The 461,373-nt window shown below is 29.7% G+C and carries 493 protein-coding genes, 17 tRNA genes, 1 pseudogene and 1 riboswitch (2 of these 512 only partly in view); of the genes and pseudogenes, 251 read left to right on the top strand and 260 right to left on the bottom strand.

All coding sequences use genetic code 11. The annotated features are described in order from the left end of the window. Both ACTTBK_RS03440 and ACTTBK_RS03435 read left to right on the top strand, forming a co-directional pair. Positions 1–220 carry the 3' portion of a hypothetical protein gene (locus tag ACTTBK_RS03440; protein WP_440618570.1) on the top strand. Its footprint begins 392 nt before the window's first position, so 220 of the gene's 612 nt are visible here — the last part of the coding sequence; its start codon lies off the left edge, out of view; the stop codon is at positions 218–220. A 47-nt stretch (positions 221–267) separates the two neighbouring features. After that, entirely contained in the window at positions 268–501 is a 234-nt protein-coding gene (locus ACTTBK_RS03435; protein WP_440618569.1) for a hypothetical protein, read from the top strand. 26 nt (positions 502–527) lie between these two features. Here ACTTBK_RS03435 and ACTTBK_RS03430 read toward each other — a convergent pair whose 3' ends face one another. Beyond that, positions 528–755 carry a DUF6552 family protein gene (locus ACTTBK_RS03430; RefSeq protein ID WP_440618568.1) on the bottom strand — a complete coding sequence of 76 codons (228 nt, stop codon included), beginning with the start codon at positions 753–755 and terminating at the stop codon, positions 528–530. 4 nt (positions 756–759) lie between these two features. Then, positions 760–1,221 (bottom strand): DUF2141 domain-containing protein, encoded by a 462-nt coding sequence (locus ACTTBK_RS03425; RefSeq protein WP_440618567.1) that lies wholly within the window; start codon positions 1,219–1,221, stop codon positions 760–762. Between ACTTBK_RS03425 and ACTTBK_RS03420 the strand changes: the two genes are divergently transcribed. Beyond that, complete coding sequence (locus ACTTBK_RS03420) at positions 1,205–1,594, top strand: DUF2306 domain-containing protein (RefSeq protein WP_440618566.1); 390 nt, start codon at positions 1,205–1,207, stop codon at positions 1,592–1,594. The two genes, ACTTBK_RS03425 and ACTTBK_RS03420, sit on opposite strands and share 17 nt — an antisense overlap. A 113-nt stretch (positions 1,595–1,707) precedes the next feature. Here the strand turns inward: ACTTBK_RS03420 and ACTTBK_RS03415 are convergent, their stop codons facing one another. The 3 genes from ACTTBK_RS03415 to ACTTBK_RS03405 all read right to left on the bottom strand — a co-directional run bounded on the left by ACTTBK_RS03415 (position 1,708) and on the right by ACTTBK_RS03405 (position 3,644). Continuing rightward, on the bottom strand, positions 1,708–2,679 hold the full coding sequence (locus ACTTBK_RS03415; RefSeq protein WP_440618565.1) for a DUF3179 domain-containing protein: 972 nt from the start codon (positions 2,677–2,679) through the stop codon (positions 1,708–1,710). 61 nt (positions 2,680–2,740) lie between these two features. After that, entirely contained in the window at positions 2,741–3,412 is a 672-nt protein-coding gene (locus tag ACTTBK_RS03410; RefSeq protein ID WP_440618564.1) for a GNAT family N-acetyltransferase, read from the bottom strand. A 28-nt stretch (positions 3,413–3,440) separates the two neighbouring features. Next, positions 3,441–3,644: a hypothetical protein gene (locus ACTTBK_RS03405; protein ID WP_440618563.1), complete on the bottom strand. Its 204-nt coding sequence runs from the start codon at positions 3,642–3,644 to the stop codon at positions 3,441–3,443. Between the two features lie 32 nt (positions 3,645–3,676). On the opposite strand from ACTTBK_RS03405, the gene ACTTBK_RS03400 reads away from it, so the two are divergent. The 8 genes from ACTTBK_RS03400 to ACTTBK_RS03365 all read left to right on the top strand — a co-directional run bounded on the left by ACTTBK_RS03400 (position 3,677) and on the right by ACTTBK_RS03365 (position 10,783). Beyond that, entirely contained in the window at positions 3,677–4,222 is a 546-nt protein-coding gene (locus ACTTBK_RS03400; protein WP_440618562.1) for a DUF4174 domain-containing protein, read from the top strand. A 37-nt stretch (positions 4,223–4,259) separates the two neighbouring features. Continuing rightward, positions 4,260–4,859, top strand: coding sequence for a LysE family translocator (locus ACTTBK_RS03395; protein ID WP_440618561.1), 600 nt, complete (start codon positions 4,260–4,262; stop codon positions 4,857–4,859). Between the two features lie 11 nt (positions 4,860–4,870). Further along, positions 4,871–5,290, top strand: a complete 420-nt coding sequence (locus tag ACTTBK_RS03390; RefSeq protein WP_440618560.1) for a hypothetical protein — start codon at positions 4,871–4,873, stop codon at positions 5,288–5,290. 46 nt (positions 5,291–5,336) lie between these two features. Then, entirely contained in the window at positions 5,337–6,002 is a 666-nt protein-coding gene (locus ACTTBK_RS03385; RefSeq protein WP_440618559.1) for an NAD(P)/FAD-dependent oxidoreductase, read from the top strand. Positions 6,003–6,267: 265 nt separating this feature from the next. Further along, positions 6,268–7,380 carry an RIP metalloprotease RseP gene (gene rseP / locus ACTTBK_RS03380; protein WP_440618558.1) on the top strand — a complete coding sequence of 371 codons (1,113 nt, stop codon included), beginning with the start codon at positions 6,268–6,270 and terminating at the stop codon, positions 7,378–7,380. Between the two features lie 157 nt (positions 7,381–7,537). Then, the gene (locus ACTTBK_RS03375) at positions 7,538–7,813 is read left to right on the top strand and encodes an HU family DNA-binding protein (protein WP_075506581.1); all 276 of its coding nucleotides are present in this window, start codon (positions 7,538–7,540) and stop codon (positions 7,811–7,813) included. A gap of 146 nt (positions 7,814–7,959) precedes the next feature. Continuing rightward, on the top strand, positions 7,960–9,261 hold the full coding sequence (locus ACTTBK_RS03370) for an ammonium transporter (RefSeq protein ID WP_440618557.1): 1,302 nt from the start codon (positions 7,960–7,962) through the stop codon (positions 9,259–9,261). A gap of 229 nt (positions 9,262–9,490) precedes the next feature. Then, the gene (locus tag ACTTBK_RS03365; protein ID WP_440614682.1) at positions 9,491–10,783 is read left to right on the top strand and encodes an ammonium transporter; all 1,293 of its coding nucleotides are present in this window, start codon (positions 9,491–9,493) and stop codon (positions 10,781–10,783) included. A 54-nt stretch (positions 10,784–10,837) separates the two neighbouring features. Here ACTTBK_RS03365 and bcp read toward each other — a convergent pair whose 3' ends face one another. Together bcp and ACTTBK_RS03355 are read right to left on the bottom strand one after the other, a co-directional pair. Next, a complete protein-coding gene (gene bcp, locus ACTTBK_RS03360; RefSeq protein ID WP_440618556.1) occupies positions 10,838–11,308 on the bottom strand; it encodes a thioredoxin-dependent thiol peroxidase in 471 nt (156 codons plus the stop codon). Next, positions 11,305–12,333 carry a glycosyltransferase family 2 protein gene (locus ACTTBK_RS03355; RefSeq protein WP_440618555.1) on the bottom strand — a complete coding sequence of 343 codons (1,029 nt, stop codon included), beginning with the start codon at positions 12,331–12,333 and terminating at the stop codon, positions 11,305–11,307. Before ACTTBK_RS03355 ends, bcp begins: the two co-directional genes overlap by 4 nt. A 58-nt stretch (positions 12,334–12,391) precedes the next feature. Here ACTTBK_RS03355 and ACTTBK_RS03350 point away from each other — a divergent pair, with 58 nt between their 5' ends. Beyond that, on the top strand, positions 12,392–12,736 hold the full coding sequence (locus ACTTBK_RS03350; RefSeq protein ID WP_440618554.1) for a rhodanese-like domain-containing protein: 345 nt from the start codon (positions 12,392–12,394) through the stop codon (positions 12,734–12,736). Here the strand turns inward: ACTTBK_RS03350 and ACTTBK_RS03345 are convergent. Then, entirely contained in the window at positions 12,733–13,311 is a 579-nt protein-coding gene (locus ACTTBK_RS03345; protein WP_440618553.1) for a 2-hydroxychromene-2-carboxylate isomerase, read from the bottom strand. The genes ACTTBK_RS03350 and ACTTBK_RS03345 overlap by 4 nt on opposite strands. After that, a complete protein-coding gene (locus tag ACTTBK_RS03340) occupies positions 13,304–13,777 on the bottom strand; it encodes an ABA4-like family protein (protein WP_440618552.1) in 474 nt (157 codons plus the stop codon). Before ACTTBK_RS03340 ends, ACTTBK_RS03345 begins: the two co-directional genes overlap by 8 nt. A 24-nt stretch (positions 13,778–13,801) precedes the next feature. Here ACTTBK_RS03340 and ACTTBK_RS03335 point away from each other — a divergent pair, with 24 nt between their 5' ends. Beyond that, positions 13,802–14,365, top strand: a complete 564-nt coding sequence (locus tag ACTTBK_RS03335) for a regulatory protein RecX (protein WP_440618551.1) — start codon at positions 13,802–13,804, stop codon at positions 14,363–14,365. Here ACTTBK_RS03335 and ACTTBK_RS03330 read toward each other — a convergent pair. The 3 genes from ACTTBK_RS03330 to ACTTBK_RS03320 are packed head-to-tail and all read right to left on the bottom strand — an operon-like array spanning position 14,357 to position 15,438. Continuing rightward, a complete protein-coding gene (locus ACTTBK_RS03330; RefSeq protein ID WP_440618550.1) occupies positions 14,357–14,500 on the bottom strand; it encodes a hypothetical protein in 144 nt (47 codons plus the stop codon). The two genes, ACTTBK_RS03335 and ACTTBK_RS03330, sit on opposite strands and share 9 nt — an antisense overlap. Then, positions 14,500–15,264, bottom strand: coding sequence for a 3'(2'),5'-bisphosphate nucleotidase CysQ family protein (locus ACTTBK_RS03325; RefSeq protein WP_440618549.1), 765 nt, complete (start codon positions 15,262–15,264; stop codon positions 14,500–14,502). The genes ACTTBK_RS03330 and ACTTBK_RS03325 overlap by 1 nt, the downstream gene beginning before the upstream one ends. Before the next feature lie 3 nt (positions 15,265–15,267). After that, the gene (locus ACTTBK_RS03320; protein WP_075506600.1) at positions 15,268–15,438 is read right to left on the bottom strand and encodes a DUF3553 domain-containing protein; all 171 of its coding nucleotides are present in this window, start codon (positions 15,436–15,438) and stop codon (positions 15,268–15,270) included. Positions 15,439–15,479: 41 nt separating this feature from the next. Here ACTTBK_RS03320 and mnmA point away from each other — a divergent pair, with 41 nt between their 5' ends. The 13 genes from mnmA to ACTTBK_RS03255 all read left to right on the top strand — a co-directional run bounded on the left by mnmA (position 15,480) and on the right by ACTTBK_RS03255 (position 26,950). Continuing rightward, positions 15,480–16,598, top strand: coding sequence for a tRNA 2-thiouridine(34) synthase MnmA (mnmA, locus tag ACTTBK_RS03315; RefSeq protein WP_440618548.1), 1,119 nt, complete (start codon positions 15,480–15,482; stop codon positions 16,596–16,598). 163 nt (positions 16,599–16,761) lie between these two features. Beyond that, positions 16,762–17,937 carry a trans-sulfuration enzyme family protein gene (locus ACTTBK_RS03310; RefSeq protein ID WP_440618547.1) on the top strand — a complete coding sequence of 392 codons (1,176 nt, stop codon included), beginning with the start codon at positions 16,762–16,764 and terminating at the stop codon, positions 17,935–17,937. Further along, positions 17,934–19,154 carry an MFS transporter gene (locus ACTTBK_RS03305; RefSeq protein ID WP_440618546.1) on the top strand — a complete coding sequence of 407 codons (1,221 nt, stop codon included), beginning with the start codon at positions 17,934–17,936 and terminating at the stop codon, positions 19,152–19,154. The genes ACTTBK_RS03310 and ACTTBK_RS03305 overlap by 4 nt, the downstream gene beginning before the upstream one ends. Then, entirely contained in the window at positions 19,132–20,346 is a 1,215-nt protein-coding gene (locus tag ACTTBK_RS03300) for a chorismate-binding protein (RefSeq protein WP_440618545.1), read from the top strand. The genes ACTTBK_RS03305 and ACTTBK_RS03300 overlap by 23 nt, the downstream gene beginning before the upstream one ends. After that, positions 20,343–20,900, top strand: coding sequence for an aminodeoxychorismate/anthranilate synthase component II (locus tag ACTTBK_RS03295; RefSeq protein ID WP_440618544.1), 558 nt, complete (start codon positions 20,343–20,345; stop codon positions 20,898–20,900). The genes ACTTBK_RS03300 and ACTTBK_RS03295 overlap by 4 nt, the downstream gene beginning before the upstream one ends. Further along, positions 20,863–21,606, top strand: a complete 744-nt coding sequence (locus ACTTBK_RS03290) for an aminotransferase class IV (protein WP_440618543.1) — start codon at positions 20,863–20,865, stop codon at positions 21,604–21,606. The genes ACTTBK_RS03295 and ACTTBK_RS03290 overlap by 38 nt, the downstream gene beginning before the upstream one ends. Positions 21,607–21,608: 2 nt before the next feature. Next, positions 21,609–22,007 carry an HIT family protein gene (locus tag ACTTBK_RS03285; RefSeq protein WP_440618542.1) on the top strand — a complete coding sequence of 133 codons (399 nt, stop codon included), beginning with the start codon at positions 21,609–21,611 and terminating at the stop codon, positions 22,005–22,007. Positions 22,008–22,105: 98 nt separating this feature from the next. Then, on the top strand, positions 22,106–22,900 hold the full coding sequence (locus tag ACTTBK_RS03280; protein ID WP_075506607.1) for an adenylyl-sulfate reductase: 795 nt from the start codon (positions 22,106–22,108) through the stop codon (positions 22,898–22,900). Between the two features lie 33 nt (positions 22,901–22,933). Then, positions 22,934–23,404 carry an adenylyl-sulfate reductase subunit beta gene (gene aprB, locus ACTTBK_RS03275; protein WP_075506608.1) on the top strand — a complete coding sequence of 157 codons (471 nt, stop codon included), beginning with the start codon at positions 22,934–22,936 and terminating at the stop codon, positions 23,402–23,404. Then, positions 23,404–25,263, top strand: coding sequence for an adenylyl-sulfate reductase subunit alpha (aprA, locus tag ACTTBK_RS03270; protein WP_262589350.1), 1,860 nt, complete (start codon positions 23,404–23,406; stop codon positions 25,261–25,263). Before aprB ends, aprA begins: the two co-directional genes overlap by 1 nt. A 27-nt stretch (positions 25,264–25,290) precedes the next feature. Further along, positions 25,291–25,641 carry a hypothetical protein gene (locus ACTTBK_RS03265; RefSeq protein ID WP_440618541.1) on the top strand — a complete coding sequence of 117 codons (351 nt, stop codon included), beginning with the start codon at positions 25,291–25,293 and terminating at the stop codon, positions 25,639–25,641. A gap of 66 nt (positions 25,642–25,707) precedes the next feature. Further along, positions 25,708–25,842, top strand: coding sequence for a hypothetical protein (locus ACTTBK_RS03260; protein ID WP_440614490.1), 135 nt, complete (start codon positions 25,708–25,710; stop codon positions 25,840–25,842). A 28-nt stretch (positions 25,843–25,870) separates the two neighbouring features. Beyond that, positions 25,871–26,950, top strand: a complete 1,080-nt coding sequence (locus ACTTBK_RS03255; RefSeq protein ID WP_440618540.1) for a TSUP family transporter — start codon at positions 25,871–25,873, stop codon at positions 26,948–26,950. On the opposite strand, the gene ACTTBK_RS03250 is transcribed toward ACTTBK_RS03255, so the two are convergent. Genes ACTTBK_RS03250 through ACTTBK_RS03240 form a run of 3 tightly spaced genes read right to left on the bottom strand, consistent with a single transcriptional unit; the run spans position 26,947 to position 29,492 of the window. Then, positions 26,947–28,020, bottom strand: a complete 1,074-nt coding sequence (locus ACTTBK_RS03250) for a YeiH family protein (RefSeq protein WP_440618539.1) — start codon at positions 28,018–28,020, stop codon at positions 26,947–26,949. The two genes, ACTTBK_RS03255 and ACTTBK_RS03250, sit on opposite strands and share 4 nt — an antisense overlap. A 16-nt stretch (positions 28,021–28,036) precedes the next feature. Next, positions 28,037–29,203, bottom strand: coding sequence for a UxaA family hydrolase (locus ACTTBK_RS03245; protein ID WP_075506613.1), 1,167 nt, complete (start codon positions 29,201–29,203; stop codon positions 28,037–28,039). A 4-nt stretch (positions 29,204–29,207) separates the two neighbouring features. Beyond that, positions 29,208–29,492: a UxaA family hydrolase gene (locus ACTTBK_RS03240; protein WP_075506614.1), complete on the bottom strand. Its 285-nt coding sequence runs from the start codon at positions 29,490–29,492 to the stop codon at positions 29,208–29,210. A gap of 116 nt (positions 29,493–29,608) precedes the next feature. Here ACTTBK_RS03240 and xsc point away from each other — a divergent pair, with 116 nt between their 5' ends. Continuing rightward, positions 29,609–31,393, top strand: coding sequence for a sulfoacetaldehyde acetyltransferase (xsc, locus tag ACTTBK_RS03235; protein WP_440618538.1), 1,785 nt, complete (start codon positions 29,609–29,611; stop codon positions 31,391–31,393). A 39-nt stretch (positions 31,394–31,432) separates the two neighbouring features. Next, positions 31,433–32,737 carry an NAD(P)/FAD-dependent oxidoreductase gene (locus tag ACTTBK_RS03230; RefSeq protein ID WP_440618537.1) on the top strand — a complete coding sequence of 435 codons (1,305 nt, stop codon included), beginning with the start codon at positions 31,433–31,435 and terminating at the stop codon, positions 32,735–32,737. On the opposite strand, the gene ACTTBK_RS03225 is transcribed toward ACTTBK_RS03230, so the two are convergent. The 3 genes from ACTTBK_RS03225 to ACTTBK_RS03215 are packed head-to-tail and all read right to left on the bottom strand — an operon-like array spanning position 32,734 to position 35,324. Continuing rightward, positions 32,734–33,615 (bottom strand): DMT family transporter, encoded by an 882-nt coding sequence (locus tag ACTTBK_RS03225; protein WP_440618536.1) that lies wholly within the window; start codon positions 33,613–33,615, stop codon positions 32,734–32,736. The two genes, ACTTBK_RS03230 and ACTTBK_RS03225, sit on opposite strands and share 4 nt — an antisense overlap. A 58-nt stretch (positions 33,616–33,673) precedes the next feature. After that, on the bottom strand, positions 33,674–34,450 hold the full coding sequence (locus ACTTBK_RS03220) for a fumarylacetoacetate hydrolase (protein WP_440618535.1): 777 nt from the start codon (positions 34,448–34,450) through the stop codon (positions 33,674–33,676). A 13-nt stretch (positions 34,451–34,463) separates the two neighbouring features. Beyond that, a complete protein-coding gene (locus ACTTBK_RS03215) occupies positions 34,464–35,324 on the bottom strand; it encodes a DMT family transporter (RefSeq protein ID WP_440618534.1) in 861 nt (286 codons plus the stop codon). A 51-nt stretch (positions 35,325–35,375) separates the two neighbouring features. On the opposite strand from ACTTBK_RS03215, the gene ACTTBK_RS03210 reads away from it, so the two are divergent. Next, positions 35,376–35,975 (top strand): LysE family translocator, encoded by a 600-nt coding sequence (locus ACTTBK_RS03210; protein ID WP_440618533.1) that lies wholly within the window; start codon positions 35,376–35,378, stop codon positions 35,973–35,975. Here ACTTBK_RS03210 and ACTTBK_RS03205 read toward each other — a convergent pair. The 4 genes from ACTTBK_RS03205 to ACTTBK_RS03190 are packed head-to-tail and all read right to left on the bottom strand — an operon-like array spanning position 35,972 to position 39,706. Then, positions 35,972–36,775, bottom strand: coding sequence for a M23 family metallopeptidase (locus tag ACTTBK_RS03205; RefSeq protein ID WP_440618532.1), 804 nt, complete (start codon positions 36,773–36,775; stop codon positions 35,972–35,974). The genes ACTTBK_RS03210 and ACTTBK_RS03205 overlap by 4 nt on opposite strands. Next, on the bottom strand, positions 36,760–37,518 hold the full coding sequence (locus ACTTBK_RS03200; protein WP_440618531.1) for an SDR family NAD(P)-dependent oxidoreductase: 759 nt from the start codon (positions 37,516–37,518) through the stop codon (positions 36,760–36,762). The genes ACTTBK_RS03205 and ACTTBK_RS03200 overlap by 16 nt, the downstream gene beginning before the upstream one ends. Beyond that, entirely contained in the window at positions 37,518–38,111 is a 594-nt protein-coding gene (locus tag ACTTBK_RS03195) for a TerC family protein (protein ID WP_075506621.1), read from the bottom strand. The genes ACTTBK_RS03200 and ACTTBK_RS03195 overlap by 1 nt, the downstream gene beginning before the upstream one ends. Beyond that, positions 38,111–39,706 carry a GMC family oxidoreductase gene (locus ACTTBK_RS03190; protein ID WP_440618530.1) on the bottom strand — a complete coding sequence of 532 codons (1,596 nt, stop codon included), beginning with the start codon at positions 39,704–39,706 and terminating at the stop codon, positions 38,111–38,113. The genes ACTTBK_RS03195 and ACTTBK_RS03190 overlap by 1 nt, the downstream gene beginning before the upstream one ends. A 140-nt stretch (positions 39,707–39,846) precedes the next feature. Between ACTTBK_RS03190 and ACTTBK_RS03185 the strand changes: the two genes are divergently transcribed. The 5 genes from ACTTBK_RS03185 (at position 39,847) to ACTTBK_RS03165 (ending at position 45,451) form a co-directional block, all read left to right on the top strand. Next, the gene (locus tag ACTTBK_RS03185) at positions 39,847–40,941 is read left to right on the top strand and encodes a TRAP transporter substrate-binding protein (protein ID WP_262589327.1); all 1,095 of its coding nucleotides are present in this window, start codon (positions 39,847–39,849) and stop codon (positions 40,939–40,941) included. Between the two features lie 71 nt (positions 40,942–41,012). Beyond that, positions 41,013–41,627: a TRAP transporter small permease subunit gene (locus tag ACTTBK_RS03180; protein WP_440618529.1), complete on the top strand. Its 615-nt coding sequence runs from the start codon at positions 41,013–41,015 to the stop codon at positions 41,625–41,627. Beyond that, the gene (locus ACTTBK_RS03175; protein WP_440618528.1) at positions 41,627–42,961 is read left to right on the top strand and encodes a TRAP transporter large permease; all 1,335 of its coding nucleotides are present in this window, start codon (positions 41,627–41,629) and stop codon (positions 42,959–42,961) included. Before ACTTBK_RS03180 ends, ACTTBK_RS03175 begins: the two co-directional genes overlap by 1 nt. A gap of 26 nt (positions 42,962–42,987) precedes the next feature. Then, positions 42,988–44,445 carry a cytosine permease gene (locus ACTTBK_RS03170; protein ID WP_440618527.1) on the top strand — a complete coding sequence of 486 codons (1,458 nt, stop codon included), beginning with the start codon at positions 42,988–42,990 and terminating at the stop codon, positions 44,443–44,445. A 1-nt stretch (position 44,446) separates the two neighbouring features. After that, positions 44,447–45,451, top strand: coding sequence for an alcohol dehydrogenase catalytic domain-containing protein (locus ACTTBK_RS03165; RefSeq protein WP_440618526.1), 1,005 nt, complete (start codon positions 44,447–44,449; stop codon positions 45,449–45,451). Here the strand turns inward: ACTTBK_RS03165 and ACTTBK_RS03160 are convergent. After that, complete coding sequence (locus ACTTBK_RS03160) at positions 45,435–45,569, bottom strand: hypothetical protein (RefSeq protein WP_440618525.1); 135 nt, start codon at positions 45,567–45,569, stop codon at positions 45,435–45,437. The genes ACTTBK_RS03165 and ACTTBK_RS03160 overlap by 17 nt on opposite strands. Positions 45,570–45,645: 76 nt before the next feature. Between ACTTBK_RS03160 and ACTTBK_RS03155 the strand changes: the two genes are divergently transcribed. Next, positions 45,646–46,296: a DUF3047 domain-containing protein gene (locus tag ACTTBK_RS03155; RefSeq protein ID WP_440618524.1), complete on the top strand. Its 651-nt coding sequence runs from the start codon at positions 45,646–45,648 to the stop codon at positions 46,294–46,296. On the opposite strand, the gene ACTTBK_RS03150 is transcribed toward ACTTBK_RS03155, so the two are convergent. Beyond that, positions 46,297–46,437 carry a hypothetical protein gene (locus tag ACTTBK_RS03150; RefSeq protein WP_440618523.1) on the bottom strand — a complete coding sequence of 47 codons (141 nt, stop codon included), beginning with the start codon at positions 46,435–46,437 and terminating at the stop codon, positions 46,297–46,299. Positions 46,438–46,495: 58 nt separating this feature from the next. Here ACTTBK_RS03150 and ACTTBK_RS03145 point away from each other — a divergent pair, with 58 nt between their 5' ends. Further along, positions 46,496–46,912 (top strand): YbgC/FadM family acyl-CoA thioesterase, encoded by a 417-nt coding sequence (locus ACTTBK_RS03145; RefSeq protein WP_440618522.1) that lies wholly within the window; start codon positions 46,496–46,498, stop codon positions 46,910–46,912. Here ACTTBK_RS03145 and ACTTBK_RS03140 read toward each other — a convergent pair. Next, complete coding sequence (locus ACTTBK_RS03140; RefSeq protein ID WP_440618521.1) at positions 46,905–47,585, bottom strand: uracil-DNA glycosylase; 681 nt, start codon at positions 47,583–47,585, stop codon at positions 46,905–46,907. The two genes, ACTTBK_RS03145 and ACTTBK_RS03140, sit on opposite strands and share 8 nt — an antisense overlap. 2 nt (positions 47,586–47,587) lie before the next feature. Here ACTTBK_RS03140 and ACTTBK_RS03135 point away from each other — a divergent pair, with 2 nt between their 5' ends. Then, on the top strand, positions 47,588–48,145 hold the full coding sequence (locus ACTTBK_RS03135) for a histidine phosphatase family protein (RefSeq protein WP_440618520.1): 558 nt from the start codon (positions 47,588–47,590) through the stop codon (positions 48,143–48,145). 10 nt (positions 48,146–48,155) lie between these two features. Continuing rightward, positions 48,156–48,293 carry a hypothetical protein gene (locus tag ACTTBK_RS03130; RefSeq protein ID WP_440618519.1) on the top strand — a complete coding sequence of 46 codons (138 nt, stop codon included), beginning with the start codon at positions 48,156–48,158 and terminating at the stop codon, positions 48,291–48,293. Here ACTTBK_RS03130 and ACTTBK_RS03125 read toward each other — a convergent pair. From ACTTBK_RS03125 to ACTTBK_RS03115, 3 genes are read right to left on the bottom strand one after another with little or no spacing between them, the layout of a single operon-like run. Beyond that, positions 48,290–48,718 (bottom strand): hypothetical protein, encoded by a 429-nt coding sequence (locus tag ACTTBK_RS03125; RefSeq protein ID WP_075506629.1) that lies wholly within the window; start codon positions 48,716–48,718, stop codon positions 48,290–48,292. The genes ACTTBK_RS03130 and ACTTBK_RS03125 overlap by 4 nt on opposite strands. Further along, positions 48,705–48,875 carry a hypothetical protein gene (locus ACTTBK_RS03120; RefSeq protein WP_179850442.1) on the bottom strand — a complete coding sequence of 57 codons (171 nt, stop codon included), beginning with the start codon at positions 48,873–48,875 and terminating at the stop codon, positions 48,705–48,707. The genes ACTTBK_RS03125 and ACTTBK_RS03120 overlap by 14 nt, the downstream gene beginning before the upstream one ends. Further along, a complete protein-coding gene (locus tag ACTTBK_RS03115; protein WP_440618518.1) occupies positions 48,868–49,119 on the bottom strand; it encodes a DUF1289 domain-containing protein in 252 nt (83 codons plus the stop codon). Before ACTTBK_RS03115 ends, ACTTBK_RS03120 begins: the two co-directional genes overlap by 8 nt. An 84-nt stretch (positions 49,120–49,203) precedes the next feature. On the opposite strand from ACTTBK_RS03115, the gene ACTTBK_RS03110 reads away from it, so the two are divergent. The 42 genes from ACTTBK_RS03110 to lpxB all read left to right on the top strand — a co-directional run bounded on the left by ACTTBK_RS03110 (position 49,204) and on the right by lpxB (position 90,967). Next, positions 49,204–49,288 (top strand) — tRNA-Leu (locus ACTTBK_RS03110). Positions 49,289–49,298: 10 nt separating this feature from the next. Then, positions 49,299–50,750, top strand: a complete 1,452-nt coding sequence (tig, locus tag ACTTBK_RS03105) for a trigger factor (RefSeq protein ID WP_440618517.1) — start codon at positions 49,299–49,301, stop codon at positions 50,748–50,750. Positions 50,751–50,782: 32 nt separating this feature from the next. Then, entirely contained in the window at positions 50,783–51,394 is a 612-nt protein-coding gene (clpP, locus tag ACTTBK_RS03100) for an ATP-dependent Clp endopeptidase proteolytic subunit ClpP (RefSeq protein ID WP_440618516.1), read from the top strand. An 89-nt stretch (positions 51,395–51,483) separates the two neighbouring features. Further along, positions 51,484–52,752: an ATP-dependent Clp protease ATP-binding subunit ClpX gene (gene clpX / locus ACTTBK_RS03095; RefSeq protein WP_440618515.1), complete on the top strand. Its 1,269-nt coding sequence runs from the start codon at positions 51,484–51,486 to the stop codon at positions 52,750–52,752. 60 nt (positions 52,753–52,812) lie between these two features. Further along, entirely contained in the window at positions 52,813–55,191 is a 2,379-nt protein-coding gene (gene lon / locus ACTTBK_RS03090) for an endopeptidase La (protein ID WP_075506633.1), read from the top strand. 50 nt (positions 55,192–55,241) lie between these two features. Then, positions 55,242–55,317: transfer RNA gene (locus ACTTBK_RS03085), tRNA-Val, on the top strand. 13 nt (positions 55,318–55,330) lie between these two features. Continuing rightward, a tRNA-Asp gene (locus ACTTBK_RS03080) sits at positions 55,331–55,407 on the top strand. A gap of 88 nt (positions 55,408–55,495) precedes the next feature. After that, positions 55,496–55,864 carry an NADH-quinone oxidoreductase subunit A gene (locus ACTTBK_RS03075; RefSeq protein WP_075506634.1) on the top strand — a complete coding sequence of 123 codons (369 nt, stop codon included), beginning with the start codon at positions 55,496–55,498 and terminating at the stop codon, positions 55,862–55,864. A 10-nt stretch (positions 55,865–55,874) separates the two neighbouring features. Further along, a complete protein-coding gene (locus tag ACTTBK_RS03070; RefSeq protein ID WP_425321967.1) occupies positions 55,875–56,390 on the top strand; it encodes a NuoB/complex I 20 kDa subunit family protein in 516 nt (171 codons plus the stop codon). Positions 56,391–56,392: 2 nt separating this feature from the next. Beyond that, positions 56,393–56,998: an NADH-quinone oxidoreductase subunit C gene (locus ACTTBK_RS03065; protein WP_440618514.1), complete on the top strand. Its 606-nt coding sequence runs from the start codon at positions 56,393–56,395 to the stop codon at positions 56,996–56,998. After that, entirely contained in the window at positions 56,982–58,157 is a 1,176-nt protein-coding gene (locus ACTTBK_RS03060; protein WP_440618513.1) for an NADH-quinone oxidoreductase subunit D, read from the top strand. Before ACTTBK_RS03065 ends, ACTTBK_RS03060 begins: the two co-directional genes overlap by 17 nt. After that, the gene (gene nuoE, locus ACTTBK_RS03055) at positions 58,154–58,762 is read left to right on the top strand and encodes an NADH-quinone oxidoreductase subunit NuoE (RefSeq protein WP_440618512.1); all 609 of its coding nucleotides are present in this window, start codon (positions 58,154–58,156) and stop codon (positions 58,760–58,762) included. Before ACTTBK_RS03060 ends, nuoE begins: the two co-directional genes overlap by 4 nt. Next, positions 58,755–60,086 carry an NADH-quinone oxidoreductase subunit NuoF gene (gene nuoF / locus ACTTBK_RS03050; RefSeq protein ID WP_075506639.1) on the top strand — a complete coding sequence of 444 codons (1,332 nt, stop codon included), beginning with the start codon at positions 58,755–58,757 and terminating at the stop codon, positions 60,084–60,086. The genes nuoE and nuoF overlap by 8 nt, the downstream gene beginning before the upstream one ends. Next, entirely contained in the window at positions 60,079–62,109 is a 2,031-nt protein-coding gene (nuoG, locus tag ACTTBK_RS03045; protein ID WP_440618511.1) for an NADH-quinone oxidoreductase subunit NuoG, read from the top strand. The genes nuoF and nuoG overlap by 8 nt, the downstream gene beginning before the upstream one ends. A 1-nt stretch (position 62,110) precedes the next feature. Continuing rightward, positions 62,111–63,109, top strand: coding sequence for an NADH-quinone oxidoreductase subunit NuoH (gene nuoH, locus ACTTBK_RS03040; RefSeq protein ID WP_262589304.1), 999 nt, complete (start codon positions 62,111–62,113; stop codon positions 63,107–63,109). 2 nt (positions 63,110–63,111) lie between these two features. Next, the gene (gene nuoI / locus ACTTBK_RS03035; protein WP_440618510.1) at positions 63,112–63,597 is read left to right on the top strand and encodes an NADH-quinone oxidoreductase subunit NuoI; all 486 of its coding nucleotides are present in this window, start codon (positions 63,112–63,114) and stop codon (positions 63,595–63,597) included. After that, positions 63,598–64,230, top strand: a complete 633-nt coding sequence (locus tag ACTTBK_RS03030; protein ID WP_440618509.1) for an NADH-quinone oxidoreductase subunit J — start codon at positions 63,598–63,600, stop codon at positions 64,228–64,230. Further along, entirely contained in the window at positions 64,223–64,534 is a 312-nt protein-coding gene (gene nuoK / locus ACTTBK_RS03025; protein ID WP_075506644.1) for an NADH-quinone oxidoreductase subunit NuoK, read from the top strand. Before ACTTBK_RS03030 ends, nuoK begins: the two co-directional genes overlap by 8 nt. Before the next feature lie 2 nt (positions 64,535–64,536). Beyond that, positions 64,537–66,450, top strand: coding sequence for an NADH-quinone oxidoreductase subunit L (gene nuoL / locus ACTTBK_RS03020; RefSeq protein ID WP_440618508.1), 1,914 nt, complete (start codon positions 64,537–64,539; stop codon positions 66,448–66,450). Next, a complete protein-coding gene (locus tag ACTTBK_RS03015) occupies positions 66,450–67,931 on the top strand; it encodes an NADH-quinone oxidoreductase subunit M (protein ID WP_440618507.1) in 1,482 nt (493 codons plus the stop codon). The genes nuoL and ACTTBK_RS03015 overlap by 1 nt, the downstream gene beginning before the upstream one ends. Before the next feature lies 1 nt (position 67,932). Further along, positions 67,933–69,351: an NADH-quinone oxidoreductase subunit NuoN gene (gene nuoN, locus ACTTBK_RS03010; RefSeq protein ID WP_440618506.1), complete on the top strand. Its 1,419-nt coding sequence runs from the start codon at positions 67,933–67,935 to the stop codon at positions 69,349–69,351. Then, positions 69,351–69,887: a biotin--[acetyl-CoA-carboxylase] ligase gene (locus ACTTBK_RS03005; protein WP_440618505.1), complete on the top strand. Its 537-nt coding sequence runs from the start codon at positions 69,351–69,353 to the stop codon at positions 69,885–69,887. The genes nuoN and ACTTBK_RS03005 overlap by 1 nt, the downstream gene beginning before the upstream one ends. Positions 69,888–69,892: 5 nt before the next feature. Beyond that, positions 69,893–70,639, top strand: a complete 747-nt coding sequence (locus ACTTBK_RS03000) for a type III pantothenate kinase (protein WP_440618504.1) — start codon at positions 69,893–69,895, stop codon at positions 70,637–70,639. Position 70,640: 1 nt separating this feature from the next. Further along, positions 70,641–72,299: a ribonuclease J gene (locus ACTTBK_RS02995; protein ID WP_440618503.1), complete on the top strand. Its 1,659-nt coding sequence runs from the start codon at positions 70,641–70,643 to the stop codon at positions 72,297–72,299. Continuing rightward, positions 72,299–72,544 carry a DUF1467 family protein gene (locus ACTTBK_RS02990; protein WP_440618502.1) on the top strand — a complete coding sequence of 82 codons (246 nt, stop codon included), beginning with the start codon at positions 72,299–72,301 and terminating at the stop codon, positions 72,542–72,544. Before ACTTBK_RS02995 ends, ACTTBK_RS02990 begins: the two co-directional genes overlap by 1 nt. A 1-nt stretch (position 72,545) precedes the next feature. After that, positions 72,546–73,880 (top strand): proline--tRNA ligase, encoded by a 1,335-nt coding sequence (gene proS, locus ACTTBK_RS02985; protein ID WP_440618501.1) that lies wholly within the window; start codon positions 72,546–72,548, stop codon positions 73,878–73,880. Next, a complete protein-coding gene (locus tag ACTTBK_RS02980; RefSeq protein WP_440618500.1) occupies positions 73,877–75,106 on the top strand; it encodes a lipoprotein-releasing ABC transporter permease subunit in 1,230 nt (409 codons plus the stop codon). The genes proS and ACTTBK_RS02980 overlap by 4 nt, the downstream gene beginning before the upstream one ends. Further along, on the top strand, positions 75,099–75,776 hold the full coding sequence (locus ACTTBK_RS02975; protein ID WP_440618499.1) for an ABC transporter ATP-binding protein: 678 nt from the start codon (positions 75,099–75,101) through the stop codon (positions 75,774–75,776). Before ACTTBK_RS02980 ends, ACTTBK_RS02975 begins: the two co-directional genes overlap by 8 nt. Continuing rightward, positions 75,769–79,185, top strand: a complete 3,417-nt coding sequence (gene dnaE / locus ACTTBK_RS02970) for a DNA polymerase III subunit alpha (RefSeq protein ID WP_440618498.1) — start codon at positions 75,769–75,771, stop codon at positions 79,183–79,185. Before ACTTBK_RS02975 ends, dnaE begins: the two co-directional genes overlap by 8 nt. Before the next feature lie 129 nt (positions 79,186–79,314). Continuing rightward, a complete protein-coding gene (gene rpsB / locus ACTTBK_RS02965; protein ID WP_440618497.1) occupies positions 79,315–80,133 on the top strand; it encodes a 30S ribosomal protein S2 in 819 nt (272 codons plus the stop codon). A gap of 1 nt (position 80,134) precedes the next feature. Beyond that, complete coding sequence (gene tsf, locus ACTTBK_RS02960) at positions 80,135–80,986, top strand: translation elongation factor Ts (protein WP_440618496.1); 852 nt, start codon at positions 80,135–80,137, stop codon at positions 80,984–80,986. Beyond that, the gene (gene frr, locus ACTTBK_RS02955) at positions 80,987–81,538 is read left to right on the top strand and encodes a ribosome recycling factor (protein ID WP_440618495.1); all 552 of its coding nucleotides are present in this window, start codon (positions 80,987–80,989) and stop codon (positions 81,536–81,538) included. It begins immediately after the preceding gene. Next, positions 81,535–82,209: a polyprenyl diphosphate synthase gene (gene uppS / locus ACTTBK_RS02950; protein WP_440618494.1), complete on the top strand. Its 675-nt coding sequence runs from the start codon at positions 81,535–81,537 to the stop codon at positions 82,207–82,209. Before frr ends, uppS begins: the two co-directional genes overlap by 4 nt. Then, positions 82,209–82,883, top strand: coding sequence for a phosphatidate cytidylyltransferase (locus ACTTBK_RS02945; RefSeq protein WP_440618493.1), 675 nt, complete (start codon positions 82,209–82,211; stop codon positions 82,881–82,883). The genes uppS and ACTTBK_RS02945 overlap by 1 nt, the downstream gene beginning before the upstream one ends. Beyond that, a complete protein-coding gene (locus ACTTBK_RS02940) occupies positions 82,880–84,037 on the top strand; it encodes a 1-deoxy-D-xylulose-5-phosphate reductoisomerase (protein ID WP_440618492.1) in 1,158 nt (385 codons plus the stop codon). Before ACTTBK_RS02945 ends, ACTTBK_RS02940 begins: the two co-directional genes overlap by 4 nt. 8 nt (positions 84,038–84,045) lie before the next feature. Further along, positions 84,046–86,295, top strand: coding sequence for an outer membrane protein assembly factor BamA (gene bamA / locus ACTTBK_RS02935; protein WP_440618491.1), 2,250 nt, complete (start codon positions 84,046–84,048; stop codon positions 86,293–86,295). Further along, complete coding sequence (locus tag ACTTBK_RS02930; protein WP_440618490.1) at positions 86,296–86,799, top strand: OmpH family outer membrane protein; 504 nt, start codon at positions 86,296–86,298, stop codon at positions 86,797–86,799. Then, positions 86,792–87,238: a 3-hydroxyacyl-ACP dehydratase FabZ gene (gene fabZ, locus ACTTBK_RS02925; RefSeq protein ID WP_440618489.1), complete on the top strand. Its 447-nt coding sequence runs from the start codon at positions 86,792–86,794 to the stop codon at positions 87,236–87,238. Before ACTTBK_RS02930 ends, fabZ begins: the two co-directional genes overlap by 8 nt. 52 nt (positions 87,239–87,290) lie before the next feature. Further along, positions 87,291–88,271, top strand: a complete 981-nt coding sequence (lpxD, locus tag ACTTBK_RS02920; RefSeq protein ID WP_440618488.1) for a UDP-3-O-(3-hydroxymyristoyl)glucosamine N-acyltransferase — start codon at positions 87,291–87,293, stop codon at positions 88,269–88,271. Further along, entirely contained in the window at positions 88,268–89,050 is a 783-nt protein-coding gene (gene lpxA / locus ACTTBK_RS02915; RefSeq protein ID WP_440618487.1) for an acyl-ACP--UDP-N-acetylglucosamine O-acyltransferase, read from the top strand. Before lpxD ends, lpxA begins: the two co-directional genes overlap by 4 nt. A gap of 1 nt (position 89,051) precedes the next feature. Further along, positions 89,052–89,837, top strand: coding sequence for an LpxI family protein (locus tag ACTTBK_RS02910; RefSeq protein ID WP_440618486.1), 786 nt, complete (start codon positions 89,052–89,054; stop codon positions 89,835–89,837). Further along, the gene (gene lpxB / locus ACTTBK_RS02905) at positions 89,834–90,967 is read left to right on the top strand and encodes a lipid-A-disaccharide synthase (RefSeq protein ID WP_440618485.1); all 1,134 of its coding nucleotides are present in this window, start codon (positions 89,834–89,836) and stop codon (positions 90,965–90,967) included. The genes ACTTBK_RS02910 and lpxB overlap by 4 nt, the downstream gene beginning before the upstream one ends. Here the strand turns inward: lpxB and gltX are convergent. The 7 genes from gltX to ACTTBK_RS02870 all read right to left on the bottom strand — a co-directional run bounded on the left by gltX (position 90,947) and on the right by ACTTBK_RS02870 (position 98,359). After that, the gene (gene gltX / locus ACTTBK_RS02900; protein ID WP_440618484.1) at positions 90,947–92,344 is read right to left on the bottom strand and encodes a glutamate--tRNA ligase; all 1,398 of its coding nucleotides are present in this window, start codon (positions 92,342–92,344) and stop codon (positions 90,947–90,949) included. The two genes, lpxB and gltX, sit on opposite strands and share 21 nt — an antisense overlap. Positions 92,345–92,366: 22 nt before the next feature. Beyond that, the gene (gene lexA / locus ACTTBK_RS02895; RefSeq protein WP_440618483.1) at positions 92,367–93,044 is read right to left on the bottom strand and encodes a transcriptional repressor LexA; all 678 of its coding nucleotides are present in this window, start codon (positions 93,042–93,044) and stop codon (positions 92,367–92,369) included. An 89-nt stretch (positions 93,045–93,133) separates the two neighbouring features. Then, positions 93,134–93,925 carry an indole-3-glycerol phosphate synthase TrpC gene (locus tag ACTTBK_RS02890; RefSeq protein ID WP_440618482.1) on the bottom strand — a complete coding sequence of 264 codons (792 nt, stop codon included), beginning with the start codon at positions 93,923–93,925 and terminating at the stop codon, positions 93,134–93,136. Next, positions 93,918–94,910: an anthranilate phosphoribosyltransferase gene (gene trpD / locus ACTTBK_RS02885; RefSeq protein ID WP_440618481.1), complete on the bottom strand. Its 993-nt coding sequence runs from the start codon at positions 94,908–94,910 to the stop codon at positions 93,918–93,920. The genes ACTTBK_RS02890 and trpD overlap by 8 nt, the downstream gene beginning before the upstream one ends. Positions 94,911–94,914: 4 nt before the next feature. After that, a complete protein-coding gene (locus tag ACTTBK_RS02880) occupies positions 94,915–95,481 on the bottom strand; it encodes an anthranilate synthase component II (protein WP_440618480.1) in 567 nt (188 codons plus the stop codon). After that, positions 95,481–96,938: an anthranilate synthase component I gene (gene trpE, locus ACTTBK_RS02875; protein WP_440619475.1), complete on the bottom strand. Its 1,458-nt coding sequence runs from the start codon at positions 96,936–96,938 to the stop codon at positions 95,481–95,483. The genes ACTTBK_RS02880 and trpE overlap by 1 nt, the downstream gene beginning before the upstream one ends. Further along, entirely contained in the window at positions 96,938–98,359 is a 1,422-nt protein-coding gene (locus ACTTBK_RS02870; RefSeq protein ID WP_440618479.1) for a SurA N-terminal domain-containing protein, read from the bottom strand. The genes trpE and ACTTBK_RS02870 overlap by 1 nt, the downstream gene beginning before the upstream one ends. 56 nt (positions 98,360–98,415) lie before the next feature. Between ACTTBK_RS02870 and tpiA the strand changes: the two genes are divergently transcribed. The 8 genes from tpiA to ACTTBK_RS02830 are packed head-to-tail and all read left to right on the top strand — an operon-like array spanning position 98,416 to position 104,843. After that, complete coding sequence (gene tpiA, locus ACTTBK_RS02865; protein ID WP_440618478.1) at positions 98,416–99,156, top strand: triose-phosphate isomerase; 741 nt, start codon at positions 98,416–98,418, stop codon at positions 99,154–99,156. 6 nt (positions 99,157–99,162) lie between these two features. Continuing rightward, entirely contained in the window at positions 99,163–99,462 is a 300-nt protein-coding gene (secG, locus tag ACTTBK_RS02860) for a preprotein translocase subunit SecG (RefSeq protein WP_440618477.1), read from the top strand. Positions 99,463–99,506: 44 nt separating this feature from the next. Next, positions 99,507–101,123: a CTP synthase gene (locus ACTTBK_RS02855; RefSeq protein ID WP_440618476.1), complete on the top strand. Its 1,617-nt coding sequence runs from the start codon at positions 99,507–99,509 to the stop codon at positions 101,121–101,123. After that, positions 101,120–101,941, top strand: coding sequence for a 3-deoxy-8-phosphooctulonate synthase (gene kdsA, locus ACTTBK_RS02850; protein ID WP_440618475.1), 822 nt, complete (start codon positions 101,120–101,122; stop codon positions 101,939–101,941). Before ACTTBK_RS02855 ends, kdsA begins: the two co-directional genes overlap by 4 nt. After that, positions 101,938–103,194: a phosphopyruvate hydratase gene (gene eno, locus ACTTBK_RS02845; RefSeq protein WP_440618474.1), complete on the top strand. Its 1,257-nt coding sequence runs from the start codon at positions 101,938–101,940 to the stop codon at positions 103,192–103,194. Before kdsA ends, eno begins: the two co-directional genes overlap by 4 nt. Further along, positions 103,194–103,496, top strand: a complete 303-nt coding sequence (locus ACTTBK_RS02840; RefSeq protein ID WP_440618473.1) for an FtsB family cell division protein — start codon at positions 103,194–103,196, stop codon at positions 103,494–103,496. Before eno ends, ACTTBK_RS02840 begins: the two co-directional genes overlap by 1 nt. Continuing rightward, entirely contained in the window at positions 103,486–104,406 is a 921-nt protein-coding gene (gene lipA, locus ACTTBK_RS02835; protein ID WP_440618472.1) for a lipoyl synthase, read from the top strand. The genes ACTTBK_RS02840 and lipA overlap by 11 nt, the downstream gene beginning before the upstream one ends. Continuing rightward, positions 104,406–104,843 carry a type II toxin-antitoxin system RatA family toxin gene (locus ACTTBK_RS02830; RefSeq protein ID WP_440618471.1) on the top strand — a complete coding sequence of 146 codons (438 nt, stop codon included), beginning with the start codon at positions 104,406–104,408 and terminating at the stop codon, positions 104,841–104,843. The genes lipA and ACTTBK_RS02830 overlap by 1 nt, the downstream gene beginning before the upstream one ends. On the opposite strand, the gene ACTTBK_RS02825 is transcribed toward ACTTBK_RS02830, so the two are convergent. Genes ACTTBK_RS02825 through ispF form a run of 3 tightly spaced genes read right to left on the bottom strand, consistent with a single transcriptional unit; the run spans position 104,840 to position 106,895 of the window. Next, a complete protein-coding gene (locus ACTTBK_RS02825) occupies positions 104,840–105,307 on the bottom strand; it encodes a CinA family protein (RefSeq protein ID WP_440618470.1) in 468 nt (155 codons plus the stop codon). The genes ACTTBK_RS02830 and ACTTBK_RS02825 overlap by 4 nt on opposite strands. Then, a complete protein-coding gene (locus tag ACTTBK_RS02820) occupies positions 105,307–105,798 on the bottom strand; it encodes a phosphatidylglycerophosphatase A family protein (RefSeq protein WP_440618469.1) in 492 nt (163 codons plus the stop codon). The genes ACTTBK_RS02825 and ACTTBK_RS02820 overlap by 1 nt, the downstream gene beginning before the upstream one ends. Further along, positions 105,795–106,895 (bottom strand): 2-C-methyl-D-erythritol 2,4-cyclodiphosphate synthase, encoded by a 1,101-nt coding sequence (gene ispF, locus ACTTBK_RS02815; RefSeq protein WP_440618468.1) that lies wholly within the window; start codon positions 106,893–106,895, stop codon positions 105,795–105,797. The genes ACTTBK_RS02820 and ispF overlap by 4 nt, the downstream gene beginning before the upstream one ends. Positions 106,896–106,918: 23 nt before the next feature. Here ispF and ACTTBK_RS02810 point away from each other — a divergent pair, with 23 nt between their 5' ends. From ACTTBK_RS02810 to ACTTBK_RS02765, 10 genes are all read left to right on the top strand, one after another. Beyond that, the gene (locus tag ACTTBK_RS02810; RefSeq protein WP_440618467.1) at positions 106,919–108,700 is read left to right on the top strand and encodes an ATP-binding protein; all 1,782 of its coding nucleotides are present in this window, start codon (positions 106,919–106,921) and stop codon (positions 108,698–108,700) included. A 1-nt stretch (position 108,701) separates the two neighbouring features. After that, on the top strand, positions 108,702–110,057 hold the full coding sequence (locus ACTTBK_RS02805) for a sigma-54-dependent transcriptional regulator (RefSeq protein ID WP_440618466.1): 1,356 nt from the start codon (positions 108,702–108,704) through the stop codon (positions 110,055–110,057). After that, positions 110,058–111,449 carry a Trk system potassium transporter TrkA gene (gene trkA, locus ACTTBK_RS02800; protein ID WP_440618465.1) on the top strand — a complete coding sequence of 464 codons (1,392 nt, stop codon included), beginning with the start codon at positions 110,058–110,060 and terminating at the stop codon, positions 111,447–111,449. It abuts the gene before it with no gap. A 238-nt stretch (positions 111,450–111,687) separates the two neighbouring features. Beyond that, on the top strand, positions 111,688–112,857 hold the full coding sequence (locus tag ACTTBK_RS02795; protein ID WP_440618464.1) for a TrkH family potassium uptake protein: 1,170 nt from the start codon (positions 111,688–111,690) through the stop codon (positions 112,855–112,857). 29 nt (positions 112,858–112,886) lie between these two features. Continuing rightward, positions 112,887–112,963: transfer RNA gene (locus ACTTBK_RS02790), tRNA-Arg, on the top strand. A 124-nt stretch (positions 112,964–113,087) separates the two neighbouring features. Continuing rightward, the gene (locus ACTTBK_RS02785; RefSeq protein ID WP_440618463.1) at positions 113,088–114,128 is read left to right on the top strand and encodes an amino acid ABC transporter substrate-binding protein; all 1,041 of its coding nucleotides are present in this window, start codon (positions 113,088–113,090) and stop codon (positions 114,126–114,128) included. Positions 114,129–114,191: 63 nt separating this feature from the next. After that, on the top strand, positions 114,192–115,343 hold the full coding sequence (locus ACTTBK_RS02780; RefSeq protein ID WP_440618462.1) for an amino acid ABC transporter permease: 1,152 nt from the start codon (positions 114,192–114,194) through the stop codon (positions 115,341–115,343). Next, entirely contained in the window at positions 115,344–116,786 is a 1,443-nt protein-coding gene (locus ACTTBK_RS02775; RefSeq protein ID WP_440618461.1) for an amino acid ABC transporter permease, read from the top strand. It begins immediately after the preceding gene. Positions 116,787–116,788: 2 nt separating this feature from the next. Next, positions 116,789–117,523, top strand: coding sequence for an amino acid ABC transporter ATP-binding protein (locus ACTTBK_RS02770; protein WP_316963573.1), 735 nt, complete (start codon positions 116,789–116,791; stop codon positions 117,521–117,523). Between the two features lie 145 nt (positions 117,524–117,668). Beyond that, a complete protein-coding gene (locus tag ACTTBK_RS02765) occupies positions 117,669–118,040 on the top strand; it encodes a helix-turn-helix domain-containing protein (RefSeq protein ID WP_262589252.1) in 372 nt (123 codons plus the stop codon). A gap of 65 nt (positions 118,041–118,105) precedes the next feature. Here ACTTBK_RS02765 and ACTTBK_RS02760 read toward each other — a convergent pair. Beyond that, positions 118,106–118,181, bottom strand: a tRNA-Asn gene (locus ACTTBK_RS02760). A gap of 50 nt (positions 118,182–118,231) precedes the next feature. Then, positions 118,232–118,305: transfer RNA gene (locus tag ACTTBK_RS02755), tRNA-Cys, on the bottom strand. Between the two features lie 122 nt (positions 118,306–118,427). Here ACTTBK_RS02755 and ACTTBK_RS02750 point away from each other — a divergent pair. From ACTTBK_RS02750 to phoB, 10 genes are all read left to right on the top strand, one after another. Then, on the top strand, positions 118,428–121,055 hold the full coding sequence (locus ACTTBK_RS02750) for a valine--tRNA ligase (protein WP_440618460.1): 2,628 nt from the start codon (positions 118,428–118,430) through the stop codon (positions 121,053–121,055). Next, on the top strand, positions 121,055–122,773 hold the full coding sequence (ilvD, locus tag ACTTBK_RS02745) for a dihydroxy-acid dehydratase (protein WP_440618459.1): 1,719 nt from the start codon (positions 121,055–121,057) through the stop codon (positions 122,771–122,773). The genes ACTTBK_RS02750 and ilvD overlap by 1 nt, the downstream gene beginning before the upstream one ends. Then, the gene (locus tag ACTTBK_RS02740; protein ID WP_440618458.1) at positions 122,773–123,978 is read left to right on the top strand and encodes a sugar phosphate nucleotidyltransferase; all 1,206 of its coding nucleotides are present in this window, start codon (positions 122,773–122,775) and stop codon (positions 123,976–123,978) included. The genes ilvD and ACTTBK_RS02740 overlap by 1 nt, the downstream gene beginning before the upstream one ends. After that, positions 123,978–125,135, top strand: coding sequence for an ATP-binding protein (locus ACTTBK_RS02735; protein WP_440618457.1), 1,158 nt, complete (start codon positions 123,978–123,980; stop codon positions 125,133–125,135). The genes ACTTBK_RS02740 and ACTTBK_RS02735 overlap by 1 nt, the downstream gene beginning before the upstream one ends. Positions 125,136–125,241: 106 nt before the next feature. After that, positions 125,242–126,261, top strand: coding sequence for a substrate-binding domain-containing protein (locus ACTTBK_RS02730; protein ID WP_440618456.1), 1,020 nt, complete (start codon positions 125,242–125,244; stop codon positions 126,259–126,261). A gap of 110 nt (positions 126,262–126,371) precedes the next feature. Then, positions 126,372–127,775, top strand: coding sequence for a phosphate ABC transporter permease subunit PstC (gene pstC / locus ACTTBK_RS02725; protein ID WP_440618455.1), 1,404 nt, complete (start codon positions 126,372–126,374; stop codon positions 127,773–127,775). Continuing rightward, a complete protein-coding gene (pstA, locus tag ACTTBK_RS02720) occupies positions 127,768–129,030 on the top strand; it encodes a phosphate ABC transporter permease PstA (RefSeq protein ID WP_262589243.1) in 1,263 nt (420 codons plus the stop codon). The genes pstC and pstA overlap by 8 nt, the downstream gene beginning before the upstream one ends. Beyond that, positions 129,030–129,791, top strand: coding sequence for a phosphate ABC transporter ATP-binding protein PstB (gene pstB, locus ACTTBK_RS02715; RefSeq protein ID WP_440614405.1), 762 nt, complete (start codon positions 129,030–129,032; stop codon positions 129,789–129,791). The genes pstA and pstB overlap by 1 nt, the downstream gene beginning before the upstream one ends. Before the next feature lie 3 nt (positions 129,792–129,794). Next, positions 129,795–130,487, top strand: coding sequence for a phosphate signaling complex protein PhoU (phoU, locus tag ACTTBK_RS02710; RefSeq protein ID WP_262589241.1), 693 nt, complete (start codon positions 129,795–129,797; stop codon positions 130,485–130,487). 2 nt (positions 130,488–130,489) lie between these two features. Next, positions 130,490–131,170, top strand: a complete 681-nt coding sequence (gene phoB / locus ACTTBK_RS02705; protein ID WP_440618454.1) for a phosphate regulon transcriptional regulator PhoB — start codon at positions 130,490–130,492, stop codon at positions 131,168–131,170. On the opposite strand, the gene ACTTBK_RS02700 is transcribed toward phoB, so the two are convergent. From ACTTBK_RS02700 to ACTTBK_RS02680, 5 genes are all read right to left on the bottom strand, one after another. Continuing rightward, positions 131,159–131,815, bottom strand: a complete 657-nt coding sequence (locus ACTTBK_RS02700; protein WP_440618453.1) for an MIP/aquaporin family protein — start codon at positions 131,813–131,815, stop codon at positions 131,159–131,161. The genes phoB and ACTTBK_RS02700 overlap by 12 nt on opposite strands. After that, positions 131,805–132,236: an arsenate reductase ArsC gene (locus ACTTBK_RS02695; protein WP_440618452.1), complete on the bottom strand. Its 432-nt coding sequence runs from the start codon at positions 132,234–132,236 to the stop codon at positions 131,805–131,807. The genes ACTTBK_RS02700 and ACTTBK_RS02695 overlap by 11 nt, the downstream gene beginning before the upstream one ends. Next, positions 132,236–132,460, bottom strand: coding sequence for a DUF6552 family protein (locus ACTTBK_RS02690; protein WP_440618451.1), 225 nt, complete (start codon positions 132,458–132,460; stop codon positions 132,236–132,238). The genes ACTTBK_RS02695 and ACTTBK_RS02690 overlap by 1 nt, the downstream gene beginning before the upstream one ends. A 51-nt stretch (positions 132,461–132,511) precedes the next feature. After that, entirely contained in the window at positions 132,512–133,393 is an 882-nt protein-coding gene (locus ACTTBK_RS02685) for a phytanoyl-CoA dioxygenase family protein (RefSeq protein WP_440618450.1), read from the bottom strand. A gap of 132 nt (positions 133,394–133,525) precedes the next feature. Further along, positions 133,526–134,581, bottom strand: coding sequence for a zinc ABC transporter substrate-binding protein (locus tag ACTTBK_RS02680; protein ID WP_440618449.1), 1,056 nt, complete (start codon positions 134,579–134,581; stop codon positions 133,526–133,528). A gap of 70 nt (positions 134,582–134,651) precedes the next feature. Here ACTTBK_RS02680 and ACTTBK_RS02675 point away from each other — a divergent pair, with 70 nt between their 5' ends. Genes ACTTBK_RS02675 through ACTTBK_RS02660 form a run of 4 tightly spaced genes read left to right on the top strand, consistent with a single transcriptional unit; the run spans position 134,652 to position 137,624 of the window. Beyond that, positions 134,652–135,398, top strand: coding sequence for an ATP-binding cassette domain-containing protein (locus ACTTBK_RS02675; protein ID WP_440618448.1), 747 nt, complete (start codon positions 134,652–134,654; stop codon positions 135,396–135,398). Position 135,399: 1 nt separating this feature from the next. Next, positions 135,400–136,203, top strand: coding sequence for a metal ABC transporter permease (locus tag ACTTBK_RS02670; protein WP_440618447.1), 804 nt, complete (start codon positions 135,400–135,402; stop codon positions 136,201–136,203). A 24-nt stretch (positions 136,204–136,227) separates the two neighbouring features. Continuing rightward, positions 136,228–136,626 carry a Fur family transcriptional regulator gene (locus ACTTBK_RS02665; protein WP_440614396.1) on the top strand — a complete coding sequence of 133 codons (399 nt, stop codon included), beginning with the start codon at positions 136,228–136,230 and terminating at the stop codon, positions 136,624–136,626. Further along, positions 136,626–137,624: an Ldh family oxidoreductase gene (locus ACTTBK_RS02660; RefSeq protein WP_440618446.1), complete on the top strand. Its 999-nt coding sequence runs from the start codon at positions 136,626–136,628 to the stop codon at positions 137,622–137,624. The genes ACTTBK_RS02665 and ACTTBK_RS02660 overlap by 1 nt, the downstream gene beginning before the upstream one ends. Here ACTTBK_RS02660 and xth read toward each other — a convergent pair. Next, complete coding sequence (gene xth, locus ACTTBK_RS02655; protein ID WP_440618445.1) at positions 137,616–138,392, bottom strand: exodeoxyribonuclease III; 777 nt, start codon at positions 138,390–138,392, stop codon at positions 137,616–137,618. The two genes, ACTTBK_RS02660 and xth, sit on opposite strands and share 9 nt — an antisense overlap. After that, on the bottom strand, positions 138,392–138,709 hold the full coding sequence (locus tag ACTTBK_RS02650; RefSeq protein ID WP_262589230.1) for a HesB/IscA family protein: 318 nt from the start codon (positions 138,707–138,709) through the stop codon (positions 138,392–138,394). The genes xth and ACTTBK_RS02650 overlap by 1 nt, the downstream gene beginning before the upstream one ends. A gap of 50 nt (positions 138,710–138,759) precedes the next feature. Between ACTTBK_RS02650 and ACTTBK_RS02645 the strand changes: the two genes are divergently transcribed. From ACTTBK_RS02645 to secF, 13 genes are read left to right on the top strand one after another with little or no spacing between them, the layout of a single operon-like run. Continuing rightward, positions 138,760–139,878 (top strand): deoxyguanosinetriphosphate triphosphohydrolase, encoded by a 1,119-nt coding sequence (locus tag ACTTBK_RS02645; protein ID WP_440618444.1) that lies wholly within the window; start codon positions 138,760–138,762, stop codon positions 139,876–139,878. After that, positions 139,875–141,608 (top strand): arginine--tRNA ligase, encoded by a 1,734-nt coding sequence (argS, locus tag ACTTBK_RS02640; protein WP_440618443.1) that lies wholly within the window; start codon positions 139,875–139,877, stop codon positions 141,606–141,608. Before ACTTBK_RS02645 ends, argS begins: the two co-directional genes overlap by 4 nt. Beyond that, positions 141,608–141,871, top strand: a complete 264-nt coding sequence (locus ACTTBK_RS02635) for a hypothetical protein (protein WP_440618442.1) — start codon at positions 141,608–141,610, stop codon at positions 141,869–141,871. The genes argS and ACTTBK_RS02635 overlap by 1 nt, the downstream gene beginning before the upstream one ends. Then, entirely contained in the window at positions 141,861–142,811 is a 951-nt protein-coding gene (locus tag ACTTBK_RS02630; RefSeq protein WP_440618441.1) for a glycoside hydrolase family 3 N-terminal domain-containing protein, read from the top strand. Before ACTTBK_RS02635 ends, ACTTBK_RS02630 begins: the two co-directional genes overlap by 11 nt. A 9-nt stretch (positions 142,812–142,820) precedes the next feature. Further along, the gene (locus tag ACTTBK_RS02625) at positions 142,821–143,564 is read left to right on the top strand and encodes a segregation and condensation protein A (protein ID WP_440618440.1); all 744 of its coding nucleotides are present in this window, start codon (positions 142,821–142,823) and stop codon (positions 143,562–143,564) included. Further along, on the top strand, positions 143,557–144,258 hold the full coding sequence (gene scpB, locus ACTTBK_RS02620) for an SMC-Scp complex subunit ScpB (protein WP_440618439.1): 702 nt from the start codon (positions 143,557–143,559) through the stop codon (positions 144,256–144,258). The genes ACTTBK_RS02625 and scpB overlap by 8 nt, the downstream gene beginning before the upstream one ends. A gap of 47 nt (positions 144,259–144,305) precedes the next feature. After that, positions 144,306–144,506, top strand: coding sequence for a twin-arginine translocase TatA/TatE family subunit (tatA, locus tag ACTTBK_RS02615; RefSeq protein WP_262589223.1), 201 nt, complete (start codon positions 144,306–144,308; stop codon positions 144,504–144,506). A gap of 5 nt (positions 144,507–144,511) precedes the next feature. Next, positions 144,512–144,730, top strand: a complete 219-nt coding sequence (gene tatB / locus ACTTBK_RS02610; protein WP_262589222.1) for a Sec-independent protein translocase protein TatB — start codon at positions 144,512–144,514, stop codon at positions 144,728–144,730. After that, positions 144,723–145,493 (top strand): twin-arginine translocase subunit TatC, encoded by a 771-nt coding sequence (tatC, locus tag ACTTBK_RS02605; RefSeq protein WP_262589221.1) that lies wholly within the window; start codon positions 144,723–144,725, stop codon positions 145,491–145,493. The genes tatB and tatC overlap by 8 nt, the downstream gene beginning before the upstream one ends. Beyond that, a complete protein-coding gene (serS, locus tag ACTTBK_RS02600; RefSeq protein ID WP_440618438.1) occupies positions 145,486–146,745 on the top strand; it encodes a serine--tRNA ligase in 1,260 nt (419 codons plus the stop codon). Before tatC ends, serS begins: the two co-directional genes overlap by 8 nt. 53 nt (positions 146,746–146,798) lie before the next feature. Next, entirely contained in the window at positions 146,799–147,089 is a 291-nt protein-coding gene (yajC, locus tag ACTTBK_RS02595) for a preprotein translocase subunit YajC (RefSeq protein WP_440618437.1), read from the top strand. A 13-nt stretch (positions 147,090–147,102) separates the two neighbouring features. After that, positions 147,103–148,656 (top strand): protein translocase subunit SecD, encoded by a 1,554-nt coding sequence (gene secD / locus ACTTBK_RS02590; RefSeq protein WP_440618436.1) that lies wholly within the window; start codon positions 147,103–147,105, stop codon positions 148,654–148,656. Then, on the top strand, positions 148,656–149,552 hold the full coding sequence (gene secF, locus ACTTBK_RS02585) for a protein translocase subunit SecF (RefSeq protein WP_440618435.1): 897 nt from the start codon (positions 148,656–148,658) through the stop codon (positions 149,550–149,552). The genes secD and secF overlap by 1 nt, the downstream gene beginning before the upstream one ends. On the opposite strand, the gene ACTTBK_RS02580 is transcribed toward secF, so the two are convergent. Together ACTTBK_RS02580 and uvrA are read right to left on the bottom strand one after the other, a co-directional pair. Beyond that, the gene (locus ACTTBK_RS02580; protein WP_440618434.1) at positions 149,549–150,151 is read right to left on the bottom strand and encodes a urate hydroxylase PuuD; all 603 of its coding nucleotides are present in this window, start codon (positions 150,149–150,151) and stop codon (positions 149,549–149,551) included. The two genes, secF and ACTTBK_RS02580, sit on opposite strands and share 4 nt — an antisense overlap. A gap of 50 nt (positions 150,152–150,201) precedes the next feature. Then, a complete protein-coding gene (gene uvrA / locus ACTTBK_RS02575; RefSeq protein WP_440618433.1) occupies positions 150,202–153,054 on the bottom strand; it encodes an excinuclease ABC subunit UvrA in 2,853 nt (950 codons plus the stop codon). 89 nt (positions 153,055–153,143) lie between these two features. Between uvrA and ssb the strand changes: the two genes are divergently transcribed. The 6 genes from ssb to ACTTBK_RS02545 all read left to right on the top strand — a co-directional run bounded on the left by ssb (position 153,144) and on the right by ACTTBK_RS02545 (position 158,577). Continuing rightward, entirely contained in the window at positions 153,144–153,596 is a 453-nt protein-coding gene (gene ssb / locus ACTTBK_RS02570; protein ID WP_440618432.1) for a single-stranded DNA-binding protein, read from the top strand. A 5-nt stretch (positions 153,597–153,601) separates the two neighbouring features. Next, the gene (gene gyrA / locus ACTTBK_RS02565) at positions 153,602–156,181 is read left to right on the top strand and encodes a DNA gyrase subunit A (protein WP_440618431.1); all 2,580 of its coding nucleotides are present in this window, start codon (positions 153,602–153,604) and stop codon (positions 156,179–156,181) included. Beyond that, positions 156,181–156,675, top strand: a complete 495-nt coding sequence (coaD, locus tag ACTTBK_RS02560) for a pantetheine-phosphate adenylyltransferase (RefSeq protein WP_440618430.1) — start codon at positions 156,181–156,183, stop codon at positions 156,673–156,675. Before gyrA ends, coaD begins: the two co-directional genes overlap by 1 nt. After that, positions 156,668–157,228, top strand: a complete 561-nt coding sequence (locus tag ACTTBK_RS02555; protein ID WP_262589211.1) for a peptidylprolyl isomerase — start codon at positions 156,668–156,670, stop codon at positions 157,226–157,228. Before coaD ends, ACTTBK_RS02555 begins: the two co-directional genes overlap by 8 nt. An 8-nt stretch (positions 157,229–157,236) precedes the next feature. Further along, on the top strand, positions 157,237–158,349 hold the full coding sequence (gene tgt / locus ACTTBK_RS02550) for a tRNA guanosine(34) transglycosylase Tgt (protein ID WP_440618429.1): 1,113 nt from the start codon (positions 157,237–157,239) through the stop codon (positions 158,347–158,349). Between the two features lie 152 nt (positions 158,350–158,501). After that, positions 158,502–158,577, top strand: a tRNA-Lys gene (locus ACTTBK_RS02545). A gap of 10 nt (positions 158,578–158,587) precedes the next feature. Here the strand turns inward: ACTTBK_RS02545 and ACTTBK_RS02540 are convergent. Next, on the bottom strand, positions 158,588–159,415 hold the full coding sequence (locus ACTTBK_RS02540; protein ID WP_440618428.1) for a M48 family metallopeptidase: 828 nt from the start codon (positions 159,413–159,415) through the stop codon (positions 158,588–158,590). A gap of 112 nt (positions 159,416–159,527) precedes the next feature. Between ACTTBK_RS02540 and ACTTBK_RS02535 the strand changes: the two genes are divergently transcribed. Further along, on the top strand, positions 159,528–160,184 hold the full coding sequence (locus ACTTBK_RS02535) for a DUF502 domain-containing protein (RefSeq protein WP_440618427.1): 657 nt from the start codon (positions 159,528–159,530) through the stop codon (positions 160,182–160,184). On the opposite strand, the gene recG is transcribed toward ACTTBK_RS02535, so the two are convergent. Then, positions 160,181–162,232, bottom strand: a complete 2,052-nt coding sequence (recG, locus tag ACTTBK_RS02530) for an ATP-dependent DNA helicase RecG (protein WP_440618426.1) — start codon at positions 162,230–162,232, stop codon at positions 160,181–160,183. The two genes, ACTTBK_RS02535 and recG, sit on opposite strands and share 4 nt — an antisense overlap. 23 nt (positions 162,233–162,255) lie before the next feature. Here recG and ACTTBK_RS02525 point away from each other — a divergent pair, with 23 nt between their 5' ends. Further along, positions 162,256–162,513 (top strand): succinate dehydrogenase assembly factor 2, encoded by a 258-nt coding sequence (locus ACTTBK_RS02525; protein WP_440618425.1) that lies wholly within the window; start codon positions 162,256–162,258, stop codon positions 162,511–162,513. A gap of 5 nt (positions 162,514–162,518) precedes the next feature. Here ACTTBK_RS02525 and ACTTBK_RS02520 read toward each other — a convergent pair. Next, positions 162,519–162,608, bottom strand: a tRNA-Ser gene (locus ACTTBK_RS02520). Between the two features lie 85 nt (positions 162,609–162,693). Between ACTTBK_RS02520 and rarD the strand changes: the two genes are divergently transcribed. From rarD to ACTTBK_RS02475, 9 genes are read left to right on the top strand one after another with little or no spacing between them, the layout of a single operon-like run. Continuing rightward, positions 162,694–163,572, top strand: coding sequence for an EamA family transporter RarD (gene rarD / locus ACTTBK_RS02515; RefSeq protein ID WP_440618424.1), 879 nt, complete (start codon positions 162,694–162,696; stop codon positions 163,570–163,572). After that, positions 163,559–164,560, top strand: a complete 1,002-nt coding sequence (locus tag ACTTBK_RS02510; protein WP_440618423.1) for a lytic murein transglycosylase — start codon at positions 163,559–163,561, stop codon at positions 164,558–164,560. The genes rarD and ACTTBK_RS02510 overlap by 14 nt, the downstream gene beginning before the upstream one ends. Then, complete coding sequence (locus ACTTBK_RS02505) at positions 164,550–165,389, top strand: SPOR domain-containing protein (protein ID WP_440618422.1); 840 nt, start codon at positions 164,550–164,552, stop codon at positions 165,387–165,389. Before ACTTBK_RS02510 ends, ACTTBK_RS02505 begins: the two co-directional genes overlap by 11 nt. Next, positions 165,382–166,533 (top strand): D-alanyl-D-alanine carboxypeptidase family protein, encoded by a 1,152-nt coding sequence (locus ACTTBK_RS02500; RefSeq protein WP_440618421.1) that lies wholly within the window; start codon positions 165,382–165,384, stop codon positions 166,531–166,533. Before ACTTBK_RS02505 ends, ACTTBK_RS02500 begins: the two co-directional genes overlap by 8 nt. After that, positions 166,526–167,140 (top strand): dTMP kinase, encoded by a 615-nt coding sequence (tmk, locus tag ACTTBK_RS02495; protein WP_440618420.1) that lies wholly within the window; start codon positions 166,526–166,528, stop codon positions 167,138–167,140. The genes ACTTBK_RS02500 and tmk overlap by 8 nt, the downstream gene beginning before the upstream one ends. Further along, the gene (locus ACTTBK_RS02490) at positions 167,137–168,066 is read left to right on the top strand and encodes an AAA family ATPase (protein ID WP_440618419.1); all 930 of its coding nucleotides are present in this window, start codon (positions 167,137–167,139) and stop codon (positions 168,064–168,066) included. Before tmk ends, ACTTBK_RS02490 begins: the two co-directional genes overlap by 4 nt. Then, complete coding sequence (gene metG, locus ACTTBK_RS02485; protein ID WP_440618418.1) at positions 168,059–169,600, top strand: methionine--tRNA ligase; 1,542 nt, start codon at positions 168,059–168,061, stop codon at positions 169,598–169,600. The genes ACTTBK_RS02490 and metG overlap by 8 nt, the downstream gene beginning before the upstream one ends. After that, entirely contained in the window at positions 169,593–170,354 is a 762-nt protein-coding gene (locus ACTTBK_RS02480; RefSeq protein ID WP_440618417.1) for a TatD family hydrolase, read from the top strand. Before metG ends, ACTTBK_RS02480 begins: the two co-directional genes overlap by 8 nt. A 4-nt stretch (positions 170,355–170,358) precedes the next feature. After that, on the top strand, positions 170,359–171,129 hold the full coding sequence (locus ACTTBK_RS02475; RefSeq protein ID WP_440618416.1) for an MBL fold metallo-hydrolase: 771 nt from the start codon (positions 170,359–170,361) through the stop codon (positions 171,127–171,129). On the opposite strand, the gene ACTTBK_RS02470 is transcribed toward ACTTBK_RS02475, so the two are convergent. Genes ACTTBK_RS02470 through ACTTBK_RS02460 form a run of 3 tightly spaced genes read right to left on the bottom strand, consistent with a single transcriptional unit; the run spans position 171,124 to position 173,324 of the window. Beyond that, on the bottom strand, positions 171,124–171,666 hold the full coding sequence (locus ACTTBK_RS02470; RefSeq protein ID WP_440618415.1) for a glutathione peroxidase: 543 nt from the start codon (positions 171,664–171,666) through the stop codon (positions 171,124–171,126). The genes ACTTBK_RS02475 and ACTTBK_RS02470 overlap by 6 nt on opposite strands. After that, positions 171,663–172,844, bottom strand: a complete 1,182-nt coding sequence (gene nhaA / locus ACTTBK_RS02465; protein WP_440618414.1) for a Na+/H+ antiporter NhaA — start codon at positions 172,842–172,844, stop codon at positions 171,663–171,665. Before nhaA ends, ACTTBK_RS02470 begins: the two co-directional genes overlap by 4 nt. 6 nt (positions 172,845–172,850) lie before the next feature. After that, on the bottom strand, positions 172,851–173,324 hold the full coding sequence (locus ACTTBK_RS02460) for a zinc-ribbon domain-containing protein (RefSeq protein ID WP_440618413.1): 474 nt from the start codon (positions 173,322–173,324) through the stop codon (positions 172,851–172,853). A gap of 94 nt (positions 173,325–173,418) precedes the next feature. Between ACTTBK_RS02460 and ACTTBK_RS02455 the strand changes: the two genes are divergently transcribed. From ACTTBK_RS02455 to ACTTBK_RS02410, 10 genes are all read left to right on the top strand, one after another. Next, positions 173,419–173,495: transfer RNA gene (locus ACTTBK_RS02455), tRNA-Pro, on the top strand. A 5-nt stretch (positions 173,496–173,500) separates the two neighbouring features. Then, positions 173,501–173,782: an ETC complex I subunit gene (locus tag ACTTBK_RS02450; protein ID WP_440618412.1), complete on the top strand. Its 282-nt coding sequence runs from the start codon at positions 173,501–173,503 to the stop codon at positions 173,780–173,782. A gap of 3 nt (positions 173,783–173,785) precedes the next feature. Then, positions 173,786–174,778 (top strand): putative transporter, encoded by a 993-nt coding sequence (locus ACTTBK_RS02445; protein WP_440618411.1) that lies wholly within the window; start codon positions 173,786–173,788, stop codon positions 174,776–174,778. Then, entirely contained in the window at positions 174,778–175,722 is a 945-nt protein-coding gene (glpX, locus tag ACTTBK_RS02440; protein WP_440618410.1) for a class II fructose-bisphosphatase, read from the top strand. The genes ACTTBK_RS02445 and glpX overlap by 1 nt, the downstream gene beginning before the upstream one ends. 44 nt (positions 175,723–175,766) lie before the next feature. After that, positions 175,767–175,841, top strand: a tRNA-Glu gene (locus ACTTBK_RS02435). 3 nt (positions 175,842–175,844) lie between these two features. Continuing rightward, positions 175,845–176,111, top strand: coding sequence for a GIY-YIG nuclease family protein (locus ACTTBK_RS02430; RefSeq protein WP_440618409.1), 267 nt, complete (start codon positions 175,845–175,847; stop codon positions 176,109–176,111). Continuing rightward, positions 176,108–177,136 (top strand): glycosyltransferase family 9 protein, encoded by a 1,029-nt coding sequence (locus tag ACTTBK_RS02425; RefSeq protein WP_440618408.1) that lies wholly within the window; start codon positions 176,108–176,110, stop codon positions 177,134–177,136. The genes ACTTBK_RS02430 and ACTTBK_RS02425 overlap by 4 nt, the downstream gene beginning before the upstream one ends. After that, a complete protein-coding gene (locus ACTTBK_RS02420) occupies positions 177,123–179,225 on the top strand; it encodes a glycosyltransferase (RefSeq protein WP_440618407.1) in 2,103 nt (700 codons plus the stop codon). Before ACTTBK_RS02425 ends, ACTTBK_RS02420 begins: the two co-directional genes overlap by 14 nt. Positions 179,226–179,234: 9 nt before the next feature. Next, on the top strand, positions 179,235–179,825 hold the full coding sequence (locus ACTTBK_RS02415; RefSeq protein WP_440618406.1) for a hypothetical protein: 591 nt from the start codon (positions 179,235–179,237) through the stop codon (positions 179,823–179,825). Between the two features lie 4 nt (positions 179,826–179,829). Further along, complete coding sequence (locus tag ACTTBK_RS02410; RefSeq protein WP_440618405.1) at positions 179,830–180,912, top strand: DegT/DnrJ/EryC1/StrS family aminotransferase; 1,083 nt, start codon at positions 179,830–179,832, stop codon at positions 180,910–180,912. On the opposite strand, the gene ACTTBK_RS02405 is transcribed toward ACTTBK_RS02410, so the two are convergent. Next, on the bottom strand, positions 180,898–181,869 hold the full coding sequence (locus tag ACTTBK_RS02405; RefSeq protein ID WP_440618404.1) for a Gfo/Idh/MocA family protein: 972 nt from the start codon (positions 181,867–181,869) through the stop codon (positions 180,898–180,900). The two genes, ACTTBK_RS02410 and ACTTBK_RS02405, sit on opposite strands and share 15 nt — an antisense overlap. A 54-nt stretch (positions 181,870–181,923) precedes the next feature. Between ACTTBK_RS02405 and ACTTBK_RS02400 the strand changes: the two genes are divergently transcribed. Next, positions 181,924–183,222 carry an MBL fold metallo-hydrolase gene (locus ACTTBK_RS02400; RefSeq protein WP_440618403.1) on the top strand — a complete coding sequence of 433 codons (1,299 nt, stop codon included), beginning with the start codon at positions 181,924–181,926 and terminating at the stop codon, positions 183,220–183,222. Between the two features lie 19 nt (positions 183,223–183,241). Here the strand turns inward: ACTTBK_RS02400 and ACTTBK_RS02395 are convergent, their stop codons facing one another. Continuing rightward, positions 183,242–184,195, bottom strand: coding sequence for a site-specific integrase (locus ACTTBK_RS02395; RefSeq protein WP_440618402.1), 954 nt, complete (start codon positions 184,193–184,195; stop codon positions 183,242–183,244). Between the two features lie 81 nt (positions 184,196–184,276). On the opposite strand from ACTTBK_RS02395, the gene ACTTBK_RS02390 reads away from it, so the two are divergent. The 3 genes from ACTTBK_RS02390 to ACTTBK_RS02380 are packed head-to-tail and all read left to right on the top strand — an operon-like array spanning position 184,277 to position 185,491. Beyond that, complete coding sequence (locus ACTTBK_RS02390) at positions 184,277–184,753, top strand: DUF2938 family protein (protein ID WP_440618401.1); 477 nt, start codon at positions 184,277–184,279, stop codon at positions 184,751–184,753. 44 nt (positions 184,754–184,797) lie between these two features. Next, a complete protein-coding gene (locus ACTTBK_RS02385) occupies positions 184,798–185,235 on the top strand; it encodes an N-acetyltransferase family protein (protein WP_440618400.1) in 438 nt (145 codons plus the stop codon). Then, positions 185,216–185,491, top strand: a complete 276-nt coding sequence (locus tag ACTTBK_RS02380) for a methylated-DNA--[protein]-cysteine S-methyltransferase (RefSeq protein ID WP_440618399.1) — start codon at positions 185,216–185,218, stop codon at positions 185,489–185,491. Before ACTTBK_RS02385 ends, ACTTBK_RS02380 begins: the two co-directional genes overlap by 20 nt. Before the next feature lie 548 nt (positions 185,492–186,039). On the opposite strand, the gene ACTTBK_RS02375 is transcribed toward ACTTBK_RS02380, so the two are convergent. From ACTTBK_RS02375 to rplM, 7 genes are read right to left on the bottom strand one after another with little or no spacing between them, the layout of a single operon-like run. Then, a complete protein-coding gene (locus tag ACTTBK_RS02375) occupies positions 186,040–186,888 on the bottom strand; it encodes a DMT family transporter (protein ID WP_440618398.1) in 849 nt (282 codons plus the stop codon). Between the two features lie 16 nt (positions 186,889–186,904). Continuing rightward, positions 186,905–187,807, bottom strand: a complete 903-nt coding sequence (locus ACTTBK_RS02370) for an AEC family transporter (RefSeq protein ID WP_440618397.1) — start codon at positions 187,805–187,807, stop codon at positions 186,905–186,907. Beyond that, on the bottom strand, positions 187,807–189,099 hold the full coding sequence (locus ACTTBK_RS02365) for a homoserine dehydrogenase (RefSeq protein WP_440618396.1): 1,293 nt from the start codon (positions 189,097–189,099) through the stop codon (positions 187,807–187,809). The genes ACTTBK_RS02370 and ACTTBK_RS02365 overlap by 1 nt, the downstream gene beginning before the upstream one ends. Next, complete coding sequence (locus tag ACTTBK_RS02360; protein WP_440618395.1) at positions 189,096–189,320, bottom strand: hypothetical protein; 225 nt, start codon at positions 189,318–189,320, stop codon at positions 189,096–189,098. The genes ACTTBK_RS02365 and ACTTBK_RS02360 overlap by 4 nt, the downstream gene beginning before the upstream one ends. Further along, positions 189,317–190,339 carry an N-acetyl-gamma-glutamyl-phosphate reductase gene (gene argC, locus ACTTBK_RS02355; RefSeq protein ID WP_440618394.1) on the bottom strand — a complete coding sequence of 341 codons (1,023 nt, stop codon included), beginning with the start codon at positions 190,337–190,339 and terminating at the stop codon, positions 189,317–189,319. Before argC ends, ACTTBK_RS02360 begins: the two co-directional genes overlap by 4 nt. 33 nt (positions 190,340–190,372) lie before the next feature. Further along, on the bottom strand, positions 190,373–190,810 hold the full coding sequence (gene rpsI / locus ACTTBK_RS02350; protein ID WP_440614345.1) for a 30S ribosomal protein S9: 438 nt from the start codon (positions 190,808–190,810) through the stop codon (positions 190,373–190,375). 1 nt (position 190,811) lies between these two features. Beyond that, positions 190,812–191,270 carry a 50S ribosomal protein L13 gene (gene rplM, locus ACTTBK_RS02345; protein WP_440614344.1) on the bottom strand — a complete coding sequence of 153 codons (459 nt, stop codon included), beginning with the start codon at positions 191,268–191,270 and terminating at the stop codon, positions 190,812–190,814. Positions 191,271–191,412: 142 nt separating this feature from the next. Beyond that, a riboswitch (SAM riboswitch) is annotated at positions 191,413–191,479 on the top strand. Between the two features lie 2 nt (positions 191,480–191,481). Here rplM and ACTTBK_RS02340 point away from each other — a divergent pair. Continuing rightward, positions 191,482–192,810, top strand: coding sequence for an O-acetylhomoserine aminocarboxypropyltransferase/cysteine synthase family protein (locus ACTTBK_RS02340; protein WP_440618393.1), 1,329 nt, complete (start codon positions 191,482–191,484; stop codon positions 192,808–192,810). A 27-nt stretch (positions 192,811–192,837) separates the two neighbouring features. On the opposite strand, the gene ACTTBK_RS02335 is transcribed toward ACTTBK_RS02340, so the two are convergent. Next, on the bottom strand, positions 192,838–193,863 hold the full coding sequence (locus ACTTBK_RS02335) for a COX15/CtaA family protein (RefSeq protein ID WP_440618392.1): 1,026 nt from the start codon (positions 193,861–193,863) through the stop codon (positions 192,838–192,840). A 43-nt stretch (positions 193,864–193,906) separates the two neighbouring features. Between ACTTBK_RS02335 and ACTTBK_RS02330 the strand changes: the two genes are divergently transcribed. Continuing rightward, positions 193,907–194,197 carry a chorismate mutase gene (locus ACTTBK_RS02330; protein WP_075506733.1) on the top strand — a complete coding sequence of 97 codons (291 nt, stop codon included), beginning with the start codon at positions 193,907–193,909 and terminating at the stop codon, positions 194,195–194,197. A gap of 1 nt (position 194,198) precedes the next feature. Here ACTTBK_RS02330 and ACTTBK_RS02325 read toward each other — a convergent pair whose 3' ends face one another. Genes ACTTBK_RS02325 through ACTTBK_RS02300 form a run of 6 tightly spaced genes read right to left on the bottom strand, consistent with a single transcriptional unit; the run spans position 194,199 to position 196,713 of the window. Continuing rightward, entirely contained in the window at positions 194,199–194,390 is a 192-nt protein-coding gene (locus ACTTBK_RS02325; RefSeq protein ID WP_023853780.1) for a 50S ribosomal protein L33, read from the bottom strand. Further along, positions 194,391–194,753, bottom strand: a complete 363-nt coding sequence (locus tag ACTTBK_RS02320; protein ID WP_428080067.1) for a MerR family transcriptional regulator — start codon at positions 194,751–194,753, stop codon at positions 194,391–194,393. Further along, entirely contained in the window at positions 194,746–195,045 is a 300-nt protein-coding gene (locus tag ACTTBK_RS02315; RefSeq protein WP_440618391.1) for an HU family DNA-binding protein, read from the bottom strand. Before ACTTBK_RS02315 ends, ACTTBK_RS02320 begins: the two co-directional genes overlap by 8 nt. Then, positions 195,046–196,047: a phosphate acyltransferase PlsX gene (gene plsX / locus ACTTBK_RS02310; protein ID WP_440618390.1), complete on the bottom strand. Its 1,002-nt coding sequence runs from the start codon at positions 196,045–196,047 to the stop codon at positions 195,046–195,048. A 13-nt stretch (positions 196,048–196,060) separates the two neighbouring features. Continuing rightward, positions 196,061–196,243, bottom strand: a complete 183-nt coding sequence (gene rpmF, locus ACTTBK_RS02305; RefSeq protein ID WP_023853776.1) for a 50S ribosomal protein L32 — start codon at positions 196,241–196,243, stop codon at positions 196,061–196,063. A gap of 2 nt (positions 196,244–196,245) precedes the next feature. Then, positions 196,246–196,713, bottom strand: coding sequence for a ubiquinol-cytochrome C chaperone family protein (locus ACTTBK_RS02300; RefSeq protein ID WP_440618389.1), 468 nt, complete (start codon positions 196,711–196,713; stop codon positions 196,246–196,248). Here ACTTBK_RS02300 and bamE point away from each other — a divergent pair. Next, on the top strand, positions 196,712–197,194 hold the full coding sequence (bamE, locus tag ACTTBK_RS02295; RefSeq protein WP_440618388.1) for an outer membrane protein assembly factor BamE domain-containing protein: 483 nt from the start codon (positions 196,712–196,714) through the stop codon (positions 197,192–197,194). The genes ACTTBK_RS02300 and bamE overlap by 2 nt on opposite strands. On the opposite strand, the gene ACTTBK_RS02290 is transcribed toward bamE, so the two are convergent. From ACTTBK_RS02290 to ACTTBK_RS02240, 11 genes are all read right to left on the bottom strand, one after another. After that, positions 197,181–199,286: a sodium-translocating pyrophosphatase gene (locus ACTTBK_RS02290; protein ID WP_440618387.1), complete on the bottom strand. Its 2,106-nt coding sequence runs from the start codon at positions 199,284–199,286 to the stop codon at positions 197,181–197,183. The genes bamE and ACTTBK_RS02290 overlap by 14 nt on opposite strands. Positions 199,287–199,362: 76 nt before the next feature. Continuing rightward, a complete protein-coding gene (gene thiL, locus ACTTBK_RS02285) occupies positions 199,363–200,322 on the bottom strand; it encodes a thiamine-phosphate kinase (RefSeq protein ID WP_440618386.1) in 960 nt (319 codons plus the stop codon). Further along, positions 200,315–200,716 carry a transcription antitermination factor NusB gene (locus tag ACTTBK_RS02280; protein ID WP_440618385.1) on the bottom strand — a complete coding sequence of 134 codons (402 nt, stop codon included), beginning with the start codon at positions 200,714–200,716 and terminating at the stop codon, positions 200,315–200,317. The genes thiL and ACTTBK_RS02280 overlap by 8 nt, the downstream gene beginning before the upstream one ends. Beyond that, positions 200,713–201,102, bottom strand: coding sequence for a 6,7-dimethyl-8-ribityllumazine synthase (ribH, locus tag ACTTBK_RS02275; protein WP_440614335.1), 390 nt, complete (start codon positions 201,100–201,102; stop codon positions 200,713–200,715). Before ribH ends, ACTTBK_RS02280 begins: the two co-directional genes overlap by 4 nt. Next, positions 201,102–202,202, bottom strand: coding sequence for a 3,4-dihydroxy-2-butanone-4-phosphate synthase (gene ribB / locus ACTTBK_RS02270; protein ID WP_440618384.1), 1,101 nt, complete (start codon positions 202,200–202,202; stop codon positions 201,102–201,104). The genes ribH and ribB overlap by 1 nt, the downstream gene beginning before the upstream one ends. After that, positions 202,189–202,782 (bottom strand): riboflavin synthase, encoded by a 594-nt coding sequence (locus tag ACTTBK_RS02265; RefSeq protein WP_440618383.1) that lies wholly within the window; start codon positions 202,780–202,782, stop codon positions 202,189–202,191. The genes ribB and ACTTBK_RS02265 overlap by 14 nt, the downstream gene beginning before the upstream one ends. Further along, positions 202,775–203,887 (bottom strand): bifunctional diaminohydroxyphosphoribosylaminopyrimidine deaminase/5-amino-6-(5-phosphoribosylamino)uracil reductase RibD, encoded by a 1,113-nt coding sequence (gene ribD / locus ACTTBK_RS02260; protein WP_440618382.1) that lies wholly within the window; start codon positions 203,885–203,887, stop codon positions 202,775–202,777. Before ribD ends, ACTTBK_RS02265 begins: the two co-directional genes overlap by 8 nt. Beyond that, positions 203,868–204,326: a transcriptional regulator NrdR gene (nrdR, locus tag ACTTBK_RS02255; protein WP_440618381.1), complete on the bottom strand. Its 459-nt coding sequence runs from the start codon at positions 204,324–204,326 to the stop codon at positions 203,868–203,870. Before nrdR ends, ribD begins: the two co-directional genes overlap by 20 nt. Positions 204,327–204,329: 3 nt before the next feature. Next, complete coding sequence (gene glyA, locus ACTTBK_RS02250; protein WP_440618380.1) at positions 204,330–205,637, bottom strand: serine hydroxymethyltransferase; 1,308 nt, start codon at positions 205,635–205,637, stop codon at positions 204,330–204,332. A 6-nt stretch (positions 205,638–205,643) separates the two neighbouring features. Next, positions 205,644–206,069 (bottom strand): ribose 5-phosphate isomerase B, encoded by a 426-nt coding sequence (gene rpiB / locus ACTTBK_RS02245; protein WP_440618379.1) that lies wholly within the window; start codon positions 206,067–206,069, stop codon positions 205,644–205,646. A 1-nt stretch (position 206,070) separates the two neighbouring features. Beyond that, on the bottom strand, positions 206,071–206,709 hold the full coding sequence (locus ACTTBK_RS02240; RefSeq protein ID WP_440614331.1) for an aspartyl/asparaginyl beta-hydroxylase domain-containing protein: 639 nt from the start codon (positions 206,707–206,709) through the stop codon (positions 206,071–206,073). Positions 206,710–206,782: 73 nt separating this feature from the next. Here ACTTBK_RS02240 and hemB point away from each other — a divergent pair, with 73 nt between their 5' ends. Continuing rightward, the gene (gene hemB / locus ACTTBK_RS02235; protein WP_440618378.1) at positions 206,783–207,772 is read left to right on the top strand and encodes a porphobilinogen synthase; all 990 of its coding nucleotides are present in this window, start codon (positions 206,783–206,785) and stop codon (positions 207,770–207,772) included. On the opposite strand, the gene recO is transcribed toward hemB, so the two are convergent. Genes recO through dapA form a run of 10 tightly spaced genes read right to left on the bottom strand, consistent with a single transcriptional unit; the run spans position 207,773 to position 215,095 of the window. Then, positions 207,773–208,453 carry a DNA repair protein RecO gene (gene recO / locus ACTTBK_RS02230; protein ID WP_440618377.1) on the bottom strand — a complete coding sequence of 227 codons (681 nt, stop codon included), beginning with the start codon at positions 208,451–208,453 and terminating at the stop codon, positions 207,773–207,775. It lies immediately after the preceding gene. Between the two features lies 1 nt (position 208,454). Beyond that, on the bottom strand, positions 208,455–209,120 hold the full coding sequence (rnc, locus tag ACTTBK_RS02225) for a ribonuclease III (protein ID WP_440618376.1): 666 nt from the start codon (positions 209,118–209,120) through the stop codon (positions 208,455–208,457). Continuing rightward, positions 209,120–209,857 carry a signal peptidase I gene (lepB, locus tag ACTTBK_RS02220; protein WP_075506753.1) on the bottom strand — a complete coding sequence of 246 codons (738 nt, stop codon included), beginning with the start codon at positions 209,855–209,857 and terminating at the stop codon, positions 209,120–209,122. Before lepB ends, rnc begins: the two co-directional genes overlap by 1 nt. Beyond that, a complete protein-coding gene (gene acpS / locus ACTTBK_RS02215; RefSeq protein WP_440618375.1) occupies positions 209,857–210,240 on the bottom strand; it encodes a holo-ACP synthase in 384 nt (127 codons plus the stop codon). The genes lepB and acpS overlap by 1 nt, the downstream gene beginning before the upstream one ends. Further along, the gene (locus ACTTBK_RS02210; RefSeq protein ID WP_440614326.1) at positions 210,240–210,959 is read right to left on the bottom strand and encodes a pyridoxine 5'-phosphate synthase; all 720 of its coding nucleotides are present in this window, start codon (positions 210,957–210,959) and stop codon (positions 210,240–210,242) included. The genes acpS and ACTTBK_RS02210 overlap by 1 nt, the downstream gene beginning before the upstream one ends. Next, positions 210,956–211,543, bottom strand: a complete 588-nt coding sequence (pyrE, locus tag ACTTBK_RS02205; RefSeq protein WP_075506756.1) for an orotate phosphoribosyltransferase — start codon at positions 211,541–211,543, stop codon at positions 210,956–210,958. The genes ACTTBK_RS02210 and pyrE overlap by 4 nt, the downstream gene beginning before the upstream one ends. Then, positions 211,500–213,245, bottom strand: coding sequence for a RelA/SpoT family protein (locus ACTTBK_RS02200; protein ID WP_440618374.1), 1,746 nt, complete (start codon positions 213,243–213,245; stop codon positions 211,500–211,502). The genes pyrE and ACTTBK_RS02200 overlap by 44 nt, the downstream gene beginning before the upstream one ends. 20 nt (positions 213,246–213,265) lie before the next feature. Next, on the bottom strand, positions 213,266–213,784 hold the full coding sequence (folK, locus tag ACTTBK_RS02195; protein ID WP_440618373.1) for a 2-amino-4-hydroxy-6-hydroxymethyldihydropteridine diphosphokinase: 519 nt from the start codon (positions 213,782–213,784) through the stop codon (positions 213,266–213,268). Then, on the bottom strand, positions 213,750–214,220 hold the full coding sequence (gene smpB / locus ACTTBK_RS02190; protein WP_440618372.1) for an SsrA-binding protein SmpB: 471 nt from the start codon (positions 214,218–214,220) through the stop codon (positions 213,750–213,752). The genes folK and smpB overlap by 35 nt, the downstream gene beginning before the upstream one ends. Beyond that, positions 214,220–215,095, bottom strand: coding sequence for a 4-hydroxy-tetrahydrodipicolinate synthase (gene dapA / locus ACTTBK_RS02185; RefSeq protein ID WP_440618371.1), 876 nt, complete (start codon positions 215,093–215,095; stop codon positions 214,220–214,222). The genes smpB and dapA overlap by 1 nt, the downstream gene beginning before the upstream one ends. Before the next feature lie 43 nt (positions 215,096–215,138). Between dapA and ACTTBK_RS02180 the strand changes: the two genes are divergently transcribed. Next, the gene (locus tag ACTTBK_RS02180) at positions 215,139–217,325 is read left to right on the top strand and encodes a lytic transglycosylase domain-containing protein (protein WP_440618370.1); all 2,187 of its coding nucleotides are present in this window, start codon (positions 215,139–215,141) and stop codon (positions 217,323–217,325) included. On the opposite strand, the gene ACTTBK_RS02175 is transcribed toward ACTTBK_RS02180, so the two are convergent. Then, positions 217,326–217,417: transfer RNA gene (locus tag ACTTBK_RS02175), tRNA-Ser, on the bottom strand. Positions 217,418–217,484: 67 nt separating this feature from the next. Between ACTTBK_RS02175 and ACTTBK_RS02170 the strand changes: the two genes are divergently transcribed. The 5 genes from ACTTBK_RS02170 to ACTTBK_RS02150 are packed head-to-tail and all read left to right on the top strand — an operon-like array spanning position 217,485 to position 224,589. Further along, positions 217,485–218,738, top strand: a complete 1,254-nt coding sequence (locus ACTTBK_RS02170; RefSeq protein WP_440618369.1) for a sarcosine oxidase subunit beta family protein — start codon at positions 217,485–217,487, stop codon at positions 218,736–218,738. Continuing rightward, a complete protein-coding gene (locus ACTTBK_RS02165; protein ID WP_262589138.1) occupies positions 218,738–219,013 on the top strand; it encodes a sarcosine oxidase subunit delta in 276 nt (91 codons plus the stop codon). The genes ACTTBK_RS02170 and ACTTBK_RS02165 overlap by 1 nt, the downstream gene beginning before the upstream one ends. A 5-nt stretch (positions 219,014–219,018) precedes the next feature. After that, positions 219,019–222,024 (top strand): sarcosine oxidase subunit alpha family protein, encoded by a 3,006-nt coding sequence (locus ACTTBK_RS02160; protein ID WP_440618368.1) that lies wholly within the window; start codon positions 219,019–219,021, stop codon positions 222,022–222,024. After that, on the top strand, positions 222,017–222,580 hold the full coding sequence (locus tag ACTTBK_RS02155) for a sarcosine oxidase subunit gamma (protein WP_440618367.1): 564 nt from the start codon (positions 222,017–222,019) through the stop codon (positions 222,578–222,580). Before ACTTBK_RS02160 ends, ACTTBK_RS02155 begins: the two co-directional genes overlap by 8 nt. An 11-nt stretch (positions 222,581–222,591) precedes the next feature. Next, a complete protein-coding gene (locus ACTTBK_RS02150) occupies positions 222,592–224,589 on the top strand; it encodes an O-linked N-acetylglucosamine transferase, SPINDLY family protein (RefSeq protein ID WP_440618366.1) in 1,998 nt (665 codons plus the stop codon). A 34-nt stretch (positions 224,590–224,623) separates the two neighbouring features. On the opposite strand, the gene ACTTBK_RS02145 is transcribed toward ACTTBK_RS02150, so the two are convergent. The 7 genes from ACTTBK_RS02145 to gatC are packed head-to-tail and all read right to left on the bottom strand — an operon-like array spanning position 224,624 to position 231,276. Further along, a complete protein-coding gene (locus ACTTBK_RS02145) occupies positions 224,624–225,154 on the bottom strand; it encodes a thermonuclease family protein (RefSeq protein ID WP_440618365.1) in 531 nt (176 codons plus the stop codon). Then, positions 225,154–226,491 carry an MATE family efflux transporter gene (locus ACTTBK_RS02140; protein ID WP_440618364.1) on the bottom strand — a complete coding sequence of 446 codons (1,338 nt, stop codon included), beginning with the start codon at positions 226,489–226,491 and terminating at the stop codon, positions 225,154–225,156. Before ACTTBK_RS02140 ends, ACTTBK_RS02145 begins: the two co-directional genes overlap by 1 nt. Before the next feature lie 20 nt (positions 226,492–226,511). Continuing rightward, the gene (trhO, locus tag ACTTBK_RS02135; RefSeq protein WP_440618363.1) at positions 226,512–227,417 is read right to left on the bottom strand and encodes an oxygen-dependent tRNA uridine(34) hydroxylase TrhO; all 906 of its coding nucleotides are present in this window, start codon (positions 227,415–227,417) and stop codon (positions 226,512–226,514) included. Continuing rightward, positions 227,417–228,067 carry an O-methyltransferase gene (locus ACTTBK_RS02130; RefSeq protein ID WP_440618362.1) on the bottom strand — a complete coding sequence of 217 codons (651 nt, stop codon included), beginning with the start codon at positions 228,065–228,067 and terminating at the stop codon, positions 227,417–227,419. The genes trhO and ACTTBK_RS02130 overlap by 1 nt, the downstream gene beginning before the upstream one ends. Positions 228,068–228,071: 4 nt before the next feature. Beyond that, positions 228,072–229,535 (bottom strand): Asp-tRNA(Asn)/Glu-tRNA(Gln) amidotransferase subunit GatB, encoded by a 1,464-nt coding sequence (gene gatB, locus ACTTBK_RS02125; protein WP_440618361.1) that lies wholly within the window; start codon positions 229,533–229,535, stop codon positions 228,072–228,074. Continuing rightward, a complete protein-coding gene (gatA, locus tag ACTTBK_RS02120) occupies positions 229,532–230,989 on the bottom strand; it encodes an Asp-tRNA(Asn)/Glu-tRNA(Gln) amidotransferase subunit GatA (RefSeq protein WP_440618360.1) in 1,458 nt (485 codons plus the stop codon). Before gatA ends, gatB begins: the two co-directional genes overlap by 4 nt. Continuing rightward, positions 230,989–231,276, bottom strand: coding sequence for an Asp-tRNA(Asn)/Glu-tRNA(Gln) amidotransferase subunit GatC (gene gatC / locus ACTTBK_RS02115; protein ID WP_440618359.1), 288 nt, complete (start codon positions 231,274–231,276; stop codon positions 230,989–230,991). The genes gatA and gatC overlap by 1 nt, the downstream gene beginning before the upstream one ends. A 50-nt stretch (positions 231,277–231,326) precedes the next feature. On the opposite strand from gatC, the gene ruvX reads away from it, so the two are divergent. From ruvX to ACTTBK_RS02080, 7 genes are read left to right on the top strand one after another with little or no spacing between them, the layout of a single operon-like run. Continuing rightward, positions 231,327–231,782 carry a Holliday junction resolvase RuvX gene (gene ruvX / locus ACTTBK_RS02110; RefSeq protein WP_440618358.1) on the top strand — a complete coding sequence of 152 codons (456 nt, stop codon included), beginning with the start codon at positions 231,327–231,329 and terminating at the stop codon, positions 231,780–231,782. A gap of 42 nt (positions 231,783–231,824) precedes the next feature. Next, positions 231,825–232,763, top strand: a complete 939-nt coding sequence (locus ACTTBK_RS02105; protein ID WP_262589128.1) for an aspartate carbamoyltransferase catalytic subunit — start codon at positions 231,825–231,827, stop codon at positions 232,761–232,763. After that, positions 232,764–234,050: a dihydroorotase gene (pyrC, locus tag ACTTBK_RS02100; protein WP_440618357.1), complete on the top strand. Its 1,287-nt coding sequence runs from the start codon at positions 232,764–232,766 to the stop codon at positions 234,048–234,050. Positions 234,051–234,052: 2 nt separating this feature from the next. Continuing rightward, on the top strand, positions 234,053–234,631 hold the full coding sequence (plsY, locus tag ACTTBK_RS02095; protein ID WP_440618356.1) for a glycerol-3-phosphate 1-O-acyltransferase PlsY: 579 nt from the start codon (positions 234,053–234,055) through the stop codon (positions 234,629–234,631). Between the two features lie 37 nt (positions 234,632–234,668). Further along, positions 234,669–237,260 carry a type I DNA topoisomerase gene (topA, locus tag ACTTBK_RS02090; RefSeq protein WP_440618355.1) on the top strand — a complete coding sequence of 864 codons (2,592 nt, stop codon included), beginning with the start codon at positions 234,669–234,671 and terminating at the stop codon, positions 237,258–237,260. Further along, positions 237,250–237,531, top strand: coding sequence for a hypothetical protein (locus ACTTBK_RS02085; protein ID WP_440618354.1), 282 nt, complete (start codon positions 237,250–237,252; stop codon positions 237,529–237,531). Before topA ends, ACTTBK_RS02085 begins: the two co-directional genes overlap by 11 nt. 1 nt (position 237,532) lies before the next feature. Continuing rightward, positions 237,533–237,994, top strand: coding sequence for a RidA family protein (locus ACTTBK_RS02080; protein ID WP_440618353.1), 462 nt, complete (start codon positions 237,533–237,535; stop codon positions 237,992–237,994). A gap of 1 nt (position 237,995) precedes the next feature. On the opposite strand, the gene ACTTBK_RS02075 is transcribed toward ACTTBK_RS02080, so the two are convergent. Both ACTTBK_RS02075 and ACTTBK_RS02070 read right to left on the bottom strand, forming a co-directional pair. Then, on the bottom strand, positions 237,996–239,291 hold the full coding sequence (locus tag ACTTBK_RS02075; RefSeq protein WP_440618352.1) for a UDP-glucose dehydrogenase family protein: 1,296 nt from the start codon (positions 239,289–239,291) through the stop codon (positions 237,996–237,998). After that, positions 239,288–240,103 (bottom strand): sugar phosphate nucleotidyltransferase, encoded by an 816-nt coding sequence (locus ACTTBK_RS02070; RefSeq protein WP_440618351.1) that lies wholly within the window; start codon positions 240,101–240,103, stop codon positions 239,288–239,290. The genes ACTTBK_RS02075 and ACTTBK_RS02070 overlap by 4 nt, the downstream gene beginning before the upstream one ends. A 4-nt stretch (positions 240,104–240,107) precedes the next feature. Here ACTTBK_RS02070 and ACTTBK_RS02065 point away from each other — a divergent pair, with 4 nt between their 5' ends. Next, positions 240,108–240,953, top strand: a complete 846-nt coding sequence (locus tag ACTTBK_RS02065) for a pantoate--beta-alanine ligase (protein ID WP_440618350.1) — start codon at positions 240,108–240,110, stop codon at positions 240,951–240,953. On the opposite strand, the gene mgtE is transcribed toward ACTTBK_RS02065, so the two are convergent. Beyond that, positions 240,950–242,323 (bottom strand): magnesium transporter, encoded by a 1,374-nt coding sequence (gene mgtE / locus ACTTBK_RS02060; protein ID WP_440618349.1) that lies wholly within the window; start codon positions 242,321–242,323, stop codon positions 240,950–240,952. The genes ACTTBK_RS02065 and mgtE overlap by 4 nt on opposite strands. 61 nt (positions 242,324–242,384) lie before the next feature. On the opposite strand from mgtE, the gene lipB reads away from it, so the two are divergent. Beyond that, a complete protein-coding gene (gene lipB, locus ACTTBK_RS02055) occupies positions 242,385–243,002 on the top strand; it encodes a lipoyl(octanoyl) transferase LipB (RefSeq protein WP_440618348.1) in 618 nt (205 codons plus the stop codon). Here lipB and ACTTBK_RS02050 read toward each other — a convergent pair. The 42 genes from ACTTBK_RS02050 to ACTTBK_RS01845 form a co-directional block, all read right to left on the bottom strand. Continuing rightward, positions 242,980–243,897 (bottom strand): RluA family pseudouridine synthase, encoded by a 918-nt coding sequence (locus tag ACTTBK_RS02050; RefSeq protein ID WP_440618347.1) that lies wholly within the window; start codon positions 243,895–243,897, stop codon positions 242,980–242,982. The two genes, lipB and ACTTBK_RS02050, sit on opposite strands and share 23 nt — an antisense overlap. A gap of 10 nt (positions 243,898–243,907) precedes the next feature. Then, positions 243,908–244,351 (bottom strand): 50S ribosomal protein L17, encoded by a 444-nt coding sequence (gene rplQ / locus ACTTBK_RS02045; protein ID WP_440618346.1) that lies wholly within the window; start codon positions 244,349–244,351, stop codon positions 243,908–243,910. Next, positions 244,351–245,379, bottom strand: coding sequence for a DNA-directed RNA polymerase subunit alpha (locus ACTTBK_RS02040; RefSeq protein WP_440618345.1), 1,029 nt, complete (start codon positions 245,377–245,379; stop codon positions 244,351–244,353). The genes rplQ and ACTTBK_RS02040 overlap by 1 nt, the downstream gene beginning before the upstream one ends. Next, a complete protein-coding gene (rpsK, locus tag ACTTBK_RS02035; protein WP_075506788.1) occupies positions 245,379–245,828 on the bottom strand; it encodes a 30S ribosomal protein S11 in 450 nt (149 codons plus the stop codon). Before rpsK ends, ACTTBK_RS02040 begins: the two co-directional genes overlap by 1 nt. Positions 245,829–245,830: 2 nt before the next feature. Beyond that, positions 245,831–246,214, bottom strand: coding sequence for a 30S ribosomal protein S13 (rpsM, locus tag ACTTBK_RS02030; protein WP_075506789.1), 384 nt, complete (start codon positions 246,212–246,214; stop codon positions 245,831–245,833). A 55-nt stretch (positions 246,215–246,269) separates the two neighbouring features. Continuing rightward, a complete protein-coding gene (locus ACTTBK_RS02025; protein WP_440618344.1) occupies positions 246,270–246,833 on the bottom strand; it encodes an adenylate kinase in 564 nt (187 codons plus the stop codon). Continuing rightward, positions 246,834–248,114 carry a preprotein translocase subunit SecY gene (gene secY, locus ACTTBK_RS02020; RefSeq protein ID WP_075506791.1) on the bottom strand — a complete coding sequence of 427 codons (1,281 nt, stop codon included), beginning with the start codon at positions 248,112–248,114 and terminating at the stop codon, positions 246,834–246,836. Between the two features lie 9 nt (positions 248,115–248,123). Continuing rightward, a complete protein-coding gene (gene rplO, locus ACTTBK_RS02015) occupies positions 248,124–248,576 on the bottom strand; it encodes a 50S ribosomal protein L15 (RefSeq protein WP_075506792.1) in 453 nt (150 codons plus the stop codon). After that, a complete protein-coding gene (gene rpsE, locus ACTTBK_RS02010) occupies positions 248,576–249,091 on the bottom strand; it encodes a 30S ribosomal protein S5 (protein WP_075506793.1) in 516 nt (171 codons plus the stop codon). Before rpsE ends, rplO begins: the two co-directional genes overlap by 1 nt. Before the next feature lie 2 nt (positions 249,092–249,093). Further along, positions 249,094–249,450, bottom strand: coding sequence for a 50S ribosomal protein L18 (gene rplR / locus ACTTBK_RS02005; protein ID WP_262589109.1), 357 nt, complete (start codon positions 249,448–249,450; stop codon positions 249,094–249,096). Beyond that, positions 249,450–249,989: a 50S ribosomal protein L6 gene (gene rplF, locus ACTTBK_RS02000; protein ID WP_262589108.1), complete on the bottom strand. Its 540-nt coding sequence runs from the start codon at positions 249,987–249,989 to the stop codon at positions 249,450–249,452. Before rplF ends, rplR begins: the two co-directional genes overlap by 1 nt. After that, positions 249,989–250,384 (bottom strand): 30S ribosomal protein S8, encoded by a 396-nt coding sequence (rpsH, locus tag ACTTBK_RS01995; RefSeq protein ID WP_440618343.1) that lies wholly within the window; start codon positions 250,382–250,384, stop codon positions 249,989–249,991. The genes rplF and rpsH overlap by 1 nt, the downstream gene beginning before the upstream one ends. A gap of 11 nt (positions 250,385–250,395) precedes the next feature. Continuing rightward, positions 250,396–250,701 carry a 30S ribosomal protein S14 gene (gene rpsN, locus ACTTBK_RS01990; protein ID WP_440618342.1) on the bottom strand — a complete coding sequence of 102 codons (306 nt, stop codon included), beginning with the start codon at positions 250,699–250,701 and terminating at the stop codon, positions 250,396–250,398. Between the two features lie 2 nt (positions 250,702–250,703). Continuing rightward, positions 250,704–251,258, bottom strand: a complete 555-nt coding sequence (rplE, locus tag ACTTBK_RS01985; protein ID WP_262589106.1) for a 50S ribosomal protein L5 — start codon at positions 251,256–251,258, stop codon at positions 250,704–250,706. Beyond that, positions 251,258–251,503 (bottom strand): 50S ribosomal protein L24, encoded by a 246-nt coding sequence (gene rplX, locus ACTTBK_RS01980; protein WP_262589105.1) that lies wholly within the window; start codon positions 251,501–251,503, stop codon positions 251,258–251,260. Before rplX ends, rplE begins: the two co-directional genes overlap by 1 nt. 1 nt (position 251,504) lies before the next feature. Next, complete coding sequence (rplN, locus tag ACTTBK_RS01975) at positions 251,505–251,873, bottom strand: 50S ribosomal protein L14 (RefSeq protein ID WP_008544079.1); 369 nt, start codon at positions 251,871–251,873, stop codon at positions 251,505–251,507. Next, positions 251,873–252,109, bottom strand: coding sequence for a 30S ribosomal protein S17 (gene rpsQ, locus ACTTBK_RS01970; RefSeq protein WP_440618341.1), 237 nt, complete (start codon positions 252,107–252,109; stop codon positions 251,873–251,875). Before rpsQ ends, rplN begins: the two co-directional genes overlap by 1 nt. Continuing rightward, positions 252,102–252,293: a 50S ribosomal protein L29 gene (gene rpmC / locus ACTTBK_RS01965; protein ID WP_075506802.1), complete on the bottom strand. Its 192-nt coding sequence runs from the start codon at positions 252,291–252,293 to the stop codon at positions 252,102–252,104. The genes rpsQ and rpmC overlap by 8 nt, the downstream gene beginning before the upstream one ends. Continuing rightward, positions 252,294–252,704, bottom strand: coding sequence for a 50S ribosomal protein L16 (gene rplP, locus ACTTBK_RS01960; RefSeq protein WP_075506803.1), 411 nt, complete (start codon positions 252,702–252,704; stop codon positions 252,294–252,296). Further along, the gene (gene rpsC, locus ACTTBK_RS01955) at positions 252,704–253,384 is read right to left on the bottom strand and encodes a 30S ribosomal protein S3 (protein ID WP_075506804.1); all 681 of its coding nucleotides are present in this window, start codon (positions 253,382–253,384) and stop codon (positions 252,704–252,706) included. Before rpsC ends, rplP begins: the two co-directional genes overlap by 1 nt. Then, positions 253,368–253,766: a 50S ribosomal protein L22 gene (gene rplV / locus ACTTBK_RS01950; protein ID WP_075506805.1), complete on the bottom strand. Its 399-nt coding sequence runs from the start codon at positions 253,764–253,766 to the stop codon at positions 253,368–253,370. The genes rpsC and rplV overlap by 17 nt, the downstream gene beginning before the upstream one ends. Positions 253,767–253,768: 2 nt before the next feature. Continuing rightward, the gene (gene rpsS, locus ACTTBK_RS01945) at positions 253,769–254,059 is read right to left on the bottom strand and encodes a 30S ribosomal protein S19 (RefSeq protein WP_075506806.1); all 291 of its coding nucleotides are present in this window, start codon (positions 254,057–254,059) and stop codon (positions 253,769–253,771) included. Further along, positions 254,059–254,898 carry a 50S ribosomal protein L2 gene (gene rplB / locus ACTTBK_RS01940; protein ID WP_075506807.1) on the bottom strand — a complete coding sequence of 280 codons (840 nt, stop codon included), beginning with the start codon at positions 254,896–254,898 and terminating at the stop codon, positions 254,059–254,061. Before rplB ends, rpsS begins: the two co-directional genes overlap by 1 nt. Positions 254,899–254,901: 3 nt before the next feature. Continuing rightward, complete coding sequence (gene rplW / locus ACTTBK_RS01935; protein ID WP_262589101.1) at positions 254,902–255,195, bottom strand: 50S ribosomal protein L23; 294 nt, start codon at positions 255,193–255,195, stop codon at positions 254,902–254,904. 1 nt (position 255,196) lies between these two features. Next, positions 255,197–255,820 carry a 50S ribosomal protein L4 gene (rplD, locus tag ACTTBK_RS01930; protein WP_262589100.1) on the bottom strand — a complete coding sequence of 208 codons (624 nt, stop codon included), beginning with the start codon at positions 255,818–255,820 and terminating at the stop codon, positions 255,197–255,199. After that, a complete protein-coding gene (rplC, locus tag ACTTBK_RS01925; RefSeq protein WP_428080010.1) occupies positions 255,820–256,530 on the bottom strand; it encodes a 50S ribosomal protein L3 in 711 nt (236 codons plus the stop codon). The genes rplD and rplC overlap by 1 nt, the downstream gene beginning before the upstream one ends. Before the next feature lie 2 nt (positions 256,531–256,532). Further along, on the bottom strand, positions 256,533–256,841 hold the full coding sequence (gene rpsJ / locus ACTTBK_RS01920) for a 30S ribosomal protein S10 (protein WP_023853699.1): 309 nt from the start codon (positions 256,839–256,841) through the stop codon (positions 256,533–256,535). Continuing rightward, complete coding sequence (fusA, locus tag ACTTBK_RS01915; protein ID WP_440618340.1) at positions 256,841–258,919, bottom strand: elongation factor G; 2,079 nt, start codon at positions 258,917–258,919, stop codon at positions 256,841–256,843. Before fusA ends, rpsJ begins: the two co-directional genes overlap by 1 nt. A 6-nt stretch (positions 258,920–258,925) precedes the next feature. Then, positions 258,926–259,396 (bottom strand): 30S ribosomal protein S7, encoded by a 471-nt coding sequence (gene rpsG, locus ACTTBK_RS01910; protein ID WP_440618339.1) that lies wholly within the window; start codon positions 259,394–259,396, stop codon positions 258,926–258,928. Then, a complete protein-coding gene (rpsL, locus tag ACTTBK_RS01905) occupies positions 259,396–259,767 on the bottom strand; it encodes a 30S ribosomal protein S12 (protein ID WP_075506813.1) in 372 nt (123 codons plus the stop codon). The genes rpsG and rpsL overlap by 1 nt, the downstream gene beginning before the upstream one ends. Before the next feature lie 169 nt (positions 259,768–259,936). Beyond that, entirely contained in the window at positions 259,937–264,109 is a 4,173-nt protein-coding gene (gene rpoC, locus ACTTBK_RS01900) for a DNA-directed RNA polymerase subunit beta' (RefSeq protein WP_440618338.1), read from the bottom strand. Next, entirely contained in the window at positions 264,109–268,194 is a 4,086-nt protein-coding gene (gene rpoB / locus ACTTBK_RS01895; RefSeq protein ID WP_440618337.1) for a DNA-directed RNA polymerase subunit beta, read from the bottom strand. Before rpoB ends, rpoC begins: the two co-directional genes overlap by 1 nt. A gap of 56 nt (positions 268,195–268,250) precedes the next feature. Further along, positions 268,251–268,616 carry a 50S ribosomal protein L7/L12 gene (gene rplL, locus ACTTBK_RS01890; protein ID WP_440618336.1) on the bottom strand — a complete coding sequence of 122 codons (366 nt, stop codon included), beginning with the start codon at positions 268,614–268,616 and terminating at the stop codon, positions 268,251–268,253. 6 nt (positions 268,617–268,622) lie between these two features. Beyond that, entirely contained in the window at positions 268,623–269,141 is a 519-nt protein-coding gene (gene rplJ / locus ACTTBK_RS01885; protein WP_440619474.1) for a 50S ribosomal protein L10, read from the bottom strand. A 5-nt stretch (positions 269,142–269,146) separates the two neighbouring features. Beyond that, positions 269,147–269,836 (bottom strand): 50S ribosomal protein L1, encoded by a 690-nt coding sequence (gene rplA, locus ACTTBK_RS01880; RefSeq protein ID WP_440618335.1) that lies wholly within the window; start codon positions 269,834–269,836, stop codon positions 269,147–269,149. Continuing rightward, complete coding sequence (gene rplK, locus ACTTBK_RS01875; protein ID WP_262589090.1) at positions 269,836–270,261, bottom strand: 50S ribosomal protein L11; 426 nt, start codon at positions 270,259–270,261, stop codon at positions 269,836–269,838. Before rplK ends, rplA begins: the two co-directional genes overlap by 1 nt. Continuing rightward, a complete protein-coding gene (gene nusG, locus ACTTBK_RS01870) occupies positions 270,261–270,791 on the bottom strand; it encodes a transcription termination/antitermination protein NusG (RefSeq protein ID WP_262589089.1) in 531 nt (176 codons plus the stop codon). The genes rplK and nusG overlap by 1 nt, the downstream gene beginning before the upstream one ends. After that, a complete protein-coding gene (secE, locus tag ACTTBK_RS01865; protein ID WP_262589088.1) occupies positions 270,791–270,982 on the bottom strand; it encodes a preprotein translocase subunit SecE in 192 nt (63 codons plus the stop codon). The genes nusG and secE overlap by 1 nt, the downstream gene beginning before the upstream one ends. A gap of 17 nt (positions 270,983–270,999) precedes the next feature. Next, positions 271,000–271,075 (bottom strand) — tRNA-Trp (locus ACTTBK_RS01860). 10 nt (positions 271,076–271,085) lie between these two features. Then, a complete protein-coding gene (gene tuf, locus ACTTBK_RS01855) occupies positions 271,086–272,276 on the bottom strand; it encodes an elongation factor Tu (protein WP_262589086.1) in 1,191 nt (396 codons plus the stop codon). A gap of 47 nt (positions 272,277–272,323) precedes the next feature. Further along, positions 272,324–272,397, bottom strand: a tRNA-Gly gene (locus ACTTBK_RS01850). Positions 272,398–272,443: 46 nt separating this feature from the next. After that, positions 272,444–272,529 (bottom strand) — tRNA-Tyr (locus ACTTBK_RS01845). 130 nt (positions 272,530–272,659) lie between these two features. On the opposite strand from ACTTBK_RS01845, the gene rlmB reads away from it, so the two are divergent. Together rlmB and ACTTBK_RS01835 are read left to right on the top strand one after the other, a co-directional pair. Continuing rightward, positions 272,660–273,403, top strand: coding sequence for a 23S rRNA (guanosine(2251)-2'-O)-methyltransferase RlmB (rlmB, locus tag ACTTBK_RS01840; RefSeq protein WP_440618334.1), 744 nt, complete (start codon positions 272,660–272,662; stop codon positions 273,401–273,403). A gap of 33 nt (positions 273,404–273,436) precedes the next feature. Then, positions 273,437–273,512: transfer RNA gene (locus ACTTBK_RS01835), tRNA-Thr, on the top strand. Between the two features lie 152 nt (positions 273,513–273,664). Here the strand turns inward: ACTTBK_RS01835 and ACTTBK_RS01830 are convergent. From ACTTBK_RS01830 to ACTTBK_RS01810, 5 genes are all read right to left on the bottom strand, one after another. Further along, a complete protein-coding gene (locus ACTTBK_RS01830) occupies positions 273,665–274,435 on the bottom strand; it encodes an NAD kinase (protein WP_440618333.1) in 771 nt (256 codons plus the stop codon). Positions 274,436–274,439: 4 nt separating this feature from the next. Beyond that, a tRNA-Leu gene (locus ACTTBK_RS01825) sits at positions 274,440–274,525 on the bottom strand. Between the two features lie 44 nt (positions 274,526–274,569). Beyond that, the gene (locus ACTTBK_RS01820) at positions 274,570–275,862 is read right to left on the bottom strand and encodes an NAD(P)H-dependent oxidoreductase (RefSeq protein WP_440618332.1); all 1,293 of its coding nucleotides are present in this window, start codon (positions 275,860–275,862) and stop codon (positions 274,570–274,572) included. 5 nt (positions 275,863–275,867) lie between these two features. Further along, positions 275,868–276,269, bottom strand: coding sequence for a gamma-glutamylcyclotransferase family protein (locus ACTTBK_RS01815; RefSeq protein WP_440618331.1), 402 nt, complete (start codon positions 276,267–276,269; stop codon positions 275,868–275,870). Next, positions 276,269–277,018 carry a competence/damage-inducible protein A gene (locus ACTTBK_RS01810; RefSeq protein ID WP_440618330.1) on the bottom strand — a complete coding sequence of 250 codons (750 nt, stop codon included), beginning with the start codon at positions 277,016–277,018 and terminating at the stop codon, positions 276,269–276,271. Before ACTTBK_RS01810 ends, ACTTBK_RS01815 begins: the two co-directional genes overlap by 1 nt. A 20-nt stretch (positions 277,019–277,038) precedes the next feature. Between ACTTBK_RS01810 and sfsA the strand changes: the two genes are divergently transcribed. The 9 genes from sfsA to grxD are packed head-to-tail and all read left to right on the top strand — an operon-like array spanning position 277,039 to position 284,258. Then, positions 277,039–277,737: a DNA/RNA nuclease SfsA gene (sfsA, locus tag ACTTBK_RS01805; RefSeq protein ID WP_440618329.1), complete on the top strand. Its 699-nt coding sequence runs from the start codon at positions 277,039–277,041 to the stop codon at positions 277,735–277,737. Further along, positions 277,730–278,500: a type I methionyl aminopeptidase gene (gene map, locus ACTTBK_RS01800; protein WP_440618328.1), complete on the top strand. Its 771-nt coding sequence runs from the start codon at positions 277,730–277,732 to the stop codon at positions 278,498–278,500. Before sfsA ends, map begins: the two co-directional genes overlap by 8 nt. A 3-nt stretch (positions 278,501–278,503) precedes the next feature. Continuing rightward, positions 278,504–279,796 (top strand): adenylosuccinate lyase, encoded by a 1,293-nt coding sequence (gene purB / locus ACTTBK_RS01795; protein ID WP_440618327.1) that lies wholly within the window; start codon positions 278,504–278,506, stop codon positions 279,794–279,796. Continuing rightward, positions 279,796–280,581, top strand: coding sequence for a phosphoribosylaminoimidazolesuccinocarboxamide synthase (gene purC / locus ACTTBK_RS01790; RefSeq protein ID WP_440618326.1), 786 nt, complete (start codon positions 279,796–279,798; stop codon positions 280,579–280,581). Before purB ends, purC begins: the two co-directional genes overlap by 1 nt. After that, positions 280,578–280,820 (top strand): phosphoribosylformylglycinamidine synthase subunit PurS, encoded by a 243-nt coding sequence (gene purS, locus ACTTBK_RS01785; protein WP_262589074.1) that lies wholly within the window; start codon positions 280,578–280,580, stop codon positions 280,818–280,820. The genes purC and purS overlap by 4 nt, the downstream gene beginning before the upstream one ends. Positions 280,821–280,823: 3 nt before the next feature. Then, positions 280,824–281,507, top strand: a complete 684-nt coding sequence (purQ, locus tag ACTTBK_RS01780; RefSeq protein ID WP_440618325.1) for a phosphoribosylformylglycinamidine synthase I — start codon at positions 280,824–280,826, stop codon at positions 281,505–281,507. Then, complete coding sequence (purL, locus tag ACTTBK_RS01775) at positions 281,504–283,696, top strand: phosphoribosylformylglycinamidine synthase subunit PurL (protein WP_440618324.1); 2,193 nt, start codon at positions 281,504–281,506, stop codon at positions 283,694–283,696. Before purQ ends, purL begins: the two co-directional genes overlap by 4 nt. After that, positions 283,696–283,926 carry a BolA/IbaG family iron-sulfur metabolism protein gene (locus tag ACTTBK_RS01770; protein WP_262589071.1) on the top strand — a complete coding sequence of 77 codons (231 nt, stop codon included), beginning with the start codon at positions 283,696–283,698 and terminating at the stop codon, positions 283,924–283,926. Before purL ends, ACTTBK_RS01770 begins: the two co-directional genes overlap by 1 nt. Then, complete coding sequence (gene grxD, locus ACTTBK_RS01765) at positions 283,926–284,258, top strand: Grx4 family monothiol glutaredoxin (RefSeq protein WP_440618323.1); 333 nt, start codon at positions 283,926–283,928, stop codon at positions 284,256–284,258. Before ACTTBK_RS01770 ends, grxD begins: the two co-directional genes overlap by 1 nt. 9 nt (positions 284,259–284,267) lie before the next feature. Here grxD and rpsD read toward each other — a convergent pair whose 3' ends face one another. The 9 genes from rpsD to ACTTBK_RS01720 are packed head-to-tail and all read right to left on the bottom strand — an operon-like array spanning position 284,268 to position 294,143. Beyond that, positions 284,268–284,885 (bottom strand): 30S ribosomal protein S4, encoded by a 618-nt coding sequence (rpsD, locus tag ACTTBK_RS01760; protein WP_075506111.1) that lies wholly within the window; start codon positions 284,883–284,885, stop codon positions 284,268–284,270. Between the two features lie 40 nt (positions 284,886–284,925). Next, the gene (locus ACTTBK_RS01755) at positions 284,926–285,639 is read right to left on the bottom strand and encodes an RNA methyltransferase (RefSeq protein WP_440618322.1); all 714 of its coding nucleotides are present in this window, start codon (positions 285,637–285,639) and stop codon (positions 284,926–284,928) included. Further along, the gene (locus ACTTBK_RS01750; RefSeq protein WP_440618321.1) at positions 285,639–286,502 is read right to left on the bottom strand and encodes an urea carboxylase-associated family protein; all 864 of its coding nucleotides are present in this window, start codon (positions 286,500–286,502) and stop codon (positions 285,639–285,641) included. The genes ACTTBK_RS01755 and ACTTBK_RS01750 overlap by 1 nt, the downstream gene beginning before the upstream one ends. Positions 286,503–286,504: 2 nt before the next feature. Continuing rightward, positions 286,505–288,106, bottom strand: a complete 1,602-nt coding sequence (gene cimA, locus ACTTBK_RS01745) for a citramalate synthase (RefSeq protein ID WP_440618320.1) — start codon at positions 288,104–288,106, stop codon at positions 286,505–286,507. Next, entirely contained in the window at positions 288,103–289,458 is a 1,356-nt protein-coding gene (gene cysS, locus ACTTBK_RS01740) for a cysteine--tRNA ligase (RefSeq protein ID WP_440618319.1), read from the bottom strand. The genes cimA and cysS overlap by 4 nt, the downstream gene beginning before the upstream one ends. A gap of 45 nt (positions 289,459–289,503) precedes the next feature. Further along, complete coding sequence (nadE, locus tag ACTTBK_RS01735) at positions 289,504–290,241, bottom strand: NAD(+) synthase (RefSeq protein ID WP_440618318.1); 738 nt, start codon at positions 290,239–290,241, stop codon at positions 289,504–289,506. A 39-nt stretch (positions 290,242–290,280) separates the two neighbouring features. Then, on the bottom strand, positions 290,281–291,660 hold the full coding sequence (locus ACTTBK_RS01730) for a class II 3-deoxy-7-phosphoheptulonate synthase (RefSeq protein WP_440618317.1): 1,380 nt from the start codon (positions 291,658–291,660) through the stop codon (positions 290,281–290,283). 35 nt (positions 291,661–291,695) lie between these two features. Continuing rightward, positions 291,696–293,516, bottom strand: coding sequence for a glutamine--fructose-6-phosphate transaminase (isomerizing) (gene glmS / locus ACTTBK_RS01725; protein ID WP_440618316.1), 1,821 nt, complete (start codon positions 293,514–293,516; stop codon positions 291,696–291,698). 3 nt (positions 293,517–293,519) lie between these two features. Next, complete coding sequence (locus ACTTBK_RS01720) at positions 293,520–294,143, bottom strand: DapH/DapD/GlmU-related protein (protein WP_440618315.1); 624 nt, start codon at positions 294,141–294,143, stop codon at positions 293,520–293,522. Between the two features lie 69 nt (positions 294,144–294,212). Between ACTTBK_RS01720 and ACTTBK_RS01715 the strand changes: the two genes are divergently transcribed. From ACTTBK_RS01715 to ACTTBK_RS01700, 4 genes are read left to right on the top strand one after another with little or no spacing between them, the layout of a single operon-like run. Continuing rightward, positions 294,213–294,878: an HAD family hydrolase gene (locus ACTTBK_RS01715; RefSeq protein WP_440618314.1), complete on the top strand. Its 666-nt coding sequence runs from the start codon at positions 294,213–294,215 to the stop codon at positions 294,876–294,878. 53 nt (positions 294,879–294,931) lie between these two features. After that, complete coding sequence (locus tag ACTTBK_RS01710; RefSeq protein ID WP_440618313.1) at positions 294,932–296,434, top strand: MmgE/PrpD family protein; 1,503 nt, start codon at positions 294,932–294,934, stop codon at positions 296,432–296,434. Beyond that, positions 296,434–297,330: a methylisocitrate lyase gene (prpB, locus tag ACTTBK_RS01705; protein ID WP_440618312.1), complete on the top strand. Its 897-nt coding sequence runs from the start codon at positions 296,434–296,436 to the stop codon at positions 297,328–297,330. Before ACTTBK_RS01710 ends, prpB begins: the two co-directional genes overlap by 1 nt. Further along, positions 297,330–298,454, top strand: coding sequence for a bifunctional 2-methylcitrate synthase/citrate synthase (locus ACTTBK_RS01700; protein ID WP_440618311.1), 1,125 nt, complete (start codon positions 297,330–297,332; stop codon positions 298,452–298,454). The genes prpB and ACTTBK_RS01700 overlap by 1 nt, the downstream gene beginning before the upstream one ends. Positions 298,455–298,468: 14 nt before the next feature. Here the strand turns inward: ACTTBK_RS01700 and ACTTBK_RS01695 are convergent, their stop codons facing one another. Then, complete coding sequence (locus ACTTBK_RS01695) at positions 298,469–299,482, bottom strand: ribonucleotide-diphosphate reductase subunit beta (RefSeq protein WP_440614253.1); 1,014 nt, start codon at positions 299,480–299,482, stop codon at positions 298,469–298,471. Further along, the gene (locus ACTTBK_RS01690) at positions 299,473–301,410 is read right to left on the bottom strand and encodes a ribonucleoside-diphosphate reductase subunit alpha (RefSeq protein WP_440618310.1); all 1,938 of its coding nucleotides are present in this window, start codon (positions 301,408–301,410) and stop codon (positions 299,473–299,475) included. The genes ACTTBK_RS01695 and ACTTBK_RS01690 overlap by 10 nt, the downstream gene beginning before the upstream one ends. Positions 301,411–301,589: 179 nt before the next feature. On the opposite strand from ACTTBK_RS01690, the gene ACTTBK_RS01685 reads away from it, so the two are divergent. Continuing rightward, entirely contained in the window at positions 301,590–303,044 is a 1,455-nt protein-coding gene (locus ACTTBK_RS01685) for a phosphomannomutase/phosphoglucomutase (protein WP_440618309.1), read from the top strand. On the opposite strand, the gene ACTTBK_RS01680 is transcribed toward ACTTBK_RS01685, so the two are convergent. The 6 genes and pseudogenes from ACTTBK_RS01680 to ACTTBK_RS01655 all read right to left on the bottom strand — a co-directional run bounded on the left by ACTTBK_RS01680 (position 303,041) and on the right by ACTTBK_RS01655 (position 308,356). Then, a complete protein-coding gene (locus tag ACTTBK_RS01680; protein WP_440618308.1) occupies positions 303,041–304,117 on the bottom strand; it encodes a hypothetical protein in 1,077 nt (358 codons plus the stop codon). The genes ACTTBK_RS01685 and ACTTBK_RS01680 overlap by 4 nt on opposite strands. 193 nt (positions 304,118–304,310) lie before the next feature. Then, entirely contained in the window at positions 304,311–304,721 is a 411-nt protein-coding gene (locus ACTTBK_RS01675; RefSeq protein WP_440618307.1) for an HIT domain-containing protein, read from the bottom strand. A gap of 2 nt (positions 304,722–304,723) precedes the next feature. Continuing rightward, on the bottom strand, positions 304,724–305,509 hold the full coding sequence (locus ACTTBK_RS01670) for a sulfite exporter TauE/SafE family protein (RefSeq protein ID WP_440618306.1): 786 nt from the start codon (positions 305,507–305,509) through the stop codon (positions 304,724–304,726). A 40-nt stretch (positions 305,510–305,549) separates the two neighbouring features. Beyond that, entirely contained in the window at positions 305,550–306,542 is a 993-nt protein-coding gene (gene dusA, locus ACTTBK_RS01665; RefSeq protein ID WP_440618305.1) for a tRNA dihydrouridine(20/20a) synthase DusA, read from the bottom strand. 180 nt (positions 306,543–306,722) lie between these two features. Beyond that, positions 306,723–307,103, bottom strand: a pseudogene (rpoZ, locus tag ACTTBK_RS01660) (DNA-directed RNA polymerase subunit omega); the annotation flags it as partial. A 44-nt stretch (positions 307,104–307,147) separates the two neighbouring features. Next, positions 307,148–308,356 carry an MFS transporter gene (locus ACTTBK_RS01655; RefSeq protein WP_440618304.1) on the bottom strand — a complete coding sequence of 403 codons (1,209 nt, stop codon included), beginning with the start codon at positions 308,354–308,356 and terminating at the stop codon, positions 307,148–307,150. A gap of 11 nt (positions 308,357–308,367) precedes the next feature. On the opposite strand from ACTTBK_RS01655, the gene ACTTBK_RS01650 reads away from it, so the two are divergent. Next, complete coding sequence (locus tag ACTTBK_RS01650; RefSeq protein ID WP_440618303.1) at positions 308,368–309,243, top strand: NAD(P)-dependent oxidoreductase; 876 nt, start codon at positions 308,368–308,370, stop codon at positions 309,241–309,243. Between the two features lie 3 nt (positions 309,244–309,246). Continuing rightward, entirely contained in the window at positions 309,247–309,852 is a 606-nt protein-coding gene (locus tag ACTTBK_RS01645; RefSeq protein ID WP_440618302.1) for a flavin-binding protein, read from the top strand. On the opposite strand, the gene ACTTBK_RS01640 is transcribed toward ACTTBK_RS01645, so the two are convergent. The 3 genes from ACTTBK_RS01640 to ACTTBK_RS01630 are packed head-to-tail and all read right to left on the bottom strand — an operon-like array spanning position 309,849 to position 311,608. Continuing rightward, positions 309,849–310,139 (bottom strand): DUF1330 domain-containing protein, encoded by a 291-nt coding sequence (locus ACTTBK_RS01640; RefSeq protein WP_262589034.1) that lies wholly within the window; start codon positions 310,137–310,139, stop codon positions 309,849–309,851. The two genes, ACTTBK_RS01645 and ACTTBK_RS01640, sit on opposite strands and share 4 nt — an antisense overlap. Before the next feature lie 27 nt (positions 310,140–310,166). Continuing rightward, the gene (locus tag ACTTBK_RS01635; RefSeq protein WP_440618301.1) at positions 310,167–311,084 is read right to left on the bottom strand and encodes an ROK family protein; all 918 of its coding nucleotides are present in this window, start codon (positions 311,082–311,084) and stop codon (positions 310,167–310,169) included. 11 nt (positions 311,085–311,095) lie between these two features. Further along, positions 311,096–311,608 carry a gamma carbonic anhydrase family protein gene (locus tag ACTTBK_RS01630; protein WP_440618300.1) on the bottom strand — a complete coding sequence of 171 codons (513 nt, stop codon included), beginning with the start codon at positions 311,606–311,608 and terminating at the stop codon, positions 311,096–311,098. A 20-nt stretch (positions 311,609–311,628) separates the two neighbouring features. Between ACTTBK_RS01630 and ACTTBK_RS01625 the strand changes: the two genes are divergently transcribed. Genes ACTTBK_RS01625 through ACTTBK_RS01615 form a run of 3 tightly spaced genes read left to right on the top strand, consistent with a single transcriptional unit; the run spans position 311,629 to position 314,152 of the window. Further along, a complete protein-coding gene (locus ACTTBK_RS01625; RefSeq protein ID WP_440618299.1) occupies positions 311,629–312,183 on the top strand; it encodes a thioredoxin family protein in 555 nt (184 codons plus the stop codon). After that, on the top strand, positions 312,183–313,265 hold the full coding sequence (locus ACTTBK_RS01620) for a glycosyltransferase family 4 protein (RefSeq protein ID WP_440618298.1): 1,083 nt from the start codon (positions 312,183–312,185) through the stop codon (positions 313,263–313,265). Before ACTTBK_RS01625 ends, ACTTBK_RS01620 begins: the two co-directional genes overlap by 1 nt. Continuing rightward, positions 313,262–314,152: a DMT family transporter gene (locus ACTTBK_RS01615; RefSeq protein WP_440618297.1), complete on the top strand. Its 891-nt coding sequence runs from the start codon at positions 313,262–313,264 to the stop codon at positions 314,150–314,152. The genes ACTTBK_RS01620 and ACTTBK_RS01615 overlap by 4 nt, the downstream gene beginning before the upstream one ends. Here ACTTBK_RS01615 and ACTTBK_RS01610 read toward each other — a convergent pair. From ACTTBK_RS01610 to ACTTBK_RS01600, 3 genes are read right to left on the bottom strand one after another with little or no spacing between them, the layout of a single operon-like run. Next, entirely contained in the window at positions 314,149–315,648 is a 1,500-nt protein-coding gene (locus tag ACTTBK_RS01610) for a tripartite tricarboxylate transporter permease (protein ID WP_440618296.1), read from the bottom strand. The genes ACTTBK_RS01615 and ACTTBK_RS01610 overlap by 4 nt on opposite strands. After that, positions 315,645–316,115 carry a tripartite tricarboxylate transporter TctB family protein gene (locus ACTTBK_RS01605; protein ID WP_440618295.1) on the bottom strand — a complete coding sequence of 157 codons (471 nt, stop codon included), beginning with the start codon at positions 316,113–316,115 and terminating at the stop codon, positions 315,645–315,647. Before ACTTBK_RS01605 ends, ACTTBK_RS01610 begins: the two co-directional genes overlap by 4 nt. A 28-nt stretch (positions 316,116–316,143) precedes the next feature. Continuing rightward, positions 316,144–317,124, bottom strand: a complete 981-nt coding sequence (locus tag ACTTBK_RS01600) for a tripartite tricarboxylate transporter substrate binding protein (protein WP_440618294.1) — start codon at positions 317,122–317,124, stop codon at positions 316,144–316,146. An 80-nt stretch (positions 317,125–317,204) separates the two neighbouring features. Here ACTTBK_RS01600 and ACTTBK_RS01595 point away from each other — a divergent pair, with 80 nt between their 5' ends. Then, positions 317,205–318,278, top strand: coding sequence for an AbrB family transcriptional regulator (locus ACTTBK_RS01595; protein WP_440618293.1), 1,074 nt, complete (start codon positions 317,205–317,207; stop codon positions 318,276–318,278). Here the strand turns inward: ACTTBK_RS01595 and ACTTBK_RS01590 are convergent. Then, complete coding sequence (locus ACTTBK_RS01590; RefSeq protein WP_440618292.1) at positions 318,268–319,209, bottom strand: glycosyltransferase family 9 protein; 942 nt, start codon at positions 319,207–319,209, stop codon at positions 318,268–318,270. The genes ACTTBK_RS01595 and ACTTBK_RS01590 overlap by 11 nt on opposite strands. A 32-nt stretch (positions 319,210–319,241) precedes the next feature. On the opposite strand from ACTTBK_RS01590, the gene ACTTBK_RS01585 reads away from it, so the two are divergent. Further along, the gene (locus ACTTBK_RS01585) at positions 319,242–319,631 is read left to right on the top strand and encodes a DUF6165 family protein (protein WP_440618291.1); all 390 of its coding nucleotides are present in this window, start codon (positions 319,242–319,244) and stop codon (positions 319,629–319,631) included. On the opposite strand, the gene ACTTBK_RS01580 is transcribed toward ACTTBK_RS01585, so the two are convergent. From ACTTBK_RS01580 to ACTTBK_RS01545, 8 genes are read right to left on the bottom strand one after another with little or no spacing between them, the layout of a single operon-like run. Continuing rightward, entirely contained in the window at positions 319,621–320,409 is a 789-nt protein-coding gene (locus ACTTBK_RS01580; RefSeq protein ID WP_440618290.1) for a phytanoyl-CoA dioxygenase family protein, read from the bottom strand. The genes ACTTBK_RS01585 and ACTTBK_RS01580 overlap by 11 nt on opposite strands. A gap of 1 nt (position 320,410) precedes the next feature. After that, entirely contained in the window at positions 320,411–321,088 is a 678-nt protein-coding gene (locus ACTTBK_RS01575) for an ABC transporter permease (RefSeq protein ID WP_440618289.1), read from the bottom strand. Further along, positions 321,088–321,780 (bottom strand): ABC transporter permease, encoded by a 693-nt coding sequence (locus tag ACTTBK_RS01570; protein WP_440618288.1) that lies wholly within the window; start codon positions 321,778–321,780, stop codon positions 321,088–321,090. Before ACTTBK_RS01570 ends, ACTTBK_RS01575 begins: the two co-directional genes overlap by 1 nt. Positions 321,781–321,824: 44 nt before the next feature. After that, positions 321,825–322,676, bottom strand: coding sequence for a transporter substrate-binding domain-containing protein (locus tag ACTTBK_RS01565; protein WP_440614231.1), 852 nt, complete (start codon positions 322,674–322,676; stop codon positions 321,825–321,827). A 57-nt stretch (positions 322,677–322,733) separates the two neighbouring features. Next, entirely contained in the window at positions 322,734–323,774 is a 1,041-nt protein-coding gene (speD, locus tag ACTTBK_RS01560) for an adenosylmethionine decarboxylase (RefSeq protein WP_440618287.1), read from the bottom strand. Continuing rightward, on the bottom strand, positions 323,774–324,409 hold the full coding sequence (locus tag ACTTBK_RS01555) for a class II aldolase/adducin family protein (RefSeq protein WP_440618286.1): 636 nt from the start codon (positions 324,407–324,409) through the stop codon (positions 323,774–323,776). Before ACTTBK_RS01555 ends, speD begins: the two co-directional genes overlap by 1 nt. Further along, positions 324,406–325,476: an S-methyl-5-thioribose-1-phosphate isomerase gene (gene mtnA, locus ACTTBK_RS01550; RefSeq protein ID WP_440618285.1), complete on the bottom strand. Its 1,071-nt coding sequence runs from the start codon at positions 325,474–325,476 to the stop codon at positions 324,406–324,408. The genes ACTTBK_RS01555 and mtnA overlap by 4 nt, the downstream gene beginning before the upstream one ends. Beyond that, positions 325,473–326,345, bottom strand: coding sequence for an S-methyl-5'-thioadenosine phosphorylase (locus ACTTBK_RS01545; RefSeq protein ID WP_440618284.1), 873 nt, complete (start codon positions 326,343–326,345; stop codon positions 325,473–325,475). The genes mtnA and ACTTBK_RS01545 overlap by 4 nt, the downstream gene beginning before the upstream one ends. A gap of 33 nt (positions 326,346–326,378) precedes the next feature. Here ACTTBK_RS01545 and ACTTBK_RS01540 point away from each other — a divergent pair, with 33 nt between their 5' ends. From ACTTBK_RS01540 to ACTTBK_RS01525, 4 genes are all read left to right on the top strand, one after another. Next, complete coding sequence (locus tag ACTTBK_RS01540) at positions 326,379–326,906, top strand: adenine phosphoribosyltransferase (RefSeq protein ID WP_440618283.1); 528 nt, start codon at positions 326,379–326,381, stop codon at positions 326,904–326,906. 468 nt (positions 326,907–327,374) lie between these two features. After that, a complete protein-coding gene (locus tag ACTTBK_RS01535) occupies positions 327,375–327,716 on the top strand; it encodes a hypothetical protein (protein WP_440618282.1) in 342 nt (113 codons plus the stop codon). 4 nt (positions 327,717–327,720) lie between these two features. Next, entirely contained in the window at positions 327,721–329,880 is a 2,160-nt protein-coding gene (gene amt, locus ACTTBK_RS01530) for an ammonium transporter (protein WP_440618281.1), read from the top strand. Positions 329,881–330,480: 600 nt separating this feature from the next. Then, positions 330,481–331,254 carry a heparin lyase I family protein gene (locus tag ACTTBK_RS01525; protein WP_440618280.1) on the top strand — a complete coding sequence of 258 codons (774 nt, stop codon included), beginning with the start codon at positions 330,481–330,483 and terminating at the stop codon, positions 331,252–331,254. 25 nt (positions 331,255–331,279) lie between these two features. On the opposite strand, the gene ACTTBK_RS01520 is transcribed toward ACTTBK_RS01525, so the two are convergent. Further along, a complete protein-coding gene (locus tag ACTTBK_RS01520) occupies positions 331,280–332,065 on the bottom strand; it encodes a hypothetical protein (RefSeq protein WP_440618279.1) in 786 nt (261 codons plus the stop codon). Between the two features lie 148 nt (positions 332,066–332,213). Beyond that, a tRNA-Met gene (locus ACTTBK_RS01515) sits at positions 332,214–332,290 on the bottom strand. 58 nt (positions 332,291–332,348) lie between these two features. Between ACTTBK_RS01515 and ACTTBK_RS01510 the strand changes: the two genes are divergently transcribed. After that, the gene (locus ACTTBK_RS01510; protein ID WP_440618278.1) at positions 332,349–332,822 is read left to right on the top strand and encodes a DM13 domain-containing protein; all 474 of its coding nucleotides are present in this window, start codon (positions 332,349–332,351) and stop codon (positions 332,820–332,822) included. A 9-nt stretch (positions 332,823–332,831) separates the two neighbouring features. Here ACTTBK_RS01510 and ACTTBK_RS01505 read toward each other — a convergent pair whose 3' ends face one another. Genes ACTTBK_RS01505 through ACTTBK_RS01495 form a run of 3 tightly spaced genes read right to left on the bottom strand, consistent with a single transcriptional unit; the run spans position 332,832 to position 337,774 of the window. Further along, a complete protein-coding gene (locus ACTTBK_RS01505) occupies positions 332,832–335,276 on the bottom strand; it encodes a GcvT family protein (RefSeq protein WP_440618277.1) in 2,445 nt (814 codons plus the stop codon). Positions 335,277–335,278: 2 nt separating this feature from the next. Beyond that, positions 335,279–336,397 carry an alanine dehydrogenase gene (gene ald / locus ACTTBK_RS01500; RefSeq protein ID WP_440618276.1) on the bottom strand — a complete coding sequence of 373 codons (1,119 nt, stop codon included), beginning with the start codon at positions 336,395–336,397 and terminating at the stop codon, positions 335,279–335,281. Positions 336,398–336,427: 30 nt separating this feature from the next. Continuing rightward, on the bottom strand, positions 336,428–337,774 hold the full coding sequence (locus tag ACTTBK_RS01495) for an aspartate aminotransferase family protein (protein WP_440618275.1): 1,347 nt from the start codon (positions 337,772–337,774) through the stop codon (positions 336,428–336,430). A gap of 203 nt (positions 337,775–337,977) precedes the next feature. Between ACTTBK_RS01495 and ACTTBK_RS01490 the strand changes: the two genes are divergently transcribed. From ACTTBK_RS01490 to ACTTBK_RS01480, 3 genes are all read left to right on the top strand, one after another. Beyond that, entirely contained in the window at positions 337,978–338,919 is a 942-nt protein-coding gene (locus ACTTBK_RS01490; RefSeq protein ID WP_440618274.1) for an ABC transporter substrate-binding protein, read from the top strand. Between the two features lie 86 nt (positions 338,920–339,005). Beyond that, entirely contained in the window at positions 339,006–339,803 is a 798-nt protein-coding gene (locus ACTTBK_RS01485) for an ATP-binding cassette domain-containing protein (protein ID WP_179850418.1), read from the top strand. After that, entirely contained in the window at positions 339,803–341,728 is a 1,926-nt protein-coding gene (locus ACTTBK_RS01480) for an ABC transporter permease (RefSeq protein ID WP_440618273.1), read from the top strand. The genes ACTTBK_RS01485 and ACTTBK_RS01480 overlap by 1 nt, the downstream gene beginning before the upstream one ends. 18 nt (positions 341,729–341,746) lie before the next feature. Here the strand turns inward: ACTTBK_RS01480 and ACTTBK_RS01475 are convergent, their stop codons facing one another. The 3 genes from ACTTBK_RS01475 to ACTTBK_RS01465 form a co-directional block, all read right to left on the bottom strand. Then, the gene (locus ACTTBK_RS01475; protein ID WP_440618272.1) at positions 341,747–342,253 is read right to left on the bottom strand and encodes a TRAP transporter small permease; all 507 of its coding nucleotides are present in this window, start codon (positions 342,251–342,253) and stop codon (positions 341,747–341,749) included. A gap of 2 nt (positions 342,254–342,255) precedes the next feature. Further along, positions 342,256–343,539, bottom strand: a complete 1,284-nt coding sequence (locus ACTTBK_RS01470) for a TRAP transporter large permease (protein WP_440614215.1) — start codon at positions 343,537–343,539, stop codon at positions 342,256–342,258. Positions 343,540–343,629: 90 nt separating this feature from the next. After that, positions 343,630–344,670: a TRAP transporter substrate-binding protein gene (locus tag ACTTBK_RS01465; protein WP_440618271.1), complete on the bottom strand. Its 1,041-nt coding sequence runs from the start codon at positions 344,668–344,670 to the stop codon at positions 343,630–343,632. A gap of 221 nt (positions 344,671–344,891) precedes the next feature. Between ACTTBK_RS01465 and ACTTBK_RS01460 the strand changes: the two genes are divergently transcribed. From ACTTBK_RS01460 to ACTTBK_RS01450, 3 genes are read left to right on the top strand one after another with little or no spacing between them, the layout of a single operon-like run. Continuing rightward, positions 344,892–346,379: an aldehyde dehydrogenase gene (locus ACTTBK_RS01460; RefSeq protein WP_440618270.1), complete on the top strand. Its 1,488-nt coding sequence runs from the start codon at positions 344,892–344,894 to the stop codon at positions 346,377–346,379. Between the two features lie 3 nt (positions 346,380–346,382). Beyond that, positions 346,383–347,537: an epoxide hydrolase family protein gene (locus ACTTBK_RS01455; RefSeq protein ID WP_440618269.1), complete on the top strand. Its 1,155-nt coding sequence runs from the start codon at positions 346,383–346,385 to the stop codon at positions 347,535–347,537. After that, the gene (locus ACTTBK_RS01450) at positions 347,538–348,542 is read left to right on the top strand and encodes an Ldh family oxidoreductase (protein WP_440618268.1); all 1,005 of its coding nucleotides are present in this window, start codon (positions 347,538–347,540) and stop codon (positions 348,540–348,542) included. It begins immediately after the preceding gene. On the opposite strand, the gene ACTTBK_RS01445 is transcribed toward ACTTBK_RS01450, so the two are convergent. From ACTTBK_RS01445 to ACTTBK_RS01415, 7 genes are all read right to left on the bottom strand, one after another. Next, a complete protein-coding gene (locus tag ACTTBK_RS01445; protein WP_440618267.1) occupies positions 348,531–348,860 on the bottom strand; it encodes a hypothetical protein in 330 nt (109 codons plus the stop codon). The two genes, ACTTBK_RS01450 and ACTTBK_RS01445, sit on opposite strands and share 12 nt — an antisense overlap. Positions 348,861–348,987: 127 nt before the next feature. Continuing rightward, on the bottom strand, positions 348,988–351,090 hold the full coding sequence (locus ACTTBK_RS01440) for a site-2 protease family protein (RefSeq protein ID WP_440618266.1): 2,103 nt from the start codon (positions 351,088–351,090) through the stop codon (positions 348,988–348,990). Next, entirely contained in the window at positions 351,087–352,421 is a 1,335-nt protein-coding gene (locus tag ACTTBK_RS01435; RefSeq protein WP_440618265.1) for an HlyD family efflux transporter periplasmic adaptor subunit, read from the bottom strand. Before ACTTBK_RS01435 ends, ACTTBK_RS01440 begins: the two co-directional genes overlap by 4 nt. Then, a complete protein-coding gene (locus tag ACTTBK_RS01430) occupies positions 352,418–353,131 on the bottom strand; it encodes an efflux RND transporter periplasmic adaptor subunit (protein ID WP_440618264.1) in 714 nt (237 codons plus the stop codon). The genes ACTTBK_RS01435 and ACTTBK_RS01430 overlap by 4 nt, the downstream gene beginning before the upstream one ends. A 14-nt stretch (positions 353,132–353,145) precedes the next feature. Further along, positions 353,146–366,882, bottom strand: a complete 13,737-nt coding sequence (locus tag ACTTBK_RS01425; protein ID WP_440618263.1) for a VCBS domain-containing protein — start codon at positions 366,880–366,882, stop codon at positions 353,146–353,148. Further along, positions 366,883–367,146 (bottom strand): hypothetical protein, encoded by a 264-nt coding sequence (locus ACTTBK_RS01420; RefSeq protein ID WP_440618262.1) that lies wholly within the window; start codon positions 367,144–367,146, stop codon positions 366,883–366,885. Positions 367,147–367,181: 35 nt separating this feature from the next. After that, positions 367,182–369,476: a TolC family protein gene (locus ACTTBK_RS01415; protein ID WP_440618261.1), complete on the bottom strand. Its 2,295-nt coding sequence runs from the start codon at positions 369,474–369,476 to the stop codon at positions 367,182–367,184. Positions 369,477–369,636: 160 nt separating this feature from the next. Here ACTTBK_RS01415 and ACTTBK_RS01410 point away from each other — a divergent pair, with 160 nt between their 5' ends. Next, the gene (locus ACTTBK_RS01410) at positions 369,637–370,593 is read left to right on the top strand and encodes a MarR family transcriptional regulator (protein WP_440618260.1); all 957 of its coding nucleotides are present in this window, start codon (positions 369,637–369,639) and stop codon (positions 370,591–370,593) included. Here ACTTBK_RS01410 and ACTTBK_RS01405 read toward each other — a convergent pair. Next, entirely contained in the window at positions 370,586–371,437 is an 852-nt protein-coding gene (locus ACTTBK_RS01405; protein WP_440618259.1) for a bile acid:sodium symporter family protein, read from the bottom strand. The two genes, ACTTBK_RS01410 and ACTTBK_RS01405, sit on opposite strands and share 8 nt — an antisense overlap. 80 nt (positions 371,438–371,517) lie before the next feature. Between ACTTBK_RS01405 and ACTTBK_RS01400 the strand changes: the two genes are divergently transcribed. The 3 genes from ACTTBK_RS01400 (at position 371,518) to ACTTBK_RS01390 (ending at position 374,161) form a co-directional block, all read left to right on the top strand. Next, positions 371,518–372,429, top strand: coding sequence for a bifunctional enoyl-CoA hydratase/phosphate acetyltransferase (locus tag ACTTBK_RS01400; RefSeq protein WP_440618258.1), 912 nt, complete (start codon positions 371,518–371,520; stop codon positions 372,427–372,429). Between the two features lie 61 nt (positions 372,430–372,490). Then, positions 372,491–373,771 (top strand): histidinol dehydrogenase, encoded by a 1,281-nt coding sequence (gene hisD, locus ACTTBK_RS01395; protein ID WP_440618257.1) that lies wholly within the window; start codon positions 372,491–372,493, stop codon positions 373,769–373,771. Between the two features lie 24 nt (positions 373,772–373,795). Further along, entirely contained in the window at positions 373,796–374,161 is a 366-nt protein-coding gene (locus ACTTBK_RS01390; RefSeq protein WP_075505893.1) for a rhodanese-like domain-containing protein, read from the top strand. Here the strand turns inward: ACTTBK_RS01390 and ACTTBK_RS01385 are convergent. Then, entirely contained in the window at positions 374,158–375,243 is a 1,086-nt protein-coding gene (locus tag ACTTBK_RS01385; RefSeq protein WP_440618256.1) for an ester cyclase, read from the bottom strand. The genes ACTTBK_RS01390 and ACTTBK_RS01385 overlap by 4 nt on opposite strands. 49 nt (positions 375,244–375,292) lie before the next feature. On the opposite strand from ACTTBK_RS01385, the gene ACTTBK_RS01380 reads away from it, so the two are divergent. The 7 genes from ACTTBK_RS01380 (at position 375,293) to ACTTBK_RS01350 (ending at position 382,260) form a co-directional block, all read left to right on the top strand. After that, a complete protein-coding gene (locus tag ACTTBK_RS01380) occupies positions 375,293–376,237 on the top strand; it encodes a cupin domain-containing protein (RefSeq protein WP_440618255.1) in 945 nt (314 codons plus the stop codon). Further along, positions 376,207–377,199: an ester cyclase gene (locus ACTTBK_RS01375; protein ID WP_440618254.1), complete on the top strand. Its 993-nt coding sequence runs from the start codon at positions 376,207–376,209 to the stop codon at positions 377,197–377,199. The genes ACTTBK_RS01380 and ACTTBK_RS01375 overlap by 31 nt, the downstream gene beginning before the upstream one ends. A 3-nt stretch (positions 377,200–377,202) precedes the next feature. Then, on the top strand, positions 377,203–378,330 hold the full coding sequence (locus ACTTBK_RS01370; RefSeq protein WP_440618253.1) for a cobalamin-independent methionine synthase II family protein: 1,128 nt from the start codon (positions 377,203–377,205) through the stop codon (positions 378,328–378,330). Between the two features lie 85 nt (positions 378,331–378,415). Beyond that, entirely contained in the window at positions 378,416–379,636 is a 1,221-nt protein-coding gene (locus tag ACTTBK_RS01365; protein ID WP_262590503.1) for an ABC transporter substrate-binding protein, read from the top strand. Positions 379,637–379,685: 49 nt separating this feature from the next. Beyond that, a complete protein-coding gene (locus ACTTBK_RS01360; RefSeq protein WP_075505888.1) occupies positions 379,686–380,714 on the top strand; it encodes a carbohydrate ABC transporter permease in 1,029 nt (342 codons plus the stop codon). Positions 380,715–380,716: 2 nt separating this feature from the next. Further along, the gene (locus tag ACTTBK_RS01355; protein WP_440618252.1) at positions 380,717–381,598 is read left to right on the top strand and encodes a carbohydrate ABC transporter permease; all 882 of its coding nucleotides are present in this window, start codon (positions 380,717–380,719) and stop codon (positions 381,596–381,598) included. Then, positions 381,595–382,260, top strand: a complete 666-nt coding sequence (locus ACTTBK_RS01350) for an HAD-IA family hydrolase (RefSeq protein ID WP_440618251.1) — start codon at positions 381,595–381,597, stop codon at positions 382,258–382,260. The genes ACTTBK_RS01355 and ACTTBK_RS01350 overlap by 4 nt, the downstream gene beginning before the upstream one ends. Here the strand turns inward: ACTTBK_RS01350 and ACTTBK_RS01345 are convergent. The 6 genes from ACTTBK_RS01345 to ACTTBK_RS01320 form a co-directional block, all read right to left on the bottom strand. Continuing rightward, a complete protein-coding gene (locus ACTTBK_RS01345; protein WP_440618250.1) occupies positions 382,247–383,002 on the bottom strand; it encodes an alpha/beta fold hydrolase in 756 nt (251 codons plus the stop codon). The two genes, ACTTBK_RS01350 and ACTTBK_RS01345, sit on opposite strands and share 14 nt — an antisense overlap. Continuing rightward, positions 382,999–383,616 carry a LysE/ArgO family amino acid transporter gene (locus tag ACTTBK_RS01340; protein WP_440618249.1) on the bottom strand — a complete coding sequence of 206 codons (618 nt, stop codon included), beginning with the start codon at positions 383,614–383,616 and terminating at the stop codon, positions 382,999–383,001. Before ACTTBK_RS01340 ends, ACTTBK_RS01345 begins: the two co-directional genes overlap by 4 nt. 9 nt (positions 383,617–383,625) lie before the next feature. Next, entirely contained in the window at positions 383,626–385,131 is a 1,506-nt protein-coding gene (locus ACTTBK_RS01335; RefSeq protein WP_440618248.1) for an ABC transporter permease, read from the bottom strand. Next, positions 385,121–386,182, bottom strand: a complete 1,062-nt coding sequence (locus ACTTBK_RS01330) for a quaternary amine ABC transporter ATP-binding protein (protein WP_440618247.1) — start codon at positions 386,180–386,182, stop codon at positions 385,121–385,123. Before ACTTBK_RS01330 ends, ACTTBK_RS01335 begins: the two co-directional genes overlap by 11 nt. Positions 386,183–386,250: 68 nt before the next feature. Further along, positions 386,251–387,213, bottom strand: a complete 963-nt coding sequence (locus ACTTBK_RS01325; protein ID WP_440618246.1) for an ABC transporter substrate-binding protein — start codon at positions 387,211–387,213, stop codon at positions 386,251–386,253. A 92-nt stretch (positions 387,214–387,305) separates the two neighbouring features. After that, entirely contained in the window at positions 387,306–387,716 is a 411-nt protein-coding gene (locus ACTTBK_RS01320; RefSeq protein ID WP_145595791.1) for a VOC family protein, read from the bottom strand. Between the two features lie 73 nt (positions 387,717–387,789). Here ACTTBK_RS01320 and epsC point away from each other — a divergent pair, with 73 nt between their 5' ends. Beyond that, the gene (epsC, locus tag ACTTBK_RS01315; RefSeq protein WP_262590495.1) at positions 387,790–388,374 is read left to right on the top strand and encodes a serine O-acetyltransferase EpsC; all 585 of its coding nucleotides are present in this window, start codon (positions 387,790–387,792) and stop codon (positions 388,372–388,374) included. Then, positions 388,367–389,368, top strand: coding sequence for a cysteine synthase A (locus ACTTBK_RS01310; RefSeq protein ID WP_440618245.1), 1,002 nt, complete (start codon positions 388,367–388,369; stop codon positions 389,366–389,368). Before epsC ends, ACTTBK_RS01310 begins: the two co-directional genes overlap by 8 nt. On the opposite strand, the gene ACTTBK_RS01305 is transcribed toward ACTTBK_RS01310, so the two are convergent. Further along, positions 389,365–389,781: a hypothetical protein gene (locus ACTTBK_RS01305; RefSeq protein ID WP_075505089.1), complete on the bottom strand. Its 417-nt coding sequence runs from the start codon at positions 389,779–389,781 to the stop codon at positions 389,365–389,367. The genes ACTTBK_RS01310 and ACTTBK_RS01305 overlap by 4 nt on opposite strands. Before the next feature lie 163 nt (positions 389,782–389,944). Between ACTTBK_RS01305 and ACTTBK_RS01300 the strand changes: the two genes are divergently transcribed. From ACTTBK_RS01300 to ACTTBK_RS01265, 8 genes are all read left to right on the top strand, one after another. Next, positions 389,945–390,373 (top strand): hypothetical protein, encoded by a 429-nt coding sequence (locus ACTTBK_RS01300; protein ID WP_440618244.1) that lies wholly within the window; start codon positions 389,945–389,947, stop codon positions 390,371–390,373. A 73-nt stretch (positions 390,374–390,446) separates the two neighbouring features. Continuing rightward, the gene (locus ACTTBK_RS01295; protein WP_440618243.1) at positions 390,447–390,761 is read left to right on the top strand and encodes a hypothetical protein; all 315 of its coding nucleotides are present in this window, start codon (positions 390,447–390,449) and stop codon (positions 390,759–390,761) included. Positions 390,762–390,786: 25 nt separating this feature from the next. Next, positions 390,787–391,161 carry a hypothetical protein gene (locus ACTTBK_RS01290; RefSeq protein ID WP_440618242.1) on the top strand — a complete coding sequence of 125 codons (375 nt, stop codon included), beginning with the start codon at positions 390,787–390,789 and terminating at the stop codon, positions 391,159–391,161. A gap of 18 nt (positions 391,162–391,179) precedes the next feature. Continuing rightward, positions 391,180–391,461: a hypothetical protein gene (locus ACTTBK_RS01285; RefSeq protein ID WP_440618241.1), complete on the top strand. Its 282-nt coding sequence runs from the start codon at positions 391,180–391,182 to the stop codon at positions 391,459–391,461. 73 nt (positions 391,462–391,534) lie between these two features. Then, on the top strand, positions 391,535–391,858 hold the full coding sequence (locus ACTTBK_RS01280; protein ID WP_075505873.1) for a GYD domain-containing protein: 324 nt from the start codon (positions 391,535–391,537) through the stop codon (positions 391,856–391,858). Positions 391,859–391,871: 13 nt separating this feature from the next. Further along, positions 391,872–392,192, top strand: a complete 321-nt coding sequence (locus ACTTBK_RS01275; protein WP_075505086.1) for a nuclear transport factor 2 family protein — start codon at positions 391,872–391,874, stop codon at positions 392,190–392,192. A 38-nt stretch (positions 392,193–392,230) separates the two neighbouring features. Then, entirely contained in the window at positions 392,231–392,563 is a 333-nt protein-coding gene (locus ACTTBK_RS01270; protein ID WP_440618240.1) for a DMT family transporter, read from the top strand. Between the two features lies 1 nt (position 392,564). Next, positions 392,565–392,900 (top strand): DMT family transporter, encoded by a 336-nt coding sequence (locus tag ACTTBK_RS01265; RefSeq protein WP_440614179.1) that lies wholly within the window; start codon positions 392,565–392,567, stop codon positions 392,898–392,900. Here the strand turns inward: ACTTBK_RS01265 and ACTTBK_RS01260 are convergent. The 3 genes from ACTTBK_RS01260 to ACTTBK_RS01250 are packed head-to-tail and all read right to left on the bottom strand — an operon-like array spanning position 392,879 to position 394,618. Then, entirely contained in the window at positions 392,879–393,250 is a 372-nt protein-coding gene (locus ACTTBK_RS01260; protein WP_440618239.1) for a DUF952 domain-containing protein, read from the bottom strand. The genes ACTTBK_RS01265 and ACTTBK_RS01260 overlap by 22 nt on opposite strands. A gap of 1 nt (position 393,251) precedes the next feature. Then, a complete protein-coding gene (locus ACTTBK_RS01255; RefSeq protein WP_440618238.1) occupies positions 393,252–393,815 on the bottom strand; it encodes a DUF924 family protein in 564 nt (187 codons plus the stop codon). Continuing rightward, positions 393,812–394,618: an inositol monophosphatase family protein gene (locus tag ACTTBK_RS01250; RefSeq protein ID WP_262590483.1), complete on the bottom strand. Its 807-nt coding sequence runs from the start codon at positions 394,616–394,618 to the stop codon at positions 393,812–393,814. The genes ACTTBK_RS01255 and ACTTBK_RS01250 overlap by 4 nt, the downstream gene beginning before the upstream one ends. Positions 394,619–394,685: 67 nt before the next feature. Here ACTTBK_RS01250 and ACTTBK_RS01245 point away from each other — a divergent pair, with 67 nt between their 5' ends. Beyond that, a complete protein-coding gene (locus ACTTBK_RS01245) occupies positions 394,686–395,789 on the top strand; it encodes a TauD/TfdA family dioxygenase (protein ID WP_440618237.1) in 1,104 nt (367 codons plus the stop codon). Here the strand turns inward: ACTTBK_RS01245 and ACTTBK_RS01240 are convergent. The 13 genes from ACTTBK_RS01240 to ACTTBK_RS01180 all read right to left on the bottom strand — a co-directional run bounded on the left by ACTTBK_RS01240 (position 395,779) and on the right by ACTTBK_RS01180 (position 410,149). After that, positions 395,779–396,366, bottom strand: a complete 588-nt coding sequence (locus ACTTBK_RS01240) for an FMN-dependent NADH-azoreductase (RefSeq protein ID WP_440618236.1) — start codon at positions 396,364–396,366, stop codon at positions 395,779–395,781. The genes ACTTBK_RS01245 and ACTTBK_RS01240 overlap by 11 nt on opposite strands. An 8-nt stretch (positions 396,367–396,374) precedes the next feature. Beyond that, positions 396,375–397,082, bottom strand: coding sequence for a cytochrome c biogenesis CcdA family protein (locus tag ACTTBK_RS01235; RefSeq protein ID WP_440618235.1), 708 nt, complete (start codon positions 397,080–397,082; stop codon positions 396,375–396,377). Continuing rightward, positions 397,083–399,773: a phosphoenolpyruvate carboxylase gene (gene ppc / locus ACTTBK_RS01230; protein WP_440618234.1), complete on the bottom strand. Its 2,691-nt coding sequence runs from the start codon at positions 399,771–399,773 to the stop codon at positions 397,083–397,085. It abuts the gene before it with no gap. Further along, the gene (locus ACTTBK_RS01225; RefSeq protein WP_440618233.1) at positions 399,748–400,659 is read right to left on the bottom strand and encodes an SMP-30/gluconolactonase/LRE family protein; all 912 of its coding nucleotides are present in this window, start codon (positions 400,657–400,659) and stop codon (positions 399,748–399,750) included. The genes ppc and ACTTBK_RS01225 overlap by 26 nt, the downstream gene beginning before the upstream one ends. Next, entirely contained in the window at positions 400,652–401,824 is a 1,173-nt protein-coding gene (locus ACTTBK_RS01220) for a mandelate racemase/muconate lactonizing enzyme family protein (RefSeq protein WP_440618232.1), read from the bottom strand. Before ACTTBK_RS01220 ends, ACTTBK_RS01225 begins: the two co-directional genes overlap by 8 nt. 6 nt (positions 401,825–401,830) lie before the next feature. Next, on the bottom strand, positions 401,831–402,673 hold the full coding sequence (locus ACTTBK_RS01215) for a fumarylacetoacetate hydrolase family protein (RefSeq protein WP_440618231.1): 843 nt from the start codon (positions 402,671–402,673) through the stop codon (positions 401,831–401,833). 21 nt (positions 402,674–402,694) lie between these two features. Continuing rightward, positions 402,695–403,438 carry an SDR family oxidoreductase gene (locus ACTTBK_RS01210; RefSeq protein ID WP_440618230.1) on the bottom strand — a complete coding sequence of 248 codons (744 nt, stop codon included), beginning with the start codon at positions 403,436–403,438 and terminating at the stop codon, positions 402,695–402,697. Then, a complete protein-coding gene (locus tag ACTTBK_RS01205; protein ID WP_440614169.1) occupies positions 403,435–404,304 on the bottom strand; it encodes an NAD(P)-dependent oxidoreductase in 870 nt (289 codons plus the stop codon). Before ACTTBK_RS01205 ends, ACTTBK_RS01210 begins: the two co-directional genes overlap by 4 nt. Continuing rightward, positions 404,301–405,623, bottom strand: a complete 1,323-nt coding sequence (locus tag ACTTBK_RS01200) for a TRAP transporter large permease (RefSeq protein WP_440614168.1) — start codon at positions 405,621–405,623, stop codon at positions 404,301–404,303. The genes ACTTBK_RS01205 and ACTTBK_RS01200 overlap by 4 nt, the downstream gene beginning before the upstream one ends. Position 405,624: 1 nt before the next feature. Continuing rightward, complete coding sequence (locus tag ACTTBK_RS01195; RefSeq protein WP_262590473.1) at positions 405,625–406,194, bottom strand: TRAP transporter small permease subunit; 570 nt, start codon at positions 406,192–406,194, stop codon at positions 405,625–405,627. A 59-nt stretch (positions 406,195–406,253) separates the two neighbouring features. After that, positions 406,254–407,270, bottom strand: a complete 1,017-nt coding sequence (dctP, locus tag ACTTBK_RS01190; RefSeq protein ID WP_262590472.1) for a TRAP transporter substrate-binding protein DctP — start codon at positions 407,268–407,270, stop codon at positions 406,254–406,256. 125 nt (positions 407,271–407,395) lie between these two features. Then, complete coding sequence (locus ACTTBK_RS01185; RefSeq protein WP_440618229.1) at positions 407,396–408,364, bottom strand: 2-hydroxyacid dehydrogenase; 969 nt, start codon at positions 408,362–408,364, stop codon at positions 407,396–407,398. Next, positions 408,365–410,149: an IlvD/Edd family dehydratase gene (locus ACTTBK_RS01180; RefSeq protein WP_440618228.1), complete on the bottom strand. Its 1,785-nt coding sequence runs from the start codon at positions 410,147–410,149 to the stop codon at positions 408,365–408,367. It lies immediately after the preceding gene. A gap of 46 nt (positions 410,150–410,195) precedes the next feature. Between ACTTBK_RS01180 and ACTTBK_RS01175 the strand changes: the two genes are divergently transcribed. From ACTTBK_RS01175 to ACTTBK_RS01165, 3 genes are read left to right on the top strand one after another with little or no spacing between them, the layout of a single operon-like run. Next, positions 410,196–411,701, top strand: a complete 1,506-nt coding sequence (locus ACTTBK_RS01175) for a UxaA family hydrolase (RefSeq protein ID WP_440618227.1) — start codon at positions 410,196–410,198, stop codon at positions 411,699–411,701. Between the two features lie 13 nt (positions 411,702–411,714). Next, positions 411,715–412,578: a DMT family transporter gene (locus ACTTBK_RS01170; RefSeq protein ID WP_440614164.1), complete on the top strand. Its 864-nt coding sequence runs from the start codon at positions 411,715–411,717 to the stop codon at positions 412,576–412,578. A 13-nt stretch (positions 412,579–412,591) separates the two neighbouring features. Then, positions 412,592–413,449 carry an NAD(P)-dependent oxidoreductase gene (locus ACTTBK_RS01165; protein ID WP_440614163.1) on the top strand — a complete coding sequence of 286 codons (858 nt, stop codon included), beginning with the start codon at positions 412,592–412,594 and terminating at the stop codon, positions 413,447–413,449. 284 nt (positions 413,450–413,733) lie between these two features. Here the strand turns inward: ACTTBK_RS01165 and ACTTBK_RS01160 are convergent, their stop codons facing one another. From ACTTBK_RS01160 to ACTTBK_RS01150, 3 genes are all read right to left on the bottom strand, one after another. Continuing rightward, on the bottom strand, positions 413,734–414,255 hold the full coding sequence (locus ACTTBK_RS01160) for a hypothetical protein (protein WP_440618226.1): 522 nt from the start codon (positions 414,253–414,255) through the stop codon (positions 413,734–413,736). 8 nt (positions 414,256–414,263) lie between these two features. Further along, complete coding sequence (locus ACTTBK_RS01155; protein ID WP_440618225.1) at positions 414,264–416,693, bottom strand: FAD-dependent oxidoreductase; 2,430 nt, start codon at positions 416,691–416,693, stop codon at positions 414,264–414,266. Between the two features lie 77 nt (positions 416,694–416,770). After that, positions 416,771–417,238: a c-type cytochrome gene (locus tag ACTTBK_RS01150; RefSeq protein WP_440618224.1), complete on the bottom strand. Its 468-nt coding sequence runs from the start codon at positions 417,236–417,238 to the stop codon at positions 416,771–416,773. Here ACTTBK_RS01150 and ACTTBK_RS01145 point away from each other — a divergent pair. Further along, positions 417,233–417,760, top strand: a complete 528-nt coding sequence (locus ACTTBK_RS01145; protein WP_440618223.1) for a cytochrome b — start codon at positions 417,233–417,235, stop codon at positions 417,758–417,760. The two genes, ACTTBK_RS01150 and ACTTBK_RS01145, sit on opposite strands and share 6 nt — an antisense overlap. 16 nt (positions 417,761–417,776) lie before the next feature. Then, on the top strand, positions 417,777–419,093 hold the full coding sequence (locus ACTTBK_RS01140; protein WP_440614158.1) for an MATE family efflux transporter: 1,317 nt from the start codon (positions 417,777–417,779) through the stop codon (positions 419,091–419,093). Here the strand turns inward: ACTTBK_RS01140 and ACTTBK_RS01135 are convergent. The 10 genes from ACTTBK_RS01135 to folE all read right to left on the bottom strand — a co-directional run bounded on the left by ACTTBK_RS01135 (position 419,080) and on the right by folE (position 427,945). Beyond that, positions 419,080–419,517 carry a DUF4396 domain-containing protein gene (locus ACTTBK_RS01135; RefSeq protein WP_440618222.1) on the bottom strand — a complete coding sequence of 146 codons (438 nt, stop codon included), beginning with the start codon at positions 419,515–419,517 and terminating at the stop codon, positions 419,080–419,082. The two genes, ACTTBK_RS01140 and ACTTBK_RS01135, sit on opposite strands and share 14 nt — an antisense overlap. Further along, on the bottom strand, positions 419,517–420,533 hold the full coding sequence (locus ACTTBK_RS01130) for an MBL fold metallo-hydrolase (protein WP_440618221.1): 1,017 nt from the start codon (positions 420,531–420,533) through the stop codon (positions 419,517–419,519). The genes ACTTBK_RS01135 and ACTTBK_RS01130 overlap by 1 nt, the downstream gene beginning before the upstream one ends. A 1-nt stretch (position 420,534) precedes the next feature. Then, positions 420,535–420,843, bottom strand: a complete 309-nt coding sequence (locus ACTTBK_RS01125; RefSeq protein WP_075506129.1) for an AzlD domain-containing protein — start codon at positions 420,841–420,843, stop codon at positions 420,535–420,537. Between the two features lies 1 nt (position 420,844). After that, positions 420,845–421,531, bottom strand: a complete 687-nt coding sequence (locus tag ACTTBK_RS01120) for an AzlC family ABC transporter permease (RefSeq protein ID WP_262590458.1) — start codon at positions 421,529–421,531, stop codon at positions 420,845–420,847. 14 nt (positions 421,532–421,545) lie between these two features. After that, positions 421,546–422,604, bottom strand: a complete 1,059-nt coding sequence (locus ACTTBK_RS01115; RefSeq protein WP_440618220.1) for an ABC transporter ATP-binding protein — start codon at positions 422,602–422,604, stop codon at positions 421,546–421,548. Position 422,605: 1 nt separating this feature from the next. Then, a complete protein-coding gene (locus tag ACTTBK_RS01110; RefSeq protein ID WP_440618219.1) occupies positions 422,606–424,216 on the bottom strand; it encodes an ABC transporter permease in 1,611 nt (536 codons plus the stop codon). A 72-nt stretch (positions 424,217–424,288) separates the two neighbouring features. After that, positions 424,289–425,308, bottom strand: coding sequence for an extracellular solute-binding protein (locus ACTTBK_RS01105; protein ID WP_440618218.1), 1,020 nt, complete (start codon positions 425,306–425,308; stop codon positions 424,289–424,291). A 126-nt stretch (positions 425,309–425,434) separates the two neighbouring features. Next, positions 425,435–426,322, bottom strand: a complete 888-nt coding sequence (locus ACTTBK_RS01100; RefSeq protein WP_440618217.1) for a LysR family transcriptional regulator — start codon at positions 426,320–426,322, stop codon at positions 425,435–425,437. Continuing rightward, entirely contained in the window at positions 426,322–427,323 is a 1,002-nt protein-coding gene (locus ACTTBK_RS01095) for an MDR family oxidoreductase (RefSeq protein WP_440618216.1), read from the bottom strand. The genes ACTTBK_RS01100 and ACTTBK_RS01095 overlap by 1 nt, the downstream gene beginning before the upstream one ends. Position 427,324: 1 nt before the next feature. Next, the gene (gene folE / locus ACTTBK_RS01090; protein WP_440618215.1) at positions 427,325–427,945 is read right to left on the bottom strand and encodes a GTP cyclohydrolase I FolE; all 621 of its coding nucleotides are present in this window, start codon (positions 427,943–427,945) and stop codon (positions 427,325–427,327) included. Positions 427,946–428,021: 76 nt separating this feature from the next. Between folE and hisI the strand changes: the two genes are divergently transcribed. The 5 genes from hisI to ACTTBK_RS01065 all read left to right on the top strand — a co-directional run bounded on the left by hisI (position 428,022) and on the right by ACTTBK_RS01065 (position 430,403). Continuing rightward, positions 428,022–428,489, top strand: coding sequence for a phosphoribosyl-AMP cyclohydrolase (gene hisI, locus ACTTBK_RS01085; protein WP_075506137.1), 468 nt, complete (start codon positions 428,022–428,024; stop codon positions 428,487–428,489). A 40-nt stretch (positions 428,490–428,529) separates the two neighbouring features. Then, the gene (locus tag ACTTBK_RS01080) at positions 428,530–429,162 is read left to right on the top strand and encodes a putative 2OG-Fe(II) oxygenase (protein ID WP_440618214.1); all 633 of its coding nucleotides are present in this window, start codon (positions 428,530–428,532) and stop codon (positions 429,160–429,162) included. Positions 429,163–429,264: 102 nt separating this feature from the next. Further along, complete coding sequence (locus tag ACTTBK_RS01075; RefSeq protein ID WP_440618213.1) at positions 429,265–429,885, top strand: putative 2OG-Fe(II) oxygenase; 621 nt, start codon at positions 429,265–429,267, stop codon at positions 429,883–429,885. 16 nt (positions 429,886–429,901) lie between these two features. After that, entirely contained in the window at positions 429,902–430,030 is a 129-nt protein-coding gene (locus tag ACTTBK_RS01070) for a hypothetical protein (RefSeq protein ID WP_440618212.1), read from the top strand. Next, positions 430,020–430,403: a DUF2237 family protein gene (locus tag ACTTBK_RS01065; RefSeq protein ID WP_440618211.1), complete on the top strand. Its 384-nt coding sequence runs from the start codon at positions 430,020–430,022 to the stop codon at positions 430,401–430,403. The genes ACTTBK_RS01070 and ACTTBK_RS01065 overlap by 11 nt, the downstream gene beginning before the upstream one ends. A gap of 1 nt (position 430,404) precedes the next feature. Here ACTTBK_RS01065 and ACTTBK_RS01060 read toward each other — a convergent pair whose 3' ends face one another. From ACTTBK_RS01060 to ACTTBK_RS00960, 21 genes are read right to left on the bottom strand one after another with little or no spacing between them, the layout of a single operon-like run. Continuing rightward, positions 430,405–432,024 carry an electron transfer flavoprotein-ubiquinone oxidoreductase gene (locus ACTTBK_RS01060; RefSeq protein ID WP_440618210.1) on the bottom strand — a complete coding sequence of 540 codons (1,620 nt, stop codon included), beginning with the start codon at positions 432,022–432,024 and terminating at the stop codon, positions 430,405–430,407. 23 nt (positions 432,025–432,047) lie between these two features. Beyond that, positions 432,048–433,001 (bottom strand): electron transfer flavoprotein subunit alpha/FixB family protein, encoded by a 954-nt coding sequence (locus ACTTBK_RS01055; protein ID WP_440618209.1) that lies wholly within the window; start codon positions 432,999–433,001, stop codon positions 432,048–432,050. Next, entirely contained in the window at positions 433,001–433,750 is a 750-nt protein-coding gene (locus tag ACTTBK_RS01050; protein WP_440618208.1) for an electron transfer flavoprotein subunit beta/FixA family protein, read from the bottom strand. The genes ACTTBK_RS01055 and ACTTBK_RS01050 overlap by 1 nt, the downstream gene beginning before the upstream one ends. Further along, positions 433,750–436,182 carry a GcvT family protein gene (locus tag ACTTBK_RS01045; protein ID WP_440618207.1) on the bottom strand — a complete coding sequence of 811 codons (2,433 nt, stop codon included), beginning with the start codon at positions 436,180–436,182 and terminating at the stop codon, positions 433,750–433,752. Before ACTTBK_RS01045 ends, ACTTBK_RS01050 begins: the two co-directional genes overlap by 1 nt. A gap of 57 nt (positions 436,183–436,239) precedes the next feature. Further along, positions 436,240–436,713, bottom strand: a complete 474-nt coding sequence (locus tag ACTTBK_RS01040; protein ID WP_440618206.1) for a hypothetical protein — start codon at positions 436,711–436,713, stop codon at positions 436,240–436,242. Next, a complete protein-coding gene (locus ACTTBK_RS01035) occupies positions 436,685–437,254 on the bottom strand; it encodes an NAD(P)H-dependent oxidoreductase (protein ID WP_440618205.1) in 570 nt (189 codons plus the stop codon). Before ACTTBK_RS01035 ends, ACTTBK_RS01040 begins: the two co-directional genes overlap by 29 nt. A 46-nt stretch (positions 437,255–437,300) precedes the next feature. Further along, a complete protein-coding gene (locus ACTTBK_RS01030; protein WP_440618204.1) occupies positions 437,301–438,911 on the bottom strand; it encodes a hypothetical protein in 1,611 nt (536 codons plus the stop codon). Next, positions 438,904–439,236 carry a gamma-glutamylcyclotransferase family protein gene (locus tag ACTTBK_RS01025; RefSeq protein ID WP_440618203.1) on the bottom strand — a complete coding sequence of 111 codons (333 nt, stop codon included), beginning with the start codon at positions 439,234–439,236 and terminating at the stop codon, positions 438,904–438,906. Before ACTTBK_RS01025 ends, ACTTBK_RS01030 begins: the two co-directional genes overlap by 8 nt. A gap of 20 nt (positions 439,237–439,256) precedes the next feature. Then, entirely contained in the window at positions 439,257–439,676 is a 420-nt protein-coding gene (locus ACTTBK_RS01020) for a DUF6691 family protein (RefSeq protein ID WP_440618202.1), read from the bottom strand. Beyond that, positions 439,673–440,092, bottom strand: a complete 420-nt coding sequence (locus ACTTBK_RS01015; RefSeq protein ID WP_440618201.1) for a YeeE/YedE family protein — start codon at positions 440,090–440,092, stop codon at positions 439,673–439,675. The genes ACTTBK_RS01020 and ACTTBK_RS01015 overlap by 4 nt, the downstream gene beginning before the upstream one ends. A 4-nt stretch (positions 440,093–440,096) precedes the next feature. Further along, a complete protein-coding gene (locus ACTTBK_RS01010; protein WP_440618200.1) occupies positions 440,097–440,531 on the bottom strand; it encodes a CoA-binding protein in 435 nt (144 codons plus the stop codon). Between the two features lie 4 nt (positions 440,532–440,535). Continuing rightward, on the bottom strand, positions 440,536–440,736 hold the full coding sequence (locus ACTTBK_RS01005; protein WP_440618199.1) for a hypothetical protein: 201 nt from the start codon (positions 440,734–440,736) through the stop codon (positions 440,536–440,538). A gap of 2 nt (positions 440,737–440,738) precedes the next feature. Further along, entirely contained in the window at positions 440,739–441,518 is a 780-nt protein-coding gene (locus tag ACTTBK_RS01000; protein WP_440618198.1) for an enoyl-CoA hydratase, read from the bottom strand. Further along, a complete protein-coding gene (locus tag ACTTBK_RS00995) occupies positions 441,519–442,370 on the bottom strand; it encodes a HalD/BesD family halogenase (RefSeq protein ID WP_440618197.1) in 852 nt (283 codons plus the stop codon). Positions 442,371–442,377: 7 nt separating this feature from the next. Continuing rightward, positions 442,378–442,752, bottom strand: coding sequence for a cytidyltransferase (locus tag ACTTBK_RS00990; protein WP_075506148.1), 375 nt, complete (start codon positions 442,750–442,752; stop codon positions 442,378–442,380). Beyond that, complete coding sequence (locus tag ACTTBK_RS00985; RefSeq protein WP_440618196.1) at positions 442,749–443,159, bottom strand: AAA family ATPase; 411 nt, start codon at positions 443,157–443,159, stop codon at positions 442,749–442,751. The genes ACTTBK_RS00990 and ACTTBK_RS00985 overlap by 4 nt, the downstream gene beginning before the upstream one ends. Beyond that, positions 443,159–444,394 carry a M24 family metallopeptidase gene (locus ACTTBK_RS00980; protein ID WP_440618195.1) on the bottom strand — a complete coding sequence of 412 codons (1,236 nt, stop codon included), beginning with the start codon at positions 444,392–444,394 and terminating at the stop codon, positions 443,159–443,161. Before ACTTBK_RS00980 ends, ACTTBK_RS00985 begins: the two co-directional genes overlap by 1 nt. After that, on the bottom strand, positions 444,391–445,026 hold the full coding sequence (locus tag ACTTBK_RS00975) for a class I SAM-dependent DNA methyltransferase (protein ID WP_440618194.1): 636 nt from the start codon (positions 445,024–445,026) through the stop codon (positions 444,391–444,393). The genes ACTTBK_RS00980 and ACTTBK_RS00975 overlap by 4 nt, the downstream gene beginning before the upstream one ends. Beyond that, the gene (locus tag ACTTBK_RS00970; protein ID WP_440618193.1) at positions 445,026–447,431 is read right to left on the bottom strand and encodes a GcvT family protein; all 2,406 of its coding nucleotides are present in this window, start codon (positions 447,429–447,431) and stop codon (positions 445,026–445,028) included. The genes ACTTBK_RS00975 and ACTTBK_RS00970 overlap by 1 nt, the downstream gene beginning before the upstream one ends. After that, entirely contained in the window at positions 447,431–448,471 is a 1,041-nt protein-coding gene (locus ACTTBK_RS00965) for a homocysteine S-methyltransferase family protein (protein WP_440618192.1), read from the bottom strand. Before ACTTBK_RS00965 ends, ACTTBK_RS00970 begins: the two co-directional genes overlap by 1 nt. Before the next feature lie 11 nt (positions 448,472–448,482). After that, positions 448,483–449,670 (bottom strand): aromatic ring-hydroxylating oxygenase subunit alpha, encoded by a 1,188-nt coding sequence (locus ACTTBK_RS00960; RefSeq protein WP_440618191.1) that lies wholly within the window; start codon positions 449,668–449,670, stop codon positions 448,483–448,485. A 272-nt stretch (positions 449,671–449,942) separates the two neighbouring features. On the opposite strand from ACTTBK_RS00960, the gene ACTTBK_RS00955 reads away from it, so the two are divergent. From ACTTBK_RS00955 to ACTTBK_RS00935, 5 genes are all read left to right on the top strand, one after another. Continuing rightward, positions 449,943–450,953: a glycine betaine ABC transporter substrate-binding protein gene (locus ACTTBK_RS00955; protein WP_440618190.1), complete on the top strand. Its 1,011-nt coding sequence runs from the start codon at positions 449,943–449,945 to the stop codon at positions 450,951–450,953. Between the two features lie 57 nt (positions 450,954–451,010). Continuing rightward, positions 451,011–451,898, top strand: coding sequence for an ABC transporter permease (locus ACTTBK_RS00950; RefSeq protein WP_440618189.1), 888 nt, complete (start codon positions 451,011–451,013; stop codon positions 451,896–451,898). 57 nt (positions 451,899–451,955) lie between these two features. Further along, complete coding sequence (locus tag ACTTBK_RS00945; protein ID WP_440618188.1) at positions 451,956–452,684, top strand: methylenetetrahydrofolate reductase; 729 nt, start codon at positions 451,956–451,958, stop codon at positions 452,682–452,684. Beyond that, the gene (locus ACTTBK_RS00940; protein WP_440618187.1) at positions 452,677–454,035 is read left to right on the top strand and encodes an aminomethyl transferase family protein; all 1,359 of its coding nucleotides are present in this window, start codon (positions 452,677–452,679) and stop codon (positions 454,033–454,035) included. The genes ACTTBK_RS00945 and ACTTBK_RS00940 overlap by 8 nt, the downstream gene beginning before the upstream one ends. Positions 454,036–454,186: 151 nt before the next feature. Beyond that, the gene (locus tag ACTTBK_RS00935; RefSeq protein WP_440614125.1) at positions 454,187–454,732 is read left to right on the top strand and encodes a hypothetical protein; all 546 of its coding nucleotides are present in this window, start codon (positions 454,187–454,189) and stop codon (positions 454,730–454,732) included. Here ACTTBK_RS00935 and ACTTBK_RS00930 read toward each other — a convergent pair. The 4 genes from ACTTBK_RS00930 to ACTTBK_RS00915 are packed head-to-tail and all read right to left on the bottom strand — an operon-like array spanning position 454,729 to position 458,132. Next, complete coding sequence (locus ACTTBK_RS00930) at positions 454,729–454,896, bottom strand: hypothetical protein (protein WP_440618186.1); 168 nt, start codon at positions 454,894–454,896, stop codon at positions 454,729–454,731. The genes ACTTBK_RS00935 and ACTTBK_RS00930 overlap by 4 nt on opposite strands. After that, entirely contained in the window at positions 454,889–455,533 is a 645-nt protein-coding gene (locus ACTTBK_RS00925) for a DUF3726 domain-containing protein (RefSeq protein WP_440618185.1), read from the bottom strand. Before ACTTBK_RS00925 ends, ACTTBK_RS00930 begins: the two co-directional genes overlap by 8 nt. Further along, positions 455,502–457,163, bottom strand: coding sequence for a hypothetical protein (locus tag ACTTBK_RS00920; protein WP_440618184.1), 1,662 nt, complete (start codon positions 457,161–457,163; stop codon positions 455,502–455,504). Before ACTTBK_RS00920 ends, ACTTBK_RS00925 begins: the two co-directional genes overlap by 32 nt. Before the next feature lie 3 nt (positions 457,164–457,166). Further along, positions 457,167–458,132 carry a membrane dipeptidase gene (locus ACTTBK_RS00915; RefSeq protein WP_440618183.1) on the bottom strand — a complete coding sequence of 322 codons (966 nt, stop codon included), beginning with the start codon at positions 458,130–458,132 and terminating at the stop codon, positions 457,167–457,169. 91 nt (positions 458,133–458,223) lie between these two features. On the opposite strand from ACTTBK_RS00915, the gene purE reads away from it, so the two are divergent. The 5 genes from purE to ACTTBK_RS00890 form a co-directional block, all read left to right on the top strand. Continuing rightward, on the top strand, positions 458,224–458,715 hold the full coding sequence (gene purE / locus ACTTBK_RS00910; RefSeq protein WP_440618182.1) for a 5-(carboxyamino)imidazole ribonucleotide mutase: 492 nt from the start codon (positions 458,224–458,226) through the stop codon (positions 458,713–458,715). Position 458,716: 1 nt separating this feature from the next. Further along, positions 458,717–459,763 carry a 5-(carboxyamino)imidazole ribonucleotide synthase gene (locus ACTTBK_RS00905; protein WP_440618181.1) on the top strand — a complete coding sequence of 349 codons (1,047 nt, stop codon included), beginning with the start codon at positions 458,717–458,719 and terminating at the stop codon, positions 459,761–459,763. A 1-nt stretch (position 459,764) separates the two neighbouring features. Next, complete coding sequence (locus ACTTBK_RS00900) at positions 459,765–460,232, top strand: GNAT family N-acetyltransferase (protein ID WP_440618180.1); 468 nt, start codon at positions 459,765–459,767, stop codon at positions 460,230–460,232. Between the two features lie 123 nt (positions 460,233–460,355). Then, positions 460,356–460,562, top strand: coding sequence for a cold-shock protein (locus ACTTBK_RS00895; RefSeq protein ID WP_075506166.1), 207 nt, complete (start codon positions 460,356–460,358; stop codon positions 460,560–460,562). 138 nt (positions 460,563–460,700) lie between these two features. Beyond that, a protein-coding gene (locus tag ACTTBK_RS00890) for an aspartate/glutamate racemase family protein (RefSeq protein ID WP_440618179.1) crosses the window boundary here: on the top strand, positions 460,701–461,373 show its 5' portion. 74 nt of this gene lie beyond the right edge of the window; 673 of the gene's 747 nt are visible here — the first part of the coding sequence; it begins with the start codon at positions 460,701–460,703; its stop codon lies off the right edge, out of view.

Raw genomic sequence — 461,373 nt, 5'->3', positions numbered from 1 at the left:
AGATACCAAAAAATTAGTTAAAATTAGAAGTGAAAAAAAAATTAGTGACGCAGAATATGGAAAGCAAATGGATAAAATTTACAAATTAAATGATCAAGTAGTAGCAAAATGGACAATACAGCAAAAATGCTCAAAACCAATTAAAGTAAAAACTGCTAAGAAAGATCCCCTTAATAAGGTTAAAGACAAGTTAAAAGAAACTTTAGATAAAATTAATTAATATTTAAGATCATAAATATTTGGTTTAATTGAATTTTCAAATTTAAGATGAAAAAAATACTTTGGTTTAGACACGATTTAAGAATTGAAGACATTAAAGATTTTCAACCTCATCAAACGAGCAAAAAACAAGCAGTGTTTGCAAGACATCTTGGAATGAAAAATAATAATGTTCCAACAATTAAGACTAAAAATCTTAGAATAGAAGAATTGTATAACTTAAACGATGATGAGTTTAACAGACTACAAGAGCAAGGTGTTTCAAAGAGGTTAGGAAATTAAAAATTTTTTAATATCTAAATAAAATCTTACGCGTTTAGATAACCAACTAGTAACGAAATAAAAGCACCTACGTGTACGACCATTATTGCTTTATCTTTCCACATAACTCCAACTGCAAACCAAAGAAAAATTCCTAAAAAAAATAAATAAACATTATAGGGAGTCATGTTTAATCCAGTCATCCCATAGCCAATTAATTGAATGATGGTTGCTATCCATTTTACATAATCAACTAATTTTATGTCTTTAATCATAAATTTATAAATTAATCTCAAGTTTCATATCACTTGAAACAGTAAAGGAAGCATCTTCAAATGAGGGCGGTCCAAACTTACCTTTGGCATTATTACTAAAACCAAATTGCTCTTTTGGCACGCCAAATAAATTTCTGTCCATTTTATTATTGTAGTTTTTATCAACAAAAATACCGATAGCATAATTACCATCTGGTAATTCAAATGTGTAAGTTACACTTCCAGTTTCTACATCTTCGATTACACCTTGAATAATGCCTTTTGCTGCACCACCTTTTTCACCATCATCATTTTCAAATACCTCTGCATCATCATAAATAGCTAAATGCATTTCACCTTTTTTCTCAATATTATTTACTTTCACAATTACAGTTGCAGCATAAGTATGAGATATAGTAATAAGAAACGGTAAGATAAAAATTACAAATAAATTTCGATAAAACTTGATCATGACTTTATTATTCAATGAAGCACACCCTATACCACTTCATGCAATTATGGCAATGATTGCAATAATTTTAGGTGGTATTCAACTTTCTATGAAAAAAGGTGGGGCAATTCATAAATTGTTAGGTCGTATTTGGGTAGGCTTAATGCTGATTGTAGCGATAACTTCTTTTTTCATACACGAAACAAAAATGTGGGGAGATTATAGTCCTATACATTTATTGAGTTTGTGGACAATTTTCTCTCTTGGTCTTGGAATTTACTTTGTAAGAGTTGGTAATATTAAACGTCACAAACAAGTAATGATCGCTTTATATTTTTTTGCTTTAATCCTAACAGGCTTTTTTACGCTTTATCCAGGACGTATCATGCATCAAATTTTAATTGGATGACAACTCTATTACCTCATATACGCGTCAATGACATTGGTTCTTGACTAATATTCTTTAATTTGATTCAAAATTGATAGAATTGAACATGTTTTGATTTAAAGACACAAAAAATTTCATCTATTTTGTATTACTTTCTTACCATCATGGAAAGCATGAAAAACAAAAGCAAAAGTGTAGTCGTAAAGAATATCTTGTAATTTTCCATCAATCTCTTTTTGAACTCTAACAAAACCTAAATCTCTACCTTCTTTAATTTTATTCTCTTCAAGTGCTGAATTTAAACCTTCAGACCAAGTAATAATTATACCATTTTTTTTAATGATTTTTTCTCTTTGAATTAAAGATAGTGAATAAGCAATCTCTTCAACAACAATTACATAATCCATTGGACTTATGTCCTTAGGAAGACCGCCGCTATATAGAAAAGGCAAACCAGATTTATCATAACCAACGTATGGATTGTCTCCATATCTTCTAGCTGCATCACCTTTTAATATTTTTATCTCATATCCTTTATTTTTTTTAATATTTAAGGCTTCTTTAAAAGGGATAATTAAAGCAGGTATTTTTTTTAATTTATTACCAGCTAATTCACCAACAATTCCTTGACCTGTAAATTGCTGCCACCATGTTTCAGTTTGCCTGTCATACATTATTAAGTCTGATTTACGCAATCTTCCAGATGTACCAAAATCTAAAACTTTATCTTCAAATCTACGATCAAAAACAATTGAGGCATTGCATAATGGGCAATATGTGACGGAAACTGGTATTCCACCAACCTGATCATTAACTATTTCATGCCAAGTTAATACTCGAATTGGATATATTTTAGCGTCATTATTTATTTCTAAATATATGACAGGTTCATTTGGACCCATGCTAATATCCATTTTTTTAAACTTAGGATTATCAATTGGAGGTATACCATCTCTTGGAGGCCCACCTGAAATTATCTCATCTAAAAAAATAGTTTTATTATGAAAGTCATTTTTTGGAAATTCAGATTTTGCTCTTTTTAAATCAAATGCAAAAAGGTTGCTTGAATGAAATAATAACAAAATAACTAAGATAATTTTTTGCATTTATCCTAGTAATATAATAAATCTCTGATCCATATACATGTCAATTACATTGGTTTCGATGTTAATTTAACTTAAGACTTCTTTTTTGATTTAAATTTTTATCTAAATTTTTACTAGATAAGTATTTCAAATAACTTTTTTTTATCTTTTTCCAATCTTTATCAATAATTGCATACCAGGAAGTGTCTCTATTTCTTTTTTTATAAATTGTAGCCTGTCTAAATATACCTTCAAATTTAAAACCTAATCTTAAAGCAGCTTTATTCGATTTTTTATTTAAACTATCACATTTCCACTCGTATCTTCGGTAACCTAAATTCTCAAAAACATTTTTCATCATAAGATACATTGCCTCTGTAGCCTCAACTGTTCTTTGAAGATTTTTAGCATAAGTAATCCAACCTACTTCGATTGTTCCAATTTCTGGTTTAATTCTAAGATAACTTGCTAAACCACAATAAGTTTTAAGTCTATTTGAGTAAATTGAGTAAAAAAATGGATTACCTGACAACTTATCAGTAGTTAAATACTTCTTAAAAGAACTAAAAGTCTTGTAAGGTCCTGTTGGCATATAAGTCCAATCAATTCCTTTTTTGTCTAAGGAAAAGTTTTTATACAAGTCTTTTGCATGCTTTTTTGGGTTAACTGGTTCTAAAAAGCAATATTTACCAATTAATTTTTTCTTTAAAGGATATTTTGCTTTATTAAATTTTACACTAAAGCCTATTTTCATTTTTTTTCCTAACTGATTTATCTAATTATCAGATATCAAATTTTTCTAATAAGAAATTGATTAATAAATTGTAAATGAATGCAAAACTGAAAATATAAAACAGAAAAATTGCTGCTTTAGAATTAAATATGTATCCAGTGGAAGTTAAAAGAACTAAGAAAAAGCTTATCGATAAAGCAAGTTTAGATAGCGCTTTTTTCTTAAAATGAGATTTAATTTCTTTTTTCTTCATATATCCTATTAACTAAAATACTTAATATACCAATGAATTTTAAAAAATATATATGGAAATGTAGATTGTTAGTTTTGAATACTCCAAACTACACTAATCAAGAGTATAAAAACTCAAAAGATATTTATCAAAAGCACATTAAAGAATTTCATAAACGATTTATCAAATTAGTTACAAGATTAGATAAAGCTAAAAACTTTAGTGTGAGTTTAATTGGCTTTGATGGAACCGAAAAAGCTAAGCTAGATACAATAAATCTTAAAAAGATATTTACCTTAGTTGATAAAATGCCAATGAATAAAATGATAAAAGATAAAAGTTTTAAACCTTTAAATCTTTCATTATTTTCTGATTATAAACCTGAGACAACTTTACATGGTTTAGGTTTTAAGAATAAAGAAAAGGCTCTTTATACAGTTAAAGCTATCAAAAAAAGATCAATTAAGTATCAAGTAAATGTTATTGCAACAATGCTTGGAAGAGCAAAAAATCATCCTAACAAAACTAAAGATATGGATGATGCAATTGTAATCTTTGAAAAGTGGATGAGAATGTATAAGAAGAATAAAAAGACCTAAATTAAAGAATAGTATAAATTTAATCACTTATTAAAATATGACTCTAATTGAAATAGTAGCTTTAATAATTTTTCTATTTCCTTTGGCTTTTAGCCCAGGACCTGGGAACATGTTCTTTGCAGCTAATGGAGCTAGATTTGGTTTTGCTAAAACTTTATCAGCAAATTTTGGTTATCATCTTGCAACGATTATAGTTACTTTCCTTATAGGTTTTGGTTTTAATATATTTTTTTCATTTATTAATGATCAATATCAATACATTCAGATAATTGGATCATTATATGTAATCTATCTTGCTTATAAATTCTTCAAGGCAAGCACATATGAAAACAACAATCAAAATTTAAAATGTACTTTTGTTGATGGAGTTATACTTTTAGTATTTAACCCAAAAGCTTATGTGATAATTTCTTTAATGTTCACAATCTTTTTAGACGGTTCTCAAAGTTTAATAAGAATAATTTTAATCAGTACAATTTTTACAGTTAATAACTGCGTGTCATTTACTCTGTGGACATTATTTGGTGACTTACTTGGTGCAAAATTTAGAAATGAAAAATATTCAAAAATATTAAACAAAATCTTCTCATTGTCTTTATTTTTGGTTGGTATATGGATGCTTTCAATTAAAATTTAAAAATACATAAAATGAAAAAACTTATATCTGCAATAATTCTTAGCATCTTAAGCACAAGTGCTAATGCTGATGATCAGCAAACTTTTGTGTTTAATAACCTACAAGGAGATTTCACGACTTGTTATAGTTATTACTTGTTATCTGAAGAGGGTTTAAAAAAAAGTGGTAGTGCTAATGATGAAACTATAGCAGGACTTAATAAATCAGCAGATTTATCATTAGAATCTGTTTTTATGATTGGTCAGCAATTAGGCATGAACACAGATACAATGAGAAATAGAGTTAAAACATCCTTTGAAAGTATGAAAAAAGAGATGGGTGAAGATTTTAAAAACTTTTCAGTAGTTTTAGATAAATACGGAATATTCTGTAAGGACTTAATAGAAAAAACAGACGATAGAGTTGTATTCTGGGAAGATAAATTTAAGTAAATTATTATTTAGATAATCAGAGGTTATGTTAACCTAACATCAACTAATGAGTAATATTTATCATTCAGATATTTATCAGTTTAACAAACCTGTTCCTAGTTATTGGGAAGCAACTTCAAGTGAAAATTTAAATTTAGATAAACTTCAAAAAGATATTAGTTCAGAAATAGTCGTCATAGGTGGGGGTTATACTGGTTTGCTTTGTGCAATAAATTTAATTGAAAATCATAATTTAGATGTAGTTTTGGTTGAGGCTGGAAAAGTAGGTTGGGGTGCTTCATCTCGTAATGCTGGATTTTGCTGTCTTCCTCCAAGCAAAATGTCTTATAAAAAAATGAAATCTGTTTATGGAACAGAAGAAACTAGAAAATTTTTTAAAAATTCTGTTGAAGGAGCTAATTACACTAAAGAATTAATTGATAATTATAATATTGATTGTGATGTAACGGGTGAAAATAATTTTGTAGTAGCTCATCACAAAAATAAATTTGATCAAATCAAAGAACAAGCAGAAGTTTATAAGTCTGAATTTGGTATAGAGACTAAAATTTATTCAAAGGAAGAATTTGATGAAGTAGGTCATGGTGGAACTGAGCAATTTGGTGCTTTTTCATACAAACCTGGTTTTGCAATCAATCCTTTAAAATTTGTAAACGGACTTGCAAAACATGCTTTGTCAAAAAAGTTAAATCTGATCATGAAAAAGAAATAGATAAATATATAGAAAAAAGAAATCTTGAAAGAGCAGAGGAGCTTAAAAAGATCAGAGAAGAACACAATAAACCAAAAATTACTTTTATTGAGCCTATTAGAAAAGATCCTTCAAGAGGCATGAGATTTATTACTAATTTTGAGCCTATTAATAGAGGAAGACTGGGTCATTCTAAGACTTTTTTAAAAGATATTAAAAAGCCCAAGACTTACTACTGGTAATGAGGGGTTGTGATTAATATGATATTAAATTAAAATATAAAAATATGCTTAGTTATATTGTTCCATTTTTAATTCTTATTTTAGTTGTGGTGTTTATTCATGAATATGGGCACTATTATTTTGCTAGAAAATATGGAGTAGGCGTTACTGATTTTTCTATTGGGTTTGGTAAAGAATTATTTGGTTGGAATGATAAACATGGAACTAGATGGAAAGTATGTGCAATACCATTAGGTGGATATGTTAAGTTTTTTGGAGATCGTAATGTTTATTCACAAGCTGATCATGAAGAAATTTTAGAAAAATATAATGAAGAAGAGAGAGATAAATTATTTATTTTAAAACCTTTGTATCAAAGAGTATTAATTGTATTTGGTGGTCCTTTAGCTAATTTTTTATTAGCTTTAGCAATCTTCTTTTGTATTTATACTTTTGTTGGAAAAGATTTTACTCCAGCTGTAATTAGCGAAGTCCAAAAAGATAGCCCTGCAATGGTTGGAGGCTTAAAAAACCAAGATATTATTTTAGAAATTGATGGCAACGAAGTTAAAAGCATCATGGAAGTCTCTAAATACATCACAATGTCAACGTCAGACTTTATAGATTTTAAAGTAAAGCGTTCTTACGAAGAATTAATTTTAAAAGTAAAACCAAACATAGTTGAAGGTGAAGATGGCTTAGGAAATAAAATAAATAAAAGAATGGTTGGTATAAAATTAAGTGCCTACAATGATAAAATTAATCATGTTAAATTAGGACCAGCACAAGCATTGTACCATGCAGCAAATGAAGTCTATTTTGTGAGCGTTTCTTCATTAAAATACATTGGCGGAATGATCATGGGAAAGGCGGATACTTCTCAATTAGGTGGACCAATAAGGATTGCAAAAATATCAGGGCAAGTTGCAACCTTTGGAGTGTTAGCTTTTATTAGTATGATGGCTTATATTTCAATAAGTTTGGGATTAATTAACCTGTTTCCTATACCAATGTTAGATGGTGGACACTTAATGTTTTATGCATTTGAAAAGGTTTTAGGAAGGCCTTTATCTCAAAAAACTCAAGAAGGCTTTTTTCGAATCGGATTGTTTTTGTTGCTATCATTGATGTTTTTCACTACCTTTAATGACCTAAAAGACCTTGGTTTATTTAGATAATTTAAATTTCTAAATTGTTAAAAAGATCAATAAAATCAACGTTTATTTAATTTTTAACAAGATATTGTGTGTCTTATTAATAAAGACACTAAAAAAAAGCTTGATTTATCAACGTTTATGACAAGTATCAATATTAACCAACAAAACCGGAGCTAAAATGAACAAAAAACAACTAGTAGCAAAGCTTTCTGGCTCATTAAACTTGAGCAAAGCAGATGCTGAGCGAACTTTTGATACAATTACCAACACTATTTTAGATGCACTAAAAGGTGATGATTCAGTAAAAATCGCTGGATTTGGTACGTACAAAGTAGCTAAAAGAAAAGCTAGAGTTGGAAGAAACCCAAGAACTGGTGAGCAGATTCAAATCGCTGCTTCTCAGAAAGTAAAATTCTTACCAGCGAAAGCTTTAAAAGAAGTATTCAATAGATAATATTCTTCCTAACAGCCCTAAACGATTGTAAAAACACGTTTAGGGCTGTTACTATATGCAAAAACTGCATACCCAATTTTCCTAATCAGCGTTAGTTTTTAAATTATTTAAATTTATAAACCACCACTTTAACAAGTGGAGGTCTTATGACTAAAATAATAAAGAGAATGTCTGCACCATTACTAAGTTTAGTATTTTTACTAAGCATGAGTAGTGCAGGTATGGCAGAGACAACTGTTTCTGCTGAAGTGGGGTTTATATTTAACACTCTACTATTTTTAATTTGTGGTTTCCTTGTCATGTTCATGGCAGCAGGTTTTGCAATGTTAGAATCTGGAATGGTAACTTCAAGAAGTGTTTCAGTAATTTGTGCAAAAAATATTGGTTTGTATGCAATTGCTGGAATTATGTTTTGGCTAGTTGGTTACAACTTAGCTTATGGTATTCCAGAAGGCGGATATATTGGATCGTTTGTTCCATGGTCAGATGCAAGTGCAATTGACACTGGTTATTCAGATGGTTCGGACTGGTTCTTCCAAATGGTATTCTGTGCAACAACAGTTTCAATTTGTTCAGGTGCTATGGCTGAAAGAATTAAGTTATGGCCGTTCTTCTTATTTGCAGCTTTATTAGCTGGAGTTATTTATCCAATCGTAATGGGTTGGCAGTGGGGTGGAGGCTGGTTAGCAGAACTAGGCTTCTCAGATTTCGCTGGTTCAACTTTAGTACACTCAACTGGTGGTGCAGCTGCTTTAGCTGGTATCATGTTGTTAGGTGCTAGAAGTGGAAGATTTGACAGTAAAGGTCAACCAAAAGCGTTACAACCTTTTGCTGCATCTTCAATTCCATTAGTAACAATAGGTGTATTCATCCTTTGGTTAGGTTGGTTTGGATTTAACGGTGGTTCACAATTAGCATTAGGTACTTTTGATGATGCAGTTGCGATCTCATCAATCTTTATCAATACAAATCTTGCAGCTTGTGGTGGAGTAATGGCCGCTGGTATCATTACAAGATTAATGTACGGTAAAACAGATGTAATTCAAATGTTAAACGGAGCAATCGGTGGTCTAGTAGCAATCACTGCAGAACCATTAGCACCATCTCCATTTGCAGCAATTTTAATTGGAGCTGTTGGTGGAATAATCGTAGTGTTTGGAACTAAATTATTATTTAGCTTTAAACTTGATGATGTTGTAGGTGCAATCCCAGCTCACTTATTTGCTGGAATTTGGGGAACACTTGCAGTGCCATTAACAAACGCTGATGCATCGTTCAGTGCACAATTAATTGGTGTACTTTCAATTAACATTTTTGTGTTTGCTGTGTCTTACATCATATGGTCAATAATGAAAGGTACGTTTGGAATCAGATTAAGTAAAGAAGCTGAAACTAAGGGTACAGACGTTACTGAGACGGGTGTAATTGCTTACGCAATACGTGACTAATTGCATGCAATATAGAGGCTCTTCGATCTCCATGTCGTTATCTCATTGAAGAGCCTCTAAACAAAGAATTAACTTATATCTCTCTCTAGTTAGTTAATAACCAAAGGCCCCAGAAATGGGGCCTTTTTTTTACACATATGCTTATTTTTCATAACTCTTTTGACCTATCAGCAGTACTTAAAATTTTAATGTTTATTAAAACGACAAGATCAAAAAAAGGAGAGAGATAATGATTAATCATTTAAAAAAAATATCATTAAGCTTATTAATATTTTTAAGCTTTACTAATTTAGCTTCAGCAGAAACAACAATGTCAGCTGAAGGACAATATATTTTCAATTCATTAGGATTTTATCTTGGTGGTGTTTTAGTTGCATTCATGGCAGCAGGTTTTTGTATGCTTGAGAGTGGACTGGTGACAACTAAAAGTGTTTCAACAATTGCAGCAAAGAATATAGGTAAGTTTGCAATTTGTTCATTAATATTTTTTTTCTGTGGTTACAATTTAGCTTACGGAATTCCTGAAGGAGGATTTATTGGATCATTTTCAATGTGGAGTGATGCATCTGAACTTTCAACTGGTTACTCAGATTATTCAGATTGGTTTTTCCAAACAATGTTTGTATGTGCAACTGCATCAATTGTATCTGGTGCTGTAGCAGAAAGAATTAAAATTTGGCCATTTTTTATTTTTGCAGCAATCATGGCTGGTATCATTTATCCTATTTCAATGGGATGGCAGTGGGGTGGAGGTTGGTTAGCAACTTCAGGTTTCTCTGATTTTGCTGGTTCAACTTTAGTTCATGCTTGTGGTGGAGCAGCTGCTTTAGCGGGTGTAATATTATTAGGTGCAAGAGAGGGAAGATTTAATAAAAAAGGTGAAACAAAATCACTAGTACCCTTTGCAGCATCTTCAATACCACTTGTTACATTAGGAACTTTCCTATTATGGTTTGGTTGGTTTGGATTTAATGGTTTCAGTCAACTTGCAATGGGAACGTTCGATGATGTAAATGCAATTAGTAAAATTGCAGTTAACACACATTTAGCAGGAGCTGCCGGTACTGTTACTGCTGCAGTCGTTACAAGATTATTAGGTGGTAAAACAGATATTGTAATGATGCTTAACGGAGCATTAGCAGGTTTAGTTGCAATTACTGCAGAACCTTTAACTCCAAGCCCAGTACTTGCAATCGCTATTGGAGCGGTTGGATCAATCATCATGTACTTTGGTACAAAGTTTTTAGAAAGTAAAAAAATTGATGATGTAGTTGGTGCAATTCCTGTTCATTTATTTGCTGGTATCTTTGGAACTTTAGTTGTGCCATTAAGTAATCCAGATACAAATTTTGGAACTCAGTTAACAGGTGTAATTGCTGTATGTGCATTTAGTTTCATACTTTCTTACATTACATTTAAAGTTCTAAAACAAACAATTGGTCTTAGAATTAGTTCTCAAGCTGAAAAACTTGGAACTGATGTTGCTGAAGTTGGTGTTAAAGCCTACGCAATAAGAGACTAAAATATCTCTCAATATATAACAATTAAAGGCTCCTTAGAAATAAGGAGCCTTTTTTTATTTTGAAATATCTTTTAATGTTTCCAGGACTTCTTTAGCGTGATCTTTTACTTTAACGTTCTCCCATATTTTTAGAATTTTACCTTTTTTATCAATTAAAAAAGTTGTTCTATTTATTCCCATGAATTCACGTCCCATAAATTTTTTCTTACCCCAAACTTTGTATTTTTTTAATACTTCAATCTCTTCATCTGCAAGTAAATCAAATTTGATTTTGTATTTATCTCTGAATTTATCATGGCTTTTTAAGCTATCTTTTGAAATCCCGTATACTTCGCAGTCTAGTTTTTTAAATTTTGCTAACAATTTATTGAAGTCATTAGTTTCAATTGTACATCCAGGTGTGTCATCTTTTGGATAAAAATATAAAATTACATATTTTCCAAGTGAGTCTTTTAAAGAATATTTATCTTTTGAAGTTGATGGTATTGCAAATGTTGGAGCTTTTGAGTTTATTTTTAATGTCATAATTTATTTTTTTCCCATATTTTTTTATAATCTATTAACGGTGATAAACCGTAAATTGAATTAATATTAGTAAAATGTACAGCTATTGCTGGCATAGGACTAATGCAAAATTCTTTTTTATATATATCATGAAAAGGTTTTTCAAAAGGATAATGTTCAAACTCGCATGCACTAACAAATTTTTTAAAATGTTTATTAATTATTTTTTTACTAGTAAGGAACGTACATAAAGTTTCGTTAATTTTACGCCAATGATATTTGTTTCCTAATAAAATATTTGAACTCTCAACCTTGTTATATAAATAAGGGTAATCTGCTGGGCACATTATAAGTTCGGTTCTTAGTTGAGTGGATATTCTTTCGTAAGCATATATCATTTCCTCAATAGCGTCGGGTTTGTGGATATAGTCATCTTCTACAAAATATACTAAATCCTCACAATTTTTTCCCAAATTTAAAGATTGATTTATATTAGACATGTTTGAAATCTGGTTATTAGTGACAATTTTTCCCTGTTGATTTATTTTTTTAATATTCTTTTTATACTTATTTATATCCAGTTGAATTATTTCACTGTCAAAAAATTGATTATTTAAAATTTTTTCAAATTTTTTAATGACTGCTTTGTCACTATTGTGATCAATAATTGTCAATTTTAATTTAATCTTTTTAAATATTTTTTTATTATTGTTAATTGAGTTAATAATTGAAACTAATGTTTTCAAAGAATATTCAGATTTATTTTTTTTAAAAATTCTTTTTTTTGATTGAGAAAGCATATTTACTGAGGCACATGTTCTTAAAATTATATCTAAAGATTTAACTGACCGTTTAATCTTAATTCTACCCATCGGGAGGATTAAAGACTCTTTACCTATATTAGAGAGGTTTTTTATGTCTTTTTTGTTGCTAACAGGAAGTGTTAAATTACCTTGATCAATAATTTCAAAGTCAAAAATTCTACAAATTTTAATAAACAGTTTTTTTAAAAAATTTGATTTAATTGTTTTATTTTGAACCTTCATAAGTTAGAAATAATTAATAATAACAGTTAAATCAATTTAAACTTTATTTATTGATCCTATGAGTGAAATTAAAACTATAAATGCTGATGAAGCATATAAGATGTTTCAAGAAAACAAATGCAATTTAATTGATATTAGAGAATTAAATGAACTAGAACTTACTGGAAGAGTTGAAGGAGCCAACCATATACCCATGGGAAATTTAGAAGCTCTTCTTGATCCTAATAGTGAAATTTTTAAGGAAGGCCAAATTAATAAAGACAAAGAGGTAGTCTTATTTTGTGCTGGAGGAATTAGATCTGAAATGTCAGTAAAGTCTTTAACCGAAAAAGGCTTCAAAAACATCTCTCACATTGAAGGTGGTTTTGGATCCATCAGTAATAGTAGTTTTAAAATAGTTTAAATATTTTTAATTTCATCTAAAGCATATTCTAGACGATCTTGTCCCCAGAAAATTTTATTATTTACTATAAAAGTAGGAGCTCCGAATACTTCTTTTTCAAATGCTTTTTGTGTTAACTCTTTTAATTTATCCTTAATGTCTTGGCTATTAATAGAATTAAAAAAATCATTTTCATTAATTTTTAATTTTTTTAATATTATTTTGACATTTTCCTCATTAGATAAATCTTGATCTTCTTTCCAATAAGCATCAAAAAAACTTTTTAAATACTGTTCCTTTTCACTAACATCAACACAAAGATAACCTCTCATTATACGTAAAGAGTTAATTGGAAATTTAGAATTCCATTTGAAATTAATTTTGTTTTTTTTTGCAACAAGCTCACAATCATTTTGCATATTTTTCATTTTATATTTGTTAAATGCAGGAGCAGTAATGCCAGCTAAGTTATGAAGACCACCTAACAATATTGGCTTTAATTTAAAATCAACATTGTTAATTTTTAAAATTTTTTTATATGCGATGTAAGCGTAAGGACTGATGATATCAAAATAAAAATCTATATGATTACTCATATAGATTTAATTTTTTGGCGTAAAATATTCTAATTATCCAATAAATAAACAAACCAATAGGACCAATTAAGTATGTAATTATTAAAGGAACTGACATTAATACTTTATTTATATAGTATTTTTGAGAGTCTTTAACCATCCATCCACCAATAAATAAATTTATAGCTACAAAATGAGTCCAGAAAAGAGTTAGGTATAGATTATCTTCAAACAGTCGAGATAACTCAACTAAACCAAGATACAAACTAAAATTAGCATCGAAATCATAACCAACGATGAAAGATCTGTATAAAATGTAAATATAAACCCCACTTAATAATAGAAATGGAAATATAGTAGTTACTACATATCTGCTCAAGTGAGACTGGGGAAATACAATTAAGATGAACCAAAAAGGTATAACTCCTAAATTGATCCACATATAAAGCACATCAATTGTGAAGTAGTTATAAATTTGTTCGATCATATTTATATTATATAAAATCTAACGATGATTCCTATAAGAAATAAGAGAAAAACACTTCAAGTTACTGTTGATGAAATGAGGAATTTTGCGTTTGCCTATGTTGAAAAATATGCACCTTCAAAACAACAACTTAAAACATATTTATTAAAAAAATATATGAAACTCTCTGCAACAGACTCTAGAAAGAAAGATGTAAACAAATTAATTGATATTGTTCTATCTGATCTAGAAAAAAATAAATTTATCAATGATCAATTTTATTCAGAAAGCAAAGCGAAGAACATGATCCAAAGAGGAAACTCTATAAATAAAATTAGAAATTATTTAATGGGCAAAGGAATTGATGATAGTTTTATTAAGGATACAGTTGAGAAAATAAAAGAAGATAATTCTGATCAGGATTTCTTTTCAGCAATAAAATTATGTAAGAAAAAGAGAATAGGACCAGCAAGAGCAGAGGATAATAGAACTTTGTTTTATAAAAAAGATATTTCTTTATTAGCAAGAAATGGATTTGATTTTGAAACATCAAAAAAAGTAATGGATATTGATAAAAATGAATATGAAAAGATAATTAAATTACTTTAATTTTCTTTTTTTCTCTTCATCAACAAGATGATTTATTTTGTTTCTAATATAATTTTTAACAAAAACAAAAACTAGTAATCCAAAAATTGATACAGTTACTATTATAATTAAAATAATTCTTAATTGTTCATCCATTAAATTATATTTTTACTTTTTAAAATTAAACTTGGATTTTTTAAATCTTTCTTACCATATAAAATTTCATCACCATCAAAGTCTCTAACAGACCCTCCTGCATTTTCTAAAATCGCATGTCCTGCCGCAATATCCCACTCGTAAGCTCGAGGTTCGGCAACATAACCATCAAACTCACATGCAGCAACAACACAAAATTTTAAAGAACTTTTCATTCTAGTATGTTCCTTAACACCTAATTCATCATAGATTTTTTGTATCTCAGGTTTAATTTTATTGCTGTAAGAAATGAAATTAAGTGGCTCTGTTCTTTTAGCTGGTAAGTCAGAAAGGTTTATTGTTTTTTCATTAGCAAACTCAAAAGATTTGCCCTTCCCATATGAATAAAACATTCTTTTTTTAGCAGGCGCATTTATTAATCCTGCAACAGGTTTATTATTGATAATTAAACCTGCATTAATAGTAAATTCCTCTAAATTGTTTATGTAATCATAAGTTCCATCGATAGGATCAACCAACCAAAAATCTTTTAATTTAGAATTATCTTTATTTTCAGAAGTTTCTTCTGAAATAATTGGAATGTCTGGTGTTACTTTTGATATTTGAGAAGAAATAAAATTATTTACTTCAATATCACCATTACTTACTGGAGTATTATCAGATTTAATTTCTTTACTTAATCCTTTTTCTCTAAGCTGAAGAGATAAATCTCCTGCTGATAAAAAAGCATCAACTAAATCTTCAATAATTTTTTGTAAGTCCATTTTTTATTTACCAATTTTTTTTAATTCTATATTTTTTGCGTTTATTACTTTTTTACCTGCATTTTCAAAATTGACAGTAACCTTATCTTTTATGATTGATTGTACTTGTCCAATACCCCAGTCTTTATTCTCAGGATTAGTGACTTTGTCACCTGGTTCATAATCTAAAATCATTTAATTTAACTTATATTGTAAATCAGTATAAATACCACCTAATGAATAAAGAATTAAACTCTATCGGAATTGACAAAAAACCTGAAGATACAACAGTCGTTGTTGCAATGTCTGGTGGGGTAGACTCGTCAACTGTAGCAGGAATTATGAAAAGCGAAGGTTATAAAGTTATAGGAATAACTCTTAAACTTTATGATGATGGAAAAGAAGTAGCGCAATCTAAACAGTGTTGTTCAGGTCAAGATATAATGGATGCAAAACGTGTTGCTCATAAATTAGGTATTGAGCATAAAATTTTATACTATCAAGATAAATTCAAGCAAGGAGTAATAGATAATTTTGTTGATAGTTATTTAAAAGGTGAAACTCCAATTCCATGTGTTCAATGTAATCAAACGGTAAAGTTTAAAGATTTATTTGAAGTATCAAAAGATCTTAAAGCAGATGCATTAGTTACAGGACATTATGTAAAAAATATTACATCAAATAACACCAATAATATGTACAGAGCAATTGATGAAAATAGAGATCAAAGTTATTTTTTATTTAACACAACAAGAGAGCAGCTAGATTATTTAAGATTTCCATTAGGTGGAATGTTAAAAGATAAAACAAGAGAAATTGCTAAAGAGCTAGATTTAAATGTAGCTGATAAACCAGATAGTCAGGACATTTGTTTTGTGCCTAATGGAGATTATGCATCAGTAATTAGAAAATTTAGACCGGACTCTTTTCAAAAAGGGAATATTAAAAATTTAGATGGAAAAGTAATTGGTGTTCATGATGGTATTATTAATTTTACAATTGGACAAAGAAAGGGAATTAAGGTTTCAGATAAAGAAGCTTTATATGTTTTAAAAATAAATTCAGATAAAAATGAAATTATAGTAGGACCCAAAGAAAACCTTGGAAAAAAAGAAATATCTTTAAAAGATTTAAATTTATTAACTGATAAAAAAGACCTTGATCAAAATATATTTGTAAAGGTTAGATCAACAGGTAGTCTTCTTGAGGCAAAAGTAGATTTAAAAGATAACAATACTGCAAATGTTCATCTATTAAATCCTGAGGATGGAATATCTCCAGGACAGGCATGCGTATTCTATAGCAAAGACCAATATGGTCATAGAGTTCTTGGCGGTGGTTGGATTAAAGAATAAAAGAATTACTTCTTCTTATTTTTTCTTTTTGCTCTTCTCTTTTTGGAGCCTTGTTTTCTTCGACCCCTATGTTTCTTCGGATAACTCATTTAGTCCTATTTATTAATTTATTGACGTTTTTTACGGGATATAGCATTGTCTTTTAAACATATCAAATTTTATTATGAGTAATTCTTTTAAAACATTTTTAAAACATACAGCGAAAGACTTTCATAATCAGTCTGTTAATCCACCAATTGTACGAGCATCAACGATTATTTTCAAATCGATGCAAGATATTAGAAAAACTCAAGACAAGGCAAAAAAAAACCCAACAGGTGGACATTTTGATTATGGCAGACAAGGAACTTCTACGACTCATATTTTGCAGCAAATTTTATCTAAACTTGAAGAAAGTTATTTTACTTTTTTAACACCTACTGGGTTTGGAGCGGTATTCCTTGCAATCTTCAGTGTTACAAGACCTGGTGATGAAATTATTGCAGCTGATCCAGTTTACAGTCCAACAAGACTTTTGACACAAGATTTTTTAAAAGAATTTAATATTAAAACAACTTTTTATGATCCACATGATCTTAAAACACTAGAAAAAGCAATTACCAAAAAAACAAAATTAATTTTTGTGGAAAACCCAGGAAGTAACACTTTTGATTTTCAAGATTTAGGGAAGATTGTCTCCATCGCAAAAAAACATAAAATTTTAACAGCAATTGATAATACATGGGGAACTCCATATTTTTTAAAACCTATTAAACTCGGTTTTGATATGGCAATTGTTTCAGCAACAAAATATTACTCAGGTCATTCTGATGTAATGGGTGGAAGTTTAGCGGTTAATAAAAAGGTATTTCCAAAAGTAAAAGCAACTGAAAGAGTTACAGGTTTAAGATTAGGACCTGATGATGCTTATTTAATTACAAGAGGATTAAGAACTTTAGATGTAAGATTAGATAGACATAGAGAAAATGCCAAAAAAGTAGCAGAATTTTTATCTAAATTTAAAAATATAAAATTATTGTATCCATATAAAAAAGACTCTTACAATTTTAGAATGTGGAAAAAATATTATTCAGGCGCTTCAGGTTTAATGGGTTTAAGAATTAAAGCCAAAAGTGAAAAGGCAGTTGTTAAATTTGTAAATAATTTAAAATTATTTGGACACGGTTACAGTTGGGGAGGGTTTGAAAGTTTGGCTTTACATCAAAATGTTAGAGAGCAAGGAAATAGAAGTTATCTTAAATTAGCAAAAAACGAGTACATAGTTAGACTGCATATTGGTTTAGAGGATCCTACAGATCTTATAGCTGATATAAAACAAGCTCTCAAAAGTCTTAAATGAAATCAGAAAATTTTACTATAAGTAAAAAAGCTTTAATTACTCTAATAGCTGCATCGATAGTAGTAATAATTTCTTTAGGTATAAGACAGACTTTTGGTTTGTTTTATTTTGATTTCAATACTGACTTAGATATTTCTATTTCTCATTTTGGATTTGCTATGGGATTGCAGTTATTACTCTGGGGAGTATTTAGTCCATTATTTGGTGTAATTACTGATAAGTATGGAGGAGCAGTTGCAATATTTATTGGTTTTGTTTTTTATTTAGTTGGAGTTTTATTTTTTTATTCTGGATTTAATACCGGAAGTTACTTTACTTTAACTATTGGAGTAATGATAGGAATTGGATTAGGTTCTACTGCAATAGGCATTCCTGTATCAGTTGTAGCTAAGCATTTTCCGGCATCTAATAGAACTATTGCAACAGGTATTGTTACATGTGCAGGTTCTTTTGGATATTTTGTTTCTCCTTTGCTCGTAAGATATTCTTTAGTTGAAACAGGTTGGGAAAATACTCTTTTATACTTTTGTCTTCTTTTAGGAATTGGTTTGGTAGTATCTTTATTTGTTAGCACTCCAAAAATACCAGTTGGTGTTAATAAAGATAACAATCAAACTGCAAGAGAAGCCCTAAGAGAAGCATTTGCAAATAAAAGTTTTATCTATCTTACTTTAGGTTTTTTTGTTTGTGGTTGGCATATTGCTTTAGTAGCAACACATATTCCAACTTATATGGCAGACAAAGGTTTGCCTGACTGGACACCTGCAATGGTGCTAGCTTTAATTGGTGTATTTAATATGGCAGGTACAATTACGAGTGGTTATTTAGCAACAAGGTATAGTAAGAAAAAAATATTAAGTGCAATTTACCTATTAAGAGGAGTTTCAATTATTTATTTTATTTTTTTACCACCAAGCATATTTAATTCTGTCGTCTTTGGAGTTACTTTTGGATTTTTATGGCTATCTACAGTTCCTCCAACAAACGGAATTGTGGCCCATATATTTGGCACAAAATATGTTGGACTTTTATATGGAATAGTTTTCGTAAGCCATCAAATTGGTTCTTTCTTAGGAGCATACCTAGGTGGTGTATTTTATGAATTAAATGGAAATTTTGACTATGCATGGTACGGATCTATCGCATTATCATTATTTGCAGGTCTGATACACTTACCTATAGTAGAGAAAGCAATTGAAAGAACACAGCCAGCATAAACTTAAATTCAATCCTTACTTAGAGGATCTGTATCAATCAGATAAGCCTTTAATAATTTATAAAGTAGATGGTGGATACAATATTTATACTGATTTTTCTAAAAAGATCGTTTTAACAAAAAAAAATATATATAAATTTCTTAATTCCATCGAGAAAAAAAAGTTTAAAAAAGAAACAGATTTATATCTTGGTTTTTTTGGTTATGAAATTTTATGTAATTTAATTGGTATTAAATTAAAAAATAAAAAAAGAATAAATTTTTATAAAGGAATTTTTTATAAACCTGAGACAATAATTAAAATTAGAAAGGATATTAAAGTTATATCTAATATCAAAAAACATACCTTCAATTATCAATTTAATAAAACGCAAATACTAAGTCCTTTCAAGATTAATATTTCTTATGCAAAATATAGAAAAATATTTGAATTATTTTCAAAAAAAATAAGACAAGGAGAGACCTATCAAATTAAAATTTGCACAAAATATAAAAATAAATCTTTAATCAATCCTGTTAATTTTTTTTGGAAATTAATGCGAGTTAATTCTTCACCAGAGTCATTTATGATTAAAGATAAGGATTACTCTATAGTAAGCTGTTCTCCTGAAACATTAATAGATAAAAAAAAAAATAAAATAATCACCAAACCAATAGCTGGTACCTTTAAGAAAAAATTATTATCAAATAAAAATATAGCTCTTAGGTATTTTAAAAATAATGAAAAAGAAACCAAAGAACACAACATGATTGTTGATATGGAAAGAAGTGATTTATCCAAAATTTGCAAACCTGGAAGTGTAAAAATACTTAAAAAAAAATATGTTGAGGAATATAAGCATCTTTTTCATTATGTGACTTCAATTGGGGGAATATTAAATAAAAATACGAAATTGATCGATATTATTCAAGCAATGATGCCAGGTGGATCTGTAATTGGTTGTCCTAAAATTAGAACTTTAGAACTTTTAAATAATCAAGAAAAAGAAAGTAGAAATATTTTCACAGGGAGTTTTGGATTTATTAAATTTAATCAAGATATGAAGTTTAATATTATAATTAGGTCTATATTAAATTATAAAAATCAATCAGAGATTTCAGCTGCGTCTGGAGTAGTGCTGGATAGCTCACCAAAAAAAGAATTTAACGAAAATTATATTAAAGCAAAATCTTTATTGGAGTTATTTAAATGATTTACATAATTGATCATCAAGACTCTTTCACTTGGAATGTTGTTCATCAATTTGCAAAATTTGATAAAGTAATTTGTTCAAACTATTATGAAGTAAATGAAAGATTGCTAGATAAAAGTGATGTGATTGTTTTATCTCCAGGACCTGGGTCACCAAAGGATTATCCCACTACTTCAAAAATCTATAAAAAATACAAAGGAAAGAAAAAAATTATTGGTATTTGTCTTGGATATCAAATGATTTTACATAATGAGGGAGGCAAAATAATACAACAAAAAAAAATTTACCATGGTTTTCAATCTAAAGTAAAAACAAATAATCAAAGTAAAATTTTTAAAAACAATCAACAGTTTAAAGTAGGAAGATATCATTCATTAAAATTAATGGAGCCATTTAAATCAAATTCCATTAAAATAACTATGAGATGTAGTAAAACAAAAATACCAATGGGCCTTGAGGATAATCAAAACAAAATATACGGATTTCAATTTCATCCAGAATCTTTTTTAACAGAAAATGGTAACACTCTTATTAAAAAAATCTTATCAGCTTAGCAATCTTAAAGAAGTTCCTTTTAAAGACCTTTGGGGGTCTAGAGGTGTATTTACAACAATGCGGATGGTTGGAAATTCTTCAAAGTTAATACTGCTAAAACCTCATATTGAAAACTTAATAAAATCTACAAAAAAATATGGCATAAGAAAAAAAAATTTAAAAAGTATTATTTTAGATCTAATTAAGAAAAATAAACTCCACAAAGGTCCTGATAATTTATTTAGAATTGCACTCAATAAAAAACTTATATCTATATCCATAAGAAAAAGACCAAAACTTAAAAAAAATTTTAGTCTTGTATTATTTAGATATAAAAGAGTTGAGCCAAATTATAAAAATCTTTATTACAAAAAAATTTTAGCAAAACTTAGTAAGGTTGACTCATCTAAATTTGATATTGCTTTAGTTGCTAACAATAAAATTTTAGAAACTGGTACTTCAAATTTAGTTTTTGTTAAAAATGGAAAAATATTTTCTCCAAAAAAGAATTGTTATTTTGGAAACACACTTAAGTTCATAAGTAAAAAAGTTAAAATTACTTTTAAAGATGTATCAATTAAAGAAATTAATGATTATGAAGAAATAATTCTTATTGGATCAGGAAAGGGAGTTACATCAGTATCAAAAATAGATGAATTAAAATGGAAAAGTCGAAATAATGTTTCCTTTAATAAACTTAGAAAAATATATAATACTCTAATTTAAATATGAGAGATCCTAACAATCCTTGTTTATTCTGTGATTCAAAAAAAAGCGGTATTGCTCATGAAAATGATCTTGCTTATGCAAGTTACGACTCATATCCTGTTTCTGATCACCACTGTTTAATAATTCCTAAGCGTCATATTAAAGATTATTTTGACATGACAAATGATGAATTGATTGCTTGCAATGATCTTATCCAAATAGTTAAAAAAGAAATTCTAAGTAAAGATGTTAATGTTAAAGGATTTAATGTTGGTACAAATGCTGGTAAAATTGCAGGTCAGTCTATAATGCATTGCCATATACACTTGATACCAAGAAGAGAAGGTGACGTTGATAACCCCCAAGGTGGGGTAAGATCAGTAATTCCTAATAAACAACATTACAAACGTAAACCATAAGTTGTTATTAATGACAATATTGACCAATAGTTTTAGTTGAACTCTTTATTTAACTAGACTAGAAAATCTCAAACTAACTTTATAAATAATTAAAAATTATGTTATCTACAAATCCTTTTTCAATTTTAGCTGAAACTGTTTCACCTTTTGCAATGCAAAGTTTCATAATTGCTATGGTAATTTTGATTGCAGCAGGAACAATTATACAAATGATTGTTCACAAAAACGTTACTTATTTTTTTAATAATGCCAAAAAAGCGAAAGCTAATGCTGTTAAGGAATTGAGTTCAGGAGAAAGAGCATCAATTATCGCAAAGACAACAGTTTATGATATCGGCACAACTGCAGAACTTGGATTTGGAAAAAGAAGACTTGCACATGTTCTTGGTATGTATGGAACAATATTATTTTGGGTTGCATCAGCAGTTTTAGTATTTTGCTACACAGGAGCTGATAAACCTACTTCATCTACGTGGTCAATGATTTGGCATGTAGGAGCAATACTTACATGTGTTGGTGGTTATTGGTTTTGGTTTTTTTTAAGAGTAGATGTATCTGCGGAAGCGCATCCTTGGTACAGAATAATTAAAGCTGATTTATTTGTATTAGCTTTATTAGCTTGTTCGACTTTTGGTTTGTTGTGGTCTTACACACAATCTAATGGTCAAGCAGGTTTATCTTATTTATTTTTAACTTTATTTGTTCTTTCAAATTTAGTTTTATTTGGAGGAGTTTATTGGTCTAAATTTGCACACATGTTTTATAAACCTGGTGCAGCAATACAAAAAAACTTAGCAGAAGCAGATGGTTCTCGAGATAACTTACCACCTCCTGCTGACGCGCCTGAACAGTTTGGTTTAGGTATTAAAAGAGAACAACCTAAACACTATTAATATGATGAAATTAAAAAAGGAGAATAAATAATTATGTCAACTTTTGTATACATGACAAGATGTGATGGCTGTGGTCACTGTGTGGATATTTGTCCATCAGATATTATGCACATAGATGAAAATATCAGACGTGCAAAAAATATTGAACCTAACTTTTGTTGGGAATGTTATTCATGTGTAAAGGCATGCCCAAATCATGCAATTGATGTAAGAGGTTATGCTGATTTTGCTCCTATGGGTCATAGCGTTAGAGTTAGAAGAGAAGAAGAAAAAGGAACAATCTCATGGAAGATCAAATTTAGAAATGGAACAGAGAAAAACTTTGTTTCTCCAATTACCACAAAACCATGGGGTAAATTTATTCCAAAACTTGCTGAAGGTGACAAACCAAACCAAGGTGAAATTAATTCACAAAGACTTTATACTGAGCCAGAAGGTTTAAATATTGATGGTGAATTACCATCAGTGCCAAAAGAGTCTTTTAAAAAAGGAGTTTACTACTAATGGCTAGACATAAGACACATTACGAGGATTGCGATATTTTAGTTGTTGGTGGTGGTATGGCTGGAACAGGTGCAACGTTCGAGGCTAGACACTGGGGAAGAGATATGAAAATTGTTTGTGTAGAAAAAGCAAACATAGATAGAAGTGGAGCTGTTGCTCAAGGTCTTTATGCAATCAATTGTTACATGGGAATGCAATGGGGAGAAAATCAACCTGAAGACCATGTTAGATATGCAAGAAATGACTTAATGGGAATGGTTAGAGAAGATTTAGGTTACGACATGGCTAGACACGTAGACTCTACTGTTCACATGTTTGATGAATGGGGTCTTCCAATGATGAAAAATGAACAAACTGGAAGATATTTAAGAGAAGGTAAATGGCAGATCATGATTCATGGTGAAAGTTACAAACCTATTGTTGCTGAGGCGGCAAAAAAATCTGCTGACAAAATTTATAATAGAATAATGATCACTCATTTACTTATGGATGAGTCTCAAGATAATAGAATTGGTGGAGCTGTTGGCTTCAACATGAGAACAGGTGATTTTCATGTTTTTAGAGCAAAAGCTGTAATAGTTGCAGCTGGTGGTGCTTCTCATATCTTCAAACCAAGAGCAGTTGGAGAAGGAATGGGTAGAACTTGGTACGCTCCTTGGAGTAACGGTTCAGCATATGCTCTTCCTATTGCTGCTGGAGCTAAAATGACACAAATGGAAAATAGAATTGTGTTATGTAGATTTAAAGATGGTTATGGGCCTGTTGGAGCTTATTTCTTACACTTAAAAACATATACTCAGAATGCTAATGGGGAAAATTATGAGAAGAAATGGTATGACCAAACTAAAGAGTTAGTTGGCGAATATATAGATCATCACCCAACACCTACTTGTTTAAGAAATCATGCTTTTATACAAGAAGTTGCTGCTGGTGGTGGACCAATTCACATGGTTACAACTGAAGCTTTCCAAGATCCACACTTAGAAACAGTTGGTTGGGAGAATTTCTTAGGAATGACTGTTGGTCAAGCTGTTGTATGGGCGTCTCAAAATATTGACCCTAAATATACTAATCCTGAATTAACAACTTCAGAACCATATGTTATGGGTTCACACGCTACTTGTTCAGGAGCTTGGGTAAGTGGTCCTGAAGATTTATCTCCACCAGAATATTTCTGGGGTTATAACAGAATGCTTACAATTGATGGGTTATTTGGTGCTGGAGACACTGTGGGTGGAAGTGCTCATAAGTTTTCATCTGGATCTTTCACAGAAGGTAGATTAGCTGCTAAAGCTGCTGTTAAGTATATCGAAGATAAAAAAGCTGAAGGAGTTAAGGTTTCAGACAAACAATGTGAGGATTTCAAAGCTATGGTCTACAAACCACTTGAAAACTTTACTGTTGCGCAAAACGAAATCACTGGTGGAACTGTTTCTCCTAGCTATATATCACCAATCCAAGGTCTACAAAGACTACAGAAGATTATGGATGAATATGTTGGTGGAATTACGTCTAATTATATGACTAATGGTAATATGTTGAAAAGAGGCCTTGAATTGCTTGAATGGCTTCAAGAAGATCTTGAGCATGTTGGTGCAGAGGATTATCACCAATTGATGAGAGCTTGGGAATTGAAACATAGAGCTTTAACTTCTCAGTGTGTAACTGAACATACTTTATTTAGAGAAGAAACTAGATGGCCTGGATACTATTATAGAGGAGATCATATGAAACTTGATGATGATAATTGGCATTGTCTGACAGTTTCTAGAAGAGATCCTAAAACTGGTAAATTTAGTATGGAGAAGGTTCCTGTCTACCATATCGTGGATGAGAACGAGAAGAAAAAAGCTTCTTAAGATACTTTAATTAGAAATAGATAAGTTATGGATATTTTATCAAAAAAAGATGATGAAATATATGAGTTGGCTAAACCTATTTGGTTCAACCTGGTAAAATCATCAAACCTTAAAGATTATGGTGGATTTACTAGAGATTTTTCAACTCAGATGCTTTTTGGAGCTAATGAAGTAGAGCTTGGAAAACAATGGGCTAACAATAAGCTTATCACCAATCTTCACGAAACGTTTGAGCCTTTTGGGTGTCTTAGAAGAGGAGAGCATATAACCATTCTGATAAAACAGACCAATAAAGAAATTCCAGGAGAATTTTTGGGAAGGTTAGTTTTGGGCGTTGAGGATGAAATGGTTAAAGTTTTTGGCGCAACGATCTATTAGAAAAAAATTTATCTAATTTTAAAATAATATTTGACAATTTGTTCTCTGGGTGTATTGACGCACTTAATGCAAATTTCTAACGTAAAAATTTTCAATAAACTAACTAGCTTAAAAGTTTCTTTAATGAAAACAGGTATATTTTTAAGTCTAGCTGCTTATTGGGGAGTTATTATAGTTGGAACTTTTATTACTTTTAACTAAGTTGTTTTTGAACAATTTATTTATTTAAATGGATGTATTTTTACCCATCGCTCAAGTTTTTGTTAATCCAATAGAAATTTTAATATTAAGCGCAATCGTTGGTGTCCTTTCTGGATTATTTGGAGTGGGTGGAGGTTTTTTAATGACACCTTTTTTAATTTTTTTAGGCATTCCTCCTGCTTACGCAGTTGCAAATGAAGCAAACAATATCTTAGCTACATCAGTTTCTGGTTCAACAACACATTATCTAAAAAACACTTTAGATTACAAAATGGGTTTAATGATTGTCATTGGTGGCGCTATAGGTACCTCATTAGGAATTTTTACCTTTTCTTATTTTAAAGGTATTGGAAAAATTGATACCGTAATCTCTTTAGCTTACATGTATATTTTAGCAATCATTGGATCTTTAATGTTGGTCGAAAGTCTTGGTGAGATTGATAAAGCCAAAAGAAATATTTTAGTTAAAAAAAAATTACATGTTCATTATTGGATCCATGGTCTTCCTTTAAGAATGAGATTTCCAAAATCAAAATTATATGAAAGTATTTTTACCCCAATAGTTATTGGTTTAGTAGTTGGTTTTATTGCTGCAATAATGGGAATAGGTGGAGCATTTATATTAGTGCCGGCAATGATTTATATAATTAAAATGCCAACTAAACTTGTTCCCGGAACTTCATTATTTGTTACTATTTTTGTCAGTGTAATTGTTACTTTCCTGCATTCATTTAATTATGGTTCGATTGATTTACTTTTAGTTTTTCTACTTGTTATTGGATCAATAATTGGTGTTCAGATTGGACAAAAATTAGGAGAGAAAATTGATAGCTCAGGATTACGAGCATTGATGGCTATTTTGATTTTAGCAGTTGGTATTGCAATTGCTTATGATTCATTTTTTGCAGATCATGATACAAATGCAACAACCACTTCTGCAATTTCGGATTTAAATTTTTTCTCACAATTTATTTTAGATTTTTCTAATGAGATGCCATTCTTTTATGGATTATTTTCAATTATGTTTGCAATATTTTTAGGTGTAGCAGCAGCGTTTATTAGAAGATTTTTTTCAAATCTTAAAAAACAAATTTTGTTGAAATCTTAATTGAATAAATAAAGATATAACTCAATAGTCCCCAAACAAACAATTCCAACAGTAGCCATTCCAATAAATCCTACCACAAAAGGTTTATACCCCATATCTTTTATATCTCTTAAATTGGTAGACATACCAATTGCTGCCATTGCCATTGTTAGGAATATTTTTGAAAAAGACTTAATGCCATCGACAGTGTTAAACCAAAGTTCACTGTTGTTTGAAATAAAAAGTTGATCACCAACATTTCGAACAATAATCATTGCAACAAACCCAAGAACAAAATAGGGAAAAATATCAATTATTGAGTATTTTTTTTCCTTAGCTTGTCCTCTATTATAAAGATAAGCAAATAATGGTATCATTATAATCAAAAAAGTATTTCTGATTAGTTTAGTAACTGTTGCTACATTTAAAGTCTCTGGACTATTGAATTGCTGATCATAGATCAATCCTGCGGCTGCTACTTGCGCTGTTTCATGTATAGAAGTTCCTAAAAACAAACCGATTAGAAGTGGTTCACCATCAAAATAAAAATTTGCAAAGTATGGGTAGATCAACATTGAAAGAATTCCAAACAAAGTGATGTTTGCAATTGCGTAAGATATCTCATTTTTTTTGGCACCAATTACAGGTGCAGTTGCCATGATTGCTGTTGTTCCACAAACTGTGCTGCCAATTGATATTAAATAAGCCATTCTTGTTGGGATTTTTAATTTTTTAATTAAAAGTTTAATTACTGCTAATACACTTACAATACAAATTACAATTAAAGGAATAGCAATTGCACCAAATTCAAGAAACTCAAAAGGTTTTAATTGAATACCTAAACAAATTATTCCAAGTTTTAAAATATTTTTTTGAGTAAAATCTAAACCCCTTTTGAAACTTTCTCTTATTTTAAAAATGTTTCCAAAGAACATTCCTAATAGGATAGCTATCATTGCAGTGGATATAGGACTTTTTTCGTATTCTAATAATTCAATACCAATAATATTATTAAAGCCTTGAGACAATGTGTAGAGAACAAACGCAAGTATAATACCAGGTAAAAGTACCAGGTACTTATTTTTAGTCATAAAGTAGGATTTTTAATTAAGCACTTCTGTAAAGCTTAGTCATTACAAATTCTCTATGACCTAAAGCTTCAGCACAAGTTAACCTTCCATTAGCTGTTCTAATAGTTGCTTTAATTAGTTCATCACCAGCTTGATCCAAATTCATTTCTCTAGAAAGTATTTTAGAAACATCGCAGTCGATATGTTCTTTCATGCTGACTGCTGTTAATGGATTGGCTGTTAATTTTACAACTGGTTCAATTGGGTTTCCAATAATATTTCCCTGTCCTGTTGGGAATAAGTGAATATTAAAACCACCTGCAGCTTGTAACGTAACACATTCTGCTGCAGCTGAAGAAGTATCCATAAAATATAACCCTGGACCTTTTTGTGGTTCTTCAGCAGGTGTTAAAACATCTACAAATTGTCTTGATCCTATTTTTTGGAAATTACCAAATGCTTTTTCTTCAATTGTAGTCAGTCCTCCAGCAATATTTCCAGCAGTGGGTTGACTTTCTGATAAATCATCTGTTGCTTCTTTTAAAATGAAATCATTGTATTCATTCCATGTTTTTTTAAACTTTTCTTGTGCTTCTGGAGTTTTACCTCTTTTTTCACAAACAGTTTCAGCACCTGTAAGTTCTGAAGTTTCACCAAAACATAAATGAACTCCTAATGGCTCTAATTTATCCATTAAATTTCCAACTGTTGGATTAGATGCAAGACCTGAAGTAGTGTCAGACTCTCCGCATTTTACTGAAATCCAAAGATCACTTATTGGACACTCTTCTCTTTGTTTTTCAGAAGCCCACATTGAAAATTCTTGAGCTTTTTTTGAAGCTTTCATGATTGTTTCAATGTCACCAGCACCCTCAATACTAAAACCTTCAACAGGTTTTCCAGTTTTTGCTACTTCATCAACAATTCTTTTAGTCCATTTAGGCTCAATACCAATAATTATAGCAGCAGCAACATTTGGATTTTTTGCTGTACCTATCATTGTTCTAAAATGTAATTCTAAATCAGCACCAAACTGCAATCTTCCATACGAGTGAGGTAACGCAATTGTGCCTTTAATATTGTTTGCGACAGCTTCAGCACAAGCATTTGAAATATCATCAACAGGCAAAATGATTACATGATTTCTTGTTCCAGCTCTGCCATTTTCTCTTTTATAACCTAAAAAACTTTTTGGGATTTCCATATTACTACCACTTCTTTGTTTTAACGTTGTGAACGTGTACGTGTTCACCTTTTTTGATTGATTTGACTACTTTACCAATATCATGACCATATTTAATAATAGTGTCACCTTCATTTAAATCGCTCATAGCAATTTTGTGTCCTAGAGGGATTTCATCTTCAGATTGAATGTTAACTGTCTTGTCATTTTCCATAATCCAGCAAGAACAGTCCTGTTTCGGAGTGATTTTTTCAATAACAACTACTCCTACGTTGTCTTTTTCGTCGTGTATAATGATGTCTGTAGCCATAATGTTGTGTCGAATTGTTTGTTTGAAATTTAGAAAATCTTATATATTAATCGCGAAAATTGACAAACGAATTTTATAAATTCTTAATAATTATACTTTAGAGGGGTTCTAGTCTTATGACAAAAATGACAACAGAAGAAGCTTTTGTAAAAGTTTTACAAATGCATGGTATCGAGCACGCTTTTGGAATTATTGGTTCTGCTTTTATGCCAATATCAGATATTTTTCCTGATGCAGGAATTACTTTTTGGGATGTAGCCCATGAAACAAATGGTGGTTTAATTGCTGATGGTTACACAAGAGCTACAGGTAAAATGTCTATGGTCATTGCACAAAATGGACCAGGAATTACAGGACTAGTAACTCCAATTAAAACTGCATATTGGAACCATACTCCTCTATTGTTGGTAACACCACAAGCTGCAAATAAAACTATGGGCCAAGGTGGTTTTCAAGAAGTAGAACAAATGAACCTGTTTAAAGATATGGTTTGTTATCAAGAAGAAGTTAGAGACCCATCAAGAATGGCGGAAGTTCTAAACAGAGTAATTGAAAAAGCTATAAGAGGCTCAGCCCCTGCACAAATAAACGTTCCAAGAGATTATTGGTGCCAGGTTATTGATATTGATTTACCACCAATTGTAAGATTAGAAAGACAAGGTGGAGGTAACGACGCTGTTTCTAAAGCTGCTGATTTATTATCTAATGCAAAATTTCCAGTAATACTTTCAGGTGCTGGTGTTGTTATTGGTGGAGCTATTGATGCTACTAAAAATCTTGCTGAAAAATTAGATGCACCAGTATGTTCTGGTTATCAACATAACGATAGTTTTCCAGGAAGTCACCCACTAGCAGTAGGACCTTTAGGTTATAATGGTTCTAAAGCTGCAATGGAATTAATTTCAAAAGCTGATGTTGTTTTAGCACTAGGTACAAGATTAAATCCATTTTCAACTTTACCAGGATATGGAATTGATTATTGGCCAAAACATGCAAACATCATTCAGGTAGATATTAATCCTGATAGAATTGGTTTAACTAAAAAAGTAACAGTTGGAATTAGTGGTGATGCAAAATTAGTTGCGGAGCAAATTTTAGCAAAACTATCTTCAAACGCTGGAGATACTGATAGACAAGCTAGAAAAGATTTAATTCACCAAACAAAATCTGCATGGTTACAAAAACTTTCAAGTTTAGATCATGAAGATGATGATGAAGGAACAGTTTGGAATAAAGAAGCTAGAGAAAGAGATTCAGATAGAATGTCACCAAGACAAGCTTGGAGAGCAATTCAATCTGGTATGCCTGATGACGTAATTATTTCAAGTGATATTGGAAATAACTGTGCAATAGGAAATGCTTATCCTACTTTTGAAAAACCAAGAAAATATTTAGCTCCAGGTTTATTTGGACCTTGTGGATATGGATTTCCATCAATATTAGGTGCAAAAATTGGTTGTCCTGATACTCCGGTAATTGGTTTTGCAGGAGATGGCGCTTTTGGAATTAGCATGAACGAAATGAGTTCATGCGCTAGGGAAGAATGGCCTGCAATTACAATGGTAATTTTCAGAAATTATCAATGGGGTGCAGAAAAAAGAAATACTACTCTATGGTTTGATAACAATTTTGTTGGAACTGAGTTAGACCCTGAATTAAGTTACGCTAAAGTTGCTGATGCATGTGGTTTAAAAGGTGTAACTGTTAGAACAATGGAAGAAACAACAAATGCAATCAAGCAATCTTGTGAAGATCAAAAGAAAGGAATTACAACGTTTATAGAAGTAATTCTAAACCAAGAGCTTGGAGAACCATTTAGAAGAGATGCGATGAAGAAACCGGTAAGAGTTGCTGGTATCAACAAAGCAGATATGAAGAAACAACCTTCATTAAATTCTTAAAATCTTTTAAAAATTTATCAATTATCGTAAAGTCACTTCATGGAAGTGACTAACGATAATAGCTGTAGTTGGATTAATGACCTTAATCCAAGAACAAACATCAAGTCTCTTCTATCAAACGATGAGTGTGATTGGTTAATAATAGGGGCTGGTTACACAGGTCTGTCTGCTGCAAGAAAATTAGCTCAAATAAATTCAAATTTAAAAATTATACTAGCAGATGCCCAACTAGCAGGTGAAGGTGCTAGTGGAAGAAATTCTGGTTATTTGGTTGATACAACTTTGAACGATGGTTTTACATCAAATAAAGAACTGCAAAATTACAAAAAGAAAGCTGACATTTATTCATTAGGAATAGATGTAGTAAAAAAATTTATTAAAGAACATCAAGTAGATTGTGATTGGAATGAATGTGGTAAATATTTTGCTTCATCAAAAGTTGAAGATAAAAAAATTTTAGAAAATTTTTCAAATACATTATCTAAGTTAGGCTTTGAACACAGCTTATTAGGAAACAAAGAATTGTCTGAAAAATTAGGTACTAGTTTTTATAATATCGGACTTTACACAAAGGGTGGTATTCTAATACATCCAGGAAAATTAGTTAGAGCAATGGTTGATGCTCTTCCTACTAATGTTTTTTTGTATGAAAATTCTTGTTTATTAAATTGGAATAAAAATAAAGATTTCATTTTTTGTACTTTCAAAAATGGAAAAATTAAATCAAAAAATATTATTTTTGCTACGAATGGTTTCTTAAAATCACTAGGGATAAAATCAAATTATAATTTTCCTATTACATTAACTGCGAGCATGACAAGAAGATTATCTGATGAAGAATTTAAATCTATTGGTGAACCAAAAGAATGGGGCGTACTACCTGTAAGGCCAATGGGTGCAACAATTAGAATGACAAAAGATAGAAGAATTTTGATAAGAAATACAGCAGAAGTCCATAATCCATTTGGTATGTCAAATTCCACTCTTAAAAAAAGATCTTTCAATCAGAAACTTGGAATACAAAAAAGATTTCCACAATTACCCAATGATATAATTAAATCATCTTGGTCTGGAATAGTATCAAGAACAAGGAATAGTTCTCAAATATTTGAAAAAATTGATAGTAATATTTTTGCCGCTGGTTGTTATAACGGTTCAGGTATTGGTGTAGGAACTTTATTTGGTGAACAAATTGCTCTTAAAGCGATTAATGAAAGTACTAGTGAAATAAAAACAATAGAAGCGAGGAATAAACCTACTTGGTTACCACCGCAACCATTTTTAAATTTAGGAATAAAAACTAGATTAGTTTATGAACGTTTGAGAGCTAAATCAGAAATCTAATTAATTCTAATTTTTTGATTTATCACAAGAACAGCACCAATTATTAAAATTGGAAGACCCAATACTAGATCATATTGCCATTCTAAATTTTCAAATATTGTTGATATAATTAATGCTAAAACGGGCATTACAACACCAACATAACCAGCTCTTCCAGGTCCAACTTTTTCAAGTAACTTTAAATAAGATACAAAAGCAAATATTGAACCAAAAATTGAAAGATAAAGCAGTGAAGAGATGTAGCTAAAACTAGGTTCAAATAATAATTCAGCTCCTCTAAATTTTGTAATTATCAGTGTAACAATTGAGCCATAAAACATAGCATATGCTATTGTTTGTATTGGAGGAAAATTATTATTTAAGTTTCTTTGGTGAACCATATTACCTGTTGATGCACTAAATGTTCCAATCAAAGCTAGAAACAATCCTATATGAGTTCCTTCGCTAAAACTAAAATTGAAAATTTCATCATTAAAAATTATCAAAATACCCACCATACCAATTGATGCTCCAATTAAAGTTTTTATAGAAGGCTTCTTTTTAAAATAGAAGGTTTCACCAACTATATTCATTATTACCACAGTTGAAAATACAATTGCTGGAAAAGCACTAATTAAATAAGTGTTAGACAAATAGAAGAAAACATAATTCACCGAATACAAGCAAATTCCAAAAAACAAAAACCAAAAATGCTGATTAATTGAAAATTGTAATTTTTCTTTTTTAATTATTAAAAAAATAAAGATTATAAATGAAGCAATTAAAAATCTATAAAATACAGATACCAGTGGATCAACATAGCCTAATTGAAATTTAATTAGATACCAGGTGGGTGACCAACAAAAAAGAGTGATTATAAAAAGAAAAATATTATTCATGATTAGCTAATTTTTACACACGTATTCTATGAATAAAATTATCCTTCTGATTATAATATTATGAAATAACCGCTCTTACAGACCCAAGTTTATCAATTTTTGCTGTATATGTTCCTTTTTTTATAATAGGCACAACCCCAACTGTGGATCCTGTAAAAACATAAAAATCTTTGTCTAAATTAATTTTATCTTTTTTAACTTTATTTAAAACAAATCTTAATGAATTTATTGGATTTACATAAACAGCATTTGTGTTTCCATCTACACTTTGCTTAGCTTTTTTATTTGAAATATTTGTTTTTAAATTACCTATGTTAATTTTTTTAAATTTTTTCTTTTGACCAATTAAAAATTTAATATTTCCTCCAAAGTCACTACTTAAATCTCCAAAAGAAGTAATACCTTTTCTTTTTTGCCTATATCCAACTACTTCGATACAGGGTGCCATGTGTGAAATATATTTAGTTACGTTACTATTTGTGAGCTTGCCTTTTGAAGTGAAAAAAGTTTTTTTGATTAAATAACAAACTTCAAGTTCGATCCCTAAAGCATATTTATTTATTTTTACTTTCTTTCCACTTTTTATTAAGTTTTTTTTGAAAACAGATGCAATAAAAGGCTCTTTTTCTTTTAATTTTTTCATTAACGGAATGCCAGTTCCACCAGCTTTAAAACCTATTGTTGGATCTTTTATTTTGCTTTCACATAATTTTCTAAATTTGTCAGCCTCAGTAAGTTTTTTTGTAAATCTACTAGGTATGGAAGAGATAATTTTATTATTAAGAAAAGCATTAACTAATTTATCTGAAATTTTATCTTTAAGTGTTTTTGTCATAAGAATATTTAATTTATTTTTTTGATGTTTGATTAATAACAAATATTCCTGAAGTTGTAATTATTATTGCACCTATAATAGTAAATAAATCCGGAACATCATCATAGAAGAAAAATCCAAAAATTATTGCCCAAAAAATTAAGGTATAATGAAATGGTTGTATTATGCTAGCTCTTGCATTTTTAAGTGCTAATATTTGGAAGTATATACCTAATGAAAAAAATAAACCAATTGGCACAAAGAAATATAAAGAATTAAAATTAACAGGTTGCCAAAAATTAAACGCCATTATTGAGGTTATTACAATCCCAACTAAAGAAGAGTAGAACAAGGATACTTCAGGAGTATCATATTCAGTTATTTTTTTTGTTGCGATTTGATAAAGACCAAGAAAAAAAGCTGCTAGCAATGGAATAAAAGAATTTACACTAAATACATCAGATGCAGGTCTAATAATTATTAAAACTCCAATAAAACCTATAAAGATTGCTATCCAAGTTTTGATTGATACTCTTTCATTTAAAATAAATACAGATAATGCAACTATAATTATAGGTGCTAGCGCACCTATACTATGAGCGTTCGCTAAAGACAAGTGTTTAAAAGATAAAACAAAAAAACCAGATTCTAAAATAGATAGTAGACTTCTTATAATTTGAAGTTTTAAATTATTAGATCTATAAAAATTATTATTGTTAGCTCTTTTTGCTTCTATCAAGCCTAACAAAAGCACAAAAGTATATTTGATAAATAATAATTGAAATATAGAGTAATGAATAACTGCAGTTTTTTGAATTGCATCAAGGATTGAAAATGAAAAGTAAGCAATTATCGCAAAAATAATTCCCAGTGTTTCTCTTGATTTAAATTTCATTTTTTTTGTTTTAATTTTATTTCAAGTTGTTATTGATTCATTCAGGCTGTCATGGATTTTGTATTACTATATTTTGTTATAGCAAGTTTTTTAATAGTGATAGTGCCTGGCCCCACTGTTAGTCTTATAATTGCTAATTCTTTAAGATCTGGTGTAAAAGCAGGATTATTAAATGTTTTTGGTACCCAAATTGGCGTTCTAATTTTATTATTTTTATTAGCACTTGGATTTGAGATAGTTTCTCCTTTTCTAGAAGCGATCATAAATTATGTAAGAATTCTAGGTTCAATTTATTTAATTTCACTTGGAGTAATTACAATTAAATCAGATATTGATTTAAACAAAACTCAAGCAACTAAATTTGAAAAAAAATATTTTATCCAAGGATTAATAGTGATTTTAACTAATCCAAAAATATTCTTGTTCCTTGGAGCATTTATTCCTCAATTTATTAATATAAATGAACCTGTTAGCTATCAGATAATTTATTTTGGAATTATCTTTATAATTGTAGCTACAATATTTGATAGCACATATGCATTTGTATTTGGCAAGTTTAGAGAATTCATAGCATCAAAATATTTAAAAGTTTTAAATAAAATTGGCGGATTTATATTAATTCTTGTTGGTATTTGGATGTTTTTTTATTAATTTTCCAAAACAGACATTGGGTCCAATCTAGTTTGAAACCAATTAATTCTAAAATCAAGATGAGGTCCAGTTGATCTACCTGTTGATCCTACTGTTCCAATAATATCTCCTTGATTAATTAAATCTCCAACAGAAACTAAAACATTTTCTAAATGCGAATATATTGTTGAGATGCCATGACCGTGATCCATAATTACTGTACCGCCTGTGTAATATAAATCATCTTCAGCCATTGTAACTTTTCCTGAGGCAGATGATTTAATCATAGTGCCTTGTTTTGCAGCTATATCAATTCCGTAATGTGGCCATCTAGGTTTACCGTTTAAAATTCTTTGACTACCATAAACACCACTAATTATTCCTTCAACAGGCATTATAAATTTTTGCTTAAAAAATTGTAATTCAGAATTAATTGTTCTTGCTTCACCAATTGCATTATTTTCTTTTTTAATTCTTTTATAGACTGACTCGGGTGGGGTTACTTTGCTTTCTTCTAAGCCATCTATTCTTTGAATATTGTATTTTCTTTTTAAAACTTTTTTGGTTATTGTAGATTTTTTTCCATCAAAGATTTTTGTAAAAGTAAGATCATATTTTTGATCTCTATCAATACCAAAAACAAAAAAACCATCCTGTGATACTCTTACCTCTTTTTTTCCAACAATTATTTTAGCATCAGGATTTGTCTTCCCTAAAATAAAATGACCTTGTAAGAATTTACCTTGAAATTCTATTGCGTTTGCAGTTGTAAAAAAAAAGAAAAATATTAGAAAAAATCTATTTATTACTGAGCTGTCCATCCACCATCTATTATAATTGATGTTCCAGTTATCATTGAGGAAGCAGGTGAGGCTAAGAAACAAACTGTTGTTGCTACATCACTTTCAGTTGCTGCTTTTCCCATTGGAATATTTCCAAGCGCTAGTTTTTTAAATTTTTTATTTTTAAAAAAATTTTTAACCATTGGAGTTTCTACAAACGTAGGAGCTACTGTATTAACTCTTATATTTCTTTTAGCTAACTCTACACCCATACCTTTTGTCAAACCTTCAATCCCAAATTTAGTCATATTGTAAACATTTCTCCCACCCATACCTACATGACCTAATTGAGAAGACATATTAATAATAGAGCCAGGTCTCTTTTTATTTTTAAGCATTTTCTTAACTACTAATTGCGCAACATTAAATGCAGCTTTTAGATTTAAATCTACCAAGTAGTTCATACTTTTTTGTTTAATTTTTTCAAAAGGTTCAGGAATATTAGTTCCAGCATTGTTTACTAAAACATCAATAATTTTGATTTTTTCTAATTTTGTTTTTAGATCTTCATAATTCATTACATCGCAAGGAACTTTAATTACTTTACCTTTAATTTTTTTAATATCTTTTTCTAATTTATTTAAATCAGATGGAGTTCTGCTTAATGCTATTACTGTTGCTCCAGCTTCAGCTAGTGCAATAGAACAAGCTCTCCCAAGTCCTTTACCAGCACCAGTAACTAGTGCGTACTTATTTTTAAGATTAATTTTTTGAAGATACATTAAAAGAATATTATTTTAATATCTGTATAAATCAACTCAACAGCTACTATTAATATTGCCAATAACCCAACCCATGCAATCCATTTGTATTTTTTTATCCATCCAGAAATTAATGTTGCAGCAGTTGCCATTAAAACAATCGATAGAACCAATCCAAATACAAGTAATCCATAATGATCACCTGCAGCACCAGCAACACCCAAAACATTATCTAAACTCATTGTAAAATCAGCAAGTAAAACAGTCCAAATTGCTTTTAAAAAACTTGAGTTATCTACTTTTATATCTTCCTCTGAATCTGAGCCTTTGATTACATCAACATAAAGTTTGTAAACAATATAAAGAAGTAAAATTCCCCCAATAAGCCTTAGTCCTGTAATTTGTAACAAATAAGCTGTTAGTAACGTTAATATTATCCGTAATATTACTGCACCACCAATTCCCCAAAATATAACTTTCTTCCTTTGTTCAACTGGAAATTTTGAGGCTACCATTCCAATTATAATGGCATTGTCACCAGCTAACACTAAATCAATAAAAATTATTTGTGTTAAAATAGCAATTTGTTCAGGAGTAAAAAATTCTGCAAACATTATTGTTGTAGTATCATGTCAGCACCTTTTTCTGCAATCATAATCGTAGGTGCATTAGTATTTCCTGAAGTAATGTTAGGCATTATTGATGCATCAATAACTCTAAGATTTTCTATTCCTCTTACTTTTAATTTTTCATCGACTACTGACATCTCATCTTGTCCCATCTTACATGTACCAACAGGATGAAAGATAGTTTGTGCAAAATTTGATGCTTCTTTCACCAATTCCTCGTCATCATCAATATGAATACCAGGTCTATATTCCTCAGGTGTATATTTCTTAAAAGTTTCAGATTCCATTATAATTTTTCTTGTCAATTTTAATCCTTTAGCAGCAATCATTCTATCGTGATCAGTTGATAGGTAATTTTGTTTTATTTTTGCGTAAACACGCGAGTCTTTATCAACAATACTTACGTGACCTCTGCTTGTAGGTCTTATATTTGAAACAGTTGGAGTAAACGCGTGAAAATCATGATTTTTTGTAGCTCCCAAAGTATCCATACTCATCGGTTGAACGTGCCATTGTAAATCAGGTAATTCTAAAGAAGGATCACTTTTTGCAAACATACAAAGTTGACTTGCTCCCATAGTCATTGGACCACTTCTTTTAAAAACATACTCTAATCCGATAAGCAAATTTCCAAACAAGCTATTAATTTTTTTATTAAGAGATTTTAAACCGTTAATTTTATAAATAGGTCTTAACATTAAGTGATCGTGTAGATTTTCACCTACACCATTTAAATTATGAACCATATCAATTCCCAAATTTTTTAGTTTTTCTGGATTTCCAATTCCTGATACTTGCAATATTTGAGGAGAACCAATTGCACCTGAAGAAACTATAATTTCTCTGTTTGCCTCAGCTGTTTTCAATTCATTATCCTGCCAATACTCAACTGATTTTGCCTTTTTATTTTCAAAGTTAATTTTTTTAATATGAGCGTGAGTAATAATTGTTAAATTTTTTCTATGCTTAACAGGGTTTAAATAACCAACAGCAGTACTGCATCTAAATCCATCTTTTTCTGTTACTTGAAAATAACCACAGCCATGGTTGTCTCCTGTATTAAAATCTTTTGTTTTTGGTACACCAAATTCCTCAGCAGCGTTTTGAAACTCATCTAAAAGAGGAAGATGTATTCTTTGATCTGAGACTGAGAGAGGCCCACCAACTCCATGATATTCACTTTTGCCTCTTTCTTGATTCTCTGCTTTTATAAAATAGGGAAGAACATCATCCCAACCCCAGCCAGTATTTCCAAGCTGTCTCCAAATATCATAATCTCTGTGTTGTCCTCGTATATATAAAAGTCCATTGATAGAAGAGCTTCCTCCTAAAGTTTTTCCACGGGGATAACGTATTGAAATATTATTCATGCTTTCATCTGGTTCTGTCTTATAGCACCAGTCAGTATTAGGATTGTGCATCGTTTTAAAATAACCAACTGGAATATGGATCCATGGGTAATTATCTTTACCTCCAGCCTCAATCAAAAGCACTTTATGTGAAGGGTTTTCTGACAACCTATTTGCTAAAACACAGCCTGCAGATCCAGCTCCTAGTATAATGAAATCAAAATTATTCATAAATTAGAACTCTTATAAATTAAAAAAATTATATTTCTAATAAATCTGTTAAAAATTTTAAAATATACCAATATTAACACTTGTTTTAGTTTTCATTCTTTGACAAAGTTTTGACTTTAAAAATAAAGAGAGGGAAACAAATGAAAAAAATCATTTCAATGTTATTTGCAGTTGCAATGGTGTTTGGATTTATTTCAAATGCTAATGCTGCAAAAACACTAAAATGTCAGACAGTTCTTAATACAAAAGCTGATGAAGTTAAGATGTTAAAGGATTTTACTGACACAGTAACAGCGTTAACTGGTGGATCTCTTAAGTTTGAAATTATGCCAGCTGGAGCTGTTGTTGGTGTAAAAGAAACTTTAGATGCAGTTGACAAAGGCCTAATCGATTGTGGTTTCGCATGGACTCACTATTGGTCAGGTGACCATCCTGCAGCTATGCTATTCGGTTCTCCAGTAGCTGGTGGTGGTGTTGGTATTGACAACATTGCATTCTTATCATGGTTTCAGTATGGCGGTGGAAAAGAGTTATACGACAGACTATGGAAAGAAATGGGAAGAGACATCAAAGGATTTATGATTCAACCAGTTGGACCAGAGGCTTTAGGTTGGTTTCCAAAACCAATTAAAGATATGGCTGACTTTAGAAAATATAAGTTCAGAACTCCTCCAGGAATTCCAGGACAAACATATAAAGACATCGGTATCGCATCTGTAGCTATGGGTGGTGGAGATATTCTACCAGCTTTAGAAGCAGGAACAATTGATGCTGCTGAATGGTGTTGTCCAAAACCAGACTTAACATTTGGTTTCCAAAAAGTATTAAAGCACTACTACCTACAAGGTCTACACCAAGTAGTCGTAAATGCTGACTTTTATATTACTGGAAAAACATACAACGCTATGAGCGATCATGAGAAGAAGTCTCTTGAAGTTGCAGCTAATGCATCATTAGCTAAATCTTTAAGTTACAGAATCTATGAAAATGGTAAAGCTTTAAGAGAGCTTACTGAAGTTCATGGAGTTAAATTAGAGGACACACCTTCTGATTACTTCACAGAATACATGGCTGCAGCTAAGAAAAGTTTGGAAACAAACGCTGCAAACAATGCATTCTTTGCAGAAGTATGGGACTCAATGAAAGAATTTGCTGATATAGCAGTTCCTTTCTGGAGTGGTGCTCAAATGTCTAATGCGAAGCTAGGAATGGCTCACGCAGCAACATTAAAGTAATCCAATAATTAATCTATAATTCAATTAGAGCGGACTTAATTGTCCGCTCTAATTTTTCTAACAAAATTTTTATGGCTGAAGAACCAACTAAACTAGATATATCAGATGAAATGATAGCCGAAAGGCGAGGTGGTTCAGGAAAGATGCCAAATGACATGCCATCATGGATGGCAACCTCAATTATAAATATTGATAAATTTAGCAAATGGATAGGTAACGTTGTTTGTTGGATACTGATGCCACTTATCTTTGCTATGACTTACGAAGTTTTGGCGAGAAAACTTTTTCATGCACCTACAATTTGGGCTTATGACATAAGTAGATTTTTGTATGGTGCACTATTCATGTTAGGTGCAGGTTATGCACTTTCAAAAGGTGTTCATATAAGAGCAGATTTTTTATACAGAAATTTCAAAACAAAAAACCAAGGGACGATTGATTTTTGGTTATATATTTTATTTTATTTTCCAGGACTAATAGTCTTTCTTTATATGACAATTGGTTATGTGGGTGAGTCTATTCAAAGAGGTGAAAGAGGAATGGATACTACATGGATGCCTTATATGTGGCCAATTAAGAGTTGTTTATTAATTGGTATCGTATTTTTATTAATCCAAGGTATTTCAGAATTATTAAAAAGTTATTGGGCTGCTACTAGAGGAAAATGGCCAGGAGAAGATGAATAATGTTAGCTGAATTTATAGATCCAGCATATTTAGGTTTTATTCTGGTAGGAGTAATGCTTTTTGCAATTTTCGTGGGATTTCCTATTTCATTTACACTTATATTTTTAGGTTTTGTATTTGGATATTTAGGATTTGGAAAATTAGTCTTTTATTTAATGACCCTCCAGTTTTCGATGGTCATGACCGAACAAACCCTCGCCGCCGTACCTCTCTTTGTCTTTATGGGCATTATGATGGAGCAGGCAGGTTTGATGGAAAGATTATTTTCATCATTTCAAATGATGCTAGCAAGAGTTAGAGGAGCGTTATATTACGCTGTTCTTTTTGTTTCAGTTATTTTTGCTGCAGCAACAGGGATTGTTGGCGCTTCAGTAACTATACTCGGTATCATGGCAGCAAAATCAATGAATAGATCTGGCTATGATGTTAGACTTGCTGCTGGAACGATAACAGCTGGTGGTACTTTAGGAATTTTAATACCTCCAAGTATCATGCTTGTTGTTATGGGCCCAATTATGGAAATTCCAGTTATTGATTTATTTGCTGCTGCTATAATTCCAGGAATTCTTCTAGCAAGTTTATACGCTGGATACACAACAATAAGATGTATGATTGATCCTAAATTGGGACCTGTAATTCCTGAAGAGATGAGAGCTGCTAGTATGAAAGAAGTATGGATTGAATTCTTCTTAGGTTTAGTTCCACCAGCAGCCTTAGTGTTTGCAGCATTAGGAAGTATACTTTTTGGTTTTGCAACTCCAACAGAAGCAGCTGGCTGTGGTGCAATGGGAGCTTTACTACTTTCTTTAGCATACAAAAAATTAACTTTTTCAAAACTTCAAGAAGCTCTTGTTAAAACTTTAGAGATAACAGCTTTAATTATGGTTTTAGTTGCTGCATCAAACTTTTTTGGGGCTGTTTTTGCAAGACTAGGTACTCCAACTCTATTAACTGAATTCTTGTTAGGTTTAGAAATGAACAAATATTTAATATTAGCGATTGTGATGGTTGCAATATTTTTATTGGGTTGGCCTTTAGAGTGGGTACCGATCGTAATGATTATTGTGCCAATTATTTTACCATTGATTGAAGCTCTTGGCTTTAATCTTACTTGGTTTGCAATATTAGTCGCCGTCAATCTCCAGACCGCCTGGCTGTCCCCACCAGTGGCATTGTCTGCGTATTTCTTAAAAGGGGTGGTGCCTGAATGGGATTTAAAAGATATTTATTATGGAATGATGCAATTTATGGTGCTTCAAATAATTGGTTTGGTTTTAATTATAATATTTCCTAAAATTGCACTTTGGTTACCAACTCTCCTATATGGACAGTAGAAATTATTAGTTTAAAATAATTTCTAGTGAATCAACCTAAAGTTAAATACTCCCTATCAAATTGGGATTTAGTTTCGGTAAATCCAAATTATAAAACTTGGAATTGGAAAGACCTTTTTTGTTACTGGGGAGTTAATGTACAAAGTGTAATTGGTTTTTCTCTAATTGCCTCGCTTTATATAATGTACAATCTAAACACCTTTGTGGTTTTAATAGGAACTTTATTAGGTTCATTTTTTGTTTATTTATTTGCTAATTTTATTGGAAAACCTTCACAAAAATTTGGATTACCTTTTGTAGTTTTGTTGAGATCTTCTTTAGGATTTAATGGAGCGAAATTTTTTGGATTAATCAGAAGCTTGGTTGGAATTTTCTTATTTGGAATTCAAACTTATTTTTTATCAAAAATTTTAACTTATCTTATTAGAATATTACTTTTCACTATCGATGAGTCATTGTTAGTACAAGATATATTTATTTTTTATTTTTTTGGTTTAAATATTATAGATTGGTCATCAATTTTAATTGTAATTATTTTTCAAACATTTTTGTTTAGTATTGGTGCTCAATATAATAAAAAAATAATAAATTTTTCAGCAATCAGTGTTTATGTAGGAATTATTGTTTTTTTCTTCCTTGTTTTTTTAAGTGATGTCAAATTAACATCAAAAGCCTTTGTAAATATTTTTAATACCAAAAACTTTTTTGATCTTAATAATTTATTACCACTTTTAACTGTAGCAGGAACTGTCTTTGCTTATTTTTCAATATTAATAATTAGTTTTGGGGACATTTCTAGAAATGTTAAAAATACTAAAGAGTTGGGTAAAGGGAATTTAAGTTTGCTTATTAATTTAATTATTTTCTCTTTTTTCTCTATATTTATTGTTGCCGGATCAGATGCACTTTTAAATCAAAAATTTTCAGACATAGACAGAATTTTTACAAATCCCACTGATATAATTGGCAAATATGACAATATTCAAATAACCACATTGGTACTATTTTTTATCGTAATTGCCTCAGCATCCACGAATTTAGTAGCCAATTATATTCCATCTCAATATTCACTAATAAATTTTGTTCCAAATAAATTATCTTTAAAGAGTGCAAGTTATATAATTTCTTTCCTCGGTTTGTTGGTAGCTATTTTTTGGCTTACAATTTTGAGTCAAATTGGTATTTTATCTTTTATAGATACATTTGGTGCATTTTTTGGTCCTTTATTTGGAGTAATAGTTGCTGACTATTATCTGATCAATAAACAAAGCTTGAGTAACAAAGATTTGTATTCAGTAGAAAAAGAAAGTAGTTACTATTATTCAAGAGGTTGGCATATCAAAGGTGTTTACTCAGTATTTCTAGGTTTTATTTTTTCAGCGTCAACAATTTGGAACACAAATTTAATGTTTTTACAGTCTTATGCGTGGTTAATTGGTGCATTTGTAGCCTGGATAACGTATTACTTGTTGGCAAAAAAATAATATGAAAGCTTTAGTATATACTGGAACACAAGAATTAGTTTACAGAGACGAACCTAATCCAATTGAAGTTTCGGGAGAAAGTATTTTAAAAATCCATGCTTCAGGAATATGTGGTTCTGATATGCACGCATATCATGGACATGATGAGAGAAGAATTCCTCCGTTAATATTAGGCCATGAAGTTAGTGGTGAAGTTCAAAATGGTAAATTTAAAGGTAAAGACGTTGTTTTAAATCCTCTGATAACTTGTGGTAAATGTGAATACTGCACAAGTGGAAGAGAGCATCTTTGTCCTCATAGAATTATTTTAGGCATGAATAAACCAATTGAAAGACAAGGGGTTTTTGCAGAATTTGTCTCAACACCTGACACAAATATTTATGAAATCCCAGATGGAATAGATAAAAACGAAGCGCCAGTAGCAGAGCCAACTGCAGTTTCTCTACATGCAGTATTAATTGGTGAACAATCTTTAAAAAAACCTTTATCTGAATGTAAAATTTTGATCCAAGGTGGTGGTGCAATAGGATTATTATGTGGTTTAATTTTATCTAAAATTAAAAATAGTGAAAATATAATTCTCTCTGATCCTAATAAATTGAGATTAAATGAGTGCTCAAAATATTTAGATGCAAAATATGTTGCACCAGACCATAACGAAATAGAAAGTAATAAATTTGATATTGTATTTGATACAGTAGGGTTGGAAATTTCAAGACAACAGGCTATTGAAGTGGTTAAGCCGGGTGGTTCAATTATACATATAGGCTTAACTCAGCCAGCTGGAACTTTTAATTTTAGAAAAATGACACTTCAAGAGGTGACCGTAATAGGAACTTATTGTTATACCAATAAGGATTTTGAGCAAACTTTAGCAATATTAGCTAACAAAGAGATAGGTTCTCTAGATTGGATTGAATTTAGGGATTTAAAAAATGGTGGTGATGCCTTTAAACAAATTCATGATGGCACCTGTGTTGCACCTAAAATTATACTGATACCTTAGGATTTGAATTTAATTTTATAACTCTAGAACTACCCATTTTGAGGTCATTAGACATAATTGGTGCAGATATCATTATTGACCAATAAATTAAAAGTAAAAAAATTGAAATTGTTTTCATAACATTTTTTTTAAAAATTAATTCTGATTTTTGCATGTTTAAATCTTGTCTAAATAATGTATTAAGAACTTAAATTATGAAAATATTTTTTAAACTCATCTCAATTTTTTTGATTTCAATTAGCTCAGTTGTTGCAAATGAAGTTGTAGTTTTTGAGTTTACAGAAGCAGAACTTTCAGAATTAACTGTCAGAAAAGTAAGGGGAGCAAAGAACGAGACAAAATATACTGTTGGGAAAAATGAAAATGGAAATTTCCTTAAGGCTGTTGCCGATAATGCAGCATCTGGTCTTGGCAAAGAAGTTAAAATTGATCTAAACAAGACTCCTTTTATAAATATTACATGGAAAATTGAGCAAGATTTATCCGGAATTAAAGAAGATACAAAGAAAGGCCATGATTTTGCAGCGAGAGTTTTTGCTGTTAAAAAAACAGGTGCAACACCATTATCAAACAGAGCAGTTAACTATGTGTTTTCAAGCAACAGGGATGTTGGTGTTAGTTCACCAAGTCCATACACAAAAAAATCTATAGACAATGTTATAGCCACAACCAAAACTAATTTAAATGAATGGGTAACAGTTAAATCAAATGTAAAAGAAGATTTTAAGAAATTTCACGATTTAGATTTAGACGAATTAGATGGTTTAGCAGTTATGGCGGATACAGATAATTCTAAAATGAAATCTGTGGCTTATTTTCAAAACATTTATTTTTCAGCAAATTAATTAAAGTTTAGTATATTTTTTTAGACCCATACTCAGGATTGATAGTATGATTGCTACAATTACGTCCTCTATTGGAGTAGCATTAGGAACACCAAAGTTCCATAAAATTACTCCAATCAACCAAATTATATAAACTTTCATTGTAGTTATTATATCTTAGTTTGTATAAAAATTTCTCATTATTTGATATTAATGAACAATGCATAAAATTTTTAGCCATAATGTTAAAATTTACTATGAAGATACAGACTCAGGAGGAGTTGTTTATTATGCAAATTATTTAAAATACTTTGAAAGAGCAAGAACAGAAGCTCTATTAACTATTGGTTTAAGTAATTTGAAAATTAAAGAAGAGTTTAACTCTTTAATAATCGTTAAATCATGCAATATTCAATATAAAAAATCAGCATACTTAGAAGATAATTTAACAATAAAATCTTTTATCTCCTCTTTATCAAAAACCTCTTTTGTAATGGATCAGTCAATTTACAGAGATGATTTGTTAATTGTGGATGCAAAAATACATTTGGTATTTGTAAATAAAATCGGAAAACCTACAAAAATTCCTGAGATAGTTTTAAATAACTTTGAGCCTTATATTTTAAAAACTAAATAACTGTTTCTCTTTTTATTTTTTTGAAAAAATTAATTATCATTTTTTCAGATATTAATTTTGTATTTACATTTCTAGGACTTGGATGATAACACGCGTATAATCTGATTTTATTTGATAAATCATAATATTTCCCATGCTTAAAAGTATATTTTCTATTTAATTTATTTTTACTTTTGTAATATTTAATACAATTATCAAAAGCAACTTTACCTAAAGCAACAATTGTTTGGATTTTGCTTAAAGTTTCAATCTCAGTTTCAAAATGATTTGAGCAATTTGTTAATTCTTCATTTGTTGGTTTGTCACCAGGAGGAACACATTTCAGTATATTGGTTATATAAGTTGATTTTAATTCCAATCCATCATTTAAATTTTCTGAATAAGGTAGATTAGAAATATTTGCTTTTTTTAAACAAGAAAACAAGAAATCGCTTGATTTATCTCCAGTGAAAGGTCTTCCTGTTCTGGTTCCCCCGTGTGCTGCTGGCGCTAAACCTAAAATTAATAATTTCGAGTTTATCTTACCAAACCCTGGAACTGGTTTTCCCCAATAAGTTTCGTTAATATTTTGTTTTCGTTTTACGGTAGATATTTTTTTAATAAAATTAATTAATCTAGGACATTTTCTACATTTAATAATTTTCTTATTAAGTTGTTTTAATTTATTATTCATTAATGAAAATTTTAAAATATTTTTTAATTATATTTATATTTTTAAATTCTCCAATTAAAGCAGATTCAAGTGAAGCTATGGTTGGTGAGCTTCAAAAAGGTGGTAAATTAATATTTATTCGTCATGCTTATGCACCGGGAGGAGGGGACCCTTCTAATTTTGATGTCAATAATTGTGAAACTCAAAGAAACTTAAATGAAGAGGGAAGAGTACAATCAAAAAAAATTGGAAATTTTTTTAAACAAAATGATATTTTATTAAACAAAATTTATTCTAGTGAATGGTGTAGATGCAAAGAAACTGCAGAAATAGCATTTAAAAATTATGAAACAAAAAATTTTTTGAATTCATTTTTTAGTGCAAAATTTGCTAAAAATAGAAAACAACAAGTTATTGATTTTAATAAATTCTTAAATACTTGGGATCAAAAACAAAATATAATTTTTGTAACACATTACGTGGTAATATCTGAGCTTTTAAACTACGCACCATCATCAGGTGAGATTGTTATTTCAGATAAAAATTTAAAAGTAATTGATACTTTGGAAATAGAATATTAAATTAGTAATTATGTCCTCAAAAAGAGCTATGCGACAAGCACAAAAACAGGCATTCGCTAAACATAGATCAAACATTTCAAATAGCAGATTTGATTTTAAAAAAAAAAATTTAGATAAACTTAAGGAAAATAAAAGGAAGAAAACCTAACTTTGATTTGCAAATTTTTCTATTTTTTTACATGTAGAAATTTTTGAAATCCCTTCGATATCATTCATAACACTTTTAATAAATATCTCAGGCTTGTTTTTTTCAATTAATATTTGAGTATAAAATTGAGGATAACCATGTTTTAAAGTAAAAATTTTACCATCCTCTTCGTAAATATTTCTTACATAGGAGTTTGATTTTTTTACACTTAAATCAGTAATTCTATATTTTTGGTAAGTTTTTTCTGCATAAACATAATTTCTAGTCATAATTAATTCATTAAGATTAAATATGTATTCATTTTTTAAATATTTATCTTCTTTATGATCACATTTACTTAAAATTATAATTTCTGAAAATGAATGATTTATAAATGAGAAAGAAAATAAAATGAGAGAAAAAAAAAATAATTTATTTTTTTTCATTTTTTTCAGCAAAAAATAATCCAATTAAAAAAAGTGCTGTCCACCCAATACCCAGTAATGCTTTAGGGCTAGTCTCAGCGCTCCACATATCCAGAACTAAAGCACCAAAGATTAGTCCTATAATATAAATTATAACTACAATTGTTGATTTACTCATTTTTAAGATTTTTTTTGAATAGAGATATTCCGTTATTTATTTTGTGCTCGTAAGACTCGTTAAAACTATCTAATTGCCAACCAGTTAATCTTTTTCTGATGCTTTCTAAATTATCTTGTTTCCATTCATCTGTAGTTTCTTCTAGTTTCCACAGTTTTTTTTCATCATTATTTCTTCCACATCCATAACAATAACCTGTTGATGGATCTGTTTTGCAAATACTAATACAAGGCGAAATAATCATATTATTTATATTTTTATATCCTTTTACACTATTATTCGGATTGGACAAATGAGTTCAATAATATATAAAGCACCTAATTTAACTGGGGCGATGGCGGAATTGGTAGACGCGCTGGTCTTAGGAACCAGTCGAGCAATCGGTGAAGGTTCGAGTCCTTTTCGCCCTACCATTAAATGTTTATGAAAGTTACTGTAGAAAATAAAAAAGGTTTAAATAAAGATCTAAAAATTTTTATCGATAAAGAGACTATGAACTCTTATATGGATGAAAAATATGAAGAGATTAAAGGAACAGTAAATTTAAAAGGTTTTCGACCAGGAAAAGTACCAAAAGAAATTTTAAAAAGACAATTCGGCAAAGCTGTATTTGGTGAAGTATTAGACAAAGTTTTAAAAGACACATCTACAAAAGCGTTGGAAGAAAACAAAATTAAACCAGCAGGTCAGCCAAAATTAGATCTAAAGACATATGGTGAAGATAAAGAATTGGAATATGTCTTGTCAGTTACAGAATTACCTAAAGTAGAGATTAAATCATTAGAAAACATTAAATTTGATGAATACACTGTTAAAATTGATGATAGTGAGACAGATAAAAGAATAAAAGAAATTGCTAAGAACCAACCAAATTTCAAGGAAGGTGCACCTGATACAAAAGCAAAAGAAGGTGATCTAGTTGCATTAGATTACAAAGCAACAATTGATGAAAAAGAATTTAAAGGAAGTGAAGGAAAAAATACACAGCTTACATTAGGTAAAGATTTATTTTTGAAAGGTTTTGATAAGCAGCTAATTGGTGTTAAAAAAGATGATGAGAAAGTTGTTGAAGCAACACTTCCAGAAAATTATCCTGAAAAAGAATTAGTTAATAAAAAAGCTAAATTTAATTGTAAAATTTTATCAGTTAAACAACCACAAGAGGTGAAAATAGATGATGATTTTGCAAAAAATTTAGGAGCTAAAGATTTGAAAGATCTTAAAGCTTTAATTTCAAAACAAATAAATGACGAATATAAAAATTCTTTAGATCAACTTTCAAAAAATCAAATTTTAAAAGAAATTGAAAAAATTAAAGTTGAAGAAGTTCCAGAAAACTTAATTGAAGAAGAAGTTAAAATTCTTTCACAAGGTATGTCTGAAGAGGAGGCTAAAAAAAATAAAAAATCTTTTGAAGAAAAAGCAAAAACAAGAATTAAAACTGGGTTAATCTTAAATGAATTTGGTGAAAAAAATCAAATCAAAGTTAGTGAACAAGAAATTCAAGCTGAAGTACAAAAACAATTGAGAATGATGCCAGGACAAGAGAAAATGGTTATGGATTTTTATCAAAAAAATCCATCTGCTTTGGCCAGTCTAAGAGGGACAGTCTACGAAGAGAAAATTTTAAATCTTATAAAAGAAAAAGGTAAACCAAATAAAAAAGAAATTTCAAAAGATGAGGCGGAAAAAATCTTAAAAGAAGCTCATAAACACGATCACGATCATGACCATGATCATTCACATGATCACGAACCAAAAAAAGAAACAAAAAAGAAACCTGCAGCAAAAGCTTCAGAGAAAAAAAAACCTTCTACAAAAACAGCAAAAGCAAAACCAGCCGCTAAAAAAACAAAAAAAGTTAGCAAAAAGTAATCACAAGTTGTATAAGTAGAAAGAATCAACTTATGACAACAAAATTACCAGAACATATGAGCAATCTAGTGCCGATGGTTGTAGAGCAATCAAGCAAAGGTGAGAGAGCTTATGATATTTATTCAAGACTTTTAAAGGAAAGAATAATTTTTTTAACGGGCCAGATAAATGACAATATTGCATCCTTAGTAACAGCTCAGTTATTATTTTTAGAAGCTGAAGATCCTAAAAAAGAAATTTATTTATATATCAATAGTCCTGGTGGATTGGTTACAGCTGGTCTTGGGATTTACGATACCATGCAATATGTAAAACCTGATATTTCAACTTTATGTATTGGGCAAGCTGCATCAATGGGATCATTTTTGTTGGCTGCAGGAACTAAAGGAAAGAGGTTTTCTTTACCCAACTCAAGAATAATGGTTCACCAACCTTCAGCAGGTTTTCAAGGACAAGCTACGGATATAGAAATTCATGCTAATGAAGTCTTGTCATTAAAGAAAAGATTAAATGAAATTTATTCAAAACATACAGGCAAAACTGTTGATGAAATAAAATCTGCTTTAGAAAGAGATAATTTCATGACTGCTGATGTCGCAAAATCATTTGGTCTTATTGACGAAGTAGTAGAAAAAAGATCATAAAACACAATATATTGATAACTTACTAATCCAAACTTGATTAGTATGAGTCATCTATAATAAAGTAATGAAATTGATTCGTTTAAAAAATTATGAATACAAATAATAAAAATATTCTTTACTGTTCTTTTTGTGGAAAGAGCCAACATGAGGTTAGAAAATTAATTGCAGGTCCAACTGTATTTATTTGTGATGAATGTGTTGAGCTTTGTATGGATATTATAAAAGAGGAAAGCAAAGATACTTTTGTTAAACATCAAGACGGCCTTCCTTCACCAAAAGAAATTTGTACAGTGCTAGATGATTATGTAATTGGTCAAGCGCATGCCAAGAAAGTTCTTTCAGTAGCAGTACATAATCACTACAAAAGACTTAATTATGAAAACAAAACTAGTAAGAATGTAGAATTATCTAAATCCAATATTTTATTAGTTGGTCCAACTGGTTGCGGTAAAACTTTATTAGCACAAACTCTTGCTAGAATTTTAGATGTTCCATTTACAATGGCAGACGCAACAACTTTGACAGAAGCAGGATACGTTGGTGAGGATGTTGAAAATATAATTTTAAAATTACTTCAAGCTTCAGATTATAATGTTGAAAAAGCACAACGTGGAATAGTTTATATCGACGAGGTTGATAAGATTAGTAGAAAATCTGAGAATCCATCCATTACAAGAGATGTATCTGGAGAAGGAGTTCAGCAAGCTTTATTAAAAATAATGGAAGGAACTGTTGCAAGTGTTCCACCTCAAGGAGGTAGAAAACATCCTCAACAAGAGTTTTTACAAGTGGACACAACAAATATTCTTTTTATTTGTGGAGGTGCTTTTGCTGGATTAGACAAGATTATTTCTCAAAGAGACAAAGGTACTTCAATTGGTTTTGGAGCAGACGTAAAAAACACTCAAGACAAGAAAACAGGAGAGTGGATGAAGGGACTAGAACCTGAGGATTTATTAAAATTTGGATTGATTCCAGAGTTTATTGGAAGACTACCAATGATAGCAACTCTTGAGGATTTAGATGAAAAATCATTGATCAAAATTTTACAAGAACCTAAAAATTCCTTAACTAAACAGTATCAAGAACTATTTAAGTTGGATGGAGCGAAATTAACATTTAAAGAAAATGCTCTTAAAGAAATAGCTCAAAAAGCAATTAGCAAAAAAACAGGTGCAAGAGGTTTGAGATCAATATTAGAAAATATATTATTAAAAACTATGTATGATCTCCCAAGTCAAGACAACATTGAAGAAGTAATTGTTGATGCAGGAGCTGCAAAAGGTCAATCACAACCAATTTTAGTTCATTCTAAAGGCGAAAATAAATCTAAGTCTGGCAAAACATCAGCGGCTTAATACCCTTAATAAGTAACAAAAACCTATTGCAATATAATATATAATATCCATATTAATCCTATGGATGTTAAAATATCATTGCCGTTATTACCTTTAAGAGACATTGTAGTCTTCCCAAGCATGGTAATACCTCTGTTTGTAGGAAGAGATAAATCTATTTCTGCACTTAATGAGGTGATGAAAAAAGATAAGAAGATTATTCTTGTAACTCAAAAAAATTCAGAGATCGATGATCCTAAAAAAACAGACGTATTTATGTATGGTTGTGAGGGAAGTATCCTACAATTATTAAAATTACCAGATGGAACTGTAAAAGTTTTAGTAGAAGGAATTAAAAGAGTTAAAATTTTAGACTTTAAAGATAACGAGAAATTTATTACGTGTGACTATACATATTTCAATGACATCTTACCAAAAGATGAGGATTTATTTCCTTTAGCTGCTACTGCTTTAAGAAGATTAGAGAAATTAACTTCAATAAACAAGAAAATTTCGAACGAAACAATAAATACAATTAAGCAGTTAAAAGATCCTTCTCAAATAGCTGATAATATTGCTTCACATATCACAGCTACAATTTCAGAAAAACAACAAATTTTTGAAACAGTTGATGTTAAAAAGAGATTAAACGCCATAATTAAAATTATGGAGAATGAAACAAGTATAATTGGTGTAGAAAAAAGAATCCGAGGACGAGTTAAAACTCAAATGGAAAAAACTCAGAGAGAATACTATTTAAACGAACAGCTTAAAGCTATTCAGAAAGAACTTGGTGAGATTGAAGACGGCAAAGACGAAACTACAAGTCTAAATAAAGCTATCACAAAAGCAAAAATGCCAAAAGAAGTTGAAAAGAAATGTCTACAAGAGCTTAAAAAATTGAAGAACATGAGCCCAATGTCAGCTGAAGCTACTGTGGTTAGAAACTACCTTGATTGGATGACGGAACTACCTTGGCATAAGAAAAGTGAAGTTGATATCGATTTAACGAAGGCATTAAATATTCTTGATAAAGATCATTTTGGATTAGAGAAAGTTAAAGAAAGAATAATAGAATTCTTAGCTGTTCAAAAAAGAATGGAAAAAATTAAAGGGCCAATATTATGTTTAGTTGGTCCTCCTGGTGTTGGTAAAACATCTTTAGGTAAGTCTATCGCAAAAGCAACTAACAGAGAATTTGTTAGAATGTCCGTAGGTGGGATGAGAGACGAAGCAGAAATAAGAGGGCATAGAAGAACTTATATCGGATCATTACCAGGTAAAATAATTCAAATGATGAAAAAAGCTGGAACAAAAAATCCTCTAATTTTATTAGATGAGATAGATAAAATTGGAAATGATTATAGAGGTGATCCATCCTCAGCATTATTAGAAGCGCTAGACCCAGAACAAAATACAACTTTTAACGATCACTATTTAGAAGTTGATTATGATTTATCTGATGTGATGTTTGTAACAACGGCAAATACTTTAAATATATTGCCTCCATTATTAGACAGAATGGAAGTAATTAGATTAGCTGGTTATACGGAGGATGAAAAAATTAGTATAGCTAATAAATATCTACTTCCTAAACAAATTAAAGATAATGGTGTTAAAGAAAAAGAAATGAAATTGGAAGACGACATCATAAAAGAAGTTATTAGAGGATACACTAAAGAATCAGGAGTTAGAAATTTAGAAAGAGAAATTTCTAAACTTGCTAGAAAAGTTGTTAAGAAAATTGTAGCGGGTGAGGAAAAAGAAGTTCAAATTAATAATAAAAACTTATCTGATTTTCTTGGTGTAGCTAAATTTAAATTTGGAGAATTAGAATCTGAAAATAGAGTAGGTATTGTAACTGGACTTGCTTGGACTGAGTATGGTGGGGAAATTTTAAAAATTGAAACAGTAACTATGCCTGGTAAAGGAAGAATGCAGATTACTGGTAAGCTAGGTGATGTGATGCAAGAGTCTGTAAAAGCTGCAAAATCTTTTGTTAGATCAAAATGTTTAGAGTACGGAATTATTCCACCTCTATTTGAGAAAAAAGATTTTCACATTCATGTACCTGAAGGAGCAACACCAAAAGACGGTCCATCTGCCGGAATAGGAATGGTTACTTCAATTGTTTCATCGATTACAAATATACCTGTAAGAAGAGATGTTGCGATGACTGGTGAGGTAACATTAACAGGTCAGGTATTGCCAATAGGCGGTCTTAAAGAAAAATTATTAGCTGCTCATAGGGCTGGAATTAAAGAAGTTTTGATTCCAAAAGAAAATGAAAAAGATTTAGTGGATATGCCTAAAAAAATTATAGATGATATTAAAATTACGCCAGTTGAATATGCAGACCAGGTAATTAAAATTGCTTTAACTAAAGAACTTAAACCTACGGAATGGGTTGAGGTAGATTTAGCTAAAAAAGACGATAAATCTCAAGCTAGTATTCAATAATAATTAATTTACTTTATTTAAGTGTTGATGTAATAAGTAGCTCAGTTTTGGGGCGGTTAGCTCAGTTGGTAGAGCATCTCGTTTACACCGAGGGGGTCAAAGGTTCGAGTCCTTTACTGCCCACCAAACAAATTTAAGTGGGGGTGTAGCTCAGTTGGTTAGAGCGATCGCCTGTCACGCGATAGGTCGAGGGTTCGAGTCCCTTCACTCCCGCCACTTTTTCCCAATAAACTGTCTGTTAATATTAATAAAATGTGACTTATCTTCCCTTCAACATCAGATAAAAACTGATATATAGATTTTCATGTTATCTGAATTTTTAAAAGATTATCTACCAATTATTCTATTTTTAGTTATCGCTCTTGGTTTAAGTGTTGCTTTTGTAGTGTTAAATTTTTTACTTTCTCCAAAAAAACCTGATCCAGAAAAATTGTCTGCATATGAATGTGGTTTTGAACCGTTTCAAGACTCCAGAATGGAGTTTGATGTAAGATTTTATTTAGTTGCAATTCTATTTATCATATTTGATCTCGAAATTGCCTTTCTATTTCCATGGGCAATATCATTAGGAAATATTGGTCTATTAGGTTTTTCATCAATGATGATTTTTCTATTCATACTTACAGTTGGTTTTATTTATGAATGGAAAAAAGGTGCTTTAGATTGGGAATAAAATTAATTTAATGAACGATAAAATAGAACAAGTTCCTGAAGAGTTTAAACAACTTGCTAAAGATTTTAGTAAAAATGGTTTTATAACTACATCGCTAGATAATTTAATTAATTGGTCTAGATCTGGCTCTTTGCATTGGATGACTTTCGGTCTTGCGTGCTGCGCAGTCGAAATGATGCAAACAGCAATGCCTAGATATGACTTGGAAAGATTTGGAGCTGCTCCGCGTGGATCACCAAGACAATCAGATGTGATGATTGTTGCCGGAACATTGACCAACAAAATGGCACCAGCATTAAGAAAGGTCTATGATCAAATGCCAGAACCTAGATATGTAATTTCTATGGGTAGCTGTGCTAATGGTGGAGGTTATTATCATTATTCTTATTCAGTTGTAAGAGGGTGTGATCGTATAGTTCCAGTTGATGTATATGTTCCAGGATGCCCTCCTTCTGCTGAGGCATTATTATACGGAATTTTGCAATTACAAAAAAAAATTAGAAAAAAAGGATCTTTTATAAGATAGTCATGAATAGTTTAGAGGATCTAGAAAAAAAAATTAATTCTGAGTTAACCACCAAAATTAATAATTCAGAAATAAAACATAATCAAATTTATCTAGAAACAGATAAAGATGATTTTTTAGATGTAATTTTATTCTTAAAAACTAATTTAGATACAAAATTTCGACAGTTAATAGATATTACAGTTGTAGATTATCCAGAAAATAATCAAAGATTTCAAGTAGTTTACTTATTTTTAAGTCATGAATTTAATCAAAGACTAGTTCTAAAATACTCTATTTCTGAAAATGAAGTTATACCTTCTTTAACAAGTCTCTTTCCTGCAGCAAATTGGATGGAAAGAGAAGTTTTTGATATGTATGGTGTAAATTTCAAAGATCATCCCGATTTAAGAAGAATACTTACAGATTATGGTTTCGAAGGACATCCTTTAAGAAAAGATTTTCCTTTAACTGGTCATTCTGAAGTTAGATATAGCGAAGATCAAAAAAAAGTTATTAGCGAACCAGTTAAACTAGAGCAAAATTATAGAAATTTTGATTACGAGAGCCCTTGGGAAGGAACAAAATACATTAAAGAAGAAATTGAAAATAATGACAAAAAAAATTAAAAATTTAAATCTAAATTTTGGTCCTCAACATCCAGCAGCTCACGGTGTATTAAGATTAATATTAGAATTAGATGGTGAGGTTGTTGAAAAAGCAGACCCACATATAGGCTTGCTTCACAGAGGTACAGAAAAATTAATTGAAAACAAGACATACATGCAAGCCGTTCCATATTTTGATCGATTGGATTATGTAGCTCCAATGAATCAAGAACATGCCTTTGCCCTTGCTGTAGAAAAAATTCTTAAAATAGATGTACCGATTAGAGCTCAGTATATAAGGGTTATATTTTGTGAAATTGGAAGAATATTAAGTCATATTCTTAACGTTACTACTCAAGCGCTTGATGTTGGTGCCTTAACCCCATCACTTTGGGGTTTTGAAGAACGAGAAACTTTAATGACTTTTTATGAAAGAGCTTCTGGGTCAAGATTACACGCCAACTACTTTAGAGCCGGTGGTGTTCATCAAGACTTACCCAAAGGTTTAGAGGAAGATATTTCAAACTTTTGCGATACATTTCCAAAAGTGATTAATGATTTAGAAAGTCTCTTAACAGACAATAGAATTTTTAAACAAAGAAACGTCGATATTGGAATTGTAACTAAAGAGGATGCTTTAGATTATTCGTTTTCAGGAGTTATGATTAGAGGATCAGGGGTGCCTTGGGATTTAAGAAAATCTCAACCTTATGATTGTTATGAGGATTTAGATTTTAAAATACCAGTTGGAAAAAATGGTGATTGCTACGATAGATATTTATGCAGAATTGAAGAAATGAAAGAGAGTGTTTCTATTATTAAACAGTGTTTATCTAAAATGGAAAAAGGTCCAATTAAATCATTAGATGGTAAAATTAGTCCACCATCAAAAAAAGATATTAAACAATCAATGGAAGCGTTAATTCATCATTTTAAACTATTTACTGAGGGTTATAGAGTGCCTAAGGACGAGATTTACACAGCTGTTGAAGCACCTAAGGGAGAATTTGGAGTTTATTTAATTTCTGATGGTTCAAGCAAACCTTATAAATGCAAGATTAGAGCCCCAGGTTTTTCACATTTGCAATCAATGGATTATTTAATTAAAGGACACATGTTAGCAGATGTACCAGCTGTTCTAGGTTCATTAGATATTGTTTTTGGTGAGGTGGATAGATGAGTTTAAGAAAACCAGCAAAAGATCAACCAGAAAGTTTTGAATTTAATGCTTCTTCTTTAGAGGCAGCAAATAATATTGTTGCAAAATATCCAAAAGGAAAACAACAAAGTGCTGTGATGGCCTTACTTTATATTGCTCAAAGACAAAATAATAATTGGATACCATTAGCTGCAATGAAGTATATCGCTAAGTTTTTAGACATGCCTTATATAAAAGTTTATGAGGTAGCTACTTTCTACACAATGTACAATCTATCACCTGTTGGAAAATATTTTGTTCAAGTATGTACTACAACACCATGTATGATTAGGGGTGCAAATAAATTGGTTGAAGCTTGTAAGGAAAAAATTTCTGAAAATGAATGTGAATTATCAAGCGATAAGAGTTGTTCATGGATGGAAGTTGAATGTCTAGGTGCTTGCGTGACTGCTCCTATGATGCAAATAAATGATGATTATTACGAAGATCTTGATAAAGAAAAAACATCTGAGATTTTGGATAAAATTTTAAGTGGAGAAACTCCAAAACCAGGTTCATACAGAGGAAGAATTAATAATGAGCCAGAGAACAATAGAAAAACACTAACAGATTTAAAAAATGCTTAAAGATCAAGATAGAATATTTCAAAATTTATATAATGATAAAGGCTCTGATGTAGCAGCGTCACAATCAAGAGGTGATTGGGTAAACACTAAAGAAATTACTGAAAAAGGAAGAGATTGGATTATTAATGAAATTAAAGAATCTCAGCTTAGAGGTCGAGGTGGAGCAGGATTTCCTACAGGTTTAAAGTGGTCATTTGCACCAAAAGAAGTTGGATCAAGACCACATTATTTGGTTATCAATGGTGATGAATCTGAACCAGGAACTTGTAAAGATAGAGATATTTTAAGATTTGAACCTCATAAATTAATAGAGGGTTGTCTAATAGCATCATACGCAGTTCAAGCACACGTCTGCTATATATATATTAGAGGAGAATATTTTGTTGATGGTCAAAAACTCCAAGCTGCAATTGATGAGGCTTATGAGAAAAAACTATTAGGAAAAAATGCAGCTGGAACTGGGTGGGATTTAGATATTTATATCCACTATGGAGCTGGAGCGTATATTTGTGGTGAAGAAACAGCATTACTTGAAAGTTTAGAGGGTAAAAAAGGTCAACCAAGATTAAAACCACCTTTCCCAGCTTTGATTGGTTTATATGGATGTCCAACTATAATTAATAATGTTGAAACGATTGCTGTGGTGCCAACTATTCTAAGAAGAGGAGCGAAATGGTTTGCTTCTTTAGGAAGAGAAAAAAATACAGGTACTAAAATATTCTGTATTTCTGGAAATGTTAATAATCCGTGTAATGTAGAAGAGGAAATGAGTATTCCTCTAAAAGAATTAATAGAAGTTCACGCTGGTGGAGTGATTGGTGGATGGGATAATTTGCAAGCTGTAATACCTGGTGGATCTTCTATGCCTTTAATTCCAAAAGATAGATGCGAAACATTAAAGATGGATTTTGATGCGTGTGTCGAGGAAAAAAGTGGATTAGGAACAGCAGGAATAGTTGTTATCAATAAAGATCAAGACATTATTAAATGTATGGCGAGAATTGCTAGATTTTACAAACATGAAAGTTGTGGACAATGTACACCTTGCAGAGAAGGTTCTGGATGGATGTGGCGAATGCTTGAGCGTATGGCAAAAGGCGATGCAACTAAAGATGAAGTTGACATGTTAGGAGATGTAACAACCCAAATCGCTGGTCATACAATTTGTGCGTTTGGAGAAGGTTCTTCATGGCCAGTTCAAGGTTTGTTAAGACATTTTAAAAAAGAAATTCAAGAAAGAAACAATTTGGACCCAATTGTTCAGAAAAAAAATAATATACCTTATTTGGTTGATCAACATTTATTAGATAAAAAAAATGCTTAAATTAAAAGTAAATGACATAGATGTAGAAGTTGAAGAAGGACTAACAGTTCTTCAAGCCTGTGAAAAAGCAGGAGTTGAGATACCTAGATTTTGTTATCATGAAAAATTATCTATAGCTGGAAATTGTAGAATGTGTTTGGTGGAAATGGAGAAATCACCGAAACCCATTGCATCATGCGCAATGCCTGCTGCCGAAGGAATGAATATTAAAACAAACACAAGTTTAGTTGAAAAGGCTAGAAAAGGTGTAATGGAATTTTTACTAGCAAATCATCCTCTAGATTGTCCTGTATGTGACCAAGGTGGTGAGTGTGATCTTCAAGATCAATCAATGTTTTATGGAGTAGATAAATCTAGATTCAAAGAAAACAAAAGAACTGTTCCTGAAAAAAATATGGGACCGTTAATCAAAACTCAAATGACAAGATGCATACATTGTACAAGATGTGTGCGATTTGCCACTGAAGTTGCAGGAGTCCCAGAACTTGGTGCAATAGGTAGGGGTGAGGATATGCAAATTACAACATATCTTGAGCAATCAATGCAATCAGAATTATCAGCCAATGTAGTTGATTTATGTCCTGTTGGAGCTTTGACATCAAAACCTTATGTTTTTGAAGCAAGACCATGGGAATTAAAAAAGACTGAAACAATTGATGTTATGGATGCAATCGGTTCAAACATTAGAGTTGATACATACGATTGGAAAGTAAAAAGAGTTCTCCCACTAATAAATGAAGATATTAATGAAGAATGGATTTCAGATAAAACTAGATATGCGTGTGATGGTTTACTTCATCAAAGATTAGATACTCCATATATTAAATACAACGGTAAATTTGAGAAAGCTTCGTGGCAAGAAGTTTATAAAATAATAAAATCTAAATTAGAAAATACATCTAAAGAAAAAGTATCTGGTTTTGTTGGAGATTTAACAAACATGGAAACTGCTTACATTTTTAAAGAATTTTTTGAGCGAACAGTTGAAACTGATAATTATGAGTCAAGATCAGATAATAGATATATTAATATTTCAAAAAGAGAAAATTATTTGTTTAATTCTTCAATTAATGGAATTGAAGATGCTGATTTAATTTTATTATTGGGTGCCAATCCTAGATACGAAGCTACAATTTTAAATACAAGAATTAGAAAATCTTATCTAAATAATAGTACAAGAATTGTATCATTAAATGATTGTGGAGATCTAACTTATCCTTATGAAAGTTTAGATGGGCAAACTAAAACAATTAAAGAAATTATAGATGACACACATAAACTTTCAAAAGAAATAGAAAGTGCAAAAAAACCAATGATCATAATTGGTGAGTCCTTACTAAGATTAGAAAATGCACAATATCTGTTTAATAATTTAAAAGATTTTTTGAATAAAAAAAACAAGTTCTCAGAAGATTGGAATCCTTTGAATGTTTTATCATGTGATGCAGCAACTGTAGGAAATTTTGATTTAGGAGTTTTAAACAATAAAACAAATTTAATAGAAGATTTAAAATCAAATAAATTTGAAATAGTGTTTTTAATAGGTCAGGATAATTTAAATTTTGCTAAAAAAAATGAATTTGTTATTTATCAAGGAAGCCATGGTGACAAAGGGGCAGAGTGTGCAGATATAATTTTACCTGGCTCAGCTTACACAGAACAAGACGGTTATTATACAAATTTAGAGGGAAAAATTCAAAAAGCATTTAAGGCCTCTTATCCTCCTGGAAATGCAAAAGAAGATTGGCAGATAATAAATGAACTAGCTGAATTCATGAATAATAGAAAATTGTTTAACGATAAAGAAGAGCTAGATAGCAGCATGTTAAATTATTTAAAACTGCAAAGTGAAAAACAAACTGAACAAAATAATAACAACTCGAATTCTGATTTTAATAATGAAAATTTAAAAATTGAAATTAAAGATTATTATTTTTCTAATGTTGTTGCTAAATCATCAAAAACAATGATTGAGTGCAATAATGCAAAAACGAATTTAAAATCAACAGGCACTGAAGGTTAAGATGGAATATTTGAATATAGTTTTTCAAGAGGTATACAAAATTCTATTTTTGTTGGTTCCAGTTTTGGTTTCTGTAGCTATGATTGTTTGGCTAGATAGAAGAGTTTGGGCTTTTGTTCAAAAAAGACAAGGACCAAATGTAGTAGGACCATTTGGATTACTTCAATCATTGGCTGATGCTTTGAAATATATTTTTAAAGAAATAATCATTCCATCAAGCTCTAACAAAGTAATCTTTATATTAGCACCTATTGTTACTATGACATTAGCTTTGATTGCGTGGGCTGTTATACCATTTAGCGCAACCCAGGTTTTAGCGGATATTAATGTCGGTATACTTTATCTTTTTGCTGTTTCATCCCTAGGTGTTTATGGAATAATTATGGGAGGATGGGCTTCAAACTCTAAATATCCTTTCTTAGGTGCAATTAGATCTGCGGCTCAAATGGTATCATATGAAGTTTCAATTGGGGTTATTATTATCAATGTATTGTTGTGCGTAGGCTCATTGAATTTGAATGACATCGTAATTGCTCAACAAAATCTATGGTTTGTAATTCCGTTATTTCCAATGTTTGTAATATTTTTTATCTCTGCTTTAGCTGAAACCAATAGACCACCTTTTGATTTACCTGAAGCTGAAGCAGAATTAGTTGCTGGATACCAGACAGAATATTCAGGAATGATGTATGCAATGTTTTGGTTAGGTGAGTATGCAAACATTTTATTGATGTGTGCTATGGGAGCTATATTATTCTTAGGTGGTTGGTTATCACCAATAGATATTTATCCATTTACTTTAGTTCCAGGTGCAATTTGGTTAATTTTAAAAATTTTACTTTTATTTTTCTTATTTGCTTTAGTAAAAGCAATTGTACCAAGATATAGATATGACCAATTAATGAGATTAGGTTGGAAAGTATTTCTTCCTTTGTCATTAACTTGGGTTGTTTTAACTGCAAGTTATTTATTTTACTTTAACCTTTTACCAACAAACTAATTATGAATTTATCCAGATTTTTTAAAACTATTTTCATGGTTGATTTTATAGGCGGTTTGTTCATTGCAATAAAAGAATTGTTTAAACCAAAAAAAACAATCAATTATCCTTTTGAAAAAGGAAAAATTAGCCCAAGATTTAGAGGTGAGCACGCTTTAAGAAGATATCCAAATGGAGAAGAAAGATGTATTGCATGCAAACTTTGTGAAGCTGTATGTCCAGCCCAAGCAATTACAATTGAATCTGCTCAAAGAGAAGATGGCAGTAGAAAAACTACTCGTTATGACATTGATATGATGAAATGCATTTATTGTGGTCTATGTGAAGAAGCTTGTCCTGTTGATGCTATAGTCCAAGGTCCAAATTTTGAATTTTCGACTGAGACAAGAGAAGAATTATATTACACGAAAGAGAAATTATTAGATAACGGTGACAGATGGGAGAATATTCTAGACGCTAATATTAAAGCGGATAGTTCACATAGATAAATGATTGCTCACGCTATTTTCTTCTACACTTTTTCTATAATTGCGGTTGTGTCAGCAATAATGGTTACAGTATCAAAAAATACTGTCCACTCAGTTTTCTTTTTAATATTAGATTTTATCAGTATTTCTTGTCTATTTATTATGATTGGTGCTGAGTTTTTGGGTATGATAATGTTAATTGTTTACGTTGGAGCCGTAGCAGTTTTATTTCTTTTTGTTGTAATGATGCTAAATGTTGCTCAACAAAAAAATCAATGGTTTGCCTCTGCTGCTAGCTCAAAACATATTCCTGTTGGATTAATTATTAGTACAATCATTTTCTTTGAACTAATTATTGTAATTGGCGGATGGAAATACAAACCAGAGATTTTTGATATTAACAATTCATCAAAAGTTTCAGACTTAAGTAACACACACTCTTTAGGTCAAATATTATACACTGATTACATACATGTATTTCAAATTAGCGGTATGATTTTGTTAGTTGCGATGGTTGGAGCAATCGTTCTGACTTTTAGACAAAGGTCAAACGTTAAAAGACAAAGTTATATAAAACAAATTTCTCGTGAAAGAGCTGAAGGAGTAAGTGTTGTAGAAGTTGCTTCTAACAAAGGAGTTAAAATAGATGACTGAGATAGGTTTAGGACACTATTTAACTTTAGGTGCTGTTATATTTTCAATTGGAGTTATTGGAATTTTTCTTAATAGAAAAAATATTATTGTTATATTGATGAGTATTGAGTTGATTTTATTAGCTGTAAATATCAATTTAGTTGCTTTTTCAATTTTTCTCGGAGATTTAGCTGGTCAAGTATTTACCTTATTTATTTTAACTGTAGCAGCTGCAGAAGCTGCAATTGGTTTAGCTATAATCGTTGTTTACTATAGAAACTCTGGAACTATCAGAGTTGAAGAAATTGATGAGTTGAAAGGATAATAATGGAACTTTCAATTTTATTTCTTCCACTAATAGCATCAATTATTTCAGGTTTTTTTGGGCGTTACATTGGTGATAGAAATTCTGAAATAGTAACGAGTGCATTAGTCTCTATATCTGCGATTTTATCAATAATTGTTTTATATCAGGTAATCATTAATCAATATGAAGAAAATATTGTTATAGCAACTTGGATTAATTCAGGTTCACTTGATGTTAATTGGTCAATGTTAATTGATCCTCTATCAGCTGTAATGTTGGTTGTAGTTACTTCTGTATCAGCATTAGTTCATATTTATTCCATTGGTTACATGTCTCACGATCCACATAAACCAAGATTTATGGCTTACCTATCATTATTTACATTTGCAATGTTAATGCTTGTAACATCAGATAATTTTATTCAATTATTTTTTGGTTGGGAGGGAGTTGGACTTTGCTCATATTTTTTAATTGGTTTTTGGTTTAAAAAAGAGAGTGCTAATGCAGCTGCAATTAAAGCTTTTGTTGTTAATAGAGTGGGTGACTTTGGTTTTGCATTAGGTATTTTTTTAGTCTTTTATTTGTTTGGGACTGTCAATTATGATGAAGTTTTCCAACAAATTCCAACTGTTGTAGATAAAAATTTATCTTTTTTAGGTTTTGAGGTTAAAGCGATAGATTTGGTTTGTTTATTGTTATTTATCGGAGCTATGGGTAAATCAGCTCAAATCTTACTTCATACTTGGCTGCCTGATGCAATGGAAGGACCAACACCAGTTTCTGCTCTAATTCACGCTGCAACAATGGTAACTGCAGGTGTATTTTTAGTTGTTAGATGCTCACCTATTTATGAATTTTCTCCAGTAATTTTAAATTTGATTACTGTAGTTGGTATGACAACAGCTTTTTTTGCTGCAACGGTAGCTTTAGTTCAAACAGATATTAAAAAAATAATTGCTTATTCAACATGTAGCCAACTTGGTTATATGTTTTTTGCAGCTGGTGTAGGCGCTTACAATGTAGCTATGTTTCATTTATTTACACATGCCTTTTTTAAAGCTTTATTATTTTTAGGATCTGGATCAGTAATCCATGCTTTTAAAGATGAGCAAAACATTAATAACATGGGAGGTGTATGGAGAAAATTACCTTACACTTATGCTTTAATGATTATTGGAACTCTTGCTTTAACAGGTTTTCCTTTCTTATCAGGCTTTTACTCAAAAGATGCAATTATTGAATTTGCTTATTTAAAAGGAAATACAACAGGTTACTATGCAGCCGGTATTGGCATAGTCACTGCTTTTTTAACGTCAGTTTATTCTTGGAGACTAATATTTAAAACATTTCATGGCGAATATAATAATAAAGAGATTAAAATAGAGGAAACGCACGAGTCACCTTTGGTAATGCTTGTTCCGTTATTTGTGCTTTCTATTGGTGCAATTTTTGCAGGTGTTTTATTTAAAGATTTGTTCATTGGACATGGTGGTGAAAATTACTTTTGGTCAGAATCAATCAAATTTTTAGAACCTCTAAGCACAGATCATCCACCAACATGGTTTTTACTTTTAACACCTAGTTTAGTTATCTTATCAATACCTATTGCTTATTACTTATTTGTTAAGAACAAAGAATTGCCAAATGAAATAGCTTTAATGAATAAACCTTTATACAATTTCCTTGTCAATAAATGGTACTTTGATGAGTTGTATGAGGTTATTTTTATTAAATCATCGAAAAAACTAGGGACATTTTTATGGAAAGTTTGTGATGGAACTATAATTGATGGATTTGGTCCTGATGGAATTTCTTCTTTTATAAAAAAATGTTCGATTAAAGCAAATAAATTTCAAAGTGGTTTTATCTATCAGTATGCTTTTGTAATGTTGTTAGGTTTTTCTGCTTTATTAACTTTTTTGATAGTTAAATAATGAGCTTTCCAATTTTATCATCTTTAATCTTGTTACCTACTACAGGAGCTCTTTTTTTATTTTTTACAAAAGATAAAAATGGAAATAATTCAACAGCTAAATATGTAGCTTTATTTACAAGTATAGTTAATTTTTTAATTTCTATATATTTGTGGATATCTTTTGACCAAAGTATATCTGATTTTCAATTTGTTGAAGATAGAAGATGGATTGAAGGATTTATTAATTATAAAGTTGGTGTCGATGGAATTTCTATATTATTTATAATCTTAACAACCTTCATAACTCCACTTTGTATTATTTCAGTTAACAATTCAGTTAAAAATAGATTACGAGATTTTTTAATTGCAATTTTAATTATGGAAAGTTTCATGATTGGTGTTTTTTGTGCACTTGATTTAGTTGTTTTTTATTTATTTTTTGAGGCTGGATTAATTCCAATGTTTTTAATTATTGGGATTTGGGGTGGTCCAAAACGTGTTTATTCAGCATTTAAATTTTTTCTATATACTTTGCTTGGATCAGTTTTGATGCTTGTTGCGATCATTTCAATATACTGGATATCAGGCACAACTGATGTAGTTAAACTTTATGAAATTGGAATTGATGCTAAATATCAAAATTTATTATGGTTAGCTTTCTTTAGTTCTTTTGCAGTAAAAACACCTATGTGGCCTGTTCACACTTGGTTGCCAGATGCCCATGTTGAAGCTCCTACTGCAGGTTCAGTTTTATTAGCAGCAATCTTATTAAAAATGGCAGGATATGGTTTTATTAGATTCTCACTAGGGTTATTTCCTGTGGCTTCGGATGTATTCACACCTCTTATTTATACTTTAAGTGTTATAGCAATAATTTTTACATCTTTTATCGCTTTAATGCAGGAAGATATGAAAAAGTTAATTGCATATTCGTCTGTTGCACATATGGGTTTTGTAACTTTAGGTATTTTTACTCTTCAACAACAAGGTATCGAGGGAAGTATAATTCAGATGATTAGTCATGGATTAGTGTCTGCAGCTCTATTTTTATGTGTTGGTGTTGTTTATGACCGTATGCATTCAAGAATGATAAATTCTTATGGTGGTATAGTTTCCATAATACCAAAGTATTCGATTTTATTTATGTTATTTACATTAGCCGCTTTAGGATTACCTGGAACAAGTGGTTTTATTGGTGAATTTTTAATTTTAATGGGTGCCTTTAAGGATAATTTTTTAGTAGCTGTGTTAGCAAGCTTAGGAGTAATTTTAGGAGCTGCTTATATGCTTTGGTTGTATAAAAGAGTTGTTTTTGGGAAATTAGTCAATGAAGATTTAAAACAAATGTTAGATTTAAATAAATCAGAATATGTAATTTTAACATGCTTAGCTATACCAACTTTATTTTTTGGTTTTTATCCAGATCCTTTGATTAATACAATTGAGGTTTCTGTTTCAGATTTAATAAATATGCATAATATTAATTTAGCGAGTAAATAACATGGAAAATTTAAATTTAATTTTACCTGAAATTTTTATCTCATTATCAATAATGTTTTTACTTGTATTGGGAGTATTTAAAAAAAATAGTTCAGGCATTACTTTTAACTTATCTTTATTTGTATTTTTGATTGCTGCTATAATTACTATTAACGAAACTTTCTCTGTGAATAGAGAAATTTTGTTTAATGGCAGTGTTGTAATAGATAAGATGTCTTCATTTATGAAGATCATTACATTATTAGGTGGTTTTCTAGTATTGGTTATTTCTTCTAGTTATTTAAAAATATTTAAAATTTTTAATATTGAATATCCAGTTTTAATTTTGAGTTCTGTACTAGGAATGATGGTCATGATTAGTTCCAATGATCTAATTGTGTTTTATATGGGTCTAGAGTTACAATCATTAGCCTTATATGTTTTAGCAACTTATAACAGAGATCAACTAAAATCATCTGAAGCAGGTTTAAAATATTTTGTATTAAGTGCATTATCATCAGGATTATTACTTTATGGATGTTCACTAATTTATGGTTTTTCAGGATCTACAAACTTTGATGTAATTTCCATACAACTTAATTCAAATGAGTATGTACTGACTTTTGGGATAGTTTTTATTTTAGTAGGTTTAGCATTCAAAATTTCAGCAGTGCCATTCCATATGTGGGCACCAGACGTATACGAAGGATCTCCAACCACAGTAACTTTATTTTTTACAATGGTACCAAAAATCGCTGCGTTAACTGTATTTATTAGATTTTTATATGTTCCATTTTTAAATCTAATCGATCAATGGCAAATGATAATTGTATTTTTATCTATTGCCTCAATGCTATTTGGTGCAATTGCAGCAATTGGACAAACAAATATTAAAAGACTAGTTGCTTATAGCTCTATTGGACACATAGGATATACATTGGCTGGTCTTGCCACTGCTTCTAATGAAGGAATTCAAAGTTCAATAATTTATATTTCAATTTATGTTGTAATGAATTTGGCTCTTTTTTCTTGTTTGTTAATGCTTAAAAGAAATAATCAATATTACGAAGATATTGATGACTTATCTGGTTTATCGAAAAATCATCCATTATTATCACTTTCTTTACTTGTAATATTGTTTTCATTGGCAGGGATACCACCATTAGCAGGATTTTTTGCTAAGTTTTATGTTTTCAAAGCAGTTTTAGAACAATCAATGTATTTTTTAGCTATTGTTGGATTGTTATCTACTGTTGTTGCAGCTTTCTATTACTTAAGAATAATTAAAATTATGTACTTTGATAAAGAAAAAGATAAATATGATACAGATCATAGTTTATGGTTAAAATTTTCATTAACTTTTTCTACAATATTAATTCTTTTATACTTCATATTTCCAAGCCAATTAATTGAGGTAGTATCAAGAATTAATATTATTTAATGAAATTTAAGAAATTTAATTTTAAAATAATAAAAAGTACTAACGATACAGCTGCAAGAATAATAAAAAAAACTAACTATAAATTTGGTATGGTTGTTGCTGAAAAACAATTTAGTGGTCGAGGTCAGTATGGAAGAAAATGGATTTCATATAAAGGAAATTTATTTGCTTCTTTTTTTCATCCTTTTGATGAAAATAAATTCTCAATAGAAAGAGTTACAAAGTTAAATTGTAATTTAGTTAAACAAACACTCTCTAAATATATAAAAAATAAAATTAATTTTAAAAAACCAAACGATTTATTAATTAATAAAAAAAAAATTAGTGGGATTTTACAAGAAATTATAACGAAATCAGATAAAAAATTTTTAATTACAGGAATAGGAATTAATGTAATAAAAAATCCAAATATTAAAAATTATCCATCTACAAATTTGCATAGAATAACAGGAAAAAAAATTAATAAATCTGAATTAGAAAAAAATTTGAAACTAGTTTTTGAAAAAAGAATATCAAAAATGTATAAAATAAATTAATTAATATGTATATTTTAGGTGACATAGGAAATACCGACACTAAAATTTTTTTAGTTTCCAAAAGGAATAAAATTTTAAAAAGAATTACTTGTATTTCAAAAAAAATAAGTAATAACCAATTAAAAATTTTATTTAAAAAAAATAAAATTCAAATAAATAAAATTGAAAAAATATTGTTTTGTAGTGTTGTCCCAAACACTTTTAAAATTATAAAAAACTACTTTTCTAAAATCACTAAAATTAAATGCAATGAAGTAAAAAATTTGAATTTAAAATCAATGATTAAAATTAAAGTTGATTACAAGCAGGTAGGCTCTGATAGAATTACAAATGCCATAAGCTTATTGGATAAAAAAAATAATTATATAATTTTAGATTTTGGTACTGCTACAACATTTGATGTTTTAATAAAAAATACGTATATGGGAGGAATAATAGCTCCTGGTATTAAGTTGTCTCTTAATACTTTGTCAGACAGAGCTACTTTAATCCCAAAAATTGAGCTTAAACGTATGAAAAAAGTAATAGGTAGCAACACACTTTCTGCTGTTAGATCAGGTTTTTTTTGGGGTTATGCTGGTTTAATTGACAATATGATTAATTTAATTAAGAAAGAGACAAGAAAATCCTTTAAAGTTGTATTGACAGGTGGATTTTCTGATTTATTTACAAGTTCAATAAAATCGAAAGTTAAACATAACCAAGATATTACAATTAAAGGTCTAATAAAGATTTCTGAGCAAATAAAATAATATGAAAGATGAATTGTTATTTTGTCCACTAGGTGGATCTGGTGAGATTGGTATGAACATGAATTTGTTTGGTTATGGTCAACCAAGCGATCATAAATGGATAATGATAGACATTGGTGTAACTTTTGCTGATGACACTATACCAGGTGTTGATTTAATTTATCCTGATCCTGGATTTATTGTTGAGAGAAAAGATAACTTGTTGGGTATAGTTTTAACTCATGCACATGAGGATCACATTGGAGCAATTGCACATTTATGGCCAAAATTAAGATGTAAAATATTTGCTACCCCATTTACAGCAGTTTTGATTAGAGAGAAGTTTCGAGAAAAACAAATAGATATTACTAGTGATTTACAAATTGTTGAATTGAATGGAACTGTTTCATTAGATCCATTTGAAATTGAATATATAACTTTAACTCATTCAATTTTAGAACCTAATGGCTTAAGAATAAAAACTCCAGCTGGTGTAATTTTACATACAGGAGATTGGAAAGTAGATCCCAATCCACTTATTGGTGAAAATATAAATGAGAAGAGATTAAAAGAAATTGGTGATGAAGGAGTATTGGCAATGATCTGTGACTCTACTAATGTTTTTAGTGCCGGCAAGTCTGGATCTGAACTTGATGTCAGAAAAAATATGTTAAATGTAATGTCGAGATTGAAAAAGAGAATTATAATTACTTCATTTGCATCTAATGTAGCAAGAATGGAGACAGCATTTTATTGTGCTGAGCAAACAGGAAGACAAATTTCACTAGTTGGAAGATCGATGCATCGTATTTACAAAGCTGCACGTCAATGTGGATATTTAAAAAATACAATTGAACCAATTGACCCTCGTGAAGCTAAAAATTTCTCAAGAGAAAAAATAGTTTATCTTTGCACAGGTAGCCAAGGAGAACCAATGGGAGCCATGATGAGAATTTCTAGTTATGTACACCCTGATGTTTTTATTGAAAAAGGTGATGCTGTGATATTTTCATCAAAAATTATACCTGGAAATGAAAAAAAACTTTATAAATTGCACAACCAACTTGTTAAAGATGGTATAGAAGTGATATCTGAAGAAACTGAATTTGTTCATGTTTCTGGTCATCCAAATAGAGAAGATTTAAAAGAAATGTATCAATGGGTTAAACCTAAATGTGTAATACCTGTACATGGTGAACATAGGCACATGATAGAACACATAAATTTTGCAAAAGAAATGCAAGTTCCATATCCTGTACAAGTAGAAAATGGTGATATAGTTAAGTTATATCCTGGTAATCAGCCTGAAGTTTATGACAAAGCTCCAAGCGGTCGATTATATTTAGATGGCAATGTAAGTGTTGATCCAGACTCACAGTCAATTAAAGATAGAAAAAATTTGAGTGCAAATGGATATCTTGAAGTAACTTTAATGATAACACCTAAAGGAAATATTCATAACAATCCTGTGCTTTCTTTTCGTGGTTTGCCTGTAGATGATAAAGAAGAATTTGTTTATGGACTAGAAGAAGAAATAGAAAAAACATCTAGGACATTTAAAATTGGAAGCAAGCAGCAAGAGCATAATTTAATTGATGCATTGAAAATTGCCTGTAGGAAATTTTCTAAGGAAAGAACGGGTAAAAAACCTTTCACTAATATTAACTTAGTCAGAATTTAATGAGTGTAACTGGTTTAGCAATTATCTATGTAATTATATGGTGGATAGTCTTCTTTGCTATACTTCCTATTGATGTAAACAGAGCAAAAATAGTAAAAATTGATGGGGAAGATCCAGGATCACCTGAAAACCCAAAAATGTTGAAAAAATTCTTGTATAGCACTGGTATAACAACTGTAATTTTTATCATTATTTATTTACTAATAAAATTTGAATATTTAAATTTAAGAAATATGATTAGTTAAGATGCTTTTATCAAATTCATTTATTCCGATATTAAAAAATAATCCTTCTGAAGCGAAAATTAAATCTCATCAATTAATGTTGAGAGTTGGTATGATTAAGCAAGCTTCTGCAGGAATATACTCATGGTTACCTTTAGGCTTCAAGGTAATGAAAAAAATAGAACAAATTGTTAGAGAAGAGCAAAATAAAATTGGAGCTCAAGAAATATTAATGCCTACAATTCAATCTAGTGAGATATGGAAAGAAAGTGGTCGATATGATGATTATGGTGAGGAGATGCTTAGAATAACTGATCGTCAAAATAGAGAAATGCTTTATGGACCTACCAATGAAGAGCAAGTAACAGAAATTTTTAGATCTTCAATTAAATCTTATAAATCATTACCCCAACTTATGTACCACATACAATGGAAATTTAGAGATGAAATAAGACCTAGATTTGGAATAATGAGGGGAAGAGAGTTTTATATGAAAGATGCCTATTCATTCGATGTATCAGATGAAGAAGCCTTTTTTTCTTATAATAAATTTTTTCTTTCATATTTAAAAACTTTTAACAGATTAGATCTAACTGCAATACCTATGGCTGCTGACACTGGCCCAATTGGAGGAAATTTATCTCATGAATTTATTATCTTAGCAGATACGGGAGAAAGTAAAATTTTTACTGATAAAAGAATTTTTGACTTAAATAGTGATGAAACTCAATTAGAAAAATCTTCGTTAAAAGAAATGAGAAAAAAATATGAGCAATTTTATGCTGTGACAGATGAAAAGTTTAACAAAGATGAATTTGAAAAAATAGTTTCAAAGGAAAATCAATTAATCACAAAAGGTATTGAGGTAGGCCACATATTTTATTTTGGCGACAAATATTCAAAACCTATGAATGCATCAGTAGATTTACCAGGTGGAAAAAAAGATTTTGTTAAAATGGGTTCTTATGGAATTGGTGTATCAAGGCTAGTTGGGGCAATAATAGAGGCAAAATATGATGAAAAAAATGAAATCATGAAATGGCCATTGTCTGTTGCTCCATATGATATTGCTTTGATACCGATGATAAATAAAAACGATAATTCAGCACTTGTTAAAGCCAATAATATTTACAGTGAGTTATTAAAAAATAATATTGATGCTCTTATTGATGACACAGATGAAAATTTTTCATCCAAAATTAAAAAAATGAATTTAATTGGGGCTCCGTATCAAATTATCATTGGAAAGAAGAGTGAAGGTGATTTATTAGAGTTCAAAGAAACAGGTGGTGAAACTCAAAACTTACCTTTTAGCAAAATTATAGAAATTATAAATAAACAAAAAAATTCAATTTGATTTCTACTTTAGAAAAAGAAATTACTTTAAGATTTTTAAAAGCTAGAAAAAAGGATGGCTTTTTAAATGTTATTTCAATATTTTCTTTCATCGGAATAAGTCTAGGTGTTGCTGTTCTTATTATTGTTATGTCAGTAATGAACGGCTTTAGAACCGAATTAATCAATAAAATTGTAGGATTTAATTCACATATTACTGTTAAACCTTTTTCAACTTCAATAGATGAAGATAAAATAAATAATAAACTAAAGTTAATCTCTAAGAATATTATTTTTAGTAATTCAGGAGAGGCAATTATTCTAAAAAACAATAATACTAAAGGAATAGTGTTACGAGGCTATAAATACAATGATCTTTTAAATTTAGAGGTATTAACAAATGAAAAATTTAAAGGTGAATTAAATCAATTTGATAAAAATTTCATATCAATTGGAAGTGAACTGAGTTTTTCTCTAGATCTTGAAATAGGAGATGAATTGACTTTAATGTCACCGTCTGGTGTTCAAACAATAATTGGCAGTATGCCAAAACAAAAAACTTTTATAGTTAATTCAATTTTTAACAGTGGTTTAGCAGAGTTTGATAACAATATTGCATTTATTGAACTTAATATTTTAGAAGAGTTCTTTGGATATGATCCCAACGAAAGAAATTTAGAAATTTACCTGAAAAATCCAAATAATATTGAATCCCAAAAATTAATAGTAAAACAAGTTTTTGATGATGAGTTTGTTTTTAGTTGGGCAGATATGAATAGTTCATTATTTTCTGCTTTAAAAGTTGAAAGGAATGTAATGTTTATTATTTTGTCATTAATAATAATTGTTGCTGCATTTAATATTATTTCAGGATTAACTATTTTAGTGAAAAACAAAACAAGGGATATTGCTATCTTAAAATCAATTGGAGTATTAAATAAATCAATAATTAAAATTTTTTTCTTAGTTGGAGTAACAATTGGTACTTCTGCAACAATTTTTGGAATTTTTTTAGGTGTAACTTTTTCTATTTATATTGAAAACTTTAGACAATTTTTGAGTTCAGTTTTCAATATAAGTTTATTTCCAGAAGAAATATATTTTTTAAGCAAGATGCCTTCTGAAATTAATCCGACATCAATAATTTTGATCTCAGTTTGCTCGATATTTATAACTATTTTAGTATCAATTTTTCCAGCATTTAAGGCGGCTAAGTTAGATCCAATTAAATCTTTGAAATATGAGTAAGTATTTAGAATTAAAAAGTATATCAAAAAGTTTTGAGACTGAAAAAAAGATTAGAGTTTTAAAAGGTTTGACACAAAATTTTGAAAAAGGTAAAATTTATTCGCTCATGGGCCCATCTGGTTCAGGAAAATCAACTTTGTTAAATTTAATTTCTTTAATAGACAGACCTTCATCAGGTCAAATTATGTTTAATCAAAATCAAATTAATTTTAATGATACAGAAGAAAATGATATTTTTAGATCAAAAAAAATTGGTATTGTTTATCAACAAAACAATCTTCTTTCTGACTTTACTGCTTTAGAAAATATTTATTTAGCATCACTTGCTAACAATAATGACAAAGAATTAGCAAGTACAAAGGCTAAAAAATTATTAAAAAAAATTGGTCTTTCAAATAGATCAAATCACTTTCCTTCTCAACTTTCAGGTGGAGAGGCTCAAAGAGTAGCTATAGCAAGAGCCATTGTAAATGATCCAGAAATAATCTTAGCGGATGAGCCAACAGGTAGTTTGGATATGAATACTGCAAAAGAAGTTTTTAAACTTTTATATAATCAAAAAAAATCAGATAGATTAATAATATTTGCAACTCACAATAGATTTTTTGCTAATAAGGCAGATTGCCTATTGGAGATGAGAGATGGTATTATAAAATCATCTAATGTCTGAGTCATTAAATCAAAATTTTAATCATCTAAAAGTCCATACACAATATTCTATATGTGAAGGTGCGGCCAAGATTGATGATTTACAAGAATATTGCAAATCAAACAAAATTAAATCTTTAGGAATAAGTGACACTTCGAATTTATTTGGAGCTTTAGAATTTGCAGAAAAAATTTCTAAATCAGGAACACAGCCAATTATTGGCACTCAAATTAATTTTAAACTAAATGATACAACTGGATTGTTACCTCTATTTGCTTTGAATGAGAAAGGTTATAAAAACATTATTGAATTATCTTCTAATTCATATTTAGAAAATGATGAATTGAGTGATCCACACGTAAATTTTGATGAATTGTTAAAAAGTTCTGATGGTGTTTCGGTTTTTTCAGGTACTGTTTTAGGTTTATTTGGAAAATTATTTGATAAAGGAAAATTTACAGAAATAAATGAAATTTATTCAAAAATAAAAGATGTTTTTGGAGATAGGTTTTATTTAGAAATTCAACGTCATAACGATGCAAATGAAAATGGGTTTGAAAAATTTAACCTAAAACAATCTGTAGAATTAGAAATACCAATAATTGCTACTAATGAAGTTTTTTATTTATCAAAAGATATGCATGAAGCACACGATGCTTTAATTTGTATTGGTAACAAAACATACATAAATGAAAAAAATAGATTAAAATTAAGCGATCAACATTATTTAAAAACTAACTCTGAAATGACTGAGTTATTTGCTGATATACCAGAGGCATTAGAAAACAATTATAACTTTCCTTTAAGATGTAATTTTAGACCATTATTCTCTAATCCTATATTGCCAAATATTAGTACTGATAAAGATGGTAATGCAGATGATCTTTTAACTAAATATTCTTTAGAAGGACTGCGAGATAAATTTTTAAAAGTTTTTAATGTTAAAGATAGCGTACTTGAAAATGATAAAAATTTTCTTCTTTATAAAGAAAGACTAGATCATGAACTTTCAATAATTATTAAAATGAAATATTCGAGTTATTTTTTAATTGTATCTGATTATATAAAATGGGCTAAAGAAAATGATATACCAGTTGGTCCTGGTAGAGGTTCAGGTGCTGGATCATTGGTTGCTTGGTGTATATCAATTACTGATGTTGACCCAATTAAGTTTAATTTAATTTTTGAGAGATTTTTAAATCCAGACCGAATTTCTATGCCTGATTTTGATATAGATTTTTGTGAGGATAAAAGAGATCTTGTTTTTGAATACTTAACTAAAAAATACAAAGATAGCGTAGCACACATAATTACATTCGGTAAACTTAAAGCACGTATGGTGATCAGAGACGTTGGTAGGGTTATGGGATTACCTTATGGGTTTATTGACAGTATATCAAAAATGATACCTTTTGATCCTTCTAGACCTCAAAATTTAACCCAATGTATAGCTGGAGAGCCAAGATTACAAAAGCTAATTAACGAGGATACCAGAGTTAAAAAATTAACAGAGTTATCATTAAAATTAGAAGGTCTAAATAGAAATGTTGCTACTCATGCTGCAGGTGTAGTTATTGCAGATAAAAAATTAACGGAAGTAGTGCCTTTATATAAAGATACTTCTGCAGATTTGCTTTTACCCTCAACACAGTTTGATATGTATTCAGCTGAAAATGCTGGTTTAATAAAATTTGATTTCTTGGGGTTAAAGACATTAACAGTAATAAATAACACTCAAAAATTAGTTAGAAAAAAAGATAAAAAATTTAACATTGAAGAAATAGATTTTGATGATCAAAAAGTTTTTGATCTATTATCATCTGGCAAAACCGTAGGTTTGTTTCAAATTGAAAGTGCTGGAATGAGAGAAGCTTTGCTTCACATGAAGCCAAATCATATTGAAGATATTATTGCATTGGTGGCATTATATAGACCAGGTCCAATGAGTAACATACCAACTTACAATGATTGCAAGCATGGCAAACAAAAACCAGATTATTTACATCCATTATTGGAAGATATTTTAAAACCTACATATGGAGTGATTATTTATCAAGAGCAAGTAATGCAGATTGCTCAAAAATTATCTGGATTTACAGCAGGACAAGCTGATCTCTTAAGAAGAGCAATGGGTAAAAAGAAGAGAGCAGAACTAGAGAAACAAAAACAAGGATTTATTGCAGGAGCAGTTAAAAATGGAATTGCAAAAGATGTTGCAGCTGGAATATTTTTAAAAATTGAGCCTTTTGCAGAATATGGATTTAATAAAAGTCATGCTGCAGCTTATGCAATAATTTCATATCAAACTGCGTATTTAAAAACTTATTATCCTAAAGAGTTTATTGCTGCATCAATGACTATGGATATTTCTAATCAAAATAAATTAAGTGAGTTTTATGAAGAATTAAAAAGACTTAATGTTGAAACAATTAGACCAGATATAAATGAATGTTTTGCCGATTTTAGAACTATTGATGGAAAATTTTATTATGCATTAGGTGGAATTAAAGCTGTAGGCTATGAAGCAATTTCTAATATTGTTAAAGAGAGAGAGTTAAATGGAAAATTTGAGTCTATTAATGATTTTATAAATAGAGTTAATCCAAAAGATATAAATAAATTGCAATTAGAGGGATTAGTAAAAGCAGGAGCTTTTGATAATTTAAACTTAAATAGACAAGCAATATTTAATTCTATACCTAATTTAATTTTAAAAAATAAAAATATTGCTGAAAATAAATTAGCAAATCAAATTGATTTATTCTCCGACAATAATGAAGTAGAGGAAGATATATTAACCAAAATAGATGATTGGAAATTTGAAGAGAGATTATCTAAAGAATTTGAATCAGTTGGATTTTTTATATCTGATCACCCGTTAAATCAATTTATCGAAATTTTTGAAGACTATAAAATCAATGATTATACAAAATTCATATTAGATGATAATTCTGAAAATGTTAATGTAGCTGCAACATTACTTAAAGTTCAAGAGAGAAAAACTGCTAAAGGAAATGCATATGCTGTTTTAAAGTTAACAGATTTAAATAGTGTATTTGAAATATTTATTTTTTCAGATTTGTTGGAGTTAAATAGAGAAATTTTAAAAGAAGGTAACTCATTGATTTTAACTTTGGTTAAAAATGTTTCTAACGATGAAAACCGTTTTAAAAGAATTAATGTTCAAAAAATAGCTTCTTTAAAAGATTTATTTAATAGTCCAATTAATGAAATATCATTTAGTGTTAAATCTATTGAACAAATTCAAGAGATATCAAAATTTTTAAATGAAGATGGCAAAACTCAAGTAAAATTCAATCTCTCAACAAAAGATCAAATTTTAAATTTTCAATTAAAAAAACCAATGAATCTTGACAGAAAATCTTTAAATCTTTTAAGAAAACAGCAAATTCAAGCAGAAATTAGTTAAATAAAACTTGTCAATTTTAACAAATATTTGTAAATAACCATTAAATTAAATTAACACGCACACAGTTGTTGGTTTTATACCTCCGGTCCTTAATTGGAAATTACTGTGGTGGCTTAACCGGGAATAAATATGAAAATACCTAACGTTACAATTCAACAATTATTAGAAGCAGGTGTTCATCTTGGACATAAAACCTTGAGATGGAATCCAAAAATGAAGAAATATATTTTTGGAAAAAGAGACTCAATTCACATTATAGATTTAACTCAAACACTTGAGTTAACTAAAGTGGCTTTGGAAAAAGTCTATAATACAATAGCAAATAACGGAAAAATTTTGTTTGTATCAACTAAAAAACAAGCATCAGAGGCTATAGCGGAAGTTGCTAAAGAAACGGATCAGTACTTTGTGAACTACAGATGGTTAGGAGGAATGCTAACTAATTGGGGAACAATATCTAATTCAATAAAAAAATTGAAAAAATTAGAAATTGATTTAGCTGCTGAAAATAGAGGTTTTACAAAAAAAGAACTCCTTAAGATGAGTGTAAAAAAAGATAAACTTCAAAGATCATTGGGTGGTATTGCAGAAATGAAAAAAGTTCCAGAATTAGTTTTTGTAATAGACACTAACTATGAGTCATTAGCTATTGCTGAGTCATCAAAATTAGGTATTCCTATAATTGCTATTTTAGATAGTAATTCTAACCCAGACTATATTGATTATCCAATTCCTGGTAATGATGATGCAAGAAGAGCTATAGATCTATATTGTAATTTAATTAAAGAAACAATTAATAATGCAAAAAGTTCAATTCAATCATCTGAGCCTAAGCAGGAAAAAGCAAAATTAGATAATAATGATGATAAAAACAAAACTATACAAGAAATTGATAGAGAAAAACTAGAAAAAAAATTCTCTAACGAGGAAAAAGGAAAGTTAAATTAAAATGAGTGATATAGAAAAAGTAAAAAAATTAAGAGAAGCAACAGGTGCTGGATTTAAAGATTGTAATTTAGCAATAAAAGAGTCTGGTGGTGATTTAGATAAAGCAATTGAAATTCTAAGAGTTAAAGGAATATCAAAAGCTTCAAAAAAAATGTCTAGAGATGCAAAAGAGGGAGTTGTAGTAGTATCCGGTGATGAAAATAAAACTTCTGTGATTGAGGTAAATTGTGAAACAGACTTTGTTGCAAAAAATGATGATTTTATAAGCTTTGTTAAAGAATTGAGTGAATTGAATAACCAGCATAATTCTAATCAAGATGAATTAAAAAAAGCTGTGATGAAAAATGGACAAAGTGTAGATGATAATTTAGTGGCTCTAATTGCAAAAATTGGTGAAAAAATCACAATTGGAAAATCTAAAACTATTGAAAATACAAGTGGTATCAATAACCATTATTTGCATACAGTTGTAAAAGATAATGTAGCAAAATTAGCAGTGTTAGTATCTCTTGATACAAATGATAAATCAGATACAGTTAAGTCATTTGGTAAACAACTATCCATGCATATTGCAGCTTCAAATCCTTTAGCACTTGAAACAAATTTAATTGAACAAACAGTAATTGACAAAGAACAAGAGCTTGTTGCAGAGGAATTAAAGAATTCTGGTAAACCTGAGGAAATAGCTAAAAAAATAAGTTTAGGTAAAATGAATAAATTTAAAGAAGAAAATGCACTTTTAACTCAAGCATGGGTTATGGAACCTAAGAAAAAAGTTCAAGATATTGTGAAAGAACTTTCTATAGCTGATTTAAAAATTAAGGAATTCTTTAGAATAAAAATAGGAGAGTAAATGTTTAACGAGAAATCTTATGGTTTAAAGATGGATAAGGCCATAGATGTATTTTCTAAAGAACTAGCTTCTCTTAGAACAGGTAGAGCCAATGCAGCAATGCTAGATTTAGTTAAAGTTGACGTATATGGACAACAAATGCCAATCAATCAAATTGGGAGTATAACAACTCCTGAACCTAGAATGATAAATATTCAAGTATGGGATGCTAACAATGTACCTTTATTAGATGCTGCAATTAAAAAATCTGATTTAGGCCTCAATCCTCAGATAGATGGCCAGTTAATTAGACTTCCAGTACCCGAATTAAATGAAGAAAGAAGAAATGAATTAAAAAAAATAATTAAATCAATTGGTGAAAAATGCAAAGTATCTATAAGAAATATTAGAAGAGAGGCAAACGAAGACCTAAAAAAATTATTAAAGTCCAAGGAAATTGGTGAAGATGATGAAAAATCTAAAGAAAAATTAATTCAAACAATAACTGATGAACATATCAAATCAGTGGACGAAAAAGTTTCTTCAAAAGAAAAAGAAATAATGACAATATGAACCCACTAAATCATGTAGCCATCATTATGGATGGTAATGGAAGATGGGGATTAAATAATAAAAATTCAAGAATTGCAGGACACAAAGCTGGTTTATATGTTGTCGAAGATATAATAAATCAAACTTTGAATCTTAAAATTAAATATTTAACTTTGTTTGCTTTTTCTACAGAAAATTGGCGAAGGCCAAAAAAAGAAATAAACTACCTTTTTTCACTATTAGAAAAATTTTTAAATAAAAACTTAGTAAAATTTCATAAAAAAAATATTAAATTAAAAATTTTGGGAAGAAAAAATTTTTCCAAAAAGTTAAATAACTTACTTTTAAAAGCAGAAAAAACAACATTCAAAAATGATGAGCTTCAAGTCAATTTAGCATTAAATTATGGTTCAAAATATGAAATAATTAATGCAATTAAAAAAATCAAAAATTCAAATAAAAAAATTACAATAGAAAATTTTTCACAAAATTTGTTAACCAAAAATATACCTGACCCAGATTTACTCATAAGAACTGGAAATACAAAACGATTAAGCAATTTTCTTCTTTGGCAGCTTGCGTATGCTGAAATTTTTTTTGAAAAAAAATTGTGGCCAGATTTTAATGAAAAAGATTATTTAAAAATATTAAATAAATTTAGAAAAATTAAAAGAAATTTTGGAAATATCTAATGTCAAAAAATATTTTTAGAAGAATTTTTACATCAATTATATTGTTATCAACCTTATTATTTTCAATTTTTCAGAGTAAATTATTGTGGTTGTTATTAGTTTTTGTCGCATCAATAATATGTATTTTTGAATCTTTAAATATTCTGAAGATATTTATAAAAAGAAATTCAGTTTATTATTTTTCTATACTATTAACTCTATTATATTTTATTTACTTTTTTATAATTTCTTGGTTATCTTATTCTTATTCAATTACTTTTTTGTTATTTGTGATATTTGTTGTCATATCATCTGATAGTGGCGGTTATATAATTGGTAAATTGATTGGTGGATATAAATTAACAAAAATAAGTCCAAATAAAACAATCTCTGGAAGCATTGGATCATTTATTTTTTCATTATTACCGTGCTTATTTTTTCAAATAACTTTTATTTATTCAAAAAATTTAAATTACAAAATCGATAATATTTTTGAAGTTTTAATTTATAGTTTATTTTTATCTTTAATTTGTCAAATTGGGGATTTGTTTGTTTCTTATTTCAAGAGAAAAGCTAATGTTAAACATACTGGTAAAATATTGCCTGGACATGGTGGTTTATTGGATAGAGTTGATGGATTAATTTTTGTATTACCTGTAGCATATTTTGTGAATACCACTTTTAAAGTTATATGATAAAAAAAATTGCAATATTGGGTTCAACTGGTTCTATTGGCAGTTCATTAATCGATATAATTTCAAAAGATAAAAAAAAATTTAAGATAATATTGTTAACTGCAAATCAAAATGACAAAAAATTAATTAACCAAGCCAAACTATTGAATGTAAAAAATTTGATAATTACAGATAAGAAAAAGTTCAACAAATTAAAAAAAAATAAAAATAACTTTAACCTGTTTAATGATTTTAAAAGTTTAAACAAAATTTTAAAAAATAAAGTTGATTACGTTATGTGTGCGATTACAGGTATTGAAGGTCTACTGCCAACATATAATTGTATTAAACATACAAAAAATATTGCTATAGCAAATAAAGAGTCTTTAATTTGTGCATGGGATATTCTTGAAAAAGAAATGAAAAAACATAATACACAATTTATTCCAATAGACTCTGAGCATTTTTCATTATGGTCTGCAATTAAATTGAAATATAAAAAAAATATTGAAAAGCTATATATTACTGCATCAGGAGGACCATTCTATAAATTACCAATTAATAAATTTATTAATATAAAAATTAAAGATGCTATTAATCATCCAAATTGGAGAATGGGGAAAAAGATATCAATTGACTCTGCAACAATGATGAATAAAGTTTTTGAAGTAATTGAAGCAAGAAACATTTTTGAAGTTCATATAAATAAAATTAATATTTTAATTCATACTAATTCTTATATACATGCTATGGTTAAGTTTAATAATGCAGTATCTAAAATTATTTTACACGATACAGACATGAAAATTCCAATTTTTAATTCAATTTACCAAAATAAAAAATATTTTAAGAGAACTTCGGATATTGATTTGAAGATATTAAATAATTTAAATTTAAAAGAACCAGATCTAAAAAAATTTCCTTTAATCAAGATTTTGAAAAAAATACCTCCCTTTAACTCACTATTTGAAACTGTCATAATTACGATCAATGATTTTTTGGTAGATTTGTTTTTAAAAAAAAAAATTAGCTTTGTTTCAATTTCGAAAATTTTTTTTTTAGAAATATCTAATAAGGAATTTCAAAAATATAGAAACATAAGACCAAAAAATTTAGATGAGATATTAGAACTTAAGAATTTTGTACAAAAAAGATTAACTTCGAGGTATATATAAGGCCTTTTATGTCAAAACATATTAAAAATTTTATCTTATTGTTAGCTACATTTCTTTCAATAATCAACACTTCCAACTCAGAGATCATCAAAGATATAATTGTTGATGGAAACCAGAGAATTTCAAAACCAACAATTATTTTGTTTTCTCAAGTAGCAATTAATGACAACATAGAAACCAATGACCTGAATACAATTATTAGAAATTTGTATGAAACAAATTTTTTTAAAGATATTTCTGTAACATTTAATAAAAATATTCTTAAAATTAAAATAGAGGAAGAGCCATTAATTGAGAATGTAAAATTTATTGGAGTTAAAGCAGATAAAATTCTTGACCCTATAAGAAAAACTTTGTCTCTTAAAAATAGATCATCTTACAAAGAAAGTACTTTCTTTGATGATCAAAACAAAATTAAAGATATGCTAAGGTCAATGGGTTATTATTTTTCTGATTTAACTTCATCATTAGAAGATTTGGGAGATAATAAAGTTAATATAATCTATAATATTAAATTAGGTGAAAAAGCAAAGATATCTAAAATAAGTTTTACTGGAAATAAAATTTTCAAAGAAAAAAAACTTATATCTCTAATTGCTAGCGAAGAATATAAATTTTGGAAATTTGTTACTGGAAAAAAATATTTAAATGAAGAATTAGTAAGTTTAGATACTCGATTGTTAAGAAATTTTTATTTAAACAAAGGCTATTACAAAGTCGAAATTAATAGTACATTTGCAAAACTTACATCTAATGATGAATTTGAATTAATTTTTAATATTGATGCTAAAGATAAATATTTCTTTAATGATTTAAAATTAAAAATCTCAGACGATTATAATGATGAAAATTTTGATAAAATATACAAATCTTTTGAAAAATTAAAAAACAAACCTTATTCTTTAAATTCAATTGATAATATATTAAATCTAATTGACGAGATTGTAATTTCCGAACAGTTTGAATCAATTAACGCTGAAGTTGATGAGAATATAGTTGATAATAATAAAATCAATCTTACTTTTGATGTTAAGGAAACTGAAAAGTTTTTTGTTGAAAGAATTAATATTTATGGAAACAATGTAACCGAGGAGAAGGTTATAAGAAATCAATTAATAATTGATGAAGGTGATCCTTACAATGAAATATTAAAAACTAAATCAATAAATAACATTAAGAATTTAAATTTTTTTAAGAGTGTTAAGAGTGAAATTTTAGACTCAAATTTAGGTAATAATAAAATATTAAATATTGAAGTAGAGGAAAAAGCCACAGGTGAAATAACCGCAGGAGCTGGGTTTGGTACAGATGGTGGAACAATAGCTTTTGGAGTTAAAGAAAACAATTTTTTAGGTAAAGGAATTTCAATAGACTCAAGCATTAGATTAAGTGAAGAGGATATTAAGGGTGGCATTGTTGTTTCTAATCCAAATTTTAAAAATACAGATAAAAGTGTTTATTTTTCCCTCCAAACTTCGGAAACTGATAGAATGAAAAAATCAGGTTATAAAACAAATAAATCTGGATTTAGTTTTGGAACTGAATTTGAATTTTTCGATGATGTTAATTTTGGTCTTGGAACTTCAAATTTTTATGAAAAAATATCTACAGACTCCACTGCTTCTGCAAGACAGCAACAACAAAAAGGTCATTATTGGGATAGTTTTTTAAATTTAAGTTTTTCTCAAGACAAAAGAAATCAAAAATTTCAAACTAGTAAAGGATATTTGTCTAGGTATGAAATTGATATACCAATAATTAGTGATACCAACAGTTTTATAAATCAATTTAATTATAAATATTACACAGAATTGTATAATGAAAATGTATCTAGTTTAGGATTTACTATTGGTTCTGCATTTTCTTTGGATGATAATGATATAAAGTTATCTGAAAGACTTTTCATTCCGTCTTCAAAACTAAGAGGTTTTGAAGGAGGAAAGGTTGGTCCTAAAGATGGAAATGATTTTATTGGAGGAAATTATTTAACAACTTTAAATGCTTCAACAACATTGCCTCAAGTACTGCCTAATTCTCAAAACACAGATTTTCTAATGTTTTTCGATGCTGCGAATATTTGGGGTGTGGATTATGATTCTACATTAGGACAAAACAACAAGATAAGAAGTTCAGTTGGTATTGGTTTAGATTTTTTTACACCGATAGGTCCACTAAACTTTACACTTGCACAACCAATTACAAAAGATACCGACGATATAGTTCAAGAGTTTAGATTTAATTTAGGCACAACTTTTTAAATGAAACTGTCAAATCTGTTTTTATTTTTTTTTTTAATTTTCAGTTTTTCCAACTCATATGCAAATGATAAAATTGTTTTTGTTGATCTAGATTATTTACTCTCAAACTCTAAAAATGGAAAAAAAATCTTGGATGATTTAAATGAATTAAATAATAAAAATATTAAAAAATTTAAATTAGAAGAAAAAAAATTAAATGAAGCTAAAAATGAAATAAAAAATTTACAAAATATTATTTCTGTAGAAGAATACCAAGAAAAAATTACAAAACTAAAGGAAGATGTTAAAAAATATGATCTATATAAAAATGATACGATAAAATTATTTGAAAAAACTAAAAATAGTGAATTAAATTTGTTTTTTAAAAACTTAAATGAAATTTTGAGTAAATATATGAAAGAAAATCTTATAAGTGTTATTTTAGATAAAAAAAATATAGTTATGTCACAAAATAAAAATGATATAACAAAAGAAATTTTAAATATTATAAATAATAATGACTAAACTTAACAAAACTGAAATTAAGGAACTCCTCCCTCATAGAGATCCTATGCTTTTAATAGATGATATTGAGATTAAAAAAAAATTATTTTCTGCCTCTGCTTTAGTCAGGGTTAGAAAAAATAGTTTTTATGTGCAAGGTCATTTTCCTGATAATCCTGTAATGCCAGGTGTTCTTATTGTAGAGTCTTTTGGACAAGCAGCCGCAGCCTTAACTGCACATGGATTAGACAAATCTACCTACAAAGATAAATTAGTATTTTTAATGGGTGTTGAGAAAGCAAGATTTAGAAATCCTGTTATACCCGATTGTGACTTAATTTTGAATATAGAAGCAATAAGATCACATGGTCGAGTTTGGAAATATAAAGGTGAAGCGTTTGTTGATGACAAAAAAATGGCAGATGCCGTTTGGTCTGCTACTATTGTAGACAAGAAATAAATAGCAATAAATATTGATAACCTCCTTAAATTTGCTCTGTTAAAAAACAATTATGAAGAATCCGTTTTTTAATAATTATGGTCCAATTTTAATTGGAAATATTTTAAATATATTAAATATTAAAAACTATAATTTAAATGTTAATGATGAAATTTACGATATAAAAGATTTATATACTTCAGGTAAATCAGATATTACTTTTTTTCATTCTAAAAAATATAAAGAATCAGCTAAACTGACAAAGGCATCTTTTTGTATTACTACAGAGTCTTTGAAAAATGAACTTCCTAAATCTTGTATTCCTTTAGTTGTTCAAAATGTGCTGGTGTGTGTGTCAAAAATTACATCAATGTTTTATCCCGATGCTATAAATGATGATTTTGATGATAGTATAATTGATATTAGTGAAACAGATTTCAAAGATAAAGTAATTTGTGGTAAGAATGTATTGATTGGAAAAAATGTATTAATAGGTACAAATTGTAAAATAGGTCATAATACGATAATTGAAAAAAACGTTTCTATTGGCGACAATTGTTCAATAGGTTCCAATACAATTATAAGAAATTCACTAATAAGTAATAACGTAAAAGTTTTAGATAACTGTGTGATTGGAAAGCATGGTTTTGGTTTTTTTCCAAATAAAAATAAAAATTTAAGATATCCACATATTGGTATTGTAATTATTGAGGAAAATTGTGAAATAGGATGTGGTTCTACAATTGACAGAGGATCAATGTCTAATACAGTTATTGGTAAAAACACTTATTTAGATAACCAAATACACATAGCTCATAATGTTAAAATAGGAGAAAATTCTATTATAGCAGGTCAAGTAGGAATTGCAGGTAGCTCAATTATTGGTTCAAATGTGAAAATAGGTGGCCAAGCTGGAATTTCAGGACACATTAAAGTTGGTAATAATGTAGAAATTGGTGGTGGCTCTGGTGTAATAAGAAATATTCCTGATAATACAAAAGTAATGGGTTATCCGGCAAAAAACATTAGAGAATTTTTAAGAGATAATAAATGATAGATAAAACTGCTATTATTAATTCAAATGCTAAAATTTCAAAAAATGTAACAATAGGACCTTATTGTGTTATTGGCCCCAACGTGGAAATTGGAGAGGGTACAGTTGTAAAATCTCATGTAAATATAACGGGTAATACGATTATCGGTATTAATAACCAAATTTATCCATTTGCATCTATAGGAAATGATCCTCAAGATTTAAAATTTAAAGGTGAAAGAACATCAATAGAGATAGGTGATAATAATAAAATAAGAGAGTACGTAACCATCAATCCAGGCACCGAAGTTGGTGGTGGTAAAACTAAGGTTGGTAATAATTGTCTGTTTATGGTTTCTTCTCACATTGCACATGATTGTATTGTTGGAAATAACGTTATTTTAGCAAATAACGTTCCATTGGGTGGTCATGCTTATGTAGATGATAATGCTATAATTGGTGGCAATTCAGCTGTACAACAATTTACTAGAGTTGGTAAATTTGCAATGATAGGTGGTATGTGTGGTGTAGTAAGAGATGTCATACCATATGGTATAGCACATGGGAACAGAAGCATATTGCAAGGATTAAATCTTATTGGTTTAAGAAGAAAAAATATTCCAAATAAAGAAATATTATCTCTTAGTGAAGCTTATAAAATAATATTTAAGAATGAGAATTTAACAGAGAACTTAAGTAATTTATCAGATGATTTAAGAAAAAATGAATTAGTTTCCGAAGTAGTTAATTTTATAGAAAAAGATAAGAAAAGACCAATTTGCACTCCTTTTTCAAAATAAAATGATTGGTTTGTTTTTAGGTGATACAGATTTTCCTGAAATAGTTTTAAAGAAAATTAAAAAATTAAAAAAAAAATATTTTATTATAGATTTTTCTAAAAATAATAAATTTAAAAGAGATAAAAACTCTTACAGGATTAGTATTGGAAAATTTGGAAAAATAATCAACTTAATTAAAGAAAAAAAATCTAAAAAAGTATTATTTGCAGGTAAAATTACAAAACCTAATTTAACATCTCTTAGTTTAGATTTAAAAGGTATATACTATATGCCAAGTATAATTCGAGCCTCCAAAATTGGTGATGCTGCAATTATCAAATCAATAATTAATATCCTTGCAAATGAGGGTATAAAAGTAATTAGTTCTATACACTTTAACTCAGAACTATCTCTTAAAAAAGGAAACTATACAAAAACTAAGCCTAATAAGAATGACAACAACTCAATTGAAAAAGCTAAAAATTATTTTAATAAAATTAATAGTTTAGACCATATACAGGCTTTAGTTGTCAAAGATGAAAAAATAATTGCAAGAGAGGGAAGGCAGGGGACAAAAAAAATGCTTTCAAAAGTGAAAAAAAATTCAAAAGGTATATTGATAAAATTACCTAAAAATAAACAAGATTTAAGAATGGATTTACCAACTGTCGGTTTACAGACTTTAAAAGATATTAAAAAATACGGATTAAAGGGTCTCGTTTTAAAATCTAAAAAGAATATTTTTCTTGATAAGAAAGAAGTAATAAATTTTGCAAATAAAAATAAAATTTTTATTAAAGTTGTATGAAAAAAATCTTTGTATTAACAGGTGAACCATCAGGAGATAAGCTTGCATCAACTTTAATTGCAAGATTAAAACTAGAAAATCCAGAAATAGAATATTTATCTGTTGGTGGTACTCACTTAAAGACTCTAGGAATTAAGTCTATTTATGATTTGAAGGAAATTACATACTTAGGATTTACATCTGTATTACTTAATATTTTTAAAATTAAATCGAAAATAAATAAAACAGTAGAGGAAATAATTAAATTTAATCCCGATATATTGTTAAGTGTTGATAGTCCTGATTTTACTTTGCGAGTAGCAGAAAAGGTAAAAAAAATAAACAGCAACATTAAAACAATTCATTATGTAGCACCTCAAGTATGGATATGGCGAAAGAATAGAGTCAAAAAAATTAAAAAATTTATTGATCACATTCTTTTGTTGTTTGAATTTGAAAAAAAATATTTTGATGAAGAAAATATAAAAAATACTTTTGTTGGTCATCCACTGATAGAAAAAAATCAAAATAGCAAAAGTGTTATTTACAATATTTTCCCTAAAAATAAAAAAATAATATCTATATTCCCTGGTAGTAGAAATTCTGAAATTAATGTTTTGCTACCTATAATATTGGATTTTATTAAATTAATGAACAAAAAGCATAATGAATATTTTTTTTATATTCATGCTACCGAAGAAAATAAAAGTTTAATTTTAGAATATGTAAAAAAATATAACTTTGACAATTTAGATATCGTAACTGAAGAAAATATTAAATCTGAAATTTTGTCTAAATCTATTTTTGCTGTTTCAAAATCTGGTACTGTATCACTGCAAATTTGTAATTATAATGTACCATCAATTATTATTTATAAATTAAGTTTTATTAATTTTATGATTTTTAAAATGTTAGTTAATGTAAAATTTGCAAATATAATAAATATAATTAATGATCGTGAGGTAATTCCTGAATTACTTCAAAACGAATGTAATGTAAATGAAATATATAGGTCTGTTATTTATTTTCTTAAAAACCCCGAGTTGATGAAAAAACAAGTAAGTGAATGCTCCAAAACTTTAGAAGGCATCAGGTCTAAAACATCATCTGCGAGTGAGGCAAGCTCAATCTTAATTAAGTATCTTTCTTAATCTTTTCTCAACATCTGCTTTACCTAAAGATATAACAATATCATAAAGTCCTGGACCAAATTTAGATCCTGTTAGTGCCACTCTTAACGGTTGACCTACACCCTTGAAATTTGTCTCATGTTTTTTTATCAAGTTGTTTACTATTGGTTCCAAATTGTCCCTAGTTAAACTTTCTAAGTTTTTAATTTCATCTTGAAATTCATTAATTATTTTTTTGGATTTATCGTCAATTAGTTTTAAATCATTTTCATTAAAATTAACTTCATCATTAATAATATATTTTGCATTGTTAAATATTTCTTCCAGTGTTTTTGCTTTATTTTTTAAAAATACTAAAGATGATTTTATTTTTGATGCTTTTTCTGTATCAATTTTATCTTTAAATTCTTCGCAATATCTTAAAAGATTATCGTAAAGATCATTTTCATCAATATTTTTGATATAGTACTCATTCATTGACAAAATACGGCTCATATCTAGTTTTGACGGTGATTTTCCAATACCTTCTAAGTTAAAAAATTTTATACTTTCTTCTAAAGTAAATATTTCTTTGTCTTGATATGACCATCCAAGTCTTAGTAAATAATTTCTTAACGCATCAGGCATAATTCCAATTTTTGAATAGTCATCTAATGTTGAAGCATTATCTCTCTTAGATAATTTTTTACCCTCTATTGTGTGAATTAAAGGTATATGGGCAAACAGTGGTACTCTCCATTTCATTGCTTCATAAATTTGAATTTGTTTAAAGGTATTTATTTTATGATCATCACCCCTAATTATATGTGTCATATCCATTTCATGATCATCTACAGTTGCTGACAAATTATAAGTAGGAGTTCCATCATTTCTTAATATTACAAAATCTTCTATTGTGCTGTTTTCTATTTCAACATCACCTTGAACCAAATCTTTAAGAATTGAACTTCCTTCAATTTTACTTTTAAATCTAATTACAGGTTTAATTTCTTTAGGAGCATCTTTTTCGTCTGCATCTCTCCATTTTCTGTTGTAAACATAAGGTATTTTCTTTTGTCTAGCTCTTTTTTTTTGCTCTTCTATCTCTTCAGGTGAACAGTAACATTTATAGGCATAGCCATTTTTTAATAATTCATTTGCAATTTTTACATGATCATCAATTTTACTTGACTGAATATATTCTTCACCATCATGTTTTATCCCTAACCAATTTAAGGATTTAATTATTTGTATTTTGTGTTCTTCTTTCGATCTTTCTTTGTCAGTATCTTCAATTCTTAAATGAAAAGTGCCTTTTTGATTTTTTGAATATAACCAATTAAACAAGGCAGTTCTAACACCACCGATATGAAGAGCCCCAGTAGGAGAGGGAGCAAAACGAGTTGCTACTTTTGACATCAGTGATGTTTAGACTATTTTTTTAGAAGTTTCTATATAAAGATACCAAAACACCTTGAACTTTTACCCTATCGGGGCCAAATATTTTGGTTTCATAGTTTCTATTTGCACTTTCTAATGCAACAACTTTACCTTTTTTACGAATTCTTTTTAACATTGCTTCGTGTTCGTCAATTAATGCGACTACAATTTTTCCATTATCTGCTGTATCTGTTCTTTTAATAATAACTGTATCTCCTTCGTGGATTCCAGCTTCAATCATTGAATCTCCTTGAACTTTCAATCCAAAATAATCTCCATTTTTTTCTAAATTATTTGGTAATGGTATTCTTGAAACTTCATTTTGTATTGCTTCAACTGGAGTACCTGCCGCAATTTTTCCTAATACTGGAACTTCTATTTCATCAGAATTGTTAACTTCTTCATCTAATCCACCTTTTATAACGCTTGGCGAAAAACTATTGTAAATATCATTTGCTGAAGCTGTTTCAGGTAATTTTACTACCTCTAAAGCTCTCGCTTTATGAGCTAATCTTTTAATAAATCCTCTTTCTTCTAAGGCGCTAATTAATCTATGAATACCTGACTTTGATTTTAAGTTTAGAGATTGTTTCATCTCTTCGTAAGAAGGGGATACACCAGAACTTCTCAATTTTTTGTTGATAAATAAAAGCAGGTTTTTTTGTTTTTTTGTTAGCATAAGAACAAATATCGTACAAATAATGTTCTATAAAAGTTCTTTTGATTTAACAATACTAAAAAAAGTTAGAAAAATAGGGCTTAAATTGACTACAAAACTGAAAAAATTGAATTTTCATCCAATTTTTTCAAAAGTGATTCACCAATTAAAAAAGTATTAATTGAAGTCTTACTGTTTAATTCTAATAATTCTTCTTTAGATTTAATACCACTCTCAGAGATTAAAGGTCCTTTATGGTTTTTAACAACATTATAAATATCATAGGTTGTATTTATATCTGTTTTAAGTGTTTTTAAGTTTCTGTTGTTAATACCAATTAGTGCATCTTTAAAATTTAATGCTTTTTGAGCCTCTTCAACAGTATGCACTTCTACTATTACTGACATATCTAATTTCAATGCTTCTTGATATAAATTGTTTGCAAGATCATCTGATACACCAGCTAAAATAATCAGAATTGCATCTGCACCATAACTTTTGGCGAGTGGTACTTGAAAAGTATCAATAAAAAAATCTTTACATAATATCGGTAAATTAACCTTATTTTTTATCTTACTTATATGGATTAAATTTCCCAAAAAATAATCTTCTTCAGTTAAAACTGATAAACAAGTAGCATTGTTTTTTAAATAAATATTAGCAATTTCTACTGGATTGTAGTTTTCAATTATAACACCTGCAGAAGGACTTGCTTTTTTTATTTCAGCAATAATTGAAGTTTTATTTTCTTTTAAATTGTTTTGAATTTTATCTTTAAAATTTATGTATGATTTATTTTTTTGTATTAATTCATCTAATTTTTTAAGATCTATTGTTTTTTTTAGATTATCGATTTTTTCAATTTTTTTTTTAATTATTTTTTCTAAAACGTTTTTAGACATTTTGTATTTGTTCCAAATGTGAAAAAGTTTTACCAGAAAGAATAAATTGTCTTGTGTGATTATAGGCCTCTTCAAAATCAACAAACTTTTCTGCAACGATTAAACCAGCTGCAGCGTTTAAACAAACTGCTTTTGAAAAATCATTATCTTTACCTTTAAAAATTTCAATCATTTTATCTGCATTAAATTTTGCATCATTACCAATTAAGTTCTCAAATTTTTCTGCATTCACACCAATTAAATTAGGATCGACCAAGATTTCAGATATTTCTCCATTCTTCAATTGTATTATATTTGTTTTTGCATAAGGAGATATTTCATCCAATCCATCTTCGCTATTTACTATCCATGCAAATTTTATATTTAAATTTTTTAATCCCTCTGCAAAAATTCTTAATAATTTTTTATCAAATACTCCGACAACCTGTCTTTCTACTAGAGCAGGATTGCTTAAAGGACCAATCATGTTGAAAATAGTTCTTTTACCAATTTTCTTTCTTACAGGACCCACAAATCTCATAGCACTATGATAGTTTGGAGCAAACATAAAACCAAAATTGTTATTGCTTATTTCTTGTTCTATTTCTCTCGGTTCTAAATCAATTTTAATATTAAGAGCTTCCAAAACGTCTCCTGAGCCACATTTTGAAGATACTGCTTTATTGCCGTGCTTTGCAACTTTTATACCCATACTAGCTAAAAGTAAGGCTGATGCAGTTGATATATTAACAGTGTTCATGCCATCACCACCTGTACCACATGTATCTATGCAATTTTGTACTTTTACTCTTTTTGATTTTTCTCTAAGCACATAAACACCTCCAGCAATTTCATCTGCTACTTCTCCTTTTTCAGACAGAAGTGTTAAAAAATTATAGATTTGATCCTCATCAGCTTTACCACTCATTAAAATTTCAAATGCTGACTTACTTTCTTCAAAGGTTAAATTATCTTTATTTTTTAGTTTTTCTAAAATTTTTTCCATAAAATTAATAATTTATAAAACTTTTTAAAATTTTTATTCCTATCTTAGTTTTAATACTTTCTGGATGGAATTGTACACCATGAATATTAAATTGCTTATGTTGGATAGCCATAATTACCCCATCATCAGTTTCAGCTGTAATCTCTAAATCTTTCGAAAGGGTTTTTTTATCAATAATTAAGCTATGATATCTTGTAGCTTCAAAGGTACTGGGTAGATTTTTTAAAATTCCAATTTTTTTTGATTTAATTTTGCTAATTTTTCCGTGCATTAATTTTTTTGCTTGAATAATTTTAGATCCAAAAACTTGACCTATAATTTGATGTCCAAGACAAACACCTAAAAAGGGCAATTTTTTATGTAATGATTTTAAAATGCTTATGCAATTTCCAGATTGATTTGGATTTCCAGGTCCAGGTGAAATAACAATTTTATCATATTTTTTTCTTAATATTTCTTTAGAGTTAATTTTATCATTTCTTATAACATCAACTTTTACATTTAATGAAGAAATGTAATGATAAAGATTAAAAGTAAAACTATCATAATTATCTATTAATAATATTTTCATTATCTTAAAGCATTTATCAAAGCTTTCGCCTTGTTCACTGTTTCATCATATTCGTTTGTAGGTTTACTATCAGCCACGATACCTGCTCCAGCTTGTACATAGAATTTTTTATTTTTGGCTACAGCTGTTCTTAATGCAATACAAGTATCAAATTCACCATTAGCAGAAAAGTATCCAATTCCACCAGCGTAAACTTTCCTTTTCGATGTTTCTAATTCATCAATAATTTCCATTGCTCTTATCTTAGGAGCACCAGAAACAGTACCAGCAGGAAATCCTGCCAACAGTGATTTAAATTTTGAAAACTTTTTATTATACTCTCCAACTACATTGGAAACTATATGCATTACATGAGAGTACCTCTCAATTATGAAACTCTCAGTTACCTTTACAGTATTTATTTTTGATACTTTACCAGCATCATTTCTTCCCAGATCCAAAAGCATTAAATGTTCAGAAAGTTCTTTTTTGTCTTTAAGAAGGTCTTTTTCATAAAAAAGATCTTCTTTTCTATTTTTTCCTCTTGGTCTGGTACCTGCTATTGGTCTAACTGTAATTTTATTATCTCTTAGTCTTACTAAAATTTCTGGACTTGCCCCAATAATTTGGAAGTCATTAAAGTTGAAGTAAAACATAAAAGGAGAGGGGTTAGTTACTCTAAGTTTTTTATAAATTTCCAAAGGTTTTTTTGTTAATTTTGCTTCAAATCTTTGACTTAAAACAACTTGAAAAATGTCACCAAGTTTAATGTATTTCTTAGCTTTATTAACCATTGTAAGAAATTTATTTTTAGATGTGTTTGATTTAACTTTAATTTTTTTTTCTTTTAATATTTTTTTTGTATCAATATTTTTGATTGATGATTGAATTAATAGTTTAAATAGATCAGTTTTTATAGAGTCATACTTTTTTTGATAATTTTTAATTTTTTCATCATTAAAAACATTACTTATATAAAATATTTCTTTTTTTAAATTATCATGAATAACCAAGGTTCTTGGTCTCATCAATCTTACATCAGGTAAATTAAGATCATTTTTACATGAGTTAGGAATTTTTTCTATGTACCTAATAGAGTCGTATGAAAAATAACCTGAAATTAGCGAACAAATTTTAGGTAAATTCTTAGGTGTATCAAATTTAAAATTTTCAATAATTTTTTCTATTAACTCTTCTGGTTTATCTTTAAGAATGATTTTTTTATTTTCAGTGATTAAATATGACTTTTGGTTGTTGAACTCCCATATCTTATCAGGATTTTTACCAAAAATTGTGAATCTACCTTTAATTTTTCCTTTTTCAACAGACTCAAATATAAAACTATTTTTTTCCTCTAAAAAATTATCTATTAAATTTATTACTTCATCATCAGAATTTACTTTTTTAGAAGTGTATATAATCTGATTTTTTTTGCTTCTATGTCGAAACTTAAAATCTTTGAAGCTTCGATTAATTATCATTTGAAATAGTTTTTAATTCTATCAATAGTTTTTTGATTCAATTGAACCTGATATTTATTATTCAACAGAGTATCGTAAGATTGTAAAATACTTTTTCTGTTGTTTGTATTTTGTGAATTTACAAATTCTTTATATACCTCACCTTGTTTATTTATAGTATTTTTATTTATACCTTTTATTTTGACTAAAAATATTTGATTATTAGTATTGTTTACCAAAGCAAAAGAATTTTGAGGTAATGAGTAGAGCATTTTAATTGAATTTACTTCAAACAGCTCATCATCACTAATTGAATTAATTGATCCAGTTTGGATTTTACCTAAACTTAACTCTATAAATTTACTTTCATTAAATCCATCATTCTGTATTTCTTCAATTATTTTTCTATTGTAATCAAATTTACCTTTTTGATAAATAAGCTCGACAATTTCACTTTTTACCATCTCATCATTTAGATCTGGTGAACGATCATATTCATTCTCTATATTATAAAGAATATAATTATCGCCATTTTCAAATATATCTAATTTGCTTGATTTCTTAGAGTAAATTAACTTTTCGTTCGTACTAGTGTTTTCATTTGGAGCAAATTGATTAATATTATTCACATCCACATTAATGTTTTCGATTATCGAACTAAAACTTTCATTTTGAGAAATTTTATTTTCTATTGCATCAATTTCGTTAAAAAAATCTTGATTAAATTCATCAATTCCAATTAAATTTTTTGGATTTAAAACCACATATTTGAAGTCAATATATTCTCTTTTTAATTGATCTTTATTTTCCTCAATAAATGTGTTGATTTCATCTGATGTATAATCATCTTTAATCTTATATAAATTTTCCATATCGAAGTATTCAATAGATAATGATTTATTGTTTTCTTGAAATTTACTTTCTATTAGAAATTCAGGGGTAACAGTGCCTGCACCGATAAAATCAAATAAGTGTTTCTGTAAACCTTGATTTTTTAATTTCAACTCAAACAAAGGAGCAGACATATTATTTGAAAGTAAGAATTTTTCGTATTTAATTCTTTCAAAAGCACCATTCTCGTCTTTAAAATTTTTATTGTCTTTTAAATATTTTAAAATTGTCTTTTCGTTTATAGAAAGTTTAAAATCTTCAATTTCTAGATCAATTAAAGTTGTTGAAATAAGTCCTGATAGTAATTCTTCTATAATGTTGTTGTCTAAATTATTTCTTATTGCTTCTTGTGAAATTCCACTTTGATTAACATAGTCCATGAAATCTTGAGTGGTAACGTTAGTTTTATTTATTTTCGCGATATTATTTTGATTGTTAGTGCTAAAGCCACCACCAAATCCACCAAAGCCAAAAGCTATTATGATAATTACTATTAGAACTAATCCACCAAATTGTTTCCAACCTAAATTTTTTAATTTTTCAACCATAACGTTATAAATTTATTGATCTGTAAAAAACAAATCTATAGATTAAAAAGTCAATTATGACAAATAAATATATGTATTTTATAGCTAATTGGAAAATGTTTGGAGATTTAAAAACTATAAATTCATTAGATAAAGTTATTAAATTCTCAAAAAGTCATAAAAAAAATAAGTTCAAACTAATTTATTGTCCTCCAAATACTCTAATACGTCCAATTTCAAAAAGACTTAGTAAAACAAATATTGAAGTAGGTGCACAAAATTCTCATCAAAGTTTAGATTATGGAGCTTTTACAGGTTATGTGAATTCAAGAATGCTTAAAAGTGTTGGAGCAAAATATGTGATCTTGGGTCATTCCGAAAACCGAATGGCTGGAGAAAATGACAAACTAATTAATCTTAAAATAAAAAATTCAATTAAATCTGGTTTAAAAATTATTTTTTGTATTGGTGAAACTCTAAAACAAAAAAGAGATAAAAAGACTAATGAAGTTTTGAATAGTCAATTAAAGAAAGGATTAAAATCTATCAAAAAAATTAATGATATAATTATTGCATACGAACCAGTATGGTCAATTGGAACTGGATTAATTCCTGCTTCCGAGGAATTGTCTAAATCAATTAAATTTATAAAAAGTAAATTTGGAAAAAAATCTCCAAAAGTTTTGTATGGAGGCTCTGTTAACATTAAAAATATTGATCAATTAAAAATAATTCCTGACATAGATGGTTTTTTAATAGGTGGAGCATCACAAAATCCAAAGAAATTTATTGATATAATTAAAAAAACCATTAATTAGTCCACCATGGAAACATTATTGCTTGTAATTAACATCATACTTGCATTTATTTTAGTTGTGCTTGTGCTACTTCAAAAATCAGAGGGTGGCGCTTTAGGTATTGGTGTTTCACAAGAAAATTTCATGCTATCGAGGTCAGCTGGTAGTTTTATTACTAAAGCAACTGCAATAGTTGCAACTTTATTTATTATTTGTAGCTTAGCGCTTACAATAATTTCTAGAGCAGAATTAACACCTGCAGGATCAGTTTTAGACACAGTTGAAGAAAAAACTGAAGATACTCCATCAATTCCTGAAAATAATTAATTAATACTTTCTATTTCTTTTTTTATTAGCTATAAGATAATTCCATGGCGCGATATATATTTGTCACTGGCGGCGTGGTTTCATCTCTTGGAAAAGGGTTATCATCAGCATCATTAGCTTATCTATTACAGTCACGTGGTTATAAAGTTAGGCTGAGAAAATTAGATCCTTACTTAAATGTAGATCCTGGAACAATGAGTCCATTCCAGCATGGAGAGGTTTTTGTGACAGATGATGGTGCTGAAACAGATTTAGATTTAGGTCACTATGAAAGATTTTCAGGAGTTACTGCAAAGAAAACAGATAATATTACTACAGGAAAAATTTATAGTGATGTTCTGAGGAAAGAACGAAAAGGTGAATATCTTGGAAAGACAGTTCAAGTAATTCCACATATTACCGATAGAATTAAAGAATTTATTAAATACGATACGTCAAAAGAAGATTTTGTAATTTGCGAAATAGGTGGAATTGTAGGTGATATTGAAAGTTTACCATTTGTCGAAGCTATAAGACAATTTTCAAATGATATTGGAAAAAAAAATGCTTTATTTATTCATTTAACTTTAGTTCCTTATTTAAAAGCATCAGATGAAATAAAGACTAAACCAACACAACACTCCGTAAAAGAATTGAGAAGTATTGGTATTCAACCTGATATAATTATTTGTAGATCAGAAAGACCAATACCTTTAGAGCATAGAAAAAAAATATCTCTATTTTGCAATGTTGATATTAAAAATGTAATTGAAACGGTTGATGTAAAAACAATTTATGAAGCACCAATTAGTTTTGCTAAAGAAAAGTTAGATGTTCAAGTTTTAGATTACTTTAAAATAAAATCTAAAAAATCAAATAACTTAAAACCTTGGAAGAAAATTACCAAAATTACACTTAATACAAAAAAACAAGTTAATATTGCGATAATAGGTAAGTATGTAGAATTAAAAGATGCATATAAATCATTAGATGAAGCCTTAACGCATGGAGGAATTACAAACAACCTAAAGGTAAATTTAGTTAGAATTGATTCAGAAAAATTAAAAGTTTCTGAAATTAAAAGCAAACTTAAAAATGTTTCAGGTATTCTAATACCAGGAGGGTTTGGAAAAAGAGGAACTGAGGGAAAAATCGAAGCAATTAAATATTCAAGAATTAATAAAATACCCTTTCTAGGTATTTGTTACGGTATGCAAATGGCGATAATAGAATTTGCTAGAAATAAATTAAAAATTAAAAAAGCAACTTCTTCTGAGTTTGATAAAGGTGGTGTTCATATAATTGGTTTAATGAATGAGTGGGAAAAAAGTGGAAAAAAAGTCAAAGGTACAGATAAAAATTTAGGCGGAACAATGAGACTTGGTTCTTATCATGCAATTTTAAAAGATAAGTCTAAAATTAGAGATATCTATAAATCAAGATTAATCAAAGAAAGACACAGACATAGATATGAAGTGGATATTTCATTTAAGGAAAAATTTGAGAAAAATGGACTTATATTTTCTGGTTTATCACCAGATAATAAACTTCCTGAGATAATTGAACTTAAAAATCATCCTTGGTTTATTGGAGTTCAGTTTCATCCTGAATTTAAATCTAGACCTTTATCTCCTCATCCTTTATTCTCTTCATTTATCAAAGCAGCAAAAAATCATAAATGAGTAGTATTACAGTCAATTGTGGAAATATAGAAATTTCAAACGATAAAAAAATTTGTATAATTGCTGGTCCATGTCAGCTTGAAACAGAACAGCATGCAATGGACATGGCTGGAAAAATAAAAGAAATAACTTCCAAATATGGTTTAGGTTTTATTTATAAAACTTCTTTTGATAAAGCTAACCGAACAAGTTTAAAAGGTAAGAGAGGTGCTGGTTTGGAAGCTTCATTACCTGTGTTTGATAAAATTAAAAAAGAATTAAATATTCCAATTTTAACTGATGTTCATAATTCAGAGCAATGTTCAGTAGTTGCTAATCATGTTGATGTTTTACAAATTCCAGCTTTTCTTTGCAGACAAACTGATCTTTTAATTGCTGCTGCAAAAACAAATAAAATTATAAATGTTAAAAAGGGTCAATTTTTAGCTCCTTGGGACATGGTTAATGTTACAAAAAAAATATCAAATTCAGGAAACTCAAATATTCTTGTTACTGAAAGAGGTGCAAGTTTTGGGTACAACACTTTGGTTTCTGACATGAGATCTTTACCTATTATGGCTAAGAATGGTTATCCAGTTATTTTTGATGCAACGCATTCAGTTCAGCAACCTGGAGGACAAGGAGAGTCTTCTGGCGGTCAAAGAGAATTCGTTGAGTATCTTGCAAGAGCAGCTGTTGCTGTCGGTGTTGCTGGTGTATTTATAGAAACTCATCAAGATCCTGATAATGCACCATCTGATGGACCTAATATGGTTCCTCTAGATAAACTAGAAAATTTACTAAAACAGTTAACTGAAATTGACAAACTTATTAAGTGAGTAAAATAATAAAAGTAAAAGCACGGCAAGTTTTTGATAGTCGAGGAAATCCAACTGTAGAAGCTGAAGTTTATACAAATAATTTAAGTGCCTCTGCCATATGCCCATCAGGTGCATCAACTGGAACTTATGAAGCTTTTGAAAAACGAGATAAAAATAATAAGAAGTATCTAGGTAAAAGTGTTTTAAAAGCTGTTGAATTAGTAAATTCAAAAATTTCAAAAAAATTAAAAGGTCAAATCGTTCATAATCAAGAAAGAATTGATGCTTTATTAATTAATTTAGATGGCACGAGACAAAAAACCAATTTAGGTGCAAATGCTATGCTTGCAGTATCAATGGCTGTAAAAAAACTTTCTGCAAAAGTAAAAAAACTTCCTTTGTATAAAACATTTTTTTTAAAAAATAATTTTCAATTACCTTATCCATTAATGAATATTATTAATGGCGGAGCTCATGCCAATAATGGTCTTAGAATTCAAGAATTTATGATAAGACCAGATAGAGCAAAAAGTTTCTCAGAAGCAATGAGGATTTGTTTTGTTGTAATTAAAAACCTAAGTAATTTAATAAAAAACAAAGGTTACTCTACTTCAGTGGGTGATGAAGGTGGTTTTGCACCAATGATTAGTAGCAATAACCAGGCTTTAGATTTGATTGTCTCAGCAATTAAGAAATCTGGATTTGTTAATGGTAAAGATGTTTCAATTTGTTTGGATGTAGCTGCAAATGAACTATTAAAAAAAAACAAATATTCAATCCATTCAAAAAATTTTGTTTCTGTTGAAAAATCAATAAAAGAATACCAAAAAATTATTAAGAAATATAAAATTAAATCTATAGAAGATCCTTTTGCAGAAAATGACTGGTTAGCTTGGAATAAATTAATGCGTTCTATAAAAAACGTTCAGATTGTGGGAGATGATCTTTATGTTACAAATCTTGAAAGATTAAAAAAAGGATTTTTAAATATTTCATCTAATTCGATATTAATTAAACTTAATCAGATAGGTACTGTTTCTGAAACTCTAGATGTAATTAAATTTGCTCAAACTATCGGTTATAAAACAATAATTTCTCATAGATCTGGAGATAGTGAAGACACATTCATTGCTGATTTAGCAGTTGGAACAAATTCTAATCAAATTAAAACAGGATCTTTAGCACGTTCAGAAAGAGTTGCTAAATATAATCAATTAATTCGTATTGAAGAAGAACTTGGAAATAAGGCAAGAATGAATAAAATCAATTAATGTTGAGATTAATAAAAAGAAATTATTTTTTATTAACATCAATTTTTTTAATATTTTATTTTATATTTAATTTAGTTTCTGGAGAAAGAGGGCTTTTTTCATATTTTGAAAAAAAAGAACTTTTGTCTGACTTGAAAAAAGAAGAGACATTATTAATTAAGAAAATAGAGGATATAGATCATAAAAACTCTCTATTAAGTACAAATCTAGATTTAGATTATGTGGAAATATTAATTAGAGAAAGATTTTTATTTGGTAAAAAAGGTGAAACGATTTATTTAATTAAAAAAGATGAAAAGTAGACATCCTGAAAAAGAAAATAAGCCGATAAATCCAATAAAAAAAAAACCAGATTGGATTAGATCAAAGCTTACAAATAGCAAAGAATTTTTTTTAACGAAAACAATAGTTAATAACAATAATTTAGTAACTGTTTGTCAGGAAGCAAACTGTCCAAATATTACTGAGTGCTGGAGTAAGAGACACGCAACATTTATGATAATGGGTGATACTTGTACAAGAGCATGTGCTTTCTGTGATGTTAAAACTGGCGTTCCTGGAAATTTAGATTTGTTAGAGCCAGTCAAAATTGCAGAAGCTGTAAAAAAGTTAAATTTAAAACATGTTGTAATAACTTCAGTTGACAGAGATGATTTAGACGACGGAGGTTCTGAACATTTTTATAATGTGATTAATCAAACAAGAAAATCAAATCCAAATACAACTATAGAAGTTTTAACACCAGATTTTTTAAGAAAAGGGGATGCTTATAAAAAAGTTATTGAAGCTAAACCAGATGTTTTTAATCATAATATTGAGACTGTACCCAGTCTTTATCTAAAAGTAAGACCAGGATCTAGATATTTTGCATCCTTAGAACTTTTAAAAAATGCAAAGAAAATTGATAAAAATATTTTTACTAAATCTGGAATTATGGTTGGTTTAGGAGAAACAAGAGATGAAATATTGCAAGTTATGGATGATTTGAGAGCAGCTGATGTAGATTTTATAACTATCGGCCAGTACTTGCAACCATCAACAAAACATTTTCCATTAGATAGATATTATACCCCAAAAGAATTTGATGACTTAGGAACTATAGCAAAAGCTAAGGGATTTTTATTAGTTTCCTCATCACCTTTAACAAGATCTTCTTATCATGCTGATGAGGATTTTGCTAAGTTACAGCAAAATAGAAGAAAAAGTAATTAATGCCTAAAGCATCAGTTACACGTCACATAGCACGTGATAAACAAACATTAATTGATTTTGTTTTAGATATTGAAAAGTATCCTGAATTCATTCCATTTTGTATAGACTCAAAAGTTTATGAAACAAATGATGAGGGAAATGTAAAAAAAATAATTGCTGATCTGACCATTGGCAAAAGACCCTTTATAGATACTTATAAAAGTGATGTAAGATATGATAAAAAAAATGACACTATTCATGTAACCAATATTGATGGCCCCTTAAAACATCTTGAAAATAATTGGAAATTTATAGAAAAAGATAATTTAACTGAAGTTCAATTTGATGTTGATTTTGAAATTAAAAATAAGTTTTTGAATTTAATAATGGAAAAATCATTTCAATTTGGTTTAAACAAAATAGCTGATGCTTTTCAAAAAAGAGCTGAAAATCTTTAAGAAATAATTTTTGTAATTTTATTTAATACTTCTCTTACTGCATTTTTTTGAATACTTAATCTATTCCTAGATTTAAATTTATTTTCTAAAATTAATAAATATTTTCCTGTTTTTATACCAATATAGACAAGACCAACTGGTTTTAATTTTGATCCTCCTCCTGGCCCAGCTATACCTGTAATTGATACATTGATTTTGCTCTTCGAAATTTTCGATAAATTTTTTACCATTGCTTCACAGCATTCTTTGCTTACAGCACCATATTCTTTAATGATATTACTATTTACTTTTAAGATTTTGATTTTTGCATCATTAGAGTAAGTAATTAAACCCATTTGAAAGTATCTGGATGAATTTGCTAGTTTAGTAAGATTGCTAGCCAACAAACCCCCTGTACAAGATTCAGCTACAGAAATTGTTAATTTCTTATCTATCAATTTTTTATGTAGTTTTTTTAAATTCATTAAAATATGAAACTAACTATATAGACTACAACCATTGAGTATAGACCAGCCATTATATCATCCATAATTATACCAAAATAATTTTTATGATTTTTATCGAAATAGCTTACCGGAAATGGCTTTAAAATATCAAAAAATCTAAATGATAATAAAGAAATAATATAATAAAATTCAATAGCAATATTGATTTGATTGGTTTGATTTAAATATAGTAAAAGTATCAAGGGCATAGATTGACCCAAAACTTCATCAATTACAATTTGTCTAGGATCTTTATTTTCAAATTCACTCTCAGTGTCTTTGACTGCATAAAAAGAGTAAAAAAACAAAATAATAAAAAAAACAATTGAGAATTTTAAACTTGTATAATCAAGAATTTCATAGGCAATATAAATAAAGACTGTTGTTACAAACGATGTAACAGTGCCAGGCATTATTGTTAAGTAGCCGTATCCAAAGAAAGTTGAAATTAAAACATTAATTTTTTTCATTTTGATATCGAGCAAATTACTTCACAGGCAATTGCTTTTTCTTTTCCTATTAATCCAAGTTTTTCCGTAGTTTTACCTTTTAAATTAATTAAATCTTTATTTAAATCTAACAGATTTGAAAGAGAATTAATTATTTTATCTCTGTATTTTGATATTTTTGGTTTTTCACATATCAAATTAATATCTAAATTATTTATATGGTAATTATTTGAATTCAATAATTTTATTATTGGTTTTAGCATTTTTGGAGATCTAATATTTTTAAACTTATTACTGTTATCTGGAAAAAAAGTTCCAATATCCCTTTTTCTCATAGCTCCTAACAATGAGTCAATTATCGAATGAATAATTACATCACCATCAGAGTGTCCTTTTAATCCTGAGTGATAAGGTATTTTAATACCCCCTAAGTAAAGTTTTTTACCTATGATTAATTTATGGATATCAAATCCAATACCGAAGTAGGTTAATTTTTCCCTAATATCTTCTTTGAAAGTAATTTTAGTGTTTAAATTTTCTCCATGAATAAATTTTACACTTAGGTTTTTTTCAATAAATAATGTTGCTTCATCTGTAATCATTTTTTTTTGTTTAATTGACAAATTATACAAATCTTGAAATTTAAAAGCTTGAGGAGTTTGTGTTAGAAATGAATTATCTCTACTTAAATTGAATATTTGATTTTTAATTTTATACTTGATTGAGTCTTTAGATTTGATTGCAGGTACTACTGCTTTATTTTTTTTTAGTGAATTAATTAATCTTTTTAATAAATTTATTGTGAAGTTAGGTCTTGCTGCATCATGGATTAGTACATTGGTAGGTTTGTATTTCTTGATAAATTTTAAAGCAATCAACGATGAATCAGATCTTTCTTTCCCACCAATGATAATTGAAACATTTTTTGGAAATTTTTCTTTAATTTCTTTTTTTTTGTTAACTACAATTATTATTTTTTTGAAAAGTTTTGACTTTATAGCCTTATCAAGAGAGTGTTTGAATAAAGGTTTACCCTCATAAATATTGTATTGTTTTGGTTTTTTTGAATTAAATCTTTTGCTTTGTCCTGAAGCAAGTATTATAAAATAGTTACTCATATTTATAGAAATTTTATACCTAAATGTCAGATTTTATTAAAAAAAATATTTATTTGATAATATTATTTATTATCACATTATCGATAGGTTTTTTAACGTTTTTAACTTTTATTGATAAAGGTTTTATTCAATTAACAGACAAAAATTTACAATATTTACTGATACTAAATATTTTTTTACTAGCCGCTCTTTTTGTTTTTATTTTTTTTGAAATTAGAAGGGCAATAAGAACAGATGTAGATAAAGATGGTTTAAAATCTAACAAAAAATATATTACTGTTTTTGCTCTCTTCACTTTAATACCTTCGGTTTTAATTTCTATTTTTTCGTTATTTTTATTTTCTTTTGCTTTGGAAAAATATTTTGACAAGAAAGTTACTACTGTAGTTAATAATTCTTACGAGTTAGCTCAAAATTACGTAGAGGAAATTAGAAATAAAATCCAATCAGATATTGTACTAATTGCTTTTGATACTAATAAAAGTAAAAATTTTCTAAATGATAATCCTAATGAATACAAAAGATTCTTAGATACACAGAAATTAATCAGAGGTGTTGATGAAATACATATAATAGACATTGATAAAAAATTATTGTTCACTTCTCTTCAAGACAATCAGCCATATATACCACCTGTTGATAGAGCATTAGCATTAGTGCTTGATGATGATAGGCCATTAAAAATAATTAATGCTCCTGAAAATATGTCAGCTGCAATAATGAGATTACAAAATTTTGATAATAGATTTTTGTACGTTGTAAAATATCTTGATAAAGATATTTCAAGATACTTAAACGAGTCACAAGAAGCTATTAATTTCTATTATACTGTTGAAGAAAAGAGTACAGGCATTAAAATTTCTTTTGCAATTATTTATGTTATTGTTGTAAGTGTATTGCTGTTTGTATCTATATCAATAGCTATACGATTTTCTTCTAGATTTTTTCGATCTATTAATAATTTAATAAATGCTTCTGTATCAATTGGAGATGGAAAATTTGATACAAAAGTTCCAGAAGTAAAAACTGACAAAGATTTAGAAATATTAAACAAAAATTTTAACTTAATGATCGATAGACTTAGAAATCAACAAGACAAATTAATTATTAATGAAAGACATGAAGCATGGAGTAACTTAGCAAGAAAATTAGCCCACGAAATTAAGAACCCATTAACTCCAATTCAGTTAACAATAGATAGAATGAAATCAAAATATTCTAATCAAGTCAATGAAGACGATAAAAAAAATTTTAACGAAAACCTTAAGATTATAAATAATCAAATTAAACAAATAGGAAATTTAGTTAATGAGTTTTCTGATTTTGCTCGTATGCCAAAACCAATTTTAAAAGAAAATAATTTAATTCAAATTATTGAAGAAAATATCAAATTATTAAATGAGTTAGATAATTCGATTAATATTTCTCTTAACACCAATTCAAAAGAAGTTTTTTTAAATAGTGACAAAGAACAACTTGCAAGAGTTTTCTTTAATTTAATTAAAAATTCTATCGAAAGTATCCAACAAAGAGCAGAAAATGATAGTAATTTAGAGAAAATAATTACGATTGAAGTTAATGAAGAAAATAACCATATAACAATTAATTTAATTGATAATGGTATCGGTTTTGGAATATTTGCAGCAAATATTAAAGATATTTTAAATCCATACTTTACTACTAAAAAAAATGGAACTGGACTTGGTCTTTCAATAGTGAGTAAAATTATAAATGACCATAATGGAAAAATTGAATTTATACCTTTAGACGAAGGTGCAAAAATTAAAATAGATTTTATTAAATAGAATGAGTTCTGAAATTTTAATTGTAGATGATAACGCTGATATAAGGAATATCATTAATGAGTTAATTTTGGATGCTGGTTACAAAACAAGACTTGCCGCTAATTATAATCAAGCATTATCTGAAATAGATAAAAAACTTCCAGATGTTGCAATTCTTGATGTTAAATTAGATAAGGGTGATAATGATGGTATAGAATTGTTATCACATATTAAATCAAAAGATAAAGATGTACCCGTTATAATAATATCAGGACATGCAAATATAGAAATGGCTGTAAAATCTCTTCACGAAGGAGCCTTTGAATTTATCGAAAAACCTTTTGATCAAGAGAGATTGCTCAATTTTGTTAGAAGAGCAGTTGAGAACTACAACCTTAAAAAACAAAATAAAGAATATGAAACAAAATTATTTTCATCATATGAATTAATTGGAAATAGCAAAAATATTCTAAATATAAATGATCAAATTAAAAAAATTTCTATTACAGAAAGTAGAGTATTTATTAATGGTCCTTCAGGATCTGGAAAAGAATTAATTGCAAGAAAAATTCATAAATTATCAAAAAGAAATAAAAATCCCTTTGTAGTTTTGAATGGAGCTTTATTAGACTCAAACAAATATGAACTTGAATTGTTCGGAGAAGAAAAGGACAATGGCTCTATATCTTATGGAGCTTTAGAAAAAGCTAACAAAGGAACCTTATTAATAGATCAAGTTTCTGAAATACCTTTAGATATACAATCAAAAATTTTAAGAGTTTTAACTGATCAAAAATTTAAGAGAGTTAATGGTTCAAATGACGTAAGTGTAAATGTTAGATTAATATGCTCGTCAAGTAAGGATTTGAAGAAAGAAATTGAAATAGGAAATTTTAGAGAAGATTTATTTCATAGACTTAATGTTTTTGAAATAAATGTTGAACCATTGAGTCAACGTATTTCAGATATTCCACTTTTGATTAAATATTTTTCAAAAAAAATATCTGAAAACTACAATATTAATGAATTAGAAATAGATGAAGACGATACTTATATCCTAAATCATGATTGGCACGGTAATGTTAGAGAATTAAGAAATCTGATAGAAAGAATTGCGATTTTACAGCCTGATACAAAGGAAAAAATTTCAAATATAATAAAAGAGTCCTTAAAAAATATTAATTTCAAAGAACAATTGGCTGAAAACAGCCTATCTGTGCCATTAAAAGAGGCTAGAGAAAAATTTGAAAAGGAGTATTTAACTATTCAATTGAAAAAATTTAATGGAAATATTTCAAAAACAGCTAATTTTGTTGGAATGGAAAGAAGTGCCTTACACCGAAAGTTAAAAGGCCTAGGAATTAAAGAATTTAATTAAATGAACATAATCATTTGTGGTGCAGGTAGAGTAGGTTTTACTATTGCTAAACAGCTTAGTGATCAAGGTCATTCTATTACTGTAATAGATCCATCTAGCGAAGATATTCAGAAAATTGATGATGCACTTGATGTTAAAGCTATAGTTGGAAAAGGAAGTTATCCGTCAATTCTTGAAAAGGCCAACGCACAAGAGGCCGATATGATTATTGCAGTAACTCGAAATGATGAAATCAACATGGTTATATGTCAAATTGCATTTTCTATTTTTAAAATACCAAAAAAGATTGCCAGAATTAGATCTCAGGATTATTTAAATCCCAAGTTTACAACTGTTTATAACAAAGAAAACTTACCTATAGATGTTATTATTTCACCAGAAATTGAAATTGCAAAATCAATCCAAAGAAAACTCGAAGCTCCTGGAGCTTTAGATAGTGTTCCTTTTGCAGACAATAAAATCAGGTTATTAGAAATATTAATTAATGAAAATTGTAATTTGATCAATATTAAATTAAGTGATCTTACAAAAAAATACCCTAATCTCAAAGCAAATGTAATAGGTGTGATAAGAGAGGATAAGTTTTTTATTCCAAAAAAAACCGATGAAATAATAGCCAATGATAAAATTTATGTAATTATAAATTCAACTCAAATGTCAGAAACACTGGAAGCATTTGGACATAACGAAAAAGTTTCTAAAAAAATTCTTATAGTTGGTGGAGGTAATATTGGTTTTAATTTAGCCAAAAATATTGAAGAAAATTTAGATGCTGCAAGAGTAAAAATTATTGAAAAAAATAAAGATAGGGCTGAATTTCTTGCAAGTGAGCTAAACAATACAATAGTTATTAATGGAGATGCGTTAGATGAGGAAGTTTTAGCTGAAGCAAACTTAGAAGAAGCAGAGACTGTTCTGGCTCTTACAAATGATGATGAGGATAACTTAATGGTAAGTGTACTAGTTGAAAAATTTGCAAAAGATGAAAAAGAAATTGATGACAAGAGAACAATGGCATTAATTAATAAGCCAAATTATTCATTATTACAGAACTCACTCAAAATTGACGATTTGATTGATCCTAGAATGAATACTGTTTCTAGTATTTTAAAGCATATACACAAAGGAACAATTGAAACAGCTTATACAATTATGAATGGTGAATATGAGGTGATAGAAGCAGAGATAATAGAGACATCTGAATTAATTAATAAAGAATTAAAAAATTCAAATCTTCCAGATGAAATTCGAATAGGTGCCGTACTTAGAGACAATAAAGTAATTATACCTAGATCTGACTTCGTATTTCAAAAAGAAGATAAAGTAGTTTTTTTAGCTAAAAAAGACTCAATCTCAGTTGTTGAAAATATTTTTAGAATTAGCTCAATTTAATTAAATGCCAATACTTCGGGTAAAATATTTAAGTTTTTTCTTTCTATTGATTTCAGTTTTTTCATTTTTAAATATTATTTACTCTTATTATTTCAATTTATACTTAAACTTAAATACATATTACTTTAGTTTAGTAATCTCTGGTTTAATTAGTTTTTTGTTCTATAAAATAGACACCTCAGAAAAAAAACCCACAATATTTGAAAAAATATTAACAGTACTTTTGGGATATTTTATTATGCCAATAGTATTATCAATTCCATTTTATTTTAGTATTTATAATTTAACCTTTTTAAACGCTTTATTTGAAGCAGTGTCTGGCTTTACATCAACTGGTTTTACAATATTTGAAAATATAAAGCATATTGATCAAGGTTTAATAATATGGAGATCATCTATTCAATGGATAGGTGGATTGTATTTTTTATTTTCTATAATTTTTTTAATTGATATTTATGATGAAAACTTAAAAAAATCTCTTACAAATTTTTTATCATTTAATACAGCCGAAATTTTAAAACAAACAATTAAAATATTTATTTTATATTCAAGCTTAACATTATCTATTTTTATAATTTTTAATTTATTTGGAATTAGATCTTTTAATTCATTAAATTTATCAATGACTATTATTTCATCAGGTGGTTTTTTACCAGTAAATGATCTCTCAACAATACTAACTCAAAATTCACAGATAATAATTTTTTCATTATTAATGCTAGTTTCTTTCTTCAGTATTTTCTTTATATACAATTTAATCTTTTTAAGAAAAAATATTAATTTTTTTCATGAGGATATTCATCTATTTTTATATTTTGTAATAACAATTGGGATATTTTTTATATTTTTTAGTTACGATAATACTTTTTCTTATAGTTTTTTATCTTTAGTAAGTAGTATTTCAAATATAGGAATTTCATTGAATGTTGAACAAACTAATCTTCAATTTTTGTATTTACTTTTGGTTATAATTGGAGGTTCATTTATTTCTACAAGTTCAGGATTACGATTTTTAAAAATTTACTCTTTAACAAAATATTCTTTAAATCAAATACTTTCATTTAGCAGACCAAAAAATGTATTTATGAATAAGCTAGTATTTTCTAAAATTAACTTTGCAACTCAAGATATAAATAAATATTTTCTTACAATTGTTATTTTTATAATCTCACTTTTTTCATTAACCATTTTTTTATCTTTGAGTGAAATCAATTTTGAATATTCATTTAAACTGGCCGTATTAACATTAATGAATACTGTTAATTCTTCAGCCTATGGAATGGGTGATTTTGATTTTCAAAATTTACATTTTATTACTAAATTTTTTCTTATTTTCTTTATGATTATTGGAAGAATTGAATTGTTATCTTTATTATTGATAGCTAAAAAATTTCTGTTTAAATATTAAATTTGTAATATATATGTATTTCAAATATTGCGCCCTTAGCTCAGCTGGATAGAGCATCGGTTTTCTAAACCGAGGGTCGTAGGTTCGAATCCTTCAGGGCGCGCCATTTCTTGGTCTTTTGACCATAATTTTCTCTTGAAGTAGTTTTTCTAAAATGTTTTAATCCTGCGAATTCAAAACTAAGTTTTGAATTATTTGTTAACAAATAATAATAACTAAAAGGAAGAATAATGTTTAAATACTTAAAACAATTAACTTCTTTAGTAGCAATGGTTGCAGTGTTGTTTACTTTTACAACAGAAACTATGGCTGCTAAAAAATCTAAAACACTTAAAAACACTCAAAAGAAGGGTTTTGTAAGATGTGGAGTATCTCAAGGTCTTCCAGGATTTTCTAATGCTGATGCAGCAGGAAATTGGACTGGTATCGACGTTGATGTATGTAGAGCAGTAGCTGCTGCAGTACTAGGTGATGCAAACAAAGTTAAGTTTACACCATTAAGTGCTAAAGAAAGATTTACAGCTTTAACTTCTGGTGAGATTGATATCTTATCAAGAAACACAACTTGGACTCTTTCTAGAGATGCTGATATTGGACTAACTTTCGTTGGAGTAAACTTCTACGATGGTCAAGGTTTCATGGTTAGAAAAAGTTCTGGTATTACTTCAACAAGCCAATTCAAAAATGGTATCTCAGCTTGTACAAACATTGGTACAACAACTGAGTTAAACATGAGAGACTTCTTTAACTCTAAAGGAATTTCTTATGAGCCAGTTGCTTTTGAAAAAGCTGACGAAGTCGTAGCTGCTTATGATGCAGGTAGATGTGATACTTACACTACTGATAAATCTGGTCTTGCTGCACAAAGAACTAAAATGACTAACCCAGATGATCACATTGTATTACCTGAAACTGTTTCTAAAGAGCCTTTAGGACCAGTTGTTAGACAAGGTGACTCAGTATGGGAAGATATCGTTAGATGGTCTTTAAATGCTATGATCGAAGCTGAGGAGTATGGAATTACTTCAGCTAATGCAGATATGATGAAATCTTCAGACAATCCAGCTGTTAAAAGATTAGTTGGTGCTGAAGGTGAATTAGGTGCTGCTTTTGGTCTAGACAATGAGTGGAGCTTAAGAATTATCAAGCAAGTTGGTAACTATGGTGAAAGCTACAAAAGAAATATAGCTGACACTGGAATTTTACCAGACAGAGGTCCAAATGAATTATGGACTAAAGGTGGAATTCTTTACGTACCACCTGCAAGATAATTGTATATTTAACTAATTAAAAAGGGCTAGATTTTTCTAGCCCTTTTTTTTATAAGCTCTTAAATGAACTTCAAATTACAAAAAATAGTTCCTCAATTAATTACAGTTTTAGCAGTAGTTCTAGTTTTTGGTTTCTTTAGTTATAACGCCCAAGTCAATATGGAAAATAGAGGTATTGATTTTGGATATGGTTTTTTATCTCAAGAATCTTCATTTGATGTCCAATTTTCTTTAATTGAATATGATGGATCTCATTCTTATTTCAGAGCTTATTTAGTTGGATTATTAAATACAATTTTAGTCTCTATTATTGGAATTATATTTGCAACAATACTTGGGGTAATAGTAGGTGTTGCAAGACTTTCACCAAATTATCTTATTAATAAATTTGCAGCTTTCTACGTAGAATTTTTTAGAAATATTCCATTACTTTTACAGATATTTTTTTGGTATTTTGCAGCTTTAAGAGCTTTGCCTTTGCCTCAAGATGCTGATGCAATGTTTGGTGTTTTCTTTTTAACTATTAAAGGTCTCTATGTTCCAGCTTTTGTTTGGGAAAACTTTAATGTTTTCTTTTATTCAATAGTAGCAGCAATAATTGCTATTGCAGTTATTAGAATTCATGCAAGAAAAATTCAAGAAACTCAAGGTAAACAGTTACCAGTTTTATGGATATCTTTAGGATTAATTTTAATATTACCTTTATTAAGTTTTGTTATAGGTGGAGTAAGTTTATCTTTTGAAATTCCAAAATTAAAACAACTTGCAACTACATCATTCATTTATGAAGGTGGTGTAAGTTTGCCTCCAGAATTAATTGCATTAACTTTATCTTTAGCATTATATACAGCAACTTTTATTGCTGAGTGTGTAAGAGCTGGAATTCAAGGTGTTGGAAAAGGACAAAAAGAGGCCGCTGCATCTATCGGTTTAAATCCAAATCAAGTTTTAAAATTAGTGGTTATGCCTCAAGCTCTAAGAATTATTATCCCGCCAACTACTAACCAATATTTGAACTTAACAAAAAATTCATCATTAGCAGCAGCTATTGCTTATCCAGATTTAGTTTTAGTATTTGCAGGTACTGCATTAATACAAACAGGAAAAGCTATTGAGATTGTTTCTATTACTATGCTTACTTACTTAAGTTTGAGTATATCAATTTCTATATTAATGAATTGGTATAATAAAAAAATTGCTATTAAGGAAAAATAAATGTCAAAAATTAATTTTTTAAGACCTGATAAAGAAAATTTGAATACATTTTTGTATTTAGGTTCTTTGTTATTTTTTATTAGTGTTTTAGATGTATTTTTGAATTCATTTTTTAATGTTAACATCACAGGTTTCCTACCAACTTTGTTAAGTTTTGTTGTACCTTTAGTGATTGGATTTATAGGTCTTCACTTTATTAGAATTGAACATAGTGGATATAAATTTTTAGACAGTCTAAACAAAAATATTAATACCAATAGTTTTAATGCTGTTCTTTCATTATTGATTATTTTTGTCATAATTAAAGCAACACCACCAATTCTAAGTTGGTTTTTTGTTGATGCTAGCTTTGCAGGAGATAGCAAGGATGTTTGTTCTGGAACTGGTGCATGTTGGACATATATTAAAGTTTGGTTTAATAGATTTATGTATGGAATGTATCCAAATGCTGAACAATGGAGAATAAATTTATCTTTTATTTCTTTGGCTTTACTTGGATCAGTTGGATATTTTGCGACAGAGAAATTTAAGAAGTATTTAACTTTATACTATGTAGTTATTTATCCTTTTATTGCTTTCTTATTTATTTTCTTTTTTATATCAGGCGGTCCGGTATTTTTTGATTTCTCTTATGGTATAATCGCTGCAGTTATTTCAATCATTCTTGGATTTTTTATTCCAAGTAGATTTAAGTTTTACTATTTTTTAATTGTTCCATTAACCATTTATATAGTTCTTAAATACTTTGTTTTTTATGAGGAATTAATAGAGCTTGGTAAACTTGATGGTTTAAATTGGGTAGAAACGGGAGCGTGGGGTGGATTATCTTTAACATTTATAATCTCGTTCTTCTGTTTAATATTCTGTTTTCCTATAGGGATGGCTTTTGCTTTAGGAAGAAGATCTGATTTACCTTTGATTAGATATATATCTGTAGGATTTATTGAGTTCTGGAGAGGGGTACCATTAATTACAGTCTTATTTATGTCAGCTGTAATGTTTCCAATGTTTTTACCCGAAGATTTTTTTATAGATAAATTAGTTAGAGCAATTATTGCAATTTCATTATTTGAAGCTGCATATGTTGCAGAAGTAATAAGAGGAGGTTTACAAGCTTTACCAAGAGGCCAATACGAAGCTGCTAAATCATTGGGTATGGGGTATTGGAAGATGCATATATTTGTAATTTTACCTCAAGCACTTAAATTAGTAATTCCTGGTATTGCTAATACTTTCTTAGCGTTAGTTAAAGATACACCTTTGATATTTGTAGTTGGTTTATTAGAGATTGTTGGAATGTTAAATTTAGCAAAAACCAATCCAGAATGGTTAGGATTTGCAATGGAAGGCTATGTATTTGCTGCAATAATTTTCTGGATTATTTGTTATGCAATGAGTAAGTATAGCTATAATTTAGAACAAAAATATAAAACAGAGCGATAATTATGTCTGATAGTATTATTCAAATTAAAAATGTAAATAAATGGTTTGGAGATTTTCAAGTATTAAAAGACATAAATTTAGAAGTTAAACCAAAAGAAAAAATTGTAGTTTGCGGACCGTCTGGATCTGGTAAATCCACATTAATTAGATGCATAAACAGATTAGAAGAACATCAACAAGGAGATATTATTGTTGATGGTAATACTCTAACAGAAGATACAAAAAATATTGAACAAATTAGAGCTGAAGTTGGAATGGTGTTCCAACAATTTAATCTATTTCCACATTTATCAATTGTTGATAACTGTACACTTGCTCCTATTTGGGTGAAGAAAATGCCTAAAAAAGAAGCTGAAGAATTAGCACTAAAGCATTTAGAAAGAGTTCAAATTCTTGACCAAGCTCAGAAATTTCCAGGTCAATTATCTGGTGGTCAGCAACAACGGGTCGCAATTGCGAGAGCTTTATGTATGGAACCAAAGATTATGTTGTTTGATGAACCAACATCAGCCCTTGACCCTGAAATGATTAAGGAAGTTCTTGATGTAATGGTTGATTTAGCTAACCAAGGTATGACGATGATCGTTGTTACACATGAGATGGGCTTTGCTAAAGAAGTTGCCGATAAAATGATCTTTATGGATGAAGGTATGATAGTAGAAAAAGCGGACACAAAAGAGTTTTTTGCTAATCCAAAGAGTGATCGTACTAAGCTTTTCTTAAGCCAAATCTTGTAAAATTTATATACATTCTAACCTTAACAATTGCTTGACAGGTTTTTAGTTTTTAGGTTTTTTTATTAAAATAAACAAATTTTTCTATTGCAGTAGTTGAAATAAATTTGTTCAATAGGTTTTTAAAATTTAATTAAGAGGGGTCTTAATGGAAGATAATTTCAACAAACACTTAGGGAACAAACTTAAGTTAAGAAGATTGGCTTTAGGTTTAACCCAAACTAAAGTAGCAAAAGCTATTAATGTTACATTTCAACAAATTCAAAAATACGAAAAAGGCACTAACGGAGTAAGCTCAATTAGATTACTTCAACTTTCAAATTATTTAAAAGTACCAATAAATTATTTTTTCGAAGATTTTTCAGAATATTTAGTTAACTTAGAAAAATCGCAAGAAGGACATATGAATGTTAATTATAATTTTTTAGCGAAAGTTTATTCAGAACTTAATGCTGATCAAAAATTAAAATTTAACAAAACACTACAAATTTCAGGATCTAACATTTCTAAAGCAGTTTAATCATAACCAAAATGGGACCCCCTTGGTTAATTGTTTATTCTTAAATATTTAAGATTAATTTTTTTTGGCTCCTCGGGCAGGACTCGAACCTGCGACCAATTGATTAACAGTCAACTGCTCTACCAACTGAGCTACCGAGGAATGTAAAAATCACAACTTACTTTTTTTTAAAACTAAAACAAGATTTTTTTTGGAGGCAACGCCCGGAATCGAACCGGGATACAAGGATTTGCAATCCTCTGCGTAACCATTCCGCCACGTTGCCTTCTTGTTTTAGACGAATAGCTTCAGGCCTTTTTATATTAAATTTTTTATATTAGTCTATTAAATAACGATCCAAATTGATTATTGTTAAATAAGATTATTAAATTATAAACTTTAAAATCAATGAGTAACGATAAATATATCCATTCTGAAGTTGAAAATAAGATTTATTCATATTGGGAAAAAAACGAATTATTTAAACCAAAAGAAAATTCTAAAAAATTTTCAATAGTAATTCCTCCACCAAATGTAACTGGAAGTCTTCATATGGGACATGCTCTAAATAATTCTATTCAAGATTTATTAGTGCGTTACCACCGGATGAATAATTACGAAACTTTATGGCAACCAGGAACTGACCACGCTGGTATTGCAACGCAAGCTTTAGTTGAAAAAAAGCTCACGTCTGAAAAGATAGATAAGAATGAGATTGGTAGAGATAAATTTATTGAAAAAGTTTGGGAGTGGAAAGAGCAATACGGTGACATAATAATTAACCAATTAAAAAAGCTTGGCTGTTCTTGTGATTGGTCAAGAAATGCTTTCACAATGGATGAAAACTTATCCAAATCAGTTATCAAAGTTTTTGTAGAACTTTACAATAAAGGTTTAATTTACAAAGATAAGAAATTAGTAAACTGGGATACTGTTCTTAAGACAGCTATTTCAGATTTAGAAGTAGATCAAAGAGAGGTAAATTCAAAAATTTACTACATTAAATATCCTATAGATGGAACCAGTGAATTTATAACTATAGCAACTACAAGACCTGAAACAATGTTGGGTGATACTGCTATAGCTGTTAATCCAAAAGATCAGAGGTTTAAATCATTTGTTGGAAAAACAGTAACCATTCCAATTGTTGGTAGAAAAATAAAAATTATAGAAGACGATTATGCTGATCCTGAACAGGGCACAGGAGCATTGAAAATAACTCCTGCACATGACTTCAATGATTATGATGTAGGTCAAAGAAACAATCTAGAAATAATAAATATTTTTACTGAAGAAGGTAAGATAAATGAAAACGCACCTGAACACTATAAAGGTCTTGATAGATTTGAAGCTAGAAAAAGAATTTTAAAAGAACTTAAAGAAAAAGAATTTTTTGTTAAAGAAGAAAATATAAAAAATAAAGTTCCATATGGAGATAGATCTAATTCTATAATTGAACCTTTTCTTACAGAGCAATGGTTTGCTGATGCTGGTAAATTATCTGTCAAAGCTAAAGAAGTTGTTAATTCAAAAAAAACAAATTTCTTTCCTGAAAATTGGTCAAAGACATATTTTCAATGGATGAACAATATTGAACCTTGGTGTATTTCAAGGCAGTTGTGGTGGGGACATCAAATACCTGCATGGTACGGGCCAGATAATAAAATTTTTGTTGCTATAAATGAAGAAGAAGCAAAATCACAAGCAAAAGAATTTTACAAAAAAGAAGTAGAACTAAATAGAGATCCTGATGTTTTGGATACTTGGTTTTCATCTGGTTTATGGCCTTTTGCTACTTTAGGGTGGCCAGAAGATGATGATTATTTAAAGAAATTTTATCCAACTTCAGTATTGGTAACTGGTTTCGATATTATCTTTTTCTGGGTTGCTAGAATGATTATGTTTGGAACAGAATTTTTAGATAAAGAGCCGTTTAAAGACATATATGTTCACGCACTTGTAAGAGATGAAAAAGGACAAAAAATGTCTAAATCAAAAGGAAACGTAATTGATCCTTTAGATTTAATAGAAAAATATAGCGCTGATGCATTGAGATTTACTTTACTTTCAATGGCTTCACCAGGGACCGATGTAAAATTATCGGAAGATAGAGTTAAAGGCTATAGAAATTTTTTAAATAAATTGTGGAATGCCAATAACTTTTTAATAACAAATGAATGTGATTTTGAAGATATTGATGATCTACCTAATTTAAACATAAATATTAATAAGTGGATATATTCAGAGTTAATAGAAGCAAAAAATAAAATTCAAAAAAATCTTGAAGATTATAGATTTGATGAAGCTGCAAAAAATGCATACCAATTTGCTTGGCACTCATATTGTGATTGGTATCTAGAGTTATCTAAAACTATTCTTTTTTCAGATGATAATGATGCAAAAGCTGAGGTTAAAAAAGTGTCATCTTATGTATTTAAACAAATATTAATCTTACTTCATCCATTTATTCCGTTTGTAACAGAGGAAATATGGCTCAAAGACCAATTTGATAAGGATGGTAGTGATTATTTGATGCATAAAAATTGGGTAACAGGAGAAGTTAATAAAGATAATAGCACTGAGCAGGTAGAAAATATCATCAATATAATTTCAGAGCTTAGATCTTTTAAAAATGAGCTAAATGTTAGCCCAGGATCATTTATTGATGTTTCAGTTAAAGGTATTAATGACAATCAAAAAGAATTTATTAATAAGAACGAAGTAATTTTAAAAAAACTTGGAAGAATAAACAGCATACTTGATGATGATTTAGAAAAACCTGCCGCTACAATGGTTGTTTCAGGTGACTTATTCAAAATTTATTTTGATAAAGATGTAGATTTAAAATTAATCAAAGAAAACTTAACAAATAAACAAAGTAGATTAGAACAAGAAATGAATAAAATATCTCAAAGATTAGAGAATAAAAGTTTTGTAGGCCGTGCTCCAAAAGAGATTGTTGAACAAGAAAAAACTAATTATAATAATTTAAAGAATGATATTGAAAAAATATCAGTAACAATAAAGGGTATATAATGGCAAAATTTAATAAAAAGAAACTTCCAAGTAGACATACATCATTAGGACCAGATAGAGCACCACATAGATCTTTTTACTATGCAATGGGTGAAACTGAAAAAGATGTAGCAAAGCCCTTTGTTGGAGTAGTTTCAACTTGGAATGAAGCAGCGCCTTGTAACATTGCTTTAATGAGACAAGCACAATCTGTTAAAAAAGGTGTCAGAGCAAACGGTGGAACACCAAGAGAATTTTGTACAATTACTGTTACTGATGGAATTGCAATGGGTCATGAAGGAATGAAATCTTCATTAATTTCAAGAGAAGTTATCGCAGACTCTGCAGAACTGACTGTTAGAGGACATTGTTACGATGCTTTAGTAGGTATTGCAGGATGTGATAAATCTTTACCAGGTTTAATGATGTCAATGGTTAGACTTAATGTGCCAAGTGTATTTATTTATGGTGGATCTATTCTTCCAGGTACTTACAAAGGAAAAGATGTAACTGTTGTAGATGTATTTGAAGCTGTTGGAAAACATTCGTCAGGTCAAATGTCTGCAGCTGAGCTTAGAAAATTAGAATTAGTTGCGTGTCCAAGTGCAGGTGCTTGTGGTGGTCAATTTACTGCAAATACAATGGCATGTGTATCAGAAGCAATTGGTTTAGCATTACCTTATTCAGCAGGAACTCCTGCTCCTTATGAAGAAAGAGATAAGTATGCAAAAGAAAGTGGCAAAATGGTAATGAACCTTTTACAGAAAAAAATTAAACCAAGAGATATTGTTACAAGAAAAGCTTTAGAAAATGCTGCAACAATTGTTGCTGCAACAGGTGGATCAACTAATGCGGGTCTTCATTTACCAGCTATTGCTAATGAAGCAGGAATTAAATTTGATTTAATGGATGTTGCTAAAATATTTAAGAGAACACCTTATCTTGCTGATTTAAAACCAGGTGGAAAATATGTTGCAAAGGATATGTGGTTAGCTGGTGGTGTACCAATGTTATTAAAAACTTTATACGAAGGTGGATATATTCATGGAGACTGTATGACGGTTACAGGTAAAACTATGAAAGAAAATTTAAAAAATATTAAATTTAATCCTAAACAAAAAGTGATGAGATCTTATAAAGATCCATTATCTCCAACAGGTGGTGTTGTTGGGTTGAAAGGTAACTTAGCTCCAGAGGGAGCAATTGTTAAAGTTGCAGGACTTAAAAAATTACAATTTACTGGAAAAGCAAGATGCTTTGATAATGAAGAAAGCGCTATGAAAGCTGTGCAAAGTAGAAAGTATAATGATGGTGATGTAATTATTATTAGATACGAAGGACCAGTTGGAGGTCCAGGTATGAGAGAAATGTTATCTACAACTGGAGCAATTTACGGTCAGGGAAAAGGGGAGAAAGTAGCCCTTATAACTGATGGAAGGTTCTCTGGTGCTACAAGAGGCTTTTGTGTTGGTCACGTGGGCCCTGAGGCCGCTCTAGGGGGTCCTATAGGACTATTAAAGAACGGAGATATCATTGATATTGATGCCAAAAAAGGAACTATCAATGTAAGACTTTCTAAAAAGGAATTAGCATCAAGAAGAAGAAAATGGAAAGCTAAAAAATCTGACTTTGGATCAGGTACTTTGTGGAAATATGCACAAACAGTTGGACCAGCATACTTAGGTGCCCCAACTCATCCAGGTAAGAAAAAGGAAGTTAAAGACTACTCAGAGATTTAATGAAAATAAGACCAGTTATTTTATGTGGTGGTGCTGGTACTCGTCTTTGGCCAAATTCTAAAAATCATCAAGCTAAACAGTTTATTGATTTTGGTAATTGGACTTTGCTTGGAAAAACCTTAGAGAGAACAAAAGCATCCATTTATGATGTACCTATTATAAGCACAAACAAAAAATATCTAAGTAAAGTTAAACAACATTTAAGAAAAAATAAAATCAATAAATACAAAATTGTTGTTGAGCCAGCTAAAAGAAATACGGCTCCAGCTATCTTAAGCACAGCTTTAATAAAAGATATTCCTGATAATCAGCCATTAATGTTTTTTACAGCGGATCATTTGATTGAGAAGATGAATATATTCAATAAGGCCATAAATAAAAATAAGTCCAATCTTAGTGAAAACAATATTTTTGTATTTGGCATAAAACCAAAATCTCCAACAAGTGATTACGGTTATTTCTTAACTAAAAAAATTAAAGGCAACATTAATAAAGTAACTAGATTTATTGAAAAACCTAAAGAAGCAAAAGCAAAAGAAATTATTCGAAAAAATGGATATTGGAATTCAGGAATGTTTTATCTTAGAAAAGATTCAATCATCAATAACTTTAAAAAATACAATCCAACCATATATAGAAATTGTGTATCAGCTGTTAATAAGGCAAAATATAAATCAAACACATATCATTTAAATAAAGCCTCATTTATAAAAGCAACTGCTAAATCTTTTGATTATGCAATTCTTGAAAAAACAAAAGAAATTAATGCAATCAAATTAGATATACCTTGGTCAGATCTTGGAAGTTGGAAAGAGATTTTAAAAATGTATGACAAAAATAAAAACAAATACATTAAGAAGAAAAATATTTATTTTAGGCCATGGGGTAGATATACGAACCTATTCGAAGGTAAAGAGTTTTTAATTAAAGAACTTTATGTAAAACCAAAAGGAATACTAAGTTTACAAAAACACCATCACCGTGCTGAACATTGGTTGGTTACACAAGGAAATGCCAAAATAACACTTAATAAAGATATAATTACTAAAAAACCTGGAGAGCATATATTTATTCCATTAGAAGCCATTCACAGAGTTCAAAATCCTGGACAAAAACCAGTTAAAATTATGGAAGCCCAAGTAGGATCAATATTGAAAGAAACGGATATAGTTAGATATCAAGATATTTATGGCAGAGTAAAGTAGTGGACTTGTTAACAATAATTTTATTAATAATAATTGGATTATTAACTTTCTTTCTCTTAAAAAAAGAAAGAGTGTTTGGAATTAATACTGAAGAAAACTCTGAAAAAGAAACAGTTAAAATTGTTGAAAGCAAAGATTACAGAAATAATTTATACGATTTACTAAATTATATTCCAGAAGCAGTAATCATATTAGATAAAAGTAAAAAAATTATTTTTAGCAACATTTCCTCAAATAAACTTTTTCAAATAAAGCTAAATGAAAATATTAGTGGCTTTTTACGTAATCCAGATCTTCTAAATTCTATTGATAAAGCTTTTCAAGGAACAAATGTTACAGATTTTGAAATTGAAATCAGAAATCAAGCAACTCAAAGATTAAATATAACTGCTTATTTGGATCACAATAACATTTTTTTTGATGAACAGTCATGCGTGCTGCTAATGAGAGATTTAACTGAATTCCATAAATTCCAGCAGCTAAAATCAGATTTTGTAGCTAATGTTTCTCATGAACTTAGAACACCATTACAGTCAATTAAAATAGGCCTTGAGACCTTTGATGACAATTCAGAATTAAAAAAAAATTCAGAAATAAACAATTTGCTACCAGTAATGATATCTCAATCAGAAAGAATGGAAAATTTGATTAGAGATTTATTGTCTTTATCAAAAATAGAACTGCAAGAGCACATAAGGCCAACTCATGAGATAGATTTAATAGAATTGTTAGATTATGTAATTAAAACATACGAAAAAATAATTAATAAAAATAATATTAAAATTAAATTTAATAAAATTGAAAATTTTAAAATAATTGGTGACAGAGATAAATTAATTGAAATTTTTACAAACCTTATTGATAACTCAATTAAATATAGTGACAAAAATAAAGAAATTACAATTTCAGCAAAAAAAGATGGTGAACTTAATATTGTTTCAATAGCAGATCAGGGAATAGGTATACCAAAAGAATCTTTGCATAGAATCACAGAGAGATTTTTTACAGTTGATCCTAGCAAAAGTCGTAGTGTTGGAGGAACTGGACTTGGTTTAGCTATTGTTAAACATTTAGTTTCGCAACATAGAGCTGAAATGGATATTAATAGTGTAGAAAATCAAGGGACAACAATAGATATCAAATTCAACTCACTATAATACAACTAAAAAGTTAGTGGTTGTAACAAAAGTTTAACCTTCCTTTAATAAAATATTTAAGAATCAAATTTATTTAGTTCGCATTATGAATCTAAAAAGGAGAATTATGAAAAAAGTAATAAGTGTAATATTTGGATTTCTTTTAGTACTTAGTTTTACAACAACTAGTTACTCAAGAGATCAAATCAAAATTGTAGGATCATCAACTGTATATCCTTATGCAACAGTTGTAGCAGAAAAATTCGGTAAAACTGGGAAGTTTAAAACTCCAGTTATTGAGAGTACAGGTACTGGTGGTGGAATGAAATTGTTCTGTGCTGGTGTAGGTGTAAACCACCCAGATGTAACTAATGCATCAAGAGCGATTAAACCAAAAGAAAAAGCATTATGTGAAAAAAATGGTGTATCTGAAATTATTGAAATTGTAGTAGGTAATGATGGTATTTCTTTTGCACATGCAGTTAGTGCTCCAGACTCTAACTTTACAAAAGAGCAATTATGGAGAGCTTTAGCAGCTAAAGTTGATGTTGATGGTAAACTTGTTGAAAATCCATATAAAAAATGGAGTGATATTGATGCAAGTCTTCCAAACAAAAAAATTGAAATTTTAATTGCACCCCCAACGTCAGGAACGAGAGATGCTTGGAATTCATTAGTGATGGGTAAAGGTTGCTCTAAAACAGCAAAATCTTTATTTGGTGATAAAGCTAAAAAAGAATGTGCAAAAATGAGAGAAGATGGTTATGCAGTTGAGGCTGGTGAAAATGACACTCTTATTGTACAAAAATTAACATCAAACCCTGATGCTTATGGTTTCTTTGGTTACAGTTACCTTGTGGCAAATAAAGATAAGGTAAAAGCAGCTTCTATTGAAGGTGTACAACCATCTCTAGAAGGTATTCAAGATTACTCATACCCAATTGCAAGACCATTATTCTTTTACGTTAAAAAAGCACATATTGGCGTTGTCCCTGGTATTGAGGAATACTTAAAAGAGTTTACTTCTAAAAAAGCTATGGGTAACAGAGGATACTTAGGAAAAATTGGATTAGTTCCTTTAGCATCTGACAAGTACAAAGTTACTCGAACTGCAGCATTAGATTTGAACACAATAAGTATTAATTAATTAAAATCTTATTTTCAAAAAAAGGCCAGTTTATCTGGCCTTTTTTTTATTCAATCTAGAATTTAATTTGTAACAAAACTGTAACATTTAGAAGATAGACATCATTTCGAATGAACTTCGTCTTAATATTCTTAATATCAATATTTTCATTATCACTATTTTTTTACGGTAAATCAAAAACTAAAAGTATCTCAATAAACAAAAATATTAAATTAAACGCACTCCCAAAATTTTATGGATACTACCTGGTATTATGGTGTTCGATACCTTCTTTAATGTTCCTGGTTATCTGGACATTGTTCGAACCAGTAATTATTAAATCAATAATTATTGAAACTGCTGCAAATAAGGGAGCAATTTTTAATGATAAGAATGAAGCTAATTTAGTTTATGAAAAAATTAAAGCTATTTATGCTGGTACTTTTTTTGGAGATATAGATATTATTTTAAAAGAAAGTGCAATTTCATATGCAAAATTTATTAATATTTTTACTAATTCAAAAATAGTATTAATTTTTACTATTGTCATTGCTTCAGTAATTTATTCGTTAAAAAAAATCAAAAATAACAACAAAGCAAGAGATGATGTTGAAAAAATTTTAAAAGGATTATTATTTGCTTCATCTCTAATTGCAATTTTAACCACTTTAGGAATAATTTTTTCACTTTTATTTGAAAGTATAAAGTTTTTCTCAGTGATAAATATTTTTGATTATTTATTTGGGACTAATTGGAGTCCTCAGAGAGCTTTTGTTAGTGATGCCTCTGCAATCACAGAAGCCGAATACGAAGAACTTAAAGATGCATTTGGATTTATTCCATTGATTGCAGGTACCTCATTTATTGCTTTAATTGCCATGCTAGTTGCAGTTCCAATTGGGTTATTTTCAGGAATTTATATGGCAGAATACGCTTCACTAAAAATAAGGAGAATATCAAAACCAATAATTGAAATATTAGCTGGTATTCCAACAGTTGTTTATGGATTTTTTGCAGCCCTAACAGTTGGTCCTTTTTTTAGACAAATTGGTGAAAATTTAGGATTAACCGTATCATCTGAAAGTGCTCTCGCAGCAGGATTAATAATGGGTATTATGATTATTCCTTACGTGTCATCATTGTCTGATGATGTTATTAATTCGGTGCCACAATCTTTAAGAGATGGTTCTTATGCAATAGGTGCAACAAAGTCAGAAACGATAAAAAAAGTTGTTATACCCGCTGCATTGCCAGGTATCATTGGCTCAGTTTTACTTGCAGTATCAAGAGCAATTGGTGAAACAATGATTGTTGTTATGGCAGCTGGTCTTGCAGCAAATTTAACTATTAACCCATTAGAATCCACAACAACTATAACCACTCAGATTGTAATGATTTTAGTTGGTGATCAAGAGTTTGATAGTCCAAAAACTCAATCTGCTTTTGCTTTAGGATTAACTTTATTCATAGCAACGCTTGTTCTTAATTATATAGCACAAAGGGCTGTTAAAAAATATCGAGAGAAATATGACTAAAGAACAAAGATTAAAAAAAAGACATAATGCTGAAAAAAGATTTAGATTTTATGGTCTAGCATCAATTTTTGTAGCATTGTTGTTTGTTATTATTTTGGTTCACAATATTTTTTCAAAAGGAAGTTCTGCATTCATGAAAACAGCAATAAATGTTGAAGTTTTTTTTGATCAAGAACTTTTAGAAATTCAAAATGGAGCTACAGAGAATGAGATTTTAGATGCTGATTTTTATGATGTTACTATTGAGAGTTTGTTAAAAGTTTACCCTGCTAAAGATTTAGATCAAGAAAATCAATTGATTGACTTATTCACAACAGATGCTGAGATTGAAATTAAAAGAGCTTTTTTAGAAAATAATAATTTAATTGGAAAAACATTCAATGTAGAGATTACAGCATCAGATGATATTGATCAGTTACATAAAGGAAATTATCCAAGAGATTTACCAGAAGACAGAAGAAGAATATCAGATTTTCAATTAGTTATTTATGATACGTTAGTTGAAAATAAAAAAATTATTAAGAATTTTAATAATTATTTTTTTAAAAATGGAGATTCTCGTGATCCTGAACTTGCTGGTATTGGTGGTGCTTTAGTTGGATCTTTTTACAGTATAATTATCTGTTTATTATTAGCTTTTCCTGTTGCAGTGTTAGCTTCAATTTATTTAGAGGAATTTGCTCCCAAAAATAAGATTACTGATTTTATAGAAATTAATATCAATAATTTAGCTGCTGTTCCCTCAATAGTTTATGGTTTATTAGCTTTACAAATATTATTAGCCACAATCCAATTGCCAAGATCCACACCATTAGTTGCTGGAATAACTTTAGCTTTAATGACACTGCCTAGGATAATTATACCTTGTAGAGCTTCATTGAAGGCAGTACCTCCATCAATACGAGAAGGGGCTCTGGCAGTTGGTGCTTCCAAATTTCAATCTGTATTCCATCATGTTGTTCCTTTAGCGTTGCCTGGAACTTTGTCTGGAACAATTATAGGATTAGCACAAGCTTTAGGAGAAACAGCTCCATTAATATTAATTGGTATGGTTGCATTTGTAGTTGATATTCCTTCAACACCAATAGATCCTTCAGCCTCTCTACCTGTTCAAGTATATTTGTGGTCTGAGTCTGCCGAAAGGGGATTTGTAGAGAAAACATCTGCTACTATCATGATGTTATTAAGTTTTTTAATTGTAATGAATTTCTTAGCGGTATATTTAAGACAGAAATTTGAGAAAAGATGGAACTAATGAACGAAGTAAAAATTAAATCAACTAACTTAAATGTTTATTACGGTGAGAAGCAAGCATTGTTTGATGTTAATTTGGATTTAAATGAAAAAGAGGTTACAGCTTTAATTGGTCCATCTGGTTGTGGAAAATCTACTTTTATTCGATGTTTGAACAGAATGAACGATGTTATTGATATCTGTAAAGTTACTGGAAATATAGAAATTGACGGTATTGAAATTAATGACAAAAATTTAGATGTTGTATCTTTAAGAGAGAGAGTAGGAATGGTCTTTCAAAAACCAAATCCATTTCCAAAAAGTATTTATGATAACATTTCATATGGTCCAAAAATTCATGGAAAAGGTGAAACTAAAAGTGAATTAGATGAAATCGTTGAGAGTAGCTTAAGAAAAGCTGCTCTATGGGAAGAGGTGAAGGATCGACTTGACGAACCAGGTACAGGACTTTCTGGGGGTCAACAACAACGGCTTTGTATCGCGAGAGCAATCTCTGTAAATCCTGAAGTTATATTAATGGACGAACCTTGTTCAGCATTAGATCCTATAGCAACAGCAAAAATTGAAGAATTAATCGATGAACTTAAAAAAACATATACAATTGTGATTGTAACACACTCAATGGCTCAAGCAGTTAGAGTTTCACAAAAAACAGGCTTTTTCCATCTAGGTAAGTTAATTGAGGTAGGCAAAACTGAGAAAATTTTTAAAAATCCTGACAATAAAATGACACAAGACTATATTACAGGTAGATTTGGATAAATTATGAGCAATGAGCACACAGTAAAATCTTACGAAGAAGAATTAAGATACTTAATTGACTCAGTGATTAAAATGGGAAGTTTAACTGAGTCTCAAATGGTTGACTCTATGGATGCAGTAATCAAAGTTGATAAAGACTCTATTGATAAAATTATTAAAAGTGATGAAGAAATAAATAAATTTAGATCTAAAATTGATACTCAGATTATGACATTACTAGTCAAAAGAGCACCTATGGCTATTGATTTGAGAGAAACAATCAGTTCTTTAAAAATATCTCAAGATTTAGAAAGAATAGGCGATTTATCAAAAAGTAACGCAAAAAAAGTAAAACCTTTACCATTAGATTTACCTGAGGAACTATTAGGAAATTTAAAGAGATTAGGAGATTTAGTAATTAAACAATTAAATGATGTTCTAGATAGTTATGTAAATAAAAATTATGACAAAGCTAAAGAGGTATGGGAAAAAGATGAACAAGTTGATGATTTGACCTATATAGCTATGGAAAGTGTTATTGATTTTCTTTCAAAAGATAAAAAGAATTTAGATTTCTCTACTCATTTGATTTTTGCAACAAAAAATCTTGAAAGAGCTGGAGATCATATAACTAATATTGCTGAAACAATTTGTTTTTTAATTAAAGGTGAATACTTAAAAGGTAGCAGACCTAAAGGAAAAGTTATTCAACAATAAAAATGAATGGTAGGATATTTATTATTGAAGACGAACCTTCAATAATTCAATTAGTTCAACATAATTTAGAAAAAAACGGCTTTATAGTATCGTCCTCATTTAATGGTAATGATGGTTTAAAAGAATTAAAAAAATTTCAACCTGATCTACTATTATTAGATTGGATGTTACCTGATCTTTCAGGGATAGAAATTTGTAAAAGTATAAGAAAAGATAATAGTTTTAAAAGTTTACCTGTGATTATGCTAACTGCAAAGGGTGAGGAAGAAGACAAAATAAAAGGTCTAGATAGCGGAGTAGATGACTATTTAACTAAACCGTTTAGCTTTAATGAATTAATGGCAAGAATTAAAGCTGTGTTAAGAAGATCTAATCCAAATATAATATCTGATAGTTTAGAGTATGAAGATCTTAGCTTAGATAGAATTGAAAAAAGAGTGTTTAGAGATCAACAAGAAATTAAGCTTGGACCAACAGAATTTAGATTGTTGGAATTTTTTTTAACTAATCCTAAGAGAGTTTATTCAAGAGATCAAATTTTAGAAAATGTTTGGCCAAATAATGTAAATGTTGAGAGCAGAACTATTGATGTCCATATCAGAAGATTAAGACAATCTGTAAATTTAAAAAATAAAAAGGAATTAATTAGAACTGTAAGATCTTCTGGTTATTCACTTATTTAAAAAAACTTTTTTAACTAGATAAACAGCTATTATCATTCCAATCAATTCAGCCATTATATAAAACGGTGTATTCAAATAATTAATACCAGTAAATGATTCTGTAAAAGTTCTAGCTATAGTAACTGCAGGATTTGCAAAGGATGTTGATGAAGTAAACCAGTAACCAGCTGTGATATATAAACCAACTGAAGCAGCTACAGCAATTTTACCTGATTTCATTGAACCAAAAATTATCATTATAAGACCTAAAGTAGCTACTATTTCTGATACAAATATATAAACACCATCTCTTGATTTTGTTGATAGCTCAAATATTTGATGTTCAAAAAAGAAGTTAGCTAGAGCAACTCCCAACATACACCCTAAGATTTGAGCAGAAATATAAAAGGGAAGTAATCTTTTTTTTAATTTTCCTGTAATTGTCATTGCAATACTAACAAATGGATTAAAATGAGCACCAGATACATCAGCAAATACTGTGATTAATACAAATAAACCAGCGCCTGTTGCTACAGTATTGGCTATTAGAATTACAGCTATATCATTAGTCAGATTTTCTGCCATTAAGCCTGATCCAACTATAATCATTACTAGAAAGCAACTTCCAATAAATTCTGAAAGAAAATATCTACTTTTATTTTTCATTTATCCAATCTTTAATTTTACTACTTATAATATTAAATGTGTTTCTAATGATTATTTGCTTTTCTTCATTATTTGCAGTTTGAAGTTTGGATACAGGATCTTCAATATCCCAATGTATTATTTGTTCCTTTTGAGGCCAGATAGGGCACACCTCATTATTTGCGTTATTGCATACAGTGAATACATGATCCATTTTTATTTCATTATTTATAAATTCTTCAAAGTTTTTAGAACTATAGTTGCTTAGATCGTAATTTTTGTTTTTTACTAAAAAACTTTTAACATCTTCATTGATTTTTCCAGAAGGGTTGCTTCCAGCACTAAAAGCTTTAAATTTATTTGGGTATTCGTTATTAATAATACTTTCAGCTATAATACTTCTTGCAGAATTACCAGTGCATACAAATAAAACATTTTTCATTAAAAAATAATTTTGTAAATACCGATTACAAAAAGTGGAATTTGTAATCCAAAATTAGTTAAAATAGCCTTATCCTTTAATAAGAAACCTGAAATTGTCCATCCAACAACACCAAGTCCATGAAAATATATATTTAGTGGATAAATATTAAGATTAGTAAGCAAAATACCAGTTAAAACAAAAAATGTGCTGATCCATTTAAGATATTTTTTTAAAAATAACATTCAAAATTTATATGAATGTTATGTTAAAGATTTATTACAAAGAACTTTAATTTAATTTTTTTGAAGTTCGTAGATAGAAACATAATGTTTCTTTTTAGGTAGTGGGATTATTGTTGGAACTTTAGTTAATCTTGGTTTTATTGATTTATTTCCTACAATAATATTTTTATCATAATTTTCTAAATTTACTTCAGGATGAGGGTTTCCATCATTGATTAATGGCCAAGCATCACAAGCTCTATAACCAAATAAAATTAAGGGTCTTGAGTTATTCATTTGGTTGTGTCCTGATCCATGAACTGATCTACAATGAAAAAAAACAACTGTTCCAGCAGTTCCTGTTATAGAAACACTATCTTTTGTTCCTATTTTATTTTTTTTTGTATCTATTTTTCCAACAAAATAATTATCTTTGCTGTGGTGGCTGTATAATTTCTTTTTGTGTGAATTTTTTATTATTTTAAGAGGCCCATTTTTCTCATAGCAATCATCTAAATATATACCAACTGTGATTAAATCATCGTTAGTATGAGGGTAAAAAGCCCAATCTTGGTGCCATCCAATTTCACTTCCTTTTTTCTTATTTGGAAGCTTAAAATTTAATTTACCAAGATGAAATCTAACTGTTCCTCCTAACAATTTTTTAGCTATGGATATAATCTTTTTATCTCTTGATAATTCATAGAAGATTTTATGCCTATTCTGAGGGTTATTTAGTCTTAATATTTCTTTATTCTTTGATGAGTCTGAATTGTAAACAAAATGGTAATTATTATAGGATTGAGTTCCATTTACACCATTACCATTTTTTTTCTTTTTCTCTTTTGAAATTACTTCATTAACAATTTTATTTATTTTGTTTATCTTTGTTTGAGAAATTAAATTTTCTTTAACAAGAAAGCCATTTTTTTTAAATAAATTTAAATCGTTCATAAAATCAAATTATAAAGAAAATAAATCCTCTTAGAAAAAATTACAATGCTTATTGTATTATAAAAATATCAGTGAATGTTATATGTTAATCCGAGAATTTAAAAAAATTCCCGGATTAAACCTAATTTTTAATTAACAACCTTTGAAAGATGCAGACATATTTCTAATTAAATTGAAATATAGATCTTTACCTGGATCTAATGTTGCACCTAGAGGATCCAGAACACCAGTTTTAATCTTCATATCTTTTGCAACTGCATTGATAATATCAGGATTAAATTGAGGCTCTGAGAACACACAAGCTACTTTATCATGCTCAATAATTTCTCTTATTTCAGCAAGTTGTTCTGCACCAGGCATTACATCAGTATTAACAGTAAATGCACCTAATATTTTAACGTTAAATCTTTCCTCGAAATATTGATAAGCATCATGAAATACAATTGAAGATACGCTGTTACTTAAATCAGTCATTACATCAATTGTAAGTTTATCAATTTCTTGCAAAGCCTTAGCTAAATTACTTTTGTATTTAGCTTCATTTTTTGGATCATTTTCAATTAAATGTTCTGCCATTTCATTTAACATAGCTTTTGCATTAATTGGGTCCAACCAAATGTGTGGATCAAATTCACCATGAGCATGTCCATCATGATCATCATGTCCGTGGTCGTGATCGTCTTCTTTTTTACCATGATCATCGTGATCGTGGTCGTGATCATCTTCTTTTTTACCGTGATCGTCGTGATCGTGGTCGTGATCATCTTCTTTTTTACCGTGATCATCATCATGTCCATGGTCGTCATGATCATGTTCGTCAAAAATATTTCTTTCTCTAAATTTTAATACTTGTAATCCTTTGATTTCTATTAGTTCAATTTTTTCAGCTTTTTTTGCGATAGAACTTAACGGTTTTTCTAAAAAATTTTCTAAATCTTCTCCTACCCAAAACACAAGATCAGCATTTTGAAGCATTTTTGCATGAGAGGGCTTCATTGCAAATCCATGAGGCGAGCTATAACCATCCACTATTAGATCTGGTTTACCTACACCATCCATTAAATAACTTGCTAATGAATGTATTGGTTTAATAGAAGCAACCACTTTAATTTCAGCATTTGCTGATGAAAATATAGTTAAAAAGGATATTAATGAAAAGATTATTGGTAATTTTTTTAGATTTATCATAAGTAATTATTTAAAAGTTGTTATATTATAACATTATGTAATAATATAACATTTACAAGTCAAGGAATAAATGAACTCTGAGAATAAAACTTTGGTTCAACTAAATAATGCAGGCTTTCGTCAAAATGGGAAGTGGTTGGTAGAAGGCGTTTCGTTAAAAGTTGAAAAAGGAAAAATTGTAACTTTAATTGGTCCTAACGGGTCAGGAAAAAGCACAACTGCAAAAATTGCTTTAGGAATTTATAAAAATATAGAGGGGAATGTTGAGAAATATACTAACAAGATTGGATATGTTCCTCAAAAAATATCTATAGATTGGACATTACCTCTTCGTGTTTATGATTTTATGCTGTTAACAGAAAATATTGATGAGGAAGCGATAGATGATGCTTTAAATTTAACTGGTGTCATTCACTTAAAAAATAAAAATTTAGGAAATTTATCTGGAGGTGAGTTTCAAAGAGTTTTAATAGCAAGGGCTATTTCAAAAAAACCAGAATTATTAGTTCTTGATGAACCTGTCCAAGGTGTAGATTACACAGGTGAAATTGCTCTTTATGAATTGATTAAAAAAATTTCAGACACTCTTAACTGTGGAATTTTATTAATTTCGCATGATTTACATACTGTAATGACAGCTACTGATCATGTTGTTTGTTTAAACGGTCACGTTTGCTGTTCAGGTACACCGATGGATGTAGCAAAAAACAATGAATATAAAACCTTATTTGGTGAAAAAGCATCTCAAATTCTTTCTGTATATGAACATAAACATGATCATGTCCATTCAGAGGAAGGACAAATAAAGAAAAATTAATATGTTTGATGATTTTTTTATTAGAGCTTTATTTGCTGGAATAGGTGTAGCCTTAGTTACTGGACCCTTAGGTTGTTTTGTAATTTGGAGAAGATTATCTTATTTCGGTGATACACTCTCTCACTCAGCTTTATTAGGAGTGACTATGGCTTATTCTTTAGAGTTAAACATAGCCTTATCTGTTTTTTTAATTTCATCTGTAGTTGCTTTAATTCTTATTCAACTTCAAAAAAAAACTAATCTACCAGGTGATGCTTTGCTAGGTTTGTTAGCCCATTCTTCTCTAGCAGTAGGCTTGGTTGTGATAGGATTTTTAACATTCATTAGATTTGATATAATGGGTCTGTTGTTTGGTGACATATTGGCTGTAACTACAAATGACATACTAATAATTTGGATAGGTGGTGCTATCATTTTGATGATTTTAAAATTGATATGGAAACCTTTATTTGCATCGACTGTTAATTACGAATTAGCGGAGGCTGAAGGATTAAATCCAGAGCGCGCTAAAGCCGTATTCACAATTTTAATGGCAGCGATCATAGCAATTTCAATTAAAATGGTTGGATTGTTGTTAATAACTGGAATGCTAATCATTCCAGCAGCCATGGCTAGAAACATCTCAGACAGCCCTCAGAAAATGATATTTTTCTCAATTATAGGTGGTTTATTATCTGTAATACTAGGACTGTTTTCCTCACTTGAGTTTAATACAGCCTCAGGACCATCAATAATTGCTGCATCATTATTTTTATTCATTTTATCTTTGTTTAAAATAAAGCAATCCATTCAATTGAAAAACTAATGACTAATTGATAAGAATTTATAAATGCAAAAAGAACATAATCTATCTAAAAACCAAAAAATAATTTTTGATCTTATTGATAAATCTGGCGAACCTATGAAGGCTTATTCAATTCTTTTTAATGTTCAAAAAAAAGGGATTAAAGCACCATTACAAGTTTATAGAGCTTTAGATAAGTTAGTTGAAATTGGAAAAATTCATAAGATTGAAAGTAGAAACGCTTTTATTGCATGTCAAAATTCTAGTTGCCAAATTTCGAAAGCAACAGCTTTTTCTATTTGTGAAAGCTGTGAAAAAGTTTCAGAGATAAATAATTCAAAACTTTCAAAATATTTATCAAATTTTGAGGATGACTCAGGAATGAGATACAATAAATATAACTTAGAATTTTTTGGTTTATGTAAAAAGTGTAAATCGAAGTAATGAGCACAGTACCTCTAACCTTAGATGAAATATTTGAACTTGCCAAAAAAACTCTTTTGGCTAATGGATGCGATGATGAAACAGCATCAATTTTATCTGATCTAATAAGAAATGCAGAAAGAGATGGCTCAGTATCACATGGTTTATTTAGATTGCCAGCATACGTTACTGGTCTTAGAAGTGGAAAAATTAATGGAAAAGGTAAACCTGAAGTTAAAAAAATATCTCCATCAGTAATTAAAGTTGAAGGAAATAATTGTTTAGCACCTGTTGTATTAAATAAGGGATTGCCAGAACTAGCTAAGGCTGCAAAAGAAAATGGTGTTGCAGTATTAGCAATAAATAATTCACATCATATGGCTGCTATGTGGCCTGAAACAGAAAACTTAGCTGAAGATGGTTTAGTTGCTTTTGCATGTACATCTTACAAACCTGCTGTTGCACCAGCAGGTGCAATAAAACCATTATTTGGAACGAACCCAATTTCATTTGCTTGGCCAAGACCTGGCAAAACTCCAGTTGTTTACGATATGGCAACTGCATCGATGGCAATGGGTGAAGTTCAGGTTGCTAAAAGAGAAGGGCACAAAGTTCCACTTGGAACTGGTTTGACTAAAGATGGAAAAGAAACAACTGATCCAGGTGAAATTGCTGATGGTGGAGTATTATTACCTTTTGGTGGTTACAAAGGTTCTGCAATTGCTATGATGGTTGAATTATTAGCAGGCGCTTTAGTTGGTGATAATTTTAGTTATGAAACAGCTGCTAAAGATAATAATGATGGGGGTCCTCCGAGTGGTGGTGAATTTATATTAGCAATAAGTCCAGATAAAACTTCAGGAACTGATTGGCAAAAACATGCAGAAGAATTTTTTGAGAAGATGAAATCAATGGGTGAAGTAAGATTACCTGGCGAAAGACGTCATAAAAATAGATTGGACACTGGTCCAAGAAATATAAACGAAGAGTTAGTTAATAAAATTAAATCTTTAAGCTAAAGTAATTTCGATAGGAGTGTGGTCAGAGGGTTTTTCTCTTCCACGAGGATCTTTGTTGATATTTATATCTTTAATTTGATCAATTAGTGAATTTGAAACTAAAAAATGATCAATTCTCATGCCATTATTTTTTTGCCAGGCACCTCTCATATAATCCCAAAATGTATATCCTTCTTTCTCTTCATTAAAATATCTATAAACATCATTGAAACCTAGATTTATCATCTCTCTAAATTTTTTTCTGATTTCCAACCTATATAAAGCGTCATCTTCAAAACTTTTTACATTGTAAACATCTTCTGCTGATGGAATTATATTAAAATCACCAGCTAAAATTAAATTTAGATTTTTTTTAGATAAATTTTTTAGTTGTTTGATTAATTGATCAAGCCAATTTTTTTTGTAATCATATTTTTCAGTATCAACAGGATTCCCGTTTGGTGTGTATATATTGATTAATTGAATAGTTTTTTTCTTATATTCAAATTCAGCAGAAATTATTCTTGATTGTTTTAATTTATCTTTAATTAAATCAGTTTTTATATTTTTTAATTTATTTTTTGAAATAATTGCTACACCATTATAACTTTTTTGACCAAATACGTGGCTTTCATAGTCCATTGAAGAAAAATCATCATAAGGAAAATTGATATCCTCGGTTTTGATTTCCTGCATCATTAAAATATCTGGTTTATATTTTAATAAATAACTTTTGATATTTTCAATTCGTGCTCTTACAGAATTGACATTCCAGGATGAAATCAGCATTAAAGTGAGAAAGAAACACCGCAACCACAAGAGGATTTTGTTTGTGGGTTAGATATTTTAAATTGTTCACCTATTAATTCAGAAACATAATCAACTTCAGATCCTTTAAGTAAATCTGCAGAAGTTTTATCAATTAAAATATTTTGATAATTTAAATCGTCGTCTTGTTTTGATTTATCAAAAGTGAATTCGTATTGAAATCCTGAACAACCACCACCTTTAATAGCGATTCTAAAAAATGAACCTTTGTCTTTTTTTGCTAACAAACTTTCTATTTGTTTTAACGCATTATCTGTAAATTTAATTTCTTTAATCATGTCTCAACACTGATATTACTAATATAATACTTAATTATTTTAATTAAAGGATGAAAAAAGACGCTTTGTTAGGGGTATACAAAAGTAAAGGCAGACTAATTAAGGAAGCTAACTCAAAATATCGATCTCCTTTTCAAAGAGATAGAGATCGTATTATTCATAGTGCATCATTTAGAAGGCTAAAACATAAAACCCAAGTATTTGTTAATACTGAGGGAGATCATTTTAGAACAAGGATTACTCACTCAATAGAAGTTGCTCAGATTGCAAGATCAATAGCTAAATATTTAAAATTAAATGAGGATTTAGCCGAAACTTTAAGTTTAGCACATGATTTAGGCCACACGCCGTTCGGTCATGCTGGAGAAGATGCCTTACATGAATGCATGGAGAATTATGGTGGTTTTGATCACAACCTTCAAACCTTAAGAATAGTTATGTTTTTAGAAAATAAGTATTTTAAGTTTAAGGGATTAAACTTGACTATAGAAACGTTAGAAGGTCTACTTAAACATAACGGACCAGTTGATGATATTGGTTTAGTCAACAAGCTAATAGGGTTGAAAACTTTTAAAGGTAAAATTAAATATAATTCATTTCCCTCTCTTGAAGCTCAAATTTCAGCAATTTCAGATGATATTGCATATAACAATCACGATATTCAAGACGGAATAAAAGCCAGCCTTTTTAAAATGGAGGAATTAGTTGAAATAGATTTTTTTAAAAATATTCATAAAAAATATAAAAATAAAATTACTAATAAAAATTACAAAATTGCAATTTATCAAATTATAAGAGACTCAATTGATCTCATGGTTAGAGATTTATTGAGCAATACTCAGAAAAATATTCAAAAGCTTAAGATAAAATCCTCAAGAGACGTAGCTAAATCTAATGAGTTAATCGTTTGTTTTTCTAACCAAATTAAGAATGCAGAAAAAGAAATTAAATCTTTCTTAAGAGACAAAATGTACGACAACAAGTCAGTATTGAAAAAAAATCATAAAGGTAAATTAATAATTAAGAAATTATTTAAAATAATTAAATCAAATCCAAGAAAATTTTTGTCCAAAGATCAATTGACTAAAGACAAATATAGAGCTATTTCAGATTTTATATCTGGTATGACTGATAGATATGCTATTAACCTTTATAACGATAATAAATGAATATTTTTGAATTATATTTAGATAAAATTAAATCTGTTATCGTTGATTTGAATAAAAATAATAAACTAGAAATTCCAGAGAATTTTAATGGTATTAATGCAGAAATACCTCCGCCAAAATTTGATTGTGATATTTCAACAAATGTTGCGATGGTTTTATCAAAAATCAATAAAACTTCACCATTACAGCTTGCAGAAAAACTTGCTCCCGAAATTAAAAATAATGACAGCGAAATTGAAACAATATCTGTAGCCAAACCAGGATTTATTAATATTAAATTTAAACCATCTTATTGGTCAAATTTTATTAAAAATATCACAGATAATGCAGATAATTTTGGAATAAATGACAAAGAGAAAAAAAATAATTATTTAGTAGAGTTTGTTTCAGCAAACCCGACAGGTCCTTTGCATGTAGGACATTGTAGAGGTGCTATTCTAGGTGATGTTATCTCTAATGTTTTAATTTTTAATAAACACAAAGTTACAAAAGAATATTATGTGAATGATTATGGTAACCAAATTATAAATTTTACTAAATCAGTATATTTTAGAATTAGAGAAGTTTATTTTAAAGAAACATTTCCTGAAGATAATCCCGATTTGTATCCTGGGGATTATCTAATTGATTTTGCAAAAAATATAATTTCAAATAATTCAGATCTTAAATTTGATAATTTTGATGAAATTAGAGATAAATTAACAGTCTTATCAATAGAGCAGGCGCTTTTGCTTATCAAAAATAATCTTAAAAGCTTGGGTATTAAACATGATAATTTTGTTAGTGAAAAAAATATCGTATCAAACAATGAAGTTGAAAGTGTAATAGATTTTTTAGAAAAAAATAACTTTATTTATAAAGGAAAAATCAAAGCCCCAGCTGGTGAAGATAACAAAGATTGGGTTGAAAGAGAGCAATTATTATTTAAATCAACAGAATTTGGTGACGATAAAGATCGTGCACTTCAAAAATCTGATGGCACATGGACTTATTTTGCAAGTGACGTTGCTTATCATAAAAATAAAGTTGATCGAAATTTTGATTACTTAATCAATATTCTTGGAGCAGATCATGCAGGTTATATAAAACGGATTACCTCCTCAGTTGAAGCACTGTCAGGAAAAAAAGATACATTAATTTGTAAAATTAGTCAGTTGGTAAAATTAATTAAAGATAACAAGCCTTTCAAAATGTCTAAAAGAAAAGGAGATTATATTACCGTAGATGACTTGATTGAAGAAGTTGGAAGAGATGCAACAAGATTTATTATGCTTAACAGAAGTAGTGATGTTGAATTAGATTTTGATTTCGATGCAGTCAAAGAAAAATCTAAGGACAATCCACTATATTATGTTCAATATTGTTACGCTAGAATTTCATCTGTATTTAGACATATAGATGAAGACGTAAATTCAAAAATTGAATTAAATGATTTCAATTTTGAATATTCTAATGATGAAATTAAAATTTTAAAAAAATTATCTGAATGGCCAAAATGTATTGACGCAGCTAGTACAAAATTAGAACCACATAGAATACCTGTTTATTTATATGATCTTGCATCGGAATTTCACTCGTATTGGAATTTAGGAAAACAATTTCCAGAAAAAAGGTTCATTAATGATCAAAAAACAGTTTCACCAGATAAATTGATCTTTTTGAAAGCTATTTCTAATGTTATTAAAACAGGTATGGATATTGTTGGTGTTGATGCACCCAATCAAATGTAATGCTTAAAGAAATAAAGTACTTAATATTTGTTTCAGTAATACTTTTATTTATTTTTTTTACAGGCAAATATTATTTTTCTGATGAACACAAAAAAAAATCATATAGATCTCATCAAAATATTGATGAGAAAATAAAATTATACTCAAAAAATTTACCAGTTTTAAAGAATGATACTCAAAATGTAATTGAGTATGTTAAACAAACAAACAAAAAGAAAAAGAAAAAATTTAATTTTTGGAAATTATTAGACAATGATAAGTAAAAGAAAATCTTTTATAGTTGGTTTAAAATCAACAAAATTATCTAAAAATGAAATTTTATTTCTAAAAAAATATAAACCCTGGGGAATTATCCTATTTACCAGAAATATTAAATCTTTTGATCAAGTTAAAAAATTAACCTCTAGCATTAGAAAAATTTTTAAGGATAAAAAATATCCAATTATGATTGATCAGGAAGGAGGAAGAGTAAACAGATTAAGAAATTTAATTTCCTTTGATAATATAACATCTGAATATTTTGGAGATATGTTTAATAAAGATAAAAAAAAATTTGAAATCGTTTATAAGTTATTTGTAGATAAGACTTCTTATTTATTGAATTTAATTGGTGTGAATATTAATACTGTTCCAGTTTTAGATCTTAGAGTTAATGGCGCTAGCAAGGTAATTGGTGATCGATCTTATTCAAAAAATAAAAAAATTGTCTCTAAATTAGGGGATATTTGTATTGAATTATTTCAAAATAACTCAATAGGAACTGTAATGAAGCACATACCTGGTCATGGTTTAGCAAAAGCCGACAGTCATTATTCAACACCGATTATTAACAAAACATATGGATATCTTCTTAAAAACGATTTTTGGACATTTAAAAAGAAGAAATGTTTATTTGCAATGACAGGTCATGTTGTTTATTCAAAAATTGATAAAAATAACACTGCCACTCACTCTAAAAAAATAATTAATATTATTAGGAAAAATATAGGATTTAAGAATATTTTAATTTCAGATGACTTATCAATGAAGAGTTTAAGTGATGATTTAAAACTTAATACTATTAATTTATTCAGCGCAGGTTGTAATATAGCACTTCATTGTAATGGAAATATGAAAGAAATGAAGATAGTCGCAGAAAATTCACCTCAAGTGAATAGTTTTATTCTTAAAAAAACATCTCAATTTTATAAAATTTTAAGTTAATATCTTTCCATGTCTGCTACTGATTCTGAATTATTTAATGTTGATATAAATAATTATAATGGACCATTAGATGTACTTTTAGATTTAGCAAAAGCTCAAAAAGTTGATTTAGAAGAAATATCTATAACTAAGTTAGCAGATCAATTTCATGAGTATATTACCAATGAAAAAAACTTAAATTTAGAAATTGCTTCTGAATATCTTTTAATGGCTACTTGGTTAGCTTATTTAAAATCAAAATTACTTTTACCTGGTACTCCTGAAGAAGAATTTAAAGTTCAAGAAGTTGCAGAAAAGTTAAAATTACAGCTGAAAAAATTAGAATTAATTAGATTATTATCCGAACAAATGCTTAAGAGAAAAAGATTAGGTAGAGAAATAAGAACAAGAGGTATGAAAGGAAATATTAGATCAATTTATAGCACGGAATATAACTTAAGTTTATTTGAACTAATGAAAGCTTACTCAACAATAATAATGACTAAAGATTTTCAAAAAATGAATATTCCAAAACTTCCTGTGTTTACAACAGAAGATGGCATCAAAACAATTAGAGAATTTTTTGGCAAACTATTTGAGTGGAAAAAATTGGATGAATTAATTCCAAGTAATTTTAAAAGTGGTTCAAAATACAAGAAAACTGGCAAAGCTGGAATATTTGCTGGATCGTTAGAATTAGTTAAAGAAGGAAATTTATCAATTAAACAAGATAAATTATTTGATGAAATATATATAAAGGAAATAAATGATTAAAAAAGCAAAAGCTTCAAAAGATAATGTTTTAAAGTTTCCATCAAAATTATCGGATTTAGATAAAGAAATAGAAGCAATTATTTTTGCAGCAGCTGAGCCTTTAGATGTAGATACTATAGAAAGTAAAGTTTCTAAAAAAGGCAACGTTCCAGAGTCTTTGGAAAAATTAAAGCAAGAATATTCAAATAGAGGAATTAATTTAATTTGTATAAAAGATAAGTGGTCTTTTAGAACATCACCAAATTTATCAAATTTGATGTCTCAAGAAAAAACTGTTGAAAAGAAACTATCTAGAGCTGCGGTAGAAACTTTGGCTATAATTGTTTATCATCAACCAGTTACGAGAGCTGAAATAGAAGAAATAAGGGGAGTTGCTTTTGGTACTAATACTTTAGAGATATTAATGGAATTAAATTGGGTAAAACCAGGAGGTCGAAAAGATGTCCCTGGTAGACCAATTCAATACATAACTACTGATGATTTTTTAAGTCACTTCAACATACAAAAATTATCTGATCTTCCAACAATTGATGAATTGGGTGCTGCTGGTTTAATTGATAGTTCAAGTGTTGATAATGCTATTTTTGGAACTGGAAAATTTTACAAAGAAAAGCAAGAAGAGAAAAAAGAAGATATTTATTCCAATATAGATGAAATGCTTAATAGCACTCTAGATCCTGAAGAGAAAGAATAGTAAAAAAGTAACTTTCAAAACAACCTTAAAAAGGTTATAAGTTTTTTATGAGTATAGGAATTTGGCAAATAGCTATTGTAGTTATATTGGTTGTTTTATTGTTTGGAAGAGGAAAAATTTCAAGCTTAATGGGTGATGTAGCTAAAGGTATTAAAAGTTTCAAAAAAGGAATGGCGTCAGACGTAACTGACGATACAGAGCCAAAAAATATATCTGACGATAACAAAGACTCGGATAACAAAAATTAATTTAAATGCCTACTATCGGTTGGTTTGAAATTTTAATTGTTGTTGCTATTGCTATAATAGTTCTTGGTCCAAAGGATTTTCCAGTAATGTTAAAAAAAGCTGGGTCGTGGATCGGGTCAGCAAAAAGATACGTTAACAATATTCAAAATGAAGTTTCAAATTTAGAGATAGATGAAGAAAAAATTGACAACGAAATAAAAAAAGAAATTAAAAAAGATGAGTAATGAAGATCAGGAAGGCGGATTTGTAAGTCACCTAACAGAATTAAGAAAAAGATTAATAAATAGCTTTATCTTTTTATTTATCTTTTTTGTGATTTGTTACTTATTTGCAGAACATATCTATGGTTTTCTTGTTGATCCATTTGCAAGAGCTGTAAAAGAAGACGGCTCTGATAGAAGATTGATATTTACAGCTTTACAAGAGACCTTTTTAACATATCTCAAAGTATCATTCTTCACTGCTTTTTTTGTAACATGTCCATTTATCTTGATGCAAATTTGGAAATTTATTGCACCTGGATTGTACAAACATGAAAAGGTAGCAATTCTGCCTTACCTTATATTAACACCAATATTATTTTTTCTAGGGGGTATGCTGGTTTATTATTTGATAATGCCACTTGCGATTAAATTTTTTCTTTCATTTGAAAGCACAGGTCTTTCTACAAATTTACCAATCCAATTAGAGGCTAAAGTTAATGAATATTTATCACTAGTTATGAAATTAATTTTTGCTTTTGGTATTAGTTTTCAGTTACCAGTTGTTTTAAGTCTATTAGCAAGAATTGGAATAGTTGATAGTCAATTTTTAAAAGAGAGAAGAAAATATGTAGTTGTTATTATATTTGCAGCAGCTGCATTGTTAACACCACCAGATCCAATAACTCAAATAGGTTTAGCAATACCTTTATTAATTCTGTATGAATTATCAATATTTTCAGTAAAATTTATAGAAAATAAAAATTTACAAAAAGAAGATGCATAACATTAAAGAAATACGAAAAGATTTTTCCAAATTTCAAAAATCTCTTGAAAAAAGAAATTTAGACGTAGATTTTGAAAAAATACAAAAATTAGATGAACAAAATAGAAATTTAATTCAAAAAAAAGAAAATTTAGAAAAAGAAAAAAAAGATATTTCTAAATCAAAAGATGAGAGCTTGTTTAAGAAATCTAAAGAAATTAGCAGGAAACTCGACAAAATTGTAGAAGATCAAAAACAAATTAAGTTTGATTTAGATAGTATCCTGTCTAGCATACCTAATATACCACATGAAGATGTTCCAAATGGTAAAGACGAAAATGATAATAAAGAAATATTAAAATCTGGAGAGATACCTAATTTAGAATTTAAACCTAAAACACATTACGAATTAGGTGAAAAACTAAATATGCTTGATTTTGATTTAGCTACAAAAACTACTGGTTCAAGATTTGTATTTGTAAAAGATAAATTGGCTCTTTTAGAAAGAGCAATATCAAATTTTATGCTTGATACTCATATTCATCAAAATGGTTATCAGGAGATATCACCACCATTAATGGCATCAGAAAACACTATGTACGGCACTGGACAGTTGCCAAAATTTGAAAATGATCAGTTTGAAATTAAATTTGACGAAGGTTCAGATAGAAAATTTTTGATACCAACAGCAGAGGTGATTTTAACCAATATTGTTAAAGATAAAATGATTGATCTTAATAATTTACCAATGAGATTTGTTGCTTCGACTCCTTGTTTTAGAAAAGAAGCTGGAAGTTATGGAAAGGATACAAGGGGCATGATTAGGCAGCATCAATTTTACAAAGTTGAAATGGTAAGTATTGTTGAGAATGAAAAATGTTTAGAAGAATTAGAGAGAATGACAAATTGTGCTACCGACATACTAGATAAATTAGAGTTACCTTACCGAAAAGTAATTTTATGTTCAGGTGATATGGGTTTTAGCGCAGAGAAGACCTATGATATTGAGGTATGGTTGCCCTCAGAAAATAAATATAGGGAAATATCATCATGTTCATCTTGTTCAACTTTTCAAGCACAGCGTATGAAGGCAAGATATAAAAACAATAATAAGGAAAATGTTTTCGCAGGCACGTTGAATGGAAGTGGTTTAGCTGTTGGAAGAACTCTGATTGCAATTATGGAAAACTATCAGCAAAAAGATGGCTCTATTATAATTCCTAAAGTTCTAAGACCTTATATGAACAATATGGAATTGATTTCTAACAATTAAAGTTGTTTTAATTAGTGAGATGGTATAAGAATGCCATAATTTAAAGGAGATTTATGGAAGGTTCAGGAATTGGTCAATTTATACCGCTAATTTTAATTTTTGTTATTTTTTATTTTTTCTTAATCAGACCACAGCAAAAAAAAGTTAAAGAACATAAAGCAATGGTCGAAGGTTTAAAGAGAGGTGATAAAGTAGTCACTTCAGGTGGTATAACAGGAAGAGTAGAAAGATTAATTGATAACGACAAAGTAGAAGTTGAAATAGCTGAAAATATTAAAGTAGAAATTGTTAAAGCTACAGGTATTCAAAGTCTCTTAAACAATTCTCCAGAAGTTAAAAAATAATCAATTAAGATAAGTGCTTTATTTTTCTAAACTAAGAATCTTATTTGTAACTTTATTTTCTTTATTATTTATTTTAATTGCGTCATCAAATCTATTTAAGTTCGATGATAGTTTTTTTAATAAGAAAATAAATCTTGGACTAGATTTACAAGGTGGTTCTTATCTTCTACTTGAAATTGATAATGAGCCTGTAATTGAACAAAAATTACAAAATTTAACAACTACTATTAGAAATTATTTCAAAGAAAAAAAGATCAAAGTTAATAATATTAAAATTGATAATCAAAATATTTTTTTCAATGTTTCTGATTTAGACAAACAAGCAGTACTAGATGTGTTTCAAGATGAAAATAGTGATCTAAATCCTTATTACCCAAGATTTAAATCACACCAACTTGATATTGAAGATAATGGTATCAATTTAAAAGTAAGTTTTTCAAGACAAGGTATAATAAATCTTAAAACTTCATCGCAAGATCAAGCTATAGAAATTGTAAGAAGAAGAGTAGATGAAGTCGGTACTAATGAACCTAATATTTTAAAAAGAGGTAATGATAGAATTCTTGTTGAACTTCCTGGACTAGATGATCCTCAAAGAATTAAATCACTATTAGGAAAAACTGCAAATCTTACATTTAGATTTGTAACCAATGATGAAAGTGACAGATTTGGTGTTGAGAAGTTAAAATTTGAAGATGGCTTAGAAGAGGCAACAGTAAGTAAAAGAATAATCATTAGTGGTGAAAATCTATTAGATGCTCAACCAAAAATGGACACTCAAAATAATCAAACAGTTGTTAATTTTACTCTTGATAGAGTAGGCGCTAAAAGATTTGGTAAAGCGACATCTACTGGAATTGGAAAACAATTAGCCATTGTTTTAGATGGAAAAATAATTAGCGCACCTGTTGTTAGAGATACAATAGCAAGTGGGTCTGGACAGATCAGTGGTGGATTTACTTTCCAAAGTGCTACAGATTTATCTTTATTATTAAGATCTGGAGCTTTACCCGCTCCATTAGAAATTATAGAGGAAAGAACTGTAGGACCTGATCTTGGACAAGATTCAATTAATGCAGGAATGATTGCTTTAGCTATAGGTTTTTTATTAGTTATTATTTTTATGTTTGTTAAATACAAAGTTTTTGGACTAATCACCAACGTAACATTAATAATTAATTTATTTTTATTACTTGGTATTTTAACTTTATTTGAGGCAACACTAACTCTTCCAGGTATAGCAGGGATAATTTTAACAGTTGGTATGGCTGTTGATGCAAATGTTTTAATCTTTGAGAGAATTAAAGAAGAATTAAAAGATGAAAGTAATAATATTTTAGCTTTTGATGGAGGTTACACAAAATCAAGAACAGCAATTATTGATGCAAATATTACTACTTTATTAGCTGCTATAATTTTATTTTTTATGGGGTCTGGTCCAGTAAAAGGATTTGCTGTTACTCTAGGTGTAGGAATATTTACAACACTATTCTCAGTTTATTTTATAGCAAGATTATTCACTAGTCTTTACGTGACAAGAAATAAAAATAAGGAAAAATTAATCTAATGATAGCATTTAATAAATACTATAATCACTTTAACATACTATCTATATTCTTAATTGCAGCATCACTTTTATTACTAATTTTTAAAGGTTTAAATTACGGTATAGACTTTAAAGGTGGAACATTGATTGAACTAAGGTCATCAGATAGCAAAATTAGCGTTAGTTCATTGAGAGATAAATTTAATCAAATGGATTTAGGAGATGTTTCTGTTAAAAAATTTGGAAATGACACTGATTTTCTAATTAAATTTGAAAATAAAGATAATAAAAAAAATATTATAGAAGAAATTAAAAAAGATTTAGACAGTTCTTTTGGAAATAACTATGATTTTAGAAGAGTTGAAAATGTAGGTCCTAAAGTAAGCGCTGAATTGCTTAAAGCTGGTGTCATTGCTATTTCTTTATCTCTGGCTGTAATGCTTATCTATATTTGGATACGTTTCGAGTGGCAATTTAGTTTGGGTGCTATTTTGGCTCTATTTCATGATGTAATAGTAACATTGGGAATTTTTTCATTATTTAGTCTTGAGATTAATTTATCAATTATTGCAGCTGTTCTAACAATCGTTGGTTATTCTATGAATGATACTGTTGTAATTTTTGATCGTGTTAGAGAAAATTTAAGAAAATATTCAGACATTAAAATTTTTGAATTAACAAATATTTCAATTAATGAAACTTTATCTAGAACAATAATAACCTCAGCCACAACTTTGTTAGCTTTATTAGCGATATTCTTTTTTGGTGGTGAAATTTTAAAAGGTTTTTCTTTAGCAATGATACTTGGTGTTGTATTTGGAACTTATTCTTCGATTTATATAGCTAATACAGTTTTAGTGAGATTAAGAGTATCACAAAAAACAGTCTTAAAAGAAGACGATAATAAAACAGTTTAATATAAGTTTTGAGCAGCTACCATTGAAAGTAACATTGGTAGAGATAAAAGTGTATTTGTTCTTGAAAATAACATTGCAGTTTTAGCTGACTTAGCTTTTGTTTCTGGATCAGCTTCAACTATTCCTAAGGCTCTTTTTTGGTTTGGCCAAATCACAAACCAAACATTAAAAGCCATTACAATTCCCAACCACATACCAATTCCTATTGCTGTATGTTTTGGAACACTAGATCCAATGCTAAAAGTCATAGCATCATGTAAATATCCATTTAACAGAGCTAAAATTAATCCTGAAAGAACAGTAAACGCAGCTGCCCATCTAAAATAAAATAAAGCAGCAGGAGCAATTACTTTCCCAATAGCAGGTTTTTGTTCATCAGGTATTTTTCCCATATTTGGAATTTGAACAAAATTAAAATACCACAATAATCCTATCCACATTATTGCAACAGCAACATGAATGTATCTAAATAACCAGCTCCAGAAAAGAATATCGAATGCAATACCATCATTTAAATAGGAAAGACCTAAAAACAATATGATTGCTAATGCAAGCGATGCATGAATTGTTTTAGATAGTGATGATAATAAACTGCTCATGATTCTTAATTAATATACACTAAATTTAGATTTTTTATAAGTTTTTATATTTAGTACAAAAGAGGTTTTAAAAACTGGCCTGTGTAGCTTTCTTTTACTTTGCAAACTTCTTCTGGTTTACCTTCTGCAACAATTTTACCACCTTTAACACCGCCCTCAGGACCCATATCAACTATATGATCAGCTGTTTTTATAACATCTAAGTTATGCTCTATTACAACTACGGTGTTTCCTAATTTTACGAAGGTGTGAAGAATTTCTAGTAATTTTTTTATATCGTGTTGATGTAGGCCAGTTGTTGGTTCGTCCAATATATACATAGTTCTACCAGTTGATCTTTTTGATAATTCCTTTGCTAGTTTAATTCTTTGTGCTTCACCACCTGATAGTGTAGTGGCCTGTTGTCCAATTTTAATGTAACCAAGTCCAACTTTTTTTAAGGTTAATAATTTAGACTTAATATTTGAAATGTTTTCAAAATATTCGCAACCTTCATCAACAGACATATCTAAAACATCGGCTATACTTTTTCCTTTAAACTTAATCTCTAAAGTTTCTCTGTTGTACCTTGTACCTTTACACTCATCACACTGAATATAAACATCTGGTAAAAAGTGCATCTCATAAGTAATAACACCATCACCTTCACAGGCTTCACATCTACCACCCTTAACATTAAATGAAAATCTTCCTGGTTTGTAACCTCTAGTTTTAGACTCGGGTAAACTAGTAAACCAATCTCTTATAGGACCAAAAGCTCCAGTGTATGTGGCTGGGTTAGATCTTGGAGTTCTGCCAATAGGGGATTGATCTATATCAATAATCTTATCAATTAATTCCACACCTTTGTAACCTTTAAATGCTTTTGGAGTTTTTCTAGCTTTATTATTAAGTGTTAAGTTTAATGCATGGAATAACGTTTGTAATACTAATGTAGATTTACCACTACCCGAAACTCCTGTTACACAGGTAAATGTACCTGTAGGAATTTTAAGGTTAACATTGTTTAAATTATTTCCACTAGCACCATTTATTTCTACAAATCTACCATTCTTTGCTAATCGTCTAGTTTTAGGAATTTCAATTTTTTGTTTATTTGCAAGGTACTGTCCAGTTATACTCTTCTTATCCTTTTTAAGTTCTTCGTAAGTTCCTTGAGCTGTTATTTGACCACCATTCGTTCCTGCTTCAGGGCCAAGATCAATAATATGATCTGCATTTTCCATTGTTTCAGTATCATGTTCAACGACAATTACTGTATTTCCAAGATCTCTTAATCTTTTTAATGCATTAATTAATTTAACATTATCTTTTTGATGTAAGCCAATTGATGGTTCATCTAAAACATACAATACTCCAGTCAAACCAGATCCAATTTGTGATGCCAATCTAATTCTTTGAGCTTCTCCACCTGATAAAGTTCCAGATTCTCTTGAGAGTGTTAGATAATCTAAACCAACGTTAAGTAAGAAATTTAATCTTTCATTTATTTCTTTTAGGACATGTTCTGCAATTTTAAATTGCCTTTTATCTAAATTATTTTCTAAGCTTTTAAACCATTCAGCGGCATCATGAATTGATTTTTTAGTAACCTCACTAATATTTAAATCATTAATCTTAACACATAATGCCTCTTCTTTAAGTCTATCACCATTACAAGCTTCACATGCGGTATCAGATTGATATTCGGCTATTGCTTCTCTTTTCCACTCACTATCAGATTCCAAGAAACGTCTTTCAAGATTATTAATCACTCCTTCAAAGGTTTTTTTATATGAATATTTTTCATATCCATCATCATAATTAAATTTAATTTCGTCCTCATCTGAACCATATAAAATTATATCTTTTATTTTTTTTGGTAGTTTTTTCCATTTTTCATCAAGAGAAAATTCATAATGCTTTGCAAGAGACGCTAATGTTTGGGCATAATATAAAGTTGTCGATTTGGCCCATGGTTCAATTGCCCCATCTGCTAAACTTTTTCGCTCATCTGGAACTACTAAATTCGGGTCTACATTTAATTTCATTCCTATACCTTCACATTCTTCACAAGCACCATAGGGACTATTAAATGAAAACAATCTTGGTTCTATTTCTTCGATAGTAAAACCACTTTCTGGACAAGCAAACTTTGTGGAGTAAATTAATTTTTCAATTTTTCTAAATTTTTGAGGAAGAGTTTCATCTTCGTATTCAACAAAAACTAACCCATTAGCTAAATTTACAGCTGTTTCTACGCTTTCAGCTAATCTGTTTCCAAGTTTTGAATTAAGTACAATTCTATCAACTAGAATTGAAATTTCGTGTTTTAATTTTTTATCTAGGTTAGGAGATTTTTCTATATCGTATAATACATTATCAATTTTTATTTTTCTAAATCCACGTCTCTTATAGCTTAAAATATCTTTTTTATATTCTCCCTTACGACCCCTAACTACTGGAGCATAAATATAAATTGTAGATTTTTTTGGTAATTTTTTAATTAAATCAACAATTTGAGTAATTGTTTGAGAAGTTATTGGCTTACCTGTAAAAGGAGAGTAGGGAATACCTGCTCTTGCATAGAGTACCCTCATATAATCATAAATTTCTGTAACAGTTGCAACAGTTGATCTGGGATTTTTTGAAGTGTTTTTTTGCTCAATTGCTATAGCTGGACTTAAGCCTTCAATTAAATCAACATTTGGTTTTTTCATTTTATCTAAAAACTGACGAGCATAAGCAGATAAACTTTCAACATATCTTCTTTGACCCTCAGCATAGATGGTATCAAAAGCTAATGAAGATTTTCCTGATCCAGACAAACCTGTTATCACTACAAATTTATCTTTTGGAATCTCTACAGTCACATTCTTCAAATTGTGTTCTTTAGCGCCCTTAATAACTATCTTTTTCATCATATTTTTAGTTGCTTTGAGTCAATAAAATTAATATTCAGAAGAATTGTGATATAAATCTTATTAATTAATTTAACAAATAGTAAAATATTATGGCTGGAAGTTTAAATAAAGTATTATTAATTGGTCGTTTGGGCGCAGACCCTGAAATTAAACAAATGGTAACCGGTAAAAGTGTAGCTAGACTAAGTCTTGCAACCAGTCAAACATGGAAAGATAAAAATACTGGTGAAAGGAAAGAAAAAACTGAATGGCACCGTATAGTTGTATTCAATGAAGGATTGGTTAATGTTGTTCAACAATATTTAAAAAAGGGTGCTCAAGTTTATGTAGAGGGACAACTGACAACACGTAAATGGAAAGATGAACAATCTGGCCAAGACAAGTATTCAACAGAAATTGTTATACAAGGTTATAATTCTTCACTTACAATGTTAGGTGGGGGAAATACAGGTGGTGGAATTCAGAATGACACAACTCAACAAAATAATATTGAGGACTCTTCTCAAGTGTCAAATGATATGGATGACGAGATACCATTTTAATTTCTATGCAAAAAACTGAAGAACCGAAAGATAAGAATATTAATCTAATCTCTATGCATGACGAGATGAGCTCGTCTTACTTGTCTTATGCAATGAGTGTAATTGTAAGTCGTGCATTACCCGATGTAAGAGATGGATTAAAACCAGTTCACAGAAGAATTCTTTATGCAATGTACAAAGGTGGTTACGATTGGTCTAAACAATTTAGAAAATCAGCAAGAATAGTCGGAGATGTAATTGGTAAATATCACCCTCATGGTGACCAATCTGTTTACGATGCTTTAGTTAGAATGGTGCAAGATTTTTCAATGAGTTTACCTTTAGTTCAAGGGCAAGGTAATTTTGGATCCATTGATGGTGATCCTGCTGCTGCTATGAGGTATACCGAAACAAGATTGTCAAAAGTTTCACAATTTTTAATTGATGATATCGAAAAAAATACGATTAGTTTTAAAAGTAATTATGATGAAACAGAGAAAGAACCTAGCGTATTACCTGCGCAATTTCCAAATTTATTAGTTAATGGTGCTGGAGGTATAGCTGTTGGTATGGCAACTAGTATTCCACCTCATAATCTTGGTGAGATAATTGATGGAACTTTAGCCTTAATAGAAAACAAAGATATTAAAATAAAAGAACTAATGAAACATATTCCAGGACCAGATTTTCCAACTGGAGGAGTAATAATCGGTAAAGATATAATTAAGCAAGGTTACAACAATGGAAGAGGTTCGTTTAAAATTAGGGGTGAAGTATCAGTTGAAAGTTTAAAGAATGGTAGAGATAGATTGGTAATTACTTCAATTCCATACCAAGTAAACAAAGCCGTACTAAATGAAAGAATTGCACAATTAGTTAGAGAAAAGAAAATTGAAGGTATTAAAGACATAAGGGATGAGTCAAATAGAGAAGGTATAAGAGTTGCTATTGATTTAAGAAACGGTGTTGAGCCAGAAACAATTAAAAGACAACTTTACAAAAATACTCAAATAGAGAGCTCTTTTGGTTTTAACACTTTAGCAATAGTCGAAGGGAAACCAAAAACATGTACATTAAAAGAATTTCTTTCTAATTTTTTATCATTTAGAGAAGATGTAGTAATCAAAAAAACAAAATTTGATCTTCAAAAAGCAGAGGAAAGAGCTCATATCTTAATAGGTCTATCTGTTGCAGTAGAAAACTTAGATAAAATTATAAAAATCATTAGATCTTCCAAAACACCTGAGGATGCAAAAAATGCTATTCTTAAAACTAAATGGAAAATAAACAAATCACAAAAGCTAATTTCTTTAGTAGAGGGAAAAAAAGGTAAAAATATTTATTCTTTATCCGAACCACAAGTTTTAGCTATCTTAGAATTAAGATTACAGAAGTTAACAGCTCTGGGTATCAATGAAATTGAAGTTGAGATTAAAAAATTAGCTGAATTAATTGCAAAATATAAAAAAATTATATCGTCTAAAAAAGAGCTTTTGAGAGTAATAAGTGAAGAATTAAAAAATATTAAAGAAAAATTTGCAATTCCAAGAAGAACTAAAATTATTGATGCGGTATTAAATTACGACATCGAGGAAACAATCCAAAAACAATCTGTAATTATTACAGTAACTTTACAAGGGTATATTAAAAGAGGATCATTAAATAATGTGAAGCAACAAAAAAGGGGTGGAAAAGGTAAATCTGGAATTACTACCAGAGATCAAGACTCTGTAATACAAACCCTTTCAGTAAATACGCATACATCAGTTTTATTTTTTTCAACAGAAGGACTTGTTTATAAAATTAAAGCTTGGAAAATACCTGAGGGATCATCGGCTTCAAAAGGTAAATCTTTATTCAATATACTTCCATTAAAGAGTCATCAATCCATTAGTTCAATTATGCCAATGCCTGATGAAGATACAGATTCAAAAAATTATCAAATTATTTTTGCAACAGCACAAGGTAAAGTTAGAAAAAATAGTTTAGAAGATTTCTCTTCCATTAATGCTTCAGGAAAAATTGCAATGAAACTTGACAACAACGATAAAATTGTTGGAGTTAAAATTTGTAAAGATGATCAAGACATAATTCTAAGTACTAAATTTGGAAAATGCATCCGTTTTGAAGCTAGAAAATTAAGAGTATTTAAGGGAAGGTCTTCTAAAGGAATAAAAGGTATAGAACTTGCTTCTGGAGATCAAATTGTTTCATTATCAGTAATTGATAATGATAAATTGAGTAAAAATGGAAAAAAATCAAAAGATGAAAAATCAGAATTAAAAGCAAAAGAAAAATTTGTTTTAGCAATAAGTGAAAATGGCTATGGTAAAAAGACTTCTCATATAGACTACAGAGTTACTAACAGAGGAGGAAAGGGTATTATTGGAATTATAAATTCACCAAGAAATGGAAATATAACATCATCTTTTCCTGTATTTGAAGGTGATGAAATTTTAATATCTACGAATAAAGGAAGGGTTATTAGAGTGGCGGTTAAAGAAATAAGAACTGCTAGTAGAAATACCCAGGGTGTAAGAATAATAAAATTATCTGGTGATGAAAAAGTTGTTTCTGCAATTAAAATTGATGATAATTTAATTTAATGCGTAAAATTGCTATTTATCCGGGAACTTTTGATCCAATTACTTATGGTCATATAGATGTTATTAAAAAAGCACTAAAGCTTTTTGATAAAATAGTAGTTGGTGTTTCGGATGTAAGTAATAAAAATTATTTATTCTCTTCTGAAGAAAGAATAGAAATTGTAAATAAAGCTTTATTCAAGGATTTAAAATTAAATAAAAAAAAAATTATCGTTGTTTCTTTTGGTTCGCTAACCACTGATCTGTGTAAAAAATATAAATCAAACATCATATTGCGTGGCTTAAGAGCTGTATCTGATTTCGAATATGAATTTCAACTTGCTGGAATGAATAGAAAGTTGAATCAATACATTGAAACAATTTTTTTAATGTCAGATGTAGAAAATCAAATTATTTCATCTAGATTTGTTAAAGAAATTGTAAAATTAAATGGAAATATTAAAAAATTTACTACCAAAAGCACAATAAAATCTTTAAAAGAAAAATATGAATAGAATTTTATCATACATATTTATTTTATTTTTTATTAGTGCAAATCAATTAATAGCTGAGGAGAATATAATGATTTTAAAACTAAAAGATGGTGATGTAAAAATTGAATTATTTGAAGACGTTGCGCCAAACCATGTTAAAAGAATTAAAGAATTAGCTAACAGTGGAAAATATGACAATGTTGTATTTCATAGAGTAATAGATGGCTTCATGGCTCAAACAGGAGATGTTAAATTTGGAAATTCAGAGTCTAAAGAATTTGATTTAAGAAGAGCAGGTATGGGTGGATCTGATATGCCCGATTTAGAACAAGAGTTTAATAGTTTACCTCATGACAGAGGCACATTATCTATGGCTAGAGCTCAAGATCCAAATAGTGCAAATAGCCAGTTTTTTATTTGCTTTCAACCAGCTCCTTTTTTAGACAGACAGTATACTGTTTTTGGTAAAGTTGTTGAAGGAATGGAGTTTGTAGATAAAATTAAAAGAGGTGACCAAAATAATAATGGTGCTGTAACAGATCCTGATAAAATTATAAGCTTTAAATCTTTGTAAAATATTAAATGGCATTAAAAAATTTTGCCTTTAAAGTTTTAAACAAAGACAAATTTGCTAGACGTGGTGTTATTGAAACTCATAGAGGTGTGGTTAATACACCAGCATTTATGCCTGTTGGTACACAAGCAACAGTTAAAGCTTGTACAATCGACGATATAAAGAAAACTGGATCAGAAATAATACTATCTAACACATATCATTTAATGATCCGTCCTGGAGTGGAAAGAGTTGAGTCAGTAGGTGGTCTACATGAGTTCATGAATTGTGATTTACCAATACTTACAGACTCAGGTGGTTTTCAAGTAATGTCTCTATCAAAGTTAAACAAAATAGATCGCGAAAAAGGGGCCATATTTAATTCACACGTTGATGGAAAAAAATTTTATTTAAGTCCTGAAGAAAGTATTAGGATTCAATTAGGTTTAAACTCAGATATTGTAATGATAATGGATGAGTGTCCAAAAAAAACTGAAGATTATAATTTAATAAAAAAATCTATGGACCTATCTTTGTATTGGGCTGAGAGATCTAAAAAGGCATTTGGAAACAACCCTCACAAAGCTTTATTTGGAATTATTCAAGGAGGATTATTTAAAGATTTAAGATTAAAATCCCTTAAAGGACTTACAAAGATCGAGTTTGATGGGTATGCGGTTGGAGGATTAGCTGTAGGTGAAACTCAAGATGAAATGTTTACTACTTTAGATGGTATTAAAGAACATTTACCAGATGAAAAACCTCATTATTTAATGGGTGTTGGTACACCATCGGATATTTTAGGTGCAGTAAAAAGGGGTATAGATATGTTTGATTGCGTTCTTCCAACTAGATCGGGTAGAACAGGTCTTGCTTTTACTTGGAATGGACGGGTAAATATTAAAAATAACAAATACCAACATGACAACACACCGTTAGATCCGAATTGTGAAAATTTAAATTTAAATAAATATTCAAAAAACTATTTAAATCATTTGTTTAATACCAATGAAATATTAGCATCCATGCTATTAACGCTTCATAATATAAATTTTTATCAAGAATTAATGTCCGAAATCAGAAAAAATATTATGAATAATACCTTCGATGAATTTCACGATAAATACATTGATAAGTTGTAGTTTTATTAACTGTGCTATTATGTGTACAACTTTGTAATGAAAACCCCTCATTTATAACGAATTCTTTTTATAAAAATTACATTGAACGAATTGAAATATTAAAATTTATCTGTATACAAACCATATTCATTTTCATAAAAATGAATCTTTGTGGGCCGTTAGCTCAGTTGGTAGAGCAATTCCCTTTTAAGGAATGGGTCGATGGTTCGAGTCCATCACGGCTCACCACTTTTTGAATTTAACTTATTTCAATTGGTGGATAATCAAGAATTACCTCATTCATCCAATCATTTAACTGTTTAATTCTAGTGTCAGATGAAGGGTGGGTACTCATAAATTGTGGAGGCTCTTTGCCTTTATTAAATTCTTTCATTCTTTCCCAAATTTTAACTGTCTCTCTAATATCATATCCTGATAAAGATGAAAAAATCATACCAAGATAATCAGCTTCGCTTTCTTGTTTTCTGTTAAATGGATTCATTAATCCAATTTGAGATAGTAGGCCAACTGTATCCATTCCAGTTGTTCTGTTGATATCTGATAATATACCTCCACTTGCAATATCAATAATTCTGGTACCTGTGTTAAGTAAAACTCCTCTACTTGCTCTTTCAACAGAATGTTTGGCAACAGCATGAGCAACTTCATGTCCCATTACTGCAGCCAGTCCATTAGTATTTTTTGTTACATCAAGTATACCTGTATAAACTGCAATTTTCCCTCCAGGCATACACCAAGCATTTCTAACTTTTTTATTATCAATTAATATATATTCCCAATCAAAGTTAGCAGTTGGATCATTTAAATTAGATCTATAGAAATATTCACTAATTGAATCTTCCATTTTTTTTCCAATTTCTTTTATTTCATTTAAAGTTTTTGTGTCGTCACTCATTTTCTCTTTTTCTTTAACTTTCTCATAAATTTGAGCAGCTTGAGCATTTAATTTAGCTTCAGGTATTAATTTTAATTGTTTTCTGTCAGTAATTGGAGCACTTGTGCACGAAGGTAGAAGTAAACTTCCACAACCACATCCAACATATGTTAAAAATTTTCTTCTATTCATTTCATTCTAAAATTGGTAATAATCTATTATTATGAATCTTAATAATAAAATTTTAGTTGTATTATTTATCATTGCAATAATTTTTGTTACATATTCTAGTTATAGTTAATAAATGAAAGAAACCAAAAAGAAACCTATAAAAAAAAGAGAAATTATAGGTCTATGGTTTTATATATTATCTTTAAAAATTCGGAATTATTTTTTTACAGGTGTTGTCGTTTTAATACCAATAGGACTAACTATTTATTTAAGTAAATTTTTAATAAATACGTCTTCAAAAATTTTACCGTCTCAAATAAATCCAAATTATTATTTGCCATTTAATATACCTGGCCTAGAGATAATTATTTCAATTATTTTCATAACAATCATTGGATTTATATCTTTATCTTATTTAGGGAAAAAATTTCTTCAGTTAATAGACAGTTTATTCAAAAAAATACCACTGCTAGGCACTTTTTGGTCTGCAATTAAACAAATGTCACAATCATTTAAAGAAAGTGGCAGTAAAAGTAAGAGTGTTGTTCTTGTTGAATATCCAAGAAAAGGTGTATGGGCTGTAGGTTTTGCTACTAAAGAAAATTCTGGAGAAATTGCTGAAAAAACAAATCAAAAATTAATAAACGTATTTGTTCCAACAACTCCAAATCCAACAAGTGGTTTTTTGCTAATGTTCCCAAAAGACGAAGTTATATTTTTAAACATGACCTTTGAAGAAGCTTCTAAATTTATAGTATCAGCTGGAACAACAACAATAGAAAAAAATTAAGCGATATCGTTAATTATATCTGCTCTATCGTACAATTTAATTAATGGTTTAAACTTACTTAGATTTTCATTTTCAAGTTCAATTCTTTTTATTTCTTTTTCAGCTAATTCAAATAAGTCACTATTCTGTATTGGGTCTGCTAACTTGAAATTTTTAACACCACTTTGTTTAAAACCCAATATATCACCAAAACCCCTGATCTTCATATCTTCCTCAGAAATAACAAATCCATCATTGGTCTCTTTTAATATGTTTATTCTTTTTTTAGCATTTTCACTCAAATTTGACTTAAACATCAGAATACAAGTTGCTTCTTTCTCTCCACGACCAACTCTACCTCTTAATTGGTGGAGCTGAGATAGGCCAAACTTATTTGCATTTTCAATTACAATTACATTGGCATTTGGAAAATCTATTCCAACCTCGATAATAGTCGTAGATACTAATATTTTAAACTCTTTATTTAAAAATCTTTTTAAAATTTCATCTTTTTCATTTATATCTGTTTTTCCATGAAGAATAGAGACTTGTTTAGGGAATAATTTTTTTAAGTATTCAAATTTTTGAATTGCAGAAGTATGATCTAATTTTTTAGACTCCTCAATTAATGGACAGACCCAAAATATTTGATTTCCTGAATTAATTTCTTTTTTTATAAATTTAATTACATCATCAATTTTACTTTCTAATTTACTGTAAGTTTTTATCATTTTACGGTTTTTAGGTTTTTCTCTAATAATTGATAAATCCATATCACCATAAATTGTCATTGTTAAAGTTCGTGGAATAGGTGTGGCAGTCATCAATAATACATCACAATCATTACCTCCTTTGTCAGATAATCTTTTTCTTTGATTAACACCAAACTTATGTTGTTCATCAATAATAATTAATCCTAATTTTTTAAATTTAACTGTTTTTTGAAAAATAGCATGAGTACCAAAAATTATGTTAATCTTATTATTTATCAATTCATTGAGGATTAATTTTTTTTCTTTGTAGCTAGACTTACCAGAAAGTAACTCTGTTGATATATTTGATGGAAAAATTTTTTTTGCTAAATTATAATGTTGTCTTGCTAGTATTTCGGTAGGGGCCATAACAGCTACTTGGAAACCAGAATTGATAGTATTAAATGCAGCTAATAATGAGACAATTGTTTTTCCACTTCCAACATCTCCTTGCAATAATCTAAACATTTTAGTTGAGGATGATAAATCTTCATTAATTTCGTTAATCGATTTAATTTGATCGTCAGTTAATGTAAATTCTAATTTATTAATGAGTTGTTTTTGTTTATTTAAATTAATAATTTTATTTTTTTTTTTAACTTTCTTAATTTTTTTTCTTATTTCTGAATTAACTAAAAATGTTGCAAATATTTCATCAAAGGCAAGTCTTTGATAAAAATGATCTTTGTATTTTCCTATATTCTCATGCTTGTGTAATTCTTTAATTGCATCATTCCAATTGATATTATTGAATTTATTTAAAATTTTACTTGAGTGCCATTCTTTTAAGTTGGGTAATTTATCTATTATTTGTTTTATGATTTTATTATAAATTTTCTCAGATATTCCCTCAGTTAACGAATATTTATTATGAACTTGTTTAATTAAACTTGAATTCTCAGAGACATACTTAGGATTAGTTATTTGATATTTATTTTTAAAGTAGCCAATTTTGCCACTTACCGTTATTTCTTTTCCTAAAGGTAGTATTTTTTTGATATATCCCTCATAACTATTAAAAAAGACACAATCTAACTCACCTGTTTCATCTGAACATTTGACTCTATTTGGTAATTTTCTAATTCTTGGAAACAAATATTTATTTGCTACAACGGTAACAGTTTGATTTTCACCGATCTTTAAATCTTTTACTTTTGTTGATAAACTTCTATCGGTATAAGCCTTTGGAAGTTTCCAAAGTAAATCAAAAATATTATTTATATTCTTTTTCTTGAGTAAATTTGTTGTTTTTATACCAACACCATTTAAAGCTGTTAGATCAGATAATAAATATTCAAAATTAGTTTTATTATCCATAATAAATTAATTATATTCTAATAATGAGCCTCAATATAGATGAATTAAAAAAAAAAATTATTTATCGTTCCAATTATCGTGGTACCAAGGAAATGGATAAGCTCTTAGGTAAATTTGTAAAAAAATACATTAATGATTTGCAAAAAGAGGATTTGATAGATTTAGATAAATTTCTTAATATTGATGACACAAATTTATATAATTTCTATAATGGTTTTGATACTGAGTTAGAAATAGAAAAAAACAATATTAGCTTGTTGTTTAAAAATTTTAAATACTAAGATGATGGCGGAGAGACTGGGATTCGAACCCAGGAAAGAGTTGCCCCTTTGCCGGTTTTCAAGACCGGTGCTTTCAACCGCTCAGCCATCTCTCCGTGAGCAAGGTTTTATAATTATAATTATTTAATTCAACCATAAAATAGTCGAAAAAAACTCATTAACGACTAATATCAAAGCTACATGAACAAAGAATTTAATAAAGGTCTTTTACTTGCTGGATTTGGATCTTTTTGGTGGGGTTTTTTTGGAGTTTTATATTTTAAATATATTACTTTTATTGGTTATATTGAGCTAGTAGTCCACAGATGTTTATGGACAACTTTTACTTTAATTTTAACAACTTTCTTTTTTTCAAAGTGGGATATTTTTTTTAAGATAATTAAAAGTAAACAAAATCTTGTTTATCTTTTTATGTCAGGCTTTTTGATTTTTATGAATTGGGGTGTATGGATTTACGCAATCGCTACCAACAGAATAATAGATGCGAGTTTTGGTTATTTTATAATGCCAATATTAAGTGTTCTTCTTGGTTATATTTTTTTTAAGGAAAAATTAAATAATAAAAGAATCTTTTCAATTACTTTAGTTATTTTATCAATTTTATATTTAATTTTTGTAAGTTTAAAATCGCTTCCATGGGTCGGTATACTTGTAGCACTAAGTTGGGGCTTTTATAATTTAGTAAGAAAAAAGGTTAATGTTGATACTGATATTGGACTTTTAATAGAAAGTTTATTTATATTGCCAATTGCAATTGGCGCATTCTATCTAATTGCAGTTAATGGTTACAATGATTTCTCGTTATCCAACACTCCAATGATGTTAATAATATTGTTGGCAGGTCCAATGACGGTAATACCTTTATTTTTATATGTAAGAGGAGTTGAATTATGTGGATTAGGTCCGACTGGGATGATTTTCTATATCACACCAACTCTTCAATTTTTACTAGGTTTTTTTTATTACGATGAAGTTTTCTCATTTAATAAACTAGTAAGTTTCATTTTAATCTGGATTGCTGTAATAATATATTTGAGAGATTTATATGAAACTAATTAAACTTATACTTATTTTATCTCTTTTTTTTCATTCAAACACATTAGCTGATATCAATATAGAATTCAAAAAATGGAAAAATAATTTCAAAAAAATTGCTCTAGAAAATAATATTTCTGAAGAAACATTTGATCTAGTTATGTCTAATACTAAGTTTTTACCAGATGTAATTAAATATGATAGATATCAACCAGAGTTTTATGAAGATACAAAAACTTACATATCAAAAAGAACCTCTGACCAAAAAGTAAAAAAAGGAAAAAAACTTTATATAGATAATTTAAATTTAATTACCTCTGTTGAAAATGAATTTAACATAGAAAAAGAACTTCTCTTATCATTAATGGGTATAGAAACAAATTTTGGAACCTATGTTGGTAAAATGGACATTCTTTCTTCACTAGCTACATTAAGTTTTGACAAAAGAAGATCAGAATTTTTTACCAAAGAACTTTTAATACTTTTAAATTTAATTGAGAAAAATCAAATTGATTATAAAACATTATATGGATCTTGGGCGGGTGCTTTTGGTTACTTCCAATTTATGCCTTCTACTATGAAAAATTATGCAACAGATTATGATGGCAATGGTTCAATAAATTTAAAAAGTAACCCTGATGCGTATGCTTCAGCGAGTAATTATTTAAAGAAAATAGGTTGGAAATCTAATGAACCATGTTTTTATAGAATTGATTTAAATAATGATATTCCAAAAAAATATTTAAATATTTCTGCAAAAAAATTACATGATAAGAAACAATTAAAGTTTTTTAGACAATACATTCAGAACAATTCAATTATTTCAAATAATTATGATGAATTAGAAGTTGCAATAATAACACCAGATAAAGATATAATTCCTGATGCGGAAACATTAAATCCAGCTTATGTGGTATTTAATAATTATGAAATAATTTTACAATGGAATAGATCTTTAAGATTTGCTTTAGCCGTCTGCACATTGAAGGATAAATTCAAAGATGAACTTTAAAATAATATTGCAATTATTGTTGTTTATTATTTTTATTGGATGCAAACAATTAGAAACAACTCAAAAAAAAACTATTAAAACAGAACCAGATACATCGACAGCAGAAACATCTTTAAAATCCTCAGATGAAAATGAAGAAGATAGTTCCAAATATATTTTTGATAGAGAGTATACTAACCAAGGCTTTGCTTTAATTTACAACGAAAATCTCTTTAATGAAAAAAGTATTTCAAAAAAACTCGATAACAGAGGTTTGTTTATTTTTCATACCCAAATTAGAAAAAATTCTTTTGTGAAAATTACTAACCCTGAAAATACAAAAACTGTTATTGCACAAGTGATATCTAATAAAGCAATTTTTTCAAATTTTTATAATTCAGTAATCACCAAAAGAATTGTTGATGAATTGTTGCTTGATGAAAATGAACCTTATGTTGAATTATCTCTAATTTCTAATGAATCAACTTTTGTAGCCAAAAAAGCTAAAACGTTTGATGAAGAAAAAAAAGTAGCTCAAAAAGCTCCTGTGGATGGAATAACCATAGATAATTTAGGAACTGTAGAGAAAAAGGAATTGCCTAAGACCACTCAAAGTAATTTTCTATATTCAATAAAAATTGCAGATTTTTATTACAAAGATTCAGCTGAAAATATGATCCAAAGAATTAAAGACGAAACAAAGATAACAAATCCTATTATAAAAAAATTATCTCAAACAAAATATAGGGTATTATTAGGTCCATTTAATGATATAAAAAAAATTCAAGAGTCATTTGAAGAAATAGAAAAACTAAATTTTGAAAACCTAAAAATTATTAAAGATGTTTAAAAAATTAAATTTAATTATTTTAATATTCATTTTATTTGCATCTAAATCATTTGCTAATTTTGATGTGAAAGCAAAAACTGCAATAATTCAAGATTATCATTCTGGTGAAATTCTTTTTGAGAAAGAAGCGGACTTATCAATATATCCCGCATCCATGACGAAAATCATGACCGCCATCATTGCCTTTGACCTAATTAAGTCAGGAGATTTAAGTATGGATGAAAAATTTATTATTTCAGAAAAAGCTTGGCGTTTATCTACATCAGGTTATTCCTCAATGTTTATTATGGTAGGTGATGAGGTTTCAGTTGAAAATTTACTAAAAGGTATAATTATAGCATCTGGTAATGATGCTTGTATTGCATTAGCAGAAGGCATAGCGGGTACTGAAGAAGAGTTTTCAATCTTAATGACAGCAAAAGCTAAAGAATTAGGAATGGAAAATACAAATTTTTCTAATTCATCTGGAATTAATCATCCTGATAACAATTCAACAGTTAGAGACATAATGATCATGTCTAGATACCTAATTAAAGAACATCCAGAATTTTATAAAATGTTTGCAGAAAAAGAATTTACTTGGGATAGAACAGGAGGAGATCCAATAACACAAGGTAATAGAAATCCTTTGTTGTATAAAAATCTTGGAGCAGATGGTATCAAAACTGGTTATTTGGCTGTAGAGAAATATTCATTAGCCTCATCTATAGAGAGAAATGGAAGAAGATTAATTGCTGTTGGTAGTGGTTTTAATTCAAAAAATGCCAGATCAAAAGAAAGTACTAAAATGTTAACTTATGGGCTTACAAATTTTGATTTAGTCAAAATTACTGAAGCTAATAAACCTTTTCAAAAAATAGAAGTATGGTTGGGAAAAGAAGATACAGTTGATGTTTATACAAATGAAGACATTTACAAAACTATTAAAAAAGCTAAAAAAAAATTATTAAAGGTTTCTGTAAATTATGATGGTCCTGTAGAAGCACCAATAAATAAAGATCAAAAAGTTGCAACATTAAAAGTAGTTTATGACCAAGAATTAGTAGGTGAGTATGATTTGCTTGCTTTAAAAGAAATTAAAAAAGTAAATTTCTTTTCTAGATTGCTTAAATCATTAAACTACTTAATTTGGGGCGATGTCTAAGAAGCCAATAATTGTTTTTGAAGGTATAGAAGGCAGTGGCAAAAGTCATCATATTAAAATTGTTTCAAGGTTTTTAGACAAAAATAAAATTAAATATTTAAAAATCAGAGAACCTGGAGGAAGTTTAAATTCTGAAAAAATTAGAAAATTAATTTTAAATAAGAAATCTAATTTTAATGTAAAAACTGATTTACTTTTATATCTAGCTGCCAGAAGTGAAAATATTAGTCTTATTAAAAAATATTATAAAAAGAGAGTTATCTTAATTGATAGATTTATAGACTCAACAATTGCTTATCAGCATTATGGCATGGGTGTTGATATTAAAATTATAAATATAATTAATAAACATTTATTAAAAAATATTAAGGTTAGTTTTACATTTCTTAATGTTGTAAATAAAAAAAATCTTTTCTTAAGATTAAAAATGAGAAAATCTTTGAATAGATATGATCAATTTAATATCAGTTTCTATAACAAAGTTCAAAATGGATTTCTTAAATTATCAAAACTAAATAAGAAAAAATATAAGATAATTGATTCAAATTCAGATATTAAGATAAATGAAAAATTAATTATCAATCAAGTTAAAAAGTTAATTAAATGAATCTAAATTCATCTACACAACAGAATTTGTACAAACATCAAGAGATTTTCAAACATTTATCCAAATTATATTTAAATAATAAATTGCCAAATAAAATACTTTTATCTGGTGAAAAAGGTATAGGTAAAGCAACATTAGGTTATCATCTAATAAACTTTGTCTTATCAGAAGACGAAAAGCATTCTTATGATGTTAAAAATAATAAGATTAATTTAGAAAATAGATCATTCAAACTTATGCAAAATAAATCTAATCCAAATTTTTATCTTATAGATGTAGCTGAAGATAAAAAAAATATTGATATAAATCAAATAAGAGAATTAATTGTTAATCTAAATAAATCTTCATTTAATAATAAAAAAAGATTTGTTTTAATAGACAATATAGAATTATTAAATTTGAATTCTATTAATGCATTACTAAAAGTCTTAGAAGAACCTAATGAAAATATTAATTTTATCTTAATTAATAATAATAAAAGAATTTTACCGACTCTTAAATCTAGATGTTTAAATTTCAAAATTTTTTTAACGAATGCTCAATCTATTGAAATTGTTAATAAATTAATAAACGATGATGTTTATAATTTTATAAATCAAGATTTAGTAAATTACTTTACAACACCAGGCAAATTATATGAATTATTAAAACTTGCAGAAAATTTTGATTTAGATCTTAAGGATTATAATTTAGACACTTTTTTGCAAAGTCTAATATCAAGTAAGACTTACAAAAAAAACAAACCAATTGTTCAATTAATATATTCTTTTATTGAAGTTTATTTTAGAAACAATATATCTACGAAAAATATTAAATTATTTCACCTTTATCATTATTTTTTAAAAAAAATTAATGATACTAAAATTTATAATTTAGATGAAGAGACATTATTTATGGAATTTGAAGATAAAGTTTTAAATGGATAAAAATTTTTATATTACTACACCTATTTATTATCCATCAGCTAAACCTCATATGGGACACGCCTACTCAAGTATAGCTGCTGATTTTTTTGCAAGATTTAAAATCATTGATGATTACAAAGTACATTTTTTAACTGGAACAGATGAGCATGGTTTAAAAATTCAAAGATCTGCTGAACGAGCAGGAGAGACTCCTCAAAAATTTTGTGATGAAATAAGCAAAACTTTTCGAGATCTTTCAGATACTCTAAATTTATGCAACACTGATTTTATTAGAACAACCGAAGAGAGGCATAAAAAAACAGTACAATATCTTTGGTCTGAACTTGAAAAGAATGATGATATTTATTTATCAAATTATTCTGGTTGGTATTCAGTATCGGATGAAGCTTTTTATAGTGAAGATGAGATAGAGGAAATAGATGGTAAAAAAATAGCTATATCATCAAAATCTCCTGTCGAATGGATTGAAGAAGAGTCGTATTTTTTTAGACTTTCAAAATGGGAAAAACCTCTTTTAAAATATTATGAAGATAATCCTGATTTTATTTATCCAGAGTCTAGACGAAATGAAGTTATTAGTTTTGTAAAAAGTGGTCTAAAAGATTTATCAGTTAGTAGGAAAAGTTTTTCATGGGGCATACCGGTTCCAAGTAATAAAAATCATGTAATTTATGTTTGGTTAGATGCACTTACAAATTATTTAAGCGCACTAAATTACCCAAATAAAGATGATGAATTATTCAAAAAATTTTGGCCTGCATCAATACATTTAATTGGCAAAGATATACTTAGATTTCATGCTGTTTATTGGCCAGCTTTTTTATTAGCTGCCAAGATTGAAGTACCAAAAAGAGTTTATGGTCATGGTTGGATTTTATCTGGAGAAGAAAAAATGTCCAAATCTAAAGGGAATATTTTGGATCCTTTGGAAATTATTGAAGAATATGGTTTAGATCCATTAAGGTATTATCTAATTAAGGAAGTTTCATTTGGAAATGATGGCAATATTTCTCAAGATAGATTAGAAGATTGTATAAACAGTGATTTAGCAAATAATTATGGAAATTTATGCCAAAGAGTTACTGCTTTTGCGATCAAAAATTGTGATGGAAAAATACCTTCCGAAATTAAATTTCTTGATGAAGATTTATTTATTTTAGACAAGTATAAAAAAAATTTAGATAATATTAGATCTAAAATCGATCATCAAAATATTAACTTTTATATAGACTATATTGTTAATTCTCTTTTTGAAGCCAACAAATATTTTAATGATCAAGAACCATGGAAAAAGAAAGATGATCAAATTAGATTAAATACAATTGTCTATACTACATTGGAAATAGTTAGAAAAATTAGTTTTTTATTATATCCAATTATTCCAGAGTCTTCACTAAAAGCACTAAAAATTTTTGACATCAATGAAGATCAAATAAAATTAAATTCCATTTCAGATAATGAGTATTTAAACAAAGGAAATAATATTAATAAAATTGATATACTGTTTAAAAAAATAGAAAAAAATAATGATTGATTCTCATTGTCACTTAGATCATGAACCTTTGTTTAGTGACTTATCAAATGTTTTACAAAGATCAAAAGATGTGGGTATTAAAAAACTATTAACAATATCAACCTCCTTTGAAAGTTTCTCTAGAGTTAAGGAACTAGTTAATAGAGATGAGATGATTTATGGTACAATTGGTATTCATCCACATGAAAGTTCTACCAACACAATTACTGCCAATCAAATTATTGACAACTTGAAAAATAATAAAAAAATTATAGGCATTGGTGAAACTGGATTAGATTTTTATTATAATAATAGTGAAAAAAATAAACAGATTGCAAGTTTTAAAGAACATATTCAAGCATCAATAAAAACTAATGTTCCTCTAATTGTTCATTCAAGAAATGCTGAAGATGAAACATTTGAAATTCTAAATCAATATAAAGATGAGAATATTAAAATTTTAATGCATTGTTTTACTGGTTCAAAAGAATTTTCAGAAAAATTATTATCTTTAAATTCTTACTTTTCTGCTAGTGGAATAATTACTTTTAAAAATTCAGTTGATTTACAAGAAACATTTAAATCAATTCCAATTGAAAATATTTTAATTGAAACCGATAGTCCTTTTTTAGCACCAGTACCAAATAGAGGAAAAAAAAATGAACCATCATTTATCGATTTTACAGCTGCAAAATTAGCAGAAATAAAAAATATTTCTAAAAAAGAATTGATAGAGCTAACTACTAATAATTTTAATAAACTTTTTTTTAATTAAAAATATGAAATTTATTATTTTAGGCTGTGGTAGTTCAATGGGTGTACCAAGACCAGATGGTTTTTTTGGAAATTGTGACCCAAAAAATAAAAAAAATTACAGAACAAGATGCTCAGCTTTATTGAAAACTACTGATGAAACTATACTAATAGATACTTCTCCTGATTTAAGACAACAACTTTTAAGACATAAAATAAAAAAAATTAATAAAGTTCTTTTTTCACATATCCATGGGGATCAAACTCATGGAATTAATGATTTAAGATCTTTTTATATAAATAGCAGAAAACAAATTAATGTTTATGCAGATAATAAAACTTCAAAATATCTTAAAAATTCATTTTCATATATTTTCAAAAGTTACTCAAAAGAATATCCAGCAACATTAAATTTAAATAATTTACCAAAAAATATTTATACAAAAAATAAGAATAAAAAAATTAATATTCAATCTATTAAAGTCGAGCATGGCAAAGTAAATTCAAATTGTTTTATTATTGATAAAAAATTAGCTTATATCAGTGATGTAAGTAAAATTTTTGAAAAAGATTTTAAATATTTTAAAAACTTGAAATATTTAATAATTGATTGTTTGTGGTACAATTTTCATCCATCACATTTCAATTTGGAAAATTCACTTAATATAATCAAAATATTTAAACCTAAAAAAGCTATTCTAACAAATTTATCACCTGTGTTAGATTATAAAGTACTTAAAAAGTTATTACCTAAGAATGTTTTACCTGCTCATGATGGTTTAACTTTAGAACTATAAAATATTTTCAATTGATTTAATCAATTTTTTTGACATTGGTTTAGTAAAAGATGCAAATGTATCTTCAACTTTTCCTTCTTTATTAATTAAAATTTTATGAAAATTCCATTTTGGAACAGCAGATTTACCATGATTATCTTTTGCCCATTTGAAAAGTTCATGAGCATTTTCTCCTTTAACTTCTGTGATTGTTGTTAGTGGAAAATTAATATTGAAATTTACTTCACAGAATTCTTTTACATCAGCATTATTTTTTTTTTCTTGATTAAAGGAGTTTGAAGGAACTCCAAGAACAACTAAACCTTTATTTTTATATAAATCCCATAATTCCTGTAATTCATCATATTGCTTGGTAAAACCACAAAAACTAGCTGTATTGACTACCAGAATAACTTTATCTTTGTAATTTTTTAGATTTATTGTTTCACCTGTTATGCTTTCAATTGTGAAATCATAAAACTTTTTTTCATAGTTTGCTGTTGCTGAGGTTTTAAAAAAAAACATAACTATAGAAAGTACAAATATTACTTTTCTCATTTTTTAGGTTTATTTGGAGTAAGTAATATTAAAAAATAACCAAATAAAGTGGATAATAAAGAACCAGTCAAAACGCCTATTTTTACGCCATCCATATATTGCATGTTTTCAACGAAAGCTAAATTTCCTACAAACAAACTCATCGTGAAACCAATACCTGTAAGAACTCCAACTCCATAAAAGTTGTACCAACTTGTATCGTTTGGCATTTGGGCTACTTTTAATTTTATTGATATATAAGAGAATATAAATACACCAAGTTGTTTACCTAGGAATAGACCAAGCACAATACCTAGTGGAACCTTATCTAACAAAGAAGCAAAAGATAAACCTTCAAGAGAAACACCTGCATTCGCAAATGCGAATAAGGGCATTATTCCAAAAGCAACATAAGGACTAATTGCATGTTCTATTTTTATTAATAAAGAAAAATCTTTGTCTTTTTTTCTATGAGGGATTGTGATAGCCAATAAAACACCAGAAATTGTAGCGTGGATACCTGAGTTGTGAGTAAAATCCCAAAGAAAAAGTCCTACTAGCAAATAAGGTAAGAATTTTTTTATATTAAATTTATTTATTAACAACAAAACAATAAAAGCTAAGAGCATTAATGTTAAATACTTAATGCTTAAATCTCCAGAGTAGAATAAAGCAATTATTACTATTGCTCCTAAATCATCGATAATAGCTAAAGCTGTTAAAAACACTTTTAGTGATAGAGGGACTCTTTTCCCAAGTAATGACAAAACCCCTAGAGAAAAAGCTATATCTGTAGCTGATGGAATTGCCCATCCGTTTAAAGTTTCACTATTACCTAAATTAACAAAAACATAGAATAATGCAGGAACCAACATTCCTCCTACTGCAGCTATAATTGGTAATAACGCTTGTTTAATATTAGAAAGTTCACCTTGTAGAAATTCTCTTTTAATTTCTAAGGTTACAAAGAAAAAAAATATTGCCATCAAGGCATCATTTATCCAATGTAGTACAGATAATTTTAAACCAAAATTGTTAATACCTATAAATAAATATTTATTTAATGTAGTAAAATATAAATCTGCCAGTCCAGAATTACTTATAAATAATGCAATTATTGCAGCAAACAACAAAACAAGTCCACTTGCAGCTTCTAATTTAAAGAACCATCTGAAAGGTTTTGATATATAATTAATCATAAAATATTAAATCAGGTCTATAATAAATAGTTTTATATCTTGCAATGTTTCAAAAAGGTTGAATAATGTTGCTTCTAGTCCAGGAAATACATTAATTAGTGGAGTTTTAAGTGTATCAACCAAGATTATTAAAGCAATAAAAGATATAATTGAAACTAACAAATAAGAAAATAATTTAGTTTTTTTCCCCTCAGATTTTTTAACAGTCTTTAAATTTTCTTTTTCTATTTCAAATTCTATTATTTTTTCTTCTTGGGATGTTTTGCTAATTTCTAAATTTTTTTCTTTTACCTCATTATTTTGTTCTATTTTATTTATAGAGATATTATTGTTTAATGTTAATGAAGCTTCACTCTCATTTTGCGGTTTATAAAACCAAATTCTTTCACATGATCCACATTGTAGCTCACGTCCTTCATTGGGAATTAACGAACTATCAATTTTGAACTGTTTCTTTTCGCAAGGACAAGTAATTATCATGTCTCGTTATATAACAGATTTTACTCAAAATTCTTTTAATTTAGGCTTCTTTATGCATTGAAATTATCAATAACTACTGTATTAGTACTTCGATCGGAGTGTAGCGCAGCCTGGTAGCGCATCTGGTTTGGGACCAGAGGGTCGCAGGTTCGAATCCTGCCACTCCGACCATCTTTATGAAAAAAGCAATTATTTACATTCCAAACAAAAACCCAATGCAATCAGGTTTAGCGAAAAGTGAAAAATGGATATTAGAATTTAAAACTAAAGATCCAACAAAGAACCCATTAATGGGTTGGGAAAGTTCATCAGATACTTATTCAGAATTAAAATTAGAATTTTCATCAAAAGAGCATGCAATTAATTATGCAAAAAAAAAGAAAATAGAATTTGAATTAATTGAACCTAGAAAAAGAAAAACAGTAAAAAAATCTTACGCCGATAATTTTTTAAAATAAAAAATGTTTAGGTTTTTCACTCAAAAACATTGGTTGTTATGGTCATGGATTGGTTCAGTAATAATTTTATCATCACTTTGGATACAAGTAAAAATTGATGTAAAAATCAATGAATGGTTTGGTCAATTCTACGATATGATTCAAAAAGCCTTAGGCGCACCAAATTCTATTACTATAGAAGAATATTGGGCAAGCTTATTATCTTTCATAACTTTGGCTGCAATGTATGTGGGTGTTGCAGTTATTGTTAGTTTTTTTACTTCACACTATTTATTTAGATGGAGGACTGCTATGGTTGAATGGTATCATAGCGTATATGACAAGGCTCGAAAAATAGAAGGAGCCGCACAAAGGGTTCAAGAAGATACTATTAAATTTTCTAGAATAATGGAATCACTAGGAACAAGTTTAATTGAAGCTTTAATGATACTAGTTGAATTTATGCCAATTTTATTTGGTTTAAGTGTAGGTATTCCAATTTTTTTCTTCGGTGATTGGGATTATGGATTAATAGTTGGCGCATTAATTTGGTCGGTAGGTGGGACCATATTTTTGATTTTGCTTGGTTTAATTTTGAGGTTAGTAGGTGTTGAATATGATCTTCAAAAAAAAGAAGCAGCTTATAGAAAAATACTTGTTATAGCAGAAGATGACGGAAGTGTTCGTCCAAAAACCATTGAAGAATTATTTGATGGTGTAAGAAATATTCACTTCTTAAGTTATATTAGATACTTATATTTCAATATCGGAAGGATAGCTTATTTGCAGGCAAATGTATTATCAGCATATGTATTTTTAGCACCAGCGATTGTAGCTGGAGCTGTTACACTTGGTGTAATGCAACAGATAATTAGAGCTTTTGGAAGAGTCGAAGGTTCTATGCAATATATATTAAAAGCTTGGCCAACTATTATTGAACTTGCTAGTGTATATAAACGTTTAAGAGAGTTTGAATCCAAAATTGTACAAGACAAATTAATTGATAAAAAAGCCTAATGACCATTGATAAAAAATTTATAGATCAATTTGTAAATGTAGCTTCAAAAGCAGCAATAGCGTCATCATATTTTGTTGGTAAAAAAGATAAAATGGCAGCAGATAAAGCAGCTGTAGACTCGATGAGAAGAGAGCTAAATAAAATGGATATAAATGCTGAAGTTGTAATAGGCGAGGGTGAGTTAGATGAGGCACCAATGTTACACATTGGCGAAAAAATTGGTACTAAAAATGGTCCTGAATTTGATATAGCTGTAGATCCATTGGAAGGAACAAATTTTGCAGCTAACAATCTTCCTGGCGCTTTATCAGTGATTGCAATTGCAGAAAAAGATAATCTATTTAAAGCTCCAGAAACTTACATGGAAAAAATTTCTACTAAAGTAAAAGAAAAAAACGTAATTGATTTAGATTATTCAGTTAAAAAAAATATTTTTAATTTAAGCGAATACTTAAATAAAAAACCAGAGAATCTAACAGCATGTATCTTAGAAAGACCAAGGCATAATAAAATTATTAATGAATTAAAAGATTTAAATGTTAAAATTAAATTTATATCTGATGGAGATGTATCTGGAGCACTATTAGTAACTGATGAAAAATACTCTGTTGATATTTTTTTAGGAACAGGGGGTGGGCCTGAAGGAGTCTTGTCGGCCGCTGCATTAGATGCTTTTGATTGTGGTTTTCAAGGAAGATTTTTATTTCAAACAGATAAAGACAAGCAAAGAGCTAAAGAAATGGGTATTGATGATCTTACAAAAAAATATGATTTAAATGAAATTATTAAAGGTGACTCGATTTTTTGTGCAACTGGAATTACCACTGGAGATTTGGTTTCAGGTATAAAAATTGATAAAGATAAATTTATTTCGGAAACTTTAGTGACACATAAACACTCAAACCTAAAAAAGGTTGTAAAATTAAATCAAAAATTAATATGATAAGCTTGATTAATCGACTTTTTTGCAATAAAAAACAGCAATTTGGTCCCTTCGTCTATCGGTTAGGACACGTGGTTTTCATCCTCGAAAGAGGGGTTCGATTCCCCTAGGGACCGCCATAAATGTTGTACTATGTTTATTTAATAATTGCAGTTAATAGTTCGAAAAAAATCTCATACGTTGGATATACAAAAAATTTACAAAAAAGACTTTTACATCATAATAATAACAAGGGTGCAAAATTTACAAAAGGCAGGAAATGGAAATTAATATATTATGAGATATATAATTCGAAAAGCAAAGCTTTAAAACAAGAATATGAATTAAAAAAAAATCAAAAATTAAGAAAACAGATTAAAAATAAATATCATAAGGAATTCTTAGTTTGACAAAAAAAGTACTTTTTTTTTCAATTGATAGATTGGGTGACTATTTAATTAGATCAAGTACTATTAAAAAAATATCACAACAATTTAATAAGAGTGAAATTATTTGTTCAGATAAAAATTATAAATTAATTTCCGAACAATCTTTTTTTAACAAAGCCATATTATTTAACACCAAAAATAAGTTTATTAATAAAATAACATTTGTCGTTAATTTTTATATGAAAAATTATGATGCTGTAATAGCATTAGATGGAAAAAATATTTCGTATTTTTTATTACTCTTAATAAAATCAAAAAATAAATTTACAGTTATTTATAAAAAACAAGGGTATGTTAATAAATTTTTTTTTAATTTATTAAAAATAATTTTTAACTTTTGCAATATTAAATATGAGATTTTAAATAATAGATATCTTATAGAGTCAGGGCAATTGGATAATTATCCACTAAAATATAAATTTCTTAAGAAATTTTATTCGAATATAGATAATGAAATATATTATTTAGAAAAAACAAAAAAAAACATTTTTTCAGGGTTTAAAGATGAGTATATTTTAATTCACTTAGATGAAAAATTTTTAGACATTAATGATATTGATTATAAATTTGAATACTTGATTTTAAATTTACAAAAAAAAATTAATAAAAAAATTTTTATAAGTACATACAATAATAATTATGCGTACTATAAAAATTTAAAAATAAAAAAAAAATTTTATAATTCAATTACAAAAAAATTGTTAAAAGATGAAAATATATTAGCAATTGAGAATATACCAATCATAGATTTTCAAAATATGCTTTACAATTCATATGTAAATATTAGCTGTCATTCTGGTTATTTTGTGCATACTTCAATAGCATTGAATAAAAAAACAATAGATATTATTAATGAAAAAGATAGAGATTGGCTTCAAACATGGTTATATCGTCCAAAAAATTATAATATTATTTATAAATCAGAGAATAACAATAAAATCAATATTGATAATATATTAAATAAATTAATAGATGAAATTATATAAATTTAAAACTGGAATTATACTTCCATTAAAGGAAAATTATACTTTAACTAATTTTGGCGCAGTATCAATTTGGGTTTCTGATTATATAAATACCACAAAAAATTATAATGAAATAATTTTTTGTAAAAAAAAAAAAATTAAAGAGGCATATTTATCAAAGAACATTTGTCCAATCGAAATAAAAGATAAAATATTCACCAATCAAAACTATATAAAAAAAATAAATAATTTCTTATTAAAAAAAAAAATTGAGTGCGTAGAAATTCACAATAGGCCTGAGTATGCAAAATACTTAATTAAAAATAACCCAAATTTAAAAGTTAATTTAATCTTCCACAACGATCCTAACAAAATTAGACATAGTCAATATAATGTTGATAAAGAATTTCTTTTAAAATACTGTAATAATGTCATTTTTGTTAGTAACTGGGTAAAAAAACAATTTTTTAAAAATTTTAAATACTCACATAAAAATAATAGCATTATTATTTACAATTTTGTTAAACCACTGAATAAATTCCCAAAAAAAAAGAAAATAATAATATTTGCAGGAAAATTAAATAAAAGTAAAGGTTATCATATTTTTTGTGAAGTAATTAAAAAGATACTTAATAAGCATAAAGATTGGTCAGCGATTGTAGTTGGAGATGAGTCGCGTGAAAACTACAGTATAAAGCATGAAAGACTGAAAATATATAATTGGATAAAACATAGTGCATTATTAAAGATATACGAAAAATCATCTATATCTGTAGTTAACCCAACATGGGAAGAACCTTTTGGAAGAACAGCCATGGAAAGTGCTTCGAGAGGTTGTGCTGTAATAACATCAAAGAGTGGTGGCTTATCTGAAACATTTAATAATAATTTAGTTCTAAAAAATAATGATAGTAAAAATCTTTTTAAAAAAATATCATTTTTGATAAACAATAAAAATTATATTAAACAAATTCAATTAGATAATTTTAATAATGTCTTACACAAACCACAGAAAAGTATTGAGAATTTAAACAAACTTAGAAATAAAAGAATTTATACAGATAGACTAATAAAAAAATTTTACAAAATTCTTCATGTTGGTAATTTTGGTATCAAAGTCAGCCACAGGTTATTTAATATTTCAATTGCTCACAAAATAACCAATGGTTTAATAAGAAATGGTCATGATGTAATTAATTTTGATTATAGAAATATTAATTATAACTTATTTCAAAATAATTATATTGATACGAAATTAGAAGAAATTGTTAATCATTATAGACCAGATTTAGTTTTGTTTGGCCATAATAACATTTTAAGTAGAAATTCATTATTAATTTTAAAGGAGAGGTTCAATTGCAAAACTGCAATTTGGTATGAGGACCATGTAGTAAAAGGTGATCCAAATTTCAATAATAATATATCTTTATTAGAAAAAAATAATGATCTAATCGATCAATATTTTATCACTACATCACCGGATGTAATTAAAACTAAAATAAAAAAAGAAAAAATCAATTTCTTACCAATACCTGTAGATCCTAATATTGAGTCAGAAAATTTTTATGAGAATAATAAAACAAAAGATTTATTTTTTGCTTTAAGTCATGGTGTTAATTATGGAAAACTTAAAAAAAATGTTACTGATGAAAGATCAAAATTTATAGATAAATTATTAAAAATAGGATCTGATAAATTCAATTTTCATTTTTTGGGACTTTTTAATGAAGAACCTAAATGGAATTATGAATTTAACAAAGAAATTAGTGTAGCAAAAACTGCTTTGAATCTAAGTAGAGGTGGTCCAAGCAAATATTGTTCAAGCAACAGAATTGCAACTCTTATGGGAAATGGAATACTCCCATTTATTGATGAAAAAATTATGTACCAAGATTTTTTTAATAATGATGAAATTATAACTTATAAAAACCCATATGACTTATTGTCAAAACTCTCTGAAGTAAAAAGTAATGACAGAGTTTTAATTAAAAGATCTAAAAATGCTAAGAGAAGTTATTTTAATTTTTTTGAAAATACTATTGTCGCTGATGCGATTATTAGCAAAATTTTTGAAACCTCAAAAAAATATCAATATGTTTGGATCAAGTAAGGTTTAATAATGCTTAATTATCTAAAAAAGAAAGGAAATCTTATACATAAATCAGCTTTAATAAATTGGAAAAATGTAGAAATGGGTAAAAACAACATTATAGGTCCATATGTTATTATTGGAAATATTGCTCAACATCCAAGATTAAAAAGTAACGGAAAAATTATAATTGGAAATAATAATACTTTTAATGAATACACAAATGTTCATCTACCAACTAAACTTAGAAGAAAAACAATAATAGGTAATAATAATTACTTTATGGATTCTGTTACAATTGATCATGATTGTATTATTGAAGATAACGTTATTCTAAGTAGCAAAGTAGTTTTGGGTGGCAATGTTTACATAATGAAAGGTTCTCAACTTGGAATAAAAGCTAGTATTCATCAAAATCAGATTATTGGGTCTTTTTGCATGATTGGAATGCATTCTTTTGTAACAAAAAAATTAAATATACTACCAGGATATATTTATTATGGAAAACCCGCTAAAAAAAAGAATAAAAATTTAGTTGGATTAAAAAGAAATAATATCACATCAAAAATTTTAAAAAATGAAAACAAGAGATATAAAAAAATCAAGTTAAAAACTAAATAAATTTATGATTAAATTTTTAAATATTGGCAAACAAGATGCAAAAATAAAAAATAGTATTGTTAAAGATATAAAGAAAATTATTAGTAAAAATAATTTTATTTTAGGTGAAGAAGTTTATAATTTTGAAAAATCTTTTGCTAAATTTTGCAATGCCAATTATGCTATAAGTTGTGCAAATGGAACTGATGCACTCACAATAGCTTTAAAAATATTAAATTTACCAAAAAACTCTGAAGTAATAATTCCTGCTATGACTTATTGCTCAACAGCTTTTTCTGTCATTAATGCAGGCCTTAAACCTATTTTGGTAGATTTGGAAAAAAATAAACCCACTATATGTATTAAAGAAATTAAAAAAAAGATAACAAGTAAAACTAAAGTCATTATGCCGGTTCACTTATATGGATCTGTTGTTGATATAAATGAGATAAAAAAAATAATTAAAAATAAAAAGATTTTTATTATTGATGATTGTTCACAAGCTCATGGATCTAAATTGGATAATAAAAGAGTAGGGTCTCTTGCTGATATTTCCTGCTTTAGCCTTTATCCAGGGAAAAATTTAGGTGCTTATGGTGATGCAGGTATAATAACAACTAATAATATTAAATTTTTTAAAAAGATTAAAAATTTTAGAAATTTAGGTTCTGACAAAAAATTTATTCATACTCAAATCGGTTTTAATAGCAGACTAGACACAATACAAGCAGTTGTATTAACTCATAAATTGAAAAATTTAGAAAAATATAACAAAAAAAGATCTGTTATAGCCAAGTATTACGATGAAAATATTAATAATGATAAGATAAAAAAATTAAATTATTCCAAGCAATCTGTTTATCATCAATATGTAATATTGATTAAAAATAGAATAAAATTAAAGAAATTATTAGAAAAAAATAAAATTCAATATGGCTTCCATTATCCTCAATCTATAAATCAGTTGGATTGTTTAAAAAAAAATTTTAAAAATAAAAAATTTAAATATGCAGAAAATATTGCAAATAATTGCTTAAGCTTACCTATTGATCCAACATTAAATATCGAAGATATAAAAAGGATAGTTTCAGTATTAAACTCTTTTTAATATTGATAATATTTTTGATCCAAATTTAATATCAGTTTCTATTTTCTTTGAATTTAAAAAATGTAATATTTCATTCTCCAACGAAGGGGTTGCATTAATTTTAATATTTTTACTTGAACCTTTATAAATGTAAACTTTGGATTTTAAAAAATTTTTACTAAAGTAGTCTAATTTTGGGTACTTAGCATATTGATTGTAAATTTTTAATGGATTTTCTAAATCCATCTCGTCAAATATTAACATTCTTTTTTTGCCTATTATTTTGATTAATCTTTCTTTAGTAGGATTCAACCAACTATTATTTATGTCAATAGAAATATTTTTAATTTTAAGATGTATATTTGATATATCAGCAATTTTTTTATTTAGTAAATAGTATTTTTTAAAAGATACAACCTTAGGCTTTTTATCAAATAGCTTTAATAATATACTCAAATCATGAGATGTTAAATCATAATCAACATCAACATCACTTCTAATGGGTCCAAGATTTTGTCTTCGCAAACTTACATATTGAACATCACCTAGATAATTTTTTTCTAAAATTCTTTTAATTTTAATTATATAATCATTATAACAATAAACATAACCAATCATTAATTTAGTTTTTTTATTTATAATTTTTTTTATCTTTTCGATTTGTAAACTATTTATGAAACCTGGTTTTTCTAAAAAAATATTTTTATCATGAGAAATTAATTTTTTTACAATCAAATAATTTTTTGATGGTGGTGTTGCTACAAAAATATTCTTTGATGATTTATCCATTAATATTTCTTCTAATTTTTTTTTAATAACAACTAATGGAAATTTTTTTTTTAAAATTAATAAATTTTTGCTATTTATATCGAAAACGTTTATGTTCTTATAACCTAATTTTATTAATGTGTTAATTAATATAGTGCCCCAATAACCCGCACCTAATACAGTAACATTTGTATAAAAATTTTTTTTCATTATCTGGTTTAAAGATTGTCTTCAATCTAATAATAGTAATGATAAAATATTACAATGAATAAATTAGAATTTATTAATCATTCATGTTTTATTATATCCTATGAAAGAATTTCTTTGGCAATTGATCCTTGGATTGAAGGATCGGTATTTAACAACTCATGGAACTTATTGGTTGAAACACCACTCTACTTAATAGAAAAGCTAAAAAAATCTAATTATGTATGGTTTAGTCATGAACATCCAGATCATTTTAACCCCCCTAATTTAAAAATATTTAATCAATACACTAAATTTTTATTTCAAAAAACCAAGGACAAAAGAGTGGTAAAATTTCTTTCAAAAATTTCACCTCAAATTAAAGAAATGAATTTTAATAAAGAACTTTTCTTAGATGAAAATTTTTCAATTAAAACAATACCATTTCAGTACATTGACTCTATGTGTTTAATTAATATTAATGGAATTAAAATTCTAAATTTAAATGATTGTGATATCAAAAATCCACATCAATTAAAAACTATAAAAAATCTATGTGGTCAAATAGATTTATTAATGGTTCAATTTAGTTTTGCCATTGGCAGATCAAATAAAGAAGATACAAATGAGCGTAAAAATTGGTCAACTAAAATTCTAAAAAATCTTTCAAATACAATTAATTTTTTAAATCCTAAAAGTGTAATTCCATTCGCTAGTTTTTGTTATTTTTCACGATATGATAATTTCTATATGAATGATTCAATCAATAAAATTGGTCCTACAATTGAATTTTTAAAAACAAATCACCCAAATATAAATTTTTTAAGCTTTTTTCCAGGTGATGTTTGGAATTTTAAATCAAAATGGGATAACAATGTTTCTATAGCTAAGTATACTTCGCATTATAACCGTATTTCACCTATCAAAATTGAAAATAAAAGAATTGATTTTTCAATTAATCAAAAAATTTCTAAGAAATTTATTTATACAACTAAAAAACATAACAATTTATTTTACTTATATAATTTTTTTAATAAAAAAAATTATAAAATATATTTCATTTTAACAGATCTCAAAATTAAATGTATGTTTGATTTTAAAAAAGGATTAATTCAAATAGATAATTTTGAAATATCTAAACCTTATTGTTCTTTATCCTCTGAGTCTCTATATCAATTATTTAGTAGTGGTTATGGTTATGATGCATTAATTATTGGTGGAAGATTTGAAGCTAACAAAATAGGTATTAAAAATCTAAATAAAATATTCAAATTTCAGGCAAAAAATTATCAAAACATTTTTTACAATTATCAAAATATTTTATCTAATTTAACTTCTAAACTTTTAAATAGAAATAATCTTTTCTACAAAAGATAATGTTAACAAATATAAAAAGTTAAATTTCTAATTTATTCAATGCATTGTTTTTAAATAAATTAGCTTCTTTAATATATCTCCTAACCATTTGTGTTGTTTTGTGACCCGTCATAGCCATTATGCTTCTTTCATCAGCACCAAATTCAGCAGCTACAGTTGCAAATCCTGATCTTAAGCTATGACCTGCAAAATTTTTATTTTCTATACCAGCTAGTTTTAGATATTTTTTTATTAGTAAAACTACAGATTGGTCAGATAATCTTTTATCTGTTAATGATGAACCTTTGGAGAAACGTCTAAATATAGGGCCATTTTGGATATTAGTAAATTCTAACCATTTTTTTAAATTCTTAACAGGACAATAAATTTCATTATTGAAGTAGGGAAGTCCTTTAACCATTCCTTCTCCAAATTGATCAGTTTTTGACTTTCTTAATGTAATTTTTAGACCTTCTGGTACAAATTCTAAATCCTCAAAGTCTATTGAAATTAACTCAGTTCTCCTAAATCCACCGCCAAAACCAATTAAAATAATTGACTTGTCTCTAATTTTTTTAATTTCTTCATTTTTTTGTTTATTTATTGAATTTATAATTAATTTTAAATGATTGATTAATATAGGTTTTTTACCCTTTTGAATACTTCCTTTAACCCTTCTTATTCCCATTAAATTTTCAACAATTATTGGATGTTTTGTGTCTAAATAATGCCCTTTTAATTTATGAACCATACTAATTGACACAAGACGTCTTCTTAAAGTGCTAATTTTTGAATTTTTTGAGAGATGTGTAAGATATAATGAAACTATTTTAGGCTCAGTTGGCAATGAACTTAAACCATGTCTAGAACAAAAAGCTCTAAAATCTCTGAAGTCAGATTTGTATGCTCTTAAAGTGTTGTTTGCTTTGGAGCTCTTTAAGTTTTCTAAAGTTGCTTCATGAAGGATTTTTAGATCTGTAGTTAACTCACTCATATTATTACTATTGATAACAATTAATTATCACTAGTAATATAATAAGTGATATTTATTGTCAATAGTTTAAATATTAAATAATTGAATGATATTTTGATTATTTTTGTTGCAGGAATATTTTCTTGCATAATATTGGATATTTTAGGTTATTTGCTTAAAAAAATGGGCATTCCAGAACCATCATGGAGTATTGTTGGAAGATGGACCTACCTAATGCTTAAAAATGGAACCTTTTACAACCCAAATATTATTGAAAAGCCAGTATTTGAACATGAGGTAATATTGGGATGGGTTTTTCATTACTTTATATCATTATGCTGGGCAACAATTTATTACATTTGCTTTATTTTTATTGGAATTAAAATGTCATATTTTTCGGGTTTTATTTTTGGCGCGATAACAACTTTAGCTCCATTGTTATTGTTTTTACCATTTACAGGACAAGGTATTTTTGCCAAAAATACTGATAAACCAATAGAAATTTCACTTATTTTCCTCATTAGGCATTCAATATATGGGTTAGCGATGTATGAAGGTTTTAGGTGGTTTGGATTTTAAAAAAAACTATAATTACAATGTTTTGTTTAATATTATTAATGTAAATGATTAGAAAAATTAGAAGAAAAGATAAAGAAAAATGGATAAATTTGTACTGCGGTTATGCTAAATTTTATAAAGTTCCTATGAAACAAGACATTTTAGATACTTTATGGAGTTGGATAAACGATGAAAATCATATTGTTAATGGAATTTGTTATGAAATTGAGGGTAAAATTGTTGGAATTGCACACTACAGAACAATGCCAAGACCAATTAAAGGTCAATATATTGGATTTTTAGACGATTTGTTTGTAGATGAACATTTTAGAGGCCAGAAAATAGCTCAAAAACTTATAAATTACTTAGAATCTTTATCTAAAGAAAATAATTGGGATGGAATTCGTTGGATAACCCACTCTTCCAATGAGACGGCGAAAAAATTATATGATAAGATTGCTAAAAATACAGGATTTGAATTATATGAACTTAAAAGGGACTAAATTTCAGATAAAAGTTTGGAACTACTTGAAAAAAATACCTAAGGGAGAAGTCAGAACTTACCTCCAGGTGGCAAAGGCTATTGGAAAGCCAAAAGCTCATAGGGCAGTTGCAAATGCAGTTGGGAAAAACCCATATCCTCCAAAAATACCTTGTCATAGGGTAATTAGGACTGATGGATCACTCGGAGGATACTCAGGAAAAGGTGGAATTAAGACTAAACTGCGTTTACTTAGATCTGAAAAAGTAGACATTTAAGGTTAAAAAAGTGTTGAAAATAAAGGTTTTTAGGTAATTTTCACACATAATCACGTAAATAGTGCTATTCACCCTTCAGTTGTACTATATATCTAAACATAACTAAATAAATACCCTCTATGGGCGATTAAAGAGCATATTCTATTACTGCATTGCTCTATTTTTCAATGATATCAACCTTTTTTTAATGTCTTAAATTTGCTGTATTTTGCAGGTTTTTTAAGCCACCTGCCCTACAATTTTAGATGAAAAAATATATTTTCGAATTTTATTAGTAAAAAACTGTTGAAAATAAACACTTCTAGGAATTTATACTATTTTTAAACGCTATTAACTAAATTTACTGTTTCTTATATATCAATGTGATCTAAAAAAGCCTTTAATTTTAATGATTATAATTATATAACCCAAATATTTCTTTACTTTACCTAGTATTAACGCTTTTTTATTATATTTATTTATACGTAATTTATTTAACAATTACAATTATTTAATTATATATATTAATGTAAAACATTAATATTTAGTATAAAAATAGTTACCATTAATTACTTAGTTTTTAAAATATACTCTCTTCTGGTTATATAGAGACCACTTAAGACAATTATAAAAAGACCTAAATAAGTCCAATTGTCAGGTAATTCATGAAAGAAATAATAGCTAATTAATATGTTTGTTATGATTTCTGTATAACCTAAAGGAGCTAATTTTGAGGCATCAGCATATTTGAGTGATAAAATTAGGAAAAGATGGGCTACAGAGGCTATAAGGCCGATTAAAGCCATTAAAATCCACTGGTTTATAGTAGGATTTACCCATACAGAAGGCATAAATAGGCTAATAATGACAGTTCCTATTAAACCAGAAAGCAAAAGCGTTAAAAGCGGGTTATCTGAAGTGCTAAGTTTTCTAGTTATAATGAGGTAAAATCCATAACAAATTCCATTACCTAAAGCGGCTAAAGTAGCTAAATTAAGTTCAATAAATCCGGGTCTAATAACAATCAAAGTACCAACAAATCCTAACGATACAGCAGTCCATCTTTTCACCCCTACTTTCTCATTTAAAAAAAAAGGAGATAAAGCTGTGACACAAATTGGTGCTACAAATGCTAATGTTAAAGCTTTAGGGAGTGAAATTTCAGAAATCGCATAAAAGAATAAATACGTAGAAAAAACAAATATCAAACCTCTTATTAGTTGAAGAGCCGGTTTTTTAGTCCAAACTAATGACTGTCTGTAAAATATAAGCATTAAAGACAGAGTAAAAACTACGGTAAAAAAATATCTAGCCCATGTTATTTGCAAAACATCCATTGATGAGCTCAAATATTTAGCAAACGCATCCATAACAGGAACAATCGTCCAAGCAGATGCATTTAAAATTATAGCCTTCACAACTGAAAGATATATCTTAATAGAAGTATTTTAAAGCAAAGAATACGACTATTGGAACTGTAATAAATGACATTAATGTAGAAACAACAATAGTGCTGGCGATGTTATCTACTATTTCTTTTGGGGAATACATTGATCCGATTAAATAATTTAAAATAGCGCTTGGCATAGCAGATTGAATTAAAATTACACCTGCACCAAATCCAGAAAGATCGAAAAAAATTATAATTAAAAAACCAATCACGGGTCCAATGATTACTCTTCCAATAGAGGCAATTATTGCATTAGTGAAAGAAAAAACTTTTAATTTTGTTAATGCAATTCCTAACGACATTAATATTAAAACAATTGCTGTATATGTTAACAATTCAGTTAGATTAATAATTGCCTTGGGCATCTCCAAGTCAAAATAAATAAAAGTAACTGAAAATATAATTGCATAAAAAGGTGGATTTTTAATTAAAATATTAAAGTCAAATTTTCTGTCGGCTAGAAACACTCCTAATGTAAAGTGAAGTAAAATTATAAGCGAAGATATTGATGCAGCTATTCCTAAACCTTGTGAACCATAAGCAAAAAGACAAATGGGAATACCCATGTTTCCATTATTAGGAAGAAGAAAAACTGGAATTTCTCTAATAATATCTTTAGTTTTTAATAGATATAAAATAATTAACCCTGTTAAACCAAAACCAGCAATAGCAATTAAATAATAAATAAAATAACTAGTATATTGTTCAAATGTTATACCTGTAGATGTAATAGAATATATAACCATTGCAGGTGTACCAACATTTGAGGCAAAAGTAGTTATAAAAGAATTATCAAAATCTGGTTTTTTCTTACCAAGATAATATCCAATCCCAACAACAAAAAATACAGGAAATAATACTTCAATAAGTTTGAAATATATTTCCATTAATCAAGCAATCTAATTAACGTAGGTGATTTTAAGATATTCTTATTTTTGCTAAATATAGATAAACAGCTATTACAATTTAATTCTGTGGTTTTATGAGTAACTATTACGATGGTAGCTTTATTATTTTTTTTATCTGGAGTTTGGATTAATCTTTTGACAGAAATTTTATATTTAGCTAAACGATTGGTTATTTGAGATAAAACGCCTGGTTTATCTTTAACTTCAAATCTTAAATATAAAGAATTAACATAATTATTTACGTTGTAAGTCTTTAAAGTTTTAAGCTTATTTACACTTACACCAAATGGCTTTTTAATGTTTCCTCTTAAAATAGATAATAAGTCAGATAATAAAGATGACGAAGTAGGACCTGGTCCAGCACCCTCCCCTTGTAATACACTTTCTCCTACTGGTTTACCATTAAGGATCACAGCATTCATTACTCCATTTACATTACCAATATATGATTTTTTACTTACAAGACATGGATGAACAGTTTCAAAAAGTTGATTATTTTTGAGTTCAGAGATACCCAGTAGTTTAATTCTTAAATCTAATTGATTTGCAATTTTAATATCTTTTAAATCAATTTTTTCTATTCCTTCCATTAAACATTTTTTATTTGATATTTTACTATTAAAAGCCAAAGCGGATAAAATTCTCACTTTTGCAAATGCATCAAAACCATTTAAATCTAATTTTGGATTTCCTGGTTCGGCATATCCAAGCATTTGAGCTTTTTTCAAAACATCAGCAAAATTTTGCTCAGAATTTTCCATCTCTGACAATATATAATTTGAAGTACCGTTTAAAATTCCATAAACTTTAGATAATTTATTTGTAGCTAATCCCTCTTTAATAGATCTCAATATCGGTATCCCGCCAGCAACAGATGCTTCGAATTCTAAATTGACATTATTTTTTTCAGCTAGTTTTGCTAAATTATTTCCATGTTTTGAAATTAAAGCTTTATTTGGAGTTATTACATGGATTTTATTCTTTAACGCAGTTTCAACTAATTTTTTAGAAACCCCATCTGATTGTCCAATTACTTCAAATAATATATCAACTTTTTCTTTTTTAAAAATTTCAAATGGGTTTTTGTAAAAAATTTTTCTATTAATTTTATATTTTCTTCTTTTATTTATATTTTTTGCAGAAATAGCTACTACATTAACTTTTTTGCCTGTTTTAAGCTCAATATCTTTTTTTTTGACAATTAGTTCATTAAACAAATAATTACCAACTTGACCAAGTCCAACAACTGCAACATTCACAATATTATTCATTTGCTTATATCTGGATATTTACTTTTTTTAGTATAGTCATCTATATAAATCTCATATTCTTCTAATGTCATTTTTGTTATATCGTCTGACTTTTTAAGTATTTCAGTTATTTTTTTTTGATTTTTTTTATTTTCAGCAGGATGTTCTGTCCAATACTGAGAATCTTTATTTAAAGAGCAATTACATAAAAAAATTAGAAAAATAATTAACAAATATTTCATTTTAAAGCAGTTCTTTCAGGAAAATTAAATTTATTATTTAAATTTTGAACAGCCTGACCTGCTCCACCTTTGATTAAATTATCTATTGCAGAAATAATGATTATTTTGTTTTTATATTTTGATTTACACACTGTGATAAAGCAATTGTTTGTATTGATAACATCATTTGTACTCAAAAGTTTATCAGAATCTAATATTTTAACAAAATTTTCTCCCTTATAAGACATCTCAAGTGTTTTGATGATTTTTGATTGATTAACATTTTTTTCTAAATCTAAATAAATTGTACTTAATATGCCTCTAAACATTGGAGATAAATGTGGAGTAAAACTAAATTGAAAATTTTTATTTGTAAATTTACTTAAAAATTGATGAATTTCAGAATTGTGTCTATGAAAACCGACACCATAAGCACTTAAAGATTCGTATAAATTCTTGTCTTTATATTTTTTATGAACTCCTCTACCGGCACCAGAATATCCAGATTTTGAATCAATAATTATATTGTCTAATTTAACTAATTTTTTTTTAATTAGCGGAACAAGAGGTAATAATATTGATGTTGGATAACATCCTGGACATGAAATAATATTGTGATTTTTTAATTCATCACGATTTATTTCTGGTAAACAATAAATGCTTTTCTTCTGTAGTTTTGGAGCTCGATGTATTTGTTTATACCATTTTAAATAATCATTAGCTTTTTTTAATCTAAAATCTGCCGCTAAATCAATTAGAGTAATATTATCATTAAGTTTTTTTGCTATATCTTGAGCCTCACCATTTGGTAGAGCTGTAAAGACAACATCAATACCATTTAATAATTTAGGATTAAATTTTACAATTTTAGGTAATTTTTTTTTTGATAGAGATTTGTCATAATAAGAAATATTTTTTCCAACAGACGAATTTCCACATAGATATTTAATATTAATATATTTGTGGTTAATTAATAACTTGATTAATTGAACACCAATATATCCTGTAGATCCGGCAACTAATGCATTAAGCTTAGGCATTTTTTATTATAGCAGTTTAAATTGTAAAAAAAATTATCTTTTAGAAAACTGAAAGCTTCTTCTAGCTTTTCTTCTACCAGGTTTTTTTCTCTCAACAGCTCTAGAATCTCTGGTTGTAAGCTTTTCAGTTTTCAATGTTGTTTTTAAATTTTCATCAAAGAGAACCAAAGCTTTAGAAATACCATGAACCATTGCTCCAGCTTGACCTGTAGGTCCGCCACCTTTTACACTACATCTAACATCATAATCTGTAGCTTGATTTATAATTTCAAAAGGTCTTGTAATTTGCATTTTGTGAATTTCATCAGCAAAATACTCATTATATAATTTGCCATTAACATAAATTTTACCAGAACCTTTTTTTAACCAAACTTTTGCTATTGAAGTTTTTCTTCTACCTGTCGCGTACTTACTATCTTTAAAGTCTAACTTTAATTTAGGAGTTTTTGTGTTTGATTGTACGTTTTCCATATTAATTTCTTGCAATGTTTTTATTGTTTAGTTTATCTAATTCTATAACTTTTGGGTTTTGTGCAGCATGAGGATGCTCACTTCCAGAATAAATTTTTAATTTTGTTAGTTGTTTTCTACCCAAAACACCACCAGGCAACATTCTTTTAACTGCTAATTTCAAAGTTTCTCCAGGTTTTTTTTCATGAAGTTTTTCTGGTGTAGTAACTTTAATTCCACCAGGATGTCCTGTGTGTCTATAGTACTTTTTGTTTTGAAACTTCTTGCCAGTAAATTTTGCTTGTTCGATATTTTTTACTACAACAAAATCTCCATCATCCATGTGAGGTGTATAAGTAGTCTTATTTTTGCCTCTAATAATATTAGATACAACAGTCGCTAATCTTCCAACAACTGCATTTTTTGCGTCAATCTCGTACCAAGATGATGTAACTTGATCTTTTTTTGTGAATTTTGTCATTGTGCGAGGATTAATACTATTAAATTATTCAAAGTCAATTTTATATTTAGCTTGTAAAACATAACTAATATGCTATTTATCTCTTGCCGATTTGATCCTATTGCGGGCATAAAACTGCTAAAATGGAATTTTCATTAAATTTTAAATCGGTAGGCATTTGAACTGTATTGTGCGCCTTGCATAAAGCAAAAGCACTAAAAAAGGAGTAAAAATGAGTACAAAAAGAAATAATCCAGAAACTATTGCGATACATGGTGGAGACTACAGAAGTGATCCAGCTACAAATTCAGTAGCAGTTCCAATTTATAGAACAACCTCGTATCAATTTAATAACACTGAACATGCAGCTAATTTATTTGCGTTAAAAGAGTTTGGAAACATCTATACACGAATAATGAATCCAACTAACGATGTGTTGGAAAAGAGAATCGCTGCGCTTGAAGGTGGTCTTGCAAGTTTAACTGTAGCATCTGGGCAAACCGCTTCTACTTTTGCAATATTAAACGTTGCTCAAGCTGGAGATAATATTGTTAGTTCAACAGATCTTTATGGTGGAACAGTTTCTTTATTTACGCATACTTTAAGTAAGCTTGGTATAGAAGTAAGATATGCAGATCCTTCAGATCCAAAAAACTTTGAAAAAGCAATAGACGATAAAACTAGAGCTTTTTATGGAGAAACATTACCAAACCCATATTTAAGAGTTTTTCCAATTAAAGAGGTTTCAGATATTGGTAGAAAATATAACATTCCATTAATCTTAGATAACACTGCTGCCCCTGTAATTTGTAAACCAATTGAACATGGTGCTGCTGTGGTTGTTTATTCTTTAACAAAATATATAGCAGGCCATGGAACAGTAGTTGGGGGTGCACTAGTAGATGGTGGAAATTTTGATTGGACAGCAGATCCAAAAAGACAGCCACTATTTAATGAACCTGATGCAAGTTATGGAGGTGTTGTTTGGGGTAAAGCTGTGCCCGAATTAACAGGTGCAAATGTTGCTTTTGCAGTTAGAGCAAGAGTGACCCTATTAAGAGATTTAGGATCAGCTCTTTCTCCAGATAATGCATTTGGTGTTATACAAGGACTTGAAACAGTTGCTTTAAGAATGAAACAACACTGTGATAATGCTGCAAAAGTTGTAGAGTACTTAAAAAATCATAAAGCTGTTGAGAGAGTAATTTATTCCACTGAACATAATGAAGAGATATCAAGTCGAGCAAAAAAATATCTTAAAAATGGTAATGGTGCTTTAGTTGGTATTGAATTGGCTGGTGGTATCGAAGCTGGTAAAAAGTTCATTGAGGCTTTAAAAATGTTTTATCACGTTGCAAATATAGGTGATGCTAGAAGTTTAGCAATACACCCAGCAACAACTACTCACAGTCAATTAAATGATGATGAATTAGCTGCTTCAGGTGTAACGCCAGGATATGTTAGACTTTGTATTGGTTTAGAACATATTGATGATATCATTGATGATTTAGATCAAGCTTTAGACAAATCATCAAAAGGTAATTTAAAAGCAGTTAGTTAATTTTATTTATATGTCTACAAATAGAAATTAATTAATTTGTCTTTTATATTTTGAGATAAATATAAAATACAAAGTTGAAAGTATTATCAAAATAGAATTTATCTGGTGTAAAGATGCAAATAACATTTTTACTCCAGATAAAATAGTTATCACTCCAAGTAAAATTTGAAATGCCAAAGTCAAACCAATTAAAGTAATAGGTTTGTATAATTTTTTGTTTCCAGTATTAATTACTTTAAAGAGGATTAGGGCATAAATGACCATAATTAAGTATGCTAAATTTCTATGTATAAATTGAACAATAGAAGGATTATCAAAAACTTTTAAATTCAAAAGCTCTTTAAAACTACTATCATCAGGAAAATAATTAACACCCATCAATGGCCATGTGTTATAAATTTTACCAGCATCCATACCAGATACAAAAGCGCCTATAATTAATTGCAAAAATAATAAAACTAAAAAAATTTTTAATAAAAAAAGATTAATAGAAACTGTTTGATTTGAAGAGGATGATAACTTTAAAAATTGCCAATATACAATTGATAAAATGATAAAAGCTGTTACCAAATGTATTGCTAGCCTATAATGACTAACATCAATTCTTTCAACTAATCCACTAGATACCATGTACCAACCTAAAAATCCTTGAAAACAAACCAGTAAAAAAATAAGTCCGTATTTTTTTATAATCCAAACTCCTTGTTTTACTGAAAAATAAACCATTGGGAGTAATACGGTTAAACCAATTATTCTCCCTAACTGCCTGTGTCCCCACTCCCACCAGAATATTACTTTGAATTCATCAAGAGTCATATTGAAATTTTGTTGGCTGTATTCAGGAATTGTTTTATATAAACTAAAATATTCCAACCATTTTTCATTTTTAAAAGGAGGAAAAAAACCTAAAAATAATTCCCAAGTAGTAATTGATAAGCCAGAGTCAGTTAATCTAGTCAAGCCTCCGACTAATATTATTAAAGAAATTAAAACTAGTAATGATAGCATCCACAATTTAAGTTGATTATTTAAATGATTATTCTCACTGTACATGCTCAGATAAATATAATAATTATTAAGTATTCCAATAAATTAAATGTCGCCAAATAATAAAAAAAAACTAGATTTAATAAGAGTTAAGCTAGATAAATTAGATAATAAACTGTTATCACTTATAAAATATAGAACAAAGCTAGTTGAGGAAGTTTTAAAGCTTAAAGAATTTAAAAAAGAAATCGTAGATAAGAAAAGAATTAATTTTATTTTAAAAAAAATTAAAGCAAAATCCTTAAAACAAGGCATAGATCCAAAAATAACTAATCGCATTTGGAAAAATATGATTTGGTCTTATATTGATTACGAAAGAAGAAATTTTAAAAAAAAATAATTTATTTACTATGTGGTGGAAGCTTTTTCTCCACAAACATTTCGTGTTTTCTTGTGTCCGGATTATATTTTTTTGCAGATAATTTTACTTTAGCTTTTTCGCCACCTGCAGGTTTTTTTACGTAATAAAAGTAAGGACTATCAGGTTTAGCTTCAGGTACCATTCTAACTTTTACGTGTGTTTTTTTTGCCATTTATTTTAGTGTTTTTAAAATACTTGATATTTTAGTTAACTTATTTTTTAATTTTTCAGCTTTTATAGATTTATCTGCCATTTCGTCAAGCTTTAAAGTATCTTCATTATCAAGGATCTTTTTAACTCCATTAATTGTCATTCCTTGATCTTTTAGCAAATATTTAATCTTCTTAAGAAGATCAATATTTTTTTCATCATAGTATCTTCTATTAGAATTAAGAATTTTTGGCTTGATTTGTTTAAACTGTGTTTCCCAAAATCTTATTATGTGAGTAGGCAAAGAACCCTTCTTATTGACTTTTAAGTCTAAAATTTTAGCAACCTCACCAATAGTTTTATAAGCTTGATCAGCTTTATCCATAATCTTTAAGATTTATAAACTCTTTAAATTCTTTTGAAGGTTTAAATAAAACAACATCCCTACTAGATATTACTTTAGTTTCCTTAGTTTTTGGGTTTCTGCCAATTCTACTTTTTTTTTGTCTTATGGAAAAAGTCCCAAATTTAGATAATTTAAGTTTTTTCTCAGATTTAATGTTGGAAACAATAGTATATAAAAAATCATCAATTAAGTTTTCTGAAATCTGTTTAGAAAAACCTAGTTGCATATACACTAAATTAACTAAATCTTTTTTAGTTAAATTTATTCTCATTTAAAGATTCTGTTTAATCTTTTCTATCAAATTACCTTTAACAATTCTATGACAAACATCTAATGAGTTAGCAAAGCCAACGTAGTCGGTACCACCATGACTTTTTACTACTGGAGAGTCTAAACCTATAAAAATTGCACCATTGTACAGTCTTGGATCTAATCTTTTTTTAAATTTTTTTAAATTTGAAATGTTTAGAAGAGAAGATAGTTTTCCTATCCAATTTCCAGTCATCGCTTTTTTTAATTCACTTGTAATAAAATTTGCAGTTCCCTCAGCTGTTTTTAATGCTACATTTCCTGTAAATCCATCTGATACAATTACATCAACTTCACCATCCATAATGTGATTACCTTCAATGTATCCAGAAAAATTAAAATTTTCAGATTTTTTGTCATTAAGAATTTGATAAGTTTCCTTTATTACTTCATTACCCTTTAATTCTTCTGAACCAATATTCAATAAAGCAACATTGGCTATTTCATCTGGGTATAATGAATTATAAAGAGCAGCTCCCATCGATGAAAAATCACTTAAATTTTTTGAACTACACTCAATATTAGCTCCAAGATCTAATACAACGCTCATACCTTTTTTATTTGGCCAAAGCGCAGACAAAGCTGGTTTGTCTATATTTTCGATCATTTTAAGATTTAATTTAGATACAACTAATAGAGCACCAGTATTACCAGCAGATATAACTATATCAGCCTGCTTTTCTTTAACACTATTAATTGCAAGCCACATGCTTGTGTCTTTTCCTCTTTTTGCACCTTCTAAAGGACTGTCTGTACTTTTAATTGCATTCTCTGTATGAAAAATTTCATAGAACTCTTTATTAATTTTATTTTCGATTAATGGAGAAATTTTATTTTTATCTCCAAATATTTTGTAAAAAATGTTTTTATTTGATTGATGGTTATAAATAATACCATCAATTACTTTGCTTGGTGAACCGTCACCTCCCATTGCATCAACTGCAATTTTAATTTTTTCGGACATTAAGATTAATATACTATTCTTTTGGGTCTAAAACTTGTCTACCCTTATACATGCCAGTTTTTAAATCTAGATGATGAGAAAGCCTGTATTCACCTGATTTTTTATCCTCAACTATATTTTTAGTTGAAAATTTCATTGTTTGTGCCCGTCTCATTCCAGTTCTAGATGGGGTTTGTTTTCGTTTTGGTACAGCCATAATTATGGGTTACTTACACTTTTTAAATAATAATTCAAAGTTTTTTTTGATAAATTTAAGTTAAATTCATCAAAATAATCAAGTAAATCATTAATATTATTAAAATCTTCTAAAAATATTGATAATTTTTCAATTTTATCTGATTTCGATAAATCGTTCCAAAAATGAATCTCAGAAACCATTGAATGAAACAAATTAATATAATCTTTCATTTTTTTGTTTATAGATTGGTCTCCATATCCTATTTCTCTAATGCTCAATTCTAATTGTCTAAAGTTAAAATCATAAATTTCTTGTAATACTTTTTTATTTTCCTCACTTTTATAATTTTTTAAAAAAAAAGAAAAATGGAGTAAAAATAAAGTTAATCTGTCTGAAAAACTATCTTCCCTATTTAAATTCTTATATAAATCTTTATTTCTAGTGAAATTAATTAAATTGTTATAAATATGTATATACACATTACTCATGAATAAATTATATATATTTTTTTTATTTTTAATACTTTCAAATTGCTCTTTTAAGCCTGTTGTAAAACATCATGGTGTTCCTTTTTTAGAAAAAAAACAAAAAACAATTTTTGTAAATAAATCTAATAAAAATGATATTATAAAAATTTTAGGAAATCCTTCAACCAAAAGTAAATTTGATAATGATATTTGGATATATATTGAAAGAAAACAAACACAATCAAAACTAAAAAATTTAGGGAGAATGAAAATTTTTAAAAATGATGTGTTGGTTTTAGAGATTGATAAATACGGTATATTAAAAAAAAAAGAATTCTATAATATAGATGATATGAAAAATATTGAAATTGTTCGAACAAACACAGAAGTAGGTTTTGAAAAAAATTCCTTTATTTACAAATTTATGTCAAGTATGAGACAAAAAATGAATGACCCTCTAGGTACGAGGGCCAAAAAACGTAAAGAAATTAACCAGCGATAACTGCTAACAATAATAAAGCTACAATATTAGTTATCTTAATCATTGGATTAACAGCTGGACCTGCTGTATCTTTATATGGATCTCCTACTGTATCACCAGTTACAGCAGCTTTATGAGCTTCTGAACCTTTTCCACCATGATTTCCATCTTCAATATATTTCTTAGCATTATCCCATGCCCCACCACCAGCAGTCATAGAAACAGCTACAAATAGTCCGGTAATAATAACTCCTAAAAGCATAGCTCCAACTGCAGCTAAGGCAGCTACCTGACCACCTATTGATAGAATTATAAAATATAAAACTACAGGAGATAACACTGGTAATAATGATGGAATTATCATTTCTTTAATTGCAGCAACAGTTAACAAATCAACTAATTTTGCATAATCAGGTTTTTGTTTTCTTTTCATGATACCTGGAAATTTTTTAAACTGCCTTCTTACTTCTACTACGACAGCACCACCTGCTCTTCCAACCGCTTGCATTCCCATAGATCCAAATAAGTAAGGTAACATCCCACCAATTAACAAACCAACTACAACATAAGGGTTTGATAAATCAAAAGTTACAACTATTCCTTCAAGAGCTGATCCTGCTTCTTTAGAAAAATGTTTAATATCCTCAGTGTAAGCTGCAAATAAAACTAGTGCACCTAAACCAGCAGAACCAATCGCATATCCTTTTGTTACAGCTTTAGTTGTGTTACCAACAGCATCTAAAGCATCAGTAGTTTTTCTAACTTTTTTATCCAAGTTAGACATTTCTGCTATTCCTCCGGCATTATCAGTAACTGGACCATAAGCATCTAACGCAACAACCATTCCAGCTAATGCCAACATTGTTGTAACAGCAATTGCAATACCAAATAGGCCCGCAACAGAATTTGTAATTAAGATACCAGCAACAATAATTAATGCGGGTATTGCTGTTGCTTCCATTGATACAGCTAAACCTTGAATAACATTAGTTCCATGACCAGTTGTTGACGATAAAGCTACTGATTTAACAGGTCTATAACTTGTACCTGTATAATATTCTGTAATCCAAATTAATAAACCAGTAATAACTAAACCAATTACTCCACAGTAATATAAATCCATTCCATTAAATGTATTTCCATTAACAGTGTATTCATTAGTAAAACCAATTACATGATCAGTTACAGGCCAAAGAATAACTAATGATGCAACGGCAGATACAATAAACCCTTTGTATAATGCATTCATCACATTGTTATCTTTTCCAAGTTTAACAAAAAATGTACCTATAATAGATGTCAATAAACAAGCAGCACCAATTGTAAGAGGATAAATCATCATATTAAGATCACCCACAAAGAAAATAGATGATAAAACCATAGTTGCAACAATAGTAACCGCATATGTTTCAAATAAATCAGCTGCCATTCCAGCACAGTCACCGACGTTATCTCCAACGTTGTCAGCAATTACTGCTGGATTTCTTGGGTCATCCTCAGGAATACCAGCCTCAACTTTACCAACTAGATCAGCTCCAACATCTGCACCTTTAGTAAAAATACCTCCACCTAATCTTGCAAAAATTGAAATTAAAGAAGCACCAAACCCTAAAGCGACTAGTGCATTCACTATTTCTCTTTCATCTACTTCAAATTTCAATAATAAAAAATAATAAACTGCTATTGCCAACAATGCTAAACCAGCAACCAACATACCAGTTACAGCACCAGATTTAAAAGCCACTGAAAGACCTTGAGCTAGACCTTTTCTTGAAGCTTCAGCAGTTCTCACATTGGCTTCCACAGAAACTAACATGCCGACATATCCTGCAATACCGGATAATGCTGCACCTATTAAATAACCAAGACCAACTAATGGGCTAAATGCAATACTAACAATTACAAGAACAGCTGCACCAACAATTGCAATTGTTTTGTATTGTCTTGCTAGATAAGCTTTTGCTCCAATTTGGATAGCTGATGCAATATCTTGCATTTTTGCATTCCCTGCACTTGAATTTAAAATGTTTTTTCCAGTTAAGAACCCGTAAACGATAGATAAAAAACCGGCTCCGATTGTGTATAATAAAATAGTTTCGACAGTTGCGCTCATATAACCCTTAGTTGTTGGTTGTTAATTTTTTAAGCCCGGACAATACAAAAAAAGTCAAAAAAGACAATAATTAACTTTAAAATTGGTGGACATAACCAATAACATTATTGGCGATTTTTCTGCCTTTTTGATCTAAAATTAAAGACTTGTTTTTACCAGATAAAATAGTTCCTATTTTAGAAATTTTTACACCGATAGATTTACTTAATTTATTTATGATTCTGGCATTGTTTGGTTTAGCAGTAAACAAAATTTGATAATCATCTCCATTAGAAACTAGATCAATTTTTTTTAAATTCTTACTATTGATTAGGTGGTTAAGATTTCTTGATACAGGAATAAACTTTTCATAAATTTTATAAGAAACATTTTGCTTGTTTATTAATTTATTCAAGTCTGTGATTAAGCCATCAGATATATCCATAGAACTAGTTGCTAGAGAAAGTAAATTTTTAGAAAACTTATTTTGGATATCAGGCATATAATATTTGTTTATAAAATACTTCGTTTTAGATTTATTTAATTTTATCTTATTCTTTAAAGCTAGAAGTCCAATAAAACTATCACCTAAATTTCCTGTAACATATATATCATTATTTACATTAGATTGATTTCTGTAGATTATTTTTTTTGAATATCCAACTGAAGTTATTGTAAAACTAAGTTTATTAGAAAAAGTTGTATCCCCACCTCCTAATAATAAATCATATTTTTTCTGCTCTTCCCTTAAAGAATTAGATATTTTTTTAAGATTATTTTTTGTAAAGTTTTTTTTGTTCCCTGATCCAGCAATAAAATAATATTTCGGTTCTACTCCTTTACAGATTAAATCAGAAATTGATGATCTTAAAATTTTTTTAATAACTAAATCTGGTTTTTTAAAATCTATAAAATGTGTACCTATGTTGTATGTATCTACTGAAATAACTAATCCTTTTTTTTTATCAAAAAAAACATCATCGTTTAAATTTAAAGCTGCTTTATTTTTTTTAGAAATATTAGAAAAATAATTATTTATTAATTCAAATTCATGCATTTGTTCTTAATTTTTTTCCAACATTATCAAGCAAAGCATTTAGATACTTAGTTTGTGAATTTTCTAAGAAATAATTTGATGAATTTAAATACTCTTTAATAATTATGTTTAAGGATAAATTAGGTTTGTACATTAATTCATATGTAGCAGCTTTTAAAATAGTTTGAAAAACCTTATCTAAATTTTCAAAGACAAAATCTTCACCTAATTTGTTTTTTAATTCATCTATAATTAGATCATTTCTTTCGATAGTTCCTAGTACAATATCTTTAATAAATTTTTTAAATCTGTGTTTTGGAAAATGTAATTCATCGTCTTCGTTATAAAATTTACCGTAAAGTTTTTGAATTATTATAACTCTAGGATTATTTTTTGGATTAAAATGTGTTCTCATTTTTGAGATAAAACAGAAATTACTGCTTCAGCTGCTTCCGCACCTTTTTTCTTTCTCGCTTTAGCTTGAGACATATTCAAACAAGTAATTATTCCATTCCCAATTGGTTTTTTACTTGAAATTGATAATTCCATAATACCATTGGTTGCTGCTTGAGAAATAAAATCAAAGTGAGGGGTTTGACCTTTGATAACACAGCCTAAAGCTAAAAAGGCATCATACTTATTTATGTTTTTTGAAATAGTTACTGGGATTTCAAAAGCTCCTGGAACGTTAATAACTTTTATATTATTTTTTTTTGAGATTAATTTTAAAGCACTTTTAAGTAATCCATCTGCAATATCTTTGTAATAATCAGCTATAACAATCAAAATTTTTTTTTTCATTATATCAATTCTTGTTTGGTAATTTTTATACCATAACCATCCAAACCAATAACTTTTTTTGGTGATTTTGTAATTAATATCATATTTTTAATTTTTAAATCTTTTATAATTTGAGCTCCAATTCCATAATTTCTTATTAATTTATCATTACCCTTTTTATAAAAATCTTTATTTTTATAATCTTTCAGAGTTTGGGTTACAGATTTTAAATTAGAGTCTTTTATAAAGACTAATACACAATTGTTATATTTTTTAAAATAATTTAAAGTTTTGTTAAATGAGTTTGGTAATTGTTGATTAATTAAATAATTTTGAACTACATTTGAAGAGATTACTCTTACCCTTGGAGTAATAAACCTTTTTATTTTTCCTTTAATTAGAGCAAAATGTTCTGCACCATCAATTAAATTTTCATAAATTCGAATATTATACTTTTGATCTTTTACAATTATCGAGCTTTGTTTTTTTAATTTAATTAATTTTTCTTTTTTAAGTCTATAAGCGATCAAATCTTCAATCTTTCCTATTTTAAGTTTATGCTTATTTGCAAAATTAAATAAATCCTTACCTTTGGCCATTGTTCCATCTTCATTCATGATTTCACAAATAACAGCTGAATTATTTTTTTTTGCCAATTTTGAAATATCAACTGAAGCTTCAGTATGACCAGCTCTAACAAGGACACCTCCATCTCTTGCTATTATTGGAAACACATGACCTGGAGATACAATTTCATTTTTGTTAGCATTTTTCTTTGAAGCAACTTTAATTGTTTTTGCTCTATCCTTTGCTGAAATTCCTGTTGTAATTCCTTTTTTTGCTTCAATAGATATTGTAAATGCAGTTTTATTTCTTGATTGATTAATTGGTGACATTAATGAAAGGTTTAATTTTTTAGCCTGAACACTATCGAGAGCTAAACAAATTAAACCTCTGCCATACTTGGCCATAAAATTTATATTTTTTGAATTTGTATCCGATGTCGATATTACTAAATCGCCTTCATTTTCTCTTTTTTCATCATCAACCAATATGAACATCCCACCTTTTCTGGCAATGCTAATAATAGTTTCTATTGATGCAAAATTATTTTTTGTCATTAAAATAATTTCTTACATATTTAGATAAGATATCAATCTCAATATTTACCAAACTAGATTTTTTTAAAGTAGATAAATTAGTTTCTTTATATGTATGAGGAATAATCCAAATTTGAAAACCTTTTTTTGTAATTTTTGAAATTGTTAGAGAGATGCCGTTTACACATATTGAAGCCTTCTCTATTAAATGTTTTCTCTCCTTTTTTGGTATTTCAAAATCAAAAATATAAGATTTATCTATTTTTTTAATAAAATTAACTATTCCAACTGTATCAACATGACCTTGGCAAATATGACCAGAAATTTTAGTTCCATATTTCAAAGGTAACTCTAAGTTCAAAACATCATTTGTTTTGAGAAATTTAAATTTGGACCTAATTAAAGTTTCATTAGATAAATAAAACTCCATTATTTTTGACTTATAGGAAATTAATGTGAGACATACCCCATCACACGCGACCGATAATCCCATATCTTTTGATGAAACCTTTAAGTTGCTTTTAATAAATATATTGATGCCTTTTGGTCTTTTAGTGATTTTTTTGACAATACCTTGGTTATATATAATTCCGTTAAACATAATTTTTATATAATTCTATTTTATCTTTTTTTAATTTCAGATTTAGTTTTGACTTATATCTATATTTTGATTTTAAAGTATTTAAACTGTTAAATTCAACAAATTCTGTGTTTTTTGATAAATTATTTGAACTTTTAAACAAATAAAATTTACTAAAAATTTTATCATTTATGAATGATTTTGTAAGTTTATCTCCACCTTCAACCAATAAATTTCTACTTCCTAAAGAATAAAGTTTTTTTAATATTTCTTTTAATTTGAATTCTTTATTTTTATTAATTTTAGATTTGATTAATAAGACTTTTTTAGATTTAAATAATGAGATTTTTGATTTTGTTGCTTCATTATAAAAAATAATTGTTTTTATTTTAGTTGCAGATTTTATTAAGTAAGAGTTTGGATTAGAATTTAGCTTGCTGTCTAAAATAACTCTTATAGGTGAAAAATTATTTTTGTTTTTAAGTCTGCAATTAAGTTTTGGATTATCCTTATTCAAGGTTTTGTGTGAAATTAATATTGTATCATTTTTATATCTTAAAAAATGTGAAAACTTATCAGAATAAATATTAGTAATTTTTTGCTTTTCTTTACTATAAATTAAATTGTTCTTTGAAACTGCAATTTTACCTATAACAAAAGGTATTTTATTTTTTCTGTTAAAAAAATAAGGATAGTAAAAACGACTGATTTCATTTTTTAAAAGATTTTTTCTAACTTTTATTTTACTTGATTTTAATACTTTAAAAGATTTGCCGCTAACACGTTCGTCAATATCAGAAATTGAATAAATAACTTCTGATATTTTTGATTTAATTATTAAATTAGTACAAGGTGGTGTTTTTCCTTTATGACAACACGGCTCTAATGTGACATACATTTTTGAACCAGCAACATTTTCAATAGAGTCTTTAATTGCATTACGTTCAGCATGAGGTCTTCCATTATGTGAAGTCTGTCCTATAGATATAATTTTATTATTTTTAACAATTACACATCCAACAGATGGATTGGTACCGGTTAAACCTTCGCGAGCAATTGCCAAATTAAGGGCAATTTGCATGAATTGTTTATCTTTAATGTTAAAATTATCTTTTTTTGTAGACATCTAATCTGTCCACGAATTGCACAAAGTCTTTTTCTTCTCTAAAATTTCTATAAACGGAAGCAAAACGCACATATGCTACAGGATCAAGCTCTTTTAATCCTTCCATAACCATTCTTCCAATTGTACTTGTTGATATTTCTGTTTGTCCAAGTTCTTCTAATGATCTTGAGATTTTACTTATAAATTTTTCTACAGTTTCAGTATCAATTGGTCTCTTTTTTAATGCTATATAGATTGATTTAGATAATTTATCTCTGTCAAAAGAAGATTTTCTTCCATTTTTTTTAACTACCATTAATTCTCTAAATTGAATTCTTTCAAAGGTAGTAAATCTTTCACCGCATATACATAATCGTCTTCTTCTGATTGCAGTTCCATCTTCAGTTGGTCTAGAATCTACAACTGATGTATCACCTTTTTTTTCACAAGGACAAATCATTATTTATAAATTTTTATATATTGGAAACGATGAAGTTAGATTAATAACTTCATTTCTTACTTCGTTTTCAACTTTACTGTTATCATCAGGATTTTCAGACAAACCTTTAATAGTTTTTGTTATCAATTCACCTACAGTTTTAAACTCATTTAATCCAAATCCACGTGTAGTAGCAGCTTGAGTGCCCAATCTAATTCCCGATGTAATCATTGGCTTCTCTGTATCAAAAGGTATTCCATTTTTATTACATGTAATGTTAGCTCTTGATAGACTTTCCGCTGCAAGATTTCCTTTAACATTAAAAGGTCTTAAGTCAACAAGCATTAAATGAGTATCAGTTCCATCTGAATAAATTTTAAATCCATTATTTTTTAAAGTTTCGGCTAAGATTTTTGCATTAGCTAAAACAGATTTTATATAATCTTGAAAATCTGGTTGAAGAGCTTCTAAAAAACCAGCAGCTTTAGCAGCAATAATATGCATCAAAGGTCCGCCTTGATAACCAGGGAAAACAGCTGTGTTAAATTTTTTACCAAGCTCCTCATCATTAGATAAAATTATTCCACCTCTTGCACTTCTAAAAACTTTATGTGTAGTTGAAGTTACAACATGAGCATAATCACATGGATTTGGATACCCTTTACCAGCTACAAGTCCTGAGAAATGTGCCATATCAACCATTAAATAGGCTCCTACCTTATCAGCTATTTCTCTAAATCTTTTAAAATCTATTACTCGAGAATAAGCACTGCCTCCTGCTATTATTAATTTAGGCTTGTGTTCTAAAGCAAGTCTTTCAACATTATCATAATCAATAAGTTCAGACTCTTTATCAACGTCATAACCTATAGCGTTAAACCATTTACCTGACATAGATATTTTCAATCCGTGTGTTATGTGTCCACCTGAATTTAAACTCATTCCCATAAATGTATCTCCAGGATTTAATAAAGCTAAAAATACAGCACCATTTGCTTGGGCTCCAGAGTGAGGTTGTGCATTTGCATATTTACAATTAAATAATTTTTTTAATCTCTCAATTGCAAGACTTTCTGCAACATCTACATATTCGCAACCGTTATAGTATCTTTTTCCAGGATATCCTTCGGCATACTTATTAGTTAATACTGATCCTTGAGCTTCAAGAACAGCTTGTGAAACTATATTTTCTGATGCAATTAATTCTATATGTTGTTGTTGTCTTAAGAGTTCGTCTTTTATAGCTTTGTATAATTCAGGGTCCTTGCTAGATAAACCATCTTCAAAGAAACTCTTATAACTATCGTTTAAATAACTTTTTTCACTAGACATAATCAATTATATTTTTTTTACTCTTTTTAAGTGTCTTCCACCTTCGAACTTTGTATTTAAAAAAATGCTAATAAATTTTAATGCATTTTTTTTACTTAGTAATCTAGAACCTAATGTAATGATATTTGCATCATTATGCAATCTAGATAATTTAGTCGATTTTTCATTAAAGCATTGAGCGGCTCTAACATTTTTATGTTTATTTGCCGCAATATTCATTCCAGTCCCTGATCCACATACCAAAATACCAATATTTTTTTTAGATGAATTTACTTTTCTTGCAACTTTATGCGCGTAATCTGGGTAATCAACACTGTTCTCATTTGAGGGACCAAAATCTTGAAAATTAATTTTTTTCTTCTCTAAATAAATTTTAATTGCTTCTTTAAGTTTAAAACCAGCGTGATCTGAAGAGATAAATATCTTTTTCAAATTAATTGAATTTATAATCTAGCACACAAGCAACAAGGTGGACTCTATTTTCTTCACCACCATTAAATGCATTATGATATTTTGTGTTATTAGTCACCCACACAGAACCATCCGCTGGCATATGTTTTGCAACATTATCTATAACCATTAAGCATCCAGGATTAGTTACAATTGGAATGTGCAGTCTTGGTTCTGGATCTCTATGCCAACTTAAAGTTGATCTTGGTTCTTTTAGCAAAATTCTTACTCTACCCAATTTGTATTTGCTTGATAAAACATCATAAACTTCTTTAAAATAAGTGTTCTCATAATCTTTTATAAATTCAGAATAAGCTGCTTCATCAATTTCAACATCTCTAGAAACTTCTTGTCCAGTTTTATCAGGTTTAGTCCAGTAAACACCTCTAGCTTTATTGCCTTTGATTGAGTCAGGATCACCAGGAATTTGGGTTAATGAAATTGCTCCAAAGTGTGTTATCCCAGCATCTTCGAATTTTTTTGTCTTAATAATTTGGTTATAGGCCTCTTGAAGTTTGTTTATATCAAATTTCAAGTTTTGTTTTTGAAAATCACTAAAATCTAAAACTCTTTCTTCTTTTTTTAGGTTTAGGTTTACAACTTTTGTGTTATCAATGCTCATAAAAATGGTTTTGTACTTAATTTAAGAGTTATTTGTATAATACATTTGTCGCATTAATAAAGTAAATTTAAACATGATTGTAGGAAAATATCCAAGCCTAAGATTAAGAAGAAACAGAAAATCTTCTTGGACTAGAAAACTCGTGCAGGAAAATACCCTAAGTTCTAATGATTTTATTCTTCCAATTTTTCTTATTGATGGCGTAAATAAAAAACAACATATAAAATCGATGCCTGGCGTCTACAGGTATTCAGTGGATAGAATCGGTCAAATTATTGATAAAGCGATAAGCAAAGGAATTCCAATGGTTGCTCTTTTCCCAAACACAAAAAAGTCATTAAAAAATGAACTAGGATCAGAAGCGCTCAATGAAAATAATCTTGTTTGTAGAGCATCAAGAATGATTAAAAAAAAATACAAAAATCAAATTGGAATTATGTGTGATGTTGCATTGGATCCTTATACCTCTCATGGACATGACGGGTTAATCAAATCTGATAAAATTTTAAATGATGAAACAATCCAAGTTTTAATAAACCAATCTTTACTTCAAGCTGAAATGGGTTGTGATGTTTTAGCTCCATCAGATATGATGGATGGAAGGATTGGTAAAATTAGAAAAGCAATCGATCAAAACAATTTCCAAGAAGTTCAGATTTTATCTTATGCAGCAAAATATGCATCCAGCTTTTATGGTCCCTTTAGAGATGCTGTGGGATCAAAAAGTTCATTAAAAGGAGATAAAAAAACATATCAAATGGATTTTAGAAATTCTGATGAAGCATTAAGAGAAGTTGCTTTGGATATAAAAGAAGGAGCTGATATGGTTATGGTTAAACCAGGAATGCCATATTTGGATATAATTAAATCAATTAAAGAAAAATTCAAAATCCCAGTTTTTGCATATCAAGTATCTGGTGAGTACAGTCTAATAGAAAATGCTATTAATAAAAACCTTGTAAATAAAGATGCAGTATATGAAAGTTTAGTGGCTTTTAAAAGAGCTGGTGCAAATGCGATTGTGAGTTATTACGCTGATCGAATTGACAAAATAATAAAGTAATCACCTTAAAGTATTTAGAAATAACAATCTATTGTTTGGAAAATTAATATTATTTGGTTTTAAAATTGTTTTATCTAGATAATCATTAACTAACTTCAAACCTTTTAGTAAAATTTTAATATCTTCAACCTCTTTATCTTTTTCAATAAGAAAGTTTGGAACATATTTTTTTTCATTTGATGATGAAACATAGTAAACAGTTTCTTTATTTTCAGTATCTTTCACTACTAAGTTTTCTAATTCTAAATCATAACCTAATATTTTGAGTAATTCTAATTCCCAAAAAATATATTTTTTTAACCAATTTTTATCTTGTAAAATTAAAAAGAAATTTTGAATTATGAAAAAAACTTTTTCATTTGATTGTGCATCTGCTGTTAAAATTTTAATCAAATTCATTGCAGAAGTTAAGCATGATAATTTTTGTCTGTCATCAAAATACAAAGGACTGTAAGCATTTAAAATTTCAATTTTAAAATAGCCAATTCTATTTTCATTTTTTGAATTATAATTAACATGCAACTTATTTCCAATTTGCAGATAATTTTTAATTTTTTTTGATGTTCCACCAAATATGATACCTGATACTTTACCTTTCTCTTTGGTGAAAATTTCTACAATTAAGGAATTTTCATTATATCTATTTTTACTTATCAAAAAACCTTCATCAGACCAATTCATATTATTTATTAAAACTATTTAGACACTCCGTAGCAGCACTTTGCTCGGCATTTTTTTTGGAATTGCCAATGCCAATAAAGTATTTTGTATTAGGTAATTTTACTCCTACTTTAAATACAGGTTTGTGTCTTGGTCCAGTATTTGAGATTAATTTATATTTAGGAAGACTTTTAAATTTTTTTAATGTTTGCTCTTGTAACTTAGTTTTGGCATCAATTTCGGTAACAACGCTATCACTAATTTTTGCTTCCCACTGCTTTAAAATAAATTTTTCAACAATATTAAAGCCTTTATCGAGATAAATTGCTCCTATTAAAGCTTCACAACTATCTGCAATAATTTTATCTTCAATTTTTATTTTTTTATTTCTTGGATTAAAAGTTTTAATATATTTTTCTAAATTAATTGATTTTGCAATTTCAAGACAAGATTTTTTATTAACAAGTGAAGCAAATTTCTTATCAAGTATTCCCTCTTTTTCATTGGGATAAATTTCTAATAATTTTTTAGCCATGATCAGTCCTAGTACACGATCACCTAAAAATTCAATTTTCTCATTATTTTTAGAGGAATTAAAACTTTTATGAGTAAGAGATTGGTCTAATAAATTTTTTTTTTTAAAAACTATATTTATTTTTTTTTCTAGTTCTTGATACTTTATTTTCATTAATTAATAACATTAAAGGTTCTTTTAAATCTTATAGATTTATGCCATTTCCAAAATTCAATAAAACTTCCTATTTTTTTATCAGATGAGAAAAAAATAAATTGAGCCTTGCCAACCAAGTTATCTTTATGAACATAACCAACACTTGAAAGAAATCTGCTATCTTTAGAGCAATCCCTATTATCACCTAAAAAGAAATAATGATCATCTGGAACTGTAAAAACATCAGAATTTTGATAAGTATAATTTTTTAAATAAACTGTATGAAATTTTTTACCATTAGGTAATTTTTCCTCAAACTTTAAGACATCAATTGTTGTGTCACCACAATAAATTTTTGTTTTAAGTGGGATTTTAGATTTAAGTATTTCGCTACTATTTAAATATAGATTGGCATCAATAAACTGGATTTTATCTCCTGGCAGCCCAATTAAACGTTTTATATAATCTGTTCTATTGTCAGCTGGTGTTTTAAATACAATTACATCCCCTCTTTCAGGACTTTTGAACATTATTCTTTTACTAAGTATTGGCGGACTAAAAGGGAAAGAATGTTTACTATATCCATATGAATATTTCGTAACAAATAATCTGTCACCTACAAGTAATGTGGGTTCCATCGAAGAAGAAGGTATATAAAAAGGTTGCACTAAAAGTGATCTAATTATTACTGCAATTATCAAAGCATAAAATAAAGTTTTTATATTTTCTGAAAAAAATTTTTTATCTAGTTTCATTATGATTGAATAATAGCAAATGCTGTTGAATATTTTTTTTCATCCGAAATGGATAGAAAACAATTATATTTTTTAATTTTAAATTTATTTTGGATCATTTTGGTGATTTTTTTGTTTGTAACATAATTTGGTTTACCCATTTTATCGTTAACTACTTCTATATCTTTAAAGTTCAATTTCATTCTAAAGCCGGTACCCAAAGCTTTTGCAAATGCTTCTTTTGCTGCGAATCTTTTTGAAAAAAAAGCCACTTTATTCTTTATTAAGTTTGATTGTCTTTGTTCTCTCACACTATAAACTCGATTAATAAAAGATTTACTTTTTATAGCTTCTTTAATTCTATTATTTTCAATTATATCAACTCCAATACCTAAAATTTTCATTAATTTTTAATAATTTTTTTAAAATCTTTAATTACTTTGGGTAGACCATAAAATATCGACTCTCCAATAATAAAATGTCCTATGTTGAATTCCTCGATTTCTTTAATTTTTGTTAAAATTTTAGTCGTTTTGTAATCTAAACCATGACCTGCATGTACTTCTATGTCTAGCTTAGATGCAAGTTTTGAGCTTTTTTTAATTCTATTTAATTCGCTTGAAAAATTTTTATGCGATTTAACATAATTAGCTAGTTTTCCAGTGTGGATTTCAACACAATCCACATTTAATTTTTTTGAAAGTTTAATATCATTTAAGTTGGGGTTGATAAATAAACTAGTTCTAATATTTGACTTTTTAAATTTAAAAATTATTTCTTTTAATTTTTTATAATTATCTTTTAGATTTAAACCACCTTCTGTGGTTATTTCTTTTCTGTTTTCTGGAACAATACAAATGTAATTTGGTTTATATCTTAAAGCTTTTTTAATTATTTCACTATTCATTGAGACTTCAAGGTTCACTAACACTTTATTCAAAGCACAAATCTCTTTAGTATCTAAATCATTTATGTGCCTTCTATCTTCTCTCAAATGAATAGTTACGGAGTCTGCACCCAATTTTATAACTTTTTTTGCTGCAAATACTGGATTAGGATGTTTTTCACCACGTGCATTACGCAGTGTTGCAATATGATCTATATTTACACCTAGTCTTTTCACTTAATAAATCTACTTCCTGGAGTGGTAATGGGAATTGATTTTAGAGATTTAGGTATATTTTTAAGGTTATAGCTAGGCACATCTATTTTTAAATGAGAAACAATTTTATTTTTTATTTTCAGAGATTTTTTTGTTGATCTGTCAATTATAGAAGCAAATCCAACAAGTCTTGCATTTGATTTTTTAATAAGTTTTACGCATTCCAAACTAGATTTACCTGTGGTAATCACATCTTCTATAATTAAAACTCTTGCTCCCTTTTTTATACTAAAACCTCTTCTGAGAGTAAATTTTCCATTCACCCTTTCGCAAAAAATTGTTTCTTTTTTTAAAATTTTACCAATTTCATAACCTATTATTACACCACCCATAGCTGGAGCGAGTATTAAATCTATTTTTTTAAAATTTTTTTTAATTTTATTTGCTAGTGATTTGCAAATTTTTTCAGCTAAATAAGGAAAGCTTAAAAGTTTAGCACATTGAATATATTTTGGAGAGTGTAGTCCTGAGGATAAAACAAAATGTCCTTCTAATAACGCATCAGTCTTTTTTAAAATATTTAAGGATTTTTTGAGTGAAAGCATTTCTTTTTTCTTCGTGTCTAATTATCTTAAATTTTATACCTTTTTGCTTTAGCTCTGCAATAAAATTTGTAAAATTCTTAAGATTTCTGATTATTAATCTAAATTTAAAATTGATATAGTTTGGATTTTTACCCGCCATCTCTAAATTAGAAATGTTAAGTTTATGACTTCCAATTAAAGAACTTATATCACCAAGTTGACCAGGTTTATCAGGTAATGAAATCCAAAGTGTAGTGTTATATTTTTTTGTTTTTTCCTCTTTTTGTTCACCTTTGTCATGCCAATATCTTCTAATAGCAGCTCTTGCTTTACCTGTTTTGGTAGTAGGTATCCAATGCAGAGATGGTGAACTATTTTTAGATGTGAGAATGTTAACCCTATCACCATTTCTTAATATTGTTTGTAATTCACAGTTATTTCCATTTACTTCACAACCAATTGCGGAATTACCAATTTTAGTGTGAACAGCATAAGCAAAATCAATTGCTGTTGCATCTTTTGGTAATTTAATTACAGATCCTTTTGGTGTGAAGCAAAAGACATTTTCCTGAAACATTTGAAGCTTTGTATATTCGTATGAGTCCTCAGGATTTTCATTTTTTTCAATAATCTCCACTAAATCTTTTAACCAATCATACTCTTTCCAACTTAATGAATTAAATTTTTCAGAAGATTTATATTGCCAATGCGATGCAACACCTCTTTGTGCAAAGTCATGCATTTCTTTTGTTCTAATTTGAATCTCTATAGGCTTTTTATTTGAACCAATAACTGAAGTATGAATTGACTTATATCCATTTATTTTGGGCGAAGAGATGTAATCTTTAAATTTACCAGGAATGCAGTTCCATTTCTGATGAAATATACCAAGAGTTTTATAACAGTCATCAATAGTATTTAATATAATTCTAAAGCCAATGATGTCTGTTATCTGCTCTAATGAAACTCTTTTTTTTTGTACTTTTCTCCATATTGAAAATGGAGTTTTTTCTCTTCCATAAATTTCAGCCTTAATTTCGTGATCATTCAATATTTCACTGAGTTCATATGATTGTTCTTCAAAAATATCTTTTCTATCTAATTTTATTTCATCAAGTCTTTTTTTTATTAATTTTCTTGCATCGTAATTTAAAATTTCAAATGATAAATCTTCAAGCTCATCACGTATTCTGTGCATACCCATTCTGTCTGCCAATGGAGCATAAATTTCCATTGTTTCTTGAGCAATCCTTTGTCTTTTTTCCGCTTTAGTAATTGCTTTAATCGTTCGCATGTTGTGCAATCTGTCTGCAATTTTTACCAACAAAACTCTAATATCTTTTGATGTTGCTAAAATTAATTTTCTAAAATTTTCTACTTTAGAATTTGATCCAGCTGTATTTTCAAAAACAGATATTTTAGTAACACCATCTACTAAGTCAGCAACCTCATCGCCAAATTCAGCTTTTATTGTTTCATAAGTTGCAAAGGTATCTTCAATAGTGTCATGCAATAACCCAGTGGCAATTGTAGCACTGTCTAATTTTAACTCTGTTAAAATATTTGCAACTTCAATTGGATGTACAGAGTAAGGATCACCGGAAGCTCTCTTTTGACTCTTATGGGCCTTTACAGCAAAATTATAAGCTTTATCTAATTTTTCAGGATTTAAAAATTTATTATAATTTTTAACTTTATTAATTAGTTCATTAGAATTTAGCATAACCCTATTATAACATTAATTTAAATTTGTTTAATAGACCTAATGTCTGCTTGAGAGAGTGAAGAAATCAAGCTTTTAAGATCTTTTTTAATAATTGGATGATGCCATTCTTTTTGAATTTCAAAAAAAGGGATAAGTACAAAATTTCTTTTATGCATAAGTTTATGAGGCAAAGTTAATTTGTTTTTTACTATTAAAACCTTTTTATCAAAATCGATTATGTCAATATCACAAATACGTGGATCATTTTTTTTACCTTTTTTTCTTCCTAATAAAATTTCGATTTTCTTACATATTTTAAGGAGACTTTCTGGATCAAAACAAAACTTTACCTTGATAACTACATTTAAAAATTTAGGTTTTTTGGGGTCCGGCCAAGAAGGTGTTTCATAAAAACTTGAGATAGATAAAAAATCTAGATTATTTTCACTTAAGTGAGATTTTGCAATTTCTATATTTTTTTTTCTATCACCTAAATTAGAGCCAATACCTAAATAAACAATTTTAGCTTGATTTTCTAATATATCTTGCCTTTTCACGGTTCCAGTCTCTACTCTTTTTTGTTGCTCTTTTATCGTATTGCTTTTTTCCTTTAGCAACTGCTAATTCAATTTTTGCTTTTCCTTTTTTAAAATACATTTTGGTTGGAACAATGGTAAATCCATCTCTTTGCATTTTTCCAATTAATTTGTTTATTTCTCTTTTGTTTAGTAGTAACTTTCTTTCATCAGTTAGGTTATGATTGGAATAACTTGCTTGTTTGTAAGGCGAAATATGAGAATTAATTAAAATTATTTCTCCTTTTTTTTCAACTGCATAGGAATCTGCTATGTTAACTTTTCCATCTCTTACTGATTTTATTTCAGAACCTTTAAGAACAATGCCTGCTTCCAAAATATCCTCAAAAAAATAATTAAAACTAGCTTTCCTATTTAAGCAGATTATTTTTAAACCAGAATTGGTTTTTTTATTCATTAAATCAATTTTGCTGACTGAAGAGACTTTTTAACAATTTCCTTAGTTTGTTCGGTAACTTTTACCAGAGGTAATCTAACATCATCTTCGCATAGATTTAATAATTTAGCAGCATATTTTACTGGACTAGGATTACTTTCTACAAACATCGAATGATGAATTGGTTGTAAAATTTTATCTAATTTTTCAGCTTCACTAATATCATTTTCAGATTTAGAAAATTTTTGAAAATCTGAACAAAGTTTTGGTGCTATGTTTGCTGTTACACTTATTGCGCCTACTCCACCTCTTTTATTAAATTCTAGCGCATTGTCATCATTACCAGTCAATTGAATAAATTCTTTACCCATTTTTGATAACTGTTGATCAACCCTGTCCAAATCTCCAGTGGCATCTTTTACACCAACTATGTTTTTCAACTCGAACAGTCTTGCCATTGTATCAACATTCATATCAATAACTGATCTACCTGGAATATTATAAATTATTAATGGTAGCCCACATTTGTCATTTATAGATTTATAATGCTGGTACAAACCTTCTTGAGTAGGTTTATTATAATAAGGTGTTACGATTAGAGCACCATTTGCACCTGCCTTTTCAGCGTGTAAAGTTAAAGAAATAGCTTCCTCAGTAGAATTTGAACCTGTTCCAGCTATAACTGGAATTTTTCCATTACTTTCTTTTATGCAGAGATCAATTACTTTTTGATGTTCATCATGACTTAATGTTGGGGATTCTCCTGTTGTACCAGCAGGTACAAGCCCACTAGTTCCATTTTCAATATGAAAATGTATTAATTTAATATACGCCTCCTCATCTAAGAGATTGTTTTTAAACGGCGTAATTAAAGCAACATTTGATCCTTTGAACATAAATACTTATAACATAGTTTAAAGATTCATATACCAAAAGATTATGATTAAAAAATTATTATTTTTAATAATAACTTCCTTGATTAGCTTTAATTTCAGTTGGGCACAGATTGTACCTTTAAAAAAACCATCGCTATCCTCTGAAGAATTAAACAAAAAAATAATATTAAATACAATCAAACCTCTAAAAAAACCGTCAAAAGTTAAAGTTGAGAAAAAGGTTACTAAAAAAGAGACTAAACTTAGTTTTCTTTTACCTAAAAAAAAGCCAGTTATAAGCGGGTTAATAAATTCAGGAACAGTAAAAATTTCTAAATTTTATAATAAAAAAGATTTTGGGATTGCAAAAAAAGCTATTGGCGAAATGCAAAAAGGTCAGTGGAAATCTGCAATTAACATCTCAAAAAAAGCTAAAGATAGATCTATATATAATTTTATAAAGTGGAGACATTTACTAACGACAGGTAATCAAGAGTCATTTTTTGATTACCAAGTCTTTATCGAGGAAAATTCAGATTATCCAAGAATAGATAGATTGAGATATTTGGCTGAGCATAAACTTTCGATAGAAAAAGTTTCTCCAAGAAAAATAATCAATTGGTTTTCAAAAAATGAACCTTTAAGTGGATATGGTAAGATGATTTTAGGTGAAAGTCATATTTTATCAGGAGACAAAGTAAAAGGTATTGCTCTGATTAAAAATGGATGGATTTCGGCAGATTTATCAAAAAGTGAGTTAAGGTTTTTCAGAAAAAAATACAAAAAATATCTTGATGCAAATGACTATATTAAAAGAGCTGATCATCTAGCATGGAATAGTGATCATTGGGATTTAAAAAGATTAATCAGATATTTACCTAAAGACTATGAATTACTCTATACTGCAAGACATATTTTGATGACCAAGGGATACGGAGTAGATCAAGCAATCAAAAATGTTCCAAACAAATTTAAAAATGATGCTGGATTAAACTATGATCGTTTAAAGTGGAGGAGAAAAAAAGGACGATTGGAATCTTCTACTGAAATTTTGCACAAGATAAAAAATGATAAAGATTATTTAGTTAGGCCTGACAAATGGTGGAAAGAAAGAGAAATCATTTCTCGAAAGTTAATTTACAAAAAACAATATGAACTAGCTTATAAAATTAGTAGCAATCACGGAATGTCTGAAGGGTCTGAATTTGCAGAGGCAGAATGGATGAGTGGTTGGATAGCACTAAGTTTTTTAAATGATCCACTTCTTGCTAAAGATCATTTTAAAAACTTTTTTGATAATGTTAATTATCCAATAAGTGTTTCTAGGGGCGCATATTGGTTAGGTAGATCATATGAAAAACTAAAAGATAAAGATCGATCGGAAAAATGGTATAAAGAGGCTACAAAATATTTAACTACATATTACGGACAACTAGCATTTTTAAAAATTAATCCTAATGGAAAATTTGAACTTGATAAAACAATGTTGGTTGAAGATGAATATAGAAAAGCTTTTTTTAATAAAGAATTAGTAAAAATCACACATCTTTTGCATGAATTAGATAAAGACAAGTATACAAAATTTATCTTAAGACATCTTGCTAATGATAACGTTTCTGAAGGCAGTGAACTTTTAGCTGCTGAACTTGCTACAAGTATCAGTAGATATGATTTTGCAATACAAGTATCAAAAATTGCCTCTTATCAAAAAAGATTTCATAACAAATACAATTATCCATTAATAAGCACACCTAAATACATTAATGGAAGAAAGATTCCTGAAAGTGCATTAATTTTATCAATTATAAGACAAGAAAGTGAATTTGATTTAAAAGCAAATAGTCATGCGGGTGCAAAAGGTTTAATGCAATTAATGCCTTACACAGCAAAATTAGTTGCTAAACAAGCAAAGCTTCCCTATACAAAATCTCGATTAACAACCGACCCAGAGTATAATATAAATTTGGGATCTCATTATATTGCTGGCTTAATTCAGCAATATGATGGAGCTTATCCATTTGCAATAGCTGCGTACAATGCTGGTCCAAATAGAGTTAAATATTGGAAAAAATTAAATAAGGATCCACAAAAAAAACAAATAAATTATGTTGATTGGGTTGAGCTGATTAAATTTAGAGAGACTAGAAACTATGTTCAGCGTGTATTGGAAAATTATAATGTTTACAGATATGTGCTGGAACAAAACCCAATAGTAATGAAAGATTTTTTTAAAGATCAGCCTTTATATTAGTGGCGGAGAGAGAGGGATTCGAACCCTCGGTACAAGTTTCCTCGCACGGTCATTTAGCAAACGACTGGTTTCAGCCTCTCACCCATCTCTCCGTATGACATTGTGTAATAAGTGATTTTATTGAAAATTCAATATTTATAAAGTAATTATTCAATTATTATGGGAAATAAATACTCAGTATTTTCATTAATCAAAAACGCTTTTTCATACCATGAGAATTGGCAAAGAGCATGGAAAGACCCTACTCCAAAAAAAGAGTATGATGCTGTCATAGTTGGTGGAGGTGGTCATGGTTTAGCGACAGCATACTATTTAGCAAAAAAACACAATATGAAAAATATTGCTGTTGTTGAAAAAGGATGGATTGGTGGAGGAAACACTGGTCGTAACACTACAATTATCAGATCAAATTATTTATGGGACGCTAGTGCTGGACTTTATGATCACGCGCTAAAAATTTGGGAAGGATTATCTCAAGAGTTAAACTACAATGTAATGTTTAGTCAAAGAGGTGTAATGAATCTTGCACACAATTTGCAAGATGTAAGAGATTTAAAAAGAAGAACACACGCAAATAGACTAAATGGCATAGATGCCGTTTATTTGAGTACAGAAGAAGTTAAAAAGTTTTGTCCAATTATAAATACATCTCAAGATATAAGATATCCTGTGCTTGGTGGTACATTACAAAGAAGAGCTGGTACAGCAAGACATGATGCTGTTGCCTGGGGTTATGCTAGAGGTGCGGATGAAATGGGTGTTGATATAATTCAAAATTGTGAAGTAAAAGGTATAAAAAGAAATGGTGATAGTGTTGAAGGTATAGAAACAACAAAAGGATTTATTAAAACAAAAAAAATTGGAGTTGTGGCAGCTGGACACTCAAGTGTGATCGCTAATATGGCTGGAATAAAACTTCCTCTAGAAAGCAAACCTCTTCAAGCACTAGTATCAGAACCGGTGAAACCAATTATTGATACAGTTGTTATGTCAAACGCTGTACACGCTTATGTAAGTCAATCTGATAAAGGTGAATTAGTTATTGGCGCTGGGACAGATGATTATGTTTCATACACTCAAAAAGGAAGTCATCAAATAGTTGAAGGTACTCTAAATGCTATTTTAGAATTGTATCCAATTTTCAGCCGAATGAGAATGCTAAGACAATGGGGAGGAATTGTGGATATATGTCCTGATGCAAGTCCAATATTAAGTAAAACTTCCATCAAGGGACTTTATTTTAATTGTGGTTGGGGCACAGGAGGCTTTAAAGCTACACCTGGATCAGGAGATTTGTTTGCACACACAATTGCTAATGATGAACCACATAAACTTAATGCAGCATTCAATTTAAATAGATTTGTAAGTGGAGACCTTGTTGATGAACATGGTGCTGCAGCAGTTGCTCACTAATGTTTGTTATTAATTGTCCATATTGTGGTGAGAGAGATCAGCAAGAGTTTAAAGCTGGTGGTGAAGCCCATATAGAAAGACCTAAACAACCGACAGAACTTAGTGATGATGAATGGGCAGAATATTTATTTATGAGAAAAAATATTAAAGGTGTTCAATATGAAAGATGGAACCACGCTCACGGTTGTCGTAAATGGTTTAATATGGTTAGAGACACTTCGAACGATGAGATTAAAGCAATCTATAAAATGGGAGAAAAACCCCCTTCGATATAAAATAAATGTCAGAAAATTTAAGAGTTAAATCTAGTCAATATATTGATGAAACAACAAGAGTTTCCTTTAAATTTAATGGTACGACTTATTATGGATTTAAAGGTGACACACTTGCTTCTGCTTTATTGGCAAATAATGTTCATTTAGTAGGTAGAAGTTTTAAATACCATAGACCAAGAGGTATTATGACATCAGGTTCTGAGGAGCCCAATGCAATTGTTCAAATCAATCCCAATACTAATAGAACTGAACCAAATGTTAGGGCAACTGAAGTTGAAATATATGAAGGAATGGAGGCATCAAGTCAAAATTGCTGGCCAAGTGTAAACTTTGATATTGGTGGAATAAACAATTTTTTATCACCCCTACTTCCTGCAGGATTTTATTACAAAACATTTATGTGGCCTGCAAGCTTCTGGGAAAAATATGAATACTTTATAAGACATTCAGCAGGACTGGGGAAATCACCAACATCAAACGATCCTGACATTTACGATCACAGAAATATTCATTGCGATGTTCTTGTAGTTGGCGCAGGTATATCTGGAATTCTAGCAGCTAAAAATGCTGCAAAGAATAACTACAAAACTTTACTTTTAGATGAAAAAAATGAAATGGGAGGATCAACTATTTATGAAAACAATGAAAGTAATAAAATTGATAACAAAATTTCATCTGAATGGTTAAAAAAAGAAATTGAAGAACTTAAAAATATTAAAAATTTAGAAATAAAAACTAGAACAAGTGTTGCTGCGTACCATCAATATAATTATTTGCTAGCAAGAGAGAACTTAACAGATCATTTAGAAAAAAAAGATAAGACAAATAAAATTAGACAAAGGTTACTTAAAATAAGAGCAAAGAAGGTAATTTTGGCAACAGGTGCTTTGGAAAGACCGATGGTATTTAATAATAATGATAGACCTGGAATAATGCTTTCTTCTGCAATTAAAAAATATAGTGATTTTTATGGTGTTGCCTGTGGTAGGAAGATTGTATTTTTTACAAATAATGACAGTGCATATGAAAGTGCACTTTCATTAAACGATAAAGGTATCAAAGTTGAAGCAATAGTTGATATTAGAAAGCAATCCGAAACAAATTTAGAAAAAAGAGTTATTAATGCAGGTGTAAAAATATACTGGGAACATACAGTTGTTGATACCTCTGGTTATAAAAGATTAAACAATGTCTCAATAATGAAATTATCAAATGATGGAACTTCAGTAACCGGAAATAAAATTTCTATTTCATGTGATTGTTTAGGGGTTGCCGGTGGATGGACTCCGGCTGTTCACCTATATACTCAGTCAGGTAGCAAACTTGCTTTTGATGAGGATAAAAAAATATTTATTCCAAATAAAAATAATTCAGATCAAATAAGTGTTGGATCTTGTTGTGGTGATTTTAAACTTGATGAAATATTTAAAAACTTAAATGAAAAACTAAAAGATTTTTTAGATATAAATAAAACAGATTTTGAAAATATTACTGTTAATAACGACCAAGAGATTTCAAAAAGAAATATATGGTTATTACCGTCTGATAAAGCTTTAGGCAAAACTAAGCCTTTTGTTGATTATCAAAATGATGCAACTGCAAAAGATATAAAATTAGCACTAAGAGAGGGTTTCAGATCTATCGAACATGTCAAAAGATATACAACAACTGGAATGGGAACTGATCAAGGAAAATTAGGAAATATGCATGCTTTGGGAATAATAGCAGATACAGCAGGTGTTAAGATGGGAGAACTAGGAACGACTACTTTTAGACCTCCTTATACTCCTTTAACATTTGGAACAATTGTAGGACGTAATGTTGGTAAGTTTTTTGATATTTTTAGAAGAACACCTATGAATGATTGGCATGTTGAACAAAAAGCAGAATTTGAAAATGTTGGTCAATGGAAAAGAGCTTGGTACTATCCTATTAATGATGAAACTATGCACCAAGCAGTTCAAAGAGAAAGTAAAGCTGCCAGAGAAAGTTCAGGAATATTGGATGCGTCCACACTTGGTAAGATTGATATACAAGGAAGTGATGCTTCAGAATTTTTAAATAGAGTTTATACAAATGCATGGTCAAAACTTGGCATTGGTAAATGTAGATATGGTTTAATGTTAAATGAAGATGGAATGGTATATGACGATGGTGTTACTACAAGATTAGGTGAAAATCACTATCTAATGACAACAACAACCGGTGGTGCAGCAAATGTTCTTGGAAAATTAGAGGATTACCTTCAAACAGAATGGACAGAATTAGACGTATATTTAACTTCAGTTACAGATCAATTTGCAACAGCAAGTTTGTGTGGCCCTAATAGCAAAAAAATTCTTAAAAAAATTATTCCTGATTTAGATTTGTCTGATGAAAATTTTCCTCACATGTCTTTTAAGGAAGCAAAAATTGGAAGTATTGTTTGCAGAATTATGAGAATAAGTTTTACAGGTGAGCAAAGTTTTGAAATTAATGTCCAAGCAAGTTATGGAAAAGCTCTATGGGAGAAATGTATGGAGGCTGGTAAAGAATTTAATATTACTCCTTATGGTACAGAAACGATGCACTTACTGAGAGCTGAAAAAGGTTTTATTATTGTTGGTCAAGATACAGATGGAACAATGACACCAGTAGATTTACAGATGGATTGGATTGTTAGTAAAAAAAAATATGATTTTATTGGTAAAAGATCTCTTTACAGATCTGATACTATGAGAGAAGACAGAAAACAATTGGTGGGATTATTAACAGATGACCCTAAGGTTGTATTGGAAGAAGGAGCGCAAATTGTTTCTGAACTAGATAAAAAACCTGTTGATATGCTTGGTCATGTTACTTCAAGTTACTTTAGTCCAAATTTAAATAAATCTATTGCCCTAGCCGTTGTTAGAGGTGGCAAAGATATGATGGGTAAAAAACTATTTATTCCTATGGAAGATAAAACAATTAATGTAACTGTTACAAATCCAGTATTTTTTGATCAAACCAATGAAAGATTAAATGCTTAGTTATAATCAAGAAATAAACAGTGAAATTAATGGCAACAGTGTTTCCGTAAAAGAAGTTGCACCAATAATGAAATTAAATTTAAGAGGCAAAACAAGAGAATTTTTTACAAATGTAGGAAAAAGTTTAAATATGATTTTGCCAACAGAAGCAAATACATCTTCATCTAGTGATAAACTTACTGCGATATGGTTAAGTCCAGATGAATGGATGATTGTATCAAATGAGACTACTAGTAAAGAAACCAACACATACCAATTAAATGATATATTATTTAACAATATTTCAAAAAAATCACTTGGAGCAGTAACAGATGTAACTGACCAGTTTGTTCAATTAGAAATAAAAGGTGATAAAATATATGAACTTTTTTCTTCAGGTTGTCCTTTTAATTTTAATGAATTTAAAAAGAAAATAGGCTCTACCACTCAAACCTTGTTAAATAATATTGATGTAATTTTACATAACAAAGATAAAAATAATGTTAATTTGTTTGTAAGAAGATCATTTGCAGAACATCTAATAAATTGGATTGAAGATTTTGTTTCAAGAATTTAAATTATTTTGATTTGAATAATAAACTTTTGAAAGATCAGTTAGATTTACTTATAAACTCATATAATCAAAAAAAATATGATATCGTTAAAAAAATAGGGTTGGACATTACATATAATTTTCCAAAAAATGCATTTGCATGGAAAATTTTAGGATTAGTCTTTGAAAAAGAAAATAATTTAACAAAGGCTATCAATGCTTACCAGAATGCGATTACAAAATCATCAAATGATCAAGATTTATTTCATACATATTTTAACTTAGCAAACACACAATTGAGAATAGGAAAAGTTAACGAAGCAATTATAAATTATAATAAATCAATTGAACTAAATCCTAATTTTTTTGGAAGTTATGCTAATTTAGCAAATGCTAATCAAAAATTAGGTGATTTAAATAATGCTATAATTAATTTAGATAAAGCAAATAAATTAAACAATAAGTCTCCAGAAATATTTAACAATCTAGGTAACATATATAGACAAATTGGAAATTTAAGCAAATCAATCAAATACCTTAATGAAGCGATTAGATTAAATCCCAAATATGCAAAAGCTCATAATAATTTAGCTAATGCGTATAAAAAAATTGGTAAATTAGATGAAGCAATTTTATCTTATAATAGGGCAATTTATAATGATAAAAATATGGTGTCAGCTATAGCAAATATGTTTCACTTAAAAAAAAATATTTGTGATTTTAGTATATCTGATAAAATATCAAAAATATCTTCTGTCCTAGGGATAACAACCAATTCAATTCCTCCATTTTTAGCATTATCATGGGACGATAACCCGGAACATAATTATTTAAGATCAAAAAATTATATAAACGAAAATTTTAAAGAAAATTTTACAAAAAATAATAAATTAAAATATCAAAATAAAAAAATTAAAATTGGTTATTTTAGTGCTGATTTCTATGATTTTCCTTCTATGCATTTAATGAGTGGAATTTTAGAAAAACATAACAGAGATTTGTTTGAGATATATGCTTTTTCATATGGTCCCAATAACGATGATTGGATGAATAGAAAGATTAAATCAACAGTAGATCATTTTTTAGATGTAAAAAATTTGTCAACTAAAGAAATAGTAGAATTATCTTATAAAAATAATATCGATATAGCAATTGATGAAAACTGTTTCACATCAAATGGACGTACTGAATTATTTCAAAATAGATTAGCGGGCATACAAATTAATTTTTTGGGCTATCCTGGAACTAGTGGAGCAGATTTTATTGATTACATAGTTGCTGACAAAATTGTAATTCCTAAAGAAAATAAAAAATATTTTTCAGAAAAAATAATTTATATGCCTCATTGTTATCAGCCAAATGATAATTTAAGAAAAATTTCGAATGATAAAAAAACTCGTAAAGATTTTAATTTACCAGAAAAATCTTTTGTACTTTGCTGCTTTAATCAAACTTATAAAATTAGTTTATTTGAATTTAAAATTTGGATGAAAATACTAAGTAAAATAGAACATAGTGTTCTTTGGCTTTTAAAATCTAATCATTGGGCTGAACAGAACTTACTTCAAGAAGCAAAAAAAAATAATATTAACCCAAATAGAATTATTTTCGCAGAAAGAATCAGTCAATCTGAACATCTAGCGAGACATAAACATGCAGATATATTTATTGATACTTTTAATTACAACGCTCATACAACAGCTAGTGATGCATTATGGGCTGGATTACCGATAGTTACAAAAAAAGGAAATCAATTTGCTTCAAGAGTTGCTTCTAGTCTACTAAATTCAGTCGATCTAAATGAACTCATATGTGAAGATGAAAAAGAATATGAAAATTTAATTTTAGAACTTGCAAATAATCCATCAAAATTAGAAAAAATCAAAAAAAAACTATCTAATAATAAATCTAAAAAAAATTTATTTGATACTGAAAGATATACAAAAAATTTTGAACTTGGACTGAAAAAAGTTTATGATTTATTCCAAGCCGATAATAAACCCCAAGATATAGAAATAGTCGAAAACTTCTAGGCTATAACTTTTAATAGACTAGATATAATTACTTTTATCTATTAAATTTTCTGTAAGTCCATGGCATTTCAAATTTACCTTGCCAAATACCTAATTTGTTATTTTTGGCATTAATTTCATCTGAAACGTATTTTTTAGAGTACTTTCTATATGCTACTGCATAACCATTTGAAACCATCCAAGAATTTAAATTTATATTACTTTTAAAACACTCGCCTATTAACCTTTTATACCTATCAACATGTAAAATATTACAATTTAATTTTTGTTTATTAATCTTTTTAATTAACTTTTGAGTAGATAATTCTCCACACATATAATCTTTAGTAAAAGACATAAAAGATATTGTTAAATAAGTTTTTTTACATTTTTGTTTTTTTTCAGGTGCATCAATACCGTATAATCTAATTTTTTTTGAATTGATCTTAATTGTATCTCCATCAACAACTTTAGCAAAACCTGATATTTTATTTATATTTTCAGATCTTACATCGTTATATGTAAGTATAAAAAATATAGATGAAATAATTATCAAAATTATCAATTTCTTTTTTGTATAAAACATTAACCAGTAGTTAATTTATTGTTAATATAATATTTAACATAAAAGAATAGTAAGATTGATATCAACCATTGCAATATTGCCCATATATAAAAGAAAGTTTTAAAATCAGCGTCAATAGAACGTGCTATATAATAAGATAAAAATGGAACCAGTACGTTCCTTAATATATTGTTAATCATTGCTTTCTCAGATTTTTTTAAAGCCATAAAAAAACCATTTGATAGAAAAAAAATTGGGTATGCTGGTAAGATAAATGCAGAAATTTTTAAATACATTGACCCATATTCAATAACTTCCGTGTTAGATGAAAAAAATTTTGGCATTAGATCTGCAGTCACAAATACCAATACTCCAGACGCTAACATTATAACCAAGCCGTATTTTACTGATATAAAATAAGATTGTTTTACTCTATCATAATATTTCGCACCTATATTCTGTGCAATAATTGATATTATTGCTGTATTAATCCCCAATACAGGCAACAATACAACTTGTTCAATCCTTGTTGACGCTCCATAACCTGCTACAGCATATTCTCCTGTAAATGCAACATAGGTAAATACAATCGTTGCAGCAATTGAGTAACCAAGAATAGCTATTGTAATTGGCATTGATTGGAAAAAAATATTTTTAATGTAGAAGAATTTGATCTTAAAATTTTGAAAAGTGATCTCTTTAATACGTTTATTTTTTAACAATTTAATTAAAACGATTATTAGAGAAAGAAATTGGGCAATCAAAGTTGCATAACCAATGCCGGCAACACCAAAAGCTGGGATAAATAAAAATCCAAATATAAATATTGGATTTAATAAAATGTTTAAAAAAAAAGATAAAATAAGAGCATTTCTATATGTGACTGTATCTCCCTCAGCATGAAGAAAAGAGTTTAAAGCAACAACCAGTATAAAGAGAATAGTTCCATAAAATATTACATTAGTGTACTCAAGGCCAAGAGTAATTACTTCTCTTGATGAATTCATGGTTAAAAATAATTTTTCAGAAAAACTAAATCCAATTATTGATACAATTATTGAAATTATTACTGAATAAAGAATGATATTTGTAAAATAACCTAATACATTTTTTTCATTTTTTTCCCCAATACTACTACCAATTAATGAAGTCCCAGCAACAGTGACACCGATAGACGTGGCAATAATTAGAAAGTAGATTGGAAAGGATTTACTTAATGCAGATAAAGCTTCAGGCGAAATTTTCCCAGCATAAAAAGTATCAACTAACGTGTATAATGTTTGAAATAATGTCCCAACACTTGCTGGTATAGCAAGTTTTTTTATAAGTTGAGAGACGTCATCTTTTAATAAATTCATTTCTTTAAACTAAAAATATTTTAATATTCTTTTTGAAAGATATGACTTTTTCCAGTTTTTTTGGCAAGGTTAATTTGTTTTTGTCTCATTCTAAATCTCGATTTTTGATTATTTGTTAAATTATCGTGACAATTTGGACAAGAAACACCTTCTTCATATTTTTTTGATTTTTTATCTTTTGGAGAAATAGGTTTTCTACAACCACTACACATAGAGTAAGAACCTATTTTCAAACCATGCTTTAAACTAATTCTATTATCAAATACAAAGCACTCACCTTTCCATAAACTTTTTTTTGGGTCCGTTTTTTTTAAATAGTTTAAAATACCACCCTTTAGTTGGTAGACATTATTGTAACCTTTATTTTCCAAAAAGACTGACGCTTTTTCACACCTAATACCTCCAGTACAAAACATAGCAATAGGTTGATTTTTTTTTAATTTTTTAAGATATTTTGGAAAATCTCGAAAATTATCTACATCTGGATTAATTGAACCTTTAAAAGTTCCAACTTTATATTCAAAAGGTTTTCTAGCATCAATTAAAACTGTTTTTTTATCTTTAATTAATGAGTTCCACTTTTGCGGGTTAAGATGACTATCTTTTTTTTTAATTCTCTTTTTTAAACTTAAATTCATTGGAACCACTTCCTTTTTGATTTTTACTTTTGGTTTATGAAACGGCTGAAAAGAGCTTTTTGAATTATTAATGCTATCAAATTTTTCAAATTTAAATAATTTGTGTAAATAATCTTTAATCAATTTAATATCTTTATTTTTGCCAGAAATTGTTCCATTTAACCCTTCATTGGAAATAATAATTGTTCCACGTATGTTTTTATTTAATAATTGATCTTGAAGTATTTTTTGATTTTTCTTTAAATAAGAAATTTTAATAAACTTATAAAATCCAAAAACATCAAACATTATAATTTTCTACAAACTGTCATACCATCTCCTAATGGAACTATAATTTTTTCAACTCTTTTATCTTTAGAAACATAATTATTAAAATCTTTAATTGTTAAAGTGATTTTATCATCACTATTTTCATCGACAACTTGACCATACCATAGAACATTATCAATTATTATTAAGCCATTTTTCTTTAATAAAATTAAAGATTTTTCATAATATTCTTTATAATTTTTCTTATCAGCATCAATAAAAATTAAATCAAAATCATTTTCTTTTAATTCATTTAAACTTTCTAAAGCAGGTTTAATTATTGTTTGAATTTTATGACCTTGTTTTGCTTTTTCAAAAAATTTTATTGCAATTTCGTTAGTTTCTTGATTTTTGTCCAAAGCAATAATTCTACCATCTTCTGGTAAAGCAAGAGACATTGATAAAGCACTTAAGCCGGTAAAAGTTCCAATCTCTAGTATTTTTTTAACATTAGATGTTTTTACTATTAAGTATAAAAATTGAGATTGTGAGATAGATATTTGCATCCTTTTAATATCTCCCAGAGACTCATTGTAAGAAATAATTTCTTTTTGAACTGAATGAAGATCTAGTCCATTATTTAAAATGTAATCTTGAATTTTGATGCTAATTTTTAGGTCTGAGCCCATGAACCTAAAGTTTTTTCTTTAAAATCTCATTTACTAACTGAGGGTTAGCTTTTCCACCTGAAACTTTCATTACTTGTCCAACAAAGAAGCCAAATAATTTAACTTTACCAGATTTGTATTCGGTGGCTTTATCTCTATTGCTATCAATTACTTTATCTATTAAAGCTTCTAAAGCTTTTGGATCACTTTCTTGTTTTAATCCTTTTTTTTCAACAATTTTTTTAGGATCCTTGTCCCCTTCCATCATTTGCTCAAAAACAGTTTTTGCAATTTTTCCAGAAATTGTGCCATCCTTAATTAAATTAATTAATTTTGACAAATTACCAGCACTAATTGGACTATCAGTTATTTCTAAATTTTTTTCATTAAGTGCAGCAAATAATTCACCTATAATCCAGTTTGTTGCTAATTTAACGTCAGATTTTTTAACAACATCTTCAAAATAGTTTGAGGTTTCAATGTCTGAAACCATGATATTTGCTTCATATGGAGTTAATTTAAATTGAACTATAAATCTCTTTTTCTTTTCATCAGGTAACTCTGGTATTTCTGATTGCAATTGATTGATAAATTCATCAGAAACTTCTAGTGGTAATAAATCAGGATCTGGAAAATATCTATAATCATGAGCATCTTCTTTTGATCTCATGGATCTTGTTTCATTTTTTTTAGTATCAAAAAGTCTTGTTTCTTGATCAACAGATTGTCCGTCTTCAATTAAATCAACTTGCCTATTAGCTTCATATTCAATTGCCATTTGCATGAATTTAATAGAATTAACGTTTTTAATTTCACATCTAGTACCAAAATCTTTTGTTCCTTTTTTTCTTACAGAAACATTAACATCTGCTCTCAAAGATCCTTCCTGCATATTACCATCACAAGTTCCTAAATAACGCATAATTGATCTTAATTTCTTAATATATGCATTAACTTCATCTGGCGATCTTAAATCAGGCTTGCTGACAATTTCCATTAAAGCTACACCTGACCTATTTAAATCAACAAAGGTGTTTTTTGGATCTAAATCATGGATACTTTTACCCGCATCTTGTTCTAAGTGTAATCTTTCAATACCAACCTCTTTTTGACCATCCGGCATATCCAAAATAACTTTACCTTCACCAACTATTGGGTCCTTAAATTGAGAGATTTGGTATCCTTGTGGTAAATCAGCATAAAAATAATTTTTTCTATCGAATACTGATCTTTTGTTAATTTTAGCTTTTAATCCTATTCCAGTTTTAATTGCTTGCTTAACACAAAATTCATTAATCACTGGAAGCATTCCAGGAAAAGCAGCGTCTACTAAACTTACCTGTGTGTTTGGTTCAGCGCCAAATTTAGTAGCTGACGTAGAAAATAACTTTGATTGGGAAAGTACTTGAGCATGAACCTCTAAACCAATGACAACTTCGTATTGATTATCATTTCTATTGATTAAATATTCTGACTTTTCTTTACTCACTTAATCCACCAATCAGTAATTTTATTTTTAAAATTAATTTTTTCTTCCATTGCATAAGCAATGTTTAAGATATTTTGTTCATCAAATGCTTTTCCAATAATTTGTAAACCTAATGGGTAGCCTTTGCTGTCATGACCAGCTGGAATAGAAATTCCTGGTAAACCTGCTAAATTTACAGGAACAGTAAAAATATCGTTTAAGTACATTGAAACTGGGTCATTTGTTTTTTCACCAATTTTAAAAGCAGAACTAGGGGTTGATGGAGTCAATATTGCATCTACTTTTTTGTATGCTTCATCAAAATCATTCTTAATTAATTTTCTAACTTTTTGAGCTTTCAAATAATATGCATCGTAATAACCTGAAGATAAAACATATGTACCTATCATTATTCTTCTTTGAACTTCGGCTCCAAATCCCTCTGATCTAGTTTTTTCATACATATCAATAAGGTTTTCTCCATCAGCTCTAAAGCCATATTTAACACCATCATATCTTGCAAGATTAGAAGATGCTTCAGCTGGTGCCACTATATAGTAAGTTGGTAAAGCATAATTTGTGTGTGGAAGAGAAATATCAATTATTTCCGCACCACAATCTTTAGCATACTCAATACCTTTCTGCCAAAGATCATGAATTTCTTTTGGCATTCCATCAACTCTATATTCTTTTGGTATACCTATTTTTTTTCCTTTAATGTCTTTTGTTAATTCTTTGCTGTATTGGTTTCTTTTAAAATCAATAGAAGTTGAGTCTTTTTGATCGTATGAGCTAATTACCTCTTGCAACAATGCACAATCTTTTACGTTTCGAGCCATTGGACCAGCCTGATCAAGAGAAGATGCAAAAGCAACTATTCCATATCTAGAACAACTACCATAAGTTGGTTTTAAACCCACTGTGCCTGTAAATGACGCTGGTTGTCTAATAGATCCACCTGTATCAGTTCCAATTGTAATTGGAGTTAATTGTGCTGCTACAGCAGAAGATGAACCACCAGATGAACCACCTGGAACTAAATTTTTATCAATAGGATTTTGAACATTACCAAAAAAACTTGTTTCATTTGATGATCCCATTGCAAATTCATCACAGTTTAATTTACCAATAAGAATTGCTCCCTCATTCCAGATATTCTGAGTAACAGTAGACTCATAAGTGGGTACAAAATTGTTTAATATTTTGCTACCAGCTGTTGTTCTTACATTAGCTGTACAAAATAAATCTTTTACAGCCATTGGTATTCCTGGTAATTTTAAATCCAATTTTGGGTTGTTATCAAATTTTTTAGCTTTTTCTAAAGCATTACTAAAATCTTCAGTAATATAAGTGTTTAATTCTTTTGATTTTTCTGATCTATCAACAAAAGCTTGGGTAATTTCTGAAGAAGAAAGTTTTTTTTCTTTAATATTATTAACTAATTCAGAAAGCGTTTGCTTGGTTATATCAGACATTATTCTATAACTTTTGGTACAACAAAATAATCTTCATTATCTTTTGGAGAATTTTTTATTATTTGTTCCCTTAAATTTTTACTTTTAACTTCATCAGTTCTTAATTTTAAAGTCGTTTCAGCCACTGATGTAAGTGGTTCAACATTTTCAGTTTTAAGTTCATTGAGTTTTTCAATGAAATCAAAAATTGAATTCAAATCACTAGCAAGTTTTTCAGCTTTTTTCTCATCTACTGAAATTCTTGATAATTTAGATATATGCTTTATGGTTTTAAGATCGATGCTCATATGATATTTAAATATGACGCAAACTATCACTATAGTTTAAAATATACAACATGATCACAATAGAAGAATTTAAAAAAAAACAGTCAGAAAAATGTCGTTTGATGGGTTTAGATTTGGGCTCAAAAAGAATTGGTGTATCAATTTGTGACGAAAAGCAATTAATTGCTACCCCTTATAAAACTATACATAAATCAAAAAATAATGAATTAATTGAAGAGTTAAAAAACATTATTCAAGAGAATGACATCAAGGCAATTATCATTGGTTATCCTTTAAATATGGATGGATCTTCAGGCTCTTCAGCACAGTCAGTCAATGATGTATCTAAAAATATAGATAAAGAGATAGATGTTGATGTGTGTCTCTGGGATGAAAGGCTATCAACTGTTGGGGCTTTTAATTTATCAAGCCAATTAGATGTTAATGTATCTAAAAGAGAAAAGAATATAGATCAGAACGCAGCAGCTTTTATTCTTCAGGGAGCCATAGACTATCTAAATAATTAATCCTTGCCATTCAACGGCTTTATAGTTATAGAGTTAATTTTAATGGCAAAAAACATCAAAGCTATTAAAATTTCTCAAAAACATTTGTTAGGTATCCAAGATCTATCAGTTAGTGATATTAACTACATTTTAGATGAATCTGAAACTTTCATTAAATTAAATCAGAGCAAGAACAAGAAAATTGATGTTCTTAGAGGCAAAACTCAAATTAATCTATTTTTTGAACCATCAACAAGAACACAAAGTTCATTCGAGTTAGCTGGAAAAAGACTTGGTGCTGATGTGATGTCAATGAATATGAATAATTCAGCAATTAAAAAAGGTGAAACTTTAATTGATACAGCAATGACTCTAAATGCGATGCATCCTGACATTATTGTAATAAGACATCAAGATTCTGGGGCATGCAATTTATTATCTCAGAAAGTAAATTGTGTAGTATTAAATGCTGGTGATGGAAGGCGTGAGCACCCTACTCAAGCATTGCTGGATGCTTTAACAATAAGAAATAGAAAGAAAAAAATTGAAGGATTAAAAATTGCTATATGTGGAGATATTCTTCACTCAAGAGTCGCAAGATCAAATATTTATTTACTAACTATGCTTGGTGCTGAAGTAAATATTGTTGCCCCAACAAATTTAATGCCAAAAGAAATTGAAAAGTTTGGTGTTAATACTTTTACTGATATGAAAAAAGGATTGAAAGATTGTGACATTGTAATGATGCTAAGATTACAAAATGAGAGAATGACAAGTTCTTATTTGTCATCAAATAGGGAGTATTATGAATATTACGGTTTAACACCTGATAAATTAGATCATGCTAAACCTGATGCACTAATAATGCATCCTGGCCCAATGAATAGAGGTATCGAAATAGATACAAGATTGGCTGACGATATAAATAAAAGTGTAATCAAAGAGCAAGTTGAACTTGGAGTTGCTGTAAGGATGGCCTGTTTAAAAATATTTTGTGAATAAATGAAAAAACAATATTTTATCAATGCAAATATAATTGATCCTCAAAATTCAATTAATGAAAATGGAGGATTAATTATTAGCGAAGAAGGCAAAATTGAAGCAATAGGAAAAAAAGTAAATATAAATAATTTACCATCCAGAGAAAAACCAATTGATTTAAAAGGAAAATATATATTCCCTGGTTTAGTCGATATGAGAGTTTTTGTTGGAGAACCTGGGTATGAGTATAAGGAAAATTTTAGAACTCTAAGTAATGCAGCTCTATCTGGAGGAGTAACATCTGTAGTAACAATGCCTAATACAGATCCTGTAATTGATAATGTTTCAATAGTAGATTTTTTAAAACGAAGAGGACGAGATAAATCTAAGATTAATATATTTCCATGCGCATCTCTTACACAAAATGTAGAGGGAACAAATATGACGGAATTTGGATTATTAGCTAATAAAGGAATTGTAGCTTTTACAGATGGTGTAAAGACAATTCAAAATACTAGATTAATGTCAAGAATAATGAATTCAGCAAAGGATTTAGGATGCCTAATAATGCAACATGCTGAGGATTATGAGTTGGCAAAAAACGGTATGATAAATTCCGGTATAATCGCTACAAAACTTGGGTTATCAAGTATACCAGATGTGGCTGAGAGAATAATTATTGAACGAGATTTAACATTGTTAGAAAAATCAAAGTGTCGATATCACATATCTCAACTATCATCAGGCAAATCAGTGGAAATAATTAAACAAAGAAAAAATGATATTAAATTTTCTTGTGGAGTTTCAATAAATAACCTTTCCTTAAATGAAAATGATATTGGAGATTTTAAAACATTTTTAAAATTATCTCCGCCATTGAGAAAAGAAGAAGATAGATTGGCTTTAGTCCAAGGATTAAAAGATAAAACAATTGATGTCATTGTTTCAGATCATAAACCTGAAGATGAAGAATCAAAACGATTGACATTTTCGCAAGCAGCAACAGGTGCATCTGGTATTGAAACTTTGTTGTCTTTAAGTTTGGAACTATTTCATAATGGATCTGCAAAACTTGAAACAATAATCCAAGCACTAACATCTAATCCAGCTAAAATTTTAAATATCAATAAAGGAAATCTTTCAATTGGTAATGATGCTGACTTTTGTATTGTTGATATAAATAAACCTTGGATTGTAAAAAAAGAAAATTTAATTTCTAAATCCAAAAATACGTCTATTGAGGACAAAAAACTTCAAGGAAAAGTAACCAATACATTTGTAAAAGGTAAAGAATTATTTAAGATATAAAAATGGAATTATTAACAATAGGTATTATCTCATACCTAATGGGTTCTATCCCATTTGGGTTAATATTAACTAAAATTTTTTTAAAAAAAGATATCCGAGATATTGGATCAGGTAACATTGGTGCAACAAATGTTCTAAGAACAGGAAATAAATTTATTGGTTATTCAACTTTAATACTTGATATAGTTAAAGCAGTTATTCCAGTTTTATATGTAAAGGTAAATTTTCCTGATCTGATTTATATATCAGCTTTATGTGCTTTTCTGGGTCATGTTTTTCCAGTTTGGTTAAAGTTTAAAGGTGGTAAGGGAGTAGCAACTTATGTTGGTATATTATGCAGTATGAATATAATATTTGGAATAGTTTTTGGTATTTGTTGGCTTGTAACTTTTTTTATTTCTAAATTTTCATCATTAGCATCATTAATTGGATCCTTTTCAGTTCCTGTTTATTTATTTCTGTTTGAATCAATAGAAAATGAATTATTTTTTGGAATAATGTTTATTTTAATATTTTATACTCATAGAGAAAATATTAAACGACTGATAAATAAAGAAGAAAACAAGACTAAAATTTATTAATTTGACTATCAAACACTTTTAAGTAGTTTGTTAAATTATGAATCTAGTCATAGTTGAAAGTCCTGCAAAAGCTAAAACCATCAACAAATACCTTGGTGATAATTATACTGTTTTAGCTAGTTATGGTCATATAAGAGATCTACCATCGAAAAATGGATCGGTTGATCCTGATCATAATTTTAAAATGGAATGGGAAGTTGATAGTTTTTCAAAAAAATATTTAAAAGAAATAACTGATGTTGCAAAGGAATCCTCTAAAATAATACTTGCGACTGACCCTGATCGTGAAGGTGAAGCTATAGCATGGCATGTTAAAGAATATCTTGATGAAAAAAAACTTTTAAAAGATAAAGAAATTGAAAGAGTTGTTTTTAATGAGATAACAAAAAAAGCCGTAATTCATGGCATTGAAAATCCACGACAAATCGAACCTTTGTTAGTGGATGCCTACATGGCAAGAAGAGCTCTTGATTACTTAGTTGGTTTTAATATTTCTCCAATACTTTGGACTAAACTACCTGGGTCAAAATCAGCTGGAAGAGTTCAGTCTGTAGCTTTAAAATTAATCACTGAAAGAGAGCATGAAATAGAATTATTTAATCCAGAGGAATTTTGGACACTTACTCTTAAATTTGGAGATGATAATAAAAATACTATTACTGCAAGCATCTCACAATTAAATGGTAACAAAATAGAAAAATTTACTTTTAGAGACAAGAATAGCATTGAAAAAGCAATCAAAGAAATAAAAGATAAAAAATTTCAAATAACAGATATTTCATCAAAAGTTGTAAAAAGAAACCCCTCTGGTCCATTTACAACCTCTACATTACAACAAGTTGCATCTAGTAGATTAGGTTTTGGAGCTTCAAGAACAATGCAAATTGCACAAAAATTATATCAAGGTGTTGAGATTGATGGAGATACTGTTGGATTGATTACTTATATGAGAACTGATGGAACTAATTTATCAGCTGATGCAGTAAATGATTTTAGAAATTTTATTAAAAGTGAGTATGGTAATGAATATTTGCCTGCATCTGCAAATAATTATTCTGGTAAAAAAGCTAAGAACGCACAAGAAGCTCATGAGGCTATTAGACCAACAGATATAAATAGAGCACCCGACACTCTAAAAAAATATTTAAGCAGTGATCAACAAAAACTATACAATTTAATTTGGTCCAGAGCTTTATCCTCACAAATGGAAGTTGCTCAATTTGACAGAAATACCATAACAATAGAATCAGAGGATAATCAGACAATATGTAAGGCAAGTGGCTCTGTATTAAAATTTGATGGCTTTTTAAAAGTTTACTCAAATACAAGCAAAGATGATGATGAAGAAATTTTACCAGAAATGTCTAAAGGACCAATTAATATTGAAGCATTAATTGATGAACAACATTTTACACAACCACCTCCAAGGTATTCTGAGGCAAGTTTAGTCAAAAAATTAGAAGAATTGGGAATTGGTAGACCTTCTACTTACGCAAGTATAATTTCCACAATAGCTAATCGAGGTTATGCAGAAATAGTAAATAAAAGGTTTTTCCCCACGGATCGTGGCAAACTTATCTCTGCATTTTTAGAAAAATTATTTTCTAAATACGTTGATTATAACTTTACTGCAGGTTTAGAAGATCAATTAGATGAAATTACAACTGGTAAAGAAAGCTGGATAAAAGTTTTAGAGATGTTTTGGAAAGATTTTAACAATAATGTTTCTGAGGTTAAGGAGAAGAGAACAAGAGAAGTGTTAGATCTTTTAAATGAAAGTTTAGGAGCTTTAATTTTTGATACTGATAAAGATGGAAATATTGTTCGAAACTGTCAGCTATGTGAAACAGGTTCACTAAGTCTTAAAAATAGTTTTAGAGGTGGAGCTTTTATAGGATGTTCAAATTATCCAGAGTGTAAATTCACTAGACCCTTGTCTAAGGCAAAAGCAGCAGCTCAATCACAGCTAGCAGAACCTAAATTTTTAGGAAAACACGAAAATGGTAATGATATATATTTGAAAAATGGAAGATTTGGTCCCTATCTTCAATATGAAAAACTCAAGGAAGAAGAAATAGAAGAGCCAAAAACTAAAAAAAAGAAAAAAACTAAAAAATCTAAACCAGATGTTAATGAATTAATTAAAAATGTTTCTATACCAAAAGGTTTAGAGTTAGAAAATATTGATTTAGAAAAAGCTCAGTTTTTATGTTCTCTCCCAAAATCAATTGGTGTTAACCCTGATAATCAAAAAGAAATAATTTTAAATACTGGAAGATTTGGTCCCTATCTTAAGTGTGAAAATAAATCTGCTAGAATAGAAAATGTAGAAGAAATTTTCTCTATAGGATTAAATCGAGCAATTACCCTCATTGCTGAAGCGAAACCAGGTAGAATGTCTTCTTCAATTATTAAGGATTTAGGAGAACATCCAGAAGATAAAAAACCAGTTAGGGTTATGAAGGGGCAATATGGTCCTTACATAAAATATAAGTCTTTAAATGCAACAATTCCTGAAGAAAAAGATCCATCAGAACTTACAATGGAAGAGGCCTTAATCCTTATTGAGAAAAGAAAAGAATACGATAAAACTAAAAAGAAAAAAAAACTAAAAAATAATGATAATTAAATTACTTGCTTATTTATTAATTTTGACAATCACTAATGTTAACTTATCTGTGGCAGATGATTGTAATAAATTTGATAAATTAAGTAAAGAATATGCAAAATGTACAGCAGAATTGATTAAAGAAAAAACTTCAGAAAAAGCTGAATTGATCAAAGAAAAAACTTCTGAAAAATATAAAGAAGGAAAAAAAAAACTTAATAAATTAAATTTAAAAGAGAAATTAATTAAATTTAAAAATAGTAAATCACACAAAGAATTCACGGAGAAATAAAATGAATTTTGAAAAAAAAATAAAAGAATTAAATATTATTTTACCAGAAGCAAAACCTCCTGTTGGCTCATATGTTGCAACTAAAGTAACTGGTAATCTACTTTTTATTTCAGGTCAAATATCAATAAATGAAAACGGAGAGTTAATTAAAGGAAAAGTTGGTAAAGATTTAAGTACAGAACAAGGCTACGAAGCTGCGAAAAGATGTGGATTAAGCTTGGTTTCTCAAGCAAAGACTGCTTGTGATGGTGATTTATCTAGAATAAAATCATGCATCAAGTTAACTGGATTTGTTAATTCGACAAATGACTTTACCGAACAACCAAAAGTAATTAATGGAGCTTCAGATTTAATCGCATCAATATTTGGAGATGCAGGCATGCATACAAGAGCTGCCGTAAGTACTAACAGTTTACCACTTGGAGTTTCTGTAGAAGTTGATGCTATATTTGAGTTAAACTAAATTATCTTCCTATACCAAAATATTTTATACCTAGTTTCTTGATTTTAGTTGGTGAGAATAAATTTCTAATATCGTAAATAATAAGTTTTTTATTCTTAGAAAGTTTTTTAAAATTAATTGATTTAAAATCATTCCATTCAGTATGAATAATTATAAGGTCTGAACCTAAAATACAGTTTTGTATTGAATTAGCAAATTCGACATTTTTTAAATTATTGAATTCTTTTTTTGAACCAGTGGGATCATAATATTTAATCTTTGCTCCCTTTTTGGATAGATAAGGAATTAATTTTAAACTTGAAGAGTCTCTCATATCATCAGTATTTGCTTTAAATGTAACTCCCAAAAATGAAACATTTTTATTATTAAATTTTTTAATTATTGAATGAAGTCTTTTAAGTAATAAATCTGTCCTATTCTGATTAGATTTAATAACACTTTTAATTACAGATAAATTAGATTTAAATTTATCAGCTGTAGACACAATAGCTTTAGTATCTTTTGGAAAACAAGAACCTCCATATGCAGGACCAGCTCTTAAAAATCTACTTCCTATTCTTTTATCAAGTCCAATTCCTATGGATATATCTTCAACATCGATACCAGTTTTTTCACATAAATTAGCAATTTCATTTATAAATGTAATTTTAGTTGCTAAAAAAGCATTAGAAGCATATTTAATTAACTCAGCAGCTCTTCTATTTGTAGAAACATATTTTGCACCCTTGGAAATTAATGGAGAATATAAATTTTTAAGTATTTTTTTTGATTTTTCTTCGTTTGAACCAACTACAACTCTATCAGGATAAATAAAATCTCTAATCGCCTCACCTTCTCTTAAAAATTCAGGATTAGACACTACTGAAAACAATCGTTTATTTACTTTTTTTGAAATAATCTTTTCTAGTTCATCACCTGTAGTAACAGGAACAGTTGATTTTGTTATAATTATTTTAAATTTGTTAATTGATTTAGATATTTCTTTTCCAACTGAATAAACTTGAGAAAGGTCAGCGCTATTACTATTTTTTTTTGTTGGTGTTCCAACGCATATAAAAACTATGTCAGATTTTCTTACAGATTCTTTTAAATTTGTTGAAAAATTTAATCTATTATTTTTTATATTTTTTTTGACTAATTCTTCTAAACCTGGCTCGTAGATAGGTATTTTACCATTTTTTAAATTATTAATTTTATTATTATCTTTGTCTACACAAATAACATCATTACCTAAGTCTGAAAAACAAACGCCACTCACTAAACCAACATAACCAGTACCTATCATACAAAGTTTCATATTTTTCCTATTTCTTTATTAGAATTAATAAATCCTTGCATTGTCCCACAATCTAAATATTTACCTGAAAAATTATGAGCAATAAATTTTTCACCTTCTTTTATTAAAGTTTGAATAGCATCTGTTATATGTATTTCACCTCCGTTACCAGGTTTTTGTTTGGCTAATTTATTAAATATAGTTTTGGGAAGGATATATCTTCCTATTACTGCTTTATTAGAAGGAGCATTTTTAGTTGAAGGTTTTTCAACTACATCATCAATAAAATAATCATTTTTGGAAATTTTTTTGTTTAAACTATAGATGCCCCATCTTGAAACTGTTTTAGAATTAACCTTCATACTAGCCATTACAGAGGATTTGTACTTTTGATGTACTTTAATCATATCTTTAGAACAGTTTTTTTTTATTATCAAATCATCTGGTAGCAACATTAAAAAATATTTATCTTTTATATATTTTTTTGTTTTAAAAACAGCGTCACCTGTTCCTTTAGGTATATTTTGATATACAAATTTTATTAGTTTTTTATATTTTAATATTTTTTTATATTCAGCAATTATTCTGGGATCTTTTTTTTTTTTAATAATTTTTTTATAAAAAGTGTCACTATAAAAATAATTTTTAATCATTTTTTTTTTATTTGATATGATAAAAACAATTTCTTTAATTCCTGCTTCAATGCACTCATCTAAAATATACTCAATACCTGGCTTTCCATTTATTGGGAGCAGTTCTTTGGCAAAAACACTTGTTAAAGGCAAAAGTCTAGTTCCTTGACCTGCTAGAGGAATAATTGCTTGTTTAATCATATAAATGTTTTACTTATCTAGATTTCTAATACAAATGAAAATTATATTAAATAATAATTCATTATTTAAAGTTTTAAGGCCATTTAATGATATTGGCTTTGTTCCCACAATGGGGAGTATACATGAGGGTCATTTATCACTTATAGAAAGATCAAATCGAACTTGCAAAAAGACAATAGTAAGTATTTTTGTTAATCCAAAACAATTTAACAATAAAAAAGATTTCAAAAACTATCCAACAAATATTAAAAAAGATATTAAAATTTTAAAAAAAACTAAAAAGGTAGATTTCTTATACATTCCAAGATTTAAAGATATTTACAATAATAATAAAAAATCAAATATAAAAATCACAAAAAAAGATAAAATTTTATGCGCCAAATATAGAAAAGGCCATTTTGAAGGAGTACTAGATGTAATGGAAAGATTAACTAGCTTAGTAAATCCAAAAAAAATATTTATGGGCAAAAAAGATTATCAACAATATTACTTAATAAAAAATTATCTGAAAAATAAATATAAAACTTCTATCATTCCATGCAAAACGATTAGAAATAAAAGCAAAATAGCTTTGTCTTCAAGAAATAATCATTTAGATTTAAATGGAATTAAAAAAGCAAGTTTCTTAAGTAAAAGTCTAATTAAATTAAAAAGAAATTTAGTAAATAGTAAAAAAATAAAACAAAATTTAAAAATTCAAATGAAATATTTTCAGAAGTTTTTAAAAATTAAAATTGAATACTTAGAATTAAGATCAATTAAAAATCTTAAAATATCTAATACTGTTAAAGGCTCACGTTTATTTGTTGCTTACTATATTGATAACGTTAGATTAATTGATAACTTTTAAAGAAAGTAAGCCCCAACACCTAAAAATGAAACAAAACCTATTACATCAGTAATAGTGGTAACAAAAACACTCGATGCAATTGCGGGATCAATATTCATTTTTTTTAAAGTAAAAGGAACAAGTATTCCAAACAGTCCAGCTATAATCATAGTAAGTACCATTGATATTGAAATGATTATTGAAAGAATACTATCTTGAAACCAAATTTGAACTATTAATGCACTTATGGCAGCAAATATAATTCCATTTAATATACCAATTGAAAATTCTTTAAAAACATTTGATGAAAAATTATTTTGAGTTAAGTCATTTGTTGCAATTGTTCTGACTGTAACAGCTAATGTTTGCATTCCTGCGTTTCCACCCATTGAAGCAACAATTGGCATCAGAAAAGCAAGAACAACCATTTGCTCAATAGTTGCTCCAAACAAGCTAATACACCAAGTTGCTAAAAAGGCTGTAAATAAATTCAATAAAAGCCAATTAAATCTCCTTTTAGTTTTTGTAACAACACCATCAGTAATTTCCTCGTCACCTACACCTGCAAGTCTTAATGCATCTTCCTCAGCCTCTTCTTTTAGGACTGTAAGAACATCATCGTTCATAATCATTCCTACCAATTTATTATTTTTATCAATTACGGCTGCTGAATTTAGATTATAATTTTCAAATAGATTAGCCACCTCTTCTTTGTCCATATCAACAGGAACTAATAGTTGAGACTCTGACATGATGCTTGCCATTTTTGTGTCTCTTGGTGAAGTAAGCACTCTTGATGATGGAACTGTTCCAATAGGTTTAAATTCTTCATTAACAATAAAAATTTCCAAAAATTCTTCAGGCAAATCTTTATTTTCTCTCAAATAGTCAATTGTTTGACCTACAGACCAGTTGCTTGGTATAGCTGTAAACTCACGCTGCATAAGTCTAGCAGCAGTATCTTCTGGATAGCTTAAGCTTTCTAACAGAGCAAATCTGTCTTTAGGCGGTAATGAGCTTAATATAGTATTCTTGTCTTCTTCAGGTACATTTTCTAAAATTGAAATAGCATCATCTGACTCTAAGTTAGTAAGAATAGTTACAATTGAATCTGAAGATAAATATTTAATTATTTCAGTTTGTATAGACTCATTTAATTCTACAAAAACCTCTGCATCAATATTAAAATTATTTAGTTTAATTAAACTTTCTCTATCGCTAATACTTAAGTGTTCAATTATGTCTGCTGCATCAGCAGGGTGCATTTCATTGAATGAATCGTTAATAAATTTTGCATCATTGTCAGCTATTTTAGAGGTAACAACTCTCAAATATTCTTTATTGAATTCAAAATTTACTTTTTTATCTTTAGTTTTTTTAATTAAAGACATAAATGTACCTATAATTTAGTTGTGCACTATTAATACATAATTAAAATATTACAAATTTTAAATGGACATAGAGATCAAAAAGTCAATAAAACCGGTAAATTATTTTGAGGCAATTGATTTATTAGAGTCTAGATTAAAAAATATTACAGCTAATAAAGAAAAAGAATTAATTTGGATTCTAGAGCATCCTGAAATTTTTACTGCAGGTACATCGTATAAAGAAAATGAAATAATTGATAAGTCAATTGATCTATTAAAAACAAACAGAGGTGGAAAAATTACATATCATGGTCCAGGTCAATTAATTTGTTATTTTGTTATTGATCTGAGAGAAAAAAAAGACATTAGAAAATTTATTACAACTATTGAAAATACAATTATTCAAAGTTTAAAAAAATATAATATTGAAACCTTTCCTGATAAAGAAAATATTGGAATATGGTATAAAGACAAAAATGAAATTCAAAAAATTGCTGCGATAGGTATTAGAGTGAGTAAGTGGATTGCATATCATGGATTTGCAATAAATGTTGATAACAACCTAGAAAATTATAAAAAAATAGTACCTTGTGGAATTTCAGATAAGGGTGTGACAAATTTAAAAAAAATTTCAAATCAAGATTATTCTAACTTAAACAATGAAATTATTGAAAATTTTATTTCAAATTTGAAAAACTAAGTCTTTTTGATTTTAACAACTTTTTAAAATATTCTGGCAATAAAGCTGAATAAGTATGCTTCGTATCATTTATTTTAAATTTAATTTGATACGAGTGCAGCATAAGATTTTTATTTATACCTTTGTCTGACTTAGATAGTTTGTATTTCGTATCACCAAATATAGGATTTCTAATTGCAAAAAGTTGTTTACGTAACTGATGTTTTCTTCCAGTTATTGGTTTTAACTCTAATAAAGATGCTTCAGAATTTTTATCTATTACCTTGAATATAGTTTTTGCTTTTTCTACTAATTTTTTATCTCCATCATATCTTATTAAGTCATCATCCCAAACACCTGAGTTTTTATTTATTTCTCCTTGGCATATGGCAAGATAAGTTTTATGTACTTTTCGTAATCTAAATAATGATGTTAGTAACTGTGCGCTCTCTCTATTTTTCGCCATTATGAATACACCAGATGTATCTTTATCTAATCTATGAACAGAATAAGGTTTTGTTCCTTTAAAAATTTCACTCTTTGCAAAAATATCAACTAAGTTTTTTTTAGATTTTGTACCACCTTGTACTGATATTCCGGATGCTTTATTTAATACAACAAAATTATCATTATCATCAATTATTTGATCTTCGTTTGATTTTATTATTTCTTTAGTTGGTAAAAATTTTATTTTTTTTTGTTCTACTCTTTCTTTAAATTCAATATTAAAGATATTTATTTGATCTCCTTTTTTTATTTTGTAAGAACTTTTAACTTTTTTTTTGTTAATTTTAATTTTTCCTGTCCTAAGATATTTTTCAATTAAACCTTGAGGTATTTTTCCAATATTTAATCTCATCCATCTATCAACACGCATATCATTACACGTTGAATCAACGATGTATGACTTGTTCATGACTTAGGATTTAAGCTGTAGCTTGTTTATTTTCTTCTGTTTTTGGAGCTTCTTTTGACGTATCTTTTTTCTTCTTATCTACTCTTTTGGCCTCAACATCTCTATCTACAAATTCTATAATTGCCATTGAAGCATTATCACCATATCTAAAACCCGCTTTAATAATTCTAGTATAGCCACCTTTTCTATTTGAATATCTTTTAGAAAGAGTTTTTTTTACTTTATTGGCTGATTTAATATCCTGCAATTGAGACACAAGCATCTTAGTTGTTTGCAATGTATCTTTTTTACCCAAAGTAATAATTTTGTCAGCTTGAGGTCTTAAAAACTTTGCTTTTGGCAATGTAGTTTTAATCTGTTCATATTTTATTAAAGAATTTAACATATTCTTTAACAAAGCTTTTCTATGCTCAGAAGTTCTATTTAACTTTTTATTGGCTAAGCCGTGTCTCATTAAATTGCTTCCTCTAATTTTTTAGACATTTCTGCAATGTTATCTGGTGGCCAGTTAGGTATTTCCATGCCTAAATACAGAGACATTCCAGTTAGAACTTCTTTGATCTCGTTTAAAGATTTTCTACCAAAATTTGGTGTTCTTAACATTTCACCCTCAGATTTTTGAACTAAATCACCAATATAAATTATATTGTCATTTTTTAAGCAATTCATTGATCTAACAGACAACTCTAGCTCATCAACTTTTCTTAATAAATTCTTATTAAATTCAGGCTCAGAGGAAACTTCTTTTACTGGAGCTTCGACAGGTTCATCAAAATTAACAAACATTTTTAACTGGTCTTGAAAAATTCTTGCAGAGTACGCAACAGCGTCTTCTGCTGAAATTGAACCATTAGTTTCTACTTCCATTATTAATTTATCATAATCAAGAGCTTTACCTTCTCTTGCTGTGCTAACAGAATAAGAAACTTTTTTTACAGGGCTATACAAAGAGTCAATGGCAATTAAACCTAATGGTGGCTCCTCTGGTTTATTTAGCTCAGCTGGAACATAACCTTTTCCAGTGTTTACGTTCATTTCCATGTGAAAAGTAGTATTTTCATCTAAGTTACAAATTACTAAATCAGGATTTAATATTTCTACATCAGTCACGGGAGCAATGTCTGAAGCTTTTATTTCGCCCGGACCTTTTGCGTCTAAAACTAATTTTTTTGTACCTTCAGAATTACATTTTAAAGCTAGAGATTTAACATTTAATACTATGTCTGTTACATCTTCTCTTACACCTTTAATAGATGTAAATTCGTGTAGAACACCATCTATTTGTATTGAAGTAACTGCAGCCCCTCTGATTGAAGAAAGCAAAATTCTTCTTAAAGAGTTTCCTAAAGTTAATCCATAACCTTTTTCTAAAGGCTCAGCTATAATCTTAGCATGTGTTAAGTCATCGCTAATTTGAACATCTAATTTAGATGGTTTAATCAAAGATTTCCAATTTTTAACATTAACGTTTTCTACTTCCATTAAACTCTCCTTTTTTTTGGTGGTCTAGTTCCGTTGTGAGGCATAGGTGTTGTATCTTTAATTGATAAAATTTTAAAACCTCTTGCTTGTAAAGCTCTTAATGCTGTTTCTCTTCCTGAACCTGGCCCTTTTACCTCAACAGATAAAGTTTTCATTCCATACTCTAATGCTTTTGATGCTGCGGAGTCAGCTGCTATTTGAGCTGCATAAGGTGTAGATTTTCTTGATCCTTTAAATCCTTTCTGTCCAGCAGATGCCCAGGATATTACATTTCCATTTGTATCAGCAATTGAAATTATTGTGTTATTAAATGTCGACTGCACATAAGCAATTCCATTTAAAATATTTTTTTTTATCTTTTTCTTTTTTGAATAAGAACTCTTAGCGCTTTTTTTAGAAGATTTTTCTACCTTCTGATCTTTATTGTCAGTTTTTTCTGTTTTTGCCATTATTACTTTTTAGTTGGTGTTAATTTCTTCCCTGCAATAGCGATTGCTTTTCCTTTTCTTGTTCTTGCATTACATCTTGTTCTTTGACCTCTTACAGGTAATTTTTTTCTATGTCTTGTTCCTCTATAACATGCAAGATCTATTAATCTTTTAATACTTAAGGAATAATCTCTTCTAAGATCTCCTTCGACTTTAAAATTTTGATCGATGTATTCTCTTATTTTTAAAATTTCATCATCAGTTAACTCATTCACTCTTTTGGCTCTTGGAATTTCTAGAGATGAACAAATTTGTTGTGAGAATTTATCTCCAATTCCATAAATATATGTAAGTCCAATGTGGACAAGTTTATTTTGTGGAATGTTTATACCTGCGATACGAGCCATAATTTTTGTGATAAATTGTGCCTTTTATATAAGAAGATTAATCAAAGTCAACGTCTTAAACATTTATAAAAGTGTCTATTTTCCTTGTTATTTCGTCTATTTCTAAGCTCCCATCAATTTCTTTAAATTTAGGATTCTCTGAGTAGTAATTAAGTACTGGCTCTGTTGTGTTCATGTATGTGTCAAAACGTTTTAGAATAGTATTTGTTTCATCGTCTGATCTATTTTCAATAATTTTTCTTTTCTCTAGTCTTTTTACCACTGTATCTTTATCAACTTTGAGATACAAAATTAAATCTATCTTTTGATTTGATGCCCCGAGTAAGATATCTAAATTTTTTGCTTGGCTCAAAGATCTAGGGTATCCATCAAATATTAATCTATTTTTTTTTTGAGGGTCAGAAACTAAATTTTCAATAAGCTTATTTACAATTTCATCACTTACAAATTTACCATTTTTCATGTCATTGGTAATCATCTTGCCAATATCTGAATTTTTATAAATTTCTTCTCTTAAAAGTTCGCCAGTTGAGATCTGAAATGAATTTAGTTTCTTTACTAAATATTTAGCTTGAGTACCTTTACCAGCACCAGGCGGTCCAAACAAAACTATATTCACTTACTTTCCAAATTTAGTTTTTTTAATTAATTGTTCGTATTGAGAACTCATTAATCTTGTTTGAATTTGAGTTACAGTATCAATGGCAACAACAACAACAATTAAAATAGATGCACCACCCAAATAAAAAGGGATTGGGTAATTAGCTATTAAAAACTCTGGCATTAAACATACAAGTGTCAAATATAAAGCACCTATTGTAGTAAGTTTAGTTAAAATATTTTCAATATATAATGCTGTACTTTCACCAGGTCTAATTCCTGGAACAAAGCCACCATATTTTCTTAAGTTTTCTGCTGTTTCAGTTGGATTAAATGTAATTGAAGTATAGAAAAATGTAAAAAATATTATACCAGATGCATATAGCAACATGTACAAAGGTTGACCTTGAGTGAAATAAGAACTTAAGTTTAAAAAAGTTTCATTGTTTGAAAAAGAAAAATTAGAGAAAGTAACAGGTAACAATAATAAAGCTGATGCAAAAATTGCTGGTATTACTCCTGCTTGATTAATTTTTAATGGCAAATGAGAAGACTCTCCACCATACATTTTATTTCCCATTTGTCTTTTAGGATAATTGATAAGAATTTTTCTTAATGCTCTCTCCATAAAAACAACAAATAAAATAGTTAATATTAAAAGAACAAAAATTGCTAAGATCATGAATGTTGACACAGCACCTGTTCTACCTAGTTCAAAAGTAGTAACTAAAGCTCTAGGTATTTCAGCAACGATACCAGCAAAAATAATTAAAGAAATTCCATTTCCAATTCCTCTTTGGGTAATTTGTTCACCTAGCCACATAAGAAAAATTGTACCAGCAACAATAGTTGTCACTGTTGTAATTTTAAAAAATGCTCCTGGATTAATTACCAAATCCGCAGAAGACTCTAAACCTACCGATAAACCATAACCTTGAACTGTAGCAAGTAAAACTGTTCCATATCTTGTTATTTGAGTAATCTTTGCTCTACCTGTTTCTCCCTGTGCTTTTAAATTCTTAAAATAATCTGAAACCCCTGTTAATAACTGAACTATAATAGCAGATGATATGTATGGCATTATACCAAGAGCGAAAATTGCCATTCTACTAACTGCTCCTCCAGCAAAAACATTAAACATACCAAGTAACCCTTTTTGATTGCCATCCATCATGATTTTTAATTGTTCTGGATCAATTCCTGGTAAAGGAACAAATGTACCAAATCTATATACTGCAAGAATTGCTATGGTAAAAATTATTCTATTTCTTAGATCATTTGTTGAAGATGATGCACTCATTTAAACAAATTATTTTTTTAATTGAATAGATCCACCAATTTTTTCTAGTTTTTCTATTGCTGATTTTGATGCTAAGTCAGCCTCAATATTAATTTTATCTTTTAACTCTCCAGTACCTAATATTTTTAATTTTGTAGAGTTTTTGTTTATTAGTTTTAATTTTTTTAGAGATGAAGAATTAAGCACTTCATTTGGATTAATATTTTTTTTATCAATATAAGACTGAATTTTTTCTAAGTTTAAAATTGCTATGTTTTCTCTTGAAATTGGATTAAAGCCTCTTTTAGGTAATCTTCTATACAAAGGCATTTGACCACCTTCAAAACTTTTAATTGCTACACCAGATCTAGATTTTTGACCTTTAACACCTCTCCCCGATGTCTTACCTTTTCCGGAACCAATACCTCTTCCTACTCTAATTTTAGGTTTATTAATTTTCTGTCTTGTATTTAATGTAATCATTATCCTCTTTTTTCAATAATTTCTGATATTTTTTTATTTCTTATTGCTGAAATTTGTTTTGGTGAATTTTGTTTCATTAAAGCTTTCATGGTTGCTCTAATCACATTGTGTGCATTTGATGTGCCCATTGATTTAGCAACAATATCTTTTACACCCAATACCTCACATACTGCTCTAACTGGACCACCTGCAATAATTCCTGTACCTTTTGATGCTGCTCTTAAAACTATTCTACCAGAGCCATCTTTAGCTTTCACATCATGATGAATTGTTCTTCCTTCTCTCAAAGGTATATGTGTTAATTTTCTTCTAGCCATTTCATTAGCTTTTTTAATTGCATCTGGAACTTGTTTTGCTTTAGCGTGTGCTATTCCAATTTTTCCAGCCTGATTCCCTACCACTACAAGAGCTGAAAAACCAAATCTTCTTCCACCTTTTACAACCTTTGTAATTCTATTGATATGAACTAACTTTTCTAAAATATCATCTGTTTTTTTGTCTTTGTTATTTTCCATAATTAAAATTCCATCCCATTTTCTCTTAACGTATCTGCAAATGCTTTAATTCTACCATGATATTTATAAGATCCTCTATCAAAATAAATTTTTGTAATATTTTTTTCCTGAGCTTTTTTTGCAAGTTTTTGGGCAACTAATTTTGAAAGCTCTGTTTTGTTAATTTTATCAGATGATTTTAAATCTTTCTCAATGGATGAAGCTGATAATAAAGTTACTTTTTTTGTATCATCAATGATTTGAGCTGAAATATTTTTAGCAGATCTTGAAATACTTAATCTAAATCTATCTTTTGGAGCAACTTTTTTTACTTTGTTGCTAACTCTAAATCTTTTTCTAATACTAGTGTTTAGTTTCATTATTTTTTCTTACCTTCTTTTTTAAGAACATATTGGCCTTTTTCTCTAACACCTTTACCCTTATATGGCTCAATTTTTCTAAATGTTTTAATTTTTGATGCAACTTCACCAACTAATTGTTTGTCAGATCCAGTGATCTTAAGTGTAGTTTGTTTTTCTACAGCAATTTTAATTCCTTCTGGAATGTCAAAATCAATATCATGACTGTAGCCTAATTGTAAATTTAGCTGATTTCCTTTTAATGCTGCTCTATATCCAACACCTACAAGTTCTAACACTTTTTCGTAGCCAGTACTTGAGCCAATTACGGCATTATTAATTAAACTTCTGTTCATGCCCCAAAGTCGTTTGGAATTTTGGTCAATTTTTTTTGGTTTTATTGAAATCTCTTTTCCTTCTTTGATATCTAAATTAAACATATCCAAATCAATATTTATTGATTTCTTTCCTAATGGCCCTTCTATATTTATAATATTACCAGCTAAAGCCACTTTAACTTTTTCAGGGATTGATATATTTATTTTTCCAATTTTAGACATTAAAATACCTTACAAATAATTTCGCCACCAACACGTTGTTTTCTGGCGTCAATATCAGTCATTACACCTTTTGGTGTAGAAACTATTGCAATACCAAGACCGTTATTAATTTTAGGTAAACCTTCAGCACTAGAAAAAATTCTTCTTCCAGGTTTAGAAACTCTTTCAAATGCACTGATAACTGGGTTACCAGAGTGATATTTAAGTTCTAAAGACAATGTTGGTTTATTATCCTCTGAAATGATTTTAAAATCTTTTATAAAACCTTCATTTTTAAGTATATCGGCAATTTTTGATTTGAAGTTTGATGATGGCAGATCTACTTTTTTATGATTTCTCGCTTGAGCATTCTTAACTCTAGCTATCATATCTCCTATTGGGTCACTTAAACTCATAATTTTCCTTCCTACCAGCTCGACTTAACCAAGCCAGGTATTTTTCCTTGTAATCCTAATTGTCTAAGAGCAATTCTTGATATTTTTAATTTTCTATAAACACCATGTGGTCTACCTGTTATTTCACATCTATTCATCACTCTTGTTTTAGCTGAATTTCTTGGCAATTTTGATAATTTCTGCTGTGCCTTAAATCTTTCCTCTAATGGAAGTTTTTTATCCATTATTACTTTTTTCAAATTTTGTCTTTTCTTGAACATTTTGTCTGAAAGTTTAATTCTTTTTTTGTTTTTATTTACAGCACTAAGTTTAGCCATTTTTAATTGTCTCCTTTTTTAATAAATGGAAAATTCATTTTTTCTAATAATGCAAAGCTGTGCTCTTTGTTAATTGCTTTTATAACAATAACGATATCTAAGCCTCTAACTTTATCAGCTCTATCAAAACTAACTTCGGGAAATATGATATGTTCCTTTATGCCAAAAGTATAATTTCCGAATTTATCAAACCCTTTTGGTGATAATCCTCTAAAATCTTTAATTCTTGGAAGAGCAATATTCACCAATCTGTCTAAAAATTCATACATTTTGTTCTTTCTTAAAGTAACTTTTAAACCTGCATTAGACCCTTTTCTTGTCTTAAAGTTTGCTACAGATTTTTTAAATTTTGTAGTTACAGGTTTTTGGCCTGTTATCTTAGCCATATCCTCTTCACATGATTTTAGGATTTTAGAGTCAGAACCATCTAAACCAAGACCCATGTTTAAAACAATTTTCTCAATTCTTGGAGCCATGTAAATATTTTTGAAGCCAAATTGATCTTTTAAAGCTGGTTGTATTTCTTTATTAAAAATTTCTTTTAATCTTGGAGTCATTATTTCTTAGCCTCTTTTTTCTTTTCTGCTTTTTCATCTATTAATTTTAAATTTGATAAATGAATAAAACCTTCTTTTGAAAAAATACCACCTTTTTTCTCTTTTGTTGTTTTAACGTGTTTTTTAACCATATTAATTTCTTTTACTTTAGCTCTATTATTCGCTCTGTCGATTTCGATAACTTCACCTTCTTTTTTTTTGTCTTTTCCAGTTAGCACTCTTACTTTTAGACCTTTTTTAATCATCTTATAAAACCTCCGGTGCTAGTGAAATTATTTTCATTTGCCCTCTACTTCTTAATTCTCTAGTAACAGGGCCAAATATTCTAGTACCAACTGGTTCACCCTTATCGTCAACTAATACTGCTGCATTATTATCAAATTTTACTTTTGATCCATCATTTCTATGAATTCCTTTTTTAACTCTTACTACTACAGCTTTATGAACAGTTCCTTTCTTTACTTTGCCCTTAGGTATAGCCTCTTTCACAGCAATTACAATTGTATCTCCAATGCTGGCATATCTTCTCTTGGATCCACCCAATACTTTGATGCACTCTATTCTTTTTGCACCAGTGTTGTCAGCAACTTGTAATTCTGTCTGTACGCCTATCATTATTTATTATTCTCCATAACTTGAAACTTTTTATTTTTTGAAAATGGCTTACTTTCAATAATTGAAACTTTATCACCAGTTTTAAAAGTATTATTTTCATCATGAGCATTATAATTTTTTCTGACTCTAATGACTTTTTTTAATACAGGGTGTGAATATTTTCTCTCTACCATAACTGTAACTGTTTTATTAGGTTTGTCGCTTATCACCACTCCTGTTAATATTTTTTTAGGCATTTGATTTTCCTTTTAAAATTGTTTTCAACCTTGCAATTGTTTTTCTTGTTTCTCCAATTTTTGCAGGATTAGTTATTTGTGAATTCATTTTTTGAAATCGAAAGTTAAATAAGTCTTTTTTAAGCTTATCAATATTTTTGATAACTTCATCTTTGCTTAATTTTTTAATCTCTTGTTTTTTCATTTATGCAAATCTCTTTATTGTCTTTGTTTTTATTGGTAACTTTGCGGAAGCTTTATAAAGTGCCTCTTTGGCAATTTGTTCAGAAACACCATCAACTTCAAATAAAATTCTTCCAGGTTTTACTCTACAAGCAAAATATTCTGGTGATCCTTTTCCTTTACCCATTCTAACTTCTATTGGTTTTTTAGAAACTGGAATATTTGGAAAAACTCTTGTCCATACTCTTCCTTGTCTTTTCATGTGTCTAGTTAAAGCAACCCTAGCAGCTTCAATTTGTTTTCCAGTAACTCTTTCAGGCTGTAATGCCTTCAAGGCATATGCACCGTAATTAATAGTACTTGCTCTAGTAGCATTACCATGAATTCTTCCTTTATGAGCTTTTCTCCATTTAGTTCTTACTGGCTGAAGCATTATTGTTTACCTTCCTTTGGAGTGACTTTGTTTGTTTCCTGGCTAAATTCTCTTGCAAAAACTTCACCTTTATAGATCCAAACCTTAATTCCAATAATTCCATATGTTGTAAGAGCTTCCGCTTCTGCATAATCTATATCTGCTCTTAACGTGTGTGATGGTATGCTACCATCTCTTAACCATTCGGTTCTAGCAATCTCATTACCACCTAATCTTCCACTTACTGAAACTTTAATCCCTTTTGCACCTAGTCTGATACATGATTGCATGGCTCTTTTCATGGCTCTTCTGTATGAAATTCTTTTTACTAACTGTTGTGCAATGTTTTCAGCAACTAAATATGCATTTGTTTCAGGTTTTTTAACCTCTTTGATATTTAAGTTTACCTCATTTGTAGTAAATTTTGATAAGTTGTTTTTAATTTTATCAATATCACTACCTTTTTTACCAATTACAAATCCAGGTCTAGATGTGTAAATTGTGACGTAACATTTGTTTGATGTTCTCTCTATCATCACTTTAGATACACCTGAATTAATCACATTTTTCTTGATGTATTCTCTTATTTTAAAATCTTCAATTAGATAGTTGCCAAAATCTTTTTTCTTAGCATACCAAACAGAGTCCCAACCTCTGTTTACACCTAATCTAAAACCTACAGGATTAACCTTTTGTCCCATGTTTCTCCATTTGTTTAGCCTCTGATAAAATTATAGTTACTGTTGACCAAGGTTTTAAAATTGGTGCCGCTCTACCTTTTGCTCTTGGTCTAAATCTTTTCATAACAATTTTTTTTCCACAATACGCTTCTTTGACAATTAAATTGTCAATATCATATTGAAAGTTATTTTCAGCGTTTGCAACAGCTGAGCTAATTGTTTTTCTAATATCTCTGGTAACTCTTTTTTCCGAAAACTGTAGATCTCTAATAGCTACATCGACCTTTTTACCAACAATACTTTTTAGAATTGGATTAATCTTTCTTACGCTAGATCTAATTCCATTGTTTATAGACTTTACAGTCTTATCGTTGTTTTTATCAATTTTCTTTTTCTTACCCATAATTATTTTTTCTCTGCTGGTTTAGCTTTCTTGTCAGCTGGTGTGTGTCCAAAGAAAGTTCTTGTTGGCGCAAACTCTCCTAATTTATGACCAACCATATCTTCTGATACTGTTATTGGAATAAATTTTTTACCATTATATATTTGAAAAGCTACCCCTACAAAATCTGGAAGAATAGTAGATTTTCTAGACCAAGTTTTAATTGGAATTTTCTTCGGATCATCTTTGTACTTGTCTACTTTTTTCATCAAGCTTTCTTCAACAAATGGTCCTTTCCATACAGCTCTAGCCATTACTTAGTATCCTTCCTTTTATTTCTTCTCTTAACTATAAATTTATCTGTTCTCTTATTATCTCTAGTCTTTAAACCTTTTGCTGATTGTCCTGTTGGAGACACCGGATGTCTTCCTCCGGCTGACTTACCTTCACCACCTCCATGTGGGTGATCTACTGGGTTTTTAACAACACCTCTAGTATGAGGTCTTCTTCCCAACCATCTTGATCTACCAGCTTTACCAATTTTAATATTTTTTTGATCAGGATTACTTAATATTCCAATAGTAGCTAAAGCCCTTGAGTCTATTTTACGTACTTCCCCTGATGCTAATTTAATTAAACTATAATTTCCATCTAATCCACTAATCGTAACTGAAGAACCAGCTGCTCTAGCTATTTTACCGCCACCACCTGGTTGAATTTCAACGTTATGAATATTGATACCAACTGGTATATCTTGTAGCGGCATGCAATTTCCAATTTTAATCTCTTTTTTTGATCCACTCTCAATCTTATCACCAACTTTAATTTTTTGAGGAGCTAAAAAATACGAATGTGTTCCATCTTCAAATTTAACCAACATTATGTAGCAAGATCTATTCGGATCGTATTCTATTCTTTCAACAGTAGCCTCCATGTCGAATTTTTTTCTATAAAAATCAACATGTCTATACATTTTCTTATGGCCACCTGCTCTGTTAATTGAAGTGATGTGTCCATTGTTATTTCTTCCCTTCATAGCATTTTTTGGAGAAACAAGAGTTTTAAAAGGTTTACCTTTCCACAGACCTGTTCTATCTACTAAAATAGTACCTCTCGTCGATTTTGTGTATGGTTTAAAAGTTTTTAATGCCATTTATTAAATTCCTGTTGTTAGATCAATGCTTTGACCTTTTTTTAGAGTTATGATTGCTTTTTTGTATCCTGAAACTTTTACTTTTTTACCTCTAGTAAGTTTAGTTCTATTTTGTTTATTGATGATGTTAATTTTAGTGACATTAACCTTAAAAATTTTTTCAATATTTTTTTTCAGGTTTTTTTTGTTAGCACCATCAGGAACCTTGAAAGTAATTTTATTCAATTCAGATAAGTTTGTTGATTTCTCAGTAACAACTGGAAAAAGAATTTTGTCGTATAAATGAATTTTATCCATATTAAGAATACCTTTTCTCCAATTCTTTTACTGAACTTTCTGTAAAAACAACTTTCTTAAATTTTATTATATCGTATGCACTAAAATGATTTACATCAGTAACTTTAACGTTTGGAATATTTCTTACAGATTTTTCTATCTTATCTTTTGAATTTTTATCAAGAATAATTAGTGAATTAGAAATCTCCAATTTGTTAATTATTGAATTCATTTCTTTTGTTTTTTTAATTTCAGAATTAAAATCATTTAAAATCAATAAGTTCTTATTATTATTTTTTTCAGTAATTAAAGAAGCAACACTTTGTTTCTTTTCATTTTTGTTCAACTTTCTTTTTTTATAAGCTAATTCACCTTTTGGACCATGAGCTATACCACCACCAACAAAAATAGGAGCTTTTCTACTAGCGTGTCTTGCTCCACCAGTTCCTTTTTGTGCATAAATTTTTGATGTCGGACCTTTTACCTCATTTTGTTGTTTAGTCTTAGCGTGTCTACCTTTGTAGTTAGCGTTTGTTTTGTACAAAACACTAGCAACTAACTTTTGATTAATTTTTGCAGAAAATATTTTGTCTAACACTTCAATAGTATCTTTTTTTCCGTCTATGCTAATTTTATCTAATTTCATTATTTTTTCTTCTTATCTGGTGTTTTTTTTGCTTCCTCAGCTGCAGCTAATTTTTCACTGATTGTCATTTTATTTATATTTTTAACTGATCTTTTAACCATCACTTCAGCATTTTTTGATCCTGGAATAGATCCTTTTAAATAAAGTAGCTCATTTTCTAAATCTGTTTTTATTATTTCGATATTTTGCATTGTTCTTAGCTTATCACCCATATGACCAGCCATTTTTTTCCCTTTAAAAACTTTACCTGGATCTTGACTGTGTCCTGTTGAACCATGAGCTCTATGAGAAATAGAAACACCATGACTGGCTCTTAAGCCACCAAAGTTATGTCTCTTCATAGCACCAGCAAAACCTTTTCCAATTGTTTTTGATCTTGTATCTACAAATTTAATATCTTTGAAAATTTCTAAACCAAATTCATTTCCTTCTTTATAGGCAGAAGTATCGTTCACTCTAAATTCTTTTAATTTTTTCTTAGCTTCAGTGTTTTTCTTTGCAAAAACACCTTTCATTGCTTTTGTTAATTTTGAATTTTTTATTTTTCCATATCCAAGTTGAACAGCTTTATAACCTCTTTTTTCTTCCTCAATTACTTGAATAACTCTAGCTTTTTCAACTTTAAGAACTGTAACAGGTACTAATTGACCAGATTTATAAAACTCTCTAGTCATGCCAATTTTCTTACCTAATAAAGCTATCTCACTCATAATTATATTTTTATCTCCACATCTACACCAGAAGCTAAGTCTAGTTTCATCAAAGCCTCTACTGTTTGTGGTGTTGGTTCAATAATATCAATTAATCTTTTGTGGGTTCTAGACTCAAATTGCTCTCTACTTTTTTTATCAATGTGTGGAGATCTTAAAACTGTATATCTTTCAATTCTTGTAGGAAGTGGTATTGGACCCTTTATAGTAGCTCCAGTTCTTTTAACTGTATTAACTATTTCCTCGGTAGAAGCATCTAAGACTTTATTGTCGTATGCTCTTAGTTTAATTCTAATATTTTGTTTTTCCATTAACCTGCTACCTTTTTAGTTACTTCATCTTGAACGTTTTGTGGAACTTTAGAATAATGATCGAAGAACATTGAATATTGCGCTCTTCCTTGTGACATTGATCTAAGATTATTAATGTAGCCAAACATATTAGCTAAAGGGACCATTGCTGTTATAACAGTTGCATTTCCTCTTTGCTCTTGAGTGCTAATTTGACCTCTTCTACTGTTTAAATCACCAATTACATCGCCCATATAATCTTCTGGGGTAACAACTTCCACTCTCATAATAGGCTCTAAGAGCTTTAACCCACCTTGTGTACAAGCTTCTTTGAAACATGCTCTGCTGGCAAGTTCAAATGCTAGAACACTTGAGTCTACATCATGGTGTAAACCGTCAACAATCGTTACTTTGTAATCAATCATAGGAAAACCTGCTAATATTCCACTATCAGAAATTGTCTCAATACCTTTTTCAACACCAGGTATAAATTCTTTTGGAATAGCTCCACCTTTAATGGCACTTTCAACCTCTCTACCCTTACCTGGTTCTTGAGGTTCAACAAACAATTTTACTTTAGCGAATTGACCAGCGCCACCACTTTGTTTTTTATGTATATATTCAAATTCAGCTGATTTTTCTATTGTCTCCCTGTAAGCAACTTGTGGAGCTCCAACATTTGCCTCAACTTTAAATTCTCTTTTCATACGATCAACAATAATATCTAAGTGAAGTTCTCCCATACCTTTGATGATTGTTTGACCAGATTCCTCGTCAGATGATACTCTAAATGATGGATCTTCTTTAGCTAATCTTGCTAAAGCTTCACCCATTTTTTCTTGGTCACCTTTTGTTTTAGGCTCAACAGCAATTTCAATTACTGGTTCAGGAAATTCCATTGGCTCTAATAAAACAGGATTTTCTTTGTCACACAAAGTATGACCTGTCATAGTATTTTTTAAACCTGCCAAAGAAACAATATCACCTGCATTTGCTTCTTTAATATCTTCTCTAGAGTTTGCGTGCATTAAAAGCATACGACCAACTCTTTCTTCTTTATCTGATGAAGAATTGTACACAGCTGTACCTGATTTAATTGTACCTGAATAAATTCTAACAAATGTTAATGAACCAACAAATGGATCATTTGCAACTTTAAATGCTAAACCTGAAAAAGACGATCCATCCTCGAATTTCATTTCAATTTCATCATCTGAACCAACTTTAGTTCCTTTAATAGATCCAATATCCACTGGACTTGGAAGGTAATTAATAACTGCATCTAATAAAGGTTGAACACCTTTATTTTTAAAAGCTGAACCAGTTAAAACAGGAACAAAGCTAAAATTTAAAGTTCCTTTTCTAATGCACTTTACTAAATCTTCCTCTTTAATTTCATCACCATTTAAATACGCTTCCATTAACTTTTCGTCTTGCTCAACTGCAGACTCAATTAATTCAGTTCTGTATTTTTCTGAAATTTCTTTTAAATCATCAGGTATATCTTTATATTCCCACTCAGCACCTAATGCTTCATTTTTCCATACTTGAGCTTTCATTTTAACTAGGTCAACAACACCAGTTAAAGAAGCTTCAATTCCAATAGGTACTTGTAAAACTAATGGTTTAGCTCCCAATCTATCTCTGATCATATCAACACATCTAAAGAAATCTGCACCAGTTCTATCAAGTTTATTTACAAAACAAATTCTCGGAACTTTATATTTGTCTGCTTGTCTCCATACTGTCTCAGATTGAGGCTCTACACCAGCAACTCCATCAAATACAGCCACAGCACCATCTAATACTTTTAAAGATCTTTCTACTTCAATTGTAAAATCTACGTGGCCTGGAGTATCAATTATATTAACCCTGTGGTCATTCCAGAAACAAGTTGTTGCTGCAGAAGTAATTGTGATACCTCTTTCTTGTTCTTGCTCCATCCAGTCCATTGTTGCAGCACCGTCATGTACTTCACCAATTTTATGACTTTTTCCTGTATAATATAATATTCTTTCTGTAGTAGTTGTTTTACCAGCGTCTATGTGGGCCATGATCCCAATGTTTCTATATTTATCTAATGTATGAGTTCTAGCCATAATTTTTTACCATCTAAAATGCGCAAATGCCTTATTAGACTCTGCCATTTTATGAACATCCTCTCGTTTTTTTACTGCAGCACCTTTTTTTTCATAAGCATCATACAGTTCGTTAAAAATTTTATCTGCCATGTGTTTATCTTTTCTTTTTCTAGCAGAATCAACTAACCATCTTATTGCAAGTGCTTGGGCTCTTTTACTTTTTACCTCAACTGGAACTTGGTATGTTGCACCACCTACTCTTCGTGATCTAACCTCTACAGTGGGCTTGATATTGTTAATTGCTTCATTAAAAATATTTATAGGTTCATCTTTAGTTTTCGTTTTGAATTTCTCTATTGCTTCATAAACTATTTTTGCAGCAATACCTCTTTTGCCATCATACATAATGTTGTTTATTAATTTTGGAATTATAGTTGAATTAAATTTTGGATCTGGAACTACATTTTTTTTGGGTTGAGTTTTTTTTCTAGACATTATTTACCTTTTTTTGTTCCGTATAAAGATCTTCTCTGTTTTCTATTTGCAACACCTTGTGTATCTAAATTTCCTCTTAAGATATGATATCTAACACCAGGTAAATCTTTAACCCTTCCACCTCTAATTAGTACTACTGAGTGTTCTTGTAAGTTATGTCCTTCGCCTGGGATATAAGCAGTTACTTCAAAACCGTTTGACAATCTAACTCTAGCAACTTTTCTTAATGCAGAGTTTGGTTTTTTTGGAGTGGTTGTATAAACTTTGACACAAACACCTCTTTTTAAAGGTTGCTTTTGTAAAGCAGGAACTTTGTTCCTAGAAACTTGTTTAACTCTTTTTTTTCTTAACAACTGATTAATAGTTGGCATAATTTTTTTTTAAAATTAATTAATTTATTTTTGAGATGAAAATAACTGACAGGTTATTTTGTGGCAGCGTTTAGTACCTCAAGAGCACTACATTCCAACCAAAAACATCGCCAAAATACTTATTAATCAGCTATTGTCAAACTAAAACTGCAATTTTTAGGTGATTTTTTTATTGATTTACTTGCGTTTCTTCAGGCTCAGAAGCTTCAAGTTTATCCTGTTCTGCTAAGAAGCTATTATCATCTTCCAAGGCCTTATTATTCCATCTGTTCTTGATATTACCTGTACCAGCAGGAACTAATCTTCCAACTATTACGTTCTCTTTTAAACCATTTAATGGATCAACTTTCCCTTTAATTGCAGCATCTGTTAATACTCTTGTTGTCTCTTGGAAAGATGCAGCAGAAATGAATGATTCTGTTTGAAGTGAAGCTTTAGTAATACCCATTAAAACTCTTTCACCAACTGCAGGAGTTTTGCCTTCAGCAACTAATTTTTCATTAGTATTATCAAACTTGATTCTATCAACCACTTCACCTGGTAAATAACTTGAATCTCCAGATACCTTAACTTCAACTTTCTTAAGCATTTGTCTTAAAATTGTTTCAATATGTTTATCGTTAATAATTACACCTTGTAATCGATATACTTCTTGAACTTGATTAACAAAATATTCTGTTAATTCTTTAATGCCTAAAATTCTTAAAATATCATGCGGTAAAGGCTGTCCATCTAAAAGATATTCACCTTTTTGAATTTTTTCACCGGGATTAAAGTTAATGTGTTTTCCTTTTGGAATTAAATAATTTGATGGTTCTGATCCGTCTTCAGGAACGATCGAAATTCTTTGCTTACCTCTTACTTCTTTTCCAAAAACAACGCTTCCATCATTTTCAGCAATAATAGCACTGTCCTTAGCTTTTCTAGCTTCGAAAAGTTCAGCTACTCTTGGAAGACCTCCAGTAATATCTTTAGTTTTTGTTGTTTCTTTAGGCAATCTTGCAATAACATCACCAGCATAAACTTTTTGACCATCCTTAATTGATAAAATTGAATCTGGAACTAAGTAATATCTAGCTTCATTGTCATCAGCTTTTTTAATTACATTTCCTTTTTCATCTCTTAAAGTAATCCTTGGTTTTAAATCTGTACTCTTAGATTGACCTCTCCAATCAATCACAGATTTTGATGAAATACCAGTTGCATCATCAGTAGTTTCTTGAATTGAAACACCATCTATCAAATCAACATAACTTGCAATACCGCTCTTTTCAGCAATAACTGGAGTTGTATATGGATCCCACTCACAAATTTTTGTATTTGCTTTAACTCTATCTCCATTATTAAAAAATAATCTTGATCCATAAGCAACTTTATATACTGCTATTTGAACTCCTTTATCATCCTCTATAGAAAGTTGAGTATTTCTTCCCATAACAATTAAATTCTTTTTAGAATCTTCTAGAATATTTGAGTTAATAATTTTTAATGTTCCATCGCTTTTGCTGATAATTTGGTTATCTTGTTTAACCGAAGCTGTTCCCCCAACGTGGAATGTTCTCATCGTTAACTGCGTACCTGGTTCTCCAATTGATTGAGCTGAAATCATACCAATTGCTTCACCCACATGCACCATTTTACCTCTAGATAAATCTCTTCCGTAACAAGTAGCACAAACACCCTCTTTAGAACTACAAGTCATTACTGAATAAACTTTTATAGATTTAACACCTGCTGCATCAATTTTATCACAGCCTGCCTCATCTATCATTTCAGACTTTTTGATTATTACCTCACCACTTAAAGGATTTTTCACTTCAGCAGCTGTAACTCTACCTAGTGCTCTTTCTGCTAAACTAACAACTACATTACCACCCTCTAAGATCTCTGATAGTTCAATAAAACCTGGTTCTTCACATTTAATTTTTGTTACTGTTAAATCTTGAGCAACATCACACAATCTTCTTGTTAAATAACCAGAGCTTGCTGTTTTAAGCGCAGTATCTGCTAATCCTTTTCTTGCTCCGTGTGTAGAATTAAAATACTCTAAAGCTGTTAAACCTTCTTTAAAGTTAGAGATAATTGGACTTTCAATAATTTCACCTGAAGGTTTTGCAATTAATCCTCTCATACCAGCTAATTGTTTCATTTGCGCTGCTGAACCTCTGGCACCGCTATCAGCCATCATAAATACAGAGTTTATTTTTAAGCCCTCTTCTGTTTTTTCAGTTGCAGAAATTCTTTTCATCATTTCACCCGCAACTTTATCAGTACATTTAGACCATGCGTCGACAACCTTGTTGTACTTCTCACCTCTTGTAATCAAACCTTCAGCATATTGAGTTTCATAATCAGCAATTAATTTTTTAGTATCATCAATTAATTGAGTTTTATTTTCAGGAATAATTAAATCATCTTTTCCAAATGAAATTCCTGCTTTAAATGCATGCTTAAATCCTAAATCTTTAAGTTTATCACAGAAAATAACTGTCGTTTTCTGACCACAGAATCTGAAAACAACATCAATTATTTCGGAAACAACTTTTTTCGGTAGCAATCTATCAACTAATGAAAATTTGATATTGCTATTTTTTGGTAATAGATTGGCTAATAAAAATCTTCCTGCAGTTGATGTATATTTTTCAATCTTCTTATTTCCTTGTTCATCAACAGTTTCATATCTTGAAATAATAGTGCTATGAACGTTAATTTCACCTGAAGATAATGCAAACTCTATTTGATCAGAATTAGTAAAGTATCCAGATGGTTTATCCGATACTGGTTCCTGAGAAAGATAATATATTCCTAAAATCATATCCTGACTTGGAACGATTATTGGTTTACCATTTGAAGGAGATAGAATGTTGTTTGTTGATAGCATTAATATTCTTGCTTCCAACTGAGCTTCCAAACTTAAAGGTACATGAACAGCCATTTGGTCACCATCAAAATCAGCATTAAAAGCTGCACAAGTTAAAGGGTGTAGCTCAATTGCATCACCTTCAATTAATTTTGGTTCAAAAGCTTGAACACCAAGTCTATGAAGTGTTGGTGCTCTATTTAATAAAACAGGGTGCTCTCTCACGATTAACTCTAGTGCATCCCATACAGCATTAGTTTCTTTCTCTACTAATTTTTTAGCTTGTTTAATTGTAGATGCTAAACCTAATTTGTTTAATCTTGCGTATAAAAATGGTTTAAATAACTCCAAAGCCATTTTTTTTGGTAATCCACACTCATGTAATTTTAAATCTGGACCGACAACAATTACTGATCTTCCAGAGTAATCTACCCTTTTTCCTAATAAGTTTTGTCTAAATCTACCCTGCTTACCTTTAAGCATTTCTGCAAGAGATTTAAGTGGTCTTTTACCTGTTCCAGTAATAACACGACCTCTTCTTCCATTATCGAAAAGAGCATCAACAGATTCTTGAAGCATTCTTTTTTCATTTCTAACAATGATGTCTGGAGCTTTAAGATCCATTAATCTTTTTAATCTATTATTTCTGTTAATAACTCTTCTATATAAATCGTTAAGATCTGAAGTAGCAAATCTACCACCATCTAGCGGAACCAATGGTCTTAATTCTGGTGGAATAACAGGAACCACAGTCATAATCATCCATTCTGGTTTTTGACCAGTTTCGAGAAATGACTCTATTAATTTTAATCTCTTAATTGCTCTTTCTTCATTAACTTTAGATTTAGTCTCTTTAATAAAGCTAACAAGATTTTTTCTCTCTAATTCTAAGTCAAGATTTTTTAACATCTCAAGAACAGCTTCTGCTCCAATACCTGCAGTAAAGCTTTCCTCTCCAAATTCATCCTGATATTTTGCTAATTCTTCCTCATTTAAAAGTTGGTTTTTTTGTAATCCAGTAAGTCCTGGTTCGATTACTATAAAGTTTTCAAAATAAAGAACTCTCTCAATTTCTTTCAACTTCATGTCTACAGCAAGTGCAATTCTACTTGGTAATGATTTTAAAAACCAAATGTGTGCCACAGGAGTTGCAAGATTAATGTGACCCATTCTCTCTCTTCTTACATTAGATTTTGTTACCTCAACGCCACATTTTTCACAAATAATACCTCTAAACTTCATTCGTTTATACTTTCCACATAAACATTCATAATCTTTGATTGGTCCAAAAATTCTTGCACAGAACAGACCATCTTTCTCTGGTCTAAATGTTCTATAATTTATAGTTTCAGGTTTTTTAATTTCACCAAATGTCCAAGATTTAATTTTCTCAGGGCTAGCTAAAGAAATTTTAATACTATTAAAATTTTGCGCTTCTGAAATTTCGCTTCCTTTAAATAAATCAGTTAATTCTTTTTTCATTAATTAAGCTCCACGTTTAATGCTAATGATTTAATTTCTTTAACTAAGACGTTAAATGACTCTGGAATACCAGATTCGAAATTCTCTTCACCTTTAACTATAGTTTCGTAAACTTTAACTCTTCCAGCAACGTCATCTGATTTTACAGTCAAAATTTCTTGTAAAGTATAAGAAGCTCCGTAAGCTTCAAGAGCCCATACTTCCATTTCTCCAAATCTTTGGCCACCTAATTGTGCTTTACCACCAAGAGGTTGTTGTGTAACCAAACTGTAAGGACCTGTAGATCTTGCATGAATTTTATCTTCAACTAAATGATGAAGTTTCAGCATATAAATTATTCCAACTGTAACTGGTCTGTCAAATTTTTCTCCAGTTCTTCCATCCCATAAATAAGTTTGTCCAGATCCTGGTAAGTTCGCTAACTCTAACATTTCAGTTACATTTTTCTCTTTAGCGCCATCAAAAACAGGAGTGGATATTGCAATCCCATTTTGTAAATTTTCACACAGGTCTTTAAATTCGTTCTTACTTAATTTGTCTACTTTTTCATTGAAAGTATTTTCTCCATAAACAGATTTTAAAAATTTTTCTATTTTTTCAGTTCTTTCGATCTTTTTATTATTTTCGTTAACTAAATTTTTAATCTGTTCACCAAATTCTTTACAAGCCCAACCAAGGTGAGTTTCTAAAATTTGACCTACATTCATCCTACTTGGAACACCTAGAGGGTTTAAAACAATATCAACTGGTCTACCATCTTCTCTGTATGGCATATCTTCAACTGGTACTATTTTACTAACGACGCCCTTATTACCATGTCGTCCTGACATTTTATCACCTGGTCTTAATCTTCTCTTAATAGCTACAAAAACTTTTACCATTTTCATAACACTTGGTAATAAATCATCACCACTTCTAATTTTTAAAACTTTATCTTCAAATCTTTCTGTAATGTCTTGTTTTGCTTTGTTGTATTGATCTTTAAGTTGTGCCAAAGTCGCTTCATCATTTACATTTCCAACTGTTATTTTAAATACATCATTTATAGATAGATTATTAATTGCATCAAAATCAAGTTTTGTTCCTTCAGATAAATCTTTTACTTTTTTAGTTAATGATGATCCTGATAAAATTTGTGAAGCTCTTTGTTTAATGCTTCTCTCTAAAATTTCTTCCTCTACTAATTTATCTTGCTGAACTTGTTCAATTTCAGCTCTTTCAATAGTTATTGATCTTTCGTCTTTTTCAATACCATGTCTGTTAAATACTCTTACATCAACAACTGTACCACTAGCACCTCTTGACATTCTCAAAGATGTATCAGTTACATCAATAGCTTTTTCTCCAAAGATTGATCTTAATAGTTTTTCTTCTGGTCCTGATGCTGAATCACCTTTTGGTGTAACTTTTCCAACTAAAATATCTCCAGCGTTTACTTCAGCTCCAATGTAAACTATTCCTGACTCATCAAGATTTTTTAAAGCTTCCTCGTTAACATTAGGAATATCTCTGGTAATTTCTTCTTCTCCAAGTTTTGTGTCTCTTGCCATTATTTCATATTCTTCAATATGTACTGAAGTAAATACATCGTCAGTTACACATCTTTCTGAAATCAAAATTGAGTCTTCAAAGTTGTAACCTTGCCATGGCATAAATGCTACTGTTACATTTTTTCCAAGTGCTAATTCACCTAATTTTGTTGATGGACCATCTGCAATAATATCACCAGATTTAACTTTATCACCAACTCTAACAAGTGGTCTTTGGTTGATACATGTGTTTTGGTTTGATCTTTTAAATTTTTGTAAGTTATAAATATCTACACCTGATTCACTGAAATCAGTTTCTTCTGTTACTTTAATAACAATTCTCTTACCATCAATTTTATCTACAACTCCATCTCTCTTAGCAACAATCGTTACACCAGAGTCTAAAGCCACATCACTTTCAATTCCAGTACCAACTAATGGAGATTCTGGTTTTAAAAGAGGAACTGCTTGTCTCATCATGTTAGAGCCCATTAGAGCTCTGTTTGCATCGTCATTTTCCAAGAAAGGTATTAAAGATGCTGCAACAGAAACAAGTTGTTTTGGTGAAACATCGATATAATCAATTGCATCTGGTTTTGATAAAAGGAAGTTTAAATTTTGTCTGCAAGAAACAAGCTCCTCAACTATCTTTCCATTTTTATCTAACTTTGTATTTGCTTGAGCAATTGTAAATTTGGTTTCTTCCATTGCAGATAGATATTCAACCTTATCTTGCACAACTCCATCTTTTACTTTTTTATATGGGCTCTCAATAAAGCCATATTTATTTATTTTTGCATAAGTGGATAAACTATTTATTAAACCAATGTTTGGTCCCTCTGGTGTCTCGATTGGACAAATTCTTCCATAGTGAGTTGGGTGAACGTCTCGAACTTCAAATCCTGCTCTTTCTCTTGTTAGTCCACCTGGTCCTAGAGCAGAAACTCTTCTTTTATGTGTGATTTCAGATAATGGGTTCGTTTGATCCATAAACTGTGAAAGTTGAGAGCTAGCAAAGAAGTCTTTTAACGAAACAGTTAGTGGTTTTGCGTTAATTAAATCTTGTGGCATTGCAGACTCAACATCTAGGGTAGTCATTTTTTCTTTAATTGCTCTTTCCATTCTGTAAACACCAATTCTTGCTTGGTTTTCAACTAGTTCACCTACAGAACGTACTCTTCTATTTCCTAAATGGTCAATATCATCAACATCATCTTTACCATCTCGTAAATCTAACATTTTGTGAATAATCGCTATAATATCATCATTTCTTAAGATCGTAATTTTATCAGAACACTCTTGGTTCAATCTTGAATTCATTTTCACTCTACCAACATCAGATAAATCGTATCTGTCTGAGCTAAAGAAAAGATTGTTAAATATTTGAGTGGCTATCTCTATTGTTGGTGGTTCACCCGGTCTTAACATTTTATATATTTCAGTTATAGCCTCGTCTTTGGAGTTATTTTTGTCTGCTAAAACAGTTGTTAATAAATAAGGTCCTTTGTTTATGGAATTTGTTACCGATATTTTTAAAGAGTGAATATTTGCATCCAGTATTTGTTGAATTATTGTATCATTTAGTTCAGTACCAATTTTAAACGAACCTTCTTCATCATCACTTACTTCAACATTTCTATGTAAGAATTTTCCAAAAAGAGATTCTCTTGATACTAAAATATCTTTAAGTCCGTCGTTAGCTAATTTTTTAGCATTTAAAAAATTTATCTTATCTCCTAATTTTATGACTACTTCACCAGTTTTTGCATCAATTACTTCTTCAGAAAAATTTTTAGCCTTGTAATTCTCAGGATTAAATTTAGTTTTCCATTTTTCTGTCTTAGGATCAAAAGTATATTGCTCACTATCATAAAACTCATCAACAATTTCTGATTTAGAAAAACCTAAAGCTAAAAGTAACGTTGAAGCAAATATTTTTTTCTTTCTATCAATTTTAAAATATAAAAAATCTTTAACATCATATTCAAAATCTAACCATGATCCCCTATTAGGTATTACTCTACAATTAAATAATAATTTTCCACTTGCATGAGTTTTTCCTTTATCATGGTCAAAGAAAACTCCTGGACTTCTATGCATTTGGTTTACAACAACACGTTGAACACCATTGGTAATAAACGTTCCACTATTAGTCATCATAGGTACTTCACCCATGTAAACTTCTTGTTCTTTTGCTGATAAAATATCTTTAGTATTGTTTTCTTGATCTATTTCGTAAACAACTAATCTTAAAGTACATTTAAGAGCTGAAGAATAAGTTAGACCTCTTGTTATACATTCTTCAACATCAAATTTAGGCTTCTCTAACCTGTATGAAACATATTCAAGAGTTGCTTTGTCATTTAAATCTTCAATTGGAAAAATACTTTTAAAAACTCTATCAAAACCTTTTGTTAATTCGGTTTCAGCATAGAATTCAGTTAATTCTTTGTAAGAATTTTTTTGAACTTCAATAAGATTTGGAATTGATAAGCTTTCTTTTAGTTTACCAAAACTTTTTCTAATGTTTTTTTTTTCAGTAAAAGATAATTGCATCTATATTTATTAATACTGATTAAAAATAATCAGTATATGAATTCTTTCTAATTAATTTATTTAAGTTCTACTTTTGCGCCAGCAGCTTCTAACTTAGCTTTGATCTCTTCGGCATCTTTTTTGTTAACACCAGATTTAACTTCTTTTGGTGCTCCCTCTACAAGATCTTTTGCTTCTTTTAAACCTAATGAAGTAGCTGCTCTTACTTCTTTGATAACATTAATTTTTTTATCACCTGCAGAAACTAACATGATAGTGAAATCATCTTTTTCTTCTGCTGGAGCTGCACCACCTACTGCTGCTGGAGCTGCTGCTGCCATTGGAGTTACACCCCACTTTTCTTCTAACTGTTTTGAAAGCTCGGCTGCTTCAGCAACAGTCAAACTTGATAAGTCTTCAATAATTTTATTTAGGTCTGGCATATTTTTCTACTCTTTGGGTTGTGTTTCAGAATTTTCTGCGGACAAACTACTCATTTTTTCTGAATGTGCAAGCAAAATACTAATTAATTTTGAGGCTGGAGCGTTTAAAATACCTACAATACTAGCTCTTGCTTCATCAAGTGTAGGTAAACTAGCAACATTTTGGACACCGGCCTGATCCAGGACCTCATCATCCATTATTCCGCCAATTAATTTGAGATTTTCATTATCTTTAGCAAATTTGGATAAGATCCTTGCAGACATTATTGCATCTTCACCAAATGCAACCGCTGTTGGACCTGTGAAAAGATTGGATAAATCTTTACACTTAGTTTTTTCTAATGCTAATTTTGTGATTCTGTTTTTAGTGATCTTAAAGACGATACCATGCTCTCTCATTTTTGCTCTTAAATCATCTAATTGTGTCATTGTTAAGCCTTGATAGTGTGTAACCATCACAGCTTTACTACTCTCAAATTTAGAAGTCATTTCTTCAATATAATTTTTCTTTTGTTCTTTGTTCATCATAACTATATCGATTTTCCTAATTTAACTTTGTATGAAACACCCATAGTAGAAGTTGCAAAAACACCTTTTATTAAATCACCTTTGAGTGTGTTGTTAGACTTTTCTTTTTCTAATGCATCTATTATTGCATTATAATTTTTTAATAATTGATCATCACTGAATGATTTTTTTCCAATACTTACCCCAATATTTCCATCTTTATCATTTCTAATTTCAACTTGTCCTGATTTTGCATCAGTAACTGCTTGTTTAATATTTTCAGATACTGAACCAAGTTTTGGATTTGGCATTAATCCTTTTGGACCTAAAACTTTTCCTAATTTCGAAAGTTTAATCATCATTCCTGGTGTACAAATTAATTTTTCAAAATTTAAATCCCCACCTTTTATTTGTTCAACAAATTCATCTCCACCAACAATATCTGCGCCTGCATCTTTTGCTTCTTGAGCTTTATTATCTTCACAAACAACAGCAACTTTTACTTTCTTGCCTGTTCCTCCTGGAAGATTTACTACAGTTCTAATGTTGACTTCACTTTTCTTTTGTTTGTTATTTATTTGAAAACTTAAATCTAGAGATTCATCGAATTTTGTTGTGCAGTTTTTTTTTAGTTCAGGTAATAATTTTTCAATAGATTCTGCATTTAAGTCTTTAGTTTTTTCTGGCAATTTTTTATATCTTTTTGAAGCCATTATTCTTTCACCTCTATACCCATTGATCTAGCTGAACCTGCAATAATTTTTACTGCTTCGTTTATATCGTGGGCATTTAAATCGTTCATTTTTTCTTTAGCAATATCTTCTAATTGTTTTTTTGAAATTGAAGCTACAATATTTCTCCCTGGCTCTTTTGATCCACCTTTTAATTTAACAGCTTCTTTAATATAAAAAGATGCTGGTGGTGATTTAATTTTAAAATCAAATTTTTTATCTTTATAAACAGTAATTTCAACTGGAACAGGTTTTCCAGCCATAGATTTTGTTTTGTCATTAAATGCTTTACAAAATTCCATTATATTAACACCACGCTGACCTAAAGCAGGACCAACAGGAGGAGCGGGATTAGCTTGTCCGCCTTTAATTTGTAACTTTATAAATCCACTTATTTCTTTTGCCATTAACTTACTTTCTCAACTTGGTTATATTCTAAATCTACCGGTGTTGGACGACCAAATATAGAAACTGACACCTTAAGTCTAGCTTTTTCTTCATCAATTTCTTCAATCATTCCATTAAATGATGCAAATGGACCATCAACAACCTGAACTTTTTCACCAACACTGTAATCTATACCAGATTTTGGCTGAGCCACACCATCTTTAATTTGGCCTAAAATCTTCTCAACTTCCTTATCAGAAACAGGTACTGGGATACCTTTTGATCCAAGGAAACCACTAACTCTCTTTATTCCTTTGATCATATGATAAATATTGTTATCCATTTCACTCTTTATTAGTACGTATCCAGGAAAATATTTCTTTTTTCTTTGAATTCTCTTTCCTCTTTTAACTTCCGTAACATCGTGAGTTGGAACTATAATTTCTTCAAATTTCTCACTTATTTTAGCCTTATCTGCTTCTTCTTTAATTAATGAAGCAACTTTATTTTCAAAACTGGAGTGTGATTGAACAATGTACCAATTTTTCATTAAATACTCACCTTTAACAACAGTTCTAAGAAGAATTTAAGAACCTGATCTAACAAAAGAAAGAATAAAGACATTACAACTGCCATAACAAATACCATTAAAGCACCTTGCAAAGTTTCTTTCCAAGTAGGCCAAGTAACTTTGAATGCCTCTTGTTTTACTTCCTGAATAAATTTAATCGGGTTCTTCATAATTCTTTAGCTCAAATTGGCAGGAGCGGAGGGACTCGAACCCTCAGCCTCCGGTTTTGGAGACCGGCGCTCTACCAATTGAGCTACACTCCTATTTATAGAGTTACTCTATAATTTTAGTTACTACTCCTGCTCCAACAGTTCTACCACCTTCTCTAATAGCAAAGTTTAATTTTTCTGCCATTGCAATAGGTGTAATCAGTTTAACAGTGAATTTAGCATCATCACCTGGCATAACCATTTCAGTACCTGCTGGTAATTCTACTTCTCCTGTAACGTCTGTTGTTCTAAAATAAAACTGCGGTCTATATTTTGTAAAGAAAGGAGTGTGTCTTCCACCCTCGTCTTTTTTAAGAATATAGGCTTGAGCTTCAAATTTAGTATGAGGAGTTATTGATCCAGGCTTACAAAGAACTTGACCTCTTTCAATGTCAGTTCTTTCAATACCTCTCAATAAAATTCCTACGTTATCACCAGCTTCACCTGAGTCTAAAAGTTTTCTAAACATTTCTACTCCAGTACAAACTGATTTTTTTGTTTCTTTAATTCCAACGATTTCAACTTCCTCACCAGTTTTAATTACACCAGATTCTACTCTTCCAGTTGCAACTGTTCCTCTTCCTGAAATTGAAAATACGTCCTCAACTGGCATCAAGAATGGTTTGTCAACTTCTCTAGCTGGTTGCGGGATATGTTCGTCAACAGCTTTCATTAATTCTAAAATTGAATTTTTTCCAATTTCATCATCTCTTTTTTCAACTGCTGCTAAAGCAGAACCTTTAACGATTGGAGTTGTATCTCCAGGATATTTATATGAAGTTAAAAGTTCTCTAATTTCTTCTTCTACAAGTTCAATCATATCTTTATCATCAACTTGGTCTACTTTATTTAAGTAAACAACAATTGCTGGAATACCAACTTGTCTTCCTAAAAGAATATGTTCTCTTGTTTGTGGCATAGGACCATCAGCTGCATTAACAACTAATATCGCACCATCCATTTGTGCTGCACCTGTAATCATATTTTTTACATAGTCAGCGTGACCAGGACAGTCCACATGAGCATAGTGTCTTTTTTCAGTTTCATATTCAACGTGTGCTGTTGAAATTGTAATTCCTCTTTCTTTTTCCTCTGGAGCTTTATCGATTTGATCGTATGCTACAGCTGTTCCACCACCAGCTTCAGCTAATACATTTGTTATAGCTGCAGTAAGAGTTGTTTTACCATGGTCGACATGACCAATAGTCCCAATGTTACAGTGGGGTTTACTTCGTACGAATTTTTCTTTTGACATTTCTTTTTAACCTCAGTTTTTTTTTTTTGTTTCTTACTTTAATTTCTTGGAGCGGGTAAAGGGAATCGAACCCTTACATCCAGCTTGGAAGGCTAGCGTTCTACCATTGAACTACACCCGCACAACCCCAAGAGTAACACTCCATTGTTATTTAAAATCATATTAAATGGTGGAGGGGGAAAGATTCGAACTTTCGAAGACCGAAGTCAACGGGTTTACAGCCCGCCCCATTTGACCGCTCTGGAACCCCTCCTTTGGGGAAGTGTCCCCTTGTTCAATATAGCTTCAAATAACATGCGTTTTATATATTTTATTTATCCAAATGCAACACGTGATTTATTAAGAAAAACTATTAAAAAACGTGTAAAACACATCATAATTTTATGAATAAATCATCTTTTTTTATTGTTGGTCAACATGCGGTAATGGAAGCATTACGTAATCCAAATAGGAAAGTTTTAAGAGTGTTTTTGACAGAGGATGCTAAAAAAAATATTCATAGAAAAAATCCAAATAAAAATCTTCTTGAAGAGGTAAAAGTCTATTTTAAATCAAAAAAAGAGTTAGACAAATACTCATCAAAAGAACAATTAATGCATAATGGATATGTTGCTGAGATTGAACATTTAGATCAACCAGAATTAAAAGAATTTATTAAAGAAAAAAATAATTTAACCTTTGTATGTTTGGATGAAGTTACTGATCCAAGAAATATCGGTTCACTCATTAGAAGCGCAGCATCTTTTAAAATTGATGGTGTAATAATTAAAGAGAGACATTTTCCAAAGGATAGTAAACTAATGTACAAATCAGCGAGCGGATGTATGGAGCATGTAAATATTTTTGAAGTTTCAAATATTAATTCTACCTTAAAAAATTTAAGAGAAAGAAATTTTTGGGTTTATGGTTTTGATTCAAAGAGCCAAAAGGATTTTACTGATGTCAAATGGGAAGGAAATAATATTTTACTTTTTGGATCAGAAGGATTTGGAATGAGGCAACACACTGGTAAATATGCAGACTTTTTTGTCAAAATTGACATCAATGAAGAAATAGAAAGTTTGAATATATCAAATAGTGCAGCAATAGTGTTTCATCATTTAAGTTATTTAAAAAAAAAGAGTTGATTATTTAACAAATAATTAATAATTATTGCGCATGCCCTTGTAGCTCAGTTGGTAGAGCAATTGATTTGTAATCAATAGGTCCGCGGTTCGAATCCGTGCGGGGGCACCACTTCTTTCTTTACCAAGCAGTTAACTTCAAACACTTATCAAAATTCTCGATACGAACATAGCAACCAAAGAATGACATTAATTTAAATGCAAAAAATCCTACAAGTATAACTAAAGTAACTATTATAATTGGATTAAATTTATTCATTAAATCTAACTTGTTTCTTTTCTTATTTGTTCAATTTTAATTTTTTTTTGTAGACTTCTATTTTTATCATAGAGAAGATTAAACTTAATTTTATTATTTATTTTCACAGTAATAGATTTTGCATTTCTTACTTCTAAATTATCTGCAACTGCACTGATGGGTCTCTTAGATGGATTTAGATTTGTAATAACAATTTTAGATTTATCATTAACTACTTTACCCTTCCACCTTCTTGGTCTAAATGCGCTAATTGGAGATATAGATAATTTTTTTGAATGAAGGCTTAATATAGGTCCATGAACAGATAAATTGTAAGCAGTGCTTCCAGCAGGTGTAGACACCAAAACTCCATCAGAAATTAATTTTTTTATAATTTGTCTAGAACCTTGTTTAATTGATAACGAAGCTGCTTGTCTGCTCTGTCTTAATACAGAAACTTCATTAATAGCTATAGATTTTTTGATTTGATTATTTTTATTTCTTACAATCATCTCTAAAGGAGAAATTGAAACCATATTTGCTTTGGAAAGATTTTTTATAATATCTTTTGAGGAAAATTTATTCATTAGAAAACCGTAGTTTCCAGAGTTAATCCCATAGAAAAATTTATTAGAATTTTTGTTTCTTTTAAGAGTTTGGAGCATAAAACCATCCCCTCCAATAACAATAGTTAAATTTTTGTTTTGAAAATTATTAGAACTAATTTTTTTTAATAAAATATTTTTTATATTTAATGATTTATTATTTTTATCAGAAATAATTTGTAGTTTGTTCATTTAATGGTGCCCTCGGCCAGACTCGAACTGGCACTCCGCAAGCGGCAAGGATTTTAAGTCCTTTGTGTCTACCAATTTCACCACGAGGGCATTAATGAATTTCACTGTTATATCCACAATTATTTATAACTCAACTATATTAAATTGTATTGATAATCTCTAGCTGCTATTACCTCTTTTGGCAAATTAAGCTCAACATCACTAATTTTTATTATTTCATCTTTACTGATATTTTTTTTCAATATTGCATTATCGGTTAAACCAAGTGGCAACAACTTTTCATTTTTCGAATTTTCAGATGTAATTAATTTACCTCTTGCACAAAACCCTCCTTCTCCATCAAGCTTTTCGCCAACTTTTAAATCTTTTTTTGCAACACTCGCAACATCTGCATTATATTTCTTGGTATAACCTGTTGCTCTATTATCAAGCGCTATAGAATATATAGACTGAGCAAGTTCTAAACCAATATAATGATAGGGTCTCCATATTGCTGAATAGTTTCCAGATGAATCTGTAACCATTCCATAATCTTTAAAACAATTTTTTACATATTCATTTTGAGCTTTAATGACAATGTATACGCCCCACCTCAAGTCATTAGGAATATCTTTTTTATTTAAATCAATACTTGATATAACTTCAACTTGACCTTCAAAATCTATTAATCCACCATCTTTTTTTGGTATTAATTTTTTTGCAATGTCATAAACTCCAACTGGTGGAAAGGTTAATCCGTTAGAAGAACATTTAAGATTTGCAGCATTGCTTACTGCACACATTTCAATTGCAGATTTGTCACCACATAAAAAACTATTAAACATTTTAGGATTCATTCCTGACTCATTCTCCGCCCTTTCTTTCGTTAAGCCATAATGACCCCAAACTGTATCGGGTGTGGAATATTCAAAACTTGGATGGTATTTTGTTCCTTTTCCGGCACAAATAACTTCAAAACCATTAAGTCTAGCCCATTCAATTTGTTCTAGAATTAACGAAGGTTGGTCACCATAAGCCATCGAACAAATAACTCCATTTTCTTTAGCTAAATCTGATAAATATTTTCCACATGTGATATCTGCTTCCACATTAACTAAAATCAAATGTTTCTTTTCTTTCAAAATCTTTGTTGCATGGACAGTGCCTACAATAGGGTTTCCTGTTGCTTCAATAAAGATTTCAATATTTCTATCAATAATTTGATCAAGAGAAGTTGAAAAATTAATTTTAGATACCTCTTCTTCACTTACTCCACTTTTTAAACAATTTTTTTTTGCTTGGTCAATATTTAGGTCAACTATGCTATCAATTTTAATTTTATTTAAGTTAGAATATTGAGATAAAAACATACTTACAAATTTTCCGCATCCAATAAAAGCCACTCTTATTGGATGTTTTCGGTCCTCTAATTTTGTGTGCAAAAACATTTCAATTAAAATTTTAAAGCTTTTGTGAGAAATTTTTTATCTAACTTGCAATCTTTATATCCTCTTTTAACTATGTTTAGATATCTTTCTGTAGGAAACTTAAAAGATGATTTCTTAACCATTGTATAGGTCATAACTTTTTTTCCATAATAATAAAAATAATGTTTTTTATATAAAATTGGAAAATCCTCATAAACATCTAACTTTTTCTCATCACTTTTTGAAATTTCAAATAATCCACCTGGTACGATTGAATTTTTTTTTGGCTCAATGTCTGCTGCTCTATATTTGCTTCTAAATGTTAATTTAAAATCTTTTAAATTTATTTTTTTTAAATAAATACTGTCTTTGCATCTTCGTTTCATTTGAAAATGATGAAGATTGCTACCGTAAGCAAAATACAACATTAGCGCTCAACTACCTCAATTTTTTTTTCATTAACAAATTTTAAAATCTGCGAATTACAATCATCAATTTTATTTTGATCTTCTGATCTAATAACTATCGATACACCAAGCTTACCAGCATGAAAAAATGGGTAGCTGCCAATCTCTACGTCCAAATTATTATTTTGTACTTTTGTTAATGAACTTGCTATTTCACTTTCAACTGTTCTTAAACTTATAGTTAAGCTTTTGATTGGTTCACCTCCAACGATATTATTTGTTAATCCACCTAACATGGATTTTAATATAGAAGGAACCCCTGGTAGTGAATAAACATTCTCAACATTAAATCCTGGAGCGCCACTTGTTGGATTCAAAATGAGATTTGCATTTTCAGGCATCCATGCCATTTTTTGTCTTCCCTCATTAAATTCTCCAGGTTGATAATATTCTTCTAGAATTTTGAAAGCTTCTTTGTGAACTTCATATTTTACTCCAAATGCTTTTGAAACTGATTGAGCTGTTATATCATCGTGAGTAGGCCCAATACCTCCAGTTGTAAAAACATAATCATATTTTGATCTAAGTAAATTTAGTGTTTCAACTATAATATTTTCTACATCGGGAATTACTCTAACTTCATCAACCTTTACCCCTATAGAATTTAACCAAGTTGCTAATGTTGAGGTATTAGTATCTTGTGTTCTTCCAGATAAAATTTCATTACCAATAATTAAAATAGAAGCTTTAAATTTTGCTTTTTTATCCATATGAAATATATAATTTACTCATGGAATTTACCAAGTCTTTAGTAAAAGGCAAACTAATCAAACGTTACAAAAGGTTTTTTACCGATATAAAACTTGGTAAAGAAATTGTCACAGCTCATTGTCCTAACACAGGATCTATGAAAGGTTTATTAGATGAAGGTAATGAAGTTTATTTACTACCAAATAATGATCCTAAGCGAAAACTAAAGTTTGGACTTGAAATAATTAAATCAAGAAAAAATTTAGTAGGTGTCAATACTCATATGGCTAACAAGATAGTAAATCATGCTATCGAAAATAATTTGATCAAAGAATTAAAAAATAACGATAAAATAAAACCAGAGGTATTCTTTAATAAGGAAACTAGATTTGATTTTTTACTAGAAAAAAAAAATAAAAAAAGCTTTGTAGAGGTCAAGAACGTTACGTTATTTAGAGATAAAGAAACTGCTGAGTTTCCAGATGCCATTACTTCAAGAGGATCTAAGCATTTATTAACTCTTATTGATGCCATAAATAAAGGCTACAAGGGTTATCTGATATTTTTAGTTCAAATTCAAAACATGAAATATTTTAAAATAGCTAAAGATATCGATGAAGAATATTATAAAAATTATAAAAAAGCTAAAAAAGCTGGTGTAAATTTTCTAGCTTATAGATGTGATATAAGTTCAAAAAAAATTATTATAGATAAAAAACTTAAAATTTTAGATGAGTGATTATAAAGAAAAATTTGAAAAAATGAGAGTTGCTGGTGATTTAGCAGCAAGGACACTTGATATGTTAACTGATAACATTAAGGAAGGTGTCTCTACAGACTATATAGATAAATTAGGATATGAGTTTATAAGAGATAATGGAGGTCACTCTGCTCCACTCTACTATAGAGGTTTTACAAAATCTTTATGTACTTCACTAAATCATGTTGTGTGTCATGGAATTCCTTCCGATAGAATTCTAAGAGATGGTGATGCGGTTAACGTTGATGTTACAGCAATTGTAGATGAACATTATGGTGATACCAGTAGAATGTTTTGTATTGGTAAGACACCAATTAAATTGAATAATCTTATAGACGCTACTTACGAATCTATGATGAGAGCAATTCGAATTTTAAAACCAGGAATTAAATTAGGTGATATTGGTTATGAAATTCAATCATTTGTTGAACAAAAAGGATACTCTGTTGTAAGAGATTTTTGTGGTCACGGTATAAGCACAACATTTCATGAACCACCAAACATTTTACATTATGGAAGTAAAAACTCAGGACCAGAATTAAAACCTGGTATGACTTTTACAATAGAGCCTATGATAAATTCAGGTAAATATGATGTTAAAATGTTAAATGATGGTTGGACTGCTGTCACAAAAGATAAATCTTTATCAGCGCAATTTGAACATACGTTAGGAATTACTGAAAATGGTTATGAAATCTTTACAGAATCTGCTAAAGGTTATTCAAAGCCTCCATACTTATAATTAATGATTAAAAGATACTCTCGAAAAGAATTAACTGATATTTGGTCAGAGGAAAATAAATATAAAATTTGGCTAGATGTAGAAGTTGCAGCTGCTGAAGCAATGGAAAAACTTGGTCAAATACCAAGAGGAGTAGCTTCAATTGTTAGAAAAAAAGCAGTTATCAATGTAAATAGAATTCATAAAATTGAATCTGAAGTTAAACATGATGTTATAGCTTTTCTGACCTCTGTTACTGAAAAAGCAGGAATTAAAGCAAGATATTTACATCAAGGTATGACTTCATCAGATGTACTTGATACCAGTTTTAATATTCAATTAGTTCAATCTGGAAAAATAATTCTTAAAGATATCGATCAAATTTTAAAAGTACTTAAGAAGCAGGCAAAAAAATATAAAATGACTCCATGTATGGGAAGAAGTCATGGAATTCACGCTGAACCAGTTACTTTTGGATTAAAATTAGCTTCTTTTTATGAGGAATTTAAAAGAAACAGAAAAAGACTTAAAGATGCAATAGATGAGGTATCAACCTGCGCTATATCAGGAGCTGTTGGAACTTTTGCAAATATAAGTCCAAATGTAGAAAAGCATGTTGCAAAAAAATTAGGTTTAAAAGTTGAACCCATTTCAACACAAGTAATTCCAAGAGATCGACATGCATTTTATTTTTCAGTTTTAGGTATTATTGCAGGTTCAATTGAGAGAGTTGCAATTGAGATAAGGCATTTACAAAGAACAGAAGTTTATGAATTGCAAGAGTATTTTTCAAAAAAACAAAAAGGATCATCTGCAATGCCTCACAAGAAAAATCCAATTTTAAGTGAAAACCTAACTGGTTTAGCAAGGATGGTTAGGAGTGCTGTGATACCTGCTTTAGAAAATATAGCACTATGGCATGAAAGAGATATTTCACATTCAAGTGTTGAAAGAAACATTGGTCCTGATGCAAATATTACAACAGACTTTGCATTGGTTAGATTAACAAATATCTTGGACAATATGATTGTTTATCCAAATAAAATGTTAGAAAACTTAAATATAACAAAAGGGCTAATTTTCTCTCAAGAAGTTATGCTAGAGTTAACTAAATCTGGTTTAAGTAGAGAAAAATCTTACAGAATGGTTCAATCGTATGCAAAAAAATGTTTTGCGGAAAACCTAAACTTATTTGATGTGATATCTGATGATAAGTTTATTATGAGCAAAATTACAACAAAAAGACTTAAATCAATTTTTAGTTACGCAAAACACTTTAAAAATGTGAATTTGATCTTTAGAAGAGTTTTTAAATAATGAAAAAGGGAAAAAAACTATACGAAGGTAAAGCAAAAATCATTTATGCAACAAATGATAAAAATTTAGTTATTCAATATTTTAAAGACGATGCAACGGCATTCAATAATCAAAAGAAAACTACAATTGAAGGCAAAGGTGTTTTAAACAATAGAATATCTGAACATATTCTCTCAAATTTATCTCAAATAGGAATTAAAAATCATTTAGTGAAAAGATTAAATATGCGTGAACAAATAATAAAACTAGTTGAGATAATTCCAATTGAATTTATTGTTAGAAATGTTGCAACAGGATCTATCACTAAAAGACTAGGTATTGAGGATGGAACTGTTTTAAAAGAACCATTAATTGAATACTGCTTAAAAGATGACAAATTAGGTGACCCTCTAATTGCAGAAGAGCACATCATAGCTTTCGATTGGGCTAGCAAGAACGAAATTGATAGAATCAAAAAAATGATTTTGAGAATTAATGACTTTATGATTGGAATGTTCAGAGGAGTTGGAATTAAGTTGATTGATTTCAAACTAGAATTTGGAAGGTTAAAATCTAATGGGAAGCAAGAAGTAATTCTTGCAGATGAAATTAGCCCAGATACATGCAGACTTTGGGACAGTATTACTGATAAAAAACTTGATAAAGACAGATTTAGAAAAGATTTAGGTGATTTAATTCCAGCCTACACAGAAGTTGCTAAAAGATTAGGTATTTTGCATGAACAATCAAATGTAAGTGCCGTCAATGTAACAAAATTATCATCTGTTAAGAGAAAGAAAAAATGAAAATCTCAGTAGTAATCACTTTAAAAAAAGATGTATTAGATCCACAAGGTAAAGTTATTCATCAAACTTTAGATGGAATGGGCTTTGATGATGTTAATGAAGTTAGACAAGGTAAATATTTTGAAATTGATACAAAAGAAAATGATCCAAAAAAAGCTAAAGATAAAGTTGAAGAGATGTGCAAAAAACTTTTAGCCAATCTTGTAATTGAAAACTATAAAATTATTGATCTTAAGTAATTAATGAAATCATCTGTCATTACTTTTCCTGGATCCAATTGCGATAGAGATATGGATGTCGCTCTAAAAAAATTTGGATTTAAGAATAAAATGGTTTGGCATGATGATGCTGAACTTCCAAAAAGTGATTTAATTGTATTACCAGGAGGATTTTCATATGGTGACTATTTAAGATGTGGGAGTATGGCATCTAAATCAAAAATCATGAAGTCAGTCATTAATTTTGCTAACTCTGGTGGCATGGTAATGGGAATTTGCAATGGATTTCAAATATTAGTTGAAACTGGACTAGTTCCAGGTGTGTTATTAAGAAACAAATATTTAGAATTTATTTGCAAAAATGTATTCGTAAAAATTAATAACAAAACAAACAATTATTTTAATAATATTAAGAATGACGTCCTAGAATTTCATATAGCTCACAATGAAGGAAATTATTTTTGTACCAAAGATCAGTTAAAAGAAATTGAAGATAATGAACAAGTTGCAATAAATTATTGCGATGAAAATGGAAAAATAGAAGAACAATTCAATCCAAACGGTTCAATTAAAAATATTGCTGGTATTTTTAATAAAGAAAAAAATGTTTTAGGTATGATGCCTCATCCTGAAAGAATGATTGATAATTGTTTATCAGGAGAAGATGGTTCAATTTTTTTTAATAATTTAATAAATAATTTAAAATGATAGTAAACGAACAAGTAGCTATTGATCATGGTTTAAAAAAAGATGAATATGCTAAAATTTGTGAATTATTAAAAAGAACACCAAATATTACTGAACTTGGTATTTTTTCTGCAATGTGGAATGAGCATTGCTCATATAAATCTTCAAGACTTCATTTAAAAAAACTTCCAACGAAAGGAAAAAAAGTTATTCAAGGTCCTGGAGAAAATGCTGGTGTTATTGATATTGAAGATGATGATGCCATTGTTTTTAAAATTGAAAGCCATAACCACCCATCTTTTATTGAGCCTTATCAAGGTGCAGCAACTGGCGTTGGTGGGATTATGAGGGATGTATTTACAATGGGTGCAAGACCTATTGCAAATTTAAACTCAATTCATTTTGGTTCACCTCAACACAAAAAAACAAAAAATCTTTTAAGAGGTGTGGTTCATGGAATTGGAGGATATGGAAATTGCATGGGTGTACCAACAGTTGCGGGACAAACAAGTTTTGATAGTTCATACAATGGAAATATCTTGGTTAATGCAATGACCTTGGGTTTGGTTAAAAAAGATAAGATTTTTTACTCAAAAGCAGCTGGTTTAAACAAGCCAGTTATTTATGTTGGTTCAAAAACAGGTAGAGACGGAATACATGGAGCCAGCATGGCTTCAGCAAGTTTTGATGACAAAATAGAGGAAAAGAAACCCACTGTTCAAGTTGGAGATCCATTTACTGAAAAACTTTTACTGGAAGCTTGTTTAGAATTAATGGCTGGAGATTCAATTATAGCTATACAAGATATGGGAGCTGCTGGATTAACATCATCAAGTATAGAAATGGCATCAAAAGGAAATCTTGGAATTGAAATAAATCTAAATAAAGTTCCTTGCAGAGAAACTAAGATGACACCTTACGAAATTATGCTCTCTGAAAGCCAAGAAAGAATGTTGATTGTTTTAGAAAATGGAAAAGAAAAACAAGCAAAAAAAATATTTGATAAATGGAATTTAGATTTTGCAGTAATTGGCAAAACTACTAATTCAAAAAAAATACAACTTTACTTTAACAATGAAAAGGTAGCAGACATCCCAGTAAATACATTAGTCGAAAATTCACCTATGTACGATCGTAAATGGAAAAAAGCAAAGCTATCTAAAAAGAATAAAATTAAAAAAGAAAATTTAAAAAATTTCAAAATTATAGATGTTCTGAAAAAAGTTTTAGCAAACCCAAATATATGTAGCAAAGATTGGATTTGGCAGCAGTATGATCATACGGTTATGGGTGATACTATTCAAAAACCAGGTGGAGATGCTGGAGTTGTGAGAGTGCATGGAACAAATAAAGCCGTAGCTGCTTCAGTCGACAGTTCTGCTGTATATTGTTGGGCTCACCCTCTCACCGGTGGCAAACAAGTTGTTTGTGAAAGTTTTAGAAATTTAATTTCTGTTGGTGCAAAACCTATAGCTATTACTAATTGTTTAAATTTTGGAAGTCCTGAAAATGAAGAGAATATGGGTGAGTTTGTCGAATGTGTTCAAGGAATTGGTGAAGCAAGTGAATATTTAAAATTCCCAGTGGTTTCAGGAAATGTTTCTTTTTACAATCAAACTAAAGATGAAGGTATAAAGCCAACTCCTGCTATTGGAGGTGTAGGTTTGATAAAGGATTATAATAAAATGATCACTATGGATTTTAAAGAGATTGATAATGTGGTTTTAGTTATTGGAAAAACAGAGGGACATTTAGATCAAACTTTATTTGCAAGGAATATATTAGATGAAAAAAATGGTCCTCCTCCTGAAATAAATTTATTTAATGAAAAAAATAATGGAGAAACTTTATTGAAACTTATCGAAAGTAATCTAATCAAAAGTGCTCATGATGTTTCTTTAGGTGGAATTATTACGGCGGTAGCTAAAATGTGCATCAAAGGTAAAAAAGGAATAAATTTAAATAAACCAAAATATTTAATCAATGAATTGGAATATTTCTTTGGTGAAGATCAAGGGCGTTACATTATTGAGGTTAGTAAAAAAGATTTAAAAAAAGTCACAGATATATTGAATAAAAATGCTGTTCATTTTGATGAACTTGGTACAATCAGTGAAAATGAACTATATTTTGATGATAAGACAAAAGTTACAATTGACGAATTAACAAGTTCAAATACAAAGTGGCTTACAGATTATATGAGTAACTAATGGCAATGGATTTAAAAGAAATTGAGAGTTTAATTAAAGAAGCAATGCCTGATGCTGTTGTAGAAATTCAAGATTTAGCGGGTGATGGAAATCATTATTCAGCAACTGTGACTTCTTCTCAGTTTTCAGGAAAAAGTAAAATTGAACAACATAAAATGGTATATAATTCTCTAAAAGGACGTATGGGAAATGAATTACATGCCCTAGCAATTAAAACAAAGGAGCAATAATGGACGATAATACAAAAAATATAATTCAAAATCATATAGACAACAATGATGTTTGTTTATTTATGAAAGGAACTCCAGATGCTCCACAGTGTGGTTTTTCAATGGCTGTTTCAAACATGTTAAAAATTCTTGAAGTAAATTTCAAAGGAGTAAACGTTTTAGAAGATCAAAACATCAGAGAAGGTATTAAAGTTTACAGTGATTGGCCAACAATACCTCAATTATATATTAAAAAAGAATTTGTTGGTGGATGTGATATCGTAAAAGAAATGTACGAAAACGGAGAACTTAAAAAAATTCTTGAAGATAAAGGTATTAATTTTAAAAATTAAATTTAGAAATTATCTAGAGTAATATTCAATTACAAGATTTGGTTCCATTATTACAGGATAAGGAACTTCTTCAAATTTAGGAACTCTTACAAATTTTAATTTTTTATTTTTCTCATCCATTTGGATGTATTCTGGTGTTTCTCTTTCTTTATTTGCTAGAGCGATATCAATGATTGCTAATTGTTTAGATTTATCTCTAATTTCAATTGTGTCCTCTTCTTTTACTGAATAACTTCCAATATTAACTTTCTTGCCATTTACTCTAACATGACCGTGATTGATTAATTGTCTGGCTGAAAAAATAGTAGTTGCAAATTTTGCTCTATAAATAATAGCGTCTAGTCTTCTCTCTAAAAGACCGATTAAATTTTCACCTGTATCACCCTTAAGCATAACTGCTTTTTTGTAAATATTTCTAAACTGTTTTTCATTAATATTTCCATAATAAGCTTTTAGTTTTTGTTTAGCTTGTAGCTGAATACCATAATCTGAAGGCTTAGATGTTTTTGTTTGACCATGTTGACCAGGTCCATATGCTCTAGTATTAAAAGGACTTTTTGGTCTACCCCATAGGTTAACCTTTAATCTTCTATCTACTTTATGTTTAGAGTTTAATCTTTTTGTCATTTAATAGTGGGCTTTATAAACTTACTCTTACTTTTGTCAATCAACGTTTTTTGCCTAAACTTGCAAATACACTAGATAAAATACGCGATTCTTTTGATGATAATTCCATCCGGTAAAAGATATTTCTTAGGTTTTCTAGCATTATTGGCTTCTTCTCTTTTGATTTAAAGAAATTAATCTCTTCAAGATTCTGAATACATAAATTAACCATAGCAACAATCTCTTTTTTAGAGGCAGATTTTACTTTATTTGATTTATTAAAAGGGGTCACTTTTGAATTAAGAATACTTGATACATATTGAGCAATAATTATCAAACTATGAGAGAGGTTTAATGACTTAAAATCAGGATTTGTTGGAATTTGAAGGGTATAATTGGCATAACTAATCTCATTATTAGATAAACCTGATGCTTCTGGTCCAAATAGGAAAGCTATCTTTTTTTTATAATTAATTTTTTTTAAATCTTCTAATTGAATATGCTTTATATTTTTGTTTCTAAATCTCGCGGATGTTGCGATAACTATATCAATATCCTTTAAAGACCTTTCTAAATTTTCATAACTCTTTGCTTTATTAATAATATTTTTTGCACCAACAGAAGTTGCTAAAATTTTATCGTTAGGAAATATTGGTTTAGGATCTACAACAATTAATTTCTGAAAATTGAAATTTTTCATTCCTCTTGCGCAAGCTCCAATATTTTCTGAAAGCTGAGGCTTATGTAAAATGAAAGAAATATTATTAACTGACATTAATCAATGCCATGATTTCTGTTGTAGTTAGAAGTAACAGAAGGTTTGATATTGTTTAAATATTTAGGATCTACTGACCAAATAGTAACTTTTAAAGGATAACATTTTGCAACATCAGAAGAGTGTTCTGATCCACAATCTCCTCCTGGACAAGCAGAAAGAGCTCCTAATATATCTGTTTCAGCAAAAAACTCTAGGTAATCCCCTGGTCTAACTGGGCTAGCTTTCATAAAGTATTGTTTAGTATCATTAGTAAAACCAGTAAGCATAAATACATTTAATACATCATGAACTATTTTTTCTGCATGATCTAATTGAACATTTTTTTCTTTAACTAATGCTCTTGTTAAATTTGAATGACAGCAATAGTGGTAATCATTATCACTTAAAAGTTTAGAAGTATAAGGATCACATCTAGTACCAATTACATCATGAACAGAACCACCGTCTTTATCATAATCATACCAATCCAAAGTATCCCAAGTTATTGTAGCCAAAGATCTTAAATATGGAAAACTACTAAACATTTTATCTCCAACAGAAAGATGTGTTCCATATAAAGCTCTTGTTTTTCCTGAATAAAATTTTTCCTCTAGATTATTTAAATTAAATAAATTTAGATCTCCTACCTGTGGGCCATCTACACTTTCAATTCTAAAAAACTCCCCAAATTTAACCTCAAATGTTTTCGCGTCTCTTGGAGGTATTATTATTTCATCTTTTTTAACCAAATGCTCTCTTGCTGAATGTAAAATACTTAAATTTTTATCTTCAATAGTGGTATTTGGATAACAAACGATAGGCTTTGCCCCTATTCTACTATCGATATCTGTTGGTTTTTCTGAAAATTTTTTAATTTTCATTTTTATAAACTTCCAGGCGCTTTATCTTTAAATAATTTATAATCTAAACTATCCACTAAAGCCTTGAATGAAGCATCAATTATATTGGGTGATACTCCAATTGTGAACCAGTTCACTCCTTTTGCATCTGTGCTTTCGATACTAACTCTTGTAACTGCTTCTGTACCTGTATTTAAAATTCTAACTTTATAATCAACAAGCCTTAAATCTTTCAAATACTCTGAATATTTTGCAAGCTTATTTACATTCTTTCTAATTGCATTATCTAAAGCATTAACAGGTCCATTTCCTTGCCCTTCACATAAAATTTTGTCACCATCCACTTCTAATTGAGCTTTAGCATATGATATAATCTCTCCAGTTTTATCTTTCTTTACAGAAACATCGTATTCATTGATTGAAATATATCTTGGTATTTCACCCATTAGTCTTCTAGCTAATAATTCAAAAGATGCATCTGCGCCATCATAACTATAACCAATAAACTCTCTATCTTTAACTTCATCTAAAAGTTTTTTAATTTTTGGGTCACTTTTTTCAACGTTAATTCCAATTGAATTTAATCTAGACATTATGTTTGATTGTCCTGATTGATCTGAAACTACAATATTTCTAGAATTTCCAACCTCTCCAGGATTAATATGCTCATAAGTTTTAGGGTCTTTTTGAACTGCAGATACATGCATACCACCTTTATGTGAGAAAGCTGAGGCACCAACATAAGGCAAATGTTTATTAGGTTTTCTATTTAATATTTCATCTAGCAATCTTGAGCATTGAGTTAAATTTTTCAAATTTTCTCTTTTAATACTAAGTTCAAATTTGTCTGAAAAATCTTTCTTTAAAAAAAATGAAGGTATTAAAGACATTAAATTTGCATTACCACATCTTTCTCCTAATCCATTTATAGTTCCTTGAACCTGTCTTGCTCCTGCTTGAACTGCAGCAAGACTATTTGCTACTGCATTTTCAGTATCATTATGAGCGTGTATTCCTAAGTTATTTCCTGGAATATGTTTGCTTACTTCAGTTACAATTTTAGAAATTTCATGTGGAAGTGTTCCGCCGTTAGTATCACACAATACAATCCATCTAGCTCCATTATCATAAGCAGCTTTCAAACATGACAATGCATACTCTGGATTAGATTTATAACCATCAAAGAAATGCTCTGCATCAAACATAAATTCTTTACCTGATTTAACAATATGCTTGGTACTTTCGCTTATGTTGTTTAAATTTTGTTCATTAGCAATTCCTAAGGCAACTTTAACTTGGAAATCCCATGATTTTCCAAATAAACAAACTGCTGAGCTTTTTGAATTAATTAATGATGATAACATTGGATCATTTTCAGCACTATGTTCTGATTTTTTTGTCATGCCAAATGCAGTTAATTTAGCTGATTTAAAATTATGATCTTTATTAAAAAATTCTGTATCTGTTGGATTGGCGCCTGGCCAACCTCCTTCTACATAATCAACTCCTAACATATCTAATGCTGATGAAATTTTCTTCTTATCATCAATAGAAAAATCAACACCTTGCGTCTGTGCACCATCGCGTAATGTTGTATCAAAAATATAAAGTTGTTCTTTACTCATTTAAATTTCCAAGTCGTTTTACCATCTTTATCTTCTATTAAAACACCTTTGTCTAAAAGCTCATTTCTAATTTTGTCAGCTTCCTCGTAATTTTTGTTCTCTCTAGCTTTGTTTCTTTCGTCAATTTTCTGCAAAATTTCTTTTTCTGAAATAGAAGCTTTGCTCATTTTGAAGCTTAACCACTCATCTTTATTTTGGTTTAAAAGTCCTACGAACTGACAAGCAGAAACAAATGCAGCTTTATCATTGTCATTACCTTTTAGTGCTTTTTCATATAATTTGTGTAAATTTGCTATGTAACCTGGTGTGTTTAAATCATCATGCAGAGGTTGAAGAATTTCATCCGAGATATCTGCATTATTTTTACTATCTATATAAACATTGTACCATTTATCTATAGTATTTTGACAATCTTCTAAAAGTTTATCATTCCAATCTAATGGTTGTTTATAATGCGCACTCATTAAAGCTAATCTTAAAACCTGGCCACTTATCTTATTTCTAAAATCTTTTATTTTTAAAATGTTACCTTGAGATTTTGCCATCTTTTCATTGGACATAGTAATAAATGCATTGTGCAACCAAAAATTAGCAAATACTTTTGTATCATTAGCACATCTTGATTGTGCTATTTCATTTTCATGATGGGGGAATATTAAATCAATACCACCTCCATGAACATCAAACTCATCTCCTAAAAATTTTTTTGACATTGCTGAACATTCTAAATGCCATCCAGGTCTTCCTTTTCCCCATGGAGAATCCCAAGAAGGTTCATCACTTGCTGATGGCTTCCATAAAACAAAATCTTCTGAATTTTTTTTATTTTCACTTATTTCAATCCTTGATCCTGCAATTAAGTGTTCTAGTTTTTTATTTGATAGCTGACCATAATCATTAAACTTTTTAACCTCAAAATAAACATGGCTGTTATTCTCATAAGCAAAACCTTTTTTGATTAATTCAGAAACCATTTCAATCATCAAATCAATATTTTCAGTTGCTTTAGGTTGATGAGTTGGTGTTTCACAATTTAAATAATTACAATCTTCACCAAAACTTTCAGTTACTTTATTTGTTAGCTCTGAAATTGAAATATTATTTTCTTTTGAAGATTTAATAATTTTATCATCTACATCTGTAATATTTCTAACATAAGTAACTTTTGAATATTTTTTTTTAAAAATTTTATAAAGGATATCAAAAACAACTATTGGTCTAGCATTACCAATATGAGGATCATCATAAACTGTTGGTCCACAAACATACATTCTTATATTTTGTTCATTTATTGGAACAAATTTTTCTTTTTTGTTTCTAAGATTGTTTGTTAAAAAAATATCATTACTCATAATTTTAGAAATATACTTAAATTATAGATTTGTGAATCTATTTGATTAATTTGGAATTTTGCATACTGGAATAGGCTCCATTTTATGCAAATTTTGTTTTCTAATGGTTTCGTATTTTGCTCTATTGGAAGATTTAGGATTATCCATAGCTTCCTCAAGTTCTTCATATTTTAACCCGAGCTGACCTTCATCAGTTCTACCATCATCCCACAAACCATCAGTAGGTGCTGCTTCAATAATTTCATTTAAAATACCAAGTTCTTTGCCGATTTCCCAAACCTGAGTTTTATTACAATCTGCTATAGGGGAAATATCTACTCCTCCATCTCCATATTTTGTATAAAATCCAACTCCAAAGTCCTCTACCTTGTTTCCAGTTCCAACTACTATTCCTTTGTTAGCTGCAGCAACTTGATAAAGTGTGGTCATTCTCAATCTAGCTCTAGAATTTGCCATTCCATGCTCATTGTCAAATTTAGATAAACTTGAACTAAATGCCAAAAATAACTCATCTAAATTAATTGTATGTGCTTCAACATTTTTAAAATTTTTTACTAACCATTCTTGATGTTTTAAACTTAAATCATGTTGATGTGATTTTTGTTTAATTGGCATCGACAAAACTATTGTTTTCAAACCAGTCATTGCACTTAAAGTGCTAGAAACAGATGAGTCAATACCTCCAGATATTCCTATAACAAGAGACTGAGCCTTTGAGGGCATATTATCTACATAATTTTTAATCCAATCAGATATAAACTTTGTTTTTTCCGTAACATTCATTGCTTATAAAATATTTTTTTATTACGATTTTACAATGTCTTAAGATGCCGCTCTATCTGCATTTTTAGAATATGAGCTATTCTTTTTAATCTCATCTGAAATCATAAATGCTAATTCTAAAGCTTGATTAGCATTCAACCTAGGATCACAATGAGTATGGTATCTTGAAGAAAGATCTTCTTCAGAAATTTTTTGTGCTCCACCAATACATTCGGTTACATCTTGACCAGTTAACTCAATATGAAGACCTCCTGCATAACTTCCTTCACTTTGGTGACATGCAAAAACATTTTTAACTTCTTTTAGTACACTGTTGAATGGTCTAGTTTTAAAACCTGTTGCAGCTTTAATTGTGTTCCCATGGCATGGGTCACAAGACCAAATTACATTCAATCCTTCTTTTTTGATTGCTCTAATTAATTTTGGTAAAAATTTTGAAACATTATCTGCTCCAAATCTTGAAATTAAAGTTATTTTACCTTTTTCATTTTTTGGATTAATTCTGTTACATAGATTAATTAAATCATCTGGTTTTAATGTCGGTCCACATTTTATACCTATAGGGTTTTCAATCCCTCTACAAAACTCTACATGACCTCCATCAAGTTGTCTTGTTCTATCTCCAATCCAAACAAAATGGGCTGAAGTATCATGGTTCTCACCTGTAGTAGAGTCTGTTCTAGTCATTGCTTCTTCAAATGGTAACAATAACGCTTCGTGTGATGTCCAAAAATTTACTGTATATAATCTATTGTTGAAATCTGACGTAATTCCACATGCTCTCATAAAACCTATAGCATCTGCAATTTTATCCTCTAGATCTCTAAATTTTTTAGCTTCTGGACTTTTTTTAATGTAGCCTAAATTCCATAAATGAACTTTGTTCAAATCTGCAAAACCTCCTTTTGAGAATGCTCTTATAAGGTTTAAAGTTGATGCTGATTGAGAATAAGCTTTATATAATCTTTTTGGGTCAGGAATTCTTGCTTTTTCAGTAAATTCCATTCCATTTATGTTATCACCTAAATAACTAGGAAGCTCTTCACCATCTTTATTTTCAACTGGAGAACTTCTTGGTTTTGAAAATTGACCAGCAATTCTTCCAACTTTAACGACTGGTAAAGAAGCTGAATAAGTTAAAACTAAAGACATTTGCAAAATTAATTTAAATGTATCTCTTAAATTATCAGGGTTAAATTCAGCAAAACTCTCTGCACAATCTCCACCCTGAAGTAAAAATGCTTTTCCATCTACAACGTCAGCTAATTGATCTTTTAGATGCCTAGTCTCTCCAGCAAATACTAAAGGAGGAAAAGTTCCAATTTTATCTAAAACTTTATTTAGTTCTTTTTTATCTGGATATTCCGGTATGTGTTTAACCGGATATTTTCTCCAACTATTTTTTTTCCAATTTTTCATATTCAACCTATGGGTGTTTTAGCAGAGTTTAAACATTATTCAACTGTGACGGATTTAGCTAAGTTTCTTGGCTTATCTATATCATAACCCATTTTCAAAGCTGAATAATAAGCAAGCTTTTGAAGTGGAATTGTTAAAAGGAATGGTAATAAATCGTCATTTGTATTTTCTACCTCAATAGTCTCCCAAATATTCTCTGAAACAATTTCATCCTTGCTTTTGTTTGTAATTAAAAGAACTTTAGCACCTCTTGCTATAACTTCCTGCATATTAGAAATTGTTTTTTTATAGTAACTGTCTCTTGGAGCTAGAACAACAACTGGCATACCTTCTTCTATCAAAGCAAGTGGTCCATGTTTCATTTCACCAGCTGGATAACCCTCCGCATGAACATAAGATAATTCCTTCAATTTCAATGCCCCTTCCAAAGCTATTGGGAAAGAGAAGCCTCTTCCGAGGAACATAGATCCTTTAGCTTCATTAAATGTTGAAGAGATTGCTTGAATATCATTATCTATTAATAAAGTTTTTTCTATTAAGCTTGGTAGGTTTTTAAGATATTTAATTTTTTCTTGATAATTTTTTTTATCAATTTGACCTGACAAAGATCCAATTTTTAAAGCTAAAATATATAAAACAAGTATTTGACCTAGGAAAGCTTTTGTTGATGCAACTCCAATTTCAGGTCCACAGTGAATTGGTAAAACAAAATTTGAATCTCTTGCTATAGAGCTTTCAATTACATTAACTACAGCACATGTTTTCATATTATTTTTATTACAAAGATCTAAAGCTGCATAAGTATCTGCAGTCTCACCTGATTGGGAAACAAAAATATATAAACTTTCCTTTTTAAATCGATTTTTTCTATATCTAAACTCTGAAGCTATATCGATATTAACATCTAAAGAAGTTAATTCTTCAAACCAATATTTTGCCATTAAACAAGAATGATAAGCAGTACCACAACCAATTAAAGTAACTGATTTAATTTCATTGATTTTCCATGGAAAATTGAAAATGTTTATCTCATTATTTACATTATCTAAATATTCTTTAATTCCAGTTTTTACTGTTACAGGTTGCTCCTCTATTTCTTTGGCCATGAAATGTTTAAAATCACCTTTGTCATAATTTGACTCATTAGATGATAATTCTAATATTTTTTTATTAATTTTTTTTCCCTCTTGATTGTAAAAATGAACTTGGTCTTTTTTAACAATACAAAATTCTCCATCATCAAGATAAGTAATTTTATTTGTCATGGATTTTAAAGCATAAGAGTCTGACCCTAGGTAATTTTCATTAGGACCATAACCGACAGCAAGTGGTGATCCTCTTCTTGCACCTACAATTAAATCTGGAATATCTTTAAAAATTATACCTAATGCAAAACTTCCATGAAGTTGTTTTAAAGTTTTGGTTATTGCCTCTTCCAGTTCCATAGTTTTTAAATTTTCTGTAATTAAATGAACTATTACTTCAGTATCAGTCTGAGATTTGAAAGCATGACCCTTATTAATTAAATGTTTTTTTAAAATTGTTGAGTTCTCTATTATTCCATTATGGACGACAGAAACACTATCTGATGAGTGTGGGTGAGCATTAATACTATTCGGGATTCCATGAGTAGCCCATCTTACATGGCCTATCCCTATATTTCCTTTTAAAGATTTTAAATCAAAGTTTTGCTCTAAATTATCAACTCTTCCTTCAGATTTAACTTCATTTAACTGACCATCAAATAAAGTTGCGACCCCAGCAGAGTCGTAACCTCTATATTCTAGTTTTTTTAAAGAATTTATAATATTTGCAGAAACAGATTTGTTACTAGATATTCCTATAATTCCGCACATAATTTATTTTGTTTTTCTTTTATAATTTTTAATTTCCACTTGTACAGATCTGGTTAGAGCTAGAGATTTTTTTTTAACATTTTTTGTTATTACAGACCCTGCACCAACAATACTTTCTTTGTCAATTTTTACAGGAGCTACTAAAGATGAATTTGATCCTATGAACACTTTATCTTTAATTATTGTCTTACTTTTTTTTACACCATCATAATTACAAGTAATTGTTCCGGCACCAACATTTACCATCTTGCCAATATCGCTATCTCCGACATAAGATAAATGATTAATTTTTGATTTATTTCCAACAGTTGATTTTTTAATCTCTACAAAATTACCTACTTTTGAACCTTCTTTAAGAATTGTATCGGGTCTAATTCTTGCATAAGGACCTATCTCAACTTTACTTTCTACCTTACAAGACTCTAAATGCGAAAAAGATTTAATAACAACATTATTTCCTATTTTAACTTTAGAACCAATTACCACATATGGTTCAATAGTAACCCCTTTTCCAATTTTAGTATCATTTGAAAAAAAAACAGTTTCAGGACCTGTCATTTTAACTCCAGCTTTTAAAAACTTATTTCGAAGTTTATTTTGATTATTTTGTTGCTTTGCATGTTTCATCTGGATTTTCTTTACATTAAGTATATATGTTAATTAATTCACAAATTATTTCTTTAAAATACTTTTAATATGAAACAAAAATTTACAGTATTGTTTGATTTAGATGGAACTTTAATAGATACAGCGCCTGATTTAATAACAGCGCACAACCATGTAATGAAAAAATTTGGTTATCCAACAAAAACATTAGGTGAATTAAAAAATGCAGTTGGTAAAGGTGCAAAAGCTATGATGGCAAAAGCTAATGGTCAATGGAAGTGGTTTGATGAAAAAATTCAAAACGAAATGACTGATGAATTTTTGTCTTTCTACGGAAAAAATATTTATAACAAAAGTACTTTAATAAATGGAGTAAAAGATTTTTTAAATTGGTGTAAAAATGAAAAAATCTCTATGGCTGTTTGCACTAACAAAACTGAGCATCTTGCTGTTGATCTTTTAAAAAAAATCGGGATTTATGATTATTTTGAATATGTAGCGGGATATAACACATTTGATTATTGTAAGCCTGATCCTAGACATTTAACGACAGTGATAGAAATATTGGATGGAGATTTAAAAAAATCAATTATGATTGGAGATAGTGAAACTGATGCAAACTCTGCGAAAGCAGCAGATATTCCAATGATATTGTTAAAATATGGATATACTGAAAAAAGATCTGATGAAATCTACCATAATCACTTGATAAAAGATTTTGTTGGAATTGAAAAAATTATATCTGAATATCTTTAATATTGATTAATTTATTTTAGCTATTAAAACAAAATTACTTATAAGGAGTTATTTTGTTACTACATACAGTTAAAGTTTTTCCATCTAAAATTCATTTACCAAAGAAAAAACAACTTGCCTGGAAAATTGCAGAAATTGCAAGTGATAACGCTAAACTAAACAAAGAAGCAGTTGAAATGGTAATTAACAGAATTATTGATAATGCTTCAGTTGCTATTGCTTCTTTAAATAGAAAGCCTGTTATTTCATCAAGAGAGATGGCTTTGAAGCATTCAAGAAAAAATGGGGCAACTCTTTTTGGAGTTAACTCAAAACTAAAATTTGATTGTGAATGGGCAGCCTGGTCAAATGGAACCGCTGTGAGAGAACTTGATTTTCATGATACTTTTTTAGCTGCAGATTACAGTCACCCAGGTGATAATATTCCCCCACTTTTAAGTGTAGCCCAACAAAATAAAAAAAGTGGTTTAGATCTATTAAGAGGTATTATTACAGCATACGAAGTTCAAGTAAATTTAGTTAAAGGGATTTGTTTACATAAACATAAAGTAGATCATATTGCTCACCTTGGTCCAAGTGTTGCTGCAGGATTAGGATCAATGTTAAAATTAAACACTGAAACAATTTATCAAGCAGTTCAGCAAGCACTCCACACAACTATTTCTACAAGACAATCAAGAAAAGGAGAGATATCTAGTTGGAAAGCATATGCACCTGCACATGCTGGGAAACTAGCAATTGAAGCTGTTGATAGAGTTATGAGAGGTGAAGGCGCCCCAAGTCCAATTTATGAAGGTGAAGATAGTGTAATTGCAAGGATACTTGATGGAAAAAAAGCAAAATATAAAGTTCCATTACCTAAAAAAGGAGAAAGTAAAAAAGCTATATTAGAAACTTATACAAAAGAATATTCTGCAGAGTATCAATCTCAGGCTTTAATAGATCTTGCAAAGAAATTAAAAACTAAAATACCAAATTTAAATCAAATCAAAAAAATAGATATTTATACAAGTCATCATACACATTATGTAATTGGAACAGGTGCAAATGATCCACAAAAAATGGATCCAAATGCAAGTAGAGAAACATTGGATCACTCTATTATGTATATTTTTGCAGTCGCTCTAGAAGATGGTGATTGGCATCATGTAAAATCTTATACAAAATCAAGAGCTAATAGAAAAAGTACTATTAAGATATGGAATTCAATAACAACCTATGAAGATAAAAAATGGACAAAAAAATATCATGATCCAGATCCAAAAAAGAAATCTTTTGGAGCAAAAGTTGTTGTTACATTGAACAGTGGGAAAAAAGTAACTGAAGAACTAGATAGAGCTGATGCTCATCCATATGGAACAAGACCATTTAAAAGAGAAAATTATATTAATAAATTTTTAACTCTAACAGATGGTATTTTAGATAAAAAAGAGAGTGATCGTTTTTTAAGAAATGTTCAAAATTTAAAAAACTTAAAAGCTGGTCAATTAGATAAACTAAATATTGAGATTAAAAAAAGTAAGTTGAAAAGAAATTTGAAAAAAGGAATTTTTTAATGCACTTTGTTGAAAAAGAACCAAGCCAAAAAAGAATAGATTTTGACCAAAAACTTAAATCTAATAAAATTCTGAGAGTTCCTGGAGCTTACAATCCTCTAACAGCTAAATTGATTGAGGAAATTGGTTATGATGCAGTTTACGTATCAGGAGGTGTTATGGCTAATGATCTTGGTTTTCCTGATATTGGTTTAACAACACTTCAAGATGTGAGTACCAGATCTTATTTAATATCTAGGGTAACAAATCTTCCAACAATAGTTGATATAGATACAGGATTTAAATCTTGTAAAGAAACTATAGAGACTTTCGAAGAGTTTGGATTAACTGGTGTTCATTTGGAAGATCAAATTGAAAGAAAAAGATGCGGGCATCTAGATAATAAAGAACTTGTTTCAACAGAGGCCATGGTTTCAAAAATTAAAGAATGTGTAGCTGCAAAAAAAGATCAAAATTTTAAAATTATAGCGCGCTCAGACGCAAAAAGTGTTGAGGGAATTGATAAAATGATTGATAGATGTAAAGCTTATATTGATGCTGGTGCAGAAATTATATTTCCTGAAGCTTTGCATGATGAAAAAGATTTCGAAAAAGTAAGAAAAGAACTTTCATGTTATTTGTTAGCTAATATGACAGAATTTGGTAAATCCAAATTATTTAATTATAAGGAGTTAGAAAACCTTGGCTATAATATTGTTATATATCCAGTAACTACACAAAGACTAGCAATGAAAAACGTTGAAGATGGATTAAGAGACATTTATGCAAATGGACATCAAAATAATATAATAGATAAGATGCAGACAAGAAAAAGATTGTATGAATTAGTAGAATACGAAAAATATAATTCTTTAGATGAAAAAATTTATAATTTTAGTACAGAAGGACATGAATAATGAGTGATGATATTAAAAAAGGTTTGCTTGGAATTGTTGTAGATGAAACTGAAGTTTCAAAAGTTATGCCGGAGATTAATTCTCTGACATATAGAGGTTATGCTGCTCAAGATTTATGTGAATACTGCAGATTTGAAGAAGTTGCTTATTTAATCTTAAACAAAGATCTACCTAACACTATCCAATTAAGACAGTTTGAAAAAGAAGAGAGAAACAATAGAGAGCTTACTAAAAATTTATATGAAATTATAAAACATATGCCAAAAAAATCCCATCCAATGGATGTTGCAAGAACAGCTGTTAGTGTAATGGGATTAGAAGATAAAGAAACCTCCAACTCGACTCCAGAAGCCAATATGCGAAAAGCATTAAGAATTTTTGCAAAAACACCTACAGCTCTTGCTGCTTTTTACAGAATTAGAAGTGGTAAAAAAATAATTAAACCTAAAAAGAATTTAACTTTTGCAGAAAACTTTTTCTACATGTGTTTTGGGAAAGTACCTCAAAAAGAAATTGTTAAAGCATTTGATGTTTCTTTAATATTGTACGCTGAACACAGTTTCAATGTTTCAACTTTTACTGCTAGAACAATTACAAGTAGCTTATCTGATATTCATGGGGCGATAACTGGTGCAATTGCTAGTTTAAAAGGTCCATTACATGGTGGTGCCAATGAAGAAGTGATGCACATGATGAACAGAATTAAAAAACCAGAAAATGCATTAAAATGGATTAACAATGCCCTTAAAAATAAAGAAGTAGTTATGGGCTTTGGTCATAGAGTTTATAAATCAGGAGATTCTAGAGTTCCAACTATGAGAAATTATTTTAGTAAAGTTGCTAAAATTAAAAAAGATAAAAAGTTTGAAAAAATTTATGACATTGTTGAAAAAGTTATGATCAAAAAGAAAAATATCCATCCTAATGTGGACTACCCTACTGGTCCAATGTACCATTTAATGGGATTTGATACTGATTTTTTCACACCAATATTTGTTATTTCTAGGATTACTGGTTGGTCAGCACATATTATGGAACAACACGCTGCCAACAAACTTATTCGACCACTTGCTAAATATAAAGGTAGCAAGCATCGAAAAGTAATGGAATTAAATTACAGATAATACAATTATATTTATTAACTAAATGCTTCTGCCCAAGTTCCTTGGGTTGATGCTTTAGAATATTCTGTAGCTCTTCCTTCAAAGAAGTTCATGTGCTCTACAGCATTTAACATTGTATCTAACCAAGTTAATGGATTTTTATCAATATCATAGATCGCTTCTAATCCTAATTGATCTAATCTTCTATTTGCAATAAATCGAATATATTTTTTAATATCATCTGCAGTCAAACCTTCCATTGGACCCATTTGAAAAGCCAAATCAATAAAAGCATCTTCATGCTCAACAATTGTTCTGCAAGCTTCATAAATTTCTTTTTTCAATTGAGGTGTCCATGTTTCAGGATTTTCTTTAATGAAATCTTTAAATAATCTGATCATCGAATTGCAATGCAATGTTTCGTCTCTCACCGACCAAGTAACAATCTGACCCATTCCTTTCATCTTGTTATGTCTTGGGAAGTTTAACAAAATTGCAAAACTTGCAAACAACTGAAGACCTTCTGTGAAAGCACTAAATACAGCAATTGTTTTTGCGATATCATGATTTGATTTAACATCGAAACCTTGCATGTAATCGTATTTATCTTTCATTTCTTTGTATTTCATGAATGCTGAATACTCTGACTCTGGCATACCAATTGTATCTAACAAATGTGAGTAAGCAGCAATGTGAACAGTTTCCATTGAAGCAAAAGAAGACATCATCATTAATACTTCAGTTGGTTTAAATACATTCATGTAATGTCTTATATAACAGTTGCTAACTTCGACATCTGCTTGAGTAAAAAATCTAAAAATTTGTGTTAATAGATTTTTTTCTGAAGTTGAAAGATTTTTTTGCCAATCTCTCACATCATCTCCAAGTGGAACTTCTTCTGGTAACCAGTGAATTCTTTGTTGTGTTAGCCATGCATCATAGCACCATGGATATCTGAAAGGTTTGTAAACTGGGTTTGCAACAAGCAATCCATTATTGTTTTTTTGTGGTTGAATAATTTCTGACTTAACTTTTTCTGCTACTGACATGATAAACACTCCTCGTACTCTGGTTCACTATTTTCGGTTGATTTATTTTTATACACATTAGCCATGATGTCTGTTGACTTAGAGTCGTTAACATTCTCAGCTCTTTGAATTGATTTTGATCTACAATAGTAAAGGCTCTTTAAACCTTTCTTCCACGCATCAAAATGAATTTTATGTAATTCTTTTTTATGAACATCTGCAGGTAAAAATAAGTTAACTGATTGAGCTTGTGAAATAAAAGGAGTTCTATCTCCACTCAATTCAATTATCCAGCTTTGGTTTAGTTCAAATGCAGTTTTAAATACATCTTTTTCTAAGTCAGTTAAAAAGTCTAAATGGTTAACTGAGCCCTGGTTTGTAGTAATACTAGACCAGGTTTCCTCATCATTTTTACCGTGACTTTCAAGTATTTCTTCAAGATATCTGTTTCTCACATTGAATGAACCAGATAAAGTTTTATGAGTATAACTATTTGCTGCAATAGGCTCTACTCCTGGAGAAGCTCCTCCACAAATAATAGAAATTGATGCTGTTGGTGCAATTGCAGTTTTATTAGAAAATCTTTCTTGATAACCATACTCTGCAGCATCAGGACACGCTCCTCTTTCTTCAGCTAAATCTTTAGAAGCTTGATTAACTTTTTCGTGAATGTTTTTAAATATTTTTTTATTCCATGATTTTGCCATTACAGACTCAAGTGGAATTCTATTTTTCTGTAAGAAAGAATGGAAACCCATCACACCCAAACCAACACTTCTCTCTCTTTTAGCAGAGTATTTAGCGTCTTTAAATTGTTCAGGAGCTTTGTTAATGAAATCAGATAATACATTATCCAAAAATCTCATTACATCACTAATCATATCTGGATCATCTTTCCATTCTTCATATTTTTCTAAATTTAAAGATGATAAACAGCACACCGCTGTTCTATCTCTACCGTCTTTATCAATTCCTGTAGGAAGAGTTATCTCACTGCATAAGTTAGAAGTTTTAACAGTAAGATTTGCTAACTTATGATGTTGAGGAATTTGTCGGTTAACTGTATCTATATAAATTATATAAGGCTCACCAGTTTCAATTCTAGCAGTTAATAATCTTATCCATAAATTTCTTGCAGAAATAGTTTGTTGCACAGTTCCGTCTGCTGGACTTTTTAACGCCCACTGCTCATCTGTTTCAACTGCTCTCATGAAAGCATCTGAAACTAAAACACCATGATGTAAATTTAATGCTTTTCTATTTGGATCTCCGCCAGTTGGTCTTCTCATTTCAATAAACTCTTCTATTTCAGGATGATCGATAGGAAGATAACAAGCTGCAGAGCCTCTTCTTAATGAGCCTTGGCTAATTGCCATTGTTAAAGAGTCCATTACTTTAATAAAAGGAATTATTCCTGAAGTTTTTCCAACTCTGCCAATTTTTTCTCCAATAGATCTTAGGTTACCCCAGTAGCTTCCAATTCCTCCACCCTTCGCAGCAAGCCAAACATTCTCACTCCAAAGATCTAAAATTCCACCTAAGCTATCAGATGCTTCATTTAAAAAACATGAAATAGGTAAACCTCTTTTAGTTCCACCGTTTGATAAAACTGGTGTTGCTGGCATAAACCAAAGATTGCTTATGTAATTATAAATTCTTTGCGCATGTAAATTATCATCAGCATAAGTGCTTGCTACTCTTGCAAATAAATCTTGATAAGATTCGTTTAAACCAAGGTATCTATCTTTTAAAGTTGCTTTACCAAAATCTGTAAGATTTGAATCTTTAGAACGATCAATTTTAATTATTATACCTTTATCGTTTTGAAATAATTCTGTTTCATTATTTAAAGAAAATAAATCAGGCTTATTCGCTTTTGAAACTTCTTTAACTTCTGGGCTATATTCGGAGACAGCTTTCTTGAGGGCTTGAGATAGAATCTTGTTCATATTTGTTATTATATTATTTTAGTTTTGCGAAAACAACTATATGTTGTAGGCGCTTTGATTAAGTATACTAAATAAACGTTTAATCAATGGAACATTTATAGAACGCGACAATATGATTATCAATAAAAAAATAAAATTTTTTTAAAGAAATTAACATAAAAAGAGTAAGTAGTGGATAAATGAGTGAAAATTTAAAAATAGATCCTTATGGTTTTAGAGAATATGACGCCCGTTGGTTGTATGAAAAAGACATAAACTCAGCAGGAATCGAGAATCTCGGCAAAGGACTTGGAACACAAATAAAAAATTACACCAAAAAAGATCATCCTAGAATTATTGTTGGACATGATTACCGATCTTACAGTGAGGAAATAAAAACTTCACTTAAAAAAGGATTAAAGTCAACAGGATGTCATATAGAAGATATTGGTTTGTCATTATCTCCAATGGTTTATTTTGCACAATTTAATTTAGATGCGGATGCAGTTGCTATGGTTACAGCAAGCCATAATGAAAATGGTTGGACTGGTGTAAAAATGGGTATCAAAAAAGGCTTAACTCATGCGCCTGAAGAGATGAGAGAATTAAAAGAAATAACATTGAGTGAAAAGTTTTCAAAAGGTTATGGAAATGAAAAAGAAATAAAAGATTTCGATAAAATTTATAAAAATGACCTAATTAATAAAAACAAAATAAATAAAAAAATTAAAGCTGTAGTTGCTTGTGGCAATGGAACTGCAGGTGTTTTTGCACCAGATATCTTAAGAGGTATTGGGTGTGAAGTAATCGAGTTAGATTGTAACTTAGACTGGAATTTTCCAAAATATAATCCTAATCCGGAAGATTTAGAAATGCTTCATGAAATTGCTAAAGCGGTTAAAGAAAATAATGCTGATATAGGTTTCGGTTTTGATGGTGATGGAGATCGAGTTGGTGTTATTGACAATGAAGGTAACGAAATATTCTCTGATAAAATCGGTTTACTAATAGCAAGAAACTTATCTACTAAACACAAAAATTCTAAATTTGTTGTAGATGTAAAATCAACAGGTTTGTACGCAAAAGATAAAATTTTATTAGAAAACAATTGTGAAACAATTTATTGGAAAACAGGTCATTCTCATATTAAACGTAAAGTTAACACTGAAAAAGCATTAGCAGGCTTTGAAAAAAGTGGTCATTTCTTTTTTAATCAACCTTTGGGATATGGTTACGACGATGGAATAAATTCAGCTATTCATGTCTGTCATTTATTAGATAATGAAAATAAAAAAATGAGTGAAATAATTAATGAATTACCAAATACTTTCCAAACACCTACGATGGCTCCATTCTGTAAAGATGAAGAAAAATATCAGGTAGTTGAAGATTTGGTTAAACAAATTAAAAATTTAAAAGAAAACGAAACTGAAATAGATGGCCAAGTTATTAATGATATTTTAACTGTTAATGGAGTTAGGTTTTCATTCGAAGATGGTTCGTGGGGACTTATAAGGGCATCTTCAAACAAGCCTTCTTTGGTTATTGTTACCGAAAGCCCAACATCAGATGAAAGAAAGAAAAAAATCTTTGATTTTATTGACGATTTGTTACAAAAAACTAGTAAAGTTGGTGAATACGATCAGAAAATTTAATTTTTTAAATTATCCTCATTAGTTTTAGTTTCTAGATTTTCATCGTTCTGATTAATAGCTTGCTCAGAAACTTCATCGCTGTAAAATTTTTTTACAAGCTCTTCTTCTTTTAGTCTTTGTTCCTCATCAAATTTTTTCTCCCATTCCTTCATTCGCCTATTTTCCTCTTCTTCTCTCTCTTTTTGAGCAATTTCAGCTAATCGAATTCTTTCGTTTTCTTCTTCAATTCTTTTTTGTCTTTCCTCCTCTATTTTCAATTCTCTTTCTCTTTGACGCCTTTCATTTTCTTTATTTATTCTCTCACGTTCAGCTTCTTTGAGTTCTTTTTCTTTGATTCTTAATTCCTCTTCCTTGGCTCTTTGCTCGGCCTCCTCTTTTAAAATCTGCCTTTGAATTTCCTGTTGTCTTTCAGTTTCTAGATCTCTTAATCTTTCTTCCATTTCTTTAAGTTTTTGTTGCTCATATTTCAGCTTCCTAGCTGCCTCTCTTAATCTTTGTTCTTCTTCGAGTCTATTTTTTCTTTCAATTTCTTTTAATCTTATTTTTTCCTGTCTTTCTTTTTCTTTTTCTTCTCTTCTCTTTTGAGCTTCAATTTCTTTATTTTTTAATTCTTCTTCTTTAATTTTAATATTTTCTTCTCTAATTCTTTGTCTTTCTAACATTTTAAGTCTTAATTCTTCTTCTTTAAGCTTTCTTGCTTCCTCTCTAAGTTTTCTTGTTTCTTCGTCTTTAATTTTTTTCTGTTCTATTTTAATTCTTTGAGCTTCTATTTTTTGTCTTTTTTCTTCATTCCTTTTTTCTTGCTTTTCGTTTTCAATGATTAATTTTTTTTGAAAAAGGATTTTCTTTCTTTCTTCTTTGAGCTCATCTTGTTTAGCTTTTTTTGCTAGTTTTTTTTTTAAAATTAATTCTCTTTTCTTTTCTTTCTCTAACTTTTTTTGTAATGCTAAATCTTTTTTGACTTGGTTTCTTTTAAAATCTTTTAAAAGTGAAGAAATCTTATTTTTAGTTTTGTCTATTGGATCAAATAAATTTTTTTTAATATTTTTATTAATGTCTTTTATTGAAACCATTTTTAAAAATATCAATTAGAATAATAATAAAAAACAGTATATGTGATTAAATTGAGTTTTTTTAGACTAAATACAACTTTAAATTGTTTGTTTTTAAATAAGTTAATAAAGTAAATTTTCAACTAATAAGTGTTCATACAACTGTAAAGAATCATTTAAAAAAATTAATTGAGGTGATGGAGGGAGACTGAAGTCACCTCTTTTTATTCAGAGCTTTTCTTAATTTATCTACTATTACCTTCAGAGCTGTTTTTGAGTAGTTTTTTCCTTTAACAACCCATACAGATAATGGCCATGAACTATCATTTTTACTTCTAGCAATAATATGTATGTGCAACTGAGGAACAATATTTCCAATTTTTTCTACATTGAGCTTCGAAGTTTTAAATAATTTTTTCATTACTTTACTTACATAAACAATTTCTTTCATTAGCAGAGTTTGATCTTTAGAATTTAGGTCGCTTATATCGGTAATCTTATTTCTTTTGGGAATTAGAATTATCCATGGAAATTTAGAGTTATCGTTTAGCCTAATAGTGCATAATTTAAGATCAATAAGATTATGTGAAGTCTTTAAAAATTTCCTATCTAACTTAAACGACATGCTTATAATTTAATATATTCGTAAAAAAATCTAACTGCTACGATTAGTAAGAAAATAGCAAGTAATTTACTAATTTTATTTTTATCTATTCTATGAGCTGTTCTTGCACCTAGTCTTGCCATAAAAGTTGTAATCGGAATAAAGATTAAAAAAGCTGGTACATTTAAAAATCCAATACTAAATGGTAAATTTGTTTTTAAATAACTTCCTGAAATAAAAAAACCTGTAGCACCAAATAGTGCAATTAAAAAACCAATCGCTGCGGCGCTACCAATTGCTTTATTGATTGAATAACCGAAAAATTTAAGTATTGGTACATTCATAACAGCACCACCTATACCTGTTATAGCTGAAATAAATCCAACAATCGCGCCAAGTATTATTTTTAAATACAATTTCATTTCAGATATTACATTTTGTTCTTTTTCTTTAATCGTAAGTAAATAAATTCCTAAAAGAAAAATTACGATTGCAAAAAAAAGTACTAATGATTTTGTTTTGAAAGTTGCAGCAAAAATTGTTCCCAAAACAACTCCTGCAACTACAAAAAAACCATAGCTTTTGACTACATTAAAATCGACTGAATTAAATTTATGATGGGTTAAAACTGAAACTATTGATGTTGGAATTATTATTGCAAAAGAAGTTCCTACCGCTAAGTGCATTATATAAGCTTGATCAATTCCAAGTTTACCAAATATGTAATAAAGAAATGGGACAGTTATTAAACCGCCACCGATACCAAAAAGGCCAGCTACAAATCCAACTGGAATTGCAGTCAAAACCATTAATAAAACAATATAGATATATTCATTTGCTAAGATCGAACTAAGCAGATTGACCTTCTCTCATATCAACATTGTTGTATTTAATTTTATCCATTATATGATCAATTTTTTTTACATCAGCATCTCTCACGCACATATTTTCACTTAAATATCTTTTCCAGTGACTAGCACCAGATTGGCCGTGAAATAAACCTAATGTGTGTCTCATGATTTGGTTTAAACGAGTTCCTTTTTTCAATTCATCTTTTACGTAAGGTATTAACTGTTCAATAACGTCTTGCCTACTAGGAATATCATCATTATTAAAAATTTCTCTCTCAATATCTGCTAACAAATAAGGTGTATGATAAGCAGCTCTTCCAATCATTACTCCATCTGTTTTTTCTAAATGTGGTTTAATTTGATCAACAGAAGTTATTCCTCCATTTATAATTATTTCTTCATTTGGAAAATCTTCTTTTAATTTATAAACAAAATTATATTTTAAAGGTGGAATGTTTAGGTTTTGTTTGGGCGTAAATTTACCAAGCATAGCTTTTCTTGCATGGATTATAAAAGTTTTAATACCTGTAGATTTAAGAGTAGATATAAAATTATGTAAGTTTTCATAATCTTCGACATTGTCATATCCAATTCTAGTTTTTATGGTTACAGGTAATTTAGTTTTTGATTGCATCTCTGTTAAACAATCTGCAACTAAGTTTGGCTCTTTCATTAAGCAAGCACCAAATCTATTTTTCTCTACTTTTCTACTTGGACATCCTAAATTTAAATTAATTTCATCGTAACCAAAGTCTTCTCCAACTTTTGTTGCCTCAGCAAGTAACTTAGGTGAAGATCCACCTAATTGGAGTGCAACTGGCTTTTCATTGATATTGAATTCTAGTAATTTTTTTTTATCACCTCTATTGATCGCTTCATCGACAACCATTTCAGTATAAAGAAGTATATTTTTGGATATTAGTCTTAAAAAATATCGTTCATGACGATCTGTACAGTCCATCATAGGAGCAACTGATACTAACCTATTCATTAACTAAGACTTTATATTATTTTTTTATGAGTTTGAAGCTTCTGGATCTTCAGAAGCAACATCTGCTTCTTGATTTTCTGATTCTGAAACTTCATCTAATGAAACTTCACCTTGTTCATTCATAGTTTCTTGGCCAACTGCAGCATCAACTTCAGGTGCAGCTGTTTCAGACAATTCAGCTAAATCTTCCTTTGATACTTGAATTTTTTCTGGAGTTTTTCTTGCTCTTTTAGATGGTAAAATTGGAGTACCACTTTTTGAAATTTCTCCTTTGTAAAGATTTTCAAAATCATCACCAATATCTTCATCATCTTCTACCCCGTCATCAACTTGTTCAACATGTTTTCTAAGTTTGTAAACAGCGCTTTCGGTTAAATCTGATACTTTAATTTTTTCTTCAGCAATTTCTCTTAAAGATATCACTGTATTTTTGTCATTATCCCTATCTATTGTCGGTTCTAAACCAGCATTAAGTTGAGTAGCTCTCTCTTTAGCTACTAAAACTAATTCATAAGGACTTTCTACTTTATCAATGCAGTCTTCTACTGTTACTCTAGCCATGCGCAGTATCTACACAGTGAGTCTAATAAAATCAAGGGATATTTTTATAAATAATGAGGATTTAACTTATTTTTTATCATGAATAAAAGTACAAGCATAAATCCAACGTATATTGCGGAAAAAGTAGCAATTTGTTCAATACCAAAACCTTTGTCTATTAAAAATCCATACAAAGCAGTTCCAAAAGCAGTGGAGAAAACCATTAAAGCAGAAGTCATAGCCTTTATTCCTCCAATAAATCTTACACCATATAATTCTGCCCATGTAGATGTACCTAAAACATTTGCAAAACCATTGGTCATTCCCAATAATCCTAAAAAAATAAATGAAACGATAGGATGATCAAAAAATATCAATATCAAAGCAGCAATCAACATAGGAATGTTTGTAAAAATTAATAATTTCCTGCTTGAAAACTTATCTATTAAAATACCAGTTATAAATAAAGTCAAAACAGAACATATCGAATAGGCCATAAAAGATTGAGCTATCACATATGGACCCCACCCCTTAGAAATTTGAACAAAAGACTGAAAAACTGCAAATCCTGTGAAAATCCATGGCATTGCTAATAGGTTTCCACAAATAATATAAAACTTATAATCTTTTAACACTTCTCCTCTGGACCATTGTTTAATTGTGTCTTCTTGAGAATTATTATTACTGTCAGATTCTCTAGAATTAATATTTAAATTATTTATTAAAAACATTGAGACAACAGGAAGAAATAAAATAATAATTAAAGAAAATACTACCCATAATTCTCTCCAATGTATGAATGTTAAAAAATATACTATTAAAACTGGTAAAATAAATTCTGCTAACGACAAACCTAGCCAAGATGTACTTAATGCTTTTCCTCTTGATTTATCAAAATATCTTGAAACTGTAGTACTAGCAGTATGAGACATTAACCCTTGACCAAATAACCTCATTAAAAAAATTGCTAAAAATAAAAAAACTATTGAATTTATTTTAGAAAATATAAATGAAGATATGCTTAATGATATAATTACAAAATATGCAAATTTAATTGTACTAAAATCATCTATTTTTTTTCCAACCCATATTAAAATAAAACTACTGCATAAAGTTGCGGAAGCATAAATTGAACCAAATTGTCCATGAGATATAGAAAGAGCTTCTCTAATACTAGTGTTAAACAAACCAAGAAAATAACTCTGTCCAAAACTTGAAAAAAATGTAAAAATAAAACCAAATAAAATTACTTTTAAACTTAAACTTTTAAACATAGATAAAAATTATGACTTTTAATGTTGCTTTCATAGGTCTTGGGGTTATGGGCTACCCGATGGCTGGTTATATATCAAAAGCCGGACACAATGTAACTGTTTTTAATAGAACAAAATCAAAAGCTGAAAAATGGATTGGTGAATACAAAGGTAAAATGGCTGATACTCCTGCTCAAGCAGCAGAAGGTGCAGATTTTATTTTTACATGTGTGGGTAACGATAATGACTTAAGAGAAGTAGCTACAGGAGAGAATGGATTATTTAACACAGCAAAAGCTGGATCAATATTTATTGATAACTCAACTGTATCTGCAGAAGTATCCAGAGAATTATATAAAGCTGCAAAAGACAAAGGTTTTGAATTTTTAGATGCACCTATATCTGGAGGTCAGTCTGGTGCGGAGGGTGGAATACTTACTGTAATGGTTGGTGGTGATGAAGAAGTTTTTAAAAAAGCAGAGCCAGTAATTGATTGCTACAGTAAAAAAGTAAAATTAATTGGATCCTGTGGAAGTGGTCAACTTACTAAAATGATGAACCAAATGTGTATAGCTGGAGCAGTGCAAGGTTTATCAGAAGCAATTAATTTTGGAATAAACGCAGGTTTAGATATGGATAAAGTAATGGAAACTATATCTAAAGGTGCAGCACAGTCTTGGCAGATGGAAAATAGATATCGAACTATGACTGATGATAAGTTTGATTATGGATTTGCAATTGACTGGATGAGAAAAGATTTAAAAATTGCAATTGAAGAAGCAAAAAGAAATGGTTCACCTGTGCCAATTACAGAAATCATAGATGGCTACTACGCTGAGGTACAAGAAATGGGTGGTAACCGTTGGGACAGTTCTGCTCTTATTGCTCGATTAAAAAAGAAAAAATAATCTGTGACTGATACCGTTCCTTATTATGAGGACTTTGTAGAGATCAAAAAGAAAATTTGGTCTATGTTAAATAATGCTGTCAAAGACAGAAGCTCGTCTTTCAGAATACCTGTATTTATATGTGGTAGCCAATCTGATTTAGATGGTAGAATTGTAGTTCTTCGAAAATCAGATCAATCTAATAACTTAGTTCAGTATCATAGCGATATTCGTTCTGATAAAATTGGAAAATTAAAATCTAACAATAATGCAGCAATGTTGTTTTATGATAAAGATGAAAAAATTCAGGTTAGGCTAAAAGTAGAGTGTACCATTAATCATAATAACGAAATTACTAAAGAATCTTGGTCAAAAACCCAACACATATCTAGAAAATGTTATTTAGTTGATAAAGGACCAGGAACTATGTCTGATACTCCTACATCTGGACTGAAACCTGAGCTTGATAATTTTGATTACACTAAAGAACAAAGTGAAGAAGGTTACAAAAATTTTACGGTTATTCAGTGCAAAATAAAATCAATAGAATGGTTATATTTAGCCGCTAAAGGTCATCGAAGAGCAAAATTTGATTTAGTAAACAATATAGATACCTGGTTAGTACCTTAAATCCCTTTTACAATTATATTGCTTCCTTCAGAGTTTTGAAGACGAATATCTTTAACTGGTTTATACTCATCAGAGTGATACCATTCTAAAGCTTTTTCATATGATGGAAATTTAATGATTACTAATCTTGGAAAATTATCTTCGCCCTCTACTACTTGATATTCACCATTTCTAACTAGATATTCTCCACCAAATTTTTTTACAACCTCTGTAACTTTAGCCACATATTCTTTATAGTTTTCTGGATTTGTAACTTTTAATTGAGCTATAACGTAACCTGCTGACATAATTCCCTTCCTTTATTAATTGTTCTGTTAATTATTCCAAAGCCAAGCTGCTCCCCTCACACCACTTGAGTCACCGTGTAAATTTTTTAAAACTTTCGTTTCTATTTTTTTTGCAAATGTATATTTGGGAATTAATTTTGGAATGTTATTATAAAATCTTTCAATATTTGACATACCTCCACCTAAAACAATCGCACCAGGATCAAAAATACCAATCATTACAGCTAATAATCTTGCCATTCTATCCTCATATAAAGAAAATTCTAAATTAGCACGATCATCATTATTTTTATCTAATTCTACAATTTCTTTTGTTGTAAGATTTGTATTATATTTTTTATTAAATATATTTGTAAAACCAGTTCCTGAAATAAATTGCTCTGCACATAAGGGTCTTCCACAATTTCCTGAGGGACATTTAACGTCTAGTTTAATTTCTTCATCAGTTGGATAAGGTAATGGTTGATGTCCCCAATCTCCTGCTATTTGATTAGCTCCTTCAATAATTTCTTTTTTGTGAGACAAACCCGCACCTAAACCAGAGCCAATTATTATTCCAAAAACAGTTTCATAATTTTTTCCTGCACCATCTATTGCTTCAGATAAAGTTAAGCAATTAGCGTCATTCATTAATTTTACTTGTCTATTTAAAGCAATTTCTAAATCCTTCTCAAATGGCTTATCATTTAACCACAAACAATTAGCGTTAGTTACTAGCCCTGTGTCTCTTGATGAAAATCCTGGCAAGCCTAGCCCTACACTGCAAGTTTGGTTGCTAATTTTATCAAATTCATCAACAAGTTTTTTTACTATTTGAATTCCAGAATTATAATTTTTTTCGTGTATATATCTTTTTCTTTCAATTTGATTTCCTTTATCATCAATTAAAATTCCTTCAATCTTAGTACCTCCATAATCAATACCAATTTTAAATTTTTTATTCATAGATTTAATATTTAAAATATTGATTTTGAATATTTCTTCCAGTTATCTTGGTAGTGTTTAGTGTTTTCCTCTACAGTTTTTTTTTCTTCAGCAGTCACTTCTCTTATAACTTTTCCTGGAGAACCAACTACTAAGGAATTGTCAGGTATCACTTTATTCTCAGTAATTAATGCTTTTGCTCCAATGATACAGTTTTTTCCAATATTTGCTTTGTTCAAAATTACTGCTCCAATTCCAATTAAACTATTATCTCCAATGGTGCATCCATGAAGCATCACTAAATGACCTACAGTAACATTTTTTCCTACTCTTAACGGACAGCCAGGATCTGTGTGTAAAACACTACCATCTTGAATATTAGATCCCTCACCTATGTGAATATTTTCTATATCGCCTCTTAAAACAGCATTAAACCAAATGCTTGTATTTTTCTCCAATGTAACATCTCCAATTATAGTTGCATTAGGAGCTACCCAATTTTCGCCAGAGTTTTTTGGTTTTTTATCTTTTAAATCATAAAACATAATTTATATATTCTTACAGTATGCCAATACAAACTCCAATATGTGATTTTGGTCAAAAAGCCATTCCATTTGAATTAAAATCAACAGATAATAAAATTCTTTCTTTAGAAGACATCAAAGGAAAAAACGGAACTTTGATAATGTTTATTTGCAATCATTGCCCTTATGTAAAAGCAGTTACAAAAGAAATAGTTGAAGATTGTAATGAATTAAAAAAAATTGGAATAAATTCAGTTGCTATCTGTGCAAATGATGCAGAAAATTATCCTGAAGACTCTTTTGAAAATATGATTAAATTTTCTAAAGATAATAATTTTAATTTTCCTTACTTAAACGACGAAACACAAAATATCGCAAAAGCATATGATGCTGTCTGTACACCAGATTTTTTTGGATATAACAAAAATTTAGAGCTTCAATATCGTGGAAGATTAAGAGAGTTAAGAAATCTTATACCTGTTAAAGAAGGTGAAAGTGATTTGTTAAAAGCTATGAAGCAAATTGCTGGAACGGGTGAAGGTCCTAAAGACCAAATTCCTAGTGCTGGTTGTAGCATAAAGTGGAAAACTAATTAATGTATTTAATTGTTACTAGATCTTTTCCTCCTGAACTTGGTGGAATGCAAAGCTTGATGTGGGGTTTATCAAGAGAGTTGTCTAAAAATTTTATGATAAAAGTTTTTGCAGATTATATTGATAATCATAAAGATTTTGACGAACAAGCTTCGTTTTCAATTGAAAGAGTTGGTGGAATAAAACTTCTTAGAAAATATAGAAAAGCTCAATTAATTAATGAATTTATCAAAGAGAATAAGGTTGAAGGAATAATTGGAGATCATTGGAAAAGTTTAGAGCTTATTAAAACTTCAAAAAAAAAATATTGTCTTATACATGGTAAAGAAATCAATCATCCTAAAGGATCCAATCAAAACAAAAGAGTTTTAAATGTTCTTAACAATGTAGAAAAAGTTATTGCTAACTCACAATATACTAAAAACCTTGCTATTGAATGTGGTGTTAATGAAAATAAAATTGTTGTTATAAATTGTGGAGTAGATCTAGCAAAAGAATTAAACGAAAAATCATTAGAAAAAGTTGAAAGCTTATTAAAAGTCAAAACTCCTAGATTAATTACTGTTTCAAGATTTGATAAAAGGAAAAATCATGAAAAAGTAGTGATGGCTCTTAGAAATCTAAAACAAATTTATCCAGATATTGTCTACATTTGTATTGGATACGGTGATGAAGAAGAAAATATTAAAAAATTAGTAAAAGAATTAAATTTAGATGAACAAGTAATGTTTTTTAAAGATATAAGTGATGATTTAAAAAATGCTCTTGTTGCTAAATCAAATTTATTTGTAATGCCTTCTATAATTCATAAAAAATCTGTTGAAGGGTTTGGAATTGCATATGTTGAAGCAGCACAGTACGGTGTACCATCTATAGGTGGTAAAGATGGAGGTGCGGCAGATGCAATAAATCATGAAAATACTGGTTTAATATGTGATGGAAATAATCTTGATGATATTTATTCTTCAATTAATTCAATGTTAGAAAATAAAAAATATTTAGAACATGGAAAAAATGCAAAAGAATTTGTGAATAAATTTCAATGGTCAAAAATAATTGAAGAATACAAAAAAATATTAAATTGATTTCGAATAATAAATTAGCAATTTTTTTAATTATAATCTCTGTTTTTTGTGGAACATTAATGTTAACTTTTTTAAAATTAGCACAAGAGGAAGTTAATGTGTATGTAGCAGGTTTTTTTAGATTTTTATTTGGTTTCCTGATTATTTTTCCTTATATGTTAAAAACTAAATTTGCAGTTTTTAAATCAAATCATCATAAAAAACATTTTCTTAGAGCAGTTTTAAACTTGCCTTCAATGCTTTTATATTTCTCAGCTTTAACTATGATGCCAATTGAAAAAGCTACTGCAATATCTTTTGTTGTTCCTTTCATAGTAACTATTTTGGCTGTTTTGTTTCTTGGAGAAAAAATTTATATCTACAGAAGTTTTGCACTAGTTTTAGGATTTATTGGTATGCTGGTAATTTTAAGACCAGGTATTATTGACATCTCTATTGGAGTGTATATGGCACTGGCATCTTCTTTTATGTGGTCAATAGTGATTATAATTACAAAAACTATAACAAAAGACGATAGTTCGATTACAATTTTATCTTATGGATACTGTTATATGACTATTTTTAGTTTCATTATTGCATTGTTTTATTGGCAAACACCTAGTTTACAAACTTTGATTTATTTATTTTTTGCAGGTCTATCTGGTACATTGTTGCATCTTTGTATTAATCATGCCTATAAACTAGTGGATGTAAGCATGACCCAACCCTATTCTTTTTTAAGTTTAGTATTTGCATCTCTAATTGGTTACTTTGTATTTAGCGAAATCCCTGATCTCTTCACTTGGATTGGTGCAAGTATAATATTTTTAGGAGTTTTCATTATGTCATACCGTGAAATGAAACTTAATAAAGAAATTATTAGAAAACGAATAGATATTAAATCTTAATTTTTCTTCTTAAAGGTTTTATAAATGTGCCAAAATACAATTAAAATTGTTGTTGCTAGGATGCATGCAGTTAATGTTCTGTCCCACAAAAATTCCCACGAACCATTACTCAATAATAAAGAACGTCTCAAGTTTTCCTCCATCAATCCACCAAGTACAAAAGCTAGTATCAAAGGTGGCATAGGGAAATCATATAATCTTAAAAAAGTTGCTACTACTGCAATCCCAATCATTAAATAGATGTCAAAATTATTAAATGACATCACATAAATCCCAGTAACAGAGAAAAATAAAATTAAAGGAATTAAATAATTTTTAGGTACAGCAAGAATTCTAGCTATATAGGGAATGAGAGGTAAGTTTAATATAAGAAGAATTACCATTCCAATATACATAGACATAATTATTGACCAAAAAATCTCTGGATTAGTCATATAAAGTCTAGGACCAGGCTGAACACCAAAACCTAAAAGAGCCCCAAGCATTACTGCTGTGGTTCCACTCCCAGGAATTCCTAAAGTAAGCATTGGCACAAAAGAACCAGAGCAAGCAGCATTGTTTGCAGTTTCTGGTGCTGACAAACCATTTACACTTCCTTTACCAAATTTTTCTTTCTCTTCATCACTAACTACGTTTCGTTCCATTCCATAAGCTAAAAAGGATGCAATAGTTGCGCCAGCTCCAGGTAAAACACCAATTAAAAAACCAATTACTGATGATCTTGGGATTGTTTTATACATTTTAGTTCGTTCTTCTTTATTGATTTTAATTGAACCAAGTTCAGTTAAAGAAACTTGTTTAGCAGCAGTTGTTGGATCATTTCTCTTTAAAATAATTGTTAAAGCTTCACTCATCGCAAAAGTTGCCATCACAACTAGTACAAAGCTAATCCCATCAGTTAGATTCATATTATTAAATGTATATCTTGTGATATCAGACAAACTGTCTTGACCAACTGAAGCTAACATCAAACCTAAAACAACCATCATCATTGCTTTTAAAAATTGTCCTTTAGATGAAAAAGCTGCAATAGCCGTTAAACCTAAAATCATCAAAGCAAAATAATCAGGTGATCTAAAAGATAAACTTACTTTAGATAAACTTGGTGCCATAAATAATAAATAAATTGCAGATAATGTTCCTCCTGCAAATGAACTCCATGCAGCTATTGCTAAAGCTTTTCCAGCCTTACCTTGCTGTGCCATTGGATAACCATCAAATGAAGTTGCAACTGTTCCTGGAACACCGGGGGCATTTAATAATATTGAAGAAGTTGAACCTCCAAATACTGCTCCATAATAAACTCCAGCCATTAAAATTAATCCAGTTGCGGGTTCAAAACCATATGTAATAGGTATCATTAAAGCTATTGCAGTCATTGGACCAAGACCAGGAAGCATTCCAATGATTGTTCCAAAAAAACAACCAACCATAACCATTAGTATATTTTGGAGTGTAAGTGCTGTTGTTAATCCAATTAGTATTCCTTCAATCATCCCATCACTCCAATTAATTGTAGAAATGGATCTCTTAAATAAATATCAAGAATACCATGAAGCAAATACATGAAGGCAGCAACAAATGGAAAGGATAATAAAAACATTAAAATCCACCTTCGTTCTCCTAAAAAATAATATGAAGCAAATAAAAATAATGAAGTGGTTAAAAAATAACCAACTTTTAAAATTGTAGCTCCGTAAATAATTGCAATCAGTATAAGTATACCAGTTTTTTTATACTCTAAATTTTTATGCTCTACTTTAATTGTATTTGGGTCTGGTAAAATAAGTTTTAATCCAGAAAAAAATAATCCTGCATAACCTAAATAAATTGGAAATGTTCTAGCATTAAATGGAGCATTTTCATCAAATGTAAAAACTTGAATTTGATAAGCTAAATATAAATAGAATGCAGAAAAAACAAAAAAGAGCAGTGATATAATTTTTGTAGTATTTATATTCACTGCTCTAATTTTACTTTCTAACCAAAGGTTAGATAACTCCTAGTTTTTTCATAAGAGCAGTCATTTCTTCAGTTTGCTTTTCTAAGAAAGATACAAACTTACCTTCAGGGTTATAAATATTAACCCATGCATTTCTTGCTCTCACTGTTTCCCATTCAGGAGTTTTTTGTACATCGCCAAGCATTTTTGCAATTGCTGCTTTATCAGCATTGCTCATACCTGGAGGGCCAAAGAAACCTCTCCAGTTAACGAATTGTACATCATACCCTTGTTCTTTAAGAGTTGGTGCATCTGGTGCATCAGAAACTCTTGAAGGAGCAGTAATACCAATAATTGTTACTTGGTCTCTTGCACCCATCAATTCACCTAAACCAGTTGAAATGATTTGAGTTTCTCCAGATAAAAGTCCAGCTAAAGCTTTTCCACCAGCATCATAAGGAATGTATGCAACAGCATTTGGATCTGCACCCGCAGCTTGGAATGCTAAAGCACCAATTAAATGATCCATACTTCCTCTTACTGATCCACCAGCCATTTTAATTGAGCTTGGATCTTTTTTGTATGCATCAACTACATCTTTGAAGTTTTTGTAAGGTGAGTTTTTCGCAACTGCAATAGCACCGTAGTCACCAATTACACCAGCAATCGGCACAACATCTTTATAAGATAAAGTTCCACTACCTTTTACATAACCTTCGTGTCTAGTAATTGATCTTAATACTAATGGTGTAGATTGAACTAACACTGTATTAGCAGGTTTAGTATTAATCATGTAAGCAAGTGCTTTACCACCACCACCACCTGACATATTTTCAAATGATGCGCTTTTTAACATACCAGCTTTTGTTAAAGCTTCTCCAGTACCTCTAGCAGTTCCATCCCAACCACCACCAGCACCACCACCGATTACAAAGTGCAATTTATCAATTGCTACTGAGCTAGTAGTTGTTGCTGAGAATAGTAAGATTGATGAGAATAATACTGAAAATAATTTTTTAAGATTACTCATAATACCTCTCTTCTTGTTTATTAATTAAATTATATTAAACATTTAATATAAGGTAGTGTCAATCATATAGAAATTTAAAGATGAATTCATCGACTCAGAAAATCAAAAAAAATTTGTCTCAGTTATTTACATTAAAATTTCTAACTGTTTTTTTGATAAGTGTACCAAGTGCAATAATTGCGGAACAATTCAATATTCCACTTGCTTGGTTTTTAGGTCCAATGATTATTACATCAATTGCTGCATTATCAGGACTAAAAATCATTATGCCTAAAATTGTATTAAGTTTTATCTTGATAATTTTAGGTTTGCATATTGGAAATTACATAGATCAAAATCTATTTAATCAAATGTTTGATTGGATTTGGACTTCGATAATTATGCTAATCTACATAATAATCTGTATTTTAGTTGTTGCTAAGTATCTGCAAAAATTTGCAAATTACGGTAACAAAGCCTCTATATTTTCTGCTGCTCCTGGTGCTTTAGGTCCATTAATGATTTTAGCAGAAAATGAAAAAACGGATTTATCTCAAGTTGCAACTTCTCACTTAATTAGATTGATCATTATTATAACTGTAATTCCACTTATTATCGTAAACAATACTGACAATGATGTTTTATTAAATGGTGAATTTAATTACTTGGCTCAAAATCATTTAAATTTAATTTTACTTATTATTGCATCTTTATTTTTTATTTTTGTTTTTGATAAAATTAGAGTGCCAGCAGCCTTATTATCAGGAACATTATTTGCAAGTGGCCTATTACAAATTACAGATGTAGCAACGTATAAATTGCCAGACGAAACAGTAAATTTTTGTCTGTTAATTCTTGGTTCTTCTGTTGGATGTAGATTTGCTGAAAAAACTATTAAAGAGATAGCCAATAATTCTCTTCATAGTATTGTGGCTACCACTATTTTGGTAGTATTGGGTTTGATTGCAGCCTATGTTGCGACATTCTTTGTTGATACAAATATTTTAACTTTAATATTATCTTTTAGTCCTGGAGGAATTTATGAAGTGGCAGTTATAGCAATTGCTTTTGATTTAGACCCAGACTTTGTTGCTTTTCACCATATAATAAGATTGCTGTTTATACTTTTCACAGTTCCAATATTTTTAAGAGTTTTAGAAAAAATTAAGAAATAATTTTAGAAAGTCTTTCAAAAACTTTTTCTGCTGAGAGTTTTGATAATTCGGGGGCTTGTATTGCTGTAAAGTTATCTCTTTCAATACTGACTTTAAATGGAGTAGTGTGAGAACCAAATAAAGCAACACCCCTTGATCCTAAGTGTGCGGTTATATGAGCGGGTCCAGTATCATTAGCGACCACAAATGAACTATCTTTAATCAATGCAGATAATTGTGAAATATTTAAAGCTTTGCCATTATCTAAAACACATAAAGCATTTATATTTTTTGCATCTTTAATTTCATCTGGTCCAGGTGCAGAAACTACTTTAAATTTATTCTCGAATTTTTTATTAATCATAGCGATTAGGTCGTTATAGTAAGGCCATTTCTTTGAAGTTAAATGAGGTGAGCAAAAAGGAAAAAGTATTATGTATTTATCTAGTTCATATTTTTTTTTTATTTCTGAAATATCAACTGTACTCCATGAAAAATCTGGTTTTATTGTATGATTGGTATTAATTCCTGAAGATTTTAACTGATGATCAAATCTTGAAAGAACAGAATCTTTATCAAAATCTTTTTTAGTTGTTCCTTCTGGTAGAGTTGTTTCTGTTGAACACCAAATAGTTTTGTCAGCTTTAGGAAATAATATATTTTTGTAAAATGATGTTCTGCTAGAATTTTGAAGATCATAAACTTTTGAGAAATTATGTTTTTTAATCTCTCTCATTAGTAAATATAAATAAATTAAGTTAATCTTTGATAATCTCTTATCTAGAATAACATTTGAAATATGTGGGTTTTTTTTAAATAGTTCAAAATAAGGTTTTGTTGTTAATAAGTGAATTTGATCATCTTTATGATTTTCAGAAATATCTTGAATTGCCCCACATGCTTGAGCTATATCGCCTAAGGATCCATGTTTAATAACTAAAATATTAGACATAATTCTAACAACTTAACATAGTATAAAGTTTTATGAATAAAATTATAGTAGAGGTTTCAGTTGGAGAGCTTTTAGATAAGATTTCAATATTAGAAATTAAACAAGGTAAAATTAAAGACCCAGAAAAATTAAGTTTTATAAATAACGAGCACTCTATTCTTAAAAATCAGTTAGAAAAAAATGTTAAGTCTGATGAGAAACTTGAAAAATTATTTCAAGACTTAAAAGATATAAATGCTAAACTTTGGGTTATTGAAGATGACAAGAGAGATTGTGAAAAAAATAAAGATTTTGGAGAAAAATTTATAAAACTTTCTAGAGACGTTCATTTTTTAAATGATGATCGTGCAAAAATAAAATTAGAAATGAATAACCATACTGGCTCTGCTATTAAAGAGATTAAAGAGTATACTAGTTACTAAAAACTTTTGGGAACCAATCCTCTCTCATCAGATCTCCTGATTTTAAATTAATTCCATCAAATGGGGGTGATGTTGGACCACTTCTTTTAACAAAAGTAACATCATCACCTATAAATCTCATAGAAAATGCTCTACGAGATTGAGAACTTTGATTTCCTGTGGAACCATGAACAGTTTTAAAATTAAATAAAACTGCATCACCTAATTTTAGGTCAGGAACTAATACATCTTCTTCAAATCCTTCTTTTTTTGGAAGACTCATAAATGAACTGTCATCTTCATACCAAGGTTGATCATTAGACCATTTAGTAGGTCTTAAAAGTTTTTTCCATTTATGTGATCTTAAAATTAATTTAAGGTTATTTTCTTTATTTACTTCATCTAATGGTATCCAAAAACTTCCTGTATCATCTCCATCAACACAATAATATGGCATGTCTTGATGCCAAGGTGTTTCTTTGTTTGTACCTGGATCTTTTATAAAAAGATGGTCATGAAAAATTTGTATAGAATTTGAATTTGTAGCTTCAGCAACTATTTGAGCAGCAAGAGAATTAAACATACAATTTTTGAATTCTTTTATTCTTTCCCAATTGCAATAATCTTCAAAAAATCTTCCCTCATTCACACTCACATTTTCCCTTCCATGTTGACTAGGGTTGTCTAAAACTTTTTGAAAACCATTTCTTAATGGCTCAATCCAATCTTTAAATGCACCTTTAATTATTATTGCACCAAGATTTTGATAATCATCAATCTGTTTTTGAGAAAGATACATTTTATTGTTGGAAGCTATATTTTTTTTCTAAATACTTAATCACATTATGAATAACAAAAGTCATAAACAAATATATTCCACCAGCCACAATAAATACTTCTATAGGCTTAAATGTTGTTGATATGATGTATTTAGCAACACCAGTTAAGTCCATTAGTGTTACTGTGCTTGCTAATGAAGTGCCTTTCATCATTAAAATTATTTCATTTCCGTATGCTGGGAGTGATTGTCTAATCGCAATAGGTATTTGAATTTTATAAAATATAATTTTGTTTGAAATACCTAGACTTTTCCCAGCTTCAATAATTCCTGGTTTTATAGTTTGAAATGCAGATCTTAAGATTTCAGACGTGTATGCGCCTGTATTTAATGTAAAGGCAATAATTGCACACCAATAAGGCTCTTTTAAAACAACCCATAAAACTGTTGATCTTAAATATTCAATTTGTCCTAATCCAAAGTAGATAATAAAAATTTGAACTAATAAAGGAGTACCTCTGAAAACATAAGAGTATCCATAAGCAAATTTATTAATAAATATATTTTTGTTTAATCTTAAGATTGCAAAAAATAATCCAAGAAATAATCCAAAAAACAAAGATGCTGATAAAAGTTTTAAAGTAAGAACAGTTGCTCCTAAGAGTTTTGGAAAACTAGTGATCATTAAATCAAAATCCATTAATAACCCCTACTATATTTTGCTTCTAATTTATTAATTAACTTCATACTTATGTAAGTGAGCAATAAATATAAAACTGCTGCAAAAGAATAAAAAAATAATGGATCTCTTGTAGATCCTGCAGCAATATAAGATTGTCTCATGATTTCGACCAAACCAGTTACTGATATTAAAGAGGTATCCTTCAAAGTAATTTGCCAAACATTACTTAAATTTGGAATTGCTAATCTTAACATTTGAGGAAGAATTATTTTATAAAATTGACCAAACTTGCTTATTCCTAAAACTTTAGCAGCTTCGAACTGCCCTTTATCAATAGACTGAATGGCTCCTCTAAAAACTTCTGTTGAGTAAGCTCCTGAAATTATACCAATCGCAACTGCGCCAGTAATAAATGCATTAATCTCTATGTATTCGTAATAACCAAATATTGATGCAACATACATGATTGCACCACTCCCCCCAAAAAATAATAAATATATTACTAATAGTTCTGGCACACCTCTAATTACTGTCGTGTAAAAATTACCTATAAAGTTTAGTGTTTTATATTTTGAAAGTTTAAGAGGAGTAAAAATTAAAGCAAACAGGAAGCCAACTAACATCGCTGTAACAGATACAGCAACAGTCATTAAGGTTGCGTAAAATAACTCGTCACCCCAACCTGTTTTTCCAAATGCAAGAAGTTCCATATAGACTGGCGACTATATATTATAGTCGCCAAATCCAAAATTAATTACATAGAAGCGTCGAAACCAAAATGTTTAATTGCAAGTTTGCTTATTATTCCTTGTTTTCTAGCTTTGTTAATTGCTTTATTGAAATCTTTTAAGATTTTAGCGTCTCTTTTTCCGATTTTGCTATCACTAGCTTGTCTGATTCCAACACCAACTCCATTTCCAAATGCACCTCCTGAAAAAGTTGGTCCAACTAAAACAACTGGCTTACCAGATTTATCTGCATAATCTGTAAACGCTACAGCTGCAGCAAGTGCAACATCACATCTTCCAGAAGTTAAATCTAAGTTAACCTCGTCTTGAGTTTTGTAAGTTCTAACATTTACACTGCCAACATCACCAGATTCTAAAAAGTTTTGGTGAATTGTACCTGTTTGAGTACAGACTGTTTTTCCAGCAAGAGCATCAGTTAGAGTTTTAAGTGCTTTTTTAACACTAGAACCACCTAAAGATAAATTGATACCTTCTGGTGTATCCATGCCTTCTAAGCTTGAACCTTTCATTACAGCAAGAGATGCAACTTCATCAGCATAACCTTGTGAGAAAGTAATTGTTTTCTTTCTTTCATCAGTGATTGACATGCCGGCCATGATTGCATCAAATTTTCTCATTACTAATGCAGGTATCATACCATCCCAATCTTGCTCAACGATTGTACACTCATACTTCATAATTTTACAAAGCTCTTGAGCTAGCTCAACCTCAAACCCAATTAAATTGCCAGAAGCATCTTTTGAATTCCATGGAGGATAAGCACCTTCAGTTCCAATTTTAATTTTCTCAGCAGAAACATTTCCGATGATCAAAAAAGAAGCTAGAACTGTTAAAATAGTTTTTTTGAATATATTCATATTTTCTCCTTTAATTGGAATAATTATTTCACAATTTTTAGAAAGAAAAAAGAAAAATTAATGATTTATTGATGATGAAAAATTCCAAGCACAATCAAAACTTGGTATGTAAACTCTAGATAATTTAGCATTACCAAAATTTTGATTAAAGACATTTAACCAACTATCAACTTGCTTAGGTTTTTTATCCTGACTACCAACTTGAGCTGTAATTACTCCTTTTGGTTTTAATATTCTCACCAATGAATCCATATTTTTTGCCGCAAGATCGATGCAAAACTGATCATCATTAAGATCGACAAAAATATGATCGTAAGTATCATCAGCAACTGATTTAATACTTTCAAATGCATCTCCCCATACACATTTAACTGAATTTTTTTCTGTAGCTTTTTTTCCAATATCACCAAGATGTTTATTGCAAACATCTACAACTTCTGGATCTAACTCATACCAATCAGTAAAGTTAAAATTTTTTGAAATACATTCTCTTGCAACTCCACCATCTCCACCTCCGATGATAGCTGCTCTTTCATTATCTTTGTTTAAATTTAAACCTGAACCAACAAATGTAGAGCTGTATAAGTGTTCATCGGTTGCAGCAACTTGAATTTCACCATCTATAAACAATGATTTTCCAAACTGCTCAAGATCTAAAATTTCAATATGTTGACCAACTTTGGATTTAAAATCTTCCAAAACATCATTTACTACATAAGATTTTTGTAAACCTGGAGAACTATAAATGTCATGATAAAGTGATTTTGTATCTCTATTAAATTCTTTTTTAACAATTCTTGTATGTTCAAATTCTTTTTTAATTATATTGATTGCAACTGTCGGACTTACTTTTCCACAAGTAAAAAAATCAAAACTGATTATTCCTTTTTCAGGAAATGTATGAAAACTAATATGGCTTTCTGCTAAAAGAGCCAATATTGTGAAACCTTGTGGTTCAAATTTATATTTAGAAATATTTAATATTGTAACTTTTGCAGCTTTTGCAATTTCATGAATTACTTTTTCATAAACAGAAGGATCGTACTCTTTTGTAGTCCCAATGATGTCTAGAGTTATATGCTCTCCAACTTTGGTCATTAGCTATCCTTTTTATAATTTTTAGCTTTGGATAAAACTTTATTCATTTCTGCTATAGAAAGAATTTTAGGCTTACCCAATTTCAGGCTCGTTATATACTGAAGCGATATATTTTCAACCTCTTCAGCTAACTCAAAAGCTTTTGGTAAATTATCTTCAAATGCAATCTGACCGTGATTTGCAATTAAACAAGCTTTTCTCCCTTTTAGAGCTCTTAAAATATTTTTAGATAACTCTCTTGTTCCAAAGGTTGCATATTTTGCACATTTAATGTCATTGCCACCAGCCATTGCAACCATGTAATGAAAAGGAGGTATCCCTTTATTATGAGTAGATACAGCAGTTGCATTTGTTGAATGAGCATGAACAATTGCTTTAGCTTCTTTTTTATTTTTATAAATATCTTGATGAAATTTCCATTCTGAGGAAGGAATACCTTTTTTCTTGTCAAAATTACCGTCCAATGTAACGAACACTATATCTTTATTTTTTAAAGTTGAGTATTTTTTTCCAGACGGGGTAATTAGAAAACCATTTTTATACCTTACTGAGATATTTCCAGATCTTAAAGCTGATAATTTTTTTGTATTCAACATTTTTGAATATCGAATAATTTCAGAACTTAAATTTTTCATTTGAATAAGTTTTTTAATCCATTGGTGGAAGCTTTGCATACTCCTCTTTCAGTAATTAATCCACTTACATATTTTGCAGGAGTTACATCAAAAGCTAAATTCATTGCTTTACTTTTTTGTGGGTATATCAAAACTTTCTTAACTTGATTGTTTTCATCAATACCCTCAACATGAGACAATTCCTCAGAATTTCTTTCTTCAATAGGAATGTCTTTTGCATCTTTGATATTCCAATCAATTGTTGAACTTGGAAGTGCAACATAAAAAGGGACTTTGTTATCATGTGCAGCTAAAGCTTTTAGATAAGTTCCAATTTTATTGCATACATCTCCATTGGACAAAGTTCTATCTGTTCCAACAATACACATATCAACTTCGCCTCTTTGCATTAAAATCCCTCCAGTATTATCAGCAATAATTGTATTTGGAATTTCTTCTTCGTTTAGCTCATATGAGGTTAAATTTGCACCTTGGTTTCTTGGTCTTGTTTCATCTACCCAGACATGAACTGGAATTCCTTTTTTATGAGCATGATAAATTGGAGAAGTTGCTGTTCCCCAATTAATAGTTGCTAACCAACCTGCATTGCAATGAGTTAAAATATTTACTGTACTTTTTTTCTTATTATAAATTTCTTCAATTATTCTTAATCCATTAATACCAATATTCTCACAAAATTTTTCATCCTCATCACAAATTTCTTTAGCTTCTTTTAAAGCTAAATCTAAAATTTGATCACTATTGATGCCAGATAATTTTTTCATCATACGATCAACTGCCCATTTTAAGTTTATTGCTGTAGGTCTTGATTTAATTAACTCTTCTGAACATTTATTTATAAATTCTTGAGAGTTGTTCTCATGAATAGCCAAAACTATTCCGTAAGCAGCTGTTGCCCCAATTAAAGGAGCACCTCTAACTTCCATAATCTTGATTGCATTTATTGCATCTTTAACTGATTTAAGATCTTTTATTATAAATTGATGTGGAAGTTTTGTTTGATCAATTATTTTTACTATTTTATCCTCGTACCATATTGTTCGGTATTCTTTTCCTTGAATTCTCATTTATTCAAAACTCTACCTGCAATCGTTTTTAACTTATCTATTGTTTTTTGGGTTCGTTTTTCCGGAGCAGTAATAATAGCTACATCTAAGCAATTATTGGTTGGATCATTTGGATCTATATGATCTTCAAAATTATCAATTAAATTTTTAATCATAACTTTTGCTTTTTCAGCATTTCCTAATAAGACTTTAATCACTTGTTGAACATCAACATTTTCATGATCTGGGTGCCAACAATCAAAATCTGTAACCATTGAAACTGAGGCATATCTAATTTCTGCCTCTCTTGCTAATTTTGCTTCAGGCATATTGGTCATACCAATTACATCTGCTTTCCAAGATCTGTATAAATTAGATTCTGCCAATGTAGAAAATTGAGGACCCTCCATAACAACATAGGTTCCATTTCTTTGATATTCTATATTGGATTTTTTAATCGCATCTTCACAAGCATTCATTAATCCATTAGATGTAGGATGTGCCATAGATACATGAGCAACGATTTCATCATCAAAAAAAGTTTTTACTCTTGCAAAAGTTCTATCAATAAATTGATCAACAATAACAAATTTTCCAGGTGGCAATTCTTCTTTCAGAGATCCTACGGCTGAAACTGAAACAATATCAGTAACACCTAACTGTTTTAAAGCATCAATATTTGCTCTAAAATTTATATTCGATGGAGGAATAAAATGCCCTCTCCCATGTCTTGGCAAAAAATAAACTTCTTTATTATTATAATTAGTTTTTAATATTTGATCAGATGGTTTGCCCCAAGGTGTATTTATTTCTAATAATTCTCTGTTAGTAAATTCTTCAACATCATACAGACCACTTCCACCAATTATTGCTAATTTATTTGTTGTCATAATTTTAAATATATTTATTTATAATTGAGTATTATGAATTTAAAAGATCATATTAGATCAATTCCTGATTATCCTAAAAAAGGTATTCTATTTAGGGATATAACTACTCTAATTAAAAACGAGGAAGCTTTTGCTGAAACAATTAATCAAATCATTGAAAGATCTAAAAAATACAAAATTGATAAAATTGCTGCAATAGAATCAAGGGGTTTCGTGTTTGCCTCTGCCGTTTCTTATATACTTAAAAAACCTTTTATAATGTTAAGAAAAAAAAATAAATTACCAGCTGAAGTCCATTCTGTAGATTTTGAATTAGAGTATGGCACTGCAACTATTGAGGTTCATAAAGACTCTATTTTAAAAGATGAGTCTGTTTTAATAATTGATGACTTAATTGCGACAGGTGGTACCGCAGAAGCTGCTGCTAAATTGGTTGAAATGTGTGATGCAAAAGTAGCTGCATTTGTTTTTGTTATTAATTTATTTGATTTAGGTGGATCAGATAACTTAGTTAATAAAAACTATAAAGTTGAAAATTTAATTGAATTTCCAGGTCATTAAATGGTAGCGGGAAGTGGGATCGAACCACTGACCTCGGGCTTATGAGTCTATCGCCATGAACCCTGCTCTACTCATCTAGAACAATTACTCCTGTAAATGCTCTCTTTCTTTTCTGGTGACATTGAATCAAATTAAAGAATCTTAGTCAAGAACCAATGTCATTGGAGCGTATATGGAGCAAAGATATTTTATTAAACAATTAAATATTATTTAATAAATTTAAAATACAAAGAAAATAGAATAAAACCTATAAGAAAACTCCTACAAATATCCTTAAGCTTTGATAAAAAAATATATTAATAATTTCAAACATTGAATGAAATAATGTGAATTGTAAAAACTAAAGATAGCGAAAACGCTATTTCAGTTATACCAATTTGTTGGAATAACAGATAAAAAAACTCAAATTGAACAACATCGCTTATTTTATTAATTTAAACTTAGCAAAAAAAAAGTAAAAATATTAATGTGAAAAAAAATATTTTAGCTCTCTTAATATTGTTATTTTCTTCAACAATTACCTGCAGTGCTGAAACTGTTCTTGGAAAGGTTAATGGTTTAGTTTGTATGGATTGCCAAATTAAACTTTTAAAAGCTTTGACAGATAAAGCTGGTGTTAAAACTCATGTTCAAGTAGCTTGGCCAGAAGGAGTTGCAATGGTTGCTTCAAAAAATAAAGCAAACATTACAGAAGATGAATTTAAGAAAATTATAGAAAACAATGGTTTTCAAGTAAAAAAAGTTACTACCATCAATGAGTATATAAACTCTGCAAAAGATGGTGTTAAAATTCTTAAATCTGTAAATTAAAAAAATGGTTGAAGAGCTAGCACAAAAGCTAGACACGTTTCAGTTAATTTTTACTTCACAAATAGATACTCTTTGGGTTTTAATTTGCACTTGCTTAGTATTTCTTATGCAGGGTGGATTCATGTGTTTAGAAGCAGGTATCACTCGTCCCAAAAATAGCATCAATATTGCTTTAAAAAATATTACAGACATGTCTGTTGCAATTACAGTTTTCTGGATGTTTGGTTTTGGCTTGATGTTTGGATCAAGCTTTTATGGAATTTTTGGTACAGAATTTTTTTTCTTCACTTCAGATTATGGCGCTTATCAAGTTTATTTTTTATACCAAGCAGTATTTGTTGCAACAGCAACAAGTATCATTTCAGGTGCAATAGCAGAGAGAACTAAATTTGAAGCTTATATTTTAATTTCACTAATTACATCTGGTTTAATTTATCCAATTGTTGGTCATTGGGGTTGGGCTTCGTTAGTTATAGCAGATTATGGAGCTAATGCTGATCCTGGTTGGTTGGTTGTTTTAGGTTTTTATGATTTTGCAGGTAGTACTATTGTGCATTCTGTTGGTGGTTGGATTGCTTTAGCTTCTTTAATTGTAATTGGCCCTAGAACAGGAAGATTTAACAACACTGGTAATATAAAAATGTATACTAGTTTTCCATTAGCTATTTTTGGAATTTTTTTATTATGGTTTGGATGGTTTGGTTTTAATGGCGCAAGTAATGGAAAATTAGATTTTAATGTTCCACGCATAATGATGAATACTTTTGCAGGTGGTTCAGGAGGATTGTTAATAGGTGTTCTTTACGGTTACTTTAAACAAAAAAATATATCTCCTAGAGCAATTTTAATTGCTCCATTAGCAGGATTGGTTTCCATAACCGCTTCAGCAAATATAATCGATCAAATTCAGGCTTTAACAATTGCAGCCATAGCTTCATTGATTGCTTTAAAAGCTGATGAGCTTTTAGAAAAATTTAAGATAGACGATGTTGTTGGTGCTGTTCCAGTTCATTTATCAGCAGGTATTTGGGGAACAATTGCTGTTGCATTGTTTGCTAATATCGATAATGATTTTTTTAATAACGCTTCAAGATTTGATATTCTTAAATCACAATTAGTAGGAGTGTTAGTTGTTGGGTTATTTGCATTTAGTTCAACATTTTTAATTTTAAAAACAGTAAATAAATTTTATAAATTAAGAGTTACAGGAATTGATGAAGAATTAGGATTAAATATTGCTGAACACGATGAAAATACAACTGAATTAGACCTAATTAAATTTCTTAAAACACAAATTAAAACAAAAGATTTAAAGTTAAGAACTAATCAAGACCCTTTTACTAACTTTGGAATTATAGGTTATTACGTAAACCAAATGTTAACTAAATTAGAAAAATCAGAAAAAGAAGTAGAAATGTGGAGGTCTAGAGTTTTAAAAGAAATAAACCTTGCGGTAGAAGTTCAAAAAAACTTTAAACCAGAAAGAGATCTTACCCAATATCCTGTTTTTGGCCAAAACATTCCAGCTAGGGAATTATCAGGAGATTTTTTTGATATCTATCCTCATAACAAAGATGTTTATTTTATTGTTGCAGATGTAGCAGGTAAGGGAATAAATGCTGCTATGGTGATGGCTAAATCCATTACTTTGTTTGAAATGTTGGTTGGAAACAAACATGGTATTGATGAAGTGGCTCAAAAAATAAATAACGATATTTTCTTAACTAAAACAAGAGGGATGTTTGCTACTGCAATAATTGGAATTTACAATAAAGATAGTGAAGAAATGAGATTTGTAAATGCCGGTCATCAAACACCAATTGTAAAACTTAAGAATGATAGTTTTGAAAAAATTGAAGATGAAAAATTATTCCCACTTGGTATAGCAGAAGTTAATGATCCAAAAAATTATCAAATTAATAAAATAAATTTGAAGAATAAAAGATTTTATATTTACACAGATGGATTATCTGAAATTTTTGATTCTAATGGAAATGAAATAGGGGAACAAGGAATTAAAAAAGTTTTATTAGAAAATAAAAATGAACAAATTAAAAAAGAAATTGAAGCAACTACAAGAGCTTTAATGATCAAAACTACATTTACTGGCAATAAACCAGTTGAGTTAAATGATGATATGACATTTGTTGGATTTGGGAAATAATTATTACTCTCTTCTATAATATTAATTATCGGATATTTTATTAGTACTTTCATTAGCTTCATCTCTTGTCTACATAATTATAGTAGTGCTAACCGTGTAACCAATTGTTTAAAAAGTTCATCTTTTCTCTCCTTTCTTCTAAAATGGATTTTTTTTTATATTCTAATTCTTAATAATTTAACTATTCATAAGTAGAAATTTTTTTCTATACATCACAAAAAAATAAAACACTGTTAGAGTATCAAATACCATAATACAAGATTATAAAATCCTGAACTGAAATTCTATTTGGTGAAAAATTAAAGAAACTTAAACTAATAACCAATTCCCATTGGAGCACTATTGGAGCAAAACGCTTACGATCGTCTAGAATGGTAGCGGGAAGTGGGATCGAACCACTGACCTCGGGCTTATGAGTCTATCGCCATTAACCCTGCTCTACTCATCTAGAACAATTACTCCTGTAAATGCTCTCTTTCCTTTCTAGCTATATTGAATCAAATTAAAGAATCTTAGTCAAGAACCAATGTCATTGACGCGTATATGGAGCAGGATTTGCAGTGATTAGACTCTTGTTTAAGGAATTGTTAATATAGGTTAATGATAAAACTTTTAAAGATTTTGCTTCTAGGTTTGATGTTCGGTGGGAATGCATTTTCATTCGGATTACCAAAAGATGTAGGTTCAGGAAACTCTTATACAAAAAGTCTTGGAAGTGGCTTTAAAAAACATGGTGTTAGAATTGTTAAAAAAGAAGATGGTTTTCCAGTTAGGGCTGGAGAAAAATCTGTAAGATTTGAAGTCAGATTTGGAGATTGTGGAAAAGACAAACCTCCAGGAAAGTGGAGTGATTGTAAAAAAGATCGGCAAAGACACGAATTGAGTGGCAAAAAATTCAAAGGTGAAAAATGGACAGCCTTTTCAATTTATCTTCCAAAAGATTTTAAAAGTGTAGATCCTGTAAAATTAGCAATGGGACAATTCCATCAAAAAGGTGGTTCACCAAATTTAATGTTTCAATTTAATAATTATGGATTTTGGGCAGATAGACAGAGAGGTTTCATGACTATAGAACAAAAATTAATTCTTCCATATGAAGACATGATAGGAAAATGGAATGATATTTTAATACATGGAAATTTTACAAAAAAGGAAGACGGTTTTTTTAAAATTTGGGTCAATAATAAATTAAAATATGAATACTATGGCCAAACTACATGGGGCAAACCTAGCTTTTTTAAATTTGGAATATACCACACTTATGTCAGTAGATTTTCTAACACATACAAAAAACCTTACCCAACTCAAGTTGTTTACTTTGATGAAATTAGACATGGAAATTCACGAGAAAAAGTTGTGAAAGACTTATATTGAATATTAACTAAAAGTGATTAATTTTTTAAATATTCTGTTCAATAAATTTTATAACTTCTTCACCAAGTTCTTTTCTACTATCTTGAAAGCTATGATTTTTTCCTTTTCCTCCTTTACACTTTTTATCTTTAGGAAAATTACCAGACTCAATTGATATAAATTGAGTTTTACCTAAATTAATTTTTTCTAGTCTTTTGTTTAATTTTTTAGCTGTTATGTAATGTGAATTGTCACAAATATCTCTTATGTGATGAAATATTCCAATTGGTAAATTTAAATCTTTGATTTTTCTAAACGGAACTTTAATAGTATTATTTTTAACAGAACCAATGCCAGATGCTGCCAATATAACACCTGATATCAATTTAGAATTATCAGGAGAAGCAGATAAATAAGCAAGTGTTCTTGCGGCCCCAAAGCTTTGTCCACCTAACCAAATTGGTTTTTTATATTTCTCTTTGTAAAATTTAATTATGCTTTTAATTCTATCCGCTTGATCAGGTTTATATGCCATTGGTGCGTAACCATCAGATCTTTTTTGGCTACCTGAGCTTATATTATAAGGATTAAACATGACTACCATGTCATATCTTCCTTCAACTTCTGATAATGGATCTGTACTAAAAAATTGACCTGTACCACCTGATAACCAAACAATTATAGGTTTATCATTTTTTTCTTTTGCTTCGATAAATCTAGTAAGTGTTAAATCAAATTTTTTATCACACTTTGGTTCATTGCACGGAACTATTTCTGAAAAACTAAAATTTGGTTTAAGTATTATTAAAAATATTAATAATAACTTTTTCATTTTCCTAGATTAACAAACCTAAGTACCTCCTACAACACCCAGAAACTAATAGTTGAAACTATGAATGTGAACAGAATTTAAAGAATCTTAATAACGGACCAATGTCAATGACGCATATATGGAGCAAAACGATATCAATCGTCTAGAATGGTAGCGGGAAGTGGGATCGAACCACTGACCTCGGGCTTATGAGTCCCGCGCTCTAACCAACTGAGCTACCCCGCCATAAAGTGAGAGATTTATACTACATTTATTATCTCTTTCAACTATAAGTAAATTTCCTATGAAAAAAAAAATTACCTTTCTATTTATCAGCCACTTTTTCTTTTTAATAATTGGTTTTGCCTTAGGTGTATATTTTCTACCTATTTTAACTGCACCAGAGTCAGTGGAAATAAGTAAAATTAATGAGTATGAAAATAAATCTCAATATCAAACTGAGTTTGTAAGAGATTTAAGAGGGAGTGATCCGTTTCACTGGGGAGAAGCAAAAGTTACAATTTCAAATACAAAAATTACAGTTAATGGCGCAATTGCACCAGGGCCTGATTACAAACTTTATCTAACAAATGAATTTACACAACATGAAGATGAATTTTTACCGATTAAAGATGAAGCTAAATATGTTGCAGAAGTTAAAAGTTTTGAAAACTTTGTTGTTGATGTTCCATCAAATGTAGATGTAAGTAAATTCAATACCGTAGTTATTTGGTGTGAAAGTTTCAATGAATTTATAACTGCAGCTAAATACCAATAATCTTTTTAATTAACTATTTTTAAAATTAGTTTGCTTTAATGGTTTAAAGATAATTTCAGCAGGATATTTGATTTTCTCTATTTCTATTGAAATATTTCCATTTAGAAGTTCATCATCTGAGTAGTCGTTATTTATATAACCAAATGCAAGATTTTTTTTGAAGTTAAAAGAATAATTACCCGATGTAGTTCTTCCAACTATCTTATTATCTTTATAAATTGGTTCATCGTGAAGTAGAAGGGGTTTTCCTGGTTCATTATTTTTAAGGACAAACATAGCAAACTTCCTATCAATTTTTTTATCTTTTATTTTTTCTAATGCTTCTTTTCCAATAAAATTAAATTCTTTTTTGTAACTAATTGTAAAGTTAAGACCTGCTTGATATTGATTTTCTTCAGGTGAAATATCATGACCCCAATGTAAAAAACCACTTTCCATTCTCATTGTATCTAATGCATGCATTCCACAATTAGATAAATTATATTTTTTACCTTTTTCTATTAATTTCTCATATATATTTTTAGAATCAGAAGTTTTAACATAAAGCTCATAACCTAACTCTCCAACATAAGATAATCTTTGTGTCCATATTTTAGTTCCATCAATTTCTATATATTTCGAATTCGCAAACTTAAAGTTTTCATTGCTAAAATCATCTGAACTTAAATCTTGCATTAAAAATCTACCCTTTGGCCCAAATATTCCAAACACACAATAATCATCAGTAACATCAGTTAATTCTACACCTTCAGATAGATGTTTTTTTATATGAAATTTATCTCTTTCTCTTGTTGCTGCAGAACTAATTATTCTAAAATGATTTTGATCAATACAAACAACTGTAAGATCTGTTTCAATTCCTCCATCTTTATTAAGCATATGAGTATAAGTACATTTTCCAGGTTCTTGTTTTATATTTGAAGTGCAAATTCTCTGAAGATCTTCATAAGCTTTATCAGATTTAATTTCGAATTTAGAGAAAGGAGACAAATCATACAGCCCAACATTTGTAAGTGTATTGTTGGTTTCGTATTCAACTGATGGATACCAATTTTGATAATTGTAACTATATTCGTACTCTGATTTTTCACCATCTAAAGCAAACCACATTGGTCTTTCGTATCCAGCCGAAACTCCAAAGCATGCGCCAAAACTTTTTAATTCATCGTGGTATGGTAATTTTTTTACATTTCTTGATGTTTTGTATTGTTTATAAGGCCAATGCATTCCATACAAGTCTCCAAGTGACTCTGTAATACGATCTTTAATAAAACCTAATTCTGAATGAAACTTTTGAAATCTCTTTATATCGTAATTAAAAATATCTTCGTTAATATGACCAGTCATTAACCATTCTGCAGTTACTTTTCCAACTCCTCCTCCACTACCAATGCCGATGCTATTCAAACCACAGCTCACAAATAAATTTTTAACTTCAGGAACTTCACCTAATAAAGAATTGGTATCAGGTGTAAAAGACTCTGGACCAGAAAAAAACTTTCTAATTCCAGCTTGTTCTAAAACTGGAAATCGTTTCATAGATTTTTCTAAATAAGGTTCAAAATGATCAAAATTTTCTGGAAATTCACCGAATGAAAAATCCTCTGGAACTTTATTAGTATCTTTAAATGCAGGTATTGATTTACCTTCAAATATTCCAATTAAAAGTTTTCCAGCATCTTCTTTAATATAAGTGCTGCTGTCAAAATCTCTTATTACAGGTAATGTTGGTGAAAGATTTTCAATTGGTTCTGTAATTACATAAAAATGTTCTGCAGGATATAAAGGAATACTAACTCCTATTTTTTCTCCAATTTGTCTAGACCACATACCTGTTGCAAGAACGACATATTCACATTCAATATCTTGCCCATTAATCCTAACACCACTTACTCTACCATTTTTAGTTAAAATTGTTTCAACAGGTGATTGCTCAAATATTTTTGCCCCACCTAATCTTGCTCCTTTTGCTAACATGTGTGTAACACCACTTGGATCAGCTGCACCATCACCAGGCATTAACACACCACCTTTTAAATCCTCTGTGTACATGATTGGATAATTTTTCTTTATTTGATCTTTATCTAAAATCTTAATATCAACATCATACAATTGAGCGGTAGTTGCTTGCCTTTGAAGTTCTTGCCATCTAGCATCAGTTTGAGCAATAGATAAAGCTCCATTAATTCTTAAACCAGCCGAATGATCAACTTCTTTTTCTAATTTTTTATAAAGATCTAAAGTATATTTTCTAATTTTTGTAACAGCAGCTGTTGGTCCTAACTGACTAACTAATCCTGCTGCATGCCAAGTTGTACCTGATGTTAATTGATCTCTTTCTAAAAGAACAACATCTTTCCAACCAAATTTTGTTAAGTGATATGCAACAGAGCAACCGATTACTCCACCTCCAACAACAACTACCTTTGTGCTAGAAGGATACTTTTTTTCCATTACTAATGTTTGACAGCTTCTACTGGATCTACAAAGTTATGACCAAATACATCTGCAACTGCTTTGTAAGTAACCATTCCTTTATGGACATTTAATCCAGCTAAAAAGTTTTTATCTTCACTTAAGGCTTTTTGATAACCATTGTTAGCAAGTTTAACTAGATAAGGTAATGTTGCATTATTTAATGCTAATGTTGAAGTTCTTGGAACTCCACCTGGCATATTTGCAACACAATAATGAACAACGTCATCAACAATATAGGTTGGCTCACCGTGAGTAGTTGGTTTACTTGTTTCAACACATCCACCTTGATCAATTGCAACATCAACTATAACAGAGCCTCTTTTCATACTTTTAATCATATCTTTAGTAACTAATTTTGGGGCTTCTGCACCTGGAATTAAAACTCCACCAACCAATAAGTCTGCTTCAGAAACTAATTTTGGTAGATCAATTTTATCACTTTGTTCAGGAATAATTTTGTCACCAAACATCTCTACTAATTGTTTTAATCTAGCCTCTGATTTATCAACGATATGAACTTTAGCTTGCATACCTGTTGCAATCACTGCAGCATTTTCACCTACAACACCACCGCCTAAAATTACAACAGTTCCACCAGTTACTCCTGGAGCACCGCCTAACAAAAGTCCTCTTCCACTTTGATTTTTTTCCAAACAGTGAGCTCCTGCTTGTACTGACATACGTCCTGCAACTGCACTCATTGGCGCTAACAGTGGTAATCTACCATTATCATCTGTTACAGTCTCGTAAGCAATATTAACACTTTTTGATTTAATTAATCCTTCAGTTAATTCTTTCGCTGCAGCTAAGTGAAGATATGTATAAACAATTTGATTTTCTCTAATCATATCAACTTCAACTTTTTGAGGTTCTTTAACTTTAACAATTATATCTGCATCATTAAAAATATCAGCTGCTGTACTTGCTATTTTTGCACCTGCATTTGTATATTGATCATTTTCAAACCCAGCTTCAAAACCACCATTGTTTTCAACAATAACTTCGTGACCTTCTGAAACTAAAGTTTTAACACTCTCTGGTGTTAGACCTATTCTATTTTCTTGGGGTTTTATCTCTTTAGGTACGCCTATCTTCATAAGCACTCTCCATGTCTTTTAAAAAACTAATTAGTTCTTTTGGTTTTTTTGATAGTTCGTAATACCTGTTCTAAGTTTATCAATGATCTCATCTATATGTTTTTCTTCACATATAAATTGAGGAGCGATAATTAAACAGTCACCAGTTGCTTTAAAGTTTACTCCTGCTTCGTAACAAGCTTTAAAGCATTCATAACCTGCTTTACCTGGTTTAGTATTCATTTTCATATCAATACCACCCATCATTCCATAACCTCTTATGTTATCAACAGACTCTAAGTCTTGAAGAGAAAATAATCCTTTTTGGAAATAAGGTGCTAAATTTTTTGCTCTGTTAAAGATATCTTCTTTTTCAAAAATATCTTGAACAGCTAAACCTGCTGCTACTGCAACTGGAATTCCTGAATAAGTATAACCGTGAAATAATTCAACTGATCCCATTGGAGAAGAATCCATAACTGCATCATAAATCTCATCTTTACATGCAACTACTCCCATAGGGACAACACCGTTAGTTGTTGCTTTAGCCATAGTCATTAAATCTGGAGTAACATCAAACTCTTGACTTGCAAAAACTGAACCAGTTCTTCCCCATCCTGTAATTACTTCATCAAAAATTAAAAGTATTCCGTGCTTATCACAAATCTCTCTTAATCTTTGTAAATATCCTTTAGGTGGAACTAAAGTTCCAGTAGATCCAGCAATTGGTTCTACAATACAAGCTGCGATATTTTCTGGTCCAAAGTTACTTGCAATTCTCTCTAAGTCATCTGCAAGATCTCCTCCTGTTTCAGGTTGACCACTAACAAATTTGTGTTCTGGTAAATGTGTGTGTCTCATGTGTTGAACACCTGGCATCAAGATACTTGCAAATGTTTTAACATTATTGATCATTCCACCAACTGAAACACATCCAATGTTCATCCCGTGATAACCTCTTTCACGTCCTACAAATCTAAATCTATGAGCGTTTCCTTTTGCTCTGTGATAAGCAACAGCAATCTTAATTGCAGTCTCAACAGCAGTTGAACCACAAATAGTAAAAAACATTTTATTTAAATCACCTGGAGTGTGTTTTGAAATTTTTGTAGCTAATTCAAATGAACCACCAAAACCTTGTTGGAAAGGCTGAGCATAATCTAAAGTCTCTAATTGTTTAGTAACTGCTTCTGTAATTTCTCTTCTTCCATGTCCTAAAGGATTACAAAATAATCCTGAGCTAGCATCAATTTGAGTTTTTCCATGGTGAGTTTTTAAATAAACTCCTTTTGCTTCAGTAATTAATCTTGGGTTTGCTTTGAAATCTTTATTCGATGTAAACGGCATCCAATGTTCATTTAATGAATTTGGAACTGAAGTTCTTGTCTCTGAGCTCATAAATTTTTTTTCTCTCTTTATTAACTGTTATAAATATTTCCAACTATTAGACTAAATGAATTACTTTGCTAGAGAAATTTTGACCACCCAAAATGATGCGTCATATGTATACAACTTTTAATTGAACCTATCTTTTTGTTTTACAACCGCTCAAAATTGAATTTAAATAAGTACAATTTAATTAAATTAACATAGGGGAATAAATGAAAAAAATATTAAGTTTTATTCTAGGATCTATTTTTGCTCTTAACCTTTCAATTTCAGTTGCAAACTCTGCAGCTACTGAGGTTAGAGTTGCATACTTTCTAGAATGGCCAAGTCCAAATCTAGAGGACATGCAGAAGAAAAATTTTGCAAAAGCTCTTGGTGTACCAGTTAAGTGGACAAACTTCACTAACGGTGGAGCAATGACTGATGCAATGTTAGCAGGAGACATTGATATTTCTTACTCACAAGGTTTAGTACCTTTCATCAATGCTGTAAAATCTAATGCACCACTTAAGCTAGTGGATATTGCTATGGAATACGGAATGGGTGGAACTACTTGTGTAACATCAAATGCATCTGGAATTACAAAAGCTAATGCTACTGAATTAGAAGGTAAAAAAGTTGCTGTTCCACTTGGAACAATGGCTGAATACGTTTTTGATGAAAGTATGAAAGTTGTTGGTGCTGACAGAGGTAAAATGGATATCATTCAAATGGACCCTGAAGAAGGTGCTGCTGCATTAGTAAGTGGTGATGTTGTAATGGCATGTTTATTTGGTGGTAACTCTATTAAAGCAGCAACTGCAGTTGGTTCAAGATTATTAACTGTAGATGAAGCAAGAGCTGCTGGTATCTTAGGTATAGATATCACATCTGTTACAGATAAATTCATGAAAGAAAATCCAGGAATGCTAAGAACTTTCATCGAAGTAACTCACGAAGCAAATGACAGATACAGATCAGGTAAGTCTGATATGAATGCTATGTCAAAAGCTTCTGAAATGACTGTTGCTGACATGAAAGACACTTTAAGTGGATTTAAATTCTTAACTCCAGAAGAAACTAAAGCTTCTATGGAGAGCGGAAACCTAGATGGGTTCTTAAAAGGAATGGGAACTCCAGCAGGTAACGTAGACACAAGTTTCTTACCTTTATAATTTTAAAGGTTTAAGACTTTTTAAATAGGCACTGATTTAAAAATTAGTGCCTATTTTTTTTAAAAAATTTCTAATATAAGGGCGCTATGAGTGATCTTGTTTCTCAAAATCTAAATATGATTTTTAAAACTCCAAAAGGAGAAACAGTTCATGCATTAAAAGATGTTAGTTTTACTTTAAAAAAAGGAGAACTACTCACTGTTCTTGGCCCATCTGGTTGTGGAAAAACAACTTTATTAAATATTACTGCTGGATTTTTAAGACCTACTTCAGGAAAAATAACTTTAAACAATAATGAAATAGATGGACCTGGTGTTGAAAGAGGAATGGTATTTCAACAAGGTGCTTTGTTTGAATGGTTAACTGTTGCTGAAAACGTAAACTTTGGTCTTCGTATGAAAAGTGAAGATCCAGAAGTAACAGCAAAAAAAGTTGAAGAATGGTTGGATATAGTTGGCCTAAAAGGATTTGGTAACACTCCTACTTATCAATTATCAGGTGGTATGCAGCAAAGAGTTGCTCTTGCAAGATGTCTAATTAATGACCCTGATTTAATTTTAATGGATGAACCGTTAGGTGCTTTGGATGCATTAACAAGAGAAAAGATGCAGTCTTTAGTTTTAAAAATTTGGAAAGAAACAGGAAAAACAATTATTTTAATTACTCACTCTGTTGAAGAAGCTCTTTTACTTGGTGAAAGATTATATGTAATGGCACCAAGACCTGGAAGAATACATAAAGAGTATAATCTTCCATTTGCTGAAATGGGTCTTACTCAAGATTTAAGAGAAATTAAAAAAAATAAAGAATTTTCATCTACCAGAGAAGAAATTTTATCAATGATCTGGAATATGGAAGAAGAAATAATGGGGAAAGATAATTAATGTTAACCCAATTTGTAACAATACTAATTATCGTTTCAGTTATTGGATGCGTTCTTTATGGAAGAAGATTAATCAGAACTGAAAAAGTAGATGCTGTTTTTGGTAACCCAGAAAGAGCTAAAGGTGGAACGCACTGGGTAATTGTTGGAAGTAGTGCAATTCTAATGCTATGGCTTTATTATTCATGGGATATTGCAAAAGGTTTTTATCCAAAATCAGCAAATGAACTATGTCAGGTTGCTAAAATTAATGAGTCATTATTAGGTTTAAAATATCAGTTCCCTATTGAGGAAAGAGAATTCAAAAGTACATCCATTATTAAAATTGAAAATAAAAATCTTACAAAAATTGCTAATGAAATAAAAGGATCTCCAGATCTAAATGATCAACAAAAAACAATTCTTGTAAGCTACATTGATAGAACTTCTAAATTAATTCCACTTTTAACAAGTGAAGAATTAATGGAAATAGATACCAAAATTAAACTTCAAGAAATAACGGAGCAAATAAAACTTCTAAGTTCTAATTTCCAAAAGAAAGATTATCCTTTTGAAACAGATGTTCAAAAAACTGAAAGACAAAAACTTATTGATGAACAAGGTGGTTGGGGAATTACTACAATAGATTCTGGAAGCGGTTCTATTGAAAATACAATTGAAATACCAACTGCACCTCAAACAAATAAAGGTTTAAAATTTCATGCAGCTGCAGCAGAATTAAAAAAAATTGATGATAAATTTTTTAAATTAAAAAACCATAACCCACCTTTCAAAAGCTCAATTAAACAGCTTAAAGATGACATAAAAGCTTACAGAAAAGGTTTGGATGATAGTGAAGAGATAGCATCTGACTATGCAAAAAATATTGTTAAAATTGCAAGAAGAATAGAGTTTGCAAGTATCTATCCTCCTAATGCATTAAATGAAATGCAAGCAGCAATCATAGAATTTGATGAGTTACAAAATAAAGAACAAGCTGGATTAAGATTAATCGATATACTTTTATTTCCTGCTGGAACAATTGTAGCAAGTGGACCTACTTGTTCAGAACAAGGTTCTGGTAGATGGCTACCAAAACCATCTGATACATTTAATAAGTTTGTATTGATGTCTAAACCAAGTGTTGGATACAAAAATGTTCCTCTTTTATGGATTGAAATGGTTGATGTTAGTAAAATGATTGGCTTCGTTTTACCAGATTGGATAGCTGATATCTTACCTGGTGAGTATCCGGTTCATACAAAAGATGGAATAGTTAAAGAGAACTTTAAAAGCAATGTTTTAAAAGTTGTTAGTGGTGACTTTAAACTATTCAAAGTTCCAGTTCCATACGGGCATATCTGGGACTCTTTTATGAGGGTATTTTTAGGATTAGTGTTTGGAATTATTATTGGTGTTCCATTAGGATTATTTATGGGTCTTAATAGATTTGCAAAAGGCTTCTTTGATCCATTAATTGAACTTTATAGACCGGTCCCACCACTTGCTTGGGCTCCTTTAATTATTTCTGTACTTGGAATTGATAACTCTGGAAAAATATTTTTATTATTTATGGTCTCTTTATCTATTATGATTATTTCAGCAAGAGCTGGGGCATCAGGAACTCAATTATCAAAAATTCATGCTGCTCACTCATTGGGAGCTACAAAAAAACAAATCTTAAGATATGTAATTTTCCCAAATTCTCTTCCAGAAATTTTAACTGGTATAAGGGTTGCAGTTGGTATGTGTTGGGGAACATTGGTTGCAGCAGAATTTTTAGCAGGAACCACTGGTATTGGTTTTGTTGAAAACGTTGCTAAAAAATACTTCCAGTACGAAGTTATATGGATAACGATATTTATTATGGGTCTTCTTGGTTTATTATTCGATGTAACTTTAAGAAAAATAATCGATAAAACTATACCTTGGAGAGGTAAAGGTTAATTAACTTTAATTTTAAAGTTAGACTTTTTTAATAAAACTTATTGCAGCACCAACAGTAGTTAAAAATCCAGCTAATGGCAAAATTGCAACTGCATATTTTTTAGGCATATAATTTGGTTTGAACTCAATACCCTGCATACTAATTTCAAAATACCACATTTCCCAATACTTCCCTCTCATACCTTCTACAAGTTCAATTCCATATATAATTAAGACGATACCAATTATCATAATCATAACTTTCCAGAACTGACGAATGTATAAGGAAACTCTCTCAGGTAATTTTTCATATATTAAATTTAAAGCTACATGTTCATTGTCTCTAGCAGTCAAAGAAAGAGCTATAAACATTAGCCAAATATTACTTAATACTGTTAGTAGATCTCCCCAAACAGGAGGGTTATTAAAAATATATCTCATTGTAACATTATAAAGAGTGAAACCAACCATTGCTGCCAAAAATATTGAGCACATAGCTTCGAGTATCCTATGAACAAAACGATCAATACTATTCAAAAATTTCATCACTAATTACTCAATAGATTAGGAAGAAACATTGTTAATTCTGGAACAACTAATATAAAAAATAAAAGTAAAAAAAGTCCAACTAGGTAAGGAATTAAAGCAACAGCTACTTTTTCCAAACGCACTTGAGCTATTGTTGCAGATGTAAAGTAAGCAACGCCAACTGGTGGTGTAACTGATCCAATTAAAAATCCTACTATTACAACGATTGCAGCTTGTACCTCAGGAAAACCTGCTTGAGACATAACATTCACAAGCACTGGACCAACAATGATAATGTTTACTGCTGAGTCCATTACGGTTCCAAGAAGAAAAATAAATAATATTAATGCTAAAACAAATAATATTGGAGAGTCCGCTAAACCTAAAAGCCAAGTTTCAAGGTCACCAATAGCTCCAAGAGAAGTAAGTAACCAACTAAAAGGACCTGAGGCAGCTATGATTATAAAAACCATTGCTGAATTACGGAACGCTCTACGAAAAGCACCTGTGCAATCTTTCCATTTGATAGTTCGGTAAACAAATACGCCAGTAAACAATGCAACTAAAGCAGTTATAGCACCTGCCTCAACAACCGATGCGACACCTCCCATCACTGAACCTACTAATACTAAAGGTATTAAAAGAGCAAATGAAGAACGATACAATTCTTTACCAGCTCGACGAACTGAGAACGGCTGATCACTACGCTCGAAATTATATTTAACTGCAAAGTAATGATTGATTACCATTATAACAACACCAATCAAAATTCCTGGAACAATCCCAGCTGCGAATAAAGATGCAATTGAAATTTCAGTTGCGTTAGCAAGAACGATCATCATGATGCTAGGTGGAATAATTCCTCCTATTGTAGAACTTACACCTGTAACCGCAGCTGAAAATGCTGCAGGATAACCTGCTTTCTTCATAGCTGGTAAAACTAAGGCTCCAACGGTTGCTGTATCTGCTACAACAGAACCATTCATGCCTGCAAAAAACATACTCACAAGAACATTAACTTGAGCCAACCCTCCTCTTATACGACCAATTAATGCTCTACTTAAAGCAACTAAACGGTCAGTAATTGTTGCGCTTGTCATCAACTCACCTGTTAACATAAAGAATGCAATGGCAGTCAATGGAACCGAGTCTATAGCGGTAAACATTTGACTGGGAATTAAAACGAGAGGAACGGCATCTGTTAATAGAATATAAACAAATGGTATCAGTATTAATATAAAGCCAATTGGAGCTCCTAATAAAATTAGCAAAAGGAGTACGACAAGTAAAATAATACTTTCCATAGATATTTATAAGTTATGATTTTTTTTAGGTAAAGACCATCTAATTCTAAAATAGAACTAAATGGTCTTCACAAAGTTTTAATTAATGAATTATAGAGCTCCAGCTGCTTCCAACTGAGCTACAAATCCATCCATACCTTGTTCAAGAAGTACTCTTTTAGCTACTTCTGGTTCAAAAGTACCCTTAGCATCTAACCAAGCACCGATTGCACCAGCTCTCCACTTAGTCATTTCTGCTTCTGTTGGAACATACCACTCTTTAGCAGATGCTTTAATTGCATCTTCACCATTTTTAATCCAAGCGTTATCCAACTCGTTTACTTTTTCTCCATAAGCATCAGCTGCCTCGTGTAACCATTTTCTTTGTTGGTCAGACAATGCATTGTACTGTTTAGCATCCATCGCTAAAATATTTCCAGACCACATTCCTCCGATCTCAGTGAAATATTTTGCAACTTCATGAAGTTTTGCTACATGCTGCCATGGACTAGCAACATACTGACCTTCAACTACACCTGATTGAAGACCTTGATATAATTGACTCCAGTCATAAGGTGTTGGTGTTGCACCCCAATTTTTAACTAGCATGAACTCAACAGGACTTTTAGTAGTTCTCCATTTAAGTCCCTTCATGTCATCCGGTTCACGAACTGGTTTAGTTGCATTTCCAAGTTGTCTAAATCCTCCACTTGAATATACAGAAAGGCAAATATGACCAGCATTTTCAAGAGCTAGTTTACACTGTCTTTCAGCTAACCATTCATCTGATATTCTTTTAGCATCCTCTAATGATTTGAAAATAAAAGGCAAATCGAAAATAGCTAATTCAGGACCAAAGTTACCGTAGTTTGCAGTAGAACTAGTCCACAAAGCTATAAGCCCTTGGTTAGCTTGTTCACCACATTTTTGTTCTGCGCATAAGCTTCTTTGATAATGAGGTTCAATTTTCATTTTACCTCCTGATGCTTTCTCCATAGCTGGTATTAAAGCCTGATCGATTGCGTCACCAATTGGCATACCCAATCTACCAGTGGTTCCAAGCTTAAGAGTTACTTCAGCATAAGCAGCTTGTGCAAAGAAAATAATTGCAGCAACTTTGATAAGCGTCTTGCTTATTGTTTTAATAAACATTTTATTTATCTCCCTTTAGTTAATTAAATTATCAATTTAAATTAATTGAAGCCTAATTAACTTTAAGTTAGAAGTATAGAAAAAAAGTAGTTATTATAAAATTATTTTATAATGATGCAGTTTTGAATTGTATGATTAATGTTTTTGTAAATCTATTTTTAATCTTTAGGAATCTTAGATTAAATTTAATTAATAAAATAAATTCAATATAGGAAAAATTTATGAGCTCAGGTAACAAATATAAAGTAATAGCCAGTAAAATTAAATTTGAAGGAAGAGCATTTATTAATGGAAAATATGTAAATGCTATTGATGGAAAAAAATTTGAAACAATAAATCCTGCAACTGGTAAAAAACTTTGTGCTGTTGCAAAATGTAATCATAAAGATGTTGATCTAGCAGTTAAAGTTTCAAGAAAAGCTTTTAACAGTGGAGTTTGGTCTAAAAGTTCTCCAGAACACAGGAAAGAAGTTTTATTAAAATTTGCTGAATTACTTAGAAAACATGGAGATGAAAATTCAGTTTTAGAATGTATAGACACAGGTAAACTTATTGCTGATTGTATTAATGAAGTTGCAAATGATGCTCCAATGCATTTTCAGTGGTATGGAGAATTAATTGACAAAGTTTTTGGAAAAGTTGGTCCAACAGAGCCATCTATCACTAGTCTAATTGTTAAAGAGCCAATTGGTGTTGTTGCTGGAATTGTTCCTTGGAATTTTCCTTTAATGATGGCGGTATGGAAAATGGCTCCAGCACTTGCAGCTGGTTGTTCAGTAATAATTAAACCAGCGGAGGATACACCACTCACAGCTATTAGAGTTGCTCAAATTGCAAAAGAAGCTGGTGTACCGGATGGAGTTTTAAATGTGCTTCCAGGTTATGGTGATGTTGGTGAAGCTTTGGGTCGTCACAAAGATGTTGATGCAGTTTCATTTACAGGTTCAACTGAGGTTGGAGGATACTTTTTAAAATATGCAAGTGAAAGTAATTTAAAACCTGTTGCATTAGAGATGGGAGGAAAAAGTCCATTTATAGTATTAGAAGATGCTAAAATTAATGATGATTTAATAGATAATGCTATGAATTCAGCATTTTGGAATGGCGGACAAAACTGTTCAGCAAATATGAGACAGATAGTTCATAAAAAAGTTAAAGATGAATTTTTACATAAAGTTATTAAAAAAGTTAAAAAGTTAAAAGTTGGAGATCCATTAGATCTTAAATCAAATATGGGATCTATGATTTCTAAAGGTCATTTGCAAACTGTTGATGGATATATTCAAACAGGTATTGATGAAGGGGCAAAACTTTTATCCGGAGGTGTTTCAAGCAAAAATCAAAAAGGTTTTTATGCAAAACCAACTTTATTTGATGGATTGAAGGAAAATATGACTATCGCTCAAGAAGAAATTTTTGGACCAGTGCTTGGAGTGTTAACTGTAAAAAATGATGAAGAAGCTTTGAAAATTGCAAGTAATTCTAAATATGGATTACATGCGAGTGTGTTTACACAAGACATAAACAGAGCATTTCATTTAGCTAAAAGTTTGCCTTGTGGAACTGTGTCAGTGAATACTTTTTCTGAGGGAGATATCAAAACACCTTTTGGGGGATATAAGCAATCAGGCTCATTAAGTAGAGATCAAGGTACTGAAGCTTTAAATTCATTTCTACAAACGAAAACTATTTGGATAAGTCATAACTAATTGATGATCAAACCATACAAAATAAGTGTGCCTAAAAGCACGCTTAATACTATTTATAAAAAAGTAAGAGCCTATCCATGGAAGATGATGCAAAATGTAAATGGTTGGGAGTATGGAACCAATTATAATTATTTAAAAAAAATCTCTCAATATTGGGTTTCAAAATATAATTGGAAGAAATTTGAAAACAAAATTAATTCTTTTAAAAACTACAAGACTAATGTGGATGGTATAAATCTACATTTTATTGTTGAAAAAAGTAAAAATCCTAAATCAAGACCCTTGTTACTTTTGCACGGTTGGCCAGGTAGTGTAATTGAGTTTTTTGATATCATTCCAAAGCTTGCTCATCCAGAAAAATTTGGTGGAAAAATTGAAGATGGTTTTGATGTCATTGTGCCCTCTTTACCTGGATTTGGATTTTCAACTCCAATTAAAAAAGCTTTAGGTCCAAGAAGGATTGGAAAAATTTTAAATAAATTTATGGTCAAAAATTTAGGTCATAAAAGTTATATTGTACAAGGTGGAGATTGGGGAGCTACTATTGCTGCATGGATTGGTCTTGATAGTGCAAAAAATTGTAAGGGAATTCATATTAATTGTTTACCAATTAGACATCCAAAAGGACCAAGAAATAATAAAGAGAAAAAATGGGAAAAAAAATTCAATTTTGATCAAATAATGCAGGAAGGCTACAGAACTCAACAAGCAACTAAACCCCAAAGTTTGTCTTATGCAATGATAGATAGTCCGGTTGGAACAGCAGCATGGATTTTAGAAAAGTTTCATGGTTGGTCCCACCTAAATAAAGGTAAGATAGAAAAAACATTTTCAAATGATGAATTAATATCAAACATAATGATCTATACAATTACAAATAGTTTTAATACTGCTGCTTGGATTTATTTTGGAAGAAGAAAAGAAGGTGGCAGGTCTTTTCCAAAAGATTTCAAAAAAATAAAAGTTCCAACAGCAATAGCAGAATTTCCAAAAGAAATGCTAGAATGGCCTCCAAAATCTTATGTGAACAGAATTTTTAATATTAAAAGATGGAAAAAATTTCCTAAAGGTGGTCATTTTGCAGCTTTAGAGGTTCCAAATTTATTAATTAATGATATTAAAAATTTTTTTAACGAAGATTTAAAAATATTCAAATAAGTGAAAACACCCCTATTAAAAAAACAAGTAATTAAGATTTTTCAGAAATTTGGTTTAAATAAAGATCATGCTTTAATATCAGCTAATGCTTTAATTAATGCAGAATTAGTTGGTGCATATGGTCATGGTTTATCAAGACTTAAAATGTATTGTGATCGAATTTCTAAAAAAGTAATTAATCCAAAACCAAAAATAAAAATTAAAAAAATTTCATCTTCTATTTCTCATATTGATGCAAATAACAGTATTGGATTTGTAGCTGCTGATCTTGGAATTAAAACTGCAATTAAACATGCACAAAAAACTGGAATAGGTATGGTTGCAGTAAAAAATAGTGGTCACTATGGTTTATCAGGTTATTACGCAGAACAAGCAGTTAAGAAAAATTTAATAGCAATGATTTATACAAATGCTCCTCCAGCAGTTGCTCCTCACGGTGCATTAAAAACTTTATTTGGAACTAATCCAATTTGTTTTGGAACCCCTACTGGCTCTAAAATTCCATTTATTTTAGATACATCAATCTCAATGATTAACAGAGGTAAAATTAGAGTTGCTGCAAGAAACAATCAAACAATTCCAGCTGGTGTAGCCTTAGATAAATTTGGAAAACCAACTACTGATGCAAAAAAAGCATTAGCGGGAGTTCAATTACCTATTGCAGGTTTTAGAGGTTCTGGTCTTGCTTGGATGGTTGATATTTTAAGTGGAGTATTAACTGGAGGAAATCATGCAGGTCGGGTTAAAGATCCTTTTGACGATTTTTCAGGACCACAAAATATAGGACATTTGTTTATAACGTTTAAAGCAAACTTATTTCAAAAAAATTATAATCAAAGAATTAAAGACAATATTAAAACAATTAAAAAACTTCCTAAGATTAAAGGTGTTAAAGAAATAATGTATCCAGGACAAAACAAGTTTAATCGTTACAAACAAAATCTAAAAAAAGAAATCAACATTCCAGATATTATTAAAAAAGATTTAGAAACTTTAATAAGTTAAAGAAGTTAAAACTAATAAAGAAGCAACTACAGAAGAAACAATAATTGTTCTTTTAACTTTTTCCTTTTTTTTCTCTTCAAGAAGTCTTTGCTTTAGAACATCCACATTTACTCTTTGTGGAGCTTCAGTTACTCTTTGTGGAGCTTCAGTAATTTGAGAGAAGTTCTCAATTTCTTTTTTTTTCTCTTCAAGAAGTCTTTGCTTTAGAACATCCACATTTACTCTTTGTGAAGCTTCAGTTACTCTTTGTGGAGCTTCGGTAATTTGAGAGAGATTCTCAATTTCAACAGATGTACTATTTAAGTTTTCTGTACTCATAATTTTTAAAAACAATGTTATATAATCATTAGTAATTTAATTTTTACATATTAGAGATGCCCAAAATGAGTTTTTTGATAAAACTTATATTAAATTAATTAAAAAAAAGGATCAAAACTAAATTAATTTAAAATCCACTTTCTCTTACAATTATAGCAATCACACCTTTAGTTAAATTTGCAAACGGACTATATCTGCTGCCTTTAATGTGAACATAGCCTGGTAATTCAAATTGAATTTCACTTTTTTTAGCAAGATCAAATTCTGCAATATAGTGTGCGGTTTCAGGTCTATATTGAAATTTTCCTCCTGTAAAATTTCTTACGGCAACTGGTCCATCGTGAGCTGAACTTAAAGAGATATAAGGAAGATTGGTAATAGCTGATAGATCTAAAGATTTTGAAACTAAATAAACTTTATCATGAATACCATCATTGGGAATAAATACTGCAGGGTTTTTCTTTAAAAATCTTTCAATTTGTTCTTCTTTAATAAATCCTCTGACTTTACCTGTTCCATAATGAACAATTTCTAGTAACTGATCAAAATTACTAACCCACATACCTTCGGAAAGATCATAAAAATCTTTTATTTTTCCTTTGATCGGCGCTTTAATAATAAGCTTATTTTTAATTCTTGTTAAACCAGTCATTTCTGTTTGAAGAGCAATTAAACTTTGTTGTAATGTTAAAAATTGATCCATATTTCCTGCAGATTTACTCAATCTATTGATCTTTGTTTTTGTTAATTGAATTTTTCTACTAATTGAAAAAATTTCTCTATCTAAATCAGGTGAATAAAGTTCTATCAATTCTTGTCCCTTCTCTACCGCATTATCTTTATTTACTAGAATTTTTTTAATTTTTGATGGATAAGGCGCATACACTTTTGAATATTGCTCAGAAACATATACAGCTGGAATTTTTAAAGAAGACTTCCAAGGTAAAAACAAAATCATAAAAAATGACAAAAGGATTATTAAAGTTCTTGTGGTTTGCTTATTAAATTTAATTTCAGATTTTAATTTGTACCAATTTTTAATCTCTCGAATAATTGGCAGTAAAATGAACCAATGAATTTCAATTACAAATAATATGATACCCAATATTTTAAAAGCAAAATGATAAACTAACAAAGCAATCCCAAGAAATAAGAAAAATCTATAAACCCAAGTTGCCCAAGCATATACTATAAACGTCCATCTTCTCGATGGATTGATTTCTTCTGGTGGTGGATGATTTAATCCAAATAAACTTTCTCTTATCTTCCATCTTGCAAGTGCAAATGATCTTGGTTGTAAATTTTCAGCCTTCAACCAGTCTGAGAACACATAATAACCATCGAACCTCATAAACGGGCTTACATTAATTGTTAATGAGGAAATCCAAGATGTTGTTGCTATAAAAAATGCTACACTTTTAAATCCCCCGTCTGGCAATACTGCCCAAAGAAAAGTTGCTATGATAGCCAAGTGTAATTCAGTTAGTATTCCACCAAAGTTAATTAATAATCTTTCTTTGTGATTTCGAAGTCTCCAAGCATCTGTTGTATCTGTATATAAAAAAGGAAAGAATACTAAAAATGCTATTCCAATTGCTGATACTCTACATCCATAATGTTTGGCAATATAGGCGTGTCCTAATTCATGAAGACACTTTACAAAAACTAAGGTCAAAAAATACAACATTAAACCTTGAAAGGAAAAAAAATATAAAAACGTACTCTTAAACGTTTCAAGTTGTTGAAAAACTAAAAATAATCCAATGAAGCCAAAAAGATAAACTAAGTTTCTAAATTTTTTTGAAGCAAAATGCTTTACATATTTTAAAGTTTTGGAAAGCCAGTCATCAGGTTTAAATAATGGAATTTTAAAAAAAAGATAACTATGTATTGCATACATCAACCAGCTTTTTTTCATGCTGTTTTTCTGTTGCATTAAATAAGCTATATTTTGACCAGTTGGTTGAATAATTAAATTGTTTTGATGTAGAAAATTTATAAAACTTTTAATCTCTTCCTCACTAGTAGCAATTCCTGATGAGTTAATTTTCTTTTCGAAATTTTTAATATCTTCTCCACCCTTCCAATTTTTAATCAATTTAAATGCAGTCAAACCAAGTGAGAAATATTTGTTTCTTACAGCATCATATAAAAGCCAAGCAGGCAAACCATCTTCTCTACTGTTTCCTCTGAAAATCTCTAAGTCTTGTCTTAAATATGGAACTATCATATTCCAATATATTGTCTCATGAATGTAATTGGTTTTCTTAATACAAAGTAAAATAATGGCACTCTTGATCCATAAACTTTTGCAGTACCTCTAAATCCTATTCTAGGAGGTTTCTTACCATCAAAACTTGCTCCTATCTTGTAAGATAAAACTTCCTCAGGTGACAATGATGGAGCATAAGATGCTCTTAATAATTTTCCCTTTAACGAACTAATTGGATTTACATCTAAAAATACTTTTACTTTTGAATTTTCTTTTATAACCAAGCTATCTTTTACCGGCAACCAAATTAAAAATTCAACTTCATCAGGGTTTGCAACTGTCATTATTTTTTCACCTACTTTAACAGGTCTTCCTTGCCAATCATTTTTTTGATCAACAATTGCAATACCTTTTTGTTTGGCAAATAATTTAGTGTTTTTTAATTTTTCTTCAGCAGACGCAACCTCTGCTTTCTTTAATTCTACTTGTGCAACTAGCTCTGCTAATCTTGCTTTTTCCTCATTGTTTGAAAATGAAGACTGTCTACTTCTAAGCAATTCCTTTTGAGTAACTTGCAAAGATTGTTTTGCTAGATTGTAGTTATTATTAAGTTCAATATCTTCAAGCAATATTAATAGGTCACCAAATTTTACTTTATCATTATTATTTACAACGATCTCTTTTACAACACCATCAAAAGGAGCTGTTACTAGTTTTGGCTTTTTAGCAACAACTTCAACTGGAGCTGTACTTGTTAATCTTAATGGTAAAAAAAGTATAATGAATATTGATAAATAAATCTTCCAGGATTTTTTTCCCGTAAAATATTTTTTAAAATAATTATTAATTGAAATATCTTTTAAAAAAGAATTAAAGGCATGACCATAAGACATGGATAAATGCCTTAACAGTTCAGTATCACTATCAGAAAATTGTTTCTGTCTTCCTAATAATAAATAGCCTTGCATCCCTTTTTGAGGTGAAATAATTGGAATAAACACAATATTTTGTGGAAGGTTTTTTGGTTTTTCAGCTTTTATGTTTTTTGCTATTTTTTCAACATCAAGGTTTTGAATTTCTTTTGTATCGATTGTTTTGTCATTATTAATGAAGTTTTCTATAAAGGTAAGTAAAGGTGAGGTTCTATCTATTGTTGCAAGATCTGAAGTTGCTTTAATTATAAATTTATCTGTAGGTGTTTTAATTAATAAAAATGAGTTAACGTAATCAATGATTTGTCTAGTTTCGTTTGCAATAACAAAATATAATTCATCTTTAGAACTTGCTTCTCTAGCTTTTTTTTCTAAACCAATTAAACGAGCAACTTTAATGTTTTTATCTTTACTCAAAACTTAACAATCCCACTCATACCCGGAATTAATTTATTGTACTTTTTATTAAATTGGGCTTTAAGTTCTATAGTTTGGCTAGCAGCATCAACAGCTGCACCTAAACTTATAACTGTTGCATCTAAAGTTTCACCTGTCTCATCTATAATAATTTTTATAGCATGATCTTTTTTTAACCACTTCAACCAACTGCTAGGCACTACGATTTCGGCTTCTAGCAAACCATCACCAACAATATCCATCAAGGGTTGTCGTTGTTCAATACTCGAAAATACACTTGTATAAACATCCATCACCTTGCCATCGTAAGGTGCAATAATTTCACAACGATCTAGATTTAAGTTTGCAATATTTAATTCGGCTTTCGCCTTTTCATAATTTGAAACTGTTAATTGATATTGTAGTTTCCCAATTGACCTCATGTCTAATAATTCTTTGTCACTTTCTAATTGGATAGAAGCACTTGTATATTCTGCTTTAATCACATCTCTTTGAGCTTTGTAGATTTCACAGTCAAAGCTAACAAGAACATCTCCTTTTTTAAATGCATCCCCTAAAAAAAAATTTATACTTTCTACTCTTGCTGCTATTTCACTAGATATCGATACTTTTTCAGTGGCATTTACTAAAGCTCTTGCTTCCATTTCTTCAGCACTAATAGGTGTTAGAAATATTAAGCAAACAGATAATATATAGAATAAGCGTTTCATGAAATTAGTAAAAATTATAATCTATTAATGAAATTATTGCCATAATCATCCCAATCATTAAATTCTCTCTCTAATTGGTCGTTAAATGCAACAAACTTATTTTTTTCTTCAAGATCAATAAACTCTGAGACATCAGTGTTTCCTAAATCAATTTCTAAATCTTTAACGATTATCTCACCATCTCTTTCGATAATTAATTTTAATTCTAATAATGATAGATCTTCTGGTGGATTTGCAGCTATAATTTCACCTGTTGCCTGATCATATTCTAACCATTCTGGAACTTCTGATCCATCTTTTAAAACAAGTTTTATTCTCTCAAAACTTCCTAAAATCTCAGTTGAAAGATTAATAGCTATGTCTGTTCCATTATTAATCGCTCTTAATTGGAAAATTCTCTCAGGTTTGAAGGCTTCAATAATATCTTTGATATCTCTTTGATTATTAAAGTTTAAGTTTTGTGTAGGAACAGTATCAATTGTGCCATCTGCTTTTTGTCTAATTAAATTAATATTTCCATCTGAGCCAACTGAAATTAATGCATTTACTTTTTTAGCGACTTTTACAATTTGTTTATCTCTTTTGATTTGCTCTGGATCAATTTCAATAGTGATTTCTCTTGTCTCATTTTTCTTATCGGTTGCAATAATAATAATATCGAGTTTATCTACACCTTCTGGAATAGTTGTTGTGGTTTTACCTGTTTTAGAATTAACTTTGATCCAACTTGGTAAATCAGAACCATCAGCCATTTTACCTTCAAACTTTATAATCTCGTTATCAATTTCATTCATAACCTTAAAGTTAAGTTTTAATGCATCTGATTTTTCTTTAGCGTTAACTTTTGCTAACGCACCATCTGATAATTGAACACTTTCGGTTTCAGCAACAAGATCTACTAGTTTTAAACCTTGTGAATATGAAGTTTTTCTAATAGTTTTTTCAAATTCAAATTTATTTAAACTTAATTCTGCTTCGTTATCACCTTCTACTTTTAGTTTTCTGATTGTAACTTTAGATTCTTTCTTTATTTTTTTTTCAATTCTCTTTTCAGCTTTTTGTTCTTTTATTTCATTAACTTTTGCTCCACCATTTTGTAATTTAACAATTATTGAGCCAGTATCAGTACCCGAATTATCATCAGCCAAAGTATAATTGAAATATTCAAAAACAATTTGACCAGGATCTAGTGTATCTTTAAGCCCAGCATTAACCACATAAGTGTAGCTACCATTAGCATTCATAGTTAATGTTCCATAAGTGCCCTCAAGACCACTACCAATTGTTCCAGCTGTTCCTGCTCCTTCAGTAGCACCTGTTCTAATTGCAGATACAGTTAAAGTATCACCGACATCGACATCACTGTCATTTGTTAATACATCTTTAATTGAATTATTAATTGCTGTTAAAGTTGAACTTGTTGAAATATCTATTGTATTACTATCATTCGTAGCAACTGGATCATCATTAATACCAGTTACAACAAATGCTAATTCTGCAGTATCAGTTCCTCCATTACCATCTGAAACTGTGTATGTGAAATATTCTCTACCTGTGTCACCTGCTCCTAAAATATCATTAGGTGTGTAAGTATACGTTCCATCTGAATTGACAGTTAATGTTCCATAAGTTCCTGTTAATGCAGATCCAATTGTGCCTGATGTACCACTGCCACTTTCTCTACCCGTTCTAATACCTGAAACAGTTAAAGTATCACCTTCTGTATCAGTATCCCCATCTAATAAATCATCACTACCATCTGTGACTGTTAAAGTATTACCTTCTGTAACAGAATTGCTTTCATTATCTGCAACTGGATCGTCGTTTGCTGATGTCACATTGATTATCATAGTATTAGGAGTAGCACTATCTGCATCTCCATCATTAACAGTAAAAGCAAATGTTGTATAAGGAGAGCCATTGTCATTTGCATCAGGATTTAATCTTAAATATCCATTTGAAATATCAGTTGTAGTTATTACTTGATTTAAGGTTACATCTGTCCAAGTTGTACCGTTATAGTATTGAAGCGCACCGTCATCTTCTAAAGTTGTAATTTTAACACTTACCAATGCATCATCATCATCTGCATCGGTATAACCAAAGTCAGATGTGCTAAATACATATGGAGTATCTTCTGTAGTTGTAACTGTGTTATCTGCTGCTGTTGGAACATCATTAACTCCTGTAACTGTAAAGGTTAACGTAGCAGTATCAGTTCCACCATTACCGTCTGAAACAGTGTATGTAAACGTATCAGTTGCTGTATCTGATCCATCTAGATCATCTGCTGCAGATTGATTGGCTACATAAGTATAAGTACCATCTGCACCAATTGTTAATTGTCCATATGTACCTGTTACAGTTGTTCCATTAGAATTATATGTACTTGACGATGCAACTGCTTGATCAGAGTTTGTGCCTATACCAATTAAAGTAACTGTTAAAGTGTCACTGTCAGCATCAGTATCACCATGTAAAACATCTGATGTTCCATCTGTAACGGTTAGTGTTGCATCTTCATTAACTGCACCTGTTTCATTGTCCGCTACTGGTGCATCATTAACAGGAGTAACATTTACAGTAATTGTGTTTGGAGTAGCACTATCTGAATCCCCATCGCTTACTGTAAAATTAAAAGTAGTGTAAGAAGATCCGTTTTCATCTGCAGCTGGGTTAAATCTCAATTTATTTGCAGCAATGTCCGTTGCTGTTATAACTTGATTTAAAGTTACATCTACCCAAGTACTTCCATTATAATATTGTAAAGCACCCGCATCTTCTAGTGTAGTAATTTTTATACTTACTAAAGCATCATCGTCATCCGCATCTGTATATCCAAAGTCAGATGCTGAAAATACATAAGCTGTATCTTCATTTGTAGTTACTGTTTTATTCGAAGCAGTTGGCACATCATTAACCCCTGTTACTGTAATAATTAATGTTGCAGTGTCTGTCGCGGTTCCATCAGATATTGTATACGTGAAACTATCAGTTGCTGTATCTGAAGCATCTAAATCATCAGCTGCACTTTGATTGGCTACATAAGTATAGGTACCATCTGCACCAATTGTTAATTGTCCATATGTTCCAGTAACTGTTGTAGGTGTACCAGAATTATAAGTGCTCCCAGAATTTACTGCTGAGTTAGATCCGCCACTTACAGCTATTTGAGAAACAACAAGTGATGCTGCAGTATCATCTGTATCAGGATCGGTATCATTATCTTGAACAACTCCGCTAGCAGCACTTGAAACAGTCAGTGTTGCATCTTCATTTACTGCACCCGTATCGTTGACTGCAACTGGAGCATCATTAACACCTGTAATGGTAATTGTAAGTGTTGCTGTATCGGTTGCAGTTCCATCTGATACTGTATATGTAAATACATCTGTTGCAGTATCACCTGCATCTAAATCATCAGCAGCACTTTGATCTGCAATGTATGTATAAGTTCCATCTGCTGCTACAGTTAAAGTTCCATAAGTACCTGTTAAACCTGAGCCAATTGAGCCAGCAGTTCCACTTGCTCCTTCAGCTCCAGTTCTAATTGCCGAAATTGTTAACGATGCACTATCATCTGCATCAGTATCACCATGTAACAAGTCAGAAGTCCCATCAGTAACTGTTAGTGTTGCATCTTCATTAACCGCACCAGTTTCATTATCCGCAACTGGATCATCATTAACCCCTGTTACTGTAATAATCAATGTTGCAGTGTCTGTAGCATCACCATCAGATATTGTATACGTGAAACTATCAGTAACAGTATCACCTGCATCTAAATCATCTGCTGCACTTTGATTGGCTACATAAGTATAAGTACCATCTGCACCAACAGTTAATTGACCATAAGTTCCTGTAACTGTTTTTCCGTTTGAATTATAAGAACTACCACTTGTTACAGCACTGTTAGAACCTCCGGTTACTGCAATTTGTGTAACTGTGAAGCTGTCATCATCATCAGCATCTGTATCATCAGCCATTAATAAACTTGAACCTGAACTTTGTGTTACTGTTGCATCTTCATTAACTGCATCTGTATCGTTGACTGCAACTGGAGCGTCATTTATTCCTGTCACTGTAATGATTATTGTTGCAGTGTCTGTAGCTGTTCCATCTGACATTGTATAAGTAAAGCTATCAGTAGCCGTATCACTTGCATCTAAATCATCAGCTGCTGACTGATCTGCAATATAACTATAAGTACCATCTGCACCCACTGTTAAAGTACCGTATGTTCCCGTTATTGAAGTACCATTAGAATTATAAGAACTTGAACTTGCAACTGAACTATTAGATCCACCTGTAACGGCAATTTGCGTTACTGTTAAAGAGGCACTATCATCTGCATCGGTATCATCTGAAATTAAAGTGCCTGCACTATTTGTTAAATGTGTAACCGTTGCATCTTCATTGACTGCATCAGTATCATTTACTGCAACTGGATCATCATTAATACCTGTTACTGTAATAATTAATGTTGCTGTATCTGTGTTAGTTCCATCTGATACTGTGTAAGTAAAACTATCAGTAACAGTATCACCTGCATCTAAATCATCCGCAGCACTTTGGTTAGCTGTATATGTGTAAGAACCATCAGCACCTACAGTTAATTGACCATAAGTTCCTGTAACCTGTGTACCACTTGAATTATATGTGCTACCTGAAGAAACAGCTGAATTGGATCCTCCTGTAACTGCAATTTGTGTAACTGTTAATGAGTTGCCGTCTGCATCAGTATCATCTGCAACTAACAAACTAGCCCCCGAACTTTGAGTAACTGTGGCATCTTCATTGACACTATCTGTGTCATTGACACCTACTGGAGGATTTCCATTGCTAACAGTAAAAGTTAAAGTAGTTGTTACTGTAGCTGTTCCATCAGAAACTGTGTAAGTAAATACATCTGTTCCAACACTTGAACCTGCAACATAAGAATAAGAACCATCGGCACCGATGGTTAAAGTACCATAAGTACCAACGCTTGAAGCACCATCTGCTCTAGTTGTTCCAGCAGTTACAGAAGTGGCACTTCCTGCTCCACTATGCTGAATGGCTGTAACAGTTAAAGAAGAACTATCGTCTGCATCTGTATCATCTGATATAACAGTACCTGCACTGTTTGTTGTGTCTGTAACAGTACTACTTACTTGAACAGAATCTGTATCTGCAACACCTACTGGATCATCATTGACACCTGTGACAGTTATAATCAATGTAGCAGTATCTGTGGCTGTGCCATCTGACATTGTATAAGTAAAGCTATCAGTTTCAGTATCACTTGCATCTAAAGCATCAGCTGCTGCTTGGTCTGCAACATAAGTGTAAGTTCCATCTGCACCTACAGTTAACGTACCGTAAGTTCCTGTTATTGATGTTCCACTAGAATTATATGAACTTCCAGAACTAACAGCAGAATTAGATCCACCGGTAACAGCAATTTGAGTGACAGTTAACGATGCACTATCATCAGCATCAGTGTCATCAGCAACTAATAATCCTGCACCTGAACTTTGAGTAACCGTTGCATCTTCATTAACTGCATCCGTATCGTTGACTGCAACTGGAGCGTCATTTATTCCTGTAACTGTAATTGTTAGGGTAGCTGTATCTGTGCCAGTTCCATCGGATAGTGTGTAAGTAAAGACATCTGTTGCAGTGTCACTTGCATCTAAATCATCAGCTGCTGACTGATCTGCAATATAACTATAAGTACCATCAGCACCAATTGTAAGTGTACCATATGTTCCTGTAACTGAAGTTGGTGTCCCAGAATTATATGTACTTCCACTAGTTACTGCCGAGTCTGAACCATTAAATGTAATTGTAGTTATTCCTAATGAAGAAATAGTATCATCTGTGTCAGCGTCTGTATCATTATCCTGAATAACACCACTTGCAGCACTTGATACTGTAAGTGTAGCATCTTCATTAACTGCACCTGTGTCAACATTTGCAACTGGATCATCATTAACACCTGTTATTGTAATTGTAAGAGTTGCGGTATCAGTTCCACCATTACCATCGGATACAGTATAAGTGAATACATCTGTTGCTGTATCACTTGCATCAAGAGCATCTGCAACATCTTGGTCTGCAGCATAAGTATAAGTCCCGTCTGCTGCTAGAGTTAAAGTACCATAATAACCAACAACAGCTCCGCTACCAGCAGTGTTACTATTGCCGTTTCCAGTTGATGCACTTCCTCCATCTTGATCTGTAGCTGATGTATGAGAATAAGTTGTTACAGTTAATGTGTCACTACTATCAGCATCGGTATCACCATGTAATAAATCTGAAGTTCCATCTGTAACTGTTAAAGTTGCATCTTCATTTACAGCACCTGTTTCATTATCAGCAACTGGAGTATCATTAGCACCTGTTGTAGTAATTGTTAATGTGGCTGTATCAGTTGCTGTACCATCAGAAACTGTGTAAGTGAAAACATCATTACCTGTCTCACTAGCACCTAAAACATCATTTGGTGTAAATTCATAAGAACCATCTGCACCAATTACTAAAGTACCATAAGTACCTGTAATAGATTGACCATTAGAATAAGTAGTGCTCGCCGTTACACTTCCAGAATTTCCATTAGTGTGAGAGATATTTGTTACTGTAATTGTTTCAACATCAACATCGCTGTCATCGTTTAAAACATCATCTTCAGATCCTGTTACTGTTGTAACTGATCCTTCTGTTGCAGTATCAGTGTCATTAACAGCTGTAGGCGCATCATTTGAACCAAGGACTGTAATTCTAATTACTCCAAAGTCGGTATCTGTTCCATCTGATAAAGTATAATTGAAACTATCTACTGCCGACTCGCTATCATCTAAAGCTTCTGCAGCAGCTTGATCTGCTACATAAGAGTATGAGCCGTTTGCATTAATTGTTAATCGACCATAAGTTCCTGTTAAAGCAGCACCAACTGTACCTGCTGTACCTGCGTTTTCAGTGGCTCCAGTTCTAATTTCTGTGATAGTTAAAGAAGCACTGTCATCAGCATCACTATCAGTATGTGAGGCTGAGCTTGTATCAATTACATCTCCTGAATGTTCACCTGTTGCATCATAAGATCCTGAAACATTTGCATTAGCACTATTTGCAACTGTTAATGTTGCATTCTCTCTAATTACACCAACGTCATCTTGAGCAACTGGTGCATCATTAACACCTGTAACTGTGATAGTTAAATTTGCTGTATCGCCATCTGCTGTGTAAACAAAAACATCAGTTACTTGATCACTTGCATCTAACGCATCAGCTGCAGCTTGATCAGCTGTGTAAGTATAAGATCCATCTGCACCAATAGTTAAAGTACCGTAAGTACCTGTAACTGATGTTCCATTTGAATTATAAGTACTACTACTTGTAACTGCTGAGTTTGATCCACCATCTTTTTTAATATGTGTTACAACTAAACCATTACTATCAGCTGTATCATTATTTAAAACATCATCTTGTGAGCCTGTTTTTGTTACAGTTGCATCTTCATTAACACTATCAGTGTCATCTGTTAAAGAAATTGAACTTCCAACTGTAAAAGTAATTGTACCAACATCATAAGCAAATGAACCTGAATTTGTTTCATTATCACGTGTTGTAAAAGTAAATGTGTCTGTTGCAGTTGCACCAAATGCAATACTATTAGTTGCACTTGCTGTATATGTATAAGTTCCATCTGCAGCAACTGTTAAAGAACCATAAGTGCCTGATACAGCTGAGCCAACTCCTGTTGCATCAGTTATAATTGTATTATTCGAGCTTTCATTTCCTGATGCAACACCTGTTACAACTAAAACACTATCATTATCATCACTATCAGCTACAATATCATGAATATCTGCACTTGAAGTAGTTGCTCCTGCAGCAACAGTTCCTGCAACTGTAGTATCAGTTACATTAGGGGCAGCATTAACAGATACTGTCATTGTGTAAGCTGATGAGCTGTACTCAGTTCCATCGTGAACTTTAAATCCAAAAGTTACATCACTTTCTGAATTTGCTGCTGGTGTAAATCTTAATTTATTGTTACCAATATCAGTTGCTGTAATTTCTTGGTTTAAAGTTACATCAGTCCATGTTGATCCATCAGATGAATATTCTAATGCACCTGCACTTTCTAATGTAGTAATTTGAATTTTTGACAAACTATCACTGTCACTGTCTGAATAGTTGAAATCACTCGCTGCAAATATTTTTGTGATATTTGATGGTGTTCTATCTCCTGCAGAGGATACTTGGTTATTTTCATTAATATAAACAGTTGAGTTAGATGCTGTTGGTGCATTATTTGAGATAGCCGTAACTGAAATGGTTAATGTAGCTGTCGTTGTGGATGTTCCATCCGTTAAAGTATAGGTGAAAACATCATTTCCTGTTGTTGCATCAGAGTTTGCAGCATAAGAATAACTACCATCTGATCCAATAGTTAAAGTACCTTTAGATCCTGAAATATTTGTAGCATTTGAAGTTTTTGTAGAGTTGTATGTAAGTTGGGATGCAGATCCTCCTGATGGTGTTACTTGTGTAATGTATAAGCTTGAACTTGCATCAGGATCTGTATCATCTGAAACTAAAGTTCCAGCACTATTTGTGGTATCAGTAACTGTGTTTCCAGCTGTAACTGAGTCAGTATCATTTACTGCAGTTGGAGCATCATTAATACCAACAACTGTAATTGTTAAAACAGCAATATCATCTTCACCATTTCCATCAGATACTGTGTAATTGAACGTATCTGTTACAATATCACCTGGATCTAAAGCATCAGCTGCTGCTTGATTGGCAACATAAGTATAAGAACCATTAGCATTAATTGTTAATTGACCATATGTACCAGTAAGTGCAGCACCAACTGTACCTGCTGTGCCACTGCCCTCTGATGAACCTGTTCTAATGGCTGTAATAGTTAATGTATCACTATCAGCATCACTATCTGAATTAGATCCTGAGCTTGTATCAATAACATCTCCAGTATTTTCCCCAGAGACATCCACTAGGCTGAAAGGAGTTGTTAAATTATGTTCGTTAATTTTAGCGCTAGCAGTACCTGTAGTAAATAGTATTGTTCCATCATTATTAAAAGAAAAACCCACCGCCCCAGTATGACTCTCTGCAGGGTCAACATCATAAGCACCTTTATAGGTAACGGTAGATGAAATATCAAAAGCAATTGACAACGTGTATTCGTGAATTTCACTACCTACAGAACCTGAGATATACATTTTTGTTCCATCGTTATTAAATTTTATTTCTTGTGGAGATGTATCTTGAGATGAAACACTAACACTATCAGTATATGAAAGTGTTGAAACGTCGAAAGCCGAACTCAGGGCGTATTCATATACACTATCATTATTGAGACCAGTGGTGAACATCTTGGTTCCATCGTTATTAAAAGTTAACCCGGTCATAACTGAATCTTGGGTAGTAAGGGTACCTGCTGTATAAGTATTTGCAGTGGTTACATCAAATGCTGTTGAAAGACCGTATTCTCTTACAATTGATACTGCGGTAAGTTCATGACCAGTAGCTTGTAGTACAAACATTTTTGTTCCATCATTATTAAACGATACAGAATTCGCAATTGTACCATGGCTAAAATTAGAAGAACTACCTGCGGTGGATACATCAAAGGCAGTTGATAGAGGGAATTCATATATTCTAGAATTAATAGCATCAGAGGTATACACTTTGGTTCCATCATCATTAAATACTACACCAGAAGATCGGGTTGATAGGCCACTGAGAGATTTTGAATCTGAGGAACTGAATGTAGCTGTAGCCACACTTGTTGCATTACCACTATTAGAAACTGTTAGAGTTGCATCTTCATTAACAGTACCAGTATCGTTTTGTGCAGTTACATCTCCTGAAGCTTCAATAGTAATGGTGATGGTTGCAGTAGTAGTAGTTGTTCCATCTGAAAGTGTGTAAGTAAAGACATCTGTAAATGTTTCATCATCTGTTTCTAAATCAGTAATGTCTGAGTTTGCTGTATAAGTATAAGAACCATTTGCTTCTAAATCTAAAGTACCATAAGCACCCACAACACTATCTGTTCCTGCAGTACCACTATTACTATTTGATCCACCAGCAGCTCCACCTTGACCCGTAGAACTTGTGTGTGAGTATGTTGTAATAGTTAATGTATCATTTGTATCAGGATCAGTATCATTTGCAGAAATATCACCTGAATGATCTCCTGTTGCATCATTTGTATTAGAACTACTATCAGCATCGTTAGCTGAAGCTCCGTCTGCAACAGTTAATGTTTTTCCTTCTTGGATATAACCTGTATCAGCTGTTGCACTAGGCGCATCATTTGAACCAAGAACAGTTATTGTGATTTGTGCAGTATCAGTTGCAGTACCATCTGAGACAGTATAGGTAAAATAATCATTAGCACTTTCACCTGCTGCTAAAGCGTTTGCAGCACTTTGGTTTGCAATATAACTATAAGATCCATCCGCTGCGATTGTTAATTGGCCATAAGTACCCGTAAGCGCAACTCCAACTGTTCCAGAGTCACCACTTCCACCTTCTTGTCCTTTTCGAATAGCAGTAACTGTTAAGGAAGAGCTTGCATCTGCATCAGAGTCTGAATGTGATGCAGAACTTGTATCAATTACATCCCCAGAATTTTCACCTGTTGCATCATAAGATCCTGAAACATTAGCATTGGCACTGTTTGCAACTGTTAAAGTTCCACCTTCAACTATAACACCAACGTCATCTTGAGCTACTGGTGCATCGTTAATCCCTGCGATTGTAATCGTTAATGTGGATGTGGCTGTTGCTGTTCCATCAGAAACTATATAAGTAAAGACATCAGTTATTGTATCACCTGCATCAAGCGCATCTGCTGCGTCCGAGGTTGCTGCATAAGAGTATGAACCATTAGAGTTAATTGTTAGAGTACCATAAGATCCTGTAACTGTTTCAGTGTTGCTTGTAAAAGTAGTTTGCGCACTTCCACCCGCTGTTGTTGCGGTAATACTTGTAATTGTTAATGTGTTTGCTGTATCTGCATCAGTATCATTTCCTAAAACATCACCTGTATGATCTCCTGTGGAACTATTGTTATTACCGTCACTGTTAGCATCGTTAGCCGAAGCTCCATCTGCAACAGTTAATGTACTATCTTCAGCAATATAACCCGTGTCTGCTGTTGCTGATGGATTGTCGTTAACACCCGTAATTGTATAAATTAATGTTGCAGTATCTGTTCCACCATTCCCATCTGATATTGTGTAAGTAAAAGTATCTGTTGCAGTAGCACCAGCAGCCAAAGCATTTGAAGCTGATCCTGATGCTGTATATCTATATGTACCATCTGCACCAACTACTAAAGTACCATAAGAAGTTGTTATCGATGTTCCGTTACTATAATTAGTTCCTGAGCTAACTGCTTGATCAGAATTTGAGCCTGATCTAATATGTGTCACTACTAAGCTATCACTATCAGCATCTGTATCATCGTTTAATAGATGATTTCCATCAGATTTAACGTCTTCCGTTGCACCTTCGGTAATGCTATCAGTGTCATTAACTGCTACAGGTGCATTATTACTAGAAGCAACAGTAAAAGTAATTGTACCAACATCGTAAGCAAAAGAGCCAGAGTTAGTTTCGTTATCACGAGTTGTAAATGTAAATGTGTCTGTTGCTGTTGAACCGTGAGAAATATTATTCGATGCACTTGCTGTATAGGTATAAGTTCCATTAGCAGCTACTGTTAAAGATCCGTAAGTACCTGTTACTGCTGAGCCAACCCCAGTATTATTTGTAATTATTGTATTATTCGAGCTTTCATTTCCTGATGCAACACCTGTTACAACTAAAACACTATCATTATCATCACTATCAGCTACAATATCATGAATATCTGCACTTGAAGTAGTTGCTCCTGCTGAAACTGTTCCTGCAACTGTTGTATCAGTTACATTTGGTGCAGCGTTAACCGATATAGTCATTGTGTAAGCTGATGAGCTGTATTGGTTACCATCGTGAACTTTAAATCCAAAAGTTACATCACTTTCTGAATTTGCAGCTGGTGTAAATCTTAAATATCCATTTCCTAAATTTGCAGCACTAATCTCTAAATTTGTAGTAACATCGCTCCAAGTGGATCCATTGGTTGAATATTCTAAATCACCAGAACTTTCTAATGAGGTAATTTGAATTTTTGATAAACTGTCACCATCTGTGTCAGAAAAATTAAAATCACTTGCTGAAAAAACTTTTGTTATATTTGATGGTGTTCTATCTCCCGCAGAAGAAACTTGGTTATTTTCATTTATGTAAACAGTACCATCAGATGCTGTTGGAGCTGAATTTGATTGCTTAACAAGAATTCTTATATAGTCTCCATGTTTAAGTGCACCATTATCGGATCCAAACTGCAAAACATTGTTTGTTCCACTACCATGATTACCAACTGATACCCACTCCATATCTGCATTACTAAGGGTACTGGAAATAGAGGTTTTATAAGAATTAAAAAAGTTTTGAGTACTACCGTTACCTTCAATAATTCTTGCGCCATCAGTATCTATCGCATTTGAACTTCCACCAGAATTTGTAAAATTATAAATAAAACTATTACTATGAAATGTATTACCATCAACAGTTTGGGCTCTTGTGTGGGCTTGATCAAATAAAATACCAACTATTTCTCCACCAAACACGACCTCACCAGCATCATTTAATGCATTTTTATCTGCGCCGTTTACATGCATCATAAGATAAGAATTAACTGTCATATCCTCGGAGGCTGTCTGATCAGCTCCACCTTGTATTTCAGAATTTGGTGAACTAGTAGGATCATCCAAAGTGTCACTAGTATCAACATCAACGTCTGAAATATGATCACCAGAAGATATAGAAACATTTTCTCTCTCCAAAACTATACCAAAATTAGCTCCAATAGTTGAATAAGCACCGCCACTCCCCAAACCTACGTTGAGATTATTAGTTGTATGATCCATTATTGTAACGTTATTATCTTTGTGAGTAATTCCAGTACCTGATGGACTGCTCACAGTAGACAATGATCCAAGTGAATGATTGTAATCTAAAACTTGAACATTTTTAGTTTCAACAATACCGAATTTGTTTTCTAAAACCCAATCACCACCTTTACCAGTAACATCATCTGAAGCTGCAATGTCTGCTTTTGTTATTTCTGAAATCTTCTTTATTAAAAGTTCACCTTGATCTGTGCTTGCTACATTACAACCATAAAATAAAATATCACCACTACTTGTTAATGATTGACCAATGGATGCTAAAGTTGCTTGATAATTAGCAATAGTATCATTATTTAAAAATGCATTACCAAATAATATTTCTCCAGCAGAACCGTGACCAATGATGTGTAAAGCATCAATTTCTTTTCTATCTGTTAGGATTTGATCTATCTTTTTAAAACCATCTTCATTGGAATTGATTAAATAAAATTCTGTGTTTTCTTTAAAAGAACTAATGATTGTTTCATAATCAGGCACCGCACTATCAATAAACACCACGCTTTTTCTTGACTGATCTCTTGCTACATTTGCAAAAGGCACTTCATTATTTTCTTTTGAGGTATCGATTATTTTAGAGTTTTTTTTTATCTCTTGCTGGTTACGATCATCAATTAAATCTAAAAAAGTTACAGCTCCAGCACCATCGAGCATTATCCGTTGCTCTAGCGCTTCAATAAATATTTTTTGCTTCCTTTCACGTTTTTTAATCATTTAATTTGATTTCAATTTTCCAGATATTTTTTTTCCAGGGGTTACAACAGTGTTATTAGTTCTCTTTTTAATGATACTAATTTTACCCATAATTGTTTGGCCCACTTTTGTTTTTGGAGATTTTGAAAGTGTGAACTTTGGTTTATTTAATAAAAAACCTTGCGCTTTACCAGTTGCAGGATTTATTTTGATTTCGATATTCTTTTTAACTTTTTTGATTGCAGGTTTTTTTAATTTATGTCTTTTAATCTCTCGAACAGTCATTCCTATACCTTGCTTATTTTAAAGTTTTTTATTTTTCATAACTTGTTTGTAATTAAAAGATCTTGATCTTGTTTAATTTTAAGTTCTTCGATATTTAAATTTGCTTCTTTTTCATTGGTAGATTTTTTGTTCAGTAATTTATTTTTGATCTTTTTAAAAATATTGGTTTTATTTTTTTTCTTTTCTTGTTTTGCGAGTTGTTTTCTTAATTTTTTATTTTTTTTCTCTTGTTTAATAATCATTTTGTTAATTTTTTTATCAGAGAATACTCTTAAATCCTTGCCATCTTTAATTGCTACTCTTTCATAAAATAAATCTAAAGCTGCTAAACGCTCTTTAGTTATCTCCTCAGTTTTCTTTATCTCTTTTATTATTTTAATTTTTGCTTCTTCAGTTCCAAATGCTGCATTTTTAAAAATACTCTTATTTATTCTTTGAGCTTTTAATCTCTTTTCTTTTTCTATTCTTTGATGTTTAACTAAATCTTTTTCTTTCTTAATTTTTTCATCAACTACCAAAGTAAATTTATCCTCAACTGTCGTATTAATATTTTTTACATTAACAATTATTTCTAATTCATAAGCATCTCCTTTGCTTTGCTTATCAATTAAAAAAGTTCTCTGAGTTGGTAAAAAATCAATCCAATTTGGCAGTGGTTGATTATTTGCTAATCTTACGGAATATTGAGGTTGCCCCTTACCTTGAAGTTTAAATGTATTTTTCGCAAATGTAAATTTATCAAAACCTTGGTTATAATTCTCAACAACAGGGTTTTGTTTTTGAATAGGCTTGATTACTTCAGATATATAACTTTCACCTAATTCATCAAATAAATCTTCAATTTCTCCTGCATATAATTCAGTATCGCAAATATAAAGATTACAGTCCTCAAAATTTTCTTTTCTAACAACATCTACTCCAACTGAAGTATAAACTTGGGCGACCGAGTATTGCATCTTAGCAAATGCAATATCTTTTCTAAGTTCAGCAACTAATGAACTTGCATCTTCTCTAATTATTTCTAGATCACCAAATCTTGCAATTTTTTGAGCGTTCCTTACTTGGTTAGCAATTTTTTTTGATACTGAATAATAACGATCAGCTGTTTCATATTCTTCCATACTCATTTGAAAATCAATATTAGCTAAGTGTACTTGTGACAGCACCGCCATTGATAGAGCAAGTCTTTGCTCTCTGATAATTGCTGTATTTGCTTCGTTTACCTTTTTAATTGAGGGTGCTCTAAAAACATTTAATAAGTTTGCACCAATTGACGAACCGTACTCAAAGTTTTGTTTATTTTGTAAATAATTATTTGATGAACTTGTGTAACTTGCATTTAAATTAAAACTTGGTAACAATGATCTTATACCCGCTTTAGTTTCTGCTAATGAAATTCTTTCTTGATATCTGTTTTCTAACAATTCAGTTCTATTTATTAAAGCATGTCTCTCCATATTCTTTAGTTTCATATCCAGAATATTGATCGGTTTGCTTGTTTTAACTAAATTATATTCTTGATTGGGCAGTAGCCCCATCAATCCTCCTAAAGTTATTTTCGCATTAATTAATGTTTGTCTTTGACTGATGAGTGCTCTTTTAATATCTAATAATTCTTTTTGATATAAAAGTGCGTCCATTGGTTTTTGCAATAGCATCTCTTCAATTTTTCGAGAATCACCAAGTGCTTGGTTAACTTTTTTAATTAACGGATCATACTTTTTAATTAATTTTTGTGCTGAAAGCGCATTCCAATAAGCTTGGATTACCTCTTTTGCAATGTTGTTAGTTGATTTTTTTTCAATTTCTTTAGCAATTAAATACCTATCTGCACTTTGGCCTGCTCTTATATATGATAAACCAAAATCAAGCGCATTCCATGCAAAACCTACATTTTGCTCAAACACATCTTTTGTTCTTGATGTGGAATATGAAGATCCTTTGCTTCCTGCAGTATCGTTTGAGCCTACCGTTGCACTAGTGCTTGATTGATATTTTTCACTTCCTGTGTAACCCGCATCAGCTGACATAGAGGGAAGCATATCAAACTTAATGTCTTCTAGTTGTTGATTTGCTAGTGCTGTTTCGAATAATTTTATCTTAATGTCTTTATTATTCTCAATTGCAAGTGCAATCGCTTTATATAAATCAATATCTAAATTGTTTTTGAGTATTTCGTTTTGTTCTCTAATTTCTGATATTTTCTTGATATCTTCTTTGGCAGATATTTCTAAAGTATCAATTGCAAGTGGTTCGGGCGATCTTGAAGAACAAGAAGTTAAAGCGATTAATAATACAATTAATGTTGTTTTTATTAAATTATTGAGCATTATAAAATATTAAACATTGATTTTTTACAGTGTAAAAATTAACGCTCAGAATGGGTTTTTTTTAAAATTTGGGCTAATTATTCAACTAAGACACTAAAAATTAATTTGTCCAAAATGGGTTGACTATAATCAACAGCTTGTCCATATTGGGTTTTTTATTATGAAAAAAATACCAAGTATATCTTCAGCTGTTAATGAATCGTATTTGAGAATACTGATAGGTAAAAATTACAACACTTTAAGCCCTATATTTTTTAGATTTGTTTCTGATTGGCTTATTGGTGCATACAGTAACTTTAAGGATATAGACACATACATAATCCTAATATATTTGGTCAATAATGACTTCAAATTTTATAGAGAAAACAACGTTCTTATTGACTTCGAAAGTTTTTATAAAGACAAAACACTAGAAATTGAGGAAATAAAGATCATCAAAATTGCTAAAGACCTTCTAATTCCTAAAGAAAGCGCAAGAAGAAAGGTTGCAGAATTGGAAAAACGAGGAGTAATAAAAAGAAAAAATAAAAAAATTTTTATCGATAGATCTGCATATGAAACTGTAAAACCTATAAAATCTTTAAGACATCTTTCTTTGTTGATTTCAATTTCATCTAAAATTCTAGTGAATGAAAACAAAATTGATAAATTTTATAATCCTGATGAAGTTTCAAAAAAGATTAAAGAACAATTTTCTTTTTGTTGGTACCAATTTTATAAATTTATTTTTGCTTACTATATTAGATGGAAAAAGATGTTTAAAGATTATGAATTGGTATGCATTGGATTATTAGTATTTGCTAACGCTGCAACAAATAAAAGCTTTGGATTAAAAAAATTAACTGCAAAAAAATGGGTAGAAGAGATAAGTGAAGCTGATAGTGTTGGGTTAAATGCTATGTCGATTTCAGATATCACAGGTATACCAAGACCAACGGTTGTTAGAAAACTAAATAAATTAATTAAAGCTGGATGGATGAATTATAATGAAAAAAAATTAATTTCTGTAAATCTGTCTAGAGAGACAAGTATACGTGGAAAAAAAGAGCAAGAAAAAACCTTAGATATGCTTTCTGAGTTAATTCTTAGAGTTTTAAATCAAATTAAAATTAATTAGATCTCCTTAAAAAAAAGATAAAAATAAATCCAGTTATATACATGATTAATGCATAAGCACCTGTTGGTAATGCATATAAGATATCAGTACCAAATATTTGAGTAGAAACAAAAAGTGCCAAAGTACCATTTTGTAGCCCACATTCTAAAGCTATACATCTCATTTGCTTAACACCTGAAGCAAAAGCTTTTGCGATATAATATGCAATAACCATCATTGATATATTTAAAATTAAGGCAATCAATCCTGCTTGTTTTATAAAAGTTAAAAAACTATCTCTTTCTGAATAAAATGCAGCTACAAAAAAAATAGCAAATAATATGATGTTAAGCTTATTGAATATTTCAACTTTAGAAGATATGAAATTTTCAGCAAACCTTCTAATTATCATTCCTAAAATAACAGGTACCGTTACAACTAAAAACATTTTTATAGCTATACCGCTCATTGAAATATTTTTTGAAACTTCAGTGATTCCAAGTAAATCTGCAGATGTAAATATAATTAATGGAACTGTGATTATGCTCAACAAACTAATTACAGCAGTAAGCGATATTGATAAGGCAACATCTCCATCTGCAAACTTAGTCATCACATTTGAGGTAACTCCTCCAGGAGCTGCTGCTATAATCATTACCCCAATTGCTATTTCTGGAGGCGTTCTTAAAATTATAATTAATAAGTAAGCAACGATAGGAAGAATTATTAATTGGGAAATAAAACCAACAATAAAATCTTTTGGAGATTTGAACACTCTTGAAAAATCTTCAAACTTCAAACCTAAACCTAAGCCTAACATTATTAAAGCCAGGATTATTGGTGCTATTTTAGTTACTATCTCCACAATTTAAACTTACAATGAAATGTTAACTTTTAAAATATAATTTCTATATACATTTATAAATTGTAATATAATTGTAAATAATGCTTTCAAACAAAGAAATTGTCTGTCCAAATAAACTTTTAGATATAGCTCTTAGTAAAAAAGGAGTTAAGGTTGCAGTTGTAAATGCTGGTAAACCTTTACCTATGTTATCTATTCAGGATGCTGTAAATGAAAATCTAATTGAACCAGTTTTTATCGGTCATGAAGTTGAGATACAAAAATGTGCTGAGGAACTTAGTTGGGATATTTCAAAATACGAACTTATTCATGAGCCAGTTGAAAACAATACTGCAAAAATTGCAGCTAAACTTGCTAGTGAAGATAAAGTTAAAATAATTGTTAAAGGACATATTCATACTGACGTTCTTATGAAAGAAGTTTTAAAACGAGAGTATAACTTATTAGGTAAAACTAGATTAAGTCATATCTGGCATATGACAGTTGATAAAGAGGATAAGCCATTAATAATAACTGATGGCGCTTTAAATGTTTTGCCAAATGTTAAAACTAAAATGCATATTCTTAAAAATGTAATAAATTTTTCAAATCGTATAGGAATTGAAAGACCAAAAGTTTCTGTATTGTCTGCAACTGAAGAAGTTTTAGAAAGTGTGCCAAGTTCAATTGAAGCAGCTGAAATAACAAAGCTTGCTAAAGAAGAAAATTTGAATGCAGATGTTTTTGGACCTTTAGCTTTTGATAATAGTATTTCAAAAAAATCTGCTGGTATTAAAGGTATTAAAAATTTAGTTGCAGGAGAAGCTGATGTATTATTAGTACCAAGTGTTGAAACCGGAAATGCCCTAGTTAAAATGATGATTTATTTTATGGGTGCATGTGCTGCAGGAGTTGTGGTGGGAGGAAAAGTCCCGGTTGTAATAACTAGTAGATCAGATGAAGCTCAAGCAAGATTGGCATCTATAGCTGCGGCAGTAGTAGCTTTGGACTAAATGATTAATTGAATTTTATAAGAAATTATCCTAAAAAACTTTAAATTTTAAAAGGAGAGAAATGGCAATTACATACTTAAAGAAATCACCAAAAACATCATCAACTGATGATACAAAAACTAGAGAAATAGTTGAAAATATTCTTAAAGATATTGAGACAAGTAAAGAAGAAGGTTGCAAAGAACTTTCTAAAAAATTTGATAAGTATGAAGGTGAAGTGGTTATCTCTAAAGAAAAAATTGAAGATATTAAAAAAAATTTAGATCAAAAAACTAAAGATGATGTTCAGTTCGCTCATGAAAGAGTGAGAAAATTTGCGGAAGCTCAATTAAAAAATTATGGTCAAGACTTTGAAGTTGAATTGTCTGAAGGTTTATATGCAGGTCAAAGATTAATTCCTGTTAATACCGCTGGATGTTATGTACCTGCTGGAAGATATGCTCACATTGCATCTGCAGTAATGAGTGTAACAACTGCAAAAGTAGCTGGAGTTAAAAATATTTTAGTATGTAGCTCTCCAAAACCTAGTGTTGGTGTTCATCCAACTATTGTTTATACTGCCGATCTTTGTGGTGCAGATGTAATTATGAACCTAGGTGGTGTTCAAGCAATAGCTGCAATGACCAATGGTTTATTTGGAAATGCACCAGCTGATATATTGGTAGGTCCTGGAAACCAATTTGTTGCTGAAGCTAAAAGAATTTTATTTGGTAAAGTAGGGATTGATTTATTTGCAGGTCCAACAGAAATAGGAATTATTGCTGATGAAAATGCAGATCCAGAAATCGTTGCAGTAGATTTAGTTGGACAAGCAGAGCATGGATACAATTCACCAGCTTGGCTTTGGACAACAAGTAAAGAATTAGCAGAAAAGGTTATTAAAAGAGTACCTGAGCTTATTGCTGATCTTCCAGAGTTACCAAGAACTAATGCAGAAGCTGCTTGGAGAGATTACGGAGAAGTTGTTCTTTGTGATACAGACGAGGAAATGGCGACAATTAGTGATGAGTACGCACCTGAGCACTTAGAAGTTCAAACTAAAAACTTAGAATGGTTCCACAAAAGATTAAAAAATTACGGTTCTTTATTTATTGGTGAAGAAACAACTGTTGCTTATGGTGATAAATGTTCAGGAACAAATCATATTCTTCCAACTAAAGGTGCTGGAAGATATACGGGTGGTTTGTTTGTTGGTAAATTTATCAAAACTTTAAGTTTCCAAAGAATGACAAAAGAATCTACTGAACTTGTTGGAGCAGCTGCTGCTAGACTTTCAAGATATGAAGGAATGGAAGCTCATGCAAGAACTGGTGATGTTAGATTGAAAAAATACGGTTACTAAACAATTTATTAAATAGGATTTAACATGAAAAAATTTGAAGAAGTAATGAGCGTCAGCAATGAAATAGAAAACATCACTGCTGAAGAGGCAAAGAAGAAATTAAACGATCCTAACGTTCAATTCATTGATGTTAGAGATAAAGAAAGTTTTTCTAAAGGTACTATTGGAAATGCAATGCATTTAGATAGAGGTTTGCTAGAATTTTATTTAGCTGAAGGAAGTCCTATTGAAAACGATACTTTTAAAAATAATCCTGACAAAGAATATGTTGTATTTTGTGGTTTAGGAGGACAAGGAACTCTTGCTACAAAAACAATGAAAGAAATGGGAATTAAGAACGTTAAAAATATTACAGGCGGTATGTCTGAGTGGGATAAGTTAAAAGATTAGTCCTTAATTAACTCTAAAACATCAATTCCTATTTGCTTAAGTATATGTATTAAGTCTATAGGCACCCAATTTTCTCTAATTTTACCTTCGTGGTGATGGTAAAAATCCATTACTCTCATAGTAACGTTTTGATTATCAGATTTATATCCTAACCAATCATCTGATCCATAGACTGCTTGTATGCTATGCCAGCCAGCAGTCATTGAAAAGTTTCCGTCACCAAGTTCACAGTAATGTCCTAATTTCCAATAATTTCTTTCTTTAAAAGTTTTTCTAAATGGTAACTGATGGTTGTCGACAAATCCCTCTAAGTTTCTTCCAGTACCAATTCCACTTGGCCCATACCATATCATTTTATCATGCCAAAATTCACTTTGTGGATGATTAATTAATTTATCTTTTAATTCTTCATCTGAATTAGTTTCTAACTCTGGCTTTATGTTCAAGCTCCTTTGCATCGTTAAAGATTGGTCTAAACTTTCTTCAGAAACCTTCATATCTTTTTCAAAATAATTTACACCATCGATATTAATTGGATTTAGCCAATTTCCCTCTGAACCTCTTGAAGGTTTGATTGGATTTTTTCCTGTTTGAAATATCAAATCTAATAAATCAATTAGAATATAACTCTCTACAATTTTATCATTTTTCAATTCATGGACTTCACAGCATTTAAGATTTACCATTTTATTAATTGGCTTTATTCCAAAAATAGGTTTTTTGAATGTGCCTGAAAGCATAGATACTGATCCAACTTGAACTTTATCTCTAAATGTACCTCCAATAACTATCTGTTCTCTTCTCTCAATGTCTGGAAAAGCTTCAAATAGAGGTAGCCAAAATTTTTCTTTAAAATTATTTACACCCTCAAATTCATTAACAGGGTGAAAACAATTAACTTTTACATCTTTATCAAAATAATTTTCTATATTTTGATCTAATTTAGATATTCCACCTTCTATGATTGTTTTTAAGTAGCTTCTTACTTTTGTTTTATTATTAAAATTTTCTTCAGGTGTAATTTCAATTTTTTTTACACCCTGCTGTTCTTTTAAACCTGTATCAAATTGTTGTATTGGCATTTATTTTAATTTAAGTAGGGTTAATATCATAATTCAATTAGAAAAACATATGGAAAATAGGTTAGCAAAATTTAATGAGCTGGTTCCAAGCACTCTACCCTTTGTGGAAGGAAAACTTGAAGGTCACAAAGAAAGAAAAAATTATTCTATAGTTGGACCTGGTGTAGCTGAAGATAGTAAACAATTTATAAAAATTGCTATACCTCATAGTTTTAATTTAGGTGCTGTGTCAGCACTTCCCCAAAATGGTTCGGGCTTACATAGTCACACAACTGCAGAAGTATTTGTTATTTATTCTGGTAGATGGAGATTTTATTGGGGAGCAGAAGGAAAAGATGAAACAATTTTGAATGCTGGTGACATAATTTCAATGCCAACTAATATGTTTAGAGCATTTGAAAACGCAGGTGACGAAGAAGGATTAATTTTTGTTGTCTTAGGTGGAGATGACCCTGGAATTATAACTTGGGTTCCAAGCGTTTTAGAAAAAGCAAAAAAAACTGGTATGGCACTTTTAAATGATAATTCGTTAATTGATTTATCTATTAATCAAATTCCAGAGGGAAAAACAATTCTTGAGCCTATTTCTCAAGAGGAAATAAAAAAATTTGATAACTATAAATTGGATCAACTAGAAAAGTTTATATTTAAAAGTAATGAAAATTCAAAATATGAAAACAAACTAAATGAGAACATTAATTTAATTCAAATTCTTGGAAATAAATTTGAAAAAAAAGAGTTCTCTCCAGTAATAAATCAAGATACCGGATTTAATCTCTCAATTTTAAAATCCAGTAGAGGTCATATAACCAATTTAAAATTTGAAAAACCTACAATAATGTTCTCAAGAACTGGAAAATGGGAAATAATGATTGATGATTTTCAGTGTATTTTAAATGCTAAAGATACAATTTCTATTCCAATTAATTCAAACGTTAATATTAAAATAGATGAAAATGAGGAATGTTACTTAAATTGTGTAACACAAATCTAATGAAAGGTTTTGATCCAAAATATAAAAACTTTCCTGATTACATACTAAAAATAACTAAACAAATTTGGGAAAATAAAGATGTTGAGTCTATTGGTCAATTTTATAGTGATAATATTCCAGTTAGATCACCTTTTGGTGTCACGTATGGAAATAAACCTGTAATCGATGCTACTTATGCAACCTTAAAAGAATTTCCTAACAGACAATTGCTTGGAGAAGATGTGATTTGGAATGGAAATGATGATATTGGTTATCATTCGTCTCATAGAATTTTAAGTAAAGGAACACATCTTGGTGATGGTTCATACGGCAAACCAACTGGTAAAGATATTTATTACAGAGTAATTGCTGATTGTGCATGCAAAAATAATCAAGTCTATGATGAATGGATTGTTCGTGATCAAGGTGCAATGGTAAGACAAATAGGATTTACACCAAAAGATTTTGCTCAAATGCTTATAGATAAAGAAGGCGGTGTTGAAAAAGCAAAACAATTATTTAATTCAAATTCTGAGATGAATTCAGATTACAAGCAAGGCGTTGTACCTAATGATTCTGCTGGAGGTAAATACTCCAAAATATTAAAAAATATCTTTAAAGATGATTATGATTTTTCCGATTATGCAAGAGCCGCAACTATTTATTGGCCTGGAAACAAAATCGGACATGGGAGAGAGGATATAATCAAATTTTGGAATGCTTTAAAAGATACTTTGAGTGATATGAAGTTTTCTGTTGAGCACATTGGTTATTTAGAAGAAGCAGATAAAAATCCTAGAACATCAATAAGATGGTTTCTAGAAGGTAGACATTCTAAAGACACTGAAGAATTTGGAGAAAAATCAAATCAAAATATTTTTATAATGGGTATAAACCATGCAGAAATAATTGATGGAAATGTTATAAGAGAATGGGTTTTGTTTGATGAGGTTGCAATTTGGAAACAAATTTTAATGAAATAAATAATGAGTAAAATTAAAACAACACATGTAGGAAGTTTACCAAGATCAAATGAATTATCTGATCTTTTATTTAAGAAAGATCAAAAAGAAAAAATAGATTTAAATCAATTTGATGAAATTGTTCAAAGAGATGTAGATAATATTGTTAAAAAACAAATAGAAGTTGGAATTGACTATATTAGTGACGGTGAAATGTCTAAGATTAGCTATGCAACTTATGTTAAAGATAGAATTGATGGCTTTTCAGGAGAAAGTGAAAGAAAAGCACCAAAAGATTTAGACGATTTTCCATCTTTTAAAGAAAGAATTGCAAGAACAGGTGGTACTCCTACTTACACACGACCTTGCTGTACAAGTGAATTAAAAATTAAAGATAAAACTTCCCTAACAAAAGATATAAATAATTTTAAACAAGCTTTAGAAAAAAATAATCACAAAGATGCGTTCATGAATGCTGCTTCTCCAGGAGTTATTTCAGCTTTCTTACCCAATAAATTTTATCAAAATGATGATGAATATTTAGAAAATTTATCTAACCTGATGAAAGACGAATATGAAGAAATTACATCAAATGGATTAAAACTTCAGTTAGATTGTCCAGATTTAGCTCTTGCAAGACATATGACTTTTAAAGATTTGTCTGAAGAAGAATTTTTAATCAGAGCAGAAAAACAAATAGAATGTTTAAATAACGCTATTAGTAATATTGATAGCTCTAAAATAAGAATGCACATTTGCTGGGGTAATTATGAAGGACCTCATTTACATGACATTGCACTAGAAAAAATTATGCCTATAGCTTTAAAGGCTAATATACAAACATACTTAATTGAGTCGTCAAATCCAAGACATTCTCATGAGTGGCAAATTTTTGAAAATTTAAAAATCCCAAATGACAAAATGATTGCTCCTGGAGTAATCGACTCAACCACAAACTTTGTTGAACATCCCGAGGTTGTAAAAAATAGAATTGTAACTTATTCAAAAGTTGTTGAGAGAGATCAACTAGTTGCTGGAACAGATTGTGGTTTTAGTACCTTTGCGGGCTTTGGAAATGTTGATGAAAATATTGTTTATAAGAAGCTAGAGTCTTTGGTACTTGGCGCAGAACTTGCGTCAAAAGTGATTTAATTTCCTCTTTAATTTAAACTTCCTAATAGATATAGTTTTTGAACTTAAATTATAATTTAACAATAAATATAAAGAGAGAAAACATATGAGAAAAATACTAGTTACTTTATTGTTTTTACTTTTTGGAACTTCTGCTTATGCAGATTGTAACATTAAAAGTGGTTCAATAAATATTTTGGCTAATGATTTTCCTGCATTAAGAACTTTCGTTGAAACTTCTAAACAATGTAAAGGAAGTGCAGATTTTAAAGTGACTCATTCATCTGAGCACAATAAAATCGCAGTGCCAGCTCTTACTGCAAATCCATCTGAATTTTCAGCTAGAATTGCAGCAAACAGTTCAATCGTTCCTTTAATGAACCAAGACTTAATAAGACCTTTAGATGATCTTGTTAAAAAATATGGAAAAGGAATTCAAGACTCTCAATTGATCACAATTGATGGAAAAGTAATGGCTGTAGCATTTATGGCTAACACTCAACACTTATACTATAGAGAAGACGTTTTAAAAGATCTTGGTATAGCTGTTCCAAAAACATATGAAGAGGTAGTTGCTGCTTCTGAAAAAATTAGAGCTTCAGGAAAAATGCAATATCCATATGCTGCTGCTTACAAAGCAGGTTGGAACTTAGCAGAAGAGTTTGTGAACATGTACATTGGTCATGGTGGTGAATTCTTTAAGTCTGGAAGTGCAGAACCAAATGTAAATAATGCAAAAGGTGTTGCTACTTTAAACATGCTTAAAAAATTATCTGAATTAAGTAACCCAGATTATTTAACACATGATAGTGAAGCTATTAAAGTTGAATGGGAAGCAGGAAATGTTGCATTAATGACATTGTGGGCTTCTAGATCAGGTACACTTTTAGATGATGAAGGTGATGCTAATATTACTAAAGCTACAAAACTAACAGGTCCAGCTACTGTTGCTGGTGGAAATATCCCAGCTGCAACTTTATGGTGGGATGGTTTCACACTTGCAAAAAATAGACCTGATGCTGATGCTGAAGCAACGTTTAGAGCTTTAGCGCACGCTGCATCAAACAAGAAAATGGTTGCTGACGCTGCTGACCAAGCTGTTTGGTTAGTAGAAGGATTTGTTCCAGGACCAAAATCTATTGGTGTAATTGAAGCTGTAAAAATGGGTGCAAAACCATATCCAATGTTACCACAAATGGGTTTAATGCATGGTGCATTAGGAAGTGAGATTGTTGAGTTTTTACAAGGTAAAGAGTCAGCTGAACAAGCATTAAAAGATGTTGAAGCTGCTTACACTAGTAAAGCTAAAGAACAAGGCTTTCTATAAAATCTAATATTTAAGTGGGGACTTGATCCCCACTTAACAAAAATTTTCAATGCCTAATAAAACTTTTTTTTGGTTTTTTTTACCAACAGGATTAGCAATGATCCTTTTTATTGGGCTTCCTATCATTTCTACTGGGGTTCAATCCTTTTACGCTCAGCATGATCAAGTAGTTAAAGAAGTTAAAAAATGTGATCCATTTGGCTGTACTGTTTCAATTGTAGTCGACAATGAAGCAACTACTAAAATAAGAGAAGCAAAACCTTTAGGAAAATTTAATGGTTTTGGGACGTATATAGATAGAAACCATCTAGCAACAGAAGAAATAAAAAAATTTTGGAATGAAACAGAAACTTTTGGTGAATTTGTTGATCAAGTAACCAATCTACCCTTTTACAAAGCGCTAATCTTTACATTAACTTATTGTATATTTGTAACTCCAAATGTCTTGTTATTAGGTTTTATTATAGCTTTGAGTTTAAACGCAATCTCAAGAAAAATTAGAGGTCCTTTAATCTTTGGTACTATTTTACCAATGATTGTAACTCCACTAGTTGGATCTTTAGTATTATTCTGGATGATAGACTCTCAAGGAATAATAGGAGCCAACATTCAAAATTTAATGAATGATCCATATTTATCTTTGAAATCCTCTAAAACTCTCACGTGGATAACAATTATTATATATGGAATTTGGCATCACTCCCCTTTTGCATTTGTAGTTTTTTATGCTGCGCTTCAAACAGTTCCTCAGGAACCTATTGAAGCTGCAATTATTGATGGTGCTTCAAGATTTCAGAGAATTAAACATATTGTACTACCTCATATCTACCCGGTAGTAACATTTGTTGCATTAATATCATTGATGGATAATTTTAGAGTTTTTGAACCAATTATAGGTTTTAGTGCTGAAGGTAGTGCGCAATCTCTTTCATGGTTAATTTACGATAACTTAGTAAATGAAGAGGTTATTTTATTTGGTTCTGCTGCAGCGACATCAATGATGACAATCATTGGCATAGCAATTTTGCTTGCCCCTGTATTAGTTAGAACATGGAAAGAATTTAAAACTGCGAGATAAATATGGATTACGGTTTAGATAAAAAATCAAATACTTTGAAAACATTTAATACCATATTTATTATTTCTTGGTTGTTAGTTGCATGTTTTCCATTCATCTGGACTTTTTGGGGATCATTTAAAGTAAGAGCAGACTTTTTTTCAAGGTCAGATTGGTGGTATGCAATTTCAGCTTTCAATACATTAATTGAAACTGGTGAAAAGTTTACAACAAATGCTTATCATGAAGCTTGGTTTGAGGGTGAATTTTGGAAAGCGTCCAAAAATACGATTATTGTTACTGTGTTTGTTGTTAGTATTTCATTGTTTTTGGGAACTTTAGGAGCTTACGCTCTTTCAAGATCAACTGAGAAATATGCATTTTGGATTTTAATGGCAGCTTTAATCTTTAGAGCTATGCCACATATAACTCTAGTCTCGGGTTATCTATTTCCATTTTTTGAATTACAAATATGGGGAATACTGCCAACAACTATTGTTGTTTTAGTTGCTATTAATCAACCATTTACTTTATGGTTACTCTATTCATTCTTTAAAACAATTCCAAAAGAGCTTGATGAAAGTGCATTGATTGATGGATGTTCATATTTTCAAGCATTCAGACATATTATAATGCCTGTGATGTGGCCTGGAGTTATTACTGCTGGATTATTTAGTTTAATGCTTGCTTATAATGATTTCACGGTAACAGCTTTACTACTTAATCAAGAAAATCATACTATGGTTCCAAAGATACAAAGTTATTTAGGAACTAATCAACACGAAGGTAATCTAATGTGGGCAGTATCTGCTGTAGTGTCCGCGACAGCACCATTGTTTATGTTGGTAATGTTCTTTCAGAGACAAGTTATCAGTGGTTTAACTACTGGAGCTGTAAAAGGTTGAAGAAAAATTACAAAGCTTTGTTATTCGGTTCTATTGGAACTCTCGTTGAAACATCAGAAATTCAGAGAAAATCCTTTAATGAAGCATTTAAAAAAAATGGATTGGATTGGTATTGGACTAAAAAAGAATATATCAAACTTCTAAATAAATCAGGTGGTAGAGATAGAATAACAGAATATGCAAGAACAAAAGATATTAAAGTTAATGCTAAGCAATTAAGAGATTTAAAAACTAAACTATTCAATAATTACTTAAAGAAAAATCATTTAAAATTAAGACCAGGTGTTAAAAATATAATTAATCTTTGTATTAAAGAAAAAATTAAACTAGCTTTTGTAACCTCTACCTCAAAAAATAATATTAATTCTATTCTTTTCTCATTAAGAAAATCAATTAATCAAAAAAACTTTAATTTTATTGGAAATTCAAAATTGGTTAAAAATTTAAAACCAAATCCAGATATATATCTTCTTGCATTAAAAAAGCTTAAATTAAAACCTAAGGAATGTTTAGCTATTGAAGATTCTCAAGAAAGTTTAAATTCAGCAGTTAAAGCAAAAATTAAATGCATAATTTTTCCAGGAAAGTTTCACTTAAATAAAAAGTTTAAGAACGCTTTTAAAAAATTAGAGAAATTAAATAAAAATATTATTCTGAAATAAAATCATTTACCAGATTATTAAATCTATCTGGTTCTTCTAAATGAACATTATGACTGCAATTTTTAAATATTTCTAGACGACTATTTTTAATATTTTTATTTAACGTGTCGACCTGTTCAAAATTGTAAGAGATATCTTTATCACCCCATATAATTAAGGTATCATTTTTAATGTTTTTCAAATTATCAATACCTCTCCAATTTTTCATTGCAAGCAAGGCGTTATCAGCAGTTTCTAATGAAACATTTTTAACTGCATTAGCACATAAAAAATAATTTTTATCTTTATCCCCTTTTACAAACCATTTAGGTGGAACTCTTGAAAATGATACTTCAGTACCCTCTTTCTTAAGTTTCTCTCTTGTTTCGTCCATAGTTTCAAATCTACCGGGGATATCTCCAATAGATCCTGTTGCAAAACAGATTAATTTATTAACTCTATCACCAATTAATTTTGTTATTTCTTGAACAATCATTCCACCCATTGAATGTCCAATTAAATTAAATTTTTCGATTTTTTTTTCATCTAGTATTTCAATGATTTTTTTTGCCATCGCATTAATAGAATTTAATGATTGCACATTATGACTTTCACCAAAACCAGGAAGTGCAGGAGCAATAACTCTAAAATTTTTTGAAAAGTAATCTTTTTGAAAGCACCACATCTCTGAGGAGCCTAAATATCCATGTACTAAAACAAATGGAAAACCTTCACCTTTATCATCTACAAAAATATTACTCATAAAAGCTTAATTATCATTTCCTTTAAAATAAACAAAACTAAAAAACTCATAAAAGCTATGATGAATATATTTATTACCTGCCATATTTTTTTGTCATTAGCATACATGGAAAGATAATTTGATAAATATCCCAAAATAAAGAAAAACAAAAATGAAGCAAAAGATGCGCCTATCGCAAATGAAAGTTTTTGATTTAATAAGTAGTTCTTAGAAAAATTTCCAAGAATAAAAACTGTATCAGAGTAAACATGTGGATTTAAATATGTGAACCCTAATGTTTTTAAGAAAATATTTAACTTTGATACCGCAATAACATTACTTTGAAAATTAACTTCTTTGTAATGAGTTTTAATTTTTGAATAAATAAAATGAATTAAAAAAACCACTAAAAGAAGGTTAAAAATAAATTCAACTATTGAATTAAAAAATTGATTAAAAAAATGAAATAAAAAAATTCCAAAAAAAATTAATATTAAATCAGAAAGTGAGCAAATAAAACAAACTAGAAATACATGCTGTTTTTTTAAACCTTGTTCAATTACAAAAATGTTTTGAGCACCAATTGCTAAAATTAAACTTAGGCCAGTAAAAAAACCTAACAGTGCGTATTCCATTGATTTTTCTTAAACTCGTTTTCTACCCTGAACAACTCTATCAAGAATAAGAGCTACAAATAATATTGCTACACCTGCTAAAATACCTTGTCCTACGTTTGCGTATTGAAGTGCTTCTAATACATCTTGACCTAAACCTTTAGCACCGATTAATGATGCAACAACTACCATTGCTAAACTTAACATGACTGTTTGGTTAACACCTGCTAATATAGATGGAGTTGCTAATGGTAAATCTACTTTTCTAAGCAAATACCATTTAGATGCACCATAAGCGATTGCAGCTTCTCTAATTGTTTCAGGTACTCCTCTTAAACCAAGAACTGTTAGTCTAACTACAGGTGTTCCACCAAATATCATTGTAATAATAACTGCTGCGACTTTTCCAGTTCCAAAAAATGCTATTACAGGTATCATGAATACAAAAGCAGGCATTGTTTGCATAAAATCCATGATCGGTCTGATCATTGAATAAAATCTTTGTCGCCTTGCACAAAAAATTCCAAGAGGAATACCAATTACAATACTTAATACTGCTGCTGTTCCTAAAAGAGCTAATGTTGTCATAGCTTTAACCCAGAAACCCAAAAATCCCATGTAACATAAAAATCCTGCTGAATATATTGCAGCTCTAGGTCCTGCTGCTAATCCCGTTAAGGTTACAATGGTTGTAATAATTACTATCCAAGGAGTTTTAACAAATAATAACTCTAAGAAATCTAGTACTGATCTAATACCAATAGTGATTGCCGTAAATAACGCATCTCCTTTTAATACTGCATAATCGAAGATCGTTTCTACCCATTTTATTGATGTTAACCTGATATCTGGATGAGTTGGAAAATCATCCATTAATGTAATGACACCAGGAAAACTATAATGCACTACAGAAAAAAACATAATAACTGCAGCAAACATTGTGCTTGATACAAAATTCTTAACTTGCATCCCAGGTCTTAGAGTTTTGTCTGATAACCATTCTGAATATCTTTTTTCTAATATCGAGTTAGCTAGTATTCCTTGAACAACTTTAACTGCAATTAACAATCCAATACCAAAAATTGTAATCCAAATAGCTGATGCCTCAATCCTTGCTACTTCATCTATGTAGCCTTGCATTGCATCCTCTAGTGATTTGATATTTCTTTTATAAACCTCAACTTTGTCTGGATTATTTGTAATAGCTGCTTCTAACTGTTTGTTTCTAAAAGCTATAGTTGACTCAACTTGTTTAATTTTTTCTACAGCTTCTTTAGTAATATTACCAAACAAACCTCTTATTATTTGAACAACAGAAAAAGTTTCAATAATTAGAAAAGCCAAAGCCCAATTCCAAATATTTCTCATTCCAAACCAAATTGGCCCTAGAATTCCAGCATACAAATTAAATGAAAATGAAAAAGAAGGTTTGCTTCCAATTTTTTGAAATTCCTTAATATAATATTCAGGATTAGATTTTACAAAATCTGTAATTAACTCTGATCTGGTTGGATTATGTATTTGTTTATTCTCCATCTCCACCCTCTATAACCGCTTTTAAAAGATCTGATTGTGTTAACACACCAACATTATTTTGATTGTTATCTTTAACAACCAATGGTCCTTTACTAGATTTTGATAACTCAATGAGCTTACTTAATAATTCATTTTCCCCAACACTTTTGTTGTTTTCATTTAATTTTCCATTAGCACTCTCGTAACTCTCAATAGATTGCATGATTGTTTTAGCTTGAACAACTTTTAGTCTTGAAATTCCTTTTACAAAGTCAGCAACATATTCATCTGCAGGACTTACAACTATTTCTTCGGGTGTACCTATTTGGATTACTTTTCCATCTCTCATAATAGCAATTCTGTGTCCTACTCTTACTGCTTCATCTAAATCATGAGTAATAAATACTGTGGTTTTTTTCATTTGTTTAGAAAGTTTAATGAACTCAGCTTGAAGCTGTCTTCTAATCAGTGGATCTAATGCACTAAAAGGTTCGTCCATTAACAGAAATTCAGGATCAGCTGCTAGTGCTCTTGCAAGACCTACCCTTTGTTGCATTCCTCCAGATAGTTCGTGAGCAAACTTATTACCCCAACCTTGCAGCTCTACAATTTCTAAAATTTTATTTGCAGCATCTAATCTATCATTTTTACTCACACCTCTTATTTCAAGTGGCATTGCAATGTTATCAACAACAGATCTATGAGGCATAAGCGCAAAGTTTTGAAAAACCATACCTATTTTTTTATTTCTTAATTCTTGAAGGCTTTCTCTATCTAAGGCCATTACATCCTGACCATTAATTAAAATTTTTCCTGATGTTGGTTCTAAAAGTCTATTAATATGCCTTACTAATGTAGACTTTCCACTCCCTGAAAGCCCCATTACACAGAATATTTCACCTTGTTTAACATCAAATGAAACATCTGAAACTCCAATAACTGAGTTGTAATTTTCTAAGGCTTCTGTTTTTGAAACTTTTTTATTTTGGATTGCATCTAATGCTTCTTTAGAAGCATTACCAAATACTTTCCAAACATTTTGAATTTGTATTGCTGAACTCGATGAATCCATTTTTGTCTTTTATTATAGGAAAATATACTCGGCAATCTTAAATTGCCGAGTATAGATTTTGATTTAGATTATAGTCCTAACCAACCGTCTACAGTTGATTTATTTGCTTCCATCCAAGCTCTTGCTACATCAGCTGGATCTTTTTTCTCAACTGAAACTGCATAAGCCATTGCAGAAACATCATCAGCTGTTAATTGAAAATTCTTAAAGAATTCTACAATTGCTGGTGATTGACTCTCTAAAGAAGTAGCCCAACCGATTTGGATTTGCTTAAGAGCATCTTTTGATGCAACATAAGATTTCTTGTACCAGTCAGCATCTGCTTTAGGTTGAATCATTTTATATTTCGCAGGATCATATTTTGGTTCTGTTAACATTACTACGTCAGCCATTCCCCAAATTGCATGAGGTTTGTAACAATAGAATGCATAACCTTCACCTTTTTTAATTGAGTCTAGTACTCTTGCATTTTTAACTGCTTCAGCAGCTCTAACTGCTTCGATACCAGCATCATATAAACCATAGTCTCTTAATTTAACTTGGTTAACATTTGCAGAAGCCCAACCATCAGCACCAATCCAAAATTCACCTTTACTATTTCCATCGCTGTCCATTGCTTTAACAACTTCTGGTCTAGCTAAGTCTTCAATTGCTGTAATATTCATTTTTTTAGCAAACTGTTGAGAAACACAGTAACCTTGGTTTCCTTCATATGGTTTGCTGCTTAATTTTAAAGTTCCTTTTGGAACTAAATCATTAGTGTAAGCTTCTTGGTTTGGTAACCAAATATCAGGGTGAACATCGATTTCACCTTTTCCTCTGTCAATTGCTGCATAAATTGCAGTATTGTTTCCAGGAACTAATTCTGCTTCACCACCCATTTTGTCTATAACTACTGCAGCAAGTAAATTTGCAATTGCAGTTGCACCTGTCCAACCTGGATCTCCAATTTTAACTTTTTCAGCGTTTGCAGAGAAAATTGATAAAATTGAAATTAATCCAGCTACAAGTGTAGATTTGATTATTTTCATTATGTCTCCTTAATTATTTATAAATAAAGTCTAACGCGAATTGAGAGAAGGTGTCAAAGAAAATAAGTATCTAAAAATTAGATGTATTTTTACTATTCTGGGTTAGATGTAAGAGTTTTAATCTCTAGTATATTTTCGTTAGGGTCTTTTACGAAGAATGTTTCTTGTTCATACTTAGTGCCTTTAAATCTTAAGTATGGTTCGTCATAATATTTAGTGCCACTATCTTTTAATCTTTGTTTAAGTGCATCAAAATCTTTTCTAGATAAGTGTACACCAAAATGGGGTACAGACACATTTCCCATGTCCACATCATGTCTTTCATTATCTAATTTATGATCACTTTTATGAAGTGTTAATTCATTACCCCAAAAGTCAACATCAGCCCACTCTTGTGCAGAATTATCCAATCTACATCCTAAAGTTTCACTGTAAAATTTTTTTGCGACCTCTAGATCACCACAAGGTATAGCTAAATGAAAACAATTAGTGTTTTTGTACATAATTAATCTTTAATAACAGAATATAATGACTATATAAGCCACTTATTAAAATTTCAAGTGAGCATAAAATACAATGAATGATTATTTACAATCGATAATTGATAGAGATCCTGCAGCAAAATCAAAGCTTAGTTTGATTTTAACCTATCCAGGTGTCAAAGCAGTATTCTTTCATAGAATAGCAAACTTTTTTAGTACTGCTAAATTTTATCTAGTTGCAAGAATCATTTCTCAATTTTCAAGATTCTTAACTGGAATTGAAATTCATCCTAATGCAAAAATTGGAAAAAATTTATTTATAGATCATGGCATGGGAGTTGTGATTGGTGAAACTTCAGATATTGGAGATAATGTTACTATCTACCATATGGTTACATTAGGTGGAATTGCACCAAGTATAAATTCAAATGACCAAAGAAACATGAAAAGACATCCAACAATTAAAGATGAAGTAGTCATTGGATCAGGAGCACAAGTGTTAGGTCCAGTAACTGTTGGACGATGTGCAAAAATTGGTGCAAACGCTGTAATTACAAAAGATGTTCCTGAGAATGCTGTTATGGTTGGAATTCCTGCTAAGAATGTTGGAATAGCTGATAGTGAATTTAAACCTTACGGAATTACTCCTGATAGTGATAAAAAATCAGAAAATGAATAATACACAAAACGATTTTATTTCTGGAATTGGAAATACTCCACTTATAAAACTTAGAGCTGCATCAGAAATTACCGGATGTAATATTTATGGTAAGGCAGAATTTTTAAATCCAGGTGGATCCGTAAAAGATAGAGCTGCACTTGCATTAATAAAAGACGCACAGGAAAAAAAATTAATCTCCAAAGGAGGAACTGTTGTTGAAGGTACTGCCGGTAACACTGGAATTGGTTTGGGTCTTTTAGGAAATTCTTTAGGTTACAAAACTATTATTGTAATGAACGACAATCAAACTCAAGAGAAAAAAGATTTACTAAGAAACCTTGGTGCTGAGTTAAGATTAGTTGAACCGAAGCCCTATAAAGATGACAATAACTTTGTAAAGATTGCTGCAAGACTTGCAGATGAGTTAAGACCCTCAAATAACAATGGAGTTATTTGGGCTAATCAATTTGATAATACTGCAAATGCAAAAGGTCATTATGAGGGAACAGGTCAAGAGATCTGGGAACAGACAGATGGTAAGGTAGATGGTTTTGTGTGTTCATCTGGAACTGGTGGCACCATTTCGGGTGTAAGTAATGCATTAAAAGAAAAGAATAAAGATATCAAAATTTACCTTTCAGACCCCAAAGGTTCTGCTCTTTATAATTATATAAAGAATGGAGAGTTAAAATCTGAAGGAGGATCTATAACAGAGGGAATTGGTTCAAGTAGAGTTACAGCAAACTTTGGTGAGGCTAAAATTGATGATGCTTACTCTATTGATGACCATGAAGCTCTACCTATTCTTTATGATTTAATTCAAAATGAAGGTCTAAGTTTAGGAACTAGTTGTGGAATAAATATTGCTGGAGCTATTAGAATGGGAAAAGAATTAGGACCTGGTAAAACTATCGTTACTATCCTTTGTGACAGAAGTGATAAGTATGCAACTAAAATGTTTAATAAAAAATTCTTAGAAGAAAAAGGTCTACCAATACCTTCTTGGTTTTAAACGTAAATTTTATCTGCCAAACCGTAGCAAAGAATAGAACTTAAAATTAGAAAAACAACAGGAGCAATTATTCCTTCGTTAGAAGTTTTTTCATTTATTCCAGTTTTATCAATTTTGATAGAATAAAAGTTTGTTAGAAAAACACATGCATGAATAATTACTATTAAGGTAAAAAATGCCCAAGTATCTTCAACTCCGTTTGGTCTAACAAACATTATATAAAGAGCCATGATTACCCATCCAAGCATTAAAGCTCCTACAAATCTAACAATGACTGCCGCACTATGATCGATTTCAAATTTGTCCATGAATTTTTTAGTTCCAACAATGGTTTGAAAACAATAAACTCCTATTCCAATAAAATGTGCAAGGAACACTATTAAATAGAAAATTCCATTAAATTTTTCAATCATGACAAAATTCTATCAAATTTTACCATCAGATAAAACAACATAATAAGCAATTTTTGTGCTCCTTAATTGCATAACTGACGCGCGTTATAAACACGAGAGACTTTGTCATGAATATGTAACTGTATTCGATTACTTATAATTAATAATTAAAAAGAAAGATAAAATGAAAAAAATAATAATAATTTTGATGCTTAGTTTATTTACTACAATTGCTAAAGCTGACGGCCATGCAAAAGCAAATGCGTTTGCTATTACTTTAAAAGTTCCAGCTAGTGATGTAGCTAAAGTTGAAGAAATGTTGAAAACACACCATAAATGGATGAAAGAAACTCATCCAATGACTGGTGAAAAAAAATTAAATTCATATTCAGTTATCAAAGGACCTGAATGGAATAATCCTGCAGATCCTTCACAAGGTATGACTGGAAATATGTATTTTATTTTAACTGAGTATTATGAAAATCCTGCTGGTTTTCAAAATCATCAAGAGCTTGGAAGCAAATGGCCAATGATACAAGAATTTCAACAAATGCTATTCAGTTACGTTGTGGGATACACTTTTCCTGGAACAACTGTTGTTACGATAAAATAAAAAAAAGAAAATTATGAAAAAAATAATATTAACATTAATTAGTATTCTATTTTTGACTTCTTCGTATGCAGGTATGAGTGAAGACGACAAAAAGAAGACAATTGAGTGTGCAGGAATTTATTATGCAAATAGTATGATTCCACAAGCAGAACTTGAATTGGAAAAAATTACACATTCTTTTGCTGCTAAGAAATTTTTAAGCTCTTACTTGGTTAAAGATGGTGTAAATGAAGACAATCTTAATAAAGAATTAATTAAGGTTGTTGATGAACGTTATGGAAAACCATACGAGGAAAATACCACAAAGGAATGTGATAGTTTTGTTTATAAATTAATCCCTAATTCAAAAGAGGAAATAGATAAATTGGTAAAATCAGGGATTTACTAAACAAAAAATTTAGAAACGAAAATATATGAAAAAAATAATAGTGATTTTATTCAGTGTTTTATTTCTGAACTCTGCATATGCGGATATGTCTGATAGTGATAAAAATAGAGCTTGGGAATGCAGTGGTATTTATATGGCTAACTATTTCTTGCCAATTGGTGAAACATTTGAATATAGTATGAAAGAAAAATCTATGGCATCAGTTAAAGTTTTAAAAGCTTATGCTTTAGAAGTTGGAGTCCCTGAAAAGCAATGGGATGAAGGAGTAAACAAAGCTGTTGATAAGTTTTATGGATCTAAATTTGACGAGGCTAAAACTAATGCCTGTCATGAATTTGTAAACTCAACAGTACCTAATGGAGAAGATAGAGTTAAGAAAGTAGTTCAAACTTTATATTAATATTAAAAAAGGAGAAAAATGAAAGATATATTAGTAGTAGGAAAATTAAAAGAAGGATGCTTTGAAAAGTTTATGAGCTTTATGCAATCAGATGAAGGTATGGCTGAAAGAAAAAAAGTAGCTGATGTTACTAAAACAATAGCTAGTGTTTCACCTGATAAATCAACAGTAATGTTTAAAATTGTAGTTCATGATATGGCAGCACTTCATTCATTTATGGATGGGTCAAACCCAGTTTCAAAACCTGTATTTGATGAAGTAATGGATGGTTATGAAATTTACGAGTTAGCTAAAGTATAAAAAGAACAGAGACTCCACATGTTGGATTATCTCTGCTAGACTTTAATTATTAAATTAAGCAACAGGAGAAAAAATGTCTAAATTTTATATTATTGGAAAGATAAGTCGTGATCTTGCTTTAAGAATGCAAAGTGATCCTAATGCAGACAGAGGAGCAGCTATCAAAGCTATTTGTGATACTGTTGGAGTAAAATTTCACAGTTATGAATGGGTTCGAGGAAGATTTGATGTAATTAACGTGATTGAAGGTGATTACGAAAGTGTTCTTGGAATGAAAGTTGCAATTATGAATGCAGGTTTAATGGAAGATATTATGATTCATGAAGTATTTGATTATAATAAAACTTTCAACAAAGCTGCAGATGCTGGAAAAAACTTTAAAAAACCAGGTGAATAAAAGAAAGGAATAAATGTCTATCTTAGAAAAATATAGTGCTGCATTAAAAAATAAAGACGAAGCAGCGATGAATGAGCTTTTGCATGATGATTTTAAATTTACAATGCATAAATCAGGAAATGTTTTAACTAAAGGTGATGTTATCAAATGGGCAATGAGTGGTGACATCAATCAAGATAAAGTTAGAATTGTTTACGAGAATGATGAAGTTGGAATTCATCATGCTTTTGTTACATTTAACGATGGAAATGTTGAGGCTGTAATGGCAGTTTATAAATATGACAATGGAAAAATTGTTAGTTTAGAAACTGGTGCTACTCCAATGCCTAAATAATTATATATATTTAGCGGGATTTCATTTAATATTATTAAATGAGTCTCGCTACTTCATACTTGTTCCTAGGTGTTGCTGTATTCCTAGGAGTTACTTCAAATAGTTTTGCTAAAAGTGCTGAAGGTTTCACTCTTCTCTTCCCAAGTATAATTACCGCAATTACAATTGTATTGTGCATGTATGCGCTTTCATTGGTGATGAAGAATATACCAATGGGTATCACTTACGCTTCATTTGCAGGATTAACAATCATTGCAACAGTTATAGTAGGTGTAATTAAATATAATCAAGTTCCGAACCTTTACTCCATGATCGGATTAGCATTTATTATCATTGGAGTTTTAATGGTTAATTTGTTAGGTAGTAAATAATATGAAACCTCTTATAGGATATTTGTTTTTAGCTAACGGTATAATTTTTGGAATAGCTTCAAACAGTTTTGCTAAAATCTCTGAAGGTTTTACAAAGCTAACTCCTTCAATTTTATGTATCCTTTTTATGTGTATTACAATGTTTTCAATTGCAAAAGCTATGCATGCAATACCTGTTGGATTTGCCTATTCAATTTATAGTGGTTTGACAGTAACAGGAGTTGTTCTTTTTGCTGTATTAAAATTTAATCAAGTTCCTAATGTTTATGGGATAATTGGAATTGCTTTGATTATTATTGGTGTAGTAATGGTTAATTACTTAGGTCGATTAAATTGATATTTTTTTAAAATGTCTGGAAGTTGATAACTTCCATCTTCATTTAAAGATAGTTCATATTCATTAACAACAGTAGTTATATCTAATGGAGAATATAAATGTGGGTACATATCACCATTTGATGCTTGTTCCCAAAGTAAGTGCTCAAGTTTAAAAGCATTTACTCTCAGCAAAACAAGGTTTTCTTTATTTGGAAAATGTTTTTTTAAGGTTTCCTCGACCTGATCTTCTTCTGAGAAATGAATATAGCCATCTTTAATATCTTTTTCAGATCCACCATAAGTTCCAAATTGCTTAGCTTTTTGCCATTCCTCTTTATCTATTACTTTAAAAATAAATTCTAAATTCATTTTACCAGGAAGAGTTTGGTCCTTTTAAAAATTCCAGCTCTTCTTCCGTAGACTCTCTTCCTAAAATTTCATTTCTATGTGGATATCTATGAAACTGTCTAATAGTTTTGGTGTGGTCTTGCCAAAATTTTTTGATCTTATTGTATCCTTCATGTTCTCTTAAATATTTATTTAATAAGTAATAAGCCATTTCATGATCACTAATTTCTTCACTATGAATTAAAGGTAAAAGCATAAAAAATCTTTGGTCAACATTCATAGCTTCTAAATATCCAGAATACACTGCATCATTTACTATCAATCTAGTTTTTTGATCTTGAGCAAATGCTTTTTTATCATCCCTAAACATATTTCTTGAAAATTGATCAAACAAAATTACTAAAGCTAAACAGCTCATGGGATTATCCTGCCAATCATCATATTCATTTTGACAAGCAAGCTCATAATCTTTTAAAAAATTATCTTTTATCTTTTGATCAAATTTATCATCCTTCTTAAATCTCATCTCAAAAGGAGTTTCTTTAAACCAGAAATCTAAAATTGATTGCGCTCGTTCTGGTATCATTCAGCTAAAGGTTTTAATAATTTTAATATTTGCTTATGATTTGCTTTATTATTTGAGACAATAATATTTCCTCCTACCACAGGATTTCTATTACCCCACGTTGTTACTATGGCCCCACTTGCTCTCACAATTGGCATAATTGGATGAATGTCCCAAATCTTATTTGCACACTGTGCAACCATTTCCAATCTACCTTCAGCTAGTTGACAATATGTTAAAGCATCAAAGCATGGAAATTGCATTCGTTTAATAAATTTTTGAATTTTGGATTGTTGTTTTAAGGTTAATTGATTATGAAAAGCAGCAGCTAACTTTGAATTTGCAAAATTTAATTTAGAATTAACTTTTAGTTTTCTTTTTTTGTTATTTTCAAAAACGTATGCGGTGTTTTTGTTTACATTTAAGTAATATTTTTTCATTTTAGGGAAATTTGCTAATCCTAAAATTGGCTCCCCATTATAATTTAATGAAATCAAATTACTCCAACTAGGATTACCAACAACATATGATCTAGTTCCATCAATTGGATCTATTACCCATGAAAATTCACTTTTGGTATTTTTGTGACCATACTCCTCACCTATAATTTGATGATCTGGAAATCTTTTAGAAATTTTAGACCTTATAAACTTTTCAAAAGCTTTGTCAGATGTAGTTACTGGATCGTAACCTTTACCTTTCATCTTATTGGTTATCTTGAATGGCTTATCCAACTTAGCATAATAAAATTTTGTTAGATCTTTTGCTAACTGGTTTAAAAAACTTGAAAATACTGGATATTTTTTTGTATCAAAATTATTCACAAAGAACTCATACTATTTAATTTATATTGATTAAAGTTAAATTTTAAATAATGCTCAATGATTATTTATGAAAATTGAGCTTCACGAAAATAAAGTCTACTTCAATAATGGTACTGAAAAAAAAGAAATACATCCTTTTTGGTTAAGAGAAAGAGTGGATGGTGAAGAATTTGTTGATAAAGGAACTCAACAAAGACTTTTTGACCCAACCAGCTTGAACAATGATATAATCATTAGCAAAGCCTCTATTCATGAGGAATTTTTAGAAGTTAACTTTAATGATGGAATTAGTTCTAAGCTTAATCTTAATAAAATTGCTTTAGAATTCTCAAAAGAAGATACAGTTGTAAAATCTATAGAAAAAACTAAATGGGATTCCAGTTTAAGCAATATCAAAAATTTTGAATACCAAGATAATTTTTATGAAAGTAAAGAAATGCATGACTTACTCGTTTCTTTCTATAAGTTTGGATTTGTTGTAATTAAAAATATACCAACAACTAAAAATTATATTGTTGAGTTTGCAAACTCAATTGGCAGTGTAAGAAGAACTAACTTTGGAGAATATTTTGATGTTAAATCAAAACCTGATCCTAATGATCTTGCATATACTTCTTTAGCTCTTACACCTCACACAGATAATCCATATCGAAACCCAGTTCCATGTATCCAACTTTTACATTGTATAGAGAGTAAAGTTTCAGGAGGATATTCTACATTGGTTGATGGATATACTGTCACTGAAGATTTAAAGAAAAGTTATCCTGATTATTATAAAATCTTAACAGAAGTAAAAGTAAGATTTAAATTTATTGATAAAGAAGTAATTTTAGAATCTTTGTGTCCTTTAATTGAATTAGATGAATATAAAAATTTTAAACAAGTAAGATTTAGTCCAAGATTAGATTTTGTTCCAATCTTAGATAAAGAAGAATTAGATTTATACTATCAAGCAAGAAAAAAACTGTCCGAAATGTACAATTCAGATAAATATAGAATAGAATTTAAACTTGCTCCAAAAGATTTAATGATGATGGATAATCATAGGTTACTTCATGGACGGACAGTTTATGATGCTAATGAAGGCGAAAGATTTTTACAAGGTTGCTATATAGACTACGATAGTACTGAAGGAAAATTAAGACACTTAAAAAGAAAGTTTAATCTATAGAAATATTTTCTATTTGAGCTTCAGCATCCTTAATAGATTTTTCATAATCTAAAGCCATTTGATCAGCACTTATAACTTCCACTTTTTCAATTCCAAAAAAGTTTAAAATAAATTTTAACCAAGGGGTTAAAAAATCCTCTGAGCTATTTAGCTTTGTTCCACCAGAAGTGATTACAAGATAAGCCTTTTTATTTTTTAACAACCCCTCTCTTCTACCATTAGGTTTAAATTTAAAGGTTTCCCCTATTCTTGCAGCTAAATCTGACCAAGCTTTAAGAGTTGCGGGTGGCCCGTAATTGTATATTGGAGCTGAAATTATAATAATATCACTCTCTTTTAATTCTTTTACAAGCTTGTCAGAAAGTTCAAACATTTTCTTATGTTCTTCAGTTTGATCCTTCTCATCAATTTTCATTCCAGACTCTGTTAAGCCACTTACAAAAAGCATTTCATCATCTAAATCTCTATAAATTACTTCATCATCTGGTTTTTTGATTTTATCTAAAAGTTTTTTTGCTAATGCTCTTGATGTTGAGCCTTTTTTTCTAGCACTTGAATCTATTTGATAAATTTTCATAAAACACACTAACCAAAATTTTGCATAAAAGGAAAGATTTTAATTATATAAAAACCAACTGCTTGCAATTGATTAGTTAAAATCAAAATTCCAGTTATTAATAAAGTTATTCCACCTATTTTTGATATTAAATTAATATTCTTCTTAAAGTTTTTAGAAAATAATAAAAATCTTTGAATTAAATATCCTGATAAAACAAATGGTATAGCCAAACCTAAAGAATAAAAAATTAACATTATGACTGCTTTTGATAATGTTTCTTCGATAGATGCTAAAGCTAAAATTGATCCTAAAATTGGACCAATACATGGTGTCCAACCAAAACCAAAAGCAACACCAATTACATATGGAAAAAGGATATTTCTTGATTCTTTTGCATCAAATCTTTTTTCAAAGTTTAAATACGAAATATTAATAATTCCAATTAATTGAAGAGAAAAAATTACAATTATAATTCCAGCTAAAATTCTTAATATTTCTGAATTTTGTAAAAGTGCTTGTCCTAAAAAAGATGCAGATGCTCCTAAGATAACAAATACAGTTGAAAACCCTAGACAAAATAAAATCAATGGGAAAATATTTGTTTGTTTTTTATTTAAAATTTCTTGTAGTGACTGACCTGAGATATAAGAAATGTATCCAGGGATTAAGGGTAAAACACAAGGAGATAAAAAACTTATTAACCCTGCCCCAAAAGCAATTAAATATTCAATCATCTATCCAGTGTTTTTCATTGCTGCAGAAATTCCCGCAATAGATGTCATTAAAGCATCGTCTAAATATTTCTTATCTAAATTTTTATATTTTTTATTTGTTAATTTATTCATTATATTTGCCTGAAGAATGTTTAGCATCTCAGTGTAGTTGTTTCTGATAAATAATGCTTTTCTAAACTCTTTTCTCTCTTTTATAACTTCTTTTGGAGTAATTTTATTGTGCAATTTGACCAATGCATCAAATTGAAACCTTAATCTTTTTCCAATTCTTATCAAAGATTTGTCAGCTAAATTATTTTCATAAATCACTGATATTTCAGGATCAACCTTTGAAATCACCATATCCAAAATATCCATCGTTGATACAAAATAAGGCCAGTTCCTCTCCAAGTCTGTCATAGTTTTTTTAAACTTTTTAATTGATCCATATCTTAATGCCTCAGTTGTACCGAGCCATGCAGGAAGCATTAATCTAATTTGCGTCCAAGCAAATACCCAAGGAATAGCTCTTAAACTTTGAATATTATCAACATTTTTTCTCTTAGTGGGTCTTGAACCAATTGCAAGTTTTCCAAGAGATTTATGCGGAGTAACAGTTTTAAAATATCTAATAAAATCTTCACTTTGATTTAAATACTTTCGGTAAGCGGATGTAGAAATCTCAGACATTTTTTGAATTAGCTCTCGCCAATTTGGTTTTGATCTAGGAGGTGGATTTAAAGTAGCCTCCATTACAGCACCAATATAACTACATAGGTTATATTCAGCTAAAGGTTTATATCCATATTTTTGCTGTATCACCTCTCCTTGATCAGTAATTCTAATTTTTCCATTTACTGTTCCAGATGGTTGAGATTTAAGAGTTGCCTGAATTGGTCCTCCTCCTCTTCCCGGAGATCCTCCTCTTCCATGGAAAAATACAAGATCTATTTTATATTTTTTAGCTAAATTTCTAAGTTCTTCTTGAAGTTTGTATTGATGCCAACTTGCAGATAGTTTTCCTGCATCTTTACTAGAGTCTGAATATCCAATCATTACTTCTTGTTTTGAGTTGATCATTTTTCTGTACCAAGGAAGTTTAAATAAATTTTCCATAACACCTTTTGCATTCTTTAAATCATCTAAAGTTTCAAATAGTGGTACTACTCTTAACAAATTCTTTGTTTCAGCCTGTAATTGCAATAAATAAACAGATAAAATATCAGATGCTTTTGAAGTCATTGAAATTACATAAGCACCCATACATTGCTCTGGCTCTTTAGATATTTGCTTAAATGTTTTCCAAACTTCTAAATTCTCTTTGTCTCTTAAATTAATTTTATTAACAAAAGTTTTTTTTTGTTTTATTGATTTATTAAGTAATTCAATTTTCTTTTCTTCAGGTAATTTTGAATAATTAATTTTATTTTTCTTTTTAAATATTTCATTTAAAAGTTTTTCATGTCTATCAGACTCCTGTCTGATATCTAATCTTGCTAAATTTATTCCAAAACATCTAACTCTTCTTATCAAATCCAACAAATCTGCATTTGCAATATGTTGACCTTTGTTCATGTTTAAGGAAGTTCTAACTTCTCTTAATGGATTTATGATTTCGTACTTATCTTTTAATAATTTATTTTCATCTAATGGCTTATTATAATTTATATGTGCTTCAATTAACTGATGTGTTCTTCTTACTTTGTCTCTTAAAGGTCTTAAATAAACTCTATAAGGCTCAAAACTATTTCCAGTAACTTTTTTGATTTTATTAGAACATTCTTCCATTGATAAATCTTGAATTAATTTTGTGAGTTCTCTTTCGTATAACTTTGCAGCTTGCCATCTTGAAAATAAAATTACTTTTTTTGTTACTTCAGATGTAACATTTGGATTTCCATCTCTATCTCCACCCATCCAAGAACCAAATTGAATGGGATTAAAGTTTCTAGGAAGATCTTTATTTAAATTTTTCCTAAAAATATCATTTAACCTTTTATAAACTCTTGGAATTGTGTCCCATAAACTATCTTCTATTACAGCTAAGCCCCATCTAGCTTCATCGAGTGGTGATGGTTTGGTTCTTTTTAATTCATCAGTTTTCCAAATAATGGCTATCTCAGAATAGAGTTTCCGATCTATTTCAATAATCTTTGCGGGGTATTTTTTATAAAGATGACGTTGCTCCATCAAGGAGGTCAAATTTGCGTATTTTTGAATTAGTGTTCTTCTCTTAACTTCTGTTGGATGTGCTGTGAGTACTATTCCAATATCAAGTTTTGTTGCCTGATCATAAATTTTTTTGTCAGAGATTTTTCTATTTTTAAAAAGATTGTTAATTATATCCTCAATAAATAGATTTTGTTTTTTGTTCTTAAAATATGGATTATCGTATTCATTAAGTTTTCTAGAAGCATCTAACGATTCAGCTAAATTCATTAAATTTAGAATATGTGAAAAAGCTCTAGTGACCTTAAAAGTAATTTCAGGTGAAAGCTTTCTTATATCTTTTGAAATTTTGGAAAATACCTTACTTTTATTTTTATCTAATAAGGTGTTTTTAGATAATAATCTTAATCGCTCAACAATATTAAAAAATTTTGTGCCTTCTTGATCTTTGATCACTCTTCCAAGAAAAGTTCCTAATAATCTTATATCTTCTCTTAAAAGCTTAGTAGGTATTCGTTCATAGTAAAGATCTCTCTGCTTCATTACTTAAAATAAATTTTTTTTGTAAAACTCCTTTTGTGTTTGTTTTTACACCAAAAAAGAATCCTGAATATCTAAATTTTCGCAAATCAGCCTTGTCCATTCCTTTTGTAGCTGTTGAAACGTACAGTTCTTGATTATTCTTACCACCAAACGCACAATTAGTAATATTTTTGGCTGGAAACTTAATTCTGTGAATTAATTTTGCTCTACTATTAAATACTGAGACACATGCCCCACGAAAATGGGCAACCCATAAATTTTTATTTTTATCTACAGTCATTCCATCTGGAACTCCTTCTTCAGGAGTTAACTTTTTAAATATTTTTTTACTAATTATTTTATTATTTTTATTTATCTTAATTTTATAGATAGTTTTTTTAGGACTATCAGTGTGGTAAAAATTATATTGATCAATAAATGCTGGGCCATTTGTAATTCTATAATTTTTATCAACTCTAGTTAATTTAAGATTTTTATCTAATTTATACAAAGATCCTTTTTCAATTTTTCTCTCTAAGTTATCCATAGTTCCAAACCAAAGATTTCCAGCAGGATCTGTTTTACCATCGTTTATTCTATTCAATTTTAATTTAGGTTCTATAGGTATCGATTTTAAAACTTTTTTTGATTTTAAATTTTGAATTCTTATTTCACCCTGCAATCCTAAAATAAATATATGATCTCTTACATGAGCAATGAAACCTACTTCTTTATTTACTTTAAATATTTTCTTTTTTTTATTTTTAATATTTAAAGAACAAATTTTCTTTTTCTTTATATCAACAAAATAAATTGAGTTGTGTTCTTTAACCCAAAGTGTTCCTTCACCTAAAGTACATCTTATTTTCCAAATAGGTTTTGGCTCTGTAGTTTTAATTTTATTCATTTACTTCAAACTCCTTAATAAAGTCCTCATTAGGATTTATACCAATACCTACATTGTCTGTCACTGATGCAAATCCATTATTGTTTTTAACTTGATCTAAAATTGAAAAATTTTCTTTTGGTAGATCTGTAATAAAAATATTTTTCTCTGTTGTATCAAATTCTAGCATAGATTTTGTTGGGAATAATCCACCTGGCATGTCAGGTTGTGCAGTCAATAAATGAAGATTTACCGCTATGCTTACAGCAGATCCCCAAACATGATTAATTACTGGAACAAAGTTAGCCTGCGCCAAGGCTGCAATTTTCAAATATTCTGTAATACCTCCTAATCCACATACTTCTGGTTGAGCTATATCAATGCAATTATTGGTAATTAATTTATTCCATCCATACTTTGTAAATTCTGCCTCACCTCCAGCTACACTAGTTGATATATTTTTTTTCAATTCTCGATAACCGTTGTAATCTTCGGGAGCAACAGGTTCTTCAAACCAATAAACATCTAGTTCATCAAGTCCTTTTCCAACATAATGAGCATCTTTCAGATTATAAGCATGGTTAGCATCCACCATTAATTTAAAATCTTTACCTATAGAATTTCTAACTGCTTGAACCAACCTTAAATCCTCTTTTGGACCTAATCCAACCTTCATTTTCATTGCTTTAAAGTTTTTTGATTTAATCTGTTTAGCTTCTTCTTCAAACAACGGAATTAGTTCATCCACTGATTTTTTTTGTAACATCATTCCATATCCATACACAGGAACTTCAATATTACATTTTCCACCAACAAGTTGGTAAAGAGGAGAGTTTGTTTTTTTTCCCAAGATATCCCATAAAGCTATGTCAACTCCTGACAAAGCTTGTATTGGCATTCCTTTTTGACCACTATCTCTTAAAAGATTGTAAACTTTTTGCCAAATATGTTCTTTATTCAAAGGGTTTTCACCTATTATTAAAGGCTGAATTACCTTTTCAACAATGAACTTATTAGCTAAAGCAATATTACCTGGACCAAAACATTCGCCCCATCCAGTAATACCTTCATCAGTTTGTACTTCGACTAAATGAGCTGTTCTGTGTTTATAATATTGTTGTGAATAACCTAATTCTTTCTCTAACTCATATTTAAGTACATGACTTTTAATAGAAGTTATTTTCACAAAAGATTATAAAGCAACTACTTTAGAGTTTTGCTCTCCTAAATTTTCAATTGATAATCTCATTGTATCACCAGCTTTTAAGAATTGTTGTGGTTTCATTCCCATACCAACTCCTGGAGGTGTACCAGTTGTAATTATATCACCCGGCTGTAATGACATAAATTTACTTAAATAAGATACAATAACGTTAACATTAAAAATCATAGTATTAGTATTTCCAGTCTGCATTCTTTTACCATTAACATCTAAACTCATTTTTAAATTATTAATGTCAGCAATTTCATCTTTAGTTACTAAATAAGGTCCAATTGGTCCATACGTGTCATGAGATTTTCCTTTAACCCATTGACCCATTTTTTCTATTTGCCATTCTCTTTCACTAATATCGTTTACTAAACAATATCCTAAGATGTGATCTTGTGATTGAGCTTCAGAAATATGTTTTGTATGTTTTCCAATTACAATTCCTAATTCTACTTCCCAGTCTAATTTTTTTGAACCAGATACAATTTCGATATCATCGTTAGGACCATTGATACAACTTGTTGCTTTCATAAAAGTAATTGGCTCAGATGGAACTTCTGCTCCTGTTTCAGCAGCGTGATCTGAAAAATTTAAACCTATTGCAATAAATTTTCCTGGTTTTGTAATACATGAGCCAATTCTTTCACTTAAAGATATCTCTGGAAGACTTGCTAAATCAGCACTTTGTAATTTTGAAATAGTTTCAAAATTTAAATGATCAGGATTTAAATCTGAAATATGTGAACTGATATCTCTAATTTTACCATCATTGTCTAAAGCCGCTGGTTTTTCTTGTCCTTTTTGACCTACTCTTAATAATTTCATAATTGTCCTTCTGTTATTAAATTATATTGAAATTCCACCATCAACAGAAATTGTAGTTCCTGTTGTAAATGTTGCATCATCACTTGCGAGATAAACTGCAACTGCAGCAATCTCTTCTGCAGTTCCTAATCTTCCCATTGGTTGTCTTGCAATAAAATCTTTTTTTGCCTGAACTGGATCTGGGCTCTGGTTTACTCTGTCTTGCCAAGATGGTGAGAAAACTGTTCCAGGAGCAATTGAATTACATCTGATATTTTGTTTTACAAAATCTGCTGCAATTGCTTTAGTTAAACCAATGACAGCACCCTTTGTTGTTCCATAGACAAATCTGTTTGGAAAACCTTTTAAGCTTGAAGCACATGAAGACACATTAATTATACTTCCACTTTTTTGTTTTACCATTAGTGGTAATATCGCCTTACACATAAAATACATTGATTTCACATTTACATTTGATGAGAAATCCCAATCTTTTTCATCACATTCAAGAATTGTTCCATGATGAACAAATCCAACTGCATTAAATAATACATCTACTTTATCAAGAGTTTTAGTAAATTCTAAGATAGCGTTGTTATCAGTTGAGTCTAATTTGGTAACTTTAATATCTGGATATTCTTTATTTAATTCTGTTAAAGTTTTATCGTTTAAATCTGTAGCCGTTACATGAGCTCCTTCTTTATGAAATGCAATTGCTGTTGCTTTTCCAATTCCTTGTCCTGCTGCTGTTACAACAATTTGTTTCCCATTAAGTCTTCCGCTCATTTTTTATTTATCCTTTCAATCTCGTTATAAAGTGAACTGTGATCAGTGTTACCATGACCATTATCAACTAAAGTCTTATACATTTCTTTAACTAAATTTGAAATAGGTAAATGAGTATTATAAGAATTTGCACATTCTAAAATATTATTCATATCTTTCAAATGAGTATAGGTCTTACCCTTAGGGCTAAAATCTTTATCAATCATTCTTTTTCCATGAGTTTGAAGTATTTTACTATCCGCCCATCCACCTGAAAGAGCTTTGATTAATTTATTTGGATCTGCTCCAGCTTTTTCACATAATGTTATGGCTTCTGCAACAGCTCCTATTGTAACTCCAACAACAATTTGATTTGCTAGTTTTGATACCTGTCCACTTCCAATAGGTCCAACTAATGTTGGGTTTCCCATTGCTTTTAAAATTTTTTCAGATTTATCAAAAATACTTTGTTCACCGCCAACCATGATAGCTAGTGAAGCTTCTTCTGCTCCGATTGTTCCTCCTGAAACTGGTGCATCTAAATAATTTACATTTTTTGATTTTAAATTAGTTCCGTGTTTTGTTGCTGTCGTGGGTTTTACAGAGCTCATATCTATAACTGTTGATCCTGATTTTAAGTTGTCTAAAAAATCTGAACTAGAAGTTATTGCATCTACAGCACTATCATCAGTTAACATGGTAATGACAAAATCACTATCTTTAACTACATCACTTATTGTTTTTGAAATTTCTGCACCAAACTCTTTTAAGGGTTCTGCTTTTTCTATTGATCGATTGAAAGCTTTTAATTTAAATCCAGATTTTAATATATTTTTAGCCATTGGTAGGCCCATTAGGCCTGTTCCAATAAATCCAATTGTTATCATGGTTTTGGTTTAAACTCGTGGAAATTTTGTGTCATTATTTCTGGGAAGAACATAACACATGCTAATACAATTAACTGAATAACTATAAATGGAGCAAAACCTCTAAAGATATCTGTTAAAGATATATGTGGAGGAGCAACTGATTTTAAATAGAAAGCAGCGGGTCCAAATGGTGGGCTTAAAAATGAAACCTGCATATTTACACAGAATAATATTCCAAACCAAATCGGATCAAAACCAAGTGCAAGTACTATAGGTAAAAATACTGGCATTGCTAACAATACAATTCCAACCCAATCCATAAATGCTCCCATGATTAAAAACATAATCTGCATCATAAAAATTAAATACATTGGTTTTAAATCATAAGCTAAAATTGTTTCTGCAACGTATTTTGGGCCACCAGCAAGAGAATAAGCTCCCGCTAAAACTGTTGCACCAAATGTAATTGTCAAAATAGTTCCAGATGCTTTGAAAGTTCTTGTTAATGCATCCTTAAATAAAAACCATGTCAGTTCTTTTCTTGCAAAAATAATAATTAAAGTAGCAACAACACCCATTCCTGCTGCCTCAGTAATACCAGTCATTCCAGAATAAATTGAACCTAATACAATAATTACAATTCCAATTGGTGGAAGTAGACCTGGAAGGTAAGACATTTTTTCTTTTAAAGTTAAAGCCGGCTCATCACTTAATGGAGCTAAATGAGGCTGTAATCTTGTTCTAATAAGAATGTATGTAATAATTAAACCTGAGATCATTAAACCTGGAACAATTGCTTCTTGGAATAACATCGTAATAGAAGTCTCTGTTGTTAATCCATAAATAATTAAAACAATTGATGGAGGTATCATTGTTCCTAAAGATCCAGATGCACAAATAATACCAATAGACATGTCTTGATCATATTTAAGTCTTAACATTTGTGGTAATGCAATTAATCCTAATAAAACTATTTCTCCTCCAATAATTCCACTCATTGCAGCCATGATGGTTGCCATGATTGCAGTAACTACACCTACTCCACCTCTAGTTTTTCTTAACCACGCGTTTAATGCATCATAAAGATCTCGTGCAATATTAGAGCGTTCGAGCAAGGAGGCCATAAAGATAAACAAAGGTACTGATAAAAATGAATAAGTAACAACCAGTGAGTAATACCTTGAAAGCAATATTCCTAATGCATGCTCACCTATGTATAAAAATACTAGTACTGCACCCATGAAACCTGATGCAAATCCCATCGGAACACCAATAGATATAAGTGCTAATAATCCAACTATTAATATTATCGAGAGTGTTCCTATTTCAAATTCCATCTTACTTTAATTCTTTAGAAGGGTCGTATTGTTTCTCTTTTGGATTTCTCCAATCAATGATTAGGTTATTTACAGATTGAACTGCTATAAGAAATACACATAAAAGTGTAAGTGGTTTCATTGTAGCTGGAATTGGAGGATCCCAATAAGTTGCAAATCTTTCCCAGGTAGTGAAAGATCTGTGTGCATCTTCCCATCCACCATAAATTACTGCTGTAGCAAAAAGTACAATAATAATAGTACTAATTAAGTCAAAAATTCTTTGAGTTGGTCTTCCCACCCAGTCGTAAAGTAAAACTATTCTAATATGGCTTCTTAATCTTGTTGCATATATTCCACCAACCAAATAGCAAACACCTGCAAGCCACAAACATAACTCATTTGCCCATAAAGTTGGCTTAAATAAAACATATCGCATAAAAATTTCATACATCATCACAATTACAATTACAGGAATTAGATATTTTATTGTGTGACTTAAAAATAAGGAAACTCTATCAATCCAATTAATTGGAAAATCATCTTTACTCGCTACTTTTTCGTTTTGTTCTTGTAACTCTTTATCTATCATTGAGTAAAAATTTTAGATTTTATTCGAAGGGCCTTTTCAGGCCCTTCAAAATTTATTTATTACATAATACCATTAGCTTTCATGTAAGCTTTGTGTATTTCGATTAAAGCCGCAGCTTCTGGAGATTTAGTCTTCCATTCTTCCCAAGCAGCAAGTGCAGCTGTTCTGAATTTAAGTCTATCTTCTCTAGACCAGTCATGAAGAGTAACGCCCATTTCATTTAAAGCTTTAACAGCTTCAGCGTTTTTTCTCTCAACTAGACTAGTAATAGTTCTTCCAGCAATTTCTATTCCAGCTTTCATAGCACCTTGCTCATGTGGCTTTAACTTGTTCCATACTTTTGTGTTACAAGCTAAGTGGTCAGCCGGCATAGAGTGGAAACCTGGGTATGTAGCATATTTGTTTTGCTCATAGTGTCCACCAGCATAGTTAGTTGCTAAAGATGAATAGTCAGCACCATCGATTAGACCAGTTTGTAAAGCTGTAGGAACTTCACCAAAGTCCATAACGATTGGCTTAGCGCCTAAAGTTGTAAAGATCATACTTTCCATTCCTGGAGGTGATCTAAATTTAAAGTCTTTCAATGAAGCAACATCTGGAATTGGTCTGCTAGATATTAAAGACTCATGTCCTGGTATCCACCAACCAATTAAAGTCATTCCATATTTGTTGTATAATGCATCAACAGCATCTTGAGCACCTGGGTAGTTCAAGAATTCATATTGTTGGTATGGGTTATCGTATCCACCCATTACATCACCTGCGAATTGGAACGCTGCATTTTTACCAGTTTGGTAACCAGCACCAGTCATATCACAATCGATAATTCCAGTTTGTGCAGAGTTAAATACCTCAGCAGATTTACCTGTTACTGAAGATGAGTAGAACATTTCAATTTTCAAGCTTCCACCAGAAAACTTTTCTACATTTTTTGCGAACTGAGCCGCAACTTCACCATTTGGTGAGCTAGCAGTAAAGTGAGTTTCAATCTTTAAAGTCTTTGCATTTGCAGAGCCAAATAAAGCAACTGAAACCATAGCCACCGCTGCTAAAGTTTTAGATATTAATTTAAACATTATCTTCCTCTCGTTTATGTTTTTTCGAAAGTTAATCATAAATGATTTTCTATTTCAATTAAATCGGTTTAATTATTATATATAGAAATTATATATATTTTATAAACACATAGGTTAGAATTGCTCTAAACTACTTCTGAAATCAAAGGTTTTTCATTAAAAAAACAATAGATATTGTCTACCGCCATCATGCTCATTGCAAGACGTGTTTCATGTGTCGCACTACCTACATGAGGAAGAACAAAACAGTTATCTAGTTTTAAATATCTGTTATCTAAATTTGGTTCATTGTTGAAAACATCTAAACCGGCTGCATAAATTTTTTTATTTTCTAGTGCATCAATCAATGCATCGTCATCAATTGTTGAACCTCTTGATGTGTTTATGACAACTGCATGTTTTGGTAATAAACTTATTGTATCTTTATTAAGAATATATTTTGTTTCTGCGGTAGCTGGTGTGTGTATGCTTACAAAATCACAATTTGGTAACATCGAATTTAAATCTGAATAATATTTTGCACCATCTTCTAAATCTGCAGACAACTTATTTCTATTATAATAAATTATTTTCATTCCAAATGCTTTTGCACTTTTAGCAGCCATTCTTCCTATTCGTCCCATACCAATAATACCTAAAGTTTTGCCAGTAACTGAGTTACCAATCATAAATTTAGTTAAGTCAGGTTTTTGATTTTTCCAATTATCAGTTCTAACTAAATTATAAGCTTCGCCAATTCTTCTTGAGGCAGCTAATATTAAAAGAATAGTTAGCTCTGCAACAGCTTCGTTTAATACATTTGGTGTATTGGTAACTTTTATTTTTTTTTCTAAAGCTGAGTTAATAGAAATATTATCGTAACCTACTCCTACCTGAGCAATGATTTTTAATTTACCATTTAGATTATTGAAAAAATTTTCTCCAATTTTATCAAATCCTGTAGAAATCATCCCATCATAGTCATTTATTATCTTAATTAATTCACTTTCTGGAATTGGCTCATCTTTTGGATTTAATGTTACATCAAATTCTTTACTTAATTTTTCTTCTGCTAAATCTGAAATTTTTCTAGAAACTAATATCTTTGGTTTCATTTAATGAGAGTCTCTAGGTAAACCTTTTGTATGAGATACATCCAAATATTTTCCTCTAGAATTAATACAAGCACCATCATCTAATTGACCTACTGTATTTCTGAATATTTCTTGCCAAGGAGTTTGATTATTTGCTTTAAATTTCTTTCTATTTTTTCTTCGCTTCTTAAATTCAGGTTGAGAAATTAGTAAATCAACTCTTCTTTTATTTAAATCAATTTTAATTTTGTCACCTGTTTTAACTATTCCTAAATCTCCTCCAACTGCAGACTCTGGAGATACATGAAGTATTGAAGGACTTTCAGATGTTCCACTTTGTCTTCCATCTCCTAAAGTAGGAAGATGTCTGATACCTTTTTTTAACAATCTGTCAGGTGGTTGCATGTTCACAACTTCTGCAGAACCAGGGTAACCTACTGGACCACATCCTCTAACAATTAGTATTGAGTTCTCATCAATTTTTAATTTCTTATCATTAAGTCTTTTATGGTAATCTTCAGGACCTTCAAAAACTATCGCCTTACACTCAAAAGCATTAGGGTGTTTAGGGTTTGATAAATATTGATCTCTAAATTCTTTACTAATTACTGATGTTTTCATTATTGCAGATGAGAAGAAATTGCTTCTCATAACTAAAAACCCAGCTTTTTCTGTTAGAGCATTTTTAAATGTTTTGATTACTTTGCTATCTACATCAATTTTCTTTTTCAAATTTTCACCTACTGTTTTTCCAGTTACAGTCTTTATATTGGTATGAATTTTTTTATTCTTAATTAATTCTTTCATAACAGCTGGAATTGCACCTGCTCTGTGAAAACTTTCCATTAAATATTCACCAGCTGGCTGGCAGTTTACTAGCAAAGGAATATTATGACCTAATTTTTGCCAATCAGATAAATCAAACTTAATTCCCATGTGTTTAGCTATTGCACTTAAATGTGTTGTGCAGTTACTTGATCCACCTATTGCACTTGCAACCACTACTGCATTTTCAAATGCTTTACGTGTCATAATTTTTGATGGTGTTAAATCTTCATGAACCATTCCGACAATTCTTTTTCCAGTTTCATATGAAATCTGTTCTCTTTCTCTGTAAGGTGCGGGAATTACAGCTCCTCCGGGTAGAGACATGCCTAAAGCTTCTGCAACTGAATTCATTGAAGATGCTGTTCCCATAGTATTGCAATGACCAGCACTTGGTGCAGAAGATGCAACCATATCCATAAATTCTTCGTATTTAATTTCTCCCTTAGCTAACATTTTTCTAGCTTCCCAAACTACTAATCCAGATCCAGCAAGTTTTCCTTTGTAAACTCCATCTAACATTGGACCACCTGAAAGAACTATTGCAGGAATATTAACTGTGGCTGCTGCCATTAAGGCTGCAGGAGTAGTTTTATCACATCCTGTAGTTAAAATAACTCCATCTATTGGATAACCATACAAAACTTCTACCAAAGATAAATAAGATAAATTTCTATCCAACATAGCTGTTGGTCTTTTTCCGGTTTCTTGAATAGGATGAGTTGGAAATTCCATAGGAATTCCTCCAGCTCTTCTGATCCCATCTTTAATTCTTTTAGTCAAAGACATAAAATGTCTGTTACATGGAGAAAGATCACTGCCTGATTGAGCAATACCTATAATTGGATTTCCAGATTGCAATTCTTTTCTTGTAAGACCATAATTTAAGTACCTTTCTAAATATAAAGCCGTCATGTCAGGGTTTTTTGGATTATTGAACCACTGTTGACTTCGGAAACTCTTTTTTCTTTTTTTAGGCATAATTAATATAATGGTTTGTTTAAGTTATTGGTTATATAATAAATTTATGAATAATCTAATAGTTTTAAATGGCAATGACAATGTTGGCGTAAGTCAATTTATCATACCAGAAAAAACAAAAATTGAAGGACATAATATAAGTACGTTGGATCCAATCCCTTTTGGTCACAAAGTATGTTTAAAAGAGATTAAAAAAGGTGATCCTATTATCAAATATGATCAAATTATTGGATTTGCTTTAAATGATATTAAACCAGGAGAGCATGTTCACTCTCATAATTTAGAATTTAGAGAATTTAAAAGAGATTTCAAAGTAACTGATAAATCACACAATGTTGACGAAAAAGCAGATACTTTTTTCAATGGAATATTAAGAGATAACGGCCAAGTAGCTACAAGAAATTATATTGGAATAGTTAGTACCGTTAATTGCTCTGCAACAGTTACAAAAATGATTGTTGAAAAAATAAAGTATTCAGAAATTTTAAAAGATTATCCAAATATAGATGGAATTGTGCCAATTACTCACTCAACAGGATGTGGGATGAATACTGAAAGTGAAGGAATGCAAATTTTTCAAAGAACGATTGATGGTTTTAAAAATCATCCAAATTTTTCTCATGTTTTTGTTATTGGTTTAGGTTGTGAGTGTGCCCAGGTAAGTTTATTTGATGAGTCTCTTAAAAAGCACAATAGAATTCACTTCTTAACTATCCAAGATGAAGGTGGAACTAAAAAAATTGTTGATAAAGTATTATCTCAAATAAAAAACCTATTATCTGAAGCAAATAATGTTCAAAGAACATCTCAGCCTGTTAGTCATTTAACTTTAGCCTTACAGTGTGGAGGATCTGATGGTTATTCAGGAATTACAGCAAATCCTGCATTGGGAGTTGCTGCAGATATTTTAGTTAAAAAAGGTGGAAGCTCAATATTATCTGAAACACCTGAAATATATGGAGCAGAACATTTATTAATTAATAGAGCTAATTCACAACAAACTGCAGATAAATTAATTAAAAGAATTGAATGGTGGAGACATTATACATCGATAAATAATAGTTCTATGGATAATAACCCCGCACCAGGAAATAAAAAAGGTGGACTTACAACTATTTTAGAAAAATCTTTAGGAGCAGTTGCTAAAGGTGGAAACTCAATTTTACAAGACGTATTGAATTATGCTGAACCTTTAAAAAATAAAGGTTTCAATTTTATGGATTCACCTGGATATGATCCAGTATCTGTTACAGGGCAAGTTGCATCAGGCGCAAATGTAATTTGTTTTACAACTGGAAGAGGATCTTGTTTTGGATGTAAGCCAGTTCCAAGTTTAAAGCTCTCAACTAATTCAGCAATGTTTGAAAGAATGTCAGAAGATATGGATATTAATTGCGGAACAATAGCTGAAGGAAAAGAAAAAGTTGAGGAAGTTGGTCAAAAAATATTTGAATTAGTAGTAAATACTGCATCAGGAAATAAATCAAAAAGCGAAATCAATGGCTACGGTGACGAGGAGTTTAATCCTTGGCAAGTAGGCGTTGTAATGTAAAAAATTTCCTAAAGTGCAAAATCAAACATCTTTATTAAACGTAATTTTATTAGCTGCAGGTGGTTTCTTTATGTTTGTTTGTATGGATTCTAGTGCAAAATACCTAGGTACAGTCATGCCTATTCCACAGGCTATATGGGGAAGATTTTTTTTTCATCTAGTATCTTTAATTGTGTTTTTTTTAATTTTTAAGCCAAAAGTAAACTTAAAAAAAAATTTCAAAGTTCAAATAATTAGATCAACATTAATGGTGACAGCCACAACGTTTATGTTTTTTTCTCTTCAAAAGTTTGACCTAGTAGATATTTATGTAGTTTTCTTTACAGCCCCATTAATCGTTGCTTTACTTTCTGCTTATTTTTTAAAAGATATTTTGACTTTTAAAGGAATTCTTTTGATGCTCCTTAGTTTTAGTTCAATTGTTTATTCTTTAAGTCCTAGCATGAAAATATTTAGTGTAGATTTAATTTTTCCAATCGTTCCACCTATATGTTGGGCGCTTTACCAATTTTTTACAAAAGTAGTATCAAGTGATAACGATCCATTTGCAGCAATATTTTATACTTCTATTTTGGGAGCAATAATATTTAGTATTTATATTTTTTTTAAATGGGAACCATTAAGTAATAATATTTTTTGGTTATACTTAGCGCTACTTGGTTTTGCAGGCTTTGTAAGCCACTCTTTAATTATTTATGCAATTCAATTATCAAATTTATCTTTTGTAACTAATTTTCAATATTCTCAATTAGTTTGGTCTACAATTTTTAATTTTTTCATTTTTGGTGTACCATTTGATATAAATAAGATTGTGGGTGTTGTGGGTGTAATAATATTTGGTTTATTATTTATAAGAACTGAAGGTAAAAAAACTTAAAATTGGAGGTTTGATGAAAAATATTGGTTTTATTGGTGTTGGTTATATGGGTTATGGAATTGCTAAAAACATCATTAAGCACAAAAATAATCTTTTTGTAATTGCTAACAAAAATCGTAAACCTATTGAAAAGATAGTAAGTGAGGGAGCTAAAGAAGTTAAATCTTTTGAAGATTTTGCATCTAAAAATTTAGATGCTTTGTTTATGTGTGTTACCAATACACCTATTGCGAAATCTATTTCAGAAAAATTATCAAATATCTTAAGCAATAAAACAATTGTAATTGATATTACTACTCACAATAAAACGGGCTCTATTGAAACTGAGGCAATTTTTAAATCAAATAATATCAACTACGTTGAATGTCCAGTAATGGGAGGACCTGTTCAAGCAGAAGAAGGTGTTTTGGGTGGTATAGTTGGGGCGTCAGATGAGAATTTTAAAATAGCAGAGCCTTATTTTAATATATTTTGTAAGGATTATTTTCATTTTGGTCCAGTAGGTATGGGTGCAAAATCAAAACTTTTAAATAACTTTTTATCTTTAGGAAATGGAGCATTAGTAAATCATTTAGCAAAATGTGCTACTGGATTAGGATTAGATCTAAAAAAAGTATTTGATGTTGCAAAACTAGGATCTGGAAACTCTGCGGCTCTGAACAGAGTTTTTGATAATTTACTTAAAGGTGATTACACAGGATTTAAATTTACTGCAAGTAACTCTGTTAAAGATTTAACTTACATTCAGGATCTTTTAAAAGATTTTCCTGAAGCTGAAAAAGTTGCTGAACTAAATAAAAATTATTTTCAAAAAGCTGTTGATGATGGTTATGGAGAAAACTTTATTAGTGAATTAATTAATAAAAAATAATTGAAGGAAGTTAAATAAGATATCGGGAATCTACTAAAGCAGTAGGTTGTATTCAACTTATATATTTGCACTAAATGCAAATAAATTTATTGAAAATAATTTTGATATAATTACCTTTTTATATGAAGGAGGTTTATGTTAAAATTGCTACCACCTGATACTTAGCTGAAGATCGTTAGATATAAAAAAACTTAAAATTATAAAATCCGTTTGGATTTAATGCCAAAGAGGCGATAAAAAGGGAGCTCTTTAGGTATCAACTAAAGAGCGAACCCTTAAAAAAATTAATTTTTAGACTTTAATATTTCTAGCGGAAGTGGTGCTTCAGGATATTTTTTTTCACATAACTTTTCATAAATTTCACAAAAGTTAAAAATTGTTTTTACAACTTCGTTTTCATCTGTTGAGTTTAATTTTGTAATTAACATATCTCGATCTTTTTCTAACTCTTTAATTTGTTCACCTGAAAAAAATTCTCCAGTTTCAATTTCCCAGTAAGTATCCTCTAATTCTACTTCACTTAATTCATTTAATTTTTTTTGTAACATTATAATTGTTTCATCATCAGTTTCTGTGTTTCTCATAGGAGAATTTTTTAATTTGCCTAAACATTTGTCTCTTAAACCATCAATAAAATGATCATAAGGTTTTCCTAAACTTAATTCTTTAAAATGATTACTAATAAAATATTTTTTGATTGCTGAATCTGTAGAAATTTTTTCTTTACCCTTAATTATTGCAACCTGAACATATATCTCTTGAGAAACGTATTCCTCTATATGATCTGTTACTGATACTGGAAGCATTGTTTATTTTAAGACTTTAGCCTGTCGTTATTTACATCAAAAGCAGGTTCATCAATAACTTTTGATTTAACATCTTTTCCTTGGATTTTAATCAAAAACTCATTTCCAACTTTAGCAAATTCAGTTTTGACATATCCAAAGGCTAAACTTTTGTTTACTCTATACCCATAAGCCCCTGATGTAGTGAGACCCACTAAATTACCATTAGAGTAAATTGGTTCATTTCCATGAGCATCTGCATCTACAGCATCAACTTCCATATAAACTAATTTAATTTTTGGACCATTTTTTATTAAATTCGATACAATTTTGGATCCTTTAAATTCAGATTTTTTTTCAATATTAAAAAACCTTTCCAAGCCTGCTTCAACTACGCTGATTTCTGGAGTTAATTCTGACCCCCAACCTCTGTATCCCTTCTCAATCCTCATAGAATTCATTGCATGAGCTCCAAAATCTATAATATCAAATTCCTTACCAGCTTCACTTAATAACTCATATAGTTTTTCCATGTCATTAAAGTCATGATGCAGTTCCCAACCTAGTTCACCCATATAGTTTACTCTTAAAGCTTCTACAGTAATGTTACCTAAACTTATTTCCTTACTTTTTAACCAAGGGAAATTTTCATTTCCTAAATCTGTATCTGTTAATTTTTGTAAAACCATTCTTGATTTTGGTCCTATAATACCAATTACACCTTTGTCTAAAGTTATATTTTTAATTTCAACTTTTTCGTTTTTTTTTTTATTCTGATTTAGCCAATCCAAATCTCTAATTTCTGATACTGCACCTGATAATGCGTAATAATGGTTATCTTTTAATTTAGTTAAAGTTAGTTCAGTTTGAATTCTTCCAATATCATTTAAAAGATGAGTTAAAACAATACTTCCATCTTTTTTTGGAACTCTATTAACACAAAGTCTTTCTAAAAAGTTATAACTATCTTCTCCAGTAATTTCATATTTTGAAAAAGTTGATAAATCTATCAAGCCTACATTGTTGTGAACATGTAGACATTCTTTTTGAATTATGGGAAATAAATTATTTCTTTTGTAACTTAATTCTTCTTTAGTATTATCTTTATTAAACCAAGCTGGTTTTTCCCATCCATATAAATCAAAATATTCAGCACCTTTTTCTTTCAACTTTTGGTAAATTGGCGTTGTTTTCATTGGTCTTCCAACCTCTACAACATCATTAGGCATTGGAGTTACATACATTCTTCGATATTGCTCTTTTGATTTTTCAACTGAATAATTTTTATCAACCCAGCTCATGTATCTTCTTGGTTCAAATTCCATCATGTTTATTTCTGAGTCACCATGCACAATCCACTGAGCCATGTATTTTCCAGCTCCCCCTCCATGAGCAATTCCAATACTTGCTGCACAAAACATCCAAAAGTTTTTTAGTCCAGGTGCAGGACCAGCTAAAAAATTATCATCAGGAGTATGTGTAATAGGACCACATATAATTCTTTTAATACCTACATCTTTAAACTGTGGAATACGATCCATTCCTTTTTCTAAGTGTTCTGCAATTCTATCAAGATCTGGATCTAACAACTCCATATCAAATTTCCAATCCATTCCATCTAAAGCCCAAGCTGCTACATCTTTTTCATAAGGACCAATTAAAAGTCCTTTGCCCTCTTGTCTTAGATAAGAAGAAGAGTCTGGATCTCTCACAACTGGCAATTCTTTACTTAATTTTTCTATTTCAGTATGTGCTTCTGTAACTAAGTATTGATGGATCATATTTATACTTGGAACATTTTTTAAACCAACCATCTGTGCTACTTCTGGACAAAAACTTCCTGCAGCATTAACAACATGCTCACAAACAATATCACCCTTTTCAGTAATTACTTTCCACTCTCCTGAAGGTAATTGTTCAATATCAGTTACTCTATTTTTTCTATAAATTTTGGCTCCACCATTTCTTGCACCTTTAGCCATTGCATTTGTTGTGCTGGTTGGATCTGTATAGCCATCTTCTGGAGTTAAAAAAGCACCTTTAATTCCATCTAACTTTATAAAGGGATGATATTGATGAATTTCCTCTGTTGATATAATTGAGCAAGGAGAACCAGCTATATCTAAAATTCCTTTAGTGTAATCAAACCACTCAAGATCCTCTTTGGTATATGCTAACCTTAAACTTCCTGTTTCATGAAATCCTGTTGGTTGCGCAGTTTCTTTTTCTAGTGACTTATAAAGGTTAGTTGAATGAAGATGAATTTTTGCAAGATTTAAACTCGTTAACATATGAGGACATTGACCTGCAGCATGCCAAGTTGATCCTGAAGTAAGTTCACTTTTTTCAATTAATACAACATCATTCCATCCTTCTTTTGTAAGATGATAGAGTAAACTAACTCCCATTATACCACCGCCAACAATCACTAGCTTGGCGTGAGATTGAATTTTATCCATAAAAAAAGAAACTACTTAGATTTTAAATTAATTAAACAAAATTAATTTTAATTAACCAAAATGGGTATATGAATTTATTAATGAGGTTTTCTATATTTGGAATGACAGGCCTTACAATTCGCCCACATTAATTTTCCTAGAGTTCCTCTGATATCATCTGCATCTTCTATAATAGAAGTGAGTTTAATCATATCATCAGCAGATTTTTGCATTAATGAATTAAAAGCATCTTTTTCTTCCCAAATTATAGGTAGTGCTTCTGTTTTAAATCCTTCTTTAGAATTTTCTGGAAATAGATCTAATAAAGTAATGTAATTTTCACTCATTTCTTTCATTAGTTCTATCGCTTCATCAAAATCTCCATTTGAAGAAAAAGATTGTACCCTCTTAGCGGTACTATAATTCTTACTAAATATTGCTTTTCTACTTTTAATAATATCTTCTACTGACAACTCAGCATTAGCTAATGAGCCAGAAAACACCATAATTAAAGATAATATTATTGTACCAAAGATCTTCTTGGTATGTTTTAATAAGTTATGCATGTTAAGAACACCTTAACAGAATATGGACCGATTTCAAAGTTAATGCACTGGTTAAGTGCAATCTTGCTTTTAATTCAAATTCCTCTTGGCTTTTATTTAGTTGGTTTAGATTTTGGTGAGGAAAGAATAACTATTGAAAACATTCATGTATTGATTGGTCTTGGAATATTTTACGTTATAATTTTTAGATTACTTAATAATTTGATTAATCCTGTTCCAAAGTTAGGACCTGCTACTTTTATGGGGCAAAGGTTTATTGCTAAACTAAATCACTTATTTTTATACATCACAGTCCTATCAATAACTATTTCAGGAATTTTAAAGAAACTATTTAACGGTGAACCTCTAGTGATTTTTTTAAAAGAAATAAAAATAAAAGACAATTTTGAACTAGCTGATCAATTTTATAACATTCATATAATATCAAACTATGTACTTATTGGTTTAGTTGCTTTACATGTAAGTGCCGTAATAATTCATAAATTATTCTTTAAAGAAAATTTATTAAAAAAAATATTATAATAATTAATCATCAGACATGGAAAAATCATCTATTGGATATATCTTAAAATTATCTATTCCAATTTTTTTTGCCAACCTTGCGATTCCATTAGTGGCAATTATTGATACGTCTTTAATGGGTAACTTAGGTAATGTTTCTTATTTATCTGCAACCTCTGTTGCTGCAAATTTATTTTCAATGATTTTTTGGAGCTTTGGATTTTTAAGAATGGGAACAGTCGGTATGGTTTCTCAAGCTAATGGAGCTGAAAATTATAAAGAAATTATTAATATTGTTTTAAGAAATTTGTTATTTGTAATTATACTTTCTATTGTCTTATTTTTTGCTCAAAATTTAGTTCTTAAGATAAGTTTACAAATATTTGATCTAAATTCACAAACTACTTCTTTTTATGAGGAATATTTTAAAATTAGAATTTATTCAGCTCCAGGCGAACTTACTCTTTATATTATAACAGGTCTTTTTGTTGGATTACAAAAAACTAAAATTTCAAGTATTGCAGTAGGATTTTTCTCAATATTAAATATTATATTGAGTATAATTCTCGTAACTCAATACAATTTAAACATTAAAGGTGTTGCTTATGGAACTCTTTTTTCTGGGATAATTACCTCTACTGTTTTTTTAATTTATACTTTTTTTTATTTAAACAAGCTTACAAAGATTAATTTTATATTAAGGGAAATTGTTGATCTAAATAAATTAAAAAATATTTTTAATATTAATTTTAATATTTTTATTCGAACTATATTACTTACTTTTTCTTTTTTGTGGTTCACATACCTTGGATCAAAAATTGGAGAAGAGTATATAGCTGCTAACGCGATATTAATTAATCTCGTCTTTCTATCAGCATTCATTTTAGACGCTTACGCATTTTCAACTGAAGGAATTATTGGTTATTCATTGGGTAAAAAAGATAAAAATTTATTCAGTTCAATTGTTAAAAATTCTTTTATTTTAAGTTCAGTTACAGGCTTAGGTATTTCTGTTGTTTATTATTTTATTCATAAGAATGTGATTTATATGATGTCTGATATTGATCTAATAAGATCTTTAAGTTTAGATTATTCAATTTGGATGATTATCTTGCCTTTTTTTGCATCTTTTTGTTATCAATTTGATGGTATTTTTATTGGAGCCTCTCAAACAAAAGAAATTAGAAATGCTATGTTTTTTTCTGTTTCTTTATATTTATTAATTTCTTTAGTTCTTACAAATTACATTTCAAATCATGGGGTATGGATATCACTAACGATATTTATGATTTTGAGAGCTTTGTCTTTATTTTATTATTTAAACAAGATTTATTTAAGATTTAATGACAGTTAATCCCGTATTTTTTTAATCTCCAGTAATTGTAGGGCCATGGAGTTAAAAAACCTACTATCAGCATAATTGGAATAACCCACCAAGTTAAAATGGCACCACCTGTTAAAACAAAGTCGGTCAAATTCATCATTACTTCCATACTAATCATTGAAATCAAACTCATTCCAGAAGCTGTCTTCAAAGCATTATTAAATACAAAACCTTGTCTCATTAGGATTATTGTTTCTAATATTATACTTGTAATTAAACCGTTTATTATTGCTAGTATCATTATTCCTAATACTGGAAACGAAATTTGTGTAAGTTGAAAAAATAAAATTGTTCCAAAATCTCCAATGGCACAACCTAACAAACACCAGGCTGTATTCTTTGCGCTTCTTCTCCAAGTATGTTTACAAGACCAATGAAAAGTTGATGCTGTCATTATTTAATTTCTAATCCTTTTTTTTTCCATTTTTCCAACCCACCAATTAAGTGAAAGCAGTTACCAAAATTATATGATTTAGAAATTTGAACTGCCAAAGTAGATCTGTGTCCATGAGCACAGTAAAAAAGAATTTTTTTATTTTTTAAGCTATCTTTATTTTTTTCAATGTAATCATGCATGGAAGGAAATGGGACTATATTACTGTTATCTAATTTACCTTCTTTATCTATTTCATTTTGCTCTCTTAAATCTATCAGAACTGTATTCTCCTCTTTTTTAATCTTGTTAAACTCCTCTGGCTCAATTCCATTGTTTACTTTTTGACGGTTTAAATCAATACCCAACTTAAGATTACTTGGAACTGCAACATCCATCATTTTGGGATCTGGTAAATTTAAATTATTCATAATATCCACGTACTCTTCTACTGATTTTACCTGTAATCTTGGATTAAATTGTCTTTCTTCTATGATAGTACTTAACATTTCTCCTTTATAATCATGTGCTGGATAAACTAGAGTTTGATCAGGTAGTTTTAATAGTTTGTTAAATATTGAATTATAAGAGTCTTTAGGATCTCCGTTTTGAAAATCTGTTCTACCAGTACCTCTAATTAATAATGTATCTCCTGTAAACACTCTATCACCCATCAAAAAACTAAAGCTCTCAGAAGTATGGCCAGGAGTGTATAAAGCTTGTAGATCAATTCCATCTATTTTGATTATCTCTTCATCTGATACTCTCATTGCAACTACATCGGCAGGAGTTTTATTACCCATAACAGTTACACAATTAGTTTTATCTCTTAGTTCAGCAATTCCAGAGATATGATCTGCGTGAATATGGGTATCTATCACCTTTACTAATTTTAAATCTAATTGATTTAACAAATTAATATACTGATCAACTTTTTCTAAGACTGGGTCTATTATTAAAGCTTCACGTCCCCTTCCAGATGCAATTAAATAAGTATAAGTGCTAGAAACACTATCGAATATTTGTCTAAAGATCATTTTAGATAAATATCAAAAACCAGTAAGAAATTAAACCAGACAAAATAGTTGCGATTATATTTCTTGAAAAATAACCAACAATTACAGCAACAATTGCAGCAAATATTTTAGGGTCATCCATTTCAATGAACTGACCGTAGTCATTTATAAAAATTCCTGGAAATATTATTGCTGGAAACACGGCTGATGGAACATAAGCTAACACAGCTTTTATTTTATCTCCCAACATGTCTCGACTTACTAGAGCTACCATCGTCATTCTAGTAAAGTAAGTTAATATTCCTGCAACAATAATTGATAACCAGGTCATTTTATTTTTTTAACCTCAATATTAAAGCCGCAACAAACAAAGCGAGTATAGGTGAAATAATTATATAAGATCTAAATGGAGCATCATAAAATAATAACGAACTCAATCCACATACAATCATTACAATTAAGTGATCAAGTTTTTTTAAATCTTGTATTACAATAGCTATAAAAGTAAGTGGTATTGCAAATTTTAATCCAAGTTCCTCTGGAACAAATGAACCTAAAATGATTCCTGACAATGTAGCAATTTGCCAACAAACCCACATCGTGCAACCTGTACCAATCAAATGATAATGTAAGTACTGCTCTGATTTATTTTTTTTAAAAAATTTATTAGATTCTGCAAAACCTTGGTCGACAATAATATAAGAGATTAACAATTTTTTTATTAATGATAATTTTTCTAAGTACTCTGATAAAACTGCTCCATATAAAAGATGTCTTGAATTAATAACACCGACAGATGTTGCTGCTACCAATCCAGATGCACCACCTGATAATAATTGTAAAAAAACAATTTGTGATGCACCACCAAAAATAATAATAGACATCGCATAAACTAATAATGGGTCAAATCCCAATTCAACACCGATAGCTCCACAAATTATTCCAAATGGGATCACAGACAACATATGTGGAGAAATATCCAGCATACCCCTAGTAAATAATTGTTTTTTTGTAAGCATTTATTTGGGTTCTATTAAAAACAAACTATGTGATCAATATTTATCGGACGTTTAATTCCAAATTTTTCATCAATTTCATGTTGGTGGACGTGATGCGAATGAACAAAAACAGGAATTAATAAATCACTACTAGTTTTTAGAGTATATATAAAATTTGTCCCCCTAAACTTTCTATCAACCACTTCTAATTTTAAATTGCTTTTATCATCATGTTCTAGATCTTCTGGCTGTAACAATAACTGTACTTTAGATCCTTTTGGATAATGTTTTGTAAAATTACCTTTGATTGTACCTAAGTCATCATTTTCTAAAGTATTTTCATCAGTAACTTTTGCTGGAATTAATATTCCTCTGTTTAAAAAATTAACTACATCAACAGAATTTGGGAAGTGATAAACATTATAAGGATCATCAAATTGTTTAAGTTCTCCGTCTAAAATAATTCCACATTTGTTACCTAGATAGAATGCTTCGTAAGAGTCGTGAGTAACAATTATTGTTGTAATTTTTAAGTCTTTTAAGATTTGCTTTAACTTTACCTGTATTTCTTCTTTGAAACTTTGATCTATATTCGACAAAGGTTCATCTAGTAGTAACAAATCAGGATTTGATAACAAAGATCTAGCTAAGGAGGCTCTTTGAGCTTCTCCAGAGCTAATTTCATGAGGATATTTTTCTAAGATTTTTTCTAAATGAAGAAATTTAACTATTTCTTTAAAATTTAGACCTTTCTTCTTTTTTTTATTTCTCTCAGCTCCAAAATTAATATTTTCCAAAACATTGTAATGAGGAAATAGAGAGTTGTCTTGAAAAGCCAAAGATATATTTCTATCCTCAGGCTCAACATGGCTTTCTTTAGATGAAATAATTTTATTTTTTAAAATAATTTTACCAGACTGAATTTTTTCAAGGCCAGCTATTGTTCTTAATATTGTAGTTTTTCCAATTCCAGAGGGACCTAGCAAACAAACTATATCTCCTTCATTTTCAATATTAAATGAAACATTGGTTACTTTATTTTTAGAGCTTGCAGCAAAAGTAACATTCTCAATTTCTAAAAAATTATTTCTCATTTTATTTATCTTTAAACATATACTTAGATGTAATTAAAATAAAAATACTTGCAATCATAATTAGTAATAATGAAGGTGCAGCAGCAGCTTCTAGTAAATCTTGTGAAGCAAATATATAAGCTTGCGTGGCAAATGTTTCAAAATTAAAAGGACGCATGATTAATGTAATCGGTAATTCTTTGATTATTTCGATTGATAATAATATAGCAATCAATAAGACTGAGTTTTTAAGATAAGGAATATGAATATTTAAAAAAGTTTTTAATTTTGAATAACCTAATAGATATGCACTTTCATCAATTGAATAATTAATTTTTAAATATCCAGATTTAATACCATTATTAGCTAAAGAATAAAATCGTACAAAATAAACAATTACTAAACCAAGTATAGATCCAATAAAAATTTGTTTTATATCAAAAAAATAAAATATATTTTCATCAAACCAAGAAATAAAAGTTATGAAAGCTACAGCTAATATTATTCCTGGTACTGCATAACCAGTAATTGAAAAAGTTGTTAAAATATTTAAAAACTTATTTTTACTAATTCTATTTCCATAATTTGATACAAAAGATAAAAATATTAAAACAAAACCTGATAAGAAAACTAAAATCAATGTGTTTGATAATAATTCAATAATATTTAGATCTATAAAATGTTTTGGAAATTTAATTGTCCAGTAAAGCATTTGCAAAACTGGAAATATAAAGCTTGCAAAAAATACAAATGAACAAAAAATAATTGCCATTAAAGATTTATAACCACTTAATTGTTTCAAAGTTTTAGTCTTAAAATTTCCTTTAGCAGGAGAATGGTACTGTGCTTTTTTTCTGGATAAGTTCTCTAAATAAAATAATCCAAATATAAAAATTAGTAGAAAAAAAGATATTCTATTTGCTAAAGCCAAATCATCAAAAGATATCCAAGCATCATAAATTCCAGTGGTTAAAGTCGATATTCCAAAAAAAGATACTGCACCAAAATCTGATAAAGTTTCCATAGCAACCAAAGATAGTCCAGCAATAATTGCTGGTCTTGCCGATGGTAAAATAATGTTAAAAAATGTTTTTTTTGTCGAAAAACCAAGGTTTTTACCTAGTTCTATCAAATTTTGAGACTGATAATGAAATGAAGTTCTTGTTAAAACATAAACATAACCGAATAATGAAAATGAAATTGAAATTATAGCTCCTAGCATTCCATCAAATTTAGGCAAAACAGCATTATAATTTCTATCACCGAATAAGTTTTTCATAATTGAAAAAGCTGTTCCATAATTTTCAAAAAAAGCGGTTAATGAATATGCATAGATATAAGCTGGAACTGCAAAAGATAAAATCAACACCCATTTAAAAAAATTAACTCCAGGAAATTTATAAAACGAAACTAAATAAGCAGATCCCACACCAATTACGAAAGTTGTAATTAAAACTCCAATTACAAGAATTATTGAATTAGAAATATATTCAAACAAAAATGTGTTTTTAACTATTGATAAATACTCACTTGTTGGTTCAAAAAAACTAGTAAATACAGTTACAATTGGTATCGCAACTATAATAGAAATGAGCAAAGAGCTCAAAAACCAAATATTAATTTTATTATCCATTTTTAACAAAGTACTAATGATATAAAGTAGGGTAATAAACTTTATACCAAAAGTACTTAGTGTTAACCTCTTTTATTTCCAACCAGACATCAACATTACCTCCAATGCATCAGCCTGATTTTTTTTATAGTCTTCAACTTTTGTTTTTAAATCCTGTTTAAAATTTTCACCCATTTTTTTTATAAGAGGGTGTGGTTCAACACCTTCTATCATTGGGTATTCAAATGTATTGTTTACTATGTGTTGTTGTGCTTCTTCTGTTAAAAGAAATTCTAGTAATTTTTTTGCATTTTCAGGATTAGGAGAATTTTTTAAAATACCTCCACCACTTATATTCATATGTGTCCCTCTATTGTTTTGATTTGGAAAATAAGGTAATACCTTTTGAGCAGCTTCTTTTTGATCTTCTCCTTTTTGACCAGATAACATCAAAGCATAGTAGTAAGTGTTTGCTATAGCTAAATCAGCTTCACCAGCAGCAACAGCTAAAATTTGAGCTCTATCATTTCCTTTAGGATTTCTTGCAAAATTCGAAACTAATTTTTTTGCCCATTCTAAAGTCTGTTCTTTACCATTATTTTTAATTAATGATGCAACAAGAGATTGATTGTAAATATTATTAGATTTTCTAATTAAAATTTTCCCTTTCCATTTTGAATCTGACAAACTTTCATAAGTTATCCCTTTTAAATCTTCTGAACTTACTCTTTCTGGTGAGTAGTAAATTATTCTTGCTCTTTTAGCGATACCTGTCCAATTGTCAGATCTAAAGTTTGCTGGCACTAAAGCTTCAATCTGCACTGACATAGAGTTCTGAAACATACCTTTTTCGTCAAACGCACCTAGTCTTCCAGCATCTGCTGTAATATATAAATCAGCTTTAGAGTCTTTTCCTTCTTCAGTAATTCTTTTTTGCAACGCTTTGTCTTTACCTGAAACTACGTTAACTTTTATACCCGTTTTGTTCGTAAACTTTTCATACAACTGAATGTCAGAGTCGTAATGTCTTGCACTAAAAACATTTACTTCACCTGCTATACTCATTTTGGCAAAGAAAAATAAAATTAATCCTAATAATGTTATTTTTTTCATTTATATCCTTTTCTTTACCCTAGTTTATTTGCGAATGAGAATTATTATCAATGCGAATGATTATCAATCGCATATATTGACACATATTTCAATACTTTTTTTATTATTGTTAAATGTAGGAAATTTTTATTTCCAATCGCCGATTTTGCTAAATAAGAAATTTCTAAATGCTTGAACTCTAGCAGTATTTTTTAATGACTGAGGGTAAACAAAGTGCGCTTCTGTTATAGGCCCTTCTACTTTAGGAAGTACTTTAATTACGTTGTTTGAATTTATCACTAAATATTCAGGAAGTGCCGCCAATCCTACCCCAGACTCTACAGCTAACAAGAGCCCCATTACACTATTTACCTTCATGATTGATTTTCTTTTTTTACCGTCATGCATTCCAATTTTTAATGCCCAATCTGGATTATAAACTGGAGAAGGTGCTCCTTTTCCAAATGAAATAAATTTATGTTTACTTAGATCATTTATTGTCTTTGGCATTCCATTTTTTTCTAAGTACTTATTTGATCCATAAATATAATATTTAATATCAACTAGCTTTTTTTGAATATAATTAAGTTGTTTTGGTCTTCTCATGAAAATTCCAATATCAGCCTGTCTTGTACTTAAATCTAATTCTTTATCATCAAAGACTAATTCAATCTCAATCTCTGGGTTAAGTCTCATAAATTCTTGAATTCTAGGTGTTAACCAGTGAGTACCAAAACTTCTTACCGTTGTTATGGTTAATTTTCCTGTTGGTTTATTTTTTTGATCACCTAAAGATGTTTCAACTTCTTTTAACTTACTTATTACTTCATGTGCAGTTTTAAAAACATATTCACCGTTTTCTGTAAGAGTTAATCCTCTTGCATGTCTTTCAAAGAGTTGCACTTTCAAATCTTGCTCAAGGGACTGTATCTGTCTACTGATTGCAGATTGGCTAAGGTTTAAATTTACAGTAGCATTTGTAAAACTTCCAGCTTCTGCAACTGCATGAAAAATTTTTAATTTATCCCAATCCATTATTTATTTACATCCACCAATACTCTTCCAGAAATTTCACCTTTTAAAATTTTTGGATAAGTTTCAATTAGCTCCTCTAGACCTACTGTTAAAACTGATTTTTCAAGCAATTCAAAATCAATTAATTTTGATGCTTCACCCCACATAAATTCTCTTCTTTTTATACTGCAATTTGCAGAATCCATTCCCCAAACCTTAATACCTCGTAACATAAAAGGAAGTAAATTGGTGTTAAGTTCATTACTGTTAGCATTTCCACATACAGCTATAATTCCATTAGGCTTTGTTTGTGCAATTGCGTTTGCTAAAATTTTTCCTCCAACAGTGTCTACCACTCCGTCCCATAAACCTTTATCTATTGGTCTTGGGTCTTTATTAAATTCAGCTCTATTTATAATATTTTTTGCACCTAAAGACTTTAAATAATCTGACTTACTATCTTTTCCAGATACTGCAGTTACATTGTACCCTAATTTTGTTAAAACCATTATTGCAACACTGCCAACTCCTCCAGTCGCCCCTGTTACCAAAACATCATTAACTTTTTCTCCAAGCAAAATACTTTCTCTTGCTTGAATTGCAAAAGCACTCATTAATGAAGTTAAGCCTGCAGTGCCTAAAATCATTGCCTGCTTGCTACTTAAGTTATCAGGTTTTTTTACTAGGAAGTCTGCATTAACTTTTGCTATCTGAGAATAACCACCAAAAAATACTTCTCCAACTCTAAAACCAGTTAATATTACTTCATCGCCTGATTTAAATTTTGAATTTTCACTTTCAATTACTTTTCCTGAAAAATCTATTCCTGGTATGTGCGGATACTCTTTTACTAGTCTTCCACCATTCTTTAAAATCATTCCATCTTTAAAATTTAAATCTGAATATTCTACCTGAACAGTTACATCCCCATGTTTTAAAAAACTTCTATCTAAAGATTTTACTTCTCTAGAAAAATTTTCACCTTCTTGATTAAGAACTATTGCTTTGAATTGATCAGACACTTTAATCTTTTAGCGTAGTGCTAATAAATCGTAAATATCTATTTTGAAAACTTAAATCTTCTTTAAATTGACCTAAATAATAATTTGTTACCGTAGTTGCTTGTTCTTTTTTAATTCCTCTCATAGTCATACACTGATGAGTTGAATCAATTGTTACTGCAACACCTTTTGCATCTAATGATTCCATTAAAGTATTTGCAATTTGCATTGTAAGTCTTTCTTGAGTTTGAAGTCTTTTAGAAAATACTTCAACTACCCTTGCGAGTTTACTTAAACCTACAACTCTTTCTTTTGGAATATAAGCAACATGAGCTTTTCCAATAATTGGTGCCATGTGATGTTCGCAATGACTTTGAACAGAAATATTTTTTTGGACAACCATGTCATCATATCCCTCTACATCACCAAAAGTTTTATCCAAAATTTTATTTGGATCTTCTTTGTAACCTTTAAAATATTCTTTAAATGCTTTAACAACTCTTTTTGGAGTTTCTAATAAACCTTCTCTATTTGGGTCTTCTCCCATCCATGTTAAAATTGTTTTAAAAGCTTCTTCAGCATCTTTGTCTGAAACTTGCTTATTTTCATTTAACTTGTTGTCAGTGTCTTTTACTAATTTCATTGAGCCTTTTTATACAGTAATTACCTAATTTTAAAATATTTATTATATCTAGATATGTGCTACATAATAACATTCTATGTTCAAAAAAAGAGAAAATATCTACGATATCGAGGAAGGAAATCTTCTTTCTCCAAAATTTGATAATGATGGCTTAATACCTGTCATTACAATGTGTTCAAAAACAAAAGACATTTTAATGCACGGCTATATGAATGTTGAAGCATTAAAAAAAACAATTGAAACCAAAGAAGCTCACTACTTTAGTAGATCTAGAAAAGCAATCTGGCACAAAGGTAAAACAAGTGGTTTTACTCAAAAAGTGACTGAGATCAGAATTGATGATGATCAAGACTCAATTTGGCTAACAGTTGATATAGGAGACGGCGCTAGTTGCCATGTTGGATACAGATCTTGCTTTTACAGATCAATTCCTATGGGACCAATTGATAATGGACGTAAAGTAGAAATGGAATTTCTTGAAAAAGAAAAAAAATTTGATCCTGAAGAAGTTTATAAAGGACAACCAAATCCGACAAAAATTTAAGTGTATTTAAATATATTATATACGAGTAATTAGAATGGAGATGAAAATTTACAAGCCATTTGGGCCACAGATATTAGAAACAAAAATTCCAGAAAAAATTATAAATGGAATAAACAAATATATAGACCATCTAATTCTAGATGAAGAAAAGAAGAAAAAACAAAACTATGGAAAAAATTTAGCTGGTGACGTAACTCAAGAATTTAAATTAGAACCACAATTTGCTAAAGAAGTTGGATGGATAGATTTTTTAGGCGAATGTTCCTACAATTATATACTTAATTCAACTAATAAAAAAATTACTAAATTTAATTTAATTAGCTCATGGGTAGTCAGACAATTTCAAAATGAGTTTAATCCTGCTCATTGGCATGGTGGACATATTTCAGGTGCTGGCTTTTTAAAGCTTCCAAGTACTTTTGGAAATTTTGTACAAGATAAAGGAGATAAAAAATTTTCTGGTGGAACTTTAAATTTAATTCACGGTAGTCGACAATTTTTATCACACTCAATGTTCCAAATAAACCCTAAGTTAGGATACTTTTACGTTTTTCCAAATTACTTAATGCATACAGTTTATCCTTTCAGAGGTACTAACGAAGAAAGAAGATCAATTTCATTTAATGCTTTAATTGATGAAAATATTTATAACGTTTATAGTGATAGCATCTAAAATTAATAAAATTTATGCAAACCATACTTCATGAAACAAGGATTTGCAGGACTTCAATTTTAAAAATGCAAATATCTAAAAAAATAGATAATGATTTAAATTATGAAAGTAATTAGACCTTTTGGACCTACTATAGCAAAGGTTACAATTCCTGAAGATTTAATAAATCAATTAAACGATTATCTTGATAAACTCACTCAAAATGAAAAACAAATGTCAAATCAAGATCATGGAAATAAGTTAGTTGGTAATGTTAGTCAAGAATTTAAGTTAGAAAAAAATTTTATTTTAAGTTCAGGATTAAAAAATTTTTTAAATACAAGTGCAAAAGATTGGATTAAGCAAACAATTAATAAAGAGATAAATAAATTTGAAATAATCGACAGTTGGATTGTAAGACAGTATGAAAATGAATACAATCCGCTTCATTCTCATTCAGGACATATTTCTGGAGTTGGTTATCTAAAAGTTCCAGATAACTATGGAGATACAGTTCAAAAAAATAAAAAAAACTTTAATGGTAATCTTCAATTAGTTCATGGTACAAAAATGTTTTTATCTCCAGTTATTTTAAACATTGAACCAAAAGTTGGGGATTTTTATTTTTTTCCAAATTATTTAATGCATAGTGTTTATCCATTCAAAAATGAGTCCGCTGAAAGAAGATCTGTTTCATTTAATGCAATAATTGATGATGAAATTTACGGTAGCATAGGTAAATAAATTTTTTATTTTTATAATGGATATTAAACTAAAGCAAATAAGAGCATTTGGACCATCGATATTAAAAGTGCAAATACCAGAAAAAATAGTTAATGATTTAAATTCCTATGTAGATCAATATATATTTAATGTTTATGGAAGATAAAAATAATAATCAATTAAATGTTTTAGGAGAAATTTTAGAGGCGTGTTCTAATGATCCTTTGACAGGTTGGTATAGAGATGGGTGCTGTAATACAGATGAAAATGACCGCGGTGTACATACTGTTTGTGCAAAAGTTACAACTGAATTTTTAGAATGGTTGAAAGAAGCAGGAAATGATTTGATTACACCACATCCAGAATTTGGATTTCCTGGGTTAAAAGATGGAGATGGTTGGTGTGTATGTGCGAGTTGGTATGCAAGGGCAGTTGAAGCTGGTAAAGGATGTCCAATATTTCTTAAAAGAACTCATAAAAATACTTTAAAACATTTACCTATCGAAACGTTAAAAAAATTTGCAATAGATTTGTCTTAATTTACATATTTCCATATCTTGGTCCGCCGCTACCTTCTGGTGTTACCCAAGTTATGTTTTGAGAAGGTTCTTTAATATCACAAGTTTTACAGTGAATACAATTTTGCGAATTAATTACAAACTTATTAACGTCATTTTCTTTCTGCACTTCGTATACTCCAGCAGGACAATATCTTTGTGCAGGTTCATCAAATTTTTCTAAAGTGTATTTAATTGGTAAATCAGGATCTTTAAGTTGTAAGTGGACAGGTTGATTGTCAGCATGGTTAGTTCCTGTAAGATAAACTGAACTAGTTTTATCAAAAGTTATTACATTATCGTACTTTGGATAATCAATTTTGGGCATTTGACTTGCAGGTTTTAATGTTTCATGATCTGCATGTTTATGTTTAAGAGTGAACGGAAGCTTTCCTCTGAACAAAATTTGATCAATACCTGTAAAGATAATCCCCAAAATTAGCCCCCAACTAAAACTAGGTTTTACATTTCGAGCCTCAAATAATTCTTTATATAACCAACTTTTTTTAAATTTATCTTCATAATTAGATAAATCTTTATTTTCTTTTAAGTGTTCATTAATAGTTTCAGCTGCTATCATTCCACTTTTCATTGCGGTATGAGAGCCTTTAATTTTAGGCATATTTAATGTACCGGCATCACATCCTACTAATAATGCACCTGGCATAAACATTTTAGGTAAACTTTGAAATCCTCCCTCGATTAATGCTCTTGCGCCATATGAAATTCTTTTTCCTCCATCTATTATTTTTTTAATTGCTGGATGAGTTTTAAATCTTTGAAACTCATCATATGGAGATAAATGTGGATTTTTGTAATCTAATCCTATTACATAGCCTAAAAACACTTGTTTATTTTCAGCGTGATACATAAAGCTTCCACCGTAAGTATTGTTATCAAGTGGCCATCCAGCTGTATGCATTACTAGTCCTTCTTCATGATTTTTTTCTTCTATTTCCCAAATTTCCTTAAAACCAATTCCATATTGCTGGGGATCTTTTCCTTTACTCAGTTCAAATTTTTGAATTAATTGTTTTCCTAGATGACCTCTGCAACCTTCGGCAAATACTGTTACTTTTCCTAAAAGCTCAATCCCTGGTTCAAAACTATCTTTTTTGTTACCCTCTTTATCTATACCCATATCTTGGGTAACTACTCCTTTAACAGAGCCGTCATCATTATATAAAATTTCACTTGCTGGAAAACCTGGAAAAATTTCTACACCCAAAGCTTCTGCTTGTTCAGCTAACCATCTACATAAGTTAGCTAGACTAATAATATAATTTTTATGATTTTGTTGAACTGCTGGCAAAAGCCAAGTTGGCCAACTTAAAGATTTTGTTTTTCCTAAAAATAAAAATTTTTCTTTTGTTACTTTTGTTTTAATTGGCGAGTTAAGTTCTCTCCAATTAGGTAATAACTCATCTAGCGCTCTTGTTTCAAAAACATTCCCGCTCAAAATATGCGCTCCTATCTCTGATGCTTTTTCAAGCAAACAAACATTCAAATTTGCGTCTAATTGTTTTAATTTAATTGCAGTCGCTAATCCTGATGGGCCACCACCAATGATTACAACATCATATTCCATAGATTCTCTAGACATAATCTAATTTTTAACTGTAAGGATTATTTTTGTATAGTGTTTAATTTGTTCAGCTCTTCCATGAACTGAGGCAAAGCTTCAAAGAGATCTGCTTCAAGACCATAATCAGCAACGCTAAAAATTGGGGCCTCACCATCTTTATTAATTGCAACTATAACTTTACTTTCTTTCATACCCGCTAAATGCTGAATTGCTCCTGATATTCCAACAGCTATATATAAATCTGGCACAACAACTTTTCCAGTTTGTCCAACTTGATGATCATTACTTATATAACCTGCATCAACTGCAGCTCTTGATGCTCCAATAGCTGCCCCAAGCTTATCAGCAATTTCTGTAATTAATTTAAAGTTATCTCCACTTTGCATTCCTCTTCCCCCTGACACAACAATTCTAGCTGTACCAAGTTCAGGTCTATCAGATTTAATTTCTTCTCTTTTTACAAATTTTGTATTTGGAAATTCTTCACCAGCATCAATTTTCTCAATTGGTGCTGAGCCTCCTGAGCTTTCACAAGGTTCAAATGAAGTTGGTCTAATAGTTACACATTTTTTTGCATCATTACTTTTAACTGTTGCAAAAGCATTTCCAGCATAAATTGGTCTAACAAAAGTATCAGATGATATTACTTTTATAATGTCACTAACTTGTGAAGTATCAAGATGAGCTGCAATCCTTGGCATTAAATTTTTACCGAATGTATTTGCTGAACAAATAATATGAGAATAATTTTCTGCTAGTTTAACCACAACTGGAGCAAAATTTTCTGCAGTGAAATTTTCATAGTGTGGAGCTTCAATACTTAACACTTTTTTAATTACTGGAAGTTCAGATAGCTGCTTTGATGCTTCTGCACTATTATTTCCAATTATAACTGCGTGAACTTCACTATCAATTTGTGAAGCAGCTGTAGCTGCATTTAATGTAAATGGTCTTAACTCATTGTTATTATGTTCTGCTATAAGTAAAACTGCCATTATATTACCTTTGCCTCATTTTTTAATTTTTGAACTAATTCTACTACATTAGCCACTTTAATTCCCGCTTTTCTTTTTGGTGGCTCTTCTACTTTAATTTGCTCTAATCTTGGAGAAGTATCAACACCTAGATCAGATGCAGAAATTTCTTCAATTGGTTTTTTCTTTGCCTTCATAATGTTTGGAAGAGAAGCGTATCTTGGTTCATTTAATCTTAAATCGCAAGTTACAATAGCAGGAACATTTATTTCAATTGTTTCAAGTCCCTCATCTATTTCTCTAGTAACTTCTAGCTTATTATCTTTTACATCAATCTTTGATGCAAAAGTTGCTTGTGGCCAATTTAATAATGCACTCAACATTTGACCTGTTTGATTACAATCATCATCAATTGCTTGTTTTCCCATAAAAACTAAATCTGGATTTTCTTTTTCAACAATCTTTTGTAAAATTTTTGAAACAGCTAATGGCTCTAGTATTCCATCTGCTTTAACATGAATTCCTCTATCTGCTCCAACTGCTAAAGCCTTTCTAACAGTTTCTTGAGCTTTTTCTTCACCTACAGTTATTGCAACTACTTCAGTTGCCTTTCCTGCTTCTTTAATTTTTACTGCCTCTTCGATTGCATTATCATCTGGTGGATTGGTTGACATTTTTACATTGTCTGTAACTACACCAGTGCCATCCTCTTTGACTCTGATTTGAACGTTGTAATCAATAACTCTTTTTACTGCTACTAAGATTTTCATTAAGCTCTCAACAAATTATTTTCTGAATCGTATGGACTTTCATCTAAAACGGTAGCGTCATACATTTCACCCAATATATCAACTTGTAATTTGTCGCCCACATTAGAACAATCAGGTTTTACCATTGCAAGAGCAATTGATTTATCTAATCTAAATCCAAACTCGCCGCCTGTTGCTCTTCCAACAACTTTACCGTCTTTAAATATAGGATTATTTCCTAGAACATCTGCATCTTTAGTATTGTGAACTTCTAAAGTTACTAATTTGTTATCAAAACCTTTTTCTCTCCATTTATTAAGTGCCTCTAAACCAATAAAGTTTCCTTTATTTGGATGAATAAATCTATCTAGTCCAGATTCGTATGGAGAATATTCAATCGACAATTCTGTTCCTACTAGTTTGTAAGATTTTTCAACTCTTAAACTATTCATTGCTCTGATGCCGAATGGTTTAATTCCTAAATCTTTACCAGCTTCCATTAATTTATCAAAAATATGATTTTGATACTCGATTGGATGATGAAGTTCCCATCCAAGTTCACCAACAAAATTTACTCTCATGGCATTAACTGGTGCATATCCTACATTTACATTTTTTGCTGTAAGCCATTTAAAGTTTTCATTAGAAAATTCATCTGTTGAAACTTTTTGCATTAGTTGTCTTGCTTTAGGGCCAGCAACTACCAATACACCTGTGCTATTTGTTAAATCTTCAAAAATTACAGATCCATCATCTGGCATCCATTTTTGAATCCAATCATGATCTAATCTTAAATTTGCTCCGGCTGATACTAAGTAATAACTATTTTCAGCTTCTTTCATAATTGTAAATTCTGAATGCACACCACCTTTGGTATTTAATGCGTGGCATAGATTTATTCTTCCAATTTTTTTTGGAAGTTTGTTTGCAACTAAATAATCTAAAAATTCCTCTGCTTTAGGTCCTCTTATTCTGCATTTTGCAAAAGCAGTCATATCTAAAAGACCAACATTTTCTTTTACGTTTTGACATTCCTTTTTAATTGCATCAAACCATCTTGATCTTCTAAACGACCAATCATCCTTTTGTTCCATTCCATCTGTTGCAAAAAAGTTAGGTCTTTCCCATCCAAATTTTTGTCCAAAAACTGCTCCTAAATTTTTCATTCTTTCGTAACATGGAGCTGTTCTTAAGGGTCTTGCTGCAGGTCTTTCTTCGTCTGGATAGTGAACTATAAATACATGACTATAAGCCTCTTCATTTTTAGCTTTCAAATAAGATTTTGTTGCATAGTTTCCATATCGTCTTGGTTCAACTCCCAACATATCAATTGTTGGTTCACCATCTACAATCCATTCAGCAAGTTGCCAACCTGCACCACCAGCTGCAGTTATTCCGAAACTATGACCTTCATTAATCCAAAAATTTTTTAATCCCCAAGCAGGTCCAACAATTGGATTTCCATCAGGTGTATAACAAATTGCTCCATTATAAACTTTCTTAACTCCAACTTCTCCAAAAGCTGGAACTCTATGTATTGCTCCTTCAATATGTGGAGCTAATCTATCTAAATCTTCTTGAAATAATTCGTATTCAGAATTCTTTGATGGTCCTTCTACATAACATGCTGGTGCACCATCTTCATAAGGTCCTAAAATTAATCCACCCGCTTCTTCTCTCATATACCATCTACTATCGCTATCTCTTAAAACTCCCATTTCTGGTAAACCGTCTTTTTTTCTTTGTTGAATTAAAGGATGAGGTTCAGTCACGATATATTGATGTTCAACAGGGATAACTGGAATATCTAATCCAACCATTTCACCAGTTTGTCTTGCAAAATTTCCAGAACAAGAGATTACATGTTCACACTCTATTGATCCTTTATCTGTTTCAACAATCCATCCATCTTTTGTTTGTCTCATTGATAGAACAGTTGTGTTTCTATAAATCTCTGCTCCCCTATTTCTTGCACCAGTAGCTAAAGCTTGTGTTAAATCTGCTGGTTGAATGTATCCATCTTCTGGGTGTTGAATTGCTCCAACTAAATCATCTGTATGACATAGAGGCCAAATTTCTTTTACTTGTTGTGGAGTTAAAAATTTTACATCTACCCCAATTGTTCGAGCAACACCTGCGTACTGATGGTACTCATCCATTCTATCTTTTGTACTTGCTAAACGAATATTTGAAACAACACTAAAGCCAACATTTTTTCCAGTTTCTTCTTCTAAAGTTTTATAAAGATTTACCGCATACTTATGTAGCTGACCTACAGAGTAACTCATATTAAACAACGGCAACAAACCTGCGGCATGCCAAGTTGAACCTGAGGTTAATTCTTTTCTCTCAACAAGGACTACATCAGACCAACCTTTTTTTGCTAAATGATAAAGAGCACTGACACCTACTACTCCGCCACCAACTACTACGACTTTAGTTTTTGTTTTCATTTCGTGATTCCTACTAAATTTTTATTAGTAACGAAACAAAAATGTATCTGTGGATAATCAAATTGAGCTGCCGAGTGGAATTGGACTTGAGACCATTGTGGTCAACCAACAATCTTTTAAAACTCCTTCGTCTGTATATTTTTCAACCTGCCAATTGAACTTGTGATAAATTTTGTCCCTATCTAAAATGATAACCTCAAATTGGGCCCATTTGTCACTACTGCCAAGCTCTGTAATAGTGTGGCTTAGATGATTAATCATCATTTTATAAGAGGCTCCTTTGATCATTCGCTTAAAATTACCTAGGGGACCTGTTACTCTTTTATTATTAGGGTGAGCAAAGTTCCAGGTTTGCTCTATCCCTCTATCTTTATATTCCAAATCATTTTGTTTGAGACCATTAAGTTGAATTTCAACAACTTCTTTTGGAGTAATATTTTTGCTTGGGTTTATCAACTCTGAATATGAATAAACAGTAGTTAATAATAAAATTAATAAAGTGCTAAATATTATTCGCAGTTTTTCTAACATCTTCTAAGAACTCTTGTCTTTTTGAGTCGCTTACAAAAGGTACTGCAAAATATCTTCGATAGGTAATGTTATATATGCCACACATATGAAATACCCCTCTTTTAAGTCTTCTAATCGGTAAATTTAAAAAAAATGTAGTGATAGCTAGTCTTGGTGAACCATATGTGCAAAAAATTACCGCTTTCTTTTTTCTTAAATTACCAATTGGATAACCATAGTTTCCAACTAGTTGCTTAAATCTAAATGCCCATGGTGGTGCCAACACTTTATCAATCCATCCTTCAACAATTGCTGGCATTCTAAAATTCCATATTGGCGCAACTAATACAATTGTATCACACTCTTCTATTCTCTTACGATGATCTAGGACTTCAGCACTTGGGTCTTCTCCAGCAAATACAGGATCAAATTTTTCTTTGTATAAATCTACAACGTCTACTTTGTTACCTTTTATTTCAGAGTGTTTGATAAATTCATTTTTAATTGCTGCGTTAAATGAACTTTCATTATAATGACCGTAAACTAGGAAAATTTTTTTCATAATTTTTAATTAACAAAAAAAACCAAAAAAACTATAAAATTATTTTTTATTCTGAGGTTTTATACTTACTATTGTTAATTATATAGACAAATAAAATAGGCAAAATAAGTGTAAGTAAAGTTACAACAATTAACAATATCCCAAGCTCTGAATAATCAGCAGTAGTTTGAATTTCTCCTGAAACTTTATCTTTTACTTCTCTAGTAACTGTAAAAATTTGATTTAAATATTTTGTCCCTAAAGCACTTGCTGAAAGAGCTAAATTTGTAAAAGAAGCAAAAACTGCAAAAAAAGTTGCTTTAAGATGTGAAGGGGCATTTTTAGCAATCCAAGCTAATAAAGGTATCATTGATACCTGACCTAATGGAGACTCTAAAGCTGTATTTAGTATTGCTATAAATTTAGCATCAACCACACCCCCAGTTATTGAAGCGGTCCAATTATGAAATCCATAATACATTCCAACACTTGGTAAAAATAAAATTGCACCAGCTATACTTAATACAACAATAATTTTTGCAATTGAGTTATTGGCCATAAAAGGTCTCAATAAAACAATTCCAGCCAATGTTAAAATTGATGCTAGTAAAGACAAAATTGAAAAAAATTGTTCATTAAAACCAAGTTCATCAATTTCAAACCACGTTAGACCAGGACCAGGCCCTGGCATTGCTCTAAATATAAATATAATTACTGCAGTACCAACAATTGTTAACCTTAAATTTTCTGGCAACTCTTTGATGAGCTTAAACATCAAAAATAAAATTATGATAACTGAGCCAATGAAAACAATTTCTTGTGCAAAGGGAACTTTGAAGGATCCAATAGATAAAGTGAAAATAACAAAAATTAAGCTTCCTCCTAGGATCCACCAATTAATTTTAGTTTTCTCAGTTCCTCTTTCTTCTTTAAATTCAAGTCCTTTAGATTTTAAATTTTGAATTTTCTTATTCCTTAAATATTTTGCTAAAAATACCCCTAAGATTGAAACAACTGGAATAACTAAAGCATATAAATAAATTTTACCATAGAGAGCAATTTTAGCAGCCTGTTCTAGGCTTTCTACATCTCTAAATAAAATTACATTCACCAACGCAACTAAAACAGTGCCTCCAATAATTGCAAAACGACCAAGGGTTTGCATTGTTGTATGCATAATTTTAACTTGATCTTTACTGTAATCATTTCCACTCTCATCAGTTAGTGGGACAGCTTCAACAGTCATAGCATCAGCAACAACATCTTGAATTACATAACCAACAGGTGCTAAGATTACGCTAATCACAAACCAAGTCTCAACTGAGAAAATTTCAGACATGTCTTCTGTATGAATTATAAGTCCATACATAATCAGCAAACTTAAAGCGATTAAAGAGGCGCCTAAGTAAACCATATAATTTTTTCTATCCCATATAAGATCTACCAAATGTCCTAAAGGCATTTTTAAAGCCCATGGAATTCCAGCCCAAAACCCAAGTCCAGCTAAAAATGCTGCAGATAAATTTAAGTAGTCTTTAACAAAAAAAGTTCCAACTATTCCAGTTAATCCAGAAATACCAGCTGCAACATAAACCATCAAAGGAGGCAAATAAGTCCATTTAAATTGTCGACCCAAATCTAAAAAAGTGCTGTCTAAAAATTTTAAAATTTTATTCATTTAATTCATAAATATAAGCTAATTGTATAGATCCATCATTCAAATAAACGTTGGTTGTAGATCTTCTGTATTCTTTTCCTTCAAAATCATCCAACATTTTTAAATTATTTTGAAGATTATCTGATTCAAGTAACCAGCCACTAACTTTTTCTCCTGATTTATTCAATTGAATCACAGGAAAACCAATTTTATTTCCCCATCCTTTTTTAAATAAATTGCCTAAAACAAATCCCTGTTTCCAAGTACCTTCCAAATGTTTTAAATAATTTTCATTTGATTCACCAGGTTGTAATGAACCATAAACAAATAAAGAATTGATGATCACGGTTAATTTAAGTTTTATAGTTACTTAACTTTATTTAAATTCAAAGTTTTCACAAAATAAAAACCAACTAACATTGAAACAACAAAAGTTATTGAGTAAATATTTAATAAAGCAACAGAAGTTATAGCTGGACCAGGACATAATCCACCTAATCCCCATCCAGCACCAAATAAAGCTGAACCTAATATTAATTGATTATTAATAGTTTTGTTATTTGAATAATTAAATTTCTCTGCAAGTAGTGGTTTTTCTTTTTTCTTAATTATATGAAACAAAGGAGATGAAATAACCAAAGCTCCCATCATCACAAATGCAAGAGAGGGATCCCAATTTCCAAATAAATCTAAAAAGCCTAATACTTTTGCTGGATTAACCATTTCAGATATCACTAAACCAATACCAAATATTATACCTGAAAGAAGGGAAGCTAATTTGTTCATAATAAATTTTTTATAAATACAGTTAATATTCCAACAATCATAAATGTAATTGTTGCAATAATTGATCTTAAAGAAAATCTTCCAATACCACTTATACCGTGGCCACTTGTACAGCCACCACTGATCCGTGTTCCGATTCCAACCAACAAACCCGCTGCTATCATCAAGACATAAGAATTAGAAATACTAATGTTAATTCCTCCATTAGAAAATAAGGAATAAATAAATGGTGCAATAATTAATCCCAATAAGAATAATAAATTATCAAATTTATTTTCTTTTTCTGTTAACGCATTACTTGCGATACCACTTATTCCTACTAAACGACCGTTCAGTAAAAAAAATACCACTACTGCTAATCCAATTATCAATCCGCCAGTAAAGGCAGGAATTGGTGTAAAATTTACTATGTTCATAAAATTAATTACTCAAAACAGGAAAAGCCTGTCTGACTTTTAAAAAAAATTTTTGATATTCCATTTTAGTACATTTGTTTTCTACGTATTCTATATTATTTTTTTCTACAAGTGACTTAGCATTTTCGTCTCTTATTCCAAGTTGTAGCCATAATACCTTAGCACCAATTTTCACTGTATCTTCAGCTATGCCAAAGGCTTCTTTAGAAGGTCTAAAAACATCTACAATGTCTATAGGATCTTTAATCTCTGTTATCGAAGCATACACTTCTTCACCTAAAATTTTTTTACCCTTAGCTGATGGATTAACTGGATAAACTTTATAACCATACTCTTGCATATATTTCATTACAATAGTTGAGGGTTTTTTTAAATCATTACTGACACCAATCATTGCTATAGACTTAGAATTTTCTAAAATTCTCTTTATGTCGCTCATTTTGTTATTTGTTTTCTTTTTTAATTTGTTCCTCGCAGAATTTTCTTGCTTCTTCCAAATCAGTAATTTTAGTCTCAGATAATTTTTGACTTCCTGCAATACAAGCATCCACTGCTCTTTTTAAATTATGATCTTTAAAATTTAATACAAAGTACATTCCAAAAATAACAAATAAAATAATGAGTATATTTTTTTTGTTCTTCATTATTATTTATGTTTCCAATTTGGTTGTCTTTTTTCTAAAAAGGCCGAAATACCCTCTTTGGCATCCATTGCCATCATATTAACTGTCATCATTTTGCTAGTGTGCGCATAGGCTTTTCTTAAAGGCATTTCTAATTGTTTATAAAAAGCTTGTTTTCCAATTTTAATGGTCAAATTTGATTTCGATGCAATTTTTTTTGCAACTTTCAAAACTTCATCATTTAATTTTGATTTGGAAAAATGATCATTTATTAAACCAATTTCTTTTGCATAATTTGCTTTGATAGGCTCTCCTGTTAGAAGCATCTGCATCATTGGTTTACGATTAATTTTTCTACTAACGGCCACCATTGGTGTGCTGCAAAACAATCCAATATTTACACCTGGTGTCGCAAATAATGAGTCTTTAGTGCTATATGCAAGATCACAACTTGCAACTAACTGACAGCCTGCTGCGAAAGCTGCGCCATGAACCTTAGCAATAACTGGTTTTTTTCCTTCAACAATTTGCAACATAACCTTTGAGCAAAGATTAAATAACTTTTGATATTTATCTTTTTTTTTTAAACTTCTGACTTCTTTTAAATTATGGCCAGCGCTAAATCCTTTTCCTGCACCCTGTATGATAATTACTTTAGTTTTTTTATCAGCATCTAATTTTTTTAATGATTTTAATAAATCGGAAAGATTTTTAAATGATAGAGAATTATATGTTTTTGGTTCATCAATTATTATTGATGAAATCTCAGAATTAATTCTCTTTATTTTAATATTACTAGTCATTTAATCAGTTAATCCATCGGATCTAGCCTGATTTCTTTCTATATGAATTGGTAAAACTTTACCATAAATTGCTTTTGAGTGTTCTGGGGTATTTACTCTATAAGGATCTAAGACATAAGCAGGAATACACATATATCTGGATTTTTGACCTTCTACTTTTGTAACTCTATGAAGAGTAAATCTTCCTTTAAAAATTTGAAGATCTCCTGGTTCTAATTTAAGCTGCCTTACTCTTGATCGATCTCCTTCTAAAACTTTTTTTACCTCATCAAAATTTTCGTGTCCTGGTGCTCTAATATTTGGACAATATTCAAAAACACCTCCTTTTTCAGGTTTCTGTATCATCAAGCTTAGAGTGAATTCACAACTATCAAAATGCCAAGGAAGAATTCCATCTGGTTTCATAACATTGTACGCATGACAAGCCAAAGGATCTGCCCATCTATAAATAGGCGAAATACCTAAACATGCAGAAACAAATTTTAAAAGTTCTTCTGTTTCATAAAGATATTTCATTTCTGAATTTTTTGGAAAGCAATCAGAATTTAAATATCCATTATACCTTTCCATAAAATTTCTCTTTGGATGTTTATCAGGTAAACTTGGATCATCTTTAGCATAAAGATATGCATTGATGCTTTCTTTAGACATATAAACTTCATCAAGTTGTTTTTCTAATTCTGAATTCATTACCTCTAAAGATTTAGGTAAAATAAAATTTGGGATAGTTGAACAACTATATTGATCTAATTCTTCCTTACATTTTTTTACTAAATTTTTAATGATTGGAGAATTTAAATCGTGAATAGGATATCTTTTTAAATCGACAATAGTATTTAATCTATCGTTCATTAAAAAATTATTTTAATTTACCCTCTTCTCTCATTTGAGCTCTAATTTTAGTTGCCGAGATTTTTTGAGTTTCTTCATCTAAAACTATCTCCTCAATTTTGTAACCAACACCTCTTCCGTAACAAATATTTGTAATATTAGGAACTAACATAATTTTAAATTGACCTTCAAATTCAGGATTTAATCTTTCTTCAATATTTTTTTTTACAGTTTCAAAATCAAATGGATTATCATCAACACCTTGTACGTCTCTTATTTGGATGCAAACTTGTCCTGTTTTTTTTATTATCTCTTTAAACAGTTTATAGTGCCCGTCATGAAAGGGTTGCCATCTTCCTAACATTTGCGCTGTAGGTTTTTTATTATCCCATTGGTATGTCATTTTTTAATCTCCTCAATTATTAACGGTGCCCATTTCTTAGCATCCTGAGTTGTTACATGGTAGTCAAAGTTTTTTGGATTAACAAACATTTGATTGGTATCTTCAAATCTACCTTTCTTTATTGTATCTACCCAAATTCTAAAATCTGCTGGAAACATACTTCTTGCCTCCGGTGTAGGAGCAACAAAATCTGCAATTACATAATGACCCTCTGCCTTTAATTTAAGAGCAAATTCAGCCATTCTTTTTGCTTGTCTTACTCTTCCTTCTTCTGAAAAATCCCAATCATCAGCAGCTTTTCTGACTTCATCTGCATTTAATCTTTTAGCGTTTAAATGAGGTGCCATTTCATTTGCTAAAGTTGTTTTACCTGCACCAGGTAAACCCATAACTAAAATAATTTTCATTAAATATCTTCTAACGGATGATGGGACATTAATTCAAGTCCATTTTCACCAATTAAGTATTGTTGCTCAAGCTTAACACCTTCTTTACCACCTACTTTTCCAATATAACTTTCTACTGTAATAGTCATATTTTTCTCAAAACAACCTTCCTTTTGACCACCATCTGTTGGGTATCTTATGAATGGCCATTCATCACAGAGTCCTATTCCATGAACCATACAAGAATATCTATTTCCATAATAGTCATCAGGCAAATTCCATGATTTTTCAATAAATTCCTTAAACGATAATCCTGGTTTAATTAAATTAGAATTGTAATCAATTTGTTCAACTGCCATTGAATATAGTTTTTTTTGATCATCATTAAATTTGTTTCCAACAACAAATGCACGAGATATATCTGCACAATAACCATAGGGGCCAACCATGTCAGTATCAAAAGAAACAATTTCTTTATCTTGGATAATTTTATTACTGCATTCTTGCATCCATGGATTAGTTCTTTCTCCTGAAGCTAACAATCTACATTCAATCCACTCACCATAATTTTCTATATTCGTTTGATGGAGTATTGACCATAATTCATTCTCAGTCATTCCTGGTTTTAATTGTTCCTTCATCTTAACAATACCCATTTCAGCGACATCAATCGCTGATCTCATACATTTAATTTCATCATTTGATTTTATTACTCTTGCTTGTTCTAAAATTAATTTAGCATCAACCACTTGGATGTTCTCTTTATTTAATGCAGAAACCGCAGGACCATTTAAAACATCAATAGCAATTTTTTTAGATTTAAAATATGAGTTTGATAAATCTTTAACTTCATTAACCCATTTTTTTAATTGTTGCTCTGATTGATCACCGTTACTAAAATAATCCCAAGTAATCACAGGTCTTAATTCATCAATAAGATTTAAATGCTCTGATAATTTCTCACAATTAAAATACTCATAAAGTATTGTAGGACCATTAACTGGAATAAAGCAATACCTTGTTAGGTTATGCATATTATAAACACTCATGTTTACACTATCTAATGCATATCGAACATTTACTGGATCGAATAAAATACACGCTTCTAAATTATTTTTTTCTAATTCTTTTTTAACTCTATCTAAACGATAAGATCTTAGCTTATCAAAATCTATCTCGTCTTCTCTTAATCTTTTTTTGATAATAAAATTCTGTTTAGGTTTAAATTCTGGAACTATTTTTCTCTTAAATCTCATTTTGTAACTTTATAAATTCCTAACCATGCGTTTACATTTTTACTAGCTATGTAATCTGATTTAAAGAAATCTTTTTCTTCCCAAAATTCTTTGTTTTTAAATTCCTCTATTTTTGTATCAAAACTATATTTCTTAAAAATACCCTCATTTATAGTGAAACCAATATAGCCGCCTGATTTGGTAATTCTTAAAAATTCATCTAAAGCATTATTTTTGACATGACCAAATGTGAAAGTTCCAACGCATAACACGCTATCATAAGTATTATCTGCTTCAGGAATTTCTTTGTTTAAGTCTAATTTACTTAATTTTTTGTAAAGGTTTTTTGGAACTGAATTTAAAAGATCTTGAGATAAGTCTATTCCATGAAAATTATTAAATCCAAATTTCTCTAATTCCTGAGCAACTAACCCTGTACCACAACCCGCATCGAGTATTAATGCATCTTTATTTTGCTGATGTTTATTAAAAGCTGCGGCTGTTTCTTTTGGACCTGTATAGTTCCAATCAATCATATCTTTGTTATATTTGTTGTTTTCTGCCCAATCTGCGTAATAACTCATTACGTCTTCTGTTTTGTTTAATTTATAAATGTTTAAATTTTTAGATACGTCTTTATCTTGATCGGACATTAACTTCTCATTTTTTGACCGCTTGGATCATAAAGTGGTTCTTTAATTATTGAGCAATTAAATAAATCTCCATTTATCTCTACTTGAACTTTATTTTCGAATTTAATTTTATCCTGATCAACAAAAGTAAAAGCAACACTCTTATTTACAAAATGTGCAAAACCACCTGAAGTAACGTAACCTATACTTTGATCTCCATTCATAACAGCTTCATTATTTGTTACATCAATATCATTGGTTTCAACAATTAAAGGTATAAGTTTGTTTGAAGAGTTTTCCTTTTGTGCACTTTCTTTACCTATAAATTCTTTATCCCAATTGATAAAAACATCTAATCCTGTTTCTTTAGCAGTAAAATCTGGTCTATAATCTAATGTCCAAGCTCCCCAATTTTTCTCAAGCCTCATCGACATTAATGCTCTTCCACCAAAGGGTTTAATATTAAATTCTTTTCCAGCTTCAACTAGTTCTTCATATAATTTTAGTTGATAATGAGGAGCTACATAAATTTCGTAACCAAGCTCTCCAGTAAATGAAATTCTATTTACTAATGCAGGCACTCCTCCAACAAACATTCTTCTCGAGTCTCTAAACTTAAATTTTTCATTTGAAACATCATCTCTTACTATTTTTTCTAAAACCTTTCTTGAATTAGGTCCTGCAATTGATAATCCATGAAACTCATCAGATCTATTTTTATAATTTAAATTAAATTTATCTAAGTGACTTTCAAACCAACGTCTGTGCATTTCTTGAGCAGCACCAGATCCAAATACCATAAATTCATTTTCATTCAAACAAGCAACTGTTAAATCTCCACACAATTTTCCTCTATAAGATAACATTGGTGATAAAGATATTCTTCCAGGTTTTGGAAGTTTTCCAGCCATGATGTGATCTAAAAATTTTCTAGCGTCAGGTCCTTTGAATTCATGTTTTGAAAAATTTGCAACTTCAATCAAGCCAACATTCTCTCTTACATTAATAACTTCTTTTGAAACATAATCATGTGATCTTGATCTTTTTATTGTTGGTTCTTCATGAGCGTCTTCTTTGTTGTTTGCAAACCACAAAACATTTTCTAATCCAAAACTATCTCCCATCACAGCTCCTTGATTAACAAATCGATCATAAAGTGCTGTTGTTTTTTGTTTTCTTCCTTTTGGTAAAGTTTCATTAGGAAATGTCATAATAAATCTTCTTTCATAGTTTTCTGAAGATTTTATTGTTCCATATTGTGGTGATGCATAATCTCCAAAACGAGCAACATCCATTGCCCAAACATCAATTGAAGGTTCACCGTCAATAATCCATTCAGCAATACATTTTCCAACACCACCCCCTTGGCAAAACCCAGCCATAACACCAACTGCAACCCAATAATTTTTCATTCCAGGTACTGGACCAATCAATGGACTTCCGTCTGGACCAAAAGTAAAAGGTCCATTAACTATATTTTTTATTCCTGCACGCTCTAATGCTGGCATTCTCTCAAAACCAATTGCTAATCGATCTTCAATATTATCTAATTTTGGCTCAAGTAATTCATGTCCAAAATTCATTGGAGTTCCTTCTACTTTCCAAGGAGTTGATTTTGGCTCGTAAGTTCCAAGCAACATTCCTTTTCCTTCTTGTCTAAAATAAATATTTCCCTCAAAATCTGTTCCGATAGGCAATCTTTGGTCACCCATTGCTTCAATTTCTGGAATAGGTTCTGTAATCAAATAATGATGCTCCATTGGTTGAACTGGAAGATTTAATCCTGCTAATTGGCCAACTTCTCTTGCCCACAAACCACCTGCATTAATTACTATTTCAGCATTAATGTTTCCCTTTTCAGTAAATACATCCCAGGTTCCATCTTCTTTTTGTTTTGTGTCTTTTACGACAGTGTGAGTGTAATATTTTCCACCATGAACTTTTGCGGCTTTTGCAAAAGCATAAGTAACTCCTGATGGATCAACTTCACCATCAATAGGATCCCATAATGCTAGCAAGTATCTTGACGGATCAATTAATGGATGTTTGTTTTTTACTTCTTCTAAAGAAATAAACTCTTGATCAAGCCCCATGTATCTTGCTTTTGATCTTTCTCTCTTTAAATAATCAGCCCATACTTCGTTTGATGCTAAGTAAAAACCTCCACTAGGTTTAAATCCTGTTGAATGACCAGACTCTTTTTCAATCTCTTTATATAAACCAATTGTGTAAGCCATCATCCGAGAGATATTTGGGTCAGAAGAAATAACATGAACATTTCCAGCAGCATGCCACGAAGAACCTGATGTTAATTCATTTCTTTCAAGTAAAATACAATCTTTTAATCCAAATTTTGATAAATGATAAAGAATAGAACATCCTACTACACCACCACCTATGATTACAACTTTGGCATGCTTTTCCATTAATATTTAATTTCCTTATTTACTTTTTTTAAAGATTTATCAGTACCATGATGAAAATGTTTACTCATGTCTGGCATGTATTTCATTGAAATTGGTTTTTTACCAATTGCAACAGACATTTCTCTGACATGATGAGCTTCGGCACCACAACATATACCAATAAAATTTATTTTATTTTCAACACACTCTTTTGCAAATTCTGCCATTTCAAATCTGTTGCAAAATAAATTATCTAAAGCTACAGGAAATGCATTCCCACCAGGAATACAATCACAACCATGATCAGTAATATTTAAAAAACCAGGTTCTTCCTCAGTGGTTCTGTAAGGAACTGGAAGCCCTGATACATGACAAGAAACTTTGTCTCTAACTTTTTTTAAAAGTTTCATCGTCATCTCTGGTCCTCTATAACAATTTAGACCAACTACATCGGCACCTAGATCCTCCATCATCTTGCATGCATCTTCAGCGCTATGTCCTTCTCTAGTTTTATCCCCTCTGGGAATTGCAAAATTACAAACTGCAACAAGTCCTGCATCCTTAATTGCTTTTAATGCAATTTTCATTTCATCAGTCCAGCTAATTGTTTCAGCAATAACAAAATCAACTCCAGCCTCTTTTGCCCAAGCAACTTGCTCCTCATACATTTGTTGGCATTGCTTATGAGTATTTGTATCACCAGGATCAAATACGTTTGTGTTTGCAACATCTCCACAAACCATCAAATCTAAATCTTTAAATTCAGCTGCAGCATCTTTTGCAATTTTAAGAGCGCCTTTTTGCATTGGTTCTAACAAATGTTCTTTACCAATTATTCTTAGTTTTTCTCTATGACCATAATAAGTAAATGCCTGAACTACATCTGAACCAGCCCTGATAAACTCTCTATGTAATTGAGTTACTACTTCAGGATGCTCCAACACAACCTCAGGAACAAATGGACCTGCTGAAAGATAACCTCTTCTTTCCATTGCAAAAAGGTATCCTTCTGCACACATGATAGGACCTTCATTTAACCTAGTAATTAAATCTTTTTTCATAATTTATCCTTTCATTTTGTTAAATTTGTTGCAACCCATTTGTGAAACATCAAAGTAGGCGTATCCATTACAGGCGAAAAATTTCCACCATTGTAAGCCGGTGAACTTCGCCCTTTTTGCATTCCTTCTATTGCAGTCACATCTTCGTTCATAACTTCTCGCCAAAATGCAAAATTTTTTTCTCTGATCCCTTTAAACTCGTCGCTCGAAGCGCTTTCATCTCCAATATAATATAATTCAAAATGCTCTTTTGTCTGATTATTTGAAATTGGTTCTAACCAAAAAGCATAAAAATGATCTATATGAATTCCCAACATCACATTAGGGTATAATGATACATATTCAGATTTTTCAGATACATCACTTGGCCAATTTGGAAAACATTTAAATTTTATATTCCCATCGAACTGTTGTGAATATTTATTACTTCCTTGTCCTGAAAAATTAAAATTATCATCTTCTATATGATAATGGTCTGCAATATTTGAAACTCTATTTAACTCTGGATGTATCCATGGCAAATGATAGCTTTCACAATAATTTTCAATAGCAAATTTCCAATTACTATTTACTGTCATGTTAAAATATCCATTATCAGTAGAATGTCTTATTAATTGTTGATCTTTTTTAGAAATAAACTTGGACCATCTATCCTCTAGAGGTTTAATGAAATCTTCAAATGGTTTTGCGTTAGAATTTATATTTATAAAGATTAAATCCATCCAAACTTTTGATTTTATTTCTTTTAGGTTGCTATTATTTTTTTCAAATCCTTGAACCACATGTTTTCCTAGCCCACCTATATGAGGAGTAACAGTTAATTTGCCATTAAAATCATATGACCAGGAATGATAAGGACATCTTATTACATTTTTTAATTTGCATTCTTTGTCAACTAATTTGAAACCTCTGTGACTACAAACATTGTGAAAAACTTTTATTTCATTCTCTTTGTTTCTGACTATTAATATTGGAATATCTAAAAGATTAAATGGCTTTGCATCACCAGGATTTGGTACTGAGCTTGCAACACCAATCATCGTCCAATTATTTTTAAATACTTTTTCTTTTTCAAATTCTAAATAATCATCACTTAAATAACACTCATTAGGTAACCCATGAGCTTTCTCTATAGGATTTTTAACAACTTCTATTTTTTTAGGATCTAAGATGTCTGATAATTTTTTATTTAAATTCATAAACCTCCTTTAATTAATTAATTAAAAAATTAATTTAGGGTTTAAAAATTACGACTCTCTAATAATGATTTGCTGAAAAACTGTTTTACAATTTAAAATATAAACAAACTCTTTGAAAAAAAAATTTGCTGAAAATTTCATTTAAAACCATAACTAAATTTAATGCATATTTAAAGACAATTTGACTTCAACTTAGAATTGAATTTAATTTGCAATATTTCTCTCAATATGTTCAATTTGACTTTTAAATGAATCAAATATTGGGAGATATAATGAAAATTAAAAGAATACTTCTTTCCCTAGCCGTTGTTTTTGGTCTTACTTCTTTTGGAAGTGTAGCTAATGCTGCTTGTGGAAATATAACTATCGCTAATATGAACTGGGCCTCAGCAAACTTTATGGCTGAAGTTGATAAAATTATATTAGAAGAAGGTTATGGATGTTCTGTGGAATTGGTGCCAGGTGCAACAATGCCTACATTTACATCTATGCAAGAAAAAGGTGAGCCAGATGTTGCTCCAGAATTTTGGGCTAACGCTGCAATAGTTGCTTTGAACAAAGCTGTTGATGAAGGCAAAATGCATTCGATCAACAAAGCTCCAATCACTGGTTTAGGTGAAGGTTGGTGGGTATTACCTGCAACTTTAGAAAAGCATCCTGAGCTAACAACTGCCGCTGCAATTTTAGAAAGACCTGATCTATTCCCTCACCCTGAAGATCCTTCAAAAGGTGGCTTCCACATTTGTCCTCCTGGTTGGGCTTGTGAATTAATTAACAAGCAACACTTTAAAGCATGGGGCATGGAAGAAAAAGGTTGGGCAATTGTTGAAACTGGTTCTGCTGCAGGACTTGATGGTTCAATTGCTAAAGCTGCTGAAAGAGGAGAAAACTGGTTTGGTTATTACTGGTCACCAACTTCTTTAGTAGGAAAATACAATCTTCAGTCAGTTGACATGGGAGAATGGGGTGGAAAAGAGAATTGGGATAATTGTCTTGTAAAACCTGAACAAGAATGTGGTACTCCTAAAAAATCTTCATGGGTAAAATCTGAAGTATTTACTATCGCTACTGACAACTACAAAAAAACTGCTGGTTCAGAAGGTATGAGTTACTTAGAAAAAAGAACTTACCCAGGCCCAGTTATGAACTCAATGTTAGTATGGATGGGAGAAAACCAAGCTGAGGGTGCAGATGCTGCAATTGAATTCCTTAAAACACAAGAAGGTGTTTGGTCTAAATGGGTTTCAAGTGATGCTGCTGCAAAAATAAAAAAAGCACTTTAATTAAATAAAATTATCGAACCCGTTGTAAAACGGGTTCGATTTTAATAAAAAGAATTTATGGATTTCTTTAGTAAAATACCAGTAATGGACAGAGTAGCTCTTAGAGAGCTTAAAAAAGGAATCGACTTTAGTTTTAAGGAATTTTCAAGAGCTTATGGAGAAGGTATCGAAAGTTTTTTTGATCCCTTATTATATTTTTTAATCTGGCTAGAAAAATTATTAATAAATAGTCCTTGGCCTATAGTAATAGGTATATTTGCATTGCTAGCTTGGATTGGATCTAGAAGTATAAAATTAACCATAGGTACAGTGGTATGCTTTTTAATTATTGGTTATTTTGGGATGTGGAAAAATTGCATGGCAACTGTAGCCATAATATCTGTATCTACGCTTGTTTGCATAGCAGTAGGAATCCCAATTGGTGTTGTTATGTCTAAATCTCAAAGAGCAGAAAAAGCGATCTTGCCCATATTAGATATGATGCAAACTATACCTAGTTTTGTTTACTTAATTCCAATTATTATGTTGCTCGGTATAGGAAAAGTTCCAGGGCTTTTGGCAGTTTGTATTTATGCTTTACCTCCAATTGTAAGACTAACAAATCTGGGGATCAGAGAAGTAGATAAAGAAACTTTAGAAGCAAGTGAGGCATTTGGAGCAACTCCAATGCAGAAACTTAAATCAGTTCAAATTCCGTTGTCGCTTCCAACAATCTTTGCTGGAATTAACCAAACGATTATGATGGCTTTAGCAATGGTTGTGATTGCATCTATGATAGGTGTAAAAGGTCTTGGAGTGCCTATTTTACAAGCAATTTCTAACCAATATTTGGCATTAGGAATGATGAATGGTTTAGCTATCGTAGCCTTAGCAATTATCTTCGACAGGGTTACTCAGCAGTACGGACAAAGAATTCAAAAGCACAGAGGTCAGCTTAAGAAGTAATTTTAGCGCAAACGAATTTTCTAGACTCATATTTCAAAATCAATAAAGATCCGAAATATGAATTTTTCTTTGGAGATTGGTCCAAAAACAGATCTTGAAACTTTACCTCCATTAAGTGATGTCTATATCACTATGCTTCCAGGAGGAGATTATAAAGAAACAGCAGATAAAGCGGTAGACCTTGTAAAAAAAGGATTTAATCCTGTTCCACATTTTCCAGCAAGGTCTATGCATGATGAAAATGAGCTTAAAGATTATGTTACAAGATGCAAAGATGGAGGAGTGAAGCAAGCACTAATTATTGGAGGAGGAAGAGAGCCCCTTGGAAAATTTGATAGTTCATTTCAACTTTTAGAAACAGGTTATTTTGAAAAAATGAAAATAGGAATAGCTGGACATCCTGAAGGGAGTCCTGATATATCCGACACAGATTTAGAAAAAGCAATGATAGATAAAAAGCCTTACGCTGATTATATAGTAACACAGTGGTTATTAGATCCTCAGCCTATCATTGATTTTATTTCTAAACAAAGCGTGCCAGTGCATGTTGGAATCACTGGGCCTTTAAAAATATCTAGCTTAATTAAATTTGCTAATATTGTTGGGGCAAAAAATTCCTTAAACTTTCTTAAATCTAATTTTAGTAAGGCGTTAGATTTATTGAAACCTAAAGACCCTAATGATTTAATTGGGAAAGTTAAATCGCACACTGATAACTTCCACATTTATACATTCGGCGGCTTGAAGGAAACTAACAAGTGGTTGAGGGAGAATAGTTATGTCTAATGAATTTGACTATACTAAATTAAAACATGTTACTTCTGTTGATCAGTCAGACAGAGAGGTACCATACAACTTAAGACAAAGTGGGCCAACAAAAGTTGAAATGTTAATTTCAACAAGGGTAAGAAAATCACCTTATTGGCATTTATCAATGCAGGCAGGTTGTTGGAGAGCAACTGTATACAATCGTATTTATCACCCAAGAGGTTATGTAAAACCTGAAGATGGTGGAGCTATGGTTGAATACGATGCTATCGTAAACCATGTAACAATGTGGAACGTTGCTGTTGAAAGACAAATAAGAGTTAAGGGTCCAGATGCAGAAAAATTTACTGATTATGTAATCACTAGAGATGCAACTAAAATTTCACCAATGAGAGCAAGATATGTAATTCTATGTAATGCTTATGGTGGAGTTTTAAATGATCCAATTCTTTTAAGAATTTCTGAAGATGAATTTTGGTTTTCATTATCAGACTCTGATATTGGTTTATATCTTCAAGGTGTAAATGCAGATGGAAGATTTGATTGTAAAATTGAAGAAATTGATGTGAGCCCAGTTCAAATTCAAGGTCCTAAATCAAAAGCATTAATGAAAGATTTGTGTGGAGATCAAGTAGATTTCGATAATATGCCTTTCTATGGATTAGCTGAAGCAAAAGTTGGTGGAAGAGATGTTGTGATTTCACAATCTGGTTTCTCAGGAGAAGCTGGTTATGAAATTTATCTAAGAAACTCTACTTTATATGCTGAGGATATGTGGAATGCTGTACTTGAAGCTGGAAAAAAACACAGCTTGATGGTCATTGCTCCTGCTCACCACAGAAGAATTCAAGCAGGAATTCTTTCATGGGGACAAGACATGGATCAACAACACAATCCGTTCCAATGTAATTTAGGTTATCAAGTTTCTTTGTCTGGAAAAGGAGAATGGAACAAAACCGCTGATTATGTTGGTAAGGCTGCACTAGAAAAGATGAAAGAAGAATTAAAAGCAGGTAAAAAACCATACAAACTTCAACTAGTTGGTATGGAATTAGGTGGTAAACCTATTGATAATTATGCACCTGACTTTTGGCTAGTTTCTCCTGAAAGTGGTGGAGATCCAGTAGGATTTTTAACATCACCATGGTGGCACCCTGAAAAGAAAACGAACATTGCAATGGGATACGTTCCTTTTGATGGAACATTAAATGCAAATGGTTTTCCAAAAGGAAAAGTAGGAACTAAATTTAAAGTTCATTTACCTGCAGAATATTCGGACACACCGGGAACACCTGTTGATGCTGTAGTAGTGGATATTCCATTTAAAGAGTCCTTCAACGCAAATACAAGAGAAGTTGTAGAAGGCTAAATCTATTTTAGGGGGAGTGATTTAAACTCCCCCAAATTTCAATGACAAAAGGGTTTCTAATAGCAGTTTGCATTATTATTGCGATTGCTTTAATAGTATTTCCATTAATTGTTTCTTATAAAGCTCAAAGAAATAAGAAAGATAAAAATTAATGTTTGGTGAATTTTTAAATATAGTTTTCAAATCAATAAAATTAGATAAGACACTTTATTCTGATAACAGAAATTTTGGTGAAGCCTCTATTTATTTTGCAGGATTAATAATGATTTTAGATGGAGTTGCTGGTGCAGTAGCAGCTAATACTGTTATTAAAACTGCAATAGGAATGTCAGGTCTAACAGCAATAGTTACTTGGTTAATATGGGCAATCTTCATTTTTGTAATAGGTGTTAAACTTTTTCCAGATAAACAAACTAAAGTATCATTTAAAAAAGTTCTAACCGCAGTTGGTTTTGCTCATGCTCCTGGTTTATTAAGATTTTTTGCAGTAACTCCAGATTTAATGATACCTATAATTTTTCTTACTCAATTTTGGATTTTTGCAGGTCTGATCATTTCAACAAAAGAAATTTTAAATTTAAAATCTAATTTTAAATCTTTTGGTATAGTCTTATTATCTTTTTTGATAATAGCTTTTCTATCAATTACTTTCGTAATGAGTAGAATGAACATGCTTCCAACTAATCAGATTAGCTAGATTGGAAAAATAGTTTTTGAAATTCTACAGGATTTACAAATTTTAAAGCCAGTTAAAATTAAATTTTGAGATACACTCTCATCCTCTTCTTTACACTCATCACAAATATTATTTAAATCTCCACTGTATTCTTGATCCTTAATTTCATCAAAATTATCAGTCATTATCTGTTAAGCCTGCACCTGCCCCACCTTGTTTTAAACTCTCGGATTCTTCAACAAAAGTATCTTCGGATAATTTGTACATATTCTTCCACTCTTCCTCTGAAAAGTTATCAATATTTTCCAAAAAACTGATTTCTAAATGATTTGCAACAGTCGGAAATTCGTTATTAGCAATATTAGAATAGATATTTAAATTTAAATTTAAAATAATTTCTTTTTTATCAAGATTTAGATGAATTTTTTTACCAATAATTTCTGATGCTCTACTTACAAAAGCTAAAAATATTGAAGGGTAAGCAACGTTATTTAGTTCAATTTTTTTAAAAGATTCTAAAGATTTTGATTGATCTAAAAAACTAACTCCAAGGATTATTGGACAATAAGATTTTGCTGAAGGTTGATTTTTTTCTAATATTAGATTTAAATTTTGAAAACTATTTTCTTTCCTTTCAGAAAAATATTTATTTATATGCTTTATACCTGGAAGACCAAAGGACTCTAATAGTCTTACGCACTTTGCTGTTTCTTCAGCAACTCCCCATGAATATCCAATAGCTTTTGTTGCTCTTTTAACAGTAGTTTCAATTTCACTTAATGATTTCATGTTAAATGCTAGTTTTATAAACCCACTGCTCATCGTAATTTTTTAATTCATGAGGTAAGGGCGCTCCTTGAAACATGCAAATTCTCAACCACTTGTCAGACCTTGGGTCAAATTTTAAAGCCCCAAAGAAAGATAGCTTTAATCTCAACATATCAATAGGCATTATGTTTTTACCAATTGTATTATCTTGAATTTCTGAATAAGGAAATTTTTCAACTATAAAAACTCTTCTAATAATATGTCTCAAATCAGAGTTTTTTATTAAAAAGTTAGATACAGTTTGACTATTTTTAGAAACCAATAATATTTCGTAAAGTTTTTTTATGTCTCTCGCTATAGATAAAGGTTGCTCTAATTCTGAACCATGTTCCTCAAATCTATCAGCTAATCTTGGCTCTTCTTTATTTTTTGAGATAAACCAAAAATTTTGATTATTTTCTTTTTTTTCAAAATTAATTTCTAAAATATTTGGATATTTTTTTTCAATTATATTTCTTAAATCTTCAACGGTCCGATGAGCTGGTATGTTAAAATATTTTTCTTCATCAGAGCTCATTTCTTTTACTAAAGGTTCGGTTATTTCACTATATGGTTCCATCATAATGGATACAACATATTCAATACATTCTTCACATGTTTCTTGCTCAAGCCACTCATAAATACTATTGAAAGGATATTCCCTTGTAAAATCAAAATCATTCTCAATAAATTTCAAAAATTTTTGAATATCTTTCAGTAGATTATTAATTTTATTTTTTTGATATTCACTATCAGTGTTCCAGCTTGTAATATTTGTTAGTGATTTTTTTACACAATCAATAAAAAGTTCATTATCATTTTTATTTACATCTTTAATTTCTCTAATTTTTTTTAATGCTATTTCTCTACTTAAGATCCAGTTATTTAAAAGTGTTGGATGATTAACAATAAAAGGTGCCATTCCTAATCCAGTAGAATTTCCAATACCTAGATTTTTAGAGATTTGCTCGTCTAGTTTGACTGCTTTTTTTGGGTTCTTGTGATAAGCAACATGATTTACTTGATCGAAAGTGAACTGTCTTACAAGATAAACCAGCATCATTTCTAATCTAAATGGTCCGTTAATTTCCTCACGATTTTTTATTCTAAACCTATCTGCTAAACCAAATTTACCAGATCCATAAACAGCAGTAGTTCTGTATAAATAACCCACTTTTGATAATAAATTTAAATCTGGTTGTAATCCTTGACTTAAACTCTCTGTTACATGATTAAATAAACGTACAGATTTATTCGCTCTTGATAATGTAAGTTCTTTATAAGAAAGTCTTCCTACTTCTTGTTTAGGAACTTCATTTTTTAATCTTTCAATATCTTTTTTACCTGGTACTCCATCATGAAGAGTAAAAGCCGCATCCCATTTAGTAGCTATAACTCTGTCTGATCTTTCCTCATCTTTAATATGATTTGCAAAACAAACTAGAGAATAAACTCTTCTGTCTTTTTTAAATGAATATACAGCCTCACCATAACCATTTTCATTTAAATTAAACAAATCTTGTTTATATTCCCAGTCTTTAAATTCATTCAAAAAACTTCTTAAAAAAGATAATTTAGATTGATGAAAAGATCCCAAACGAGATAATCTCATAATAGTATTTGGATCTCTTAGTTCTACTTGCATAACTTAAATTGATTTATAAAAATTGTACCAATTATTTCCTAGTATTCCATGTGTCTCATCATCTGAAAATCCAATCTTTTTGAGACCTTTTTCTATATTTGTAAATCCCCTTGTGTCTTCAAACCAATCAGGTTGTTTTGGAAAGCCTGGTTTATTTTTTGATCCTTCTCCGTAATTTTTAGTTTTGGTCCAAGTACCATTTCTCATCCACTCGACTACGCTGTCGGGTTGATCAAGACAAAGATCTGACCCTATACCAATTTTACTTGCTCCCATAATTTCTGCAGTCTTTGCCACCATTTCACAAAAACTATCAAGAGTACAATTAGTATTTTCTTTCAAGTGATGTGGATATAAAGACAAACCTAACATTCCTCCACTATTACTGAGCATCTTAAGCAAATCTGAAGACTTGTTTCTTTTTGCAGCATGCCAAAAAGAAGGGTTTGCATGTGTGATCGCAATTGGTTTTTCACTTATTTCAATTGCATCCATTGTACTTTTTTCTGCAGAATGAGACATATCAACAACAATGCCTACTCTATTCATTTCTTTTATTGCTTCTCTTCCAAAATTAGTTACTCCGCTATCAATTTTTTCATAGCAACCGGTAGCAAGAAGAGATTGATTGTTGTAAGTTAGTTGCATAAATCTGCATCCAAGTTCATGAACTTTTTCAACCAAACCTATGTCATCCTCAATTGGTGAACAATTTTGAAAACCAAAAAATATTGCAGTTTTGTTTTCAAGCTTTGCTTTTTCTATATCTTTAAAATCTTTTCCTAGAAATATAAGATCAGAATTTGCTTCAAAAATTTTTTCCCACTTATTTAATTCTATTAGTAGCTCATCATAATCTTCATGATAAACTATAGTTACATGAACTGCATCTAAACCTGCAGCTCTGTTTGTTTCAAAAATTTTTCTAGACCAATTGCAATATTGCAAATTATCGATTTTAAAATTCATAACGAAATAAGATTAATCAATCTAAATTGAAATACTATTAATTTTATTGAAATTTTTGATTAATTTTGAAATAAACAATAAAGCCATTTTCATGAAAAAAAATACTAATAAAAAAGTTTCAATAGTTATGGGTAGTCAATCAGACTACAAAACTATGCAATTAGCAGAAAAAACTCTTAAACAATTAGGTGTCTCGTTTGAAACTAAAATTGTTTCTGCTCATCGTACCCCAAAGAGAATGTACGATTTTGCATTAAAGGCAGAAAAAAATAATATAGGGGTAATTATTGCTGGAGCTGGTGGATCAGCACATTTGCCGGGAATGATTTCTGCATTAACTCAAATTCCAGTTTTGGGTGTACCGATTGAAAGCAAAAAATTAAAAGGTTTAGATAGTTTGCTTTCGATTGCTCAAATGCCAAAAGGGATTCCTGTTGGTACTTTAGCAATTGGAGAAGATGGGGCTATTAATGCTGCATTACTTGCAGCTGAAATAATGGCTATTAATAATTCTTCGATCAGAAATAAGTTAAAAAGTTGGAGATCAAACCAAACTAAATCTGTTAAAAGAGTTCCAAAATAAAATGTCTAATATTACTCTTGGGATTATTGGTGGCGGCCAATTAGGAAGTATGCTTGCAATTGCTGCAAAAAAATTAGGCATAAAGATAATAATTTTTTGTGATGATTTGGAAGCACCAGCTCAAAATTTTTGTGACGAATTTATTGGTGCAAAATATGACGATAAAGAAAAAATAAATGAATTTGTAAACAAAGTTGATATCGTAACTTATGAATTTGAAAACATTCCATATGAAACATTAAATGATATCAACAAGTTAAAACCTGTTTTACCAAAACCTTCGGTAAATAGATTAATTCAACATAGATTAGCAGAAAAAGATTTTGTTAATAAATTAAATATAAGAACGACTAGATATGTCTCAGTTGAAAATCAATCTGATATTGATGTACTTGAAGATTTTTTACCAGGTATAATTAAAACTACTACATTAGGTTATGACGGTAAAGGGCAACACCTCGTCTCATCATCAGAAGAATTAAAAAATCTTAAATTAGATTTATCAAGAGGATACATTTTAGAAAAATTAGTCAAACTTAAAAAAGAGATATCAATTATTATAACTAGGTTTAGTAATAATAAATATGAAATCTATGAACCTATAGAAAATACCCATGAAGATCAGATCTTAAAACATTCTAAAATACCTGCAGATATAAATGAAAAAATATTTAATCAATCTAAAGATTGGGCAATTCTTATTGCTGAGGAACTTAAATATGTTGGTACTCTATGTGTAGAATTCTTTATAGATAGAAATGATAATCTTTATGTAAATGAAATTGCTCCAAGGGTTCATAATTCTGGACATTTAACAATTAATGCTTTTAACGTAAGTCAATTTGAAAATCACATTAGAGCTGTTTGTGGACTTGAACAGATACCTTTAAAAAAATTATCAAATGCAAAAATGATAAATTTACTAGGAGATCAAATATCTCATTATAGAAATTCTCCAAAACTTAAAGATAATGAATTCTTTTTTGATTATTTAAAAAAAGAAATTAAAGATAAAAGAAAAATGGGTCATATCACTATTCTGGAATAATATGTTAAAATCAATTGAGGGAAATTTTGATGATCCAGAAGTTCACAAGCTTTTAACTAAGCATTTTGTTGAGCTTAGAGCTGCCTCACCAGAGGGAAGTACTCATGTTTTAGACATCCCTGGTCTTAAAGTTCCATCGATTAAATTCTGGAGTTTATATAACAACGATCAATTAATGGGATGTGGTGCATTAAAATTTTTAGATGAGGGTCATGGAGAATTTAAATCAATTAGAATTCATGACAATTTTAGAAAAAAAGGACACGGTGTTATTGTTATTAATCATTTAATAAGTGAGGCAAAAAAATTAGATATTAAAAGATTAAGTATTGAAACAGGTGCTGGAAATTTTTTTATTCCTGCTAGAAAACTCTTTAAATCTTGTGGTTTTGAGCCTTGTGAACCTTTTGCTCATTATAAAGAAGATGTTAATTCTGTTTATTTGACTAAATTGATTGCTACAGATTGACAATAAGATCGAATAATTTCTCTATTTTGTTGACAAAACCCATTAAAATCTAAAGAAAGCCAAGATTACTTAATTATAAATTTTAAGTAATAATTAATATAACAAAAAGTAAGAAGAAATAATATGAGTCTAACAGGTAAAGTAAAATGGTTCAATCCAACCAAAGGTTTTGGTTTTATTGAAAGAGAAGACAAAGAAAAAGATGTGTTTGTACATGTTTCAGCAGTAAGAGATGCTGGTATGAACGGTTTAGATGAGGGTCAAGCTTTGACTTTCGATGTTGAAGATGGTCCTAAAGGTCCTTCAGCAGTTAACTTAAAAACTGCATAATTTCACACTTCCTATTGGCTGAAAAAATTTTATTTTTTAATAAACAATTTTATTCAGCCAGTACCAAATCTTATAAAAAAACAACTTTTAGTCAAAAAATTTAATTATATAAGTTGTATTTAAAATAATAAAAAATTTATGATCGGAATTTTAGGTGGAATGGGTACTCAAGCTGGTCTTGATTTTTGCAATAAGCTTGCAGTGCTAAATAGAGGTAAAATTGATCAAGAGTATCCTTTGTTTGTTTTATACAACAAATCAAATATTCCAGGAAGACCAGAGTCTATAGGTACTCAAACAAAAAACTTATCAAATCTAAATTCAAATAAATCTAATAAAACAAAATATAATAAAGTTTTAAAAAGTCTTCTTGAAGGCTGTAAGTTATTAGAAAAGAATAAATGCAAATTTATTGTTATCCCATGTAATACAGCACATTATTGGTTTGATGATCTACAAAAAAAAATCAATATCCCAATTATAAATATGCCAAAAGAAGTTTTTAAATTTACAAAAAAGAATTGTAAAAAAAATTCAAAAGTTGGCTTATTGGCCACTGAAGGTACTTTAAAAACTGGAGTGTATAATAAATTTTTTGACGAGACCTATCAATTGATTAATCCATCTGAAAATCTTCAAAAAAATTCAGTAAATAAGGCAATCAAGTTTGTAAAAATGGGCAATGTTAGAGCTGCTGAAAAAGCTATCAAACCAGCTATAAAATATTTGCTTAAAATGAAATGTAAAAAAATAATTTTAGGTTGTACTGAGTTGCCAATTGCAATATTCGCTTTTAAATCATTCAAGAATA

Origin of the sequence: Candidatus Pelagibacter sp. HIMB1493, assembly GCF_052047995.1 — a bacterium.
Lineage (GTDB): Bacteria > Pseudomonadota > Alphaproteobacteria > Pelagibacterales > Pelagibacteraceae > Pelagibacter.
Note: the sequence above shows the minus strand (reverse complement) of the source record. Positions and strands in the feature narration are given on the sequence as shown.

Bases quoted from the DNA above. Each gene is read 5' to 3' on its own strand.
- ACTTBK_RS02155 (WP_440618367.1), top strand. From the start codon at position 222,017: ATGCTTAGTTATAATCAAGAAATAAACAGTGAAATTAATGGCAACAGT.
- ACTTBK_RS01375 (WP_440618254.1), top strand. From the start codon at position 376,207: ATGTTACTTAAATTGTGTAACACAAATCTAATGAAAGGTTTTGATCCA.
- ACTTBK_RS01100 (WP_440618217.1), bottom strand. From the start codon at position 426,322: ATGGATTGGGATAAATTAAAAATTTTTCATGCAGTTGCAGAAGCTGGA.
- ACTTBK_RS01320 (WP_145595791.1), bottom strand. From the start codon at position 387,716: ATGTACAAAAACACTAATTGTTTTCATTTAGCTATACCTTGTGGTGAT.
- ACTTBK_RS00915 (WP_440618183.1), bottom strand. From the start codon at position 458,132: ATGAATTTTAAAATCGATAATTTGCAATATTGCAATTGGTCTAGAAAA.
- ACTTBK_RS03330 (WP_440618550.1), bottom strand. From the start codon at position 14,500: ATGGATGAACAATTAAGAATTATTTTAATTATAATAGTAACTGTATCA.
- secE (WP_262589088.1), bottom strand. From the start codon at position 270,982: ATGAAGAACCCGATTAAATTTATTCAGGAAGTAAAACAAGAGGCATTC.
- ACTTBK_RS03230 (WP_440618537.1), top strand. From the start codon at position 31,433: ATGGAAGTGACTAACGATAATAGCTGTAGTTGGATTAATGACCTTAAT.
- ACTTBK_RS01685 (WP_440618309.1), top strand. From the start codon at position 301,590: ATGAGTGAAAATTTAAAAATAGATCCTTATGGTTTTAGAGAATATGAC.
- glyA (WP_440618380.1), bottom strand. From the start codon at position 205,637: ATGTCTAGTGAAAAAAGTTATTTAAACGATAGTTATAAGAGTTTCTTT.
- clpP (WP_440618516.1), top strand. From the start codon at position 50,783: ATGACAACAAAATTACCAGAACATATGAGCAATCTAGTGCCGATGGTT.
- ACTTBK_RS03115 (WP_440618518.1), bottom strand. From the start codon at position 49,119: ATGATTATTTCGCCTTGTATTAGTATTTGCAAAACAGATCCATCAACA.
- ACTTBK_RS02360 (WP_440618395.1), bottom strand. From the start codon at position 189,320: ATGAAATATTTGTTAATTATTTTTCTAATTTTTTTATGTAATTGCTCT.
- pstA (WP_262589243.1), top strand. From the start codon at position 127,768: ATGACTAAAGAACAAAGATTAAAAAAAAGACATAATGCTGAAAAAAGA.
- ACTTBK_RS02505 (WP_440618422.1), top strand. From the start codon at position 164,550: ATGAACTTTAAAATAATATTGCAATTATTGTTGTTTATTATTTTTATT.
- ACTTBK_RS02450 (WP_440618412.1), top strand. From the start codon at position 173,501: ATGAAAAAAGCAATTATTTACATTCCAAACAAAAACCCAATGCAATCA.
- ACTTBK_RS02990 (WP_440618502.1), top strand. From the start codon at position 72,299: ATGAGTGTAACTGGTTTAGCAATTATCTATGTAATTATATGGTGGATA.
- ACTTBK_RS01695 (WP_440614253.1), bottom strand. From the start codon at position 299,482: ATGTCAGTAGCAGAAAAAGTTAAGTCAGAAATTATTCAACCACAAAAA.
- ACTTBK_RS01000 (WP_440618198.1), bottom strand. From the start codon at position 441,518: ATGACTAGTAATATTAAAATAAAGAGAATTAATTCTGAGATTTCATCA.
- ACTTBK_RS01235 (WP_440618235.1), bottom strand. From the start codon at position 397,082: ATGATTGAATATTTAATTGCTTTTGGGGCAGGGTTAATAAGTTTTTTA.
- map (WP_440618328.1), top strand. From the start codon at position 277,730: ATGAGTGATTATAAAGAAAAATTTGAAAAAATGAGAGTTGCTGGTGAT.
- ACTTBK_RS02420 (WP_440618407.1), top strand. From the start codon at position 177,123: ATGAAATTATATAAATTTAAAACTGGAATTATACTTCCATTAAAGGAA.
- ACTTBK_RS02890 (WP_440618482.1), bottom strand. From the start codon at position 93,925: ATGTCTAAAAACGTTTTAGAAAAAATAATTAAAAAAAAAATTGAAAAA.
- ACTTBK_RS01020 (WP_440618202.1), bottom strand. From the start codon at position 439,676: ATGAACAAATTAGCTTCCCTTCTTTCAGGTATAATATTTGGTATTGGT.
- ACTTBK_RS01180 (WP_440618228.1), bottom strand. From the start codon at position 410,149: ATGCCTAAAAAAAGAAAAAAGAGTTTCCGAAGTCAACAGTGGTTCAAT.
- ACTTBK_RS02910 (WP_440618486.1), top strand. From the start codon at position 89,052: ATGATTGGTTTGTTTTTAGGTGATACAGATTTTCCTGAAATAGTTTTA.
- secY (WP_075506791.1), bottom strand. From the start codon at position 248,114: ATGAGTGCATCATCTTCAACAAATGATCTAAGAAATAGAATAATTTTT.
- scpB (WP_440618439.1), top strand. From the start codon at position 143,557: ATGATTAAAAAAGCAAAAGCTTCAAAAGATAATGTTTTAAAGTTTCCA.
- trpD (WP_440618481.1), bottom strand. From the start codon at position 94,910: ATGGAAAAAATTTTAGAAAAACTAAAAAATAAAGATAATTTAACCTTT.
- ACTTBK_RS03310 (WP_440618547.1), top strand. From the start codon at position 16,762: ATGAGTAATTCTTTTAAAACATTTTTAAAACATACAGCGAAAGACTTT.
- trkA (WP_440618465.1), top strand. From the start codon at position 110,058: ATGAACATAATCATTTGTGGTGCAGGTAGAGTAGGTTTTACTATTGCT.
- ACTTBK_RS01245 (WP_440618237.1), top strand. From the start codon at position 394,686: ATGAAAATTGAGCTTCACGAAAATAAAGTCTACTTCAATAATGGTACT.
- ACTTBK_RS01700 (WP_440618311.1), top strand. From the start codon at position 297,330: ATGAGTGATGATATTAAAAAAGGTTTGCTTGGAATTGTTGTAGATGAA.
- ACTTBK_RS00965 (WP_440618192.1), bottom strand. From the start codon at position 448,471: ATGAAAAAAGATTTAATTACTAGGTTAAATGAAGGTCCTATCATGTGT.
- ACTTBK_RS02765 (WP_262589252.1), top strand. From the start codon at position 117,669: ATGGAAGATAATTTCAACAAACACTTAGGGAACAAACTTAAGTTAAGA.
- rpsG (WP_440618339.1), bottom strand. From the start codon at position 259,396: ATGTCTAGAAAAAAAACTCAACCCAAAAAAAATGTAGTTCCAGATCCA.
- ACTTBK_RS03255 (WP_440618540.1), top strand. From the start codon at position 25,871: ATGGATGTATTTTTACCCATCGCTCAAGTTTTTGTTAATCCAATAGAA.
- recG (WP_440618426.1), bottom strand. From the start codon at position 162,232: ATGGATAATAAAACTAATTTTGAATATTTATTATCTGATCTAACAGCT.
- ACTTBK_RS00985 (WP_440618196.1), bottom strand. From the start codon at position 443,159: ATGAAAATTATTTTAGTTATGGGTTTACCTGGTGCAGGTAAAACAACT.
- purQ (WP_440618325.1), top strand. From the start codon at position 280,824: ATGAAATCATCTGTCATTACTTTTCCTGGATCCAATTGCGATAGAGAT.
- ACTTBK_RS03215 (WP_440618534.1), bottom strand. From the start codon at position 35,324: ATGAAATTTAAATCAAGAGAAACACTGGGAATTATTTTTGCGATAATT.
- ACTTBK_RS02160 (WP_440618368.1), top strand. From the start codon at position 219,019: ATGTCAGAAAATTTAAGAGTTAAATCTAGTCAATATATTGATGAAACA.
- lpxD (WP_440618488.1), top strand. From the start codon at position 87,291: ATGAAGAATCCGTTTTTTAATAATTATGGTCCAATTTTAATTGGAAAT.
- ACTTBK_RS02065 (WP_440618350.1), top strand. From the start codon at position 240,108: ATGTTTTACTTATCTAGATTTCTAATACAAATGAAAATTATATTAAAT.
- ACTTBK_RS01610 (WP_440618296.1), bottom strand. From the start codon at position 315,648: ATGATTGAAGGAATACTAATTGGATTAACAACAGCACTTACACTCCAA.
- ACTTBK_RS01620 (WP_440618298.1), top strand. From the start codon at position 312,183: ATGTATTTAATTGTTACTAGATCTTTTCCTCCTGAACTTGGTGGAATG.
- phoU (WP_262589241.1), top strand. From the start codon at position 129,795: ATGAGCAATGAGCACACAGTAAAATCTTACGAAGAAGAATTAAGATAC.
- ACTTBK_RS01415 (WP_440618261.1), bottom strand. From the start codon at position 369,476: ATGCTCAATAATTTAATAAAAACAACATTAATTGTATTATTAATCGCT.
- nuoE (WP_440618512.1), top strand. From the start codon at position 58,154: ATGAGTTTAAGAAAACCAGCAAAAGATCAACCAGAAAGTTTTGAATTT.
- nadE (WP_440618318.1), bottom strand. From the start codon at position 290,241: ATGAATGTTACGGAAAAAACAAAGTTTATATCTGATTGGATTAAAAAT.
- ispF (WP_440618468.1), bottom strand. From the start codon at position 106,895: ATGAGTAACTATTTTATAATACTTGCTTCAGGACAAAGCAAAAGATTT.
- tpiA (WP_440618478.1), top strand. From the start codon at position 98,416: ATGACAAATAAATATATGTATTTTATAGCTAATTGGAAAATGTTTGGA.
- pstB (WP_440614405.1), top strand. From the start codon at position 129,030: ATGAACGAAGTAAAAATTAAATCAACTAACTTAAATGTTTATTACGGT.
- ACTTBK_RS01140 (WP_440614158.1), top strand. From the start codon at position 417,777: ATGGAAAAATCATCTATTGGATATATCTTAAAATTATCTATTCCAATT.
- ACTTBK_RS03120 (WP_179850442.1), bottom strand. From the start codon at position 48,875: ATGAGTAAATCAACAATTGTAGTTATAATTTATATTATAGGACTAATC.
- smpB (WP_440618372.1), bottom strand. From the start codon at position 214,220: ATGAATAAAAAAACCAATTCTGGTTTAAAAATAATCTGCTTAAATAGG.
- rpsQ (WP_440618341.1), bottom strand. From the start codon at position 252,109: ATGCCTAAAAAAATATTAACAGGAGTGGTGATAAGCGACAAACCTAAT.
- ACTTBK_RS01130 (WP_440618221.1), bottom strand. From the start codon at position 420,533: ATGATCTTTAGACAAATATTCGATAGTGTTTCTAGCACTTATACTTAT.
- ACTTBK_RS02370 (WP_440618397.1), bottom strand. From the start codon at position 187,807: ATGGAAATATATTTCAAACTTATTGAAGTATTATTTCCTGTATTTTTT.
- nhaA (WP_440618414.1), bottom strand. From the start codon at position 172,844: ATGATTAATTATATATCAAAACCTTTCAGATGGTTCTTTAAATTAGAA.
- ACTTBK_RS01715 (WP_440618314.1), top strand. From the start codon at position 294,213: ATGAAACAAAAATTTACAGTATTGTTTGATTTAGATGGAACTTTAATA.
- ACTTBK_RS01655 (WP_440618304.1), bottom strand. From the start codon at position 308,356: ATGTTTAAAAGTTTAAGTTTAAAAGTAATTTTATTTGGTTTTATTTTT.
- plsY (WP_440618356.1), top strand. From the start codon at position 234,053: ATGGAATTATTAACAATAGGTATTATCTCATACCTAATGGGTTCTATC.
- ACTTBK_RS01215 (WP_440618231.1), bottom strand. From the start codon at position 402,673: ATGAAATTATTAAGAGTAGGTCAAAAAGGACAAGAAAAACCAGCGGCT.
- secG (WP_440618477.1), top strand. From the start codon at position 99,163: ATGGAAACATTATTGCTTGTAATTAACATCATACTTGCATTTATTTTA.
- ACTTBK_RS03280 (WP_075506607.1), top strand. From the start codon at position 22,106: ATGTTATCTACAAATCCTTTTTCAATTTTAGCTGAAACTGTTTCACCT.
- ACTTBK_RS00950 (WP_440618189.1), top strand. From the start codon at position 451,011: ATGGATTTCTTTAGTAAAATACCAGTAATGGACAGAGTAGCTCTTAGA.
- proS (WP_440618501.1), top strand. From the start codon at position 72,546: ATGCTTTTATCAAATTCATTTATTCCGATATTAAAAAATAATCCTTCT.
- ACTTBK_RS02645 (WP_440618444.1), top strand. From the start codon at position 138,760: ATGAAAAAAGACGCTTTGTTAGGGGTATACAAAAGTAAAGGCAGACTA.
- lipB (WP_440618348.1), top strand. From the start codon at position 242,385: ATGGACATAGAGATCAAAAAGTCAATAAAACCGGTAAATTATTTTGAG.
- tatC (WP_262589221.1), top strand. From the start codon at position 144,723: ATGAGTAATGAAGATCAGGAAGGCGGATTTGTAAGTCACCTAACAGAA.
- ACTTBK_RS03220 (WP_440618535.1), bottom strand. From the start codon at position 34,450: ATGACAAAAACACTTAAAGATAAAATTTCAGATAAATTAGTTAATGCT.
- ACTTBK_RS03325 (WP_440618549.1), bottom strand. From the start codon at position 15,264: ATGGACTTACAAAAAATTATTGAAGATTTAGTTGATGCTTTTTTATCA.
- dnaE (WP_440618498.1), top strand. From the start codon at position 75,769: ATGTCTGAGTCATTAAATCAAAATTTTAATCATCTAAAAGTCCATACA.
- ACTTBK_RS00920 (WP_440618184.1), bottom strand. From the start codon at position 457,163: ATGCAAGTAGAACTAAGAGATCCAAATACTATTATGAGATTATCTCGT.
- ACTTBK_RS03075 (WP_075506634.1), top strand. From the start codon at position 55,496: ATGTTATCTGAATTTTTAAAAGATTATCTACCAATTATTCTATTTTTA.
- ACTTBK_RS01485 (WP_179850418.1), top strand. From the start codon at position 339,006: ATGAGTGATCTTGTTTCTCAAAATCTAAATATGATTTTTAAAACTCCA.
- ACTTBK_RS01460 (WP_440618270.1), top strand. From the start codon at position 344,892: ATGAGCTCAGGTAACAAATATAAAGTAATAGCCAGTAAAATTAAATTT.
- ACTTBK_RS01050 (WP_440618208.1), bottom strand. From the start codon at position 433,750: ATGAAAATCTTAGTAGCAGTAAAAAGAGTTATTGATTACAACGTTCAA.
- ACTTBK_RS02695 (WP_440618452.1), bottom strand. From the start codon at position 132,236: ATGAAAAATGTTTTATTTGTATGCACTGGTAATTCTGCAAGAAGTATT.
- ACTTBK_RS02180 (WP_440618370.1), top strand. From the start codon at position 215,139: ATGATTAAAAAATTATTATTTTTAATAATAACTTCCTTGATTAGCTTT.
- ACTTBK_RS01670 (WP_440618306.1), bottom strand. From the start codon at position 305,509: ATGGTTTTGACTGCAATTCCAGTTGGATTTGTAGCTGGCCTTTTTGGT.
- ACTTBK_RS03370 (WP_440618557.1), top strand. From the start codon at position 7,960: ATGACTAAAATAATAAAGAGAATGTCTGCACCATTACTAAGTTTAGTA.
- ACTTBK_RS02365 (WP_440618396.1), bottom strand. From the start codon at position 189,099: ATGAATAATATTGTGAATGTTGCAGTTGTTGGACTTGGTCAAGTTGGT.
- ACTTBK_RS02300 (WP_440618389.1), bottom strand. From the start codon at position 196,713: ATGAGTAATGTGTATATACATATTTATAACAATTTAATTAATTTCACT.
- ACTTBK_RS01275 (WP_075505086.1), top strand. From the start codon at position 391,872: ATGTCTATCTTAGAAAAATATAGTGCTGCATTAAAAAATAAAGACGAA.
- ACTTBK_RS02795 (WP_440618464.1), top strand. From the start codon at position 111,688: ATGCCAATAGTATTATCAATTCCATTTTATTTTAGTATTTATAATTTA.
- ACTTBK_RS01185 (WP_440618229.1), bottom strand. From the start codon at position 408,364: ATGAAACCAAAGATATTAGTTTCTAGAAAAATTTCAGATTTAGCAGAA.
- ACTTBK_RS02625 (WP_440618440.1), top strand. From the start codon at position 142,821: ATGTCTGCTACTGATTCTGAATTATTTAATGTTGATATAAATAATTAT.
- ACTTBK_RS03030 (WP_440618509.1), top strand. From the start codon at position 63,598: ATGATTGCTCACGCTATTTTCTTCTACACTTTTTCTATAATTGCGGTT.
- argC (WP_440618394.1), bottom strand. From the start codon at position 190,339: ATGCCTAAGCTTAATGCATTAGTTGCCGGATCTACAGGATATATTGGT.
- ACTTBK_RS03240 (WP_075506614.1), bottom strand. From the start codon at position 29,492: ATGGCTACAGACATCATTATACACGACGAAAAAGACAACGTAGGAGTA.
- ACTTBK_RS03155 (WP_440618524.1), top strand. From the start codon at position 45,646: ATGAAAATATTTTTTAAACTCATCTCAATTTTTTTGATTTCAATTAGC.
- ppc (WP_440618234.1), bottom strand. From the start codon at position 399,773: ATGAAGCAGAGAGATCTTTACTATGAACGAATACCTACTAAGCTTTTA.
- tig (WP_440618517.1), top strand. From the start codon at position 49,299: ATGAAAGTTACTGTAGAAAATAAAAAAGGTTTAAATAAAGATCTAAAA.
- ACTTBK_RS02105 (WP_262589128.1), top strand. From the start codon at position 231,825: ATGGCAAAAAACATCAAAGCTATTAAAATTTCTCAAAAACATTTGTTA.
- ACTTBK_RS01495 (WP_440618275.1), bottom strand. From the start codon at position 337,774: ATGAGCTCAGAGACAAGAACTTCAGTTCCAAATTCATTAAATGAACAT.
- ACTTBK_RS02405 (WP_440618404.1), bottom strand. From the start codon at position 181,869: ATGAAAAAAAATTTTTATACAAATGTTACTGTATTAGGTGCGGGTTAT.
- ACTTBK_RS03435 (WP_440618569.1), top strand. From the start codon at position 268: ATGAAAAAAATACTTTGGTTTAGACACGATTTAAGAATTGAAGACATT.
- rplO (WP_075506792.1), bottom strand. From the start codon at position 248,576: ATGATTACATTAAATACAAGACAGAAAATTAATAAACCTAAAATTAGA.
- ACTTBK_RS02830 (WP_440618471.1), top strand. From the start codon at position 104,406: ATGCCTAAAGCATCAGTTACACGTCACATAGCACGTGATAAACAAACA.
- ACTTBK_RS02730 (WP_440618456.1), top strand. From the start codon at position 125,242: ATGAAAAAAGTAATAAGTGTAATATTTGGATTTCTTTTAGTACTTAGT.
- rpsK (WP_075506788.1), bottom strand. From the start codon at position 245,828: ATGGCAAAAACAGAAAAAACTGACAATAAAGATCAGAAGGTAGAAAAA.
- ACTTBK_RS03365 (WP_440614682.1), top strand. From the start codon at position 9,491: ATGATTAATCATTTAAAAAAAATATCATTAAGCTTATTAATATTTTTA.
- ACTTBK_RS02580 (WP_440618434.1), bottom strand. From the start codon at position 150,151: ATGAGCAGTTTATTATCATCACTATCTAAAACAATTCATGCATCGCTT.
- ACTTBK_RS01540 (WP_440618283.1), top strand. From the start codon at position 326,379: ATGAATTTAAAAGATCATATTAGATCAATTCCTGATTATCCTAAAAAA.
- ACTTBK_RS01690 (WP_440618310.1), bottom strand. From the start codon at position 301,410: ATGAACAAGATTCTATCTCAAGCCCTCAAGAAAGCTGTCTCCGAATAT.
- ACTTBK_RS00935 (WP_440614125.1), top strand. From the start codon at position 454,187: ATGTTTGGTGAATTTTTAAATATAGTTTTCAAATCAATAAAATTAGAT.
- ACTTBK_RS01455 (WP_440618269.1), top strand. From the start codon at position 346,383: ATGATCAAACCATACAAAATAAGTGTGCCTAAAAGCACGCTTAATACT.
- ACTTBK_RS02170 (WP_440618369.1), top strand. From the start codon at position 217,485: ATGGGAAATAAATACTCAGTATTTTCATTAATCAAAAACGCTTTTTCA.
- ACTTBK_RS02075 (WP_440618352.1), bottom strand. From the start codon at position 239,291: ATGAAACTTTGTATGATAGGTACTGGTTATGTTGGTTTAGTGAGTGGC.
- ACTTBK_RS03180 (WP_440618529.1), top strand. From the start codon at position 41,013: ATGGCTGAAGAACCAACTAAACTAGATATATCAGATGAAATGATAGCC.
- ACTTBK_RS01580 (WP_440618290.1), bottom strand. From the start codon at position 320,409: ATGTATCTTTCTCAAAAACAGATTGATGATTATCAAAATCTTGGTGCA.
- prpB (WP_440618312.1), top strand. From the start codon at position 296,434: ATGCACTTTGTTGAAAAAGAACCAAGCCAAAAAAGAATAGATTTTGAC.
- rpsD (WP_075506111.1), bottom strand. From the start codon at position 284,885: ATGACAAAAAGATTAAACTCTAAACATAAAGTAGATAGAAGATTAAAG.
- ACTTBK_RS03000 (WP_440618504.1), top strand. From the start codon at position 69,893: ATGTATATTTTAGGTGACATAGGAAATACCGACACTAAAATTTTTTTA.
- serS (WP_440618438.1), top strand. From the start codon at position 145,486: ATGCATAACATTAAAGAAATACGAAAAGATTTTTCCAAATTTCAAAAA.
- ACTTBK_RS01240 (WP_440618236.1), bottom strand. From the start codon at position 396,366: ATGAAAATTTATCAAATAGATTCAAGTGCTAGAAAAAAAGGCTCAACA.
- ACTTBK_RS01555 (WP_440618286.1), bottom strand. From the start codon at position 324,409: ATGAAAAATTTAAGTTCTGAAATTATTCGATATTCAAAAATGTTGAAT.
- ACTTBK_RS01480 (WP_440618273.1), top strand. From the start codon at position 339,803: ATGTTAACCCAATTTGTAACAATACTAATTATCGTTTCAGTTATTGGA.
- cimA (WP_440618320.1), bottom strand. From the start codon at position 288,106: ATGAGTAAAGAACAACTTTATATTTTTGATACAACATTACGCGATGGT.
- ACTTBK_RS02870 (WP_440618479.1), bottom strand. From the start codon at position 98,359: ATGGTTGAAAAATTAAAAAATTTAGGTTGGAAACAATTTGGTGGATTA.
- ribD (WP_440618382.1), bottom strand. From the start codon at position 203,887: ATGTCTACAAAAAAAGATAATTTTAACATTAAAGATAAACAATTCATG.
- ACTTBK_RS03430 (WP_440618568.1), bottom strand. From the start codon at position 755: ATGATTAAAGACATAAAATTAGTTGATTATGTAAAATGGATAGCAACC.
- trhO (WP_440618363.1), bottom strand. From the start codon at position 227,417: ATGTTTGATGTTTTTGGATTTTATAAGTTTATTAAAATTTCTTATTTA.
- mtnA (WP_440618285.1), bottom strand. From the start codon at position 325,476: ATGAGAATTCAAGGAAAAGAATACCGAACAATATGGTACGAGGATAAA.
- ACTTBK_RS01680 (WP_440618308.1), bottom strand. From the start codon at position 304,117: ATGGTTTCAATAAAAGACATTAATAAAAATATTAAAAAAAATTTATTT.
- ACTTBK_RS01120 (WP_262590458.1), bottom strand. From the start codon at position 421,531: ATGCTTACAAAAAAACAATTATTTACTAGGGGTATGCTGGATATTTCT.
- lon (WP_075506633.1), top strand. From the start codon at position 52,813: ATGGATGTTAAAATATCATTGCCGTTATTACCTTTAAGAGACATTGTA.
- purE (WP_440618182.1), top strand. From the start codon at position 458,224: ATGAAAAAAAATACTAATAAAAAAGTTTCAATAGTTATGGGTAGTCAA.
- ACTTBK_RS01060 (WP_440618210.1), bottom strand. From the start codon at position 432,024: ATGTCTAGAGAATCTATGGAATATGATGTTGTAATCATTGGTGGTGGC.
- ACTTBK_RS01815 (WP_440618331.1), bottom strand. From the start codon at position 276,269: ATGTTGTATTTTGCTTACGGTAGCAATCTTCATCATTTTCAAATGAAA.
- rplA (WP_440618335.1), bottom strand. From the start codon at position 269,836: ATGGCTTCAAAAAGATATAAAAAATTGCCAGAAAAAACTAAAGACTTA.
- ACTTBK_RS01260 (WP_440618239.1), bottom strand. From the start codon at position 393,250: ATGAATTTAGAATTTATTTTTAAAGTAATAGATAAAGAGGAATGGCAA.
- aprB (WP_075506608.1), top strand. From the start codon at position 22,934: ATGTCAACTTTTGTATACATGACAAGATGTGATGGCTGTGGTCACTGT.
- nuoN (WP_440618506.1), top strand. From the start codon at position 67,933: ATGGAAAATTTAAATTTAATTTTACCTGAAATTTTTATCTCATTATCA.
- ACTTBK_RS01585 (WP_440618291.1), top strand. From the start codon at position 319,242: ATGAATAAAATTATAGTAGAGGTTTCAGTTGGAGAGCTTTTAGATAAG.
- rnc (WP_440618376.1), bottom strand. From the start codon at position 209,120: ATGAAAATAAAGTATCAAGAACTAGAAAAAAAAATAAATATAGTTTTT.
- ACTTBK_RS01545 (WP_440618284.1), bottom strand. From the start codon at position 326,345: ATGACAACAAATAAATTAGCAATAATTGGTGGAAGTGGTCTGTATGAT.
- rpoB (WP_440618337.1), bottom strand. From the start codon at position 268,194: ATGCAATTATCTTTTACTGAAAAAAAAAACATTAGAAAAAGTTTTGGT.
- ACTTBK_RS03130 (WP_440618519.1), top strand. From the start codon at position 48,156: ATGTCCTCAAAAAGAGCTATGCGACAAGCACAAAAACAGGCATTCGCT.
- rpsI (WP_440614345.1), bottom strand. From the start codon at position 190,810: ATGGAAAACGTACAATCAAACACAAAAACTCCTAAATTAAAGTTAGAC.
- ACTTBK_RS01730 (WP_440618317.1), bottom strand. From the start codon at position 291,660: ATGAAAAATTGGAAAAAAAATAGTTGGAGAAAATATCCGGTTAAACAC.
- ACTTBK_RS01300 (WP_440618244.1), top strand. From the start codon at position 389,945: ATGAAAAAAATAATAATAATTTTGATGCTTAGTTTATTTACTACAATT.
- lexA (WP_440618483.1), bottom strand. From the start codon at position 93,044: ATGCTAACAAAAAAACAAAAAAACCTGCTTTTATTTATCAACAAAAAA.
- ACTTBK_RS01430 (WP_440618264.1), bottom strand. From the start codon at position 353,131: ATGAAACGCTTATTCTATATATTATCTGTTTGCTTAATATTTCTAACA.
- coaD (WP_440618430.1), top strand. From the start codon at position 156,181: ATGCGTAAAATTGCTATTTATCCGGGAACTTTTGATCCAATTACTTAT.
- ACTTBK_RS02280 (WP_440618385.1), bottom strand. From the start codon at position 200,716: ATGAGAACACATTTTAATCCAAAAAATAATCCTAGAGTTATAATAATT.
- fusA (WP_440618340.1), bottom strand. From the start codon at position 258,919: ATGGCTAGAACTCATACATTAGATAAATATAGAAACATTGGGATCATG.
- ACTTBK_RS02750 (WP_440618460.1), top strand. From the start codon at position 118,428: ATGAGTAACGATAAATATATCCATTCTGAAGTTGAAAATAAGATTTAT.
- ACTTBK_RS03345 (WP_440618553.1), bottom strand. From the start codon at position 13,311: ATGAGTAATCATATAGATTTTTATTTTGATATCATCAGTCCTTACGCT.
- ACTTBK_RS01365 (WP_262590503.1), top strand. From the start codon at position 378,416: ATGAGAAAAATACTAGTTACTTTATTGTTTTTACTTTTTGGAACTTCT.
- ACTTBK_RS00970 (WP_440618193.1), bottom strand. From the start codon at position 447,431: ATGGAAAAGCATGCCAAAGTTGTAATCATAGGTGGTGGTGTAGTAGGA.
- phoB (WP_440618454.1), top strand. From the start codon at position 130,490: ATGAATGGTAGGATATTTATTATTGAAGACGAACCTTCAATAATTCAA.
- ACTTBK_RS03150 (WP_440618523.1), bottom strand. From the start codon at position 46,437: ATGAAAGTTTATATAATTTGGTTGATTGGAGTAATTTTATGGAACTTT.
- ACTTBK_RS01335 (WP_440618248.1), bottom strand. From the start codon at position 385,131: ATGGAGAATAAACAAATACATAATCCAACCAGATCAGAGTTAATTACA.
- thiL (WP_440618386.1), bottom strand. From the start codon at position 200,322: ATGCATGAATTTGAATTAATAAATAATTATTTTTCTAATATTTCTAAA.
- uvrA (WP_440618433.1), bottom strand. From the start codon at position 153,054: ATGATGAAAAAGATAGTTATTAAGGGCGCTAAAGAACACAATTTGAAG.
- rpsN (WP_440618342.1), bottom strand. From the start codon at position 250,701: ATGGCTAAACTTAGTGCTGTAAATAAAAACAAAAAAAGAATTAAACTT.
- ACTTBK_RS02740 (WP_440618458.1), top strand. From the start codon at position 122,773: ATGAAAATAAGACCAGTTATTTTATGTGGTGGTGCTGGTACTCGTCTT.
- tuf (WP_262589086.1), bottom strand. From the start codon at position 272,276: ATGTCAAAAGAAAAATTCGTACGAAGTAAACCCCACTGTAACATTGGG.
- ACTTBK_RS03145 (WP_440618522.1), top strand. From the start codon at position 46,496: ATGCATAAAATTTTTAGCCATAATGTTAAAATTTACTATGAAGATACA.
- rpmC (WP_075506802.1), bottom strand. From the start codon at position 252,293: ATGAAAAAACAAGAGATTAAAAAATTAAGCAAAGATGAAGTTATCAAA.
- ACTTBK_RS03225 (WP_440618536.1), bottom strand. From the start codon at position 33,615: ATGAATAATATTTTTCTTTTTATAATCACTCTTTTTTGTTGGTCACCC.
- ACTTBK_RS02430 (WP_440618409.1), top strand. From the start codon at position 175,845: ATGTTGTACTATGTTTATTTAATAATTGCAGTTAATAGTTCGAAAAAA.
- ACTTBK_RS03410 (WP_440618564.1), bottom strand. From the start codon at position 3,412: ATGAAAATAGGCTTTAGTGTAAAATTTAATAAAGCAAAATATCCTTTA.
- rpsB (WP_440618497.1), top strand. From the start codon at position 79,315: ATGAAAATACCTAACGTTACAATTCAACAATTATTAGAAGCAGGTGTT.
- ACTTBK_RS03420 (WP_440618566.1), top strand. From the start codon at position 1,205: ATGACTTTATTATTCAATGAAGCACACCCTATACCACTTCATGCAATT.
- ACTTBK_RS02080 (WP_440618353.1), top strand. From the start codon at position 237,533: ATGAATTTTGAAAAAAAAATAAAAGAATTAAATATTATTTTACCAGAA.
- ACTTBK_RS01465 (WP_440618271.1), bottom strand. From the start codon at position 344,670: ATGTTTATTAAAACAATAAGCAAGACGCTTATCAAAGTTGCTGCAATT.
- ACTTBK_RS01225 (WP_440618233.1), bottom strand. From the start codon at position 400,659: ATGAATAAAATTAAAACTACAGAGCCAAAACCTATTTGGAAAATAAGA.
- rplM (WP_440614344.1), bottom strand. From the start codon at position 191,270: ATGACAAAATTCACAAAAAAAGATCAAGTTACATCATCTTGGTACGAG.
- ssb (WP_440618432.1), top strand. From the start codon at position 153,144: ATGGCTGGAAGTTTAAATAAAGTATTATTAATTGGTCGTTTGGGCGCA.
- speD (WP_440618287.1), bottom strand. From the start codon at position 323,774: ATGACCAAAGTTGGAGAGCATATAACTCTAGACATCATTGGGACTACA.
- rplC (WP_428080010.1), bottom strand. From the start codon at position 256,530: ATGAGTGAGATAGCTTTATTAGGTAAGAAAATTGGCATGACTAGAGAG.
- ACTTBK_RS03285 (WP_440618542.1), top strand. From the start codon at position 21,609: ATGAGAGATCCTAACAATCCTTGTTTATTCTGTGATTCAAAAAAAAGC.
- ACTTBK_RS01040 (WP_440618206.1), bottom strand. From the start codon at position 436,713: ATGTTAGAAAAACTGCGAATAATATTTAGCACTTTATTAATTTTATTA.
- ACTTBK_RS00905 (WP_440618181.1), top strand. From the start codon at position 458,717: ATGTCTAATATTACTCTTGGGATTATTGGTGGCGGCCAATTAGGAAGT.
- ruvX (WP_440618358.1), top strand. From the start codon at position 231,327: ATGATCACAATAGAAGAATTTAAAAAAAAACAGTCAGAAAAATGTCGT.
- ACTTBK_RS01565 (WP_440614231.1), bottom strand. From the start codon at position 322,676: ATGAATATATTCAAAAAAACTATTTTAACAGTTCTAGCTTCTTTTTTG.
- recO (WP_440618377.1), bottom strand. From the start codon at position 208,453: ATGAATTGGTCTGATGAAGGTTTTTTGATAAGTAAAAATAGATATAAT.
- ACTTBK_RS02325 (WP_023853780.1), bottom strand. From the start codon at position 194,390: ATGGCAAAAAAAACACACGTAAAAGTTAGAATGGTACCTGAAGCTAAA.
- ACTTBK_RS01635 (WP_440618301.1), bottom strand. From the start codon at position 311,084: ATGAATAAAAAATTTAAAATTGGTATTGATTATGGAGGTACTAAGATT.
- uppS (WP_440618494.1), top strand. From the start codon at position 81,535: ATGAACCCACTAAATCATGTAGCCATCATTATGGATGGTAATGGAAGA.
- ACTTBK_RS03190 (WP_440618530.1), bottom strand. From the start codon at position 39,706: ATGAATAATTTTGATTTCATTATACTAGGAGCTGGATCTGCAGGCTGT.
- ACTTBK_RS02535 (WP_440618427.1), top strand. From the start codon at position 159,528: ATGAAAGAAACCAAAAAGAAACCTATAAAAAAAAGAGAAATTATAGGT.
- ACTTBK_RS01625 (WP_440618299.1), top strand. From the start codon at position 311,629: ATGCCAATACAAACTCCAATATGTGATTTTGGTCAAAAAGCCATTCCA.
- ACTTBK_RS01265 (WP_440614179.1), top strand. From the start codon at position 392,565: ATGAAACCTCTTATAGGATATTTGTTTTTAGCTAACGGTATAATTTTT.
- ACTTBK_RS01150 (WP_440618224.1), bottom strand. From the start codon at position 417,238: ATGCATAACTTATTAAAACATACCAAGAAGATCTTTGGTACAATAATA.
- ACTTBK_RS01065 (WP_440618211.1), top strand. From the start codon at position 430,020: ATGGAAGATAAAAATAATAATCAATTAAATGTTTTAGGAGAAATTTTA.
- ACTTBK_RS01285 (WP_440618241.1), top strand. From the start codon at position 391,180: ATGAAAGATATATTAGTAGTAGGAAAATTAAAAGAAGGATGCTTTGAA.
- ACTTBK_RS00990 (WP_075506148.1), bottom strand. From the start codon at position 442,752: ATGACATACCAATGGGATAATAAAAAACCTACAGCGCAAATGTTAGGA.
- ACTTBK_RS02775 (WP_440618461.1), top strand. From the start codon at position 115,344: ATGTCAAAAATTAATTTTTTAAGACCTGATAAAGAAAATTTGAATACA.
- ACTTBK_RS00925 (WP_440618185.1), bottom strand. From the start codon at position 455,533: ATGAGCAGTGGGTTTATAAAACTAGCATTTAACATGAAATCATTAAGT.
- ACTTBK_RS02650 (WP_262589230.1), bottom strand. From the start codon at position 138,709: ATGATTAAAGAAATTAAATTTACAGATAATGCGTTAAAACAAATAGAA.
- rpsC (WP_075506804.1), bottom strand. From the start codon at position 253,384: ATGGGACAAAAGGTTAATCCTGTAGGTTTTAGATTAGGTGTAAACAGA.
- ACTTBK_RS01030 (WP_440618204.1), bottom strand. From the start codon at position 438,911: ATGAATAAAATTTTAAAATTTTTAGACAGCACTTTTTTAGATTTGGGT.
- ACTTBK_RS02855 (WP_440618476.1), top strand. From the start codon at position 99,507: ATGGCGCGATATATATTTGTCACTGGCGGCGTGGTTTCATCTCTTGGA.
- ACTTBK_RS01400 (WP_440618258.1), top strand. From the start codon at position 371,518: ATGCTTTCAAACAAAGAAATTGTCTGTCCAAATAAACTTTTAGATATA.
- nuoI (WP_440618510.1), top strand. From the start codon at position 63,112: ATGAATTTATCCAGATTTTTTAAAACTATTTTCATGGTTGATTTTATA.
- rplX (WP_262589105.1), bottom strand. From the start codon at position 251,503: ATGATTAAAAAAGGTCTAAAAGTAAGAGTGCTAACTGGAAAAGACAAA.
- hisI (WP_075506137.1), top strand. From the start codon at position 428,022: ATGTTCAAAAAAAGAGAAAATATCTACGATATCGAGGAAGGAAATCTT.
- ACTTBK_RS00930 (WP_440618186.1), bottom strand. From the start codon at position 454,896: ATGACTGATAATTTTGATGAAATTAAGGATCAAGAATACAGTGGAGAT.
- ACTTBK_RS01650 (WP_440618303.1), top strand. From the start codon at position 308,368: ATGACTTTTAATGTTGCTTTCATAGGTCTTGGGGTTATGGGCTACCCG.
- ACTTBK_RS01155 (WP_440618225.1), bottom strand. From the start codon at position 416,693: ATGGATAAAATTCAATCTCACGCCAAGCTAGTGATTGTTGGCGGTGGT.
- ACTTBK_RS03205 (WP_440618532.1), bottom strand. From the start codon at position 36,775: ATGGACAGCTCAGTAATAAATAGATTTTTTCTAATATTTTTCTTTTTT.
- gatC (WP_440618359.1), bottom strand. From the start codon at position 231,276: ATGAGCATCGATCTTAAAACCATAAAGCATATATCTAAATTATCAAGA.
- ACTTBK_RS01380 (WP_440618255.1), top strand. From the start codon at position 375,293: ATGGAAAATAGGTTAGCAAAATTTAATGAGCTGGTTCCAAGCACTCTA.
- ald (WP_440618276.1), bottom strand. From the start codon at position 336,397: ATGAAGATAGGCGTACCTAAAGAGATAAAACCCCAAGAAAATAGAATA.
- ACTTBK_RS03335 (WP_440618551.1), top strand. From the start codon at position 13,802: ATGATTCCTATAAGAAATAAGAGAAAAACACTTCAAGTTACTGTTGAT.
- ACTTBK_RS02770 (WP_316963573.1), top strand. From the start codon at position 116,789: ATGTCTGATAGTATTATTCAAATTAAAAATGTAAATAAATGGTTTGGA.
- ACTTBK_RS00955 (WP_440618190.1), top strand. From the start codon at position 449,943: ATGAAAATTAAAAGAATACTTCTTTCCCTAGCCGTTGTTTTTGGTCTT.
- ACTTBK_RS02145 (WP_440618365.1), bottom strand. From the start codon at position 225,154: ATGTTTTATACAAAAAAGAAATTGATAATTTTGATAATTATTTCATCT.
- ACTTBK_RS01590 (WP_440618292.1), bottom strand. From the start codon at position 319,209: ATGTCTAATATTTTAGTTATTAAACATGGATCCTTAGGCGATATAGCT.
- ACTTBK_RS03395 (WP_440618561.1), top strand. From the start codon at position 4,260: ATGACTCTAATTGAAATAGTAGCTTTAATAATTTTTCTATTTCCTTTG.
- ACTTBK_RS02685 (WP_440618450.1), bottom strand. From the start codon at position 133,393: ATGAACGATTTAAATTTATTTAAAAAAAATGGCTTTCTTGTTAAAGAA.
- ACTTBK_RS02200 (WP_440618374.1), bottom strand. From the start codon at position 213,245: ATGCTAAATTCTAATGAACTAATTAATAAAGTTAAAAATTATAATAAA.
- ACTTBK_RS02265 (WP_440618383.1), bottom strand. From the start codon at position 202,782: ATGTTTAACGGAATTATATATAACCAAGGTATTGTCAAAAAAATCACT.
- ACTTBK_RS01125 (WP_075506129.1), bottom strand. From the start codon at position 420,843: ATGACCTGGTTATCAATTATTGTTGCAGGAATATTAACTTACTTTACT.
- rplF (WP_262589108.1), bottom strand. From the start codon at position 249,989: ATGTCTAAAATTGGAAAAATAAATATATCAATCCCTGAAAAAGTTAAA.
- ACTTBK_RS01010 (WP_440618200.1), bottom strand. From the start codon at position 440,531: ATGAGCGACATAAAGAGAATTTTAGAAAATTCTAAGTCTATAGCAATG.
- ACTTBK_RS00975 (WP_440618194.1), bottom strand. From the start codon at position 445,026: ATGTCCGATCAAGATAAAGACGTATCTAAAAATTTAAACATTTATAAA.
- ACTTBK_RS02380 (WP_440618399.1), top strand. From the start codon at position 185,216: ATGAACTTAAAAGGGACTAAATTTCAGATAAAAGTTTGGAACTACTTG.
- nrdR (WP_440618381.1), bottom strand. From the start codon at position 204,326: ATGATTTGTCCTTGTGAAAAAAAAGGTGATACATCAGTTGTAGATTCT.
- ACTTBK_RS02460 (WP_440618413.1), bottom strand. From the start codon at position 173,324: ATGATAATTACTTGTCCTTGCGAAAAGAAACAGTTCAAAATTGATAGT.
- nuoH (WP_262589304.1), top strand. From the start codon at position 62,111: ATGGAATATTTGAATATAGTTTTTCAAGAGGTATACAAAATTCTATTT.
- ACTTBK_RS02555 (WP_262589211.1), top strand. From the start codon at position 156,668: ATGAATAGAATTTTATCATACATATTTATTTTATTTTTTATTAGTGCA.
- ACTTBK_RS03005 (WP_440618505.1), top strand. From the start codon at position 69,351: ATGAAATTTAAGAAATTTAATTTTAAAATAATAAAAAGTACTAACGAT.
- ACTTBK_RS03175 (WP_440618528.1), top strand. From the start codon at position 41,627: ATGTTAGCTGAATTTATAGATCCAGCATATTTAGGTTTTATTCTGGTA.
- ACTTBK_RS02780 (WP_440618462.1), top strand. From the start codon at position 114,192: ATGAACTTCAAATTACAAAAAATAGTTCCTCAATTAATTACAGTTTTA.
- ACTTBK_RS02940 (WP_440618492.1), top strand. From the start codon at position 82,880: ATGATAAAAAAAATTGCAATATTGGGTTCAACTGGTTCTATTGGCAGT.
- ribB (WP_440618384.1), bottom strand. From the start codon at position 202,202: ATGACAAAAAATAATTTTGCATCAATAGAAACTATTATTAGCATTGCC.
- ACTTBK_RS01310 (WP_440618245.1), top strand. From the start codon at position 388,367: ATGAATAATACACAAAACGATTTTATTTCTGGAATTGGAAATACTCCA.
- ACTTBK_RS02660 (WP_440618446.1), top strand. From the start codon at position 136,626: ATGAGCACAGTACCTCTAACCTTAGATGAAATATTTGAACTTGCCAAA.
- ACTTBK_RS02050 (WP_440618347.1), bottom strand. From the start codon at position 243,897: ATGAACAAGTCATACATCGTTGATTCAACGTGTAATGATATGCGTGTT.
- ACTTBK_RS02315 (WP_440618391.1), bottom strand. From the start codon at position 195,045: ATGAGAATAAATTTAACTAAAAAAGATTTAGTTAATTTAGTGTATATG.
- ACTTBK_RS02330 (WP_075506733.1), top strand. From the start codon at position 193,907: ATGTCGCCAAATAATAAAAAAAAACTAGATTTAATAAGAGTTAAGCTA.
- rpmF (WP_023853776.1), bottom strand. From the start codon at position 196,243: ATGGCTGTACCAAAACGAAAACAAACCCCATCTAGAACTGGAATGAGA.
- ACTTBK_RS02290 (WP_440618387.1), bottom strand. From the start codon at position 199,286: ATGAGCGCAACTGTCGAAACTATTTTATTATACACAATCGGAGCCGGT.
- ACTTBK_RS02880 (WP_440618480.1), bottom strand. From the start codon at position 95,481: ATGAAAATATTATTAATAGATAATTATGATAGTTTTACTTTTAATCTT.
- ACTTBK_RS01055 (WP_440618209.1), bottom strand. From the start codon at position 433,001: ATGGCAGTTTTACTTATAGCAGAACATAATAACAATGAGTTAAGACCA.
- rplP (WP_075506803.1), bottom strand. From the start codon at position 252,704: ATGCTTCAGCCAGTAAGAACTAAATGGAGAAAAGCTCATAAAGGAAGA.
- ACTTBK_RS01475 (WP_440618272.1), bottom strand. From the start codon at position 342,253: ATGAAATTTTTGAATAGTATTGATCGTTTTGTTCATAGGATACTCGAA.
- ACTTBK_RS03250 (WP_440618539.1), bottom strand. From the start codon at position 28,020: ATGACTAAAAATAAGTACCTGGTACTTTTACCTGGTATTATACTTGCG.
- ACTTBK_RS00980 (WP_440618195.1), bottom strand. From the start codon at position 444,394: ATGAGATTTAAGAGAAAAATAGTTCCAGAATTTAAACCTAAACAGAAT.
- ACTTBK_RS01820 (WP_440618332.1), bottom strand. From the start codon at position 275,862: ATGTTTTTGCACACAAAATTAGAGGACCGAAAACATCCAATAAGAGTG.
- frr (WP_440618495.1), top strand. From the start codon at position 80,987: ATGTTTAACGAGAAATCTTATGGTTTAAAGATGGATAAGGCCATAGAT.
- ACTTBK_RS01035 (WP_440618205.1), bottom strand. From the start codon at position 437,254: ATGAAAAAAATTTTCCTAGTTTACGGTCATTATAATGAAAGTTCATTT.
- ACTTBK_RS00945 (WP_440618188.1), top strand. From the start codon at position 451,956: ATGAATTTTTCTTTGGAGATTGGTCCAAAAACAGATCTTGAAACTTTA.
- ACTTBK_RS01720 (WP_440618315.1), bottom strand. From the start codon at position 294,143: ATGAAACATGCAAAGCAACAAAATAATCAAAATAAACTTCGAAATAAG.
- cysS (WP_440618319.1), bottom strand. From the start codon at position 289,458: ATGAGTAATGATATTTTTTTAACAAACAATCTTAGAAACAAAAAAGAA.
- ACTTBK_RS03295 (WP_440618544.1), top strand. From the start codon at position 20,343: ATGATTTACATAATTGATCATCAAGACTCTTTCACTTGGAATGTTGTT.
- ACTTBK_RS02415 (WP_440618406.1), top strand. From the start codon at position 179,235: ATGCTTAATTATCTAAAAAAGAAAGGAAATCTTATACATAAATCAGCT.
- dctP (WP_262590472.1), bottom strand. From the start codon at position 407,270: ATGTTTAAATTAATATCTAAAACTTTAGCAGCGGTGGCTATGGTTTCA.
- nuoK (WP_075506644.1), top strand. From the start codon at position 64,223: ATGACTGAGATAGGTTTAGGACACTATTTAACTTTAGGTGCTGTTATA.
- lpxA (WP_440618487.1), top strand. From the start codon at position 88,268: ATGATAGATAAAACTGCTATTATTAATTCAAATGCTAAAATTTCAAAA.
- ACTTBK_RS02400 (WP_440618403.1), top strand. From the start codon at position 181,924: ATGAATAAATTAGAATTTATTAATCATTCATGTTTTATTATATCCTAT.
- rplL (WP_440618336.1), bottom strand. From the start codon at position 268,616: ATGCCAGACCTAAATAAAATTATTGAAGACTTATCAAGTTTGACTGTT.
- rplW (WP_262589101.1), bottom strand. From the start codon at position 255,195: ATGGATAAAATTCATTTATACGACAAAATTCTTTTTCCAGTTGTTACT.
- purC (WP_440618326.1), top strand. From the start codon at position 279,796: ATGAAAAAGGGAAAAAAACTATACGAAGGTAAAGCAAAAATCATTTAT.
- gyrA (WP_440618431.1), top strand. From the start codon at position 153,602: ATGCAAAAAACTGAAGAACCGAAAGATAAGAATATTAATCTAATCTCT.
- ACTTBK_RS02700 (WP_440618453.1), bottom strand. From the start codon at position 131,815: ATGAAAAATAAAAGTAGATATTTTCTTTCAGAATTTATTGGAAGTTGC.
- ACTTBK_RS01675 (WP_440618307.1), bottom strand. From the start codon at position 304,721: ATGTCGTTTAAGTTAGATAGGAAATTTTTAAAGACTTCACATAATCTT.
- ACTTBK_RS03305 (WP_440618546.1), top strand. From the start codon at position 17,934: ATGAAATCAGAAAATTTTACTATAAGTAAAAAAGCTTTAATTACTCTA.
- rplQ (WP_440618346.1), bottom strand. From the start codon at position 244,351: ATGAGACACGGCTTAGCCAATAAAAAGTTAAATAGAACTTCTGAGCAT.
- dapA (WP_440618371.1), bottom strand. From the start codon at position 215,095: ATGTTCAAAGGATCAAATGTTGCTTTAATTACGCCGTTTAAAAACAAT.
- pstC (WP_440618455.1), top strand. From the start codon at position 126,372: ATGAACTTCGTCTTAATATTCTTAATATCAATATTTTCATTATCACTA.
- lepB (WP_075506753.1), bottom strand. From the start codon at position 209,857: ATGAAACTAGATAAAAAATTTTTTTCAGAAAATATAAAAACTTTATTT.
- ACTTBK_RS01360 (WP_075505888.1), top strand. From the start codon at position 379,686: ATGCCTAATAAAACTTTTTTTTGGTTTTTTTTACCAACAGGATTAGCA.
- ACTTBK_RS01385 (WP_440618256.1), bottom strand. From the start codon at position 375,243: ATGCCAATACAACAATTTGATACAGGTTTAAAAGAACAGCAGGGTGTA.
- ACTTBK_RS03070 (WP_425321967.1), top strand. From the start codon at position 55,875: ATGAACGATAAAATAGAACAAGTTCCTGAAGAGTTTAAACAACTTGCT.
- ACTTBK_RS03125 (WP_075506629.1), bottom strand. From the start codon at position 48,718: ATGAAAAAAAATAAATTATTTTTTTTTTCTCTCATTTTATTTTCTTTC.
- ACTTBK_RS01045 (WP_440618207.1), bottom strand. From the start codon at position 436,182: ATGAAAACAAAAACTAAAGTCGTAGTAGTTGGTGGCGGAGTAGTAGGT.
- ACTTBK_RS01830 (WP_440618333.1), bottom strand. From the start codon at position 274,435: ATGAACAAACTACAAATTATTTCTGATAAAAATAATAAATCATTAAAT.
- ACTTBK_RS02140 (WP_440618364.1), bottom strand. From the start codon at position 226,491: ATGAATTTATTAAAAGATGACGTCTCTCAACTTATAAAAAAACTTGCT.
- ACTTBK_RS01505 (WP_440618277.1), bottom strand. From the start codon at position 335,276: ATGGAAAAAAAGTATCCTTCTAGCACAAAGGTAGTTGTTGTTGGAGGT.
- rpsL (WP_075506813.1), bottom strand. From the start codon at position 259,767: ATGCCAACTATTAATCAGTTGTTAAGAAAAAAAAGAGTTAAACAAGTT.
- rpsS (WP_075506806.1), bottom strand. From the start codon at position 254,059: ATGGCTAGAGCTGTATGGAAAGGACCATTTGTTGAAGAAAGCTTGATG.
- ACTTBK_RS03160 (WP_440618525.1), bottom strand. From the start codon at position 45,569: ATGAAAACAATTTCAATTTTTTTACTTTTAATTTATTGGTCAATAATG.
- ACTTBK_RS03185 (WP_262589327.1), top strand. From the start codon at position 39,847: ATGAAAAAAATCATTTCAATGTTATTTGCAGTTGCAATGGTGTTTGGA.
- amt (WP_440618281.1), top strand. From the start codon at position 327,721: ATGGTTGAAGAGCTAGCACAAAAGCTAGACACGTTTCAGTTAATTTTT.
- rplE (WP_262589106.1), bottom strand. From the start codon at position 251,258: ATGACTCCAAGATTAAAAGAAATTTTTAATAAAGAAATACAACCAGCT.
- ACTTBK_RS00960 (WP_440618191.1), bottom strand. From the start codon at position 449,670: ATGAATTTAAATAAAAAATTATCAGACATCTTAGATCCTAAAAAAATA.
- ACTTBK_RS02340 (WP_440618393.1), top strand. From the start codon at position 191,482: ATGAGTACAAAAAGAAATAATCCAGAAACTATTGCGATACATGGTGGA.
- nusG (WP_262589089.1), bottom strand. From the start codon at position 270,791: ATGAAAAATTGGTACATTGTTCAATCACACTCCAGTTTTGAAAATAAA.
- bamA (WP_440618491.1), top strand. From the start codon at position 84,046: ATGTCAAAACATATTAAAAATTTTATCTTATTGTTAGCTACATTTCTT.
- rplN (WP_008544079.1), bottom strand. From the start codon at position 251,873: ATGATAGGCGTACAGACAGAATTACAAGTTGCTGACAACACTGGTGCA.
- sfsA (WP_440618329.1), top strand. From the start codon at position 277,039: ATGGAATTTACCAAGTCTTTAGTAAAAGGCAAACTAATCAAACGTTAC.
- ACTTBK_RS02785 (WP_440618463.1), top strand. From the start codon at position 113,088: ATGTTTAAATACTTAAAACAATTAACTTCTTTAGTAGCAATGGTTGCA.
- ACTTBK_RS01750 (WP_440618321.1), bottom strand. From the start codon at position 286,502: ATGAAAATTAAAAAATTTTCAGAAAAACCAACAGATATCGATAGTAGA.
- ACTTBK_RS03015 (WP_440618507.1), top strand. From the start codon at position 66,450: ATGAGCTTTCCAATTTTATCATCTTTAATCTTGTTACCTACTACAGGA.
- lpxB (WP_440618485.1), top strand. From the start codon at position 89,834: ATGAAAAAAATCTTTGTATTAACAGGTGAACCATCAGGAGATAAGCTT.
- ACTTBK_RS01640 (WP_262589034.1), bottom strand. From the start codon at position 310,139: ATGTCAGCAGGTTACGTTATAGCTCAATTAAAAGTTACAAATCCAGAA.
- ACTTBK_RS01445 (WP_440618267.1), bottom strand. From the start codon at position 348,860: ATGAGTACAGAAAACTTAAATAGTACATCTGTTGAAATTGAGAATCTC.
- ACTTBK_RS03375 (WP_075506581.1), top strand. From the start codon at position 7,538: ATGAACAAAAAACAACTAGTAGCAAAGCTTTCTGGCTCATTAAACTTG.
- ACTTBK_RS01510 (WP_440618278.1), top strand. From the start codon at position 332,349: ATGAAAAAAAAAATTACCTTTCTATTTATCAGCCACTTTTTCTTTTTA.
- ACTTBK_RS02510 (WP_440618423.1), top strand. From the start codon at position 163,559: ATGAAACTAATTAAACTTATACTTATTTTATCTCTTTTTTTTCATTCA.
- ACTTBK_RS02805 (WP_440618466.1), top strand. From the start codon at position 108,702: ATGAGTTCTGAAATTTTAATTGTAGATGATAACGCTGATATAAGGAAT.
- ACTTBK_RS02480 (WP_440618417.1), top strand. From the start codon at position 169,593: ATGATTGATTCTCATTGTCACTTAGATCATGAACCTTTGTTTAGTGAC.
- ACTTBK_RS02630 (WP_440618441.1), top strand. From the start codon at position 141,861: ATGATAAGTAAAAGAAAATCTTTTATAGTTGGTTTAAAATCAACAAAA.
- rplD (WP_262589100.1), bottom strand. From the start codon at position 255,820: ATGAAATTAGATAAAATTAGCATAGACGGAAAAAAAGATACTATTGAA.
- ACTTBK_RS03320 (WP_075506600.1), bottom strand. From the start codon at position 15,438: ATGATTTTAGATTATGAACCAGGTGACAAAGTCACTAATCCTGAGAAT.
- ACTTBK_RS01425 (WP_440618263.1), bottom strand. From the start codon at position 366,882: ATGATTAAAAAACGTGAAAGGAAGCAAAAAATATTTATTGAAGCGCTA.
- mnmA (WP_440618548.1), top strand. From the start codon at position 15,480: ATGAATAAAGAATTAAACTCTATCGGAATTGACAAAAAACCTGAAGAT.
- mgtE (WP_440618349.1), bottom strand. From the start codon at position 242,323: ATGTCTTTAATTAAAAAAACTAAAGATAAAAAAGTAAATTTTGAATTC.
- ACTTBK_RS02445 (WP_440618411.1), top strand. From the start codon at position 173,786: ATGTTTAGGTTTTTCACTCAAAAACATTGGTTGTTATGGTCATGGATT.
- ACTTBK_RS02240 (WP_440614331.1), bottom strand. From the start codon at position 206,709: ATGAGCATTGATAACACAAAAGTTGTAAACCTAAACCTAAAAAAAGAA.
- hemB (WP_440618378.1), top strand. From the start codon at position 206,783: ATGATTGTAGGAAAATATCCAAGCCTAAGATTAAGAAGAAACAGAAAA.
- ACTTBK_RS02665 (WP_440614396.1), top strand. From the start codon at position 136,228: ATGCAAAAAGAACATAATCTATCTAAAAACCAAAAAATAATTTTTGAT.
- ACTTBK_RS02470 (WP_440618415.1), bottom strand. From the start codon at position 171,666: ATGAGAAAAGTAATATTTGTACTTTCTATAGTTATGTTTTTTTTTAAA.
- ACTTBK_RS02395 (WP_440618402.1), bottom strand. From the start codon at position 184,195: ATGAGTGAGTTAACTACAGATCTAAAAATCCTTCATGAAGCAACTTTA.
- rplJ (WP_440619474.1), bottom strand. From the start codon at position 269,141: ATGAACAAAGAACAAAAGAAAAATTATATTGAAGAAATGACTTCTAAA.
- tatA (WP_262589223.1), top strand. From the start codon at position 144,306: ATGAGTATAGGAATTTGGCAAATAGCTATTGTAGTTATATTGGTTGTT.
- ACTTBK_RS01755 (WP_440618322.1), bottom strand. From the start codon at position 285,639: ATGTCAGTTAATAATATTTCTTTCATTTTACATAAGCCTCAGCTTTCA.
- ACTTBK_RS01205 (WP_440614169.1), bottom strand. From the start codon at position 404,304: ATGATAACAATTGGATTTATTGGAACAGGCCTAATGGGCCTACCAATG.
- fabZ (WP_440618489.1), top strand. From the start codon at position 86,792: ATGACTAAACTTAACAAAACTGAAATTAAGGAACTCCTCCCTCATAGA.
- xsc (WP_440618538.1), top strand. From the start codon at position 29,609: ATGACAAAAATGACAACAGAAGAAGCTTTTGTAAAAGTTTTACAAATG.
- ACTTBK_RS03210 (WP_440618533.1), top strand. From the start codon at position 35,376: ATGGATTTTGTATTACTATATTTTGTTATAGCAAGTTTTTTAATAGTG.
- ACTTBK_RS02385 (WP_440618400.1), top strand. From the start codon at position 184,798: ATGATTAGAAAAATTAGAAGAAAAGATAAAGAAAAATGGATAAATTTG.
- kdsA (WP_440618475.1), top strand. From the start codon at position 101,120: ATGAGTAGTATTACAGTCAATTGTGGAAATATAGAAATTTCAAACGAT.
- ACTTBK_RS01280 (WP_075505873.1), top strand. From the start codon at position 391,535: ATGTCTAAATTTTATATTATTGGAAAGATAAGTCGTGATCTTGCTTTA.
- ACTTBK_RS01270 (WP_440618240.1), top strand. From the start codon at position 392,231: ATGAGTCTCGCTACTTCATACTTGTTCCTAGGTGTTGCTGTATTCCTA.
- ACTTBK_RS01105 (WP_440618218.1), bottom strand. From the start codon at position 425,308: ATGAAAAAAATAACATTATTAGGATTAATTTTATTTTTCTTTGCCAAA.
- ACTTBK_RS03135 (WP_440618520.1), top strand. From the start codon at position 47,588: ATGAAAATTTTAAAATATTTTTTAATTATATTTATATTTTTAAATTCT.
- clpX (WP_440618515.1), top strand. From the start codon at position 51,484: ATGAATACAAATAATAAAAATATTCTTTACTGTTCTTTTTGTGGAAAG.
- ACTTBK_RS01575 (WP_440618289.1), bottom strand. From the start codon at position 321,088: ATGGATTTTGATTTAATGATCACTAGTTTTCCAAAACTCTTAGGAGCA.
- folE (WP_440618215.1), bottom strand. From the start codon at position 427,945: ATGAAATTAGTAAAAGACACTGACAACAAGTTAAATGAAAATAAGCAA.
- purS (WP_262589074.1), top strand. From the start codon at position 280,578: ATGAAAATCTCAGTAGTAATCACTTTAAAAAAAGATGTATTAGATCCA.
- ACTTBK_RS03195 (WP_075506621.1), bottom strand. From the start codon at position 38,111: ATGTTTGCAGAATTTTTTACTCCTGAACAAATTGCTATTTTAACACAA.
- ACTTBK_RS01005 (WP_440618199.1), bottom strand. From the start codon at position 440,736: ATGAAGAACAAAAAAAATATACTCATTATTTTATTTGTTATTTTTGGA.
- ribH (WP_440614335.1), bottom strand. From the start codon at position 201,102: ATGAAAAAAAAAATTTTGATTGTTATAGCTGATTATTACAAAGATATT.
- rplV (WP_075506805.1), bottom strand. From the start codon at position 253,766: ATGGGTAAGAAAAAGAAAATTGATAAAAACAACGATAAGACTGTAAAG.
- pyrC (WP_440618357.1), top strand. From the start codon at position 232,764: ATGAAAAAACAATATTTTATCAATGCAAATATAATTGATCCTCAAAAT.
- ACTTBK_RS01520 (WP_440618279.1), bottom strand. From the start codon at position 332,065: ATGAAAAAGTTATTATTAATATTTTTAATAATACTTAAACCAAATTTT.
- gatA (WP_440618360.1), bottom strand. From the start codon at position 230,989: ATGTCTGATATAACCAAGCAAACGCTTTCTGAATTAGTTAATAATATT.
- pyrE (WP_075506756.1), bottom strand. From the start codon at position 211,543: ATGCTTTCACTCAAAAAATCCTTAAATATTTTAAAAAAGACTGATGCG.
- ACTTBK_RS02130 (WP_440618362.1), bottom strand. From the start codon at position 228,067: ATGGGCTCAGACCTAAAAATTAGCATCAAAATTCAAGATTACATTTTA.
- ACTTBK_RS02320 (WP_428080067.1), bottom strand. From the start codon at position 194,753: ATGGATAAAGCTGATCAAGCTTATAAAACTATTGGTGAGGTTGCTAAA.
- rplB (WP_075506807.1), bottom strand. From the start codon at position 254,898: ATGGCATTAAAAACTTTTAAACCATACACAAAATCGACGAGAGGTACT.
- ACTTBK_RS03290 (WP_440618543.1), top strand. From the start codon at position 20,863: ATGGTAACACTCTTATTAAAAAAATCTTATCAGCTTAGCAATCTTAAA.
- ACTTBK_RS01770 (WP_262589071.1), top strand. From the start codon at position 283,696: ATGGCAATGGATTTAAAAGAAATTGAGAGTTTAATTAAAGAAGCAATG.
- ACTTBK_RS01330 (WP_440618247.1), bottom strand. From the start codon at position 386,182: ATGGATTCATCGAGTTCAGCAATACAAATTCAAAATGTTTGGAAAGTA.
- ACTTBK_RS01080 (WP_440618214.1), top strand. From the start codon at position 428,530: ATGAAAATTTACAAGCCATTTGGGCCACAGATATTAGAAACAAAAATT.
- ACTTBK_RS01075 (WP_440618213.1), top strand. From the start codon at position 429,265: ATGAAAGTAATTAGACCTTTTGGACCTACTATAGCAAAGGTTACAATT.
- ACTTBK_RS01390 (WP_075505893.1), top strand. From the start codon at position 373,796: ATGAAAAAATTTGAAGAAGTAATGAGCGTCAGCAATGAAATAGAAAAC.
- ACTTBK_RS01370 (WP_440618253.1), top strand. From the start codon at position 377,203: ATGAGTAAAATTAAAACAACACATGTAGGAAGTTTACCAAGATCAAAT.
- ACTTBK_RS01440 (WP_440618266.1), bottom strand. From the start codon at position 351,090: ATGATAGTTCCATATTTAAGACAAGACTTAGAGATTTTCAGAGGAAAC.
- rpsJ (WP_023853699.1), bottom strand. From the start codon at position 256,841: ATGGAAAAACAAAATATTAGAATTAAACTAAGAGCATACGACAATAAA.
- ACTTBK_RS03405 (WP_440618563.1), bottom strand. From the start codon at position 3,644: ATGAAGAAAAAAGAAATTAAATCTCATTTTAAGAAAAAAGCGCTATCT.
- ACTTBK_RS01195 (WP_262590473.1), bottom strand. From the start codon at position 406,194: ATGATAGATAAAGAGTTACAAGAACAAAACGAAAAAGTAGCGAGTAAA.
- rplR (WP_262589109.1), bottom strand. From the start codon at position 249,450: ATGAAACTAAACACTAGTATTAGAAAAAGATTTAGAGTTAGCAACAAA.
- bamE (WP_440618388.1), top strand. From the start codon at position 196,712: ATGAATAAATTATATATATTTTTTTTATTTTTAATACTTTCAAATTGC.
- lipA (WP_440618472.1), top strand. From the start codon at position 103,486: ATGAAAAGTAGACATCCTGAAAAAGAAAATAAGCCGATAAATCCAATA.
- ACTTBK_RS01570 (WP_440618288.1), bottom strand. From the start codon at position 321,780: ATGGAACTTCTTGCATTTGGAAAAACAGGTTGGGGTGACGAGTTATTT.
- ACTTBK_RS03400 (WP_440618562.1), top strand. From the start codon at position 3,677: ATGAATTTTAAAAAATATATATGGAAATGTAGATTGTTAGTTTTGAAT.
- rlmB (WP_440618334.1), top strand. From the start codon at position 272,660: ATGAATAAATCATCTTTTTTTATTGTTGGTCAACATGCGGTAATGGAA.
- ACTTBK_RS03245 (WP_075506613.1), bottom strand. From the start codon at position 29,203: ATGGAAATCCCAAAAAGTTTTTTAGGTTATAAAAGAGAAAATGGCAGA.
- ACTTBK_RS01160 (WP_440618226.1), bottom strand. From the start codon at position 414,255: ATGCTTCCAGTATCAGTAACAGATCATATAGAGGAATACGTTTCTCAA.
- ACTTBK_RS01325 (WP_440618246.1), bottom strand. From the start codon at position 387,213: ATGAAAATAATCAAATCTACACTTGTAGCTGGATTAATTTCAATTTTA.
- ACTTBK_RS00940 (WP_440618187.1), top strand. From the start codon at position 452,677: ATGTCTAATGAATTTGACTATACTAAATTAAAACATGTTACTTCTGTT.
- topA (WP_440618355.1), top strand. From the start codon at position 234,669: ATGAATCTAGTCATAGTTGAAAGTCCTGCAAAAGCTAAAACCATCAAC.
- ACTTBK_RS01345 (WP_440618250.1), bottom strand. From the start codon at position 383,002: ATGAGTAATATTTTTGTAGATGATAAAGGTGAAGGTTTTCCATTTGTT.
- ACTTBK_RS01175 (WP_440618227.1), top strand. From the start codon at position 410,196: ATGAATAATCTAATAGTTTTAAATGGCAATGACAATGTTGGCGTAAGT.
- purL (WP_440618324.1), top strand. From the start codon at position 281,504: ATGATAGTAAACGAACAAGTAGCTATTGATCATGGTTTAAAAAAAGAT.
- ACTTBK_RS02070 (WP_440618351.1), bottom strand. From the start codon at position 240,103: ATGATTAAACAAGCAATTATTCCTCTAGCAGGTCAAGGAACTAGACTT.
- ACTTBK_RS02670 (WP_440618447.1), top strand. From the start codon at position 135,400: ATGTTTGATGATTTTTTTATTAGAGCTTTATTTGCTGGAATAGGTGTA.
- ACTTBK_RS02635 (WP_440618442.1), top strand. From the start codon at position 141,608: ATGCTTAAAGAAATAAAGTACTTAATATTTGTTTCAGTAATACTTTTA.
- ACTTBK_RS01145 (WP_440618223.1), top strand. From the start codon at position 417,233: ATGCATGTTAAGAACACCTTAACAGAATATGGACCGATTTCAAAGTTA.
- ACTTBK_RS03415 (WP_440618565.1), bottom strand. From the start codon at position 2,679: ATGCAAAAAATTATCTTAGTTATTTTGTTATTATTTCATTCAAGCAAC.
- ACTTBK_RS01115 (WP_440618220.1), bottom strand. From the start codon at position 422,604: ATGAGAAATAATTTTTTAGAAATTGAGAATGTTACTTTTGCTGCAAGC.
- nuoG (WP_440618511.1), top strand. From the start codon at position 60,079: ATGCTTAAATTAAAAGTAAATGACATAGATGTAGAAGTTGAAGAAGGA.
- aprA (WP_262589350.1), top strand. From the start codon at position 23,404: ATGGCTAGACATAAGACACATTACGAGGATTGCGATATTTTAGTTGTT.
- grxD (WP_440618323.1), top strand. From the start codon at position 283,926: ATGGACGATAATACAAAAAATATAATTCAAAATCATATAGACAACAAT.
- ACTTBK_RS01110 (WP_440618219.1), bottom strand. From the start codon at position 424,216: ATGGATAATAAAATTAATATTTGGTTTTTGAGCTCTTTGCTCATTTCT.
- ACTTBK_RS02820 (WP_440618469.1), bottom strand. From the start codon at position 105,798: ATGAAAAAAATTAATGTTTTAATTTCAACTTTCTTTGGATACGGCTAC.
- ACTTBK_RS02040 (WP_440618345.1), bottom strand. From the start codon at position 245,379: ATGGAAGTAGAAAACGTTAATGTTAAAAATTGGAAATCTTTGATTAAA.
- ACTTBK_RS02675 (WP_440618448.1), top strand. From the start codon at position 134,652: ATGAACTCTGAGAATAAAACTTTGGTTCAACTAAATAATGCAGGCTTT.
- ACTTBK_RS03340 (WP_440618552.1), bottom strand. From the start codon at position 13,777: ATGATCGAACAAATTTATAACTACTTCACAATTGATGTGCTTTATATG.
- ACTTBK_RS01135 (WP_440618222.1), bottom strand. From the start codon at position 419,517: ATGACAGCATCAACTTTTCATTGGTCTTGTAAACATACTTGGAGAAGA.
- bcp (WP_440618556.1), bottom strand. From the start codon at position 11,308: ATGACATTAAAAATAAACTCAAAAGCTCCAACATTTGCAATACCATCA.
- ACTTBK_RS01200 (WP_440614168.1), bottom strand. From the start codon at position 405,623: ATGGAATTTGAAATAGGAACACTCTCGATAATATTAATAGTTGGATTA.
- ACTTBK_RS02975 (WP_440618499.1), top strand. From the start codon at position 75,099: ATGAGTAAGTATTTAGAATTAAAAAGTATATCAAAAAGTTTTGAGACT.
- ACTTBK_RS00900 (WP_440618180.1), top strand. From the start codon at position 459,765: ATGTTAAAATCAATTGAGGGAAATTTTGATGATCCAGAAGTTCACAAG.
- ACTTBK_RS01490 (WP_440618274.1), top strand. From the start codon at position 337,978: ATGAAAAAAATATTAAGTTTTATTCTAGGATCTATTTTTGCTCTTAAC.
- ACTTBK_RS02410 (WP_440618405.1), top strand. From the start codon at position 179,830: ATGATTAAATTTTTAAATATTGGCAAACAAGATGCAAAAATAAAAAAT.
- rpsE (WP_075506793.1), bottom strand. From the start codon at position 249,091: ATGGAAAATAACAAAGACAAAAAAACAGATGATATTTTAGAAAAGTTA.
- ACTTBK_RS02825 (WP_440618470.1), bottom strand. From the start codon at position 105,307: ATGAATTTAAAAAAACTACATAAAAAATTGATAGATAAGAAATTAACA.
- ACTTBK_RS01600 (WP_440618294.1), bottom strand. From the start codon at position 317,124: ATGAGTAATCTTAAAAAATTATTTTCAGTATTATTCTCATCAATCTTA.
- ACTTBK_RS02945 (WP_440618493.1), top strand. From the start codon at position 82,209: ATGTCAAAAAATATTTTTAGAAGAATTTTTACATCAATTATATTGTTA.
- ACTTBK_RS02840 (WP_440618473.1), top strand. From the start codon at position 103,194: ATGTTGAGATTAATAAAAAGAAATTATTTTTTATTAACATCAATTTTT.
- hisD (WP_440618257.1), top strand. From the start codon at position 372,491: ATGGCAATTACATACTTAAAGAAATCACCAAAAACATCATCAACTGAT.
- ACTTBK_RS00895 (WP_075506166.1), top strand. From the start codon at position 460,356: ATGAGTCTAACAGGTAAAGTAAAATGGTTCAATCCAACCAAAGGTTTT.
- rpoC (WP_440618338.1), bottom strand. From the start codon at position 264,109: ATGAAAAAAGAATTAACTGATTTATTTAAAGGAAGCGAAATTTCAGAA.
- ACTTBK_RS01070 (WP_440618212.1), top strand. From the start codon at position 429,902: ATGGATATTAAACTAAAGCAAATAAGAGCATTTGGACCATCGATATTA.
- ACTTBK_RS02540 (WP_440618428.1), bottom strand. From the start codon at position 159,415: ATGAATAGAAGAAAATTTTTAACATATGTTGGATGTGGTTGTGGAAGT.
- ACTTBK_RS01470 (WP_440614215.1), bottom strand. From the start codon at position 343,539: ATGGAAAGTATTATTTTACTTGTCGTACTCCTTTTGCTAATTTTATTA.
- ACTTBK_RS01410 (WP_440618260.1), top strand. From the start codon at position 369,637: ATGAAAAAAATACCAAGTATATCTTCAGCTGTTAATGAATCGTATTTG.
- ACTTBK_RS03355 (WP_440618555.1), bottom strand. From the start codon at position 12,333: ATGAAGGTTCAAAATAAAACAATTAAATCAAATTTTTTAAAAAAACTG.
- ACTTBK_RS02680 (WP_440618449.1), bottom strand. From the start codon at position 134,581: ATGATAAATCTAAAAAAATTACCAATAATCTTTTCATTAATATCCTTT.
- ACTTBK_RS02995 (WP_440618503.1), top strand. From the start codon at position 70,641: ATGAAAGATGAATTGTTATTTTGTCCACTAGGTGGATCTGGTGAGATT.
- ilvD (WP_440618459.1), top strand. From the start codon at position 121,055: ATGGCAAAATTTAATAAAAAGAAACTTCCAAGTAGACATACATCATTA.
- rarD (WP_440618424.1), top strand. From the start codon at position 162,694: ATGAACAAAGAATTTAATAAAGGTCTTTTACTTGCTGGATTTGGATCT.
- ACTTBK_RS02690 (WP_440618451.1), bottom strand. From the start codon at position 132,460: ATGTTATTTTTAAAAAAATATCTTAAATGGATCAGCACATTTTTTGTT.
- rpsH (WP_440618343.1), bottom strand. From the start codon at position 250,384: ATGAGTTTAAGTGACCCAATAGGAGATATGATAGCTAGAGTTAAGAAT.
- purB (WP_440618327.1), top strand. From the start codon at position 278,504: ATGATTAAAAGATACTCTCGAAAAGAATTAACTGATATTTGGTCAGAG.
- metG (WP_440618418.1), top strand. From the start codon at position 168,059: ATGGATAAAAATTTTTATATTACTACACCTATTTATTATCCATCAGCT.
- ACTTBK_RS03065 (WP_440618514.1), top strand. From the start codon at position 56,393: ATGAATAGTTTAGAGGATCTAGAAAAAAAAATTAATTCTGAGTTAACC.
- ACTTBK_RS02335 (WP_440618392.1), bottom strand. From the start codon at position 193,863: ATGTACAGTGAGAATAATCATTTAAATAATCAACTTAAATTGTGGATG.
- ACTTBK_RS01525 (WP_440618280.1), top strand. From the start codon at position 330,481: ATGATAAAACTTTTAAAGATTTTGCTTCTAGGTTTGATGTTCGGTGGG.
- ACTTBK_RS02930 (WP_440618490.1), top strand. From the start codon at position 86,296: ATGAAACTGTCAAATCTGTTTTTATTTTTTTTTTTAATTTTCAGTTTT.
- ACTTBK_RS03165 (WP_440618526.1), top strand. From the start codon at position 44,447: ATGAAAGCTTTAGTATATACTGGAACACAAGAATTAGTTTACAGAGAC.
- ACTTBK_RS03390 (WP_440618560.1), top strand. From the start codon at position 4,871: ATGAAAAAACTTATATCTGCAATAATTCTTAGCATCTTAAGCACAAGT.
- acpS (WP_440618375.1), bottom strand. From the start codon at position 210,240: ATGAAAATTTTAGGTATTGGAGTTGATATAATTGAAAATAATAGAATT.
- ACTTBK_RS03265 (WP_440618541.1), top strand. From the start codon at position 25,291: ATGGATATTTTATCAAAAAAAGATGATGAAATATATGAGTTGGCTAAA.
- ACTTBK_RS01420 (WP_440618262.1), bottom strand. From the start codon at position 367,146: ATGACTGTTCGAGAGATTAAAAGACATAAATTAAAAAAACCTGCAATC.
- ACTTBK_RS00995 (WP_440618197.1), bottom strand. From the start codon at position 442,370: ATGAACGATAGATTAAATACTATTGTCGATTTAAAAAGATATCCTATT.
- tgt (WP_440618429.1), top strand. From the start codon at position 157,237: ATGGCATTAAAAAATTTTGCCTTTAAAGTTTTAAACAAAGACAAATTT.
- nuoF (WP_075506639.1), top strand. From the start codon at position 58,755: ATGCTTAAAGATCAAGATAGAATATTTCAAAATTTATATAATGATAAA.
- ACTTBK_RS01630 (WP_440618300.1), bottom strand. From the start codon at position 311,608: ATGTTTTATGATTTAAAAGATAAAAAACCAAAAAACTCTGGCGAAAAT.
- rplK (WP_262589090.1), bottom strand. From the start codon at position 270,261: ATGGCAAAAGAAATAAGTGGATTTATAAAGTTACAAATTAAAGGCGGA.
- ACTTBK_RS01290 (WP_440618242.1), top strand. From the start codon at position 390,787: ATGAAAAAAATAATAGTGATTTTATTCAGTGTTTTATTTCTGAACTCT.
- ACTTBK_RS02085 (WP_440618354.1), top strand. From the start codon at position 237,250: ATGATAATTAAATTACTTGCTTATTTATTAATTTTGACAATCACTAAT.
- tatB (WP_262589222.1), top strand. From the start codon at position 144,512: ATGCCTACTATCGGTTGGTTTGAAATTTTAATTGTTGTTGCTATTGCT.
- rseP (WP_440618558.1), top strand. From the start codon at position 6,268: ATGCTTAGTTATATTGTTCCATTTTTAATTCTTATTTTAGTTGTGGTG.
- ACTTBK_RS01810 (WP_440618330.1), bottom strand. From the start codon at position 277,018: ATGGATAAAAAAGCAAAATTTAAAGCTTCTATTTTAATTATTGGTAAT.
- ACTTBK_RS02165 (WP_262589138.1), top strand. From the start codon at position 218,738: ATGTTTGTTATTAATTGTCCATATTGTGGTGAGAGAGATCAGCAAGAG.
- nuoL (WP_440618508.1), top strand. From the start codon at position 64,537: ATGGAACTTTCAATTTTATTTCTTCCACTAATAGCATCAATTATTTCA.
- glpX (WP_440618410.1), top strand. From the start codon at position 174,778: ATGACCATTGATAAAAAATTTATAGATCAATTTGTAAATGTAGCTTCA.
- ACTTBK_RS01295 (WP_440618243.1), top strand. From the start codon at position 390,447: ATGAGTGAAGACGACAAAAAGAAGACAATTGAGTGTGCAGGAATTTAT.
- tmk (WP_440618420.1), top strand. From the start codon at position 166,526: ATGTCTAAGAAGCCAATAATTGTTTTTGAAGGTATAGAAGGCAGTGGC.
- gltX (WP_440618484.1), bottom strand. From the start codon at position 92,344: ATGTCAAAAGTAGCAACTCGTTTTGCTCCCTCTCCTACTGGGGCTCTT.
- ACTTBK_RS01305 (WP_075505089.1), bottom strand. From the start codon at position 389,781: ATGATTGAAAAATTTAATGGAATTTTCTATTTAATAGTGTTCCTTGCA.
- ACTTBK_RS01340 (WP_440618249.1), bottom strand. From the start codon at position 383,616: ATGGAATACGCACTGTTAGGTTTTTTTACTGGCCTAAGTTTAATTTTA.
- dusA (WP_440618305.1), bottom strand. From the start codon at position 306,542: ATGAATAGGTTAGTATCAGTTGCTCCTATGATGGACTGTACAGATCGT.
- epsC (WP_262590495.1), top strand. From the start codon at position 387,790: ATGAATGATTATTTACAATCGATAATTGATAGAGATCCTGCAGCAAAA.
- glmS (WP_440618316.1), bottom strand. From the start codon at position 293,516: ATGTGCGGAATTATAGGAATATCTAGTAACAAATCTGTTTCTGCAAAT.
- ACTTBK_RS02490 (WP_440618419.1), top strand. From the start codon at position 167,137: ATGAATCTAAATTCATCTACACAACAGAATTTGTACAAACATCAAGAG.
- ACTTBK_RS03140 (WP_440618521.1), bottom strand. From the start codon at position 47,585: ATGAATAATAAATTAAAACAACTTAATAAGAAAATTATTAAATGTAGA.
- ACTTBK_RS01015 (WP_440618201.1), bottom strand. From the start codon at position 440,092: ATGAACATAGTAAATTTTACACCAATTCCTGCCTTTACTGGCGGATTG.
- tsf (WP_440618496.1), top strand. From the start codon at position 80,135: ATGAGTGATATAGAAAAAGTAAAAAAATTAAGAGAAGCAACAGGTGCT.
- ACTTBK_RS03060 (WP_440618513.1), top strand. From the start codon at position 56,982: ATGACAAAAAAAATTAAAAATTTAAATCTAAATTTTGGTCCTCAACAT.
- ACTTBK_RS01255 (WP_440618238.1), bottom strand. From the start codon at position 393,815: ATGATACCAGAACGAGCGCAATCAATTTTAGATTTCTGGTTTAAAGAA.
- ACTTBK_RS03385 (WP_440618559.1), top strand. From the start codon at position 5,337: ATGAGTAATATTTATCATTCAGATATTTATCAGTTTAACAAACCTGTT.
- secF (WP_440618435.1), top strand. From the start codon at position 148,656: ATGATAGCATTTAATAAATACTATAATCACTTTAACATACTATCTATA.
- rpsM (WP_075506789.1), bottom strand. From the start codon at position 246,214: ATGGCTCGTATCGCAGGTATAAACATTCCACAAAATAAACTTGTCCAC.
- ACTTBK_RS01355 (WP_440618252.1), top strand. From the start codon at position 380,717: ATGGATTACGGTTTAGATAAAAAATCAAATACTTTGAAAACATTTAAT.
- ACTTBK_RS01165 (WP_440614163.1), top strand. From the start codon at position 412,592: ATGAAAAATATTGGTTTTATTGGTGTTGGTTATATGGGTTATGGAATT.
- ACTTBK_RS01210 (WP_440618230.1), bottom strand. From the start codon at position 403,438: ATGAGCGGAAGACTTAATGGGAAACAAATTGTTGTAACAGCAGCAGGA.
- plsX (WP_440618390.1), bottom strand. From the start codon at position 196,047: ATGTCCGAAAAAATTAAAATTGCAGTTGATGCAATGGGAGGTGACGGT.
- ACTTBK_RS02525 (WP_440618425.1), top strand. From the start codon at position 162,256: ATGAGCCTCAATATAGATGAATTAAAAAAAAAAATTATTTATCGTTCC.
- ACTTBK_RS01595 (WP_440618293.1), top strand. From the start codon at position 317,205: ATGAATTCATCGACTCAGAAAATCAAAAAAAATTTGTCTCAGTTATTT.
- ACTTBK_RS02500 (WP_440618421.1), top strand. From the start codon at position 165,382: ATGTTTAAAAAATTAAATTTAATTATTTTAATATTCATTTTATTTGCA.
- ACTTBK_RS03350 (WP_440618554.1), top strand. From the start codon at position 12,392: ATGAGTGAAATTAAAACTATAAATGCTGATGAAGCATATAAGATGTTT.
- xth (WP_440618445.1), bottom strand. From the start codon at position 138,392: ATGCTGATTTCATCCTGGAATGTCAATTCTGTAAGAGCACGAATTGAA.
- ACTTBK_RS03200 (WP_440618531.1), bottom strand. From the start codon at position 37,518: ATGTATCTTCAAAAAATTAATCTTAAAAATAAGTACGCACTAGTTACT.
- argS (WP_440618443.1), top strand. From the start codon at position 139,875: ATGAATATTTTTGAATTATATTTAGATAAAATTAAATCTGTTATCGTT.
- yajC (WP_440618437.1), top strand. From the start codon at position 146,799: ATGGAAGGTTCAGGAATTGGTCAATTTATACCGCTAATTTTAATTTTT.
- ACTTBK_RS02810 (WP_440618467.1), top strand. From the start codon at position 106,919: ATGTCAGATTTTATTAAAAAAAATATTTATTTGATAATATTATTTATT.
- ACTTBK_RS02475 (WP_440618416.1), top strand. From the start codon at position 170,359: ATGAAATTTATTATTTTAGGCTGTGGTAGTTCAATGGGTGTACCAAGA.
- ACTTBK_RS03260 (WP_440614490.1), top strand. From the start codon at position 25,708: ATGCAAATTTCTAACGTAAAAATTTTCAATAAACTAACTAGCTTAAAA.